General features: G+C 59.5%; 346 protein-coding genes, 7 tRNA genes, 3 pseudogenes and 4 riboswitches. Of the genes and pseudogenes, 170 read left to right on the forward strand and 186 right to left on the reverse strand.

Annotation, left to right across the window (positions count from 1 at the left end):
* Positions 1-21: 21 nt before the first annotated feature.
* Complete coding sequence (locus tag DESU86_RS05880) at positions 22-417, reverse strand: ArsR/SmtB family transcription factor (RefSeq protein WP_179980198.1); 396 nt, start codon at positions 415-417, stop codon at positions 22-24.
* 357 nt (positions 418-774) lie between these two features.
* Between DESU86_RS05880 and DESU86_RS05885 the strand changes: the two genes are divergently transcribed.
* The 4 genes from DESU86_RS05885 (at position 775) to DESU86_RS05900 (ending at position 4,916) form a co-directional block, all read left to right on the forward strand.
* The gene (locus tag DESU86_RS05885; RefSeq protein WP_179980199.1) at positions 775-1,776 is read left to right on the forward strand and encodes an MBL fold metallo-hydrolase; all 1,002 of its coding nucleotides are present in this window, start codon (positions 775-777) and stop codon (positions 1,774-1,776) included.
* A 300-nt stretch (positions 1,777-2,076) separates the two neighbouring features.
* Entirely contained in the window at positions 2,077-3,540 is a 1,464-nt protein-coding gene (locus tag DESU86_RS05890) for a 4Fe-4S dicluster domain-containing protein (RefSeq protein WP_179980200.1), read from the forward strand.
* Positions 3,541-3,986: 446 nt separating this feature from the next.
* The gene (locus DESU86_RS05895) at positions 3,987-4,787 is read left to right on the forward strand and encodes a DODA-type extradiol aromatic ring-opening family dioxygenase (protein WP_179980201.1); all 801 of its coding nucleotides are present in this window, start codon (positions 3,987-3,989) and stop codon (positions 4,785-4,787) included.
* A gap of 53 nt (positions 4,788-4,840) precedes the next feature.
* A tRNA-Ala gene (locus tag DESU86_RS05900) sits at positions 4,841-4,916 on the forward strand.
* Between the two features lie 134 nt (positions 4,917-5,050).
* Here DESU86_RS05900 and DESU86_RS05905 read toward each other — a convergent pair.
* The 5 genes from DESU86_RS05905 to DESU86_RS05925 form a co-directional block, all read right to left on the reverse strand.
* Positions 5,051-5,911, reverse strand: coding sequence for a DNA adenine methylase (locus DESU86_RS05905; protein ID WP_179980202.1), 861 nt, complete (start codon positions 5,909-5,911; stop codon positions 5,051-5,053).
* Between the two features lie 12 nt (positions 5,912-5,923).
* Positions 5,924-6,262 (reverse strand): hypothetical protein, encoded by a 339-nt coding sequence (locus tag DESU86_RS05910; RefSeq protein WP_179980203.1) that lies wholly within the window; start codon positions 6,260-6,262, stop codon positions 5,924-5,926.
* 11 nt (positions 6,263-6,273) lie between these two features.
* A complete protein-coding gene (locus DESU86_RS05915; RefSeq protein WP_179980204.1) occupies positions 6,274-7,560 on the reverse strand; it encodes a DUF3644 domain-containing protein in 1,287 nt (428 codons plus the stop codon).
* A gap of 585 nt (positions 7,561-8,145) precedes the next feature.
* Positions 8,146-8,221: transfer RNA gene (locus tag DESU86_RS05920), tRNA-Ala, on the reverse strand.
* 604 nt (positions 8,222-8,825) lie between these two features.
* Complete coding sequence (locus tag DESU86_RS05925; RefSeq protein ID WP_179980205.1) at positions 8,826-10,019, reverse strand: pyridoxal phosphate-dependent aminotransferase; 1,194 nt, start codon at positions 10,017-10,019, stop codon at positions 8,826-8,828.
* Between the two features lie 88 nt (positions 10,020-10,107).
* Here DESU86_RS05925 and sfsA point away from each other — a divergent pair, with 88 nt between their 5' ends.
* Positions 10,108-10,995, forward strand: a complete 888-nt coding sequence (gene sfsA / locus DESU86_RS05930; protein ID WP_179980206.1) for a DNA/RNA nuclease SfsA — start codon at positions 10,108-10,110, stop codon at positions 10,993-10,995.
* 202 nt (positions 10,996-11,197) lie between these two features.
* Here the strand turns inward: sfsA and proB are convergent, their stop codons facing one another.
* The 4 genes from proB to rplU all read right to left on the reverse strand — a co-directional run bounded on the left by proB (position 11,198) and on the right by rplU (position 14,677).
* Entirely contained in the window at positions 11,198-12,544 is a 1,347-nt protein-coding gene (proB, locus tag DESU86_RS05935; RefSeq protein ID WP_179980207.1) for a glutamate 5-kinase, read from the reverse strand.
* A 17-nt stretch (positions 12,545-12,561) separates the two neighbouring features.
* A complete protein-coding gene (gene obgE / locus DESU86_RS05940) occupies positions 12,562-13,665 on the reverse strand; it encodes a GTPase ObgE (protein ID WP_179980208.1) in 1,104 nt (367 codons plus the stop codon).
* 296 nt (positions 13,666-13,961) lie between these two features.
* Positions 13,962-14,231, reverse strand: a complete 270-nt coding sequence (gene rpmA, locus DESU86_RS05945; protein ID WP_179980209.1) for a 50S ribosomal protein L27 — start codon at positions 14,229-14,231, stop codon at positions 13,962-13,964.
* Between the two features lie 137 nt (positions 14,232-14,368).
* Positions 14,369-14,677 (reverse strand): 50S ribosomal protein L21, encoded by a 309-nt coding sequence (rplU, locus tag DESU86_RS05950; RefSeq protein WP_179980210.1) that lies wholly within the window; start codon positions 14,675-14,677, stop codon positions 14,369-14,371.
* 265 nt (positions 14,678-14,942) lie between these two features.
* Here rplU and DESU86_RS05955 point away from each other — a divergent pair, with 265 nt between their 5' ends.
* The 8 genes from DESU86_RS05955 (at position 14,943) to DESU86_RS05990 (ending at position 21,743) form a co-directional block, all read left to right on the forward strand.
* On the forward strand, positions 14,943-16,613 hold the full coding sequence (locus DESU86_RS05955; RefSeq protein ID WP_179980211.1) for a class I SAM-dependent RNA methyltransferase: 1,671 nt from the start codon (positions 14,943-14,945) through the stop codon (positions 16,611-16,613).
* Between the two features lie 162 nt (positions 16,614-16,775).
* Positions 16,776-17,129, forward strand: a complete 354-nt coding sequence (locus DESU86_RS05960) for an AtpZ/AtpI family protein (protein WP_179980212.1) — start codon at positions 16,776-16,778, stop codon at positions 17,127-17,129.
* On the forward strand, positions 17,113-17,538 hold the full coding sequence (locus DESU86_RS05965; RefSeq protein ID WP_179980213.1) for a hypothetical protein: 426 nt from the start codon (positions 17,113-17,115) through the stop codon (positions 17,536-17,538). The genes DESU86_RS05960 and DESU86_RS05965 overlap by 17 nt, the downstream gene beginning before the upstream one ends.
* Before the next feature lie 141 nt (positions 17,539-17,679).
* The gene (gene atpB, locus DESU86_RS05970; RefSeq protein ID WP_179980214.1) at positions 17,680-18,384 is read left to right on the forward strand and encodes a F0F1 ATP synthase subunit A; all 705 of its coding nucleotides are present in this window, start codon (positions 17,680-17,682) and stop codon (positions 18,382-18,384) included.
* A gap of 133 nt (positions 18,385-18,517) precedes the next feature.
* The gene (gene atpE, locus DESU86_RS05975) at positions 18,518-18,841 is read left to right on the forward strand and encodes an ATP synthase F0 subunit C (RefSeq protein ID WP_179980215.1); all 324 of its coding nucleotides are present in this window, start codon (positions 18,518-18,520) and stop codon (positions 18,839-18,841) included.
* A gap of 831 nt (positions 18,842-19,672) precedes the next feature.
* Positions 19,673-20,314, forward strand: a complete 642-nt coding sequence (locus DESU86_RS05980; RefSeq protein WP_179980216.1) for a redox-sensing transcriptional repressor Rex — start codon at positions 19,673-19,675, stop codon at positions 20,312-20,314.
* 10 nt (positions 20,315-20,324) lie between these two features.
* On the forward strand, positions 20,325-21,122 hold the full coding sequence (locus tag DESU86_RS05985; RefSeq protein WP_232088278.1) for an adenosylcobinamide-GDP ribazoletransferase: 798 nt from the start codon (positions 20,325-20,327) through the stop codon (positions 21,120-21,122).
* A 42-nt stretch (positions 21,123-21,164) separates the two neighbouring features.
* Positions 21,165-21,743: a nitroreductase family protein gene (locus DESU86_RS05990; RefSeq protein ID WP_179980217.1), complete on the forward strand. Its 579-nt coding sequence runs from the start codon at positions 21,165-21,167 to the stop codon at positions 21,741-21,743.
* 465 nt (positions 21,744-22,208) lie between these two features.
* Here the strand turns inward: DESU86_RS05990 and DESU86_RS05995 are convergent, their stop codons facing one another.
* Entirely contained in the window at positions 22,209-23,579 is a 1,371-nt protein-coding gene (locus DESU86_RS05995) for a GGDEF domain-containing protein (protein WP_179980218.1), read from the reverse strand.
* 545 nt (positions 23,580-24,124) lie between these two features.
* Here DESU86_RS05995 and DESU86_RS06000 point away from each other — a divergent pair.
* From DESU86_RS06000 to DESU86_RS06015, 4 genes are all read left to right on the forward strand, one after another.
* The gene (locus tag DESU86_RS06000; protein WP_179980219.1) at positions 24,125-25,324 is read left to right on the forward strand and encodes an HD-GYP domain-containing protein; all 1,200 of its coding nucleotides are present in this window, start codon (positions 24,125-24,127) and stop codon (positions 25,322-25,324) included.
* Between the two features lie 617 nt (positions 25,325-25,941).
* Positions 25,942-26,508, forward strand: a complete 567-nt coding sequence (locus DESU86_RS06005; protein WP_179980220.1) for a hypothetical protein — start codon at positions 25,942-25,944, stop codon at positions 26,506-26,508.
* An 18-nt stretch (positions 26,509-26,526) separates the two neighbouring features.
* The gene (locus DESU86_RS06010; protein ID WP_179980221.1) at positions 26,527-26,946 is read left to right on the forward strand and encodes a hypothetical protein; all 420 of its coding nucleotides are present in this window, start codon (positions 26,527-26,529) and stop codon (positions 26,944-26,946) included.
* Between the two features lie 273 nt (positions 26,947-27,219).
* Positions 27,220-27,360, forward strand: a complete 141-nt coding sequence (locus DESU86_RS06015) for a hypothetical protein (RefSeq protein ID WP_179980222.1) — start codon at positions 27,220-27,222, stop codon at positions 27,358-27,360.
* A 251-nt stretch (positions 27,361-27,611) separates the two neighbouring features.
* Here the strand turns inward: DESU86_RS06015 and DESU86_RS06020 are convergent, their stop codons facing one another.
* Both DESU86_RS06020 and DESU86_RS06025 read right to left on the reverse strand, forming a co-directional pair.
* A complete protein-coding gene (locus DESU86_RS06020; RefSeq protein ID WP_179980223.1) occupies positions 27,612-28,325 on the reverse strand; it encodes an LrgB family protein in 714 nt (237 codons plus the stop codon).
* Positions 28,304-28,699, reverse strand: a complete 396-nt coding sequence (locus tag DESU86_RS06025) for a CidA/LrgA family protein (protein ID WP_179980224.1) — start codon at positions 28,697-28,699, stop codon at positions 28,304-28,306. Before DESU86_RS06025 ends, DESU86_RS06020 begins: the two co-directional genes overlap by 22 nt.
* 129 nt (positions 28,700-28,828) lie before the next feature.
* Here DESU86_RS06025 and DESU86_RS06030 point away from each other — a divergent pair, with 129 nt between their 5' ends.
* Positions 28,829-29,692 carry a LysR family transcriptional regulator gene (locus tag DESU86_RS06030; RefSeq protein WP_179980225.1) on the forward strand — a complete coding sequence of 288 codons (864 nt, stop codon included), beginning with the start codon at positions 28,829-28,831 and terminating at the stop codon, positions 29,690-29,692.
* Positions 29,693-29,994: 302 nt separating this feature from the next.
* Here the strand turns inward: DESU86_RS06030 and thiE are convergent, their stop codons facing one another.
* Both thiE and DESU86_RS06040 read right to left on the reverse strand, forming a co-directional pair.
* Positions 29,995-30,642 carry a thiamine phosphate synthase gene (gene thiE / locus DESU86_RS06035; RefSeq protein ID WP_179980226.1) on the reverse strand — a complete coding sequence of 216 codons (648 nt, stop codon included), beginning with the start codon at positions 30,640-30,642 and terminating at the stop codon, positions 29,995-29,997.
* A gap of 11 nt (positions 30,643-30,653) precedes the next feature.
* Positions 30,654-31,649 carry a DUF362 domain-containing protein gene (locus DESU86_RS06040; protein ID WP_179980227.1) on the reverse strand — a complete coding sequence of 332 codons (996 nt, stop codon included), beginning with the start codon at positions 31,647-31,649 and terminating at the stop codon, positions 30,654-30,656.
* 392 nt (positions 31,650-32,041) lie between these two features.
* Here DESU86_RS06040 and DESU86_RS06045 point away from each other — a divergent pair, with 392 nt between their 5' ends.
* Together DESU86_RS06045 and DESU86_RS06050 are read left to right on the forward strand one after the other, a co-directional pair.
* Positions 32,042-34,987, forward strand: coding sequence for a mechanosensitive ion channel family protein (locus tag DESU86_RS06045; RefSeq protein WP_179980228.1), 2,946 nt, complete (start codon positions 32,042-32,044; stop codon positions 34,985-34,987).
* A gap of 107 nt (positions 34,988-35,094) precedes the next feature.
* Positions 35,095-35,442: a cupin domain-containing protein gene (locus tag DESU86_RS06050; protein WP_179980229.1), complete on the forward strand. Its 348-nt coding sequence runs from the start codon at positions 35,095-35,097 to the stop codon at positions 35,440-35,442.
* An 803-nt stretch (positions 35,443-36,245) separates the two neighbouring features.
* On the opposite strand, the gene aldA is transcribed toward DESU86_RS06050, so the two are convergent.
* Complete coding sequence (gene aldA / locus DESU86_RS06055) at positions 36,246-37,682, reverse strand: aldehyde dehydrogenase (protein ID WP_179980230.1); 1,437 nt, start codon at positions 37,680-37,682, stop codon at positions 36,246-36,248.
* A 731-nt stretch (positions 37,683-38,413) separates the two neighbouring features.
* Here aldA and DESU86_RS06060 point away from each other — a divergent pair.
* Together DESU86_RS06060 and DESU86_RS14495 are read left to right on the forward strand one after the other, a co-directional pair.
* Positions 38,414-38,968, forward strand: coding sequence for a hypothetical protein (locus DESU86_RS06060; protein ID WP_179980231.1), 555 nt, complete (start codon positions 38,414-38,416; stop codon positions 38,966-38,968).
* A gap of 128 nt (positions 38,969-39,096) precedes the next feature.
* The gene (locus tag DESU86_RS14495; protein WP_232088279.1) at positions 39,097-39,534 is read left to right on the forward strand and encodes a DUF134 domain-containing protein; all 438 of its coding nucleotides are present in this window, start codon (positions 39,097-39,099) and stop codon (positions 39,532-39,534) included.
* A gap of 167 nt (positions 39,535-39,701) precedes the next feature.
* Here the strand turns inward: DESU86_RS14495 and DESU86_RS06070 are convergent, their stop codons facing one another.
* The 4 genes from DESU86_RS06070 to cutA form a co-directional block, all read right to left on the reverse strand.
* Positions 39,702-40,175 carry a YbaK/EbsC family protein gene (locus DESU86_RS06070; protein WP_179980232.1) on the reverse strand — a complete coding sequence of 158 codons (474 nt, stop codon included), beginning with the start codon at positions 40,173-40,175 and terminating at the stop codon, positions 39,702-39,704.
* A gap of 127 nt (positions 40,176-40,302) precedes the next feature.
* Positions 40,303-40,731 carry a DMT family transporter gene (locus tag DESU86_RS06075; RefSeq protein ID WP_179980233.1) on the reverse strand — a complete coding sequence of 143 codons (429 nt, stop codon included), beginning with the start codon at positions 40,729-40,731 and terminating at the stop codon, positions 40,303-40,305.
* Between the two features lie 144 nt (positions 40,732-40,875).
* Positions 40,876-41,829, reverse strand: a complete 954-nt coding sequence (locus DESU86_RS06080; protein WP_179980234.1) for a carbohydrate kinase family protein — start codon at positions 41,827-41,829, stop codon at positions 40,876-40,878.
* A 76-nt stretch (positions 41,830-41,905) separates the two neighbouring features.
* Positions 41,906-42,238 carry a divalent-cation tolerance protein CutA gene (gene cutA, locus DESU86_RS06085; protein WP_179980235.1) on the reverse strand — a complete coding sequence of 111 codons (333 nt, stop codon included), beginning with the start codon at positions 42,236-42,238 and terminating at the stop codon, positions 41,906-41,908.
* A gap of 224 nt (positions 42,239-42,462) precedes the next feature.
* On the opposite strand from cutA, the gene nth reads away from it, so the two are divergent.
* Together nth and DESU86_RS06095 are read left to right on the forward strand one after the other, a co-directional pair.
* On the forward strand, positions 42,463-43,149 hold the full coding sequence (gene nth, locus DESU86_RS06090) for an endonuclease III (protein ID WP_179980236.1): 687 nt from the start codon (positions 42,463-42,465) through the stop codon (positions 43,147-43,149).
* A gap of 115 nt (positions 43,150-43,264) precedes the next feature.
* On the forward strand, positions 43,265-44,218 hold the full coding sequence (locus tag DESU86_RS06095; protein WP_179980237.1) for a chemotaxis protein: 954 nt from the start codon (positions 43,265-43,267) through the stop codon (positions 44,216-44,218).
* Between the two features lie 155 nt (positions 44,219-44,373).
* Here the strand turns inward: DESU86_RS06095 and DESU86_RS06100 are convergent, their stop codons facing one another.
* The gene (locus DESU86_RS06100; protein WP_179980238.1) at positions 44,374-45,219 is read right to left on the reverse strand and encodes a MerR family transcriptional regulator; all 846 of its coding nucleotides are present in this window, start codon (positions 45,217-45,219) and stop codon (positions 44,374-44,376) included.
* A gap of 122 nt (positions 45,220-45,341) precedes the next feature.
* On the opposite strand from DESU86_RS06100, the gene DESU86_RS06105 reads away from it, so the two are divergent.
* From DESU86_RS06105 to fliR, 4 genes are all read left to right on the forward strand, one after another.
* A complete protein-coding gene (locus tag DESU86_RS06105) occupies positions 45,342-46,694 on the forward strand; it encodes an efflux RND transporter periplasmic adaptor subunit (protein ID WP_179980239.1) in 1,353 nt (450 codons plus the stop codon).
* The gene (locus tag DESU86_RS06110; protein WP_179980240.1) at positions 46,695-49,814 is read left to right on the forward strand and encodes an efflux RND transporter permease subunit; all 3,120 of its coding nucleotides are present in this window, start codon (positions 46,695-46,697) and stop codon (positions 49,812-49,814) included.
* A gap of 61 nt (positions 49,815-49,875) precedes the next feature.
* Positions 49,876-51,447 carry an MFS transporter gene (locus tag DESU86_RS06115; protein ID WP_179980241.1) on the forward strand — a complete coding sequence of 524 codons (1,572 nt, stop codon included), beginning with the start codon at positions 49,876-49,878 and terminating at the stop codon, positions 51,445-51,447.
* 265 nt (positions 51,448-51,712) lie between these two features.
* Entirely contained in the window at positions 51,713-52,504 is a 792-nt protein-coding gene (fliR, locus tag DESU86_RS06120; protein WP_179980242.1) for a flagellar biosynthetic protein FliR, read from the forward strand.
* Between the two features lie 2 nt (positions 52,505-52,506).
* Here fliR and DESU86_RS06125 read toward each other — a convergent pair whose 3' ends face one another.
* From DESU86_RS06125 to DESU86_RS06150, 6 genes are all read right to left on the reverse strand, one after another.
* Positions 52,507-53,715, reverse strand: a complete 1,209-nt coding sequence (locus tag DESU86_RS06125; protein ID WP_179980243.1) for a TylF/MycF/NovP-related O-methyltransferase — start codon at positions 53,713-53,715, stop codon at positions 52,507-52,509.
* Positions 53,716-53,724: 9 nt separating this feature from the next.
* On the reverse strand, positions 53,725-54,714 hold the full coding sequence (locus DESU86_RS06130; protein WP_179980244.1) for a glycosyltransferase family 9 protein: 990 nt from the start codon (positions 54,712-54,714) through the stop codon (positions 53,725-53,727).
* A 28-nt stretch (positions 54,715-54,742) separates the two neighbouring features.
* Complete coding sequence (locus DESU86_RS06135; RefSeq protein ID WP_179980245.1) at positions 54,743-55,333, reverse strand: class I SAM-dependent methyltransferase; 591 nt, start codon at positions 55,331-55,333, stop codon at positions 54,743-54,745.
* Positions 55,334-55,465: 132 nt separating this feature from the next.
* Positions 55,466-56,788 carry a glycosyltransferase gene (locus tag DESU86_RS06140; protein ID WP_179980246.1) on the reverse strand — a complete coding sequence of 441 codons (1,323 nt, stop codon included), beginning with the start codon at positions 56,786-56,788 and terminating at the stop codon, positions 55,466-55,468.
* Positions 56,789-57,349: 561 nt separating this feature from the next.
* Complete coding sequence (gltX, locus tag DESU86_RS06145) at positions 57,350-58,741, reverse strand: glutamate--tRNA ligase (RefSeq protein ID WP_179980247.1); 1,392 nt, start codon at positions 58,739-58,741, stop codon at positions 57,350-57,352.
* Between the two features lie 286 nt (positions 58,742-59,027).
* Complete coding sequence (locus tag DESU86_RS06150; protein WP_179980248.1) at positions 59,028-61,061, reverse strand: ATP-binding protein; 2,034 nt, start codon at positions 61,059-61,061, stop codon at positions 59,028-59,030.
* Positions 61,062-61,337: 276 nt separating this feature from the next.
* Between DESU86_RS06150 and argB the strand changes: the two genes are divergently transcribed.
* Complete coding sequence (gene argB / locus DESU86_RS06155) at positions 61,338-62,120, forward strand: acetylglutamate kinase (RefSeq protein WP_179980249.1); 783 nt, start codon at positions 61,338-61,340, stop codon at positions 62,118-62,120.
* Positions 62,121-62,445: 325 nt separating this feature from the next.
* On the opposite strand, the gene DESU86_RS06160 is transcribed toward argB, so the two are convergent.
* The 5 genes from DESU86_RS06160 to zraS all read right to left on the reverse strand — a co-directional run bounded on the left by DESU86_RS06160 (position 62,446) and on the right by zraS (position 68,762).
* A complete protein-coding gene (locus tag DESU86_RS06160; RefSeq protein WP_179980250.1) occupies positions 62,446-63,069 on the reverse strand; it encodes a nitroreductase family protein in 624 nt (207 codons plus the stop codon).
* A 294-nt stretch (positions 63,070-63,363) separates the two neighbouring features.
* Entirely contained in the window at positions 63,364-64,818 is a 1,455-nt protein-coding gene (locus tag DESU86_RS06165; RefSeq protein ID WP_179980251.1) for a GGDEF domain-containing phosphodiesterase, read from the reverse strand.
* Between the two features lie 129 nt (positions 64,819-64,947).
* Positions 64,948-65,574, reverse strand: a complete 627-nt coding sequence (locus DESU86_RS06170) for an HD domain-containing protein (RefSeq protein ID WP_179980252.1) — start codon at positions 65,572-65,574, stop codon at positions 64,948-64,950.
* Positions 65,575-65,624: 50 nt separating this feature from the next.
* On the reverse strand, positions 65,625-66,986 hold the full coding sequence (locus DESU86_RS06175; RefSeq protein ID WP_442873480.1) for a sigma-54-dependent transcriptional regulator: 1,362 nt from the start codon (positions 66,984-66,986) through the stop codon (positions 65,625-65,627).
* 315 nt (positions 66,987-67,301) lie between these two features.
* A complete protein-coding gene (gene zraS, locus DESU86_RS06180) occupies positions 67,302-68,762 on the reverse strand; it encodes a two-component system sensor histidine kinase ZraS (RefSeq protein WP_232088280.1) in 1,461 nt (486 codons plus the stop codon).
* 252 nt (positions 68,763-69,014) lie between these two features.
* Here zraS and DESU86_RS06185 point away from each other — a divergent pair, with 252 nt between their 5' ends.
* Complete coding sequence (locus DESU86_RS06185; protein WP_179980255.1) at positions 69,015-69,473, forward strand: hypothetical protein; 459 nt, start codon at positions 69,015-69,017, stop codon at positions 69,471-69,473.
* A 1,128-nt stretch (positions 69,474-70,601) separates the two neighbouring features.
* Here DESU86_RS06185 and DESU86_RS06190 read toward each other — a convergent pair.
* Both DESU86_RS06190 and DESU86_RS06195 read right to left on the reverse strand, forming a co-directional pair.
* On the reverse strand, positions 70,602-72,668 hold the full coding sequence (locus tag DESU86_RS06190) for a methyl-accepting chemotaxis protein (protein WP_179980256.1): 2,067 nt from the start codon (positions 72,666-72,668) through the stop codon (positions 70,602-70,604).
* Positions 72,669-73,673: 1,005 nt separating this feature from the next.
* Entirely contained in the window at positions 73,674-74,807 is a 1,134-nt protein-coding gene (locus DESU86_RS06195) for an elongator complex protein 3 (protein ID WP_179980257.1), read from the reverse strand.
* A 225-nt stretch (positions 74,808-75,032) separates the two neighbouring features.
* Between DESU86_RS06195 and DESU86_RS06200 the strand changes: the two genes are divergently transcribed.
* The 5 genes from DESU86_RS06200 to metE all read left to right on the forward strand — a co-directional run bounded on the left by DESU86_RS06200 (position 75,033) and on the right by metE (position 83,672).
* The gene (locus DESU86_RS06200) at positions 75,033-75,320 is read left to right on the forward strand and encodes an integration host factor subunit alpha (protein WP_179980258.1); all 288 of its coding nucleotides are present in this window, start codon (positions 75,033-75,035) and stop codon (positions 75,318-75,320) included.
* Positions 75,321-75,537: 217 nt separating this feature from the next.
* Positions 75,538-77,223, forward strand: coding sequence for an MBOAT family O-acyltransferase (locus DESU86_RS06205; protein ID WP_179980259.1), 1,686 nt, complete (start codon positions 75,538-75,540; stop codon positions 77,221-77,223).
* Positions 77,224-77,238: 15 nt separating this feature from the next.
* Positions 77,239-78,474, forward strand: coding sequence for a hypothetical protein (locus tag DESU86_RS06210; RefSeq protein ID WP_179980260.1), 1,236 nt, complete (start codon positions 77,239-77,241; stop codon positions 78,472-78,474).
* Positions 78,475-78,781: 307 nt separating this feature from the next.
* A complete protein-coding gene (locus tag DESU86_RS06215; RefSeq protein WP_232088281.1) occupies positions 78,782-80,626 on the forward strand; it encodes a hypothetical protein in 1,845 nt (614 codons plus the stop codon).
* A 339-nt stretch (positions 80,627-80,965) separates the two neighbouring features.
* Positions 80,966-81,145, forward strand: a riboswitch (cobalamin riboswitch).
* 238 nt (positions 81,146-81,383) lie between these two features.
* On the forward strand, positions 81,384-83,672 hold the full coding sequence (gene metE, locus DESU86_RS06220; RefSeq protein ID WP_179980261.1) for a 5-methyltetrahydropteroyltriglutamate--homocysteine S-methyltransferase: 2,289 nt from the start codon (positions 81,384-81,386) through the stop codon (positions 83,670-83,672).
* A gap of 142 nt (positions 83,673-83,814) precedes the next feature.
* On the opposite strand, the gene DESU86_RS06225 is transcribed toward metE, so the two are convergent.
* The 6 genes from DESU86_RS06225 to alr form a co-directional block, all read right to left on the reverse strand.
* A complete protein-coding gene (locus tag DESU86_RS06225) occupies positions 83,815-84,318 on the reverse strand; it encodes an AbrB family transcriptional regulator (protein ID WP_179980262.1) in 504 nt (167 codons plus the stop codon).
* Positions 84,319-84,886: 568 nt separating this feature from the next.
* Positions 84,887-87,931, reverse strand: a complete 3,045-nt coding sequence (locus tag DESU86_RS06230) for an NAD(P)(+) transhydrogenase (Re/Si-specific) subunit beta (RefSeq protein ID WP_179980263.1) — start codon at positions 87,929-87,931, stop codon at positions 84,887-84,889.
* A gap of 55 nt (positions 87,932-87,986) precedes the next feature.
* A complete protein-coding gene (locus DESU86_RS06235; protein WP_179980264.1) occupies positions 87,987-88,268 on the reverse strand; it encodes an NAD(P) transhydrogenase subunit alpha in 282 nt (93 codons plus the stop codon).
* A gap of 197 nt (positions 88,269-88,465) precedes the next feature.
* Positions 88,466-89,638, reverse strand: coding sequence for an NAD(P) transhydrogenase subunit alpha (locus DESU86_RS06240; protein ID WP_197957542.1), 1,173 nt, complete (start codon positions 89,636-89,638; stop codon positions 88,466-88,468).
* 97 nt (positions 89,639-89,735) lie between these two features.
* The gene (locus DESU86_RS06245; RefSeq protein ID WP_179980265.1) at positions 89,736-91,121 is read right to left on the reverse strand and encodes an amino acid permease; all 1,386 of its coding nucleotides are present in this window, start codon (positions 91,119-91,121) and stop codon (positions 89,736-89,738) included.
* Between the two features lie 223 nt (positions 91,122-91,344).
* Complete coding sequence (alr, locus tag DESU86_RS06250; protein WP_179980266.1) at positions 91,345-92,460, reverse strand: alanine racemase; 1,116 nt, start codon at positions 92,458-92,460, stop codon at positions 91,345-91,347.
* Positions 92,461-92,756: 296 nt separating this feature from the next.
* On the opposite strand from alr, the gene DESU86_RS06255 reads away from it, so the two are divergent.
* Positions 92,757-93,089, forward strand: coding sequence for a hypothetical protein (locus tag DESU86_RS06255; protein WP_179980267.1), 333 nt, complete (start codon positions 92,757-92,759; stop codon positions 93,087-93,089).
* Between the two features lie 110 nt (positions 93,090-93,199).
* Here DESU86_RS06255 and DESU86_RS06260 read toward each other — a convergent pair whose 3' ends face one another.
* From DESU86_RS06260 to modA, 5 genes are all read right to left on the reverse strand, one after another.
* The gene (locus DESU86_RS06260) at positions 93,200-93,763 is read right to left on the reverse strand and encodes a Fe-S-containing hydro-lyase (protein ID WP_179980268.1); all 564 of its coding nucleotides are present in this window, start codon (positions 93,761-93,763) and stop codon (positions 93,200-93,202) included.
* 8 nt (positions 93,764-93,771) lie between these two features.
* Complete coding sequence (locus tag DESU86_RS06265; protein ID WP_179981738.1) at positions 93,772-94,617, reverse strand: fumarate hydratase; 846 nt, start codon at positions 94,615-94,617, stop codon at positions 93,772-93,774.
* A 507-nt stretch (positions 94,618-95,124) separates the two neighbouring features.
* The gene (locus DESU86_RS06270; protein WP_179980269.1) at positions 95,125-95,919 is read right to left on the reverse strand and encodes an ATP-binding cassette domain-containing protein; all 795 of its coding nucleotides are present in this window, start codon (positions 95,917-95,919) and stop codon (positions 95,125-95,127) included.
* On the reverse strand, positions 95,916-96,596 hold the full coding sequence (gene modB / locus DESU86_RS06275; RefSeq protein WP_179980270.1) for a molybdate ABC transporter permease subunit: 681 nt from the start codon (positions 96,594-96,596) through the stop codon (positions 95,916-95,918). Before modB ends, DESU86_RS06270 begins: the two co-directional genes overlap by 4 nt.
* Before the next feature lie 421 nt (positions 96,597-97,017).
* Positions 97,018-97,770 (reverse strand): molybdate ABC transporter substrate-binding protein, encoded by a 753-nt coding sequence (gene modA / locus DESU86_RS06280; RefSeq protein ID WP_179980271.1) that lies wholly within the window; start codon positions 97,768-97,770, stop codon positions 97,018-97,020.
* 155 nt (positions 97,771-97,925) lie between these two features.
* Between modA and DESU86_RS06285 the strand changes: the two genes are divergently transcribed.
* On the forward strand, positions 97,926-99,050 hold the full coding sequence (locus DESU86_RS06285) for a TOBE domain-containing protein (RefSeq protein ID WP_179980272.1): 1,125 nt from the start codon (positions 97,926-97,928) through the stop codon (positions 99,048-99,050).
* 328 nt (positions 99,051-99,378) lie between these two features.
* Here DESU86_RS06285 and DESU86_RS06290 read toward each other — a convergent pair whose 3' ends face one another.
* Positions 99,379-100,395 (reverse strand): TIGR01212 family radical SAM protein, encoded by a 1,017-nt coding sequence (locus DESU86_RS06290; protein ID WP_179980273.1) that lies wholly within the window; start codon positions 100,393-100,395, stop codon positions 99,379-99,381.
* 241 nt (positions 100,396-100,636) lie between these two features.
* Between DESU86_RS06290 and DESU86_RS06295 the strand changes: the two genes are divergently transcribed.
* From DESU86_RS06295 to gap (DESU86_RS06330), 8 genes are all read left to right on the forward strand, one after another.
* Entirely contained in the window at positions 100,637-101,677 is a 1,041-nt protein-coding gene (locus tag DESU86_RS06295) for a rod shape-determining protein (RefSeq protein ID WP_179980274.1), read from the forward strand.
* A 124-nt stretch (positions 101,678-101,801) separates the two neighbouring features.
* On the forward strand, positions 101,802-102,692 hold the full coding sequence (gene mreC, locus DESU86_RS06300) for a rod shape-determining protein MreC (protein ID WP_179980275.1): 891 nt from the start codon (positions 101,802-101,804) through the stop codon (positions 102,690-102,692).
* Complete coding sequence (locus DESU86_RS06305) at positions 102,689-103,159, forward strand: hypothetical protein (protein ID WP_179980276.1); 471 nt, start codon at positions 102,689-102,691, stop codon at positions 103,157-103,159. Before mreC ends, DESU86_RS06305 begins: the two co-directional genes overlap by 4 nt.
* Complete coding sequence (mrdA, locus tag DESU86_RS06310) at positions 103,143-105,059, forward strand: penicillin-binding protein 2 (protein WP_232088282.1); 1,917 nt, start codon at positions 103,143-103,145, stop codon at positions 105,057-105,059. The genes DESU86_RS06305 and mrdA overlap by 17 nt, the downstream gene beginning before the upstream one ends.
* A 216-nt stretch (positions 105,060-105,275) precedes the next feature.
* Positions 105,276-106,382 (forward strand): rod shape-determining protein RodA, encoded by a 1,107-nt coding sequence (gene rodA / locus DESU86_RS06315; protein WP_179980277.1) that lies wholly within the window; start codon positions 105,276-105,278, stop codon positions 106,380-106,382.
* 25 nt (positions 106,383-106,407) lie between these two features.
* The gene (locus tag DESU86_RS06320; protein ID WP_179980278.1) at positions 106,408-106,749 is read left to right on the forward strand and encodes a bactofilin family protein; all 342 of its coding nucleotides are present in this window, start codon (positions 106,408-106,410) and stop codon (positions 106,747-106,749) included.
* Positions 106,750-107,402: 653 nt separating this feature from the next.
* Positions 107,403-107,957, forward strand: a complete 555-nt coding sequence (locus tag DESU86_RS06325) for a GAF domain-containing protein (protein ID WP_179980279.1) — start codon at positions 107,403-107,405, stop codon at positions 107,955-107,957.
* A 197-nt stretch (positions 107,958-108,154) separates the two neighbouring features.
* Positions 108,155-109,171 (forward strand): type I glyceraldehyde-3-phosphate dehydrogenase, encoded by a 1,017-nt coding sequence (gene gap, locus DESU86_RS06330; protein WP_179980280.1) that lies wholly within the window; start codon positions 108,155-108,157, stop codon positions 109,169-109,171.
* 205 nt (positions 109,172-109,376) lie between these two features.
* Here gap (DESU86_RS06330) and DESU86_RS06335 read toward each other — a convergent pair whose 3' ends face one another.
* The 6 genes from DESU86_RS06335 to queA form a co-directional block, all read right to left on the reverse strand.
* Positions 109,377-111,392: a methyl-accepting chemotaxis protein gene (locus DESU86_RS06335; RefSeq protein ID WP_179980281.1), complete on the reverse strand. Its 2,016-nt coding sequence runs from the start codon at positions 111,390-111,392 to the stop codon at positions 109,377-109,379.
* A 969-nt stretch (positions 111,393-112,361) separates the two neighbouring features.
* The gene (locus DESU86_RS06340) at positions 112,362-112,901 is read right to left on the reverse strand and encodes a 2-oxoacid:acceptor oxidoreductase family protein (protein WP_179980282.1); all 540 of its coding nucleotides are present in this window, start codon (positions 112,899-112,901) and stop codon (positions 112,362-112,364) included.
* On the reverse strand, positions 112,894-113,730 hold the full coding sequence (locus tag DESU86_RS06345) for a thiamine pyrophosphate-dependent enzyme (RefSeq protein WP_232088283.1): 837 nt from the start codon (positions 113,728-113,730) through the stop codon (positions 112,894-112,896). Before DESU86_RS06345 ends, DESU86_RS06340 begins: the two co-directional genes overlap by 8 nt.
* Positions 113,731-113,732: 2 nt before the next feature.
* Entirely contained in the window at positions 113,733-114,848 is a 1,116-nt protein-coding gene (vorB, locus tag DESU86_RS06350) for a 3-methyl-2-oxobutanoate dehydrogenase subunit VorB (protein WP_179980283.1), read from the reverse strand.
* Positions 114,845-115,069, reverse strand: coding sequence for an indolepyruvate ferredoxin oxidoreductase subunit alpha (locus DESU86_RS06355; RefSeq protein ID WP_179980284.1), 225 nt, complete (start codon positions 115,067-115,069; stop codon positions 114,845-114,847). The genes vorB and DESU86_RS06355 overlap by 4 nt, the downstream gene beginning before the upstream one ends.
* A 199-nt stretch (positions 115,070-115,268) precedes the next feature.
* Complete coding sequence (queA, locus tag DESU86_RS06360; RefSeq protein ID WP_179980285.1) at positions 115,269-116,366, reverse strand: tRNA preQ1(34) S-adenosylmethionine ribosyltransferase-isomerase QueA; 1,098 nt, start codon at positions 116,364-116,366, stop codon at positions 115,269-115,271.
* 128 nt (positions 116,367-116,494) lie between these two features.
* Between queA and DESU86_RS06365 the strand changes: the two genes are divergently transcribed.
* From DESU86_RS06365 to DESU86_RS06395, 7 genes are all read left to right on the forward strand, one after another.
* Positions 116,495-117,130, forward strand: a complete 636-nt coding sequence (locus tag DESU86_RS06365) for a hypothetical protein (RefSeq protein ID WP_179980286.1) — start codon at positions 116,495-116,497, stop codon at positions 117,128-117,130.
* Positions 117,127-118,380, forward strand: a complete 1,254-nt coding sequence (gene coaBC, locus DESU86_RS06370; protein WP_179980287.1) for a bifunctional phosphopantothenoylcysteine decarboxylase/phosphopantothenate--cysteine ligase CoaBC — start codon at positions 117,127-117,129, stop codon at positions 118,378-118,380. The genes DESU86_RS06365 and coaBC overlap by 4 nt, the downstream gene beginning before the upstream one ends.
* Positions 118,362-119,303 (forward strand): hypothetical protein, encoded by a 942-nt coding sequence (locus tag DESU86_RS06375; protein WP_179980288.1) that lies wholly within the window; start codon positions 118,362-118,364, stop codon positions 119,301-119,303. Before coaBC ends, DESU86_RS06375 begins: the two co-directional genes overlap by 19 nt.
* 465 nt (positions 119,304-119,768) lie before the next feature.
* Positions 119,769-120,122 (forward strand): LysO family transporter, encoded by a 354-nt coding sequence (locus DESU86_RS06380; RefSeq protein WP_179980289.1) that lies wholly within the window; start codon positions 119,769-119,771, stop codon positions 120,120-120,122.
* Positions 120,119-120,718 carry a lysine exporter LysO family protein gene (locus DESU86_RS06385; protein WP_179980290.1) on the forward strand — a complete coding sequence of 200 codons (600 nt, stop codon included), beginning with the start codon at positions 120,119-120,121 and terminating at the stop codon, positions 120,716-120,718. The genes DESU86_RS06380 and DESU86_RS06385 overlap by 4 nt, the downstream gene beginning before the upstream one ends.
* Before the next feature lie 160 nt (positions 120,719-120,878).
* Positions 120,879-121,571, forward strand: a complete 693-nt coding sequence (locus tag DESU86_RS06390) for a DVU0298 family protein (protein WP_179980291.1) — start codon at positions 120,879-120,881, stop codon at positions 121,569-121,571.
* Between the two features lie 497 nt (positions 121,572-122,068).
* A complete protein-coding gene (locus tag DESU86_RS06395; protein ID WP_072312028.1) occupies positions 122,069-123,109 on the forward strand; it encodes an IS481 family transposase in 1,041 nt (346 codons plus the stop codon).
* 125 nt (positions 123,110-123,234) lie between these two features.
* On the opposite strand, the gene DESU86_RS06400 is transcribed toward DESU86_RS06395, so the two are convergent.
* The 3 genes from DESU86_RS06400 to cysK all read right to left on the reverse strand — a co-directional run bounded on the left by DESU86_RS06400 (position 123,235) and on the right by cysK (position 128,105).
* Positions 123,235-124,512, reverse strand: a complete 1,278-nt coding sequence (locus DESU86_RS06400; protein ID WP_179980292.1) for a DUF4910 domain-containing protein — start codon at positions 124,510-124,512, stop codon at positions 123,235-123,237.
* Between the two features lie 961 nt (positions 124,513-125,473).
* Positions 125,474-126,424 carry a chemotaxis protein gene (locus DESU86_RS06405; RefSeq protein WP_179980293.1) on the reverse strand — a complete coding sequence of 317 codons (951 nt, stop codon included), beginning with the start codon at positions 126,422-126,424 and terminating at the stop codon, positions 125,474-125,476.
* A 757-nt stretch (positions 126,425-127,181) separates the two neighbouring features.
* Positions 127,182-128,105, reverse strand: a complete 924-nt coding sequence (cysK, locus tag DESU86_RS06410) for a cysteine synthase A (protein ID WP_179980294.1) — start codon at positions 128,103-128,105, stop codon at positions 127,182-127,184.
* A gap of 221 nt (positions 128,106-128,326) precedes the next feature.
* Between cysK and DESU86_RS06415 the strand changes: the two genes are divergently transcribed.
* Together DESU86_RS06415 and DESU86_RS06420 are read left to right on the forward strand one after the other, a co-directional pair.
* Positions 128,327-128,788, forward strand: coding sequence for a nuclear transport factor 2 family protein (locus DESU86_RS06415; RefSeq protein ID WP_179980295.1), 462 nt, complete (start codon positions 128,327-128,329; stop codon positions 128,786-128,788).
* Positions 128,789-129,181: 393 nt separating this feature from the next.
* Positions 129,182-130,141: a TIGR01777 family oxidoreductase gene (locus DESU86_RS06420; RefSeq protein WP_179980296.1), complete on the forward strand. Its 960-nt coding sequence runs from the start codon at positions 129,182-129,184 to the stop codon at positions 130,139-130,141.
* 548 nt (positions 130,142-130,689) lie between these two features.
* On the opposite strand, the gene gap (DESU86_RS06425) is transcribed toward DESU86_RS06420, so the two are convergent.
* The 3 genes from gap (DESU86_RS06425) to surE all read right to left on the reverse strand — a co-directional run bounded on the left by gap (DESU86_RS06425) (position 130,690) and on the right by surE (position 133,755).
* The gene (gap, locus tag DESU86_RS06425) at positions 130,690-131,691 is read right to left on the reverse strand and encodes a type I glyceraldehyde-3-phosphate dehydrogenase (RefSeq protein ID WP_179980297.1); all 1,002 of its coding nucleotides are present in this window, start codon (positions 131,689-131,691) and stop codon (positions 130,690-130,692) included.
* Positions 131,692-131,722: 31 nt separating this feature from the next.
* Positions 131,723-132,649: a class II fructose-1,6-bisphosphate aldolase gene (fba, locus tag DESU86_RS06430; RefSeq protein ID WP_179980298.1), complete on the reverse strand. Its 927-nt coding sequence runs from the start codon at positions 132,647-132,649 to the stop codon at positions 131,723-131,725.
* A gap of 338 nt (positions 132,650-132,987) precedes the next feature.
* On the reverse strand, positions 132,988-133,755 hold the full coding sequence (surE, locus tag DESU86_RS06435) for a 5'/3'-nucleotidase SurE (protein ID WP_179980299.1): 768 nt from the start codon (positions 133,753-133,755) through the stop codon (positions 132,988-132,990).
* 108 nt (positions 133,756-133,863) lie between these two features.
* Here surE and DESU86_RS06440 point away from each other — a divergent pair, with 108 nt between their 5' ends.
* The 6 genes from DESU86_RS06440 to DESU86_RS06465 all read left to right on the forward strand — a co-directional run bounded on the left by DESU86_RS06440 (position 133,864) and on the right by DESU86_RS06465 (position 141,132).
* Positions 133,864-134,895, forward strand: a complete 1,032-nt coding sequence (locus DESU86_RS06440; protein ID WP_179980300.1) for a 3'-5' exoribonuclease YhaM family protein — start codon at positions 133,864-133,866, stop codon at positions 134,893-134,895.
* Entirely contained in the window at positions 134,871-135,524 is a 654-nt protein-coding gene (gene tmk / locus DESU86_RS06445; protein ID WP_179980301.1) for a dTMP kinase, read from the forward strand. Before DESU86_RS06440 ends, tmk begins: the two co-directional genes overlap by 25 nt.
* A gap of 299 nt (positions 135,525-135,823) precedes the next feature.
* Entirely contained in the window at positions 135,824-136,165 is a 342-nt protein-coding gene (locus tag DESU86_RS06450) for a hypothetical protein (RefSeq protein WP_179980302.1), read from the forward strand.
* Entirely contained in the window at positions 136,158-137,588 is a 1,431-nt protein-coding gene (locus tag DESU86_RS06455) for a histone deacetylase family protein (RefSeq protein ID WP_179980303.1), read from the forward strand. The genes DESU86_RS06450 and DESU86_RS06455 overlap by 8 nt, the downstream gene beginning before the upstream one ends.
* Before the next feature lie 336 nt (positions 137,589-137,924).
* Positions 137,925-139,136 carry a saccharopine dehydrogenase family protein gene (locus DESU86_RS06460; protein WP_179980304.1) on the forward strand — a complete coding sequence of 404 codons (1,212 nt, stop codon included), beginning with the start codon at positions 137,925-137,927 and terminating at the stop codon, positions 139,134-139,136.
* Positions 139,137-140,412: 1,276 nt separating this feature from the next.
* Complete coding sequence (locus DESU86_RS06465; protein ID WP_179980305.1) at positions 140,413-141,132, forward strand: CTP synthase C-terminal region-related (seleno)protein; 720 nt, start codon at positions 140,413-140,415, stop codon at positions 141,130-141,132.
* Between the two features lie 202 nt (positions 141,133-141,334).
* Here the strand turns inward: DESU86_RS06465 and metK are convergent, their stop codons facing one another.
* Both metK and panC read right to left on the reverse strand, forming a co-directional pair.
* A complete protein-coding gene (metK, locus tag DESU86_RS06470) occupies positions 141,335-142,507 on the reverse strand; it encodes a methionine adenosyltransferase (RefSeq protein ID WP_179980306.1) in 1,173 nt (390 codons plus the stop codon).
* A 43-nt stretch (positions 142,508-142,550) separates the two neighbouring features.
* The gene (gene panC / locus DESU86_RS06475) at positions 142,551-143,396 is read right to left on the reverse strand and encodes a pantoate--beta-alanine ligase (RefSeq protein ID WP_179980307.1); all 846 of its coding nucleotides are present in this window, start codon (positions 143,394-143,396) and stop codon (positions 142,551-142,553) included.
* Positions 143,397-143,621: 225 nt separating this feature from the next.
* On the opposite strand from panC, the gene DESU86_RS06480 reads away from it, so the two are divergent.
* Together DESU86_RS06480 and DESU86_RS06485 are read left to right on the forward strand one after the other, a co-directional pair.
* On the forward strand, positions 143,622-144,191 hold the full coding sequence (locus tag DESU86_RS06480; protein ID WP_179980308.1) for a hypothetical protein: 570 nt from the start codon (positions 143,622-143,624) through the stop codon (positions 144,189-144,191).
* 255 nt (positions 144,192-144,446) lie between these two features.
* Positions 144,447-145,037 carry an adenylyl-sulfate kinase gene (locus DESU86_RS06485; protein WP_179980309.1) on the forward strand — a complete coding sequence of 197 codons (591 nt, stop codon included), beginning with the start codon at positions 144,447-144,449 and terminating at the stop codon, positions 145,035-145,037.
* A gap of 278 nt (positions 145,038-145,315) precedes the next feature.
* On the opposite strand, the gene DESU86_RS06490 is transcribed toward DESU86_RS06485, so the two are convergent.
* The 5 genes from DESU86_RS06490 to wecB all read right to left on the reverse strand — a co-directional run bounded on the left by DESU86_RS06490 (position 145,316) and on the right by wecB (position 156,001).
* Positions 145,316-146,659 (reverse strand): deoxyguanosinetriphosphate triphosphohydrolase, encoded by a 1,344-nt coding sequence (locus DESU86_RS06490; RefSeq protein ID WP_179980310.1) that lies wholly within the window; start codon positions 146,657-146,659, stop codon positions 145,316-145,318.
* Positions 146,660-148,426: 1,767 nt separating this feature from the next.
* Positions 148,427-149,434, reverse strand: a complete 1,008-nt coding sequence (locus tag DESU86_RS06495) for a DUF4434 domain-containing protein (protein WP_179980311.1) — start codon at positions 149,432-149,434, stop codon at positions 148,427-148,429.
* A 12-nt stretch (positions 149,435-149,446) separates the two neighbouring features.
* A complete protein-coding gene (locus tag DESU86_RS06500; RefSeq protein WP_179980312.1) occupies positions 149,447-152,419 on the reverse strand; it encodes an NfrA family protein in 2,973 nt (990 codons plus the stop codon).
* A 49-nt stretch (positions 152,420-152,468) separates the two neighbouring features.
* Positions 152,469-154,823: a glycosyl transferase family protein gene (locus DESU86_RS06505; RefSeq protein ID WP_179980313.1), complete on the reverse strand. Its 2,355-nt coding sequence runs from the start codon at positions 154,821-154,823 to the stop codon at positions 152,469-152,471.
* Complete coding sequence (gene wecB / locus DESU86_RS06510; protein ID WP_179980314.1) at positions 154,820-156,001, reverse strand: non-hydrolyzing UDP-N-acetylglucosamine 2-epimerase; 1,182 nt, start codon at positions 155,999-156,001, stop codon at positions 154,820-154,822. The genes DESU86_RS06505 and wecB overlap by 4 nt, the downstream gene beginning before the upstream one ends.
* Positions 156,002-156,903: 902 nt before the next feature.
* Here wecB and DESU86_RS06515 point away from each other — a divergent pair.
* Positions 156,904-157,368, forward strand: coding sequence for a VOC family protein (locus tag DESU86_RS06515; protein WP_179980315.1), 465 nt, complete (start codon positions 156,904-156,906; stop codon positions 157,366-157,368).
* A 447-nt stretch (positions 157,369-157,815) separates the two neighbouring features.
* Positions 157,816-159,036, forward strand: a complete 1,221-nt coding sequence (gene nspC, locus DESU86_RS06520) for a carboxynorspermidine decarboxylase (RefSeq protein WP_179980316.1) — start codon at positions 157,816-157,818, stop codon at positions 159,034-159,036.
* 267 nt (positions 159,037-159,303) lie between these two features.
* Here nspC and panB read toward each other — a convergent pair whose 3' ends face one another.
* From panB to DESU86_RS06540, 4 genes are all read right to left on the reverse strand, one after another.
* Positions 159,304-160,137 (reverse strand): 3-methyl-2-oxobutanoate hydroxymethyltransferase, encoded by an 834-nt coding sequence (gene panB / locus DESU86_RS06525; RefSeq protein ID WP_179980317.1) that lies wholly within the window; start codon positions 160,135-160,137, stop codon positions 159,304-159,306.
* Between the two features lie 82 nt (positions 160,138-160,219).
* Entirely contained in the window at positions 160,220-161,095 is an 876-nt protein-coding gene (gene speB / locus DESU86_RS06530) for an agmatinase (protein ID WP_179980318.1), read from the reverse strand.
* Between the two features lie 423 nt (positions 161,096-161,518).
* On the reverse strand, positions 161,519-162,052 hold the full coding sequence (locus tag DESU86_RS06535; protein ID WP_179980319.1) for a hypothetical protein: 534 nt from the start codon (positions 162,050-162,052) through the stop codon (positions 161,519-161,521).
* 324 nt (positions 162,053-162,376) lie between these two features.
* Positions 162,377-163,633: a multidrug effflux MFS transporter gene (locus DESU86_RS06540; protein WP_179980320.1), complete on the reverse strand. Its 1,257-nt coding sequence runs from the start codon at positions 163,631-163,633 to the stop codon at positions 162,377-162,379.
* A 127-nt stretch (positions 163,634-163,760) separates the two neighbouring features.
* Between DESU86_RS06540 and DESU86_RS06545 the strand changes: the two genes are divergently transcribed.
* The 5 genes from DESU86_RS06545 (at position 163,761) to DESU86_RS06565 (ending at position 169,483) form a co-directional block, all read left to right on the forward strand.
* Positions 163,761-166,109: an ATP-dependent helicase gene (locus DESU86_RS06545; RefSeq protein WP_179980321.1), complete on the forward strand. Its 2,349-nt coding sequence runs from the start codon at positions 163,761-163,763 to the stop codon at positions 166,107-166,109.
* A 1-nt stretch (position 166,110) separates the two neighbouring features.
* Positions 166,111-167,157, forward strand: coding sequence for a thiamine-phosphate kinase (thiL, locus tag DESU86_RS06550; protein ID WP_179980322.1), 1,047 nt, complete (start codon positions 166,111-166,113; stop codon positions 167,155-167,157).
* Positions 167,158-167,316: 159 nt separating this feature from the next.
* Entirely contained in the window at positions 167,317-167,940 is a 624-nt protein-coding gene (locus DESU86_RS06555) for a class II aldolase/adducin family protein (protein WP_179980323.1), read from the forward strand.
* 232 nt (positions 167,941-168,172) lie between these two features.
* Positions 168,173-168,985, forward strand: a complete 813-nt coding sequence (locus DESU86_RS06560) for a DUF4198 domain-containing protein (RefSeq protein WP_179980324.1) — start codon at positions 168,173-168,175, stop codon at positions 168,983-168,985.
* Between the two features lie 27 nt (positions 168,986-169,012).
* Positions 169,013-169,483, forward strand: coding sequence for a hypothetical protein (locus tag DESU86_RS06565; protein ID WP_179980325.1), 471 nt, complete (start codon positions 169,013-169,015; stop codon positions 169,481-169,483).
* Positions 169,484-169,703: 220 nt separating this feature from the next.
* On the opposite strand, the gene DESU86_RS06570 is transcribed toward DESU86_RS06565, so the two are convergent.
* The 3 genes from DESU86_RS06570 to DESU86_RS06580 all read right to left on the reverse strand — a co-directional run bounded on the left by DESU86_RS06570 (position 169,704) and on the right by DESU86_RS06580 (position 171,793).
* The gene (locus tag DESU86_RS06570; protein WP_179980326.1) at positions 169,704-170,219 is read right to left on the reverse strand and encodes a YceI family protein; all 516 of its coding nucleotides are present in this window, start codon (positions 170,217-170,219) and stop codon (positions 169,704-169,706) included.
* Positions 170,220-170,611: 392 nt separating this feature from the next.
* Positions 170,612-171,091 (reverse strand): DinB family protein, encoded by a 480-nt coding sequence (locus DESU86_RS06575; protein WP_179980327.1) that lies wholly within the window; start codon positions 171,089-171,091, stop codon positions 170,612-170,614.
* A 192-nt stretch (positions 171,092-171,283) separates the two neighbouring features.
* Positions 171,284-171,793, reverse strand: a complete 510-nt coding sequence (locus DESU86_RS06580; protein ID WP_179980328.1) for a peptidylprolyl isomerase — start codon at positions 171,791-171,793, stop codon at positions 171,284-171,286.
* A 118-nt stretch (positions 171,794-171,911) separates the two neighbouring features.
* Here DESU86_RS06580 and mutY point away from each other — a divergent pair, with 118 nt between their 5' ends.
* The 4 genes from mutY (at position 171,912) to DESU86_RS06600 (ending at position 188,094) form a co-directional block, all read left to right on the forward strand.
* Positions 171,912-173,246: an A/G-specific adenine glycosylase gene (gene mutY / locus DESU86_RS14600; RefSeq protein ID WP_332068185.1), complete on the forward strand. Its 1,335-nt coding sequence runs from the start codon at positions 171,912-171,914 to the stop codon at positions 173,244-173,246.
* A gap of 102 nt (positions 173,247-173,348) precedes the next feature.
* On the forward strand, positions 173,349-175,703 hold the full coding sequence (locus DESU86_RS06590) for a type I secretion system permease/ATPase (RefSeq protein WP_232088284.1): 2,355 nt from the start codon (positions 173,349-173,351) through the stop codon (positions 175,701-175,703).
* On the forward strand, positions 175,700-177,064 hold the full coding sequence (locus tag DESU86_RS06595; protein ID WP_179980329.1) for an HlyD family type I secretion periplasmic adaptor subunit: 1,365 nt from the start codon (positions 175,700-175,702) through the stop codon (positions 177,062-177,064). The genes DESU86_RS06590 and DESU86_RS06595 overlap by 4 nt, the downstream gene beginning before the upstream one ends.
* Before the next feature lie 14 nt (positions 177,065-177,078).
* The gene (locus tag DESU86_RS06600; RefSeq protein WP_179980330.1) at positions 177,079-188,094 is read left to right on the forward strand and encodes a VCBS domain-containing protein; all 11,016 of its coding nucleotides are present in this window, start codon (positions 177,079-177,081) and stop codon (positions 188,092-188,094) included.
* 524 nt (positions 188,095-188,618) lie between these two features.
* On the opposite strand, the gene DESU86_RS06605 is transcribed toward DESU86_RS06600, so the two are convergent.
* On the reverse strand, positions 188,619-190,190 hold the full coding sequence (locus DESU86_RS06605; protein WP_179980331.1) for a methyl-accepting chemotaxis protein: 1,572 nt from the start codon (positions 190,188-190,190) through the stop codon (positions 188,619-188,621).
* Between the two features lie 484 nt (positions 190,191-190,674).
* Between DESU86_RS06605 and rimP the strand changes: the two genes are divergently transcribed.
* The 12 genes from rimP (at position 190,675) to DESU86_RS06665 (ending at position 205,126) form a co-directional block, all read left to right on the forward strand.
* Positions 190,675-191,484: a ribosome maturation factor RimP gene (rimP, locus tag DESU86_RS06610; RefSeq protein WP_179980332.1), complete on the forward strand. Its 810-nt coding sequence runs from the start codon at positions 190,675-190,677 to the stop codon at positions 191,482-191,484.
* A 101-nt stretch (positions 191,485-191,585) separates the two neighbouring features.
* On the forward strand, positions 191,586-192,935 hold the full coding sequence (nusA, locus tag DESU86_RS06615) for a transcription termination factor NusA (RefSeq protein WP_179980333.1): 1,350 nt from the start codon (positions 191,586-191,588) through the stop codon (positions 192,933-192,935).
* Between the two features lie 10 nt (positions 192,936-192,945).
* Positions 192,946-193,191, forward strand: coding sequence for a YlxR family protein (locus DESU86_RS06620; RefSeq protein WP_179980334.1), 246 nt, complete (start codon positions 192,946-192,948; stop codon positions 193,189-193,191).
* On the forward strand, positions 193,184-196,282 hold the full coding sequence (gene infB / locus DESU86_RS06625) for a translation initiation factor IF-2 (protein ID WP_179980335.1): 3,099 nt from the start codon (positions 193,184-193,186) through the stop codon (positions 196,280-196,282). Before DESU86_RS06620 ends, infB begins: the two co-directional genes overlap by 8 nt.
* 450 nt (positions 196,283-196,732) lie before the next feature.
* Positions 196,733-197,023, forward strand: a complete 291-nt coding sequence (locus DESU86_RS06630; protein WP_179980336.1) for a DUF503 domain-containing protein — start codon at positions 196,733-196,735, stop codon at positions 197,021-197,023.
* Positions 197,010-198,032, forward strand: a complete 1,023-nt coding sequence (locus DESU86_RS06635; RefSeq protein ID WP_179980337.1) for a DHH family phosphoesterase — start codon at positions 197,010-197,012, stop codon at positions 198,030-198,032. Before DESU86_RS06630 ends, DESU86_RS06635 begins: the two co-directional genes overlap by 14 nt.
* A 276-nt stretch (positions 198,033-198,308) precedes the next feature.
* Complete coding sequence (gene truB / locus DESU86_RS06640) at positions 198,309-199,211, forward strand: tRNA pseudouridine(55) synthase TruB (RefSeq protein WP_232088410.1); 903 nt, start codon at positions 198,309-198,311, stop codon at positions 199,209-199,211.
* Positions 199,212-199,259: 48 nt separating this feature from the next.
* Positions 199,260-199,523, forward strand: a complete 264-nt coding sequence (gene rpsO, locus DESU86_RS06645) for a 30S ribosomal protein S15 (RefSeq protein ID WP_179980338.1) — start codon at positions 199,260-199,262, stop codon at positions 199,521-199,523.
* A gap of 289 nt (positions 199,524-199,812) precedes the next feature.
* Positions 199,813-202,065, forward strand: coding sequence for a polyribonucleotide nucleotidyltransferase (pnp, locus tag DESU86_RS06650; protein WP_179980339.1), 2,253 nt, complete (start codon positions 199,813-199,815; stop codon positions 202,063-202,065).
* Between the two features lie 114 nt (positions 202,066-202,179).
* Positions 202,180-203,145 carry a hypothetical protein gene (locus DESU86_RS06655; protein ID WP_179980340.1) on the forward strand — a complete coding sequence of 322 codons (966 nt, stop codon included), beginning with the start codon at positions 202,180-202,182 and terminating at the stop codon, positions 203,143-203,145.
* A 253-nt stretch (positions 203,146-203,398) separates the two neighbouring features.
* Positions 203,399-203,875 carry an NfeD family protein gene (locus DESU86_RS06660; protein ID WP_179980341.1) on the forward strand — a complete coding sequence of 159 codons (477 nt, stop codon included), beginning with the start codon at positions 203,399-203,401 and terminating at the stop codon, positions 203,873-203,875.
* Between the two features lie 303 nt (positions 203,876-204,178).
* Positions 204,179-205,126: an SPFH domain-containing protein gene (locus tag DESU86_RS06665; protein ID WP_179980342.1), complete on the forward strand. Its 948-nt coding sequence runs from the start codon at positions 204,179-204,181 to the stop codon at positions 205,124-205,126.
* Positions 205,127-205,349: 223 nt separating this feature from the next.
* Here DESU86_RS06665 and glsA read toward each other — a convergent pair whose 3' ends face one another.
* Together glsA and gadC are read right to left on the reverse strand one after the other, a co-directional pair.
* Complete coding sequence (glsA, locus tag DESU86_RS06670) at positions 205,350-206,282, reverse strand: glutaminase A (RefSeq protein ID WP_179980343.1); 933 nt, start codon at positions 206,280-206,282, stop codon at positions 205,350-205,352.
* A gap of 68 nt (positions 206,283-206,350) precedes the next feature.
* Complete coding sequence (gadC, locus tag DESU86_RS06675; protein WP_232088285.1) at positions 206,351-207,820, reverse strand: putative glutamine/gamma-aminobutyrate antiporter GadC; 1,470 nt, start codon at positions 207,818-207,820, stop codon at positions 206,351-206,353.
* A gap of 495 nt (positions 207,821-208,315) precedes the next feature.
* Between gadC and DESU86_RS06680 the strand changes: the two genes are divergently transcribed.
* Positions 208,316-208,675: a hypothetical protein gene (locus DESU86_RS06680; RefSeq protein ID WP_179980345.1), complete on the forward strand. Its 360-nt coding sequence runs from the start codon at positions 208,316-208,318 to the stop codon at positions 208,673-208,675.
* On the forward strand, positions 208,672-210,078 hold the full coding sequence (locus DESU86_RS06685; protein WP_179980346.1) for a glutamate decarboxylase: 1,407 nt from the start codon (positions 208,672-208,674) through the stop codon (positions 210,076-210,078). Before DESU86_RS06680 ends, DESU86_RS06685 begins: the two co-directional genes overlap by 4 nt.
* Before the next feature lie 438 nt (positions 210,079-210,516).
* Here the strand turns inward: DESU86_RS06685 and DESU86_RS06690 are convergent, their stop codons facing one another.
* Complete coding sequence (locus tag DESU86_RS06690) at positions 210,517-214,068, reverse strand: FAD-binding and (Fe-S)-binding domain-containing protein (protein ID WP_179980347.1); 3,552 nt, start codon at positions 214,066-214,068, stop codon at positions 210,517-210,519.
* Between the two features lie 278 nt (positions 214,069-214,346).
* Between DESU86_RS06690 and DESU86_RS06695 the strand changes: the two genes are divergently transcribed.
* Positions 214,347-215,252 (forward strand): hypothetical protein, encoded by a 906-nt coding sequence (locus DESU86_RS06695; protein ID WP_179980348.1) that lies wholly within the window; start codon positions 214,347-214,349, stop codon positions 215,250-215,252.
* A 689-nt stretch (positions 215,253-215,941) separates the two neighbouring features.
* Here DESU86_RS06695 and DESU86_RS06700 read toward each other — a convergent pair.
* Together DESU86_RS06700 and DESU86_RS06705 are read right to left on the reverse strand one after the other, a co-directional pair.
* Complete coding sequence (locus tag DESU86_RS06700) at positions 215,942-216,319, reverse strand: hypothetical protein (RefSeq protein WP_179980349.1); 378 nt, start codon at positions 216,317-216,319, stop codon at positions 215,942-215,944.
* A 587-nt stretch (positions 216,320-216,906) separates the two neighbouring features.
* Entirely contained in the window at positions 216,907-217,437 is a 531-nt protein-coding gene (locus DESU86_RS06705) for a DUF721 domain-containing protein (RefSeq protein WP_179980350.1), read from the reverse strand.
* A 137-nt stretch (positions 217,438-217,574) separates the two neighbouring features.
* Here DESU86_RS06705 and DESU86_RS06710 point away from each other — a divergent pair, with 137 nt between their 5' ends.
* The 13 genes from DESU86_RS06710 to DESU86_RS06775 all read left to right on the forward strand — a co-directional run bounded on the left by DESU86_RS06710 (position 217,575) and on the right by DESU86_RS06775 (position 229,476).
* Positions 217,575-218,513: an ArsR/SmtB family transcription factor gene (locus DESU86_RS06710; protein ID WP_179980351.1), complete on the forward strand. Its 939-nt coding sequence runs from the start codon at positions 217,575-217,577 to the stop codon at positions 218,511-218,513.
* 73 nt (positions 218,514-218,586) lie between these two features.
* Positions 218,587-220,008: an adenosylhomocysteinase gene (gene ahcY / locus DESU86_RS06715; protein WP_179980352.1), complete on the forward strand. Its 1,422-nt coding sequence runs from the start codon at positions 218,587-218,589 to the stop codon at positions 220,006-220,008.
* Between the two features lie 662 nt (positions 220,009-220,670).
* Positions 220,671-221,141, forward strand: coding sequence for a ribonuclease HI (rnhA, locus tag DESU86_RS06720; protein ID WP_179980353.1), 471 nt, complete (start codon positions 220,671-220,673; stop codon positions 221,139-221,141).
* Between the two features lie 33 nt (positions 221,142-221,174).
* Complete coding sequence (locus tag DESU86_RS06725) at positions 221,175-222,164, forward strand: hypothetical protein (protein WP_179980354.1); 990 nt, start codon at positions 221,175-221,177, stop codon at positions 222,162-222,164.
* Between the two features lie 185 nt (positions 222,165-222,349).
* Positions 222,350-222,790 (forward strand): C-GCAxxG-C-C family protein, encoded by a 441-nt coding sequence (locus DESU86_RS06730; protein ID WP_179980355.1) that lies wholly within the window; start codon positions 222,350-222,352, stop codon positions 222,788-222,790.
* Between the two features lie 24 nt (positions 222,791-222,814).
* A complete protein-coding gene (locus tag DESU86_RS06735) occupies positions 222,815-223,120 on the forward strand; it encodes a hypothetical protein (RefSeq protein ID WP_232088432.1) in 306 nt (101 codons plus the stop codon).
* A 120-nt stretch (positions 223,121-223,240) separates the two neighbouring features.
* The gene (locus DESU86_RS06740; protein ID WP_179980356.1) at positions 223,241-223,915 is read left to right on the forward strand and encodes a site-2 protease family protein; all 675 of its coding nucleotides are present in this window, start codon (positions 223,241-223,243) and stop codon (positions 223,913-223,915) included.
* Between the two features lie 20 nt (positions 223,916-223,935).
* The gene (trpS, locus tag DESU86_RS06745) at positions 223,936-224,922 is read left to right on the forward strand and encodes a tryptophan--tRNA ligase (protein WP_179980357.1); all 987 of its coding nucleotides are present in this window, start codon (positions 223,936-223,938) and stop codon (positions 224,920-224,922) included.
* Positions 224,923-225,360 carry a Holliday junction resolvase RuvX gene (ruvX, locus tag DESU86_RS06750; RefSeq protein WP_179980358.1) on the forward strand — a complete coding sequence of 146 codons (438 nt, stop codon included), beginning with the start codon at positions 224,923-224,925 and terminating at the stop codon, positions 225,358-225,360.
* On the forward strand, positions 225,357-226,403 hold the full coding sequence (gene mltG / locus DESU86_RS06755; RefSeq protein WP_179980359.1) for an endolytic transglycosylase MltG: 1,047 nt from the start codon (positions 225,357-225,359) through the stop codon (positions 226,401-226,403). Before ruvX ends, mltG begins: the two co-directional genes overlap by 4 nt.
* A gap of 9 nt (positions 226,404-226,412) precedes the next feature.
* Positions 226,413-226,649: a hypothetical protein gene (locus DESU86_RS06760; RefSeq protein ID WP_179980360.1), complete on the forward strand. Its 237-nt coding sequence runs from the start codon at positions 226,413-226,415 to the stop codon at positions 226,647-226,649.
* Between the two features lie 132 nt (positions 226,650-226,781).
* Positions 226,782-228,755 (forward strand): nucleotide-binding protein, encoded by a 1,974-nt coding sequence (locus DESU86_RS14510; protein WP_232088286.1) that lies wholly within the window; start codon positions 226,782-226,784, stop codon positions 228,753-228,755.
* Positions 228,756-228,795: 40 nt separating this feature from the next.
* Positions 228,796-229,476, forward strand: coding sequence for a precorrin-8X methylmutase (locus DESU86_RS06775; RefSeq protein WP_179980362.1), 681 nt, complete (start codon positions 228,796-228,798; stop codon positions 229,474-229,476).
* Positions 229,477-231,051: 1,575 nt separating this feature from the next.
* Here DESU86_RS06775 and DESU86_RS06780 read toward each other — a convergent pair.
* A complete protein-coding gene (locus DESU86_RS06780) occupies positions 231,052-232,071 on the reverse strand; it encodes a hypothetical protein (protein WP_179980363.1) in 1,020 nt (339 codons plus the stop codon).
* Positions 232,072-232,232: 161 nt separating this feature from the next.
* On the opposite strand from DESU86_RS06780, the gene DESU86_RS06785 reads away from it, so the two are divergent.
* The 8 genes and pseudogenes from DESU86_RS06785 to DESU86_RS06820 all read left to right on the forward strand — a co-directional run bounded on the left by DESU86_RS06785 (position 232,233) and on the right by DESU86_RS06820 (position 243,967).
* Positions 232,233-233,249, forward strand: a complete 1,017-nt coding sequence (locus DESU86_RS06785) for an NAD-dependent epimerase (protein ID WP_179980364.1) — start codon at positions 232,233-232,235, stop codon at positions 233,247-233,249.
* Positions 233,246-235,513, forward strand: a complete 2,268-nt coding sequence (locus DESU86_RS06790) for a peptidase U32 family protein (protein ID WP_179980365.1) — start codon at positions 233,246-233,248, stop codon at positions 235,511-235,513. The genes DESU86_RS06785 and DESU86_RS06790 overlap by 4 nt, the downstream gene beginning before the upstream one ends.
* 255 nt (positions 235,514-235,768) lie before the next feature.
* The gene (locus DESU86_RS06795; protein WP_179980366.1) at positions 235,769-236,956 is read left to right on the forward strand and encodes a hypothetical protein; all 1,188 of its coding nucleotides are present in this window, start codon (positions 235,769-235,771) and stop codon (positions 236,954-236,956) included.
* Positions 236,953-237,249 (forward strand): annotated as a pseudogene (locus tag DESU86_RS06800) (hypothetical protein); the annotation flags it as partial. The gene DESU86_RS06795 and the pseudogene DESU86_RS06800, both read left to right, overlap by 4 nt.
* Before the next feature lie 113 nt (positions 237,250-237,362).
* Entirely contained in the window at positions 237,363-238,403 is a 1,041-nt protein-coding gene (locus DESU86_RS06805; RefSeq protein ID WP_072312028.1) for an IS481 family transposase, read from the forward strand.
* 117 nt (positions 238,404-238,520) lie between these two features.
* Positions 238,521-241,619, forward strand: coding sequence for a UvrD-helicase domain-containing protein (locus tag DESU86_RS06810; RefSeq protein WP_179981745.1), 3,099 nt, complete (start codon positions 238,521-238,523; stop codon positions 241,617-241,619).
* 442 nt (positions 241,620-242,061) lie between these two features.
* A complete protein-coding gene (locus DESU86_RS06815) occupies positions 242,062-242,559 on the forward strand; it encodes a C40 family peptidase (RefSeq protein WP_179980368.1) in 498 nt (165 codons plus the stop codon).
* An 820-nt stretch (positions 242,560-243,379) separates the two neighbouring features.
* On the forward strand, positions 243,380-243,967 hold the full coding sequence (locus DESU86_RS06820; RefSeq protein ID WP_179980369.1) for a MerR family transcriptional regulator: 588 nt from the start codon (positions 243,380-243,382) through the stop codon (positions 243,965-243,967).
* 180 nt (positions 243,968-244,147) lie between these two features.
* On the opposite strand, the gene DESU86_RS06825 is transcribed toward DESU86_RS06820, so the two are convergent.
* The 3 genes from DESU86_RS06825 to DESU86_RS06835 all read right to left on the reverse strand — a co-directional run bounded on the left by DESU86_RS06825 (position 244,148) and on the right by DESU86_RS06835 (position 246,150).
* A complete protein-coding gene (locus DESU86_RS06825; RefSeq protein WP_179980370.1) occupies positions 244,148-244,621 on the reverse strand; it encodes a GNAT family N-acetyltransferase in 474 nt (157 codons plus the stop codon).
* A 270-nt stretch (positions 244,622-244,891) separates the two neighbouring features.
* The gene (locus DESU86_RS06830) at positions 244,892-245,722 is read right to left on the reverse strand and encodes a DsbA family protein (RefSeq protein ID WP_179980371.1); all 831 of its coding nucleotides are present in this window, start codon (positions 245,720-245,722) and stop codon (positions 244,892-244,894) included.
* 29 nt (positions 245,723-245,751) lie between these two features.
* Positions 245,752-246,150 carry a response regulator gene (locus DESU86_RS06835; protein WP_179980372.1) on the reverse strand — a complete coding sequence of 133 codons (399 nt, stop codon included), beginning with the start codon at positions 246,148-246,150 and terminating at the stop codon, positions 245,752-245,754.
* Positions 246,151-246,454: 304 nt separating this feature from the next.
* Here DESU86_RS06835 and DESU86_RS06840 point away from each other — a divergent pair, with 304 nt between their 5' ends.
* Complete coding sequence (locus DESU86_RS06840) at positions 246,455-247,240, forward strand: ParA family protein (protein ID WP_179980373.1); 786 nt, start codon at positions 246,455-246,457, stop codon at positions 247,238-247,240.
* Between the two features lie 498 nt (positions 247,241-247,738).
* Here DESU86_RS06840 and DESU86_RS06845 read toward each other — a convergent pair whose 3' ends face one another.
* Complete coding sequence (locus DESU86_RS06845) at positions 247,739-248,143, reverse strand: hypothetical protein (protein ID WP_179980374.1); 405 nt, start codon at positions 248,141-248,143, stop codon at positions 247,739-247,741.
* Positions 248,144-248,608: 465 nt separating this feature from the next.
* On the opposite strand from DESU86_RS06845, the gene DESU86_RS06850 reads away from it, so the two are divergent.
* Complete coding sequence (locus DESU86_RS06850) at positions 248,609-249,571, forward strand: ParB/RepB/Spo0J family partition protein (RefSeq protein WP_179980375.1); 963 nt, start codon at positions 248,609-248,611, stop codon at positions 249,569-249,571.
* Between the two features lie 461 nt (positions 249,572-250,032).
* Here the strand turns inward: DESU86_RS06850 and DESU86_RS06855 are convergent, their stop codons facing one another.
* The 12 genes from DESU86_RS06855 to DESU86_RS06910 all read right to left on the reverse strand — a co-directional run bounded on the left by DESU86_RS06855 (position 250,033) and on the right by DESU86_RS06910 (position 268,359).
* The gene (locus DESU86_RS06855; protein ID WP_179980376.1) at positions 250,033-251,628 is read right to left on the reverse strand and encodes a transcription antitermination factor NusB; all 1,596 of its coding nucleotides are present in this window, start codon (positions 251,626-251,628) and stop codon (positions 250,033-250,035) included.
* A 184-nt stretch (positions 251,629-251,812) separates the two neighbouring features.
* Positions 251,813-252,649, reverse strand: a complete 837-nt coding sequence (locus DESU86_RS06860; protein ID WP_179980377.1) for a DUF116 domain-containing protein — start codon at positions 252,647-252,649, stop codon at positions 251,813-251,815.
* A 343-nt stretch (positions 252,650-252,992) separates the two neighbouring features.
* Complete coding sequence (gene fmt, locus DESU86_RS06865; protein ID WP_179980378.1) at positions 252,993-254,006, reverse strand: methionyl-tRNA formyltransferase; 1,014 nt, start codon at positions 254,004-254,006, stop codon at positions 252,993-252,995.
* On the reverse strand, positions 253,979-254,497 hold the full coding sequence (gene def / locus DESU86_RS06870; RefSeq protein WP_179980379.1) for a peptide deformylase: 519 nt from the start codon (positions 254,495-254,497) through the stop codon (positions 253,979-253,981). The genes fmt and def overlap by 28 nt, the downstream gene beginning before the upstream one ends.
* A 45-nt stretch (positions 254,498-254,542) precedes the next feature.
* Positions 254,543-256,417 carry an aspartate--tRNA ligase gene (gene aspS, locus DESU86_RS06875; RefSeq protein WP_179981746.1) on the reverse strand — a complete coding sequence of 625 codons (1,875 nt, stop codon included), beginning with the start codon at positions 256,415-256,417 and terminating at the stop codon, positions 254,543-254,545.
* Between the two features lie 19 nt (positions 256,418-256,436).
* Positions 256,437-257,687 (reverse strand): histidine--tRNA ligase, encoded by a 1,251-nt coding sequence (gene hisS, locus DESU86_RS06880; RefSeq protein WP_179980380.1) that lies wholly within the window; start codon positions 257,685-257,687, stop codon positions 256,437-256,439.
* 61 nt (positions 257,688-257,748) lie between these two features.
* Entirely contained in the window at positions 257,749-259,152 is a 1,404-nt protein-coding gene (purF, locus tag DESU86_RS06885) for an amidophosphoribosyltransferase (protein ID WP_179980381.1), read from the reverse strand.
* Positions 259,153-259,157: 5 nt separating this feature from the next.
* Positions 259,158-260,075, reverse strand: a complete 918-nt coding sequence (locus DESU86_RS06890; protein ID WP_179980382.1) for a tetratricopeptide repeat protein — start codon at positions 260,073-260,075, stop codon at positions 259,158-259,160.
* 14 nt (positions 260,076-260,089) lie between these two features.
* Positions 260,090-262,669, reverse strand: a complete 2,580-nt coding sequence (gene gyrA / locus DESU86_RS06895; RefSeq protein ID WP_232088411.1) for a DNA gyrase subunit A — start codon at positions 262,667-262,669, stop codon at positions 260,090-260,092.
* 580 nt (positions 262,670-263,249) lie between these two features.
* Entirely contained in the window at positions 263,250-265,655 is a 2,406-nt protein-coding gene (gene gyrB, locus DESU86_RS06900; RefSeq protein ID WP_179980383.1) for a DNA topoisomerase (ATP-hydrolyzing) subunit B, read from the reverse strand.
* Positions 265,655-266,809 (reverse strand): DNA polymerase III subunit beta, encoded by a 1,155-nt coding sequence (gene dnaN / locus DESU86_RS06905; RefSeq protein ID WP_179980384.1) that lies wholly within the window; start codon positions 266,807-266,809, stop codon positions 265,655-265,657. The genes gyrB and dnaN overlap by 1 nt, the downstream gene beginning before the upstream one ends.
* A 149-nt stretch (positions 266,810-266,958) precedes the next feature.
* The gene (locus DESU86_RS06910; protein WP_179980385.1) at positions 266,959-268,359 is read right to left on the reverse strand and encodes a helix-turn-helix domain-containing protein; all 1,401 of its coding nucleotides are present in this window, start codon (positions 268,357-268,359) and stop codon (positions 266,959-266,961) included.
* Positions 268,360-268,853: 494 nt separating this feature from the next.
* Here DESU86_RS06910 and DESU86_RS06915 point away from each other — a divergent pair, with 494 nt between their 5' ends.
* Together DESU86_RS06915 and DESU86_RS06920 are read left to right on the forward strand one after the other, a co-directional pair.
* Entirely contained in the window at positions 268,854-270,428 is a 1,575-nt protein-coding gene (locus tag DESU86_RS06915; RefSeq protein WP_179980386.1) for a M23 family metallopeptidase, read from the forward strand.
* A 28-nt stretch (positions 270,429-270,456) separates the two neighbouring features.
* On the forward strand, positions 270,457-270,681 hold the full coding sequence (locus tag DESU86_RS06920; RefSeq protein ID WP_179980387.1) for a hypothetical protein: 225 nt from the start codon (positions 270,457-270,459) through the stop codon (positions 270,679-270,681).
* Between the two features lie 191 nt (positions 270,682-270,872).
* On the opposite strand, the gene larB is transcribed toward DESU86_RS06920, so the two are convergent.
* Positions 270,873-271,646, reverse strand: coding sequence for a nickel pincer cofactor biosynthesis protein LarB (gene larB / locus DESU86_RS06925; protein ID WP_179980388.1), 774 nt, complete (start codon positions 271,644-271,646; stop codon positions 270,873-270,875).
* A gap of 236 nt (positions 271,647-271,882) precedes the next feature.
* On the opposite strand from larB, the gene DESU86_RS06930 reads away from it, so the two are divergent.
* Entirely contained in the window at positions 271,883-273,430 is a 1,548-nt protein-coding gene (locus DESU86_RS06930) for a sigma-54-dependent transcriptional regulator (protein WP_179980389.1), read from the forward strand.
* 521 nt (positions 273,431-273,951) lie between these two features.
* Here DESU86_RS06930 and DESU86_RS06935 read toward each other — a convergent pair.
* The 4 genes from DESU86_RS06935 to DESU86_RS06950 form a co-directional block, all read right to left on the reverse strand.
* Positions 273,952-274,629 (reverse strand): RraA family protein, encoded by a 678-nt coding sequence (locus DESU86_RS06935; RefSeq protein WP_179980390.1) that lies wholly within the window; start codon positions 274,627-274,629, stop codon positions 273,952-273,954.
* A 111-nt stretch (positions 274,630-274,740) separates the two neighbouring features.
* Positions 274,741-276,081, reverse strand: a complete 1,341-nt coding sequence (dctA, locus tag DESU86_RS06940; RefSeq protein WP_179980391.1) for a C4-dicarboxylate transporter DctA — start codon at positions 276,079-276,081, stop codon at positions 274,741-274,743.
* 128 nt (positions 276,082-276,209) lie between these two features.
* Positions 276,210-277,370 (reverse strand): UxaA family hydrolase, encoded by a 1,161-nt coding sequence (locus DESU86_RS06945; RefSeq protein WP_179980392.1) that lies wholly within the window; start codon positions 277,368-277,370, stop codon positions 276,210-276,212.
* A 4-nt stretch (positions 277,371-277,374) separates the two neighbouring features.
* Positions 277,375-277,659: a UxaA family hydrolase gene (locus DESU86_RS06950; protein WP_179980393.1), complete on the reverse strand. Its 285-nt coding sequence runs from the start codon at positions 277,657-277,659 to the stop codon at positions 277,375-277,377.
* Positions 277,660-278,000: 341 nt separating this feature from the next.
* Here DESU86_RS06950 and DESU86_RS06955 point away from each other — a divergent pair, with 341 nt between their 5' ends.
* The 3 genes from DESU86_RS06955 to glmS all read left to right on the forward strand — a co-directional run bounded on the left by DESU86_RS06955 (position 278,001) and on the right by glmS (position 283,778).
* On the forward strand, positions 278,001-279,650 hold the full coding sequence (locus tag DESU86_RS06955; protein ID WP_179980394.1) for a sigma-54-dependent Fis family transcriptional regulator: 1,650 nt from the start codon (positions 278,001-278,003) through the stop codon (positions 279,648-279,650).
* 108 nt (positions 279,651-279,758) lie between these two features.
* Positions 279,759-281,678, forward strand: coding sequence for a SurA N-terminal domain-containing protein (locus tag DESU86_RS06960; protein ID WP_179980395.1), 1,920 nt, complete (start codon positions 279,759-279,761; stop codon positions 281,676-281,678).
* A gap of 273 nt (positions 281,679-281,951) precedes the next feature.
* A complete protein-coding gene (glmS, locus tag DESU86_RS06965) occupies positions 281,952-283,778 on the forward strand; it encodes a glutamine--fructose-6-phosphate transaminase (isomerizing) (RefSeq protein ID WP_179980396.1) in 1,827 nt (608 codons plus the stop codon).
* A gap of 230 nt (positions 283,779-284,008) precedes the next feature.
* Here glmS and DESU86_RS06970 read toward each other — a convergent pair whose 3' ends face one another.
* The gene (locus tag DESU86_RS06970) at positions 284,009-285,085 is read right to left on the reverse strand and encodes a 4Fe-4S binding protein (RefSeq protein WP_232088288.1); all 1,077 of its coding nucleotides are present in this window, start codon (positions 285,083-285,085) and stop codon (positions 284,009-284,011) included.
* A 361-nt stretch (positions 285,086-285,446) separates the two neighbouring features.
* Between DESU86_RS06970 and DESU86_RS06975 the strand changes: the two genes are divergently transcribed.
* Complete coding sequence (locus tag DESU86_RS06975) at positions 285,447-287,099, forward strand: sensor domain-containing diguanylate cyclase (RefSeq protein WP_179980397.1); 1,653 nt, start codon at positions 285,447-285,449, stop codon at positions 287,097-287,099.
* A 477-nt stretch (positions 287,100-287,576) separates the two neighbouring features.
* On the opposite strand, the gene DESU86_RS06980 is transcribed toward DESU86_RS06975, so the two are convergent.
* From DESU86_RS06980 to DESU86_RS07045, 14 genes and pseudogenes are all read right to left on the reverse strand, one after another.
* The gene (locus DESU86_RS06980) at positions 287,577-288,995 is read right to left on the reverse strand and encodes a phospholipase D-like domain-containing protein (RefSeq protein ID WP_179980398.1); all 1,419 of its coding nucleotides are present in this window, start codon (positions 288,993-288,995) and stop codon (positions 287,577-287,579) included.
* 287 nt (positions 288,996-289,282) lie between these two features.
* The gene (locus DESU86_RS14365) at positions 289,283-294,616 is read right to left on the reverse strand and encodes a 7TM-DISM domain-containing protein (protein WP_232088289.1); all 5,334 of its coding nucleotides are present in this window, start codon (positions 294,614-294,616) and stop codon (positions 289,283-289,285) included.
* Positions 294,617-295,059: 443 nt separating this feature from the next.
* A complete protein-coding gene (locus DESU86_RS06990) occupies positions 295,060-295,851 on the reverse strand; it encodes a tetratricopeptide repeat protein (protein WP_179980399.1) in 792 nt (263 codons plus the stop codon).
* A gap of 524 nt (positions 295,852-296,375) precedes the next feature.
* Positions 296,376-297,071 carry a tetratricopeptide repeat protein gene (locus DESU86_RS06995; RefSeq protein ID WP_179980400.1) on the reverse strand — a complete coding sequence of 232 codons (696 nt, stop codon included), beginning with the start codon at positions 297,069-297,071 and terminating at the stop codon, positions 296,376-296,378.
* Positions 297,064-297,201, reverse strand: coding sequence for a CcmD family protein (locus DESU86_RS07000; protein ID WP_179980401.1), 138 nt, complete (start codon positions 297,199-297,201; stop codon positions 297,064-297,066). Before DESU86_RS07000 ends, DESU86_RS06995 begins: the two co-directional genes overlap by 8 nt.
* 72 nt (positions 297,202-297,273) lie before the next feature.
* Positions 297,274-297,966 (reverse strand): cytochrome c biogenesis protein, encoded by a 693-nt coding sequence (locus DESU86_RS07005; protein ID WP_179980402.1) that lies wholly within the window; start codon positions 297,964-297,966, stop codon positions 297,274-297,276.
* A complete protein-coding gene (locus DESU86_RS07010) occupies positions 297,966-298,643 on the reverse strand; it encodes a heme exporter protein CcmB (protein ID WP_179980403.1) in 678 nt (225 codons plus the stop codon). The genes DESU86_RS07005 and DESU86_RS07010 overlap by 1 nt, the downstream gene beginning before the upstream one ends.
* Positions 298,644-298,906: 263 nt before the next feature.
* Positions 298,907-299,533, reverse strand: a pseudogene (locus DESU86_RS07015) (ABC transporter ATP-binding protein); the annotation flags it as partial.
* 18 nt (positions 299,534-299,551) lie between these two features.
* Positions 299,552-301,567 (reverse strand): heme lyase CcmF/NrfE family subunit, encoded by a 2,016-nt coding sequence (locus DESU86_RS07020; RefSeq protein ID WP_179980404.1) that lies wholly within the window; start codon positions 301,565-301,567, stop codon positions 299,552-299,554.
* 122 nt (positions 301,568-301,689) lie between these two features.
* On the reverse strand, positions 301,690-302,103 hold the full coding sequence (locus DESU86_RS07025; protein ID WP_179980405.1) for a cytochrome c maturation protein CcmE: 414 nt from the start codon (positions 302,101-302,103) through the stop codon (positions 301,690-301,692).
* Between the two features lie 546 nt (positions 302,104-302,649).
* Positions 302,650-303,585: a Ppx/GppA phosphatase family protein gene (locus DESU86_RS07030; protein WP_179980406.1), complete on the reverse strand. Its 936-nt coding sequence runs from the start codon at positions 303,583-303,585 to the stop codon at positions 302,650-302,652.
* 1 nt (position 303,586) lies between these two features.
* Positions 303,587-305,755: a polyphosphate kinase 1 gene (ppk1, locus tag DESU86_RS07035; protein WP_197957543.1), complete on the reverse strand. Its 2,169-nt coding sequence runs from the start codon at positions 305,753-305,755 to the stop codon at positions 303,587-303,589.
* Between the two features lie 376 nt (positions 305,756-306,131).
* Positions 306,132-306,208, reverse strand: a tRNA-Met gene (locus DESU86_RS07040).
* Between the two features lie 1,174 nt (positions 306,209-307,382).
* Positions 307,383-308,633 carry an MFS transporter gene (locus tag DESU86_RS07045; protein WP_179980407.1) on the reverse strand — a complete coding sequence of 417 codons (1,251 nt, stop codon included), beginning with the start codon at positions 308,631-308,633 and terminating at the stop codon, positions 307,383-307,385.
* A 370-nt stretch (positions 308,634-309,003) separates the two neighbouring features.
* Here DESU86_RS07045 and DESU86_RS07050 point away from each other — a divergent pair, with 370 nt between their 5' ends.
* The 5 genes from DESU86_RS07050 to DESU86_RS07070 all read left to right on the forward strand — a co-directional run bounded on the left by DESU86_RS07050 (position 309,004) and on the right by DESU86_RS07070 (position 317,405).
* Positions 309,004-309,495, forward strand: a complete 492-nt coding sequence (locus tag DESU86_RS07050; RefSeq protein ID WP_179980408.1) for a GNAT family N-acetyltransferase — start codon at positions 309,004-309,006, stop codon at positions 309,493-309,495.
* Between the two features lie 96 nt (positions 309,496-309,591).
* On the forward strand, positions 309,592-310,653 hold the full coding sequence (locus DESU86_RS07055) for an asparaginase (RefSeq protein ID WP_179980409.1): 1,062 nt from the start codon (positions 309,592-309,594) through the stop codon (positions 310,651-310,653).
* A 358-nt stretch (positions 310,654-311,011) separates the two neighbouring features.
* Positions 311,012-312,292: a phenylacetate--CoA ligase family protein gene (locus tag DESU86_RS07060; RefSeq protein WP_179980410.1), complete on the forward strand. Its 1,281-nt coding sequence runs from the start codon at positions 311,012-311,014 to the stop codon at positions 312,290-312,292.
* 896 nt (positions 312,293-313,188) lie between these two features.
* Entirely contained in the window at positions 313,189-316,305 is a 3,117-nt protein-coding gene (locus DESU86_RS07065; RefSeq protein WP_179980411.1) for a beta strand repeat-containing protein, read from the forward strand.
* A 530-nt stretch (positions 316,306-316,835) separates the two neighbouring features.
* Positions 316,836-317,405, forward strand: coding sequence for a hypothetical protein (locus DESU86_RS07070; protein WP_179980412.1), 570 nt, complete (start codon positions 316,836-316,838; stop codon positions 317,403-317,405).
* Positions 317,406-317,627: 222 nt separating this feature from the next.
* Here the strand turns inward: DESU86_RS07070 and DESU86_RS07075 are convergent, their stop codons facing one another.
* Both DESU86_RS07075 and DESU86_RS07080 read right to left on the reverse strand, forming a co-directional pair.
* Complete coding sequence (locus DESU86_RS07075) at positions 317,628-318,404, reverse strand: helix-turn-helix transcriptional regulator (RefSeq protein WP_179980413.1); 777 nt, start codon at positions 318,402-318,404, stop codon at positions 317,628-317,630.
* 348 nt (positions 318,405-318,752) lie between these two features.
* Entirely contained in the window at positions 318,753-319,673 is a 921-nt protein-coding gene (locus tag DESU86_RS07080; RefSeq protein WP_179980414.1) for a sirohydrochlorin cobaltochelatase, read from the reverse strand.
* A 34-nt stretch (positions 319,674-319,707) separates the two neighbouring features.
* Positions 319,708-319,931, reverse strand: a riboswitch (cobalamin riboswitch).
* A 166-nt stretch (positions 319,932-320,097) separates the two neighbouring features.
* Between DESU86_RS07080 and DESU86_RS07085 the strand changes: the two genes are divergently transcribed.
* On the forward strand, positions 320,098-321,810 hold the full coding sequence (locus DESU86_RS07085; RefSeq protein ID WP_179980415.1) for a 30S ribosomal protein S1: 1,713 nt from the start codon (positions 320,098-320,100) through the stop codon (positions 321,808-321,810).
* 202 nt (positions 321,811-322,012) lie between these two features.
* Complete coding sequence (locus tag DESU86_RS07090) at positions 322,013-322,930, forward strand: sensor domain-containing diguanylate cyclase (protein WP_179980416.1); 918 nt, start codon at positions 322,013-322,015, stop codon at positions 322,928-322,930.
* Between the two features lie 123 nt (positions 322,931-323,053).
* On the opposite strand, the gene DESU86_RS07095 is transcribed toward DESU86_RS07090, so the two are convergent.
* The 5 genes from DESU86_RS07095 to DESU86_RS07115 all read right to left on the reverse strand — a co-directional run bounded on the left by DESU86_RS07095 (position 323,054) and on the right by DESU86_RS07115 (position 328,062).
* Positions 323,054-323,539, reverse strand: a complete 486-nt coding sequence (locus DESU86_RS07095; protein WP_179980417.1) for a hypothetical protein — start codon at positions 323,537-323,539, stop codon at positions 323,054-323,056.
* A gap of 110 nt (positions 323,540-323,649) precedes the next feature.
* The gene (locus DESU86_RS07100) at positions 323,650-324,132 is read right to left on the reverse strand and encodes a hypothetical protein (RefSeq protein ID WP_179980418.1); all 483 of its coding nucleotides are present in this window, start codon (positions 324,130-324,132) and stop codon (positions 323,650-323,652) included.
* Between the two features lie 393 nt (positions 324,133-324,525).
* Positions 324,526-325,692 carry a signal peptide peptidase SppA gene (gene sppA / locus DESU86_RS07105; protein WP_232088290.1) on the reverse strand — a complete coding sequence of 389 codons (1,167 nt, stop codon included), beginning with the start codon at positions 325,690-325,692 and terminating at the stop codon, positions 324,526-324,528.
* Between the two features lie 57 nt (positions 325,693-325,749).
* Complete coding sequence (locus DESU86_RS07110; protein ID WP_179980419.1) at positions 325,750-327,435, reverse strand: AMP-binding protein; 1,686 nt, start codon at positions 327,433-327,435, stop codon at positions 325,750-325,752.
* 57 nt (positions 327,436-327,492) lie between these two features.
* A complete protein-coding gene (locus tag DESU86_RS07115) occupies positions 327,493-328,062 on the reverse strand; it encodes a helix-turn-helix domain-containing protein (protein WP_179980420.1) in 570 nt (189 codons plus the stop codon).
* Between the two features lie 347 nt (positions 328,063-328,409).
* Here DESU86_RS07115 and DESU86_RS07120 point away from each other — a divergent pair, with 347 nt between their 5' ends.
* Complete coding sequence (locus DESU86_RS07120; RefSeq protein ID WP_179980421.1) at positions 328,410-331,226, forward strand: carbamoyltransferase HypF; 2,817 nt, start codon at positions 328,410-328,412, stop codon at positions 331,224-331,226.
* A 184-nt stretch (positions 331,227-331,410) separates the two neighbouring features.
* On the opposite strand, the gene DESU86_RS07125 is transcribed toward DESU86_RS07120, so the two are convergent.
* Entirely contained in the window at positions 331,411-332,880 is a 1,470-nt protein-coding gene (locus DESU86_RS07125; protein WP_179981750.1) for an RsmB/NOP family class I SAM-dependent RNA methyltransferase, read from the reverse strand.
* Positions 332,881-333,284: 404 nt separating this feature from the next.
* Between DESU86_RS07125 and DESU86_RS07130 the strand changes: the two genes are divergently transcribed.
* The 3 genes from DESU86_RS07130 (at position 333,285) to purE (ending at position 337,264) form a co-directional block, all read left to right on the forward strand.
* Entirely contained in the window at positions 333,285-334,967 is a 1,683-nt protein-coding gene (locus DESU86_RS07130) for an FG-GAP repeat domain-containing protein (RefSeq protein ID WP_179980422.1), read from the forward strand.
* Between the two features lie 234 nt (positions 334,968-335,201).
* On the forward strand, positions 335,202-336,488 hold the full coding sequence (gene purD / locus DESU86_RS07135; RefSeq protein ID WP_179980423.1) for a phosphoribosylamine--glycine ligase: 1,287 nt from the start codon (positions 335,202-335,204) through the stop codon (positions 336,486-336,488).
* Positions 336,489-336,766: 278 nt separating this feature from the next.
* On the forward strand, positions 336,767-337,264 hold the full coding sequence (purE, locus tag DESU86_RS07140; protein ID WP_179980424.1) for a 5-(carboxyamino)imidazole ribonucleotide mutase: 498 nt from the start codon (positions 336,767-336,769) through the stop codon (positions 337,262-337,264).
* A gap of 451 nt (positions 337,265-337,715) precedes the next feature.
* Here purE and DESU86_RS07145 read toward each other — a convergent pair whose 3' ends face one another.
* The gene (locus DESU86_RS07145) at positions 337,716-338,021 is read right to left on the reverse strand and encodes a hypothetical protein (protein WP_179980425.1); all 306 of its coding nucleotides are present in this window, start codon (positions 338,019-338,021) and stop codon (positions 337,716-337,718) included.
* 192 nt (positions 338,022-338,213) lie between these two features.
* Between DESU86_RS07145 and mutL the strand changes: the two genes are divergently transcribed.
* The 4 genes from mutL (at position 338,214) to DESU86_RS07165 (ending at position 345,204) form a co-directional block, all read left to right on the forward strand.
* Positions 338,214-340,409, forward strand: coding sequence for a DNA mismatch repair endonuclease MutL (mutL, locus tag DESU86_RS07150; protein WP_179980426.1), 2,196 nt, complete (start codon positions 338,214-338,216; stop codon positions 340,407-340,409).
* Positions 340,410-340,592: 183 nt separating this feature from the next.
* On the forward strand, positions 340,593-341,069 hold the full coding sequence (locus tag DESU86_RS07155; protein ID WP_179980427.1) for an EVE domain-containing protein: 477 nt from the start codon (positions 340,593-340,595) through the stop codon (positions 341,067-341,069).
* A gap of 550 nt (positions 341,070-341,619) precedes the next feature.
* The gene (locus tag DESU86_RS07160; protein WP_179980428.1) at positions 341,620-343,821 is read left to right on the forward strand and encodes an autotransporter outer membrane beta-barrel domain-containing protein; all 2,202 of its coding nucleotides are present in this window, start codon (positions 341,620-341,622) and stop codon (positions 343,819-343,821) included.
* Between the two features lie 624 nt (positions 343,822-344,445).
* Positions 344,446-345,204, forward strand: a complete 759-nt coding sequence (locus tag DESU86_RS07165; RefSeq protein WP_179980429.1) for an AraC family transcriptional regulator — start codon at positions 344,446-344,448, stop codon at positions 345,202-345,204.
* Here DESU86_RS07165 and DESU86_RS07170 read toward each other — a convergent pair.
* The 6 genes from DESU86_RS07170 to DESU86_RS07195 form a co-directional block, all read right to left on the reverse strand.
* Positions 345,188-345,577 carry a cupin domain-containing protein gene (locus DESU86_RS07170; protein WP_179980430.1) on the reverse strand — a complete coding sequence of 130 codons (390 nt, stop codon included), beginning with the start codon at positions 345,575-345,577 and terminating at the stop codon, positions 345,188-345,190. The genes DESU86_RS07165 and DESU86_RS07170 overlap by 17 nt on opposite strands.
* Positions 345,578-345,874: 297 nt before the next feature.
* Positions 345,875-347,143 carry a DNA polymerase IV gene (locus tag DESU86_RS07175; protein WP_179980431.1) on the reverse strand — a complete coding sequence of 423 codons (1,269 nt, stop codon included), beginning with the start codon at positions 347,141-347,143 and terminating at the stop codon, positions 345,875-345,877.
* Between the two features lie 436 nt (positions 347,144-347,579).
* Positions 347,580-349,214 (reverse strand): cation:proton antiporter domain-containing protein, encoded by a 1,635-nt coding sequence (locus DESU86_RS07180; protein WP_179981751.1) that lies wholly within the window; start codon positions 349,212-349,214, stop codon positions 347,580-347,582.
* A 57-nt stretch (positions 349,215-349,271) separates the two neighbouring features.
* A complete protein-coding gene (locus DESU86_RS07185; RefSeq protein ID WP_179980432.1) occupies positions 349,272-349,688 on the reverse strand; it encodes a secondary thiamine-phosphate synthase enzyme YjbQ in 417 nt (138 codons plus the stop codon).
* An 18-nt stretch (positions 349,689-349,706) separates the two neighbouring features.
* Positions 349,707-350,951, reverse strand: coding sequence for an ATP-grasp domain-containing protein (locus tag DESU86_RS07190; RefSeq protein ID WP_179980433.1), 1,245 nt, complete (start codon positions 350,949-350,951; stop codon positions 349,707-349,709).
* Entirely contained in the window at positions 350,948-352,297 is a 1,350-nt protein-coding gene (locus DESU86_RS07195; RefSeq protein WP_179980434.1) for a homoserine dehydrogenase, read from the reverse strand. The genes DESU86_RS07190 and DESU86_RS07195 overlap by 4 nt, the downstream gene beginning before the upstream one ends.
* 150 nt (positions 352,298-352,447) lie before the next feature.
* On the opposite strand from DESU86_RS07195, the gene DESU86_RS07200 reads away from it, so the two are divergent.
* Positions 352,448-352,645: a hypothetical protein gene (locus DESU86_RS07200; protein WP_179980435.1), complete on the forward strand. Its 198-nt coding sequence runs from the start codon at positions 352,448-352,450 to the stop codon at positions 352,643-352,645.
* On the opposite strand, the gene DESU86_RS07205 is transcribed toward DESU86_RS07200, so the two are convergent.
* On the reverse strand, positions 352,642-353,823 hold the full coding sequence (locus DESU86_RS07205) for an aminotransferase class I/II-fold pyridoxal phosphate-dependent enzyme (RefSeq protein ID WP_179980436.1): 1,182 nt from the start codon (positions 353,821-353,823) through the stop codon (positions 352,642-352,644). The genes DESU86_RS07200 and DESU86_RS07205 overlap by 4 nt on opposite strands.
* A 377-nt stretch (positions 353,824-354,200) precedes the next feature.
* Between DESU86_RS07205 and mtnA the strand changes: the two genes are divergently transcribed.
* The 5 genes from mtnA (at position 354,201) to DESU86_RS07230 (ending at position 359,981) form a co-directional block, all read left to right on the forward strand.
* Positions 354,201-355,319 carry an S-methyl-5-thioribose-1-phosphate isomerase gene (gene mtnA, locus DESU86_RS07210; RefSeq protein ID WP_179980437.1) on the forward strand — a complete coding sequence of 373 codons (1,119 nt, stop codon included), beginning with the start codon at positions 354,201-354,203 and terminating at the stop codon, positions 355,317-355,319.
* A gap of 4 nt (positions 355,320-355,323) precedes the next feature.
* Positions 355,324-357,432 carry a TIGR04326 family surface carbohydrate biosynthesis protein gene (locus DESU86_RS07215; protein ID WP_179980438.1) on the forward strand — a complete coding sequence of 703 codons (2,109 nt, stop codon included), beginning with the start codon at positions 355,324-355,326 and terminating at the stop codon, positions 357,430-357,432.
* Positions 357,433-357,434: 2 nt separating this feature from the next.
* On the forward strand, positions 357,435-357,860 hold the full coding sequence (locus DESU86_RS07220; protein WP_179980439.1) for a C-GCAxxG-C-C family protein: 426 nt from the start codon (positions 357,435-357,437) through the stop codon (positions 357,858-357,860).
* 385 nt (positions 357,861-358,245) lie between these two features.
* Positions 358,246-359,640, forward strand: coding sequence for an L-serine ammonia-lyase (locus DESU86_RS07225; protein WP_179980440.1), 1,395 nt, complete (start codon positions 358,246-358,248; stop codon positions 359,638-359,640).
* 50 nt (positions 359,641-359,690) lie between these two features.
* Complete coding sequence (locus tag DESU86_RS07230; RefSeq protein ID WP_179980441.1) at positions 359,691-359,981, forward strand: putative quinol monooxygenase; 291 nt, start codon at positions 359,691-359,693, stop codon at positions 359,979-359,981.
* A 224-nt stretch (positions 359,982-360,205) separates the two neighbouring features.
* On the opposite strand, the gene DESU86_RS07235 is transcribed toward DESU86_RS07230, so the two are convergent.
* On the reverse strand, positions 360,206-361,018 hold the full coding sequence (locus DESU86_RS07235) for a class I SAM-dependent methyltransferase (protein ID WP_179980442.1): 813 nt from the start codon (positions 361,016-361,018) through the stop codon (positions 360,206-360,208).
* Between the two features lie 663 nt (positions 361,019-361,681).
* Positions 361,682-362,956 (reverse strand): serine--tRNA ligase, encoded by a 1,275-nt coding sequence (gene serS / locus DESU86_RS07240; RefSeq protein ID WP_179980443.1) that lies wholly within the window; start codon positions 362,954-362,956, stop codon positions 361,682-361,684.
* A 179-nt stretch (positions 362,957-363,135) separates the two neighbouring features.
* Between serS and DESU86_RS07245 the strand changes: the two genes are divergently transcribed.
* From DESU86_RS07245 to DESU86_RS07255, 3 genes are read left to right on the forward strand one after another with little or no spacing between them, the layout of a single operon-like run.
* A complete protein-coding gene (locus DESU86_RS07245) occupies positions 363,136-363,723 on the forward strand; it encodes a hypothetical protein (protein ID WP_179980444.1) in 588 nt (195 codons plus the stop codon).
* 52 nt (positions 363,724-363,775) lie between these two features.
* Positions 363,776-365,602, forward strand: coding sequence for a hypothetical protein (locus tag DESU86_RS07250; protein ID WP_179980445.1), 1,827 nt, complete (start codon positions 363,776-363,778; stop codon positions 365,600-365,602).
* Positions 365,599-365,943 carry a hypothetical protein gene (locus DESU86_RS07255; RefSeq protein ID WP_179980446.1) on the forward strand — a complete coding sequence of 115 codons (345 nt, stop codon included), beginning with the start codon at positions 365,599-365,601 and terminating at the stop codon, positions 365,941-365,943. Before DESU86_RS07250 ends, DESU86_RS07255 begins: the two co-directional genes overlap by 4 nt.
* A gap of 70 nt (positions 365,944-366,013) precedes the next feature.
* Here the strand turns inward: DESU86_RS07255 and DESU86_RS07260 are convergent, their stop codons facing one another.
* On the reverse strand, positions 366,014-366,796 hold the full coding sequence (locus DESU86_RS07260; protein WP_179980447.1) for a TlyA family RNA methyltransferase: 783 nt from the start codon (positions 366,794-366,796) through the stop codon (positions 366,014-366,016).
* A gap of 354 nt (positions 366,797-367,150) precedes the next feature.
* Between DESU86_RS07260 and rpmE the strand changes: the two genes are divergently transcribed.
* The 3 genes from rpmE to prfA all read left to right on the forward strand — a co-directional run bounded on the left by rpmE (position 367,151) and on the right by prfA (position 369,566).
* Positions 367,151-367,363, forward strand: coding sequence for a 50S ribosomal protein L31 (gene rpmE / locus DESU86_RS07265; RefSeq protein WP_179980448.1), 213 nt, complete (start codon positions 367,151-367,153; stop codon positions 367,361-367,363).
* A 142-nt stretch (positions 367,364-367,505) separates the two neighbouring features.
* The gene (locus DESU86_RS07270) at positions 367,506-368,420 is read left to right on the forward strand and encodes a DUF1385 domain-containing protein (protein WP_179981752.1); all 915 of its coding nucleotides are present in this window, start codon (positions 367,506-367,508) and stop codon (positions 368,418-368,420) included.
* Positions 368,421-368,495: 75 nt separating this feature from the next.
* A complete protein-coding gene (gene prfA, locus DESU86_RS07275; protein ID WP_179980449.1) occupies positions 368,496-369,566 on the forward strand; it encodes a peptide chain release factor 1 in 1,071 nt (356 codons plus the stop codon).
* Between the two features lie 258 nt (positions 369,567-369,824).
* Here prfA and DESU86_RS07280 read toward each other — a convergent pair whose 3' ends face one another.
* The 4 genes from DESU86_RS07280 to DESU86_RS07295 form a co-directional block, all read right to left on the reverse strand.
* Positions 369,825-370,355: a hypothetical protein gene (locus DESU86_RS07280; RefSeq protein ID WP_179980450.1), complete on the reverse strand. Its 531-nt coding sequence runs from the start codon at positions 370,353-370,355 to the stop codon at positions 369,825-369,827.
* A gap of 558 nt (positions 370,356-370,913) precedes the next feature.
* Complete coding sequence (locus DESU86_RS07285; protein ID WP_179980451.1) at positions 370,914-371,624, reverse strand: septal ring lytic transglycosylase RlpA family protein; 711 nt, start codon at positions 371,622-371,624, stop codon at positions 370,914-370,916.
* Positions 371,621-372,664 (reverse strand): hypothetical protein, encoded by a 1,044-nt coding sequence (locus DESU86_RS07290; protein WP_179980452.1) that lies wholly within the window; start codon positions 372,662-372,664, stop codon positions 371,621-371,623. Before DESU86_RS07290 ends, DESU86_RS07285 begins: the two co-directional genes overlap by 4 nt.
* Positions 372,661-372,930: a hypothetical protein gene (locus DESU86_RS07295; protein WP_179980453.1), complete on the reverse strand. Its 270-nt coding sequence runs from the start codon at positions 372,928-372,930 to the stop codon at positions 372,661-372,663. The genes DESU86_RS07290 and DESU86_RS07295 overlap by 4 nt, the downstream gene beginning before the upstream one ends.
* A gap of 554 nt (positions 372,931-373,484) precedes the next feature.
* On the opposite strand from DESU86_RS07295, the gene dsrA reads away from it, so the two are divergent.
* The 5 genes from dsrA (at position 373,485) to ribB (ending at position 378,667) form a co-directional block, all read left to right on the forward strand.
* On the forward strand, positions 373,485-374,798 hold the full coding sequence (gene dsrA, locus DESU86_RS07300; protein WP_179980454.1) for a dissimilatory-type sulfite reductase subunit alpha: 1,314 nt from the start codon (positions 373,485-373,487) through the stop codon (positions 374,796-374,798).
* Positions 374,799-374,816: 18 nt separating this feature from the next.
* The gene (dsrB, locus tag DESU86_RS07305; RefSeq protein ID WP_179980455.1) at positions 374,817-375,962 is read left to right on the forward strand and encodes a dissimilatory-type sulfite reductase subunit beta; all 1,146 of its coding nucleotides are present in this window, start codon (positions 374,817-374,819) and stop codon (positions 375,960-375,962) included.
* Between the two features lie 56 nt (positions 375,963-376,018).
* Positions 376,019-376,255, forward strand: a complete 237-nt coding sequence (locus tag DESU86_RS07310; protein WP_179980456.1) for a dissimilatory sulfite reductase D family protein — start codon at positions 376,019-376,021, stop codon at positions 376,253-376,255.
* Between the two features lie 435 nt (positions 376,256-376,690).
* Positions 376,691-377,269: an AmmeMemoRadiSam system protein A gene (gene amrA / locus DESU86_RS07315; protein WP_179981753.1), complete on the forward strand. Its 579-nt coding sequence runs from the start codon at positions 376,691-376,693 to the stop codon at positions 377,267-377,269.
* Between the two features lie 421 nt (positions 377,270-377,690).
* Positions 377,691-377,838: riboswitch (FMN riboswitch) on the forward strand.
* Positions 377,839-377,995: 157 nt separating this feature from the next.
* Positions 377,996-378,667: a 3,4-dihydroxy-2-butanone-4-phosphate synthase gene (ribB, locus tag DESU86_RS07320; protein WP_179980457.1), complete on the forward strand. Its 672-nt coding sequence runs from the start codon at positions 377,996-377,998 to the stop codon at positions 378,665-378,667.
* Between the two features lie 2,167 nt (positions 378,668-380,834).
* Here the strand turns inward: ribB and recD2 are convergent.
* The 4 genes from recD2 to DESU86_RS07340 all read right to left on the reverse strand — a co-directional run bounded on the left by recD2 (position 380,835) and on the right by DESU86_RS07340 (position 386,764).
* Positions 380,835-383,102: an SF1B family DNA helicase RecD2 gene (gene recD2 / locus DESU86_RS07325; protein ID WP_179980458.1), complete on the reverse strand. Its 2,268-nt coding sequence runs from the start codon at positions 383,100-383,102 to the stop codon at positions 380,835-380,837.
* 1 nt (position 383,103) lies between these two features.
* Positions 383,104-383,403: a helix-hairpin-helix domain-containing protein gene (locus DESU86_RS07330; protein ID WP_179980459.1), complete on the reverse strand. Its 300-nt coding sequence runs from the start codon at positions 383,401-383,403 to the stop codon at positions 383,104-383,106.
* Positions 383,400-384,494, reverse strand: coding sequence for a chorismate synthase (gene aroC, locus DESU86_RS07335; protein WP_179981754.1), 1,095 nt, complete (start codon positions 384,492-384,494; stop codon positions 383,400-383,402). The genes DESU86_RS07330 and aroC overlap by 4 nt, the downstream gene beginning before the upstream one ends.
* Before the next feature lie 1,385 nt (positions 384,495-385,879).
* Complete coding sequence (locus tag DESU86_RS07340; protein WP_179980460.1) at positions 385,880-386,764, reverse strand: LysR family transcriptional regulator; 885 nt, start codon at positions 386,762-386,764, stop codon at positions 385,880-385,882.
* A 280-nt stretch (positions 386,765-387,044) separates the two neighbouring features.
* Here DESU86_RS07340 and DESU86_RS07345 point away from each other — a divergent pair, with 280 nt between their 5' ends.
* On the forward strand, positions 387,045-387,416 hold the full coding sequence (locus DESU86_RS07345; RefSeq protein ID WP_179980461.1) for a hypothetical protein: 372 nt from the start codon (positions 387,045-387,047) through the stop codon (positions 387,414-387,416).
* A gap of 173 nt (positions 387,417-387,589) precedes the next feature.
* Here the strand turns inward: DESU86_RS07345 and DESU86_RS07350 are convergent, their stop codons facing one another.
* From DESU86_RS07350 to trxB (DESU86_RS07375), 6 genes are all read right to left on the reverse strand, one after another.
* Entirely contained in the window at positions 387,590-389,368 is a 1,779-nt protein-coding gene (locus tag DESU86_RS07350) for a methyl-accepting chemotaxis protein (RefSeq protein WP_232088292.1), read from the reverse strand.
* 341 nt (positions 389,369-389,709) lie between these two features.
* Positions 389,710-390,189 (reverse strand): glycine/sarcosine/betaine reductase complex selenoprotein A, encoded by a 480-nt coding sequence (gene grdA / locus DESU86_RS07355; RefSeq protein WP_179980463.1) that lies wholly within the window; start codon positions 390,187-390,189, stop codon positions 389,710-389,712.
* Positions 390,190-390,293: 104 nt separating this feature from the next.
* On the reverse strand, positions 390,294-390,611 hold the full coding sequence (locus tag DESU86_RS07360) for a thioredoxin family protein (RefSeq protein ID WP_179980464.1): 318 nt from the start codon (positions 390,609-390,611) through the stop codon (positions 390,294-390,296).
* Positions 390,612-390,713: 102 nt separating this feature from the next.
* Positions 390,714-391,883, reverse strand: a complete 1,170-nt coding sequence (grdD, locus tag DESU86_RS07365) for a glycine/sarcosine/betaine reductase complex component C subunit alpha (protein ID WP_179980465.1) — start codon at positions 391,881-391,883, stop codon at positions 390,714-390,716.
* A gap of 11 nt (positions 391,884-391,894) precedes the next feature.
* Entirely contained in the window at positions 391,895-393,433 is a 1,539-nt protein-coding gene (gene grdC / locus DESU86_RS07370) for a glycine/sarcosine/betaine reductase complex component C subunit beta (RefSeq protein ID WP_179980466.1), read from the reverse strand.
* Positions 393,434-393,578: 145 nt separating this feature from the next.
* A complete protein-coding gene (gene trxB / locus DESU86_RS07375; protein ID WP_179980467.1) occupies positions 393,579-394,493 on the reverse strand; it encodes a thioredoxin-disulfide reductase in 915 nt (304 codons plus the stop codon).
* A gap of 169 nt (positions 394,494-394,662) precedes the next feature.
* Between trxB (DESU86_RS07375) and DESU86_RS14605 the strand changes: the two genes are divergently transcribed.
* The 7 genes from DESU86_RS14605 to DESU86_RS07405 all read left to right on the forward strand — a co-directional run bounded on the left by DESU86_RS14605 (position 394,663) and on the right by DESU86_RS07405 (position 402,258).
* Complete coding sequence (locus DESU86_RS14605; protein WP_269474306.1) at positions 394,663-394,791, forward strand: hypothetical protein; 129 nt, start codon at positions 394,663-394,665, stop codon at positions 394,789-394,791.
* A gap of 81 nt (positions 394,792-394,872) precedes the next feature.
* Positions 394,873-396,486: a sigma-54 interaction domain-containing protein gene (locus DESU86_RS07380; RefSeq protein ID WP_179980468.1), complete on the forward strand. Its 1,614-nt coding sequence runs from the start codon at positions 394,873-394,875 to the stop codon at positions 396,484-396,486.
* A 282-nt stretch (positions 396,487-396,768) separates the two neighbouring features.
* Positions 396,769-397,344, forward strand: coding sequence for a hypothetical protein (locus DESU86_RS07385; RefSeq protein WP_179980469.1), 576 nt, complete (start codon positions 396,769-396,771; stop codon positions 397,342-397,344).
* A gap of 262 nt (positions 397,345-397,606) precedes the next feature.
* Positions 397,607-398,890 (forward strand): glycine/sarcosine/betaine reductase component B subunit, encoded by a 1,284-nt coding sequence (locus DESU86_RS07390; protein ID WP_179980470.1) that lies wholly within the window; start codon positions 397,607-397,609, stop codon positions 398,888-398,890.
* A 10-nt stretch (positions 398,891-398,900) separates the two neighbouring features.
* A complete protein-coding gene (locus DESU86_RS07395; protein ID WP_179980471.1) occupies positions 398,901-400,217 on the forward strand; it encodes a glycine/betaine/sarcosine/D-proline family reductase selenoprotein B in 1,317 nt (438 codons plus the stop codon).
* Between the two features lie 173 nt (positions 400,218-400,390).
* Complete coding sequence (locus tag DESU86_RS07400) at positions 400,391-400,771, forward strand: hypothetical protein (protein WP_179980472.1); 381 nt, start codon at positions 400,391-400,393, stop codon at positions 400,769-400,771.
* A 383-nt stretch (positions 400,772-401,154) separates the two neighbouring features.
* Positions 401,155-402,258 (forward strand): YkvI family membrane protein, encoded by a 1,104-nt coding sequence (locus DESU86_RS07405; RefSeq protein WP_179980473.1) that lies wholly within the window; start codon positions 401,155-401,157, stop codon positions 402,256-402,258.
* Between the two features lie 447 nt (positions 402,259-402,705).
* Here the strand turns inward: DESU86_RS07405 and grdA (DESU86_RS07410) are convergent, their stop codons facing one another.
* The 9 genes from grdA (DESU86_RS07410) to DESU86_RS07450 form a co-directional block, all read right to left on the reverse strand.
* Entirely contained in the window at positions 402,706-403,182 is a 477-nt protein-coding gene (gene grdA / locus DESU86_RS07410; protein ID WP_179980474.1) for a glycine/sarcosine/betaine reductase complex selenoprotein A, read from the reverse strand.
* A 104-nt stretch (positions 403,183-403,286) separates the two neighbouring features.
* On the reverse strand, positions 403,287-403,604 hold the full coding sequence (locus tag DESU86_RS07415; RefSeq protein ID WP_179980475.1) for a thioredoxin family protein: 318 nt from the start codon (positions 403,602-403,604) through the stop codon (positions 403,287-403,289).
* A gap of 102 nt (positions 403,605-403,706) precedes the next feature.
* Entirely contained in the window at positions 403,707-404,876 is a 1,170-nt protein-coding gene (gene grdD / locus DESU86_RS07420) for a glycine/sarcosine/betaine reductase complex component C subunit alpha (RefSeq protein WP_179980465.1), read from the reverse strand.
* Between the two features lie 11 nt (positions 404,877-404,887).
* Positions 404,888-406,426, reverse strand: a complete 1,539-nt coding sequence (grdC, locus tag DESU86_RS07425; protein WP_179980466.1) for a glycine/sarcosine/betaine reductase complex component C subunit beta — start codon at positions 406,424-406,426, stop codon at positions 404,888-404,890.
* Positions 406,427-406,446: 20 nt separating this feature from the next.
* Positions 406,447-407,361, reverse strand: a complete 915-nt coding sequence (gene trxB / locus DESU86_RS07430) for a thioredoxin-disulfide reductase (RefSeq protein WP_179980476.1) — start codon at positions 407,359-407,361, stop codon at positions 406,447-406,449.
* Positions 407,362-407,509: 148 nt separating this feature from the next.
* The gene (gene grdB, locus DESU86_RS07435) at positions 407,510-408,814 is read right to left on the reverse strand and encodes a glycine reductase complex selenoprotein B (protein ID WP_179980477.1); all 1,305 of its coding nucleotides are present in this window, start codon (positions 408,812-408,814) and stop codon (positions 407,510-407,512) included.
* Positions 408,815-408,849: 35 nt separating this feature from the next.
* A complete protein-coding gene (locus DESU86_RS07440) occupies positions 408,850-410,136 on the reverse strand; it encodes a glycine/sarcosine/betaine reductase component B subunit (protein WP_179980478.1) in 1,287 nt (428 codons plus the stop codon).
* A 1-nt stretch (position 410,137) separates the two neighbouring features.
* Complete coding sequence (locus tag DESU86_RS07445) at positions 410,138-410,518, reverse strand: GrdX family protein (protein WP_179981755.1); 381 nt, start codon at positions 410,516-410,518, stop codon at positions 410,138-410,140.
* Between the two features lie 151 nt (positions 410,519-410,669).
* A riboswitch (glycine riboswitch) is annotated at positions 410,670-410,774 on the reverse strand.
* A 526-nt stretch (positions 410,775-411,300) separates the two neighbouring features.
* The gene (locus DESU86_RS07450; protein ID WP_179980479.1) at positions 411,301-412,227 is read right to left on the reverse strand and encodes a LysR family transcriptional regulator; all 927 of its coding nucleotides are present in this window, start codon (positions 412,225-412,227) and stop codon (positions 411,301-411,303) included.
* A 201-nt stretch (positions 412,228-412,428) separates the two neighbouring features.
* Here DESU86_RS07450 and DESU86_RS07455 point away from each other — a divergent pair, with 201 nt between their 5' ends.
* Positions 412,429-413,454, forward strand: a complete 1,026-nt coding sequence (locus tag DESU86_RS07455) for an aldo/keto reductase (RefSeq protein WP_269474307.1) — start codon at positions 412,429-412,431, stop codon at positions 413,452-413,454.
* 377 nt (positions 413,455-413,831) lie between these two features.
* Here DESU86_RS07455 and nrfD read toward each other — a convergent pair whose 3' ends face one another.
* The 11 genes from nrfD to DESU86_RS07510 form a co-directional block, all read right to left on the reverse strand.
* Entirely contained in the window at positions 413,832-415,016 is a 1,185-nt protein-coding gene (gene nrfD / locus DESU86_RS07460; RefSeq protein WP_179980480.1) for an NrfD/PsrC family molybdoenzyme membrane anchor subunit, read from the reverse strand.
* The gene (gene dsrO, locus DESU86_RS07465; protein ID WP_197957550.1) at positions 415,013-415,768 is read right to left on the reverse strand and encodes a sulfate reduction electron transfer complex DsrMKJOP subunit DsrO; all 756 of its coding nucleotides are present in this window, start codon (positions 415,766-415,768) and stop codon (positions 415,013-415,015) included. The genes nrfD and dsrO overlap by 4 nt, the downstream gene beginning before the upstream one ends.
* Complete coding sequence (locus DESU86_RS07470; protein ID WP_179980481.1) at positions 415,765-416,286, reverse strand: hypothetical protein; 522 nt, start codon at positions 416,284-416,286, stop codon at positions 415,765-415,767. Before DESU86_RS07470 ends, dsrO begins: the two co-directional genes overlap by 4 nt.
* A gap of 15 nt (positions 416,287-416,301) precedes the next feature.
* Positions 416,302-417,426 carry a substrate-binding domain-containing protein gene (locus DESU86_RS07475; protein WP_179980482.1) on the reverse strand — a complete coding sequence of 375 codons (1,125 nt, stop codon included), beginning with the start codon at positions 417,424-417,426 and terminating at the stop codon, positions 416,302-416,304.
* Between the two features lies 1 nt (position 417,427).
* Positions 417,428-418,621: an alpha-hydroxy-acid oxidizing protein gene (locus tag DESU86_RS07480; RefSeq protein ID WP_332068186.1), complete on the reverse strand. Its 1,194-nt coding sequence runs from the start codon at positions 418,619-418,621 to the stop codon at positions 417,428-417,430.
* Between the two features lie 510 nt (positions 418,622-419,131).
* Entirely contained in the window at positions 419,132-421,396 is a 2,265-nt protein-coding gene (locus DESU86_RS14610) for a sigma 54-interacting transcriptional regulator (RefSeq protein WP_179980483.1), read from the reverse strand.
* Positions 421,377-422,285, reverse strand: coding sequence for a substrate-binding domain-containing protein (locus DESU86_RS07490; RefSeq protein ID WP_232088294.1), 909 nt, complete (start codon positions 422,283-422,285; stop codon positions 421,377-421,379). The genes DESU86_RS14610 and DESU86_RS07490 overlap by 20 nt, the downstream gene beginning before the upstream one ends.
* Before the next feature lie 445 nt (positions 422,286-422,730).
* Positions 422,731-423,396 carry a GntR family transcriptional regulator gene (locus tag DESU86_RS07495; RefSeq protein WP_179980484.1) on the reverse strand — a complete coding sequence of 222 codons (666 nt, stop codon included), beginning with the start codon at positions 423,394-423,396 and terminating at the stop codon, positions 422,731-422,733.
* Between the two features lie 188 nt (positions 423,397-423,584).
* Entirely contained in the window at positions 423,585-424,844 is a 1,260-nt protein-coding gene (locus tag DESU86_RS07500; RefSeq protein ID WP_179980485.1) for an MFS transporter, read from the reverse strand.
* 288 nt (positions 424,845-425,132) lie between these two features.
* Positions 425,133-426,428: an MFS transporter gene (locus DESU86_RS07505; protein WP_179980486.1), complete on the reverse strand. Its 1,296-nt coding sequence runs from the start codon at positions 426,426-426,428 to the stop codon at positions 425,133-425,135.
* Positions 426,429-426,496: 68 nt separating this feature from the next.
* The gene (locus DESU86_RS07510) at positions 426,497-427,684 is read right to left on the reverse strand and encodes a mandelate racemase/muconate lactonizing enzyme family protein (RefSeq protein WP_179980487.1); all 1,188 of its coding nucleotides are present in this window, start codon (positions 427,682-427,684) and stop codon (positions 426,497-426,499) included.
* Between the two features lie 355 nt (positions 427,685-428,039).
* Here DESU86_RS07510 and DESU86_RS07515 point away from each other — a divergent pair, with 355 nt between their 5' ends.
* Complete coding sequence (locus tag DESU86_RS07515; protein WP_179980488.1) at positions 428,040-428,189, forward strand: hypothetical protein; 150 nt, start codon at positions 428,040-428,042, stop codon at positions 428,187-428,189.
* 134 nt (positions 428,190-428,323) lie between these two features.
* On the opposite strand, the gene DESU86_RS07520 is transcribed toward DESU86_RS07515, so the two are convergent.
* Positions 428,324-428,400 (reverse strand) — tRNA-Arg (locus tag DESU86_RS07520).
* A 382-nt stretch (positions 428,401-428,782) separates the two neighbouring features.
* Here DESU86_RS07520 and DESU86_RS07525 point away from each other — a divergent pair.
* Positions 428,783-429,355, forward strand: a complete 573-nt coding sequence (locus DESU86_RS07525) for a UbiX family flavin prenyltransferase (RefSeq protein WP_232088414.1) — start codon at positions 428,783-428,785, stop codon at positions 429,353-429,355.
* A gap of 35 nt (positions 429,356-429,390) precedes the next feature.
* Positions 429,391-430,077, forward strand: coding sequence for a metal-dependent hydrolase (locus DESU86_RS07530; protein WP_179980490.1), 687 nt, complete (start codon positions 429,391-429,393; stop codon positions 430,075-430,077).
* Between the two features lie 479 nt (positions 430,078-430,556).
* Here the strand turns inward: DESU86_RS07530 and DESU86_RS07535 are convergent, their stop codons facing one another.
* Together DESU86_RS07535 and DESU86_RS07540 are read right to left on the reverse strand one after the other, a co-directional pair.
* Entirely contained in the window at positions 430,557-431,453 is an 897-nt protein-coding gene (locus DESU86_RS07535; protein WP_179980491.1) for a flagellin N-terminal helical domain-containing protein, read from the reverse strand.
* Between the two features lie 354 nt (positions 431,454-431,807).
* Complete coding sequence (locus tag DESU86_RS07540; RefSeq protein WP_179980492.1) at positions 431,808-432,326, reverse strand: Hsp20/alpha crystallin family protein; 519 nt, start codon at positions 432,324-432,326, stop codon at positions 431,808-431,810.
* Between the two features lie 389 nt (positions 432,327-432,715).
* Between DESU86_RS07540 and DESU86_RS07545 the strand changes: the two are divergent.
* Positions 432,716-433,623 (forward strand): annotated as a pseudogene (locus DESU86_RS07545) (flagellin N-terminal helical domain-containing protein).
* Positions 433,624-433,865: 242 nt separating this feature from the next.
* Here DESU86_RS07545 and rimO read toward each other — a convergent pair.
* Positions 433,866-435,194, reverse strand: coding sequence for a 30S ribosomal protein S12 methylthiotransferase RimO (gene rimO / locus DESU86_RS07550; RefSeq protein ID WP_179980493.1), 1,329 nt, complete (start codon positions 435,192-435,194; stop codon positions 433,866-433,868).
* 128 nt (positions 435,195-435,322) lie between these two features.
* On the opposite strand from rimO, the gene DESU86_RS07555 reads away from it, so the two are divergent.
* Positions 435,323-437,575: a putative bifunctional diguanylate cyclase/phosphodiesterase gene (locus tag DESU86_RS07555; protein ID WP_179980494.1), complete on the forward strand. Its 2,253-nt coding sequence runs from the start codon at positions 435,323-435,325 to the stop codon at positions 437,573-437,575.
* 742 nt (positions 437,576-438,317) lie between these two features.
* On the opposite strand, the gene DESU86_RS07560 is transcribed toward DESU86_RS07555, so the two are convergent.
* Positions 438,318-438,394, reverse strand: a tRNA-Asp gene (locus DESU86_RS07560).
* 8 nt (positions 438,395-438,402) lie between these two features.
* Positions 438,403-438,478: transfer RNA gene (locus DESU86_RS07565), tRNA-Val, on the reverse strand.
* Between the two features lie 274 nt (positions 438,479-438,752).
* On the opposite strand from DESU86_RS07565, the gene DESU86_RS07570 reads away from it, so the two are divergent.
* The gene (locus tag DESU86_RS07570) at positions 438,753-439,868 is read left to right on the forward strand and encodes a polysaccharide deacetylase family protein (protein WP_179980495.1); all 1,116 of its coding nucleotides are present in this window, start codon (positions 438,753-438,755) and stop codon (positions 439,866-439,868) included.
* Positions 439,869-440,399: 531 nt separating this feature from the next.
* Here DESU86_RS07570 and DESU86_RS07575 read toward each other — a convergent pair.
* The 4 genes from DESU86_RS07575 to DESU86_RS07590 form a co-directional block, all read right to left on the reverse strand.
* Entirely contained in the window at positions 440,400-441,332 is a 933-nt protein-coding gene (locus tag DESU86_RS07575; RefSeq protein WP_179980496.1) for a Dyp-type peroxidase, read from the reverse strand.
* Positions 441,333-441,423: 91 nt separating this feature from the next.
* A complete protein-coding gene (locus tag DESU86_RS07580; protein ID WP_179980497.1) occupies positions 441,424-444,696 on the reverse strand; it encodes a DEAD/DEAH box helicase in 3,273 nt (1,090 codons plus the stop codon).
* Between the two features lie 38 nt (positions 444,697-444,734).
* Positions 444,735-445,556 (reverse strand): acyltransferase, encoded by an 822-nt coding sequence (locus DESU86_RS07585; protein WP_179980498.1) that lies wholly within the window; start codon positions 445,554-445,556, stop codon positions 444,735-444,737.
* Between the two features lie 261 nt (positions 445,557-445,817).
* Positions 445,818-446,183, reverse strand: a complete 366-nt coding sequence (locus tag DESU86_RS07590; protein WP_179980499.1) for a hypothetical protein — start codon at positions 446,181-446,183, stop codon at positions 445,818-445,820.
* A 19-nt stretch (positions 446,184-446,202) separates the two neighbouring features.
* Here DESU86_RS07590 and DESU86_RS07595 point away from each other — a divergent pair, with 19 nt between their 5' ends.
* Positions 446,203-446,490: a FeoA family protein gene (locus DESU86_RS07595; RefSeq protein ID WP_179980500.1), complete on the forward strand. Its 288-nt coding sequence runs from the start codon at positions 446,203-446,205 to the stop codon at positions 446,488-446,490.
* Positions 446,491-446,906: 416 nt separating this feature from the next.
* On the opposite strand, the gene DESU86_RS07600 is transcribed toward DESU86_RS07595, so the two are convergent.
* From DESU86_RS07600 to DESU86_RS07615, 4 genes are all read right to left on the reverse strand, one after another.
* The gene (locus DESU86_RS07600) at positions 446,907-447,452 is read right to left on the reverse strand and encodes an NADPH-dependent FMN reductase (protein WP_179980501.1); all 546 of its coding nucleotides are present in this window, start codon (positions 447,450-447,452) and stop codon (positions 446,907-446,909) included.
* 99 nt (positions 447,453-447,551) lie between these two features.
* Positions 447,552-447,962 carry a thioesterase family protein gene (locus DESU86_RS07605; protein WP_179980502.1) on the reverse strand — a complete coding sequence of 137 codons (411 nt, stop codon included), beginning with the start codon at positions 447,960-447,962 and terminating at the stop codon, positions 447,552-447,554.
* A gap of 259 nt (positions 447,963-448,221) precedes the next feature.
* Positions 448,222-449,823, reverse strand: a complete 1,602-nt coding sequence (locus DESU86_RS07610; RefSeq protein WP_179980503.1) for an ammonia-forming cytochrome c nitrite reductase subunit c552 — start codon at positions 449,821-449,823, stop codon at positions 448,222-448,224.
* Positions 449,816-450,283, reverse strand: coding sequence for a NapC/NirT family cytochrome c (locus tag DESU86_RS07615; RefSeq protein WP_179980504.1), 468 nt, complete (start codon positions 450,281-450,283; stop codon positions 449,816-449,818). Before DESU86_RS07615 ends, DESU86_RS07610 begins: the two co-directional genes overlap by 8 nt.
* Positions 450,284-450,945: 662 nt before the next feature.
* On the opposite strand from DESU86_RS07615, the gene DESU86_RS14530 reads away from it, so the two are divergent.
* From DESU86_RS14530 to DESU86_RS07630, 4 genes are all read left to right on the forward strand, one after another.
* Positions 450,946-451,614 (forward strand): c-type heme family protein, encoded by a 669-nt coding sequence (locus DESU86_RS14530; protein ID WP_232088295.1) that lies wholly within the window; start codon positions 450,946-450,948, stop codon positions 451,612-451,614.
* A 110-nt stretch (positions 451,615-451,724) separates the two neighbouring features.
* Entirely contained in the window at positions 451,725-453,821 is a 2,097-nt protein-coding gene (locus DESU86_RS07620; RefSeq protein WP_232088415.1) for an ATP-binding response regulator, read from the forward strand.
* Positions 453,821-455,296 carry a sigma-54-dependent transcriptional regulator gene (locus DESU86_RS07625; RefSeq protein WP_179980505.1) on the forward strand — a complete coding sequence of 492 codons (1,476 nt, stop codon included), beginning with the start codon at positions 453,821-453,823 and terminating at the stop codon, positions 455,294-455,296. Before DESU86_RS07620 ends, DESU86_RS07625 begins: the two co-directional genes overlap by 1 nt.
* 196 nt (positions 455,297-455,492) lie before the next feature.
* On the forward strand, positions 455,493-455,750 hold the full coding sequence (locus DESU86_RS07630; protein WP_179980506.1) for a hypothetical protein: 258 nt from the start codon (positions 455,493-455,495) through the stop codon (positions 455,748-455,750).
* A gap of 542 nt (positions 455,751-456,292) precedes the next feature.
* On the opposite strand, the gene DESU86_RS07635 is transcribed toward DESU86_RS07630, so the two are convergent.
* The 4 genes from DESU86_RS07635 to DESU86_RS07650 form a co-directional block, all read right to left on the reverse strand.
* Positions 456,293-458,092: a methyl-accepting chemotaxis protein gene (locus DESU86_RS07635; protein ID WP_179980507.1), complete on the reverse strand. Its 1,800-nt coding sequence runs from the start codon at positions 458,090-458,092 to the stop codon at positions 456,293-456,295.
* 445 nt (positions 458,093-458,537) lie between these two features.
* Entirely contained in the window at positions 458,538-460,307 is a 1,770-nt protein-coding gene (locus DESU86_RS07640; RefSeq protein ID WP_179980508.1) for a methyl-accepting chemotaxis protein, read from the reverse strand.
* A gap of 363 nt (positions 460,308-460,670) precedes the next feature.
* Positions 460,671-460,760, reverse strand: a tRNA-Ser gene (locus DESU86_RS07645).
* Between the two features lie 158 nt (positions 460,761-460,918).
* The gene (locus DESU86_RS07650; protein WP_022659096.1) at positions 460,919-461,194 is read right to left on the reverse strand and encodes an HU family DNA-binding protein; all 276 of its coding nucleotides are present in this window, start codon (positions 461,192-461,194) and stop codon (positions 460,919-460,921) included.
* Positions 461,195-461,373: the final 179 nt, after the last annotated feature.

Genomic DNA, 461,373 nt, shown 5'->3' on the forward strand with positions numbered 1-461,373 from the left:
TAGTTTTCGGCACTGGCATTTTTAGCCCGCCGCCATACCTGTTTTCCTGCCTGCCGCCGCAGTGCTTTTCCCACCTTTCTCGTCTGTACCTTTATACTCTTCGGCATAGGCCGCCATAATTTCCCGAATCAGTCGGCCGAACCGGGGCTGCAATTCATCACAACGTGTAGTGTTGTGCATGGAAACGCCCTTTCTTTCGCTATGGATCAGACCGGCTTCGCGCAATACCCTAAAATGCTGGGAAAGAGTCGACTTCGGTATGGCGCGATCTGGCAAATTCAGAAAATCCGAGCACGATCTGGGTGAACTGGAGCGGATAATCTCCTTAAGAATCTGAACCCGAACCGGGTCCGATAAGGCATGCAGTATGCCTTCGACCGTCACGGACTCTACAGACGGATGATGTAATGGTTTCATGCGATAGCCCTCAAAATCAGAAATAGCCGAAGGGGGTGTGCTCTGGCGGTAAAAAATGGCATACGAGTGATTGACACTTTTCCCCATAGTACATAAAAACAGAACTAACGAACAATGACCCTCAAACGTTTACCTACTCTGGCCCCGTTCGCCTCGAAGACGCTCGATGGGCACAATGTGCAACCTGTGCGGGCATCCTCCACATATCCACGAATTTACAGAAAGAGCGCCTTGCGCGTCCAAACGGATAGGATTTGTGCAAAAATCAATTTCGAGCATACACAGGCGTCTGCCGACAGACAAGGCGTCCGGGCGAGCCGACAGATGGCCTAACCCCCCAAATTTTCAGGAGCCAATATGAACAGACGTCAATTTTTACAGCAGGCGGCCTTTGCGTCGGTGGTACTGGCTAGTGCCGGTTCGTTAAGCGGTCTGGCCGAGGCTAAAGCGCATACGGAACCGGCCCAAAGCCAAAGCAATCAGGCCGCGCGAACTCCACAGGCCGGTTATTACTGGATGCCTCTTGGTGAAGCAAGCATTGCCGCGCTATCTGATGGCACATTGCATAGTGGTGCAAAACTGCTTAATGGTGCCCCCGGCCTGGCGGAAGACCTGCTCAAGCAATCCTATGCGGCTGCTGACCCGATCATCTCCGTCAACGCGTTCCTCATACTCATGGCAGATCGGCGCATCCTTGTAGACGCCGGGACCGGCACAATTCTGGGGCCGACACTGAACAAGCTTGCCGCCAGTCTTTCGGGTACGGGATTCAAGCCCGAGCAGATCACCGACATTCTCCTCACTCACGTGCATGCTGACCATTCAGGCGGTCTGACTCAAGGGGGCAACATGGTTTTCCCCAATGCGACCGTACGCGTGAACCGCGTGGAGGCCGAATTCTGGCTGAGCGCAGAAAATATGAGAAAGGCCAAAGAATATTACAGGCCCATGTTTGTGAAGGCCAAAGAGTCGCTGACCCCGTATCTTGACGCCGGGCGCATTACCACATTTGAAACGGGCCATGAGATTCTGCCTGGCATAACCGCCACGGCCTCACCTGGACACACCCCGGGGCATACGCACTATACCCTTGAAAGCCGTGGAGAAAAGATTGTATTTTGGGGAGATACGGTTCATGTGGCCGAAGCGCAGTTTCCACATCCCGAACTGGCCATTGAATACGACCTGGATGCTGATGGTGCAGCCTTGCAAAGGCAACGCGCCTTTGCCCAGGCCGCCGCGCAGGGCTATCTTGTGGCTGGGGCGCACATATCCTTTCCCGGCATAGGGCATGTTCGCAAGGCCGAAAACGGATATCAGTGGATCCCCGTGCCTTATAGTAATGACGCGCCGGCATAAGATGAAAATGTCCTTCTGTCCGGCAAATGAAGTACATTCAAAGGACTCAATCCGGTGTCGGATACGAAATCCTCTGAAAACGGTTTAACCACGCATCACCAGTCGTGACTGACATCTCTCCGTAATTACTGCGATCTGAAAGTGAAACCTCGGCGCTTAGTGCTTGTAAAACTAATACCATACAAGCAGGCTATAAATTGCGCACTTTTATGGAAAGTGCCATATTTCCAATGAATCGTAATAATCAGCGCGATCCGGGCGGCATATCTGCGCCCCGCAAATACCGATAAGGGAGCATACATGGCACTGACACGGCGCAATTTTCTAATGGGCGCAGCCTCTGCCGCAGGCATAGCCGCCGCAGGGCTGGACGCGCGGGCCGAAAACAAAACCGCAGGCGCAGCAGACGCGCAGGCGGAATACGCAACCCTGCTCGACATTGAAAAATGTATCGGCTGTGGTCAGTGCGTGGAGGGCTGCCGGGAACGCAACGGACATCGCTACCCGGAGGTGAAAAAGCCTCTCCCTGCCATGTTTCCTCCTGGAACCAAGGACGAGGACTGGTCTGACAGGCGCGATGTGGACGACAGGCTTACGCCTTACAACTGGCTGTATATCGAAAGCGTTACCGTGCAGAAAGACGGCGCGCCGCTTGAGCTGCACATTCCCCGCCGCTGCCTGCACTGCACCAACCCGCCCTGCGCCAACCTCTGCCCCTGGGGCGCGGCCAGCCGCCAGCCCGAAACCGGCACGGTGAGCATAGACAGCCAGACCTGTCTTGGCGGGGCCAAATGCCGCACTGTCTGCCCCTGGCACATACCGCAACGGCAATCGGGCGTAGGCCTGTACCTTGAACTCATGCCGCGCTTTGCGGGCAATGGCGTCATGTACAAGTGCGACCGCTGCGCAGACAGCTTTGCCCACGGCGAACTGCCCGCCTGTGTGGAGGTTTGCCCCCAGCAGGTGCAGACCATCGGCCCGCGCGGGGAAATTCTGGCGTTAGCCCGCAAGCTGGCGCAGGAACGGGGCGCGTATCTTTATGGTGTGACGGAAAACGGCGGCACCAACACATTTTATCTATCGCCCGTGCCATTCAAAGAGCTGGCGCAGCAGGTAAAACCCGGCCCCGGCAAGCCCACCTTTGCCCCAGTGGCGAACTCTATGGCGCAGGCGGACAACCTTACCCGCATGCTGGTGACAGCTCCGCTGGTGGGCGTGGCTGGCGCGCTGGTGAGCGCCGCGAGGCAAGGTCAAAACACCGGGCAAATGCAGACGCGTCCGCATGGCGCCGTGCATGATCCCAAGGTCGATGCCGCGCTTTCCGGCGGCCTGCTCAAAAAATTGTGGGTAACCGTAGCCCTGCTGCTAGGCTTTACAGGCATGATGCAGCTGCCGGTGGCAAGCCGCTATGGCATTGCCAGAATCCCCGGCCTCACCTGGACTGGCGATTTTTATATCACGCTGAACATCCACTACATATTGGCTACCCTGTTGCTGGCGTTGGGTCTGTACTGGCTGACCCTGCAGATACGCGGCAGGCTGCGCGGCCGCCTCGCCTTCTGGGGCAAGATGCGGCTGGCAGTGCTGGGCGTTGTGGTTCTGAGCGGTATTGGGCGCGTTGCCAAGAACCTGCCTTCAATCACATTCTCGCCGGGCATGACGACCGTTATTGACCTCGTGCATCTGGGTTTTGCCGTGCTGCTTGGGGTGCTGTGCCTGTGGCTGTGGACAACAGGGCGCGGCGCATGGCGCGAGGACGGCTAGAGCAGTTTACGAATGAAATGAGTTAAATGCTCTGCAAGGATTTTTCTGAAAAATCCTTGCCACGAAATGCGAGCAGGCGGGCTTTTGCCTGCCGTACGCGAGCATTTCAAGTGTTAAATGCTCTAGCAGACCTTTGAAACGGACGCAGGACAGCGCGACAGAGCGCTCTGACAGGCAATCCATCAACCGAGGCGTGTACCTGCCAATCTGCATATTGGCGGAAAAACAGGGCGACGCGAGATTCGTGAACACGGGCAGTTCCGGACTGGCGGGCATCATGCAGAATGCCCGCCTTCATTTTTTGGCGCGCGTTCCCCGCATCAAGATTTACCTGCGCTTGCCGCTTCCTGCTCTTGGCCCCACCGCTGTTTGGCGCTACGCTACTTGCAGGGCATCTCCTCCTCTGGCTGCTATTGCGGCATTCACACCCACACGCGAGGCTCATCATGACCACGCCCGCATTTTACATTCCCCACGGCGGCGGACCCTGCTTTTTTATGGACTGGACGCCGCCCGACACATGGAACGCCCTTGGCGACTGGATGCGCTCCATCCCCGCCACGCTGCCACAGCAGCCCAGAGCGCAGCTCGTGTTTTCCGCCCACTGGGAGCAGCCGCAGTTTACCCTGCTGACCACGCCGCACCCCGGCCTGTATTATGACTATTATGACTTTCCGCCGCATACCTATGAGTTGCAGTGGCCTGCGCCGCCCGCACCTGAACTGTTTGAACGGGTGCGCCAGTGCATGCGCTCGGCAGGCATGCCGCTCGTTGAAGACTCGACGCGCGATTTTGACCACGGTGTATTTGTGCCGGGCCTGCTGATGTATCCGCAGGCGCAGGTGCCTACACTGCAAATATCGCTGCGGCGAGGCCTTGATCCGCAGGAACATCTGGCGCTGGGCCGCGCGCTGGCCCCACTGCGGGACGAAGGCGTACTGCTGGTGGGCAGCGGCATGAGCTTTCACAACATGCGGGCCTTCCGCTACGGGGATAATACGCCCATAGAAGGGGCGGAGGTTTTTGACAACTGGCTTGCGGGTGCCGTGTGCAGCCCAAATGCCGCCGAGCGCAACGCGGCGCTCGCGGAATGGGAAAAAGCCCCTGGAGCCCACTTTGCTCATCCGCGCGAGGAGCATCTTATCCCGTTGATGGTGATTGCCGGCGCCGCCGACGCCGCCCAGGGCAGGCTCGCGTGGCACGGCAGGGCCATGGGCGCACCGCTTTCAGCATTTTCTTTTGACTAGATGGAATAACTACTTGCGCCTCACAGCGAAAAAGTATACCCAAAATTCCTCATGGGGCTGTAGCTCAGTTGGGAGAGCGCTTGAATGGCATTCAAGAGGTCAAGAGTTCAATTCTCTTCAGCTCCACCATGTAGGTAATTAAAACCCCCGATCATCGGAAGATGGTCGGGGGGTTTTGCGTGCTTTCGTCTTAAGAGGGTTCGATTGCGACTTCTATGAGCATTTGCACGGGGAGCCAGCCACGCAACCTGTACTTATTCAGTCTAAACCCAATTCTTAATAATGACTTCATTTACATCACCACGCAGTGAAGCATCGGAATTAATACATCTTTTTGCACTTATAGTGAATATTTCGAATTTTTTATTAGCATATATCTCTCTTATAAAAGGAGTATCTGCATTGCTCAACAGGCATTTTACTCCGCGCTCTGCAAGCTGAATATAGTCATCTCGCAGTCGAAGCTGATCTTTTTCTGAAAAACCATCAGCCTGATAACCGGTAAAATTCGTATTGGAAGGACTATGATATGGTGGGTCAAAATAAACAAAAGAATTTGAAGAAATACTCTTTGTTATACAAGAAAAGTCAGCATTCATGATTTCTACACAATTTAATGAGAAGTACCTATGAACAGAACGTAATACATTTTCTTCGCAAATTTTAGGGTTTTTATATTTTCCGTATGGAACATTGAATAGGCCTTTAGAATTTACCCTATACAATCCATTATAACACGTTTTATTCATAAAAATCAGACGAGCAGCCTTTTCTACATCACTTAATTTATTAAAAACACTTGAATTTCTATCTTGAGATCTAATTTCATAGTAATACTCTTTGCAATTATTATTTTGATGAATATTTAGCAATTCAATCAGCTCATCAATGTCATTCTTAATTGCCTTATAAGTTGTAATTAATTGAGAATTGGAATCATTTATAATCGCTTTTTGTGGCTTCAACTCAAACAATAAAGCTCCAGCACCAATAAACGGTTCAACATAATTATAATTTTCTATTTGTGGTGGCAGTAATGCTTTAATTACATGTAGAAGCTGGCGTTTTCCGCCAGCCCATTTTAGAAAAGGCCTAACCATAATTGCATTGTTCAAAGCTCCCATCTTATATCCTTCTTAAATTTTTTTCGATTGAGTATCAGACCCCTCTGACATAGCGTGACCCCATCGGCCATTCGAATAAGAGTCAGGGAAAAATTCTACTTCATTACGGCAAACGGCATTATCTGTAATGGGCACACCTTTCCTCAATTGCGCTGCTTTTAAAACTGGAAATGTAGTGCCTTCAATTACTCTGGGAGCTCCGCTTTTACCCCCGGCAAGGACATCCCACCAGTTTCTTCTCGTTTTAGTCCCTTTTTGCTTCCATCCAAGCATGACCTGTTCAATTAGTATTGCGACATCTTCATAATTGTTTTGAAGTAACCACTGACGGATTGGGATGCTTTTACTCATAAAAATCCCCCCTACTTAACAGACATAATTTGTTTGTACTCGTCCTCGTCAGCAAGTTTTTTGACTAAAAAATCCACCCATTCTTGTGTATACACATAGTCCTTATGTGGCTCATCATATTGGCAATAGAGATGCATGCAACCGTCTGCTTGATGGCCAGATGTGCGAACTTTGTAATATTTCCATGCTTTTGTATGAAGTCCAACTTTAAAAGGTCTTCCAAGCCGCTGTGTTACTTGTTGGCATACTTGGGATGGCTTAAACCGGCCTTGGTTTGCGACTTGGACTCTCTTTTCTTTGATTAAAGTGATTCCCCTTTCAAGGCTAGCGAATTGTTCAGGTTGTGATGGATCATATTTGATAAATTCCATAGCAAGATCGGAAGATGACTTATGATTTCCGAGCTTCGGAACCAAATAAACGCGAAAGCTATATTCAATATTTCCATATATATTATCGGGCAGTGTGTCACGATATGATTCAATAAACTCTTTAAGAAATTTGTAGTGATTGGAATGAAGTTGCTTTGTTGCTTCATATTGCCATTGATTTTTGGTTGAAATGCACTGTAAAGGTATTGATAGGGTGCTGCTTAATGAGTAATAATTTCCAAATTTATTTGTAATTAATTCTTCAAAATTCAGTAAAAGCGCTTGGCATTCTCCGCAAATATCAAAATCAAATATCGGTGAAAATCTATGTTCAATTTTATTTCGAAGGAGTATAAACATTCTTACATTTGCTATAATTGGCTGTGAAAGTTGTTTATAATTATCTAAGCATGTTGATAATTCCCATGCTTTTTTATCTCCATCTATAATCCTGTAATCCCCATTCTCCCTATAATAGTAATCAGTACCTTCATTTTCAAAAATTGCATGCAATAAAGAAGTCCATGCGATTATCATCATAACTGTAAAGCCTTGACTTCTGAAAGAAGTCATTGGTCTATTGTACACATCTACAGCCAAAATTGCAGAATCTCTTGCTTTTTGAACTAAGATTTCAACAGTTGCACTAAGCTGGGGCTTGTATGGGTCGCTGCTATATATTTGGACTTGAGACATCATACGACCGTATTCATCTTCTGAATATGAAAATTCTGTAGAATTAATACGATACTGACCATCGTCCAGAGTCAAAAAAGTTCGCCATTTTTTTGTTGTATACGTGCGTACAGTGCTAACGCTCCACCCTGTGGCCTCAGCAATATCTTTTATTGAAAAATTAGAATTGCTGCCTGATTGCTTCATAAAAAAAGAATAGGATTTCTTTATTCGCTCCATATTTGTTTTCATCAAAATTCTCCCTACTGGTTACAGGGGGCAATTTCATTTTTTTGTACTTTGATGCCTACAAATCCATGTGCAACAATAGAGTTTTTATTTGTTTTCAAATAACACAAAGCAAATACACATTCAACCAATAATTCTTGTTTCCCCGTACTCTTGGCCTTAGGATAATCCCTCTAAGTTTTACATTCAACCTGCATGTAACTTGCTGAAAATAAAGAGCCATTGTCTACATATAAGAGACTTGACAGAGAAAAAAGTAATGCATAGATTTTATATGGTAACAATCTACAGATAGGAGTAGTTATGCCATATGATTTAGATTCAGTTCCACCTTGGGCTGAATGCCCTTGCTGTGGGTGTGGGAAAAAGGCGTTTGGGTTAGAAAAAATTGAGGAAGAATTTGGGTTTCGCAACATGGGAGATGGGCGCAAGATACCGCAATCATATTGTCGAGATTGTCGGAGTGCAGGTTGCGTGGCTGGCTCCCCGTGCAAATGCTCATAGAAGTCGCAATCGAACCCTCTTAAGACGAAAGCACGCAAAACCCCCCGACCATCTTCCGATGATCGGGGGTTTTAATTACCTACATGGTGGAGCTGAAGAGAATTGAACTCTTGACCTCTTGAATGCCATTCAAGCGCTCTCCCAACTGAGCTACAGCCCCACGGCGAAATGCACAATGACTAAAACTGGCCGCTTTGTCAACAACTTCTTGCAAAAAATTGCAGGTTCCGAAAATCCGCTTACCCAGGCTTTGGCGGCGCGGCACTTTTTAGCCTTCACAGCATGCGCAGCCGCAAAGAAGCGCCCCCTCCCTCACAACATGCAAAGCGGCCCTTTTCAGACCAAAAGGCACGCTGGCGTGCCCCCGGGACAAAAAGGGCCGCCTGTCTCGCAGCAACTGCAAAAAACCATCCAGAAGCCGCCCCTGCGGCGACCTGAAAGCGTCACCAAAAACGTCCTGGCTGCCCTCTTCCACAGGTTGTCTCCCTACCCACCAATTGGCTGCACAGGCTTACCCAGGCAGCCAAACCGAATGAGCTCGAGGGAACAACCTTACGAAAGCATTCATAGCATTTTCGCGTTGAGAATATCCATTCCAATGCTTCCAAGACGCCTACTTCGGCGCGTAGCCGCGCAAATAAATAGCGGTACCGTCTTCGCGGCAGCCGTTACCCGAAGGGCTTGCCTGAAGCTGCGCTTGCGCCCCTGCGTCGGGCGTCTGCTCACGCAGCCACCAGAGCAATCTCAAAGTAAAATTGCTCTAGTTAGCGCGTAGCCCCCTGAGCCAGGCGCGCCATTTCCGCGCCCGTCGCTTCCATGGCCCTGGCCAGCACATCGTCCGCCACAGCGTAAGAAAAACGGATGCAGTTATCATCGCCAAAGGCCGCGCCGGGCACCAGAGCCACATGAGCCTTGTCCAGCAGCCAGGTGCACAGTTCGGTAGAATTGTTCACAGCGCCGCCATAGCATTTGCGCACGTCCACGAATAGATAAAACGCGCCGTCGGGCTTGGGACACACGGCCCAGGGCCAGGTCTCAATGGCCTTCATGGCCAGATCGCGCCGCCGCATGAAGGCTTCGCGCATATGGTCAATACATTCTGTTGGGCCGGTCAGGGCCGCAAGCGCCGCCTTTTGCGCAATGGAACAGATGCTCGACGTGCTGTGCCCCTGCATGGCGGATATTTTTTTGATCAGAAGCGGATGCGCGGCCAGAAAACCCACGCGCCAGCCTGTCATGGCGTAGCTTTTGGACATGCCGTTCAGCACCGCCACCTGCTCGGGGTAGCGCGCAAACCAGCCGATGGCGCTGGTCATCTTGGCGGGAGCGAACACAAGCTGGTCATAAATTTCGTCAGACAGCACAAAAATACCGCGCTGTACGGCCCAGTCCATAATGGCGGAGAACTCGGCCTCGGTGTACACCGCGCCCGTGGGGTTACTCGGCGAATTGAGGATAAGCAGGCGGGTCTTGTCCGTCACGGCGGCGTCCAGCATGGACGGCGTCACCTTGAAGTTCTGCTCCGGGCCAGCATGCACGGTTACGGGCACGCCGCCCGCCAGCATGACCATGTCCGGATAGCTCAGCCAGTACGGCGCGGGAATGAGCACTTCATCGCCAGGATTGATGGTGGCCTGCAAAAAGTTATACAAACAGTGCTTGCCGCCAGCGCCAATGACAATGGATTCCTGCGCCACGGGCACGCCATAGGCGCGGCCAAAATACTCGCCAGCGGCCTTGCGCAGTTCCGGGATGCCGGGCACGGCGGTGTAGCGGCAGAAGTTTTCGTCAATGGCGGCCTTGGCGGCCTCACAGACATGCGCAGGAGTGGGAAAATCGGGTTCACCCACAGCAAGGCTGGTGACGGCTACACCCTGCGCCTTGAGTTCGAGGGCACGGCTGTTGACACTGAGAGTCAGAGAGGGTTTGATGCTGCTCAGACGTTCTGAAATCTGCATGAAAGGCTCCTTCCCGAAGGGGGACGCAATGCGGCGTTTTCGGCAAAATTACAGTCGCCATTTTTAGCAGCTTCATCAAAGGGTGTAAATGCGTACAAAAGATCAGCATGCGCCAGCGTCGCAACCTGACGGCTGTCGGCAGACCAGCGCGATCAACGTGAACGCGGCGGCCCAGACGTGCGCCAAGCCCGCGCCGGATACGCAGGCAAAAGGCCCCCTGCTGCCGCTGCCGCAGGACTGCATTGTGGGCAGCTTTGTGCAACGGCGCAAGCGCTTCAGCGTTGAGCTTGCCCTGGACGGCGAACCCCTGTGGGTACACAGTAACAATTCCGGCAGTATGCTGGGCCTTACCCTGCCGGGCAGCCCGGTTCTGGCGTCCCCGGCAGCCAATCCCAACCGCAAGCTCAAATACACGCAGGAATGCGTGTGGCTGGCCCAGACCGCCACACCTGAAAATCCGGACATATTGCCCCTCCCCCGCCAGTCAGCGTGCGGTTTTTGGGTGGGCGTCAACACCAGCGTGCCCAACCGCATGCTTGAAGCGGCCTTTTATGCCGGCCGGCTCCACTTTGCCAAGGGCTACACCAGCCTCGTACGCGAAGCCAAACGCGGCCAGAGCCGCCTGGACGGCCTCATGACCGCCCCCGGGCTGCCGCCCCTGTGGGTGGAGTGCAAGAATGTCACAATGGTTGAGGACGATGCCGCCTGTTTTCCCGACGCCGCCAGTGAACGCGGGCAAAAACATTTGCGTGAACTTATGGATATTGTGGCTCAGGGCGAGCGCGCGGCCATGTTTTATCTGGTGCAGCGCCCGGACGGCCACTGCTTCGCCCCTGCGGATTTCATTGATCCGGACTACGCCCGCCTGTTTTACGAGGCCCAGTCCTGCGGGGTCGAAATGTACCCCTACCGCGCCCTTGTGAGTACGGACGGCATTGACCTTGGCGGCCTCATCCCCTTGCGGCCCGCCCCATAGCAAAGCCGCCCGCAGCAAAGCACGACATGTTACTGCGCCCCGCATTACGGCAAACGCCCCCACCCCCTAAAACGCAATAAGAGTTTTGGGAGGTGGAAGCGTGGGGGAGGGATCCTTTTGCAAAAGGGTCCCTCCCCCACAAAACAAATCAACATGACATCAACCAACCACAACATTTCGCGCGAAATGCACGTTGGCGAGATCAGATGGCCGCGTCCAGCAGCAGGTTGTCCCTGTGGATAACTTCGGGGTAATGGGCATCGCCGAGTATGGCGGCCACCTCATGACGTTTGAGCCCCATGATTTTTTTGAGGTCAGGCGCGCTGTAGTTGGTAAGGCCCACGCCAATGCTTTCGCCATTGTGCAACACGCGCACAAGGCCGCCGCACTGAAAGCCGCCCTCAACCCCGCGCACGCCGCCGGGCAGCAGGCTGCCGCCCTTGTGCAGCAGTGCGCGGGCTGCGCCGTCGTCCACATGCACGCTGCCCGCCGGGTCGGACTGATAGGCCAGCCAGAACTTGCGCCGCGCGATGGCGTGATGTGCGGGCCGCACCCAGGTGCCGCGCTCAAAGGGTTCGTGTCCGGCAGGCGCGGAGCATGCCCCGGCTGCGGCAAAAGCCCTGCCGATGACCGCAGGCTCCCGCCCCGGCAAAATCAGGGTGGGCACGCCCAACTGTGCGGCGCGCCGGGCGGCCAGCAGCTTTGAATACATGCCCCCTGTGCCCACGGACGTCTTGCCGCCGCACAGCTGGCCCAGATCCAGAGCCGCCACATCGTCGATATGATCCAGAACCGGCGCGTCCGGGTGCTTCTGCGGGTCCGCCGCCAACACGCCCGACGAGGAGGTGAGATTGATGAAAAGATCGGCCTCCACCAGGTTGACCAGCAGGCTGGCCAGGCAGTCGTTGTCGCCGAACTTCAGTTCACTGATGGATACGGTGTCGTTTTCGTTGACAATGGGCAGCACGCCCCACTGCAAAAGCTCGGCAAAGGTGTTGCGGGCGTTCAAAAAACGCTGTCTGGCCCGCAGATCGTCCCGCGTGAGCAGCACCTGGGCCGTCGGCATGCCGTGCGCCAGAAAGACCTTGTCCCACGACTGCATGAGCTGGCCCTGCCCCACGGCAGCGGCAGCCTGACGCGCCGCCAGACCCGTGGGCTCCACGGCGCGGCCTCGGCTTGCCAGCGCCGCGCGGCCAGCGGCCACAGCGCCTGACGAAACCAGCACGAGCCGACGCGCGTTCTGGGCAGAGGCGTCCGTGGCATCGGGCGTCGCTGGCTGTCCCGCCGACGTCGCGTCCTCGCCTGTGAGCGGCAAATCACGCAGAAAAGCAAGCTGGGCGGCAAGGCCCTCAAGAACCGCGCTGTTGAGTCCACTGGCATCCGTGAGCACGGCGCTGCCCACCTTGACGACAACCACACGGGCCTGGGAGAGAACGCGGGCACGCTCCTGCTGCCAGCTTTCTGCCCGCTCTCCCTCAGATCGCCCGCCTGCGGGCCGCGTACGCAGCCCTGCTTCAGAATCCGCGCCCTGACCGCGCTGCCTGCTCATATGCGCTCCGTACCCTGCTATTCTTTGGTATAGATAACTTCGATTTCAGGAAATTCCTCTTCCTCGTCCCGATGCACGGCTTCAAGCCGGATCAGGGGCTCATTGCGCGCCGTGGAGGCGCACACCTGCCACAGTTCTTCAACCAGAGGCTCGATACCGATATCGTCGCGGGCCGATATGAAGAATATCTTACGGCCGTCGGCCCTGGCGCGTTCCTTGAGGGATTCGAGACGCTCCGGACTCACGAGGTCGATCTTGTTGACGACTTCGATCTGCTTGCGCTCGCCGAGCTCGGCGTCAAAATTGCGCAGTTCTTCGTTGACCAGCGTAAATCCGGCCCAGGGGTCTTCATCACCCACATCCTCGATGCTGAGAATGTGCACAAGAAAGCGCGTGCGCTCCACATGCTTGAGAAAACGCAGGCCCAGTCCCTGTCCTTCGTGCGCGCCCTCAATGAGGCCGGGAATATCGGCCACAACCATGCGCCTGTCCGGGTCCACCTCATCGATCATGACGCCCAGGTTGGGGGTCAGGGTGGTGAAGGGATAGGCCGCGATCTTGGGTCTGGCCGCAGAAACCCGCGTGATAAATGTGGATTTTCCTGCGTTGGGCAGGCCGATAAGGCCCGCGTCCGCAAGAATTTTCAGCTCCAGCCGCAGGTTAAGTTCTTCGCCGGGCTCTCCGGGCTGCGAAAACCGCGGCGCACGCATGGTGGAAGACTTGAAATGTTCGTTGCCTTTGCCGCCACGCCCGCCCTGGGCCACCAGCACTTCGGCGTCCGGGTCGCTCAGGTCGGCCAGCAGCACTTCCTCGCCCTCTGGGCCCTCGCCATAGACGAGCGTTCCCACGGGCAGGTTCAGCACCAGGTTTTCACCCTTGCGGCCGTCGCACTGACTGCCTTCGCCGGGGCGGCCGTTCTGCGCCTCATACAGACGCTTGAGCCGGAAGTCGTACAAAGAAAGCAAACGGCTGTCGGCTTTGAGATATACCGAACCGCCATCGCCGCCGTTGCCGCCGTCCGGGCCGCCGCGCGGCACGAATTTTTCGCGCCTAAACGACAGGCAGCCATGCCCGCCCTTGCCGGCACGTACCTGAATTCTGGCTTCATCAACGAATCTCATGCTCTATCCTCTGGCCCAATGACGCTCAGGCCCAACGTATACTATATGTGCGTGTAAAACGCCTGCCTGACGGCATGGTCATTGATCTCATGCCCTGCGCCAGCGAACCTGCACAAAACAAAGCTGCACAAAACAAAGCCGCACCGCGCGCAGTGCGTGAAAGCGCCACGGGCAGGCAGCCCCTGAGGGGACTATACCCGCAAAATGCGCGTTAGCCAAAAATTTCATCCGTACAAACACCGAAAGGGAAGAAGCCTTGCGGCCCCTTCCCTTTCGACAAATTCCACGCGGCCGCGTTAGCTGGCGGCCGCCTCCACATGCACACGCGTAAGCACGCGGCGTTTGCGGATATACTTTTCAAAGCGCACCACGCCGTCAATCTTGGCGAACAGGGTAAAGTCCCTGCCCATGCCCACGTTGACGCCGGGAAACACGGTGGTGCCCAACTGGCGCACCAGAATATTGCCGGCAAGAACGCTTTGACCGCCGAAGCGTTTGACGCCGCGTCGTTGTCCTGCACTGTCGCGGCCGTTACGCGAAGAGCCGCCTGCTTTTTTATGAGCCATAGTAGCCTCCCTGGTGCGCTGAACTACGGTTCAGCCGGGCGAATAAATTTTTGCTCGCCATAACAATAAAAGCCTTGCGGCTGCCATTGTCGGACATCGGGGCGTTCACCCTCACGCCCGCCGGAACCTGAAAGGTTCTAGCCGTTGATGCTCTTGACGCGAATGGTGGTGAAGTCCTGACGATGACCGCGCATCTTGCGCGAGTCATTGCGGCGCCAGCGCTTGAACACCTTGATCTTGGGGCCACGTCCGTGATCCACCACTTCCGCCGTGACAGCGGCACCGGCAAGATAAGGAGCGCCAATTTTACATTCAGCGCCACCGACCATCAGCACCTTGTCCAGGGAAATTTCGCTTCCGGCCTGAGCCGCGAGCTTTTCCACAACGATTTTGGAACCTTCTTCAACGCGGTACTGTTTTCCGCCGGTTTCTATAATCGCGTACATGATATCAACCTCCAAAAAGAGAAAGGCATATTTGCCCCATTGCACGGCAAATGTCAAGCGCCTTCCGCAATTTTTCGGCAAGGACGCGCCGCCACCGCCAAAAGACGGGGCATGCAGCCGCAGGGCGCTTGTACATCAAGCCGCCGCCAGGCACAAGCAAAAATCACGGATCGTGTCACAAACCGCACAAATCTGGTTCGCACAGGCCATTTTTCAAGATAGTTTTTCTTGGCATGCGGCCTTCACACTGCTATATTTCCCTGCAATGAACGACAATATTCTCACCCTTCAGATAGAAAATTTGACCCACGACGGCCGAGGGCTCGCTCGCGCCCACTGCCAGCACGTCCTGACGACCAATGAGCAAAAAGCTCACGCAGGGCGCACCCGCAACCAGGGAACCGTAATCTTTGTCACAGGCGGCCTGCCCGGCCAGACTGTGCGCGCCCGCGTCATCAGACGCAAATCCAGTTTCATCGAAGCGGAAGCGTTGGAGGTTGTGCAGCCCGCGCGCCATGCCGTGCCCGCCATCTGCCCTCATGACGGACAGTGCGGCGGGTGCCCGCTGCAAACCATGCCCTATGCCACCCAGCTCCACTGGAAGCGCCGCATTGCCCTTGACGCCATGATACGCATCGGCGGCATGGAAGCTGATCAGATGGAAAGCCTGCTTACCGAAGTCCAACCCTCGCCGGCCATGCGGCGCTACCGCAACAAGGTGGAACTGGCCTTTGCCGGAGGCGGCCAGGAGCCGCTGACCATCGGCATGCGCCGCCGCAGCGGACGCGGCGTCATTTCCGTGCCGCACTGCGCCCTCATGTCGGTCGAAGCGCGCGGCATGGTGGACATGATGACCGGCCTTGCCGCCCAATCAGGCCTGCCCGCGCACACGCCCAAGGACGCAGCCAGGTACCGCCTGGACGGCCAGGGCACGGACGAGGCGCACGACAACCAGCTCAACCTTGACTTCCAGACAGGACGTGCCGAGCGATCGCCCGGCAAACCCAAGCGGACACGCATGGGCTGGCGCTCGTCCTCCGTTGCGGCGATGGAAGCCGCCGAAAGCCGCAAACGCGGCAGCGGTTTCTGGCGCTTTCTGGTTCTGCGCAGGGCGCTGGACTCCGATTTGCGCGGCCCCCGCTGGTGGGCCTTGTGCATCACAAGCCCCGGCACCCCTGAGCAGCAGGCCATGGTGCGCTCCATCGGGCAAAAGCTTTTGAAAACCTTTCCCCTCTTGTCGGGCTTTGTGCATGAAGAGCGCGCCAGCGAAGACGCGCTTGTGCTGGGACAAAAGCGCGTTGCCGTGCTTGGCAACACCGGCGAGGCCGACCCCGCCGCCGCGCGCCTTTGGCTGCCCCTTGCCGGTGAACATTTCTGTCTTGACGCGGCCTCGTTTTTTCAGGTCAACACAGCGGCGTCGCAAGTCCTGGCCACTATGGCCGTGGACATGTTCGAGCGCCACGTGCATCAGGACAAGCCCTCCCTGCTTGACCTCTACTGCGGGGTCGGCGCTCCCGGGCTTCTGCTGGGCAAGCGCTGCGGCCGCCTGCTCGGGCTGGAGCAGGACGCAAGGGCCGTGGCTCTGGCGCGGACCAATGCCAAACGCATGGGCCTTGACCACTGCGTCTATGAGACGGGCGACGCCGGTCTTCACCTGGACAAGCTCGCCCCCCTGCAGGAAAATTACTGGAGCCAGACAGAACACTGGGACGCAGTGCTGGTGGACCCGCCGCGCGCCGGTCTTGCGCCCCGTGCGCTCAACGCCCTCTTGCGGCTCAACGCGCACACCATCCTCTATATATCATGCAATCCGGCGACCCTGGCCAGAGACGCGGCCCGACTGCGCGGCGCCTACAGGCTGGCGGAGATGCGCGCTGTGGATCTTTTTCCCCATACGCCGCATATCGAGTGCCTGACCCTGTGGCAAAGCCTGTAAATGCGCATGACCCGCATCTTTCCGCGGCGAAGCCATTGACGCGGCCTGAAGGCTGTGATAATTTACACAGCGTTGGGGCTCTTGACATTGCCACCCTTAACGCGCGAATAGTATGCGGATATTGCGGCCCGACACAAAGGACGCAGGCAGCGCGGAGGTAGCATGTCATTCAAGGACTTTCTGAAGCAGCAGCAAAGCGGCCTTGAAGCCATGGCGAATACCGGGGTTATCGGCCTGCATCTGGTCAGCGGCCCGGCGGTTGGTTTTGCCATAGGCTACGGCATAGACTACTGGCTGCACACGAGCCCCTGGGGCAAACTGATTTTTCTGTTTATTGGCATTGCCGCCGGTTTTCTGAATGTTTACCGCGACACCAAGGCATTGCTGCGAAAGATCGCAAGGCAGGACGCAGAGCGTAAAGGCCTTGCACAGCCGCCCGACGGCGCAAGCGCCCCCACGGGGCAGGGCAAGACGGAGAGCCGTGACCGACAGGAAGAGCATGATACACAGCCTTGACGCATGGCTCTGGCGGCGCGGCATTGACCACCCCGCCGTGCGCGTGATGGTGCGCAACGAGTTTCTGCTTACCGCCTTTGTTCTTCTTGCAGGGGCACTGTTGTTCACGGTAATGCCCTGGGTACTCTGGTTTGGCGTGGGACTGGCCATCATGGCCTGGACATTTTGGGGTCTGGCGCGCTTTTTTCTGCGCCGGGGGCTGGGCGACTACAGCACGGCTTTTTTGCGCATCGTTCTGGTGCGCTGGCTTGGCAGGCTTATTGTGGTGGGGGGCATTCTTTATATTTCCCTCATCGAGTGCCAGGCTCCGGTATTTGCCCTTGTGGGGGGCATGGTGTCGGGCGGATTTTTCGCCCTTGCGAGCTTTGCCCTGGCAGCGCGCGCCATCAGGCGCAGCGCGAACAACTAGGGCGCACGCGCACTGGTCCGCAGCACGCGCAAGGGCGCATGCGCCGCCAGTAGGGCGGCACGAAAATTTCAGGGGAACGGCCTTAGGGCTTTACATCAACGCAGCGCCGCAATGGCGCGCATCGACCAGGAGGCAGGGCTCATGGCAGGTGGTTTGCCGCATCCGGTATTGCTCTCCACATTTATGGGCATGGACGAAATCGCCATCGGTGGACAGATGGTGGAGTTCAAGCATGTGTTCTACTCCTGGGTCTGTATGGCCCTCCTGTTTACTGTGGCCTTGATCATGCGAAGACGCCTGACCCTCGTGCCGGGCGGCTTGCAGAACTTTTTCGAGGCACTGGTAGACACTGTTGAAAACTTCATCATCGCGACCATGGGCGAGAACGGGCGCAAGTTCGTGCCGCTGCTGGCGGGCATTTTCATCTACATTTTCGGCATGAACCTCATGGGTCTGGTGCCCGGTTTCGACGCACCCACGGCCAACCTCAACACCACGGTCTGCATGGCGCTTTTTGTGCTCGTGTTCTACAACGCCGTGGGTCTCATCCGCTGGAAAACGCACTACATCCACCACTTCACCGGGCCTTCCAAGTTTCTTATTCCGCTGATGTTCCCGCTGGAAGTGGTGTCGCACCTTTCGCGTCCGGTTTCTCTCTCCCTCCGTCTTTTCGGCAACATCAGGGGTGAAGAAATCGTTATGGTGCTGTTCTTCGTCATGGCGCCCATTCTGGGCACCCTGCCCATCTACGCGCTTTTCCTTCTGGGCAAGACCATGCAGGCCTTCGTGTTCTTCATGTTGACCATGTTCTACATCAAGGGCGCTCTGGAAGCACCCGAACACTAGCCTTGCACAGGGCGGCCTTCCGCCCTCCCCGCCGGATCATCCGCGGGCGTCCTTCGCCGGACGTAAAACAGGCGCTGCATAGTGGGGAATGGTCGTTTACGACCCAACAATACAACAGTGCAAGGAGTGTCTCATGCGTAAACTTCTGATGATCGCCCTGAACACCGTGGCTCTGCTGGGTATGGCCAGCATGGCTTTCGCCGCCAACCAGCTCGACGCCTCGGCCCTTGGCTACACCTGCCTGGCCGCTGCTCTTGGCATCGGCATCGCCGCCTTCGGTTGCGGCATCGGCATGGGCCTTGGCCTGAAGGGCGCCTGCGAAGGCGTTGCCCGCAACCCTGACGTAAGCGGCAAGATCACCGGTACCATGATTTTGGCCTTCGCCTTTATCGAATCCCTGGCCATTTACGCTCTGGTTATCAGCTTCATCCTGCTGTACGCCAACCCCTACGCGTAGGGCTGGATCAGCTTTGCAAAAAAAGGAGGCTCCGGCCTCCTTTTTTTTTACCTTCTGCACCCCCGGCCCTGCAGCAGAAGAAAGGACGCGCCACGGCGGGTGGTGTTTTTCACAAAGAAAAAAATTAAATTTAGCGTCTCGCAGAATGCGAAAAATAGTACGGCCGGACAAAATCCCCCTGCCTGCCCTGAATGGACTGGCGATGGGCCTGTATTTTCCGCGTTTACATAGAACATTTTACCTTTGAAAAAGTGTAAATGCTCTAACGCTGCACTTTCGTGCAGCGCGCCACAACATGGCGTGGATTCAGCAGAAAATCGCATTTATCGGCTGAATGAACACTTTGAAATGCTTCTCATTTCAAAGTTGATCTGCTCAAGAATTTTTGCAGGATACGAAGGAACTTGGGGCTTGGGGCTTAACCTTTGTCGCCTTTTATAGTAGCATTTCACTCATAAAAATTCTTTTTGTAACATGCGCCCCGGCCCCTGTTTTACGGCCCGGGGATGTGCCAAAAGAACACAAGTGCGGCATGTATAACCAGCTATAATTGATGATAAAATACATGCAGCTATTCCCGGCCGCACACTGGACATCTTTTTATTATCTCATCGGCAGGTAGAGCCCGTCAATAGTTGTGTACTCAACTTAATAACGGTAGGTTGTTGCGAGGATTGCCACGGCATAGAATTGTATATATTTTATATGCTGTTGGAGATAGCAATACGATACAAGGCTCAGCTTGCACATTTACAGTTTTTTGATAGACACTTTCTTTCACGAGATGACATCTTCCCGTTGACAAGCTCGCGGCTTTCCAGAAGGTACACTATGGCTAACCAACCGAAAAGCAAACACATCCCTCGCGCAACCATTCAACGCCTGGCAACATACGTGCAGGTGCTTGAAAACTTTTCACGCGATAATGTGGAGGTCATTTCCTCCAATCCCCTGGCCGAGGCATGCGGAGTCAATGGCTCCCAAGTGCGTAAGGATCTGGCCTATTTTGGCGAATTCGGCATCCGCGGCGTAGGTTATCACGTAAAATCCCTCATTGCCGCCATCACTTCCTCGCTTGGTGTTGACCGCGAGTGGCGCATGGCCCTCATCGGCGTCGGCAACCTGGGTAAAGCCATTCTCAACCACAGTGAATTTCGCGCCCGCGGTTTCAATATCGTGGGCATATTCGATTGTGATCCCTTCAAGATCGGCGAAATCGTCCACGGTCTTGAGGTGCACTGCACCCGCGACCTCAAGGATATGGTCTCTGACCTCAATATTGAAATCGGCATCATCACCACGCCCCCCGAAAGGGCGCAAAGAGCCGCACAGCACCTCATGGACGCGGGCATAACCTCCATTCTCAACTTCGCCCCGGCCCGCATCAAGGTTCCCGAACGCATCAACGTGGAGTACGTGGACTTTTTCCACCATCTTTACGCCCTGGCGTTCAACCACCCCATGACCCGCTAGGACGTCAGCCTTGGCGCTGCCGCAACACCGTACATCATGGCCAGGACGTTGCTACGACGCCCTGGCTTTTTTGACGCGCCTTGTTCCGCCCCGGCCTGACTGCTCCGGCCGCGACCTTGGCCCCTGCCTGCCCTGTTACGGCCCGGCGGGCCTGTGCCTTGGCCTTGCCGTCACACTGCCCTGCTGGCTTTTTTTTCTGGTGCTGTGGCGACGCCCCCAGGCCGACCCCCTGCTGTGCGCGGCGCTTGCCGCCTGGCTCTGGATGGCCCTTGAGGTATGGAGCACACGCGGACTGCACTGGGACGGTCTCGCCGACCTTGGCGACGCAAGCGGCAGCGGGGCCCAGGGCGAACGGTTCTGGACCATCCTGCGGGACAGCCGCCTGGGAGCGTTCGGCGCTCTGCATCTTTTGCTGGCCTTTGGGGGCATGTGGCTCACTGTGTGCTGGCACATCCAGGCCGGGCAATGGCTCTGGCTCGTGGCGGCTCCTGCCTGGGGCAGAGCCTGCGTAATCTGGCTGGCGGCCCTTGCGCCGCCCCGCGAACCGGATTCACTGGGGGGCCTCACCTGCGCGGGCGCGAGCCCCGCACTGGCCGGATGGTACGCCCTGGCAGCCCTGCTGGCACTCTGCGGGCTGGCCCTGCTTGGCCACCATGCATGGTGGCGCGTGCCCGTCACCGCGCTTGGACAGTTTTTTATCCTGCGTCAGATTGCGACACTTGCGCGCAGCAGGGGCGGCATTTCCGGCGATTTTCTGGGCGCGGGCATCCAGTGGGGGCAGTTGTGGTTTCTGGCAAGTACGGTGTAGAGTAGGGTCAGTTCATTTGCCTGGGCAACCAAGGAGGAACCCATGAATTTCAGAGAGTTGGCGGAAAAGGCCAGAACCTGCCGCCGTTTTTATGAAGACCGGCCCCTGACCATGGCAGACCTGGAGTGGCTTGTGGACTGCGCCCGTCTGGCCCCTTCGGCCAAAAACGCGCAGGAACTGCGCTTCAGCCTGGTCGCGCATGGCGAAACCTGCCACAAGCTGTTTCCCCTGACCCGCTGGGCAGGAGCCCTCAAAGACTGGGGCGGCCCCCATCCCGGCGAGCGCCCCACGGGCTTCATCGCCATTCTCATGCCCCAGGGCGGCGGGGAACTGACGTTCTATGATGTGGGCATAGCTGCCCAAACCATACAGCTTGCCGCCAGCAGCCGCGATTGGGGCTGCTGCATCATCAAGTCCTTTGATCATCAGGCTGTCCCCGAACTTTTGCAGGTTCCTGCCGATCTCAAGGTGGCGCTTGTTCTTGGTTTGGGCGTTGCCAAGGAAAAACGCGTGGTCGCCCCCATGCCCGCCGACGGCGCGTGCGGCTACTGGCGCGATGCCGAGGGCCTGCACCATGTGCCCAAGCGGACGCTTGAAGACCTGATCGCATCCCGTTTTTAGAGCATTTTAACTTTGAAAAAGTGTAAATGCTCTAACGCTGCACGACAGTGCAGCGCGCCACAACGTGGCGTGGATTCAGCCGAAAATCGCATTTTTCGGCTGAATGAAAACTTTGAAATGTGAAGCATTTCAAAGTTAATCTGCTCTAGAGCATAACCTTTATTTAGGGTACACTGTACTGGACGCCTTGGCCGTACCCAGCGCAGAACAAAAAAGCACGAGGGCTGCCCCACTACTGGCAGCCCTCGTTTTTTGTACGCCTTGCGTCTGGCAGTATTATCCGACTCTTTACGTCCGGACCCTGACACTAGCAGCCGGTGCGTGCATGCCACGAAATGCAGCACCATGGCGCTTGGTTGACACAGCACACTACAAGACACACGCCACGACGTACAAATTCAATACCGCTATGTATGCTGGTTGAACGCATGCTATCCTGAACGCCGGGGTGGAGGCCCCCGGCGCTCAGGACCCATTCCCGTAAAGGCAAAGAATGCTGGACTTTCCTTTGCCCCCTTCCTTGGCAATATACAGGGCCTTGTCTGCGGTCATATAGAAATCGTCATAGGTGTGACGCCCGCCCGGGCTGTAGGCCACACCAGCGCACGCATTTACGCGCACTCCGCAAGCAAGGGGTTCCTCAAGCTTAAGGATGATCCTTTCGTAGATTTTTTCGATCCGCTCCAGAGGCAAGTTCCGCGCAAATGCGGCAAACTCATCGCCGCCCAGGCGAAACACCACGTCATCCCTGCGAAAAACCTGGCGCAGCACCGCGGCAAAAGCCCTGAGCACTGCGTCTCCTGAGGAATGACCCAACGAGTCGTTAATGCTTTTGAAATCGTCAAGATCAAAGATGAACATGGCGGCGCTGCTTTGCCTGCCCTCTTCCTGCTCTCCCAGCCTGAGGGTGATAAGGCTCTCGCCGGCGGCACGGTTGTAAATGCCGCAAAGGGCATCTTTTTCCGCCCGGTTACGCAGGTCAGCGCGCTCTTTTACACGATCATGCGCGTCCTTGAGAAAGCCTATTATGCACACGTCCCGCGTCTGCGGGTCGGGGTAGCCCACCAGGGTCAGACTGTGCCACGTGTAGGCGGCGTTAAGGCGAACCCGCGCGCGCACTTCGCGGGTACAGTCCATGAGGCCGTTACGCACAAGACTGGCCATTTCACCAATCTTGTCGTCCTGCCCCGGGGCGAAAATTCCCTGCTGCAACAGGGCTTCCGGCACGCTGCGCCCCTTGAACAGCTTGCCGTACCTCGTCATGCTTTCTTCCAGGTTTGCTATGGCCTGCGTGGCATGGTCCATCTGAAAAACCACGTCCACCGCGCTGTGTAAAAGCGCCTCAAGCTTCTGCCGGTTTTTTTCTCGCTCTTTTTCCAGCTGCACGTGTTCGGTCACATCCTGAAAAAGGCAGGTGCAATACCCGAACTGCGGTTGATGGCAGGTCACCATAAGGTGTCTGCCGAGAGCGGGCCAAAAATCCGTAAGCTCCTGCACGCGACCATGGCAGGAGGTTTCCCAGAACGCATACAGCCACTTTTTATCCAAATTTATCCGGGAATTGATAAGCGAAAAGCCGATGAACCTTTCGCGGCAGGCGCCGAAAAGCGAAAAAAGCGCCTGGTTGCCGTAGACAGGCACAAGGTCGCTGGGGCGCCCCATCATATCAAGGTCAACACGCACCACGGCAATGGCTTGCGGCAGGCCCTGCAAAAAATCAAGATGGAAGTTATTTGCCATACCCTTGTCAGAGGAGACCAGGGTGACTCGTTCGTTGCGTGGGCGTCCGGCGGTCTTCATTGCGAAGTTCCGGGCGCATGATGAAGCTTGTTCCATATGATCCCCGCGGGGTTGGAGGGGACAATTTGTGGGGTGACTTTTGCGCATCGCGCTGCCATCCGGCAACACTCTAAAGAATCTATATACAATTTCAGATATAGGAAACCCTGCCAATCCTGTCAATTCGTTTTAGTAAAATTTTTAAAAAAAAATTCCTTTATTTTTAAGTATGATACGGTAAATGCCGTTGCTAGTCTTCAAATACACACAAGAAATCCATATTTACCATAGCATGTTCGAATGACTGGCCTCTGCCTTTCGGTATGGGTAAACAGAAAAAATTCAACGCCGTCACACTGTTCCCTAACTAGAGCAGAGTACCTTTGAAAAAGTGTGCATGCTCTGTCGGGCGCGCGCTGAAAAAGGCAGGTCAGCGACCTGCAGGACCCTGTGAGGCGCTCTGAGGACAAGCACCAGCGCGCGAGGCTCCGGCTGGCCTGCGTCATTCCAGTGATTTTTTGCGTGCCGCGCATTGCGGCCCAATACCCGCGCGGAGCGCGGCCTGATACACCACAACTCTGGCACAGCACACGTTGCAGCATATGTCTGAACACGCAAAACCCTCCCGAATAGCCATTTCAGATGCTGTACCTGGAATGTATACCGTTGATCCTGGCGTCTCGTGGCTTGAATATCCCATGCTCTATATGCAGGAAGGGTTTCTCACAACGCAAAGCGCCATCTCCGACATTGCCAGGCAGGGCTATACTGAAATCTGCCACGATCCCAATCGGTTTCGCCAATATCATGACCTTGACGCCGGGCTTTCCACCGTCAACATCCCATGGCCGAGCCAAAGCGTTTCGGCGGCTCCACTGGGCGAGGAAATCCCCAGGGCACGAGCGGTATATGCCGATGCGTTCGAACACATACGAGAGCTGATGCAGGATACCCAGGGAAAACCCGTGAACATGGCGGCCTCGCGGCCCTGCGTCGAAGCTGTCATCCAGAGCCTCAACCGCAACCGGGACGCGCTCATAGCCCTGACAAAGCTCAAAAAAAGCGACAAGGACACCCACACGCACTCTGTCAACGTGGCCATAATAGCCATAGCCTATGCCCAGTATCTCGGGCTGCCGCAAGACAAGCTGCACCTTGTGGGGCTGTCCGGGCTTTTTCATGATTACGGAAAAATATTCATCCCCAAGGTAGTGCTGAACGCCCCGCGCAAACTCACCCCTGCGGAACGGACAGTCATGCAGGCCCATGTGGAGCTTGGCCACGCCCACCTCGCCAGGGAGAAAGACGCAAATCACGAAATATTGCAAGGCGTGCTGCAACATCACGAGAAGTACGACGGCACAGGGTATCCCAACCGCCTGAAAGGCAACACCATAAGCATCTATGGCCTCATCCTCTCGCTGAGCGACCATTATGACGCTCTTTCCTCCCAGCGCGTCTACAAAGACCCCATGCCTGCCAATGTGGCCCTGGCTGTCATGTACAAAATGCGGAACCAGGTATGGGCGCCGGGCTATGTGGAGCGTTTTATCAAGATGCTGGGAATCTACCCGACCGGAACGCCCGTACAGCTATCGAACGGCGAGCGCGGCGTAGTTTGCCACACAAACCCGGACTTTCCGGCCCTGCCCACGGTCATAGTCGCCCTGGGCCCTGGCGGGATATCCGTTCGGCCCTACCTGCGGGATCTGAGTGAAGAGCCGGGACTTGAAATTGAACGGTCGCTTGCCGGAGCCGACGCTGCGCGGATGGACATAGGCTTGCTGCTGTCGCAAGCATGACTGGAGCAGATCAACTTTGAAATGAGAAGCATTTCAAAGTTTTCATTCAGCCGAAAAATGCGATTCGCAATAACCATCAGCAGGCTGGTCGCTCTATTAACCAATTGCTGTCTTTGCGGCAGTCGTTGGCGAGTCTGCGAGCCTTACGAATGGCGACAGCGATTACGCAGAATAAGATGTATAGTTACTCATGCTGTCTTTATCCGTAGCTTCCTGCGTCGCAACGGCTAAAGCGCGGCTGAATCCACGCCACGTTGTGGCGCGCTGCACGAAAGTGCAGCGTTAGAGCATTTACACTTTTTCAAAGGTAAAATGCTCTATAAGACTTCGACTGCACGCCCCCGCCACGCCCACGGCTCGCGCCACGCCCCCGCCCGACATGGCAGAGGAGCAGAACAGGGGCATGGCATGAAAACCCCGTGGGCAGGCATGCCAACACTCCCACGGCATCCTGATGCGTGCGCATGGTGGTGACCGGCCTGCCCCATTACGCGCCACAGGCAAACCGTCATGCCCGGCCTTGCCGCGCTCACCCACCGCCCGATGCCGGATACCTGCTGGCAATTCAAAGCAAATGACGCTAGCCTTGACGCATGACAGCCCACCAGGAGGATGGCGTGCGAAAATTTTGTATCAGCCTGTTTGCCGTCATAGTGGCGGCGCTCCTATACACCCCGGCCCTGGCCAACCCGCAGGACAGCCTCCGCAAGCTGGCTGCGGGCGTATGGGCCTTTCAGGCCCAGAACAAGGAGGGCCTGCCGCCCTGTCCGCTGACGGAAGACGAAGCAAAAGAACTCACGGCCTGGCTTGACGCGGAATACCGCAGGCAGGGGCAGGAACTGGGCCAGGAGCAGGCCGCCGTGATGGCGGGCGCGCTGGCAGGCTACGCCGCTGCCACAAAAGGCCCCCAAAAAGTGGGCAAAAACAAACAGAACGCAGGCTCTGTGCCTGAATTTGATATTCCCGCCTACTGCAAAAGCGTGGCCATGGGCAGCCCCCTTATCGAATCCGGCTGCTTTGATGCGGAGCGCGAAGCCAGAACGGCCATTGCAACCATGACCGACCTGCCGGAAAACATTCTGCGCCACTGCACGGATGTGGCTCAGACAGGCCGGGGAAGCTATACGGTCATGCAGCATTGCATCAACGAAGAAATGAATGCCAAAAAGCGGATGGGCCCATAGCCCGCTGCAGGAGGTTTTATGATGAAAAAATTTGCATGGCTCTTTATCGTCCTGCTGCTGACTGGTTGCGGCAGCAATCTTGAAAAGCTTGACGGCAAGTGGCGGGGCGACCCTGCGGGCACTGTGGCGCTGGCAAGCCCCGAAGTTCGCAAGGATTTTGCCGATATTCCCCTTGTGTCCAAGATGCTTGAAGGCCTTGTGCAAAACCTTCGTGTGGACGTTGACGCCAGAAACAAGACCATTGCCTTTGCACTTGGCGGCGTTGCCTATACCGGGGGATTTACCGTCGTGGCCGACAAGGGCGACACCATCACCCTCAAAAACGACAACGGCAACACCCTCAACTTTGTCCTCAAGGATCCCAACACCATCATCCTTAAAAATGACGGCAAGACTGACGGAAAGTTCGACCAACTGGTATTCAAGCGCGTGGAATAGCACGCGCCAAAGCGCCGAAGCGCGGATGGCAGAAATGCCGCACATGCCGCAGACGGCGGAGAACCGGCAGGGAATGGGCACTACCGCCCTGTGCCAGTTCTGCGTTGCGCGCGCTGGCGCGCCCAGCAGTCTGAAGCCCTAATAAAACCAGACCCCGCCCGGGGTATGTGCCGGGCGGGGTTGCAAGGAAGCTCACTGGGTTGAGCATGGACGTCAGGCGGGCGCTCTGGGTTGCGCCCGCCTGACGCGTGGGGGTTGTCACAGGAGGAGGGTGTGGACAATCCAATCTGCGGTCAGCCCCTGCCTGGAGGGCTGGCCTGCTTTACCTTTAGCGGGAGCAACAAGCTATTGGCAAAAGCCGTGCCAGCCATGGAAAATCTGTTTAACTCCAAGCTTTTTATAAATAATTTATAGAAGTGCCACTGGGGCTTCATCCTGGGGGTGCGACAATTTTACTCACGATTTCGTGACATATGAGTAAAAATTACGCACCACCGCTTGCACACCACAGGCAAATTCCCGGCCCCCCCGCTTTAAACCTAAAAATTTTTTGCAACATACTAAGAAACAATAAAAATTTTAGGGGGTGGGGGTGGGGGGGAGGGACCCTTTTATAAAAGGGTCCCTCCCCCACAAGACATTTCAATGTGCCGACACTCTATAATCTAGCCCAAAACCGGCACGCGCATCAGCAGCGAAACCGCAACAGGAGCCAGGGCTGCGGTAAAAATACCCGCAAGTATGAGCGCCAGTCCGCCCATGGCCCCCTGCTCTTCTCCTTCCTGCAAAGCCGCCGCCGTGCCCTGGGCATGGGATACCGTGCCCAGGGCCAGCCCCCTGGCAAAGGGATCGGCCACACGCGCCAGATTCAAAGTCCACCCGCCGATAAGGGAACCAAGCGTGCCCGTTGCCACCACAAATGCCGCCGTCAGCGACGATATGCCGCCGTACATTCCCGCGACCTCAATGGCAAAAGGAATGGACGAGCTCTTGGGAAGAATGGATATGACCACCTCCTGCGGCAGACCGCCCACCCGTGCCAGCAATCCTGCCGAGAACATAGACACAAAGGTTCCCGCGCACACGCTGCCCATGATGGCAAGCGCGTAGCGCAAGAGCACGCGGCGGTAACGGTACAGGGGCAGGGCCAGAGCCACCGTGGCCGGGCCGATGAAGGCTGTCATGATTTTTGCCGAGGGTTCGTAAACCGCGTAGGGAATGTCAAAAAACACCAGCACGGCGATCACGGCGGCGGCTCCAAGAGCCACGATATTCAGCAGAGGATGCTTGTAGCGCAGGTACAGCGCGCGCACCGCCATATAGGCCAGCAAAGTGCCCAGAATGCACAGCACCGTGCTTACGCTTGCGTAGGATTGCATGTCTCGCCCTCCCCCTTGCGCGCCCTGCGGCGCAGTGCCCTGCCCAGCAAACCCACGGTCAGCAAGGGCAAAATGGCGCTGATGACAATGGCGATCAACAATATCCAGCCATATTCATAAAAAACGCCGCCCCACTGCATGAGGCCCACGGCCACGGGCACAAAGAAAAACACCATGTGCTTGAGCAAAAAATTGGCCGCCGTGCTGATGTGCTGCTCCTTGATGACCCCTGTGAGCAAAAGGAAAAAAAGCACCACAATGCCAAAAACATTGCCCGGCACCGGCAGGCCCACGGTGCGCACCAGCCAGTCCGAGCCCCAGAACAGGCCCGCCAGAATGGCCATCTGCCATAAAAACTTCCACGTCTCTTTCATGTCTGCCTACCGTCAAGGTTGAACACGACGCAGACAACCGCGCCGCTTGCCATTGCTCGCAGAGTATATAATAGTCACATTCATTACAAATGAATAAAAATGACAATAACCGTCAAAATTGGTGAACATATGGAACTGACAGACCTGCGAACCCTTGTCAGCGTTATGGAGGCGGGCAGCATCACCGCCGCAGCCAAGGAGCTGAACCGTGTGCCCTCGGGCGTGACCACGCGCATTCTCCAGCTGGAGGAAGAACTGGGGGTGCCGCTTTTTCTTCGGGAGAAAAAACGGCTCTACCCCACGGACAAGGCGCACACTCTCTACGGTTACGCCCGCAAGATACTGGCCATGGTGGATGAGGCGGAAGACCGCGTCAGGGGCATGGCGCCGGGCGGCAAATTCCGTATCGGCGCGCTGGAAAGCGCGGCGGCTGTACGCCTGCCTGAAGTGCTGGCGCGGCTGCACGCGGGCTACCCGCAAATCTCGCTGGAACTGGTCATCGGCACCAGCCGATCGCTGTATGAAGACATGCTGGAAAACAGGCTGGACGCGGCCTTTGTGGTGGACATGCCCGAGGACGACCGGCTGGAGCGCATGGACGCCTTTGCCGAGGAACTGGTGGTCATCGCGCCCGAAGGCCACGCCCCCATTCGCTGCCCCGAGGACATTGGCCGCAAGACAGTGCTGGCCTTTCAAGGGGGCTGCGCCTACCGCAACCGCCTGGTCAACTGGTTCCGGGCCTTCGGCCGCGAGCCGGAACGCATAGCGGAACTGGCCTCCTATCACGCCATTGTGGGTGGCGTCATTGCCGGCATGGGCGTGGGCGCTGTGCCGGAATCAGTGCTGCCCCTCTGCCGGACCGAGGGCATTCTTTCCGTGCATCCGCTCAAACACACCCTGTGCACGGCCACCACGGAACTGGTCTGGCGCAAGGGCATGCTTTCCGCCAATATGACGGCCCTGCGGCAGTGCCTTCACAAACAGGAAGCCTGAAAGTAGAGCCGTGGGTCTTTGAAATGCTTTGTGGGGGAGGGACCCTTTTGCAAAAGGGTCTCCTCCCCCACACCCCCACCCCCTAAAACTCTTAGTATATCTTGCCATATTATAAAGCGTTTTTACTCTGAAACGGGGTTCCAGTGACGGCCTCTTTCAGCACACCATAGCAAAGTATATCTGCTCCAAACCCGCAAGGATGCTTCTCTGCACACGCGGCAGGCGCACGAACAAAGGCGGGACTCTTTGTCAGCAACAGAGAGTCCCGCCTTTCGCAAAAACTGATTGCCCGTGAGCCTGTCTTAGCCGCGCAAACCCTTGGCCATGGCTTCACGCACGGCCCTTACGCTGGCGGCGATATCAGGCGCGCCCACCAGTTCGGACACAAGGCAGCAGCAACGCGCGCCGTGGCGCGCCACATCGCCGATATTATGGGTCTTGATGCCCCCAATGGCCACAAAGGGCAGATCGATGTTGGCGGCAACCCAGTCCAGATAGTCAAAACCCACTGGGGCCACCACGTCTTCCTTGGTCTGTGTGGCGAAGATGGGCCCCACGCCCAGATAGTCCGCCCCAAGCCCCCTGGCAGCCAGCGCCTGCTCCGGCTCATGCGTGGAAAGGCCGATTATCGCGTCCGGCCCCACAAGACTGCGCACTTCGGGCACAGGCAGATCCTCCTGTCCCACGTGCACGCCGTCAGCCCCGACCAGCATGGCTATGTCGATATGATCATTGACGATAAAGCAGGCTCCAGCCTCCCTGGTCAGGCGGCGCAGCAGGCGGCATTCCTCAAGCATTTCACCGCCTTTGAAGCACTTTTCGCGGTACTGCAAAATGCGCACGCCTGCCCCCAGCAGGGCTGAGGCCACTTCCTCAAGCGGGCGGCCCAGAGAAAGACGCGAATCCGTGATGGCATATATATCCGTTTCACCGGGAAGAATTCTGGCCATGTTCGGCTCCCTTATTTTTTAACGGCTGCGATGACGCGGCGTAGACAACTCTGCACAAAACGTGCGGGATGAAAGGACGTGTGGGAGAGTTCTCTGGGCAACTCAAAACCGCGCGCGTCGAAATTTTCGGGACGCAGCAGGGGAAAGGTCACTTCCGTGCCCGACGCGGCGCTGCCCTGCGCCTTACGGCGTACCAGGGCGGCCCCAAGAGGCACGGCCTCGGGCGCAAGCCCGAAGACGGCGTACAGGGCTTCATCCAGGGCCACGGCCGAGGCGCTGGCCCCCATCAAATGCAGCACAAAAGGCTTGCCCCCGGACGGCCCGGTGACGTGCATGGCCACGCCGCCGTCGGCCAGAGCCGCCACTGGCGGCAAAACAGCCCACAGGGCGGCCAGGCAGTCCGCAAAATACGCAGGATCGCGCCCCTCGCGGGCATGGGCCACAGCCTTGTGCAGCCCGCTCACGCAGCCAAAACAGTTCTTGACCGCCAGGGTAAGCAGCATCTGACCGTGCGCCTTGACCCGTGGCAAAGAAAGAATGAAATCGCACTCATGCACGGCGCGCGCCACATGAAAGCGCGTTCCCCCCTTGCCGGAATGCGCCGATCGGGAGCCTGGCGGCAGGGGCAGCGTTACGGGCACGGGACTGTCGAGCTCACGCACGTCAAGGCCCAGGGGCCGCAGGGCGCTCTCAAGCCCGATGGCGCGCGCCACCGACCGCGCACGGCCAAAGCCCGGCGAATCCGCCACGGCCATCTGCGCGCCGTGGTCGCGCAGCCAGCGGCAGGCGGCGGCCACCACCCCCGGCGAGGTGCACGCCAGCGACTTGCTCATGAGCAGATTGGGCTTCACAAGCACCTTGGTTCCCACCTTGAGGGAGCACTCCTGCGCGATGCGGGCGGCGTCCAGCACTTCTCCCACCAGTTGGTCAAGGGAGCGGCGGTCGTAACCTTCGCAACGGGCAAGAGCCACGGGCACGGCATGGGCTGAAACTGACGGTTTTTCCATTGGCCGAATATGCCGCTGTGCGGTCGCCTTGTCCAGCCCCGACCGCGCCCGATTCCCTGCGGCAGCCCTGCAGACCGCTACGCCTCACAAGCTTGCCGCATGGATGCGCCTGTATGCCCGTTTTTGGACATGGCGCACTTCCGCGCGGCCGCGCAGGCCTTTGGCGCGCCCAACGACAGGCGGGCACGTCATGCGCGGGCACGTCATCGCGGCATGGCGCAAGGGGCCGCCGGGATTCTGCCGCCCTTGCGCTCTTTTCAAAGTCCGGATCTTGGCGTATGCATTCAGAACGGCGTAATGGCAATGATGTTACGCCGTTTTCCTGCAGCCCACGGGAGAAATCCCCCTCCGGGCAGTGATGAAAAATCCGGCATATCCTCTTGAGGTCGTTCATGCACTCCATATCCCGTTTTCTTGCTTTTTTTCTGCTGATCCTTTGCTGTTTCATGACGGAACAGCGGGCACTGGCCGCCGACGCGGCCGCGCCGCAAGAACCGGCCACCACCACCGAAAAATCCAAACAGGACACTGCCGCCCCCGCAAGCGGCAACCCTGCCCGTAGCGCCGACACGACGCCCGCGCCCGCCGCGCAGCCGGAACCCCCGGTTGCCGTGCCCGTAAGCCCCGAAGGCGCGCCCCCGGCCGCCTCTTCTGCACCTGTCGTGCCTCCGGCCGCCTCTTCTGCGCCTGTCGCACCTCCGGCCGAATCCGCCCAGCCTGCGACGTCCACAACCGGAACCGGCGCGGCAACCCCCGCGTCACAACCGGAAAAAGTGGAGAAAAAAGAGCCTTCCAAGCCCAAGGTCGAAAAAAAGCCTGCCTCCAAGCCCAAGACCGAGAAAAAAGAAACCGCCGCGCCCAAGACCGACAAGGGTGAAGCCCGCCCTGCCGGAACCGACAAAAAAGAGGCGCAAGGCGACGAGCAGGCGGCCGAGCCGGAAGAGGAAAAAGGCGGCGTGCTGCACGACCCCTGGTCCATGGTCTGGAGCAACCAGCACAACATGCTTGATGAGGTCAACGCCAAGGCTCTGGCCATGAGCGACACCTTTGGCGACCGCGCCTTCAACGTGAGCGAAAAGGTGCAGCCCTTTATTGAAGAGGCGCGCCGTCTGCTTGTGTTGAGCAATACCTATAAAAACTGGCCCAACGCCATGGAGGCCGTCAGCCGCCGCCTGACGGTGACCATAACGGAAGTGAACAAGATCCTCGCGCCCCTGATGGCCGCGCGCGGGGAGTCGCAGGCCCTGCTTGAGCGCATCAGCTATCTTGCCGACAGCCTGCCCGAAGACCTGCACGATGAGCGCCTGAGCCCTGAAATGCAGGAATACATCCGCTCGCTCGCCATGACCCGCCTGCGGCTTACAGCGGTGCTGGCCCAGTACGACACGGCCCTGGCCCCGTCGCTGGCCCTGCTCAACCGGCTGGAAAAAACCCGTGAAGAAATCGCCACCCAGCTTCCCGCCCTGTGGAAGGACTATTATCTGCAAAAGCCGGTTCCCTGGCTCAGCACGTCGGCCTGGACGGATTTTTCCAAGCAGATGACCTATTCCTATCAGGGCATGCTGCTGCGCATCCCCGTTGAGGTGCCCATAACGCTGGAAAGCTGGGGCACGGCCGTGCTGCGGTTTTTCGTCTGCCTGCTGTTCACGGGCGTCATTACCGTGATGTTCTCACGCCGCTGGCTCAACGAAAAATCCACCCCTGCGGTCAGACACATCTTTCATGTAACCCTGCCCTGGCTTTGTGTGGGCCTGGCCCTTCTTGGCAGTTCACTGTCCGCGTCGGGCGAGTTTTTCAGGCTGTTTCTGGCCTTCGGCAACCTGAGCCTCATTGTGGCCCAGATATATCTGGCCTGGGATCTGCGGCGGCTCAAATATCCCGAGGTGCAGCTTGAGCGCTCGCCCCTCTGGCATCTTATCCCGCTGACCCTGTGCGCCTATGTGCTTGTATACCTGCCGCTGGTCAAGCCGCTGGTGGTTCTTATCTGGATGGCCCTGCTCATTGTGGACATCGTCCGCATGCGCCGCCGCAAGGAACAGGATCTCGGCCCCCTGCACGCGGAAACGTCGGTGCTGGAAACAGAACCCGTGGTGCTGTGGATATGCCTCGTCATGAGCATTTTCGGCCTGCACCTGTACAGCATGGTGCTCTACCTCTGCTTCGTGTCCTGCTCCCTTGCGCTGCAACTGTCGCTGGGCGGCATGAGCTTTGTGACCACCGTAAGCGAAAAGCTGCCCCAGGAGGGCGTGCGCGCCGCTCTGGCCCACATGGCCGTTGCCCTGGCCGCTCCCGTGGTGCTGGTTGTGGCCTTTGTGGGCGTCACCCTGTGGGTGGGCACCCTGCCCGGCGGCCTGCCCCTGCTGCAATACTACATCCTGCGGGGCGTCAATGTGGGGGCCACGCAGTTCAACATCCTGCATTTGCTCATGATTGTCAGCGCCTTCTACATCACGCGCACAGCCGTGAGCATGGGCTCCCGCTTTCTGGGCCGTCTGCCCAAGCAGGGCCTGCAAATAGACGCCACCCTCATACCCCCCATACAGACGGCGTTTTCCTACGCCCTCTGGTGCTTCTTCGGCCTTTTCGTGCTCAAGGCCCTTGGCATGGAACTGAGCAACCTCGCCATGGTGGCTGGTGGTCTTTCCGTGGGTATCGGCTTTGGCATGCAGACCATTGTCAACAACTTCCTTTCCGGCCTCATCCTGATTTTCAGCCGCACGCTGCAAGCTGGCGACGTGGTGGAAGTGGGCGGCACCCAAGGGCGGGTACGCAAGATCAGCGTGCGCGCCACCATGGTGGAAACCTTTGACAATGCCCTGATCATCGTGCCCAACTCGGAATTTGTGGCCAGCCGCCTCATCAACTGGACGCGCAACAGCCGCACCGTGCGCAAGGAGATCAAGATAGGCGTCGCCTACGGCAGCGACACTGCCGTGGTCATGCGCATCTTGCTGGGCACGGCCAACGCCAACAGCAATGTGCTCAAGTACCCCCCGCCAGCCGTGAACTTTGCGGACTTTGGCGCCAGCACCCTTGATTTCAGCTTGACCTTCTGGGTACGCGACTATGACGTGGGCTCTTCCACCGCGTCGGACATCCGCCTGGAAATAGAAAAAGAGTTTCGCAAGCAGCGTATTGAAGTGGCCTTCCCGCAGCTGGATGTCCACATCAAGGATATTGCGCCCCGCCTGAAAAGCGCCCGCCCGTCATCGGAACAACCGGTAAGCAGGCGGCCCACCAGGCGTCCCCGGCGCAGGCCATCCGCCCCGACGGGAGCGGACGGCGTAACGGCCAAGCCCGCACAGGGCAAGGCCGAGGATGACGAAGACGAATCATAGGCAAGGCAAAACGCGTCCGGCCCGGCCCGCCACCGCCTGGGACCGTTATGCGTTACAGTTGCAGCCCCGCTAGGGCCGCAGCCAAACCCAAGGCACAAGGAGAACATATGATCTATCGCGCTGATGCTCTTGACGGATTTGAAAAAGAAATGTTCGGCGGCCCCGGAACCACCAAGTTCACCAAGATCGTCAATGAAGAAGGCCTCGCCGGCAAGGGCCGCCTGTTCAACGTGGTGAACCTCAAGCCCGGCTGCGCCATTGGCAGCCACAAGCACAGCGGCGAACTGGAAATCTACTATGTGCTCAAAGGCCAGGGAACCTATAACGACAACGGCACGTCCATACAGGTCAAAGCCGGCGACGTCACTGTCTGTAACGACGGCGAGGTGCACGGCATCCTCAACAGCGGCACCGAAGATCTGGATATGATCGCCCTTATCCTGTTCACGAAATAGCATTGGGCAGCGCCCCGGCAGACTTGTCTGCCGGGCGTACGCCGGTGCGAGGTTTCGTTGAAATGCTTTGTGGGGGAGGGACCCTCTTAGACCAGATTAACTTTGAAATGCTTCACATTTCAAAGTTGTCATTCAGTCGAAAAATGTGATTTTCGGCTGAATCCACGCCACGTTGTGGCGCGCTGCACTCTCGTGCAGCATTAGAGCATTTAATTTTTATCAAAGTTAAATGCTCTAAAAAAGGGTCTCCTCCCCCACGCCCCCTCCCCCTAAAACTCTTGGTGTAATTTCGTATATGCCAATGAATTTTCTGGTCTGGGGGGGCATTACAGCAGAAGCAAAGCCTTCCTGCACATTTTCTGTGCTCCTCTGCCTCAAGGCTTGAACGCAAAAACACTGGAGAAGCCGCCCGGCTTCTCCAGTGTTTTTTTTGTTCTGCCCCGTTTTTGGGGGCGATGGTGTTTTCGACCTATGGCGTTTTCTACAACACGATGCCGAGCGTCACTTGGGTATTTCAGCCTGCCGTGTCCATACGGCTGTTCCGCAGAGAGCCGTTAATTCCTTTCATTCGCAAACTGCTCCAGGTTGATCCATTTCATTCGCGAACTGCTCAAGACAGTGTCGTCACGAGATGAATTTTCAGTTATACCCGTCAGATCATGGAGAACGAGCCTTTTGGAAACGCGCAGTTGTTTCGTTTGGCAAGGCGCGACCTTTTTTTGAAGCAGGAGTGGACTCTTCCGTCCTCGACTGTTTCAAAAAAAGTGAAGCAACGCCGCCAAACGGAATAAATCAGCGTTTCCCTAATATTGAATGTAGGCCACGTGGGTTTGGAGATATTCCATCAGCCCGTGTTTGCCGTCGGCTCCGCCGATGCCGGACTTGCGCCAGCCCGCGTGGAAGCCCTGCATGGCCTCGAAGTTTTCGCGGTTCACGTAGGTTTCGCCAAACTTCAGCTTGTTGACCGCCTCAAGGGCGTTGGAGATATTGCTCGTGTAAATGGACGAGGTCAGGCCGTATTCGCAGTCATTGGCAAGCATGATGGCCTCATCCAGCTCGCGGAAGGTCAGCATGGGCAGCACGGGGCCAAACACTTCCTTGCGTACTATCTCCATGTCCTGACGGCAGTTGCGCAGCAGGGTCGGCGTATAAAAATACCCGCTTCCCTGTGCCGCGCGTGCCCCGCCAGTGACCGTTTCCGCACCGTCGGCCTGGGCGCGCTTTACCATGCCCTCGATCTTTTCAAGGTGTTCGGCACTGATCTGACTGCACATGTCGGGCGCGGGGTCGTCAAAGGGATTGCCCAGACGCACGCTGTTAAAGGCCACAGCCAGTTTTTCCGCAAACTGATCGGCAATACTCTCGTGCACATACAGCCGCTCTGCGCAGTTGCACACCTGGCCGCTGAAGATGGTGCGCGAGGCAGTGACAGCCTTGACGGCCAGATCCATATCCGCGTCCCGGCACACAATGGCCGGAGCCTTGCCGCCCAGTTCCAGCGAAACCTTGGTAACATTTTCCGCGCTGGCGGCGATAATGCGTTGCCCGGCCTCAACACTGCCGGTAAGTGAAATCATGTCCGCCTGCGGGCTGGACGCCAGGGCCTCACCCATGCTGCCGCCGCCGCCCGTGATGATGTTGAGCACGCCTGCGGGCAGATCCACCTCCTCGGCCACCAGCCTGGCAAATTCCATTGTGGTGGCCGGGGCCACGCTGCTGGGTTTGATGACGGCGGTGCAGCCCACCAGAAGGGACGGGGCCACCTTGCGGGCCATGACAAAGAAGGGGAAGTTCCAGGGGCAGATGCCCACAACCACGCCAATGGGCTGGCGGTACAGCAGGATGTTTTCACGCGGGCGGTCGCTCTGGATGATCTCCCCTTCATAGATGCGCGCCCAACCGGCATAATAGTCAAAGTAGTCTGCCGTAAAATCCACTTCCACCTGCGCCAGCGGATGGGTCTTGGCCTGCTCCTCAGCCAGGATGCGGCCCAGATCATGACGGTGTTTGCGGATGACGGCGGCGAATTTTTTCAGATATTCAGCGCGGGCAGCCGAGCTCAGGGCGGCCCAGCCGCTCTGCGCCCTGGTGGCGGCCTCCAGGGCGGCCATGGCGTCCTCGCGCCCGCCATTGGGAGTATGGGCCATTATTTTTCCGGTTGAAGGATTTTCCACTTCTATCATGGTGTCCGACAGACCGGGAACCAGTTTACCGTTGATGAACTGCAAATATGAACGCATGTTCGCTCCTTGGTTTGCACCAAGTTAGCCATAAAACAAAAATAAGGTAAAGCTGCCCGCAGACGCCGCAGGCCGCGCCTTTGCGGGGCCTCTGCTCAAAACTTTTCAGAATGATTGTCATTTTCATCCTTCATAAAATATATATGTCAACGTGTATATCTGCATGTCCGGCGGAACCCTGCACTGCCGCCCCCCTGACAAAAACTCGCCAGCGCCTGCCTGGAACGGCCCCACCGGAAACCCTGCGCCGTAAAGGTCAGGGGGCATACCTTCACTACCCCGTCTCATGCGTACCAGCACTGCGACTGCTGGCCTCTTCCTGTAACCACTCAGCTTAAGCGCGCTCGTCCTGCATGTGCCTGCCAGTCAGGCCGCTCACACGCCTCCACGGGAAACGCCGCGCGCAGCCGCCAGGGCACTGGTCTGAGAGTGACCACATGTGCGTTGTCAGGCGTGCGTTGCCCCAGTTGAGCGATGGCAGGCGTGCGATGCCCCCAGGTACGATATTTTTCTTCCAGACAACCGGCTGTTTTTAAAAAATATCTTTGCCTTTCAGTTGCGTTGTGCAGCTCTTCTGGCAAAGAGTTTTGAGGTTTTTGATTTTTTGTTATTGACATATGCCACAAACAAGCCCTATTTTGTTTTTGACATATGTCGGCAATAGCAAGCCGCCCCAAGGGCGCACGCAACAATAACCAACAACAGTACTACCCCACATCAAGGAGATGTATATGTACAACGACAATCAGAACAATCCTCAGGAGTTCCGCCAGACAGGGCGCGGCAGCCACGGTGCCCATGGCATGCACGGTGGCATGCGCGGCGGCATGAACGCCACTGACGACATGCCCCAGGACGGCCAGAACATGGACATGGCCCGAAACGGTCAGGGTATGGGTATGGCTCAGTGCCGACGCCACGGCGGCAACGGTGGCCGTGGGCGCAACGGCATGGGCATGGGCCAGTGCCGCCGTGGACGCGACGGACAGGGCATGGGCATGCAACGTGGCGGACAGGGAATGGACATGCGCCAGGACGGCCAGGACGGTCAGAATCGCCAGGGCTTGGGCATGCCTCAGGACGGCCAGGGTATGGGCATGGGCAAGGCCCAGTGCCGGCGCAACGGCGGCAACGGCGGCCGTGGACGCAATGGGCAGGGTATGGGCATGGGCCGGAACGGTCAGGGCATGGGCCAGTGCCGCAGCGGCAACGTCATGACTCAGGGCCGGAACACGTCCACTGACGCAGCCCCCGCCGAACCCGCAGGTGACGGCACGGGCGATTAGGGGTATCCTGCCCCCATTGCCGGTTCGCATCGTCTGATGCCAAAAGGCCGCTCCCTGCCGGAGCGGCTTCACGAGTTACCGAGAGAAAACCCATGCCAAGACCCAAAAAATGGCGCAGAGTTTGCTGCATGCCCCAGAGCACATGTTTCGGCCCCATGGCCGGGCCTGACGGCGGCCCCGCGCCGGATGCGCCCCCCTCCGGTCGAGGCATGCGCCCCGGCGGCGGCCCCGGATCGGGACGCGGCGGACACGGAGGCCACGGCGGCGGCCCCGGATCGGGACACGGCATGCACGGCATGCACGCCGAAGCCGTGGTCATGACTGTGGACCAGTATGAAACCGTCCGCCTGATTGATCTGGAAGGATTCACGCAGGAAGCCTGCGCCGAAAAAATGGAGATCGCCCGCACCACTGTGCAAAGCATCTATGCGGAGGCGCGCAAAAAACTGGCCGACGCTCTGGTCAACGGCAAGATGCTGCGCATAGAGGGCGGCGAATACAAACTTTGCGAAGGCTCGGACCAGCCCTGTGGTCACGAGGGCTGCCATCACAGGCGGCGCTTTTAGAGCATTTTACCTGTAAAAGTGGGAACGTGTCCCAGCGCTGCGTGGGATGGCTGCTGCACTTGCAAGGCCCCCGGGCAGGGGCAGCGCCAGGGGCACAACGCGCCCCGCGTTGTCCCTCTCGCACCGAGCGCATCTCGGCCATTTGCGCATCCGTGCCTCTGGCCCGCTCAGGCGGGCTGCTCCTCCTTGCACACATCAACCCAGGTTCCCCCGGTGATGCGTTCAAGCGCGTCCAGCGTTACCCGCACCGCATTATTGGGCGCGCCAGCCGCAGGGTATACGGGGTCAAAGCGCCTGAGGCTCGCATCAAGATACACGCGCACAGTGTCGTGCAGCGCAAAGGGGCAGACGCCGCCCATGGGATGCCCCACCATGTCAGACAACTCTTCGGGCTTGATGAAGCGGGGCTTGCAGCCAAAAACATCCTTGAACTTGCGGTTGTCCAGCCTGGCCGTGCCCATAACCACCAGCACCATTGGGCCGTCCATACCCATGACCGAAAGGCTCTTGGCAATACGCCCCGGCTCGCAACCCACCGCCGCTGCGGCCAGATCCACAGTGGCGCTCGACACCGCAAATTCCATATATGCCTCTGCCAGACCGTGACTTGCCAGCACGGCCTTTACCGCATCCACACGCATGATTCATCCTTGGTTGTATATCTTGGGTTGTATGTCTTGCCACAAACAGGCAAGCATTTTTGAGAGCAGACAACCCCAAGTTTGCGCGCAGCCATCCTTGGCCAGTGTCGTCATGAGCGCACCCTGCCTAACGCCGAAACACCAGAGCCAGACCGGCCAGCACCAAGATAAAGCCCAAAAGCCTGCTCCAGCCAAAGGGCGTCACTGGCACGCTGAACCAGCCATAGTTGTCAATAATGGCCGCCATAAGAAGATTGCCGAAAATCATGGCCATGGCGGTAGCCAGCACGCCAATGCGCGGCACGGCGATGATGGTGTTCAGCACCATGATGGCCCCGAAAATGCCGCCTATCCACTGCCAGGAAGGCGCTTCGGCCAGCCGCCATATGTGCCCGCGCCCGAAAAAAAGCATGGCAAGCCCAAGAAACAGCGCCCCGCAGGCAAAAGAGACAAAGCTGCTTTCCAGCACGCCCACTGTGCGGCTCAGGGCCGCGTTGATGGGCGACTGCATGGCCGTCAGACAGCCCGCCAGAATCATGAGAGTGACGTACAGCATAATCCCTCCGGCAAAGTCTAAGGAAACGCTGATTTATTTCGTTTGGCAAGACGCGAACGCGGCGTGAGGCTTTGCCCGCAGGGCGGGCAGGCAGACCGGGGGCTATGCTTCTGCGCCGCCCGGCCCGCCTGCTGCCCGAAAATGTTACGCGGCAAAAATGCCCTTGGGCATGGGCCCGAAAACGGCCTCGTACCGCTGACAAAAGTCTGCGGGCGTTAAGGTGTGTTCCTGCGTGCCCAGCTTTTCCAGGGCAAAGCTCGCGCTGACGGAGCCAAGCCTGGCGGCTTCCGGCATGGCAAGACCGTGCACCAGCCCCTTGATAAGCCCCGCACGGTGGGCGTCGCCCGCGCCGGTGGGGTCCAGCACCTTGCTGATGGGCACGGGCGCGATGCGTATGTTTTCGCCCTTGCCGCGCACTTGCGCGCCCTCCGAGCCAAGGGTGGTCACAAGCCACTGGGTGCGCGCCGCGATTTCAGCCTCGCTCTTGCCCGTGGCCTTGCAGATCATGTTCAGTTCATAGTCGTTGGTGATGCAGGCCAGCGAGCCTTCAATGGCTTCAAGCAGTTCCTGGCTGGTGAGCACGGGCAACTGCTGGCCGGGATCGAAAATATAGGGCACGCCCTTTTCACGGTACAGACGGGGTAGGCGGCGCATGTCTTCCACATTGCCGGGAGACACGATGGCCAGATCCTGCCGCGCGTCGAGGCCGGGGAAGTCATACTCGGCGGGCAGGGTCATGGCCCCAGGGTAAAAGCCGGTGATCTGGTTGCTGTTCATGTCTGTGGTGATGTAGCACAGGGCCGTGAACACGTCCTCCGCACGGCGAATGCCGTCCAGGGGCAGACCGTGGGCGGTCAGCGTCAGGGCGTAGGAGTCGAAGTCACGTCCGGCCGCCGCCACAATCACAGGTTTTTCACCAAGCAAGGCAAGGGTATAGGCAATATTGCCCGCGCAGCCTCCGCGCCTTTCGTCCATGCCGTCCACCATGAAGCTGACATTGATCATGTGCAGCTTGTCCATGAGGATATGATCCTGAAAATTGCCGGGAAAGGTCATAATGCGGTCAAAGGCCAGCGAGCCGGAAACGTAAATGGCCATAGGATCCTCGCGTTATAGGGTAAAAAATATCTTGTGCGGCGTGAACGCATGTACCCTTTTTCAAAGGCAAAATGCTCTAGTCGTCTGCGGGAGCGGGCGGACGGCTGTTTTCCCGGATCCAGTCCAGAAAAGGCCCGTGCCCCGCCTCAATGGGCACCGCCACCATGCAGGGAACCTCATAACTGTGCAGGCGCTTTACCGCCGCCTCAAAGGCTGGCAGGGCCGCACGGCTCACCTGGGCCACAAGCAGATGTTCCTCAACGTCATGCACCTCACCGCGCCAGCGGTATATGGAGCGCGCGCCGGGCACGATGTTGACGCCGGCGGCAAGCCCCTCGCCCACCAACGCTCTGGCAAGGGTAAGGGCAAGCGCTTCATCCGGGGCAGTGACGTAAACCAGAAAGGACATGGTCTTCCTCCGCCTGTGGATATCTGGCGGCAAGTTTATACGCAAACGCGCAAAAAACAAAGGCCGGACGGCCAGGTGCAAACGGGCGAACGATCACGACTGCCCGCCGCAGCCCTGCGGCGGGCTCGCCACTGGGCGCGCACTGGCCTCGCGACCGGCCTCCACTGGCCGCCGCATCCTGCGTAAAACTTGCGGGCAGTTTGCGCCTGTGGCATATGTCAAGCATGAGCACGAAGAACACCCGCCCGGCCCGGGCGAAAAAAGTTCTTGAGGCGCTGCGGACCCGCTACCCCCATCCGCATACCCATCTGGACGCCGAAACCGCCTGGCAGCTGTTGGTAGCCACGGTGCTGGCCGCCCAGTGTACAGACGCCAGGGTCAATACCGTCACCCCGGAACTGTTTCGCCGCTGGCCCGGCCCCGGAGAGATGGCCAAAGCAGGCATTGAAGAGATAGAAACGGTTATCCGCCCCACAGGATTCTACCACAGCAAGGCCAAAAACCTGCTGGGAGCGGCTGTCCGCGTATGCGACGTTTACGGCGGGCAGGTGCCCAAGACCCTTGAAGAACTCATCACCCTGCCGGGCGTGGCGCGCAAGACGGCCAATGTGGTGCTGTTCGGGGCTTTTGGCATCAATGAAGGGCTTGCTGTGGACACGCACGTAAAACGCATCAGCTATCGCCTTGGACTTACTGAAGAAACAGACCCTGTCCCCATTGAGCGCGATCTCATGAAGCTTTTTCCACGTGAGGACTGGGGCGATGTGAACCACCGCATGGTCTGGTTTGGCCGCGAAGTGTGCGAGGCGCGCAAGCCCCTGTGCGGCCAGTGTGAAATGGCGGCGTTCTGCCCAAAACTTGAGCCCCCCAAAACGCCGCGCCCGCAACGCAAGAAAACAGCTACGCCTTAAGAGTTCGGCTTTCTGGTCGATGAGAACAGCAGCGCCAGACTCCATACCAGGCGCTCCCCCCCGTTTTGAACAAGACTCGGCCGCGCAATCGGCTCGGATAGACAGGAAAAAAGCCATGTCGCAGAACAGCTTGCTCAACGTCAATAACAATGAACTTGAGATCATTGAATTTATCATCGACGAGAAGCAGCCGGACGGCAGCTCCTACAGCGGGCACTATGGCATCAACGTGGCCAAGGTGCTCGAGATCATCCGCCTGCCCAACATCACCAGCGTGCCCAGCAAATGTGATCCTTCGGTGCTCGGCACCTTCAATCTGCGGGGCAAGGTGCTGCCTATCCTCAATCTTGCCACATGGCTCGGCAAAACCATGGCCGAGGAGTCCAACGCCAAGGTCATTGTAACGGAGTTCAGCGGGGTGCAGGCGGCATTTCTGGTCTCGTCCGTCACGAGCATCCACCGCATGACCTGGGACCGCATCGAACCGCCGAACCAGTACGTGCAGAACTACTCGCGCGACAGCATCACCGGCGTGCTGCGCATTCAGGACAGAGTGCTCTTTATTCTGGATATGGAAAAAATTCTGGCCAGCCTGGACAGCACGCTGGACATGTCGCAGATCAAGGTGGACACCTCGCCCGTGGAGGGCGCGGCCCAGTTTCATCTGCTTGTGGCCGACGATTCCAACTCGCTGCGCCACATCATCAAGTCCTCGCTGCAAAAATCCGGCTTTCAGGTCACGGCCGTGGCCAGCGGACGTCAGGCCTGGGAATTTCTGCAAAAAACCCGCGACGAAGCCCAGGCCCAGGGCAAGGAACTTACCGACATCGTCCATCTGGTCATTTCGGACATCGAGATGCCCGAAATGGACGGCCACATGCTCACGGCAAAAATTCGCGACACCCCCGGCATGAACACCCTGCCCATCATCCTCTTTTCTTCGCTCATCACCGAAGCCCTGTACGCCAAGGGCGTCAAGGTGGGGGCAGACAAGCAGGTGTCCAAGCCCGACCTGCCCGGCCTCAGCAAGATCATTCGTGAGCTCATAGCCGAAAAACTGAACAAGTAGCCGCCCCCGACAGGCGCGTGCTGTTTGAAAAAATGCTTTGTGGGGGAGGGACCCTTTTGCAAAAGGGTCCCTCCCCCACGCCCCCACCCCCCAAAACTCTTATCTTTGCCTGCTACCCTTGAAAAAATGTATGCGCTCTACTCCTGCCCCTGGTCCTATTCCTGGGTCTGTGCCTGCGCCCCATTTTCGGTAACGCATACCGGGACGCAGTACTTTGCCACGTACTCCATGGGGTTTGTGGAAATGATATAACTGGCCATGTCATAGCCGTACATGTGGCCGTTGATGACCCAGCCGCGCTGCTCAATGGCGTCCACCATGCGGCTGTAGGCATCTGCATGGCTTTGGGTATCACCTTTATGATAAAACCTCGCGTACAACCCGGCGGGGCGAATGAACAGGTTTTCGCGTCTGCTTTCCCTTGATGCGCCGCAGAAAAAATAGTCCGCCAGATACACGCGGGTAGAAATCTTTTCCTTTTCCGCCAGAAAACCAAGAGGCATGGGCACAGGACGCCCCTGCTTTTCAAACTTTTCTGCAAATTCGGCAAATATTTCAATGGAACCTTCTTCGGTTGCCTGGTCTTCTTCGCTCACAGGCGTCAATTCAAGCCGCTCTTCCGGCATTTTCACAAGGTCCAGGACGTCGTAGCGGGCGTTCAGTGCTTCATGGCCAAAGGCTATGGTCGCTTCAAGCATTTTTTCCCTGGCGGCCATACGCATGCGCTCCCGATGCAGGAGCCGCTTTTTTTCCTCAAGATGCGTCAGCAGGCCCGCAGGATCGGGTTCCTGCATGAAGGTGCGTATTTCCTTCAGCGAACTGCCCGTTTCCTTGAGCATGGCCACCATGTCGAATTCATAAAACTGCCCGATGTGATAGCGCCTGTAGCCATTTTCCGACACAAGGCGCGGCTTCAGCAATCCTTCCTTGTCATAAAACAGCAAGGTGTCTTTTCGCGTTCTGCACAGCCTGGCGAATTCTCCCGTGCTCAAATACTTCATATGTCCCCCTTGACTCTGGAGTTACTCCATACCTTATGGTGACTGACGTCACTATGAAAAGCAAGACTGACAGCAAGACGAATAGCCATAAAATCGCGCAGCGCCCGCCTCAAGAGGAAACGATGACCATACCCCCAAAAGCCACGAATCCCCGTAACGTCCGGCTTCTCACCGCCCTCGCCGCCCTGCTCTGCCTCTGTCTGGCGCAGGCCGGTTGCAGCGATCAGGAGCACCCCGCAACCGACACGCCGCAGGCGCGCTATCTGCCCGTGACGCCGGAGCGCCTTGTGCTGACCAGCGAACTGCCCGGCCGTGTGGCGGCTCTGGTCACGGCCGAAGTGCGCCCGCAGGTGGACGGCATCATACAGCAACGCTTGTTTGAAGAAGGGGCGGTCGTAGCCAAGGGGCAGACGCTTTACCAGATCGACCCCGCCGTATATGAGGCAGCCAGAAACACCGCCAAAGCCGAACTGGAGGAAGCCCAGGTGCATGCGGCGGCCCAGCAGAAACGCGAAGCCCGCGTCAGGGTGCTGGCCAGGGCCAATGCCGTGAGCCAGCAGGAGCTGGACGACGTGCAGGCCGAACTGGGCCGGGCCAGGGCGCGCGTGGCCAGGGCACGTGCCGCGCTGGAAACGGCGGAGATCAATCTTGACTATACGCGCATCAAGGCTCCTGTGGCCGGAAAGATCGGCAGGTCGTCGGTCACGCGGGGCGCGCTTGTCACGGCCAACCAGACAAGCCCTCTGGCGGTCATACAGCAGATTGACCACGTATATGTGGACATCACCCAGCCCAGCGCCAGCATGCTGCGCCTGCGCCGCCTTGCCGCGTCCCTTGGCCCGGCCTGGGGAAAGGGCGCCAGCGGGGCGCGCCTTATTCTTGAAGACGGCACGCCGTACGCCGCGTCAAATGCACTAACTGCGCCAACTGCGGCGGGTGCGCAAAATGCGGCGGACGCGCCAAATGCAGATGGGGCGGCCAATACGGCGGACACGGCAGGGGCCGAACTGCACTGGATTACGGGCGACCTGCTGTTTGCGGAAATAAGCGTGGCCCAGTCCACCGGCAACGTGAGCCTGCGCGCCCTGTTTCCCAATCCCGAAGGACTGCTCTTGCCGGGCATGTACGCCCGCGTGCTCATCGAAGAAGGCGTCATCGAAAACGCGCTTCTTGTTCCCCAACGGGCTGTCATGACTGACAGTGAGGGACGCCATTTTGTCCTGACCCTGCAGGGCGCGGCCCCGACATTTACGGTACAGAAAAAAAATGTGCAGCTTGACCGCCCCCACGGCAACCGCTGGCTTGTGCGCTCCGGCCTCGAAGCCGGTGACCTCGTGGTCATTGAGGGGCTGCAAAAAGCCGTGCCCGGCGGCAAGGCTGCCGGAACCCCGTGGCAGGCGGAGGCCAGCACGCAAGTCAGCGCGCAGCCCAGGGCCGACACGCAGGACGGCCACAACAATCAGGGTGGGCGATAGATGGCCGCCTTCTTTATCAACCGACCCATATTCGCCACCGTACTGGCCATCTTGCTCATGCTGGCCGGGGGGCTTGCCCTGCGCAGCCTGCCCATCGCCCAGTACCCCGACATTGCCTCGCCGCAAATTTCCATCAACGGCCAGTATCCGGGCGCTTCAGCGGCAATTGTGGACCAGAGCGTAACCCAGGTCATCGAACAGCAGATGAAGGGCATCGACAACCTGCTCTATATGAATTCATCCAGCGATTCGTATGGCAACGTGGAAATGGTGTTTACCTTTGAGGCGGGCACCAATATCGATATTGCCCAGGTGCAGGTGCAGAACAAGTTGCAGCAGGCCTTGCCCATGCTGCCGGAATCCGTGCAGCGCCAGGGATTGCAGGTCAGCAAGGCAGTGGAAAACTCCTTTATGACCATAGCTTTTTATGTTGATGACGCCTCTATGAGCGCGGGCGAAATCAGCGACTATGTGGCCAGCAACCTTATAGACCAGCTCAACCGGGTGGAAGGCGTCGGCTCCACCACGCTTTACGGCGGCGTCAATGCCATGCGCATCTGGTGCGACCCGGCAAAAATGGAGCAATACCGCCTGAACCCGCAGGACATTGTGGCAGCCGTGCAGGCACAGAACGCACAGGTGGCGGGCGGTCAGACTGGCGCAGGCCCCGCAATGCCGGGACAGGAAATCAGCATCACGGTCAATGCCGCATCCCGCTTGCAAACAGTGGATGAGTTCCAGCGCATACGCCTGCGCACCGAAGCCGATGGTTCGATACTGCGGCTCGGCCAGGTGGCCCGCGTGGAGCTCAATGAAGAAACCTTTATGGGGCAGTCGCGCTTTAACGGCAACCCTTCCGTGGGCGCGGCCGTAAAGCTGGCCTCAGGCGCCAACGTCATCAAGACCACGAACGCCATCAAGGCCGAACTGGCCTCCCTTTCGCGCTTTTTCCCCCAGGGCATGCAGTATGCCTTTGCCGACGACAGGGCCCCCATTGTGGAAAAATCCATAAGTTCGGTAGTGCACACCCTGCTGGAGGCCGTGGTTCTTGTGGTTGCCGTCATGTTTCTGTTCTTGCAGAGCTTCCGCTCCACGCTGATTCCCGCCATCACCGTGCCTGTGGTCTTGCTGGGCGTGTTTGCCGTGCTGTCTCTGGCGGGATACTCCATCAACACCCTGACCATGTTCGGTATGGTGCTGGCCATCGGCCTGCTGGTGGACGACGCCATTGTGGTTGTTGAAAACGTGGAGCGCCTCATGCGGGACGAAATGCTCAGTCCCAAGGAGGCTGCCCTCAAGTCCATGCGGGAAATCACGGGCGCGCTGGTGGGCGTGGCCGTGGTCATTTCGGCCGTTTTTGTGCCCATGGCCTTCATGTCCGGGTCCACTGGCGTCATCTACCGCCAGTTTTCCATAACCATTGTTACGTCTATGGTACTGTCGGTGCTGGTGGCCATTGTGCTCACGCCAGCCCTGTGCGCCATCATGCTGCACACACACGCCCCCGGCCAGGGCGAGGGACTGTTTGGCCGGTTCAACCGCTGGTTTGACCGCCTGACGCGGCGCTACGCCGTCAGCCTGCGCCCCATGCTCGACAAACCCAAACGCTGGGTCGGCTTCTTTGTGGCGGGCCTCGCCGTATGCGCTGTCCTGCTGTTCCAGTTGCCCGGCGCGTTTTTGCCGGAAGAAGATCAGGGCATACTTTTTCTCGATATCCAGTTGCCGCCGGGGGCCTCCTTCGAACGCACGGCCAAGGTGCTGGCGCAGGTGGAAGACTATTTTCGCCAGGACGAAAAAGAGGCCGTGGAGAGCGTCTTTACTGTCATGGGCTGGGGCTTCAGCGGCACGGGCCAGGGTTCGGGCATGGCTTTCGCCCTGCTCAAGGACTGGGGCGAACGCGGCAAGGGGCAAGGGGTTTTTGACATCATGAGCAGGGCCAATGCCCGGTTTGCGGACATCCCCGAAGCCCAGCTTTTTGTCATGGCTCCCCCCGCCGTTATGGAGCTTGGCAACTCTTCCGGCTTCAATATGGAACTGATGGACCGGGGCAACAGGGGGCACGAGGCGCTGATGGCGGCCAAAGACGCTCTGCTGCAAAAGGCCGCCACGCAGAAGGCCATCGCCAATGCCCGGTACAGCGGCCTGGACGATGCCGAGCAGTACCGCTTGATCATCGACAGCGACAAGGCAGGGGCCCAGGGCCTGAACATAGCCGTGGTCAACGGGGCCATAGGCGCATATTGGGGCGGGGAATACATCAATGACTTTGTGGACAAGGGGCGCACCAAGAAGGTGTACCTGCAGGCGGAACCGGCCTTTCGCTCCAGCGCGGAAGACTTTCGCCGCTATTATGTGCGCAACAGTGTGGATGAAATGGTTCCCTTTGCCAGTTTTATTGATGTGGAATCCATCAACGCTTCGCCCAAACTTACCCGTTATCAGGGCGTACCCGCGGTGAAAATTGAAGGTGAGGCCGCGCCTGGCCAGAGCTCCGGCCAGGCCATGAAGGCTATGGAGGCCAGCGCCAAAGATCTGCCGCCGGGATTTGACTTTGCCTGGACAGGACTATCTTATCAGGAGAGGCTTTCCGGTAATCAGGCGCCCATGCTCTATGCCATATCCCTGCTGGTGGTCTTTCTCAGTCTGGCGGCCCTGTATGAAAGCTGGAGCATCCCCGTATCCGTGCTGCTGGCAGTGCCCACCGGCCTTGTGGGCGCGCTTGCCGGGGCCTGGTTGCGCGGGCTGAACAATGACGTCTACTTTCAGATCGCGGTGCTGACCATCGTGGGCCTGTCCGCCAAGAACTCCATCCTGATTGTGGAATTCGCCCGCGCCCAGCACAGGGCTGGCAAAAGCCTGATCGCCGCCGCCATTGAGGCGTCACGGCTGCGTCTGAGGCCCATCCTCATGACCTCCCTGTGCTTTATCCTGGGCGTCATCCCTCTGGCATTGAGCAGCGGAGCCGGGGCCGGAGCGCAGAACGCCCTGGGCACTGTGGTGATGGCGGGCATGCTCACGGCAACCGCGCTTGGCATCTATTTTACGCCGCTGTTCTTTGTCCTGATTGTAAAAATGCTGGGCAGACCATTGGCCGGTGGCGGCAACCGGCAAAAAAGCTGAAGCTGCGGCGGCAGCGCCAATGGAGCGCTGCCGCCGCCACAAGAACCTTGCATGAGTTTTTATGAATACGGATACTCCTGATACGCATCGTGCGTCCCCTCCCAATGCTCCTGTCCGGAAGAGTCTTTCCAAGGCCGCCCGCTGGCGCGTGCTCATGGCCGTTATGGTGGCCTGGCTGCCCATTGCTATGGACATGACCATTCTTCATATCGCCGTGCCTTCGCTGACGCTCTCATTGCAGGCCACAGGCACGGAAATTCTCTGGATCATAGACATCTATCCCCTGATCATGGCCAGTCTGCTGGTGCCCATGGGCACGCAGGGCGACCGCATCGGGCCACGGGCGCTGTTGCTTGTCGGGCTGGCCATCTTTCTGGTCGCTTCGCTGGCAGCGGCCTTTTCGCCCACGGCCAGATTCCTGATCATGTCCAGGGCGCTTCTTGCCGTGGGCGCGGCCATGATTGTGCCCAGCGTGCTGGCCATCATACGGATCACCTTTGAGGACTGGAAAGAACGGGCCATGGCCCTGGGCATCTGGGGCACGGTGAGCACCGTGGCCGCAGCCATGGGACCTCTGGCGGGCGGCATTTTGCTTGAGCACTTCTGGTGGGGTTCGGTCTTTCTCATCAACGTGCCCATTATTCTGGGCATCTTGCCTCTGGCCGCCATGTTGCTGCCCAAACCCCAGGTAAAAACGCGCGGCTCATGGCCCATCGGCCAGGCGCTCACGCTGGCGGCGGGCCTCATGGGCACGGTATATGCGGTAAAGGCCGTCTTCAAACAGGGAGCGTCACTGCTGCTGTGCGGCGGCGCGCTGGTTTGCGGCGTCACGCTGCTGACGCTTTTTGTCCGCCGCCAGCTGACAGCGGCTACGCCCATGCTTGATCTGGGGCTTTTCCGGCTGCCCGCCATCCGCGTGGGCCTTGTGACCGCCCTTGTGGTTTCGGGCGCGCTGGCTGGCGTGGAACTGACCATTGCCCAGGAACTGCAATTTGTTCTGGGGCGCACTCCCTTGCAGGCTGGCATCTTTATGCTGCCCATCATGGCGGCCTCCGCCGTGGGCGGCCCGCTGGCAGGAAAGCTGGTGGTCTTTGGGGGCTTGCGAAAGGTCTGTACGCTCTCGCTGCTGGCCGCAGGGGCCAGCCTTGCCGGGCTTGGCCTGGCAAGTTTTCACGACGCGGGCTGGCTTGTGGCTTCCTATATGGTGGTGCTGGGCCTTTCACTCAGCATCGGCCTGACGGCCTCGTCCATTGCCATCATGGGCAGCGTGCCGCCGGAAAAGGGCGGGGCCGCCGGGTCCATCGAGGCATTGGGCTATGACCTGGGCGCGGGGCTCGGCATCACAGGGTTTGGCGTGCTGCTGGCCGCCAATTACAGCTCCGCCCTGCGGCTGCCGGAACAGTTGCGGCAAAGCCTGCCGCATGGCGTCGCGGATTCCATCAGCGACACCATGGTGGCAGCGGAACTGGCAGGCGGCGAACAGGGCAGGATCATTGCCGAGGCCGGACAGGCGGCCTTTTCCGCCGCGCACAGCACGGTGCTGCTGTCAGCGGCGTTTCTGGTGTGTTTGCTGGGAATCTGGGTCTTCAACGGACTGCGCAACTATACTCCTGGCGAACAGGGCAAAACCTGATCCGACGGGAGCCTCATACCGCAGGAGCCCCCTCAAACGTGCTGACGGGATTTCGTGCTTGGCGGGCCTCGCTTCATGCCCGGATCATGCCCGGATCGCGCCTGAGTCATGCTCGACGTGGCGCGTCATCACGTGCCCGACGCATGCCCGGCGTCATGCGCCCCTACATGCCCTTTTCACGCAAAACCGCCGCGCGTCACCCTTCTGACGCGCGGCGGCCCCAACAGGCTGTTTTCTTTGGCAGCCATTTTGCAAATCCCCCGGCATGGACGTGTTCAACTATAACCAGGCAGAGGTACTGAGCCTCATACTGACCATGATGCGCGTCAGCATCGTCATGTTCATGCTGCCTGTGTTTTCCACCAACAATATTCCTGTGCAGGTCAAGGCCGCCATAACCCTGGTGTTCACGCTGGGCGTATGGCCGCATCTGGCGCTGCCGGGGAACCAGATGCCCACCCACCCTTTTGATATTGTGATCATGATTCTGGGTGAAGCGGTTCTGGGACTGGTGCTGGGCATGGCCGTCAATTTTCTGTTCATGGCCATACAGGCTGGGGGCGAGCTGCTGGGCTTCCAGATGGGCTTTACCATGATCAACTTCGCTGATCCGCTTACCGGCAACCAGACGGGCGTTACGGCCTTTTTTCTCTGGATGGTGTCGCTGCTGACCTTTCTGGCGCTGGACGGCCATCTGTACATGATCAAGGGCTTTGCCGAATCCTTCAAGCTGATCCCGCCGGGCGGGCTCTTCATCGGCCCCAACATCCTGTGGCAGATCCTGCACCTTGCCGCGCAGATGTTCGTGCTGGCCCTGCAAATCGCGGCCCCGGTGATGGTGGCGCTATTTATGGTGGAAGTGGCTCTGGGCCTCGTGGCCCGCACCTCGCCGCAGATACACATTATGGAATTCGGCTTTCCAGCCAAGATCGGCGTGGGCTTTTTCTTTCTGGGCCTGCTGCTGGTCATCATGGCCGACCATGTGGAGACCTTTATTCTGGGACTGGACGGGCTGTTCACCAACCTGCTACGGTCCATGAGTCCTCTGTATCAGTGATGTCAAAAACCCTGTTCCAGTCCAAGCCGAAAGACCATATGCGGATAAACCTGCTCCGCATGCAATTTATCCCTATGGTACAGCACTTCTTCAACAGCGGCCATGGCCCCCTGGCAGGAAGCAGCCAAAGGATCATCAAAAACCATATAACCACCGGCGATCATATGATCTTTCACACTTTCATATGAGTAGGCGACGGCATCATAGATATCACAATCAATATGCGCCAGGGCAAAGGATAACTTTTCCCGAAACAACGTGGGAACGGTGTCCTTGAACAGGCCCTTGACAAGTATGAGGTTATCCAGGCCAAGCGTATTTTTCCGCCGGATCAGTTCCTCCATTACGTTTTCTTCCTTGAAATCCCCTTGTTTGTGATAATCCTGTGAATTTTCGGTCAGGGGCATACCTTCGAAGGTGTCCAGGGCGTATACACGCCTGCTGCTTTTTGTAAATTTGAGCAGGTAGGCCATAAACAGAGCCATTCCTCCCCGAAAGGTTCCAAATTCGATGATATCGCCATGGCCATCCAATTGGGGCAAGTAATATTTCAACAGGATGAACATGTTCAAAAATCGCTCTCGAGTGACAAGGGAGAGCCCGTGCGCGGCTCGCCGAGCGCCATGAAAAAGTGGATCAGCCTCACAGAACGCCTGCAGTTTATCTAGCTGAATACTTATGCCTCTGGCGGCCCCATCATGCAGGGACACGCCTTTTCTGATGCCAGGCATGGGCAAGCGCAGCAAGGTATCACTGTCAAAAACATTAAAGACAAAATTGTCAGACGCATCTTTGCTCTGCACATCAAAAGGCAGGCATGATTTCAATACACATTGCGTCACCAGCAAGATAGTTCCCTGCCGGACATAAACACGAATTTCGATTTGCTGAATATCCTGCTGCAGTTCAAGACAAGCGATGGCCAACAGGTTCTTCCCCGCCGGTTCTATACGGCCTTTCAGCAGCGTGCACTGTTGTGCGCTGTCGAACAACTCGTAAAAAGCACCTGTATAGGTCTCTGCATGCCCGTAAAGGGCAAAGCGGTAATATCCTTTTGAAAAAGGCCCTTGGCGTAGCTTAAGCAGCATACCGTCGCGCAATCCATCGGAAAGCACTCCAGCCATATCTGGGGCCTGTCTTCCCGCGTCTACCGCTGAGGTTAGGAGGATATCCTTCGCGTCACCGGCATCCATCTTCTCAGGCTTCGTCATGGTAACCCCCTAAGCGAAGACCTTTGAAAAACCCTTCGCAACAGGTCTTCTTTGTGTTTTCCTATACAGCATCATCTGATGCATTGAATCTTTTTTTTCTGATGTATTATTTATGACATCGTATTCTAGTGGGTGTGCAATTCTTTTTTCAAGGCGAAAAAAAGCCGCCAGAATTGCCTCTGGCGATATGCTCTTTCCACATATATATTTTTTTGGGCAAATATCCCCATTAAACATATTCACTTTATTTGTTCTGCACAAATCACAACGCTCTTGAGAAATAGCATGCTCGTTGGCGATATAACCAGAAAAAAATTCAGGCTCACTATCTGAAAAAGATATTACAGACCTTGTCCCCACGGCCCGAGCCATGTGCATCAAGCCACCAATAACTCCAAGAAAGGCACTGCTATTTTTTATTACGGCAGCAGTTTCCCTTAACCCATAATGAAGACAGTTTATTGTATTTGGAAGCAAAGGATCGTTTTCAGCGCCGACCTGAACAATAGTATAATTCTTACTTAAAACCTTACTTACCACAGACCATGTTTCATATCCGGCGGTTTTCCATACTGCGCCATAGCTTTGCATAACAATATATTTGTCGCGTACCGGCCTGTTTTCTTCAATTTCCTGATCGTTCAGGTATATCCTGGGGTAAATCTTGATATCCCCGTACACCTCTGCTCTGGCGCAACACTTCGCAATCATATGCATTTGTGGGTAACGCCAGTGGTAACATCCATTTCTACATTCAAGGTCCCAGTAATGGGCGTAGAACGGAGCAATGCCTTGCTGCAGCAAGGCGTCATGCACGTCTCGCGAATTAAAAACAGTATTTGCGCTAATATCATTTAAAACAATGTTCGGGTTATTTTCAAGAAGGACATTATATTTTGTTGACGCCACACAAAGACCATTGTTCTCGGCAATGGCCGAAACGAGGATGGCATCGCCGATTCCGCCATCATTAAAAATCATTTTCTTACATTCGGCCATATGAATGAATCCTTGCCGGGTGCGGCGGTCAGCGCGGGGTCTTGCGGGCGCGGGCAATGACCCGCATGTCGCGCTCCGGAACATGAAACTTTGCCTGATTGTCAAGCACAAGGATTTCAAACCCAGCTTTGATCAACTCACTGGCCATTTCATTTTTTGTCCAAACGTATCGGTGCGTTTCATAGTCAAGCCTGTCCCACTGGTTGCCATAGAACTGAGAAAACCCCAGGTTAAGCGCCCCCAGGGGTGTAGCAATGCTCGCCTGTCCTTCCAGGTACATCTTTATGCAGGCATCAAGATCGGGATGCTCCATAAGAAGGAGTCCTTCCGGGCGGAGCAGACGATGAAATTGAGCCAGAAGGTCGATGGCTGCCCATCGTGTGAAATGCTCAAGCACATGAACAAGAAGGATGCGATCCACACTGTCGTCGGCGGCATCCAATGCGCAGATGTCCATTTTTAAATCGTAGCACGCGCCGCTTCGTGAGGTATCCCGCCCCTCATAATCATAGTTATCAATGTTTATCCAGCCCTCAATATTTTCCCCACCGCACCCAAGGTGCAAATTTATCTCACCCATGCCCTTACGGCGAGCATAAGAATTAATTGAATTATGCATGTGAGCATCCTGTTAATGAAATAGCAGCCAACAGTATATCGAAAAATCGCCTCTACAAGACACGCCTGCTACACAACACTACTGAACACCTCAGGAAACAGCACCACGAAACCTTTTGATGAGCTTTCTGAGTCAACGGACTTCCTGGCGTCCACAATGCTCAGCAGGATTTCGCAAAATACGGGCATAAACCTTCCGAAGCTGTCCCAATGAACGCTCCAGGGAAAATTCGCGCCCAACATGTGCCCGGCCAACCTGCCCAGCGGTCACAGCAGCTTCCGGATGTTGGGACAGCCAGGAAACATGATTGGCCAAAGCCTCCTCGTCACGCCCGGCCAGCACAAAACCGCTTTGCCCGTCCACCACCACATCGGCGGCACCACCACACCTGGTAGTCACCACGGGCACTCCGCAGGCCTGGGCTTCGAGGAGTGCATTGGGCAAGCCTTCCACATAGGCTGTGTGTAAAAAAACAGAGCAGAGCGACAAAAATTCGGGAACTTGCTTGACCGCCCCGGGCAAAAGAATACGGTCTGCATAGGCTGTGCCGGATACTATTTTTTTCAGCGGCTCGAACATCGGCCCATGCCCTGCAAGAACCGCATACAACCCAGGGGTAGAAGCACATGCGCGCATGGCGGCGCAAATCCAAAGTTCCGGGTCCTTAATGGAAACAAAACGAATAAGACCCCCCACCATCGGGGATTTGTCAGGAATGCCAAGTCTCACGCGCAAAGCAGCCACCCGCTCTCGCTCAGGACGCGGCCAGTCCTTCAGCTCAAGAAGGTTTGACGTCAGCGAGACGCTCCCCGCAGGCAGGTCAAGCCATTCTTCATAGTCGGTGCATCCGGCGCGACTGTTGTTGGTCATCACGATGCCAGGCATCTGCATGGCCCTGCTGAGGATGGCATACGCCAGGGACTCTTCAACACTTTCAAACCCATACGGAGCTCGGCTGCGTGGTGCCAGACTGCGGCCACCGATAATAATTTTCGGAATGCCGGCAATAACCGCCGCCAGCAGGGGCTCAAGATGATCGGCGTTCCAGACATGCAGCAACCGTGGCCTCAGGCGCAAAAACCACGCTGCATACGCGGCTACACTGTCACGAAAAACCGGAGGAGGATTTTCAAAGGCCGCTTCCACAATGTCGCGTGCCGCCAGGAAGTCTTCAGGTTTTATCTCATTCTGAGAAAATTCCAGTACGGCCTTGCAACTGGCCTTGGCTTCCGCCAGAAAAAAGTCATTGCCGCCTGTGGGGGACAACGTCCGGCACAACAAGACAATGGGACGCCCCATCTCCTTAAAAGCTTTGGCTGTAGCCAGAATTTGACGTTCCACGCCGCCGCAGGTCAAGGAGCCGCTCCACCAAGCCACAGGGCCAATAAAATATTCCGGTTGGCGCAAAGGCGCTCCCTTGATAAAACTGGCTGTATTGGCTTGCGGTTGGGGCATGGCATCTTCTCCGGCAATGCTGAAATTTGACGCGCGACAAAGGTTTTGCAATATTAATGCCAGCATTAGAGCATTTTAACTTTGAAAAAGTGTAAATGCTCTAACGTTGCGCGGGAGTGCAGCGCGCCACAACGTGGCGTGGATTCAGCCGAGCTTCAGCCGTTGCAGCGCAGGAAGCTACGGATAAAGACAGCATGAGTAACTATCCATTTTGTTCTGTGCAATCGCTGTCGCCATTCGTAAGGCTCGCAGACTCGCCAACGACTGCCGCAAAGACAGCAATTGGTTACTAGAGCGACCAGCCTGCTGATGGTTGTCGCAAATCGCATTTTAAGCTGAATGAAAACGTTGAAATGTTAAACATTTCAACGTTGATCTGCTCTAGGACAGTATGCGCCTGCTCCCGGCTGCTTCCGCTGTGGCAACAGGAAGCCATTTATTGCAAGCAAAGCCCGGATCAGTCTTGGTCAGATCCGGGCTTTGCTTGCATTTTTGGGGCTGTTCATCCCCTTATCAAACATCTCTATACAGGTTCACCGTACAGACCATTGTGTATCATCCTTACCCCGCTGCCCTCGCAAGCCGGGCCAGGGTTTCGTCCCTGCCGAGAAAGGCCATGATCTCGTTCAGGTGCGAGCCGCCCATAAAGCCCATGAGGGCGGTGCGCAGGGGCGGGGCCACTTCCTTGAACTTGAGGCCGTTGTCCGCCACATAGGCGTTGAGGGCGGCCTCGATATTTTCGGCGGTAAAGGGCTCGCAAGCCGCGAAGATCGCGGCCAGCGCGCGCAAATGCGCCTTGCCGCCGTCCGTCAGGTGCTTGGCGGCGTCTTTTTCTGTGTACTCCAGATCAGCGGCGGCCACCAGAAGGGGGCGGAAGCTTTCGGCCAGGGCCTTGAGGTTGTTGGCGCGCTCGCGGAACATGGCGCACAGGGGCTCCAGCCTTTCCTGCGTCAGCACGCCAAAGCCCGTCTGCTCCACAAAGGGGGCCGTCAACGTGGCCAGTTCGGCCAGGGGCATTTCGCGCATGAAGTGGGCGTTGCACCATTCCAGCTTGGCGGGGTCAAAGGCCGCAGCCGCAGGATTGAGATTGCTGCCGTCAAAATATTCCACCAGTTCTTCGGGCGTGAACAGCTCCTGATTGCCGTGCGACCAGCCAAGGCGCACCAGATAGTTCACGAGCGCCTGGGGCAGCAGGCCGTCCTGCTGGTATTCAATGACGGCGCGCGCGCCGTGGCGCTTGGAGAGCTTTTGCCGGTCAGGGCCGAGAATCATCGGCACGTGGCCGAAACGCGGCACGGGCAGACCCAGGGCTTCATAGATCAGGATCTGACGCGGCGTGTTGGACACGTGGTCGTCACCACGGATGACGTGGGTAATGCCCATGTCGTGATCGTCCACCACCACGGCCATGTTATAGGTGGGCATGCCGTCAGCGCGGCGGATGACCATGTCGTCCAGTTCGCCCACATCCACGGCGATCTTGCCCTTGACCAGATCGTCAAAGACCACCTTGCCCGTCAGCGGGGCCTTGAGGCGTACGCAGCGCCCTTCGCCGGGCCCCAGGTCGCGGCTGCGGCAGCGGCCGTTATAGCGCGGCTTGAGACCTTTTTGCCGGGCCTCTTCGCGCATGGCCTCCACCTCTTCAGGGGTACACGAGCACCAGTAGGCGTGGCCGTTTTTCAGCAGCTTGTCCACATAGGCGTTGTACAGATCGGTGCGCTGCGTCTGATAGGCGAGGTCGCCGTCCCAATCCAGCCCCAGCCAGCGCATGGAAGCCAGGATTGAATCGGTATACTCCTGCTTGGAGCGCAAAAGGTCTGTATCTTCTATGCGCAGATGAAAGCGGCCCTTGAAATGCCGGGCCAGAAGCCAGCAGAAAATGGCTGTGCGCGCGCCGCCTATGTGCAAATGTCCCGTGGGGCTGGGGGCGAATCGTGTAACCACTTGCGTCATGTTGTTATCCTTGACTGGGCTTGTGAGACAAACGGGCTGTCAGCCTGCCTGTTCTCGTATCGTTGGTAAAACAGTTTCACGTTGAAATTGTTCCGGCGGCCGCAAAAGCGCAGGCTGCCTGCGCTGGCAAACGCCAAAGCGGGCGTCCTGTAAACGCTGGGGATACGCATTCCCAACGGTGATTTGCGCCAAACCCGATATGTTTTGCTGCAAAACAGATCTCGGGCCAGCCGGGTTCTGAAGGCAAACGCCCGCGAAGAGCGTCACCCGGACTCCGGCGTGGAGCTCAAAGATTCTGGTTGCTAGCGTCGTAGGCGGCTTCGCGCCGCTCATCGCAGGTTCGGGCAAGGCGCTTGAGGGTCAGGGTCAGTTCCCGTACGTCAATGGGCTTGGTCAGGTGGGCGTTCATGCCCGCCTGAAGGCTGCGTTCCGCATCCCCGCGCATGGCATAGGCCGTCATGGCCACAATGGGCACGTCCACAGCGCCGGGCAGGCCGCTGGCCCTTATCTCGCGCGTGGCCGTGTAGCCGTCCATAATGGGCATCTGCACGTCCATGAGGACAAGATCGATGTCGTCCGCCTGCTTGCGCCAGACATCAAGCGCTTCCTGGCCGTTGCCCGCGGCCATGCACTCCACGCCCATGCCGCTCAGCAGCACTTCCATAATCTCGCGGTTTATGTCCCCGTCTTCTGCCATGAGCACCCGCAGGCCGCGCAGACAGGCATATTCCATGGCAGCGTCGTCTTCCAGGCTGGGGGGGACGAACATGTCTTCCCGGCCCACGCCAAAGGGCAGCTCCACCCTGAAGACGCTGCCCTTGCCGGGCTCGCTCTGCACTGTTATGCGCCCGCCCATGAGCACGGTCAGACGGCGGCAAAGGGCAAGGCCCAGGCCAGTGCCGCCGAAGCGGCGGGTTATGGATGAGTCCGCCTGGGAAAAGGGCGTGAAAATACGCGCCTGTTCATCCCTGCTCATGCCGATGCCCTCATCGCTCACAAGACAGGCCAGGGTGATGTCATGCTGTTTGCGGCGCAACAACTGCACGTCTATGCGCACCGTGCCCCGCTCGGAAAACTTGATGGCGTTGCCGCCAAGGTTCAGCAGGATCTGGCGCAACCGCAGGGCGTCGCCCACCAGGGTTGGCGGTATGCGCGGGTCTATGTGGCTCTCGAGCGTGCAGTTTTTGTGCTGCAGGCGCGGACGCAGCAGGGCCAGCACGGCCTCGATCTCCCGCTCGGGCTGGAAAGGAAGGTTTTCCAGCTCCATATGGTTGGCCTCGATCTTTGAAAAATCCAGAAGGTCATTGATGATGTCCAACAGCGATTCGCAGGTGGAATGGATTTTTTCCACATAGTCCCGCTGCTGCGCATTGAGGTCCGTATTGAGCACAAGATGGGCCATGCCCATGATGCCGTTCATGGGCGTGCGGATTTCATGGCTCATATTGGCCAGAAAGATGCTTTTGGCCGCGTTGGCGGCCTCCGCGCTTTCCTTGGCCTCGCGCAACATACGCTCGTGCTGGCGGTGCTTTGTAACGTCGCTCACATAGCCCGCAATGCGCGGCTCTTCCGGCGTGCCCACCACTTCGCAGGCCACGGCGAACCAGCAGAGGCCGCGCCAGGGATGATTGACGCGCAGTTCCACATGCTCCTGAAAGCCCACTGTCCAGCCTTCGGAGCGGCAAAGGCTTCGCCAGCGCCGCCTGTCTTCCGGCAGGATGCACTTTTCCACGGCCGCAAGCCGCTCTTCGGCGTTGGCCCCTTCCCGCAGGCCGAACTGTTCGTAAAAAACCTCGTTGCAGGTGAACTCCAGCCTGTCCTTGCGGCGGCCCAGTTCAAACACGCCCAGCCAGCCCAGACGGCAGGCCAGCGAAAGCCGCGACAGGCTCTCACGCAAGGCCTGATGGGCCGCATGCAGTTCGCTTATGTCCTGATGAAACCCGGCAATGCGTAATAGCTGTTCGCCATCGCCCGAAACGCGCCTGCCCCCGCAGCGCACGTGAATGGGGCCCCACTGCGGATGATTGTAGCAGTAGCGCATCTCGCGCATGTCGCCATGGTTTTTGAAATCCTCAAGTTTTTTCCATATGGAGTCTCTATCGCGGCTGTCCACGCGGCTACGCCAGAATGTCGCGCACTTTTCCGGGGTGATGTCATCGGGCACGCCCAGCAGACGGCGGGTGATCGTATTGGTGAGCAGGCGGGTAAGGCCGCTGCCCGGATCATGCTCAAGAACCCACAACCCAACACTGGCCGCTGCCAGGGCCTCCTGCCCCCAGGCGAGTCCTTCTCCAAAACCCTGTTGTGCCTCTAACACCATGACGCCTCCATAAACTTGTTGTGCAGGCTAGCGCTTTTGGCCCTGCAATACAATGCCGTTTTGCGCCATCAACCCGTGCCTGTGGCCGCGTGGCGTTTCTGCGCAATTACTACCCGAATCATCAGGATTTTGTCGCACATCCGACATGTTGCCAGCTTGCACGCCGCATGACGGGGTGCTAGTTTAGACAACTACAAGGACACATCAAATACCACGTCACTGGGCATTTGCCGCGCCCATGCAGCGCGGCCGACCGCCCGTAAATGAGGAAGACGCATGAACAACGCCACCGTCGTTATCAAGTATGGCGGGCACGCCATGGACAAGCCCGAGCTTTGCACGGCCTTTGCCACCGATCTGGCCCAACTTTCCGCCCAGGACATGGGCTTTGTGGTGGTGCACGGCGGCGGGCCGCAAATTTCCGCGCTGCTGACGCGCCTGAATATCGAGAGCCGCTTTGAAAACGGCCTGCGGGTCACCGACGAAGCCACCATGGCAGCCGTTGAAATGGTTTTGTGCGGCCAGGTGAACAAGGCTGTGGTGGCTTCCTTTGCGGCCCACGGCGCGCGGGCTGCGGGCATATCCGGCAGGGACGGCAATTTGCTGCGCGCTGTTGTGAAAAATCCCGCCCTGGGGCTTGTGGGCGAGGTGGAGGCCGTGGACCCGGCCCTGGTCCTTTGTCTGCTCCAAGGGGGCTTTGTGCCCGTTGTGGCTCCGGTGGCCAACGGCCCCGACGGCCATGCTCTGAACATCAACGCCGACACGGCCGCAGGCGCGCTGGCCGGAGCTTTGGCGGCGGACTACTTTGTGCTCATCTCCGACGTGCCGGGCGTGCTGGACGCCGAGGGCAGGCTCATTACCGCCCTTACCCGCGCGGAGATAGAAAAGCTGCGGGCCGAAGGCGTCATTACCGGCGGCATGATTCCCAAGGTCGAATCCTGCCTGCACGCCCTGGACGCGGGCTGCCAGCGCGCGCTTATTCTTGACGGACGTTCTCCGTCGAGCCTGCGCCGCTATCTGCTGGACGACGCGTCGCTGGGCACTGTGGTTGTGAACTGAGCCCGCAAGGCCCCACAAAAATGCCGAGAGGCAGCCGGAATTTCCGGCTGCCTCTTTTTTTGAAGGCAAACGCGCGGTTTACCCGCTCCGGGAGGCGCCGTCACGGACGCGCCCCGGCCTTTACATGGATACTTTTAAGTCTCGCGGGCTGCCGGGCAGACTCCTTACGCGCGTGGCCTGAGCGGACTGCCAGAGCGGACTAGAGCATTTAACACTTGAAATGCTCGCGTACGGCAGGCAAAAGCCCGCCTGCTCGCATTTCGTGGCAAGGATTTTTCAGAAAAATCCTTGCAGAGCATTTAACTCATTTCATTCGTAACCTGCTCTATTTTTTGAGGGAGCCCACGCTCTGGACTATAAGCACGCTCCAGCCCTCGGGCAGCGGCAGCGTGCCGTCCAGCGCCGAGGAATTCGAGGCGTGCACAAAGCCGCCCAGCCCCGCGGATGCGCAGAACAGCCCCACATTCTGATATATGGAGCCCACATGCATGCCCGACCATCTGCTCGCCGTGGGAGCCGCATACAGCAAGACCAGCGAACCGCCGCCAAGTTTGGCGCGCCAGTCGCCCTCCAGCACCATGGTCAGGCTGTGTCTGGGTTCATAACGCCATACGCCATTGTCCAGGGCCACAAAAACCTGCACTTCCTGCTTGTTCATGGCTGAAGGCGCGGTGCGGCGGCCGTCTTCGCGGTTGACGCCCCAGGCAGCCCAGAGCAGATCGCTCAATTGCTGCGCCGGAAGCGGCGCGCCGTTGAAACCGCTTTTGGTTGAACGGCGTTGGGCCAGAGCCTGCATAAGCGGCATGCCGCCGGTTTTATCCGGAGCGGGCAGTTCCATGCTCCGGGCGGACGCTTCCGCCGCAAGGGCGCTGGTGGAAGCCGGGGGAAGCAAGGCCAGAGAGGCCATTGACAGACAAAAAGCAAGACCAAGTCGAATACTGCGGATCATACATCCTCCATGAATAACTGCCGCCCGTGGACGCGACAGAGCGCGCCAAGAGTTCTTTCTGGGCAGGCAGAAGACGCCTGAAGTATGCTGCTGTTTGCAACAGGTTTCAAGCGCCCACGCGCGGAAAAAAAAGACACGGCTGCCGCGCTGTTTGTGGCGGATCATCGGGAGGAGTGCAGTGACAAAAATTTCGGCACGCCCCTTGCGGGAGTTCGGATGGCGGGCGCACGGGCGGCGGACTTATGGGCGGCGGGCTTATGGGCGCACGGGCGGCGCGCCAACGGCCTCAAGGGTCTATGCGTCGGGAGCTTCTTCGCCCGCCGGAAGGAGTTTTTTGCCGCCCTCAAGCAGGCACGTGAAGTTTTCCGGACTCATGGGACGGGCATAGAGAAACCCCTGTGCCTGAAGAGCCCCCAGCCGGGACAGAAACTCGCGCTGCGAAGCGTTTTCAACGCCTTCGCACAGCACCCCCATGTCCAGATCCTCGGCAAGGCGCACAACACTGTTGATAATGCTCTTGTTTGTGGGCGCAATGTCTTCCGACCCCAGGAGGCCCCTGTCTATTTTTATGACGTCAAAGGGCACATCCTTGAGCACGTTCAGGCTGGAATAGCCCGCGCCGAAATCGTCAAGCCAGATGGAATAGCCGTACTGCTTGAGCTGGCGCACGCTTTCGCTGATTTCTTCAAGATTCTTTACAAACACGCTCTCTGTGATTTCAAGGCCCAGCCAGCGGGGCTCAAGCTCATAGGACTGCACCAGCGCATGAAGATCGTCCACAAAGGCCGGGTTTCTGAAATGCTCGCGTGAAATATTCACGGATATGGGCAGCAATGTCTTGCCCGCGCGCTGGCGTGCCTGCTGATACTGGCAGACCTGGCCATAGATGGTGAAATCCAGACCCGTTATGTCGCCCGACTCTTCCAGAAGTGGCACAAAATTTCCAGGCATGATCAGCGTGCCGTCCGGCGTGCGCATCCTGGCCAGGGCCTCCGCGCCCACAATGGCGCCGGTGGCGATGTCCACCTGCGGTTGCAGCAGAAAGAACACGCCGCCGTGCTCCAGAGCCTTGGTCACGTCTTCGTAAAGGCTTTGCCGTTGCAGGCGGCAGATCTCCATGGCCTCGGTGAACACGCCGCCGCGCGAGCGCAGGGTGGGCTTGAGGGAACGCCGCGCCTGATCCGCACGGCTTACAAGGGCGTGCAGGCTTTCTGGCCTGCCCTCGACCGGGCAGACGCCGCCCACAAAGGCCAGGTGGCTGCGCGGGTGCAGCTTGCGTTTTTTCGCAAGAAACTGCTCGCCTTCGGCCACGAGCTTGCCGGTTATGGCCTCCAGGCTGTAACCGACGGGGATGGTGAAGAGTATGACGAAGCGATCGGCAAAAATGCGGCTGCCGCACACATATTCTTCGCGCCGCCGCAAAAATGCGGCAAAGGCGCGCAGCATGCTGTTGCCGGCCCGTTCGCCATAAATGCGGTTGAGCACCTGAAAGCCCTGCATGTCGGCATGCAGAAGGCCAAAGCGCCTGGCCGTGCGGTCAGAGCGCACCACGCACAAAGCCTGTTGCAGAAACGATTCATACTGCATGAGCCATGTGGTGCGATCATACTGCTCCATACGGGCCAGCAGACGACGAATCTGGCAGCTTTCCGAGGTTTTCAGGTCAAATTCGGGTGCAAAATTTTCCATGGCCAGTGCAGCGGGCCAGATCTCGCCCCCGCGTCCTCCCTCATCATCCAGAAAATGCATGCTTCCCCCTTTTGGGTCCGACACCAAGGCTCCGCAGTGAAGCCTTCTACAATTCTGGGCGTGAAAGGCTAGCCTAGTCTGAAATATTTTGTAAAGAATTTTCCGCAATCACAGCAACAGCTATCACTATTATTCTTGATTGCGGCGCACCCACCAGTCCTTTTCCACGCGGCCATACCACCAGCGGTTATGGTCCGTGCGCAAGACAACCTCCGCCAGTTCCCTGGCCTCGGGGCTGCGCAGCCGCTTGACCGCGCTTTCAAGCCATTGGGCGGCAAAGGCATTGCCCCTGTCGAGCTCTGCCTTGAGGTTGCAGATAAGATCCAGCTGATCCGCGTCATGGGCCAAAACCGATTCCGGGCTCGCGCCCGCGGCAAGTTCGTCCCACAGGGGCAGCACGTCGGCTTCAAGGCCGGTGCCGTCCACGCTGTCTTCCAGGGCGCGACGCGCCTGGCACTGGTCATAGCGGTGATTCACGTAGTTGAAATCGCCTGTGCGCGCTTCATGCAGGTCATGAAACAGGCAAAGAAAAGTGACCCTTGCCGGATCAAGGCCGCACATGCGCGCCAGCACATAGCCCATGACGCTGACCCGGTAGGAGTGCTCCGCCACGTTTTCCTTGCCGGAGCCGAGAAAGGCGTAGCCGGTACGCGGCGTGTGCCGCAGCATGCCAACCTCATTAAAAAAATCGGCGAGACGTTCCAACCGGGCAGCGGTGAACTTCCCGGCCTCCGCTTTGCTGTCAATATCACTCATGGCTCTTCCGGTACGATGATGGGCGCAAATAACCGGCCGTTGCAAAAACGCTATTCCAGGCCATATTTGCGCAGCTTGTTGTGCAGGGTGGCACGGGTGATGCCAAGACGACGCGCGGCTTCGCTCTTGTTGTCCCCGGCCTGGCGCAGCGTTTCCTCAATGGCCCTGCGCTCCACTTCATCCAGGGGCAGGCCCGCCAGGGAGGCGTCCGGATCTGCCGGGCGTTCCTCCACCCGGGCTTCGCTGGAGAGCATGGAGGGCAGTTCACGCCCGGTAATGAGGTCGCCGTGGCAAAGAATGACGGCGCGCTCCACCGCGTTTTCCAGTTCGCGCACGTTGCCCGGCCACGAATACCGCAGCATGGTGTCCAGCGCCTGGGCAGAAAACCCCCGCACGGCCTTTCTGTTGCGGCTGGCGAATTCCTCAAGAAAGTGGGCCGCCAGCAGGGGGATGTCCTCCGCCCTTTTACGCAGCGGCGGCACATCCACGCTGATGACGTTGAGCCGGAAAAACAGGTCTTCACGAAACCGCTTTTGCGCCACCTCCAGCCGCAAATCACGGTTGGTCGCGGCCAGAACGCGCACGTCCACCATAAGCTGCGTGTCGGAGCCAACGCGCTGCACCTCGCCCTGTTGCAGGGCGCGCAGCAGTTTGGCCTGAATGGACAGGGGCATTTCACCCACTTCGTCCAGAAAAAGCGTGCCGCCGTGGGCCTGGGCAAAACGGCCTTCGCGCCGGCGCTCAGCCCCGGTGAAGGAGCCTTTTTCATGCCCGAACAGCTCCGATTCCAGCAGGTTTTCCGCCAGGGCAGGGCAGTTTACCGTGATAAAGGGTTTGTCGGCACGGGAACTTAAGGCGTGCAGCTCACGGGCGACCAGTTCCTTGCCTGTGCCCGACTCGCCGGAAATGAGCACCGTAGCCTCGGTGGGGGCCACTGTGCTCATGATCTCCTGCATGCGGGCAATGGCCTTGCTGCGGCCAATAATGCCCGACGTGGACGCGGTGTGGCTCAATTGACGGCGCAGTTCGCGGTTTTCGACGCTCAGCCGCGAATGCTCGATGGCCTGATGCAGGGTGTGCCTCAGGTTGTCAAAATCCAGCGGCTTGACCAGATAGTCATAGGCCCCGAGGCGCAGGGCCTCCACAGCGGTTTCCACGGAAGAATACGCCGTCATGAGCACCACGGGCAGGGCGGGATTATATTCGAGAATACCCCTGAGCGCGTTTATGCCGTTCATCCGGGCCATGCGCACGTCCGTCAGCACCACGGAAAAACTTTTTTCACGCACCAGAACCACGGCCTCGTCCCCGTCCGAAGCCTCTTCCACGGCATAGCCCCACGAACGGAGCATGGTCCGCAGCATGCCGCGGTGCGCCTGATCGTCATCAACCACAAGAATACTGTTGCTCACTCTGGCCATTCCTCCTGATCCGCTGCGGGCGCGACGCCTGATTGTCAGCCGCGCGGCACAGCGGTTTGCGCGGCGGTTCTGTTGCGAATGCCGCCGGCTCCGGACTGCGATTCCCTGGCGGGCCTGGCCGTCAGAGCGTTTACCCTTTGAAATACGTTAAAATGCTCTAGAGCAGATTAACTTTGAAATATTTCACATTTCAAAGTTTTCATTCAGCCGAAAAATGCGTTTTGCGGCTGAATCCACGCCACGTTGTGGCGCGCTGTACTTTCATACAGCGTTAGAGCAGTTACACTTTTTCAAAGGTAAAATGCTCTAGACGCGCTTTCGTTTTCTGCGCTCCACAAAGAGTTGCGACTCATTAAGCGCCTCCGGCAGCCAGATGCGGAACAGGGTTTCGCCCTGTCCGCCAGGCGGCGCCTGCCGGGAGACAACGCTGATCTCTCCGTTATGCGCCTCAACGATCTTGTGCACCATGGCCAGCCCCAACCCGGTTCCCTGACCCTTGGTGGTAAAATAGGGGTCAAAAATGTGCGGCAACTGGCGCGGAGGAATACCCACGCCGGTGTCGCGCACCATAAGGCATACGCCTTTTTTGTTCCGGGCCGCCGCCAGGATCAGGCGTCCGCCTTTGGGCATGGCGTCCAGGGCGTTGATGCAGAGGTTCAGCAGGGCCTGGCCCATGCGTTCCGGGTCTACCAGAGCCTTGGGCACCTCGCGGGAGATCTTGCACTCGACCTCGACCCCGCGTTTTTCCGCATCCTGGCCGATAAGGCGCACCACATGCTGCACAACGTCCGCAACGCTGCCGGGGCGCGGGGACACGTCGCTCGGACGGGAAAGGCCTATGAGATCCATGATGACGCGGTTGAGCCTGTCAACCTCGTTAACCATGACATTGGCTGCGGCGCGGTCTTCGCTGCCCTCGGGAAAGCGCTGACCGAAGTAGGTGGCGTAGCCCTTGATCGAACTTAAGGGATTGCGGATTTCATGCGCCACCCCGGCGGCGAGATTGCCCACAGCCGCGAGCTTTTCCTTGCGCCGCACCTCACCTTCAAGGCGGCGTATTTCCACCTCGGCCCTGCGCTGCCGCTGGCGGGATTCCCGCGCACGCTCGGCGTAATACAGGGCCAGAAGGCAGGCCAGCCCCACAAGCAGGGTCACTGCCGAGAGCATGGCGACATAGTCCCTGTTCTGGCTGCGTGTAATTTCAAAGGGTGAAATATCCAGCCCAAGAAATATGATGGGCGTGGGATAGCCCCGCATGGCGTCGGCCATTCCGGGCGAAAACTGGCGGTACACGGCAAAAACCCTGCGTCCCTCCAGGTGCATGATGCCCCATCGCGCCAGCATGCCGGGATTCAACCCGCGCATGCGCTCCTCGTCCATCTCCTTGCCTTCCATCCGCAGGATCTCGCCCAGACGGGAGCGGTCGCTGTGCGCCACTATGGTTCCATCGGGCATGGTCACCGCAATAAAGATAATGCCCGGACTGGACGCCATTTCTTCGAGCAGCACCTGAAGACGCACCCCGGCCTCGCTGCGCATGCCGGAACGCAAAATGCTTTCAAAAGCAATAATAAAGGATGAGCCCTTTTCGGCCAGCAAACGCCCCATGGCGGCTTCACTGCGCTCAATGGAAATAAAGGCCAGCAGGCTTATCATGAGGGCCAGCACAAGCGCGGCCCCTCCCATGAGCAGGCCAAGCGGCGTGCGCAGGACGCCCCGCGCACCCTTCAGGGAAGCGTAGAGGCCTCCCACAGGCGCTTTTGGCACGGCAGGCCCGACTCCTTCACACATTTCATCGTGTTTTGCACTCATAGGGCAGATATAGCTTCATGAGGCCGCACTGTCACCCTGTGTACAAGGCTGGCCTTTAATATTTTGCACGAATCTTGCTTCGCAATGTGTATATAGTCCATTTTATGTTGCCAAGGCAACATGTCGCTGCCTCTATGATCCCATGGAAGCATGCGGCACTGCCTCTCTGTTAACGGCTCATGCAAATGATTCGGGATTGCTTGCGACATGAAAAAAATACTTATTCATTCCATTGTGATGGCCAGTCTGGTGCTTCCTGCATTTTCTTCGGCCCAAAACCAGCAGTATGACATTTCACCCCAACCCCAACCATGTATGCCCATGAGCGCATTGGGGATGCCGCTGGATCTCCTCCCCCCGCAAAAATGCGCCAAAGCCATTGCCATCATGGATGATTTTAAGAAAAAAAGTTATTCTTTACGCCAGCTTATCGAGACAAAGAAATGTGAACTCGAAAGTCTTAGTTTTGACCAAAAAACGTCACCTGACACGCTGCCGCGCCTGGGATATGAATTGCAGGTTCTGCGCGATGAACTGCGTGCCGTGCATATGAATGCAGATCAGAGGATGCGCCTTGAAGTTGGCGTTCCATTGGGCACCCTGGCGAGCAGAGGCTGTAGAATGGACTTTGAGCGTACGGCCTCCTGGAGCGACAGGCTGAAGTAGCCTATCGCAAACCGGATATATACCATCTCAGGATATGTTTACGGCCTCAAGCATTGCTCACAGAAAGGACACGGGGTTTTCCCAACTGCAATGCCGCCGAATCTGGCCTGACTGTCTAATTTTTAAACATACAAAGATACACATGTATAAAAAGCATACACTCAACTTTCGGCACCACGAAAGGCCAATTCGGAATACTCAAATAATTTAAATCGATTATCAAAAACCATTCCACAATGTCGATAGTGGCACAAGAATTGCTTTTAATAATGCAAGAGTACGTAAAACGGATAGAAAAAAATAAACAAACAAATAAAAAATCTAACCGCGCAAAAGAGCAAGCTTCTCAATCCGTCAAAAAGACGGAACTTCGGAAAAATCCCGTGAAGCGGCAAAACAGCGCCTACTGGTTACATTTAAAAGTTAGGCTGTAAGCAACGCCGCCACGGAGCCGACAGGAGTAAACACTGCCGGATTTTCCAACCCGGCAATTGGCAATAGCAACCCGCCCCAATTCAGGCGTCCGGCAAACCGTGGCGCGCAAAGACAGGGCAGGCCAAAACGTCAACGCGTCGCCAACCCAGCCAATCCGCCGACGGGCGGTAGAGATATACATGACACCAAACTTCCGTGAGGCCCTCCGCCCCCATTGAGGGCTTCCGGATCCCCCCCCCGAAAACCTCCTCCTTTGAACAGAACCTCTAACCATCGGAACATCCTCCCTCTCTCGGCCGCCGGTTGCCCCCGGCGGCCGCCTCTCATTTTAAAGCAGATCAATTTTGAGAATGTATATTCTCAAAGTTTAAGGCACGCTCACTTCCGCGTTTAACCGCGCAGCTAAACTACGCTTACGCCTCCGTAGCGAACGTCTGCTCACGCAGCCGTCAGAGCAATGCAAAAGTTACATTGCTCACACTTGAAATGCGCGTGGGCAGGCTTTTGCCTGCTCACGCGCATTTCGTGCCAAGGATTTTCAGAAAAATCCTTGCAGGGCAGTTGACTCATTTCACTCGCAAGCTGCTCTAAAAACAATAAAAGTTTTAGGGGGTGGGGGCGTGGGGGAGGAGACCCTTTTGCAAAAGGGTCCCTCCCCCACAAAGCATTTCAAAATGGCCTTGCCTAAACGGGCTAGCCGAGCTTCATCTGCGCCACGAGGTTTTTCAGGGTATGCGCCTGGCCAGCCAGATCGGAAACCGCCTGTGTAGCCTCTGCCATGGCCATGGCGCTCTGCCGCGATATCTCGTTGACGAGCACAATGCTCTGATTGATTTCTTCGCTGGCTGCGGACTGTTCTTCGCTGGCAGTGGCAATGGCGTTGACCTGATCCGCCGTGGCCTCCACTGTTGCCACTATTTCCTCCAGCGCCTGCCCGGACTGACTGGCGAAGTCCGTGGCCTGGGCAATCTGGCCTACCGCGTTGTCCATTGACCCCATACTCTTGGCCGTGCTGTCCTGAATGGACCTGATGGCATGGCTGACATCCTTGGTGGAATCCATTGTTTTTTCGGCCAGTTTGCGCACCTCGTCGGCCACCACGGCAAAACCCCGCCCGGCGTCGCCCGCCCGGGCGGCCTCAATGGCCGCGTTGAGGGCCAGCAAATTGGTCTGGTCGGCGATGTCGGAAATGACATTCATGATTTGCGAAATGCTTTGGGCGTGTTCGTTAAGCTCGGCCATGTCGCCCTTGAGTTCCTCGGACATGCGCCGCACGGCTTCGATGCTTTGCACGGCCTGCTCGACGATGTGCGCGCCAGCCCGGGCCTTTTCTCTGGTGTGCACCGAAGCTTCTGACGCCGAGCTCGCGTTGCGGGCCACTTCCTGCACCGTGGCGTTCATCTCGTTCATGGCAGTGGCCGCCTCGGAGAGGCGCTGCGCCGCCTCTGTGGCGCTGCGGTCGGACTGTTCTATCTGTGCGGCAAGCTGGGTTGAGGCGGAAGAAATGACGCCGATGGAGGTTTCCAGTTGCCCGGCGGCGGTCAGCATGCCGTCCTGACGGGCGGTTTCGGCTTCCTTGCGCGCCTCCTGGGCCTCTTGCATGGCCACGCGGGCTTCGCCCGTTGCCACCTCCGCCTGATGGGTTTTTTCTTCGCTTTCTTTGAACAGGCCGCGCAGCTTGCCCACCATACTCTGGATGCCGCTGGAAAGCCCGCCAATCTCATCACTTCTGCTGGCGGCTTTGGCCAGGGCTTCCTCTTCATGCGGCTCAGGGTTAAAGTTGCCGCCTGCCACCACCTGCACATACTTTTCGCTGATCTTCAGGGATCGCGCTATGCCCCGCGACACAAACACAATGACCACGCCGAGCACAAGCGCCGTGACTATGCCCACAAGCACGTTGGCCTTGAGAAGCCTGCTTGTGGGTGCGAGCATCTCGTCCCTGTCCGCGACCATGACCACATGCCAGTTGCTTTCGGGCATATGCCGGTAGTAGGCCACCATTTGCTGCTCGCCACGGGCGAAATGCACGCTCCCGCTTCCGCTGACCAGGGCTGCCTTCACAAAGGGTTCCTGGCTGCAGTCCTTGCCCAGCAAAGACTTGTCGGGATGCATGATGGCCGTCCCCGTACTGTCATATACGGCGCAATACCCGTGTTTACCCATCTTGATGGTGTCTGTGGTGCTCTCGCTCAGACGGGCCAGACTCATGTAGGCGTACAAAACGCCCTGCGATTTGCCCTGGGCCATGACCGGAGCCGCCACCATGGTGGACATTTCACCCGCATGGTTACGGATGTTTTCCATGCTCATCTGACCGGCAAGGGCCACCTGCACAGACTTACGGTCGCGCAGGTTGTTGCCGATCATTTCCCTGGTGGTATGGGCCACCACAATGCCTGACGCATCTATCAATCCTGCACCATTAACCATGCCAAAATGCTGCGAAAGATCGTCAAGCACGCTCTGGACATCCGGCTCGCCCAGGCTGTCGAGGCCAGCCTGATTGCCTGTGCGGGTGAACAGGGCCTTTTTGACATGGGCCGATTCGGCATTGGTTCTGATGAGGCCGTGCGTCATTTGCTGCACAGAACCCAGCCCTTCAATCTGCTTGTCTATAACGCTGTCGAACTCATGCGCGACCTGCTCTGTGAGCGAATGTTCTGCCTGCCAATAACTGAGACCGCATACCGCAGTCAGGCCCAGTAGGGATGGAACCAGAATGGTAAGCATCATCTTGTTCATTATTCCCATTTTCATATTCAAGACCTCTGGATTCTTGTGTATTTCAGATTACTGGCGGAGGACGAAATCGCGCCGAATCACGTCTGGAAAGCGAGGAATGTCGTAGGGAGGAGCTGAGGAATTGAACCGGAAGGTGGGTGAGGATTCCTGACTGCGCTGTCCAGGTTAATTTACCTATATAGCTTTTCGAATTATTTTGCAAAAAATATTATGGCAAAAGCGCAATTATTTCAAAAAAGTTTTTCCCGGTCGTGGCGCAAGAGCGCATTTCATCGACCGGAGCCCCCCAAACGGGAGAGGACGCATCACTAGACGGCCGCCCACGCCAGCGGGCAGCCGTCCATGAAAAAGCAATGAAAGTGGGAAGATGTGTATCGGCCTATAGCAGAAGACAGGCATCCAAGGCCAGTATCGGAAGCAGACTATCAGAAAAAGACTATCGCAAACCAACTATATGAAGACAACTATTTGAAGAACGTCATTAGAGTAGTTTACGAATGAAATGAGTTAACTGCTCTGCAAGGATTTTTCTGAAAATCCTTGCCACGAAATGTGAGTAGGCAGGCTTTTGCCTGCCGTACGCGAGCATTTTCGCATTGAGAATATCTATTCTCGCGGTAGCCGTTGCCCGCTCCTGCGGACTTGCCTGAACCGTTGGCGGGAACCGACTTACGGGGCAGGACAGCATCGCTATGGATAGCGACAGCGGTTCTTTCACTTAGATGTCGCGCAACCAACTACTGTCTTCGGGCGTATTTTCCTGCGTCACAACGCCTGAAGCAATGCTTCCAAGACACCCGCTCCGGCTTTACCCGCGCAGATAAACAGCGCTTACGCCTCTGCGGCGGGCGTCTGCTCCCGCATCCGCCAGAGCAATTTCAAAGAGACATTGCTCTAATGCCGTAGAAAAGTGCGGCGGACACAACATGGCGTGGATTCAGCCGAAAAATATGATTTTCGGCTGAATGAGAAATTGAACTGTGAAGGAGCTCAAAGATACTCTGGCCGAGAAGCGCACACTCAGCAGATCACGGTCAGGCGCAGTTCCTGCTGACAGGCGGCGTCAAAATCCAGGCCGTCAGGCGAAAGCCCCAGCCCTGCCCAGGCGGCACGCAGTTCGCCGCGCATTCCCCATATATATCCCTGGCAGGAAGGGGGCACGCGCAGCGACCGCAAGCGCGGCGGCGCAGTCATGTCCAAAGAGGCCGCCAGCGCGGCCAGGGCGCGGCGCACCGCCAGCAGCAGGGCCCGCCCCATGACGCGGCTGCCCAGAGCATTGTCCACGGGCCCGGCCAGCACAGCCTCGGTCAGCGCGGCTTCGGGCGCAAGCCCCATGCGGATGACGGGCACCCGCGCCTCCTGCGCCACAAGCCAGCCCTGCGCGAGGCAATCCAGCGTCTCTTCCAGCGGCCACGGCGCATAGAGATTCTGCCGCCACATGCGGGCAAGGGCCGTACCCTCAAGCACAAGGCAGGGGTAAAAGCGCAGCATGTCAGCCCCGGCATCGAGCGCCTGGGGAACGTCGCGCAAAAAATCCGCCGTGCTGTTGCCCGGCATGCCCGGCAAGAGCTGCACCCCCAGCGTCAGGCCAGCCGCCTTCACACGACCGCAGGCACGAAGGGCCGTGGCCCCGTCATAGCCCCGCTTTGAGGCAACGAGGGCGTCATCCGCAAAGCTTTGCACGCCAAGTTCCACACAGCGGCAACCGGCTGCCCGCAACCGCGCAAGGACGGGCGCGTCCACGCAATCCGGCCGGGTTGAACAGCGGAAACCGCGAATCCAGCCACGCTCAAGCGCCCCGCGCGCCAGGTCAAGACAGGCGTTCTGATCCTGTACGGGCATGGCCGTGAAGGTGCCTCCATAAAAGGCCAGCTCGGCTGGCGGCAAGCCCATGGCATGACGCTGCTCAAGATTTTCGCTGGTTGCGCGCAACAGGGCCGCAAGAGAAGACGCAGGCAGAACCGGCGCGCCGGAAGAGGGCGCGGCAGGGTCCATACAGTTGGCAAGCCCTGTCTGCACGTCTTGTGCACAGAACACGCAACGCACCGGACAGCCGCTGAAAGGAAGAAAGAGGGGAATCAGGGCGTGCCCCTGGGGCCGGGGTACGAACCAGGGCACGGTTGAAGAAAAAATTCGGGCAGATACCGCTTTCATAGTATGCTCAATGGCTGCGAAGCCACGTGCGGCGCGCACAATGGCTCTTTATGCGTAAGAAGACAATTTTTAAGAAAAATCTTGCTCTGCCCGTTAGTTGCGTGTATTTTACACAAAAGTGCGCTTCATGTGAAGCGCGTCTTCGTTGCCCGTTGGGCCATACCTGTCCATATCATGTTTTGTGACAGCCATACCAGCGCATTGTTACGCGCCGGAGAACTCACAATGAAAAAAACACTGACCAAAGCGGACATCGTGGAGGCTATCTACGAAGAAACCGACAAGAACCGCGTTGATGTAAAGAACGTGGTTGAAAAACTGCTGGACATAATGAAGTCCGCCATCAAAAAGGACCGGGCTTTGCTTATCAGCGGATTTGGCAAATTCGAATGCTATGACAAGGCATCGCGTAAGGGGCGCAACCCCAAAACGGACGAAACCATCACCCTGCCCCCACGCAAGGTCATGGTGTTCCGTCTGTCGCGGAAATTCCGCTCGGAACTGAACCCCTAGTCGGCAACAACACGCCTGCGCCTTCACGGCGGGCCTGCCAAGCCCTGCCGCGCTGGTTTGGCGCGCTGTATCTTTAGCGTCAGCCGTAGCACGGACAGGGCATTTTTTTGTCCTGCGCTTTTTCGTGTCCCGGCCTCTGCCGTTCTGGGCTGCGTTATCGCCTGATCCTGGGCCGTTTCGCCACAAATGCTCGCGGTCAACGTCACGGGAGTTGCGCATGCTATTCAATTCCTATTCCTTTATCTTTCTTTTCCTTCCACTTCTGCTGCTGTGCTGGCGGCTGACCGCAGGCTACGGAGCCACGCGGCTGAGCCTGGTTCTGCTGCTCTTTTCCGTAGTTTTTTACGCTCTTTGGGGCCTGCCCTTTCTGCTGCTGCTGGCGGCCATTCTGGGCATGAACTACGCGTTCGCGCTGGCCCTGGCCGACCCAAACCGGCCTGACGACGCAATGGAGGGGACGGAGATCCTTCCCGAGGAAGACGCGCTGGCTGCTCCCACGGGGTCCCCGGACGGCCCGGCTGATGCCGCTGGCTCCCGCCTGACGAAATTCCGCAAGGGCGTACGCCTTTTCCGGGGCGACGGGCTGAAAGGATTGAGCGCCTGGGCATGCAGCCGCAAAGGGCTGCTGACCATGGCCCTCATACTGAACCTGCTGCCCCTGCTCTGGTTCAAGTACTCCTGGTTTTTCGCCCAGAACCTGGCCCTTCTTATGGGCACGCAATGGAACTTCACCCCGCCGGGGCTTCCGCTCGGCATATCCTTCTATACCTTCATACAGATCGCATGGCTGGTCAGCGTGTACCGGCGGCAGGTGACGCCGCAGGGTTTTTCACGCCACGCCCTGTTTTCGGCCTGCTTTCCCTACGTGATTTCCGGCCCCATCGTGCGCTACGAGCAGTTGGGTCCGCAGCTTGACGATCTTTCAGGCTCCACGGCCGAAGGTCTGGCCCAGGGTTTCACGCTTTTCACCATTGGTCTTGCCAAAAAGGTGCTGCTGGCGGACGGGCTGGCCGTGTACGCCAACGCCGTTTTCAACGCGGCGGAAAAGGCCTTTCCCATCAGCGGGGCCGAGGCATGGCTGGGGTCCCTGTGTTACACCTTCCAGTTGTATTTTGACTTTTCCGGCTACACGGACATGGCCATCGGCATTGGCCTCATGCTGGGCCTGCGCCTGCCCGAAAACTTCGATTCGCCCTACAAGTCCACGGGCATTGTGGACTTCTGGCGGCGCTGGCACATCACCCTGAGCTCGTGGCTGCGCGATTTTCTGTACATCCCCCTTGGCGGCAACCGCAAAGGGCGGCTCATGCAGTACCGCAACCTCTTTCTGACCATGCTTATCGGCGGCGCGTGGCACGGCGCGGGCTGGACCTTCATCATCTGGGGGGCCCTGCACGGCTCCATGCTGGGCGTCAACCACTTTTTCCGGGCCTGCATCAAGGGCACCCTGCTTGAAAGGGTGCTGGCCACCCCGCCCATGCGGATTTTCTTCATCCTGTTCACCTTCCTGTGCATCAACCTTGGCTGGGTGATCTTCCGCACGGTGAGCCTTGACGGGACCGCAACCATGTTCGGGGCCATGTTTACTGGCCCCTTCACCGCCGAAGCCGCAGGCCTGACGGCGGATTACGCGGGCCTTTCCGCCATGGGCGTTCTGGCAACCCGGTGGCTGCCCAACAACTACCTTCAGGGCTGGCTGCCCTTTGCCCTGCTGGGCATAAGCTTTGTGCTGTGCTGGGCATTCCCCAACAGCCACGAACTGCTGCACGGCAGGCGCGACGGCTCGCGCCCGTACCTCAGTTGGCGGCCCTCGGCGGCATGGGCCACAGGCCTGGCCTGCCTGGCCTTTGTGACGCTCATTCTGGTGTCCCGCAAGGCGACCTTCCTGTACTTCCAATTTTAAAGAGGCGGACACAACATGAGTAAAACCCTCACCGAATCCGCCTACCTTTCCCGGTATTTCCGTGTGCTGCTGCTTCTGGCTCTTGTGGTCGGCCTGCTGGCCCTGCCCTACACCCTGTGGTGGCTCTACAAAAGCGGCGACGTGGGCGTCGAGCGCGCGGTGGAGGCGCAGTCCTCCGGGCAGTTCGCCGTTTTCGGCTCCGGCGTCTCACAGGACTTTGTGGACTACAAGCTGCAGCTTTACGCCAAGGTCAAACCGGAAATCGCCGCCGTGGGCTCATCCCGCGTCATGCAGTTCCGGGGAGCCTACTTTCGTAAATCCTTTCTCAACGTGGGCGGCACGGCAGGCAACCTTTCGGTGCTGCGCTCCACCCTTGACGCCATGCTGGCCCTGCACAAGCCCGATGCCGTCATCATCGGCCTGGATTTCTGGTGGTTCATGCCCCAGTGGCAGCCCGATCCCTTCAAGGACGAACCCCCCACCAGCGGCTCCTACAACTACGGGTTTGAAAGCCTGAAAAAGCCCTGGGCCTGGCTGCTTGAAGGAAAGATATCCGTTCACGACCTTATTGCCCCCGTCCTGCTGGAATCGGCTGGCGGCTTCCGCGCCGGGCGCTATGGCATCATGGCCCAGCAGACGGACGACGGGTTCGGCCCTGACGGCTCCTGGTACTACACGGCGGAAACCACAGGGCAGAAGCGTCCCTTCGACTATCAGTTCGAGGACACGCTCAAGCAGGTGCGGCACGGCATCAAGGCCTTTTTTCGCGCCAAGCCCATTGCAGGCAGCCGCGACCCCGGCGGCATAAGCTCCGCCCATCTGGACGCCTTTGCCGAAATCTACTGCCGCCTCAAGGCGCGCGGCATAGCCACCTTTGTCTTTATTTCGCCCCTGTCCGTGAAAGTGCTGGACGCCATACGCCAGCGCGAGGCCGACTACCCGCACCTCTTCCACCTGCGGGAAGCCCTGCTGGCACGCGGCATTGAAGTTATGGACTTTACGGATGCGCGCACCTTCGGCTCCAGCGATTGCGAATTTGTTGACGGCTTCCACGGCGGCGAAGTAACTTATGCGCGCATGCTGCGGGATATGGCCGATCGCTGGCCCGCCCTGCTGACTTACGTGAATATGGAAAAGATCAATGCGACCATCCGTGACTGGCGCGGGCACGCCCTGGTATTTGACCCGCGCCTCACGGACAAGCCGGAAATTGATTTCAACAATTTCAACTGTCCCAAACGTAAACCATAGGCCGTAAACGGCCTGGCAAGACCCGAGCCCGGCCGCCATCCACTGACGCAGGCCGAGCCGCAGGAACGCCATGCCGCGAAGCCTGGCTAGAGCATTTTAACTTTGAAAAAGTGTAACTGCTCTAGCGCTGTACGAAAGTGCAGCTCGCCACAACGTGGCGTGGATTCAGCCGAAAATCGCATTTTTCGGCTGAATGAAAACTTTGAAATGTGAAGCATTTCAAAGTTAATCTGCTCTAGGGATGGGAGCCATGCGCCGGAACACCTCCAGTTGTACAGCAGAGCCGAAAGGCTTTGCGCAAAACAGTATGCCTGCGCGCAGGGTCGTGTTGACGGCCCTGCGCGCCACCCTTCCCGCCGTTCCAGCCCGAACCGTCGCTTTTCTGCGCGCCATCGCGCTATGGGGCTTGCTCCTCTGCGCAGCCGCACTGGGGGGCATGACGCCGCGCACGGCTCTGGCTGCGGCGGCCTCCATTCCTACTCCGACCAGCACCGAGCCCAGGGTTCATGAACCCACCGTCACCGTGCCCACAGTTCAGGCCCCTGTTGTCCCGGCGCCCACGATACAGGCTCCCGCCCTGCAGCCACCCAGCGGGGGGCAACGGCCGGGCTGGGCAGGCAGCGGACAGCCAGCAGACAATGGTCAGCCCTCCAGAGGGCGCGAAATAATGGGATTTCTTTTTGGCGGCCAGCTGTCAGAAGCTGAAGCGGCCACGCTGCAACAACAGGATGGACAGCAGGTCGGCCAGCCGGGACAAAAAAGCAACGGGCACACAGGCGCGGCCGCCGCTCTGGGGCAGGCCCCGACCCTTTCGCCAGCGCCCGTGCCGCCGCCCGCTCCCGTGGCCCCAACGCCTGCCGCGCTCGCTCCCGCCAGTCCCAGAAGCCCCGCTGCTGACGGCATGCAGCCCCAGTCGCCGGAAGCGCAACGACGCCAGCAGCAGCTGAATCAGGAAAGGGAACGCCAGCGGCAGGATCGGGGACGCCAGGGCACGCAGCGCGCTCCGCGCGCCAAGGCCGCCGACGCCAAAAAAGACGCGACCCCTGCGCCGCATAGCCCCAAAGCGTCCGAGGCGGCTTCCGCGCCTCACGTCCCCACAAATGGCGGGCACGGAAAAGCCAAAAGTGAAGAAAAGCCGGAAAGTTCCGTTACCCCCGGCAGCCCCGAGGCCCAGGCCAACGAAGCCTATCAGAAGGGCGACTACGCCCAGGCCCACGCCATCTGGCAGCATCTGGCCGAAAACGGCGACGGCCAGGCCATGAACAACCTTGGGGTGCTCTTTGACCTCGGCCAGGGTGTGGATATGGACGAAGGGCGCGCGCTCTACTGGTTTGCCCGCTCCGCTTCCGCAGGACATCCGTCCGGCATGAGCAACTACGGGCGCATGCTGGAGCAGGGGCGCGGCATTGACGCCAACCCCCAAGAGGCCGCCCGCTGGTTTGACCTCGCAGCCCGGCAGGGGCAACCCGAAGCCCAGTACAACCTCGGCCTCATGTATGAGAGCGGGCACGGCGTGCCCCAAGACCACAAGGCGGCCGCAGCCTGGTACAGCCATGCGGCGGCGCAGCAGCAGACAGACGCCCTGGCCCGCCTCGGCCATCTTTACCGCACCGGTCAGGGAGTGGAAAAAAATCAGGCACGCGCCACACTTCTGCTCTACGCGGCTGCCATGCGCGGGTCCATCCACGCCATGAAGGAACTGGAAGACATGGCCGGACCTTCCGCCTCACGCCCCAGTGCCGTGCTTTTTGGCCTGCGCCTGGACACCGCCACCCGACCCGCCATGCGCGACGCCCTCGCCAAGGCGGGCATGCGCGCGTCCCGACAGGACGACGCCTATATCTGCGACACCTACACGCCCGGCGCGCTTGTGCCCGGCGCGCGGCAGGCGGCCTTCTGCTACGGGCCAGGCCGCCCCTCGCCCCTGGGCTTTGCGGAACTGGAATACGCCGTGCCGGACAAGGCCACGGCGCAGGCCATCGTGCGCATGGTCAGCGAACGCTTCGGCGCGCCCTCCGCAGGCGAAAGCGACGACGATCACCTCTGGAACCTCGGCTCCGTCGTGGTGGCCACGCGCTACGAGCCCACGCGCCAACTTGTGAGCCTCATGTATATGATTCCCGCCGTCTACCACCTCACCCGCCAGGATTAAACGCGGAGCATTTTCTTTTGGGAATGCTTGGTGGCTGAAAAGCTTTGTGGGGGAGGGACCCTTTTGAAAAAGGGTCTCCTCCCCCACACCCCCTCCCCCTAAAACTTTTATTTAGTTCCGCTTATAACAGTGCTGCCTAAGCAGGTGGCAGGTTACTCCCGCGCCTTGCCACTCCACACAAGACCAAAACTGTTCCAAATCAAAGCAGCCTTGCATTTGCGGCTCAGCAGCATTCCGCCCTGAGACTCAAGAGCGACCCGTCACCATTCTTGGCCTGTCTGCGCTTGACACCATGCCCGCTGTTATATATCAATTTATCTAGATATTGTGATGAGAAACGGAAAACGGTGAAAATCCGTTGCGGACGCGCCACTGTAATCGGCACAAACCCGCGCCGTGCCACTGTTCACTGACCAGACCGTCAACATGTTGGGAATGCCGCAACATCGATCTGCTCCGGGGACGGGAAGGTACGGCCACGCGCAACCACAAACGCGCAGGGGCCGGAAGCCAGGAGACGCCTCATCACCTGCCGCCATCCGGCGGCAAGGCAGTACTGTCTCGCGTTCAGGCAAGTGCCCGGTCAGGCGTTGGCGCGCCCGACCAGAGCCGTGCGGCATACCAATGCCGCGCGTCGGTACGGATTGCATCCGTATTGTGAAGTGGCGGCAAGACCGGCGGGTCACACGCCATTTCAGGTATACAAGCTCTAGCGTGAAAAAGACTGCCCTTTCAACACCATATGAAAGGAGCAACCATGCGTACCCACATTCTCGGCTTTCCCTCCATGGGCAGGCAGCGCGAGCTGAAACAGGCTCTCGAATCTTTTTGGCGTGGCGACACTTTTGCCCAGGATCTCACCGGCACAGCGCACCAGCTTCAGGAAAGCCATTGGGCCATCCAGCGCGAGGCCGGCTTGAGCTACGTGACTACGGGCGATTTTTCCCTCTATGACCGCATGCTGGACACAAGCCTCATGCTTGGGGCCGTGCCCGCCCGCTTTGCCCACTGCGGCAAGGACGCCCTGACGCGCTATTTCGCTCTGGCGCGCGGCGACGCCTCACGCAACATTCCGGCCATGGAGATGACCAAGTGGTTTGACACCAACTACCACTATCTTGTGCCGGAAATCGAAGCCGACGCCGTCTGGACGCCCGGTGAACACCCCGTGCTGGAAGCCACCCGGCGCGCCGCCGCCAAGGGCTTCACGCCCAAGGCCGCCATCATCGGCCCCTTCACCTGGCTGGCCCTGGCCAAGGGCCAGAACGGCGCTGATCCGTGGGCGCGGCTGGACGAGGTGCTGGCAGCCTACACGGCGCTGCTGGAACAGCTGGCTCCGCTCTGCCAGTGCATTCAGATTGAAGAACCCGTGCTCTGCACCGAACTGCTGCCCGCCCCTGCCACCGCGCGCTTTGCCCAAACATACGCCACGCTCAATGCGGCGACGGCCCGCGCCGGATCAGCCAGACTTTTGCTGGCGACCTACTTCGGCCAGCTGAAAAATCACCTTGCTCTGGCCGTAAACAGCGGCTGCGCGGCCCTGCATATCGACCTTGTGCGCGGCTCCGGCCAACTGGACGCCGTGCTCGCCGCCCTGCCCGATCACATGGCCCTGTCCCTCGGACTGGTCAACGGACGCAATATCTGGAAGACCGACTACGCGCAGGCCGCCAGCCTCATGAACCGCGCCGTGAGCGCCCTTGGCGCTGACCGTGTGCTTCTGGCCTCTTCCTGCTCGCTTTTGCACAGCCCCGTGGATCTCGCGGAAGAAACCGACCTGCCTGCCCACATCAAGAACCGCATGGCCTTTGCCGTGCAGAAATGCGCTGAACTGGCCGACCTCAAGGCCATTGCCCAGGGCCAGGGCCAGGGCCAGGGCGCGGACATTCTGGCAACCAACGCCGCTGTGCTGGCCGAGGCCCAGGCCCATGCCGACACAGTGCTGGCACGGGTGCGCGAGCGCGCCGCCGCAGTGACCCCGGCCATGCTGGCCCGCAAATCCCCCTTCGCCGCGCGCAAGCAGGCTCAGGCCTGGCTGCGTCTGCCGCTTCTGCCCACCACCACCATCGGTTCTTTCCCGCAGACAGACCATATCCGCAAGACGCGGCTGGCCTTCAAGCGCGGTCAAATGACCCAGGCCGACTACGAAGCCGCCATCAAGGCCGAGATCGCCGCCTGCATCAAAAAGCAGGAGGAGCTTGGTCTGGACGTTCTCGTGCACGGCGAGGCCGAGCGCAACGATATGGTGGAGTATTTTGGGCAGCAGCTTGGCGGCTTCTGCTTTACGCGCAACGGCTGGGTGCAGAGCTATGGCAGCCGCTGCGTTAAGCCGCCCGTCATCTATGGCGACGTGTACCGCAAGGCCCCCATGACCGTGGCCTGGGCGCGCTATGCCCAGTCCCTGACGCAAAAGCCCGTCAAGGGCATGCTCACCGGGCCCGTGACCATCCTCTGCTGGAGCTTTGTGCGCGACGACCTGCCGCGCAGCGAGGTCTGCCGCCAGATCGCCCTGGCCATCCGCGACGAGGTGAGCGACCTTGAGGCGGCGGGCATACACATCATCCAGATAGACGAGGCCGCCCTGCGCGAGGGCATGCCCCTCACAGCCGCCGAGGCCGCCGTGTACCTGCAATGGGCGGTGGACGCCTTTCTTCTGGCGTCCACAGGCGTTGAAGACCGCACACAGATGCACACCCACATGTGCTACAGCGAGTTCAACGCCATCCTGCCCGCCATCGCGCGCATGGACGCCGACGTCATCAGCATCGAATCCAGCCGCAGCGGCATGGAACTGCTGGACGCCTTCACCCGCTTTCACTATGTGGGCGAGGTCGGCCCCGGCGTGTATGATATCCACAGCCCGCGCATTCCCACGGCGGACGAAATGGTGCGCCTGCTGCACCTGGCGCTGCAGCACATCGACAAAAGCCAGCTTTGGGTCAACCCCGACTGCGGCCTCAAGACGCGGCGCTGGGAAGAGGCGTATCCGGCCCTGGAAAATATGGTGGCCGCCGCCCTGCGGGTGCGGGTGGAGTTGTCTGCCTAGCGGGTTTACCGCATGAACTGCTTTGTGGGGGAGGGACCCTCCCCCTAAAACGCTTACTGCTGTTTCAGTCTGCGGCAAGGAGTCTTCTGTGCCCGGTCAGGGTTCCATAGGCAGAAAATTATCCTGCTCACGCAAACGCGCGTCACAGCCTGGCCATAAGGACCAGCAGCTTGGCTATGAACGGCGACAGCAGCACAATGGCATAGATGCGCACCAGGTGGTACACCATAATCATAGGCGCTTCGCGTCCCGCATCTCCGGCCAGGGCCATGATGGCGTTGAAGCCGCCGGGGCTGGTGGCAAGGTAGGCGCCCTCGGCGCTCATGCCGCCAAAGCGCATGCTTATCCAGGAGCAGCCGAGACCGGCGGCAAGAATGATAAAGGTTGAGAGCAGCATGATGGGCCACGTTTCACGCACAACGCTCAGCATGCCGGGGCTGTACATATTGCCAACGATCACGCCTACGCAGCCGTACACCACATACCTGATCCAATGCGGCATGTACGGCGTGCTGACGGCGCCGAAGCTTTTAAAGATGACCACCGCCACCATGGCCCCGGTCATGGGGCCCCCAGGCAGGTCAAAGTAGTCAAAAACCAGGCCTCCGGTGAGGCCCACGGCAAAAAGTGTGATCAGGGTCGTCATACATCCTTCCTTCACGCGGCTTCGTAGTCTTTACGTCTAGAGCAGATTAATTTTGAAATGTTTCGCATTTCAAAGTTTTCATTCAGCCGAAAAATGCGATTTGCGACAGCCATCTGCAGGCTGTACATTCTATTAATTACTTGCTGTCTTTGCGGCAGTCGTTGGCGAGTCTACGAGCCTTACGAATGGCGACAGCGATTGCACAAAACAAAATTGATAGTTACTCATGCTGTCTTTATCCGTAGCTTCCTGCGTCGCAACGGCTGAAGCAAGCGTAGTTTCCTGCGTCACAACACTTGAAGCATCCGTAGCTTCCTTCGTCGCAACGGCTAAAGCTCGGCCGAATCCACGCCACGTTGTGGCGCGCTGTACTTTCGTACAGCGTTAGAGCATTTACACTTTTTCAAAGTTAAAATGCTCTATGCGCTGGCCGCGTCATGATTAGGCGGGGCACAACCCGCCGTCCGCACTGCATACGCCCATTGCCTCCGCTCCTCAATGCCCAAAATGACAAAGGGACGCATTCTTCTCGAAGAATGCGTCCCTTCCGGGTAATCGCGCAGCTATGCTACTTCTGGAGTAAGCTTATGAGCTTGTCCATAGTGGCAGAGGCATCGCCAAGCATCATGATGACGCCGGGCTTGCCGTACAGGGTGTTGTCCACTCCGGCGTAGCCGGGCTTGTCGTCATAGTTGCAGATGATGACGTTCTTGGCCTCGCCAGCCTTGAGGATGGGCATGCCGTAAATGGGCGTGCCTTCGGCCGTGTTGGCCGCAGGGTTCACCACGTCGTTGGCCCCGATGACGATGGCCAGATCGGCCTCGGCGAACATCGGGTTCACGACGTCCATTTCAAGCAGGTCTTCGTAATCCACGTTGGCTTCGGCAAGCAGCACGTTCATGTGGCCGGGCATGCGCCCCGCCACGGGATGGATGCCATAGCTCACCTTGACGCCCCTGGATTCCAGCAGGTCGGCAAGCTGTTTGACCTTGTGCTGGGCCTGAGCCAGCGCCATGCCATAACCGGGGACGATAACGACGCTTTTGGCGTCCCTGAGCACCTTGTCCACCTGATCTCCGCCAACTTCGGGAGCGGCAGGAGCGGCCCCCGCCGGGCTTTCGCCCTGCGCGTAGGCCAGCAGCTTGTCAAAGCTCTTGGAGGCGTCGCCCGTCATGAGGATTACCCCATCGCGGGTATACAGGGGGTTGGGCACACCGGCGTAGCCGGGCTTGTCGTCGTAGTTGCAGATGATGATGTTCCTGGCTTCTTCGGCCTTGAGGATGGGCATGCCGTAAATGGGAGTGCCTTCCGCGCTGTTGGCCGCCGGGTTCACCACGTCGTTGGCCCCAACGATGACCACAAGATCGGATTCCGCAAACATCGGGTTGACGGTGTCCATTTCAAGCAGGTGTTCGTAATCCACATTGGCTTCGGCCAGCAGCACGTTCATATGGCCGGGCATGCGCCCCGCCACGGGATGGATGCCGTAGCTCACCTTGGCTCCCTTGCTTTCCAGCAGGTCGGCAAGCTGTTTGACCTTGTACTGGGCCTGGGCAAGGGCCATGCCGTAGCCGGGCACGATGACCACGTTTTTGGCGTTCTGCACCAGTTTGGCGGCTGCGGCTTCCTTGCTGTCGCCGCTGGATGGGGCGGCTGCGGCGGGGCTTTCACCCTGGGCGAAGCTCACCAGACGGTCCACGGTCTTGGCCGCGTCGCCCGTCATGAGGATCACGCCCTCGCGGGTATACAGGGGGTTGGGCACGCCAGCGTAGCCAGGCTTGTCGTCATAGTTGCAGATAATGATGCCCTTGGCTTCTTCGGCCTTGAGGATGGGCATGCCATAGATGGGCGTGCCTTCGGCCGTGTTGGCCGCCGGATTCACCACGTCGTTGGCTCCGATGACCACCACAAGATCGGTCTCCGCGAACATCGGGTTCACGGTATCCATTTCGAGCAGGTCTTCGTAATCCACATTGGCTTCGGCCAGCAGCACGTTCATGTGGCCGGGCATGCGCCCCGCCACGGGATGGATGCCGTAGCTCACCTTGACGCCCTTGGCTTCCAGCGTGTCCGCAAGCTGTTTGACCTTGTGCTGGGCCTGGGCAAGGGCCATGCCGTAGCCGGGCACGATAATCACGCTCTTGGCGTTGTGCACCAGCTTGGCGGCTGCGGCTTCCTTGCTGTCGCCACCGGATGGGGCGGCGCTTTGCTCGGCCGGGGCATTGCCCTGGGCGTAGTGCAGCAGGGTATCAAAGGTCTTGGCCGCGTCGCCCAGCATGAGATGCACGCCAGCGCGCTCATACAGGGGGTTGGGCACGCCAGCGTAGCCCGGCTTGCTGTCATAGTTGCAGATGATGATGTTCCTGGCCTTTTCGGCATCAAGGATGGGCATGCCGTAGATGGGCGTGCCTTCCGCGCTGTTGGCCGCAGGGTTCACCACGTCGTTGGCCCCAACGATGACCACAAGGTCGGCATCGGCGAACATCGGGTTGACCGTGTCCATTTCAAGCAGATTTTCGTAATCCACATTGGCTTCGGCCAGCAGCACGTTCATATGGCCGGGCATGCGCCCCGCCACGGGATGGATGCCGTAGCTCACCTTGGCCCCCTTGCTTTCCAGAAGGTCGGCAAGCTGCTTGACCTTGTACTGGGCCTGGGCAAGGGCCATGCCGTAGCCTGGCACGATGATCACGTTTTTGGCGTTTTGCACCAGCTTGGCCACTTCGGCCTCAGTGGATTTGACAGGGGCCGGAGCAGCGGCAGCGGCAGCCTTGGGCGCGGCCTTGCCAGCGGGCGTGACCACAGAGGACTCGCCAAGCAGGATGGACAGCAGCTTTCTGTTCATGGCCTTGCACATGATGCGCGTCAGCAAAAAGCCCGAAGAGCCGATGATGCCGCCGATGGCCACCAGCAGGGGATCGCTCACCGCAAAACCCGCAATGGCGGCGCAGACGCCGCCCATGGAGTTCAGCAGCGAGATGGTGATGGGCATGTCGGCTCCGCCCACGCGGATGGTGAACCCGATGCCGAAGGCCGTGCCCGACAAAAGCATCATGAAGATGAAAAAGCCGAACAAAAAGTGCGGAAACACCGTGCCCATAAGCACGGAAAAGCCCATAACGCCCAGAATGGACAGAATGATTCTGGTGTGTTCGGGCAGGATAATGGGTTTTTGCGGCAGTATCTGGTGCAGTTTGCCTGCGGCCACAAAGGAGCCTGTGATGGTGGTCATGCCCATGGCCATGGCCAGGCAGGCGCTGCCGCGCTCAAAGGCCGTGGGCGCGCCCGTGTCCGTCAGGACAAGAAAGCTCACAATGGCAGCCGCGCCGCCGCCGATGCCGTGCAGAAAGGCGACCATCTGCGGCATCTGGATCATCTTGACCTTATTGGACAGGGTAAGCCCCAGCGTCATGCCCACGGCAATGGCCAGCCACAGCGTGGGAGACGTCATGGAGCCGTCCTTGAACATGGTCACAAGAATGGCGAGGCCCATGGCCGAGGCGCAAAAAAGATTGCCCCTGACCGCAGTGGGAACCTTGTTCATGAGGCGTAGACCAAAGAGTACAGACGCCACAAGAAGTCCGGCAATTATGTTGTAGGTTAGTGCATTCATGTCACTGCAACCCTTTCTTCTGATTTATGGGTGTAGCAAAGGCCAGAACGAAGGGTTACTTCTTTTTCCCGGCGACCATTCGAAGCATTTTGTGAGTAATGTCAAACCCGCCGAAAACGTTCACAATGGCCATGGCGACGGAAATGGCGCCCAGTATGGTGAAAAAGACGGAGCCCGCAAGATAGGTCGCCGTCACTGCACCAAGAATGATGACGCCCGAAAGGGCATTCATGGCCGACATCAGGGGGGTGTGCAGCAGGCTCGGCACATGGCTGATGATCTTGTAGCCAAGCAGCGTCGCGGCAACGAACACTGCCAGCAGGGTAATTGGGGTCATATGCTCTTCCTTGAATTTTTTTTCCGGGGCCCATGCGAGATGTCCGGGCGGCAAGCGCCGTCCGGACACTCCGCTCAAACCCAGAGCATGCGGCTTTGAAAAAGTTTACATGCCCTGTGGCTGCACAAAAGTGCAGCGCGCCGCTAGCGGCGTGGATTCTGCCGGAAATGCGATTTCCGGCAGAATCCTGCTCGGTTCTATAAGCCCATGGCCTCACGCGCGCCACGGTGGACAATCTGCTTGTCAATGGTGGTCAGCGTGGATTCGATGATGGGGTCGGTTCTGTCCAGCACAATCTTGCCGTCCTTGGCCAGGAAGGAAAGCAGCTGGAACACGTTGTTGGCGAACATCCAGGTGGAGCTCGTGGGCATCATGCCGGGGATGTTCTTGGTGCCGTCAATGGTCACGCCGTGCTTGACCACCACTTCACCGGCGTCGGTCAGCTCGCAGTTGCCGCCCTGGTCGATGGAGATGTCAACGATGCTGGAGCCGGGAGCCATAGAGGCGACCATGTCTGCGGTGATCAGGATGGGGGCCAGCTTGCCGGGGATCAGGGCGCACAGGATGATGATGTCCGCATCCTTCACCAGGGGCTTCAGGGCTTCACGTTCCTTGTGCAGCCATTCGTCGCTCAGGCGCTGGGCATAGCCGCCCTCGCCAATGGCCACTTCGGCGGGCACGCCCACGTCAAAGCTCTTGGCGCCAAGGCTCATGGACTGCTCGCGCGCGTCGGGACGGATGTCCACGGCGGTGACCACAGCGCCAAGGCGCTTGGCGGTGGCAACGGCCTGAAGGCCGGCCACGCCCGTGCCGATGACCAGCACGTTGGCGGGTTTGATAACGCCCACGGCCGTGCCCACCATGGGCATGAACTTGGACAGACGGTTGGCGGCCATGAGCACGCCCTTGTAGCCGGCCACGGTGCTCATGGAGGTCAGGGCGTCCATGCCCTGGGCGCGCGAAATACGCGGAATGCCGTCAAGCGTGATGCCGATCACGCCCGTGGCCGCCAGCTTCTTCATCATTTCATGGTTCACCGGCGCGGCGGGATGCAGGAACGTGATCAGGTACTGGCCGTCACGCACCATTTCCGCTTCGTGCTTGTTCACCTTTTTGTTGAACAGGGGTTCCTTGACCTTCAGGATCACATCGGACTTGGCAAAGATTTCCTGAACGTCTTCCACGATCTTGCCGCCAGCTTCAACATAGGCGGCGTCGGCGAAGAACGCGCCGTCGCCCGCGCCCTTCTCGACCAGAACCGTGGCGCCTTCGGCAACCATCTTCTTGACGGTATCAGGAGTTGCGGACACGCGGCGTTCGCCGTGCATAATTTCCGTCGGCACACCGATAGTCATACCCTGAAACTTCATTATGAGACTCCTTGGGACGTTAAATACTTTTTATGTCTTGCGCGGCAGCCGACGCCCGATGCGCGGTTGTCGCCACACTGTACTGGATATGTTGTTGTTACTGGGCGTCTTTCTTGTTCCAACCAAGCAGGTTGTACACAACGTTGATGCCGATAATCCAGAGCGGCCCGACAATCATGGCTATACGTGTGGACTCGCCAATGGAGAGAATCACGGCCACGAACACCAGCCCAATCAAGGCAAAATAGTTGGAATAGGGGTACCAGGGCATTTTGTACGCGATTTTGCTCACCTCTTCCGGCGACTTGCTGACACGGGACTTCATCTGAACGATGATGATGGTTCCCCATATCCACACGGCCGCGAAGGTGGCGATGCTGGTCACGATGATAAAGACTTCTTCAGGCACGATATAGTTGAGAAACACGCCGATAAGCATGATGCACGAAGACACCAGGATGCCGCGCGCGGGCACGTTGGCCTTGCTGGTCTGGCCGAAGTACTGAGGAGCGCGTTTTTGCAGTGCCAGGTTGTACAGCATGCGCCCGTTGCTGTAGATGCCGCTGTTGCAGGAAGACAGGGCGGCGGTGGCCACCACGAAGTTGATGATGCCCGCGGCCGCAGCGATGCCGATGTTCTTGAAGGTCAGCACAAAGGGGCTGCCGTGCACGCCGATTTCATTCCAGGGGAAGATGCTCATGATGACGAACAGCGCGCCGATATAGAACACGAGGATTCGCCACAGCACCTTGTTGATGGCTGAGGGGATGGATTTTTCGGGGTTGCGGGCTTCACCGGCGGTGACGCCGATGAGCTCAATGCCCAGGAAGGCGAACATGACCATTGACAGCGCCATAAAGACGCCCGTCATGCCGTTGGGCAAGAATCCGCCTTCAAGGGCGTAGAGGTTGGTGATGCCCGTGGGCACGCCGCCATGGCCGATGCCGAACAGGATAATGCCAAGACCGATGGCGATCATGGCTATAATGACCACAACCTTGATGAGCGCGAACCAGAATTCGAATTCGCCGAAAAGTTTTACGGAAATGAGATTGACGGTTGTCATGGCCACCAGCGCCATCAGAGCCGGAATCCATTGTGGCAGGTCCGGCCACCAGAAGGTGCAGTACACGCCCACTGCCGTGATTTCGGCCATGCCTGTGATGATCCACATGAACCAGTAGGTCCAGCCGGTTATGTAGCCCATGCGCGGGCCCATGAACATGTTGGCGTAAGCGCTGAACGATCCGGACACAGGATAGGCCACAGCAACTTCACCGAGGGCGCGCATCACAAAAAAGATGACGGCCGCGCCGATGAGGTATGACAGCAACAGGCCCGGCCCGGCTGTTCTGATGGCCGTGCTTGAGCCCAGGAACAGGCCGACGCCGATGGCTCCGCCGATGGCGATGAGCTGAATATGTCTTGACTCCAACCCACGGGTTAGAGTTTCACCAGTTACACTTTTGTTTTCGCTCGACATATGGTCTCCTTGCAAACCGTGAACGAGTTTGAATGCCAATCCTTTAGACAACGAGGTTTCGTGAGTGGGGGGGGCCCTCCTTTTTCCTCATGATGATGTAGTGTATGTATCTCGGGCGGCGATCCGGTCATCCGCATATGACCGAGGTCGTCCGACCACGGGAAGCTACGGCATTCTCCTCACACAAAAAGTTGCAGGCGATGACATATGAACGGCAACAGGTTTATTCAACGTACACCCTGGGCACACGTTTGCCCACCATGCACACAACTTCGTAATTGATGGTGCCGAGGTGCGCGGCGATTTCGTCGGCGGGCAGTTCGGGGCTGCCGAAGAGCAGCACTTCATCACCGGCACGGACATCAGGAATGTGGCTCACGTCGGCCATGCACTGATCCATGCAGATGCGGCCGACCACGGGCGCGCGCTCGCCACGCACGACAACTTCGGCCTTTTTGCTGAGCATGCGCGTGTAGCCGTCAGCGTAGCCAATGGGTATGGTGGCGAGAATACTGTCTTTCTGCGTATGAAAAATGCTGCCATAACTCACGCCCACGCCGGGCGGAACCTGCTTGACCATGGCCAGCCGCGCCTTGAGGCGCATGGCCGGGCGCAGTTCAATGGGGATGGGGCATTCGTCCGAGGGCTTGAGTCCGTAAAGGATGATGCCCGCCCTGACCATATCGAGCTGGGCCTCGGGCATGGAAAGTATGGCGGCGCTGTTGGCGCAATGCCGGATGGCAAGGCGTATGCCGGATGCCTCCACAGCCGCCATGGCGGCCTGAAAACGCTCAAACTGCTTGAGGCAGTAAGAGCGGTCGGCGCTGTCCGAACTGGCGAAGTGGGTAAACATGCCTTCAAGCGCAATATTGCCAAGGCTGGACACGTAGGAGCAGAATGCCGCCGCCTCTTCCGGGCGCACGCCGATGCGCGTCATGCCCGTGTCAACCTTGACATGCACCTTGACGGACATGCCGAGCCCGGCCGCAGCCGCTGACAGGGCGTCCGCCTGTTCCTTGCTGAAAATGGTCTGGGTAATGTGGTTGCTCACCACAAAAGACGCCGCCTGCGGCGGCGTATAACCAAGTATGAGAATGGGCACGGTAATGCCGGCGGCGCGTAGTGCGGCTGCCTCGTCCAGAATGGCCACGCCAAGATAGTCCGCGCCCAGGGCCACGGCTTCATGGGCAAGCGGCACTGCTCCGTGTCCGTACCCGTCTGCTTTGATGATGGGGCAAAAACGCACTCCGGGCTTAAGCAGCGACCTGATCTGGCGCATGTTATGCCGCAATGAAGAAAGGCTTATTTCCGCCCACACCGGTCTGTCAAAACTGACCACAACGTCCTCCCGTTCCGGGCACAGCAATATCCACTGCTGTCAGTATCAGCATATGGGTATGGCAACCCATGTAAAACACTACCTATGGACACGAGACACTATATATTCAAAAAATAAACCCTTCATGCATAGTTATTTTTCAATATTCAACCCTTTAAAGAACGCTTCACCCTACGGCAAAACATTTTCTGAAAAAATACACCTTCTTCTATTTTTCCTACTGAATTTATGAAAAAGTCTGATATCATTTTTGAAAATTTTATTGCTGTGATGTCACAATATATACAAGTGATACCATGAGCGCTTCCCTATGTCCATGGCTGCAAAAAAATTTGCAGCAATTATTTGTCAGACACTTTTTTACGAAACGACAAAATAAAGCATTTTCAGTATATTATCATAAAAAAGATACGCTCCGATTACAAAACGCCGTTAGCGCCTCGCCTTCACTGACTGCAAAAAAACTTCAACCCCCTTGCACCCAGAACCATTACTGGTTCGAAAAACCCGCGCTGCTGGCTGCTCCCGCGACCCTGCGGGTCGATCAATCAACCAAACGTTGTCGCCGTGTCCGCACGCTGCATTTACAAAAGTTTGTAAGCAGCCCTTCGCAGCATAACCACCTATAACTACAATATTTATCACATAATTTTCAGCTGTGAAAAAATATGGCCATTTTATCCATGCAATTTCAGTATGTTTGCTTTCCGGCTTAAAAAATTCCTGTCATTTCCACCAACTATACACGTCGGTACGGTTGTTGGCCCATTTCATAGTAATTGCCGCCGTGCGCATCCATAACCACAATGGCGGGAAAATCCTTCACCTCAAGGGCGGCCAGGGCTTCCGGCCCCAGATCGGCATAGGCCAGCACCGTGTATTTTTTGATGCTGCGTGCCACCAGCGCCCCTGCGCCGCCAATGGCCGCCAGATAGGGCGCGCCAAAACGCCCTATGGCTTCCGCCACTGCTTCGCTGCGGTACCCCTTGCCTATCATGCCCTTGAGGCCCAACTCCAGCAGTTGCGGCGTATAGGCGTCCATGCGGCCGGACGTGGTCGGCCCGGCTGCGCCGATGACCTGCCCCGGCCGCGCCGGGCTTGGCCCCAGATAGTAGACCACCGCCCCCTTCAGATCCACGGGCAAGGGTTCGCCCTTTGCCAGGCTTTCAACCATGCGCTTGTGCGCGGCGTCGCGCGCGGCCAGCAGCGTGCCTGTAATAAGCACCCTGTCCCCCGCCTGCAGCGAGCGCGCTGTGACGTCATCAAAAGGAGCGCGAATGCGCCTGGCGTCCTGATCTGCCATGGGGCCTCCTATAGCGCCACTTCGGCGTGACGCGCCGCATGGCAATTGATGTTCACGGCCACGGGCAGGCTTGCAATATGCGTGGGAGCCCACTCCACATGTACCTTGAGCGCCGTCACAAGGCCGCCGAATCCCTGCGGGCCAATGCCCGTGCTGTTGACCAGGTCAAGCAGTTCTTCTTCCAGCGCGGCGTAACGGCCATCGGCATTACGGCTTTCAAGGTCGCGGGCGGCGGCGCGTTTGGCGCAGAGCGCGGCCACTTCCATAGTGCCGCCAATACCCACGCCAACCACCATGGGCGGGCAGGCGCTGGGCCCGGCGGCCTTGACGGCCTCCAGAACCACCCGGCGCACGCCGTCGATCCCGTCGGCGGGCACCAGCATCCTGAGCAGGCTTTTGTTCTCCGACCCCGCCCCCTTGGGCGCCAGCCGCAGGCGCAGGACGTCGCCAGGCACAATGCGCGTATGGATGACAGCCGGGGTATTGTCCCCGGTATTTTTGCGCTCGAACAGCGGCTCCGCCACGCAGGATTTACGCAGATACCCTTGCGTGTAGCCGCGACGTACGCCCTCATGGATGGCCGATTCAAAATCCCCGCCCACAATGCGCACGTCCTGCCCCACGCTGGCAAAGACCACGGCCAGGCCCGTGTCCTGGCAGATGGGCATGTTCTCGGCCCTGGCCAGGGCGGCATTTTCCTGCAACTGTTCCAGGATGGCCTGCCCAATGGGCGAAGATTCCTCCTGTCTGGCGCGGGCCAGTCCCACCGCCACGTCGTCGGGCAACAAACAGCAGGCGTCCACGGCCAGGCGGGCCACTGCCCGCGATATTTCCTCGGTAGTGATTTCTTTCATGACGCACATAGGGTTTCCGATTTGGATGCCGCTCATGGATGACAACCACGAGGCGCACCAGCAAAAAAGCAGGAACAGCCACTGAGGGCAATCGTCATCCATTCGAAAATATACAGTTTTTTGAAGGGCAGCATAGCCATAATGCACGTTGTGTCAAACAACATTATGGTACTGGTGTGATGCGAAATTGTATCAACTTCCGCTGTAAAAAAGCAATGCCTATAGGCGCTTACCCAGTGCGGTTTCGGGCTTTTTTTTCCATGCATTCTTCACCATGGCTGCGGGAAGATTCACGTTTATTTTATACAATTTTGTATTGCCAATGATCGGGGCGTACCCCGACGCAACAGCCGCAGGACATCCGGCAATCAAGCCGTGTCTTTTTGCCCTGCAGCTCCATAAAATCCCTGACGGTCAGCGGACGCAAAAAACAGCGCACAGCCGGAGTCGCGTTGGCTGTGCGCTGTCGCGCTGCAAGAGCGCACCTTTCTGCCCTGGGGAGGCTCGTCAGTGAGACTTTCCCATGCAAATATCCTGCCTCTGCTCCTGCCCTTGTTCTTGCCCTTGCTCTTGCAAATATCGCAGGCAGCGGCCGGGGCTGTCAAAATCGCGCCGCAGTTCGGCATAGTTGGGCACCATCCGGGCATGGCCGTGCTCATAAAGAATCAGACTGCCCGCAAACACGTCCACATCGCCGGGATCATGCGTAATAATCACCGCAGGTATGGTGAGATCCGCCATCAGTTCCAGCAATTCTTCGCGCAGACGCTCACGCAGCAGCGGATCAAGCGCCGAGAACGGCTCATCCAGCAGCAGAAGCTCCGGATCGGCATTGAGCGCGCGGGCTAAAGCCGCGCGCTGCCGCTGGCCGCCGGAAAGCTGTGAAGGCAGGCTGCGGGCCAGATGCCCGATGCCGAACCGCTCGAGCATGTCCTGGGCGCGCCGCTGCTGTGCCGCGCACACGCGCCACGGCCAGAGGCCGGTGCCGCTGTAGGCCACATTCTGCAAAAGGGTCAGATGCGGAAACAGGGCGTAATCCTGAAACATGTAACCGATTTTGCGCCGCTGGGCGGGCACAAAGACATTGTTGTTTCCATCGTACAGCGTGCGGCCGCCAAGAAGTATATGGCCGGAATCCGGGCGCACCAGACCGGCAAGGCACTGCATGGTCAGGCTTTTACCCGAACCGGAAGGCCCGAAGAGCACCACATTCTTGTGATCCCCGCCGATCTCATAGTCCACGTCCAGGCTGAAAGGCACTGCCGCGTTTTTGAAGCTCTTGTACAAACGCAGGGAAATCATCGCCGCCGCCTTTTCAGTTTCAACAGCAATTCCGCAGCCATGAGCAGTCCCACGCAAGCAAGGGACGTGACGAGAACAAGCCAGGTGGCCTGCGCGTCGTTGCCAGCCTGAAAGGCGTCATAAATGGCCAGGGCCAGCGTCTGGGTCTTGCCGGGGATGTTGCCCGCAATCATGAGCGTCGCGCCGAATTCGCCCATCCCGCGCGCGAACGCCAGCATAAGCCCGGCAAAAATGCCCTTCCAGGCCAGCGGCAGGGACACGCTGACAAACACGCGCCACTCCGAAGCGCCGAGGGTACGGGCGGCGTCTTCCAGGTGCCCGTCCACCTGTTCCAGGGCCGCTCTGGCGGATTTGTAGATAAGCGGAAACACCACCACCGTGGCCGCCACTACCGCGCCCTTCCACGAAAAGATGAGATTGATGCCAAGTTCTGCCAGCCAATGGCCGAACACCCCTCGCCGCCCCACCAGCAAGATGAGGTAGTAGCCAAGCACCGTGGGCGGCAAAACCAGCGGCAGGGTGCACAGGGCGTCCAGCAGTGCGGGCATGGGGCCTTTTTTGCGGGCCAGCGCCCAGGCCATGAGCGTGGCCGCCACAAAGGACACCAGCGTGGCCGTGCCAGCCACCCGGAGCGAAAGCTCCAGCGGGCTCCAGATGGAAATGCCGTCAAAGTCCATTAAAATGCGTCCCCTCCACACATTGCTGGCGCACGCGGCCCCTCGCCGCACGCTCTCTTGCCCCCGGCCATCCGCCGCCCAGACTGCGCGGACAGCGCGGACAGCGCTCACCGCGCGGACAGCAAGACCGGACCGGGCTTGGCGTCAGTTGCGACCTTCTGGCCGCATGCCCGGCAAACAGGCTTTGCAAATTTCAGGCCCGGAAACTCTCGAACCTGCCTGTGCCCAGTACACCAGCGGCCAAGCCGGCAGGAGCAAAACCGGCAGGAGCAAAACGCGCCGGACGCTGCTAACGCCCGGCGCGACGCGGTTGTTCCTTGTGAGCCGTTTATTTACAACGCACTGTATCTATTGGCTTAAACAAGATTGCCTTTAAAATACTCAGTACCCTTGCCGAAGCACATTCGCAGCGACATCTGCCCTACGGCTTGGAAAAACCGTACTTGGCCAGAACCGCCTGCCCTTCGGGCGAGAGCACGAAATCGACGAATGCCTGACCCATCTTGGGGTTGGAGCCGGTGAGGGCAACGGCAATGGGATAGGTCACGGGTTCGTGTCCGCCCACAACCATCACCACGTCCACCTTGTCAGCCATCTGCTTGGCGTCGGTGGCGTACACAAAACCCGCGTCCACTTCGCCCCGGGCCACGTAGTCCAGCACCTGACGCACGCTGTTGCCCTGAATAAGGGCTGGCTGCACGGCTTCCCACAACTTGGCGTTGCCAAGGGCGTCCCTGGTGTAGCGGCCCACGGGCACAGAGTCGGGATTGCCGATGGCGATCTTCTTGAACTTCTTGAGGTCGTCAAGCTTGGGAGGCTTCTTGCTGCCCGCAGGGACAATAAGAACCAGATCATTTTCGGCAAAGTTCACGCGCGTGGCGGGGTTAACGACCTTGGCGGCCACGGCTTTGTCCATGGTGGCCTGGTCGGCGGACGCGAAGACGTCCACGGGCGCGCCTTCCTGAATCTGCTTGAGCAGGGGGTTGGACGCGGCAAAGTTCACATTGACCTTGAGATCGGCGTGGCGCTTTTCAAACATGCCTTTCAGTTCGGTGAAGGCATTGGTCAGGCTGGCCGCGCCTGAAACGGTCATTTCAGCTGCCTGCGCGGGAAGAACCAGCAGTCCTGTACAAGCCAGAGCAAGAAAAATGCGTGAAAAGAACGGTTTTTTCATGTGCTTCTCCTGGGCGCCGCAGCGCGATAATTTTGTTTATCTCATACAGGAGTAAGCCAAAGGGGCAAGGTAATCACGTTTTTTGGCAAAAGCGTGAAGACTGTACAACGTGACAGTTTTACATGTACAAGATTCAAAAAATGGCAGGATCCGGCATGGAAAAAAATAAAAACCGTGAGGAAATGGCCGCGCTGCTGCGCACCCTCTCTTCCGCAGACCGGGCATGGCTGCGCCAGCGTCTCATGCGCCGCGATTCCACTGCGCTGTTGCAGGACACCGGACGCATAAGCCCGCGCGAACTGCTGGCCGTGGAAACGTGGCTGTGGGAAAAGGCCAATGTGGCCCGTGGCCCGCGCGAAAAACGCCCTCGCCTGCGCATGTGGCTCATTTTTATGCTTTTGCGCTATGCCGCATTGCGCCTTGTGGAAATTTTCAATCTCAAGCCTGCCCATCTGGATCTTCAGGAAGGCATCATCCACGTGCCGGATAGCGACGGAACCCCGGGACGCGAGGTTCCCCTGCCGTTGACCGTAAGCCGCCGCCTGCGCCGCGTGCTGGAAGACCCCGCGCTCTTTCCTGAAAGTCAGGATCTCATGCGCTGCGACGCCAGCTACGTGCGGCGCTGCCTGCAACAGTGCGGGGCCGCCTGCGGCCTGCCCAAGGGGCTTTTAAGCGCCCGCGCCCTGCGCCACAGCCGCGCGCTTGAACTGGGACGTCAGGGCCTGCCCCTGCCTGTGGTGGACATCTTTTTGGGACGCCGCGCCGCTCCGGGACAAAACAGCATCGTGCGCTGCGACCCGCAGGAGGCCCGCCGCCTTCTGCGCGAACAACTGCAAAGGGAGCGCCCCATGAAAACCAGCGCCAGAAACGTCTTTCAGGGGCGCATTACCTCACTGCGACAGACCGGCATCTTGGTGGAAGTGGTGCTGCGCACTGCCGGCGGCCTGCGCATCGTCTCGCTTATCACGGACGAAAGCTGCCGCACCCTGGCCCTGACCGAGGGCAAACTGGTCAACGCCAGCGTCAAGGCCCCATGGGTCCTTGTGTCGCCGGGTGAACTGCCAAAAAACTCCCCGCCTCCGGCGGAAAACTGCTTTCTCGGCGTGATTGAAAAGGTACGCGAGGATCAGATGGTGGCAGAGGTTGTGGTGGCCCTGCCCGAGGGCAGCCTTGTGTGCGCCATACAAAGCTGCTGCCTTGAATCTTCCGACGCGTTCAAGGTGGGACAAAAAGCCACCGTGCTGTTCAAATCTTTTTCTGTCATTCTGAATCTGGATTAGAACTGTTTACGGATGAGATATTTTGTGGGGGAGGGACCCTCCCCCTAAAATCTTTGCTTCATTTTCATGTAGAGCAATTTAAAAATGAAGTTGCACTGGCGACTGCGAGAGCACGCCTTCGCTACGGATGCGTAAGCGCAGGTTATCTGCACGGTTAAGGGCTCACGGATTAAAGAGCCTCCTGGAAACTTAAAGAACCTCCTGGAAACGCGCTGGTATTTCCTTTGGCAAGGCGCGATCTTTTTTCAAGCAGGAATGGACGCTTCCGTCCCCCACTGTTTCAAAAAAAGCGAAGCAAGTCCGCCAAACGGAAGACATCAGCGTTTCCTCAACCGCCGTACCATTCCGGCCGCGCCTCCGGCACGTCCGCCGCCTTGCCCTGCCAAAGATCGCGCGCTGTCATGGCCCGGCGAAGATCGGTAATGACGCCGCGCTTTTCCGCCGCCCAGGCCGGGGCCAGCAGTTCGCCGGGGGCCGGGTCGCTCTGCACCCGGTGCATGATTATGGTCGAGGGTATGCGCGGCAGGGCCGCGCAAAGCAGGTCCACATATTCGTCGCGGGCCAGGGGCTTGTAGCCGCCCTCCTCATACTGACGGGCCAGGGCCGTGCCCAGGGGCACGTAGACATTGTGTATTTTCAGCCCACGCAGCGGCAGCGAGAGCGCCCAGTCAAGGCTTTGCAAAAAGGCTTTTTCATCCTCGCCCGGCAGTCCGGCCATGAGATGCCCGCACACCGCAAGGCCCCGCGCGGCCGCCGCGCGCACGGCCCACTCGGAACAGGCGGCGTCGTGCCCACGGTTTATGCGCCTGAGCGTGGCGTCATGCATGCTTTGCAGACCAAGCTCCAGCCACACCTCGGCAAGGCCGCTTTTCTGCCCATTGTCTCCGTCAGCATTTCGCGTATAGTGCTCTGCACCACCTCTGGTGACGCTGACAAATGCGCCGCATGCGGCCAGCATGTCCAGCTTGCGCTGGTCAAGACAGTCCGGCCGCGTGCCCACGGCCACGCCAAGGCAGCCGGGCAGAGCCGCTACCTGTTGGAGCAGAAGTTGCAAGCGTTCTGGCGAACCGTAGGTATTGGAATAGGACTGAAGATAGGCCATAAAGGCCCTGTCTGCATCGGTTGTACGGTACTTTTCAAGCCAGGCCAGCCATTGGCTGTCCAGGGAAAAGCCGCGCCCGCCAAGGCCGGAACCGGAACCGGAAGCATTGCAGAACGTGCAGCCGCGACGCGAGAGCGAACCATCGCGGTTGGGGCAGGAGGCTCCTGCGTCAAGTGGAATTTTTTGCACCCGTGTGCCGTATTTGCGGCGAAAATACACGGCCAGAGTATGCCAGCGCAGCATGTTTACAAGCCTTGACGGCGAAAAAATCCGGGTAGCGGCGGGGACAAAGATTTTGAACCTCGCGCCAGCCATCTTGACTTCGCGCCCGATTTAGCAGAACAGTTTTCAGCCTGACGTTACCGATTTTTACCGCCCCCCGCCTTATCCGCACACCGGGCGCGGGGCGTTGTCATTAAACTTGACGGACAATTTCCCTTGGGGCGAAGATACGCATACCAGCACAGCGAGGCAAGTTAGAGTAATGTCCAAAATTCTGGATTTCGCATTAGGCATGTTTTCCAATGACCTGGCCATCGACCTTGGCACGGCCAATACCTGCGTCTACGTCAAGGGACACGGTATCGTGCTGCGTGAGCCGTCGGTGGTGGCCGTCAAAAAAGATGCGCGGGGCAACAACGTGGTTCTGGCCGTCGGTCAGGACGCCAAGCGCATGCTCGGCAGAACGCCCGGCAACATCTGGGCCATCCGCCCCATGAAGGACGGCGTCATTGCCGACTTTGAAGTGACCGAAGCCATGTTGCGCCACTTCATCGCCAAGGTACACAACTCGCGCCGCCTGGTGCGCCCGCGTATCATGATATGCGTGCCCACGGGCATCACCCAGGTTGAAAAACGCGCGGTGAAAGAATCGGCCCAGTCAGCCGGCGCGCGTGAAGTATACCTCATCGAGGAGCCCATGGCCGCAGCCATCGGCGCGGATCTGCCCATTCAGGAACCTACCTCCAACATGGTGGTGGATATCGGCGGCGGCACCACTGAAGTGGCGGTCATCTCCCTTTCGGGCATCGTGTATTCGCGCTCGGTTCGCGTTGGCGGCGACAAGATGGACGAAGCCATCATGACGCACGTCAAGCGCAAGTATAACATGCTCATCGGCGAATCTTCGGCTGAAGAAATCAAGATCAAGATCGCCTCGGCCTATCCGCTTGATCCGGAACAGCAGATTGAGGTCAAGGGCCGCGACCTTGTGACGGGCATTCCCCAGAATATCATCATCACCTCGGAGGAAGTGCGCAAGGCCATTTCCGAACAGGTGGACAGCATAGTGCAGGCCGTGCGCATCGCCCTGGAACAGACGCCGCCCGAACTGGCGGCCGACATTGTGGACAGGGGCATCGTGCTTACGGGCGGCGGCGCGCTGCTCAAGGGCCTGGACCAGCTTTTGCGCGAAGAAACCTCCCTGCCCATCACTGTTGTGGACGACCCCCTGTCCACCGTTGTTGTGGGCACGGGCCGGGCTATGGACAACCTGCATATTCTTAAAGAAGTGTGCATCGACTGATTCGTGCGGCATACGCGCGCACCCAGCTTCAATGCCGGACTGCTGACGGCGCCGTGCTGGAAAAACACATTCCAGCGTGGCGCCGCTCGCGTTTGAACGGTCTGCTCAACGGGAGCCCCTGCCTGTGACCCTGCGGCGTATTCTCATTCTTGCGGGCATCATGCTCATCCTTTTTCTGGCCATGTATTCCTGGAATCAACGCACGCGCGCGCTGGACGACCTCGCTGCGGAAATCGGCCTTGAACTGGCCGGAGCCGTGCTCAAGCCCCTGCGCAGCCTCCAGGATTCCGGTCAGGACATGTGGGATCGCTATTTTGACCTCGTGGCCGTTCGTGAAGAAAACGAGGACCTCAAGCAACGCGTCAACGAGCTTGAGGCCAGGCTGCTGGCCAACGGCGAAGACATGGCTGAACTCAAGCGTTTGCGCGCCCTCATCCAGCTGCCGGTGGACCAGAGCTGGCGTCCCCTCGGCGCGCGGGTGCTGGCCGGGCGCATGGGCCCCAACGCCGTGCTTGACAGCATCACCATCAGCCGTGGCTACAGCACGGGCGGCCGCCCCGGCACGCCCATCGTCACCCATCAGGGCCTTGTGGGCCGCGTGCTCAAGGCCAGCGCCCACAGCGCCATTGCCCTGCTGCTCACGGATCCGGGCAGCCGCATCGCCGTATTTTCGCAAGAAAGCCGCGCCCCCGGCATCCTTACCGGGCACGGCACCGGCCAGCCGATGGAAGTGAATTTCGTGCAGCGCGCCGCCAGGGTGCACGAAGGGGAAATTCTCATCACCTCCGGGCTGGACGGCAAGTACCCCAAGGGCATACCCGTGGCCAGGGTGCTCAGCGTCGCCCCCTCTGACTACACCCAGTTCATGGCCATCAAGGCCGAACCGCTGGTGGATCTGCACCATCTGGAAGAAGTGCTGCTGCTGGAGCCCACAGGCATAGCGCCGCCTCCGGATCTGGGCGCGCCGCCCAAAGAAATTCACGGGCCTCCCGCGCCCGTTCGCCCCGGCTCATGAGCGCCCTGCGCGACATCCTCTGGTGGCTCTGCTTTCTGGCCGTGGCCGTGGGCATACAGGCGGCGGTTCCGGGGCTGGACGTCATGGCGGTGGGTCTTATTATTCTGCTGCAGGAAAGGGACTACAAAAACATGCTCTGGCTGCTGCCCTCCTTCATTCTTTTGCAGGAAGGCATGGGAACCAGGGTCTTTGGCGGCGTCATCGTCTGGTACGCGGCCGTTATCGTGCTGTTTCGCATGGGCCGCTGGCTGTTTGAGGCCGAGAATTTTTTATTCATTTTTCTGCTTTCGGCCTGCATGGGCGGGGCGTATTACGCAGTGGCATGGCTTATGGCCCCATTGCAGGACCTGCCCTTCAATACGCAGGACATACTGGATAAAAGCCTGATCCAGGCAATCTTCATACCTTTTGCCTGGAAATTACTGGTGGCAACCCGCCGTGGGAAGGGCCATGTTTCGGAAAGCTAAGAAGAGCCTGCTCGGCGCAAAAGATAAGCACGCCAGCAAGGGCATACGCTCCTGGCTGAAAATCCAGGTTGAAAGCGAAGGCTACCAGCCCCCGCGCGGCGGGGTCATCCTGCTTCAGGTGCTGGTTGGCCTGCTGTTTTTTGTTTTTGTGGTGCGCTTCTGGTACCTGCAGATGCACCGTGGGGCAGAGTTTGCGCAGCAGGCGCAGAACAACCGCCTGCGCATCGAGCGCATCTTCGCCCCGCGCGGCCGCATCATGGACGATCAGGGCAAAGTGCTGGCCGACAACCGCACGGCCTACGGCCTTTCGCTGGTGCGCGAAGACTGCCCCGACATCCCGGCGACCCTGGCCCAGATCAGCGCGTGGTCGGGCATTCCCCTGCCGCAGATATGGGACAAGTTCCGTCAGGACAGGTTCAAGGTCAAATCATTTGAACCTCTCCTGATGATTACAGATATCGATTTCGACCTGGTGGCGCGCATCGAATCGGAAATCTATGCGTGGCCCGGCCTTGAAATCGTGGTGCGCACCAAGCGCAGCTACCCTGAAAAAGATCTCTTTGCGCACGTGCTCGGCTACGTGGCCGAAGCCAACGAGCAGGAAATGGCCGCAGACAGCGCCCTTGCCATGGGCGACCTCGTGGGCAAGCAGGGCCTGGAACTGGAGCTGGAAAAGCAGTTGCGTGGCCGCAAGGGCCTCTACGACGTTGAGGTGGACGCCCACTCCCGCGTGCTGGGCAAGCTTTTGCGTGAAGAACCCCGTGGCGGCAAGGAAATACGCCTCTCGCTGGACAGGGATCTTCAGGAGGCCGCCTGGAACGCCCTTGGCGGCGAGGCTGGCTGCGTGGTGGTTATGGAGCCGAACACGGGCAAGCTGCGCGCGCTCGTCACCTCGCCCGCCTATGACAACAATCTTTTTGCGGCGGGCATTTCCCAGCGCGACTGGGACGCCCTGCGCACCAACAGCCGGTTTCCCTTGCAAAACCGCGTCATCCAGAGCGTGTACCCGCCCGGCTCGGTGTGGAAGCTGGTCGTGGCCGCCATGCTGCTGGAGCGCGGCGTCAACCCGCGTGAAACCGTGAACTGCTCCGGGCAGGTCACGCTGGGCAACCAGATATTCCGCTGCTGGAAGCGTGGCGGCCATGGCGCGCAGGACATGCAGAACGCCATAATCAATTCCTGCGACGTCTATTTTTACCAGATGGGCGAGCGCATGGGCATTGACAAGCTGGAGGAATTTGCCAAGGCCAGCGGCTTCGGCCGCCCCACCGGCATTGACCTGCCGCACGAAAAATCCGGTCTTGTGCCCTCCAAGGACTGGAAGCGCCGCCGCTTCGGCCGCCCCTGGGTGCGCGGCGAGACTTACAACGTCTCCATCGGCCAGGGCTACACCCTGGTTACGCCCGTGCAGATGGCCGTGTTTGTGTCGGGCCTGCTCAACGGCGGCGACCTGCTCAAGCCCCAGTTGCTGGATGACGCGCCACGCGAAATCAAGGGGCACATCCCCGCCAAGCCCTCCACCCTCAACTTTGTGGTGGAAGCCATGCGCAAAACGGCCGCCAACGGCACGGCCAGGGTGGTGGGCCGCAAGGACGCCGACATGGGCGGCAAAACGGGCACGGCCCAGGTGGTCAAACTCAAGATGGCCGCCAACGACCGCCGCCTGCGCACCCACGAAATGGAATACGCCCAGCGCGATCACGCCTGGGTCACCACATGGGGCGTCAAGGACGGCAAATCCTATGTGGTGGTGGTCATGGTCGAGCACGGCGGCGGTGGTTCCAGCGTGGCTGGCCCCGTAGCGAAAAAAGTCTACGATCACCTTTTTGGTCCCGACCCCAACGCTCCGGCGGCTCCTGTGATTCAGGCCCCGGCGAGCCCCGGGGAACGGGCCGACTAGAACAGATCAACTTTGAAATGAGAAGCATTTCAAAGTTTTCATTCAGCCGAAAAATGCGATTGTCGGCTGAATCCACGCCACGTTGTGGCGCGCTGCACTGTCATGCAGCGTTAGAGCATTTACACTTTTTCAAAGGTAAAATGCTCTAGGAACGCAGGCATGGGCGGCCCTCCTTTTTTACGCCCCTTGGAACATGTTCTGACCAGGTAGAAGCGCATGGATAAAAGTCTTCTCAGCTATATCAACTGGGGCCTCCTGGCCTGCATGCTGCTGCTCTATCTTGTGGGCGTGGGCAATCTGTATTCGGCCAGCGGTACGCGGGTCGAATCCGGGCTGGCCTTCAACAGCTTTTACCAGCGCCAGATCATCTGGGGCCTGTGTGGCCTGGCCTGCATGCTGCTGGCCATGATGTTTGACTACCGGCAGTTGCGCAACCTGGCCTGGCCCTTCTTTTTTCTGACCATATTTCTTCTGCTGCTGGTGCCCATTGCGGGCAAGACCGTGTACGGAGCCAAACGCTGGATATCGCTTGGCTTCATGAGCCTTCAGCCCTCCGAGCTGGCCAAGCTTTCAGTGCTGGTGCTGGCTGCCCGCCTGCTGGCGCGCGACAGCCGCCCCCTTGGCTGGAAGGACTTTTTCTCCGTATTCTTCGTCTGCCTGTTGCCCTGCGCCCTCATCATCACCCAGCCGGACCTTGGCACCACCATGCTCCTTCTGCTTATCCTGGCGGGCATGATACTTTTTCACGGACTCAAGGGCTATGTGCTGAAAACATGCCTTCTGGCCGTGCCCGGCGTGGGGGCCCTCATGTGGTTTGTGGGCATGCACGACTACCAGCGCCAGCGCATTCTGACCTTCCTTGACCCCACCACCGACCCGCGCGGCACCGGCTACCACATCATCCAGTCGCGCATCGCCATCGGCTCCGGCGAGCTCTGGGGCAAGGGCTTCAAAGAAGGCACGCAAAGCCAGCTACGCTTCTTGCCAGAGCGCCATTCAGACTTTGCCGTGGCCGTTTTTGGCGAGGAATGGGGCTTTGTGGGCTGCGTTGCCCTGGTCACCCTGTTCTGCCTCTTTTTGCTTTCCATCTTTTCCACAGCCGTGCAGGCCAAGGACCGTTTTGGCAGCATGCTGGTGGTCGGGGTATTCTTTTACTTTTTCTGGCAGATACTTATCAACATGGGCATGGTCATCGGCATCATGCCCGTGGTGGGCATTCCGCTGCCCTTCATCAGCTACGGGGGCAGCGCCACCCTGGTCAATTTCACGCTGCTGGGCATAGTGCTCAACGTGTCCATGCGGCGATTCATGTTCAAGGGATAATTGCAAATATAACGGGGAGACTGCTGTGGCCAAGGACGAAATAGCCTACCTGGGTTCCGATACAGTTTATGAAGGCAAACTGCATTTCAAGGGCACCGTGCGCATTGAAGGCAAGTACAATGGCGAGATCGTGAGCGAAGGCACACTGAATGTGGGCAAGGACGCTCAGGTCACCGGCACGCTTGATGTGGGCGAACTTCTGCTCTCCGGCCGGTTCTCCGGCGAAATCACGGCCCGCCGCCGCGTGGTCGTCTACGGATCGGGCATACTTGAAGGCCGCGTGCAAACCCCCGTGCTGCTGACCGAAGAAGGCGGCATCATCGAAGGCCAGGTGAGCATGCAGAGCTCCGGCAAGGTCAAAGCCTAGGAAACGCTGATTTATAGAGTTCTGTGGGGGAGGGACCCTTTTGCAAAAGGGTCCCTCCCCCACGCCCCCACCCCCTAAAACTCTTGGTATGATTTTGCAGCGTTGAAAGGGGTTCTGCTTTGGAATAGGACGTTAGAGCATTTTACCTTTGAAAAAACGTACATGCTCTACCGCTGCTCCAACATACTGCAACGTGCGGTATGACGTGAACGCGCGTCAAAACACCGCCAGCAAGAAATGCAGCCTGCTTAGGCGCACAGCCCACTCTGAAGCACAGGCACATAGGCACGCCGCCCGCACAAGAAATTCAGCCCGCCCAGAGCCACAGCCCGCACAAGGCTTTTTATTCCACCCCGCCTGCGGCCCAAGGGGCCGCCCACGCCGCCATTTGCCCCATGTGACAAAATAGCGCATACTCACACACTGGCGCGTTGCATAACCGACACTGTCAGTTGGCAGTATGGCTTGCATACGCGTATGCGCAGAGCCGCCAGAAACGCCACCCTGGCGTTACCCGCGTAGCGACATTGCGACCCCCATGGCGGACGCCTGCTCTCGCGCCCGCCAGAGCAACTTCAAAGTGCACTTGCTTGAGTGGCCCCGGCCACAGTACAGGCAGACTACTTTGCAACGCTTTCTTCAAGGAGGCACACATGGCACAAGACTATTTTCGCGCTCTCAGAGATGTTGCGCTGGTCATCAACTCCAGCCTTGAGCCCAAGGATGTCCTGCACAAAATAACCGAACAGACAGCCGTCACCATGGGCTGCAAGGCCAGCACCATCCGCCTGCTGGACAGCACTGGCCGCTTTTTGCTGCCCAGCGCCGCCTACGGCCTTTCCGGCACCTACCTGCGCAAGGGGCCGGTGGAAGTGAAGCGCAGCGGCATGGACGGCGAAGTGCTTGCCGGCAAGACCATCCACCTCAAGGACGCCACCGCCGACGGACGCTTTCAGTATCCCGATTCGGCCAGGGCGGAAGGCCTCGTTTCCGTTCTGTCCGCCCCGCTGATGGTGGACGGCAAGGCCATTGGCCTTATCCGCGTCTATTCCGCCCAAGAACGTGAATTCACGGCCGACGAACAGACCTTTATGGAAGCCGTGGCCGCCATCTCGGCCCTGGCCATTGAAAATTCGCGCCTGCATGAGGCGCTGCGCAACAATTACGAACTGATGACCAAGCACGCGTACCCGGTCTACGAAGACTAAGGCGGGTTGCCCTTGAGGACAGACATTTTCAAGGGTCACAGCACGCCAGGTACGGCGCGCAGTTGCGCAGATGGATTACGGCTGCTCCCCCCGGAAGGGCCGACCCAGTTCAGAATCGTGCGGGCAAACGGCGTTTCGCGCATGAAGAGCGCACGTCGCCTGAAGACACTTCCCTCTAGTTTGTGAGGATTTCGCATATGAGCAAAATCAGAATAGGCATCAACGGCTTTGGCCGCATCGGCAGGCAGGTTTTCCGCGCCCTGCACAAGAGCTACCGCGACCGCGTGGAAGTGGTGGCCATCAACGACCTTTTCGACGCTGAAACCAACTTTCACCTGCTGGAATACGACTCGGTTTACGGGCGCGCCTATCTGGACGCCAAGATCGACGGCGCCGAAGTGACCGTGGGCGACTGGAAGGTGCACTGCTTCGCCGAGCGCGACCCCAAGCAGCTTGCCTGGGGCCAATACGGCGTGGACATTGTGGTGGAAAGCACGGGCATTTTCCGCAAGGCTTCCCAGTGCTCCGTCCACATTGAGAACGGGGCCAAAAAGGTCATCATCACTGCCCCGGCCAAGGAAGAAGACATCACCATCGTCATGGGCGTCAACCATCAGGACTACGATCCGGCCAAACACCACATCGTGTCCAACGCCTCGTGCACGACCAACTGCCTTGCCCCTGTGGCCCTGGTGCTGCAGAACGAATTCGGCATCCAGATCGGCAACATGACCACCATCCACTCCTACACCAACGACCAGCGCATCCTGGACATGGCCCACAAGGACCCCCGCCGTGCCCGCGCCGCCGCGTGCAATATCATTCCCACGTCCACCGGTGCGGCGCAGGCCGTGGCCAAGGTCATTCCCGCGCTCAAGGGCAAATTCAGCGGCTACTCGCTGCGTGTGCCCACGCCCACCGTGTCTGTGGTGGACTTCAGCGGCATCCTTGAAAAGGAAACCGACACCGAAACCCTGCTGGGCAAACTCAAGGACGCCTCGGAGACCTACCTCAAGGGCATTCTTGAATACAATGACAAGCCATTGGTTTCCATGGACTTTAAAGGAAATCCCGCTTCTTCCATCCTTGAGGCTTCCTACACCACGGTGCAGGAAGGCAAGATGGTCAAGGTGGTGGCATGGTACGACAACGAGTGGGGCTACTCCTGCCGCGTTTGCGACCTGGCCTGCCTCATGGCAGAAAAGGGCATCTAGGGCAGATTACCTTTGAAAACGGTTACAGGATATACCCACCTCGGCCCCAACTCGCCTTATTCCGGTAAAACGCCATAAAGGTTTTGGGGGGAGGGGGTGTGGGGGAGGAGACCCTTTTGCAAAAGGGTCCCTCCCCCACAAGCATTTCTTCCCGCACAAACACTTCTTCCCCCGCCCCCTCACAAGCGTTTCAACGCTGCTCCGCCTACGACCTCTTGAGCTGATCCACAATGGCCCGCAAATCGCCGGACATGGCTGCAAGCTGCTGCACCGCCTGGGTGGACTCCGCCTGTCCCCGCGATGTTTCTTCTGAGATTCTTGTTACTTCTTCAATGGCCTGACTGATCTGTTCCGAAGCTGCGGACTGTTCTTCGGCGGCCGTGGCTATGGACTGCGCCTGATCGGCGTTGTCCTTGGCGTAGGTGAGGATATTTCCAAGCGCCGTGCCGGAATCGTGCGAAAGCGTTGTGGTTTTTCCCACGGTGTTTACAGCTGAATCCATAGAGTGGATGCTTTTTTGCGCGGCCGTCTGAATGGCTGAGATGTTTTCTCCCACTTCCTTGGTGGCGCCGATGGTTTTTTCGGCCAGCTTGCGCACCTCGTCAGCCACCACGGCGAATCCGCGTCCGGCCTCGCCTGCGCGGGCTGCCTCAATGGCGGCGTTGAGCGCAAGCAGACTGGTCTGATCCGCGATATCGTTGATGACGTCCATGATGGCTCCGATGCTGTTGGCCTGCCGCCCCAGCACGGTGAGGTCTTCCTTCATGGTGTGGCTTTGCGTCTCCAGCTCATTGACCGCAGCGATGACCTGGTGCACCAGTTCCGCGCCGCGTCCGGCCTCTTTTTGCGTATTCACGGCATTGGTGGCGGCATCGCCCGAATTGCGGGCGACCTCAACCACGGACACGCTCATCTGCTCCATGCTGGTGGCGGTTTCAGTCATGCGTTGCTGCTGCACTGACGCCGCCTTGGATATCTGCTCCGCCTGGGCAGCCAGTTCTTCTGTGCTTGAGGCTATGCGTTCCACAATCCCTTCGATCTGCGAAGCCGCCTGAAGGATGCCGCGCCGCGTGGCCAGTTCGGCCTCCTTGCGGGCCTCTTCTGCTTCGGCCACGGCCTTGCGGGCGCGTTCGGCCTCCTTGGTGGCAAGTTTTTCTTTTTCTGCCGTGGTGGATATCATTTCCTTGAGTCTGTTCACCATGGTGCGCAGGGCGTCGGCCAGCACGCCAACCTCGTCCCTGCTTCTGACGTTCAGCGTTTCGTCCAGCCTGCCTGCGGACACGGAGGCGGCAAAGTCCACGCACTTGTTAAGGGGCTTGAAGATCAGGCGGGTCACAAGAAACATCACCATCAGGGCTGAAAAAACCAGGGCCACCACGGCGGCGATGGAACTGTACAGCAGGTTCTGGTCCGAATCCTGGTGGATGACGCTCATCTCTTCGTACGTCCACACCTTCCAATCCAGCCCCTTGATGGTGTAGAGGCTGCCCACATACTGCTCGTTGCTGTGGGTGAAGGATATCCTGCCATCGGAATTCTGCGTGCGGTATTTGTCCAGGCCGGAAACCTCGTCCCACAGGCTTTTGCCGATGCGCTTTTCATTCCTGTTGGCCATGATGTAGCCATCGGCCCTGGTCAGAAAGACGTTCTGGAAATCCAGCACGCCGTTGGCGAACGTGGTGATGTCCGTAAGGCCCAGGTTGATGCACAGTGCGCCCACCACCTTTCCGTTGTCCATGATGGGCACGCCCACGGCCATGACTGTGGCCCCGATGGATGAGGTGTACGGCGTGGTGACCACGCGCTTTTCACCGGAAAAAATGCGTTTGTACCACTCGCGCCCAAGACTTTTGGCATTGAAATTGGGGATCATGCCCTTGTCATTGTGCGCCTCGCCGTTTTCAAAACAATAGTAGGCTTCCACAAGCTTTGTCTGCTGCAACAGCTGGACAAGCACATTCCTGCGGTATTGGTACAGGTCGTCGCCAGTGACGCCAACGGGCTGAACCAACATTTTGGCTGACAGTTCCAGCATGTTGAAATACACGTCCATCTTTTCGGCAACGGCTTTGCCCACGGATCGTGAGATGGTGTCCAACTGCTCGATCTTGGCGGCATTGGATGAAGAACTGAAGCTTTTGTACGAGTTGGCCGTCATGGCCACGATAACCAGCGAGAAGAACGCGAAAACACTTAGAACAATTTTATTCTTTGCACTCATGGTTGCGTCACGTCCTTGATTGTAAAAAAAGTAACAAGGCAAAACCCTCGCCAAATAGTATCTGCCGATTAAGACATCCCACGTGGATAAGAAATATTTTCAGTTGATAAAAACTAATATCATAAAGCTAATATGTAAAGCTGAAATATACAGGATAAAAATGTGTAACTCAGCTTTAAAACGTATTTATTTTTTAAATACCCCCGCAAAATCTCAAAACAACATGCATACACCATTATTTAATATATTAAAATTATCAATACTGCATAATTTACTATACAAATGGATGAAAAGTTATATTTTTGCTTTCTACACCCATATTTAAGAAGAAAAATATTTTCCAATGCATAAATAAAACAGCCCCATACCTGCTGTGAACTATAGGGTTCATTTTAAATTAAAATAAATTTGTAAATATGGCAGGAGGAATATCAAGCGACCTGTAACGGCACGTCGCGCGGCTTGCAACCGCAACCGGTTGGAGGCGGATACGCCCCTAAACGGTCAGGGTCATTCACACGACCGCGCAGCCGTAGGAAATTTCACGCTGGAAGGCTTTGTGGGGGAGGGACCCTTTTGCAAAAGGGTCCCTCCCCCACGCCCCCACCCCCTAAAACCCTTAGTGTATTTTGTGTGACCAACGGTTTTTCTGATATGAAGCTGGACATACAAAGACGGCGCGTTTGCTGGCATCAGTCGCCGTAACGGTTATCCGCTCTCGAGCGATTTGACGTTGAAACCCGGCTGACGCCCCGCCGCGCGTCAACAAAAAAATCCCCGTGGGAATCCACGGGGATTTTTTTGTGTATCAGTCAGTTGGCGTCAGTTGGCGCCAGTTGGCGTCTGTTACGCGCCCGCCATGCGCTATTATGCCCCTGTTGTGCCCATGGTGCGCGACGGGCACGGTCTGGTTACGCGGCGGGCATGCCCCCAGAGCTCAGACGTCGAAGCGGTCAGACGTCGAAGCGGTCAGGCAAAGTCGTAGCCAGCTTCCAGAGCCTTCATGTTGGCCGGGATAAGCTTGGCGTAGTGAGCGCTTGTCACTCTTTTGATGGTTTCCTGCACTTCTATGAGCGGCAGCGCTCCCGTAGCCTTGATCCACGCGCCGAGAGCCACCATGTTGGCCATCTTCGCACTGCCCAGTTCGTGGGCCATGTCGTTGACCGGGATGTAGACCGTGTGCAGGGAGGCATCCAGAAGCCCCTTGTCCACCAGGGAGGCGTTGACCACCTGCACCCCGTCCTTGTGCAGACGCGGCTGGAACTTTGTCAGCGAGGGTTCGTTGAGGATGATGGTGGACAGGGGCTCACGCACCAGCGGCGAGCCGATGGCGTGTTCGTCCATAACCACCGTGCAGTTGGCCGTACCGCCGCGCATTTCCGCGCCGTATACGGGGATGAAGCTCACCTCAAGACCGTGTTCCATGCCTGCCTGCGCCAGAAGGTTGCCTATGAGCATGACCCCCTGGCCGCCGAACCCGGCGATAATGACGTCCTGATAGCTACTCACGGCCTGCCTCCCCGGCTGTATGTCCCTTTGCGCCTTCTGCGGCGGCCACGGTTACATCCTTGTACACGCCCAGAGGAAACACGGGAATCATGGCCTCGGAAATGCGCTTGTTGGCGGCTATGGGGTCCATATGCCAGTTGGTGGGGCAGCCGGAAAGCAGCTCGATAAAGCCAAAGCCGAGCCCCTGCAACTGCACGTCAAAAGCCTTGCGCACGGCCTTTTTGGCGGCGCGCACGTTTTTGACGGAATCCAGCGAGCAGCGCGCGGCATAGGCCACGCCGTCCAGTTGGGCCATGATTTCGGCCATGCGGATGGGGCCGCCCTCATTGCCAAGGCTGCGGCCCTGGCGCGTGGTGGTGGTTTTCTGCCCCAGCAGCGTGGTGGGGGCCATCTGCCCGCCCGTCATGCCGTACACCGTATTGTTGATGAAGATGGTGGTGATCTTTTCGCCACGGTTGGCCGCGTGCAGGGATTCGGCCATGCCGATGGCGGCCATGTCGCCGTCGCCCTGATAGGTGAAGACCACGGATTCCGGCCTGGCGCGGCGCACGCCCGTGGCCACGGCGCAGGCGCGTCCGTGCGGGGCTTCAAGGCCGTCCACGTTGAAGTAGTCATAGGTAAAGGTGGCGCAGCCCACCGAGGCCACAAGTATGGTGCGGTCCGCCACACCCAGTTCGTGCAGCACCTCGCTCACCAGCCTGTGGGCTATGCCGTGGTGGCAGCCGGGGCAGTAGTGGGTCTGGCGCTCGTTGAGCACGGGGTTTACGTCAAAAACCAGGGTTTCGCCCTCTTGCGGCAGCCATTGGGCGTCCATTTGCTGTGATGACATGGCTATTTCTCCTTGAGGGCCTGTAGCATGGGGTCACGCAGGGCGTCAGCCCCGATGAAGAGGCCGGGCATGATGCCGTGCCAGAGCACGGTAGACGCGCTTACGCCGGGCTGGGCAAAAAGGGCCAGACGCACGTCTTCCACCATCTGCCCCGTATTCTGTTCCATAACCAGGAAGCGGCGACCGGGCGCGAGCGCGCGCAGGGCTGCATCCGGGAAAGGAAAGAGCGTGATGGGGCGGAACAGGCCAACCTTGCGCCCCTCGGCCCGCAACTGGCGTATGGCGCTGCGGGCTATGCGGGCAATGGAGCCAAAGGCCACCACCACAAGCTCGGCGTCGTCAACGTCCACGCATTCCCACGCGCACTCGGCCTTCATGGCCTCATACTTTTTCATGAGCATGCGGTTGCGCTCGGCCAGCGCGCCTTCGGCAAGATACACGGACTTGAGCAGACGCGGCGCGGCGTTGGCGCCCCGCTTGCCATAGCCTTCAAGCCTCCAATCCTTGCTCATGGCCGCCAGATCTTCGGGCGACACAGCGTCAGCGGGCGGCACGCGCCGTACGGGTTCCTTTATCTGGCCCACAATGGCGTCGCCCAGCACCATGACCGGGTTGGCGTACTTGAAGGCCAGGGCAAAGGCGCGGAACATGAAATCATAACATTCCTGGGCCGTGGCCGGAGCCAGCGTCAGGTTGCGGTGGTCGCCGTGGCCGCCGCCCTTGACGGCCTGAAAATAGTCGCCCTGCGAGGGGCCGATGTCGCCAAGGCCCGGCCCGCCGCGCTGCATGTTGACCATGACGCCCGGAATATGGCTGCCCGCCATGTAGGAAATGCCTTCCTGCATGAGAGATACGCCACAGCTCGATGAAGACGTGAGCGCCGGAATGCCGCAGGCCGCAGCGCCCAGCAGCATGTTGACCGCCGCCACTTCGCTTTCGGCCTGCACAAACTGGCCGCCGTGCTCCGGCAGCAGCGAGGAAAGCACTTCGGGGATTTCATTCTGCGGCGTGATGGGATAGCCGAAATAGCAGCGGCAACCCGCGTCCACAGCGCCAAAGGCCACAGCTTCATTGCCTTTTATGAGAATGCGTTCAGAGGAGTTTTGGCCCTGACTCATGCCTCGCCCCCTTTCTTTTTTTCACTTTTGAACACGCGAATGGCCACATCGGGGCACATGAGAGCGCAGGAGGCGCAGCCGGTGCACTGCCCGTCCATCTCCATAACCTCGTAGCCATGACGGTTAAAACGGCCTGATGGCCGTAAAATATGCACAGGACAGGCTTCCACACACAGGCGGCAGCCCTTGCAGCGTTCTTCCAGAAAAACGACTCGTGACATGTATGCTCCTTGAGGCGCCTTGCCCGCCGGGGGAATGGGAACGGAAAGTCTCGCGACAGGCCCGTTCCGGGAGGCTTTGCCGTCAAAGCCTCGTCTGTGCCCAGGTCATGCCGCATCGGGACCATCCCGCGAGGCAGACCATGCCGTTGCCCGCCGCCATTCCGGCGTGCCGGAAAACTGACGGCAGCGGCAAAGGGCGTCAGCGGATCAGCATGGCATCCCCATATGAAAAAAATCTGTACCCTTTGGCAATGGCCTCGGCGTAGGCGTCCAGCATGCGCTTGCGCCCCGCGAAGGCTGCGACCAGCATGAGCAGTGAGGATTCCGGCAGATGGAAGTTGGTCACAAGGCCTTCAACCACGCGGAACGGCCTGCCGGGATACAGAAAAATATCTGTCCAGCCCGTGTATGCCTGCACCCTGCCGCAGAGTTCCGCCACGCCCTCGAGGGTGCGCAGGCTGGTTGTTCCCACGGCGATGACGGGCCTTTTCTGCGCGCGCGCCTCAGCTATGGCCAGAGCCGTGGATTCAGGAACTTCCACGTATTCCCGGTGCATGCGGTGGCTGCGGATGTCGGGAGTCCGCACGGGGCTGAAGGTGCCGTACCCCACATATAGGGTCACTTCTGCCCATTGGAAGCCCCTTTCGGCCAACTTTTCCCGCAGGGGCGGCGTAAAGTGCAGGCCAGCCGTGGGCGCGGCCACCGACCCCGTCTTGTCCTGCCGGGCATAGACGGTCTGGTAGCGGCTCAAGTCCTCTTCGCCGTCAGGACGCCTGATGTAAGGAGGCAGGGGGATATGCCCCGTGGCCGCAAAGGCCGCAGCCAGATCGCCCTTCCAGCCCAGGCGCACGCGGCGCTGCCCGAAGGGGCCGGATGCCAGCACGGTCACGCCGATGCCCGCGCCAAACTCAAAAGTTTCCCCTTCACGGATGCTGCCGCCAGAACGCACAAGACCTTCAGCCTCTGCGAAAAACCCGCCGCTTTTGTCGGCCTTGGCCCTCTCCACCACCAGGGGCAGGGGCGTGAGCAGCAAAAATTCCACCTTGCCGCCCGTGGAGCGCGTGCCCAAAAGACGCGCCTGCAATACACGGGAATTGTTCGCTATCAACAATGCCCCTTCGGGCAGACAATCCGGCAGATCACTGAACATTTTATGGTGCAGGTCAAGCGCGCCTGTGCGCGGCATGACGAGCAACCGCGAACTGCCCCGTTCTTCTGGGGGGAACTGGGCTATCTGTTCCTGCGGCAGGTCGAAGTTGTAATTTTCCAGTAAGAAATCCGCTTCCTCAATATGCATGGCTTCCGGGCCTTGGTTATATGTTCCCGCCAGTTGCGCCGCTGCCGCTCTTGTCAGCGCGGGGCGTTGAGGCTAGGGTGACTTGATTGCCCCCCTCGGCATGACGATGGGAGGGAAGGAGTATAGCCATGCGGCGGCCTCTTGTCATCATTGCGTTACTGGCACTTCTCGCAACGCTTTCGGGTTGCGCCACCATTGGGCTGGAAAATCCTTTTTCCAACGACCCGCTCACCGGCGGCACAGATACCACCACAAGCCTGCTGCTCGGCGTGCCCACGCCTGCGGGCATGCAGCGCTACGGCTCGCACGGCTTTCAGGACTTTGGCCCCGGCGGCGGGCGTCAGGGGATGGAAGTGCTGCGCGGCAAGGTGGACACGGGGTTTGCGGCGCAGATCATGTACTCCGGTCTGCAAAGCCAGGGCTGGCAGTTGCGCCTGGCCCTGCGCAAGGGCGCGCGCGCCGTCTACGTGTATGACCGTGGCGCTACCATGGCTGTGCTGACCTTCGACAGCCAGACCTTGCTGACGGTTCTGAATATCTGGGTGGCCGACCGCCTGCCCGACGGCTCCCCCCTGCCCATGCAGGACGCCGCAAGCACCGGATCTGGCGGTTCCGGCGGGCCTGGCAGTTCTGGCGGGGCTGGCGGCATGGGCGGCTCAGGAGATGCCGGCGGCATGAACACCGCCCCCCAGGGCGGGCAGCCCGGCCGCAGCGGCGGTACATCCGGCAGCGGCGGCAGCGGCCTACAGGAGCGAACGTTATGATAGACCAAAAAAGCGGCCTGAAAACGCCCTTTGATCACAGCACGCGCTTTGCGCAAAAGCGCCTGCATCTTGGCGTGTGCGGCTCCGTGGCCTGCTACCGGGCTGCGGATCTTCTCAGGGCCTGGCGCGGTATGGGCATCCATGTCTCGGCCACACTCACGCCCGGAGCGCGGCATTTTGTGACCCCCATGCTGTTCGAATCCTTGGGCGCGACCCCTGTCTATGAAGACATGTTCACTCCGGGGCAAGAAATTTTCGCCCACCTTGAACCGGGGCAGCACGCCCACGTCATGGTGGTGGCCCCGGCCTCGGCCGACGCGCTCTTCCGCCTTGCCCACGGCGCTGCCAACGACATGCTGGCCGCGCAGGCTCTGGCTTTTGACGGGCCGCTTGTCATCGCTCCGGCCATGAACCCGCGCATGTGGGCCAACCCCGCCACCCAGGCCAATGTGGCCCTGCTGCGCGAGCGTGGAGCCTGCATCGTGGCCCCCGGCTGCGGCGGCACGGCCTGCGGCGATGAGGGCGAAGGCAGGCTGGCCCCCCTGCACGACATTTTTCTTGCCGCCTTGCGGGCGCTGTCCCCGCAGGACATGGCGGGCAGGCGCGTGATGGTCACCCTTGGCCCCACGCGCGAAGCCTGGGACGGGGTGCGCTTCTGGTCCAACCCCTCCAGCGGCCTCATGGGCGCGGCCCTGGCCGTCTGCGCATGGCTGCGCGGTGCGGAGGTCACGGCCGTATGCGGCCCCGGCGTGCGTGCACGCATGCCGCAGGGCATAGCCCGGCGGGACGTCGTCAGCGCCAGAGACATGTTTGCCGTGGCCGCCAACCTCTGGCCCCAAATGGATGTGGGCATGTTCACCGCCGCTGTGGCGGACTTTTCACCCAAGCCCATGGGCGGGCGCAAGTTCAAAAAATCCGAGGCTCCGCAGGGCTTCAGTCTGGACTTTCAGCCCAACCCCGACATTTTGCAAAGCCTTGCGGAGCAGCGCGCGCCCGGTCAGAAAATTCTGGCCTTCGCCGCTGAAACCGCGCCGGACATGCACGCCCTGCTGCCCCTGGCCCACGCCAAGCTTGCCCGCAAAAAGGCCGACCTCCTGGCTGGCAACCTCGTCAATGCTGCGGACAGCGGCTTTGGCTCGCCTACCAACAGCATGGCAGTGGTGGACGCCAAGGGACGCGAAGAAATCTGGCCCAACCAGAGCAAGGCCGACGTGGCCTGGGAGTTGTGTTCGTGGCTTTTGCGTATGTAAATCCCCTGTCAGCCCTGTGGCAACGCCGGGGCCTGTCCAACCTGCTCATGCCCGAAGGCTTTGACGCCTTTGCGCCGCAGTCTGAAACCACGGCCCGGCCGCCCATGCGCAGGCCTGCGGGTGGAACTGCGGGCAGTGCGGCCAGCGGCCATGGCGGCAGGCAGGCCGGAACACCCACATTTTCCGGCCAGACAGGATTATCACGGCAGGCGGGAACGCCCGCACAGGCCGGAAATTCCGGCCCCATCGGCCCAGCTGGAATATCAGGACAGTCGGAGCCAGCCGGACAAAGCTCACGGCCCGCCCGCCGACCTTCCGCCGCTGCCAGCCAGGACGGGCAGTCCGGGCAGGACTTGTATGGCGCACCGCGCCAGCCCGCACCCGGCGTGCAGGCAAACGCCGCGTCCGGCCCCCCGTGGAAACCCCTGCCGCCCCATGTCTGGCCCTCACCCTGGCGGCAGCAGCTGGAAAAAACACGGCCCGGTCTGGTGCTGTGGACATACTGGAATCTCGGTCTTGATCTCTGCGACCCGCAGGCTGAAGGCCGCCTTGAGCGCAGAGCCTTTTTGCAGAAACTGCTTCAGGATCTGGCGCACCCTGCCGGAACCCACACTTTCTGGCCCGCCGGCATGCCCGTCGCGCCGGAAGACCGCACCCCCGGCACGGACCAAAGCCTTGTGCCCCACGCCGACGCCTTCTGGTCGGGAACCTCGCGCCTCGGCGCACGGGGCGTGGTGGTTATGGGCTCCGCAGCCGTCAAGGCGCTGGGCCTGCCCCCCGGCCTGCGGCCCCTCCAGCAAACCCGCTACAGGGGCCACATGGTGTGGGTGCTGTGGGATGTGGACTATTTGCAGCGCGAAGACCAGCGCTATGCCTCCATGCTGGCCTTTTTGCGGCAGTCCCTGCGACAGGTCGCCCGCTAGGGCAATGTACTTTGAGATATTTTGTGGGGGAGGGACCCTTTTGTAAAAGGGTCTCCTCCCCCACGCCCCCTCCCCCTAAAACTTTTAGGGAAACCCTGATTTATTTCGTTTGACGGCGTTGCTTCACTTTTTTTGAAACAGTCGAGGACGGAAGAGTCCACTCCTGCTTCAAAAAAAGAGTGCGCCTTGCCAAACGAAATAACTGCGCGTTTCCAGGAGGTTCGTTAATCAGGGCTTCCGAAGAGTACTTTCAAAATGAAATTGCTCTAAAATGCGGCGTGCCGCAGGGGAAGGAAGGTCTTGGGCATCAACCGGGGCCGTGCCGCCGCTGCGCCCAGCCCGAAGTGTTGTTACTTTTTTTTGAAACCACGTGGGGGCACGCCAGCCCCTATAACACACGCGCCGCCCTGCACTTTTTTTCGGTGCGGGCAGCTGCAAAAGCTTTTCCGGTCGTTGGAGGATTTTGTGTTTATCGCCATGGGCCTCATGCTTCTGGGCATTGCCGTGGGCCTTCTGCTGCGCGGCAGGCCGCTGGCCGCCAAACTCACACGCTGCGTCACCCCGGCCATCATGCTGCTGCTCTTTGCCCTCGGCATTTCCGTGGGCGGCAACAGTACCCTCATGGCGGCCCTGCCCAGACTGGGCGGCGCTGCCATTGCACTCACCGTGGGCGCTGTCGCGGGTTCTCTTGCCTGCGTGCTCTGCATCCGCCGTTTTTTCCGCCAACCGCCGGAACCCGACGCCCTCACCCCGACGCCCGACGCCGGGGGCCAGGCGGGCGCGCCGTCCGCTTCCGGCCGTGAGGGCTCACAGGCATGAGCGGCAGCCTCGTCATCCTGTTTTTTTTCGGCGCTGGCCTGCTGCTGGCCCGCGTGGGCTTTATCCCCGACTATTTCATTGAACACGACATGACGCTCTACATGCTATGGCTGCTCATGATTCTTGTGGGCATCTCAATGGGATCCGACAGGCGGCTTGGCGAAATGCTGCGCAGCCTGCGGCCCCGGGTGCTGCTGCTGCCCTTGGCCACCACTGTGGGCACCTTTGCCGGAACAGCCCTTGTCAGCCTTTTTCTCGTCTACAGCGCTGCCGAATGCATGGCTGTGGGCGCGGGATTTGCCTACTATTCGCTTTCTTCCATCTTCATCACGCAATACAAGGGGCCGGAGCTGGGAACCATAGCCCTTATCAGCAATATCCTCCGCGAATTGTTCACCCTGCTCTTCACGCCGCTGCTGGTGCGCTTTATGGGCCCCACGGCGGCCATCAGCTGCGGCGGCGCTTCCACCGTTGACACCACCCTGCCCGTCATTACCCGCTACGCCGGAAACCAGTGGGTGTTCATATCCATTGTGCACGCCCTTGTCCTGGACTTCAGCGTGCCCTTCTGGGTGACGTTTTTTTGCAGCATTTGAGTAAGATAACGAACCTTCTGCTCTGATGTGGCGACTCCAGAGGTCACGACGCAGCGCGGGAACCCGGAAAAAAGAAATGTGACGGGCCGCCTTGCCAGAAGAGTAAAAAACCATAAGTATGGATGAAGAGCCAGCACACAGCCTCTGGAGGATATGGATCATGGCCCGCATGCGCTCAGCCAAACAAAAACTGAAAGATGCCATCAATAGTCCGGAATGGCGCAGCCATCTTGACGAAATAACCCAGGGCGGCCTTGAAAACGTGGGTCCGCTGTTTTCTTTTCTTTTGCTCGGCCCGCAAACCATGCACCGCGCCGCCGTGGCTCTGGGGCAGATCACGGCCCGGCTTGCCGAAACACAGCCCGAGGCCGCCAAAAACATCATCCGCCGCCTCATGTGGCACCTCAATGAAGAATCCGGCAATATCGGTTGGGGCATCCCCAACGCCTTTGCCGAAATTCTGGCCGCCAGCGCCCCCCTTGCCAAGGATTTTCACCGCATTCTTGTCTCCTACGTCATTGACCTTGGCCATGACGACAATTTTTGCGACCACGACATCCTGCGGCGCTCCTGCTACTGGGGCATAGGGCGACTTGCGCAGGCACGGCCAGAGCTGTGCCTGGGCGCGCGAAAATGGCTGCTCAAGGGGCTGGAAGATCAGGATGTCATCTGCCGGGGCATGGCCGCCTGGGCCTTGAGCCAGCTGCCCCCTGACCTCATGGACGCTCCCGCCCTGCGGCGCCTGGCTGATGCCGGGCTTGAAGAACAGTGCGAACTCTTTGACGGCAACATCGTGTATGAAAAAAGCGTCAGCCAGATCGCCCGCGACGCGCTGGAAAAACTCGCGGCCTGATTTTTCCGCAACATTTCTGCGCAAAAAAGCCCTCCGAATGGAGGGCTTTTTTATCATGAACACCCGCGCGGCCCGCGCGTGCTATCTGAGAGCAAATACGCTTTGAACTGGCTTGCTGGCTAAAGGACGCTGTCTCTTGAACCCGCGTTCCAGATCAAAGAACTCGGTGTACCATGACACAACACGATAAGAGTTTTAGGGGGTGGGGGCGTGGGGGAGGAGACCCTTTTTTAGAACATCTACCCTTTAAAAAAGGGTAGATGTTCTAACGCTGCACGAGAGTGCAGCGCGCCACAACATGGCGTGGATTCTGCCGAAAATCGCATTTTTGGCAGAATGACTCCTTTGAAATATGAAATATTTCAAAGGTAATCTGGTCTAAAGTGAAGTAGTCGCGATTTGATCTGACAGTTGTCCCTTGAAAAGCGAGGGGAACTCCGTTTTGATGGAAGTGTAAACGTACCATCAACCGGGCACAGCGCCCACGGAGTTTCCCCATGGAAAGTTTCAATCAAAACGTCATCAAACACAAGACCGGACTTCTCAACCTTGCTGCCGAACTCGGCAATGTCTCCAGAGCCTGCCGCATCATGGGCTTTTCCAGAGATACCTTCTACCGGTATCAAACAGCACGAGACGCCGGAGGCGTTGAAGCGCTGTTTGAGGTCAGCCGCAAAAAGCCCAACCTGAAAAATCGCGTGGAAGAGGCCACGGAACTGGCGGTGTTGGATTTTGCGATAGCCTTCCCTGCTCATGGGCAAGTGCGGGCCAGCAACGAACTGCGCAAAACCGGCGTATTTGTGTCGCCGTCAGGGGTGCGTTCCATCTGGTTGCGCCATGACCTGGCCTCAATGAAGCAGCGCCTGAACGCCCTGGAGAAGAAGTCCGCTGAAGAGGGCATTGTGCTCACCGAAGCCCAGGTACAAGCTCTGGAGCGTAAAAAACACGACGATGAGGCTTGCGGCGAAATAGAAAGCCATCATCCCGGATATCTCGGCAGTCAGGACACATTTTACGTCGGCACCATCAAGGGCGTCGGCCGTATTTATCAGCAAACCTTTGTGGATACCTACTCTAAGTGGGCGGCTGCCAAGCTCTACACTACCAAAACACCCATCACCGGAGCCGACCTGCTCAATGACCGGGTTTTGCCATTCTTCACTTCAATGGAAATGGGCATTATCCGCATGCTGACGGACAGGGGCACAGAGTACTGCGGCAGACTGGAAACGCATGACTACCAGCTTTATCTGGGCATAAACAACATAGAACACACCAAGGCCAAGGCGCGGCATCCGCAGACAAACGGCATCTGCGAACGTTTCCACAAGACCATCCTGCACGAGTTTTACCAGGTTGCCTTCCGGCGGAAACTGTATAACTCTCTGGAGGAACTGCAGGCCGATCTGGATGTCTGGATGGAACATTACAACATCGAAAGGACACATCAAGGGAAAAAGTGTTGCGGCAGAACGCCATTGCAAACACTCCTTGACGGAAAACAGATCTGGAAGGAAAAGGTCGGACAACTCAACTAACCTGACAATCGGAACCATCAAAACGGAACCGACTGTCAGATCAAGTCTGAACTACTACATCTAAAGAGGGTCCCTCCCCCACAAAACTTTCCAACATACCGTGACAGCGCGACAGCCCACCGGGCTCAGTCATCCATTTTTCGGATCACCACGCCCTGTTCCTCAAGCTGACGCATGACGTCGCCGCACCGGAAAACATCCGCACCCACGATTTCGGCTTCGTCCAGCAAACTCATGCTTCCGTCGGCATAGGCCAGCAGGTCCATCATGAGATCAACCTGCTCGGTACAGGAATATCTGGTGCTCAGCGTGGGGTACAGCCCCCGCTTGCCCAGTTGCGGTTCGCACAGAACCTTGCATTGGTACGTCACATTTTCTTCAATGGACGCAAGCACCTTGCGCATTATTTCGAAGCCGCCGTGAAGGCCTTGTTCCGTGACCAGCGAGCAGTCGTCCAGCGACGTGTGGTATTCGGGGAAGACATGGTACTTGGTGCGCATGACGCTGCACAGGGGCAGATCAATGCCTGGCGAGCAGTACTGCCGCTCGTCGCTGCCCCTGTCATGAAAGGTGTAACGCACAAAGTCCGGGGCAAAGTGTTGCAGCACGTGCAGTGCCGCCTTGTCTGCCAGGGTGTTGCCCTTGCGGCTCGGCAGATAGGAATAGGCGCGGTCGTCTCCAAGGCAGGTCAGGTTGAACCCGGCCACCACCCGTTCGCGCAGCTGCAGATAGTTTTTGCTGAGATAGGTAATGGAGCCTATGGTTTCCGGCACAAAAACAAAACGGTACGTGTAGCGGCGCGGCGCGGTTTGCAGCCAGCGCGCCAGAGCCATGGCCACCACAGGGCCGGAAAGCTCATTATTGGCCATGGAGGGGTGGCACACATAGGTGGAAAGAAAAACTTCCTTCTCGCTGTGGCCGGGCAGCACCAGTTCGCCGTACGTGAGATGGCCGGGCGCGAGCGTGGACTTGATCACCGCATGGTACATGCCCGGTTTGAGCTTCTCACGCACGCTGTGCTTGAGGCAGAAGCCCCAGCGCCGGGCGTAATAGGACGTTACGTAGGGGATGGCCTCTGGCAGATCAGGCCGGGAGTAGAGATGCTCCTGCAAATCCTCAAGGGACAGCATGAGATCCACGGGCTCGGAATAGCCCACCACATGCAGATTGCAGTGAGAAAAATCGGCGATAACCTCGCCGTCGGGGCCTGTCAGCCGTGCTCCGGTGATGTTCCACTCATCGGGCACTGTCCAGTCGAATACCTGACTGCCTGACGGAACTTCATGTATTTGCAGACCCGGCAGTTCTTCCTTGAGTATGGAAAGAGTCTGCCGAACGCCATTACCGGTAATGCTCCGGCAAATGGGGAAAAGCCGCTGAAGAAAACTGTGAAGATTTGGCATGGAAAGAGCCTTGTAGTCTCTTGCCCGCCCGGGGGGGGCGCGGGCATAAAAATATGGTAAACAAACCTGCCGCCTTGTGTGGGCCATTGTGGCAAAGCAAAAACGACATCTTCCCTCCTGCACAGATGGCGGACCCCATGGGCCGCCCCACGCGCGCGCTGGCCCCCGTTCGGAACCTTCTCGCACGCTCTCCCCTCGTTGCTTCACCCCGACATCCGGCCGGAAGCACCGCCGCGTCGCGGTACAGGCGTCCGAGCGCTATCGGGTATCTCAAGGCCGGGGTGTCTGCCCCAGTCCGTGTATCTCCCCGGCATATGGGCTATACGGCGCATACGGAAGCAAAAAGACCGCTGATTGTCCAGCACTGTTTGCATAATATGCGAAAAATAGGGAATAAGTTTTTGTAACTGGCTTTTTGGATTAATAATTTTTTTTATTATCGCAAGCCCTACATTGCGCCATGCCAGAGCAATTCCGGGCCATCTGTCACACTACTGTAACAAAACCCCGCGCGGCCATGCGCATACGTTCCGCCTGCCGAAAGAGCCTTGGCACGGTGCACTGCCGGAGCGGCTGCGCGTCAAGGGCTGGGCCTTTTCAGGCGCACCAACGTCAAAGGCTCCCCACGCTGTGGGGAGCCTTTGGAATGAAGCAACGCCGCCAAACGGAATACATCAGCGTTTCCCCAGTGGCTGTTTCTAAATTAATGATTTTGCGCCAAGGGCAAGGAAAAAGGCTTTTTTACGAAAGGAGTGTACTTTTGCGGTACATGACGAGCGTAAAAAATGGCCTTTTGACGCAGCCAATTGGACAAAAGAATTATTTAGAAACAGTCCCTAGAGCATTTAACACTTGAAATGCTCGCGTACGGCAGGCAAAAGCCCGCCTACTCGCTTTTCGTGGCAAGGATTTTCAGAAAAATCCTTGCAGAGCATTTAACTCATTTCATTCGTAAACTGCTCTAGGCCTGGTGGCCCCAGACTGCGGTGATAAGCTCATGCAGCTTGACGGAAAGGGCCTTGAGATCCGGCTTGGTGTACTGGGCGTCCGCCCCCACCAGGGCGCACTTTCTGGCGAGGCTCTCGTTGATCATTGAGGAAAAGATGGCCACGGGCAGCTTTTTGAGCACAGGGTCATCCTTGATGCGCTTGCACAGGGCAAGGCCGTCCATGGCGGGCATTTCGATGTCCGTGATGATTCCCTGCAAAAAATCCGATACGGGGCGGTTCTCCGCCTCGCAACGATTGCGCACGGTCTGCAGGTAGTCCCAGGCTTCCTGCCCGTTGACGCGCTGCTCCACCTTGAAGCGTCCTTCCTTGTTGAGCAGATCCAGCAGCAGGCTGCGGATGCTGCTGGAATCGTCCACATGCAGGATGGTGTACGTCTTGCCGTCCGAAGCGGCCATGTCCGCCGCGTCAAAGCGCAGGGCCATGGCCGGGTGCAGTTCGGCCACAATGGCTTCAAGATCCAGCAGAAATATGACGCGCTCTTCAAGCCGCACCACGCCGGTGACGGAACTGCGGCTCATGTTCTGCAAAAACTGGCCGGGGGCTTCAACGTCCGTCCAGCTCAACCTGTAGATGCGGTTGACGCCAGACACGAGAAAGCCCGTACAGACTCCGTTGAACTCCGTCACAATGACCTTGGCGTCTTCATTGGTTATGGGTGCGCTGCCAAGAAAACGCGCCATGTCGATAAGCGGCACAATGCGCCCGTTGCGGTGCAAAAACGCGCCCAGCAGGGCTTTATGGCGCATTTCCGGCATGGCCGTCACAGGTTGGCGACGGCCTATTTCAACCACTTTGGCCACATTGAGGCCGTAATGGGCCTCGTAACCGTCCTGGTTGACATAGAACTCCACAATTTCGAGTTCATTGGTGCCAGTTTCGAGCAAAATATTGGTCTGCGCCATGAAAGTACTCCATTAAGCGGGCCGGGCCGCCAGCGTGCCGCATGCGGAAAGTCCAGTGCCGAAGCTCTTTTTCTTGCCAAACTTATCGGCAGGAAAAAATAACTATTTACCTCATAAAAAATAAAATGTCTGTTTTCCGCGCCTGTTGCCACGCCAGAATTTTGGGAAACACTTATTAAAGAGCCTCTTGGAAACGCGTTGGTATTTCGTTTGGCAAGGCGCGAGCTTTTTTTGAAGCAGGAGTGGACTCTTCCGTCCTCGACTGTTTCAAAAAAAGTGAAGCAAGTCCGCCAAACGGAATAAATCAGCGTTTCCTTTGAAACCGGGGTACGCTGGGGCACGCCACCAGCAGCCCCACAGGGCCGACGGGGGAGATACGGCCAGCGGGCCGCCCTCTTTCATCCGCAGGGGATCTGCCGAAAAAGGACGTCCCGTACTTGTTTAGACCAGATTACCTTTGAAATGCTTCACATTTCAAAGGGTTCATTCAGCCGAGCCTTATCCGTGGCTTTCTTCGCCGCGACGGCTAAAGCCCGGCTGAATCCACGCCGCGTTGTGGCGCGCTTGGAGCATTTACATTTTTTCAAAGGTAAAATGCTCCAGACAGTGTCGCCACGGGATGAATTTCCAGTCATATCCAGCCATATCAGGGGAAACGAGCCTTTTATGCAGGGGGTTTTCTCTGATGGCGTCTGACCGGAATAAAAGGCGAAGTTCGACGCAGAAATACCCGGAAAGGCGCTCGTGACGGCGCTGTCTAGGCCGACTGCGTCATATCGGTGAACAGCCTGGTGGACATATATCGCTCGCCGGTATCGCAGGCAAAGGTGACGATATTTTTTCCTTTCATTTCCGGGCGCGCCGCGACCTTGAGGGCTGCCGCCACGTTGGCGCCAGTGGATATGCCTGTCACGATGCCGCAGCGCATGAGCGTGCGGGCCATGGTCAGGGCTTCTTCACCATCGGCCAGCAGTATTTCGTCCAGCAGGGCACGGTCAAGAATGGCGGGCACAAAGCCTGCGCCTATCCCCTGAATGAGGTGCGGCGACGCCTTGCCGCCCGAAAGCACGGGCGAGGCTTCGGGTTCCACGGCAATGACCTTGAAGCCTGGGATGCGCTCCTTCAAAAAGCGGCCAGCCCCCGTGATGGACGAGCCTGAACCCACGCCAGCCACCAGCACATCCATCTTGCCGACGCTGTCGCTGTAAATTTCTGGGCCGGTGGTTTTGTAATGGGCCTGCACGGCTTCGGGATTGGTGAACTGGCCGGGGATGAAGCCGCCCTGCTCTTCGGCGATGCGGCGGGCTTCGTCAACAGCGCCCGTCATGCCCTTGGCAGCGGGGGTAAGCACCAGTTCCGCGCCAAGGCCCTTGAGCAGGTTGCGCCGCTCAATGCTCATGGACTCGGGCATGGCGAGCATGCAACGCAGGCCTCGAACGGCCGAAACCAGGGCTATGCCGATGCCCATATTGCCGCTGGTGGCCTCCACGACAAGACCGCCCGGCTCCAGCTCGCCCCACTGAAGGGCATTTTCGATAAGGTGAAAGGCCACGCGGTCCTTGATGGAACCGCCGGGGTTACGATTTTCAAGTTTGAGCCAGACCTTGCCGGGCAGATCTTGTGAAAGACCAAGACGCAGCAGAGGCGTATTGCCAATAGCTTGAAGAATGTTGGTCAACATGGCGAGAAAACCTCATAGTATCGTAGGGAATGTCCCGAAAATCCTGCAGGATGGACAGGTGGAGCTTTACAACAGACGCGTTTTGCTTAACAGTCAGAACACGAGAATAGAGGAAAGCGTGTGCATTGGCAAACTTTCCTGTATATACATGCCGGGCCAGTTCCCGGCGCGAAACAGCCTTGCGCCGCAGATGCCGGCCCAGCATAACGACGGAGGATACCATGAATTTTCTGAAATCCGCATTTCTTGTCTGCGCTCTGTTCCTTTGCCTTTCCGCCGGTCAGGCTCATGCCAAGGCCGACACAGTAGCCCTGTATACCGAAGCGGTCATGACCGGCGACATCCCCGCCCTTGAAACCCTGCTGGCCCCAAATTACTGGCACATCGCCGGTAGCGGGCACATCGAGGACAAGGAGCACTTCATCCAGTCCATCAAAAACAAGGAACTGGTGGTTGACCGCCTGACCATCACCAATGTGCGCACCACAATGATCGGCGGCGCTACCCTGATGACGGGCAACGGTTACTTCAAGGGCATCTCCCAGCCTGCGCAGCCCGAAGGGCTCATGCGCTTTACCCTCGTGGTTGTGAAAAACCAGAACCGCGAGCAGGTGGTGCTGTTCCAGGCCACTCCCGTGGTCTCCACCCCTGACTGCCGGGACGGCAACTGCAAAATCCAGTAGCCCGAGAACCTGTAGCCGCTCCGGCGGTTCTTTGCATACTACCGAAGCCCCGTCACCACGGGGCTTTTTTTGTTCACGGCGTGCACCGTGCCTGTTGTTTCCGCCCCGCAGGCTGGAGAAACGCGCCAATACGGTTTATGATGGCTGCAAGGATGCCAGCAACCCCGACACCGCCTGTGCTGCATGTCGGCCGGGGCATGGACAATGGGCATGCGCCGTCAGCACTCTGTCTGCGGCTAGCCTGACAGCCCTGCGCCGCCCACAGCAGTGCGCCAGCGAGCCGCAGCGCGAGCATCTCCTGCGCCGCGCGTTCCGGCGCCTTCTCCTGCCCTCACCACCCTCAGGGGGCGCGGCTGCCCGGCCTCAGCACCTTCCGCACAAAAGGACTCCCTCATGCATATACTTATTCTGGGCTCATCAGGTTTTTTGGGATCGCACGTCACGACCCATCTTTTGCAGCATGGGCACGCTGTTCGCGCCGCAGTGCGCGGCACTGCGGCCGGACGTCCCCCGCAAAAGGGGCTTGCGTATGCGGCCTGGAACGGCGTGGACGCAGTCGGGCTTATTCCCCTGCTGCAGGATGTGGATGCTGTGATCAACCTGCAAGGTGAAAACATCGGCGCGGGGCGCTGGACGGCCGCCCGAAAGCAGGCCATTGCACAAAGCAGGCTCAACGCGGGGCATGCCCTGACAGCCGCGCTGCAAACCCTGCACGACAGGGGATTGCGCCTGCCCCGCACCCTGTTGCAGGCATCGGCCTGCGGCTATTATGGCCTGTGGCAGGATGCCGCGACGGCTCCCGACTGCAACGAAACACACCCCAGGGGACAGGGCTTTCTGGCAGACGTGTGCGGCCTTTGGGAAGAGAGCACGAATCGTGCGGAAGCGCTGGGCGTGCGCCGCTGCGTCCTGCGGTTTTCGCCGGTTGTGGGTCAAAAATCCTCAGGGGGCGTGGGGGGATTTCTGGAACGGATGCTGACGCCCTTTCTGTACTTTCTGGGCGGCCCGGTCGGGTCCGGCCGTCAGCCCGTGAGCTGGGTGCACATGTCGGACGTGACGCGGGCCGTGCGCTTTCTGCTTGAGCGGGAGGACACGCAAGGCATCTTCAACATAAGCGCCCCCACCCAGGTCAACATGCGCCAGTTTGCCCGCGCTCTGGGCAAGGCTTGTTCCCGCCCGTCGTGGCTGCCTGTTCCCGGCTTTGTACTCCGTCTGGTTTTGGGGCAAATGGCCGAAGAACTGGTTTTGAACGGGCAAAAATCGCTTCCCGTCCGGCTCAAGCTCGCTGGCTACAGCTTTCAGTGCCCTGACCTCGACCATGCCCTGACCGAGACGCTCGCACGGCGCGCCTGATCTGTCCTCCTTCCCCGCGCGCCCCCGCCGCAGCCGAACAAGGGGCATGGCGCGGCCACACGTTGCCAGACAGACTCTGCAATGCCGTGACGCCTTGGAGACGCTGCCTCTTGCCCCTCCGGATCAACAAACTCGTTGTACCATGACAAAACACAATAAGAGTTTTAGGGGGTGGGGGCGTGGGGGAGGAGACCCTTTTGCAAAAGGGTCCCTCCCCCACAAAGCACAAAATGTTTCAAAATGACATTACGCCAAACCCAAAAAAAGCGGCGCGGCCCATAAGACCGCGCCGCCTGGCATTTCAAAGGTAAAATGTTCTAGAACTGATTAACTTTGAAATGCTTCACATTTCAAAGTTTTCATTCAGCCGAAAAATGCGATTTGCGACAGCCATCTGCAGGCTGCACATTCTATTAATTAATTGCTGTCTTTATCCGTAGCTTCCTTCGTCGCAACGGCTAAAGCTCGGCTGAATCCACGCCACGTTGTGGCGCGCTGTACTTCCGTACAGCGTTAGAGCATTTACACTTTTTCAAAGTTAAAATGCTCTAGCAGGTACCGCCAACCATGCGCAGCAGGCGTAGCAACTGATTGGTAAAGCCGGCTTCATTGTCGTACCAGATGAGCACTTTGACCATGGTGCCGTCGAGCACCTGGGTGGAGAGCGCGTCCACCACGCCGCCGTGGGTGCTGCCCCGGAAGTCGATGGAAACCAGCGGTTCTTCGGTAAAGCCCATGTGCACGCCCAGGGAGCTTTCACTGGCTGCCTTGAGTGCCTCGTTGACGGCCACGGCGTCGCAGTGCCGTTCCACTTCACAGGTCAGGTCCACAAGGGAACAGTCAAAGGTGGGCACGCGCACGGACATGCCGTTGAGCTTGCCTTCAAGTTCGGGCATCACGATGCCCACGGCCTTGGCCGCGCCGGTGCTGGAAGGCACCATGGACACGGCGGCGGCACGGCCGCGACGCCAGTCCTTGTGGGTACCGTCCAGAATGCGCTGGCTCATGGTGTAGCTGTGAATGGTGGTCATGAGGCCGTGCCGGATGCCGAACTTCTCGTGCAGCACCTTGGCCACAGGGGCCAGACAGTTGGTGGTGCAGGAAGCGGCCGAAATGATCTTGTGCTTGACGCAGTCGTACACATGATCGTTGACGCCCATGACGACCATGGCGTCCACATCCTTGGCGGGCGCGGATATGACGACCTTTTCAGCGCCGCAGGCCAGATGTTTGGCAAGGCCCTCGGCATCCTTGATGGTGCCCGTCGTCTCCACGGCAATGTTCACGCCAAGGCTCTTCCATTCCCATTCGCCAGGCTTGCAACGGGTTACGGCGATGTGGCGTCCATTGACTATGATGCCGTTCTCATCGTGGTCCACACTGCCCGCAAAGGTGCCGTACGTGGAGTCGTACTTGAAAAGATAGGCCAGGGCGGCATTATCGGCGCGCGCGTTGATGGCGGCGATTTGCAGATCCTGGTCGTCGGCCAGCAACCGCAGCAGATAGCGGCCAATGCGGCCAAAGCCGTTCATTCCCAGTTTGACGGGCATGTTACGCTCCTTGACAAGAACTTATGTGGTTTTAGGCTTTGCCCGAAGATCCCATCACATTATGGATCTTGTGCGCCACCATATTCTTGACCGCTTCCCGGGCTGGCTTGAGATAGGACCGGGGGTCGAACTCTTCGGGATGCTCGGCAAGATACTGGCGGATGCAGGCCGTGACAGCCAGGCGGATATCCGTATCCACGTTGATCTTGCACACCCCCATGCCCGCAGCCTTGCGCAGCATGTCTTCGGGCACGCCCTTGGCGCCGCCCACCTTGCCGCCGTACTGGTTGCACAGGGCGACAAATTCCTGCGGCACGCTGGACGCGCCGTGCAGCACAAGGGGATAGTCGGGCAGTTTTTTGCTGATGGTCTCAAGCCGGTCGAAATCCAGCCTGGCCTCGCCCTTGAACTTGTACGCGCCGTGGCTTGTGCCGATGGCAATGGCCAGGGAGTCGCAGCCCGTGCGCTCCACAAATTCCACAGCCTCGTCGGGGTCGGTATACACGTGCTCGTCAGACTGCACGTGTTCCTCAATACCCGCCAGCTTGCCCAGTTCCGCCTCCACCCACACGCCACGGGGATGGGCGTATTCCACCACCTGTTTGGTCAGGGCGATGTTTTCTTCAAAGGGGAGGTGCGAACCGTCGATCATGACCGAGGTAAAACCGCCGTCAATGCAGTCGCGGCACATCTCAAAGCTCGGGCCGTGGTCAAGGTGCACGGCCACGGGCACGCTGGCGTCAACGTCCAGAGCGGCCTCCACCAGCTTCATGATGTACACCTGCCCCGCGTATTTGCGCGCGCCGGAAGAAACCTGAAGAATGACAGGCGACTTTTCTTCGGAGGCCGCGTTCATAATACCCTGGATTATTTCCATGTTATTGACGTTGAACGCGCCAATGGCATAGCCCCCGGCATAGGCGGCGGCAAACATTTCTTTGGGATTGGTAAGAGGCATGAATTCCTCCGTGGTTTTCTGCGGCAGGGGCTGCCGAAATACTCAAGTTTAAAGGCATTTGCCCGTGCAGACATCAAGACAGCATGGCTAGCACCAACGCCCGCCACAAGCAAGAGTCACATACACCAAATTTACGCGAAGGGGAATGGTTTAACGCCACCACAAGGGCATCCCTGGCCGTTTTGACGATTTTTTATTCACGGCAGACGCGCACCCAGGGCCGCTTTGGGGCATATCTTCCCGCCAATTCAATACATATACAATATACACAGCGAGGGAAAACACAGAACGGCTTTTACGCAATGGCGCGGCCTCCTGCCTGTGCGCCAGCGGAAGGATTAAAGCCCCATCTTTGTCAGGGCGCGCATGCCCCTGTGATCCGTAAACTCGAAATTCAGGGGCGTCATGGTGATATGCCCACGGTTGAGCAGGTCTTTGTCCGAATCGGGCTCGATGCTCTCCATGGGGATTTCGCCCTCAAGCCACCAGTAGGGCACGCCCCTCGGGTCTTCACGCTCAAGATAGACGTTTTTCCACACGGCGCTGGTCTGGGGGCAGACGCGCAGCTCGCGCGCCTCCTCCAGCGGGCAGGCCGGATAGTTCACATTGATGACCCGGCGGCGTCCCACTTCGGCCCAGTTGATGCGGCTGGCCAGAGCCACCGCGTGCCGGGCCTGGGGCATGAGGTCCACGTCCGGGCCGGTGTTGTGGCTGAAACTGTCGTGCGACACGGCCATGCTGGGCAGTTCTTCGTGAGCGGCCTCAGTGGCGGCCCCCACGGTGCCGGAGTACAGGATGTCCGGCCCCACGTTGGCCCCGGCGTTGATGCCGGACATGACAAGGTCGGGCCTTTGGGGCAGCAGACGCCCCAGAGCCAGCTTTACGCAGTCTGTGGGCGTGCCAAAAACGCCTGTGCCCGTGAAGCCCGGTTCTTCAATCACCATGGCCCGCACCGGCTCAAAAACCGTGAGCGAATGCCCTACCCCGGACTGCTGGCGCATGGGGGCCACTACGAAAACCGTGTGCCCGGCTTCCATCAAAGCCGCGTACAGGGCACGCAGGCCCCTGGCCCGGATGCCGTCGTCATTGGTCAGGAGAACGTTCATTGACAATACCTCGGAAAGAAGGGAAATTCGGGCCATAGACCCGTTGCGGCCCGCCGCCGTAAACGGATACCCAAAAGAACGGAGCGCTGGCCGCTCCTGGAAAGATATATGGAAAAAGGTTGTTACGTCAAAGACATTAGCGCCGCGTCAGAAGCGCGCGGCCTGTTCGCCGTCAGTCAGGCGGCTCAGGGCCAGTCCCGCAACGGGCCGTACTGGCGGCTTACCCTGACGGACGCCAGCGGCAGTCTGGAAGCCAAGATATGGAGCCCCCTCAGCGCTGATTTCAGCGAGATTCCCTCCGGCTCCCTTGTCTGGGTTGAAGGCCGCGCCGGGCTTTACCGCGATCAGGTGCAGCTCACGGTGGAGCACATGCGCCTGCTCGACGAGGCCGAAAGCGCCGCCGTGGACCACACGGCCCTTATGCCCGCCAGCCCTTATCCACTGGACGACATGCTTCAGGAACTGGACGGGCTCATCAAGACCGAGTTTACCCACGCGCCCTGGCGCAAGCTGGTACAGGGCTTCTTCAACAATGAAGAACTGCGGGCCGCTTTTCGCATATGTCCGGCCGCCAAGGGCGTACACCACGCCTATGTGGGCGGCCTGCTGGAGCATACCCTGAGCGTCTTCACCCTTTGCCGCCGCATCGCCGACCAGTATCCGGAACTGGACCGTCAGACCCTGTTGGCCGGGGCGCTCTTTCACGATATCGGCAAGATACGCGAGTTTTCCGGCGGTCTTGCCAACGATTATACCGACGAGGGCCGCCTTCTCGGCCACCTCATGCTTGGCATAGAAATGCTGGCTCCCTTCATGGCCAAATCCGGCCTTGAAGAGCCTTTGCAGCGGCATCTCAAGCACCTTATCTTGAGCCACCACGGCGAACTCCAGTTCGGCGCGGTGCGCCCGCCCCACACGCCTGAGGCCATGGCCCTGCACTATGCCGACAATCTGGACGCCAAGATGGCCCAGTGCCGTGGCCTTTTCGCCCAACTGGACGACGAGGGGCAGGATTGGACCCCCTGGCAGGCCACCCTGGGACGCCCCGTTTACCGGGCAGCGCGAACACCGGAAAAAGCCGCCCCCGCAACCCGCAAAAAGGCGGTCAAAGAAGAATGTTTATCACTTTTGAAGGTATAGAGGGCGCGGGCAAATCCACAGCCATCGAGTTTCTTGTGGAGTATCTGCAAGCCCACGCATATGACCCCGTCACCACCAGAGAACCCGGGGGCAGCGCCCTTGGCCGACGCCTGCGGTCGCTGCTGCTGGACGTGCGCACCACAGGGCTTTGCAGCCGGGCCGAACTGTTTCTTTTTCTGGCTGACCGCGCCCAGCATGTGGCCGAAGTCATCAGTCCCGCCCTTGAGGCCGGGCAGGTGGTGCTCTGCGATCGCTTCACGGACTCCACCCTGGCCTATCAGGGCTATGGGCGCGGGCTGGATATCGAATATCTGCGCGGCCTCAACCAGGCTGCCACTGGCGGACTCCAGCCGGAGCTGACCCTGCTGCTGGACCTGCCCGTGCGCTGCGGGCTGGAGCGCGCCGGTGAACGCAACCGCGCTTCCGGCATCGTCATTGCCGAAGGCCGCTTTGACAGCGAAAGCCTGGATTTTCATGAGCGCGTACGCCGGGGCTACCGCGCCCTGGCGGAAGAAGAGCCCGAACGCTTTGCCATCATTGACGCCTCACAGCCGCCCGAAGACGTGGTGCTTCAGTGCCGCTCGGCCATTGAAGCGCATCTGCGCCGCCGTGGCAGGGGGCTCGACTAGAGCAGTGCGACGTTGCACTCTTGGGAATGCCTTTGGGACTCCACTTTCTCAAAGACTGAAGACGCCCGTTCCGGCCAGCAACAGCACAGGCGCGCCGCGCGGACGTCTTCGCGGCGGGCGGATGCCCATGCAGCCATCAGAGACGTTTCAGGGAGCCATTGCTCCGCACGGCCACCAACACCATGGCCGCATCCTGCAACATGGCGACAGCGCGGATATTCCGCTCTTGCGCCCTGGCAGTCGGCCATAACAATTCTGTCACATAACCTGTTTACAATCCGTCTGACGGGGAGAATACCATGCAAGAATTTTACGACCTCAAGCTCGAAGGAACAAAGCTGCATTTCATTCCCCGCGAAGACGGGTCCGAAGGCTTTGAATTCGCCCTGCCCGATCCCCCTGCCAACCATACGGCCGCCGGCATTCTGGGCGACCCGGAACTCATGTACTGCGTGGCCTTCCGCAAGGAAGACGGCCACGGCGGTCTCTTTGCCATGTATGACGAAAACGGCCTGCTCTTCGTGGCCGTGGCGGCCAGCAACCTGGCCTATTCGCTGGGTCTGGCCGAGATGGGCCGCACGGTGACCTACGCCCGCTACGGGGCGGACATCTTTGACGCGCTGGACGAAAATGATGACTGAGCCGTGGGCCGGGCAACGCCCGGCAACCCACAATCCCTCCCTGGTGGACACAAAGACCGCATTCCGTGCCGCGCAACGGCTGGGAGTGGTCTTTTTTCCCGCTTTTGACTGGGCCATCTCCGCCACCCATCCCGAGCGCGAAGAACGCCTGCTCTACACGCGCGATCAACTTGTGGAAGAAGGGCTGTTCGATATTCCCGGCATCACGGAATACCGCCCCCCCTTTGCCAGCCACGCGCAGCTTGAGCGTGTCCATTTCTGCCTGCCCACGGTTCGCGCCGTGAGCACGGATTCGCATCTGGCGGCGGCCGGCGGAGCCATACGCGCCGCCCGTCTTGTGCTTGAAGGTCATGAAGACCGCGCCTTTGCCCTTGTGCGCCCGCCGGGGCATCACGCCATGCGCGTGGTGCACGGCAACCGTGGCTTCTGCAATATCAACAATGAAGCCGTCATGGTGGAGTACATCCGCGACACCTACCCGCACCCCGACGGCCGCCCCCTGCGCATCGCCATTGTGGACACGGACGTGCACCACGGCGACGGCACTCAGGACGTGTTCTGGAACGATCCGCACACGCTCTTCATTTCCCTGCATCAGGACGGGCGCACCCTGTATCCCGGCACGGGCTTTCTGAAAGAATGCGGCGGCCCCGGCGCTCTCGGCCGCACCATCAATATTCCCCTGCCGCCGGAGACCTCGGACGAAGGCTATCTTTACGCCGTGGAACACGCGGTGCTGCCCATTCTGGAAGACTTCAAACCGGACTTCGTCATCAACTCCGCCGGGCAGGACAACCACTTCACCGATCCTCTGGCCAACATGAAGCTGTCGGCGCAGGGCTACGCGGCCCTCACAAAACTGCTCAAGCCCCATGTGGCGGTGCTTGAGGGCGGCTATGCCATCCGCGGCGCTCTGCCCTATGTGAACCTGGCCATCTGCATGGCCCTGGCAGGGCTGGACGCGGGCGACATCCGCGAGCCGGGCTGGACGCCGGAAGCCACGCGCCAGGACCCCAAGGTGGGGCAGTACATAGCCCGCCTGTGCGGGCAGGTGCGCGACGTCTATTTCAATCCGCCCGACGAACCGTTTGAGGGCCGTGTGGAAGGCCGGGGCCAGGATCGCTGGTGGGTTCGGCAAAAGCATATTTTTTATGATACAGACATGATCAGCGAGGGCCAGACGGAAGGCTGGCGGCTCTGCGCGGACTGCTCCGGCCTCGGACGCATCGAAACGGCCTCGGATCGCGTGGCCCGCTCGCTCTGCCTGCTCATACCGCGCCATGCCTGCCCGGCCTGCCGGGCCAGGGGACTGGAACTTGCCGCCGAAGCCCGCAAGACCGGGCGCTACGCCCACGTGCTGCTGCTGGACGGCGATGCCGCAGGCGTCATGCCGGATGCCGGGCGCGAGCACCTGCGGGTGTAGACGGCCCCGCGCGGGCATACGGGAGCCTGTGGGCATGACAACGATCAGCGTTCAGGCCCCCCGGCCTTGCGCACATTATGCGGTCCGGGTTGGGGGCGTCCCTTTAGCGGGGCACGCTTTGAATTTTCAGGGGCAGTATGCCTGACGGCCAATGAACGACCGCGCGGAATCCGTACAATGCGGTTGACTGATCCGGTCTTTGCAGGCATATAGCCGGACTTTGCGCCCATAATGGCCCTTGCGGCCACAGGCGCTTTTTGTGTGATGGGACGTGACCGGGCGGCGCAGCCGCACGGATTTTCTTTTGACCCCCTATCTTGCTGAGAGGGAAGAGCTATGGCGAATATCCTTATCATCGGCGCGGGCGGCGTCGGGAGCGTGGTTGTCCACAAATGCGCCCAGGTGGCCAAGGAAGGCGGCACTTTTGACAAGATAACCCTTGCCAGCCGCACGGTCGCGCGCTGCGACGCCATCGCCGCGAGCGTGAAGGCGCGCTACGGCGTGGACATTGCCACCGCCAAGGTGGACGCGGACAATGTGCCCGAACTCTGCGCGCTTATCCGCAGCGTCAAGCCCGACCTTGTGTGCAACGTGGCCCTGCCCTATCAGGACCTGCACATTATGGACGCCTGCCTTGAATGCGGCGTGCACTATGTGGACACGGCCAACTACGAACCGCTGGACACCGCCAAGTTTGAATACAAATGGCAGTGGGCCTACGCGGAGCGCTTTCGCGAAGCCGGGCTCACCGCCCTGCTCGGTTCGGGCTTTGACCCCGGCGTCACCAACGTCTTTGCCGCCTGGGTCATGAAGCACGAGATGGACGAAGTGCATGTGCTCGACATCATTGACTGCAATGCCGGTGACCACGGCCAGCCCTTTGCCACCAACTTCAACCCTGAAATCAATATCCGTGAAGTGACCGCGCGCGGCCGCTACTGGGAACGGGGCGAATGGGTGGAGACGGATCCGCTGTCCTGGTCCATGAATTTTGATTTCCCCGACGGCATTGGCGGCAAGAAGTGCTTTCTCATGTACCACGAGGAGCTGGAATCCCTGGTCAAGAACCTCAAGGGACTGCGCCGCGCCCGTTTCTGGATGACCTTCTCGGAGAATTATCTCAACCACCTGAAAGTGCTCGGCAATGTGGGCATGACCCGCATTGATCCCGTGAACTTCCAGGGGCAGGACATTGTGCCCATCCAGTTCCTGGCCAAGCTGCTGCCCGATCCGTCCTCGCTCGGCCCCCTGACCAAGGGCAAGACCTGCATCGGCGACCTCATGCGCGGCGTCAGCGGCGGCAAGGAAAAAACCGTATATATCTACAATATCTGCGACCACGAAGAATGCTATGCCGAAGTCGGTTCGCAGGCCATTTCATACACCACGGGCGTGCCCGCCATGATCGGCTCCAAGATGGTGGCCGAGGGTACGTGGCGCAAGCCCGGCGTGTGGAATATGGAGCAGTTTGATCCCGATCCCTTCCTCAAGGATCTGGGCAAGTATGGGCTGCCCTGGCAGTGCGTGGATGTGACGGGGAAGATTTAGTTTCTTCTCTCGATTGGAGTGCTACGAGGGGTGTCGTTACGGCGACAAGGCGACATTCCTGCGGAGCGCTTCAAAGGCTGAAAAATACGTCTGCGTTTCTATGTCTGTTTTTTTGAAAGGCTGTTTGCCCGGTTGCGGGTGAACAGCCTTTCAGTTTTTTCTTTGATAAATAGGTGGTTAAGCCAGAACTGAAAATAAGGAAACGGCGACGAGAACAAAGAAAAGGAAGAAAAGCAGGGCTTGCCCTTTGAAATGCGGTTGTTGCGCCCTGCGGGCACGGCGACCTTTCTTTTCTGTTGTTTGGGCCGCCTGCGCGGCGGGCGGCGTGGCGAGGGTATGCGCGGCAGGCGCTCTAAAGAAAGCAAAGCAGGGCTTGGCCTTTGAGCGGCGGCTTCTGCGCCCTGCGGGCACGGGGGCTTTCCTTTTCTGTTGCTTGGGCCGCCTGCGCGGCGGGCGGCAGATGGGGGCCTGTTAGGGGCTGCCGTATACTGCCGCCCCTCCGAGGCCCCCTCTGCACTCCCCCCGGACGACCCCGCTGGGCTTGTCGTATCTCTCCACTCCCACGGGGCAGTCTTCAAGGGCCTTCCATATCCCATCATTCTGCGAGGGCTGCGCGGCTTTCGCTTCGGGAGCTTCCTCGCTTCGCTCGGCGATCTCCCTGCGCGCCGCGCAATGCCAGCGTACGTTTTGGCGTTGAGTGTCAGTTTTGGGGAATCTGAGCGCTAAGACTCGTCTGGCGACCTGTGAAGAAACCTACTCCCACCGTAATTCCAATGTTTTCAAAGGCGGCGGATGTAACTGCATAAGCAATTTGATTGGGATACTGTTGTTTCTCAGGCGAAGTGCAGGCCATTGCCGGGGGCGGCGTCATAAAGAGCCTAAGCCGACACGTCGGCGAGGTTCGTGCGCAGCCGCCCCCGAAGAAAATACTCTTAGTCGGGGTAGAACAGGGGATGCAAGGGGGGCATTATAGGGGCAGTATAACTTCACCCTAAAGGTATAGGGCCTGACCGCCAGGAGAGATGAAGAACACCTAAAGGGATGATGCCAGTATGGTCGGCAGCGTTTTTCAAAATTCTGGAAGTGGCTTGTACGATATGCGCTACTCTTTGCAAAAAGAGCAGAAGGAATCACTTGAAGCATCCGCAGTCGAGACTCCAACCGCTCAGCACGTTTTCGGCTCTCGCGACACGCATTCTTGACCATCGCCAAGGGCAAATGTAAAATAAAACATTCAAACCACCTCTATTAGCCATGCCGCCAAGACTGAGCTCATATGAAGAAAAAATCCTTGCGCATCGGAATCATCGGTGATTTTGATGCGGCAAAAAAATCACATATCGCGACTGTAGAAGCGCTCAGGCATTGCGGAAGCACTTTGCACCTGCACACTGAAATTATGTGGATAAGCACGCAAACCCTTGAGGACGATGCTGAAAAACACCTGTCGAATTGTGACGGCGTGTTCTGTGCTCCCGGCAGCCCCTATGCCAGTCTTGCCGGGGCGTTACGCGGCATCCGTTTCGCACGGGAAGCGAACAAGCCGTTCTTGGGTACCTGTGGCGGGTTTCAACATGCGCTCCTTGAATTTGCCGTGAATGCGCTCGGCATGGCGGAGGCCGCCCATGAGGAATACTCGCCGGATGCCGTATTCCCTGTGGTATCCCGCCTGTCTTGCACTCTGCGCGAGCAGGAGAATACCATCTTTTTGCTGCCTTCATGCGTCCGGCGGATCTACGGTAAAGAAGCAACTGTAGAGCGCTACAATTGCGGCTTTGGCCTCAACCCAGCGTATCAGGCGCGTTTTACGGAATGCGGCTTCAATGTCGTGGGCATGGACGCCCAGGGGGAAGCCAGAATTATGGAAATGCCGAGTCGCGCCTTCTTTGTGGGCACCCTGTTTCAGCCCCAGCTCAGCTCCACACCGGAGAATCCCCATCCATTGCTGCTGGCGTTCATCAAAACGGCAGCTGGCGAGGACGGGGAGCGCGCCTGACGCCGACCTGGGTGGAAGACTTTACCACTTCCGTGGCATGGATGCGCAGGGCATCGCTACCCTTCGTCTGAGCATCATCGGCGAAGCCGCTTCCGTGCTCTTGAAAAAATCCCCTAGTTTGGGGCTTCCTTTTTTCTGAATAAAAAAGAGTGGAGAGGCATGACGCCCCTCCACTCCGGATATGCTAACTAGCGTGCCGCTACTACACTTTGGCGGCGGTACGCAGGTCGGCCACGGCGTCCGTGGCTTCCCAGGTGAACTCGGGCAGCTCGCGGCCAAAGTGGCCGTAGCAGGAGGTCTTCTGGTAAATGGGGCGCTTGAGGTCAAGGCGCTTGCTGATGAAGTAGGGGCGCAGGTCAAAAACTTCGCGCACGGCCTTGGTCAGGATTTCATCAGGAATCTCGCTGGTTCCCTGCGACGACACAAGCACGCTCACGGGCTGGGCCACGCCGATGCAATAGGCGATCTGCACTTCGCATATAGGGGCGAGACCGGCGGCCACGACGTTTTTGGCAATGTAGCGGCCCATGTACGCGCCGGAACGGTCAACCTTGGAGGGATCCTTGCCGGAGAACGCGCCGCCGCCGTGGTGGCCGCTGCCGCCGTAGGTGTCCTGAATGATCTTGCGGCCAGTGAGGCCGCAGTCGCCCATGGGGCCGCCCACCACAAAACGTCCGGTGGTGTTGATGAAGATTTCGCAGTCTTTTTCGGTAAAGTAGCCGGAAGGTTCAAGAATGGGGCGAATCACGTGCTTTTTCACGGCTTCGGCCACATCCGCCTGACTGGCGCTGGCGGCGTGCTGGGTGGAAACCACCACGTTGTTGATGCGCACGGGCCTGCCGTCCTGATATTCAAAAGAAACCTGGGTCTTGCCGTCCGGGCGGAAAATGTCCACCAGTCCGTCCTTGCGCACCTTGGTGAGCTGCTGCGAAAGCTGATGCGCCCAGTAGATGGGGGCGGGCATCAGGGTGGAGGTTTCGTCGCAGGCATAGCCGAACATCATGCCCTGGTCGCCCGCGCCCTGGTCTTCGGGCTTTGCACGCACAACGCCCTGGGCGATGTCGGGGGACTGATGCCCGATGGTGGAAATGACGGCGCAGGTCTTCCAGTCAAAGCCCATGTCGGAGTTGCTGTAGCCGATGTTCTTGATGGTCTCGCGTACCACGGTGGGCAGGTCGGCGTAGCCGGTGGTGGTGATTTCACCGGCGATAATGGCCATGCCCGTGGTTACCAGGGTTTCGCAGGCCACGTGGGCGTCGGCGTCCTGGGCCAGCAGGGTGTCCAGAACCGCGTCGGAAATCTGGTCTGCCACCTTGTCGGGATGCCCTTCGGTGACGGATTCGGAGGTAAAGAAATATTTGCCCTTGGTCTGCATGCTGTTCTCCTTTAAAGGATCACACCGCAGGCGCGGTGCGTTGCTAACGCAAAATGATATTGTCGATAAGTCTGGCCTTGCCCATGCGCACGGCACAGGCCATGAGGGCCGGGCCGTCAACCTTGTCGAGCTGGGCCAGGGATTCGGGATGTACAATGCTGAGATAGTCCAGCCGCCCCAGCGGCAGCATTTCCGCCCAGCGGCGCAGCACGGCCTCACGCAGCAGGGACGCGCTGGTCTCGCCCTCCTGCGCCAGCTTCTGCGCGTGCAGCAGGCCCCGGCGTATTTCCGGCGCCTGGGCGCGCTCTTCCGGGGCAAGGTAGACATTGCGCGATGACAACGCGAGCCCGTCGGACTCACGCACGATGGGGAGCGTTTCAATGCGCACAGGCAGGTTGAGATCCCGCACCATACGGCGCAGGATGGCCTGCTGCTGCCAATCTTTCTGGCCGAAAACGGCCACGTCCGCCGCGCTCAGCATGAAAAGCTTGAGCACTACGGTGCACACGCCGCGAAAATGTATGGGGCGGGTCTGCCCGCACAGGCCCTTGGCAAGGTCGGGAACCTCGACCCAGGTGGCGTGATCCGGCGCATACATGGACCCCGGTTCGGGCATAAAGAGCACGTCCGCGCCATGACTGGCGGCAATGGCCGCGTCGCGTTCGGCGTCGCGCGGATATGCGTCGAGGTCCTCATCGGGCCCAAATTGGGTAGGATTGACGAAAAGGCTTACCACAAGCCTTTTGCCCAAGGTGCGACCTTGGGCCATAAGGGCTTCATGCCCGGCGTGGTAGTAGCCCATGGTGGGAACAAGCGCGATGTCGTCCCCGGCCTTGTGCCAGGCGCGGCACTGGGCCGCCAATTGCTGTGGGGTAGTTAATATCTGCATATCAAGGTATTGTGATATAGTTTAAGAGAATCCATTTATACACGTGTCGAGAAGGCTTGTAAAGAAGAAGAGGGAATCCCTGCCCTGCCGGGGGGATGCTCAGGGGCGGTACCCAGGGGCGGTACTCGGGGAACGGGGCATGGAACCGGCATGGCGCTGCGCGGGGTCGGGCCGCCGCCCTTGACCCTCCCGGCGTCAATGGGCATAAGAAGAGCGGGAGGGCACATGGTGAAACCTTTTTATCAGGGCAAGTTGGACACATTTTGCGCGATTTACGCCGTACTGAACGCCCTGCGCCTTACCCACAGCATCCGGGTGCTCAGGGCGCGCAACATTCTCAATGAAACCCTGATGGCTTTGGCGACCTCGCCGGAAGTGTTCAGAGCCGTGCTTGAGCAGGAGACCGACTACTGCACTCTTGTGGACGGCATGCTGCGCGCGCAGAGCCGCGTGTTTCCCCTGGACGTGCGCCAGCCCTTTGGCACGGATCAGGACCCATCCGCCGAACAGGTGTGGGACTGTTGTGATCAGTGGCTTAATGGCGGCAGCAACCGCGCCCTTGTTTTTCGTTTTTTGCGCCACATCACGCCTGACAGCCCGGCCGTGAACCGCCACTGGACAACGGCCGACAGCCTGAAGGATGACGTGCTGCATCTTTTTGACTGCAGCCATGAGGCAGAGGCCATCCTCAATGTGCGCAAGGGCAGCTTTGTGACCCGCCCGCAGGAAATCGAGCAGGACAAACTGCTGTACATCCAGCCTGAGACCATCCGCCTGATACGCCTGCCGGTATAGAACCTCCTGCCTTTAAAAAGGGTACGTGCTCCAACGCCGCGCGAGAACGCGGCGCGGCGCAACGTGCCGAGGATTCAGCGTTTACCGCCTGACCGCCCGTGCTGCACCGTCAAAAAACCACGCCAAGTTACCAGTCTTATTATATCCGTCTGTAATAAAATACTTTTTTTACCCTGGCCGGATTATTGCATTTTTTCAGGCGTTCTCTGGCGCGGCACACGCGCCCAACGCAACGCGCACGCAAGCGAGGTGAGCATGACGCCTGTACTCTGGCTGCTGGGCCTTTCCGGCAGCGGCAAAACCGCACTTGGTTCTCTTCTGCGCCTGTATCTGGAAGGGCAGGGCATTGAAACGGCCTTTATTGACGAAGGCAAATTTTGCCCGCAGGCCGATGTCGCCCCTGAAGGCCGCATTGCCGCAACCAACGTCTTGCGCGATCATGCTTTGCAGAAGCACGCCCAGGGCCGCCTGTGCATTGTGGCGGCCACCACCCCCTATGACAGCATGCGCCAGAAAAACCGTGACCTCTTGCCCCTGTACCGTGAAGTGTGGGTGCGCTGCTCACTGCAAACGCTGGTAGAGCGCGACACCAGGGGCTTGTACGCCATGGCCGCGCACGCGCACGTCCCCGGACTGTGCGGCCTGACCGACAAATTTGATGAGCCCCGTCGCGCCGATCATATCATTGATACTGACCGCCACAGTCTGGCCGAAAGTTATTTGCAGTTGCGCGACCTTGCCCTGAACGCTCTGGATACAGCGCGCCACTGGCAGCGCATGCAGCACGCGCTGCTGCCGGAACGTCCGCTGCCTGCGGCCCGCATGCAGCCCGCCATAGCCCTTTAGAGCATGTTACTTTTGAAAAAGGCCACATGCCCTGAAGCTGCGCGAGTGTGCGGCGCATCGCAGTGTGGCGTGACTTCTGCCGAAAAATCGCATTTTTCGGCAGAATGACAACTTGAAATGTGAAGCATTGCAAAGGTCATCTGAGCCAGAGCAATGTTACATTGTCATCGCTCTGACGGCTGGGGGTGGAACCTCCACGCCGCCGCCGTCACTGGCGGCCTTGCCCGGTGCGCTTTGCCTGGCGAGTTTTGCCTGACGCGTTTTGCCTGGTGGGCGCGTTATTGCGCCGCAGTGCCTGAGAACTGCTGCGAAATGAAGGTCGCGTAATCGTCGGTCATGCCAGACACAAAATCCAGCACGCGCAGATAGGCCGTATACAGGCATTCGCCCTCAGAAGGAGCATTGGAGCCCATGAGAGTAAGCGCGCGTTTTTCCTGATAGGACATGGTATTGTTTTTACTGAAATTGAAGCAGGCCGGAATAAAAATGTCCAGCAGCCGCTTGTACAGAGTGTACGTTCCTATTTCCAGCGCGGTTTTCTGCGGATTGTTCATAATCTTGCTGTTAAAGACCTCTTTTGCCGCGGCCATAAAATTTGCCACATCCGGCTTGGCGTGCTTGAGCAGATCGCCCTCAAGCGTGCCGGCCATCATGTCTTCATAACACTCCATAAATGTCTGCACCACGGAAGGGATGATGCACGCCATGGCCCTGGTGCGCAGCATGCCGGAGCGCCGCCGGTCGGAGTCCATAGCGCCCAGGCGGGCCGTATCCATATCGTTGTCGTCAAGCAGCGGCTCCACGGCGTTCTTGATGTCCTGATAGCCAATGATGCGCAGTTCGCGCGCGTCCTCCATATCTATGATGCGGTAGCAGATGTCGTCCGCCGCCTCCAGCAGGTAGGAAAGCGGATGCCGTCGCGCGCGGCCGTCACGCATCAGACCCAGAGTTGTGAAGATTTCCGTAAAAATGCCCTGCTCTGCGGTGTAAAAATTAAACTTGCCGCTGGATTGCCCCAATGCCTCATGGGCGGATCGGGGATACTTCACAAGGCTGCCCAGCACGGGAAAGGTCAGGCGAAAGCCCCCGGCGTCCTTGTTGTTCTCAAGCGTATTGACCACCCGAAATCCCTGGGCGTTGCCGTCAAAGGCCTCAAAGTCCGCCCGTTCCGCTGGCCGCAGTTCCTTGAAATAGTGCTCGGTATGGCCCGTATCCTTGAACCAGTCGCGTATGGCTTCTTCACCGGCATGGCCAAAGGGCGGATTGCCGATATCGTGCGCAAGGCAGGCCGCCTGTATGATCTGGCCGAGATGCTCGGGGCTGAAACCGTCCGGCAGGTGCCCCCGGTCGGCCAGGGTCTGCCCCACCTGAAGGCCCAGCGATCGCCCGACGCTGCTTACCTCAAGTGAATGGGTAAGACGGTTGTGGATATGGTCGTTGCGCACCAGCGGATGCACCTGGGTTTTCTTGGCCAGCCTGCGAAACGAGCTGGAAAAGATGATGCGGTCATAATCCTGCACAAAGGGATTGCGCACCACATCGAGGTCGGCAAGCATCTTGCTCTGGCGCGTTATGCGGTACGGGGCCAGCAGACGGCCCCATTGTTCTTTATGGTCGCTCATAAGTTCTCCTTCAAAGGCTTTATGACAACTGTCTTCGAGCTGCAAGCCTATGAGCTTTTGAGGCGCGGAGCTTACACGGCTGAGGATTCAGAAAAAATTAAGCAGGGTTTGCCCTTTGATAGGAGGGTATTGCGCCCTGCGGGCACGGGGGCTTTTCTTTAATTTCGTTTTGGCCGCCTGCGCGGTGGCGGCGTGGCGGGGGTATGCGCGGCGGACGCTTCAAGAGAATAAAGCTGGGCCTGTCCTCTGAGAGGTGGGTGTTGTGCCCTGCGGGCACGGGGGCTTTCTTTTTCCTTTTGTTTTGGCCGCCTGCGCGGCGGGCGGCGTGGTGCGGTATGGACGCGGACGCTTTGAAGAAAATAGAGCTTGTCCTTTGAAAGACAGTTTGTGTGCCCTGCGGGCACGGCGACCTTTCTTTTCCGTTGTTTGGGCCGCCTGCGCGGCGTGCGGCAAGGCGGGGCCGGTTATGGGGCTGCGCCCCCTTCTCGGCCCCCCTTGCATCCCCCCCGAAGCACCCCGCTGTCCTACCCTGACCAACAATTTCCCTTTTTCGGGGGCGGCTACGCACGAACCTCGCCGACGTGTCGGCTTCGGTTCTTTATGACGCCGCCCCCGGCAGCAATACGCTCCCTGCCTGAGAAGCGGCACAGGCTTAAGGCATGTTACCGTGATAAAAACGCTGAATTCCTTTGCCAGATTTTTTGGTAAATCCAGAAGCGGACCAAACAGCAGAAAAAGAAAGGCCGCCGTGCCCGCAGGGCGCAATACCCTCCTATCGAAGGACAAGCTCTGCTTTATTTTTTTGAAGCCCCATCTACGCGAGTACCGCCGCCATTACGTGCCTTTTCCCAACAGTGATATGCAGTTTCTGAGGCTCCCCCACAGCCAAAGAGACGCCTTCCCGACGCTCACTCAGGGCGAGATCACACGCTGGCATTGCGCGGCGCGCAGGGAGATCGCCGAGCGGAGCGAGGAAGCTCCCGGAGCAGAAGCCGCGCAGCCCTCGCAGAATGGTGGGATATGGAAGGCCCTTGAAGGCTGACCCGTGGGAGTGTGGGATATACGACAAACCCAGCGGGGTCGTCCGGGGGGAGTGCAGAGGGGGCCTCGGAGGGGCGGCAGCCCCTAACAGGCCCCCATCTGCCGCCCGCCGCGCAGGCGGCCCAAACAGCAGAAAAAGTAAGGCCCCCGTGCCCGCTGGGCACATAAGCCATCTCTCGAAGGACAAGCTCTGCTTTATTCTTTTTGAAGCCCAGCTACGCAAGTACCGCCGCCATTACGTGCCTTTTCCCAATAGTGATATGCGGTTTCTGGGGCTCCCCCACAGCCAAAGAGACGCCTTCCCGAAGCTCACTCAGGGCGAGATCGCACGCTGGCATTGCGTGGCGCACAGGGAGATCGCCGAGCGGAGCGAGGAAGCTCCCGGAGCAAAAGCCGCGCAGCCCTCGCAGAATGGTGGGATATGGAAGGCCCTTGAAGGCTGACCCGTGGGAGTGGAGAGATGCGACAAGCCCAGCGGGGTCGTCCGGGGGGAGTGCAGAGGGGGCCTCGGAGGGGCGGCAGCCCCTAACAGGCCCCCATCTGCCGCCCGCCGCGCAGGCGGCCCAAACGAAATAAAAGACAGGCCGCCATGCCCGCAGGGCACAGAACCCACCTCTCAAAGGACAGGCCCTGCTTTGCTTTCTTCAGAGCGCCCACCGCGCATACTCACGCCACGTCGCACGCCGCGCATACTCACGCCACGCCGCCCGCCCCGCAGGCGGCATCCTAAAACGCTTCCTTGTAGGCCTTGTAAAGAACCGCTGCCTGTTCCCCCCCAAAAGGTGAACAGTATTCAGGAAGACTGAAGGCCATAATCCCCGAATGGGGGACAGATCCGGCAATCTTCAATTGCTTTTTTATCCGCGCCAGCGGTGCAGGGACAGCACGAAAGGCTTTCTGGTTTACTGGCGCGCCGTCAACCTGGGTGAATACTTCAACTACCGGTGTAAACACGCGCCCGGTCTTTTCTGCAGCTTGAGAGACTGCCCCGAAAAACAGGCTGACTTCATTCACGTTCAGTTTGTGTGCGCCTACGCCGTCCTGAAAGAGAACCCTGTCAATGCCGCTCTGGGTCAAAATGCGTTGCCACAATTTTTTGAGCGTCTCCGGTTCAGCATAGCCATTGGAAAAACCGGAAACCGCTACGGGCAGATGGGGGGCCAGGATTCGTAATCCTGCGCGCAGATCCTTCAAAAAATTCAGGAGTTCTGCCTGCCGATCTGCCTCAAGCCAACTTTGATCGTCAATTTCCTGCGGTATGTACAAGCCGCTTACCACATTTTTGCCTGAGTCCAAGCGTAGCAATTCCTCTGCGGCCGCAAGGCTGGTAGTGCATAACTTGCGAAAATACCAGCGAACATGGTTGGGATCCCGCTTGATTTTTTCCCAATATGCCTGGTCGTGGACAAGCCCGAGAACCACCCGTATATGCTGATCTCGTGCCGCCCGCAGGGCCTTTTCCAGCGTAAGCCGGGCAGGAGCGGTAAAATATTTGCTTGCGTAGGTTGGCGTTGCGCCATCGACAGTCCATTGAACCACAACCTCATCGACTCCAATGGCGCGCAGAGCTGCAAACAGGCTTTGCCAGCGCTCTTCAGTCCATGTCGCGTGGACATCCCATAACTGAAGAAAGGTGCCGGTTATGACCGGTTTCGCGGCATCAGCTCTTCCGTCCTGTACGGAAAGCGTGATTATAAGGCTGATCAGCGCAAAAAACTGCAGGATTTTTTTCATTGCCCGGTCCGGTCAGTAGGTAATGCTGGTTGTGAGGAACAGCGAATTTATGGTGTTGTTCTTGTTGTGGCCCTCAGCATGAAAAAGCGTGCCTCCCTTATATTGTAAAAGAATTTCCATGGATGATCTGGAGACTTCATATTCAAAAGCAGGAAAAAGAAAGCGCAAAGAAACGCCAGCGCCAAATTCTACAAGAGATGTCTGGTCGCGGTCTGGCTCAGTAATACGAGTGTCGGCCACTATATGTGGCGTTACAAGTAATTTGTCATTTACATTGAAGGTCATGCCCTGCCGAACTTCACCGTAGATGGCGCTGCGCACGTCTTCGGACGCATAGTAATCGTATTCACCGAAGAAAAAGCTGTAGTTCCAGTATGGGGTTCCGGGTTTGAGGTCATATCCGTCCGCCCATGAATACATTGCCCGTAACAGCCAATTGTCTTCGGCTTTGTCTCCAATGTGAAAAAGTCGTTCAGCCCCCAGATTGAAATTCTGGCTTTTGAAGGGCTTGTAGCGCAAGCCCACAGCGCCTTGCCATGTATCTTCATCAAAAGAAAAGCTGTTGTTTTCATTCAGATTGGCGCTGACGCGGCCGATAACCTGAAGAATACGGTCATCACGCAGACCGAAAAAGGGAGGGATCCAAGCGAGTTCAGCCCCACCGCCTGAGCGGATCGTATGAGAAGTGTCGCCACCGGTCCATTTGGACGAACCTGCCTGATCCGGAATATAGGACAGGTACGCTGTAGCCGACACGTTCGTCTGGAGCTTTGTCACCTCCTGCCGCAGCCTGTGTATTTTTTTGTCCATTTCAATCTGTTCCGCCTCATTGTCCGGCCTTTGCATCTGGGCATCGTCAATGGCCCTCTTGAACGAGGCAACGGCCCGGTCATTGCGGGCCTCGTGCATATAGGCATAGCCCAGGTCTTCCCTCAAAAAGAGGTAGTCATTATCGGCATTGAGCGCGGCTTCAAATGACTGAGCCGCTTCCGCATATTGACCGGACTCGCTGAGGGCATAGCCTAGCGCGGCCTGGCGCTCGGGACTGTCGCCCATGGCCAGAGATTTTCTGTATGCCGCGATGGCATCGGGATTTCGGTGGAGTTTACGCAGCAAATTGCCCTGGCGGAAAAACAGATCAGCGTCTTTTTTCATGACCAGTGATTCTTCGAGCAACGTTGCCGCATCTTCGTATCGTTGGTCCGCTTCAGCAATAAAGGCCAATTCTGAGAGGCGCAGCAAGCGTGTACTTTCAGACAATGCCCAGGGGGGGGCCATTTCAAGTGTCTGCCTGGCGGCTTCGCCCTGCCCCGCAAGCCGTTCAACTCGCCCGAGGCGCACTGCCGTTTCAGCGTCATAACCGAGTGCCTGCGCCTTTCTGAAGGCTTCTGCGGCTTCTGCATAGCTGGCCTCGCCCGCATAAAGAAACCCAAGGGAGAGGTAAAACTCCCGCTGTTCACGCGGGGGCATGCCGGACACGCTTTTTTCAGCCTGTTTGTAGCTGGCAAGAGCAAGGCCGGGCTTACCGAGCTTTTCATATGTGCGCCCCAAAGAAAGCCGCGTGCCTGGGGTACTATGCAGGTTTACGGCCAGGGCAAAGTCTTCCAGAGCTTTTTCATACAGGCCTGCCTTGAATTCCGCCTGGGCCTCGGCAAGAGTGACGCGCCAGTTGGGGCCAGTTATGGCCAAGGCACGGTGAAAGGCGCGTTCCGCTCCGGCGTAATCTCCCAGGGCTGTGAGCGCGTAGCCGAGATTTTCTTCTGAGACCGCCATATCATCACGCAGGGCTCCGGGGCTGTCGGCAGCCAGACGCCACGTAGCTGCGGCCTTTGCGGTTTCGCCCGCAGCCGTGTGGGCCTGCGCAAGCGACATGAGCGTTTTTACTTTTTCTCTGGGGGAATCAAGCAGTTCCAGAGCCTGATGCAGTGGTTCCACGGCTTCGGCAGGTTTGCCGATGGCCATGGCAGACAGGCCGAGCCCCAAAGCCAGCTGCGCCTGTGCAGCGCGCGGCAGCGCTGACGCCAGGCCAGACATCAGGGCGGACGCCTCGCGGAATGCCCGATAGCCCTGAGCAGCATCGCCTTGATTGGAATATATGTTGCCGAGCGCCAGCAGGGTTTCTGCCTTGAGAGTCGTATTGTCATTGGTGCGTAAAAAAGCCTCAAGCGTATCGGCAGCCTGCTTGTCCAGATGCGCAGACGCAAGGCTCAGCCCCGCCTTGTACAGCATTTGCGGGTCTTGCACAGAAAGTTCGGCATATAACCTTGCAGCTTCCTGATATTGGGCAGACAAAAACAGGCTGTTGGCCAGAATGGTGGTATTTTCAGGCGTGGGTTGCAGTTTTGCCAGCAGCCTCCCGAGGCGTACGGCTTCACTGTGGTTGCCTTCCAGCCCGGCGAGAATTGCCTGCTCGCGTAAAAGCGATTCGTCTTCCGGGGCAAGACTACGCGCCTGCGCCAGATATTCTGCGGTCTTTTCTTCCAAACCGATCTGTTTGCTGACCAGAACCAGAGAACGCAAGGCTGCAATCTTTTCCTGGTTACTCTGGGCTGCAGCCAGCGCGTTTTCAAAAGCGGCCAGGGCATTGGCGTCATCACCCAACTTCATGAGAATCATGCCCCGGGACATCTGCAAGGCGTGGCTTGTCTGCGTTCCGGGCTGACTGTCCAGCAATGCGAGCGCCTCGTTGTACCTGCCCATTTGATAGAGCAGGTTCATGAAATCGGCGCGCGCCTTGTGGTCTGAGGGAATGATGTCAAAATACTGGCGGAATTCCGCCGCCGCTTCATCAGTTTTGCCTTCTTTAAGCTTGCGATAGGCCATGTCCAAATGCGGGTAACCCTTAAAATGGGCCAGCCGATCATCAACCCAACTTTTTCCAACGGCGGGGGCTCCGTCTGTACGCGGCGTGTGTTCCGCCATGGCGCAGATCGGGTGCAGGCTGAAAGCCATCAGAAGCGGCGTCAGAAAGAAATATGTTTTCATAAACAATATCGCTGTGTTATGAGTACCAGCATTATGACGACTCACATTGTCAGGCAGGAAGGGCCTGGTCCCTGTCATGGGACTTTTTAACTTGGCCGAGCGGCCTTGCCTTGGGAATGGGATAAGGCTCTGGCAGGGTTCGGGCTATGGCCTGCTCTGCGACATCCAGAATGTCTGCCGTCACAAAATTGAGCTGCAGCAAAACGTCCTCCAATGTAGGGCAGGAATCTTGTTGCACCTCCAACGCATGCTCCAGCTGGCTTTCCGAGACCAACCCTTCAGTAACCAAAAAATCGCCAAATCTGCCCTCTGGTCTGTGTTGGGCAAAAAATCGTGATTCAGCTTCTTTCAACTGCGCATAGCGCACCATGTTTTCCTGAAGCAGTATGTCGCCCAGCTTGGCATATTTTTGCCGCCGGTGACTTCGGGCCTGGTCAAGCTGTTCTTCACTGATTTGCCCGTTGGCAACAAGATAGGAGGCAAAATCTGTGGCAGTTGACCCGCCCGATGAGGAAAGCCTGTCAAAACCATAACGCAGCGCAAAGGCGAGGTCACTTCTGGTGACAAGATAGAGCACAATAGCGCGCCCCGCAGCCTGTTCCATTTCTGACAGGGCCTGGGAAGAAGGCGGGTTTTCCACCGCCAGCGCCAACTCGCCAGTGGGCTGAATTTCCATAGGAAAGGCTCCGTTGGCCAGAGCCAGGTGGCGCGGTATGGCCGAGAGGGCATCAAGCGGCGTGCGGTAAGGGTCTACACGGCGCGTCTCAATGCGAAACTGTTTGCCGAGAATCTGGATCAGCCTGTCTTCTGAAATCATACCCATATCCAGCAGCACCCGCCCCAGGGGCAGGCCGGTCTCTTTTTGGCGTGCCAGGGCGGCGTCGAGCTGCGCGATGGTAATGAAACGCCTGTCCAGCATAAGGTCGCCCAAACGACGGCGGTAGGCCACCAGTTCCGCTTCAGAGGGGTAAACATGTTCCGTTTTGTCCCAGGCAATGACCTTGCCTGTGAGCAGATACCTCGCATAGAGGCGAAATGCCCGCATGGTGGCCGCGAAGTTGATCACGTTGCCCCACAGCAACCGGGGAAAGGACAGCAGAGCCTCGCCAAAGCCATAGACGATGCAGACATAAAACATGCGCCACAGCGACCGCCAGAAAAAGAAAAACAAGTTTGCGAGCATCAGGTACCAGAGCCCCGTATCAGGCTCAACAATGGGGGGGTAATGGTAAGCATCGGGTGCGAAAACCTGATAAAGCCACAGGGCGCCGACAAGCGGCACAACGGCATTGGCAAGCATGCTCACAAGGTTGGTGACCAGACCTTTTCTGTCCCGAAACAGCATATAGCGCGTCCAGAAATTGCCCTGCCAGCCGATATTTGCCCATCCCTGAAGGGCAATGCCCATGATCCAGCGCGACTTTTGCCTGACGGCCGTGCTGAAGGTGCGGGGGAAATATTCCCGGATGACGATATATTCCGGTTTGGTACCCACATGGGTTTTGCCGGTCAGAAAGTTTTTGCGGCTTACCTGCCGGTGGAGCACCTGGCGGACAAAAACCTGACGCAACCCGAATTTGCGCATGCGCAGGCCAAAATCATAGTCTTCCGTCAGTGATTCAATGTTGAAAAGCTGGTTGTTGCTGTCCTTGGCCAGCAGTTCAAGCGCACGGCGGCTATACCCGCTGCCGACGCCGGCAGAGGGCACGGACTTGCTCAGTATCTCCCGAACAAGCATGTCACGGGCATGATTTTCTGCAAATTCAGCGGCATAATGTCCGGCCGTAAAGTTCCACCAGCGCAGTGTCATAGGAAAAACCGGCAACTGTATCATGTCCATGCGCGGGATGAGATAGTTGAACAGCTTGATGTAGAGAGGATGAACAATGTCCTCGGAATCGTTCATGACGAAGATGTCAAACTCTACGTCGTTTTCTTTTTCAAAGTGCTTGATGCCCGCGTAAATCCAGTTAAGGCAGTCGGCCTTGTTGGTCGGGCCGTCTTTGGGGCAGACAATGCGGTTGACGTTGCCGTAAACCTCTCTGGCCAGGGAAACCTCTCGCTGGGTCTTGAGGTCATTGGGGTATGTGCCGACAAAAATCTGATAGTTCGAATAATTGATAGTCTTTATGGTGTTGTCGAGCATCCGGCGAATAACGGCGGATTCGTCCCAGCAGGGAATCATGATGGCCACGGGTTTTTCCGGCGGCGACATCAGCTGATCCTCGGTCAATGGGGGAAATTTGCGGCGGATGAAAATCCAACGGTAGGCCTTGTGGAAGATATAGGTGCAGTCGATAAAAAGCTCATCAATTCCGCTGAGAAGAAAAACAACGCCGAGTCCCATCAGCAAAAGCTGAAGGCCCAGTAAAAGATACGGCATGATGAAGTCTAGCGTAGTCATTGCGCAATCTTTCCCTGGGGTTGAAACTGCCGTTCAACAGGCAGTATTGGGGTTTCTCCGCCAAAATAGCGCCGCAGGGCCTCTACTATGCGCTCTGCTGCCCTGCCGTCGCCATAAGGATTAGACCCTTGGCGCATGCGTTGCCGTGCATGCTCGTCAGTGAGCAGTTTTGCCGCTTTTTCCGCTATTAAAGCACGATCTGTGCCTACAAGTTGCGCCATGCCCAGGCGGGCGGCTTCGGGGCGTTCTGTTACCGAGCGCAGCACCAGCACAGGCGTGTGGAATGTGGGCGCTTCTTCCTGGCCGCCACCAGAATCCGTCAAAAAAAGCGTCGCGTCGCGCATAAGGTTTACGAACGATAAATAATCCAGCGGATCCGTAAGATGAATATTGGCCACATTGCCCAGGGCCGCAAAAACCACATCATGCACGCGGGGGTTGCGGTGTACCGGGTAGATAAAGGATATATCGGGAAAAGCTGCGGCCAGGTCGCCTATGGCGCCGCAGATGTCGGGCAGACCATGCTCCCAACTTTCACGCCGGTGCGACGTCACAAGAACAAACCGCGACGCCTCGCCGACCAGAGGCATCAGGTGCGGGGCCAGACCTGGGCCGAGTTTGTCGGACAACCTGAGCAGCGCATCAACCACTGTGTTTCCGGTAACGATAATCGTGTCGTCATCGTGTCCTTCTTTCAGCAGTTCCTTTTTGGCAAGAGGCGTGGGGGCAAAGTGCAGTGTCGTCAAAACACTGGTAAGCCGCCGGTTGGCTTCCTCCGGGAACGGGTTTGCCATGTCGTGACTGCGTAGACCTGCCTCAACATGCCCGATTTTCACGCCAAGATAATGCGCCGCCAGAGACGCGGCAAAAACGGTGGTGGTATCCCCCTGCACCAGCAACATATCCGGCTTCGCCTGGTCGAGGTATCGCGTAAGCCCGTTCAGGGCTTTTTCTGTCAGCGAACTCAGGCTCTGGTTGGGCGTCATCAGGTGCAGATCAACGTCAGGCTTAAGTGCAAAAAGCGTCAGAACCTGCTCCAGCATTTCACGGTGCTGCCCGGTGGAAATAATGCTGAGGCGCATATCTTCCGCTGCCGCCAAGGCGTGGATCACGGGCGCCATTTTTATGGCTTCCGGTCTTGTGCCAATAACTACTGATATATGTGGCTGATAAGACATATATGCTCCTGAGGCTCCAGGCATGTCAGCTTCACTTATGGTGGTGCACAAGCACTTAGGTTCTTTGAAAAATATTGTGCATAAACCATACCAGCAGGCTATGCTGGCAGAAAAATCAAAATGGAGGCCTGCATCCTTTGGCACGTCGCTGGACCACTTGACCGGGAGCGAGATCAACACGCACATCAGGACGCTGAAGGACAGTTGATGAAATTCCGTCACGTAAGCCCCAACGTCAGCAGAACATTACTCACGCATCTCAAAGGCCAGCCCCAAGGCTCAGACCCTTCGTCACAACGTACCTTTCCCCAACAACCAGCCGCCATTCCTGAAACTTTCCACAGCCAGCGGGACGCCCTCTGCCCCTCATGCAGCGCGAAGGCGCATGCTGGCATTGCGCGGCGCGCAGGGAGATCACCGAGCGAAGCGAGGAAGCTCCCGGAGCAAAAGCCGCGCAGCCCTCGCCACGTGTCGGAAACGGGAAAGCCTTTAAGGGCTAACCCGTGGGAGTGGGGATATATACGACAAGCCCAAGCGGGGTCGTCCGGGGGGAGTGCAGATGGGGGCCTCGGAGGGGCGGCAGCCCCTAACAGGCCCCGCCTTGCCGCACGCCGCGCAGGCGGCCAAAACAAAAGAAAAAAGAAAGCCCCCATGCCCGCAGGGCACAACACCCGCCTCTCAGAGGACAGGCCCTTCTTTACTTTCTTCAGAGCGCACGCCGCGCACACTCACGCCTTGCCGCGCAACCTGGACAACGCCAAAGGGCGGGCTGTGCCCTGATGCTGCAAATAGAGCCACCTCACGATATGGTCACTGTACAGGTCTTGCTCGATTGCCTAAAATCTAACTGGCGTTCATAACACAAAGCTTGTCTGACAACTTATTGAGAAGAGGCACGTATCATGCGTTATGTACATACAAATCTCATCGCTAAAAACTGGCGATCTCTTTCGCTATTTTATCAGAAAGTATTTGGATGTAAGCCAGTTCCACCTGAACGGGATTTGAAAGGTGCGTGGTTAGAACGCCTGACAGGCATGCCGGATGCTCATATCGTTGGTGAACATCTGAGGTTGCCAGGATACGACGATGCAGGTTTGACTCTCGAAATATTCAGTTATGATACTTCAACTTCAGGAGAGCCAAAGCTGAACCTCCACGGCTTTTCGCATATTGCTTTTGAAGTAGAAAATGTCGCTGATACGGTTAAATTACTGCTTAGCGAGGGTGGCGAACTTGTGGGAGAAATCGTCAGCAGAGAATACGAAACATTGGGCACAGGGACTTTTGCATATGCAAAAGATCCAGAAGGCAATATCATTGAGGTACAGAGTTGGAAGAAGCATAAAGAAAGCAGTGCAGAATAACCTGGCAACGTATAGAAAAAACGAAACCCCCTTCCTTGGCTGAAATATCGTTGCTACTTTCGGTCATGTGTGCGCTCTGCCCGTTAAGAAAATGGGCGGGGCCGCTCCCGACATCAAACCGCAGAATATTCCTCGGTCAGCGGCAAGGATATTTTGTCCCGGCTGGCCGGGATGGTGAAGAACGCGGAAAAGGTTTTTTGTCACTGCCCCGATGGAGGGGGGGCAGTACAACGGCCCCACTCAAAGACCAAATCCCAAACCACCTCCAACAACCATTCATCCCCCAACCCCTTGCGCCCACTCCGCCAATACGTCAAAATTCCAAAAGCAGGCCACGCCAAAATCGCGCAAACTTCGCGCCAAGATCGCGCCAAGACCGCGCCAAATTCGCGCAAACGCCACACCCAATTCCAGACCTGCGCAGCACACTCACCCAGAGGAACGTTAATGCACTGTCAGCACCTTCTCTTTGATCCGGCCCGCATCCCTTCGCCCTGCTTTGTCCTGGACGAAATCCAGCTTCTGACCAATGCGGCCATTCTCAACACCGTGCAGGAACGCACCGGGGCAAAAATCCTCCTTGCTCTCAAGGGGTATGCGGCCTGGGCGACCTTTCCCCTGCTTTCCCGGTTCAAGGGGCACGGCCCCCTGTGGGGCGCCTGCGCCAGCTCTGTGGACGAAGCCCGCCTGGCCCGCGAGGAATTCGGCGGCGAGGTACATTCCTTCGCGGCAGCCTGGAACAAGCGCGAAGTGGCGGAACTGCTGACGCTGACAGACCACATCGTCTTCAACTCCATTGCGCAGTGGCGCGAATTCGCGCCCGCCATCGAGGCGTGGAATCAGGGCCGCTGCCCTGACAGACAGATACAGTGCGGCCTGCGCATCAACCCGGAACACTCCGAAGGCGCTGCGGAAATATACAATCCCTGCGCGCCCGGCTCGCGCCTCGGCATACGGCGCAAGCATTTTGACCCCACGGCTCTGGACGGCATCTCCGGCCTGCATTTTCATACGCTTTGCGAACAGGGCGCGGACGCGCTGGAGCGCACCCTGGCCGCTGTGGAGAAAAATTTCGGCCAGTGGCTGCCCCGATGCAAATGGATCAACATGGGCGGCGGGCATCACATCACCAAGCCGGGCTATGACCTGGACCTGCTCTGCCGCCTGCTTGTCCAGTGGCGCGACCGTTATCAGGCGCAGATATACCTTGAGCCCGGCGAGGCCGTTGCCCTGGACGCGGGCTGGCTGGTCGCCACGGTGCTGGACGTTATCGAGGCCGACATGCCCATTGTCATTCTGGACATAGGCGTGCCCTGCCACATGCCCGACGTCATTGAAATGCCCTACAGGCCGCGCGTGACGTATGAGCATGACGGCGTAGCCGTGCAGGCTGGCGAGGCGGGCCAAAGGGCCTGGACCTGCCGTCTGGCGGGCAAGTCATGCCTGGCGGGCGACGTGGCTGGCGAATATTCCTTTGACGCGCCCCTCAAGCCGGGGCAGCGCCTCATATTTGAAGACATGGCCATATACAGCATGGTCAAGACCACGACCTTCAACGGCCTGCGCCTGCCCTCCATCGGCATTTGCGGCCAGGACGCCGACGGCGAAACGGACTTTCGCATGCTGCGCCAGTTCGGCTACGCGGACTTTAAAACCCGGCTTTCCTGATGCGCCTGCCAGAGCAGTCAACACTTGAAGCAGCTTTGGCATCTGCAACAGAAAAACCCCGGTAGAACCGGGGTTTTTCTGTTGCGCGCATTGGCAAAAAATCTGCGTTCAGCGCGTATCCAGAGCAGATCAACTTTGAGAATGTACATTTTCAAAGTTTAAGCCACGCTCACTTAGGCGTTTAACCGCGCAGATAAACTGCGCTTGCGCCTCCATAGCGAACGTCTGCTCACGCAGCCGTCAGAGCAATGTAAAAGTTACATTGCTCTATTTGAGTTTTTTGACCGCTTTTTCCATACCCTCTGGCAAGGGATAGCAGTGCTCCTCACCGGGAAAAGCCCCGGCGCGCACTTCACGGGTGTAGGCCTCAATGGCGTCGCGCAGGGCCTTGTCCACCGAGCCGAAGTATTTGACAAAACGCGGCAACGGCCGGGTGTTCAGGCCGGTCATGTCCTGCCAGACCAGCACCTGCCCGTCGCATTCCGCGCCAGCGCCGATGCCGATGACGGGAATGGCAAGCTCCCTGGTGACGCGGGCGGCAAGAACGGCGGGCACGCATTCCAGCACCAGGGCAAAGGCCCCGGCATCCTGAAGGGCGCGGGCGTCGTCCAGCAGCTTCTGGGCCGCGCTGGGCGTCTTGCCCTGCATCTTGAAACCGCCGAAGGCGTTGACAGACTGGGGGGTAAGCCCCAGATGCCCCATGACGGGAATGGACGCCCGCACAAGAGCCCTGACCACGTCGCAAAATTCCGAACCGCCTTCAAGCTTGACGGCCTGGGCGCGGCCTTCGGTCACCAGCCTGCCAGCATTGCGCACGGCTTCATCCACGCTGGTGTGATAGCTCATGTAGGGCATGTCGCAGATCACAAGGGCCTGATCCGCAGCCCGCGCCACAGCGGCGCAATGGCGTAGCATGTCGTCCATGGTGACGCTGAGTGTGTCCTCGTGTCCCAGCATGACCATGCCGAGCGAATCCCCCACCAGCAGGGCATTGACTCCGGCGTCGTCCATAACGCGGGCCGTGCTGTAGTCGTAGGCGGTAAGCACCACAAGCTTGTCCTGCCCCTTGGCGGCGCGAAATGTGACCACAGTGTTCTTCATGGTGAATGCTCCTTGGTAAAAACCCTGTCGGCAACTGTTGGGGATGCCTGACGGCCAGCGATCCAGACGGCAGAAAAACGCGTCAGGAACGGCTGTTGGCCGCGAACGCCAGCCCCATAAGCAGATGCGTCAGCTTGGCCGCCGTAAAATCACAGTGGTGCAGACCCGCAATGGGGGCAAGCTCCACCACGTCCAGCCCCACGACCTGACGCCCCTCAACGCAGCGCTCAAGAATGAACTGGGCCTCACGCCAGCTTAAGCCGCCGGGTGACGGCGTTCCCGTGGCGGGCATGAGGGAGGCGTCAAAGGCGTCCACGTCAAAGGTGATGTAAATCCGCTGGGGGAAGCCCTCGGGCAGGGGCAGCTCGGGCAGACCCACGCGGGCCATGAAATAGGCGTCATAGTGCGTGACGTTGTGCGCCTTGCGTACCTCGGCTTCCTCGCGGCAGAAGTCGCGCACGCCAAACTGCACCAGCGGCAGGCCCAGATCGGCCACAGCACGGTGCATGACGCAGGCGTGCGAATAGGGGCTGCCCTCATAGCTTGAACGCAGATCGGCATGGGCGTCAAACTGCACAATGCCAAAGGGTTCGCCCGTGCTCTGCGCCTGCTTGGCCAGGGCGCGCAACGCGCCAAGGCTCACCGTGTGTTCGCCGCCGAGCAGCACCGGCAGGGCCTTGCAGGCAAGCGCCTGGGCCGTGGCAGCCTCGATGCGGTCAATGACCCCCTCAATGGGGCCGCTACAGTCCACAGGGGGCGCGGTATAAAAACCTGATTCTCCTGGGGTAAGTCCGCTTTCCCAGGCTTCAAGCTGCTGGGAGGCCGTGAGCAGGGCCTCGGGGCCGTGGGCCGTGCCAGCGCCGTAAGACACGCTCTGCTCCAGCGGAACGGGGATAATATGAAAGGCGGCCTGTTCAGGCCGGGAGGGGCTGTATTCCGATGCAAGAAAATGCTGCATGACTATCCTCAGGCTGTATGGATGAACCAAATAAAACGGCCCGCTTGGGGAGGCAGGCCGTCTTATTTGGAGGAGGCTGTCAGCAAAAGAAAGGAAGGTACTTTCTATTCTGCAATGGCCGTGCCAAGTGGAATCGAGAAAATAAATCTCTCTAACCACCAGTAATTTATTGTAATTTATTTCAGGAACAAATACTGTTTAGTTTAAAAACTTATACTCTCCTGCCCTGCGCCCCACGTTGCAGGCTTGCCGCTGTACAAAAAATTATCTCACTGATGCATGCGGCCAGCCCACGGAGCAGACTACTGTTAAAAATATACATTCTCAAAGTTACCGGCACGTTCGCTTCGGCGCTTACCCGCGCAAATAAATCTCGGTGCTTTTATCGGCTGATGTTCCGCCACCAGACTTTCCGCTCAAGACTTACTGCAACGTTTCCTTTCCAGCGGTGGCCGGAGCCCCCTGTATGCTGACGGTCAGCTTTTCCGCCAGTTCGCGCGCGCCGGGGGTCTGACGCCATTCGTCAAAGAGCTTGCGCCATGCGCCGAACTCCGTGAAGCCACGGTCCAGCTGATCTTCGTGCATCTGCACCCAGGTATTGAAAAGCTGCATCTGCACCTGAAAGGTGGCGCTGTTGAATATCATGGCCGCGCTGTCGCGCGCTATGCTCTTGCCTTCCACGTGGGTGGCCACGAAGTTGCAAATGGCGCGCTGCGACATTTCAAAGGTCACTTCCTGACCGTTCATTTCATCGGCCAGGGGCAGCAGATGGGGGTAGAGTTCGGCAATGCGCTCCATACCCTTGACCGGCACGGCCATGAACAGCGGCGCTTCACCGTCAACCGGGGCGGCTTCGGGCTTTTCGCTGATAAAATAGAATCGCAGCCAGTTTTCAAACATGACCGCTTCAATCATGGCGGCTACGGCGCTCTGGAATTGGCTCTGTGGCTCAGGCATGGAAACTCCTTGACTTTTTGGCGGCGTGAGCACCCTGGCTCCAACCGCCATCAGGACTTGGCTCACGTACTTCTGGAACAGATCATCAGGCCATGGCCGACGCCGAGAACCCCTGAAAGGCGCTCATGCCGCACGGCCTAGAGAAAAATGTCGCAAGCGGCTCCATATGTACTATCCGGGCCGACCCGCGTCAATGCGGTACGCCGTAAAGCCGGGGCGCATATAAATGTTCTGGCGGCGAGGATGCGGCCCTGCCAGATGCGGCCAGCCCAGACGACGCCAAAGCAAATGTAGCCAATGCGAATGCGAGCAGTCAGCGTTTCCCTAAGTCGCGGCCAGCCGCTCGCGCCGCAGGCGCAGCGCCCTGGTGCCCGTAAGGCTCAAGGCCAGGGCGGCGCTTCCCGTCACGGCGCAGACTATCCCCAGAGGGACAGCGGTTCCCGGCCCGGCCAGCCCCACCAACGGGGAGGAAAACGCCCCGAAAATAAAGGCCGCCACGCCGATCACGCCCGAAGCCGCGCCCGCGCCCACGTCCTGCGCCGCGATGCCGAGGGTGAAGCTGGTGGCGAAGGTCACGCCCTGGAGCGTTATCATGCAATACAGGGCGGCAATGAGGGGCCAGGGCGAAGCCGGACGTGCCAGGGTCACGCCCAGCACCGCCAGACAGGCCACCCAGCGCAGGACGTTTCCTGCCACCAGCAGCCTTTCTTCCCTGACGCGGCGGGCCAGCCGCCCGGTAATGATGGCCATAAAAGACAGACTGAGCGCGTTGGCCCCGAAGATCATGCCGTAGGCCGTGGGCGAAAAGCCGTACATATCCTGCAAAATAAAGGGCGAGGCCGCCACATAGCCGAAAAATCCGGCCATGGTGAAGCCTTGCACCCCGGCAAAGCACATGAAGGCCTTTTCGCTGAAGAGCTTGCCCGTACAGCGCAGGGAGGCCAGCACGCCGCCGGGCCGCCGGGCCTCTGGACGCAGTGTTTCCGGCAACCGCCAGGCGCACAGGCACACGAGCAGCAGGCCAAAACCCGTCAGAAAAATAAATACCGCGTGCCAGCCGCCCAGTACGGCCAGACCGCCACCCAAAAGCGGGGCCACGATGGGGGCCACGCTCTGAATGGCGATAAGCACGGCCATGAAGCTTGTGAGCTCCGGCCCGCGAAAAAGATCGCAGGCAATGGCGCGTGAAAGCACCACGCCCCCGGCTCCGCTGAGTCCCTGCGCAAACCGCAAGGCGATAAAACCTTGGCCGGAGCTTGTCTGCGCGCAAAAAAACGACGCCAGCGTGAAGAAGGCCAGCGCCAGCAGCAGGGGGCCGCGCCGCCCGCGACTGTCTGAAATGGGGCCTATGAATATCTGGCCAATGGCCATGCCCAGCAAAAAGGCGGTGATGGTGATCTGCGTGGCAGCCGTCGAGATGGAAAGATCCCCGGCGATCTGGGGCAGGCTCGGCAAATAGGTGTCTATGCTCAAGGGGCCGAATGCCCCCAGCATGGCGAGCAGCAGCGCGAAAAAAAGCCTGCGCCCACGGCTCAGCCGTGCGCCGGGCCCGACGACAAGGTCATTCTGTGAAAAACTCATGCGGTACTATTCCCTCAATTTTGGCGGATACTCAACCCGGCTGCGGGCAAAGTCAAGTTGCTGCGCCACAAGCTGCCAGCCGCACGACGCTCTGGCGGGCCGAAAAGCCTTGTGCTAGGGTCGCGTCATGATCGACTACGCTCAAGCGCTCAACCAAGCCCAATACCAGGCAGCCACCAGCGGCGACGGCCCCGTGCTGGTGGTGGCCGGCGCGGGCAGCGGCAAAACCCGCACCATTGTGTACCGTCTGGCCTGGCTGGCCGAAAACGGCATCTCGCCCGACGCCATGCTGCTGCTCACCTTTACCCGCAAGGCCGCCCAGGAAATGTTGCACCGCGCGGGACTGTTGCTGAACCAGGGGCTTACCGGCGTTCAGGGCGGCACTTTTCACGCCTTTTCTTTCAGCGTGCTGCGCCGTTGGAAACCCGCGTGGCTGGCCGACCGACCCTTTACGGTTATGGACGCCGCGGACATCACGGCAGCGGTCAAGCACTGCAAGGACACTCTCAAGCTGGGCAAGGGCGACAAATCCTTTCCCAAAACCCAGACCGTGGTGGGCCTGCTCAGCAAGGCGCGCAACAAGGAACTGCCCCTGGACGAAGTGCTGCGGCGCGAGGCCTTTCACCTGCTGCCCCATGCCGAAAGCCTGACCCGCCTGGGCGAGGCCTACAACGCCTACAGGCGCGAAAAAGGCCTCATGGACTATGACGACCTGCTTTTCGAGCTTGAAGACCTGCTGCGCACCAATGCCCTGGCCGCCGCCAGCCTGCGCCAGCGCTTCAGCCACATTCTTGTGGACGAATACCAGGACACCAACCTCGTGCAGGCGCGCATCGTGCGTCTGCTGGCCGGGCCGGAAGACGGGCCCCCAGGCAACGTCATGGCCGTGGGCGACGAGGCCCAGTCCATCTACGCCTTCCGTGGGGCGAACGTTCGCAACATTCTGGATTTCCCCAATTTTTTTCCGGGTACCAAGGTCGTACGGCTGGAGGAAAACTACAGGTCAACCAAGCCCGTGCTGGATGTGGCCAACAGCCTTCTGGCCCATGCGGCAGAGTCCTTTCATAAAAACCTCTTCACCAGAAAGGAAGGCGGCGAGCCGGTACGCCTGGTCACGCCCCTGAGCGACGCCAGCCAGGCCAAGCTTGTGGTGCGCCGCGTCGAAGAACTGCTGCGCGAGCACTTGCCCCACGAAATCGCCGTGCTCTTTCGCGCTGGCTTCCACTCCTACAACCTTGAAATGGCGCTCAACCAGGCTGGCATCGGCTTTCGCAAGTACGGCGGCCTGCGCTATACCGAGGCCGCCCACGTCAAGGACGTCATGGCCTACGCCCGCCTGCTGCTCAACCCTCTGGACCTGCCCGCCTTTGCCCGCGTGGCCGCCCAGCACAGCGGCATCGGCCCCAAGACAGTGGAAAAGCTCTATGCCGTGGCGCGCAGCGGCGACGCGGCGGCCACGGAAAAGGCCTTTGGCAAACACGTCGGCTTTCTGGAAGACATGCGCTTCATCAACGACCTGCGCGCGCGGCCCATGGCGCCCTCGTCCACGCTGGCGGCCATACTGGAGCACTACCGCCCCCGGCTGGAAACCCTGTACCCCGAAGACTGGCCCCGCCGTCAGCAGGGTCTTGAAGAAATCATTCAGATGGCTTCGGGCTACGTGCATCTGGATCTTTTTTTGGCCGATCTGGCGCTGGAGTCGCCCGAAGAGGACGAAAACGACGCCGAAGGCAAGATCACCCTTTCCACCGTGCATTCGGCCAAGGGGCTGGAATGGAACGCCGTGTGCATCATCGATCTTGTGGAAGACCGCTTTCCCTCGCGTCACGCCCTGGCCCGGCCCGAAGACTTTGAAGAAGAACGCCGCCTCATGTACGTGGCCTGCACCCGCGCCCGCCAACATCTGGATCTCTACGCCCCGGCCTCCCTGTACAACAGGGCCGAGCGCGGCAGCCAGCACGTGAACCAGAGCCCCTTTGTGCGCGAACTGGCTCCCGGCCTTGTGGAAGAATGGGTGGAGGGCTTTGGCGGCGGTCTTTCACGCCGCACGCCGGGCAGCTTCGGCGGCGCGGGCACGTATCAGCCACTGGCCCGGCCCCTGTCTCGGCCGCAGGCATATTCGCAGACATCCTCCCAAACATCCTCGCAGGCCAGCCGCGATTACGCCGCCTTTGACGATTGCCAGCTGCCCCCGGAACAGGAACATGCCGAGCCCGGCCTGAACTTTGCGCGGCCGCGCGGCCTTGCCCCCCGTCAGGAAAACCCGGCCGTGGGTGAAAGCCCAACGGCTGGCGGTTCCGGCACAACGGCCACAGGCGGCGCGGCCGCCGGTCAGGGGGAACTCTGCTACTGCACCCACCGCATCTTCGGGCGCGGCAAGATTATCAAGCATCTGTCGCCCGAAAAGGTGCAGGTGAACTTTCCCGGCTTCGGCCTCAAGGTCATTTTGAGCGAATACCTGCTCATGGAGAATTGATATGGTTGCGCCCCCATCGTCCGGCGACGCCGCCGCGCCACTGTCGGAAGACCGCATACTGGCCTGCCTGGCCGGATATTTTCCCCAGACCCATCCTTCATTGCTGCTGGGCCGGGGTGACGACTGCGCCGTGCTCAAGGCCGGACGGCCCCTTTGCGTCAGCAGCGACCTTTTTTTGGAAGACATCCATTTTCGCCGTTCCTATTTTTCGCCCGAAGACACGGGCTACAAGGCCCTTGCCGTCAATGTCAGCGACCTGGCGGGCTGCGGCGCGCGGCCCCTTGGCTTCACGCTCTGCCTGGGCCTGCCCTCCTGGGTGGATATGGAGTGGCTCAACAGATTCTTCAGCGGCATGGCCGAGGTGGCCGGTCAGCACCGCATGGCGCTGGCCGGAGGCGACCTCTCGCGCAGCAAGAGTCTGCACATTTCCATAACCGTCTGGGGCGAGACGGCGGACCCCGGCCATTTTCTGGTGCGGGGCGGCAGCATGCCCGGAGACGTGCTCTTCGTGGTCGGCCCTCTGGGCCTAGCCCGCGTAGGTCTGGCCCAACTGGAAGCGCAGGGGCGTCAGGCCCTTGATGCCTGGCCCGCCGCCTGCGCGGCCCATCTGCGGCCCGCACCGCAAGTGGACGCAGGACTGATGCTGGCGCGCGCGGGATACAACGCGCGGCCTCCGGCCCTCATGGATCTTTCGGACGGCATCATGCGCGACCTGCCGCGTCTGCTGGGCCTCACAGGCGAACTCAGCGCCGTCTGCCCGGAAAAATGCACGGGCCTCGGCGCGGAAATCGTGCTGCCGCAAGGCCGCCTGCACCCGGAACTACTGCGCTACGCAGCGGCCACGGGAAAAAATCCCGTGCATGAAGCCCTGCTCGGCGGCGAGGACTACGCCCTGCTCGGCACCTGCGCGCCCGACATGCTGCCTCCCCTGCACTCGGCCATTCCCGGCCTGTACAGCATTGGCGTGGTCACATCTGGCGGCGGCATTGAGTGCAACAACGCGCCTCTGGACAGCCTTGGCGGCGGATTTGACCACTTTGAGGCCTGAAACGCTTCGGCCTGCGACCCGCAAAAGGCCGTCCGGAGCAGATCACCCTTAATACATAAAGCATTTCGGCAGCATTCTGCCTAGAGCATTTTGCTTTTGAAGCACTCCTTGTTTCAAAAGCAAAATGCTCTAAAGAACCTTTGACTGGCAGGAACACGCATGCACAAGGATTTTCAGTCAGCACAAGAACTTATAGCCCCTTACGTGGAAGAAATGCGCGCCATCTGCCGGGACGCGTGGGCGCAGGGCCTGCTCTCGGGCTGTAACGGCAACTCCAGCCGCCGCCTGCCCGCCCCGCATGAGGGCATCGCGTGCCTGACCTGCACGGGGGCCGCCAAGGGCCGCCTTGCCCCGCAGAACTGCTGTCTTGTGGAGATTGCAGGCGCGGCCCCGCTGCACGGCGGCCCGGCGTCAACGGAATCCGGCATGCACCTGGCCATTTACCGCGCAAAGCCCCAATGCGGCGCCATACTGCACACGCACCCGCGCCGCCTGCTGGCCCTGAGCCTGCGCCTTGAAAAGGAAGACGACGGGCTGGAAGATTTTTTGCGCCTCCCGCTCTTTGAGGCGGACGTGTGGCGCGCCCGCCTGGGCTTCGCCCCTGCTCTGCCGCCCGGAACAGCGGAACTGGCCGACGCCGTGGCCAGGGCAAGCCTCGACCATCCGGCTGTGTGGATGGCAGGACACGGCCTGTGCAGCACGGGCGCGACCCTGGCCGAAGCGCTTTGCCTGACCGAGGAACTGGAGCATCTGGCCGCCATCCAGCTTTTGAGCATGCGCTGATCCAATTTCGCTTTTCCCCACAGTTCACGCCAAGCAATAAAGGCCCGCCACCGGGCCTTTTTTGCTGCCCATGGGCAGATACGTCCTGAGAGTAAGCGTTTCTACAGAGTGCCGTAACACGATTAACAAAATCGTGTTTTTTTGCTTGCCAAAAAACCTGCCCTTGTGTAGCATCTTTAAAAAAAACGTAACACAATCCTTCAGCACAGCATCTTAATCCAAGGAGCCTGACATGAACCTTTTGCAGCAGATCGGCCGCAAGGCAAAACCCATCCTCGGTGGTCTGGCCCTTACGGCTCTGCTGGGCGCGGCCCTGCCCGCAACGGCGCACGAATTCATCCTCAAGCCCGACACGGCCACTCCTGCCGCCGGGCAGAAAACCCGTGTGCAGGCCCAGGCTTCGCATGTTTTCATGATCAGCGAGGAAGCGGAAAAGCCCGAAACCGTGAACCTGCAACTGGTGCAAAAGGGCAAATCCACTCCTGTGACCCTGACCGAAGACGCTTCACTTGTCGCCCTTGTGGGCGACATTACGCTGACGGACACGGCCCCGGCCCTGCTGGTGGGGCACCGCCTGCCCCAGATATGGAGCGAAACCACGGAGGGCGTGCTTGAGGGCAACCGCGCGCAGCTTGAAGCGCAGGGCAAGAAAGTCCGCTCGGTGGGCAAGTATGAAAAGTTCGCCAAAAGCCTGCTCAACCCTGCCGCCAATGACACGCTGTACAAAACCCCGCAAAACCAGATGCTGGAAATCGTCCTGCTGGACAATCCCGCCACCGTCAAGCCCGGCGGCGTCATGAACGTACAGGTGCTTTTGCGCGGCAAACCCCTGCCGGGCGCGACCGTGGGCCTGACCCACGACGGCTTCAGCAAGGAAGAGGACGCCTACAAGGTGACGGCCGCCACCGACGCCCAGGGCAAAGCCGCCCTTGCCGTGGACAAGCCAGCACTCTGGATGGTCCGCACCGCCACCGTTGAAAAAACGCCGGGCACGGACGCCGACGCGCACCACCTGCGGGCCACCTACGTTTTCCCGGTGCGATAACGCGACGGCATGACCATGAGAGTTGCCGTGTTCACTAAGGTTTTCAGCCTGTTTCTGCTCTGCGCCTGCCTTGTGATGGTCAATGCGCGGCTCGCCTCTGCCCATGCCCTGCGCGCCGCCGAAATCCCTCAGGGGCAGGCCGTTGTCATGCAGTTCGCCTATTCCACGGGCGAAGTGCCTGCCTACGCGAATGTGGAAGTTTACGGCCCGGCCGATGCGGGCATGGAATTCCAGAACGGCCGCACCGACGCCCAGGGACGCTTCGCCTTTGTGCCCAATGCCCCGGGCCAATGGCGGGTGATCATGGCCGACAACATGGGCCACAGGGTAGTGCACGAGACTACTGTGGCCGAAAACGGCGGCGCCGCCCCCACGGCAGACGCCGCCGCTGACGCATGGGGCCGTTTTGCCACCCCCCTGCGGGCCTTGCTGGGCGTCAGCCTGCTGCTGAATCTGGGAACAATGTCCGTGCTGTGGCGTCAACGCCGCAAGGCGTAAAGCCAGGTTGGCAACACGGCCAGGAGGCCCGCCCATGGGGGGGCGGGCCTCCTTTTTATTTAAGAAAACGCTGAGTTATTCCGTTGGGCGGACTTGCTTCACTAAAAGATCGCGCTTCGCCAAAGGGGATAACCGCGCGTTTCCAGAAGGCTCTTTAATCAGCATTTAACTAAATCATTTCAGATTGTTATCTGAAACAGCCTCTCTTGCTGAAATTGCGCTAAGCGGGCGAGCACTCCGCATCGGCGGAGACGTGCACAATCTCGCCCACCATGGCGGCGGGCTCGTTCACGCCCACGCCAAAATCCTTTCTTTTTATGTCGCCCCACACCTTGAAGGAACGTGTGGGCTTTTTCGTCATGGGGTTGGTCACCACTTCGCTGCTGCGGAAGTTGAAGGTCACGTCCTTTGCCACGCCGCGAATGGTCAATGTGCCGCTGATCTTGCCCTCGCCCGCCGCCTCAAGCCGCACCTTGCTGCTCTCGAAGGTCATGACGGGGTGTACCGCCGCCTCAAAGAAATCACCACTGCGCAGATGTTCATCACGCGCAGCCACGTCCGTATCAATGCTGGCCGTCTGGGCGGCCATGCTGAATTTTGCGTCGGAGAGGTCGTCCTTGCCGATCTCGGCAGTGACCGTGAATTCGGCAAACCTGCCGGCTAGTTCGGTTATGGTGAGATGCCTGACTACAAAGCCAAGGCGGGAATGGGCCGGATCATTCTTCCATGTGGTCATGGTATTCTCCTTGTTTTTTTGCCGCCTCTGCACACAATGCACAGTTTTTTTCTGCGGGACGCCCCCCCGGCTGGCCGCTGCCATGGCGCGGACTCCGTGAGCCCCGCGTCAGATCGAAAAGCTTTGTATTACATAACACGCAATAAAGGTTTTAGGGGGTGGGGGCGTGGGGGCGTGGGGGAGGAGACCCTTTTGCAAAAGGGTCCCTCCCCCACAAAATAGTCAATGTAACATAGCATTGTCCTGGTCAGTTTAGTCACGGGATGAATTTTCAGTTATATCAAGGAGAGCGAGCCTTTTATGCAGGGAGTGTACTCTGATGGTACTCGACCGGAATAAAAGGCGAAGTTCGACGCAGAAATAACTGGAAAGGCGCTCGTGACTACAGTGCCTTAGAATACGCCGGGCAGACCGTTATCCCGCAGCGCGGCGTCACAGGAGCCGATATGGTAGCAGGTATGGCTGGCCAGCATGGCCACCGCCGCGCCATAGGCCACGTCGCGCCCTATCTTTTTGCTCAGCACAGAGTGGATCCGGGTAAGATCCTTGTCCGAAAGGCCGTCCAGCCAGGCGTCCACGCCGGCACGCACGGTTTCGGCATACTCCCGCATGGCGTCCTTGCCGATGGCGCAGGGGCCCTGAACCTTGAGCATGAGGGTGGCCATGTCGCAGGGGGCTGACGCGGGCGCGTCGTTTTCACCAAGGGTGAAAAAATTCAGCACGGCAAGGGCATGGGCGATCTGCTGCCACACGGGCCAGCCGCCGCGTGTTTCATTCCATATCTTTTCGGGGCAGACGTCGATGAATTGCGTCAGAAGGCTCCAGGAATGGCGGTACGGGGCCTGAACGGCATTGATAATGTCTCGTGACATGTGTTTCTCCTTTGAGGGCGTTGCCGCCGTCATGCGTGCGCCTGACGGACACGTCGGGCACACTGTTTGTCTCCACCATAACCAAAGCCCCCGCCTTGTGCAAAGCGGGGGCCTGAACATGGATCAACCGGCTGCCGGAACGCGCGTCAGCGTTGGGCGGCAGCGCCGTCAACGTATGGCGCGGTACGGATGTTATTCGAAACGGCTGGCGTTGGTGATAAGCACCATATCCACAGGCACATTTTCGTGCATGCCCATGCTCTTGGTCTTTACCTTGGCGATTTTGTCAACCACATCCATGCCCTCGGTCACGCGGCCAAAGGCGCAATAGCCCCAGCCGTCAAGGGTGGGGGCGCTGTGATTGAGAAAGCTGTTGTCCACCAGGTTGATGAAAAACTGGGCCGTGGCGCTGTGCGGGTCGCGGGTGCGGGCCATGGCGATGGTGCCGCGCTCGTTCTTCACGCCGTTGTCGGCCTCGTTGGCCACAGGTTCGCGGGTGGACTTTTCGTCCATGCGCGCGCCAAGGCCGCCGCCCTGAATCATGAAGCTGGGAATAACGCGGTGGAAGATGGTGTTGGTGTAAAAACCCTCATCCACATATTGCAAAAAGTTGGCAACGGTTTTCGGGGCCTTGTCGGGGAAGAGCTCGATCAAAATGTCGCCGGACGTGGTTTCCAGCAAAACCGTGGGATTGTCAGCCATGATAGCTCCTTTAGTGGTGACGGCACGCGCCTGCCCAAGCGGAAAGCGCGCCCTGAGCCGGAATATAGAGTATGCCCCGAAAGATGACAATGCCTGCCGCCGGGTATAGATTGCTTGCATGCCCGCAAAAAACAAAAAAGCATCCGTCGCCGTGTCCGCAGGCAAGAGCGCCCACCAGGGCGCAAGCCTTTTGCCTGGTCTTGAGCCCGCCTGCCAGCCAGCCACTTCGGCCGAATCCGGGGCTGAAACAGCCTGCCACATGACGCCGGGCTGTCACCTGCCGCCGGACAAGCACCTTCCCGCCCTGCGGCAGGCGCTGCTCGACTGGTTTTCCGTCCATCAGCGTGACCTGCCGTGGCGCGCCAGCTACACGCCCTATGAAGTCTGGATTTCAGAAGTCATGCTGCAGCAAACGCAGATGGAGCGCGGCGTCAGCTATTTTTTGCGCTGGATGCAGCGCTTCCCGGACATCGCCACTCTGGCCGCCGCTCATGAAGAGGACGTGCTCCGCCAGTGGGAGGGCCTTGGCTACTATTCCCGCGCCCGCCACATCCTGGCTGCCGCCCGCAAAATCGTGGCGGAACACGGGGGCGCGTTTCCCTCCGACCTCGCGTCCATCCGCGCCCTGCCTGGTGTGGGGCCATACACGGCCGGGGCCATTGCCAGCATTGCCTTTGGCGAAAAGCTGCCCTGCGTGGACGCCAATGTGGAGCGCGTCATCGCGCGCATTTTTGATGTGGACAGCCCCGTGAAGCAGGACCCGGCTGCTGGCATAATCCACCGATGGGCCCTGCGCCTTGTGCCCGAAGGCAAATCCCGCGAGCACAACCAGGCCATGATGGAACTGGGGGCCCTCATCTGCCGCAAAAAACCGCGCTGCGAACTTTGCCCTCTGGCCCGCTTTTGCATCAGCCGCCATCTGGGCATACAGGATCAGCGGCCTGTGCCGGGCAAGCGCGCAGTCATCACGCCGGTGCGCGCAGTCACGGGCGTGCTTTGCATAGGAAAACACATTTTTGTGCAAAAACGTCCGCCTTCCGGCGTATGGGGAAACCTGTGGGAATTCCCCGGCGGCAGGGTCGAGCCGGACGAAAGCCCGGAACAGGCCACGGTGCGTGAATTTATGGAAGAAACGGGATTCGCGGTGCAGGTGGCCGCCAGATATGGCATCATACGCCACGGCTACACCACCTACCGGCTGACCCTGCACTGCTTTGGCCTTGAACTGGCCAACAGCGGCGCAAACGCGCAGGCAAAGCCGCAGGGCGACGCCTGCCCCACGCCGCCGCAACTCACCGCCGCCACCCAGTACCGATGGGCAACCCCTGAAGAACTGGAGGGCCTGGCCATGCCTGCGGCGCACCGCAAGCTTGCGGACAGTCTTTTTGGCCCGTCAGGCGAGGCGTCGCCGCCGCACGCGTCCCTTCAGAAAAAACAGGGACGGCTTTTCTGATATTTACCAGCACGTATAAAATAGCGTATTTTCTCTTGCCTTTTCTATATAATGTTTCCTATTATTGACTAGAGAGAAGAGGATGTCCTGCAGAAGGCAGGCATGAGGCAAGAGCTAGATTTTGCGCCTGACATGGACCTCAAGGCCGTGTCAGACAGCATACCCGAAAGCGCGGACCATACGCCGTCCTTTGCCCATTCTATGCGCACGTTGTTGCGCCTTCTGGGCAAGCCGGTATCTCTCCCTCTGTTGCTCAGCGGCATACGCGGCGGCCCAAGTTCAGATTCTCCCTCGGCCTGCCTGCGTTCGGCCAGACGCTACGGACTCGACGCGCGCATAGTGCGCCGCAAAAATCTTAACAGTATCTCCCCCCTTGTGCTTCCCTGCATTCTGCTGCTCAAAAACGATCTGAGCTGCGTCCTGCTCAAGCAGGATGCCGGGGCAGACACGGCAGAAGTCATCTTTCCCGAACAAGGCGAACACGCAAAGAGCGTAAACCGTCAGGAACTGGAGTCCCAGTACACTGGCTACGCTGTTTTCGGCAGCCTCACGGGCAAGCTGGACGCCCGCGCCCGCGTGCCCCTGCCCGTCACCAGGCGCTGGTTCTGGGACGTCATCGGCCACTACATGCCGCTGTACAAGCATGTGATTATTGCCACGGTCATCATCAATCTTCTGGGCGTGGCTGGCTCGCTCTTCGCCATGAACGTCTATGACCGCGTCGTGCCCAACCAGGCCGAGGAAACCCTGTGGGTGCTGGCCTCAGGCGTGCTGCTGGCCTATATGGTAGACTTCATCCTGCGCAATGTGCGCGGCTATTTTGTGGACCTCGCGGGACGCAATGCCGATGTGGTGCTGTCCAGCAAACTTATGGAAAAGGTGCTTAATCTGCGCATGGACGCAAAGCCCGATTCCACGGGCGCACTGGTAAACAACCTCAGCGGATTCGAATCGTTACGGGATTTTTTCAGTTCCGGCAGTCTGGTTGTTCTGGCCGATTTGCCCTTTCTTGTCATCTTTCTCGGCCTCATATTTCTTATCGGCGGGCCCATTGTGAGCGTGCCCCTGGCGGCCGTGCCCCTCATGGTGGGCCTGGGCCTGCTGCTGCAAATGGGCGCGCGGCGTCATGCCGCCTCCAACTATCTGCTGAACATGCAAAAGCACGCCCTGCTGGTTGAAATCGTGCACGGGCTTGAAACCGTCAAAACCAGCCGGGCCGAAAGCCGCCTGCTCAACCTGTGGGAACAGGTCTGTGACGCCTCGGCGGAAACGTCGCGCATGGCCCGCCGCTACGCCACCCTGACCCTCAGCGTGTCCAGCGGGCTCAGCCAGCTTGTGTCCGTGGGGGTCATCGTCTGGGGCGTATACCGCATCATGGACAACGCGATGACCATGGGCGGCCTCATTGCCTGCAACATTCTGGCTGGCCGGGCCATGGCCCCGCTCATGCAGCTGGCGGGCATGATCTCACGCCTGCACCAGTCGCGCATGGCCCTCGCCGCGCTGAACACCATCATGGAACTTCCCACCGAAGACCCGGCCGAGACCGACAAGACGGACTTTGGCCTGCTGCAGCCCGCCTTCACGTTTGAACACGTGAGCTTCAGTTATCCGGGGGCAAAGCACAATTCGCTGTCCGACGTGAGCTTTACCATACGGCCCCACGAAAAGGTGGCCATCATCGGCCGCATGGGTTCGGGCAAATCCACCATCGGCAGGCTCATGACCGGGCTCTACACGCCTCAGGACGGGGCCGTGCGCTTTGGCGGCGTTGACCTGCGGCAGATGGACGCCGTGAACCTGCGGGGCCGCATGGGCTATCTGCCCCAGGACGTAACCCTTTTCTACGGCTCCATACGCGACAACATCGCGCTGGACGATCCCGGCATTGAAGATCAGCGGGTGCTGCGGGCCGCGTATCAGGCCGGAGCCACGGACTTTATCCGCGCGCTGCCCGGCGGCCTGGGCGCGCCCGTGGGCGAGCAGGGATTTGCCATTTCCGGCGGGCAGCGGCAGTCCGTTGCCCTGGCCCGCGCCCTTTTGCACGACCCCGAAGTGCTCATCCTCGACGAGCCCACAAGCAATATGGACAAGGCCACAGAAAGTCTGCTGCGCACACGCCTTGCCAAGCTGGCCGAAAACAAGACCCTTGTTCTCATCACGCACAGGGCCAGCCTGCTGGCTCTGGTGAACCGGCTCATCATCATCGACAACGGGCGCGTGGTGGCCGACGGTCCCCGCGACGAAGTGCTTGAAGCCATAAACAGCCAGACCTCACAAAAGCGCCAGGCTGCCGACCCGACGCCAGGCCAACGGCAAAACGAACAGCAAAACAGAACCATGCCCGCTGGCCAGGCCGCCAACGAGGCAGCGGCAACCACAGTCACACTCGCGCCAGCGCCGACTCTCGCGCGTGCCGGGGGCGCGCCCGAAAGCGGCATGAGAGGAGCAGCATGAGCGCCCTGGTAAACTTTTGGAGACGGCTTTTCGGCCTCTCATCATTACAGGAAGAAGAACACCTGCCCTACATGAACAAGGTGGACGCGGCCCTGCAACGCAAAGGCCGGGTGGCGGCCGTTTTTCTCTCCCTTGGCACTGCGGTGCTGCTGTGCATTCTCGTCATCTGGGCGGCCTGGGCCTCCATCGACGAAGTCACGCGCGGCCACGGGCAGGTGGTGTCCGCCAGCGGCACCCAGGTCATACAGAACCTTGAGGGCGGCATCCTGCGCGAAGTGCTGGTGCGCGAAGGGCAAATAGTCGCAAAAGACCAGCCGCTCGCGCGGCTGGACAATCTTGGCGCGGCCAGCCAGTACAACGACGCCCTGGCCAAGGCGCTGGAAAACCGCGTGGCCCTCATACGCCTTGAAGCGGAAAAAAATGCCGTCCCCCCGGTATTTGACGTGGAGCTGCTCACTGCGGCCCCGCAGGTCATTGCCGACCAGGAAGAGATGTATCACAGCCGCCGCGAACGGTATCTTTCAGAAATGGCCATGCTGACCTCGCAGCACCGGCAGCGCCTCAAGGATGTGGACGAGCATCGCGGCCGCAAAACCCAGCTTGAGCACAACCTTGCCCTGGCCGAAGAACGCCGCGACCTGGCCAAACCGCTGGAGGCGCGCAAGCTTTATCCCAGGGTGGACTTCCTCGACCTTGAGCAGCGCGTTGTGACCCTGCGCGGCGACCTGGAAGCCATTGCGGCATCATTGGGCAAAGCCGAGGAGGCCGTGCTTGAGATCGAGCGCAAGCTGAACCTGCACAAGGCCGAATACGACTCTGAAATCAACGCCGAAGTCAACAAGCGGCGCACGGAACTGACGTCGCTTCAGGCCATGCTCTCGGCCGGGGGCGACCGTGTTACCCGCACAGAACTGCGCTCCCCGGTGCGGGGCACGGTTAAAAGGGTCATCATCAATACGCTTGGCGGGGTGGTGCGCTCTGGCGAGCCCATCATGGAAATCGTGCCCCTGGACGACACGCTGCTGGTCGAGGCGCGCATCCGTCCGGCCGACATCGCCTTCATTCACGCGGAGCAGCGGGCCATGGTCAAGATATCGGCCTATGATTTTTCCATCTATGGCGGTCTTGAGGCCGTGGTGGAACAGATCAGCGCAGACACCATTGAAGACAAAAAAAGCGAGTTCTTCTACCTCGTCAAGCTGCGCACCAAGAAGAATGAAATCGTCTACCGCAACGAACACCTGCCCATCATTCCGGGCATGGTGGCCGGAGTGGAAATCGTTTCCGGCAAAAAAACCGTACTGGACTACCTGCTCAAACCCCTGCTCAAGGCACAACAAAACGCCATGAGAGAACGATAGATCGCGAGGCGCATATGCTTGCTTCACATCCCCTGTACATGCCCCCTCCAGGGCTTCAGACAGTACTCAAGGGCTTTACGCCCCAGTCACGCATTGAGCTGAACTTTTCCATGAAAGATCTTTTTGTCGGGCTGGAAGGGTACAATCTCGTCTTTTCACGCAACGACGGCTCCCGGCTGGTTCTTGAGAACTATCTGGCCCCGCCCCAGCCCGGCATGCAGTATGCGCCGGCTGGCCCCGACCAGCACCTGGCATCCCTGGTGGAAGCCGCGCACCCTGCCATCATCGTCAATGGCAGGGAAATGTCGCCCTCGTTCTTTTTTTCCTCCCTGGGCGAGGAGGACATGCCCCTGCCGGGCATTGCCTATGTGCGTAACGCGTCTTTTCAGGACTATGAGCATGACAACCTCCACGAGGGCATTGACTCTTTGAGCGGCCTCGGCTCCACCGACGGATTGATGCGTCGCGGCGGGTCGGGAGCGGATAACGATGACGCCGTGGGGCAGAGCCTGTTCCATACCGGGGCTGGCGGCCTCTATGGTGGCGGCTTTGGCGGCAGACTGGACGGCGGGCTCCGTACCGGGCCAGGCTGGCCGGGAACAGGTACTGGCCCCGGTGGCTCCGGCACTGGTACCGGGCCTGGCACTGGCACTGGGCCGGGCACAGGCACTGGCCCCGGCGGTTCTGGTACTGATCCGGGTACCGGGCCGGGCACGGGCACTGGGCCAGGTACTGATCCGGGTACAGGACCGGGTACAGGACCGGGCACAGGACCAGGCACAGGACCGGGTACAGGACCGGGCACAGGACCGGGTACAGGACCGGGCACAGGACCGGGCACGGGCACTGGGCCGGGGTCGGATCCGGGCACTGGGCCGGGCACTGGCGGAGGCGCCACTGGCCCCACCGCAGTGGCGGCCCATGCCAGCCTGACTGAAGACGATACGGATGTAACCGGCCAGATCCCCATGCCGCAGAACGCGGCAGGTCACAATCTGTCATTTTTGGCGCAAAGCGGCATCCCGGGGCAATACGGAATCTTCAGCGTGGACGCCAATGGCGCATATTCGTACCAACTGAACAACACGTTGCCCAGCGTCCAGGGTCTTGGGGAAGGCCAGACGCTTACCGAAACCTTCACCTATACAATGGGCGACGGCGCGGGCGGCGTCACCTCCAACACGGTCACCATTACCATCAATGGCCTCAATGACGCGCCCACAGTAGATTCCGCCGCCACTTCCATCCTTGAGGATCAGGACCACACCACAGGCATTCTGCCCACGCCGCAGGATATCGACACAGACGACTCCCCCCAGTATCTGACGCAGACAAACTCGGCAGGACAGTACGGCTACCTCAGCCTCAATAGCGACGGAACCTATACCTATACGCTGGACAACAGCCTGCCCATTGTCCAGCGATTGGGCGTCGGCGACTTTTTGACGGAAACGTTCACCTATACTGTGGATGACGGGCACGGAGGCACAGCGTCCGGCAACCTCGTCATCACCATACACGGAACCAACGACGTGCCCACGGTGGCGGCCGCCACTGCCGAGGTGGACGAGGACGGCCCGGTGCTCATGGGCGTTCTGCCCACGCCCCACGATGTGGACGCGGGCGATGTGCCGCAGTTCGTGCCGCAAACCGGCAGTGTGGGGGCATACGGCGTGCTTACCGTGGATGCCCAGGGCAACTACAGCTATGTTCTGGACAACTCGCGCCCGGAAATCCAGGCGCTCAGCCAGGGCGACACGCTCACGGAACAATTTGTTTTTACCGTTACGGACGGTCAGAGCTACGTCAGCAAAACCCTGACCATCACCATCAACGGCACCAACGACGTGCCCACCGTAGCGGCCTCGTCAGCCTCGCTGACCGAGCATCAGGGTCTTGTGGGTGGAACCCTGCCCACGCCGCACGATGTGGATGCCAATGACACCCTGAACTTCATCGAGCAGCACAACGCTCCCGGCCAGTACGGCAACTTCAGCGTGGATGCCGCCGGAAACTATACCTACGTGCTTGACTACGCCGCGCCCGATCTCCAGCATTTGGCCGAGGGTCAGCAACTTACCGAAGTTTTTACCTATACTGTGTACGACAACCATGGCGGCATGGCCTCCAACACCATTACCATCACCATCAACGGCGTCAATGACGCCCCTCAGGTCAGCGCGGCCGTGGCTTCCATTGATGAGGACGTTGCCAGCATCAGCGGCACCCTGCCCGCCCCCACGGACGCGGACGCAGGGGACGTGGCGCACTTCGTGCCCCAGGCCGATGTTCCTGGCCAGTACGGCAGCTTCACCCTGCAGGCGGACGGCACCTACTCCTACACGCTCGATAATGCCCTGCCGGTTGTCCAGCAGCTTGGCGTGGGCAGCCAGCTCATCGAAACATTTACCTACACCGTCACGGATCAGCACGGCGCCACCGCGTCCAACACCATCACCATCACCATCAACGGCACCAACAGCGCGCCGCAGGTCAGCGCAGCCACGGCCAGCATTTTTGAAGACGATGCCAGCATCAGCGGCACTCTGCCCACGCCCACGGACGTAAACGCCAATGACGTGGTGCTGTTCCAGCCCCAGACCGACGCTCAGGGCCAGTACGGCAGTTTTACGTTGCAGGCGGATGGCAGTTACACCTACACTCTCGATAATGCCCTGCCAGTTGTCCAGCAGCTTGGCGTGGGGGCGCACCTCACCGAGACCTTTACCTATACCGTCACGGATCAGCACGGCGCGACCGCGTCCAACACCATTACCATCACTATCAACGGCACCAACGACGCCCCGCAGGTCAGCGCAGCTGTCATCACTGTCCCCGGTGACGCCACCGACGTCAGCGGAACCCTGCCCACGCCTACAGACGTGGATGTGGGCGACGTGCCGCAATACGATGCGCAAAACACGGTGGGCCAGTTTGGCACCTTCACCCTGCAGCCCGACGGCAGCTATACCTTTACCCTTGACAACTCCCTGCCTGCGGTGGCGCAGCTGAGTGCGGGCGAACAGCTTACGGAAACCTTCACCGCCACCGTCAGAGACCCGCACGGAGCGACATCGACCAGCACCATCACCATTACCATCAACGGCACCAACAGCGCGCCGCAGGTCAGCGCCGCCACGGCCAGTATTTTTGAAGACGATGCCAGCATCAGCGGCACCCTGCCCACGCCCACGGACGTGAACGCCAATGACGTGGTGCTGTTCCAGCCCCAGACCGACGCTCAGGGCCAGTACGGCAGTTTTACGTTGCAGGCGGATGGCAGCTACACCTACACGCTCAACAACGCTCTGGACGCAGTGCAACAACTTGGCGTGGGGGCGCACCTCACCGAAACCTTTACCTATACCGTCACGGATCAGCACGGCGCAACCGCGTCCAATACCATCACCATCACCATCAATGGCACCAACGACGCCCCGCAGGTCAGCGCCGCCGTTATCACTGTCCCCGGTGACGCCACCGACGTCAGCGGAACCCTGCCCACGCCCACAGACGTGGATGCGGGCGACGTGCCGCACTACGATGCGCAAAACACGGTGGGCCAGTTTGGCACCTTTACCCTGCAGCCCGACGGCAGCTATACCTTTACCCTCGACAACTCCCTGCCTGCGGTGGCGCAGCTTGGCGCGGGCGAACAGCTTACGGAAACCTTCACCGCCACCGTCAGAGACCAGCACGGGGCGACCGCGACCAGCACCATCACCATTACCATCAACGGCACCAACAGCGCGCCGCAGGTCAGCGCCGCCACGGCCAGCATTTTTGAAGACGATGCCAGCATCAGCGGCACCCTGCCCACGCCCACGGACGTGAACGCCAATGACGTGGTGCTGTTCCAGCCCCAGACCGACGCTCAGGGCCAGTACGGCAGTTTTACGTTGCAGGCGGATGGCAGCTACACCTACACGCTCAACAACGCTCTGGACGCAGTGCAACAACTTGGCGTGGGTGCTCATCTTACCGAAACCTTTACCTATACCGTCACGGATCAGCACGGCGCAACCGCGTCCAACACCATTACCATCACTATCAACGGCACCAACGACGCCCCGCAGGTCAGCGCCGCTGTCATCACTGTCCCCGGTGACGCCACCGACGTCAGCGGAACCTTGCCCACGCCCACAGACGTGGATGCAGGCGACGTGCCGCAATACGATGCGCAAAACACGGTGGGCCAGTTTGGCACCTTTACCCTGCAGCCCGACGGCAGCTATACCTTTACCCTCGACAACTCCCTGCCTGCGGTGGCGCAGCTTGGCGCGGGCGAACAGCTTACGGAAACCTTCACCGCCACCGTCAGAGACCCGCACGGGGCGACCGCGACCAGCACCATCACCATTACCATCAACGGCACCAACAGCGCGCCGCAGGTCAGCGCCGCCACGGCCAGTATTTTTGAGGATGACGCCAGCATCAGCGGCACCCTGCCCACGCCCACGGACGTGAACGCCAATGACGTGGTGCTGTTCATGCCCCAGACAAACGCTCAGGGCCAGTACGGCAGCTTCACCCTGCAGGCGGACGGCAGCTATACCTACACTCTCGATAATGCCCTGCCAGCTGTCCAGCAACTTGGCGTGGGGGCGCACCTCACCGAGACCTTTACCTATACCGTCACGGATCAGCACGGCGCGACCGCATCCAACACCATCACCATCACCATCAACGGCACCAACGACGCCCCGCAGGTCAGCGCGGCCGTCATCACTGTCCCCGGTGACGCCACCGACGTCAGTGGAACCCTGCCCACGCCCACAGACGTGGATGCCGGCGACGTGCCGCAATACGATGCGCAAAACACGGTGGGCCAGTTTGGCACCTTCACCCTGCAGCCCGACGGCAGCTATACCTTTACCCTCGACAACTCTCAGCCTGCGGTGGCGCAGCTTGGCGCGGGCGAACAGCTTACGGAAACCTTCACCGCCACCGTCAGAGACCCGCACGGGGCGACCGCGACCAGCACCATCACCATTACCATCAACGGCACCAACAGCGCGCCGCAGGTCAGCGCCGCCACGGCCAGTATTTTTGAGGATGACGCCAGCATCAGCGGCACCCTGCCCACGCCCACGGACGTGAACGCCAATGACGTGGTGCTGTTCATGCCCCAGACCAATGCTCAGGGCCAGTACGGCAACTTCACCCTGCAGGCGGACGGCAGTTACTCCTACACTCTCGATAACGCCCTGCCAGTTGTCCAGCAGCTTGGCGTGGGGGCGCACCTCACCGAGACCTTTACCTATACCGTCACGGATCAGCACGGCGCCACCGCGTCCAATACCATCACCATCACCATCAACGGCACCAACGACGCCCCGCAGGTCAGCGCGGCTGTCATCTTTATTCAAAACGATGAAACCAGCGTCAGTGGAAATCTGCCCGCGCCCACAGACGTGGATGCGGGCGACGTGCCGCACTACGTCGCGCAAAACACTGTGGGCCAGTTTGGCACCCTCACGCTGCAGCCCGATGGCAGTTACACCTATGTACTCAACAACTCCCTGCCTGCGGTGCAGGGCTTAGGGCATGGCGGCAAGCTCACGGAAACGTTCACCGCTACCGTCACAGACCAGCACGGGGGGATCGTATCCAGCACCATAACACTGACCATTCATGGCACCAACACCGCGCCTCAGGTCAGCGCGGCTGTCGCGTCCATCAATGAGGATGATGCCAGCATCAGCGGCACCCTGCCCACGCCCACAGACGTGGACGCGGGCGACAGCGCGCACTTTGTGCCCCAGGCCGATGCTCCCGGCCAGTACGGCAGCTTCACCCTGCAGGCGGACGGCACCTACACCTACACGCTCAACAACGCCCTGGCCGCAGTGCAGCAGCTTGGCGTTGGAGCGCAACTGACCGAAACATTTACCTATACTGTTATGGATCAGTTCGGCGCCACCGCGTCCAACACCATCACCATCACCATCAACGGCACCAACGACGCCCCGCAGGTCAGCGCAGCCGTGGCCGGCATCAACGAAGACGTTGCCGCCATCAGCGGCACCCTGCCCACGCCCACGGATGTGGACGCGGGCGACAGCGTGCACTTTGTGCCCCAGACCGATGCTCCCGGCCAGTACGGCAGCTTTACCCTGCACGCGGACGGCACCTACACCTACACGCTCAACAACGCCCTGGCCGCAGTACAGCAGCTTGGCGTTGGAGCGCAACTGACCGAAACTTTTACCTATACCGTCACGGATCAGCACAACGCTACGGGCACAAATACCATTACCATCACCATCAACGGCACCAATGACGCGCCGCAGGTCAGCGCCGCCGTCGCGTCCATCAATGAGGATGACGCCAGTATCAGCGGCATTCTGCCCACGCCCACAGACGTGGACGCGGGCGACAGCGCGCACTTTGTGCCCCAGACCGATGCCCCCGGCCAGTACGGCAGCTTTATCCTGCACGCGGACGGCACCTACACCTACACGCTTAACAACGCCCTGGCAGCTGTGCAGCAGCTTGGCGTTGGAGCGCAACTGACCGAGTCCTTTACCTATACGGTCAAGGACCAGCATGGAGCCACGGGCACAAATACCATTACCATCACCATCAACGGCACCAATGACGCGCCGCAGGTCAGCGCCGCCGTCGCGTCCATCAATGAGGATGACGCCAGCATCAGCGGCATTCTGCCCATGCCCACGGATGTGGACGCGGGCGACAGCGTGCACTTTGTGCCCCAGACCGACGCTCCCGGCCAGTATGGCAGCTTTACCCTGCATGCGGACGGCACCTACACCTACACACTCAACAACGCCCTGGCAGCTGTGCAACAGCTTGGCGTGGGCAGCCAACTGACCGAAACTTTTACCTATACCGTCACGGATCAGCACAACGCTACGGGCACAAATACCATTACCATCACCATCAACGGCGCCAATGACGCCCCGCAGGTCAGCGCCGCCGTCGCGTCCATCAATGAGGATGACGTCAGCATCAGCGGCATTCTGCCCACGCCCACGGACGTGGACGCGGGCGACAGCGCGCACTTTGTGCCCCAGACCGATGCTCCCGGCCAGTACGGCAGCTTTACCCTGCACGCGGACGGCACCTACGCCTACACGCTCAACAACGCCCTGGCAGCTGTGCAGCAGCTTGGCGTGGGCAGCCAGCTGACCGAGACCTTTACCTATACGGTCAAGGACCAGCATGGAGCTACGGGCACAAATACCATCACCATCACCATCAACGGCGCCAACGACGCCCCGCAGGTCAGCGCCGCCGTGGCCAGCATCTATGAAGACGCTGCCAGCATCAGCGGCATCCTGCCCACGCCCACGGATGTGGACGCGGGCGACAGCGCGCATTTCGAGCCCCAATCCAATGCCCCCGGCCAGTACGGCAGCTTTACCCTGCTGGCGGACGGCAGCTATGTCTACGCGCTCAACAACGCCCTGGCCGCAGTGCAACAACTTGGCGTTGGAGCGCACCTGACCGAGACCTTTACCTATACCGTCACGGATCAGCACGGCGCGACCGCGTCCAACACCATTACCATCACCATCAACGGCACCAACGACGCCCCGCAGGTCAGCGCGGCCGTCATTTTTATTCCCAATAACGTCACTGACGCCAGTGGAACCCTGCCCATGCCCACTGATGTGGATGCGGGCGATATCCCGCAGTACATAGCGCAAAGCACGGTCGGTCAGTTTGGCACCTTCACCCTTCAGGCCGATGGCAGCTACACCTTCGCGCTCAACAATGCCCTGCCAGCCGTGGCGCAACTTGGCGTTGGCGAGCAACTTTCCGAAACATTCACCGCCTCCGCCACTGACCAGCATGGGGCCACATCGTCCAACAGCATTACCATCACCATCAAGGGCACCAACAGTGCGCCGCAGGTCAGTGCCGCTACGGCGAGCATCAATGAAGACGATGCGGCTATCAGCGGCACCTTGCCCACGCCCACGGATGTGAACGCCAATGACGTGGTGCACTTTGTGCCCCAGGCCAACGCTCCCGGCCAGTACGGCAGCTTCACCCTGCACGCGGACGGCACCTACACCTACACGCTGAATAACGCCCTGTCGGTCGTCCAGCAGCTTGGCGTTGGAGCGCAACTGACCGAGAGCTTTACCTATACCGTCGCGGATCAGCATGGCGCTACTGCGTCCAATACCATTACCATCACCATCAACGGCACCAACGACGCGCCGCAGGTCAGCGCCGCCGTGGCCAGCATCAATGAAGACGTTGCCAGCATCAGCGGCACCCTGCCCACGCCCACGGATGTGGACGCGGGCGACAGCGTGCACTTTGTGCCCCAGACCAACGCTCCCGGCCAATACGGTAACTTCACCCTTCAGGCCGATGGCAGCTACGCCTACGCGCTCAACAATGCCCTGCCGGTTGTCCAGCAGCTTGGCGTTGGAGCGCACCTGACCGAGACCTTTACCTATACGGTCAAGGACCAGCATGGAGCTACGGGCACAAATACCATCACCATCACCATCAACGGCGCCAACGACGCCCCGCAGGTCAGTGCCGCCGTGGCCAGCATCAATGAAGATGACGCCAGCATCAGCGGCACCCTGCCTGCCCCCACAGACGTGGACACGGGCGACACGGTAAGCTTCCTGTCCCAGGCCTCCACTCAGGGGCTCTATGGCAGCTTCACCCTGCAGGCGAATGGCGCCTATACCTACACGCTCAACAACGCCCTGCCGGTCGTCCAGCAGCTTGGCGAGGGACAGCATCTCACTGAAACCTTTACCTATACGGTCAAGGATCAGCACGGCGCCGCAGCCTCCAGCACCATGACCATTACCATCAACGGCACCAACGACAATCCCGTTATTGCCCCCATTGTCACAACACCCCTCAAGGAAGACAGCGTCTTTACGTCTGCCGGCACGCTTACGGTGACGGATGTGGACTTGGGCGACACCGCCGTATTCCAGGCGCAGAACATGGCGGGCCTGTACGGCAGCTTTGTGCTCAACAGCAACGGAGCATACGTCTACACGCTCAACAACAGCCTGCCAGCCGTGCAGGGCCTGGGACATGGCGAACAGCTTGTGGAAACGTTTACCGTGGCAGCCAATGACGGACACGGCGGCATCGCCGCGCGCACGATTTCCTTCACCATCAACGGCACCAATGACGCGCCTTCGGTTGGTTCCGCCACGGTAAGCATGAACAATGCAACGGACAAACTCTACGGCAAACTGCCCACCCCCACGGACCCGGACAACACGCTCGACAATATCATCAGCGACAATGTGACCTTTATCCCGCGGCCACATGTGCATGGCGATTACGGCACATTTTCGCTGAATGCTGACGGCTCCTATGTCTACGACCTCAACACGGGGCTGTTGGCTGTGGTGTTGCTTACACTGGGAGCCAAGCTCACAGACAGATTCTCATATACTGTTGTGGACGAACACGGCGCAACGGCCAGCAACACCATTGACATCGTCATTACAGGCGGCCTGCTGGGGAGCATCAGCCTCACCACCGTCCTTGATGGCGCGACAAGCCTGTTGGGCAACCTGCTGATTCCCGAATTCTCCAATGCCACCTTCTCACTGCAAAGCAGCCCCAATGGGCAGTACGGCACGCTGACCCTCAACAGCAACGGCACATATACCTACAACCTCTCGGCTCAAGGCATAAGTGAAAGCCAAAAGCTCGGCGAAGGCGAAACCTCCACAGACGTTTTTATGGTAAAGGTCACGTCCGGCTTAAAGTCCGTGGTCACCCCGCTGACCATCACCATCGTCGGCTCCAATGACGCGCCGACAGTCCAGCCATCCCAGCTTTTCGTTTCAGAAGACGACGTTTCCGCCATGTACGGCCAGCTTGTCATGGCTGACCCGGACAGGTCGGACACGCCAAGAGCGGTGCCCCAGACCACCGATGGCCAGTACGGCACCTTCTTCCTCAACCCCAACGGTTCCTACACCTATGTGCTGAACAAGGACTCCGCCGTCGTAAAGGCCCTGAATGACGGCGATACGCTTGACGAAACCTTTACCGTCACCGTGGTTGACGGGCATGGCGGTTCAGCCCAGAGCACCGTGACCGTGACCATCCACGGTTCGGGTGAGGCCCCCCTCATGCAGGGCGCGAGCGCCATGCGCCTCTTCTTTGTTTCCGACGAAGTGAACGCTTCCGCCAGCCCTGAACAGAACCAGGCGACCACGGAAGACCACAACGCCACTGCCCAGAACAGTCATGACGCCGCACCCCATGCCGACGCCAATGCGAGCGTGCTGGCAGCCGACAGCAGTGCGCAAACCGGTCACGAAAACACGCAGAGCGACGCTCCGGCAGCCGCAGCCACGCCGGAAACAGCGGACAAGGCCTCCGCTGCAAATCACACAACCGCCACTGGAGAAGGCAGCGCCCAGGAACAGGCGCACGCGGGTGCGGACGCGACGCACAAGGATACGGCGAACACGGACGCAGCGCACGCAAATGCGGCGGATGCCAGCCATACGGACACGGCCACCGCTAGCGCCGAGCACACGGACGCCAGTCAAACAGAAGCCACGCACGCAAGCACCACGCACGCGGACGTGGACCACACGGGCACTGGCAACGCGGAAACGGAGCATGCCGCAACCAACGCACCCGCCGTGCACGCCGACACGCTGGATGAAGAGCTGGCCAACAGCTTCATGAACGATCAAACCGGCCCCCTGATCATTGACCTTGAAGACGCCCTGCCCTCCGCAGCGCGAGGAACTGACGCCGCAAATGGCGCACAACCCCCGGCCGCGCAGGCCGATAGCCTCTTCCCCACGGAAACGCAAAGCCCAGGAACGCTGGCCAACGCCGCCGACGCTGCGGCGCACGACGCCATGGCGGCATCCTCCGAGCAACCGACGCAAGCGCAGGCCCAAAGCGCAAGCCCGCAACCGCAAAGCGCTGAAGCCCAGACCGCCCCTGCCACCCCTGCCGCATCTGCCCCAGGGCCGGATATTATGGAAAGCGAAGCAGACCAGATGGCCGTGTTGCAGCATTTGACGCAGAACGGGCACTAGCGTGATGTTGTTTTGAAAGGCCTTGCGAAAGGCCTTGCGAAAGGTTTTGTGGGGGAGGGACCCTCTTTAGACCAGATTACCTTTGAAATGTTTCACATTTCAAAGGTGTCATTCTGCCGAAAATGCGATTTTCGGCAGAATCCACGCCACGTTGTGGCGCGCTGCACGAGAGTGCAGCGTTAGAGCATTTACCCTTTTTTAAAGAGTAAATGCTCTAAAAAAGGGTCTCCTCCCCCACACCCCCTAAAACTCTTTCCTAGTGCGTTTCAGGGCCGTTAACGGATGAAATGACTTCACTACCCCGCAAGAATTTTTAAGAAAATCCCTGCCGCTAAATGCGGACATGCAGGCTTATCCGCCGCACGCGATCATTTAACGTGCAACTGCCCTGGTAGCGAAGGCGGCTGTTCATCTGAAGCGGGCACTTCTGAGACCGCATCACCCAGGCAGCAAAAACCAGTGAAGGCCGGGAATATTCCCGGCCTTCACTGTGTATGTATGTCAGTAAAAATCCTGCCAGCAAGCTATTCTTTCAACCGCCCGGTCAGATCCGCCAGGCGCTGCGTGAGCGCCACCAGCTTGTCCGTCTCCTGCCGAACCTCTTCCATTGATCTGGCAGTGCCCGCCATGACGTCATTGGCCTCGACAATGGAGCGGTTGATCTCCTCGCTGGTCGCGGACTGCTCCTCGCTGGCTGCGGCAATGGCGCTGATTCTGCCAGTGGTGTCTTCCACCGTGCCCACAATGGTCTCAAGCGCCTGGCCGGACTCGCTGGCGAAACCCGTGGCCTGCTCAACATGGGTCACGGCATTGTCCATTGAGGCCATGCTCTTTGAGGTGCTTTGCTGAATGGCATTGATGGCATTGCCCACATCATTGGTGGAAATCACGGTTTTTTCAGCAAGTTTGCGCACCTCATCCGCCACCACCGCAAAGCCGCGCCCGGCATCGCCAGCGCGGGCGGCCTCAATGGCGGCATTGAGGGCCAGCAGGTTGGTCTGGTCCGCTATATCCGAAATAACATTCATAATCTCTGAAATGGCCCTGGCATGGTTGTTCAAAAGAACCATATCGCTCTTGAGCGCCATTGAAACCTCATGCACCTCTTCAATGCTCTGCGTTGCGTTGCGCACCACGGCAGCGCCCTCGTGGGCCTTGTCTCGCGTCTGCGTTGAGGCTGTTGAAGCGTTGGCAGCGTTTTGCGCCACCTCGCGCACCGTGGCGGTCATTTCATTCATGGCCGTGGCGACCTCGCTCAGCAGGCGCGAAGCACGGGTCGTGTCATTGTTCGAGCGGCCTATGCCAGCCACCAGCCCTTCGGCAATGGCGGCAAGCTCCTGCACGGCTCTTTCAAGCTCCAGCGCCGCCGCTTCCATGCGCTGGTTCTTCTCGGTGATGACCTGTTCGGCTTTTTTGAGGGCCGTCATGTCCACATAAAGGCACAGACCGCCAAGGCAGGTCTGATGCTCGTCATACACGGGAAACACGTTGGCCAGCACGTCGATGCGCCTGCCTTTGTGCCCTGTTATCGTTACGGAAAGATTGCGAAAATTCTGGCCCTGGCGGATGCTCTTGCCAACGGCTGTCTCACGACCGGGATCATTGTAAAAAAGCTCGGCCAGGGTCTTGCCCAGACAGGCTCCCACCGGCCCGTCGATCTCAAGCATATCCAGGCATTCCTGGTTGGTGTGGGTTGCGCGCTCGTTAACATCCACCAGCAGATAGGCCAGGGGCATGCCGCTGAGTATGCCGTGCAGCACGCCACTGGCGTGACATGCCTTGCCGGCAAGCTCCTCGGCCGCCGCGTACAGATCCTTCAGATCGGCAGGGGCCGTTGACGAAGCGCTGCATGAAGACCGGCCCGACGGCCCCGGTTCGCAGCCATCCCGCAGGCGCAGGGTCAAAGCCCTGAACACCCCGCCGTAAATCAGCCGCGCCCCCAACCCCATAACAAGCAGTACGCCAAGCCCGCCAACTGCGGCTCCCCACAGGGGGGCTGTCGCCGCGCCGGTCATAAGGCCCGCAGCCCAGGCAATTCCTGTGGCTACGGCCAGGGCCAACAGGCCCAGGCCCCAGAGTTTCTGATGCAGCGGCATACAACCTCCCCAAGTAAAAACAGGTACGATAACCATTCACCAATAAGGGCGTTTTACTATAAAAATAACTGCCCAATTATATATGTGAAGAGATTTTTTGTGCTATTTTTGAACATATATGTGATTTTTTTGCCAAATGAGACTGTGTATAGCACGACTATAAGAGAATTCTTGATTTCGCATAATGGTCTACCATGGTGCACGACCGCCATATCGGCGCACATTTCTTGCGAAAGTTTCCTATCTTTCTGTTGTTACGGCATTTTTCCAATTTTCTTTATTTTTAGGCAAAACACAAGTTTTTCTTTTTAACGCGAAAGCCTTGACAAGTTCCATATGGTGAGCTAGTTGGATGCATTCAAAGTGGATGACAGTACCTGCCACCACTACATCCTGATGCGGAACGCAGTTCCAGCGGGGTGGCCTGAATAGGCCCCCTTTTTTTTGTCCCTGCGACGGTCCATGCCCCGCACAAAAGGAAAGAATGACTGATCAAGCCCTGAGAGAAACCGTCATACGTCTGGCCCAACCCGTGGTTCACTCCCTCGGACTCCTTGTCTGGGGGGTGGAGATAGCCCGCGCCGGGCGCACCCTTGTGCGGCTCTTTGTGGATGTGCCTACCGCGCCCCAGGCTGACGAACACCAGGCAGCCCCTGGCGTTTCGGTCGTTTCGTCCGCCGCTGGCATCAGCGACGGCTTCGCGCCCTCAGACCATAGCCCTGACGAATCTTCCGATACTCCCGCTCCAGCCGCCCCCACGTCAGCCACCATTGAGCAGTGCGAAGAAATTTCGCGCCATCTGGCGCTTGCGCTGGAAGTGGAAGACAGCATCCCCGACGCCTATGTGCTGGAAGTTTCCACGCCGGGCCTGAGCCGGTTGTTTTTCAGCCTTGAGCAGATGACCCGCTATGTGGGCGACGTGGTCGAGGCGCGCCTGCACACCCCTGTGGCCTCCACGGATCCGGCGGCCCACGGCGGCCCGCGCCGCATCTGGCGCGGCACGCTTACGGCGGTGGAAGAAGAGGGCTTTGTGCTTGCGCCCGTTGCCATCAGCCCCGAAGGCGACGTGGAGGACGAAAACCATCCTCCCGTTTTTCTTCCCTGGAGCTCCGTGCGCCGGGCCACCCGCATGTATATTTTCAAGCCGCCGCAAAAGCCGGGTAAAAAACCTGGCAATAAACCCCGGGGCAAAGCCGCCCCTGCGGGCAAGGGCGGCCAGACGGCCAAAAAAAAGGCCGCTTCAGACAAAAAGACGGGCAACATTGTTGCCGATAATGATCATACGGCCAGCTGAAGCAGGCCCGAAAGCCGCGCTGCGCGGCAGTACGGGCGGCCCATGCGCCGTTGCCGGAACAAGCGATTTTACGCCGCCCAGGGCGGCAGCCGGAGGCACTCATGAATCTTGAACTCAAAAAGGCCATTGACCAGATCAGTAAGGACAAGGGCCTTGACCGCAACATGCTCATTGACACGCTTGAAGACGCGGTGCGCACCTCCGTGCTGCGCCGCTTCAGCGAAGATATGGACGTGGAAGTGTCCTACAATGACGAAACGGGCGATATTGAGGTCTACCAGTTCAAAATCGTGATGGCCGATGGCGATGTGGCCAATCCGGACACGCAGATTGAACTTACCGAAGCCCTGGCCCACGATCCTTCCGTTCAGGTTGATGACGAAATGGGCTTCCGCGTCAAGGTGGAAGACCTGGGGCGCATCGCGGCCCAGTCCGCCAAGCAGGTCATCATCCAGCGCATGCGCGACGCAGAGCAGGAAATCATTTACAGCGAATACAAGGATCGCCTGGGCGAAATCGTTTCAGGCATCGTGCAGCGCCGCGACAAGGGCGGATGGGTGGTCAACCTGGGCCGCACCGAAGCCATCTTGCCGCGCGAAGAACAGATCCCGCGTGAGCATTACAAGCGCGGCGACCGCGTGCAGGCCCTTATTATCGAGGTTCGCCAGGAGGGCCGCGGCCCGCAGGTCGTCATTTCACGCTCGCACCGCGACTATATGGCCGCCCTCTTTCGCCGTGAGGTGCCCGAAGTGGACGACGGCGTCGTGCAGATCATGGGCGTGGCCCGTGACCCCGGCTCCCGCGCCAAGGTGGCGGTGCTCTCACGCGAGCGTGACGTTGACCCGGTCGGCGCCTGCGTTGGCGTGCGCGGTTCGCGCATCCAGAACATCGTGCAGGAACTGCACGGCGAACGCATTGACATCGTTGTCTGGAGCGCCGACATAGCCACCTATGCCCGCAATGCCCTGGCCCCGGCCCTGGTATCGCGCATTGTGGTGGACGAAGAAGAAAACCTGCTCGAAGTCATCGTGCCGGACGATCAGCTCACCAACGCCATCGGGCGCAAGGGGCAGAACGTCAAACTGGCCGCCAGACTTCTGGGCTGGAAAGTCGATATATTTACCGAGACCCGCTACAACGAGGCCAATGCCATCGGGCACGGTCTTGAGCAGGTGGCCAGTGTGGCCGAAGTATCCATCGAGGCTCTGCTTGACGCGGGATTCAGCTCGCTTGACAAGCTGCGCCAGGCCACGGACCAGGAGCTTTCAGACAAGCTGACCATCAGCGCGTCCCGTATCGCCGACCTGCGTTCGGCCATCAACTTCCTGGCTCCGGTGGTGGAAAGCACGCCCGAATCTTCTGCCGTTGAACTGGGCAAGGTGCATTCCGCTGATGAGAACTCCGGCCAGGGCACGGCTGACGGCAACGCCGACGAGGATGCGCAGGCTTAGGGGCGCTGACATGGTGGATGGGCAGAACACGGCTGAAACCGTGCAGGGGCCGGTACGCATGTGCATCATATGCCGCCGACGCTTCGCCAAGGCCCAATTGACCCGCCATGTGCTGACCGCCCAGGGAATTTTGACTATTGACGCTAATAAGACCAGACCTGGCAGGGGCTGGTATCTCTGTTCCGATGCCGTATGCGCGGCGAGGTTCGCCAAGTTCAGGCCCGGAACACGGCGCAAGGGGGGGAAACATGTCTGAAGAAAAAATTAAAGTATCGGAATTTGCCAAGGAATTTACCAAGGAATTTCCGGCCGTGCCCCAAAAGGACATGCTGCGTGTGATGCGCGAGCTGGGCACGTCCGCCAAAACCCTGGCAGGTTCCCTGAGCACTGAGGAGGCGGCACGCGTGCGCGAACATTTTGCCGAACAAAAACAGGCGGATGCCGAGCGTTCCGGCTCTCACCCCAACGTCATCGTGCGTCGCCGCCGTAAGGATGCTGACAAGGCCGATGCTCCTGAAGCCGCGGAAGCCGCTTCCGCAGTCACGGAAGTGAGCGCCCCCGAAGCCGTGGAAAAGCCTGCGGAAGCCGAAAGCCCCGTTGTGGCCGAAGCCGCACCCGCGCCCAAGGCTGAAGCCCCGGCCGCCAGCCCCCGCAAAGCTCAGGAAAAAGCCGAGCCTGTGGCCGCAAAGGCCGAGACCGCCGGTACGCCCAAGGCCACCAAGGCCAGGGTCGTTTCTGCAGCCCGCGTCATCAGCCGCCCCGGCGAAGAAGAAAAGAAGCCCGAACCTGTTGTGGCGGAAAAGAAGCCCAGGGCTCCTGAAGTTTCACCCGTGGCCGCCGCGCTTGCCGCCCGTGCCGCTGATGAAGCCGAAGTAAAGGCTCAGGAAAAGGCAGAAGCAAAGGCCCACGAAAAGAACGAGGCTGAAAAGGCGGCCAAGGCCGCTCGCGTGGCGCGCCCCGACGCTTCCGCCATGCCTGAGGGCTCGTCCGCGCCCACCCTGCCCCAGCGTGCCCCCGAAGCCCGCGCGGAAGCCTGGAAAGATTCCGACAATACCGATGACGCCGACGGCGCGCCCCGTCGCGCTTCCAGAACTGATGGCGGGCAGGCTCCTGCCGCCCCCCAGGTGCGCATCATTTCACGGCCCACTCCCGGCAGCCAGCAGGAACGCCCCTCGCGTCCCATGGGCGCACGCCCCGCCGGCGGCCCCGGATATTCCGGCCCTGGCGGCTCCGGCCCCGGCGCCCCGCGCGGCGACAATGCCGGCAGGCCCCCGCGTCCTGGCGCTCCCCGCCCCGCTGGCCCTGGTGGCCCCCGTCCGGCTGGCCCTGGTGGCCCGCGTCCCGCCGGCCCCGGCGGCCCCCGTCCTGGCGGCGGCGGATTCGGCCAGCAGGCCGCGCCCGCGTCCCCCACGGACAGCCGCGATGGTCAGAGCAAGAAAAAACGCCTCAAGGGCCGTCGTACCGTTGATTTTCAGCAGGGTGATTCCGTTCGCCGTGACGATGACGACAGCGTGCGTCTGAGCCGTGGCAAGGGGCGTCGCAAGGGCGGCAAACCCGTACCGGCCACGACCACGCAGCCGCTCAAGGCCGCCAAGCGTAAAATCCGCGTCACGGAAGCCATTCGTGTGGCCGACATGGCCCACCAGATGGGGCTCAAAGCCAATGAGATCATCAAGGTTCTCTTCGGCCTTGGCATCATGGCCACCATCAACCAGGCTCTGGACCTTGACACGGCCACCCTGGTCGCCTCCGAATTTGGCTATGAAGTGGAAAAGGTGGGCTTCTCTGAAGACGACTACCTGACCCCCAAGGACGTGGACGCGCCCGAAACCCTCAAGCCGCGCCCGCCCGTGGTGACCATCATGGGCCACGTGGACCACGGCAAAACCTCGCTGCTTGACGCCATCCGCAAGACCAACGTCACCAGCGGCGAAGCTGGCGGCATCACGCAGCATATCGGCGCTTACCATGTGAAGACCAAGCGCGGCGAAATCGTCTTCCTCGACACGCCCGGCCATGAAGCCTTTACGGCCATGCGCGCCCGTGGCGCCCAGGTGACGGACCTTGTCATCCTTGTGGTGGCCGCCGACGACGGCGTTATGGAGCAGACCCGGGAAGCCATCAACCACTCGCGCGCCGCCAACGTGCCCATCATGGTGGCCGTCAACAAGATGGACAAGCCCGGGGCCGACCCGGACCGCGTCCTGCGTGAGCTCGCCGAACTGGGCCTCCAGGCCGAAGAATGGGGCGGCGACACCATCGTTGCCAAGGTAGCGGCCAAGACCCGCATGGGTCTGGACGAGCTGCTGGAAATGGTGGCTCTGCAAGCCGAAATTATGGAACTCAAGGCCAATCCCGACAAGCTTGCCCGCGGCCACATTGTGGAAGCCAAGCTGGACAAGGGACGCGGCCCTGTGGCCACCGTGCTTATTCAGGAAGGAACCCTGCGCCTGGGCGACAACTTCGTGTGCGGCCCCTTCTCTGGCCGTGTGCGCGCCCTCATGAGCGATCAGGGCAAGAAGGTCAAGGACGCCGGTCCCTCGCTGCCTGTGGAAGTGCAGGGCTTTGAAGGCGTGCCGGAAGCCGGTGAGGAATTCTTTGTGGTCAGTGATGAAAAGCTGGCCCGCCGCATCGCCGACTCGCGCGCCATCAAGCAGCGTGAACGCGACCTCGCCTCGGAATCGCGCGTGACTCTGGAAACCTTCCTGTCCCAGCGCAAGTCCGATCAGGAAACCCTGACCCTCAACCTCGTGCTCAAGGCCGACGTTCAGGGCAGCCTGGAAGCCATCACCGAGGCCCTGCTCAAGCAGAGCACCGAAAAAGTGCGCATCAACGTGGTGCACGGCGGTACCGGCGCCATTACAGAATCCGACATTCTGCTGGCCTCGGCCTCGCAGGCCATCATCATCGGCTTCAACGTGCGGCCCACATCCAAGATCAAGGACGTGGCCGAACACGAGAATGTGGATATCCGCTTCTATGAGATCATCTACAAGCTTGTGGATGATATCAAGAGCGCCATGACGGGCATGCTCGCGCCTGTGCAGCGTGAAGTGTACCTCGGCCAGGCCGAAGTGCGCGACACCTTCAGCGTGCCCAAGGTCGGCGTTATCGCCGGTTCCTATGTGGCCGACGGCAAAATCGCCCGCAATGCCGGTGTACGCCTGCTGCGCGACGGCGTGGTGGTCTACACGGGCAAGATCTCTTCCCTCAAGCGCTTCAAGGATGACTCCAAGGAAGTGGTCAAGGGCAATGAGTGCGGCGTGGGCCTTGAAAACTTCAATGACGTCAAGATTGGCGATATCATCGAGGCTTTCGAAACCGTCGAAGAAGCGGCGACGCTGTAGAGAGTTGGGGCGCAGCAGTTGCAGCACGCAGCTGCTGTCGCCATCCCTCGCCAGTGCGGCCTCCACACTGCGGGAACTGCCCGGCAGGCCGCAGCGTGAAAACTGAAGTATGAACTCTTTCGGGGGAAGGAATGTCTGCACAAGACGTTCCTTCCCCCGGTTTTTGACAGGATTATGGCCGCCGAGCGCATGACCGCTGAGCATGTCGAGCTGAAAATGCTGGCATTATCTATCGCCAACAGATACCATTCCCAACAGGCCCATTCTCCGGCCAGTATTCTTGCGCTCTTTTGCGATGTCGGGCCAACTGGCCGAAGCGCTTGGGGCAGAATTCCGGCTTGCATTTCGGGTTTGCGCTGCGCCAAAGAACGGCCCCGCCTGCGGGTCGCCACAGCCCAGGCCGCCAAAATCAACCGGCCCTCCCAAGGGCCGCCAAATACGTATATACCCATGTTCATGGCAGTACTCACGGTGGAATTCAGCCTGCACGGCAACGACAATCTCAAGGCCAAGCGCCGCGTTGCCAACAGCTTGAAGCAGAAAACCCGCAATAAATTTAACGTGGCCATAGCGGAAGCAGGCACAGAAAACAGCCTGAGCAGCCTGCGGCTGGCCGTTGTCTCCATTTCCAACAGTGAAGGACACCTGCGCAGCCGCATGGACAAATGCGCGCTGATGATGGAGGCCGTCTGCCCGGAAGAAATGGTGGAAAGTCAGGTGGAAATATATGCAGCAGACTAATGCCATACCCGGGCCTTACGCCGAGAAGGCCCGTCAGATAGCCGAGGCCCTGAGCCAGATGGACCAGATTGTCGTGGCCGGTCATGTCCACCCCGATGGAGACGCCGCCGGGTCCGTGGCCGCAGTGGGGCACATTCTGCGTGACATGGGCAAGGAATTCATGCTTTACGCCAATCCCAGGCTGCCTGGGTATCTGGATTTTTTCCCCATGCCTGCCGTGGTGCATACCACCCTGGAGCACCCGCCCTTCACCCCCCGGTGCGCGGTCCTGCTCGACTGTGGCGAACCGGAGCGCCTTGGCGCTGAACTGGCCGGGCTTCTGCCCCAGCTCGACAGCGTGAATATTGACCACCACCTTGGCGGCGACGGCATGGGCAGCAGGGATAACTGGGTGGTTACCGAAGCAGCCGCCACGGCCCAGCTTGTGGCCTACGTGTCCCTGGCGGCGGGGCTTCCCCTGACCGGCGATCTATCCCTGGCTGTGGCCTTGGGGCTCATAACAGACACGGGCGGCTTCTGTCACGGCAACACCAGCGGCGACGTGCTTTCGCTGGCCGCGCATCTGGTGAAAAACGGCTGTAACCTGCCCTGGCTGCGGGAGCAATTGGACAATAACTGGAGCCTGGGCCGCTGGCGTCTGTGGGGACTGCTTATGGAAAATTCCCGCGTGGAGTATGACGGGCAGGTGGGCTTCTGCCAGGTGCGGCTGCAAGACCTGAGCCGCTGCCAGGCCCTCAAAGAGGACATGGAAGGCTTTGTGGAGCAGTTGCGCCGCCTGCAGGGCGTCAAGGTCGCGGCCCTGCTGCGCGAAGACAGCCCGCAACTGTGCAAGTTCAGTCTGCGCTCCTACGGCGAACTTGACGTACGCTCCATTGCCGCAGATCTGGATGGTGGCGGGCATTTCAACGCCGCCGGGGGAACCCTGCGCATGCCGCTGGAAAAAGCCGGGCAAGTTTTGCTGAACCGCATCGGTCTCTATCTTGGCAATTTGAAAAACACGGCCAGATAGCGCACACAGCGCCGCACACTGTGATCCACCCACCAAAAGAAGCCCCACAGCGCACAGGGATAAAATACCCTGCCGTTGCTGGCCATATCTTTTGACTTATAACAGAGCAGAGGATATGGTTGCCACTTGCGTATGGTTAATAAAGATACACTAGCACAGTTCTGCCGTAGTCAGGGCCAGCCGGAATCGCCGTCCCGCACGCCGGAGCGCGACTCCGGTTCCGGGTCAGGCACTGCCGTCACTTCCGCAACCCTGCGGGACGGCAAGGCATATGCTCTGCCCCAGCAACACGGCGTCCTTGTGCTCAACAAGCCCTCCGGGCCCACCTCGGCCCGCTGCCTCACAGCCATCAAAAGGCTTGGGCAGAAAAAAATCGGCCACGCCGGCACGCTGGACCCTTTGGCTTCCGGCGTGCTGCTGGTATTGTTGGGGCAGGCCACCAAGCTTTCCGGGCACCTTCTGTCCGGGGGCGGCAAGGTGTATAGCGGCGTGTTGCGCCTTGGGCAAACCACGGATACCTGGGATATCGAAGGCCAGGTACTTGAAGAAACCCCCTGGCAGCATATCGGCGTAGAAGACGTCAGACGCGAAGTGGCGTCCTGGCTTGATCTGACGGAACAAGCCGTTCCGTCCTATTCTGCCGCAAAACACGAGGGCCAGCCCCTGTACAAGCTGGCCCGCAAGGGGCTTGAAGCCCCGCAGAAGATCAAACGCATGAAAATTTCACAGGCGGACGTGCTTGAAACAAGCCTGCCGTTTGTGAGCTTTCGGGTCGCATGCAGTTCCGGCACCTATATACGCTCCCTGGCCCACAGCTTGGGGATGCGACTTGGTTGCGGAGCCGTGCTCACGGAACTGACCCGGGAGTATAGTCACCCCTTCGGCCTCGATGTGGCCCGCGATCCGGCGGACTTCACGGCTGATCCCACCCTGTTGCCTGGCTGCGTCATCCCTGTGGAGGATGCGCTGCCGCACTGGCCCAGGGTGGATCTGACGCTGGAAGAAGCCGCCCGCGTGCGCAACGGCATCGCGGTGCCCTGCCGGACGCCACAAGCTGACTCCGGCGACGGCGAAGACCTCGCGTTTTTGATGGAACAGGGCCAGGCCCTGGCTCTGGCCAAACGCGAAGCAACAGCCGCCGGGCCCTGCTGGGCCGTGTTGCGGGGACTTTGGAACTAAGGGCCTTCTCGCCCGTAACAGCCTTACTCAAGGAGAACTGCTGTGGTAATGGATGTAACTCAGAAGAAAGCGGTCATTGACGCCCACGCCAAACATGAAGGCGACACCGGCTCCCCGGAAGTGCAGGTTGCCCTGCTTACTGCCCGTATTGAAGACCTCACCGGTCACTTCAAAGAGCACAAGAAGGACTTTCACTCCCGCACGGGCCTGCTGAAGCTTGTTGGCCGTCGCCGCAATATTCTGAACTACCTGAAGAAGACCGACATTCAGCGCTACCGCGCGCTGATTGAGAAGCTTGGCCTGCGCAAGTAAGGTTTTTGGCTGCAAGGGGGAAGCCTGAGGCTTCCCCCTTGCAACTTAGAGCAGCTTGCCTTTGAAACGCTCTGCTTTTCAAAGTGTCATTTGAAGCTGCGCTTACGCTTTCGCAACGGGCGACTGCCCGCGCACTCGCCAGAGCACTTTCAAGGTGAAAATGCTCTGCTGCACGCAAACTGCCCCCATGGGGCGCAACGCCAGAAGGGGGGTCCGGGAAAATCAGGCAGGGACACGCCACTTTGCCCGCTTTTGCCGGAATCCCCTTCGCCCATGCAAAGGATTTTACATGTTACAAGATATTTTCAATCCCACCCGCCTCACCTGCCAGGTCGGCGGCAAGGAAGTTATTCTGGAAACCGGCCGTATGGCCAATCAGGCCCACGGTGAAGTCTGGATCCAGTGCGGCGGCACCGTGGTGCTCGTCACCGTCTGCTCACAGCCGTTGGAGTTCGACAAGGGCTTCTTTCCCCTTACCGTTGAATACTCCGAAAAAATGTACGCCGCCGGACGCATCCCCGGCAGCTTCTTCCGCCGCGAAATCGGCCGTCCGTCCGAGCGTGAGACCCTGGTTGCGCGCCTCATCGACAGGCCCATTCGCCCGCTGTTCCCCAAGGGCCTGAACGAAGACGTGCAGGTGCTTGCCAGCGTCATTTCCGCTGACCAGGAAAACGAGTCCGACGTGCTGGCGCTTACCGGCGCTTCGGCGGCCATCATGCTGTCTCCCCTGCCCTTTGAAGGCCCGGTGGCCGGTGGCCGCATCGGTCGCGTCAACGGTCAGTTCGTGCTTAACCCCACCTTCGAGCAGCAGGCCCTCAGCGATTTCAATATCGTTTTCGCCGCTTCCGGCGACGCCCTCACCATGGTGGAAGGCGACGCCCAGTTTGTGCCCGAAGACGTGATCATTGACGCCCTGGAATGGGGCCGCCAGCAGATCCTCCCCCTGGTGGAAATCCAGCACAAGCTGCGCGAGCTTTGCGGCAAGCCCAAGATGGCCTTTACCCCGCATGAAGACGACGCGGCCCTGGTGGCCCTCGTGCATGAGCTGGCCCTTGCCAACGGCATGGAACAAGCCCTGCGCGTGCCGGAAAAAATGCCCCGCAAGGACGCTCGCAAAGAAGTGAAAACCAAGGTGATGGAGGCCCTCAAAGCCGACGCCACCTGGGCTGAAAACGAAGCCGCCCTCAAGTCTGTGGGCGACATTCTGGCTGGCCTTGAAAAGAAGTTGGTGCGCGCCCGCATTGTCAACGAAGGCACGCGCATTGACGGCCGCGACACCACCACGGTGCGCCCCATTCAGATCCAGACCGGCCTTTTGCCCCGCGCTCACGGTTCCGCCCTGTTCCGCCGTGGCGAAACCAAGTCCCTGGTGGTAGCCACCCTCGGCTCCTCCACTGATGAGCAGCGCATGGACTCCCTCACCGGCGACGTCACCAAGCGCTTCATGCTGCACTACAACTTCCCGCCCTTCTCCGTGGGCGAAGTGAAGCCCGTGCGCGTGTCCCGCCGCGAAATCGGCCACGGCGCTCTGGCTGAAAAGTCCCTGCGTCCCGTGCTGCCCACTGCGACGGACTTTCCCTTCACCCTGCGCGTGGTGTCCGAAACGATGGAATCCAACGGTTCCTCGTCAATGGCCGCCGTCTGCGGCGGTTCGCTCTCCCTCATGGACGCGGGCGTGCCCGTGACCGCCCCCGTGGCCGGTGTGGCCATGGGCCTCATCAAGGAAGGCGACAAGTTCATCGTGCTCACCGACATTCTCGGTGACGAAGACGCCCTGGGCGATATGGACTTCAAGATCGCCGGTACTGCCGATGGCATCACCGGCGTGCAGATGGACATCAAGATCACGGGCCTGACCACGGAAATCATGCGCGCCGCCATGCAGCAGGCCCGTCAGGGCCGCCTGCACATCCTGGAAGAAATGGCCAACGCCATCGCTTCGCCGCGCAAGGAACTTTCGCGCTATGCCCCGCAGCATGCCGAAGTTTTTGTGAACCCCGACATCATTCGCCTCATCATCGGCCCCGGCGGCAAGAACATCAAGGCCATCACCGCGGCCACCGGCGCTTCCGTGGACATAGAGGATTCGGGCCGCGTGTCCATCTTCGCCCCCACGGCCGAGTCCCTTGAAAAGGCCCGCGAAATGGTTTCCTACTATGACCAGCGCCCCGACATTGGCAAGAACTACACTGCCAAGGTGCGCAAAATCATGGAAATTGGCGCCATCGTTGAAGTTCTGCCCAACGTGGAAGCCCTTGTGCACGTTTCGCAGCTGGACATTAACCGCGTGGAACAGCCCGGCGACGTGGCGCGCCTTGGCGAAGACATGGTGGTCAAGGTCATTGAAATCAATGGCGACCGCATCCGCGCCAGCCGCAAGGCCGTGCTGCTGGAAGAACAGGGCCATCCCTGGAATCCCGAAGAAACCGCCCGCCCGCCCCGCTCTGACCGTGGCGACCGCGACCGTGGCGGCGACAGGGGCCGTGGCGACCGCGACCGTGGTGGTCGTGGCGACCGTGGCGGCCGTGGCGACAGGCGCTAACCGCCTGCCGGACATTCTCAACGCGCAGTATACCTGAGGCTTGAGTTGAAGCATTCCCCGGCCGGGCGCATCGCGCCTGGCCGGGCCGCTGAAAGAGCAGTAAAGGAAGCTCCCATGTCCAAAAAGATCGAAAACACAGCACCTGAAACCGCTGGCGACAACACTTCCGCAAGCCGGGATGCCGAAGCCGAAGCCAGGGCGCACGAAGACGCCCAGGCCGCTGCAGAAGGCAAGAACCGTACGCACTATGAAGGCCTTGGCGATGCCTGGGCAGTGCTTACGGGCCGCAATCCGGCTGAAATTATGGGGCAGATTGTGGCCACGGTTCTGCATGAAGGCGGCACCCGCCCTGCATGGCAGTGGAAACGCGGCAGCACGGACCACATCCTGATGGCCTGGCCGCAGGACCAGCCCGTGCGCGCCTCGGTGCTGATGACAGGCGAGGAAGGCGAAAAGCTCACGCCCACCTCCGCCACGCCCCTTCTGGACGGTCTGCCCAATGACCTTATGGTTGACGGTATATACTCGTGGGAAAACGGCATGGGCGCCAACGTGGCTGTCAGCATGATCGAGGGCAAGAACCCCATGTGGTTTTTTGACCCGCTGTATGGCCGTGACAGGGCAGACCTTACCCCCGGCGTCACGCACACCTTTCTGGTGGCCGGTTTGGCCTATGCGGTGCGCAAGGCCCTGCTGGACCATATGACCATCACCCAGGGGCCGCAGTACGAAGCCTATGCCGAGCAGTGGCTTGCGGCCAATCCCGACAAAAACCGTCTGGACGTGCCGCCCCTGCAGGTGGATGTGAGCGACCGCCACATGATCATGCCCGGCCGCAATTTCAGCGAATACCAGATGCGCGCCATTATTGATCAGGTGCAGGACACCCATCTGGAAAACATGCCCATCAAGGTGCTGTTTGTCACCTTTCCCTTTGAAAACCGCGAGCCCCTGCGCCTGGTCATCTATGCGTCAAAGATGGTTCTGGGCGATCTGGAGCCGGAAGCGGGCATGGCCATCGATGCCTATATCTGGCTTCAGGGCCGCATTATTGACATTGACGAGGCCCCGCAACAGTAGCGGCCCGTTTTTTCACAGTGGGGCACGGAGGCGCAGCGCCTCCGCCCCTCCTTGGGACAGAGTAACTTTGAGAATGGACATTCTCAAAGTTACTGGCACGCTCGCTTCGGCGTGTAACAGCGCAAATAACTAGCGCTTACGCCTTCGCGGCGGGCGACTGCCCACGCAGTCACCAGAGCAATTTCAAAGTGGAAATGCTCTAAATTAGCGGCAGGCCGCCCCGGCGCACACGGCTGGCCGCACGGAACATATCATGAACGCGCCTCTTCTCTGGTTTATCGTGGGTGTGGCCTTTTTTGTGGCCGAACTCATGACCCCGGCCATGGTGCTGCTCTTTTTCGGCGTGGGGGCCTGGGCTTCCGCCCTGGCCGCGCTGCTGGGCATGGACCTCGCATGGCAGATTGTTGCCTTTATCTGCATTTCCCTTCTTACCCTGCTGTTTCTGCGCCGCCGCCTCCGGGCTGTTTTTGGCGGGCGCTCCAGCCGCAACCCGTCCGCGAACTGCGACGGACAGGACGAGGAACAGTGCGCGCCGCACCTTCTGACAGGCAGGCAGGGCGTGGTCAGCAAGGCCCTGCGCCCCGGCGAAGTGGGCGAAATCAGCATTGACGGCAGCTTCTGGCGCGCCACGGCCCACGAGCACATTGCGGCAGGCAGCCCGGTACTGGTGCTGGGTGCTGATCCTGGCAATGCGCTTGTGCTGCGCGTGCAGCCCGTGACCGTATCCTGAACCGGTTCTTCTTCAGTTTCCGGGCATGCCGTGTTGACGGCCACGCCACCTCGCTGGCAGAGCCAACCGCCACAAGCGCGCTACTCAGCGCCAAACGCAAAACGCGCCCAAACGCAAATCCGTGCTGCCAGACACAGCGCAAATTCTCATTGGCAGTACCATTCTCAAAGGCCGGGAGCACACCGCTTCGGCGTGTAACAGCGCACACACGCCGCGCATACGCCTTTTGGCGAGCGTCCGTTCCCGCAGCCGCCAGAGCAGTTGTCACGTAACGTAGCTCTACACTCTACGCATGAGGTAATTATGGAATTCATGAACAGCTTCGGATGGCTTTTTCTCTTGGCCGTATTGGTTATCATCGTCCTTGTCAAAACAGCGGTTGTCGTGCCCAACCAATCCGCCTTCGTGGTGGAACGGCTCGGCAAATTCAGTAAGGTTTTGTACGCGGGCTTTCATATTCTTGTGCCCTTTGTGGATGTTATCGCCTACAAGCGCAGCCTCAAGGAGCAGGTTCTGGACGTGCCCAAGCAGACCTGCATCACCCGCGACAACGTGAGTGTGGACATCGACGGCGTGCTCTACCTCCAGATCATCACGCCCGACAAATCCGCCTACGGCATTTCGGATTACGAATGGGGGGCCATCCAACTGGCGCAGACCTCACTGCGTTCCGTCATAGGCACGCTTGAGCTCGACCGCACCTTTGAAGAACGCACGCGCATCAATCAGGAAGTGGTGGAGGCTCTTGACGCCGCCACAGCGCCCTGGGGCGTCAAGGTGCTGCGCTATGAGATCCGCGACATCACGCCCCCCATCACCGTTATGGAAGCCATGGAAAAACAGATGCGCGCGGAGCGCGAAAAGCGCGCCGTCATTGCCCAGTCCGAAGGCGAAATGCAGTCGCGCATCAATCTGGCCGAAGGGGCAAAGGCCGCTGCCATTGCCCAGTCTGAAGGCGACAAGCAGGCCGTCATCAACAAGGCCGACGGCGAAGCCGCGCAGATCCGCACCGTGGCCATGGCCACGGCCGAAGGACTGCGCATCGTGGGCGAACAGCTTGGCAACGACGCCGTGGCCGCTGCCCAACTGCGCCTTGCCGAATCCTACATCACCCAGTTCGGCCAGCTGGCCAAGCAGGGCAACAGCCTCATCATCCCTTCGGACATAGCCGATGCGGCGGGCATGGTGGCCGCCGTGAGCAAGATCATCAAGCCCGGCGAAGGCCTTGCCAAGGGCGGCAACCGCTCCTAGCGCATTTTGCGGCAAGGGTTTTCAGAAAAATCCTTGCAAAGCAGTTAACGCATTTCATTCGTTTGCTGCTCAAGACCCTCCACGCTGGGGAACAGATCATGACATCTTTGAAATGTGTAGCATCTCAAAGGTAATCTGATCCAACTCACGCCACAGAAAAGATATGGGCCGCCCGGCGATTATGCCAGGCGGCCCTTTGTCATGTGGAGTCTTTGTTGTGTCGTCAGGACGCATACAGGTTATAGCCAAGTTCACGGGCCACAAAGGCGGCCATTTTCTGGCCGCGCACGCTGTTGCCCACAGGGTCCAGAGGCGGGGAAAAAGCCGCAATGCCCATAATGCCCGGCACAATGGTCAAAATGCCTCCACCCACGCCGCTCTTGCCGGGCAGGCCCACGGTGTAGGCCCATGCGCCCGAACTGTCATACAGGCCTTCCATGGTCATTTCCGCCATGATGCAGGCGCAGTTTTCAGGCTTGAGCACCTGCTCACCGGTAAGGGGGTTGCGCCCCCTGGCGGCAATGGTCGCGCCAATGGTGGCCAATTCCACTGTCGTCAGCAGGGTTGAGCATTGGCGCGTATACACGTCGCAGGCTTCCATGGGGTCGCAGTACATATAGCCAGCCGCGAACAAAAGCCACGCAATGCCCCGGTTATGAAAGTTGGTGGTCTGCTCCGAGTTGTTTAGCTCGTCGGACATGACGATGTCCTTTGCGCCGAGCCTGCGCTGCATGTCCAGGATGCGCTGCCAGCGTTCCTCCCTGCCAGCGGCCTTCACAAGGCTGGCCGCTGCCATGGCCCCTGCGTTGACCAGAGGCGACAGGGGCTTGTCGCCATGCAGTTCAAGGGCCATTACCGAATTGAAGGGCAGCCCCGTGGGGCTGACGCCTATTTTTTCCTGTACCGCCTGCCTCCCCATATCCTCCAGAGCAAGAGCAAGGGTGCAGACCTTGGAAATGGACTCTATGGCAAAGCGGTACTGCGCGTCGCCCGCCGAAGCACATTGCCCCTGCGCCGTTACAACGGCCACCGCTGCAAGATCACTGGGGATATTGGCCAGAAAGGGTATGTAGTCGGCATTGGCTCCGCCAGGAGTCTTGCCGTACTGCGCATGGGCGCTGTCCACCACGGACTGGATTTTTTCTCTATCAGGCATGGGCATTTCCTTTGCGCAGGGCGGCTCTCTACGCCGCCGCCCTGCACCTGTACGGCGTCACCGCGCCGTTACGACTGGGAACTTGCGGCAGCGGGGCTTTGCGCCCCTGGCTGGCTCTGGGTCTTTTCCTTCTCCCAGGTGAACGGCTCGAAGTCCGAGTCGGGGTCACGCCATTCCGGCTTGCGCATGGCGAAGATCACCAGAGGAATGGCGACAAAAATGACCACCAGCACCACAAGGTACATGACGTAGCTCTCCGGACTGCCCACGGATATCTGCACCGGCGGCACAAAACTGAGCGCAAAGGCCAGCAGGGAACCCAAAAAGCCCAGGGCGGCCCAAAGATACATGGCGGGCACGCGGTAGGGCCGGGGCCGGGCTGGCTGCGTCTGCCGCAGGCGGATGCCGCTGGCAAACATGAGCATGTACATGACAAGATACAAAATGACGGTCAGCTGCGACAGAATCTGGAATGCCGCCTGCACAGAGGGCATGATCACAAAGGTGATGGACAGGATGCTCACGATAACCGCCTGAACGATCATCAGGCGGCTGCCCATGCCGAACCTGTTGGTCTTCTGGAACCAGCGCGGCAGGTATCCGGCCTTGGCCACAGCCAGCATGCCCGTATTGGGGCCGGCTATCCAGGTGACCACGCCGCCCAGCACGCCGAAAGCCAGCATGACGGCCAGCACGGAACCCAGCCAGTCGGCGTCTATCCACCTGAACAGCAGGTCATAGGCCAGCAAGAGGCTCTGGGTAAGGTTGATGTCCTGCTTGGGCACAATAAAGGCGATGCCAAGCGTGCTCAGAAGGAAAATGGCCACCGTGCCGAGCGAGGCTATGGTGATGGCAATGGGGTATTTTTTGGTGGGATTGTCCATATCCTTGACGTGCACGGCGTTCATTTCCATGCCCGCGTAGGCAAGAAAGATGCTGGCGGCCAGCACGACATTGCCGAAGTTGGTAAAGTCGGGCAAAAGCGCGCCCCAGCTCAGTTCGATCAAGGGCGGCTTGCCGCTGAAGAACAGGTAGGCAAAGCCCAGTATGACCACGACCCCTGCGGGTATGATGGTGCCCACAATGCCGCACCATTTGGAAACCCGCGCAAAGATGCCGACGCCGCGCAGGGCGATGAGCACCGAAAGCCAGTACACAATGAGCACAAAGCCCGTGATGTACCATTTGTTGGCGGCAATGGTTTCGGCCATGCTTATGTGCGGGTCCATAAAAGCTATGGAAACGGCCCCGAAGGTCAGCACCGTGGGAAAGTAGGGTATGACTTCAATCCACAGCATGGACATGGCCAAAAAACCCCAGCGTGGGCCATAGGCTTCGCTCACCCAACGGAACACGCCCCCCTTTTCGGGATAGGTCGTGGCAAGCTCGGCGGCCACAAGGGACATGGGCACAAGAAAAACAACGGCCGCAAGAGCAAAGTAAAAAATTGCCCCCAGGCCGTATTCCGCTTCTGAAGGAAGAAAACGCAGGCTCACGACTGCGGTGATATTCATTACCACAATTGTGGCAATAGACATTTGGGATCCGGACGATTGCCCTTTTGCTTCTCCCATAATGGCGCTCCTCGGCTATGATTGTGGCGGATTTTATCTAAACGAAAGAAAAACAGGCTGGAATCAGAAACTTCGGGTTGCTGATTATCGGACTGGCAATTAATAATAGATACCAGTTGAGGCAACGGTAGGTAAAAACCTTTACCGGGTCAATAGCTTTTGTGATTTGTCCAAGCTAATACCTATACATAAACACTGCCAAAAAAATTTATTTCAAAAAATCAGGTGTGGCAGCAACAAATACAGGCAGGTTTTCAGCTCTGTGGCGCATGTCGCAAAAAATATTCGTGCAACACGCGCCTAATGCTAACCTATATAATAGGTCAGTAAATACATTGTCAAAGATACGATAATATGTTTAGCTTTGATTAATTGGAATTATTCCTTTTAAGAACCCGCGCTAATGCCTGTGGACAGCCTTCCAACCTGTCCACGCCGAACCTCTTTCCGGGAGCCTGCATGCCTGCCAAGCGAAAACCCGTAGCCATTTCGACCATGGCCCTCATGTCCGTGGGCACGGTGGTCAGTCTCAACGCCCTGCCCATGATGGCAGCCGAGGGGCTTTCGCGGATTCACAGGCATGTTCTTTACAGCGGCTTGGGCTTTTTGGGCGTGGCCTTTGCCTTTCTCGTGGAATTTTTCCACCGCACAACCTGCCCATCAGCAACCCCGCCCTCTGTAGGTCTGGTTGCAGGCGGACTATGCACGTTTCTGGCTATGCCGCTTCTTGTGCATGCTTTTAAAAACCTTGACGGAAGCTCCAGGCGAAAGCAGAAAACAGCGTTTAACCCAATGGCAACAATGGAGAATAGAGCATGACTGCAAAGAGTACCCTGCGTAATACAGTGCTTGACGACACCTACGCCGCGTCAGATATGGCCAACGCCATGCCGCGTTACGAGATGCCCAAAAATGAAAGTCGCCCCCGCGACGTGTATCAGGCCATTCACGACGAACTCATGATGGACGGGAACTCGCGCCAGAACCTGGCCACGTTCTGCCAGACCTGGGTAGACCCCGAGATCAATCAGATCATGGCCGAATGCGTTGACAAGAACATGATCGACAAGGACGAGTACCCGCAGACCGCCGAGATAGAAACTCGCTGCGTGCATATGCTGGCCGCCTTGTGGAACTCCCCAGACCCCAAGGGAACCCTCGGCTGCTCCACCACCGGCTCCAGCGAAGCCGCCATGCTTGGCGGACTTTCCATGAAGCGGCGCTGGGTCAACATGCGCAAGGCCGCTGGCAAGCCCTATGACAAGCCCAATATGGTATGCGGCCCCGTGCAGGTTTGCTGGGAAAAATTCGCCCGCTACTGGGATGTGGAACTACGCGAAATCCCGATGGAAAAAGACCGCCTCATCATGAACGCGGACGAAGCCGTCAAACGCTGCGACGAGAACACCATCGGCGTTGTGCCCACCCTTGGCGTGACCTTTACCGGCCAGTACGAGCCTGTGGAAGAAGTGAGCAAGGCGCTGGACAAATTGCAGAAGAGCAAGGGATGGGACATCCCCATCCACGTTGACGCAGCCAGCGGCGGCTTTCTCGCGCCCTTCATCGACCCCGATCTGCGCTGGGATTTCCGCCTGCCCAGGGTCAAATCCATCAACGCTTCCGGCCACAAATTCGGACTTGCGCCCCTGGGCGTGGGCTGGGTCGTGTGGCGCGAAAAAACCGATTTGCCCGAAGACCTGATTTTCAATGTGAACTATCTTGGCGGCAACATGCCCACCTTTGCCCTCAACTTCTCCCGCCCCGGCGGGCAGATCATCGCCCAGTATTACAACCTGCTGCGCCTCGGCAAGGAGGGATACCGCCGCATTCACCAGAACTGCTACGACACGGCGCGCTACCTTGGCGAGGCCATAGGCAAGCTTGGCCCCTTTGAGGTTCTGTACAACGGGCGCGGCGGCATCCCCGCCCTGTGCTGGGCCTTCAAACCCAAGGCCAAGGTCAACTACACCCTGTACGACCTCTCCGACCGCCTGCGCTCGCGCGGCTGGCAGGTTCCCGCCTACTCCATGCCCGCCCACCGCGAAGACCTCGTGGTCATGCGCGTGCTCGTCCGCCACGGCTTCAGCCGCGACATGGGCAACCTGCTTATCGACGACATCAAACGGGCCATGGCCCACTTTGACGCACACCCCGTGAGCAAACCCCTTACTGAAGCCGAAGCCGGCAGTAACAGCCACGCTGGCCGCTGCGCCAAAAAATAACCAAAAATAACTGCTCCTGACTGCGGGGGAGACGCTTTGAGCATTGTGCCAAAGCGCCTCTCCCGCGACTTGCGTTTTGTGTCTATGGAGCTTGAGTACGGCGGCCTGAGGGGAGTGCTCGCGCTGTAGTTGGCCTTGGAAGGATAAAGCCGATCCTGTCTTTTGAAAGGAGGTTTCTGTGCCCTGCGGGCACGGGGGCTTTTCTTTAATTTAGTTTGGGCCGCCTGCGCGGCGGACGGCGTGGCGCGGTATGCGCGGCGGCCTACACGAAATACCGTAAGTATAACCTTGCATTATGAAGAGATAACCACAAGATTCCGGCTATTCCGCCATTCAAACAAAACAAACGCCGCCCCCTACACACAGGAGCGGCGTTTGTTTTATTTCCACTTCAGTCAGACCGCATCACGCAATACCGCAATGCGCCCTACCAACCACTTATTTCAGATTGACAACCCGCACATCTCCGCGAGTTTCATTAACCTTTTTACGGAAGCTCTGCCTGCGGTCCTCGCCGTCAATGAGCCCTGCCAGCCATTCCGCCACATGCAACACAGCGTGCTTGTCATGCATATTAATGAGGCAGCGGGCAATGCCGATCTTGCATGAGGGGCAGCCCACGACAACAGGGCCGGTATAGTCGTCGCCCAGAGCTTCGCCAAGCCGCTTTTGTTTGCGGGAGCGCAGCAGGTTGTATATCTGGGGCGAGGTCATGGCGCCCATGCCGGATTCACCGCAGCAACCGGGGCTGAGCGTCACGTCGGCCCCGGTAAAGTCGCCCAGGGCGCGGGCAACCTGCTTCTGCCCCTTGATCTTGTGCACGTCGGCCCACTCGCAATGGCAGGCCCCGTGATAGAGCAGCTTGGAGCCTTCGGGCAGGGGTGCGCTCAGGTTCTCCGAAGAAAGCAGGGGCAGCGTGAGCTGGGCCACGTCGCGCATGACAAGATCAGGGAACTGGGCCTGCAGGTTCATGCGTTCCAGACCGTCGCGGCAGGAGCCGCAGGCCGTGACCAGATACTTGCAGTCAAAGCCCTGCTTGGCCAGGTTGCGCAGCATGGCGGCCAGATACTGACGGTTCTGGGCCATGTTGTCTTCAAAGGCCGTATCCATGCCAGCGGCCAGCAAGGGGAATCCACAGCACATATGCCTGGGGGGCACGGCCACGGCAAAACCGGCCTTGAGCAGCAGCATTATGGACGAAACGCCAATGCGGTCATAGAAGAGGGCGCCGCCGCAACCGGGAAAATACAGCACCAGCGGCATGCCGGGCGTGGGCTCGGCTGGCGCGAACACCGCGCCCCTGTGCAATTTGAGGGATTCATAAAGGTTTGTGTAGCCCATCTTGGGGCCGCGCCCGGAAAAGAGCGGGCTCTGCATGCGGCGCTTCCACACATCGGGCACAAAGCCAAGAAACTTGTTCTGCATCTTCTGGCCCAGAGAGGCCATCTTGGCGGCCTTGGGCGCACGGTGGGCAATATCGCGTCCGAGCCATTCCAGCGCGCGTCCCTTGATGGGATGCCCGCCCGCGCCCTCGTGCTCCAGCAGGGCGCGCAGGGTCAAAGCCACCTCGCCGGAGGGGATTTTCACCGGGCAGTTGGCCATGCAGCGTCCACAGGCCGTGCAGTGTTCCACCAGATCGCGCATCCACTTGAGCAGGCGCTCGTCGATGCGGCCCTTGTTGACCTGCGAATAGTACACGGCCTCCAGCAGCATGCCGAGCACCATGTTCTTGTTGCGCGGGTGGTACTGCATGGAGCGCTCGGGATAGCACATGGAGCAGACCTGTTTGCACTTGCCGCAGCGCGTGCACACCTGAATGGACGTGAGCAGGTGGATGAGCTTGTCCTTGTCCGGCAAGCCGCTTTCACGGATGTCGCGGATAAGGCGGTTGAACGAAAAGGTAAAGGGGCGCACGGGCAGGTCGCGGTAGACCAGCTTGGCGGGATTCATGACGTCGCGGGGGTCCACGCGCTCCTTGAAGGCGCGCAGGGCGTCCATCTTTTCCTTGCTGAAAAAGGATATCTTGGTGATGCCAATGCCGTGCTCGCCCGAAACTTCACCGCCCATTTCCTGGCACTCGGCCATGACGCGGGCGGCCACTTCTTCGGCCTCTTCCAGCATCTGGGCATCGTTGGAGTTCACCGGGATATTCACATGGCAGTTGCCGTCGCCAGCGTGCATGTGGCTTGCTACCACAATGCGGCTGGCGTCCATGTATTCCTGAATTTTTGTTATCTTCTTGGCCAGGTGCGGATATTTTTCTTTCAGGAAGACCAGAAAAGCCTCGGCCCGCTCGGCCATTTCCATATCCGACACGTCGGCGGCGGAAACGTCGCCAGAGGCGGCCTTGGAAGCCTGCGAAAATTCCCGGTTAAAGTCCTTGTCTTCCATCGGGTAGCCGGGCAGCCGCCCCACTTCCTGAAGCGCGTGGCGGTAGGCCGTAGCCGTGCATTCCAGATTGATCTGCTCAAGAAAGAGCGCGAAATCCGGGATGCGATCCATAGGAATGACCACGTCTTCATTGAGCTTGAAGCCCGAAGTGCGTTTGGCGATAGCCGAAAGCTTGTGGCGGTCTTCCCAGAAGCGCTCGCCTTCCTTGTCGTCGGCGGCCACGATGATGTCCACGTTATCCTGCTGCTCCACCACACTGACGATGTCGCCCACGCAGGTGTCCAGCAGGTAGGGGTCGTCGCCGTCCACCTGAAGGATGATGACCGAGATGGGCGAACCCTCGTACTTCTCGGACTTGCGCTTGTATTCGATGGCCTGCACGTACTTGGCGTTGAATTCTTCCATGGCCGAAAGGTGGGCGTAGTCCCCTTCCTCACGGATACGGTTGCGCAGGGCCACAAGCTCGCGCACCACCACGGCGGCCGGGTGCATTGACCGGCCAAAAAATTCCAGCACCATGATGCGCTTGTGCTTGGGCTTGGGGTGGACGATAAAACAGGCTTCGGTGACAATGCCGTCCACGCCTTCTTTCTGCATGCCGGGCAGGCCGCCCAGAGCCTTGTTGGTCACGTCCTTGCCAAGACCCGGCAGGCGGATTTCGTCCCCGCGCAGGTGCACCACGTTGCGCACGCCGCCGCTCACGTCCTTGACCACAAAGATGGCGGTTTCTGTGGGAAGGATTTTGTGGCGCGGGTGGTTTTCACGCTCAATGGTGATGATTTCGCCGGTGGGGGTCACCATGCGCCACCACAAAAGGTTGTCCAGGGTGGTGCCGTATTCAAAGGCCATGGGCCCGCCGGCGTTTTCCGACACGTTGCCGCCAATGGTGGATGCCTGCTTGGAGGCCGGGTCCACGGAAAAAAGCGCACCAGCGGCGTCAACGGCGTTGATGACAGTCTGGGTTATGACGCCAGCCTGGCAGGTGACCGTCATTTCCTTCATATCAATGGGCCCCACGCGCGTCAGGCGGGTAAGGCTCACAATAAGGGTACGCTTGCGCGCGGGCACGGCCCCGCCCGTCATGCCCGAACCGCCGCCACGCGGGATCAGGGCAAACTTCATGTCATTGGCCAGCTTCACCAGTTCGGCCACCTGCTCGGTGGTGTCGGGCTCAACCACAAGCAGGGGCAGCTCCATGCGCAGGTCCGTGGCGTCGGTGGCGGACTCCACCAGCGCGCCGGGATTGGTCAAAATGCACTCGGCTGGCAGTATGTCGCCAAGGGCGTCAATGAGCTTTTCCCTGAATTCCAGTTCGGCCTCATGCGCCGACCAGAACATGGTGATGCCTTCGCCAATGGCCGTGGCGTAATAATGCGCCAAGGAGACAGACTCTTTGTCGAAGCTCGCGCGCACGCTGTCGCGCACCGTATCGGCATCGATAAAGGGATTGTAGGCCACCAGAAAAAGCTCTTCGGCAATGGCTATGGCAAGGCTGCGCACAGACTCTGGCCATTCGGCGAAGTCATCGATATTGATGCGCAAAATGCGGTTCACCACATAGTCGGGAGAGATGGAGATATGCGGACCCTTATGGGGCATGGCGTTTTAACCTCGTGAGCACTGCGGCGATCCATCAGAATGACAGACAGCAGGTTTTGTGGGAAGCCCTTTTTCTACGTTCAATGCGCGCGGAAGGCAAGTGGCGGGCAATAAAAGCGCCACGCGCGGGGCATAGCCGCCCGAGCGGAACATAAAAAAAATTCAGCCTGTCACCGGATTGCCGCAAAGCCTGCTTTGACATTTGGCCATGTACGGCTATGCTTTTTCATCGCAAACGGTTATGGCGCACGCACAGCCCAGCAGGAGTAGGACAAGACATGTTTATAGACAGATTGCAGCCCATTACTGATGCCTTTGATTGGTTGCAACATTTCTGGGAACGTGCCGCAACCCAGCGGCGTGTGGCTTTTTTTATCCTGTGGGTCTACCTTCTGGCCCTGCTGGGCGTTGAACTCAACCGCCACGGGCTCCTGCCCCCCTGGCTGGCATCCGTCACGCCCAAAAACCACTTTTACGCCATCCACCTGGCTTTTACGCTCATACTGGTGCTTGAGGTCATGAGCCTCATCCTTGTCATACCCAGTTCACTTTCACAGTCCATGGGCAAGCAGTTCGAAATCCTCACCCTCATTCTGCTGCGCAACGCCTTCAAGGAACTGGCCCACCTGCCAGAGCCCGTCAGCGTGGCCAACGACATGCTGCCCGTGCTCTACATTGCCATATCGGGCGCAGGCGCCCTGCTGGTATACCTTTGCCTTGGCCTGTACAAACGCATCGCCCGGCGGCAGATGCATTTCATTGCATCACCGAGCCTGCGCATGCGCTACGTCATGAGCAAAAAACTGCTGGCCCTGGTGCTCTTTATCATTTTTATGGGCGTGGCCGTGCGCGACGTCATCTTTTTTATCACCACGGGCAGCGACCAGAGCTTCTTTGAAACCCTGTACACCATCCTGATTTTTTCCGACATCACCATGGTGCTCATTGCACAGCGCTATATGCCCGCGTTTCACGCGGTCTTCCGCAATTCCGGCTTTGTCATCGGCACCCTGCTCATGCGGCTGGCGCTCTCCGCGTCGCCACTGTGGAGCCCGGTCATAGGTCTGTTCGCCGCCGTCTTTGTTCTGGCCCTCACCTGGGGCACCAACTATTTCACCCCCCTGCCCCGGACGGAAACCACGTCCAACCAAGGACAGAAAGCCCTGCCGGAAACAACGGACTAGAATTGGGGCGTTCGCCTTGAAAAACTTTGTGGGGGAGGGACCCTTTTGCAAAAGGGTCCCTCCCCCACGCCCCCTCCCCCTAAAACCTTTATCTTGGGGGGCAGTCAGCCTTTGAAAAAGATTAGCTGCTCTAAAGCCGTCCGAATATGCAATGTGCTGCAACGTGCTGCAGATTCTGTATAAAATCATAGCTGTCAAAAAGCGTAAGTGATCCTGCCTGCGTGAGCAGAGCTCGGTGGCGGCCAAAGAACCGAGGCACTCCACATGGCGAATCAGCAATGCCCCTACCGCGCGTCGGCAGCCGGAAAAGCCCCCAGATCGGGTATGCGGAACAGGCGAATACGCCTTGCCGTTACGCACGCCTTGCGCACTGAAAACACCCGGAAAGCGCGCACCCTCACGCCGCCGGAGCATTGCCGCCCTTTCTGCATAACGACGCTGCATAATACAGCAGCAGGCAAAAACGCCCCGTTTATTCCAGAAAGCGGCGCCTCTTGCCAAAACAGATGCGCGTTCACCTGGTTGGCGACAAGCGCAGGCGCGTTGCGCCAAAAGCCCTCCCCGCAGGTCGGCAATGCGGCTTACCCCGCGCGGTTTATTGAAAAACTCTAGAATAACAACACTGACAACAAAAACGCAAAAGGGCGACCCTTCAGGGCCGCCCTCAATACTTCAGAAAATGAAGAAAATCAGGCGTTAGCCGCCTTGAGCATTTCTTCCACCATAGAAAGCGTCGGCGTTGCGCCCGCTTCAAGCCCGCAAAGACCTCGCACGGCCAGCATAAGCATATCAAATTGCAAAGACATTTCGGACACGCCGTTATGGATAATGCAATTATCACCACGCACGGCAAGACGATATGCGCGGCGGCTACGCTCCTGCCCGGAGGAACGCACGATATAATATACCTGATCGTTGGTGTCGGTCACATAAAGCTTTTGACGGGTGAGCGTGCCAAGTGCTTCGTCATACCACGAGCACTCTGAAAAAAGTCGGCCACGAAAACTCAAGTCGCTGCCGTTGTCGTGCTTCAGACAAATGTCTTCCATTATTTTCTGCACGTTCATTCAATCCTCCGCGAGCTCTTGCTCGCCATTTGTGCGTAGGCGAGTAACGCTTTTTGGAAGCTAGCACTGCATGCAAACGGTTGTCAATAATAGCAGCAAACAAACAACAAAATCGCATGAAGAAAAAAATGGCGCATATTACATCGTATTAATATATATTGATTTTTTAACTAAACTTTCTTTAAACAATCTTGCGGTTCACACGATTTTTCATGAAACGCACACAAGGGACGGCAAGTTTACGCCAACCGAAAACAGAGCGTTTCACTGTGGATAAAACGGAGGGAAGGATGAGGCTGCCGAAGAGCCTTGGCATGCCAAGGCGCAAAGGCCGCACAGGAGCGGCGGCACATTTTGTCGCATTGCGGTTTTTTGTCTGTTGGGATCTTGTCAGTTCAGGTCTGGCCAGTTCAGGTCTGGCTCACTCAGAGTCCTGCCTGCCCGTGCGGATGCCCGCGCAGATGCTCGCGTGCCTGCCCGCGCAGATGCTCGCGTGCTTGCTTGCGCAGATGCTCGCGTGCTTGCTTGCGTGGTTGCTTGCGAGAAGGCTCGCGTGGTTGCCCGCGCGCCAGCCCGCGTGCCAGCCTTCAGCGCTTGCTGCGGGCCCGGCGTTCCGCAAAGCGGGAGTACGCCCGCGCCACGGGTGAATCCGGGGCCATTTCCGCCAGAAACACGCCGCTGGCCTGCACGGGATCAGGAATGACGGCCCTGGGAGCGCGCCAGCCCATATCTTCATCCGGCAGGGGGTTGCAGGCCGTCACGTCCAGCCCCGACTTGCCCATAAGCAGCGAAACCTTCACGCCGTTGAAAAAGGGGGTTTCCATAAAGGCATTGACCCGCTCCAGCAGTTCCCCGCTCATGAGGTGCAGTTCTTGCGCCAGCATGGCGTCTTCCGCGCCGATGAGCAGCATGTCGCGGTGATGGCCCAGGGGGCGCGCCAGGGGAGCCAGGTCTTCGCCCATGACCATGTTCCAGTTCTGCCACAAATGCCCGAGGCGGCTCCTGGCCTGCGCCTGCTCAGCGTCCACGCCGAGCCCGGCCATGACCGCGGCCATGACCTCACTTGCCGCCACTGGCTCGGCATATTTATTTTTTTTCCGAAACACTTTGGGAGTCATGACTTTTTCCGCCGTGCAGAGGCGCTGTATGGGGGGATGCCGGCCTGCGACCGCCTAGGCCCGGCCAGCCCTTGTTGACCATATACGGATATATTGATATTAGCATCAGCATAAGTTGATTTACTACGGGTACGCAAATGGCACTTCTGTATTTTAAAGCTCTTTCAGACGAAACACGGCTTCGCCTCGTTCACATTTTGCTGCATTACGAGTTGTCGGTCAACGAACTGGTGCGCATTCTGGACATGGGGCAGTCGCGGGTATCGCGGCATCTTAAAATCCTGACCGAAGCCGGCCTGCTCACTTCGCGGCGCGACGGACTGTGGGTGTTTTACGCAGCGCCCCGCAGCGGTGACGAGCGGGAGTTTCTGCGCGCCATCACCCCCTTTATCCATACGGACGCCGCCATGCGGGCAGACCTGAACATGGCCGCGCAAATGCTGGAAGAACGCGCCCTCAAGACCCGCCAGTTCTTCAATGCCATTGCGGAAGACTGGGACGAACTCAACCGCGAGGTTCTTGGAGCCTTTGACCTGCCCGCCGCCGTATGCGCCGCCGTGCCGGAAAACTGCGGCACAGCGGTGGATCTCGGCTGCGGCACAGGGGCTGTGCTGGCACGCATGCTGCCGCTGTCCCAGGGAGTCATTGGCGTGGACGGTTCCGCGCGCATGCTTGAAATCTGCCGCCGCCGTTTTACTCCCGAAGACCTTGCGGCCGACCGCGTTTCCCTGCGCATCGGCGAACTGAGCCATTTGCCCCTGCGCGATCAGGAGGCGGATTTCGCCTGCATCAACCTTGTGTTGCACCATCTTTCCGACCCCATACTCGGCCTGCGTGAGATACGCCGCATCATGGCGCCCGGCGGCCGTCTTTTTGTGGCGGACTTTCTGCGCCATACCGACGAAACCATGCGCAACCGCTATGGCGACCGCTGGCTTGGCTTTGACGAAGGCGGCCTCGCGGCCGACCTCAAGGCCGTCGGCTTCAGCACGCTGTCCTGTACACGGCAGCCAGTGGATCGCGGCCTGACCCTGCTGCTTCTCACAGCCGAGGCCAGCCACCCCCCGCGCACGTGAGGCGGACACGCAACGCCCCCTCCCCCGCACGATCATTAACGCACTCAAAATACTTCAAAGGATAGGAGATATCATGACCAAAGCTCTTGACCTGAGCCTGTCGCACAAGGTTGCCGACATGGCCCTGGCGGATTTCGGCAAAAAAGAAATGCAGCTTTCCGAGCGGGAAGTTCCCGGCCTTATGGAATGCATCAAAAAATACGGCCCCAGCAAGCCCCTCAAGGGCCTTAAGGTAACGGGCTCCCTGCACATGACCATACAGACGGCCATGCTTATCCAGACCCTGCATGCCCTGGGCGCGGACATTCGCTGGGCTTCCTGCAACATTTTCTCCACGCAGGATCACGCCGCCGCCGCCATTGCCGACCTGGGCATGGCCAAGGTCTTTGCCTGGAAGGGCGAAACCCTTGAGGACTACTGGTGGTGCACTGAAATGGCGCTGACCTGGCCCGACGGCAGCGGCCCCGATCTTATCGTGGACGACGGCGGCGACGCCACCCTGCTCGTGCACAAGGGCGTCGAGGCTGAAAACAACCCCGCCATCCTTGATGAAAAGACCGACAACAAGGAACTGCAGTGCATTATTGACCGCCTCAAACTGCGCCTCAAGGAAGATCCGCAGCACTGGCACAAGGTGGCTGCCAGGATCAAGGGCGTTTCGGAAGAAACCACCACCGGCGTACACCGCCTCTACCAGCTGGAAGCCGCAGGCAAGCTGCTGTTCCCGGCCATCAACGTCAACGACGCCGTGACCAAGTCCAAGTTCGACAACCTGTACGGCTGCCGCGAATCCCTGGCCGACGGCATCAAGCGCGCCACTGACGTCATGATCGCGGGCAAGGTGGTTGTGGTCATCGGCTACGGCGACGTGGGCAAGGGCTGCGCCCAGTCCATGCGCGGCTTTGGCGCGCGCGTGCTGGTGACGGAAATCGACCCCATCTGCGCCCTGCAGGCCGCCATGGAAGGGTTCGAAGTCACCACCATTGAAGACGCGCTGGCCCAGGGCGACATCTACGTCACCTGCACGGGCAACTACCACGTCATCACCGGCAAGCATATGGAAGGTATGAAGGACGAGGCCATCGTGTGCAATATCGGCCACTTCGATAATGAAATCGAAATGACCTACCTCGAAAACACGCCCGGCATCACCTGCCTGAACATCAAGCCGCAGGTGGACAAGTGGACCCTCAAGTCCGGCCGCAGCATCGTTGTGCTGGCTGAAGGCCGCCTGGTCAACCTGGGCTGCGCCACCGGCCACGCCAGCTTTGTCATGTCCAACAGCTTCACCAACCAGACCCTGGCCCAGATCAAACTGGCCACCGAAAAGCTGGAAAACAAGGTCTACACCCTGCCCAAGGAACTGGACGAAGAAGTGGCCCGCCTGCACCTCGGCCGCCTTGGCGTCAAGCTGACCAGACTCACCCAGGAACAGGCCGACTATATCAACGTCAATGTGGACGGTCCCTACAAGTCGGATCACTACCGCTATTAGGCTGTCTCTGGGTTTTTTCAGATAGAAATGCTCTGTGGGGGAGGAGACCCTTTTGCAAAAGGGTCTCCTCCCCCACACCCCCTCCCCCCAAAACTCTTACTGTATTTTGGTATGGCGCCATGAGTGCTTTGATCTGAAGGGGGCGGCTGTGTGAGCAGGCGACGCCGCGCAGCCTGGATTTTGCCAAAATCGCATTTTTCGGCACAATGGCAACATTGAAAGATGAAGCATTTCCGTGTTACCCTGATCGTGTCACGGGCAGGGCTTGGGCCCTTGTCTGCGGGTCAGCCGGAGCGCATGGCTCCACCAATATTTGCTGGCGAGCGTGGCTCACCAGCACACGCATGGGGCGGCTGCCCGCCGCGTCCCTGCGTCATGACCGAAGCTTTGCTTCGGTCATTTTATTTTTGCGCAAACGCGTTGCGCTGGTTCTGGCCTCCGCGTTGTAGGCCTCCACGTTGCAGGCCAGTTACGCCGAAAGGGCGGAAGGGCGATGCGTGTTCGCTGCTCACAGCCGCCATTGCCCACCATCCCCATGCCGTGTATGCTGCGCCCGTGTCGGCGCTGATCCGCAATACGGGGTTCTCTGACCACAAGAAGCCAACACTTCACGGACGTTACGGAAAACGTCAGAGCCGCTGCCAGACAAGCTAAGGAATACAATGCAAAAAGTGACCATCCATACCGACGGCTCCTGCCTCGGCAATCCTGGCCCCGGCGGCTGGGCGGCCATTCTCAAGCTGGACGATGAGGACTACCGCAAGGAATTTTCCGGCGGATATGCCCTCACCACCAACAACCGCATGGAAATGCTGGCCGTTATCGAGGCGCTGACCCTGCTCAAAAACCCCTGCCTTGTGGATCTGTACACGGATTCGCGCTATGTCTGCGACAGCGTGAGCAAGGGCTGGCTGTGGGGATGGGTGAAAAAAAACTGGATCAAGTCCGACAAAAAACCCGTGCTCAATGTGGATCTGTGGCAGCGCATGCTGCCGCTCTTGAAGCAGCACAAGGTGACCTTCCACTGGCTCAAGGGCCACGCCGGCCACCCCGAAAACGAGCGTTGCGACATTCTGGCCCGCGCCCAGGCCTGTCGGCGCGACCTGCCCCAGGATACCGGCTACAAACCCTAACCGCCGCAGCGTAAACCGCAATACCGCAAAGCCATGCCAGTCCAACCTTTTTCCGCAGAAACCGCGTTTTCTTTGCCCGCGCTCTGGCATGCCCTTGGCTGGCCGCTCTTGCGCCTGCTCATGGGCATGGCGGTTGGCCTGCTCATAGCAAATGTGCTTGAGGCCCTGCGCTGGACGCGCCACCTGGCCCGCCTGGCGGCCCCCCTGGCACGGCTGGCCCATCTGCGTGAAGTGGCCGGGGCCAGTTTTTCGCTGGCCTTTGTCTCCCCGGCGGCGGCCAACGGCCTTTTGTCAGACAGCCACAATATGGGCGAGCTTTCCGGCAAGGAACTCATGCTGGCGAACCTTTTCAACAGCCTGCCAGCCTACATGGTGCACACGCCCACCATCTTTCTGCTTACCTGGCCCGTGCTGGGCATGCCCGCCGTGATATACGTGGGGCTTACCCTGCTGGCCGCCGTGGGCCGCACCGCCTTTACCGTGGTGCTGGCGCGGCGCATTCTGCCGCCGCCGCCCCCGGGCTGTACAGCCTGCAAGCCTGACCGCAGCGAACGCACTGACTGGAACGCCGCGCTGCGCAAGGCCTGGAAGCGCTTTATGCGCCGCCTGCCCAAACTTGTGTACTTTACCGCGCCCATCTACGTGCTTATGTACCTCTTGCAGCAGTTCGGCTATTTCGCCGTGGCCGAACAATGGCTGTCGCAGCACATGTCCTGGCTTTCCTTTTTAAAACCGCAGGCCATGGGCATTATCGTGCTGCACCTCGCGGCGGAACTGGGCGCGGCCCTTGGCGCGGCGGGCAGCGTGCTGCAAACTGGCGGCCTTTCGCCACGCGACGTGGTGCTGGCCCTGATGGTGGGCAATATCCTGTCCACGCCCATGCGCGGCATACGGCATCAGTTGCCTTCGTATTCCGGCTTTTTTCGTCCTGCCCTGGCCCTGCGCCTCATTCTGGCAAATCAGGGGCTGCGTGCGGTCAGCATGACGATTGTGACCATCATTTATTACTACGCCAGCGCCTAAGTAAACGCTGATGTATTCCGTTTGGCGGCGTTGCTTCACTTTTTTGAAACGGTCGAGGACGGAAGAGTCCACTCCTGCTTCAAAAAAAGATCGCGCCTTGCCGAACGAAATAACTGCGCGTTTCCAGGAGGCTCGTTAATCAGAGCGTTGCCAAAAGCGCCAAAGACGCCGGGCAGGAATCGCCAATGCGCAAAAAAATGGATATTGATGCGGTTCGGGAAGATTTCAATATGGGCATCATTTGCGCCCAGCAGGTACTGAGCCATTTTTCGGAACGGTTCGGCGTGCCGGAAAAAGACGCCCTGCGCCTGGCATCCTGTTTTGGCTCCGGCATGGGGCAGGCAAGCACCTGCGGCTGCGTCACCGGGGCGCTCATGGTCATGGGCCTTGCGCACGGCGTCGCCGGGCCGCGCAGCCGCGAGCAAAAGCAGAACCTGTACGGCCGCCGCGACGCCTTCATGGCGGCTTTTGCCGCTGCCCACGGTAGCGTCGAGTGCAGGGGAGTTCTGGGGCATGACCTTACTGATCCGCAACAACTTGCCGTCATTAAGGAAAAAAAGCTGTTCACTACAGTGTGCGTTCCCCTGATATGCGAAACCTGCACACTGCTTGAAGAATATTTGTAGTCCACGAGCCGAGAAGGAGAACCCATGACGGAAATGCAAGCGACCCCACAAGACGACCAGCAGCGGCCCCTCCGCGCCCCTGTGGAAATTCCCGCCCACTGCAAGGTTATCAAGCCTGAACACACGGGGGCGCGCATCGTTGTATTGCTGCAACCTGAAGAAAAGTACCTCTCACTGCCCAGGCCCAAAACCTCGCGCCAGTTGCTTGCGGCTCTGGGCCTTGCGGAAGAAACGGCCCTCGTGGCCCGCAACGGCCAGCTGCTCACGCCTGACCGGCATATCTGGCCCGGCGACGAAGTGCTTGTCCGCAAGGTGGCTTCTTCGGGATAGCCCGTTCCTGCCGCGTCACACTGGAAACTTTGCCTGACGCAAGTTTCAGGGCAGGCCGCACACTTACCGGCGCAGGCAAAACCTGTTGCCCCGCCGCAGGGAAAATGGTACCCGCCAACAATGTTCAATCTTGATATATCCCAAGCCCTGAGCACGCTGTCCATCGCGGCGGTGCCCGCTCTTCTGGGCATTATTCTGCACGAAGTGGCTCACGGATGGGTGGCCTCGCGCTGTGGCGACCCTACGGCACGCATGATGGGTCGCCTGACCCTCAATCCCCTGCCGCACATCGACCCCATGGGACTGCTGGTCTTCGGCCTCACGAGCCTTTCCGGCTCCTTTGTTTTTGGCTGGGCCAAGCCCGTGCCCGTCAATCCGCGCTATTTTCGCAATCCCGCCAAGGACATGATGCTGGTAGCCCTGGCTGGCCCGCTGACCAACTTTATCCTGGCGGGCATATTCGGCGTTCTGCTATGGTTGACCCTGAACGTTTTTCCGCCTGTGGCGTGGCAGCACAGCAGCCTCTACATTTTCGCGCTCAAATCCATGCAGGCAGGGGTCATCATCAACTTCGGCCTGGGCTGGCTCAATCTGCTGCCCATTCCCCCGCTGGACGGCAGCAAGGTTGTGGCCTATTTTCTTCCCTTAAACGCGGCGCTGCGCTATCTGAGCATTGAGCGTTTCGGCTTTCTCATTCTTTTGGGCCTTCTGTTCACCGGTCTGCTGGGCATGGTGCTGGGGCCGCTGGTGGGTGGCAGCGCCCGTGGCCTGCTGACCCTGCTTGGCATTCTGTAATTTCATAAGGACTGTCTCACATGAGCAAAGAACTGCGCACTGTTTCCGGCATGCGGCCCACCGGCCCCCTGCACCTTGGTCACTACTTCGGCGTGTTGAAGAACTGGGTGGAGCTGCAATACACTGAAGAAGCCTACTTTTTTGTGGCTGACTGGCACGCCCTCACCAGCGATTACGCCGACCCGTCCAAGATCCGCACGAACATCCGCGAGATGGTCAAGGACTGGGTGGGCGCTGGCCTTGATCCCGAAAAATGCGTTATCTTCCGTCAGTCCGAAGTCAAGGAACATGCGGAGCTCTCCCTGTTGCTCTCTATGTTCACGCCGGTATCGTGGCTTGAGCGCAACCCCACCTACAAGGAACAGCAGCAGCAGATCAGCAACAAGGACCTCGGCAACGCGGGCTTTTTGTGCTATCCCGTGCTCATGGCGGCCGACATTCTCATGTACCGCCCCCACGGCGTGCCCGTGGGCGAAGACCAGTTGCCCCATATGGAGATGACGCGTGAGATCGCCCGCCGCTTCAACTATCTCTACGGCGAGCTCCTGCCCGAACCCAAGGCCATGCTGACCCCCGCCGCCAAGTGCCCCGGCCTTGACGGCCGCAAGATGTCCAAAAGCTACAACAATGGCATCTTCCTGTCCGACCGCATGGCAGACATTCAGGAAAAAGTGCGCGGCATGTTCACCGACCAAGCCCGCCTGCGCAAATCCGATCCGGGCAACCCCGACGTCTGTAACCTCTTCCCCTACCATGTGCTGCTGAGCAGCCCCGAGGAACAGGCCGAAATTCGCAAGGGCTGCACAGGGGCCACCCTGGGCTGTGTGGATTGCAAAAAGATTTTTCTCAAGAACCTTGAAACCTTCCTGACTCCCCTTCAGGAACGCCGCTCCGTTCTGGACGCCAATCCGGCGCGGGTGGACGAAATCCTCGCGCACGGCAATGAACGCGCCCGCGCCTTCGCAGGACAGACCATGGCCCTTGTGCGCGAGAAAATGGGGCTGTAATTGAAGTTTGTGAGTGTGGACTACGGCCTGGCCCGCACGGGCCTGGCCGTGTCAGACCCTGACGGGCGCATGGCTTTTCCCCTGGCAACCCTGCGCCTGCAAGACTATGCCGACCGCAAACTGTTTCTGGCCGCCCTGGCGGAAAAAATCCTTGAAACCGGGGCCGAAGGTGTGGTCATGGGGCTTCCCCTCACGCAGGACGGGGAAGAAAGCCTGATCACCCGGCAGGTACGCAACGTAACCCAACGCCTCAAGCGCCGCGTGCCCCTGCCTTTCTTCTATATGCTTGAGGAGTTGAGCTCGGAAGAAGCCTGGGCGGATCTGCGCGAGGCTGGCCTGAAAATGCGCAAGCGCAAGGCCGTGCTCGACCAGCAGGCCGCCGTGCGTATTCTCTCGTCCTTTCTTTCCCTTGCCCCGCAAGAGCGGAGTCCCGCATGAAAACATTTCTTCGCCTGCTTGGACTGCTGTTGCTGCTGGCCCTTGCCGGTGGCGGCTGGCTTGCCTACGAGGCCCATACCTTTCTGAACACCGCCCCCCAAAGCGACGGGCAGGAAGTGCTTTTTGACGTGACGCCCGGAGCGCATTTCGCCCAGGTGGCCACGGCCCTTGAACAAAAGGGCGTTATTACCGATGCCCGCAAGTTCCGCCTGCTGGCCCGCTACAAGGAATGGGACAGCCGCCTCCAGGCCGGTCGCTTTGCCCTCAATTCCGGCTGGACGCCAGAAAAAGTACTGGACATGCTGGTCAACGGACAGCCCGTGCTCTTTCGCATTACGGTACCCGAAGGCCTCACCTGGTGGCAGACGGGCAAACTGCTGGAAGAAGCGGGCCTCGTCCGTTTTGACGACTTTCGCAAGGTAATCATGGACCCGGACTTTCTGCGCCACTACGGCATCCCCTTCGCCACGGCCGAGGGCTTTCTTATGCCCGACACCTATCTGCTGAAAAAGGGGGATGAGCCGGATATGGCCCAGACCCGCAGCGTGGCCGGACGGATGGTGGACAACTTCTGGCGCAAGGCCGCTCCCGTATGGCCCGGAGACGCCAAGCCCCCCGTGGACCAGCTGAAAACCTGGATGATCCTCGCCTCCGTGGTTGAAAAAGAAACCGCCATTGAAGCCGAGCGCCCCCGCGTGGCTGGCGTGTACAAGAACCGCCTCGCCCGTGACATGATCCTTCAGGCAGACCCCACCGTCATCTACGGTCTTGGCCCCAATTTTGACGGCAACCTGCGCCGCGCCCAACTGGACGACCCCAACAACCTCTACAATACCTACCAACGGCCCGGCCTGCCGCCGGGGCCCATCTGCTCATTCGGCATGGCCGCCCTCAAGGCCGCCATCAAGCCGGAACAGCACGATTTTCTCTATTTTGTGGCTGTCACCGACGGCGGTGAACACGTTTTTTCCACCAACCTTGCGGACCACAACAAGGCCGTGCGCCAGTACCTGCAAAACCGGCGCAAAGGCCAGAACCGCTGAGGAGGCCTCGTGAAATACCTCATAGTTGAAGACTTTTCCGGTCAGGCCGTGCCCTTTATCTTTCCCCGGCGGGTGGACCACGTAGACATGCGCGAACAACTGCCCTACGGCCAGGTGCTCTCCGCCGGCTTTCTCGAACTGGGACCGCAAGGCTTCATATGCTCCGGCGGTCACGCCGAGCTTGGCCTCAAGGCCCGGCCCCAGGAAGACGCCGCCATCATAGCCGAAGCCCTGCGACAACGCTGAAAGCTGAACGTTGGAGTTGGAAGAGGAAGCGCTTTGTGGGGGGGGGACCCTTTTGTAAAAGGGTCTCCTCCCCCACGCCCCCTCCCCCTAAAACTTTTATTGCCGGAACAGATGGGTATGAGAGCTTCTGTCATGCACAACGCTCCACAGCGCATACCCGGCATCGTCATCGGCGGTACGGGCAGCAATACGGGCAAGACCACAGTCACTCTTGCCCTTCTGTGCGCCCTGGCCTCTCGCGGCCTCGCCGTACGCGCCGCCAAAACCGGCCCTGACTACATAGACGCCGCCTTTCACGCTGCCATAACAGGTCAACCCGCCGCCAATCTGGATGCCTGGATGTGTCGTCAGGCCCCCGCGACTCCCGACGAAAAGCCCTTCGCGGGCGGCAAAGGCCTGCCCAAGGGACTGCAAACCGTGTTCGAACGCATGGCGGCAAGCCCCTCCGGCACGGGCCGCGCCCCAGACCTGCTGCTGGTTGAAGGCGCCATGGGCCTGTACGACGGCGGGCACGCCGGGGCTGGCAGCACGGCCCATCTGGCGGCGCTGCTTGATCTGCCCATCCTTCTCGTATGCAGCGCTGCCGGGCTTGGACAGTCCATCGCCGCCCTGGTGGAAGGCTATCTGCGTCACAAGCCCCAATGGCTCAACGCCAAAAGCACGCCGCCGCGCTTTCTGGGCATTGTCTGCACCCATATCGGGAGCCAGCGCCATGCCGAAATCATTGCCGACGCCCTGAAACCGCTGGAAAAATCAGACAACGTCCCCCTGCTGGCCTTGCTGCCCCGCAAGGGCGCTCCAGAACTGCAATCGCGCCATCTTGGCCTTGTGGAAGTCCGCGAAGCCCTGCCCGCACTGGACAGGGACGCGCTGACCCACTGGCTTGAAGAGAATTGCCGCCTGGACGCCCTGCTCAAACTGGCCGGTGTTGTCAGCGTCCCATCCCGAGGGGCGGCAAGTGGCAGCCCGGAAAAAACAGATACAAACAACGCCTGCCAGCGCGGGGACACATGCGAGGGCAAGCGCGTGGGCAGGCGCGAGAACAAATGCGAGGACAAGAGCGGGGATGAGCCTGAGGGCATGTGCGGCGCAAGAACGGCAGGCATTGCAAAAAGGGGCCTGCGGCTGCGCGCTACCGGCGGCGTGGCGGCGCTCTCTAAAAATCTGGCAGACAGAGGCACCCCCGCCACAGTAAGTCGAACGATCTCAGCCCCCCCTGCGGCCATGCCAGAGTCCGCTCTGGCAACCCGGTTTTTTCCGCCGAGCCAGCCGGGCACAACGACTATCCGCAACTCCGCAATACAGGCAGACAATCAAGAACCTCAGCAGGATGCAGCAAACCTGTTCGCCCCCGGCCTTGCCACGGTTGCGTCCACAAAAGCGCGATCGACGCGGGGAGCGCCCCGCCCCCTCATTGGCATGGCCTGGGATGCTGCCTTCAGTTTCTGCTATGCCGACCTGCCCGCCCTGCTGACGGAACTCGGCGCGGACGTTGTGCCCTTTTCTCCCTTGCGCGACGCCGCGCCGCCGCAGGGCTGCACCGGACTCTATTTCCCCGGCGGCTATCCCGAACTGCACGCAGAAGAACTTGGGGCCAATCTCCCCATGCTGCGGCGCTTGCGGGCGCTGGCGCAACAAAACCTGCCCATCTACGGCGAATGCGGCGGCTATATCTATCTCATGCGCTCCCTGCGCATGGAGGACCAGCCAGAACTGCGGGAATACGCCATGGCCGGACTTTTGCCCCTGCGCTGCGTTCTTGGCAAAACCAGAGCGGCTCTGGGCTATCGTGCCGCCCTGGCCCTGCCCGGTTGGCCCGAACGCGCTGCCCGCCTGACAACAAGTTTCGCAGGTCAGCCGGACTCCAGACCCGGCTCCAACCCCCTTTGGGTGCGCGGGCACGAATTCCACTATGCCCGTGAGGATGACGGGCCGCTGCCCCCGCGCTGCGCCCCCCTCTGGCAACTGCACGACAGCAAGGGGGTTTTGTTGCGTCAGGAGGGCTGCCGCTGCGGCTCAGTTGCCGGAACCTGGCTGCATTGCTACCCTGAGGGCGCGCGCACCTTCTGGCGGGCCTGGCTCAAAACAGCCACGCCCCTGCCCTAACCACGCAGACGGGTTTGCTCCCGGCCTGCCGAGGCTCAACATGACGCACACGACTTCAGTGGAACTGGATTCCGCCTGCACGCCGCAGGATATAGAAAACCGTTCCTTTGCCATCATCGATCAGGAGCTGCCGCCGCCGCGCCCCTTTGAAGGCCCGCTCTGGCAGGTGGCCCGCCGTTGCATCCACACCCTTGGCGATACGGACATTCTGGGCGACCTCAGATTGAGCGCCAAAGGTCTTGAAGCTGGTGTGGCTGCCCTTATGCGTGGTTGCACGGTGTACACCGACACGCGCATGGCCGCCGCCGGGCTGCCCATGCGTCGTCTGACGCCTCTGGGCGTCACTGTCACGCCCATCATGGCCCTGCCGGGGCTGGACGAGCTTGCCCGAGCCAAAAAAACAACGCGTTCCCGCGCCGGGCTGGAATCTCTTGCCGGGCAGATGAGCGGGCATATCATGGTTATCGGCAACGCGCCCACGGCCCTGCTTGGCCTGCTGGACGTGCTGGATCAGGGCGCGCCGCCCCCGGCCCTCATCGTGGGCATGCCCGTGGGCTTTGTGAACGCGGCGCAATCCAAGGAACTGTTGCGCCGCAGCCCGTGGCCGCACTTTACCCTGCTGGGACGCAAGGGCGGCTCGGCCGTGGCGGCGGCCTGCGTCAACGCGTTGGCGGATCTGGCGCTGGAACAGCGCGGATTAGGAGACGTGGCGAAGCTGTAAACAATGCCGCAAAGGATGACATGACCTCAGGGGAGGGTTCTTCGTTTGGGCCGCCTGCGCGGCGGGCGCTCTAGAAGCATAAAAACCCGGCCTGTCCTTTGAGAGGCGGTTTGTGTGCCCTGCGGGCACGAAGGCTTTTCTTTAATTTAGCTTGGGCCGCCTGCGCGGCGGGCGGCAGATGGGGGCCTGTTAGGGGCTGCCGCCCCTCCGAGGCCCCCTCTGCACTCCCCCCGGACGACCCCGCTGAGCTTGTCGCATCTCTCCACTCCCACGGGTCAGCCTTCAAGGGCCTTCCATACCCCACCATTCTGCGAGGGCTGCGCGGCCTCCGCTCCGGGAGCTTCCTCGCTGCGCTCGGTGATCTCCCTGCGCGCCGCGCAATGCCAGCGTGCAGGTTCGCGTTGAATGAGAGGACATGAGACGTCTGGTTGGCTGAAGAAGTACCAAAAGATTCGGGCTTGGGCATGATCTTTTTCTTGCGTTAAAAAACAGCAGATTAAGCATGCCTCCCCAAAATTCTGCCTCGCAAACAAAGCACATAACCAGTGCTGTTTCTCAGGAGTGCTGTTTCTCAGGAGTGCTGTTTCTCAGGAGTGCTGTTTCTCAGGAGTGCTGTTTCTCAGGAGTGCTGTTTCTCAGGAGTGCTGTTTCTCAGGAGTGCTGTTTCTCAGGAGTGCTGTTTCTCAGGAGTGCTGTTTCTCAGGAGTGCTGTTTCTCAGGAGTGCTGTTTCTCAGGAGTGCTGTTTCTCAGGAGTGCTGTTTCTCAGGAGTGCTGTTTCTCAGGAGTGCTGTTTCTCAGGCAGGGAGCGTATTGCTGCCGGGGGCGGCGTCATAAAGAACCGAAGCCGACACGTCGGCGAGGTTCGTGCATAGCCGCCCCCGAAAAAAGCATTTGTTGGTCAGGGTAGAACAGGGGGGTGCTTCGGGGGGGATGCAAGGGGGGCCGAGAAGGGGGCGCAGCCCCATAACCGGCCCCGCCTTGCCCCCGCCGGAGGCGGCCCAAACAACAGAAAAAGATAAACCCCCGTGCCCGCAGGGCACACAAGCCGCCTCGCAAAGGACAAACTCGTTTTTGCTTTCTTTTAGAGCGCCAGATTGCAACCCCACACCAACAGAGCATAATCCACGTATTGAACGACCAGCCCCAAAATTCAAACCCTTCATCGCAACGTCCCTTTCCTCAATAACTAGCGCCATTTCTGAAACTTTTTACAGCACCCCGACGCCCCCAATCTCTCATTCAACGCGACGGCGCACGATGGCATTGCGCGGCGCGAAGGAAGCTCCCGAAGCGGCGGCCGCGCAGCCCTCGTGGGATAGCGGGATATGGAAGGCCCTTGAAGGCTGACCCGTGGGAGTGGAGACATACGACAAACCCAGCGGGGTCGTCCGGGGGGAGTGCAGAGGGGGCCTCGGAGGGGCGGCAGCCCCTAACAGGCCCCCTTCTGCCGCCCGCCGCGCAGCCCCCCCAAAGAAACAAACCTGGAATTGAAAATCAAAAAACCGGGTAAAGCGCATTTTCAAAAACATCGCTTTACCCGGTTTTTCGAGTTTATACTAAAATTTTTGCGCCAGTCAGTTCTTTTTTGCCGCCGCGCCGTCATCAGGCCTGCTTGCAGGCTTTTCAGGCGTAATGATTACAGCGTCTGTTATTTCTTCATCAGCAATGGTGCCGCCGGATGCGCCAGGTTCAGACACATTTGACCCGTTCGTGTTCCCCCCGTTCGCGCCTGTTCCCGATGCGTTCGGGCCTGACGGCGGCGCTGCCTGCGCATCCGCATCAAGCACAGGGGGCAGGGCCGCTTGCGCGTCCACCACGCGGGCCTCGCCCAGGGCAAGGCGCTGCTCCTCGCTTTGCGGCAGGGGGATGCAGTTCTTGTCCACCAGCACAATGCCCGTGCGCTCCAGCACCTCACGGCGGTAGGCGAACTCCTGCTGCATGCGGTGGTGGCGGTACACAAACAGGCGATGCACGAGGTAGCACACGGCGATCATAGCCGCCAGGCTGCCCGCTATCCAGGGGATATAGGGCGTAAGCAGCTGGCCCAGCCCCACAAGCGCCGTAAACGCGCCGTCCACAAAAAAGAGCGCCGCGCCGAGCAGCAGAATGCCCAACAGCACGACCACTGTGGGGGCGTTGCGGATAATGGCGTAAAAGCGTTGCAGGCGTTCGGGCACCTGATCCGCGTCGCTGGAAGCGCCTGCGGGACCTCCGCCATCCGCGCCGCCCAGATCGCGGGCCTCACGCCCAAGAAAACGCGAAACCCAGGTTCCGGCAAGATGCACTATCAGTATGAGCCCCACAGGAGCGAGAACGGCGGCCAGAGCCCAGACAAGCCAGGGAAAGCGCGCCAGCGGCGGGCCGCCCGGCACTTCGGGGGCGGCATGCATGACGCCATAAAAAAAGGCTACCCCGCCGACCACCAGCTCCACAAAGAAAATGGCGATCATAAGGTATAAAAGGGCGTCTTTGTACTGCCCCGCGTACCAGGGTTGTCCGGACACGGGACGCTTCCTGGCGGAACCGCTTTCCGCCTTGCCGCCCGATCCGCTGAAAACTGTTGACTGGCGCTCTTTTTTTTCGTCTGTCTGCATGCTTACCTCTGGTTGCGCAGCATACTTTGCCGCAGCCCATCCCGCAAGTCCCATACCAGGCCCGTCATGAGCGCGCCTAAAAGCGCCTGTCCGCGCGTCCCCTGCTTGCCCACAGGCGGCATCTGTCTTACTTTGTCCGCAGACAACTTCAGGAGTGGTGTATGCACGTTCTGGTTACTGGCGCGGCAGGATTCATAGGATATCATCTGACCGCGCGCCTGCTGGCCCAGGGGCACAGCGTTGTGGGCATTGACAACTGCAATGATTATTATGACGTGCAGCTGAAAAAAGATCGTCTGACCCAACTGGCCGCCTTGCCGCAGGCCGGGAACTTTCGTTTTGAACTTCTCGATATAGCTGACGGGCCCAAAATGGCCGCGCTGTTTGCCCGCGAGGGCTTCAGCCATGTGGTAAATTTGGCCGGCCAGGCGGGCGTGCGCTACAGCCTGATCAATCCCGAATCCTACCTGAGCGCCAACCTTGTGGGCTTTGGGCACATTCTTGAAGGTTGCCGTCAGAACAAGGTCGGGCACCTGCTCTTTGCCTCGTCATCCTCGGTCTACGGCCTCAACACTGCCCAGCCCTATTCCGTGCGGCACAATGTGGACCACCCCGTCAGCCTCTACGCCGCCACCAAGAAAAGCAACGAGCTCATGGCGCACGCCTACAGCCATTTATACGGCATCCCCTGTACCGGCCTGCGGTTTTTCACCGTCTACGGCCCGTGGGGGCGGCCCGACATGGCCCTGCACCTTTTTACCACAGCCATTGTGCGCGGTGAACCCATCAAGGTTTTCAACCAGGGGCATATGCGGCGCGACTTCACCTATATTGACGACATAGTGGAAGGCGTTGTACGCCTGCTGCCCCTGGCCCCCGGCCCGGACCCGTCCTTTGACCCCGCCGCCCCCGATGCGGCGACCAGTTCCGCGCCCTGGCGCATATACAACATCGGCAACAATCACACTGTGGAACTCAATGATTTCATCGCCACCCTTGAAGACGCCCTGGGCATGAAGGCGCGCAAGGAGATGCTGCCCATGCAGCCCGGCGACGTACAGGCCACCTGGGCCGACATAAACGACCTCTCCGCCCTGACCGGTTTTTCGCCCGCGACGCCCCTGCGTGAAGGCATAACCCGTTTTGTGGAATGGTATAAAGAGTATTACAACGTATGAACGACACTCCCATCATGACTGACGCCCCCACTCCGGCCCGGCCCGAAATTCTCGCGCCCGCAGGCGACACTCCCTCCTTTCTGGCGGCCCTTGCCGCAGGGGCGGACGCCATCTATCTGGGCCTCAAGCATTTTTCGGCCAGAATGCAGGCGGAAAACTTCGGGCTGACCGAACTTTCGCGCCTCACTGACCTGGCCCATGCGGAAAGCGCCCGCGTGTATGTGGCCATGAACACCCTCATCAAGCCCGACGAGCCCGCCGCCGCCTACCGCCTGATCTCGCGCCTGACCACCCAGGCCCGCGTGGACGGAATCATCGTGCAGGATCTCGCCATGCTTGATCTGGCGCGTCAGGCCGGGTTTGCGGGCGAGCTGTCCCTTTCCACCCTGGCCAACGTCACGCACCCCGGCGCTCTTGTGGAAGCGAAAAAACTCGGGGCCAACCGCGTGATTCTGCCGCGCGAACTTTCCATTGATGAAATCCGCCTCATGGGCGAGGCCTGCCCCGAGGGGCTTGACCTTGAACTCTTCATCCACGGCGCGCTGTGCTACTGCGTTTCAGGGCGCTGCTACTGGTCCAGCTATATGGGCGGCAAAAGCGGCCTGCGCGGCCGCTGCGTGCAGCCCTGCCGCAGGGTGTACCGTCAGGGCGGCCCGGCTGCCCAGGCTCTTGTCCGCAATGCGGAACGTGAAGAGATGGACCGCGCGCGTCAGGAACAGTCGCGCATGGATATTGCCCGCAAAGACCGCAGGGGCGGCTCCGGCCGCGACAGTCGCGATGGCCGTGACGGGCGTGACGGACGTGACGGGCGCGACAGCCAGTTCCGCAGCCGCAACGAGGCAACAGCCTTTGCCCAGGGCCGCCGTTCCAGCAGGCAGGGGGCGTTGCGCTCGCCGGGCCGCAAGGAACACAGCGGCCGCTGGTTCTCCTGTCTCGACCTTTCGCTGGACGTGCTGGCCAAAACCCTGCTGGACATCCCCCACCTTGTCTCGTGGAAAATCGAGGGCCGCAAAAAAGGGCCGCACTACGTCTATCATGTGGTGACGGCCTACCGCATGCTGCGTGACAATCCCGGGGACCCCAAGGCGCGCAAGACCGCCGAGGAAATTTTGCAGATGGCGCTGGGCCGCCCCGCCACGCGCGCGCGGTTTTTGCCGCAGAAGGACAATATCCCCACCTCCCCCGAGGGCCAGACCAGTTCCGGCCTTATGGCGGGCAAGATCCGCATTGAGCAGGACGGCAGCGTGGTGCTGAAACCGCATCTTGAGCTGCTGCCGCAGGACTATTTGCGCGTCGGGATCGAAGACGAACGCTGGCACGCCACCCTGCCCGTAACGCGGCGCATTCCCAAGGGCGGCAGCCTCATTATCCGTCTGCCCAAGCACAAGACGCCCAAGGCGGGCACGTCGGTATTTCTTATCGACAGGCGCGAACCGGAACTGATGCGCATTCTCAAAGGCTGGCAGGCGCGTCTTGACCAGCTTCCGGGCCGCCAGAGCAAGGCTGTGGAGTCCAGCCCGCGCATGCCAGCGCCTGTGAAGGCCCGGCCCCGGCCAGACATGTTCGTTCGCTCCACCATCCCGCAGGGCAAGGAAATGCGCGGCGGCAAAAACCAGTTGCAGGCGCTCTGGTTGTCGCCCCGCAGCGCAGACATCTCGCGCACAATGGTTTCGCGCATCTGCTGGTGGCTTCCGCCCGTGGTGTGGCCCGGCGATGAGGAAGCCTTGAGCCGCAGCATCAGCCGCCTCTGGCGTGACGGCGCACGACACTTTGTCTGCAATGAACCATGGCAGCGCGGCATGTTCCCCGACGCTCTGGACGAGGACGCCGACCTGCTTGTGGGCCCCTTCTGCAATGCGGCCAATGCTTCGGCGCTGGGCGTATTGGCGCGCATGGGCTTTACCGGGGCCTTTGTCAGCCCTGAACTGCCCCGTGAGGAGATGCTCGCCCTGCCCAAGCAGAGTCCCCTGCCCCTCGGAGCGGTGATTTCCGGTTTCTGGCCCGTGGGCATCAGCCGCTTCGGCCTTTTGGGCGTCAAACCCAATGAACCCTTTTTGAGCCCCATGGGCGAGCCTTTCTGGGCGCGGCAGTATGGCGGCAATATCTGGATATATCCTGGCTGGCCTATGGATCTTACCGCCAAGCGGCAGGAAATGGCTGCGGCCGGATACGGCTTCTTTGCCCATCTGTTGGAGAATCCGCCTGCCAGTCTGCCCGAAATGAAGCGCGAGAGTCTCTTTAACTGGGACGGCGCACTGCTGTAGCGGCGTGGCGCATTCCGCGCTGCCGTCCCGTCAGGGCGTAGTGCGGTCAAGTGATATTGCGGGGCATGGCGTGCAGACGGTCTGTACGCCATGCCTTTGCGCTCTTATTTCAGGCGCGGTACAGTATGCGTACCGATCGGCTTTATTTTTGTCCTGAACAGAACTACGGCAGAGAGCAAAGATTCCCGCAACCCATAAGTATTTTCGCGCCATGAGCATGCGCGGGGGACCGGGCTTGCGGATGTGTGATTGGCCATGCAGGAACCCCTGTCTCAGCATATCATCGAAGCGCGGCAGCGCTTTCCGCGCGGGCTGGAGCAGCCCGAGGGCAGCCTGCGCTTTGGCGCGGACGCCCTTTTGCTGGCCGCTTTTGCCGCGCGTCACCTGCCGCCGGAAAAGCCTGGGCCGGATAAGCGCGAGCCGGACAAGCGCGAGCCGGACAAACACCCGGAAAAGCCCAGGCCTGACGCGGCAAACCCTGGCCCCACCCTTGTGGCCGAACTGGGCTGCGGCTGCGGGGCCGCCCTGCTGGGCCTTGCCATGATGCGCCCGCACGTATGCGGCCTGGGGCTTGAGCGTGAACAACCGCTGGTCAAGGCTGCAGAGGGTAATGCCGCACGGCTCGGCTTGTCGAACCATCTGCATTTTGTCGAGCTTGATCTTGCGGATGGAGCAGCACTGTCAGCCTTGTGTGTTCCTGCTCAACTGTCAGACACAATGGAGCCAAGGGCAGCCAGTCCGTCCCGCCATAAGGCGGGCATGGAGCAACACCGGGGTGTAATTCAGCCTGCCAGCAACAAGCTGGACGCGGTTCTGGCCAATCCCCCCTACGACAGGGGTGGCCGCTCCTCCCCAAGGCATATGCGAGAACGCGCCCTGCGCACGTCTACAGACGCTGACAGCCGCACTTCGGCCCTCGATACCTTTTGCAGGGCTGCGGCCACGCTCCTGCGCCATCAGGGCCGTTTTTTCTGCATCTACGACGCCCAGGCACTGCCACGTCTGTGTGTGGCCCTGAATGCCGTCAGGCTCGGCGTCAGGCGCATCCTGCCTGTGCAGAGCCACAGGGGTGGACCAGCCCTGCGCGTACTTGTGGAGGCCCGAAAAAACGCCGCCCACGACACTGTGCTGGAAACGCCGCTGATTTTGCACGATGCGCCCGAAACCAACGCGCCCAAAACCAGCGCGCCCGGAACCAATGTGGCCGAAATCAATGTATTAGGCGACAACGCGCCATGCAGCTTTGAGCCACGCAGCAACGCACTTTGCGACAGTAAGCCCTGTGGCAGCAGGCCGTGCGCCGGAGGGCCTCTCTGGTCTGCTGCGGCCCTGACCTTCTGCCCCTGGCTTGGCGTCGCAGACGCTGACCACACTGCCGCCGCAGTTTCCCCCTCCACTGCCGACAACGCTTTTCACCGCACCAAGACAAAGAGCCGCGTATGAACTTCATAGCCGACCTGCATATCCATTCCCGTTTTTCCCGCGCCACCAGCAAGGCGCTCAACGCCCGTCATCTGGCCGCATGGGCGCGCTGCAAGGGCATAAGCGTCCTGGGCACGGGCGACTTTACGCATCCGCAATGGCGCGCCGAGCTTGGCGAGCAGCTTGCGCTTGACGAAGCCAGCGGCCTCTACCGCCTCAAGGGCGAACCGGAGCAGCTTGATGTCATGGCCGGGGGCGCCATGCGGGACGGCGACGCGCAAGGCCCGCTCTTTATGCTGCAGACAGAGATAAGCTGAAGTAGTCGCGATTTGATCTGACAGTTGTCCCTTGAAAAGCGAGGGGAACTCCGTTTTGATGGAAGTGTAAACGTACCATCAACCGGGCACAGCGCCCACGGAGTTTCCCCATGGAAAGTTTCAATCAAAACGTCATCAAACACAAGACCGGACTTCTCAACCTTGCTGCCGAACTCGGCAATGTCTCCAGAGCCTGCCGCATCATGGGCTTTTCCAGAGATACCTTCTACCGGTATCAAACAGCACGAGACGCCGGAGGCGTTGAAGCGCTGTTTGAGGTCAGCCGCAAAAAGCCCAACCTGAAAAATCGCGTGGAAGAGGCCACGGAACTGGCGGTGTTGGATTTTGCGATAGCCTTCCCTGCTCATGGGCAAGTGCGGGCCAGCAACGAACTGCGCAAAACCGGCGTATTTGTGTCGCCGTCAGGGGTGCGTTCCATCTGGTTGCGCCATGACCTGGCCTCAATGAAGCAGCGCCTGAACGCCCTGGAGAAGAAGTCCGCTGAAGAGGGCATTGTGCTCACCGAAGCCCAGGTACAAGCTCTGGAGCGTAAAAAACACGACGATGAGGCTTGCGGCGAAATAGAAAGCCATCATCCCGGATATCTCGGCAGTCAGGACACATTTTACGTCGGCACCATCAAGGGCGTCGGCCGTATTTATCAGCAAACCTTTGTGGATACCTACTCTAAGTGGGCGGCTGCCAAGCTCTACACTACCAAAACACCCATCACCGGAGCCGACCTGCTCAATGACCGGGTTTTGCCATTCTTCACTTCAATGGAAATGGGCATTATCCGCATGCTGACGGACAGGGGCACAGAGTACTGCGGCAGACTGGAAACGCATGACTACCAGCTTTATCTGGGCATAAACAACATAGAACACACCAAGGCCAAGGCGCGGCATCCGCAGACAAACGGCATCTGCGAACGTTTCCACAAGACCATCCTGCACGAGTTTTACCAGGTTGCCTTCCGGCGGAAACTGTATAACTCTCTGGAGGAACTGCAGGCCGATCTGGATGTCTGGATGGAACATTACAACATCGAAAGGACACATCAAGGGAAAAAGTGTTGCGGCAGAACGCCATTGCAAACACTCCTTGACGGAAAACAGATCTGGAAGGAAAAGGTCGGACAACTCAACTAACCTGACAATCGGAACCATCAAAACGGAACCGACTGTCAGATCAAGTCTGAACTACTACAGATAAGCTCCATTTACAAGCGCCACGGCAAGGTGCGCAAGGTGCACAATCTCATCTTCATGCGCACCCTGGAGGACGCGGCAAAGCTCTCGCAACGCCTTGAGCAGATCGGCAACCTGCATTCCGACGGGCGGCCCATCCTTGGCCTCGATTCGCGCGATTTGCTCGAAATCATGCTGGAATGCGCCGAAGATGCGGTCATGATCCCGGCCCACGTGTGGACGCCCTGGTTCGCGCTTTTCGGGTCCAAATCCGGCTTTGACCGTCTCACCGACTGCTACGGCGATCTTTCCGAACACATCTTCGCCCTTGAGACGGGCCTTTCTTCTGATCCTGACATGAACCGCCTTGTGAGCCAGCTTGACGGCTACGCGCTTGTCTCCAACTCCGACGCCCATTCGGGGGCCAACCTTGGCCGCGAAGCCAATCTTTTTGACGGGCGGCCCTCATACGCGGGCATGTTCGCGGCCCTGCGGGCGGCGGCGCGCCGTCAGCCGCAGGACGGCCTCGACTGCCGCTTTCTTGGCACAATGGAATTCTACCCCGACGAGGGCAAGTACCATCTGGACGGCCACCGGGCCTGCAATGTGGTGCTGGAACCGCGCGAATCTCGCGCCCTTGGCAACATCTGCCCTGTTTGCGGCAAACCGCTAACCGTCGGCGTGCTGCACCGCGTGTGGGAACTGGCTGACCGCGAGGAACCCGCGCGCCTCACTCTGGAGCCAGAAGCGCGCCCGCTTATTCCTTTGGCCGAGGTGGTGGGCGAAATTGTGGGCGCGGGCGTTACCTCACGCAAGGTTCAGGAGCGGTACGGCAAACTGCTGCGCGAGCTGGGACCGGAACTGGATATCCTCTGCCGTATGCCCGAAGCTGAGGTGCGCGCCCATTGGGAACCCCTGGGCGAAGCCGTGTCCCGCATGCGGCGCGGTCAGGTTTTCCGCCAGGGTGGCTATGACGGCGAGTACGGTGTTGTGCGCGTGTTCACGCCTGAGGAACTGGCCGACATCCGTGGAGCGGGCCGTGGTTCCTTGCCGGGGCTCAAACCGGGCAGGCCGCGCAAGGCTTCCGGCGCTGACGCAGCCGCGGACACGGCGGCCGACGTCAAGGTACGCCAGAAAAAGGCGTCTTCTGTCTCCATGCTGGATCTCATGAAAGAACGGCCCTCCAGGAGTCCTGCCAAGCTGGATGAAAAGCAGCCCCCGCAGCCGACTTCAGTCAGCTTCAGCTCTGAGCAACAGGCTGCCCTCACGGCCGGGCCCGGCCCGGTGCTTGTGCAGGCTGGCCCCGGTGCGGGCAAAACCCGCGTGCTCATTGGCCGCATGCAGCATTTGCTGGATCAGGGCATTCCGTCCCACAAGCTGCTGGCGGTGACGTTTACACGGCGCGCGGCCAATGAAATGCGGCAGCGCCTGGCCGTCGCCCTGCCCCATATGCGCGACCTGCCCTGCTGCGACACCATGCACGGCATTGCCTGGGGCCGCATGCGTGCGGCCATGCAGTCGCAGGGGCGTGAATGCATGTTGCTCGGCGACGACGCGGCGCAGCAGCTGTTCAGGGCAGCCAATCCTCAGCTTGCCGCCCGACAGGCGTCAGAACTCTGGCGTCAGCTCACTCTGGCGCGCGAATGCCAGCGCTCTCTGGACGACCCGTCCGTCGCACAGGCTGCAGCCCAGTATGCCCGCCGCAAATCAGAGCGCCCGGGTCTGCTCTATGTTGACTATGCTGACCTTCTTGACTGGTGGCTGGAACATGTGGCTGCCATGCCCCCGGATCAACTGCCGCAGCATGTGCTTGTGGACGAGGTGCAGGACCTTTCGCCCGTGCAGCTGGCTATCATCCGCCGCCTGCTGCCCGGTGACGGCAAGGGCTTTTTCGGCATTGGCGACCCTGATCAGGCCATCTACGGCTTTCGAGGCGTATCGGGGCAGAGCGAAGGCAGCCTGCGTGCCGTCTGGCCGGAGTTGTCGGTCCTTTGTCTTGGCCGCAGCTTTCGCTCCAGCCAGGACGTGCTGAACATGGCGCGCAGTCTGCTGCACCACAAGGGACAGTGCGGACCGCTCACGGCGGCGCGGCAGCTCAGCGCCCAGTTGCGTCTTTTTTCGTCCCCGGACCAGCAGGCCGAGCTTCGCTGGATCACGCGCCGCGTTCAGGCCCTGCTCGGCGCAACGGCCCACACCCTGCTTGACCAGCACCTGAGCAGCGCTGAAGCGCACGAACTGGATGGTACGCTCGCTCCCGGCGACATTGCCGTGCTGGTACGCCTGCGGGCGCAGATCGCACCCTTGCGTGCCGCACTCGAACAAGCGGGCATTCCCTGCGCCGCCCCGGCCGAAGACGCTTTTTGGCAGGACGCGGCCTGCGCACGACTGCTGGCCATGGCTGCGACCCACTGCGGATTCGACCCACTGGCCCAGAGCCTTGCAGGCGCGGACGGACAGCATGATGCGCCAGCCAATGCAGGAGCTGGCGCTGTTGCTACTGCTGCTACTGCTTCAACAGGCACGGCTGGCATGGCCGGATTGCCCCTGCTGCCCGCAACGCCTTTTGTTGCCGGTTCTTCACTGCCCGCCCCCGAAGCTCTGGAACCCTGGCTCAAACAGCAGTCCTGGGCTGGCGACCCCCTTGTGGCAGGCCGCGCCTGGCGTGAACTCAAGCGCATATGGAAAACGCTTGGCAACTGGCCGGATTTTCTGGCCCATCTCGGCTGGCTTCAGGAAGCGGAACTGGTGCGCGGCAAGGCGGAGCATGTGCAGATCATGACCATGCACGCTTCCAAGGGTCTTGAATTTCAGGCCGTATTTCTGCCTGGCCTTGAAGACGGCCTTTTGCCCTTGCGTAAGGACCGTCTCTTTGGCGCCGGGAGCAACGGCAACGCGGCATCCGACGGCCAGACGCGCTCTGCGCCTTCTGCGCCGACGGCGCAGCAATCGGATGAAGATGAAGAACGCCGCCTGCTGTATGTGGCCCTCACACGGGCCGCGCGGGCGCTTTTTGTGAGCCACAGTGCCCGGCGCACACTGTACGGCAAAAGCCTCGCCCTGCCGCCTTCGCCTTTTCTGGAACAAATACGCCAGTTCTGCCGTCAAAGCGCCCTTGCGGTTCACAAAGAGACGCAGGCGCGCCCCCTTTCCCTGCTTCCGGAGCCGGACGGGAAATAATGGCATAGCGGTGCGGGGAGTATGGCTGTCAGGCATTTTTTTGCTTTGCTGTGTGGGGGAGGGACCCTTTTGCAAAAGGGTCTCCTCCCCCACGCCCCCACCCCCTAAAACCTTTATTGTCCTGTTGTGTTGGGCACTGTGTTTTCTGGCTCCAGGCAAAAGTGCCGAGGCAAACGTGCTAAGGGCGGGCGGGGAAATCAGGACCAATTGCTTACCGTCGGAATTCAGACGCTTTTGCTCGTAAAGCCGAAGAGTTGTTACGGTTGTTTTTCTAAAGAATTTCTACCACCTGTTTTTTCGATATTTTTTAATAATCTTAGTCAATTGGCATGTATTATGCTAAATACCTTGGCAGAATTGAAAAATTTGCCACAGTTGACGAAATACTCGGATACACAAAAATTTACCCGAACTGTCAGCAAATTCGTGTAAAAGGCTTGCCATGGAACGTACATCACCACCATCACGACGCATCAGCCCCTGGGCCTTGCTGGCTCTGGCCAGTCTTTTGCTGCTGGCTGGCTGCGGACTTTCGCGTCCGGTGGATAACGGCCCCATGCCAGAGGACGCGCACAAGGTGGTGCGCACCGCCTATGCCCAGATGGGCAAGAAATACCGCTCTGGCGGAGCTTCACCGCAAAAGGGCTTTGACTGCTCTGGCCTTATCTGGTGGGTGTACAAAGAAAACGGCTACAAGGTTCCGCGCATTACTGTGGACCAGGCCAGCGCAGGGTATTCCGTGCCAAAAAACCAGGCCCGCCCCGGTGATATTGTGGTTTTTCGCACCGGCTCAAGCCCGCGCGGCCTGCATACCGGCATTTACGCAGGCGGCAATAGCTTTATTCACAGCCCGCGCAGAGGCGAAAAAGTTCGAATGGAAAGCATGTCCATCCCCTACTGGAGCAGCAAGCTTATTGCTGTACGCCGTGTCGTGCACTGACCCGTATAAAACTGCCCAACAGATCAACCAGCCAACTTACCAATTTTTCTCTGAATCAGCCGCGCTGCCATGATGGCATTGCGTTTTTTTTGCGGCAATACACTTTAATTGATTAATAATTTTAGTGTGTTGCCGAACAGGCATAGAATTGCTGACAGAGCTTTAGAGCAATTCTCTTTGAAATTGCTCTGGCGGATGCGGGAGCAGACGCCCGCTTCGGCGTTTAACCGCGCAGATAAACAACGCTTATGCCTCCGCAGCGGCGTCTTGGAAACCTCGCTTCAGGCGTTGTGATGCAGGCTTAAAGCGTTGTGACATAGGAAACTACGGATGCTCCAAGCGTTGTGACGCAGGAAGCTACGGGTAAAGACAGCATGCGTAACGACACGGCGTGTTCCATACAAGCGCTGTCGCCATTCGTAGCGATGCTGTCCTGCTCCGTAAGGCGGTTCCCGCCAACGGTTCAGGCAAGCCCTCAGGAGCGGGAAACAGCTGCCTCTAAAATAGATATTCTCAATGCGAGAGTGCTCAGGGAGCAATGGCGAGAAAGGGTTTTGTATCGTGCTCGGTTATGCCAGAGAATCTACAAAGCGGACAATGTAATTGTGTTGCGAATGCAGCCCTAGAGGCTTGGAAATTTTTGTTTCTTGCTTGCCATTATTGTTGTTTTAACGTACTCGGGAGAAAATGCGCAGCGTAACTTCCTTGTTGCGGATCTAACCTGCCCTTCCCTGGCATTACTGCCACCCTTTATTCTGATTGCGCACGCCAGGCAATAAAGCAACAAGATCCCAACGTCACGCTGCCGCCGGGAGGACACATGGCGCGCAAAACTGCCATTGGCGAAAGCTTGTTAAGCATTGCGGACATATCCCGCCATTTTTCCCTGCCTGAATCCACCACCCGTTATTACTGCAAGCGCTTTGCCCCCTTCATCCCCAGTGTTGGCGACGGCAGACGGCGGCGCTACCGCCGGGAAACCCTGGACGTCATCGCCGCCATTCTCGAGCAGATGCAGAAATCACGCACTGCCGCCGCCGTTGAGGATGCTCTGCTGGCGCGCTTTCCCCGCAATGCGCTGACCTTTGCCGACCATCAGCCAATACAGACCGTACAGTCCCCCACGCAGGACTTTTTTCCTTCAGCGGCATTGCAGTTGATGGAACGGCAAACCGCAGCCCTGGAAGGGATTGCGCAATTGCTGCATCTGGTTGTGGAGCGTCTGCCTGCCGGCGCGTCCCAGCCCGCCATTGAAACCCAAAATGCCGAGCTGCGTCAGGATCTTGATACCTTGCGTCTTTTGCTGCATTCCTCTGAAAAAACGCAGCAGGCTGATCTTGAGCAATTGCGGCAATGGATGGGCCGCATGATTCGCAGTAAAAGCACAGCCACGGGTTCCGAAGGCTGAGCCAGCCGCATCACCATACTTTCACTGCACCTGCTTGTCCGTTCAACGCAAATGCTGCATGCCTGCGCTGGTCGCCACAATACGCGCTTTCAACCTGGGTATGCCCGCATGCGCGCCTGGAATATCCGCAATGGGTGAGTTCGCCACTGAACGCAAGCGGCAATAACGCAATCCCCCTTTTCAATCCCCGCCCTTTTCAAAGCAACCGCTCTTTTGCAACCAGACAAGCCTCACGCCGGGCATAACCTCCACTTCCTTAAAAGCGTAATACCCGGCTTTTTCATACAAAGCCACATTGCGGCGATTTTTCGCGCTGGTGAAAAGCTCATAGCGGTCTTGCGCGCACGTTTTTTCAATGGCGGCAAGCAAGCGCGTGCCAATGCCCTGCCCCTGAAACCCAGGCTTGACCATCAGCCGACCTACGTGGGCGGTTGCGTTTTCGATTTTGGCCCGCACTGCTCCCGCAATTTCGCCATCGTCCATTACCGCCTTGAGCATGACGAGTGCAGCAAATTCCTGTTCGAGATCAGCGAGAGTTTGCGTCATGGGCGGTATTTCATAACTACCCACTAGCCGGGCCTCACTTTCAAACGCCTGTTTCTGCAATGCCAGAATGGCTGGCAGATCCTCTGCCCGGACAGGAAGAATTTTCATGCTCTTTCTCTTCTCGTATGCTTTTTTATTTTGCTCATGGTCAAAACAGGGCTGCACGAGGTCGCATCTGTTTTATGCCCGCTCGTTGCGGCACGCCCCCCCAGGCGCTATGTAGATTATATTGCGGGCACGACGCCTGGCAACGTCAGTATATACTGGAGACAACAAAGGCTCCACACCGCGTGATGTGGAGCCTTTGACACTTCCTGGCAACCGGGCTCTTGGGCTGGCTGCGCTCAATCAATTCTGGCCGTTCTTTGCTGCTTCCGCCTATTTGGCTGAATTGCCCTCAGCCTTGGCCTTGGCCATATCAATGGCTTTCTTGAAGAGATCTGGCGGCAACGCGCCACGCACCACAAGATCATTGACGAGAAAATACGGTGTGCCTTCCACGCCGAGCTTTTGCGCGTCCTGCTGATCTTCGGCCATGATGTCCGACACCTTTTTACTGTGCACATCCTTGGCAAGGCGCTTCATGTCCACGCCAAGATCCTGAGCCGTGGTTTTCAAAAAAGCCTCGCCATCCGTCACAAGCTTGTCGCGACCTGCAAACAGGGCGTCATGGAACTTCCAGGCTTTTTCTTCACTCTGTTGTGCAATGGCGAGAAAATACTTTGACGCGATACTGGCCGGGCCTTTGTCATCCAAAGGCAGGTTTTTGAACACCAGGCTCACGTCCTTGCCGTATTCCTTCAAAATGGCGCTCACCGTGCCTGACGCCTGCTGGCAAAAGTGGCAGGTAAAATCTGAAAAGGCCACGATGCGAACCTTGGCGTTCTTGGAACCCAGCACTGGGCGGCCATCAAGTTTGACCGACTTGGGAGTCCTCATCTCCTGGCTCCACTGCGCTTCAAGGCTGCGCTGCCTGCGCATATTGGACCCTTGCTGGGCTATGTCCAGTACTGCCTCGCTGTTTTTTCGCAACACGTCCATCACCAGATCAGGGCGTTCCTGCAACAATTTTTCCAGCATCTGCGCCAAATTTTCATCAGTGACCTGCACGGACTCGGCTTGTGCCCGGCAAGGCGAGCAGGCAATAAGGCCACCCAAAACCACAAGCCCCACAAGGGCAACCAAACCTGTTTTTTTCCACATATTCATACTCGAATTCCTTACGCCCTTGGGACGAATCAGTTTACGCCGCCCTGCTCCGCCTCGAGGCGGCGCTGGGTAGCGGCATCTTCTATTTTAAAAAGCAGCTCGTCGATGTCAACAGGCTTCATGAGGTAGCCAAAAGCCCCCTCGCTCATGGCCTGTACCGCCAACTGCATGTCGGCGTGGCCGGAAAGCAGAATAACCTGCGTTTCCGGCCATTGCATATGGATTTTTTGCAATGCGCTCATCCCGTCCATAACCGGCATTTTCACATCCATTATGACAACGCTGTACGCTTCTTGCTGCATGGCATCCAGCGCCAGCTGGCCGTTGGCGGCCGTGGCGCACTCGTACCCTCTGCGGTTCAGGCGTTTAGCCAGAATGCGTGTCACTTCCTCTTCATCATCGACCAGCAGGATTTTTTTTGACCCCATACGCGCTCCACCAAGTAATATCTTTCTTTACGTGTATGTATATTTTAGCGCCGAACTGGTGGCGCGAGCAATAGACATGTATGCATTTTCTTAATTTTTTTACAATTTGCCGCAATTTTTTTTTTTACAACTTGACGCTGCCTGTACTCTCTTTTACAACCATCAAAGTGCGCCTCCTCAAGATTTTCATGAATGTTTCATGTGAAACGTTAAAAAATCTGAAACGCGCCGCTCTTTTCACCAAGCTCATGAAACAGGTGAACAAGCAAAATCACACCACTGCCCATCCGGGCGGGAGGCATCAATGGCTCGCATAATATCCATTGCCAACCAAAAAGGCGGCGTGGGAAAAACCACCACGGCGATCAATCTGTCAGCAGCCTTGGCCGTTATGGAAAAAAAGGTTCTGTTGGTGGACTGTGACCCACAAGCCAACAGCACGAGCGGCATTGGCCTGCAACAGGAACAACTGCACGGCGACCTGTACAATACCTTTTATGAACCTGAGCAGGTACGCCAAAATATAGCTAAAAGCCGTTCGCCCTTTTTGGATATTTTGCCGGCCAGCACAAACCTTGTGGCTGTTGAACTGGAACTGGTAGACAAGATGGCCCGCGAGTTCTACCTCAATGAATGCCTCAAATCTATACAAAAAGACTACGAATATATTATACTTGACTGCCCTCCTTCACTGGGCCTTTTAACGCTGAACGCATTGTGCGCATCGCGTGAACTGCTCATTCCGCTGCAGTGCGAATTTTTCGCCTTGGAGGGCATCGTCAAACTTTTGCAAACGTATGAGCAGGTGAAAAAGAGGCTTAACCCCGAACTTTCACTGCTGGGCGTGGTACTTACCATGTATGACACCCGCAACAGGCTCACACGGGAAGTGAAAAACGAAGTCCGCCGCTGCTTCCCCGACCATCTTTTTGAAACGGTCATCCCCCGCAACGTGCGGCTGTCGGAAGCGCCGAGCCATGGCAAGTCCATCATTCACTATGACATCAAGTCCAAGGGCGCCGAAGCCTACCTTGGCCTTGCAAAAGAAGTGGTGCTGCGCCGCCCCTCTAAAAAATCCGTGCTGCAATAGAGCAATTTCACTTTGAAAAAGCGTAAATTCTCAAACGCTGCACTTTCGTGCAGCGCGCCACAACGTGGCGTGGATTCAGCCGAGCTTTAGCCGTTACGACGAAGGAAGCTACGGATAAAGACAGTATGAATAACTATACATTTTGTTCTGTGCAATCGCTGTCGCCATTCGTAAGGCTCGTAGACTCGCCAACGACTGCCGCAAAGCCAGCAATTGATTAATAGAGCGACCAGCCTGCTGATGCTTGGCGCAAATCGCATTTTTCGGCTGAATGAAAACTTTGAAATGCTTCTCATTTCAAAGTTGATCTGTTCTGACTGACAACAAGGTTTTGGGCGTCCGCCGCAACTGCCAACGATCCGGCGGACGAGCAGCGCCCTATGGCCCGACTTGATGGGCAAACACGTTGCCGGGCCATAGGTGAAATGCACAAGGCGGAATGAGCGCGCAAATGCAGAGAGGGTTTGCGTAAGCGCGCGACGTTGCGAATACCGGGTACTAGCCCTTCGGGGTACTGTGCTCAACCGCCACATGGTCGCGAAAATGCTTCTGCCTGACAGATGTGCCGCAGCCCTTGCACAGGAAGACAAGAAGACCACCGATATTGGCGTTGGTCAAAATAAAGGGCTGCGCGGGGTCTGTACGCCAGTCAGCGGTTTTTGCGCCGCAATAGGGGCAGTCCACAGCGGGCGAGTACGGATACTTGAAGTCCCAGAACTGCTGCAACTGCTCAAAACTTTTCAGCGGCCCCTCGGCCTGAACCAGCGGGGCCGGAGCTTCACTGGCTTTCAATTGCGCGGCAACCTTGGGCTCAATCAGTTGCCAAAGCTTCAGCGAAAGCTGCACGGCCTCAACATTGCCCTTGGCGTCAGTAAGATAGCGAAGTTCAGGATGATCAAACATTGGCGTGTCCTTTATGCCTGCGAGCAGCAGCAGGCAGAATTTTTTGAGGTAACAGCATTGTGCGCCTGCGGTTTCACGAGATGCGGCCGAAAGCCGAAAGCTCAGCAGGCCGGGTGCCAGCACCGTGACGCGCCCAGACCGCCTTGTCAAGGCGGCCAACCATACAGGCCGCAACAAAAGGCCTGCGGCGGCGGACCACATGCCGCACGCGCGCCCAAAATGACGATGGGCGCGGGAACACGCGCACAGACGGGGCAGCAGCAACGTGCGATGAGCACTACACACCCCGGACAGCGCCCTCAGGGCAGAACGCGTGAACGGGCTGCAGCGCCCACAAACTGCAACGCAATGATGTTTTCTGACGGTCAAAAGCCCTGCTGTGAATGACAGCGCAGTGATTACGGCTTTTTCTGATTGCGAGTACAGCACCCGCGAGACCGGGTACGCGAACATATGAGGTGAACTATGAGCGGCAACAAGAAGGGATTGGGAAGAGGACTGGACGCGCTTTTCAGCGGATCAGAACCGCAACAGCAACAGCAGGAAACCGCAACCTCCACCCTGCCCCTCACGGCCCTGCAGCCCAATCCTGGTCAGCCCCGCAGGCATTTTGACGAGCAAGCACTGAACGAGCTGGCAGCCTCCATCAAGACTCAGGGGATAATCCAGCCCCTGCTTGTGCGTCCAGTGCCCGGCGGCGACACTTACCAGATCGTTGCGGGCGAGCGGCGCTGGCGGGCTGCGCAGATAGCCGGGCTTGCCCAGGTGCCCGTGTACATCCGGCAGCTGAGCGACAAGGAGGTAATGGCCGCCGCGCTTATTGAAAACCTCCAGCGCGAGGATCTCAACCCCATTGAAGAGGCCGAAGCCCTGCAAGCCTTGCGCGAGGCTCTCGACCTTACGCAGGAGGAGCTTGCCGCACGCCTTGGCAAAAGCCGCCCGGCTGTGGCCAATGCCTTGCGTCTGCTGCAACTGAGCTCCGCCGCAAGGGATGACCTTCAGGCTGGTCGCATAAGCGCGGGCCACGCCCGCTGCCTGCTGGGCATTGACGCACAGGACGCGGCAGAAGCATTGCGCCTGCGCATCCAGAGTCACAACCTGACGGTGCGCGAAGCTGAGGAGGCTGCCGCGTTCTGGCGGGGGCACTCCACCCTGCCCTGGCAGGAAGAGCAGCACCAGGAAAAACAGGGCCCCAAACCGGCCAATCAAAGAATTTCGCGCAAAAAAAGCCCCGCTTTCAAGACCTTGCAAAAAAGCCTCAGCACTGCTCTGGGTTGCCCCGCCAAAATCAGCGGTGACGAAAACGCCGGACGCATTGCCCTGAACTACAGCAGCAAGGAGGAGCTCGCCGTACTTCTTGAAAAATTTGGCCTTGCCCTTAATAACGAGCAAGCAAACGGACTGACAAACGAACAGGCAGCGGAATAACACCACAGCCGGGATTAGATTCCGGGGCAAAGCGCAGCATTCCACGATAGCGCGTTTTGAGGATGATTTGCCTGCGAAAACACAAGAATACACATCACCAGCCGTTTTCGCATGGGAACACGTACGGCCACAACGGGCATGAACGCCGCCGTCACGGGCAGCGAAGCAAAAACATACGGCAAGACGCCGGTTCGCAATGCGGACCGGCGTCTTGTCTTTAGAATGGACATGAGAGCAATAACGCATCTCATTGGTAAACGGCTCTACCCTGCGAGAGACTGCACCGACACGAGGACGCTGGCTCCGCCCCCCGATATCAGATCAAAAAACGCCTTTGTATACAGCTCAGTGCAATAAAAGTTTTAGGGGTGGGGGCGTGGGGGCGGAGACCCTTTTACAAAAGGGTCCCTCCACCACAAAACATTTCACCGTACCCCTGCGTAAGCGTGACGCGCCAAAAATCAGCCTTTGTTGCGCAATACCGCGCCGTACATGCCTTCAAGCCAGCCATGCTCGTGGCTTGTCTGCCACTGCCGCACCAAGCGCAAATTATTGTGTGATTTCAGCACGCAGGCCACAGCCTGTTCGTTTTCTGCCGGGTTAAGCGTGCACGTTATGTAGGCAAGTTCCCTGCCCTGCTGCAAGTAATCCGCAAGCGTTCCGAGTATGGCGCGTTGCAGGCCTTCAAGTTCAGCAAGATGTTGCGGTTCACGTCTGCGGATGTCTGGCCTGCGTGCCAGAACTCCGAGGCCGGAACAGGGCGCATCCACAAGAATATGCCCCTGCCAGACGCGCACGGGCGGGCGGGCAGCATCAGCCAGACAGCAGACCGGTAGCGGCAGGTTCAAGGCAGCACATTGACCGGACAGACCCTGCAGGCGTTGTACGGAACGGTCAGTGCACAAGCCCACAGGCACGCCCCACTCCATCAGGGCCATGCTCTTGCCGCCGTGCCCGGCGCAGGCGTCCCACACAGGTTCGCGCCATTTGTCCAGACCAAGCTCAAGCAGAGCCGTTTGCGATCCTGCGGATTGCCAGCTCAGAGCGCCAAGGGCTTGCCAGTGGCGCAGCTCATGCCCAAGAACAGCGCGGGGCATTTGCCCGGGTGCAAAGGCCAGACCCCAACGGCCTATCCTGACGGCAACAGCCTTGCCTGCAGCAATATCCGATGCCGAAGGCGCACTGGGTTGAATCAACAATTCATTTGCATTTACAGGATGTTGCTGAAAAAAATGAGACTGCCCCAGAGCCATTTGCACCTGCAAAGCGCCGTCACCTGTGGCTTGAGGAGAACAAGGCTGCGGCGCATCAGGCAGGGACTGCCCGTGCGCGGCCAAAGGTTCTTCCCCAGCTGCCAGAGCCGCATACAATTGGTTAGCCTGGGGGTGGGCAGGATTAATCCGCAATGCGGAGTACGGCCGTTCAAAAGCTCGACGCATCAGCGCCAGCGCGGCTTGTTCCCCGTAGGCGTCCCGCCACAGAGTGCCTATCCATAATGGCACGGAATAAAAAACACATTGGCCGAAAAAGCCGTCACTGTCAGCGCCGTGCGCCAGCCTCTTTTTACCCCCGGGCTTTGTGTCATAAAAGGCAAGCTCAAGAGGGGCCTGCCCCATGCGCTGCAAGGAGCGCAATGCGCCGTTGGCGACGCGGGCCAGCCCCTGGCCAAAAAGGCGGCGCACCTGTTCCACAGCCTCATGAATAACCGCGTGCGCAGGAACCTTGTCCTGAAACAGCAAGCCATATACGGCAAGGGCCAGGACAGTGAGCATGGCGGGCGGCAATCCCTGCGGTTTGGAAAGCACGAAGGACAAAATGAAACGCAGGCGGATTTCCGCGCGCAGGCAGCCGTACACAAGTTCCGTACAAAGCGCCTTGTCCTGACCGGACAAAGAGGCGCCTTCCTGACGAGCCACAGGCCCGTCAAGCACGGCCGCAAGGGCCTGCTGGGCGCTCATGCCCTGATCCACCAGCAGCAGAGCACGTAAGGCCGCGTTACGGCCATTGAGGGGCAAACCTCGCAACTGAAGCCCACCCGGCTTTGTCGCCTTGCTCATGCCCTGCCCTCCCCGTCATTGTGTAGAGTTACGGCAACCATTTTAGGAAGCACTGAGTAAAGAGCTCCTGGAAACGCGCAGTCATTTCGTTTGGCACGGCGCGATCTATTTTGGAAGCAGGAGTAAACTCTTCCGTCCTCGACTGTTTCCAAAAAAATGAAGCAAGTCCAACAAACGGAATAGATCAGCGTTTCCATAACAGCAGAGGTTGCGGGGTCAGGCTGTCACTAAGGCCAAGAAAAAGACGAATGACATCCTCAAGGGCGTCCATGGGCACAAGGGTGTCAAGACACGGCCCCTTGGGGCGGCTGTTGAGCACGCCAAAGACTGGCAGGGGATAGCTGTCCTGTATTCCTGAAGTAAGGTCGCGTTCACAGGCCACGGCAATGATGCAGTCGGGCCGGGTCTGCACCACAATACGCCGCGCTATGGTTCCGCCTGTGGCAATGGCGAATCTGATGCCGTACTTGTCCCGCAGATCGAGCAGATCCCCGACCGGGCATCCGCCGCAGCGAAGGCACAAGTCGGCATTATGAACCAGCCTGTGCGGACAGGCGGAGCGCTGCACGCAATGCGGCAAAAGCAGCAACAGCTTGTGCGGCTCGACGGTCTTGCGGCGCGAAAGCACAAGTTCATTATTCACCTTGATAAAACTGCGCCGCACACTGCCCCTGTCAATGCCCACAAATTTGGCGAGCAACTCCATAAGAGGAAAAAACAGACGTACGGTCACGTGGCGCACGCTGCCAGCACCGGGCAGCGCCTTGCCGGTATAGATGTGAAACACCAGCATGAGGCAGAGCCACATGAGGGCGATTATACACACCAGCCCCACGATAATACTCAGCCGTTCAAGCCAGACCACTCCGTTCAGAGCGTCAGACCAGGGCAAGATAAGAAAAATGGCCAGGCCCAGACAAAGAACCACGCACGATGCCAGCATGAGTCCGATAAAGGTACGCTTGCGTGCGCCCCCATACTGATCGGGAGGAAGAGAAAAAGGAGATTTACGCAGTTTCATGAAGCCCCATGAGGTCAGGCCCAACGGCAAGAATGAAAAAATATCCTGATATTAAGCAAAAAAAGACGTATGCCGGATTTTACGCCTCAGGCGACTTGTGCGCAACAAAGGAACCTGCCCCATGTCATGATGCAAAAAAGAAAAAAAACAGGCCCAAAACGGCCGCCCGCAAGGCTGTCAGCACAGGCCATCGTGTACCGACAGCGATTCAACCCTTCACGCGCCAAAACTTCTGCCCCAACAACATATTGTGTCCGCAACCGGGGCACTCCGACGGCGAAAACAAGAAAGAGGGACCCTTGTAAAAAGTATCCCTCCCCTCAAAATTTCAGGCAAGTCCGTCTTAGGCCGGCTCTTCCGGTTGTCGGGCCTGGCCGCAGAATCCTTCCGGCAGGTTCTTGAGACCGCCGTTGAGCAGATCGCGCACGGGCATGTCCTTGCGGCCTTCGGGCCGAACCATGCCAAGCATATACCAGCGATCGGCGCAGGCTACGCCAAGCCCCCGGCTGTCGTGCCGCAAGGTGCCGGGCTTGTCACCCGTTGTGGCCTCGCCCACTGTTCCAGGTGAAACAATCAACGGCAGAATCTGGGCTGCAAAATCATCGGCCGCATCAAGATGCAGTACGGTGCGCGCGCCAGGTTTGGGCGTAACACCGCGAATCTGCGCATGCACCTGCGCCGCCGTGCGCGTCCAGTCCACAAAACCGTCAGACTTGCCAAGCTTGGCGGCGTGAGTGGCAAGGCTTTCATCCTGCTCCACAGCCACGGCCCTGCCCTCGAGCATGTCATCCAGCACCTTTATGAGCAGGTCAGCGCCCATTTCGGCCAGGGCGTCGTGCAAGGTGCCGGAGGTATGCTCGCCGATGAGCGTATCGCTCATGGCGTAAACAGGGCCCGCATCAAGCCTGCTGCCAATGCGCATGATGGAGATGCCCGCGCGCGATTCCGGCAGCCAGCCTTCCATAACCGCCCGCTGGATGGGCGCAGCCCCGCGCAGCCTAGGCAGCACGGAGGCATGCACGTTGACCGGCGCAAGCCGGGGCATGTCCAGCACGGCGTCAGGAAGAATCAGGCCGTAAGCGGCCACAGCCAGCACATCGGGCCTGAGGGCCGCAAGCTCGGCCTGCGCTTCAGCGCCCTTGAGGCTGGCTGGCTGGTACACGGGTATGCCCAGTTCCAGCGCAAGTTTTTTTACGGCCGACATGGCAAGCTTGTGGCCGCGCCCTGCCGGACGGTCGGGCTGCGTGTACACAGCCACAATATGGGCGCGCGGCCAGGCCGCCAGCTTTTTAAGGCTGGCGGCCGCAAAGTCCGGCGTGCCCATGAAGACTATTCGACAGTCTTTTTCTTGAGCCATTTTTTTACCTTGCTGTCATACAGACTGCGCCGCAGGCGGCTGATCCTGTCAATGAACAGGACGCCGTCCAGATGGTCATACTCGTGCTGGATGACAATAGCTGGAAACTCCTCAAGATCTTCCTCAATGGCATTGCCGTCCAGATCCCGGGCGCTCAGATGCACCTTGCTCATGCGCTTCACGTCTGCGCGGTAGTTCATGGGCACGGAAAGGCAGCCCTCCTGCTCGCTCACCACTTCCTCGCCAGAAAGCGTGAGCACGGGATTGATGAGCACCCTGGGGTTTTTCTCATCCTTCTGCACGGAAGGGTCCATGACAAGCATGCGAATATTGCGGCCCACCTGCGGGGCGGCAAGGCCCACGCCGGGCGCTTCATACATGGTTTCGAGCATATCTGCGGCAAGCTGACGGATTTCGTCCGTCACTTCGCCCACAGGCTCGCACACCTCTTTGAGGCGCGGGTCAGGATAGGTTACAATATCAAGAATCATATATATTCCTTGAGCCCCGGCGGGGGGAGCCGGGGCTGGCGTTCGTTATTCCGCCTTTGCCTCTTGGCCCGGCTTGTCGGTCTTGGGCTTGTCGCCCGGCTGTTCGCGCAGGCGCAGGCCCAGTTCACGCAGCTGCTTGGCAGCCACGGGCGCGGGCGCGTCCGTCATGAGGCAGGTAGCTTTTTGCGTTTTGGGGAAGGCGATAACGTCGCGGATGCTGCTTGCGCCTGCCAACAACATGATAAGACGGTCAAGGCCGAAGGCAAGGCCGCCGTGCGGCGGAGCGCCCTGCTCCAGCGCCTGGATGAGGAAGCCGAACTGGCTTTCGGCCTGTTCGGGCGTAAAGCCAAGGGCTTCAAACATGCGGCGCTGCACCTCACCCGAATGGATACGGATGGAGCCGCCACCCACTTCACTGCCGTTGAGCACCATATCATAGGCGCGAGCGCGAGCCCTGGCCGGATCGGCGGTCATGAGTTCCATATGACCGGGAGCCGGAGCCGTGAAGGGATGATGGCAGGCAACATAGCGCTTTTCTTCATCATTGTATTCAAACAGGGGAAAGTCCGTAACCCAGAGGAAGTTGAAGCTGTCCTCGGGAATGAGCTTGAGGTGCTGGGCCAGGTGCACGCGCAAATTGCCCAGCGCCGCGTTGACCATGCCCGGCTCGCCCGCCTGGAAGAACACAATGTCGCCCACCTTGAGGTCAAGAGCTTCGGCAATGCCCTTGCGCTCCTCGTCGGAAAGGAACTTGGCGATGGGGGACTGCCACTCGTCGGCCTTGATCTTGATCCAGGCCAGACCCTGCGCGCCGTAGATTTTGACAAACTCGGTAAAAGCGTCGATTTCCTTGCGGGTCATCCCTTCGCCGCCGGGAACCCTCATGCCCTTGACCAGGGGCGCGGTGGCAAAAAGCTTGAAGCCGGAACCGCGCACAATGTCGGTAATGTTCACAAGTTCAAGGCCAAAGCGGGTGTCGGGCTTGTCCACGCCGTAGCGGGCCATGGCCTCGTCCCAGGGCATGCGCGGGAAAGGCAGCGCAATGTCCTTGCCCATGACGTCCTTGAACACACGGGCCATAAGGCCTTCAGCCATGCCCATGACCGTTTCCTCGTCCGCGAAGCTCATTTCGATGTCCACCTGGGTGAACTCGGGCTGGCGGTCGGCGCGCAGGTCTTCGTCGCGGAAGCAGCGCACGATCTGGAAGTAACGATCCATGCCGGCCACCATGAGCAGCTGCTTGAACAGCTGGGGCGACTGCGGCAGGGCGTAGAATTCCCCGGCGTTCAGGCGGCTGGGTACCAGAAAGTCACGCGCCCCCTCGGGCGTGGACTTGGTGAGGATGGGGGTTTCCACCTCCACAAAGCTGTTGTCGTCCAGATAGCGGCGCACGCACTGGGCCACCTTGTGGCGCAAGCGCAGATTGGCCTGCATGCGCGGGCGGCGCAGGTCAAGATAGCGCCAGGTCAGGCGCAGGTTTTCACCGGCGTCGCAGCGGTCTTCAATGGCGAAGGGCGGCGTTTTGGAGGTATTGAGCAGCTTCCATTCGGTGGCCACCACTTCGATCTGACCCGTCACCATATTGGGATTGATCATGCCCTCTGGGCGCGGACGCACCCTGCCCTTGATGGCGAGCACGTATTCCGAGCGCAGGATGTGCGCGTTTTCGTGCGCCTTGGGGGCCGCGTCAGGGCTGAACACCACCTGAGTAAGGCCCATGCGGTCACGCAGATCCACAAAGATAAGGCCGCCATGGTCGCGCCGGTACTGTACCCAACCCATGATGCAGACATCCTGCCCGTCATTGGCAAGAGTCAGTTCACCGCAATTGTGAGTGCGATGCCACTGGCCAAGGTCGGCAATGTACTTCTGATGCTCCTGCTGCACGTCCTGGCCCTGCGCGGGCGTCTGTTCCGCCATCTGGCTTTCTTGAGTCATGTTAGTTGGTTCCCGTTTGCAAAAAGTGTAGTGCTTCAGACTGCGGAACGGCTGACTGCTCTCCGCTTTCCAGATTTTTTATGACCACTGTGTTCTGGGCCGCTTCATCCGGCCCCATGATAAGGCAGTAGCGCGCGCCGGACTTGCCAGCCTGGCGCATGAGGCTTTTAAAGCCGCCTTCGCTGAAATTCATTTCGCCCCTGAGACCAGCCCCACGCAGATTCTGGGCCAGGGCATAGCCCTGGGTTCTGCTTAGGGCGTCCATGGCCACAAGGTAGAAGTCCGCAGGACGCGCCGCGCCAGCGCCCATCATGAGAGCAAGACGTTCCATGCCCGCGGCAAAGCCCACGCCAGGGGCGTCAGGCCCGCCAAGGCTCTTCACCAGGCCGTCATAACGGCCGCCGCCCGCAACGGCAGCCTGCGCGCCGATGCTGCCGCTTACCACCTCAAAGGTGGTACGGCAATAGTAGTCCAGCCCGCGCACCAGCCTGTGATCAAGCTCGTAGGCCAGGTTTTCCGCGCCGAGCAGATCCAGCACCGTGTCAAAATGGGCGCGGCAATCCGGGCAGTTGTAGTCCAGCAGCCTGGGCGCGGCGTCAGTGATGGCGCGGCAGCCGGGCTGCTTGCAGTCCAGGACGCGCAGGGGGTTGGTGTTGACCCTGCGGGCGCAGTCCGGGCAAAGGGCGGCGCTGTCCACGGTTTGCAGATAGGCCAGCAGGGCCTCCTTGAACTTGGGGCGGCACTGGGCGCAGCCGAGGGAATTGACCTTGAGGGTCAGATCCGTGAGACCCAGAGCGTCCAGAAAACGCAGCAGCATGCTGATGAGGTCGGCGTCGGCATAGGGGCTGTGCGAACCAAGGCATTCGCAGTTGATCTGGTGGAACTGCCGCATGCGCCCTTTTTGCGGGCGCTCGTACCGGAACATGGGCCCGGTGGTGAAGAGGCGGCTTACCGGTTCCCTGTTGGCGAGGCCGCTTTCGATATAGGCGCGCATGACGCCCGCCGTGGCCTCGGGGCGCAGGGTCAGCGACCTGCCCTTGCGGTCGGGAAAGGTATACATCTCTTTTTGCACCACATCGGTTTCTTCACCAATGGAGCGCTGAAAAAGCTCGGTAAATTCCACAATGGGCGTGCGCAGTTCCACAAAGCCGTACCGGCTGAAAACATCCCGTGCGGTATTTTCCATACGGGTGAATATTTCGCTGTCCGGCGGAAACATGTCCGCGAAACCCTTGATGCGTGCAATGCTCATGTCTTCCTCAAATGTGCCCGGCGTCGGGCGCGTATTCGGCCTCCTGGCCAGGGGCCAGAAATTAGCGTGAACCGCAGGAGCCTTCAAGCTTAAACTTGCCGCCGCAGTCCTCACAGGGCACGGGATAGTTCCCCGTGAAACAGGCCATGCAGTAATTCTGCGGCTGCGCCACGGAACCGAGCAGGCCTTCGATGCTGAGATAATGCAATGAATCCACGTCCAGCTTGCGCGTTATTTCCGCCAGATTGTGCTGGGCCGCGATAAGTTCGCCGCGCGAAGAAAAATCAATGCCGTAATAGCAGGGCGAGATGACCGGCGGGGACGAAATGCGGATGTGCACTTCTTTGGCCCCAAGCTCGCGCAGCTTTTTGACGCGGGTCATCATGGTGGTGCCGCGCACTATGCTGTCGTCAATGATGCAGATGCGCTTGCCGTCAATCATCTCGCGCACGGGATTGATCTTCACCCGCACGCCAAAGCTGCGCATGCTCTGCGAAGGCTGGATAAAGGTACGCCCCACATAGTGATTGCGTATCATGGCATGCTCGTACGGCAGGCCCGAACACTGGGCGAAACCCAGGGCAGGATAGATGCCGGAATCGGGAAAGGGCATGACAAAATCCACGTCCGGCGTGGATTCATTGGCCAGGTTGCAGCCCATTTTTTTACGGCACAGGTAGACCTGCTCGTCAAACACATAGGAGTCGGGCCTGGCGAAATACACCAGCTCGAAAATGCACTGGGCGGGCTTTTTGGGCATGGGCTGGATAAGGCTCTCACTGCGCACGCTGTTGCCCTCGACCACCACCACTTCACCCGGAGCCACCGAGCGGACGAACTCCGCCTCCAGCAGGTCAAAGGCGCAGGTCTCGGACGCAAAGACGTGGCTTCCGTCCATGCGGCCCAGGGCCAGGGGATGAAAGCCGTGGGGGTCGCGCACGGCCACGAGGATGCCGTCCATCATGACCAGCAGGCAGTACGCGCCGCGCACCCTGTAGCAGGCCTCCTTGACGGCTCCCGGCAAATCGTTGTGGCGCAGGGCGCGCACCAGCAGATGCATGAACACTTCCGTGTCGTTGCTGGTGGAAAAAATGGCCCCTTCGTTTTCAAGGTCTTCGCGCAACTGCCCGGCATTGACCAGGTTGCCGTTATGGGCCAGCGCAATGGCCCTGCCCTTGTAGGTGGTCAGAAAAGGCTGGGCATTACCGGCAGAAGAACTGCCCGTGGTGGAATAGCGCACATGCCCCACAGCGTTGCGGCCCGTGAGCTTTTTCAGGCTGGCTTCGGTAAAAACGTCGGGCACAAGGCCCATGCCCTTGTGTTCGTGCACGCCGTCCTTGTCAAAAGTGACTATACCTGCACTTTCCTGCCCCCGGTGCTGCTGGGCGTAAAGGCCGAAGTAGGCCAGACGGGCAGCCTCGTCGTGGTCATAAATGCCGAAAACACCGCATTCGTGCTTAATCATAAGCCTTACTTCTTCAGTTTTTTGCGCAGATGCGCAATGCGATTGTCGATGACCGACGGATTGGGATATGCGTCGCGCGCCAGTTCAAATTGTTTCAATGCTTCGCCGTTCTTACCCAGTTGCTCAAGGGCGTCCGCCAGCAGATACCCGGCAAGACCGCGTACGCTCTGGTCAGGGTCACTGTCCAGAATCTGCTGCGAAAGGCCGGACACTTCCTGCCAGCGTTCCCGTGCCATGTTCTGGTCAGCCAGATCATACATGCACATGATCTTGTCGTGGTCCGGCAGGGGCAGGGCCAGACATTGCTGCAGGGTGTCCTCGCCAGCGTCAAACCGCCGCAGGCTGAACTGCATGGCCGCCAGACGCCTGTACCCTTCAAGCACCTGCTGCGGACTCAGCCCGCCAAGGCCGATATAGGCGCTCCACATGTCCACGGCACGCCCATAGCGGTGCAGGCCCTCATACACTTCAGCCATGCGCTTCAGGATGACGGCGCTGCGGACGTCGTCGTCCAGATATTCTTCCTGCATGGTTTCAAGGTACTCAAGACTCGCGCGCGGCTCCTGCCCGGCGGCGTTGACCACCACAAGCAGTTGCTGCCATGCCTCCCACCTTTTGTCGGCGTCCTGACTGTCCTGCGATTCACGCAGGTACCGCTCAAGCAGCCTTTCGGCAAGCGACCACTGCCGTTGCGATACAGCCTCCCGCGCCTGGGAAAGGTCGTCGCCTTTCAGGGCCGGGCCGTCACAGCCCGCAAGCCAGAAACACAGGCACCAGAGCAGGCACAGCGCAAAACCCCGCAAACGGGGCCGCCATGCGCCCTCCTGCCCTGTAACCGCCACAAGCCGCCCCCAAGCGCCCTGCGGCGACCGGGGGGGCGCAACGGCCCCCCCGAACCCCTGTTTCTCAACAGTGAAAAACATGCCGCAAGGCCTTATCAGGCGTCATCTTCCGGTTCGTCCCGCTGGATCGCGGCGCCATCCCCGGCTGCGTCGGCGGCTGTGTCGGCGGCGTCCCCTGCCGGGGCCTGCGCGCCTTCCACCGCCCCATGGGGCGTTGCGTCGTCCAGTTCCTCATCGAGGTCGCGGCCGGTCTGCCCGCCTTCGTCCACACGGTCAAAGCCCACCACATGGCCGCCTTCGTCCAGACGCACCAGCATGACGCCCATGGTGGCGCGGCCCTTGGTGCGGACTTCGTCCACGCTGATGCGCACGATCTTGTTGGCCGAGGTCAGCAGGATCAGGCCGTCATTGTCGCGCACGGGCATGGCCCCAACCACAGGCCCGGTTTTGCCCGTGACCTTGAAGTTGATGATGCCCTTGCCGCCGCGCGACTGCAGGCGGTAAAGCTCGACGCTGGTGCGCTTGCCGTAACCGTTGGCGGAAATGGACATGATCTCCGTGGTCTGGTCCGTTTCTTTCACGATAACGCCGGCAACCACAAAGTCCTGCCTGCGCAGGGCTATGCCCTTGACGCCGGTGGCCACGCGACCCATGGGTCGCACGTCCCTGCACGAGAAGCGGATGGCTATGCCGTCGGCCGTGGCCAGCACAATATGGCTGTCTTCACGGATGGGACGCACCACCACCAGTTCATCGTCCTCGCGCAGACCCACGGCCATGAGGCCGGTCTTGCGGCACCGGGCGTACAGGGAGGCCGAGGAGCGCTTGACCATGCCGCGCTTGGTCACAAAGAAGAAGTACTTGTCTTCCGCGAATTCGCGCAGGGCCAGCACCGTGGTCACCCACTCGTTATCCTCAAGCGGCAGCAGGTTGTTGATGTGCACGCCCTTGGCCGTACGGCTGCCTTCGGGCACCTGATGCACCTTGAGCTGGTGCATGCGGCCCTTGTTGGTGAAGAGGCAGAGATACTGGTGGTTGGTGGTGCTCAAAAACTCCTGCACATAATCGTCATCAGAGGTGTGCAGGGCGGCAATACCCTTGCCGCCGCGCTTCTGCTGCTGATAGTTTTCAAGCCCGGTGCGCTTCATGTAGCCGCGGCGCGACAGGGTGATGACCACTTCCTCATCGGGAATGAGGTCTTCGATATCAATGTCCGTCAGGGCCTCACGCAGCACTTCGGTGCGGCGCGGGGTCACGAAGGTTTCGCGAATTTCGCGGACTTCGCGCCTGAGCTCGTTGCGCAGCACTTCCGAATTTTCGAGAATGGAGCGGTAGAACTCAATTTTCTGCAAAAGATCTTTGTATTCAGCCATAAGTTCTTCGCGCTGCAAGCCCGTGAGGCGTTGCAGGCGCATCTCGAGAATGGCCTTGGCCTGAACCTCGGAAAACTCAAAGCGCGTCATGAGGGCGGCGCGCGCTTCCTCCGGATTGGCGGACGCGCGGATAAGGGCCACCACCTCGTCGATATTGTCGATGGCGACGCGCAGACCTTCAAGAATATGGGCGCGGGCCTCGGCTTTTTCAAGATCATAGCGGGTGCGGCGGATGACCACCTCACGGCGATGATCGATAAAGCAGGTAAGCGCTGTCTTGAGATTAAGCAGTTGCGGGCGATTGTCCACCACGGCCAGCATATTGATGCCAAAGCTGGTTTCCAGCGGCGTAAACTTGTACAGGCCGTTGATGACGATGTCCGGAATGGTGCCGCGCTTGAGGTCAATGACCACGCGGATGCCCTTGCGGTCGGATTCGTCGCGCAGGTCGGTGATGCCGTCTATCTTGCGGTCATTGACCAGGGCCGCGATTTTTTCCACCAGGGTGGACTTGTTGAGTCCATAGGGGATTTCCCTGATGACGATGGACTGCGCGCCCTTCTTGCGGTCTTCGATCTCCATGCGGCCACGGACTTTCACGGTGCCGCGCCCGGTGTGATAGGCGTCGTACAGGCCCTTGCCCGCGTAGACAAAGCCGCTGGTGGGGAAGTCCGGCCCTTTCACATGCTCCATCAAATCGTCGATGCTGCACTGGGGATCATCAAGCAGCAATTGCAGGGCGTCGCACAGCTCCCCAAGGTTATGGGGCGGAATGTTGGTGGCCATGCCAACGGCAATGCCCGAACTGCCGTTGAGCAGCAGGTTGGGAACCTTGCTCGGCATAACCGAAGGTTCCTGCAGGGTATTATCGTAGTTGGGACGAAAATCCACAGTGTTTTTGTCAAGGTCGGCCAGAAATTCCTGAGCCAGCTTTGACATGCGCACTTCAGTATAACGCATGGCCGCCGGGGCGTCGCCGTCAATGGAGCCGAAGTTGCCCTGCCCGTCCACCAGCGGGTCGCGCATGGAAAATTCCTGCGCCATACGCACCAAGGCGTCGTACACGGCCGAGTCGCCGTGGGGGTGATACTTACCTATGACGTCACCGACGACGCGGGCGGACTTTTTGTGCGGACGGTTATAGTTGTTGGCAAGCTCGTACTGGGCGAACATGATGCGCCTGTGCACGGGCTTGAGACCGTCGCGCGCGTCCGGGATGGCACGCCCGATGATGACTGAAAGGGAATACTCCAGATACGATTTGCGGAGTTCTTTTTCTATGCTTATCTGCGGCTGCTGCATTTCTGCCACTGCGGGCCTCGCTGCGTTTTTTGAGGGGCAAGGGAACCGCCGTTTCCGACGATTGGGGGGCTACCCCCCTGAAACCCCTTTTCAAGTGGTATAGCGCGAAAAAAAGCCGACTGCCGGTCAATATTCTCGCGCCATAACAAAAATAAAAAATCTACCGGAAGAAACCATAGGGGGGCTTGGCCTGACCATGGCCCCCTGAAACACGCTCTTCCAACAGTATCAGTTCAAATGACAAATTGAAGTGCAAAGCATTTCAATTTGATCTTGTCCAGGGAAGCACTGAGTAAAGAGCTTCCTGGAAACGCGCAGGTATTTCGTTTGGCAAGGCGCGATCTTTTTTCAAGCAGGAGTGGACTCTTCCGTCCTCAACTGTTTCAAAAAAAGTGAAGCAACGCGACCAAACGGAATAAACCAGCGTTTCCCTAGAGCAGATCAACTTTGAAATGCTTCACATTTCAAAGTTTTCATTCAGCCCAAAAATGCGATTTTCGGCTGAATCCACGCCACGTTGTGGCGCGCTGCACAAAAGTGCAGCGTTAGAGCATTTACACTTTTTCAAAGTTAAAATGCTCTAGATATCCAGATCCTGAACAGCCAGGGCATTACGCTCGATAAACTCGCGGCGTGGCTCTACCCTGTCGCCCATAAGTTCCACAAAGGCGTCCGAGGCCTCGTTGGCGTCTTCCACAGAAACCTGCAGAAGAATGCGGTTTTCAGGATTCATGGTGGTGACCCAGAGCTGTTCGGGGTTCATTTCACCAAGACCCTTGTACCGCTGAATGTTGAGGCCCTTGCGGGCTTCATCCAGCACCATGCGCACAAGTTCGGCAAGGCTTTCTGCGGGCACGTCGCCGTCTTTACGGCGCATGCTGAAGTCAAGGCCGCCGCACTCTTGGCGCAGATCGGCAAAAAGCTGCCAGGTTATGCGGTACAGACGTGAAGAAAAGAATTCCATGCCGCGCCGGGTCTGGTGACCGCCGGTATTCTCAAATATGGCGAACAGGCGCTCTTCTTCATCCTCGTTCTTTTCGTGCTCAAGGGTCAGCATATAGCCGCGCTCGTTAAGCCAGTCCGTGAAGCCGGTATCCTGCCGTTCCAGCATGGCCGGGTCAATCTGCGCAGGATAGGTGGTCATGGCCAGAAAGAGATCGCGCGGGGTTCCGCTCATTTCAGCGTCGCTCAAGCGCGCCTCTATGCTCTCAAGGCGCTCCACAAAGGTCGTGAGGTCAGTGCCCGTATATTCACGGCCATTGCTCGCCACAATGGTGACGTCTTCGCTCACGCGGGACAGCAGAAAGGCGTTGAGCTCCGCATCGTCCTTGATGAATTTTTCCATGCGCGAATTGTGCGCGCGGTACAGCGGGGGCTGGGCGATGTAGACAAAGCCGCGCTCCACCATTTCCTGATACTGACGGAAAAAGAAGGTCAGCAGCAGGGTGCGGATGTGCGCTCCGTCCACGTCGGCGTCTGTCATGATGATGATCTTGTGGTAGCGCAGCTTGTCGAGGTCGGTGTCTTCCTCGCCGATGCCGGCGCCCATGGCCGTAATAAGGGCTTTGACTTCCTTGTTGGCCAGCATTTTGTCAAAGCGGGTGCGCTCGGTGTTCAGAATCTTGCCGCGCAGCGGCAGGATGGCCTGATTCTTGGGATTTCTCCCCTGCTTGGCCGAACCGCCTGCCGAATCACCTTCCACGATGAAGAGTTCGGATTCCACCGGGTCCTTGCTCTGGCAGTCGGCCAGCTTGCCGGGCAGGGCGTTGTCCGAAAGCGCGCCCTTGCGGCGCACCAGTTCCTTGGCGCGGCGGGCGGCGTCGCGGGCGCGGGCGGCGTCCACGGCCTTGTCGATGATAAGGCGGATATCCTTGGGATTTTCCTCAAAATACACATTGAGGCGGTCATAGATGACCCCGGCCACAAGCCCGGCTATTTCGCTGTTGCCGAGCTTTGTCTTGGTCTGTCCTTCAAACTGCGGCTGGGGCAGCTTGACGCTGATGACGGCTGTGAGACCTTCACGCACGTCGTCGCCGGACAGGCTGGTGTTTTTCATCTTTTTGACAAGATCCGCCTGTCCCTTGATATAGCCGTTAATGGCCCGGGTAAGGGCGGTGCGGAAGCCCACGAGGTGGGTGCCGCCTTCCTTGGTGCGGATGTTGTTGGCAAAGGTAAGGATATTTTCCTTGTAGCCAGCGTTGTACTGCAGGGCGAAATCCACGGTGACGTTGTCCACAAGGCCTTCACCGGAAATAATGGGGTGAATGCCCTGCTCGCCGGAGTTGAGGTCGCCCACAAACTGCCGGATGCCGCCCTCGGCGTGAAAAACGTGCGTCTCGCCTATGCGCTCGTCAATGCACTCGATGGTCAGGCCCTGGTTGAGATAGGCCAGCTCTTCAAAGCGCTTTTTGAGCGTTTCATAGGAATATTCGAAAACCTCAAAAATTTCCTCGTCGGGCTTGAAGCGCACGGTGGTGCCGTGGCCGTCCACGCCCTCGCTGATGACCGTCAGTTCGTCCAGGGGAATGCCGCGTGAATAATGCTGGCGGTAGCGTTTGCCGTCACGGCGCACGGTCACGGTGAGTTCTTCGGAAAGCGCGTTGACGCAGGACACGCCCACGCCGTGCAGACCGCCGGACACCTTGTAGCTGGAGTTGTCAAACTTGCCGCCGGCATGCAGCTTTGTCATGACCACCTGAACAGCGGACACGCCTTCCTTGGGATGGATGTCCACGGGAATGCCGCGTCCGTCGTCGCGCACGGTCACGCTGTTGTCAGCGTGCAGAATGACGGTAACGCGCGTGCAGTAGCCGGCCATGGCTTCGTCAATGGCGTTGTCCACCACTTCGTAAACCAGATGATGCAGGCCGCGCGCGTCCGTGGAGCCAATGTACATGGCCGGGCGCTTGCGCACGGCAGAGAGCCCTTCCAGAATGGTAATGGAAGAGGCGTTGTAGCCGCCGTTACCGGGGGTTTGGGGAGCCATTAAACGTCTTCCTCGCTATAGTAGGTCGTTTCAGAAACCTTCATGGGCATGATGATGACCGTGTAATCGGGGTCGTCAGCGCCACGCACGCCGCAGGGGCCTTCAGCCCCGGTGAGCATCATGTCTATCTTGGCGGAAACAAAGTGTCCGAGCACATCCATAAGGCTGCGCGTGGGAAAGGCTATACGCTTGATATCGCCGCCATAGGCAACTTCAAGGCTTTCATTGGCCGAGCCCACGTCCTGCCCCTGAGCGGAAAGCAGGGCTTCGCTGGCGGAAAGGTCCATATAGGTGCAGCGGTCGCTCTCGGTATTGAAGATAAGTATGCGGCCCAGAGCTTCCATGGCTTCCTTGCGTTCAAGGGTCATGGGATGCATGTCGCCGCTGGCCAGCTTGCTCATGAAGATGTTGTAGTCGGGATACTGGTGCGCCGCGCGCGGCAGGCTCAGGGTCTCGGCCTTGCCAAGGCTGCGCAGGTACAGGCGTTTTTCGGTGATGTTCAGTTCAATTTCGTCAACGCCAAGCCATTTCTTGATATCCTGAAGGTATTTCTTCTGGATGAGTATGCCCTCTTCGGGCAGCCGCTCGGCAAGCTCGTCATGGGTAAAGGATACAAGGGCGAACTGGTGGCCGTTAAGACCGCACACGTCGATGCGCCCGTTGCCCTTGGGCTTCATGCACAGGCAGGCTATGGCGTCCATGGCGTCGTCCTCGCTGATGCAGAACGTCACCTTGTCCAGCACGTCCTGAAGAAAGTCTCCTGACCAGGTCACGGTGTTTTCTTCAGGAAAGGTGGAAAAATTCTGAAACCATTCAGCGCCGCTTACCGGCAGTTTATAAGAGCGGCGGCCCTGTTCAATGAGCAGATTGCCCGACGCCTCGTCAAGGGAAAGATGCAGCACGCCCGAAGGCAGCTGACGCACCAGATCCACAAAGGCTCTGCCCTGCACCCCTATGAGGCCGGGCTCCGCCACTTCTGCCTGATAGCAGCCCGTGAACTCGATGTTGGCGTCCGTGGACATGACCGAAAGCCCGCCGTTATCCGCCTTGAGCCAGATGGAGCGCAGATACTGCGCCCCTGCCTTGGCGGGAATAATGGCAACGGCCTTCAGCAGACCTTCGATGATCTGTTCTTTATTCACAGTTAGTTTCATAAATTCTTTCCTTAACTATTATTAGCGCTGTTTCTATGTGCGTAATTTATAAAACGCATTGTAAAAACTGAACTTTTTATGGAACACTCCAGGTTGCGTTCAGGGAACGCCGGGAACAACCACCTGGGATATCCAGCAGCAGCGAGGGGTCAGGGTGTTTTTAATTCAAGTTCTGTCACTAACGTTTGGACCCTTTTGTCACTAACTAGAAGTTTGTTAATCTTTTTAATGGAATGGATGACAGTACTATGGTCACGTCCGCCAAAAGCCCTGCCAAGTTCCGGGTAGGAAAGCCCCAGTTTTTTACGGCAGACGTACATGGCAATCTGCCGGGCCAGCACCAGATCAGGCCGGCGCTTGACGCCAAGAACGTCTTCGGTCTTGAGGTTAAGACTCTTGGCCACATCGGACAGAATTTCGCGGCAGCCAGGCATTTTTTCAGCCACGCCCGTGCGCACGATATTTTCCAGGTCTATCTGGGTCAGATTGTGGCCTTTGACCGCGCAATACGCGCCGACCTTGAGCATGAGCCCCTGTAAAAGACGGAACTGCGAACAGCGCTGCGCAAGAAAAAGCAGCTGTTCGCGGGTAAGGGGCAGGCGGCGCTCCTTGCACATGAGTTGCAGATAGCGCAGCCGCACATCAAGGTCAGGTTCCATCAATTCCACCACAAGGCCGCTTTCAAGCCGGGAACGCAGGCGTTCGTCCAGGGTCTTGAGCGTTTGCGGGTGGCCGGAACAGGCAAAAATCATGCGGGCGGCGGCTCTGCCCCTGCCTTCCTTACGCAGGGGCGTGCAGCACGAGAAAGCGCCGCCCTGCTGCTGGGCAGGGGAAACGCCGGTCTCCTGCCTGCCGGGACAGGCGTCCATACAAGCCACAAGGTTGCCCTGCCAGCCGCTGTGACCCGACATGTCCTGTATGTCGTCCAGAATGAGGACATCGTAGCGCTGCCAGAAAAGTTCGGGCCTTTTGGCCCACACCGTGTCTTCAGTGCAAAAACGGGCCGCATTGGCGCAGACCATGCGCGCCGTGTCCGTGGTGCGCGCCAGCGTGGCTGCAATGGCTTGCAGGAGATGGCTTTTACCCGTGCCGCTGCGCCCGCAGACCAGAAAAGGATTATAGGCCGTGGATTCGGTGTGTTCGGCAATTTCTCTGGCCGTGACCAAAGGAAAGGTGTTTTTGTTGTTAAAAATGAACCCGGCAAAAGGGTCTTCACGGGTGGCTTCGCTCGCGGCGCTGTCAGAGCCGGAATCCGCGCTGCCGGGCATGTGGGCAGGCATGTGGGCTTCCACAGCCTGCGCCTGAGGTGCGGCGCGCTCGTAGACGATTTGCGGAGCCGGCCTTGCGCTCAGTCCTTCAAAGTGGTGGTTGAGGGCCTCTTCAAAGGCGGCGCGCTTGTGGCGGCTGAACCATGCCGCGAAATACATGTGCGGAAAAACCACCCGCAGAGTGTTCTCTTCCTGGCGCAGTGTAAGGCTGTCCAGCCAGGAGGTTTCCCCCGCGATGGCCTGATGCTCCGCCAGTATGTCCCGCAACTCGTTTTTCAGCATAGTTCTATGTTCAGTGCCCGTACAGGGCGTGCCCTGTGGATAAAGGCTTGATCCGCAGGGTTGTTCCCGGCCCCGTTTTTTTCGGCTTCCGCCATACAGGAACAAGGGATGTTCATAACACAAAAGATGAACGCAAACAAGTGGCGCGTCCTGACCCGCAAGGAGGGCAGCTTGTGGACAACTGTGGAAAACCGCACGCTTTCTGGCAGGCCTGGCAGTAACCACATATCCTGCCCGCATCTTTGCGGCGCGGCAGGGGATATCTGTACTGCGGGCTGCTTTAGAGCAATTTCAAAATGAAATTGCTCTGGCGGAGGCGGGAGCAGACGCCCGCCGCAGACGCTCGCGCAGAGGCGCAAGCGCAGCCTCAGCAGTGCTTAGCGCAATGTGCTGGCCGCAGTACTGCCGTATTTTTCGGGCAACGCGGCTGGCCCAAATCCCCTGAACTGGACAAGGCTTGTCCCCATGGGTATAAGCTCTCAATGGGGTTTACGATGAAAAGACTATGGTTGATTGGGGCTCTGCTGCTGGTGCTGCTGGGTTTTGTTCTGGCGCGCCATGCCGGGGTGCCCTCTTTTATATCCGGCAACGGGGCTGCGCCGCAACAGGAACAGACCACAACGGCGGACAGCGGCGCTGTCGGTGAAAACGCCGCTCCGGACGCGGCCCGGCCTTCCGGGCCTGAAACAGACGCCGCATCCCACCCGGATTCCGTTGCTCAAGATTCTTCCTCTCCCCAAAAAACAGGCGTCGCCAGTGCAACCGGCTCGACAGCAGGGCAGACAGCCGATGGCGCTGGCCCGGATTCAGCCAATGGCGCCGAAGCCGCCACTGGAGCCGAAGCCGATACCGACGCCGTGGACGCAGGGGCCGCGCCCGGCGAGGCGGTGGTCAGGGGAACCTTTGAAAAAGGCGATACTGTCAGCAAGGTGCTTGAAAGCGCCGGTGGCCAGGGTGTGCAGCAGTATGTCAGCGCCGCCCGCCAGGTTTTTTCCATGCGTTCTTTCCGCGAAGGCCAGCCCTATCTTGTTGTGACCGACAAGGAATCCGGGCAGGTCAAACGCTTTGAATACGAGATAGACAGCCGCCGCCGCCTCGTGGTGGAAGGAAGCGAAAATCCCGCCGCGCGCGTGGAGCCCATCGAGTACGTGGTGCTGCTGAGTTCGGTTGAAGGCAGCATCAGCGACAACCTTTTTCAGGCCGTGGCGGATTTGGGCGAAAGCCCGCAGATGGCCCTCAAACTGGCTGATCTTTTCGGCTCTGAAATCAACTTCATCCGTGATCTGCAGCCTGGCGACTCTTTTTCCGTCCTGGTGGAAAAGCGCTACCGGGACAGCGAATACAAGGGCTATGGGCGCATTCTTGCCGCCCACTTCACCAACAAGGGCAAAACCTTTGAGGCCTACCTCTTTCGTGACGGCAACCAGCGGGCCGAATATTATAACCGCAAAGGCGAAAACCTGCGCAAAACCTTGCTGCAGGCTCCTCTGGCCTTCACGCGCATAAGCTCCCGCTTTACAAACAGCCGTTTGCACCCCATATTGAATTATACGCGGGCTCACCACGGCGTGGACTACGCCGCGCCCACGGGAACGCCCGTCAAGGCCGTCGGTGAAGGCGTGGTGACACAGCGCGGCTGGGCCGGAGGCTATGGCAACCAGATCATCGTCAAGCACTCTGCCAGTCTTGAGTCCATGTATGCCCATCTTTCGGGCTACGCGCGGGGGCTGGCCACGGGCCAGCGGGTGCGTCAGGGACAGGTCATAGGATTTGTGGGCAGCACGGGCCTGGCCACCGGGCCGCACCTGGATTTCCGGCTTCGGCAGAACGGGAAGTTCATTGACCCCACCAAGGCCATCAACCCGCGTGGCGAGCCGGTTCCCAAAAGGGCCATGGCGGAATTTGAAAAGACGGTGGCCCTGGAACTGGCCTATCTCAAGGGAGAAAAAAATCTCTCGGAATACGCGGTGGACAGTGTGGTGCCGGATGCGCCCGTAGCGCCCGTTGCCGCGCCCGAAAAGCCCGTGAATAAAGAAAAGAGCAAACCCGCCAGGAAGAGTCGGCGCTGACGACGCCGCCCCCGCAAGGAGGGCAGCCATGATGTACTTTGAACCCATGTCCGGTCTGGCCGTGGTGGTGCAGAACACCCCGCCCGACACATCGGATGTCATCTCCTATCCGCCTTCCGTCATCAATGACGGCACGGCTGCGGCCGACCAGCTTTTGTCCGCAGAAAGCGCCCAGTCATTCATGCAGATGCAGTTCAGAATGTCCGCCGCGAACATCCTTGGCCTGGGAGCCGTCACCAGCGGCTGGGCCTGATTTTATAAAACAAACAGCGCGATAAACCCGCCGCAATTCCGGCCTGAAAACAGGTTGAGGATTGCGGCGGGTTTTTTTAGCCTGAAAAATGTGAATAACTTATATAACTATTAAAAATAATTAATTATTTTTTATATATGGCAAAAGGTGCCGGGGCTAGCCCGGGCTACGTGTCTTGCCCTCGCAGTCTGTCAGTTTTTGTTCAGCAGCTTTGCGGCAAAGGCCGCCGCGCCAAAGCCGTTATCTATGTTGAGGGTGGCCACGCCGGGTACGCATGTGCTGAGCATGGTGGAAAGGGCGGCAAACCCCCCTGCTCCGACGCCGTATCCCACCGATGTGGGCACAGCCAGAACCGGGCAGGAAACAAGGCCGGCCAGCACCCCTGGCAACGCGCCTTCCATACCGGCAACGGCAATGATGACCCGCGCCTTGCGCAGGGCTTCCACATGGGCTGTGAGCCTGTCAAGACCGGCCACGCCCACGTCTGAGACAAGACCGCAATCTTTGTCCCAGAAAGCCAGGCAGCAGTATGCCTCAAGGGCCACAGGAATATCCGCCGCTCCTGCGGTCACAATCATGACTTCGCCCTCTTGCGGCCAGGGGGGCTGTACGGCCCTGGCAAATTTCGAGGAACCGCCAAGGGCGAAAAGCCGGGAGTCGGGCCAGTAACTGCCCACGGAAAAGCGCTCTTCAAGCAGCGCGGCCTGATGAGGATTCACGCGGCTGACCAGCACTGGGCCGTGATGCGACAGCCCCTCCACAGCGGCCAGCAGGGCAGCGTCGCTTTTTCCCTGGGCCAGAACCACTTCGGAAAGGCTGGTGCGCAAGGCGCGCTGCGGGTCAAGGGTAAGCCCGTGCAGGGTATCCCGCACAGCCTGTGTGCCAAGAAGTTCCAGGGCGTTTTCTGGCTTGAGGCCGCCTGTGGACACCTGTTCCAGAATTTTGAGTAATTGGGGTTTGGACATGCCCCTTTGTATACGGCAGGCTTTGCCTCTTGTCAGCAGTGTTGTGCGTCCGGCAGCGGCGCGGCAGCTCCGCGTTCTTGCCGTGCGGACGTCTGTTCACGCAGCCGCCCGAGCAGGAGACTGACAATGCAAAAGGTACATTGCTCTCTGCGTGCGGGGGCGCATCTATGTAAAGTTTTACTGTCTTTTGGCATCCCTTGGTTGCATTGTATCGCACGACACGGTAAGAAAAATTCATGTTGACGCGCCGTTTACTCTTTCTTACCCCCGCCCAAGCCGTAACAACGGTCTTTCCTCCATTGCGCGACGCCGGTTATGAACTTGGAATTGCTGAAAATCTCAAGGGAGCTTCAGTATTTATCCGCAAATCCGGCCCGGGGATCATTTTTGCGCGTCCTTCCCTGCCCGGCTTCAGGGTTGAAGACCTCCTGGCCGTGGGTGCTGAAGACCCCAATTTTCCTCCTGTCATCGTCATTACGGACAAGGGCACGGCCGAGGAGGCCGAACGCCTCATGAGTCTTGGAGCCAGGGATTACTGGCTTGAGCCTCTTGATGTGGAGCGCATTGTGGCCGTGGCCCGGACAATGGGCGCCGGGGCGGCCCGTAAGGCGGCTCCGCCCTCCTCCACCCTTGGCGGCCGTAAACCCCATTATGTGGGCGCTGCGGGGCCGCGCATCGTGGGCAGACACCCGGCCATGACCAGGGTTCTGCAACTGGCGCGTCAGGTGGCAGGATCGCGCGCCACGGTGCTTATTACCGGCGAATCGGGAACAGGCAAGGAAATGTTCGCCCGGTACCTGCACGCCATGAGCAAGCGCGCCGACAAAGCCTTTGTGGCCGTCAACTGCGCCGCCCTGCCGGAGCATTTGCTGGAAAGCGAACTTTTCGGGCATGAAAAGGGAGCCTTTACCGGGGCCATTGCGCGCAAACCCGGCAAATTCGAGCTGGCCGACGGCGGAACCCTGCTGCTGGACGAAATTTCTGAAATGGACATGGCCCTTCAGGCCAAGCTCTTGCGTGTGCTTCAGGAGGGCGAGATCGACCGCGTCGGCGGCACGGAAACCCTCAAGGTGGACGTGCGCGTACTCGCCACCACCAACCGCGATCTGGAAGACTGGGTCAAGCAGGGCAAATTCCGTCAGGACCTGTATTTCAGGCTCAACGTCATTCCCCTGCGTCTGCCCTCACTGCGGGAGCGCAGCGACGATGTGCTGGAACTGGCCCACTTTTTCATGGACATGTACGTGCGCGAATATGCGTTGCCGCAGGCCGTCCTGTCCCAGAGCGCCATGGACTGGCTGCGCGACTACGACTTTCCCGGCAATGTGCGCGAACTGCAAAATCTCATGGAGCGCGCCGTGCTTCTGGCCAACGGCCGCCCGGTGGAGCCGCGTCATTTTCTGCTTGAAAATGACGACTGGCCGCTGTTCGAGGAAGACGAAGCTCAATGTGACCCTGACGAAAGCGAGAGCGACTACAGCCCTGACGCCGCCTGGGCGGGTCTGGACAGCGCACATGAGGTAGATAGTCAGGCAGCCCCGTCCGAGGGCTCCAGTGGCGTCCAGGACGCGCTGAGGAGCCTGAACCAAAGCCCGGGCGGCAGCGCCCTGGCGTCAGGCGGCGCGGTCATCCCCCTGCATGAGATGGAGCGCATCATGATTCTCAAGGGGCTGGAGGCCACTTCGGGCAACAGGACGCAGGCCGCGGATCTTTTGGGCATTTCAGTGCGCACCTTGCGCAACAAGCTTAACGAGTACCGCGCAGCGGGACACCCCATCGACTGACGCGCCAGCGACGCGCCCGGCCTTTGCCGCCGCAGCTGCACAAAAATCAGGACTCAAGCCATATATGCGGCTAACATAAAGAAACCCCGGTTCAACACCGGGGTTTCTTGCCTCTGGCGAATCAGCGCCGCATCATTGCCGTATCTGCCAGTGCTTTCTTGGGGATATGGATTGATGAGCAATGAACAGGGAGCGCGGCGCGCAACGTCAAAGGAATGCCTTTTCTGCTGAAATTGCTCTGCAATTGTTCCGCTTGCGGTCTGCACGGTTTGCCGGGCAGGCCGTTTTACGTTTGTTCGTCGTCTGACGTTGCAGCCAGCCGTGTGGCGCATTCCGTCAGGGCTGCCCGCATAATCGCAGGCTGCAACAGGACCTAGAGCAGATTAACTTTGAGAATATACATTCTCAAAGTTTAAGGCACACTCACTTCGGCGTTGAACCGCGCAGATAAACTGCGCTTACGCCTCCGTAGCGGGCGTCTGCTTCCGCATCCGCCAGAGCAATTTCAAAGTGAAATTGCTCTAGCAGCCGTTGTTGATGGTGCAGCAGGATTTTTTGAGCTTTTCGTACAGCCAGGTGAAATCCAGCGTACCCCGCTCTTCAATGCGACGCAGCTTTTCCAGCCCTTCATCAGTAATCTTTTGGGCCTGCGCGGCCAGGGTTTCGGCTTCTTCGCCGCGTATGGCCACGATGCCGTCGTCGTCAGCCACAATGATGTCGCCAGGGTTGATGACCACATTGCCTATGCTCACGGGCACGTTGATTTCGCCGCAGGCGTCCTTGTACGGGCCATTGGGCGAAACCGCCCGCGCATACACGGGAAAAGGCAGTTCGCGCAGGGCGCGGGCATCCCGCACGGCTCCGTCAATGACAAAACCGGCCAGTCCGCGCTTCATGGCCAGATTGGCCATAATTTCGCCGCACACCGCGCGTTCTTCATACGCGCCGCATGAGGCCACAATCACGTCGCCGGGCTGGGCGTTGTCCACGGCGTAATAGAGCAGCAGGTTTTCGCTGGCGGGCAGGTTGACGGTATAGGCTGAACCCTGCATACGGCTGCGGCCAAGCGGCTTGAGGGCCGAGGGCAGGGCGGCGTTGCGGCCCAGGGCGTCGCAGATGTCGGCAACGGCAAGGTCGGAATACAGGCTTACGATGCCGGCGGGCAGGCGATCCAGTGTGCGGTTTATGACAAAGCGCATGAGTTGGGCCTTAGCGGTGCTTTGGGGTTGATTTTGTGCCCATCCGCCCGAGGGTATGACGGTTCGGACGGATGGGCGCGCTAAATGGGCATGGAGGAGTGTTTCTGTGCCCTACTTTACTGACTGCGGCGCGGCAGCCGGAGAAGCATTGTCAATGATATTCTGGTCTTCGTCCTTTTCCAGCAGATCTTCCACATCGACCTTGCCGCTGAGTACAAGATTGGCATGGTCAAGATCTATGGATTTTTCCCATCGGCCAATGGCCACAGTGGCCACGCAGTTGCCGATGAGGTTAACGACAGCGCGCATTTCGTTAAGAATACGGTCAATGCCGATAACCAGGGTCATGCCGACTACGGGAATGATATTGGTGGCCGAAAGGGTCGCCGCAAGGGCGATAAGGGCCGCGCCGGCGACACCCGCGCCGCCCTTGGAGGTCAGCAGCAGAACGAGCATCAGTGTGATCTGGTGCTGGATGTCAAGATGGATGTCCATGGCCTGGGCGATAAAGGAGGCGGCCATGGTAAGGTAAATGGCCGCGCCGTCCAGGTTGAAGGAGTAGCCGGTGGGGAACACCAGACCGACCACGGATTTCTTGATGCCCAGGGCTTCCATCTTTTCCATGCTGCGGGGCAGAACGGCCTCAGTGCTGGCAGTGCCGAGAGTAATGAAGATTTCTTCCTTCATGTACTTTATGAGCTGCCAGATGCTGATGCCGGAGAACTTGCAGATGAGCCCAAGAATGATAATGACGAAAAGAGCGCTTGTTAAGTAGAGACAGGCTACAAGCTTGCCCAGGGAGGCCAGAGCGCCCACGCCGTATTTGCCGATGGTGAAGGTGATCGCGCCAAAAGCGCCAACAGGCGCAAGCTTCATGATCAGGTTGACCACACCGAGAAAGGCGTTGCTGAAGCGGTCAAGCGTGCCGAGAATGGCTTGCTTGGGTTTTTCACCCATGTGGGAAAGGCTCATGCCGAACAGCACGGAGAACAGGAGCACCTGCAAGAGATTGCCTTCAGCAAAGGCGCCCACCACACTGTGGGGGATGATGCCCATGATGAATTCTTGGGTGGACTGCTGCTTGGCGTGGGCAAACTTGCCCAGAGCTGAGGCGTCCATGGTGGCAGGGTCGGCGTGGATACCGGCGCCGGGCTGGACAAAATGGACAACAACAAGGCCGATAAATAATGCAAGAGTAGTGACTATTTCGAAGTAAAGCAGTGTCTTGCCACCAACGCGTCCTACTGCCTTAAGGCTTTCCATGCGGGCGATGCCCACGGAAACCGTACAGAAAATGACCGGCGTGATGATCATCTTGATCAAATTGATGAAAGCGTCGCCGAGGGGCTTGAGCTTTACGGCGATATCAGGTTGAATAAATCCAAAGGCAATGCCCAGGGCAATACCCAAAAGCACCTTGAAATACAGCGTAGAAAAAATCTTTTTTGACATATTTACCTCAAACACAGGTAGTGTATGGGGGGGCGCCACCAGCTTGCGGCACTGCATCCAGGTTTGCGCCCAAGGGCACGGAGAGCCGAAGCCGGGTAGTGACCGGCGTCGGCTCTCCGTGTAAACCTCTACGCGCTTTCGTACAGGCGGGTCATGATAAATTCACGATGACCCAGCGCTTCAGCCGAGGTATTACGGCCGTTGCAGGTACGAATGAGCATTTCAAGCAGCATGTCGCCAGCCTGATCCATATTGATTTCGCGGCGCAGAATGCCGGAAACGTCCACGTCGATGTGCTCGTTCATGGTGCGCACCGTGCGCGGGTTGGCCGACAGTTTGATCACGGGCAGAATGGGGTTGCCGATGATGTTGCCCTGTCCCGTGGGGAAGAAGTGGGCCACAAAGCCGGAAGCGGCGCACAGGGTGACCATTTCGGCGGCGGCGGAAGAAGAATCCATGAACCACAGGCCGGGGCCGGTGGGGGTTTCGGCCTTGTCGAGGCAGCCGATAACCGGAGCCTTGCGGCCGATTTTCTGGATGTTGCCGAGGGCCTTTTCCTCAATGGTGGTCAGGCCGCCTTCGATGTTGCCCTTGGTGGGCTGGGAGTCGCAAAGGTCGTTGGTCTTGTGGTCGTCAACAACCTTGGCGTAGCGGTCAAAGAAATCCATGAACTTTTTGCGCACGTTTTCAGTGGCGCAACGGGCGGCAACCAGGTGTTCGCCGCCGGTGATTTCGGTGGTTTCACCAAACAGGGTGGTGGCGCCGTTTTCCCACAGCTTGTCAAAAGCGTTGCCAACGGTGGGGTTGGCGGCAATACCGGAAGTGGTGTCGGATTCGCCACATTTGGTGGAAACCCACAGCTCGCTCATCTTGCATTCAGTGCGCTGCAGTTCGCTGGCGTAGTGCACAAATTCCTTGGCCTTGAGGGAAGCGGCGCGGATGGTTTCCAGGTCGCCGTGCTGCTCAATTCCGAAGCCTACTACGGGCTTGCCGGTCTTGGCAATGCCGTCCACCACGCGCTGCGTCCACACGGGCTCGATGCCGATGACGACAACGGCGGCCACGTTGGGGTTGCTGCCCACGCCGATAAGGGTGCGGAAATGCAGGTCAAGGTCTTCACCAAACTGCAGGCGGCCATAAGCGTGGGGCAGGGCCATGGTGCCCTTGATGTTGTTGGCCACAGCTTCACAGGCGGCATTGGAAAGGTCGTCCAAAGGCAGAATGATCACATGGTTACGGATGCCCACGCGGCCATTTTCGCGGCGGTAGCCCATAAATGTCTTGTTCATTGGTTTACCACCTCTTGGTTTTGACGTTGTGCACATGCAGGTGTTCGCCACGCTTGATGGGCTTGATCACCTTGCCGATGTCGGTGCCGTACTTGATGACGGTGTCGCCTTCAGCGAGGTCCTGAAGGGCGATCTTGTGGCCGATCGGAATGTCGCTCAGGGTTTCAAACACCAGTGTGGTGTCGCCGTCCATAACCCAGCCGTTGAGTTGGTCGCCCTTTTTGACGCCTTCAACCACGACCACGCCGACGCTGTCGCCGGGTTCATGCACCACAAAGTGGGTTGTCATACTGGTCTCCTTGGATAGTATGGTAGTAATAAAACGTACATTAATGGACAAGCGATCTTTATTGCATACAAGATAATGCGTATTTGCATTTGCCAGGCTTTTAAATACAAGATTATTTTCGTGCATTAAGCGACAGATGCAACGCGATCACTTGCCTTACCTTGTTTGTACTCATGTATTAGCAAGGTGCGTGCCAAAGCGGGTTGGATAGCCGGAGCCTGCGTCATCAAAGGATATTTTTTCACAAAGTTGATTGATTGTTCAACTAACTATGCCCATTTATGGGAAATTTACTTGTATTTGGGCAAAGAAATGATTAAATGTGGGCAGAGGTGAAGTACATGCCCTATGAGATTTCAGCAGACGGTTTGAGCAATCCTTCCCGGACTGTGGGCCAGGTGGTGCACCATCTGGCCAGGCTGGTGGTGGGAAAAATGGACCGTAATGCTTTTTTTCGCATGCTTGCAAAGCAGCTTCGCGTTTTGTTTCACTATGACCGTTTCTGCATCAACCTATATGACGCCGAAAGGGAATTCCTGAATCTCTTTACGGCGGCCGACGGCACCGTGGTGGAATCGCTCTCCAACACGCGCATCGCCCAGAACACGGTGGCAGGCCTGGCCATTGCCTCGCGCAAGCCTGTGGTCATCAATGACCTTGCCAAACACGATTTTGGCGATTCACCCATGCCGCTTTCCACCGTGGGCCTCAACTCCACCATCGCCCTGCCGCTCATCGTCAGCGGCGAGGTTATCGGCACTCTGCACGTTTCCTTTGTAAAGCCCCCTGAAAATATCGTGCAGATTCTCAATGTGCTTTTGGAGCTCAGCCCGGTGTTGTCCACCTTTCTTTTTGCCGTATTGTCCGAGGAAAGGCTTGAAAAGGTCCGCGCCACGCATGCGGCCATGCCGCAAACCTCTGACACGGACACCACGGGCAGTATCCAGCTGGCCACAAGCCTGCTTGAAACGCCAGACATGCGCAGCCTTATGGCCCTGGCGCGCAAGGTGGCCAAGCTGCACATCGCGGTAATGATCGTGGGCGAAACGGGTACGGGCAAAAGCATGATGGCCCGCTGGCTGCACAGGCACAGCCCGCGTAGGGGAAACAACTTTGTGAAGGTCAACTGCCCTTCCCTGCCCCCTACCCTTTTTGAGAGTGAAATGTTCGGCTACGCCAAGGGGGCGTTTACCGGGGCCACGAGCAAGCGCGTAGGCCGTGTTGAGCTGGCCCAGGGCGGTACGCTTTTTCTTGATGAAATTGGAGAGCTTGCACCAGAAATGCAAAGCAAGCTCCTGCAAGTGCTTGAAGAAAACTCTTTTGAACGTGTGGGCGAGGCTTCGCCCATCGGGGTGGATATCCGCGTCATGTCCGCCACCAACATCGACGTTGGGGCCGCCATGAACGAAGGCCGCCTGCGCCGGGACCTCTATTATCGCCTTGGTTCAGTGGTGCTGCGCATGCCGCCGCTGCGCGAAAGAAAGAATGACATACCGCTGTTTGTGGACCATTTTGTAAAGCAGTTTGCCAAGGAATATGAAATAACCCCGCCAAAGCTTACGCGTTCTGTCATGGAAGCCCTGCATGAGCACCCCTGGCCCGGCAATACGCGCGAGTTGCGCAACGTGGTGAGCCGCCTGCTGCTGCAAACGCTGGATGGCCCCATTACCAACAGTTTCGTGGCCGAGGCCCTGCATTTGTGGAAAACGCCGGCAGACGGCCTTGCGTCCGGGCCGACGGTTCCGGCCGTCGCTCCGCAGCCAGGCGCGCCATCGGGAGGCTGGCAGGTTCCCATACTTCCCCAGCCGGGCACTGAAAAGGGGGGGGCTTCCTCTACGCTGCCCACCCTTGAGCAAAACGAAAAAGCGCATATCGAGAAGGCCCTGCGGCTCAGCGGGGGCAAGCTTTCCGGGCCGGACGGGGCTGCGGGTCTGCTCGGCGTTCCGCGCTCCACCTTGCAACACCGTATGCGCAAACTGGGCATAAAGTAGAGGCGTCCCCCCTACTTTCGACGGATGTGCAGTCTTTCTTGAGTTTCCACAGGATTGCGCATATGATGCCGCTCTACGTCAAGAGCAATTACGCATTCCGGAGTCCGCATGCTTGAGTATATCCGTGATAAATCACAGTCCCTGGGCGTCAAACTGGCCTTTGCGCTTATCATCCTCGTCTTTGTTTTCTGGGGCGTGGGCAACTTTAACGACCGCAGCGCGGGCACTCTGGTGGCCGTGGTCAATGGCGACGCCATTACCATGCGCGAGTTCGAGCAGGCCTACCGCAATGCCGAAGAAAACATGCTTCGGAGCAACCCCGGAGTCACGCGCGAGCAGTTGAAGCAGCAGCAGTTGGGCCGTCAGGTGCTGCGTGACCTGGTCACCCAGACATTGTTGTCCCAGGAGGCCGCCCGCACAGGCGTGACCATCACGCCGGTGGAACTGCGCGTGGCCATCGGCAACATCAAGAGCTTTCAGAATGAAAAGGGGCAGTTTGATCCCGCCGTCTACTCCCGCATTCTGGCGGCGCAGCGCCTTACGCCCGCCCAGTTCGAGCAGGATACGGCGCGCGAGATGCTGCGGCAAAAGATCTACTCCATGGTGACGGCCCCTGCCTGGGCCGACCCTGCCGAAGCGCAGAAGCGCTTTGAATTCCTGCGTGAAAAGCGGGATGTGGACTATATTTTCATCAATGAGGCGGATTTCGCCTCTTCCATCAAACCCACCGATGAAGAGGTGGCGGCCTACTACGAGAGCCACAAGGCCCAGTTCGCCGTTCCCGCCAAGGCCGACGTTTCCTATGTGCTGGTGAATCCGCAGGATCTCGTGAAGGCCAGCAGCATCAGCTCGGCCGACGCGCAGAAGTGGTATGAAGAAAACGCCGCCCGCTTTGAGCAGAAAGAAGAAGTGAAGGCAGCCCATATTCTTGTGCCCCTGGCTGAAGACGTCTCTGAGGCTGATGTGAAGAAGGCCCAGGAGCAGGCCGCCAAAATTGAGGCCGAGCTCAAGTCTGGCAAAAGTTTTGCCGCTGTGGCCGACGAGCACAACGGCCCCAACGCCGCCGGGCCTGGCGGCGAACTTGGCTGGGTCAAGCGCGGCATGACCGTGAAACCCTTTGAAGACGCCGCTTTTGCCCTTGACGCGGGCAAGGTTTCCGCTCCGGTGCGCAGCCAGTTCGGCCTGCACATCATCAAGGTTGAAGAAAAAAAGGCCGGCGGTCTGACGCCCTTCAAGCAGGTGGAAGCCGAAATTCTGGCCACCATGGCCCAGGAACAGGGCGTGGACAAGCTGCACGACGTGGTGGACAGCCTTGTTGAAGACAATATCCTTGGCCGCCCCCTCAAGCAGAGCGCGGAAAAGTACGGTCTCAAATGGGGTGAAACCGGCCTGCTTTCCTCAGCCGACCTCGTGAAGACGCTGGGCGTCACTGCCGAAGGCGCGTCGGTTCTTGTGGGCACCCCGGCGGGCAATCCCGTGGACACGGCGCTTGAGGCCGGAAAGTCCTATGTGGTGGCCCGCGTGCTCAAGTCCGAGCCTGCAGCCACGGCTCCCCTGGACTCCGTCAAGGGCCAGATTGTCAAGGCCCTGGTCGAAGAAAAGGCCCTTGTGGCGGCTATGGACGCCGCAAGCCAGCTGCGTAAGGAGCTGGACACCGCGCCCCTGGGCGCAGCGGGTCTGAAGGGTCGTGAAATCAAGATTGCCAAGGGCGTGGAGCGCAACGGCGGTCTGCCCGGTTTTGCGCCCAATCCCGAAATGACTGAAGCGCTGTTTGAAGCCAAGGTTGGCCAGTGGCTGCCCGTGGCCTACGCGGTTGAGGGCGACAACGGATCCGGCGCCGTTCTCGTTCGGGTCAAGGGCGTACAGCCCCCTGACGCGGCCGAATGGGATATGGTCAAGGATATCATGGCCAATGCCGTTACCCGTGACCGTGCCAATGCCCTGTTTGAAATGTTCATGCAGCGGCTTGCTTCCAGCGCCAAGATCAAGGTTTACAACGAAGATTTTGTTGACCGTAAGAATATGTAACGGCAAGCGCCTGTCAGGCGGCGGGATTTGCGCGCGCAGCTTTGTGTGCGCCACATCTTTAGCAACCTGAATAAAGAGGCTGTTGCGCCTGAAACTACACTATTCTGGCCGGAGCCGCTTGACGGCTCCGGCCTTGTTTGTAAGAGCAAGACATGTGAGCATGGCGCAGGCAGTACAGACCCGCCGCCAGAGAAGGGCAAGGACGTTTCAGAGCCGTGAATTTTCGCGGCGCCGGGGGGCACGGTCTTCCGGCTGCATATAAGGAGGCACGTTATGTGCGGCATTATTGGTTACGCAGGACACAGACCGGCCGTTCCCGTTGTGGTGGAAGGGCTGCGCAGGCTTGAATATCGCGGTTATGACTCCGCTGGCGTGGCCTTTGTGCGCCAGAACAACATACATGTGGTGCGCGCCATGGGCAAACTGGCCGCCCTGGAAGAAAAGCTCGCCCATGAGCCCGTCACCACGCCCACCTGCGCCATGGGGCACACGCGCTGGGCCACGCACGGCGTGCCCGCCGAACGCAATGCCCATCCCCATTGCAGTAACGACGGCTCTCTGGCCATCGTGCACAACGGGATCATTGAAAATTACCAGGAAATCAAGGCGGAACTGACGGGCAAGGGCTATACCTTCAGCTCTGAAACCGACACCGAAGTGCTGGTCAATCTTGTGGCCGAGCGCCGCAAGACCTCGCCCGACCTGCTGCACGCCTTTGCCACGGCCCTGCGCGAGGCGCACGGCGCGTACGCCGTATGCCTTATGGACAAGGACGAACCCGGCGTCATCTATGCCGCGCGCATGTCCGCTCCGCTCATCTTCGGCCAGGGAACGGGCGAAAATTTTGTGGCTTCGGACATTCCGGCTTTTCTGCCCTACACGCGCAAGGTGGTCTTTTTGCAGGACGGCGACCTCGTGCGCGCCACGGCGGGCAGCTTTGAAATCATGCGTCTTGAAGACCTGAGTCCCGTGAGGCGCGAAACGCAGACCATCCAGTGGGACATGCAGGCCGCGCAAAAGGGCGGTTACCGCCACTTTATGCTCAAGGAAATTTTTGAGCAGCCCCGCGTCATTTCCGACGGCCTCACTGGCCGCCTGAACGCGGACAAAAGCCAGGTGCGCCTGGAAGAACTGGACGTTCTGCCCGTGCCGAAACGCCTGCACATCGTGGCCTGCGGCACTTCCTATCATTCGGGCCTGTGGGGGCGGCATCTGCTGGAACACTGGGCGCGCGTGCCCGTGCAGGTGGAAATCGCCTCGGAGTTTCGCTACCGCGACACCCTGCTGCTTGACAAGGACGACATGGTGCTTGTCATCAGCCAGAGCGGCGAAACGGCGGACACCCTTGCGGCCCTGCGCATTGCCAAACAAAACGGCGTGACCGTGCTTGGCCTGTGCAACGTGGTGGGCTCATCCATCGCGCGGGACGCTTCCGCCGTGCTCTATACCCAGGCCGGGCCGGAGATCAGCGTGGCCTCCACCAAGGCCATGTGCAGCCAGATGGTTATGCTGGCCCTCATGGCTCTGTACTGGGGAACGCGCAAAGGCTGCCTGCCCGCTGACGAGTGCCGCAGCACCCTGCAAATTCTGGAAAACCTGCCTGCCCTGCTGGACGACTGCCTGCCCGCGCTGCACGACCGCGCCAAGGAAATATCCCGCAAGTACGCGCAGGCGCGCAATTTCTTCTACCTTGGCCGTGGGCACTGCTATCCTCTTGCGCTGGAAGGGGCGCTCAAGCTCAAGGAGCTTTCCTACATCCACGCCGAGGGGTATGCGGCGGGCGAAATGAAGCACGGCCCCATAGCGCTCATCGATCCGAGCTTTCCCACGTTCGCCCTGGCTCTGGACGACGTGCTGCTTCCCAAGGTGAAGTCCAACATGGTCGAGGTTCAGGCCCGGCAGGGCAAGGTCATTGCCCTGACCAACAAGGGCGTGGAACTGGACGCGGAAGATCGCTGGGAAATCCCGGCTCTTCCCGCCCCGCTCTCGGCTTTTGTGGCCCTTCCCGCCCTGCAGTTGTTTAGCTATGAAACGGCGGACTATCTTGGCAAGGATGTGGATCAGCCCCGCAATCTGGCCAAAAGCGTTACCGTGGAATAAGGCTTTCACAGGCGGCTTCAGGGCAAGATGCCTTTGTGAATGGCATTCCGAAGACCGTGGACGCGCGCTTGAGCCTGTAATGGCGCGAACACGCCGCTTTGTTCTTTCACGTGAGCGTGCGCTCGCGCCGCCAGAGCAACATCACTCTCAACGTTCCTCTGCTTTATGATTTCAAAAAAAGCCCCTGTTCAGGGGCTTTTTCATTTTACTTCTCAATCGTGAATGCCTATTTATCCGCCAAACTGGAGCATATGGAAGCGGCGCAGCATGGCCGGAGGGATATCAGACGTCCAGTGCCCGGTGCTCACGGCCCACAGGTACGCGGCAAAAAGCACTGCCAGGCAGCCGGCGGCAACAGTCCAAAAGGGGATATGACGGTTCGCCGCAGAGAGATGGAGGCAGTCCTTTTGCGGACAGGCTTCAATACAGGCCGTGCAGCCAAGGCATTCCGGCGAATTGACGCGCTCCTTACGGTGCACGGCAATGGCCGCAGGGCAGGCACGCTGGCAGCGGCGACAGCTTGTGCAGGCATCGGCATTGCGGCGCACCGCCACCGGACTCGCCAGCGCAAGAATACCCAAAAACGCCCCATATGGGCAGAGATACCGACACCACGCATTGCGAACCACCAACGAGGCGGCCACAATCACGCCCACTATAATGAGCGTGGTGGTTGAGGCCCGCAAAAAGAAAAACAGCATGCTTGAATCGGCCACCATATTGAAGGGCGCGCCCATAAAAGAGTCGATTTCGTCCACGCTCATGACAACAAGGCTGAAATAGCACAATAATGCCAGCGGAATATACTTGATAGCCAAAAGGGCCAGTTCCAGCTTTCGCGGTGGAGTGCGGTTCAGGCCAAGACGCTCGCCCAAGCGGCCCAGCAGGTTGGCGGCAAGGCCCACAGGGCAGATATAGCCGCAAAACCCCTTCCGAAACAGCAGGGCCATGAGGGCAATGGCTAAGAAGAGCGTCAGTCCGGCAGGATGCACCATGTCCCACATGCCGGTTTCAAACAGGCGACGGGCAGCCATAAGTTCGCTAATGGGCAAAAACCCTTCAACAGAAGGCGGTTTGGGCGTGAACACCTGGCTTTTTCCCGTGGCCCATTGCACGTAAAGGTAAAAATTCCAGCCCACCCATGTGAGGAAAACGGCGAACGCGACCTGTATGCTGCGCCGCAGCAGGGCGGGGGTGAAGCGGCGCTTTCCAGAAACGGGGGCAAGAACAGATGCACCAGCCAAGGGGCGATGTTCTTGCGCTGCGGGCATTGTGGTCTCGTGCGCGGAGTCGGTTGTCTGAGGCATTGGGAACTTCCTTTCAGACTGTTCAGATAAGCAATTGCGAAATCGTTGTGTCACCATTGGCAGCAGCTGTCCATGCCCGGCGTCACATGAATGTGCTTGAGCGTCTGTCATCCCCTCTGCACCGTGAGTGAAGGCGTTTTAGCCACTTGAGCGCGCTAGCGCGCGAAACGGAGAGCCACCCGCCATGCGCGTAGCCCTGATTATGTATAAAGGTATATTTACCTGCAATTTACTGATATGAGAGGGAATGTGGAGCTTTCAAATAAAAATGTCTTTTGCTAAGATGACATAGGCTTTTTAACATTTTGTATAAAAAGTTATAAATGCTGCAAAGATATTGGCTTCCAGCAAGGTTATGTAAATGGAAAGACTGGCTAGAAGGAAAATTCGGGTATTCTATTACGCAACAAGCTTTCTGGCGATGCTGGCCTTGGCTGTGGCTTTGTCGGTGCCTTATTTCATATCGGTGCGCAAGCAGTTCGACGCGATGGTGGCCGAATCAAAGGCCCGCATATTTGGTGAAAAAAAAGACGCCCTTGCAGAAAGGGTGGAAAGGGTCATTGCAGAAATTGGCGTCATACGCGAGACGGTATTTACAGAATATCAGACCTTGGCCGAAGCCCAATGCTCCTTGCTGTCCACCCTGAAAATGAAGACACCCGATATTATAAGCAGTTTTGACCCCAAGGTGACCAAACGTACCACGCGCTTTGTGCTGCACAATACGGGCATTGGCCTTGCTGTGTACAACCGCGAAAAGCAGAAGATCCTCTGGACGGACGAGGAGGCCCTTGTGCCCAAGCTGCTTGAGGCATTCAAGCACGCGCAGCAGGGTCCATCGGAAGAGTTCCCTGTATGGGCCGTGGGCAACCTCGCCGACAATAACCTCATTGTCATTTTTGCCATTGAGGACGCCCTGAACGAGATCGCCAAGAAGCGCAGCATAGCCATTGTGCGCAGCCTGCGTTTCCCGCTCAACCAGTATGTGTGGATTAACGGCATCCGTAACTACAGCGGTGGGCCTGGTTATGCCGTTCGGGTGGTGCATCCGTCCATGACCGGGGATGAGGAGGTGCTGCTGTCCACGGAAACTGCGGATCCGGCAGGCAACCTGTCTTACAAGGAAGAGCTGGAAGGCGTGCTCAAGCACGGCAGCATCTATTTTTCCTATGTCTTCAAAAAACTCAATTCTGACGAACTGAGTGAAAAGCTCGCCTACGCCCGGCTTTACAAGCCTTTTGACTGGGTCGTGTGCACGGGCATACACACCGACGACATGCTGGGCATCGTGGCAAAACGTGAAACCGATTTCAACAATGCCTTCAAAAAACAGGTTTCATCATATGCCAGGCTCATTTTCATCATCAGTCTGCTGTACATTGGCATGATTCTCATTTTTGAGCGCAGGCTGACCAGCATGATCAATCTTTTCATAGACAAGCTCATGGAAGACGAGACCGCGCTGCGCGAGGAAAAAAATAAGCTGGACTATGCTTACCAGGAATTGCAGCGCGTGGCCTACAGTGATTTTCTCACAGGTCTGGTCAATCGGCGGGCCATGTATGAGAGGCTTGAGCAGGAGGTATCGCGGGCGCAGCGTGAGGATCTCAATTTTTGCGTCATATTGGCCGACATCGACCACTTCAAGTCCATCAACGACACCTATGGCCATGACACTGGCGACAGGGTGCTCAAGGCCATTGCGGGGATTTTTTCCCAGCATATCCGCGCCGAGGACAGCGCCTCGCGCTGGGGTGGCGAGGAATTTCTCATTCTCACCCCTTCGCTGCGGCTGGATGAAGGTCTGGTTCTGGCAGAGAGGCTGCGCGAGGCTGTGGAAAAAACGACTATCTATGATGGTGACATTACCATCAACACGACCGTAACCCTGGGCGTGGTGGCGTATTCTCAGGGCAAGACCTTTGACTCCCTTATCAAGGAAGCGGATTTTTATCTTTACGCTGGTAAAAAGCTGCAAAGAAACTGCGTCATGTCCAGCGCGAGCTCGGCCTAGAGCATTTTGCTTTTGAAACAAGGAGAGTTTCAACGCATCATTCTGGCGAAAAACGTGGTTTGCGCCAGAATCCACGCCACTTGGTGGCGGCTGCCGCCCTGCCAAGCGCGCCATTCTTTGGCAACAGCCTGAAAATAGAGACAGCCCGGAAAAACCGGGCTGTCTCTATTTTGTAAGGCGCTACATTTTCGTACAGCAGTAGAGGCGTATCTTTTTTCAACGTCAAAGATGGTTACCACCAAGGGTTTTGGGGGGAGGGGGCATGGGGGAGGGACCCTTTTACAAAAGGGTCCTTCCCCCACAAAGCCTCTCAACAGGCACTCCTAAGGAAGCACTGATTAAAGAGCCTCCTGGAAACGCGCAGTTATTTTGTTTGGCAAGGCGCGATCTTTTTTTGAAGCAGGAGTGGACTCTTTCGTCCTCGACTGTTTCAAAAAAAGTGAAGCAACGACGCCAAACGGAATAAATCAGCGTTTCCTAAAGGTACGGCGAGAATATCCAGCAGGCGGCATTGCGCAGTTTGGCGGGCAGGGACAGGGTTTTGAGCTTGTCTGTCGTCATTTCGGTGCTGCGGCTGATGACATCGTCAATATGGGCGGCGATGCCTTCACAAAACTGCGGATCGAACACTTCCATATTCAATTCAAAATTGAGGCGCAGACTGCGGGGATCCAGATTGGCCGAGCCTACCTGGCTGTAATAGTAGTCCACGGTGAGCAGCTTGGTGTGGGCAAAGGGCGGCGGCTGATACCAGACGCGCACGCCTGCCTCAAGCAGGGTAGGCAGCAGGCGGAACTGCGCCCAGTGCACATAAAACAAATTGTTTTTGGCGGGCAGCACCACTTTTACGTCCACACCGCGCTGGGCCGCGCTGCGCAGGGCCGACATAAAGCCGTGCGTGGGCAGAAAATAGGGAGTCATGATGCGCACAGACTGGCGGGCGGCGTTGACGACGCCGCAAAAAATATCATTGAGCACGTCCGCTTCGGAGCCGGGGCCGTCCATAATGATGCGGCAATGGCTTTCACCGACCGGCAGGCCGCTGGCCGGGGGCAGGGGCGAGTATTTGCCGGTGCAGAAGCCCCAGTTGAGCAGAAAAGCGCGGCGCAACTGGTCCACAATGGGGCCCTGGCAATGGAAGTGCACGTCCTGAACGTACTTGGTCTTGCCAGCGGCTATGTTGTCGTCGGAAATGTTCATGCCGCCGGTGAAGGCGGTATTGTCGCAGACAAGCATTTTGCGGTGATTGCGCAGATTGATGCTGAAGTTGGGCGGAAAAAGCCTCGGCGGCAGGAACATGGCGACCTGAACGCCGTGCACCGCCAGTTTTTTCCAGGGTTTGCGCCAGGAATAGAGCATGCCGATGCCGTCCACCAGCAGGCGAACATCCACGCCGCGTTGCGCAGCTTCGGTCAGGGCGTCGCCAAATTCTGTGGCAATCTTGCCCGCATTGAAGATATAGGTGCACAAAAAGACCTGTTCTCTGGCTTCGCGTATGGCCGCGAGCATTTGCGGGTATGCCTCGTCGCCATTGTGCAGGGTCATGAGTTTGTTGCCGCCGGACAGGTGCTGTTCCGTGAGGTGGCGGCCGACTTTCTCCATGCTGATGATGTAGTCGGGGATTTTTTCCGGCGGGTTGTTGGAAAATGGCGGGTGGGCGTAGTCCGGCTCAAGGGGTTCCTGACGCCGCATGATGCGGCTGGCGCGGCTTTCAGCCCGGCTGATGCCAAAGGTGGCATACAAAAGCGGGCCGATCAGCGGCAGCAGCAGGGCCGTAACTGTCCAGCCCAGGGCCGCGCGCGGGTCGTGCTTGGTCAGCAGCGCATGGCAGACGGCAATCCACGACAGGATATGTATGGCCACAATGACCAGTGTTTCCAGCACACCTATAATCATGCAACATCCTTATCTTAGAGCGTTTTCGCTTTGAGAATATCCATTCTCGCGGAAGCCGTTGCAGGGCCAGCGACTCCAGCGCTTGTGGCAAAAAAAGACGTGCGCTGGAAGCATTGCCTCTAACATGCCGGTTTCAAATACAAGTCAGCTAAAAGTTTTAGGGGGTGGGGGCGTGGGGGAGGAGACCCTTTTGCAAAAGGGCCCCTCCCCCACAAAGTACTTCAAAGCGCTATTCCAGCCACCCCAAAGTATCTCAAAGCGTTATTCCACGCCCCACAAGCCAAACGCTACATCTGGCCCTGGTTGTGCGGGTTGAGGGTAATGCGGTTGCGCTCAACAGCCACTGCCAGTTCGGGCAAAAGGTCGTGCAGGGCGTTCATGTCATTGGCGTTGGCGGCACGTTCCACACAACTGGCCATGCGGGCCAGCACACGGAGGCCGAAGGCGTCGGAATCATTGGCTATGCGCGTGGCGGCTTCGCCAACGGCGGGGCAGTTGCGGCCTTTGAAGGCGCGTTGGGCGTCTTCCATGGCGGCGTCCAGACGGCGCAGCATCTGCAAAAGGGTCGCGTCAACACGCGGCTGCGCGGCAGCCCTCGAAGGCGCTGGAGCCGCTGTTGGAGCGGCGGAACGCGCCGGGGTTATTGCGTCGTCCTTTGTGGCCGTTGTCTGTTCTGCGGGGGCTGGCGCGGCGGCTCCCGCGATGAAGTCCACGATGGAGGGTTCGGCATCGGAGCCTGCCAGCCGTGACGCTGCGGGGCGCTGGGCGGCCGCCGCGCTTGTGCCGCCAGTGTTGGCGGTGGGCGGCGCGGGCCTGGCTGCCGGTTCTGTGGACGCCACATTGCCCAAAAGTTTCAGTATGAGTCTGCCTGTCGCCGTGCGCGGCATTTCTCTGGTTTTTTGCGCGGGCTGCGGCGGTTCGGCTGTACCCGTGGCGGCGCTTTTGCGCTCTGTTTCAGAGAGGCCGGGTTTGGGCCAGGGGATAGTCCCAAGGGGTTTTGCCGCCGGTGCGGCGGGTTCCGGCATCTGGGCGCTGGCCCCGGTTGCCGTGCCGCCAAAGGTTTTCAGGCGCATGGCTGGCGTCGGGGTTGCGGCCTGCTCAACGCCGTCTATGGCTGCCGCGGGTTTTGGCGCCATGGGCATGGGTTCACCCACCCATTCGCCGGGGCCGGACAGACTGGGGCTCACGTAGCCGCGTGGCGTGGCCGCTTCATTGGCTTTGGGGGAAGCGGCGGCGGAAGGTCCGGCAGCGGTGTTGGCGGCGCGTGCGCCCGCAGAAAGGGGCGTGCCCACGGGCGTGGGTTCGCCCACCCATTCGTCGCCCCAACTCAGGTTTTCGTGCAGCGCCGCCCCGGAAGCGGGAAGGTTGCGGTCCAGGTATTCTTCAGGGCTTGCGGACTGCGGGCTGCCAGCGTTTGTGCGGTCTTGCGGCGGCGTCTGGCCCTGGGCGACAGTGGGGTGCTCGCTGCCGGGTTGGTGCAGCGGGGTTGCGGCAGGCGGGAAGGGCGCGTTGACCGGCCTGAGTATGGCCTCGCCAATCTTGCCCTGAACCGTAATGACAGGTTGCCCCGCGTTGGAGGCGGAATTGCTGATGGCGGCAGCGAGACTGGCTGCCGGGCCCGTTGGCGCGGTTGCCTGGGTTTGCGGCACGGTTTGCGGCGCGGTACTGGTTGATTCGGCCTGCACGGGTTCAGCCAATGCGAAGACGTCCCGCACAGGTTCGGCCGGAGCGGACTCGCCGTGCGCAGCCTCGCCTTGCGCAGATTCACTTTGCACTGACGTATCTTGCGCAGATTCACTTTGCGCAGATTCACTTTGCGCGGGTTCGCCTTGCGCGGATACGTCCCGGATGGACACGTCCTGAACGGCTTCGGCCAGCGCAGCCTCGGTCGTCACCTCTCTGGGCTGTTCCGTGCTGTCCGTTTTGTCCACCAACACAGTCTCGTCAGCCAGGGCATCTGAAGGCTGCTGTGCCCTTGCCGCATCCGATTCATCCGGCATGGCCTGTTCTGGCCCAGAAAGGGGGTTTACAGCCACGCTCCGTGTGGCATGATGTTCGCCAGCGACAGTGGCGTCTCCGTCCCACTGGGGCCCTTCCAGGCCTGCGGCGGCTCTAAAGTCAGCGTCATTGACCTGATCCGGGGAACTGTCGCCCGCAGGTTCCTCTGTTTCTGAAGAGTGCGTGGGCTGCGGTTCGGCATACGGTTCTGCGTCTGCCTCGGCAGTAGGTTCGGAGTCCGGCCCGGCGTTCATTTCCGCATCCAGAGCGGCGTCCGCTTCCGCGTCCTGGTCTGGACCCATACCGACGCCCGTATCAACATCAAGATCATCATCCAGGGCAACGTCGAGGTCTGCGCCCGTATTGTCGGAAATGTTTTCGCTGCCGTTGCCTGCGCCGTCCGCCTGTGTGCGGTCAGAAATGCCCGTAAGCGGCAATTGCAGGGAATCGATGTTGGAAAGATCCGGGATGTCGGGATCGTCGGGGTCTTCCGGCTGTTCCGGCAGGGGGGCCATGTCTGGCAGAAGAACCCCGGCATCCGCCACCATGGCGGTCTGCGGAGCGTTTGCGTCCTCGTCGTCGGACTCGTTCTCTGGCTCGGCTATGACGGCCTCGGCCGTGGCGTCCTCGGATTCGGGCAACGCAATCTCGTTTTCGGGCGCTACGGGCTGGCCGGATTCGCGCATCTGGTCGGTCATGTCCATAAGCTGCGGCAAGGCCGAGAAGTCGGGCAGGCGTGAGGCTTCGCCACTGGCGGTCTTCCACTGGGTAGCCTCGCCAAAGAGGTCGGGCAGGATGGAAGAAGAGGCTTCGGGCCGGAAGGCGTCGCCATCCGGCGCGTCGCCCGCGTCGTCATAGGCAGCGTGGACTGGGGCCGCGTGGCTGCCAGCGTCCGGCGTCTCCGTTGCGCTGGCGTCACCTTCTGGCGCGGCCTCTGCTGCGCCCCCTGCTGCGTTGTCAGGCAGGGCGAACCCGGCCTCTTCAAACAGTTCGCGCACGGTGAGGGCAAAGGCCGCCCGTTCCACAGGCTCCAGCAGAGCGTGGGTGTATCCGGATTCCGCCAGGGCGTCCCAGCGGCTGTCGTCCGCAGTGATGGCCAGGGCCTTGAAAAAGGGCAGGCCAGCCTCAAGGGCCTGATTTTTGAAGCGCTCCAGCACATCGGCTTGGGCAGGCCCGTCCATGGGGGAGTACACCACCAAGAGAAGGGCCGGGGTTTCCCTGTTCAGTTCCAGAGCCTCGCGCATGGTGCGGGCCTCTGTGCTTTGCAGGCCAAGGGCCTCTGTCATGTGGGCCAGATCCTGCCGTTCCACGGCCCTGTCGGCCACAATGGCCACGTGGGCCTGACGCGCTTCCGGCGCTGCGGCCTCGTGCTCCAGCGGCTTGAGCCGCAGGGTAAAGGAAATGGTCGTGCCCTGGGGGCCGCATTCAACATTGAGGTAGCAGTTGTTGGTTCCGGCCAGCTCCCAGGCCCGCGTCACGGCGAGCGTGGAGCGGTTGCGCGGGGGCAGGCCCGTGCCGGTATCCGTTACCGTAAACAGCAGGTGGCCGGGGTCCGCGCTTTCGGGCACACGCCGCGCCGAAAGATGCACGGCCCCGCGCGAGGTGGCGCGCACGGCGCTTTCCAGCAGCATGCAGAGGGTTTCGCGCAGGGCTTGCGCCTGCCCTTCGTACATGTGGCCGAGTTGGGGCGGCATGTACCAGGCGAGGCCAATGCCGGCATTTTCGGCCGTGGCGCTGACGGCGTCGTGGGCCTCACGCACCAGATGCTGGAGGTTGAAAGAACTGCGGGTTTCGCCAATGAGGCTCTGTTCCAGAGTTTTGCCAGGATTATCGATCACATGGGCCAGATCGGATGCGGCCTTGAGCATGTTTTCGGCATGCTGGCGCACTGCCGGGGGCAGGGCGCAGTTGCCCAGAGCAGCGCCTTCGCGCATGAGGCGATCAAGGGGCGCGCGCAGGGCGTTTTCCCACAGGCAGGGATCAGCGCCGCCAAAGCCGGAGCCTCCGTTGGTGGCGGAAGCGCCGGACTGCTGGCGTGCAGTAGCCGCGCCGTCCCAGGACGTTTCCGCCGACGTTTCCGCCCCCTGAGGCGCGCGCAGGGGCGCGTTTTCCGGCGACCGGTTCCAGGCATTGCCGCCAGTGGGATTCGTGGGCGGCAGCAGGCGCAGATTGGGGTCGTCCAGTGGTTGATCGAGGTTTATGGCCCCGTCTTCCATCATAAGGGCCGCGCCATTACCGGAAAAATCTGGAGAAAAATCGGGCATGGCTGGGCCGCCGAGCCCGCCAAGTCCGCCAAAACCATCTGGGCCGGGCAGCGAACCGTCTTTTTTGCCCTTCTTTCGTCCGCGTTCGTTAGCGCCGCTCTGGGCCATGTCGCGCGGCGCGCCCGTGCCCGCGATGATCAGGGCGCTCAAGGCCGTGCCCCACAGGGGGGCCGAAGCCATGAGGTTGGCGGCGTAGCCGCTGTCCAGTCCCATAACTCCGGCGGTCACGAAGAGCGGCGGCAGCAGGCAGCCCAGCAGAAAGCGCCGTGCCCCGCCAAGGCCCATGATGGCGCCGCCAATGGCGCTGGGCACAAAGATCAGGGTGCACATGGGCCACAGGGCCAGATAGCGTATGATCCAGCCGAAGCCGGGCAGGAGAGGCAGCAGCGCCAGGGCCGCTCCCGGCAGGGAGAGCAGCACGAACTGCGCGTCCAGAAGGCGTGAACGCTGCTTGGCGCGCAAAAGATGGCGGCCCACGTGGGGCAGCAGCATGAGGGCCACGCCGGGACTGAGCACGGCGGCGGCCTCCATCATGGTGATGCGGCCCGAGCCGTAGGCGGGCATGCCCATGACGGCCTGCGCCAGGGCAGCGGCCACGTACAGGGCCGTCCACACGCGCCACTGGCCTTTCTCGGAAAGGCCGCGCAAAAGGCAGAGCAGCATGACCACGGCCAGGGCCAGAATGGCCGCTGTGCCCGAAAGGCTGCCCCAGTTGTTGGCGGCATCCTGCGGGGTGCGCAGCATGGGCTCAAACCACAGGCCGGGCAGGCCGTCCAGGCGTATGTAGCAGGTCAGGGGTTCGCTGGTTGCCTCGGGCAGCAAAAGCACGGCGCGCTGCGTCGGGACAATTTCCCGCCACTCCACGCTGTCCGTGAGGGGATTGGCGTGCGGTTCATAAAGAACAGGCCCTTCGGGCACGCTGGAACCCATGTCCAGCAGCATGGCTCCGGCCTTTGCGCCCTGCGGCAGGGGCGCAAGGGTAAAGCGCAGCCACATGATCCCCACGGCGCGGGGAAGGTTTTTCATTTGCAGGGGCTGAAAGGCGCTGGCATTGGCGGGGCTTGCCACCTCTTCCACGTCCATGGTCCCTGTCTGGTCGATGAAGTATTGAAGCTTGGGCAAGAGCGGCGCGTTGGGCGTCAGCAGAAGGGGAGGCACCATGACTTTTTGCGCGCTCACAGGCGGCGGCGAAAGAAGCGCCTCTGTGGGCGCGGCCCTGAGCGCTCCCGGCAGCGCGGCCAGGACAATCAGGCACAGAAACGTGGCGCAGAAGCGTGCAGCCGCGCCGTGACCACGTCGGGACTGGCGCGCATCGGCGAGGTTTTTGCCGGAATGGAGGCCGGTGGGAGTATGTGTCATGGTAATTCCGCCTATATCCTCTGGCTGTATGCGACCATGCCCCGCAAGGACATGTTTTGAAGCTGGCGCGCGGCAGCGCGCCACGACTTCAGCTTTAGAGCGTGTAACACTTGAAATGCTCGCGGACGGCAGGCAAAAGCCTGCCTGCGCGCGTTTAGCGGCAAGGATTTTCTTGAAAAATCCTTGCGGAGCAGTCAACGCACTTCATTGGCAGACTGCTCTGGATCAGATTTACGGAAGCGCTGATTAAAGAGCCTCCTGAAAACGCGAAGCAAGTCCGCCAAACGGAAAACATCAGCGTTTCCTTACATATCAAAGCTGTCCTTCTGCCGAAAAATGTGCTTTCCGGCAGAATCCACGCCGTATTGCGGCGCGTTGCGCTCACGTGCAGCGTCAGGGCATGCACTCTTTTTAACGGTGCACTGCTTCAAGGTGAAACTGCTTTAATGCAAATGCTGTATCAGTTCGGAAACGGGTTTGCCGTCCGGCGCGCGCGCGCCGGGGTTCACCTTCAGCAGGCGCTTCCAGGCGATTTCGGCCTCGTCCTTGCGCTTGAGGTCATAATACAGCACGACGCCCTCGTTAAACATGGCGTTTTCAAGGTCGGGCTGCAGGGACGACGCCTTGCGAAAGCTCGCCACGGCCTTGTCGAACTGGCCCAGTTCGCGCTGCATGATGCCCAGATCAGTGAGCACAAGGGCGTTGTCGGGCGCAATGGACAGGGAACGCTCGTAGGCGGAGACGGCCTTTTGCGCCTGCGCCGTGTCAAAATAGAGATTGCCCAGGCTGGCCCAGCGCGATGCGTCGCGGGGATTGTCCAGCAGGGATTTTTCCAGTTCGCCTATGCGCGCGGACAGTTCGGGCGTCACTTGCGGCATGCTGGCCTGCGGCGCGGGGCGTGAGCCTTCGGGAGCCTGTGCGGGAACCTGCGCGCCGGGCGCGGCGGCCTGCTGCGGGGGCATGGGCTGCTGGGCGGAACCGTGCAGCATGGATGGGATCAGGCTGCCCACATACAGGCCCAGCACCAATGCCAGCGCCACGCCCATGATAAAGGTGCCCTTGCGTACCATGCCAGCGGGGGCAGCGTCCTGCTGTTCCTGGGGGACGTGTGCCGTGGGGGCTGCCTGGGGCGCGGGACGTGTGCCGGGCAGGGGCGCGCTGGACGTAATTTGTGCGGGGGCCTGCTCTTGCGCAGTGCCGGGGGAACTCTTGCTCTTGCTTTTACGACGGGCCATGAAAACCTCTTGGAGCATTTGCGCCGGAAACGGCTGTTCCCGGTGCGTAGCTGACGCCAGTTGGGCGGTTGGGTCGCATGAAAATATGCCTGGGCCAAAGCGGCGGCGAATACAGGCGGTATTTTTGCCGGGTGGGCGATGTCATTGCGGCTTCAGGACCACAATAGTTGCAATAAAAGGTACAACCAGTAAAAAAAAGAGGCAAGCCCGCAGCTTCTGTATACGCTGGGGGCCTGCCCATAGTTGTGCGTCGGAATCAGATCAACTTCGCAATGTTTTGCATTTCAATGTGTCATTCTGCCAAAATGCGCTTTTCGGCTGAGTCCACGCCGCTTGCGTTTCAGGTGTTAAACGCTCTGAGCGGTCAACAATTTTCAAAAGCAAAATGCTCTCCATGTCCGGTATGCCGGGCATGCCGGGTGGCGGTTTTTCAGCCCGTGCGCATTTTCAGCCTGTGCGCAGGCGCAGCGCCAAAGGAAATAACTGCGCGTTTCCAGGAGGCTCTTTAATCAGCGCTTCTCTTACTATTTGGTTTTGTTGGCAGGGGCCGAGGGTTTGGCGGCCTTGTCGGCGCTTTTGCCCTTGGCGTTTTCACCCGCAGCCGGAGCTGCCTTGGCGGGTGCGGCCGTGGCATTCTGGCCGGGCTGCGGCGCTTTTTCCAGTTCCTGCGTGATGGCCGCCTTGAGTTCATCGGAAGCCTTGGGGTCATGAAGACCGGCCGTCAGATGCTCTATGCCCTTGGCGGGATTTTCAAGAAAATAGATGTACAGCACGCCCAGGCTGTAGCGCACGGAGGCTTCGTCCTTGATGGCGAGCACCTTTTCCAGCGCTTCGGCGGCTTCCTTGTTGCGCCCCTGGTTGTGCATGATGACGCCAAGCAGGTACAGGGGCTTGGAGTTGCCCGCATCCAGCGTGATGGCCCGCTGTGCAAAGGTTTCAGCCGCGTCCCAGTTCTGCGCGCCGATGAGGTGCTCCACCAGGTGGATCATGGCGGTGCTGTCATTGGGGTTTTCCGCGATCTGGCGCATGAGCTTGCCGATCTGCTGGGCGTCGTCTTGCTGCCCGCCCGCCTGGGCAGCCGGGCCGGGCCGCCGCTGCTCGGTGAGGCCGGGACTTTCAAAACGCTCCTTGAGCGAAGAGACAAGCATGGTCACAAGGCCCAGGGCCAGCAAGAGAATAAGCGCGCGCGAAGACGTGGTGCGCTTGGAACTGTCAGTCATGATTGATAATCTCCCATTGGGCCAGACGTGCGGTAAGGGCGCGCTGGCGCGCTCCCATAAAGGCCAGGTACGCGCCAAGGCCAATCCACACGGCGGCATTGGCCATGATAATCCAGGTCAGGGTATCCATATATCCTCCGGGGAAGGCCCGAACCCGCGTCCGCGCAGCGCTGGCTGGCGCGGCATCCTGCGGGCCGCGCGGTTACAGTCCTTCTTGCATCAGTCTGTTCTGCTGCAGCGCGTCGAGGCGCGCGGCCAGGTCCAGCTGGCGTTTACGAATCCACACCAGCCCGGCCCACAACAGACCGAAAGAAATTACGCAGGCTATGACCGTGAGGCGCATTTCCGGTTCCAGACCGCCGCCCTTGTTGCCGAACACGGCAGGATGGATGGAGCGCCAGATGCGGGCGGACAAAAACACCAGGGGCACGTCCAGAAAGGCCACAACGCCCACCACCGCGCAGACCACGTTGCGGCGTTGCTGCGGCAGATCGAGGCCGCGCAGCACAAGGTAGCCCGCATAGATGAACCACATGATGAGGGTAGTCGTGAGGCGTGGGTCCCACGTCCACCAGACGCCCCACGAGCGGCGCGCCCACAGCATGCCCGTCACAAGGGCGAGCCCGCTCAGTAGCACGCCTGTTTCGGCGGCGGCGGCGCACAGCCGGTCTGCAGCGGGATTGCGACGCCACAGATAGGCTATCGAACCCAGAAAGACCACAAAAAAGCTCATAAGCGCCCACCATGCCAGAGGCAGATGAACGTAAAAAATTTTTTGCGGCAGCCCCAGAGTCTGCTCCACAGGGGCATAGGCATAGATAAGCCACTGGCAGGCGGCGAAAGCCAGGCCGCCCAGAAGGGCCAGCAACTGCGGCAGGGCAGAAAATTTGGGCATTATTCGTCTCCCGCGTAGATATGGCCGAACAGCAGCAGGCCGGCTCCCAAAAATACGGCGTCAAAGGCCGCCGCCACCCCAAGCCACATGCCGGGGCCGTCGGCGCTGGGCGCGCCAAGGGCTTGCGCGCCCACGCTTATGCCCGCCAGCAGGAGGGGCGTCAGCAAGGGAAAAAGCACAATGCTCAGCAGCGATTCGCGCGCGGCCTGACCCTGAGCCAGAGCGCCCAGCAGGGAACCCATGGCGCACATGCCCACGTCCGTGAGGGCCAGGGCGGCCAGGGCCTGCGGCAGGGGGCCGCCCAGTTCCTGCCCGAGAAAGATCACGCCCGCAGGCAAAAAAACGATCTGGGCCAAAAGCAGTAAAATCAGCCCGGCGCAGCCCTTGCCAAGCCACACGGCCTGGATGGGCGCAGAGCAGAGCAGCAGGCCCAGGCGGGAGTTGTTGGCCTCTTCAAGCGCGTACAGCTGGTTGAAGATCAGCACCTGACAAAAGGCGGAACTGAGCCAGAACACGGCAGCCGCGCTCTGCGGCGTCATGCGTTCGCCCACGCCCTGCGACAGGCTGAAAACAAAAAGCAGCAGCAGGCCGAGCAGCAAGGCCTGCACAAGACCGCTGCCACGCGCCAGCGTCAGGGAAAGGTCCTTGCGGGCCATGGCCAGGGTCAGGCGCAGCACTGCGGGCCTCCCTGCGACGCATCGCCGTTTGTGCCGGAATTTTCAGCGCTGCAGGCTTTTTCCTGCCCACATTCGTGTCGGCTGGCCTGCCCGCTGTCGTGTCTGCCTTCATGTGCGCTGTCCGGCGGATTCTCGCTTGCGTCGTGCGCCATTGCGGCAGCGGCTTTTGCAGCGTCATTGTCCGCAGTGTTAGCCGGGGCATTGCCCGAGGCACTGTCCGTGGCGGCGTCCGTGGCTTTATCTGGGGCGGCGGTTGCGCCCGCCGGCCTGTAGCCAGCGGGTGGCCCGTCATAGGCCAGTCTGCGTCCGTCCAGAGCCAGCAGGCGATCCGCCAGAGGCGCGTCGCCCGCAAGATCATGGCTGATAAGGATGACGCAGGCATCGCGCGACCGGGCTTCAGCCACTTCACGGCGCAAGAGGGCCAGGGAACTGGCGTCAAGGCCGGTGCCCGGCTCGTCCAGCAGCAGCAGGCTCGGCTCCTGCATGAGGATGCGGGCCAGGTTCAGACGCTGCGCCATGCCGCGAGAAAAGACCCCGGCCCGTTCCTGCGCGTGCGCTTCAAGCCCCACGCGCTCAAGGGCGGCCATGATATCCTTGCGCGAAAGCGCAAGGCCGCAGGCGTCGCGCCAGAAGGCGAGATTCTCCATGGCCGTAAGACCGGGATACAGAAACGTGGCGTGCCCGAGATAGCCCACGCGGACGTTGTCCGCCAGCCTGGCTTCACCCGCGCTGGGGCGCGAAAGCCCCGCCATGACGCGCATGAGCGTGCTTTTGCCCGCGCCGTTGCCCCCCACCAGCAGGGAAACGCTGCCGGGCGCAAAAGCGCAGCTCACATCCTTGAAGATGACCTTGACCCCGTAGGTCTTGGCAACGCGCACAAGCTGCAGCACTGGCGGCACTCCGGCGGACTAGGCCGATTTGTTCCTGCCTGCGGAGCTGGCGCTGGCTGCGCCCCTGGTCTCTCCGCTTTCATCTCCGTCCATGTCCCCATCAAGGTCTTCGTCCATGCCCTGGGCCAGTTCTGCGGCCTCGGCGGCGCTGGCCTGCTTGCGGCGGCGCAGGCCCACAAGGGGCACAAGGCTCATGATAGCGCCGCCAATCCACAGCCAGTTGACCAGGGGTTCCACGCTGAGTTTCACCACAACGTGCGAATCTTCGTCCAGACCCAGCAGCGAAGCGTAAATTTCGTTGCCCAGGCTGGGGATCACGTCAACCTCGGAAAACTGCATGCTGCCGAACTTTTCGTAAACGCGGCGTTCCGGGGCCACAATGCCGAGATCCTTGCCGTCCTTGTCCATAACGCGGATGCGGGCGGCGATATAATCGTAGCCGGGGCGCTCGCCTTCATTGAGTTCCAGCAGGGTCGCCGTGTAGCCAGCCAGCGTCTGCGACTGCCCCACGGTGAGGTGCAGGTCGCGTTCCTGTTTGTACGGGCCGGAAAAGGCAATGCCCAGAGCCATGAGCGCCATGCCCAGGTGCGCGCCGAGCGCGCCCAGGGTGTTGGGCTGCCGACGCACGGCCTTGTCGGCCAGTTGAAAGAGCATTCCCGTAACGATGGCGATGGCCGAAGCCGCGCCCAGCAATGCCGTGGGCTGGCGATAGCCCATAAACCAGATGGCCGCGCCGCTGGCCACAAAAACGCCCAAGATGCTGAAGAAGGCCGTTTTGTTGCGCAGGCCGCCGCCCCAGCCAAGCCAGGGGCAGGTGGCCATCATGAGCATGAGCACTGCGCCCAGGGGCAGGCAGACGCGGTTGTAGAAGTTGGCGTCCAGCCCGCGCGGGGCCGAGGCCCAGAGTTTGCTGATCACAGGCCACATGGTGGCCACGAGAATGATGGCCGCCAGGGCCAGCAGCACCCAGGCCACCAGAGTGAGGAAGCCTTCACGGCTGTCCAGCCCGGACAGGGGGCGGCCCTGCTTGGGGGCCATAAGTGGCACCCAGAGGGAAACCACAAGCCCGGCGAGGACGAACCAGGTGAGGGGCGTGCCCACGCCGCCGTCGCCAAAGGCGTGCACAGAGTCAATAATGCCGCTGCGCACAAGGTAGGTGGCAAAAAAAGCCGAAACCGTGGTCAGGGCCATCATGGCCACGTTGACGCGGCCGAGCTTGTTGCGGCGGTCTTCGATAATCAGAGTGTGCAGGGCGGCCGAGCCGATGAGCCAGGGAATGAGAGAGGCGTTTTCCACAGGGTCCCATGCCCAGTAGCCGCCCCAACCGAGTTCCATATAGGCCCACCACGCGCCAAGCACGATGCCGGAGGTCAGGAACAGCCAGGCCAAAATGATGGCCGGGCGCGAAATGCGGTACCACGCGCCTTCAACGGAGGCCCGGCCCGAAAGCGCCTGGGCCAGGGCAAGGCAGGCCGGGATGGTAAAGCCGCCGTATCCAAGGAACAGCAGCGGCGGGTGGATGATCATGCCGGGGTTCTGGAGCAGGGGGTTCAGGCCGCTGCCGTCCGCCGGGGCGGGACTTTGCAGCATGAAGGGATTGCTCCAGCTCGTAAGGATAAGGGCAAAAAAGCCCATGATGGCATAAAAAAACGTCCAGTACCACAGGCGGGTGGAGCCGCTCAGCTTCTTGAACGCGCGCGTACAGGCGAAAAGGGAGCCGCTGAGGGCGACGGCCAGCGCCCAGAAGAGCATGGAGCCGGGCTGTCCGGCCCAAAAGGCCGTCAGCCGGTAAAAGACCGGCAGGATGCGGTCGGTATAGCTGGCCACATACTGCACCTGAAAATCAAACCAGAACAGGGCGTGCAGCAGGATGGCGGAGGCGATCAGCAGCGCGCCGCTGATCACGACATGGGCTTTTTCAACAATACGCAGGGAGTCTTCGCGTCCTTGCCACAATTGCAGCAGGGCCAGGCCGCCGCCGCCCAGAGAGGCGAGCAGGGTCAACAGAAGGAGGGCAAAGGCAAAAACGTACATGGGACTCCTTTTACAAGGCCCTGAGGCCGTAATGCGGGGCCGCGCGCTTCCGTTCACGGAAGGGCTGGCCCCATGCGCTTACTCTCCGGCACTGCGCCGGGCCTGAAAGCTGCAGCGTTGCGTCAGCTTTGGCGGTTTTCTTTCTGGTATTTGGAAGGGCACTTGGTCATCAGCGTTTTGGCCACGAAGCTGCCCTGGGCGTCCAGGCCGCCCTCAACGATGACTTCCGCGCCCGCCTTGAAGGTGTCGGGCACAGTGCCGCTGTACCGGACGGCTATGGTCTGGCTGGCATTGTCCTTGTCTTCAAGCAGAAAATTGACGCCGGAGCCGGACGCGCCTTTTTCAATGCCGTCAGCCGCCACCGTGCCGAAAAGCCGGGCGGCGGTCAGTTTGTCTGGCGTGGAGGCTCTGGCTTCGGAAACATTAAGAAAATACACGCTGTTTTCCGAAAAGCCCGAATAGGCCAGATAGCCGACGCCGCCAAGAAAAAGCAGCAGGGCGACTATATAGATGCCGGTGTTTTTTTTGCGGGCCATGATTACCTCATTCCTGCGGTATACGCGCTTGAACACAGGGCGGAACGCGCCGTGGACGGCGTGTCGCGCGCGTGAAAGTGTGACCCGTGGTTTTGGGTCGTCATACGCGTCTGTACGGGAAACAACCTAGACCATTTCCGCGCGCCTGACAAGATGAGAATAATTATTGTTAGAGGGGCGAAGCAGGGTGCGGCGCGGATTTTGTGATCGTGGCACAGCGGGGGACTACCCTTTATTCCCCATCATGTGACTAGGTAAGTGGCTAATTACTTGAGACAAAAGCCGTGGCTGACGGCCCGGCGGGTCACAAGGGAATGCGCCGCAGCGGCCCGAAGGGCAGCCTGTGCGACAGTTTGGGCGAATGTTGACTGAAAGAAACTTTTTTTACGGGGGGGCTTGGGCGCGCCGGTTTTGCTGTGCGGTGGATTGCTGTGGCTGCTACTGTAGCGGTCGCGTGAAGCAATATTAATGAACAAAGGTTTTAGGGGGTGGGGGTGTGGGGGAGGAGACCCTTTTGCAAAAGGGTCCCTCCCCCACAAAAAGTCTTCAGGGGATATCCCTAAATGAGGGTGCAGGGGGCTGGCGGGCCTGCTCGGCTCCGCCGTAGAAGCACATGTGTCTGACCATGCCGTCCACGAGGCCCACCTTGGGGATGATGAACCTGCCCGCGCCTGACCTGGCCGCCACTGTGAGAAATATCTCCAGCGCGGGCACGATGACGTCCGCCCTGTACTGGTTGAGGCGGTAGCGCGCCATGCGGTCGGCATAGGGCAGGTTGCGCAGGTCTTCGTACAGGGCTTGCAGTTCTGCGCGGCTGGCGGGTTTGCCCTCTTTTTTGTCCAGCAGCTTGGCGGCCTTGTTGATGTTGCCGCCAGAGGCGATGATCTGGCGCGGCTTGTAGGTTTCGGCCATGCGCGCCAGGTGGGCGTCAAGGCGCAGCCATTCCTCCGGCGCAACAACCTGGGCCAGCATGCGCAGCGTGCCCACCTGAAAGGACTGGGCCTCCAACAGGGTGTTGTTTTTCACGGCGATGATTTCGGTGCTGCCGCCGCCCACGTCCACATAGAGCGCGGTTTCGTCCGGTTCTGTCCAGGCGGAGAAGGTATTGGCCTCAAAGAGGATTTCTGCCTCCTCCACACCGGAGATGATGGAAATCTCAAGCCCTGTGGCGCGGCTCACGCTGCTGATGAGGGCCGGGCCGTTGGCGGCGTCGCGCATGGCGCTGGTGGCGCAGATGCGGTAGTGATCCACGCCGTAGGCCCGCATGAGGTGCACAAAGGCCGTCATGGCTTCGAGAAACATGTGCTGTCTGGCGTCGGAGATGCGGCCGCTGGTGAAAACGTCGGCTCCAAGGCGTACGGGGATGCGCAGGTAGGCGCTTTTTTTGACGGGCTTGTCCGGCCCCAGCTCAGAAACGTCGCTGATAAGGCAGCGGATGGCATTGGATCCCACGTCCATGGCGGCAACGGTGTGCAGTTTCATCTTACTCTCCGCAGGCGGCTGGAGTGCCCGTAGCGGCAGGCGCTGCAGCGGGGACGGAGTATGGCGCCATGGAGGCGGGCGCTGTCTGGTGCACCGGTTTTACGCCGCCATGCAGGTGGGCCTTGTGGCGGTAATAGTCGTGCAGCATGGTCTGCGACCGGCAGGGAATGGAGGCAAGCCCCGAATGATAGCTGTTGGCGCAGGTGTCGGCAAGCACGCGGGCCTTGATGTTGTCCGACCACTGGATGGCAAAGATGTCCCTGAGGGTCTGGGCCAGTTGCGGGCAGTATATGGGGGCGGCCACCTCAAGCCTTCTGTCGAGGTTTCTGGGCATCCAGTCCGCGCTGGAAATAAAGACCTTTTCCGCGTCATTGTTGCAGAAGATGATGATTCTGGCGTGTTCCAAAAATTTGTCCACGATGCTGATGGCCCAGATGTTCTCGCTGAGGCCGGGCTGCTGGGGTTTTAAGCAGCACGCGCCGCGCACGATAAGGCGCACCTCCACCCCGGCCTTGCCCGCCCTGTAGAGCAGGTTGATCATGCTCTCGTCGGTCAGGCTGTTGAGTTTGGCGTAGATGTAGGCCGGTTTGCCCGCGCGGGCATTGCGTATTTCCGCCTCGATATGCCGCGAAAAAACGCTGCGCATGTTGTGCGGGGCCACCACCAGATCCTTGCTGACCATGGGCTTGTGCGAGGCCCCAAGAAAATTGAAAATGCTGCGCGCGTCCTCGGCAAGGCGCTGGTTGGCGCTCAGCAGGCCCACGTCGCTGTAGAGCCGGGCCGTGTCCTCATTGAAATTGCCTGTGCCTATGTAGACATAGCCCGTTTTTTTACGGCCCTCGGTACGTTCAACCAGCAGGAGCTTGCTGTGTACCTTGAGGTCCCGCAGCCCGTGAATGATACATACGCCCGCCTGGTGCAGGATGTCGATGGTCCTGACGTTGCGCTCCTCGTCAAAGCGGGCCATGAGCTCCACGAATACCGTGACCTTCTTGCCGTTCTGGGCAGCGTTGACCAGGGCGTTGATGACGCGCGAATGGTCGGCCGTGCGGTACAGGCTTATGGAAATATCCGTGACCTTGGGGTCAATGGCGGCCTCGCAGAGAAAATCCACCACATGATTGAAGGTGTGGTAGGGAAAGTGCAGCAGGATGTCCTTTTTCTTCACTACCTTGAGAATGCTGGAAAAGGGTTTGATGTCCGGGTGTTCCAGCGGCGGCATGACGCGGTTTTCAAGGTCGGGGCGCACGCGGGGAAAGTTCATGAGGCTGCGCATCATGTGGTAGCGCGCGCCGGGGTCAAGCTCGCCGCTCTTGAGGTGGAGCTTTGACGCCAGCAGGTTCAGCAGGTCCTGGGGCATGGCCTGGTCATAGATGAGCCGCACAGGACGGCCGCGCAGCCTGTGTTCCAGCCCTTCTTCCATTTTTTCAATGAGGCTTTTGGACACGTCGTCGTCAAGGGTCAGCTCCGCGTCGCGCATGACCTTGAAGGTATAGGCCGAAATGGCGTCGTAGTTGAACATGAAAAAGATGTCGTTGAGGCAAAGGCGGATGATGTCGTCCACAAAGATGATGTCGCTGCACCCGGCTGGCGAGGGCATTTCAACAAAGCGCGGGCACTCGGCGTTGACCGGAATGCGCAGTATGGCATAGCGGTTCTTGTTGCCGCTGGCGGGCTGCATTTTGACGGCGTGGTATATGTGACTGTCCTGAAGAAAGGGCAGGTTGGCGCTCTTGGTCAGCATGAGGGGAACCAGCTGCGGATTGATGACCTGGGCGAAATAGTCGCGGCAAAATTTTTCCTGCCCAGGGGTGAGCTGAGTTTCGTTGCGCACCCGTATGCCCTGCTCCTGCATGGCGGCAACGATGCTTTTATACGTTTCGCGGAAGGCGGCCTGCCCTTTGGCCACGCTGCTGTTGACGCGTTGCAGGGCCTCCTGCGGGCTGAGGCCGCCCATGAGCAGTATTTTTCCGGGTTCGCGGCTGCGTGAAAGACGCGCCAGCGAGGCCACGCGCACCTTGATAAATTCGTCCTGATTGCTGGAGAAAATACCCAGAAAGCGCAGCCGCTGCACGAGAGGATTGGACGGGTCGCGGGCTTCCTGCAGTATGCGCTCGTTAAAGCACAACCAGCTCAACTCCCTGTTGTTCATCTTGCCACTGTCTTTCATGATCAAAGCTCCAGGCTCCACAATATGTTATGGTATGCCTGTGCATGTAGCACCCCTGTGTGAAGAACATGTGACAAAAGGAACGCAAGTTTATTTTTGCGCCTTTGCGAGGGCGGTTTCGCAGCGATCTTGCCTGATCGTCTGAGGGCATGAGTAAAAAAAGAGCAGATGCCTTCGGCCCCGTCCTTCGGAAGCTCAGACCTGAAAGAAAGCTCACTCAAGGCCAGCTCAACGAGATGGTTGTGGGCCTTATCCAAGGATTCAAGCGGAGCACTCTGATTTATTCAGCGGGATAATAGCGGAATAAGAGCGGGATAAAACGGCTATGGAACGAAAAAAGCCCTTACGGCTCGTCTCCGTAAGGGCTAAAAAAATCTGGTTGCGGGGGCAGGATTTGAACCTACGACCTTCGGGTTATGAGCCCGACGAGCTACCGAGCTGCTCCACCCCGCGACACGGCAACAGTGTGTTGTTGCGAAACAGATAAGTAGTCCTTTGGTAGCAAAGTGTCAAGCACAATCGCAAAATAATTTTTGTGCGTTATAAATATCAGGCAGATAGGCGGGCAGTTTGGCGCGCGCCGGGCAGGCCCGCGCAGGACGCAAACGCTCCTACCGACACGGTGCCCCCCCCACACAGCGCACCCTGCCCGCATGGCGCACTCCGTCCCATTCATCGCGCCCCGTGTATCGCGCCCTGTTCATCGAGTTTGGCGCACCCCGTTTGTCATTCCCCGCCCGGGCACCCCCTATCTGCGCACAGTGTATTGGGCGCGCATCCTGCCGGGAGCAGTCTATCCCCCAACACGTCAGCACAGGCATGACCCCCAAGCAAGGCTCCTGAATAATTATCCCCAATGCTTGCAGGCGTTCGCTTCAATCACATGGCAGCACTGGAAGCCTGAGGGCACGCATTCGCTTCGTGCGTCCGCCACGCTGCCGCCAGGGCCATGTTAAAGCGGGCTTGCTCCAGGGCAAAGGCCGTGCCGCTTTTTACGAACAACAGCTTTCATAATTTTTATTCGTAATATTAGTATATTAGACATGATAGGAACAGTGTTTACGGGGCGTTCCGACCATCAACGACAATGGGTATGAAATATCTCCGGCTTCGAGGCGTGGACGGGGTGGGCGTGAATTACCGTTTCAGCGTGGCTATAAGGAACATTGAATATCGTATAAATATTAAATGAAATTATTATGTTAATCAGTTTACGCACAAAGGGGACGAGCAGTTGCCTGCATCCGCGCACATGGGTGACACGCTGGCAAGACGCGCAAGCAACACACGCTGGCAAGGCACACCCCAAGGCACGCTGACAACAGGGCGGTGGCTTTTGGTTTGCCAGACAACGTTGCGCATCACGCAGAAAAAAGCGCGCCCGCCTGAATGTTCAGGCGGGCGCGCTGTGCGTCAGTGCAAAAATCACTGCTTGTGGAGGGGATGTTCAGCCAGATGCGCTATGCATCGCACTCTGGCCGTTTCTGGCTGCCAGAGCGGGGGGCTGGTCAGGCCGTTTTCATGCCGTCAGTGGTGACAGCCAAGGCGGCCAACTCAGGCGACAACCGAGCGGCCAATCCCGGCAGTCAGTCCCGGCAGTCAGTCCGCTCCATTGCAGGCTGTGACATTATGCCGCCGTGCGAGCTTTTTTCTTTTCTTCAGTCTTTCGCAGGGTAAAGGCAAATATGGCGCCCACCAAGGCCACCACAGCCAGGCACTGGAAGGTGCGCGGCAGGCCGTAATTGTCGGCCACCCAGCCGAGCACAGGCGCGAACACGCCGCCCAGGCTCGTGGCCAGGCCCAGCGTCACGCCAGAGGCAAAGCCGATATTTCGGGCAAGGTACGTCTGCCCAAGCACGACCAGCGAACTGAAGGGCACGTAGAGAACAAAGCCCAGCAGCGGCAGCATGGCATAGGCGGCGTAAAGATTGGGCATCAGGCTGAAAGCCAGCACAACGGGCGTGACCAGGGCGAATGCCAGGCGCACGATGGCCCGGAAGCCATATTTGTCGGCCAGAACGCCGCCAAGTATGTTGCTCATGACGCCGAACGTGCAGAAGACGGTCAGGGCCACGGCTCCGGCGGCCTTGCTCTGGCCAAAACCGCTCACCCAGTACAGGGGAATAAAGGTGTTAAAACCGATAAAAAGGATGGAGCGGGTAATGATGGCTCCGGTGAGCTTTGAAAATTCGCGCCAGTTATTTGGCAGCGCGGCATCTTCGCCGGGTTTTGCCTTGCCGTCTGTGGTCTGGGCGGGCTGCGCATCTTTAGCGCCCTTGGGTTGCCCGTAGGCCGCCTCAGCGGTTCGTTGCGCCGCCGCCGCCGCTTCGGGCGCGACCATGCGCATGATGAGCAGCAGAAGAATAGAGGCCATGACCGTAGCCAGCAGGCCGAAGATGGCCATGCCCGGCATGCCGAACATGCTCAGAAAAAATGTGGCCAGCAGGGGGCCTACCACAAAGCCCGCGTTGCCGCCGATGGAAAAAATGCTCATGCCCGTGCCCTTGCTTTCGCCGGACACCTTGTTGGCAAAACGCGCGCCTTCGGGATGAAAGAGCGCCGCGCCCACGCCGCTGACGCCAATGGCCGCGAAAATGGCCCAGTAGCTGGACATGAAGCCAACGGCAGTCAGGCCGACGCCCGCCAGAAGCACGCCCAGCGGAATAAGCCAGGGCTTGGAGAGCTTGTCCGCCATGAGGCCGAAGAGCGGCTGAATGATGGACGAAAGGCAGGAGTATGCGAACATCAGCCCGCCCGTGGCCTGATACGACAGTCCGTAATGTGTGCGCAAAAAGGGCAGAACAGCGGGGAGAGCCCCGCCGTTTACGTCGCAGGACAGATGCCCCAGTGACACAAGTGATATCTTTTTTTTGTCCATCGGCGCAACCTACACTAATATCACAGTAAAACCAAGGAGGGGCCCGCGTAAAATTTTATACAATCATGCATATTGGTTGAAATAAATGGGCTGCATTTTTTAAGGAAACGCAGATGTATTCCGCTTGGCGGACGTGCTTCACTTTTTTTGAAACAGTCGAGGTCGGAAGAGTCCACTCCTGCTTCAAAAAAAGAGCGCGCCTTGCCAAACGAAACAACTGCGCGTTTCCGGGAGCCTCTTTAACCAGTGCTTCCTTAACTGCAATGCGCCTTGCCCGCAGGCGTCTTTGCCGCAGAGCCGCAGCGTGGTTGTGCCAGCCTGTGCGCCGTTGACGCGCTTGCCCCCCTCGCATAATCATGAACGCAACAGTATGAACATCTGTAACTTCAACGCCCAGCCCACGCCAGCCCGAACTCCGGCGGATTACGCGGCCTGCGCGGATATCTGGCTGGAGGCGTCCCTGCTGGCGCACGACTTTGTAGACCCGGCGCTGTGGACTGCGCAGCGTGAAGCCATGGCGCGGCACTATCTGCCCGCATCGCAGGTGACGCTTTTTCGGCATGCTGACCGCCCCATTGCCTTTGCCGCCGTGTGCAGACCTGACGACGAAGACCTGCTTGCCGCGCTTTTCGTGGCTCCGGCCTTCTGGCGCAAGGGATTCGGCAGCGCGCTTCTGCGGCATGTGCAGCGTGGACGTGCCCGGCTGCGGCTTGATGTGTACCGCGCCAATACAGGGGCGCTGGCATTTTACCAAAGCATGGGCTTTGCGCCTGTGGGCGAAAGCCTCTGCGGTCACACCGGGCAGCCGCAAATAGCTATGCTGTGGACAGCGCCCGCACTGCCGCAGGAGAAAGGTTTATAGGATGAAGATACAGAGAATCGAAACGCGCAAAGCCGTCAATGTTGCGCACGACACCTCGCCTCGAGGCGTGGAAGCCCCGGCGCAACGGGAGTTCGCATGAGTCCTAGCCCACGTGTGAATGCCAATTGTTCTGAATCCGGCGCGTTGCCCCAGGTGGCCCTGCTGGCCACGGGAGGCACCATTGCCGGGGTGGCGGACACCCCCCTGGAGCAGATAAGCTATCAGGCCGGCGTGCTGTCCGTGGAGTGCATGCTGGAAAGCCTGCCCGGCATTGAGGGGGTGGCGCGTATCGCCAGCCGCCAGTGCGGCAACCTGCCCAGCGAGGACATGCGCCCCTGCCACTGGGCCAAACTTGGGCGCGACTGCGCCCAGGCCCTTGAAGACGAAACCATGTGCGGTGTTGTGCTTACCCACGGCACCGACACCCTTGAAGAATCGGCCTTCTATCTGCACCTGACCATGAGCAGTCCCAAGCCTGTGGTGCTCACGGGGGCCATGCGTCCGGCCACCTCTCTCAGCGCGGACGGCCCCATCAATATAAGGGACGCCGTGGCCGTGGCCGCCTGCCCGCAGGCGCGGGGGCGCGGGGCGCTTATCGTCATGAACGGGCGCATCATTTCGGCCCGCACGGCGGTCAAGGCCGGAACGCTGGATGTGGAAGCCTTTCGCGCTCTGGAATCCGGCCTGCTTGGGCGCGTAATCAATGGGCGGCCCGTCTTCTATCACAGCGGTGAGGACGGCCCTGTCCTGGCCGGAACCTACGCCGCCCATGCCGGACAGGACCATCTGCCGCGCGTGGATGTGCTGTACGCCTGCGCGGGCATGCCGCTGGACGCCACGCTCTTTTCTCTGGAGCGCTCGTCCGGGCTGGTCGTTGCGGGCATGGGCAACGGCTCCATGCCGTCAGATATCCGCAAGGCCCTGAATATGGCCGTCAAGGAGGGCAAACCCGTGGTGCGCGCCAGCCGCACGGGGGGCGCTCCGGTGACGGATCTTGAAGAATATGCGGCGTTCATCGCGTCGGGCATGCTTTCAACGCCCAAGGCGCGGGTGCTGCTCATGCTGGCCCTGGCCGAGGCAGAACGTCAGGGGGCGCGCGACCCGGAAGCGCGGATGGCCAGCGTGCGCCGCGCCTTCACGCACTGCCGCGAGGTATAATGATCAAGCCTTGCCTGCGGGGCGTAAAAGAAGCACAATCGCCCATTGTTTTTGGAGCCGGGCACCAAGGCTCCCGCGTTGGAACGGCTGCCGCGAAGATCAGCGCCGCTGTGCCGTCGCGCCATCGCGCGCCGTGACGAGCGTGTTTTGAACAGTGAGATGGCACGTTCGCAACGTGAATCCGCTCTAGAGCAATTTCACTTTGAAATTGCTCTGGCGGCTGCGTGAGCAGACGTCCGCCGCAGAGGCGTAAGCGCAATTTATTTGCGCTGTTACGCGCCGAAGCGGGCGTCTTGGAAGCATTGAGAATGGGTATTCTCAATGCAAAAATGCTCTAGCCTGAAGGAGCCGCAGAAGCATGTCCTACCGCTTCATTCCCCAGCTTGATGATGCAGATATCCGCCGCCAGCAGGAAGAAGGCTTGGCTAACACCCTGGCCCGCGTCTGGAATTCCCCCCAGTATGCCGGCAAGCTTCGCGCCTGTGGACTCAAGCCCGGCGACCAGATCGGGCTGGACGACCTTGCCCGCCTGCCCACGGTGGACGTGGACGACCTGCGCGAGGGCTATCCCCTGCCCCTGCTCTGCGTTCCGCCCACCGATGTGGTGCGTATCCACGCCTCCAGCGGCACCACCGGCAAGCGCAAAATTTTGGCCTATACCGCCACGGATGTGGACACATTCAATTTGCAGATGGCCCGCTGCTATGAACTGGCCGGGCTTACGGCTGAAGACCGCATGCAGATCGCCGTGGGCTATGGCCTCTGGACGGCGGGCGTGGGCTTTCAGGGCGGCAGCGAAAAGCTTGGCATGCTGACCGTGCCCGTGGGGCCGGGCAACCTTGAGATGCACCTGCAACTTTTGCAAGACCTCGAGACCACCTGTTTCGGGGCAACAGCATCCATGGCCCTGCTGCTGGCCGAAGAAGTGGAACGGGCGGACCTGGGCAAAAAAATCAAGCTGCGCAGGATGATCTGCGGTTCCGAAGCGCGTAGCGAAAAAATGCGCCAGACCATTGAAAGCAAGCTGGGGCTGGAAGGCTGCTACGACATCGCGGGCATGACCGAAATGTACGGCCCCGGCACGGCCATTGACTGTGACGCGCACGAGGGCCTGCACTACTGGGCCGACCTCTTCATCATCGAAGTGCTTGATCCCGTCACCCTGCAGCCCGTTGCCGAAGGCGAAGTGGGCGAAATGGTGGTCACCAGCCTGCGCAAGGAGGCCGTGCCCCTGCTGCGCTACCGCACCCACGACCTCTGCCGCCTGCTGCCGGGCCGGTGTTCCTGCGGGCTGAACATGCCCAGGCACGACCGCATCCTTGGCCGCTCCGACGACATGCTCATCTACCGGGGCGTCAACATTTACCCCGGTCAGTATATGGCCGTCATAGGCGAATTTACGGAACTCGGCGGCGAATACCAGGTGGAGCTCACGCGCGACGACCGTGGTCTTGACCATCTGACCCTTACAGTGGAGCGCGCCCAGGGCGTTGGCAGCGGCAATGACGCCGCACTGACGCAGGCTCTGGAACACCGGCTGCACAAGGCCATACTGGCCCGCATGCAGGTGACTGTGGTGGACTACGCCACATTGCCGCGCACGTTCAGCAAGTCGCGGCGTGTTGTGGACAAGCGCTGACACGGGTTCGCGCAGTGGTCAGAGTGCTATTGGAGCAGATTACGAGTAAAATGCTTTGTGGGGGAGGGACCCTTTTGTAAAAGGGTCTCCTCCCCCACGCCCCCACCCCCTAAAACATTTATTGTTTTTTTGTAGCGCAGGGATTGCCCCTGTTGCCTTCATTGCCCTCACTGCTTCCATTCTTTCCATTGATCAGCGCCTCCGAAACCGTCCGGTTTGGGAGGCAGTATTTTTTCAGGGCTGGCGCGCCTGGCGTTTTTCTGCAGGAGGCATGGCGGCAGGGATCACGTATGTGGGCTGTTCGCTGTTATGCCGCAGCCGCCAGCTCGTGCGCCCATGGCCGCACGCAAGGGGCCGCACGCAAGGGGCCGCGCCGGGGCACTGTGAAAGCCTGTATATTCTTTTTATTTTTAGGAACATATGTCCAGTATCGTCCAGTGGAAAGAACCCAGGTATGATGCTGTGCCAATGCCGCGCGAATACAATCTTTTGAAAATATATGATCCTGTATAAAAGTATAAGATGCCAGTATATATCGAAGCGGTTCATCCGCGCGATAGAGTGGATCTTGCTCCAAAGGCTCCACTTGATGCTTGACAAATAATACTAGAACACTATTATTAAGCTGTGAGTAAGTCACGCGGCCTGCCCTTGAGGTCGCTCCCCCTGCCTTATTTGGCTTTTATAAGCCCGGCAAATGGCTTTCAAGCTTTTGTCTGTTCTATTTTCCCAATAAATATCTTTAAAATACACGTGGTTGCCCTGCGGCACCTTGCGGCGGCTTTCGCTTTGGCGAAGTGCGCACGCAACGGCCTGCCGGGCTCCGGGGCAGATTTGGCCTTTGCGCCAGCCTGTACTCTGTCAGGCCCTGCCCGGATACATTTCAGGAGTTTGTTATGGCGAATATTCATCTTACCCGTCCGCAGTTCGGACAGCAGACCGCGATCACCAATGCTGCGGAAGACAGCATTGTTCTGGATTTCCCCACCACTGACGCCACGCTGGGCCGCGAAGGCGACGCCCTGACCTTTACGTTTGAGGACGGCGCAAAAATTCGTCTTGACGGTTTTTATACCGACTATACCAGTGAAAATACGCCCGATTTTATCGTGGATGGGCAAATGGTTTCCGGCAAGGATTTTTTCAGCGCCCTGGGGCAGGACGATCTCATGCCCGCAGCCGGGCCAACGGCCGCCACGCGCAATGCACATTATACGGAACATGCCGATTCCAGCCTTGATTCGGGTATTGACCATCTTGGCGGTCTGGACTGGAGCATGCAGACAGCCAGCGTCGCTCAGGACACGCTGGCCACGGACAGCCAGCTTGGCCGCGATGACGGCGGCCAGGGGCCGGACGTGCCCGGAACCGGTGGCGGCGGTGGCGGCACCTCCCCCGCCTACCATGCGCGCCTTGTGGTGGGTAGTGATGCCAGTCAGTCCATGGTGTTTCAGGCCATTGACGAAAACGGCAACCTTGTCACGGACGCCAGCCAGGTGAGTCTGGCCTTTGCGGGCGGCTCTTCGGCCTATTTCAACGCCCCGGTCATCGACCCCGTCACCGGCCTTGTCACCATTACGCTTACGGCGGCGGGGCAGGCCGCTCTGGCCGCTGGCGAAAAGTTTGACTCCGTGCTTGAAGTGACCGTGGGTGGAAAGACCTACAATATGGAACTGCTGGGCAATGACAGTTCCTCCTACGACTCTGCGCAGCGCGAAGCTGAAACAGACCTTGGCGGCCCCCTCAAGGGCGAATGGTACGACTCGCACGGCAAGAATGTTAATGGAGAAAAAATCACGATGGGCGGCGAGGGCTACAACAGCGTTGTTGTGGAAAACACCACGGCTTCCGGCAATGCCTATGGCGCACTCAATACGGACATCACCTTTGCGCATGACGCCGCGGGCAAGATAGACGTTTCCGCCAGGGCCGAAAACGGCAATGCCTACGGTACCTCCGCATATGGCAGAGTTGGCGGTGGGACCATCACCATTGACGCCGGAACAAAGGGCGATGTGAACATGGGCGCGACAGCGGACGGTGGATCGAGCATGGCCCTGATCACCGGAGGCGACAAGGACGGCAGCGGCAATTTTTACCAGGCGACAGCCAATGTGCACGGCAAGGACATAACCTTCACGGCTGGAGCCAATGAAAAGACCGCCGCAGGCATATGGGGGGCCGGCAAGTCCACCGTGAACGTGCAGGCCGAGGGCGACGTGAACTTCTCCAGTTCCGTCACGGGCGGCACTGTCAATTATATGGCGACTGCTGTGTATACCAAGGAACAGGCCACCGTGAATATCAGCGGGCAGAACGTCAGCGGTGAAACCAATGCCTATGCGGGCAGCGGAGCGGATGGCACGGTAATGAGCAGCGTGTTCCGCACCACGGCGGGTACGGCCATCAATATCGACACCGCCAGCGACGGCAAGTTCAGCGCCACGGCCTATCAGGAAACATCGCCTTACGACAGTCCCTACACCGGCGTTTCCTGGACAGGCGGCCGGGCGGCGGGCTTTACCTCCCTGGGGCTTGCGGCCTCCGGCAACCTGAATCAGGCCGGTCAGGGCGGCAAGTCGGCCATCAATATCAACGCGGGCGATGTGGACATCTCCGCCACGGTGGACGCCGCATCCCCCAAGGGCACGGCCGCTGCCATCTATGCGGGCTATGGCGGCGACGTCAAAATCAATACATCGGGCAGTGACAATGAGCTGAACATCACGGCCGATGCGCCCAGTTGGGGCGTCAGCATTTTCTCCACCAACTACGGTACGACTACCATCAATACCGGAGACGGGGATGATGTCATCAACCTCAACGCCTCTGCCCACAACGGCGCTGCGGCCATCGGTCTTGCCACGCAGGCAAGCGGCCAGACGATCATCAACGGCGGCAACGGCAATGACACGCTGAACATTAACGCCACCTTCACAGGCACCCATACGCTTTCCACCGACTACATGGATACCAAGGCAGGAGCCTTTGGCATGAATGCGGCCTGGGGCGGGGCAGTCAACAAGATTACCAATGTCAATAACGTGAATATTACCGCCGATGCCAGCGGCAGTGATGATGGCTGGGCTTACGGCATGTATACACGTGATGGTTGGGGGGCTTCTACCCAAAACATCATTGAAAATACAGACAGCGCCATCACGGTGGTCATCACGGCCAAGGCCGGAACCGCCGGGCAGGCCTATGCCATGTATGGCAATGCGGGCGGCATCAATCTTATCCAGGGCGGCAGCCGTGCAGGGGATACACACGGCGACAGTGTCACCCTCAATGGAGATATTGGCGGCTATATCAATACCGTTAATACTGGCAGCGGCGATGACCACATCGAAATCAACGGCAACCTGCGCAGCGGAACAAACACCTTCAACATGGGCGACGGCAACGACCTCTTCACGTTGAACGGCAATATCGCGGGCGGCACAAACAAGATTGTGATGGGCACTGGTGATAGCCACGTAAATATCCACGGAGATGTTACCGGCGGCACCACCAGCATCAGCCTTGGCGCTGGCGACGACGTCGTGACCATTGACGGCCATGTGCAGGGCAAGCTCAGCATCACCGGCGGCGACGGCTATGATCTGCTGGTGCTCAAGGCCGACTCCTACGCCGACTTTATCGCCAAGTACGACACCTGGCTGCAAAACAACCTGAGCTCCATTGACGTTGAAGGAATTCACGTGAGCGTCAACGGCCTGAGCGCCGCTGACCAGGCAGATCTGCACGCTTACCTGAACAGCGGCCATTTCAACGGCTATGACGTCACGTATTCTGACAGCACCGTGCCCTTCTCGGCTGCCATGGCTGACGATTTGCCCGACGGCTACCGCGAGGCGGGGCTTTCACACCACGGCGATCACGACGGCGGTTCCGGGCATTCTGGCGGCGACGCTTCTTCCGTCAGCCAGGACGCGCACTCGGACAACACCGGCGACGATATGACCGTACTGGCGGCGCAGCACCAGATACACTCCGAGTTCGGCGGTTAGAGCAGTTTACGAATGAAATGAGTTAAATGCTCTAGGATTGAAGTTTTTTGTGGGTGGGGCTGGAGCGCTTTGTGGGGGAGGGACCCTTTTGCAAAAGGGTCTCCTCCCCCACGCCCCCACCCCCTAAAACTCTTGTCGTACAAGGTGCTTCCTGGTTGGAAGCGGGGGGCCAGCGGCAGAGTCTTCCAGACATCACACCGTTTCAAGGTGCACCTGCTCTGGGCAGCAACTGCCGCCTTGGCATAATGGGGACCGCCGCTCTGGTATATCCGGGGCGGCGGTTTTTGCGTGCTGGAACATCTTACCTTTGAAAAAAATGCAAGGGCGCAGGTAAACAGCGGTTATGCGGCCACGGCGGGCATCTGCCCCCGTAGCCGCCAGATCCCCTGCAAAACGCGATCGCTCTGCGTGAATATCACGCCTCTCCCCGCTGGGCGCTTGCCCGCGAAGTTGCGTCATGCAATTATGTGACAGCGCGCCTCGTTGCGCCGACACCCTTTTTGCGCCAACACCCTTTTTTCGGAGACGCCATGCCCACAGGCAACATGCTGAAGCCCTGGCCGCTTCTGGCCGGATATATCTGTCTGTCTGGCGGCGCGTTTGCCCTGTGGGTACCCATACTCGGCCTGCTGCCTCTGCCTGTGCTTCCCTGCGCCTTTGTGGCGCGGCGTATAGCCATGGCGCGTCAGGACATTGTGGCCGCAGAGCACGCACGCTGGCAGCTGCGTACGTTCTGGCTGCTTTTTTTACTGCTGGTGACCTTGATGGGACTGTTTGCGGCCGTGGGCATTGTTTTCAGCGAGGCTGCGGTTCTGGACCTCGTGGAGGGCATAGGCGACGCCTACAGCGCCAACCAGATAGACATGGGCGTGGTGCTGGAACGGTTCTGGGCCATTGGCGAAATCCGCTATTTTACCTGGGCGGGCCTGCTTTGGCTGGTTCTGGCGCAGGTGTGGCCTCTCAAGCGCATTCTCCAGGGCATATGGGCGCTGTTTGCGGGATGCGTCCCCACAGGGCCCGGGCGTGGCGTAAAATGTCTTGCCCTTGTTGTGGCCTTTGCCGTGCAGGGGGGCATACTGGCCTTTATACTGGGCACCTAGAGCAGATCAACTTTGAAATGAGAAGCATTTCAAATTTTCATTCAGCCGAAAAATGCGATTCGCGGCTGAATCCACGCCACGTTGTGGCGCGCTGCACGAAAGTGCAGCGTTAGAGCATTTATACTTTCTCAAAGGTAAAATGCTCTAGGCCGGAAGCCCGCTCGTCATGCGGCGCGGGCTTTTGCATCCATTGGCGCTCTGTCGTTGCGGCGCCACACTGTTTCAGTTTGACGAGGTTTCGCGGTGGGCGTCGTCCTTGACCTGCCGCATGTAGTTGTACACGGTGTAAATGGACACGCGCATGGCCTTGGCCAGATACTGCACCATTCCCTTGATGAGAAAAGCCCCTTCTTCATCCATGATGCGCACAAAGTTGAGTTTTTCTTCCCGCGTCATGGTGGCGGGATGCTTGCCCGCCCGCCGTATGGCCGTCTCGATGATGGCGTCGCTGGTTTCGCCAAGGCAGGAGGGGAAGGCCTCGCTCATCTCCTTGCCGGGGGCGTTTTCAAAGCGCAGCAGGGCATGCAGCACACCCTGAAAGCGCTCCAGATCCGTCAGGTCAAAGTGTATGCACACAGCCCCGATGACCTCGCCCTCACTGGTGCGCAAAAAACTGATGGATGACTTGAGCGTCTGCCCTGAAGGCGTTGTGGCGGCATAGGCTATGATGTCCTGCACATTGTCGCCGCCCTGACGCCACGCCTTGGTGACCATATTGGTGGCCGGAGCGCCCACATTGCGCCCGGTAAGGGAACCTTCGATGTGGATGATGGAGTGCTCAAGGTCGCTGAAGTCGTGTACCGCCACTTCGCAAAAAGGCCCCAGCGTTCGGGCCACCATACCGGCCATGCGTTTGGCGTTGGCAAAGATGGCCTGGGTTTCCGCCATGCGGCAATGGGTTTTTTCCACATCCTGTGAATAGATGCGGGCGCTTCTGGTGGTACGGCGGGGGGCGGCAGCGGGCCGCGGTGGAGATATCTTGCGACTTTGCTTGGGCATGTGGGCCTCCCGTGGGTCACAGCTGCTCATCATGTCCGACAGCGGTGCTTTGCTATAGAATTTTATGTAGGCTACATGAAAAAAACACTATTGTGTACCCCCAGACTCCGCAAAAAAACGATAAAAACCGGTGATACGCGGCGTAAAACGCCGTATCGGGAGATTCCGGGGCGGGCTGACCCAAGGCTCTGGAAAAACGTGGGGACTGCGCCGGAAGGCCATGGCGTGGGGGCGGATAAAACAAAAGCCACCCGCACGCGGGTGGCTCAAAGGCGTAAAGGTACCGTTCCTGTGTGATGCGGCTGTGCGGCCCCATCGTGCATGCGGAAAAAGTGCTTTTGCGGGGCTTTACGGCTTTTTGGGTTCCTTGGTCAGGTCGTCGGTGCTGTCCTTGGCGTGGCGCACAAGAATGGCGGCAGCGCCGGGGGTTTCGCCAAGGCCTTTGATGTGGGTGTCAACCTTGATGCCGGCCTTTTTAAGCTGGGAAGCCCAGGAGTCGTCCTCGTCGCCTGCAAGGTCGTTGCGGGCATGGTCGCCAGCCACCAGCATGAGGGGGGCGATGACGACGTGCTTGACCTTGGCGGCCTTGAGTTCCTTGAGCAGGTCTTCAATGCTGCGCGCGCCTTCCACCGTGGCCATATGGATGTTTTTGTCCGTGGCCGTGAAAACAGCGCGCACGCCTTCAAAGGCCAGGTCTGCGCGGCCATGGCTCTGGCCGTGGCCCATGAGCACAAGGGCGGTGTTTTTGCCGCGCTGGCTTTTGGTGTCGGCCAGAATGGCGGCCAGAAGTTCCTGGGCGTCAGGCTTGGACTCAAGCATGGGGCGGCCCATAAAAACAGCCTCAAAGCGGCCGGGGTTCTTGCTCACGTCAAGCAGCACGGCCCGCTCAAGCTCGGTAAATTCTTCACCGGCCAGAACATGCAGGGACTGCACGCGCACAACCTTTACGCCGTCCTTGGCCAGTTGGGCCATGCCGTCGCTGATGCTGCCCACAGGATGTCCCTGTGCGGCCAGTTTTTTACGAATGATCTGTGATGTGTAGGCCCAGACCACAGGCGCGCCGGGAAAGGCTTTTTTAAATTCCGCGTCCACAGCCTTGAAGGCGGGCTGGGCTTCGGGAACGCTGGTGCCGAAGGCCACCAGCAAAATGCCTTCCTTGGGGGCAGCGGCATCTGTGGCGTAGCTTGTGCCGTGCACGGCAAGCGCCGCCAGCAGCAGCAGGACGAAAAGCAGCGGGCGAAGCCCGACGTGTGACAGGATGCGCGGCATGGCAACCTCCTCAATATCGCGTTGAAAGGTTCGCAAAAGGGCTGTGGCCCCGGCGGGTGTTCGGACTTGAGGGCTGTGTGGCCGCAGGGCCAGCGCCTTGGTTTCGCCTTCACCGCTTGCGCGATTGGCTGTCAAACGCCGCCCATCCTGAGCAGGCGAAAAGAAACCTTGTCCCCTCTTACCGCAGCGCGACTGTTTTCGACTTGCACGAAATTCCCCGCCAAAGGGATACAGGACAACAGGGCGCGTCAAATGTCAAGGAGGGCGGGAGGTTGCGCCAGCCGCCACATGAGGTCCTGCACAGGGGCAGCAGCGCGGCCTTCTTGGCCGTTCAGGCCGTATTTTTCCTTGTTCTTCCGGCAAATTTCTGCTACATATGCGACCTCCCTTTGAAAAAGGGAAATCATGTTTGGAGGCTGGACATATGGCAGGCTTGGAAACCGGGCACGAAACCGAAATGAATTTCGAGAGTGCTCTCGAAAACTACCTCACTTCCGATTTTGGCGACCTTGAAGAAGGCTCTATCACCAAGGGCGAAATCGTTCGCGTGGACGAAGACAATGTGCTGGTGGACGTGAACTTCAAGTCCGAGGGGCAGATTCCCGCGGCTGAATTTCGCGATGCTGCCGGCAACATGGTCGTTGCCGTGGGCGACAAGGTGGACGTGTACGTTGTTCGCAAGAACGAAAACGACGGCACCATTACCCTTTCTTTTGAAAAGGCCAAACGCATGCAGGTTTTCGACCAGCTCGAAGACGTGCAGGAAAACAACAGGGTCATCACGGGCCACATCGTACGCCGCATCAAGGGCGGGTACACCGTGGACATCGGCGGAGTCGAGGCATTTTTGCCCGGTTCTCATGTGGATCTGCGTCCCGTGCCGGACATGGACGCCCTGGTCAACCAGGAGTTCGAATTCCGCGTGCTCAAGATCAACCGCCGCCGCAGCAATGTCATTGTTTCGCGCCGCGTGCTGCTTGAAGAAGAACGCGATTCCAAGCGCCAGGATCTGCTGCGCACCCTCGAAGAAAATCAGACTGTGCAGGGCAAGGCCAAGAACATCACCGAATACGGCGTGTTCGTTGACCTGGGCGGCCTCGACGGCCTGCTGCACATCACCGATATGAGCTGGAAGCGCATTCGCCATCCCAAGGAAATGATCACCATCGGTCAGGAACTGACCCTGAAGGTGCTTTCCTTTGACCGCGAAAACAACAAGGTTTCCCTGGGCCTCAAGCAGCTTGTGCCCGATCCGTGGCAGGATATTTCCGCCCGCTTCCCCGAAGGCGCCAAGTGCACCGGTAAGGTCACCAACCTCGTTGACTACGGCGCGTTTGTTGAACTGGAAGCCGGCGTTGAAGGTCTTGTGCACATTTCTGAAATGTCCTGGACCCGCAAACTGCGTCATCCTTCCCAGATGGTTCACACCGGCGACGAAGTCGAAGTGGTCATCCTGGGCGTTGACGGCGACAAAAAGCGCATCAGCCTCGGCATGAAGCAGGTTCGTCCCAACCCCTGGGAACTGGTGGCCGAACGCTATCCCGAAGGCACCATCCTTGAGGGCGTCATCAAGAACATCACCGAATTCGGCATGTTCATCGGCATTGAAGACGGCATCGACGGCCTCATCCACGTGTCCGACATTTCCTGGACCAAGAAGGTTCGCCATCCCAACGAAATATACAAGGTCGGCGACACCGTGCAGGCCAAGGTGCTGACCGTTGACCAGGAAAGCGAAAAGTTCACCCTGGGCGTCAAGCAGCTGGTGGACGATCCCTGGGGCCACGTGCCCACCACCTACCCCGTGGGCTGCACCATCAAGGGAACCGTGACCAACATCACCGACTTCGGCCTCTTTGTTGAAGTGGAAGAAGGCATTGAAGGCCTGGTGCATGTTTCCGAGCTGTCCAGCAAGAAGGTCAAGACCCCGGCTGAAATCTACAAGGAAGGCCAGGAAATCCAGGCCAAGGTCATCCACGTCAGCGCTGAAGAGCGCCGCCTTGGCTTGTCCATCAAGCAGATTCAGGAAGTGGAAGAACGCCGCAAGCCCAAGGAATTCCATTCCGGGCCGCAGGAATCCGGACAGAGCCTGGGCGACCTGCTCAAGCAGAAGTTCGAAGAGAGCGAGAACGGCTAGTCCGTTTGAGAGCAAGCATCAAGGGCGCTTCCAGTGGGAGCGCCCTTTTTGCATCATCGGATTATCGGAACACCAGCGGCGGACGGCGGCCGTTTGGCGCTGCGCCTGAACGCATCGCATATGGCATTGTAACGCAATTGCCACATGAATTTCCTCGTACAAAAAGTCGTGACACAAAAGCCCGCAGCCTGGATGAAACGTTATGGATAATGTTACAGTGTTCGACATGAGTATGGTGCTGGATCTGCTACCCAACGCCATATTTATCAAAGACGAGAATCTGCGCTTTGTTTTTGTGAACACGGCCTATGAAAAAATGTTCGGCGCGCAGCGAGAGGACGTTTTGGGAAAGTCCGTGCTGGAAGTGGCCTATTTGCCGGAAGAAGAACGCAAGATGTATCAGGCCGATGACCTGGCCACCCTCGAGACCCAGGTGTTCAAGCACTATATTTCCAGTTACAGGTTCGCCGACGGCAAGATGCACACCTGCCTGCACTGGAGTGGCGGCTTTACGGGCGCAAACAACGTGCGCGGTTTCCTCGGGGTGATTGTGGACATCACGGAGCAGAGCCGCACCATCGGCACGCTGCGCAGCCAGCTGAACTCGATGCTCAACAGGGTCAGGCTGGCGGACGAGAGAAGTCTGAAAGATTCGCTCACCCAGTTGCGGACCAGAAAATATCTCGACCTTGTGCTGGACAGGTACGCCAAGGTGGAAAAGCGGCCATTCTGCTGTGTCATGCTGGACGTGGACAGGTTCAAGGACATCAACGATACCTTCGGGCATCTGGCTGGCGACAGCGTGCTCAGGGAGGTGGGGGCGGCCATCCGCCAGTGTGCGCACCGCGATGACATAATCTGTCGTTATGGCGGGGACGAATTTGTGATTCTGCTGCCCAACCGCGGCCTCAAAAATGCCGTGCCCACGGCGGAAAAAATACGCAACGCTGTGGCAGCAAATGTGTTCAGGCCGGACGGCAAGCCCGTGAGCGTGAGCCTGGGCTGTAGCGAGCACAGCGGCCATGGCGACGGCCTGCAAACCCTGCACGAGGCGGACAAGGCGCTGTACGCGGCAAAGCAGGCTGGCCGTAACCGTGTCTGTGCCGGACTTGAGTGGTGACATGGCATGAGGGGCGCGCATGCGGCAGCATGGCGGTCATTCTGAACAGCGGTATATTCCCTATATAAAAACCGCCCGGCTTGTCTGAAGCCGGGCGGTTTTCGTATACCTTGGTAAACCGCCCTATTCGGGGAACAGGATTCTTTTCAGAAACGTGTCGATCTTGTCGTCATTACCGGTGATGGAGTCATACGCGGTTTGCAGCGAGGCGGGCCATTCCTTGTCGCTGGCGTCGCTCATGAACATGATGAGGTAGTCATGGTCGGCCACCACATCCACGTTCATGAGCATGCCGTTGCTGGTGGCGGTGAAGGTCCAGCCGCCGTCCTCGGAAGGTTCGGGCGTGCCGCCCTTCATCTGCCGCGAAAGCTTGGCTGCAAAATCCTTGTCGGAAAGGTTGCCAGCCTCGCCCTTGGTGTACAGGGCAATGGAAAAGAAGGCTTCTTTCGAGGCCGTTACGGTCACGACGCCGTCTTTTTCCTGAGTGGTGCAGCCGGCGGGCACATCTATGCTGAAATGGGCGAACTTCACTTCCTTGGCCTGCGCGGGCAGGGCCAGGGCCAAAAGAACCAGACAGTAAACGGGGAACATGAGAAACTTTTTCAGCATTTTGTCCTCCTGAAAAACGGGCATTGCTGGGCAAGCTTTGTCACGCTGTCCGGTATTTGTCCATTAAAAAATATGGCTGTGAAAATTTAGTAAATATGGTGAGTTATGCGCTATCTTGCCGTAAGGATTTTGTGCAGCAGGGGGGTCAGTTCGGGCGTCTTGCCCTTCACCGAGGCGTAGGCGCTGCTGAGGTCCTCGGGCCATTGTGCCTTGTTCAGGTCGGTGAACAGCTCCACCACGTGCGCTGCATCAGCCATGACAAGCACATCAAAGGGCACCATGGCGATTTTTACCGTAAAGCCATAGCCGTCTTCTCCCACTTTGCTGACAGGCCCGCCCTTGAGACTGCGGGACAGGTTCTCGGCGTGTTGCTGCAGCGTAACATCCTTGGCGCGGTCGGTTACGTTAATGGTGAAAAAATGGTCTTCATCGTCAAGCACAAAGAGCGCGCCGTCCCGCGTCATAAAGTTGCAGGAGTCAGGAATGTCAGCGGTCACAAAGGCCAGGTCATAGGGCTTGGCATGGGCTGGGGCCGCGACAAAGGCCAGACTCAGGGCCAGCAGCAAAAAGGTCAGGAAACGCTGGTGCGGCATACTATGTTCTCCGGGTAGGAACGGGCGGGCACGGCCCATGGCGGATTTGTGTCCGCCATGGGCCTGTTGCGCCGCCTTGATAAACGTGCAGGTAAGGAAACGCTGATCAGAGCAATTCAATTTTTAAATTGTTCTGGCGGCAGCGTGAGCAGACGTTCGCTACGGAGGCGTAAGCGCAGTTTATCTCGCGGTTAAACGCCGAAGTGAGCGTGCCTCAAACGTTGAGAATGCACATGCTCAACGTTAATCTGCCCTAAAGAGCCTCTTGGAAACGCGCAGTTGTTTCGTTTGGCAAGGCGCGATCTTTTTTTGAAGCAGGAGTGGACTCTTCTGTCCTCGACTGTTTCAAAAAAAGTGAAGCAACGCCGCCAAACGGAATAAATCAGCGTTTCCCTAAAACTGGTATAAAAAGGCCGGAGTACGCAGGTCGGTCTGGCCGCCGTTGCCGTGAAGGCCCACAAGGGCCGCCAGCCCGCCGATGGCGTCCACATCCACGCCAAGCATGGCCGTGAGGCCACGTCCCAGCCAGTTGCCTTCCTTGGGTCGGGTCAGCAGTTTGCGGTCAACGGGCACGCCCGTCTTCTGCGCCAGCCAGCGCTGGGCCTGCTCGCGGCCGCCCATTTCGTCCACAAGGCCGAGCCTGAGCGCTTCCTGCCCGGTATAGACCTTGCCGTTGGCCAGCTTGACGACCTGATCGCGCGGCATGTTGCGGCCCTGGGCCACAATGTCCACAAACTGGGTGTACATGTCGTTGAGCACGCCCTGAAAATAGGTGCGCTGTTCGGGCGTCATGGGCCGCATGTAGGAGGCGGCGTCCTTGTACGCGCCAACCACAAGGGTTTCCTGCCCCACGCCCACCTTGTCCATAAGGCCCTGAAGCTGGGGCACGTCCATGCGCACGCCAATGGAACCCGTCACCGTGGAGGGGTTGGCGAAAACGCGCTGCCCGGCCATGCTGACCATGAGCCCGCCGGACGCCGCCATGGAGCCCATGCTGACGGCCACGGGCATTTTTTGCGCCACCGCTTTCAGGGCGTCATAGATTTCCTGCGAGGCCGCCGCGCCGCCGCCGGGGGAATCCACACGCACAAGGATGCCCTTGACGGAAGGATTCTGCGCCACCTTGCGCAGCCATTCCAGGGTGGGTTCAGCGGAGAGTATGGGGCCGTTCACCGAAACAAGGGCGATGCGGCCGCCGCCCGTGAAGGAAGTTCCATCATCGCTTGCCTTGACCATAAGGCCGCCGATCAGGGCAAGGACCAGCAGGATGCCGCCCCAGAACACTATGGGGCGCCGTTTGCGGAAGGGGCGGCGCAGCAGGGTCTTCCATACTTCCGCCGGGATCTGGGCCAGGGGGCAGGCGGTGGCGCAACCCGCCTGCGTGAACTGCTGGCCGGACTGCTGGGCAGCTTGTTGCATGGGCTGCCCGGCGTCCTGCGCAGCGCCATTGCGGCCACTGCGGTCATTACCGCCGTTGTCGTCGTTGCCACCGTTGGTGGAAGGGCTTGGAGTCCCAATCATGGACAGGGGCTCGTCATAGGAAAATTCTTTATCACTCACGTTGTAATCCTTTGCGGAGGGGCCAGTGCCCCAGGTGCAGTTGCGGGCGCACAGCGCCTACAATTTGGGCTGCATGGGTTCGGGCCACAGCTCGGCCGCCTGCTCACGCAGTTTGTATTTTTGTATTTTGCCGCTGGCCGTAAGGGGAAAGCCAGAAATCATGGCAACATACTTTGGAATTTTGAACCAGGCTATCTTGCCCCGGCAGAACGCGCGCACGTCTTCCGGCTGTATCTCGACGCCCGGACGGGGAATGATGAAGGCCGCCACTTCTTCGCCATACTTGAAGCTGGGCACGGCGACCACCTGCACGTCCAGAACGCCGGGCATGGACAGAAGGTATTCTTCCACTTCGCGGGGATACACGTTTTCGCCGCCGCGGATGATCATGTCCTTGATGCGCCCTGTGATGCGCAGATAGCCTTCATCGTCCATCACGCCCAGGTCGCCGGAGTGCAGCCAGCCCTCGGGGCTGACGGTTCTGGCCGTATCCTCTGGCATATTGTAGTAGCCCTTCATGACATTATAGCCCCGGCAAAGGATTTCTCCAACCTGACCGCGCGGCAGCTCCTCGCAGGTTTCAGGGTTCGCCACGCGCACCTCGATGCCCGGCATGGCGCAGCCCACGGTTTCGCAGCGCTGCGCAAGGCTGTCGTGCATGTCGGACTGGGTCATGACCGGCGAGCCTTCGGTCAGGCCGTAACAGATGGTGATCTCCTTCATGTTCATGTCGTCAATGACGCGGCGCATGAGGGGTTCGGGGCAGATGGACCCTGCCATGATGCCCGTGCGCAGGCTGGACATGTCAAAGCGGTGAAAGAGCTTGTGTTCCAGTTCGGCCAGAAACATGGTTGGCACGCCGTAGAGGGCGGTGCAGCGCTCGGCGTCAACGGCGGCCAGCACCTTGAGCGGGTTGAAGGACTCAAGGATGACCATGGTGGCCCCGTGATTGACGCAGGCCGAAACACCGAGCACACAGCCAAAGCAGTGGAAGAGCGGCACGGGCAGGCACACGCGGTCATTGGGGCCGAAGTTCTGGTGGCGGCCTATCCAGTAGCCGTTGAGGCCCACGCCCACATGGGTGAGCATGACCCCGCGCGGAAAACCCGTGGTGCCCGACGTGTACTGCATGTTGATGACGTCCCAGGGGTGCAGCGAATCCTGCCGGGCCTGGTATTCCTCATCATCCACCATGACGGACAGGGAAAGGATTTCGGGCACGGAATACATGCCCCTGTGCTTCTCCATGCCCAGAAAGCAGACGCGCTTGAGGTGGGGCAGGCTTTTGCACACGAACGACTGGCGCGCCTGCACGCGCAGTTCGGGCGCGATGCGGTACAGTGTGTCCAGATAGTCGTGGTCTCGCACACTGTCGATAAGAAAGAGATTTTCGCATTCCGAATGGGTGAGCAGGTAGCGCAGTTCGTGTTCGCGGTAGTTGGTGTTTACCGTGATGAGTATGGCGCCGATCTTGGCGGTGGCAAACTGCAGGGCGACCCAGTAGGGCACGTTGGTGGCCCATACCGCCACCTTTTCGCCCTTTTGCACCCCAAGGGCCATGAGTCCCTTGGCAAAGCGGTCAACAATCTCGCCAAACTCCCGCCAGGTCTGACGAAAGTCGCGGTCGGCGTACACAACCGCCTCATTGTCGGGGAAGCGGCTTATGGTGTGATCAAGAATCTGCCCCAGTGTCCATTCGCGTAATTCGAACTGGGCCTGACGCTGGCGAACTTTTTCTTCCATACTGTCTCCTGTGATGCGCGTGCGGCAAGTGGTCGGGCGGAAATATTTCAGTTGATCCTACGAGTTGTAGGTCACGGCCAGAATTTCCACCGGCTCGTCACCCGCCGCGCCCACAAAGTGGGGCACGATGGAATTGTAGTAGATGGTTTCGCCGGGTTTCAGCACGTAGTTTTCGCGTCCGTAGACCACAAGCAGCGTGCCCTTGAGGACAAATATGAACTCTTCGCCCTGGTGCGAGCTGGTTTTGCGTTCACCGGCGTCAGGGAAAATGCGGATGTGGAAGGGCTCCATGTTGCGGTCGTTCTTGCCCTTGCCCAGGGGCTGATAGGTATAGCTCGGGCGGGGGATGCTGCCGGTGTGCAGGGCTTCTCCGCCTTCACAGTCATTGTTGATGCAGGCAATGATGGGGTCGCGGGTAAACTGGTCGTCCAAAAATGTTCCCAGGCGCACGCCAAGGGCGCGGGCCACCTTTTGCAAGGGGCCGATGCTGGGGTAGATGGCATCGTTTTCCAGCTTTTGCAGGTAGTTCTGGTCAAGGCCGGTATCCCGGGCCAGTGTTTCAAGGTCAAGCTCGCGTTCTTCACGGAATGACCGTATGCGGGAACCAATGGTACGGGTAGAGGGCATGGCGGGCTCCTGACTGTGACCCGGCCAGGATGCGTTGGTGCGCTGGTTTTCCGGGCGGGTTTTTCTGAGGTGGTTGAAACGTCAATATGGGGCTCAACCTAGCTAAAAGCTGTCTCGCCCGCAAGTCTGGGAAGCACGGATTAAAGAGCCTCCTGGAAACGCGCAGTTATTTCGTTTGGCAAGGCGCGAACTTTTTTTGAAGCAGGAGTGGACTCTTCCGTCCTCGGCTGTTTCAAAAAAAGTGAAGCAACGCAGCCAAACGGAATAAATCAGCGTTTCCCTTGGTATCACTGCGGCTGCCGGGGCATCCCTGCTGACAGGGCGGCATTTGTGCGATACTGTGCCGCATGAACGAAAAATGCACAGTACGGCGGGCTTTTGTGGCTTCCGGGCAGGTACAGGGCGTTGGCTTTCGCCCCTTTGTCTACAGGCTCGCGCACGAGGGCGGCCTCACGGGAACCGTGGGCAACACCTCGGAAGGCGTGCGCATGGAAGTGCAGGGCCTTGAGCAAGAGGTGCGCCGTTTTGGCCAGCGCCTGCGGGCGGAGCTTCCCCCTCTGGCCCGTCTTACCGGCCTGAAAGAGGAAGATCTGCCAATTGTGCGGCAGGAGGACGCCTTTGCCATTGTGCAGAGCAGCGGCCACGCCGGGCACAGCGTGCTGGTCAGCCCGGATGTGGGCGTGTGCGCCGACTGCCTGGCGGACATGGCTGATCCGCAAAATCCGCGTTACAACTATCCTTTCACCAACTGCACCAACTGCGGCCCGCGCTATACCATCACCCGTTCCATTCCGTACGACAGGGCAGTCACGTCCATGAGCTGCTTTCCCCTGTGCCCGCGCTGCGCGGCGGAGTATGCGAACCCGGCGGACAGGCGCTTTCATGCCCAGCCTGTGGCCTGCCCGGTCTGCGGGCCGACGCTCTGGTTTGTAAGCAAAGAAGACGCGGCGGCAGGGCGTACCTGTCCGCAATGGGCCAGCGCGCAGTCGGGCGGCTTGCAGGCAGTCAGGCCGCAGTCGGCCAGCGTGCAGTCGGGCGGCGTGCAGCCAGAAGGGCCGCAGTCGGCCCTCTCGCAGTCGGGCGGCGTGCAGTCAACCAGCGCACAGTTGGCGCGCCCGCAGTCAGTCAGCCCGTGTTCCGCTGGCGGGTCGGGATCTGCCCCGCAGCAGGATTGCGCGCAGGACAAGGAAACTTTGGCGCGCCTTGCCCTGGAGCGTTCGGGCCAGGTGCTGCTTGACGGCGGCATTCTGGCCATCAAGGGGCTCGGCGGCTTTCAGCTCGCCTGTGATGCCCGCAACGCCCAGGCCGTGGCGCTCTTGCGGCAGCGCAAAACCCGTCCGCACAAGCCGCTGGCGCTCATGGCCGGCGATCTTGCGATCGTCCGTTCCCTCTGTGATCTCACGCCGGAGCATGAAGCCCTGCTTGTGAGCCCGGAAAAGCCCATTGTGCTCTGTCCGCGCCGTCAGCAAGGCGAAGCGCCCTCACTGCCGCCGCAGGTGGCCCCGGATACGCGGCAGGTGGGATTCATGCTGCCCAACACCCCCCTGCACAGCGTGCTTTTTGACTGGCTGGCCGCCCGCGCGCCGCAGCCGCCCGTTCTGGTCATGACCTCGGCCAATGCGGGGGGCGAGCCCATCTGTCTTGGCAACAGGGAGGCGCTTGAGCGCTTGCCACACCTCGCGGACGCCTGGCTGCTGCACGACCGGGATATTCTGGTGCGTGTTGACGACAGCGTCATCACCCTGCAGCCGCACGCAGATCCGGCAGCGGTCGCCGCCCTTCCCGGCGCATCGCGGTCGGACAGGGGCGAACCGCTTTTTTACCGCCGCGCGCGGGGCTATGTGCCGCGCCCCGTGTTTCTGGCTGACAACCGGGCAACGGCAGGCACGGAAGCTGCGGCGGCTGCGGTTGACGCGGCTGCTACGTCGGCTGACGGCCCAGACCCTGCCTGCGTTCTTGGCACAGGAGCCGAGCTCAAGGCCACGGTCTGCATCACGCGCGGGCAGGAAGCCTTTGTGGGGCAGCATGTGGGTGATCTGGAAAACCCGTCGGTTATGGCTTTTTACGAAGAGGTGGTCACGCATCTGGAAAAGCTGCTGGAGGTTCGCCCCCAGGCCCTTGTCTGCGACCTGCACCCCGACTTTCTTTCCACGCGCTATGCCGAAGCCCGCGCCGCGCGCGAGGGTCTGCCCCTGTGGCGTTTGCAGCATCACGCGGCCCACGCCGCCGCTGTTCTGGCCGAAAACGCCTGTTTCAGTCCTGCTCTGGCTTTGTGTCTGGACGGCACGGGCCTTGGCGACGACGGCACGGTCTGGGGCGGCGAACTGCTTGTTATGGATCTTGGCAAGCCGGAATGGCGGCGGTTGGGGCGGCTCTCCCCCTTCGCCCTGCCGGGAGGGGACGCCGCCGTGCGCGAACCGTGGCGCATAGCCCAGGGCCTGATAATCCAGAGCCTGGCAACCCCGACCCTGAAAGGCCAGGCTGCGGAATACGGTCATCAGGATGCAGCCAGCGCGCTGGCTGGCGCGCCGTGGCTGCCGGAGCATGCTTTGGCATCCCGCGCCGTGGGGGAAATGCTGGCGCGCGGCATTAATTGCCCCGCCACTTCCAGTTGCGGGCGGCTGTTTGACGCCGTGGCGGCGCAGACCGGCCTGTGCCTGACCACCACCTATGAAGGACAGGCGGCCATACGACTGGAGGATGCGGCCAACAGGGCGCAAGGCCCGCTGGGGGCCGTGCTGGCCGGTCGCGCGCCCATGGCGGACATGCGCAAGATTCCGGGCATGATCTGGCCCGTGGGCGTGACGGAACGCGACGGCCTGCTGGAACTGGACAGCGCCGGACTTTTTGCCAGCGTAGCGCAGGGCCTTGCGCGCGGCATGCCCGTGGCCGAGGCGGCAGGGCGTTTTCATCTCAGTCTGGCGGAAGCTCTGGCGGTCATGGCGGGCAGGGCCGCCACATCGCTTGGCGTCACCACCGTGGGCCTCAGCGGCGGCGTCATGCAAAACGCCATTATGGCGCGGCTGCTGCCTCAGGCCCTGAACCATATGGGGCTGAAAGCGCTCACCCATCATGAATTGCCGCCCGGAGACGGCGGCCTGTCCCTGGGGCAGGCCGTGTGGGGCAGAAGAATGCTGGCCGCCGCGCGCAGCACGGCCTGTTAGGGTAGTGTTATTGTAAAATGCTTTGCGGGGGAGGGACCCTCCCCCTGAAACTTTTATTGTAGCTTATAGGGGACAATGAGGGATTTGCTCTGGAGCGGGGGCAAAGCATCACGCAGTCCGCCAAATTGCAATCAGTGACGTGCGGGAGGCCGTGAGGCGCGGCTGTTTTGCCGCCTGAATCGGGCTACCTGAAACCGGCCACAGCCCGCCCGTTCTTGAGGGCCACACGCCCCAGGGGCAGATCGCGCCACCACAGGGCGGCCTCGCGCCCCTGAAGTCCCGTCTGGCGGCTCTGCCCGCTGAGCAGGGCGCTGATGTCATTGAGATCTTCCAGCACAAGGCTTGAGGCCGCGTCCGGCTCTTCGGGCATCAGGGTTCGCAGGCGCGGGGCTGCGTCCAGCCTGCCGCCGCAAAGTTTGCCCAGCAGCGCTCCCTGCCATATGCAGTTCTGCGGCAAAAGGGCCGCAGCCTGGGACGGGATGAAGCGCACGTGATCGCCGTACAGCACGGCCTGGCCAGGGGGCAGCAGGGCCGGATCGCACGTGGGCCCGGCGAGACAGTCCGGCGGCAGGGGCTGCCCTAATGTCTGGCCCAAAGCCTGGCCCAACGTCTGGCCCAAAGCCTGGCCCGACGATTGTCGGGACGCGCGGCCAGCCCTTTTGCGCCCAAAACGCGAAGAACCGGAAAATTCGGAGTCCCATACAGACCTTGGGGAAACCCCGTCCGCGCTGCCGGATGCGGCGGCTGGCCCGCCGAGAGGCCCGCTGTCCGTGTTGCCCTGTGCGCTGCCTGCTCCGCTGCCCTGTGTGCCGCCTGTTCCGCCGTCGGGCATGGCGCCGGGCTTGCGCAAACGGGCCACATAAAATCCCTGGGCCTGGGAGCGTGCGCCGTCCACCCGCAGGGTGCCCTCGCCGCCGGGCAGTTCTTCCCAGACAAAGCCGGGGATGGGCGCAAGATGCTCGCGCACAAGGCCCAGTTCTTCTTCGGCAAAGCGTACCTGGTCTTCGTTTTCAGCCACATTGGTCGTGCAGGTCGAGTAGACGAGGCTCCCGCCGGGAGCCAGCAAATGCGCGGCATGGCGCAGCAGGCGCTGTTGCAGCGTGGTGAGGCTGTCCAGCTTGTCCCCTTGCCAGAGTTTGAGCACCTGCGGGTGCTTTTCGGCCGTGCCCCAGCCGGAGCAGGGAGGATCAAGCAGGATGGCGTTCCACGAAGCGGGGTGCAGGGGCAGGGCGTCGCCGCTGTAGAGGCAGGTTCCCGCCTGGATCAAATTGCACTGGTGCAGGTTGGCGCGCAGCGTGCCGAGGCGTGTGGGCGAGGGTTCGTTGCCCAGCACAAAGCCTGTGCGCCCCACAAGTTGCGCCAGAAAGCCCGTCTTGCTGCCGGGGCTCGCGCACATGTCCAGCACCGAGGCTCCCATGGTCGGGGCCAGGGCCACAGGGGGCAGCATGGACGAACGGTCCTGAATGTAAATATAGCCAAAAAAAGCCGCCAGCGAACTGCCCAGTGGGCGCGGTTCGGCCAGCAGGCGGCGGCACAGGGGAGAAAAAGGCTCAGGTTCGAATTCGTACCCCTGGGCGCGCAGCAAGGCCTCCACGGCTGTGGTATGCCTATGCTCACAAACAATACGGAATGAACGGGCGGCGGGTTTGGACATGGCGGCATAGTATGGGCAGGCTGTCAGGGCCGCAAGAGCTTTTTGCCGGAAAATCCGTGCGGACGGCATTTTCAAGATATTGCGCGGCGCGTCAACTGCGGGTATAGTGCGCCCGTGTGGCATCCATGCGGTGTCACGCCATCCGCGCCCGGCGCGGGTGAGCCCCGTGGGCCTGTTCGCTGCCGGATTTTTACGGCGGGCGACGACCCCAGGAAACCTGATCATCGGTTTTTTTGCATTTCAGGCGTCATTACAGCCCTTGCTATGGGCGTATGGCAGCCCTGCGCCGATTTTTGCGACGCGCTACGCCCAGAAACGGTCTTGCACACCGTACGTAAAAGCCGCCCTGATCGGAGCTTCCTTTACTTTATCGGGTATCTGGCAAGATACCCAAGGAGAACGGAATGAAATTTGCCATGCGACTGACTTTTGCGGTCTGCCTCGCGCTGCTCGCCGCCGGGTTGACTCCCACGGCGCAGGCTGCAGCCAAGAGTGCCGTGGTGCTGCCTTTCACGGTGAACGCGCCGCAAAGCTACGCCTATCTTTCCAAGGCCGTTCCGGCCACCATTCAGGGCCGTCTGAACCGCCCCGGCGTGCTCGATGTGCGTCCTGTCCAGGGCAAGGCCTCTTCGCAGGCCGAAGCCAGCAAGATTATGCACTCCTCCGGCGCGGACAACGCCATATGGGGGTCAGTCAATGTGGTTGGCAATGACTGCACCATTGAAGTCAACAGTGTGGACAAAGCCGGAAAAACCTGGAGCAAGACGGCCCAGAGTCCCGTGAGCGGCCTGACGGGCGCTGTGCAGAACCTGAGCGCCGCCCTGGGCCAGGAAGTGTTCGGCATAGCCGGCGTTCGCGCCCCCGGCACTACGGCGGCCTCCGGCCCCCGTGGCACGGTGGCTCCCGGCGGCGACATCATCACCAATGAAACGGGACAGCAGCAGGTGTACCTGAACCCGCAGTTCCGTTATCAGGGCTCAGGTTCCGGCGACGGTTCGCGTCTGCGCAGCCAGCGTCTGCCCTACACCATGGTGGGCATGCTGGTGGGCGACTTTAACGGCGACGGCAAGAACGAAATCTGCGTGATGAGCGACAACCACCTGCGCATCTATTCCTGGGACGGCGCAAGCCAGCTCAAGCTGCTGGGTGAAACCCTTGTTTCGCGTTCCAACCAGAACTTCTCCATGCGGGCCATGGACCTCAACCGTGACGGCGCCATGGATATTGTGGTTACCACCGTCGAAAACGAAAGCAACCGTCCCTACAGCTATTTCTTCAGCTTCAAGGGCAACAAGTTCACCCAGGTGGCGGAGCGCATCCCCTACTACGTAAGCGTGCTGCGCGTGCCGCCCACCTTTGCGCCCACCCTCGTGGGGCAGAGCTGGGATTCGCTCAAGCTTTTTGCCCCCGGCGTCTACACCATGGTGAAGACCAACGGCAAATACTCCTTCGGTTCCCGGCTTGACCTGCCCACAGGAGCCACGGTCTTTAACGTGACATGGCTGCCCGGCGGCAAGGCCGGCAAGGGCGAGCAGCTTATCATGCTGACTGACGACGAGCGCCTCAAAGTCTTCCAGGGCAATGGCAACACGCTCATCCATACCACCATGGAACGCTTCTCCGGCTCGGCCACCGGCATGGATCACTACAAGGGCATGCCCGGCCTCGGCGTGGACAAGAACTACCAGTTGCCCAGCAAGTACTATGCGCCCATGAATCTCATCGCTGCCGACATCGGCCACACGGGCGAATACACCCTGCTGATCAACAAACCCATATCCACGGCTTCGCAGATATTCGACCGCTACCGCTACTTCCCGCAGGGCGAAATTCACGCTCTGTACTGGGACGGCGTGGGCCTCGGCCTCAAGTGGAAGACGCGCCGCATCCGTGGTTCCGTGGCTGCTGTGGATCTGGCTGACGCCACCAACAACGGCACCCTTGATCTTGTGGTGGGACTGAACACCTCGCCGGACCTCGGCGTGGGCAGCCGCCAGTGCCTGATCACGGCCTATCCGCTGGACGTTTCGGCCACGGATCCCAATGTGCCGGCTGACATGAGCGACTTTGAAGTGAGCCCCAATTAGAGCAGTTTGCGAACACAATGAATTAACTGCTCGGCAAGGATTTTCCTGAAAATCCTTGCCGCGAAATGCGAGCAGGCAGGTTTTTGTCTGCCATACGCGAGCATTTCAAGCGTCAAATGCTCTAGATAACGTCGGGCGCGGACAGCCCGCCGCAGAACGCGTGGGCTGTCCGCCCCTGGCAAAGCCCCCTTTTAGGGGCTTTGCTTTTTCATCAGTACACGGCAAGGAGACGGCATGCGCATCCTGGTGATTGGTTCCGGTGGGCGGGAACACGCCCTGGTCTGGAAATTCATGCAAAGCCCCGGCGTGAAGGCGGTCTTCGCAGCGCCCGGCAACGGGGGAACCAGCAGAGAGGGCGCGGTCAATGTGCCTGTACCTGTTGACGACCTGGACGGGCTGGTGGCCCTGGCGCGCAAAGAAAACATCGATCTTGTGATGCCCGGCCCCGAACTTCCTCTGACTCTGGGCATTACCGACCGCATGCGCGAAGCGGGCATAGCCTGTTTCGGCCCCGACAGTTACGGCGCAAAGCTCGAAGGCAGCAAGGCCTTTGCCAAGGAAATCATGGCCAGGGCCCAGGTGCCCACGGCGCACAGCGCCGTGTTCAGCGATGCGGAAATGGCCAAAAATCATGTGGCCAAAGTGGGCGGGCCCCTGGTGGTCAAGGCCGACGGCCTGGCCGCGGGCAAGGGCGTCATCATGGCGACCGACTCTCAGGAAGCCCTGCAGGCCATTGACGACATCATGAGCGCCAGGGCCTTTGGCTCCGCTGGCGATCTTGTGGTGCTGGAAGAATGGCTTGTGGGTGAGGAAGCCTCCTTCCTGTGCCTGTGCGATGGCGAACGCGCCGTGCCGCTGCCCTCGGCCCAGGACCACAAGCGTGTTTTCGACAATGACGAAGGCCCCAATACCGGAGGCATGGGCGCGTACAGCCCCGCCCCCGTCCTGCCCGACGACATGCTGGAGGAAATGGCCGACCTCACCGTGCGGCCCATCCTGCGCGAGCTTGCCAAGGACGGCCACCCCTTTGTGGGCGTGCTGTATGCCGGGCTGATGATGACCGCCGACGGCCCCAAGGTGCTGGAGTACAACGTGCGCTTTGGCGACCCGGAATGCCAGCCCATGCTCATGCGGCTTGAAGGCGATCTGCCCCGTATCATGCTGGACGGCATTGCTGGCAAGCTTGACCCCACCAGTATCGGGCAAAGCGCCAAGACGGCTCTGGGCGTGGTCATGACCGCAGAAGGCTACCCCGGCGCGTACACAAAGGGGGTGCCCATTACCGGCATCAGCGAAGCGGACGCGCTGCCCGGCGTAAAGGTTTTTCACGGCGGCACGACCATCAGGGACGGCGCGCTGGTGTCCAGCGGCGGCCGCGTGCTTTGCGTGACGGCGCTGGGTGATGACCTTGAGGACGCGCAAAGGGCCGCCTATGCGGGCGTTGAGAAGATTCGCATGGATGGCGGCTTTTACCGCAAGGACATAGGGCAGAAGGGCATCAACCGGCTGAAAGGCAAATAGGTCCGCAGCCAGCAGCACGTTCACACGGAGCGCCTTCATGCCGAAGCGCTCTGGAGCGTTTTACCTTTGAAAAAGTGTAAACGCGCTAAGAAAACAGTGAGTAAAGAGCCTCCTGGAAACGCGTAGTTGTTTCGTTTGGCAAGGCGCGATCTTTTTTCAAGCAGGAGTGGACTCTTTCGTCCTCTGTTTCAAAAAAAGTGAAGCAAGTCCGCCAACCGGAATAAATCAGCGTTTCCCTGGATTACCCCCGGCCCAGAGCCGGATTCAGAGGATACGACATGGCGCAAGTAGTCATATTGATGGGTTCGCAGTCTGATGAAGACAAGGTCAGCCCCTGTGTTGAAGTGCTGAAAAGCCTGGGTGTAAGCTGTGTCATTACGGTCAGTTCCGCCCACCGCACCCCTGAACGCACGGAAAGGCTGGTGAGCGAGCACGAAGCCGCAGGCGCACAGGTATTTATCTGCGCGGCGGGCATGGCGGCGCATCTGGCCGGGGCCGTGGCCGCGCGCACCACGCGCCCTGTCATAGGCATTCCCGTGTCCAGCGTGGCCCTTGGCGGCATGGACGCCCTGCTGGCCACTGTGCAGATGCCCCCAGGATTCCCCGTGGCCACCGTGGCTCTGGACAAGGCCGGAGCGCGCAACGCCGCCTGGCTTGCCGCCCAGATTCTGGCTCTGACGGATCCTGCCCTTGCCGACAGGATCAAGGCCGCCCGCGCGAAAATGCGGGACGACGTGGAAAAGGCCGGCGAAGAAATCACCCGCAAATACGCCTGAGCCGCAGCGCCGCAGGGCGTTGCAATGCTTTGTGGGGGAGGGACCCTTTTGCAAAAGGGTCCCTCCCCCACGCCCCCACCCCCTAAAACTCTTAGTATGTTTTAGAGCATTTTACCTTAATTGGTTACACGACATCCAAGTGGAAGAACCGCTGTCGCTATCCGTAGCGATGCTGTCCTGCCCCGTAAGGCGGCCCCGCCAACGGTTCAGACAAGCCCGCAGGAGCGGGCAACGGTTACTGCAAAGATGGCTATTCTCAATGCAAAAAGGCTCTAAAAGACCGGGGCCGCCTGCACGGATGAGGCTGGCGTCTGGGAGCCCACTGCGGGGCATGCGGCCCGGTGAAAAAATAAAAAGGCCTTCGGAAAAATAAAAAGGCCGCCGGGCACATGAACCGGCGGCCTTGCTTCAGGGCAGGTGGGGTAAAACCCGCCCCTTGTCTACGCATTGTTTACGCATTGCCGAAATAGGGCGGACGGCGCGTCTGCGCGTCGCCACTGACGCGGAAAATCTGGACAGTGTAGTGTCCTGTGCCGCCGCACGTGGGGCAGGCGTCCGTCACCAGCAGGCAGGACGCGTCCAGTTCCAGCGGGTCAATGCCCGCAATGCCGAGAATATGTGTGGCCTTGCCCTGCTCCCACATAACCGGCGAACCACAACGTCCGCATTCCACATAAAGAAGTTCAGGGTCATAACCCTTGCCCACAAGGGGGCCGCGCAGCGGTTCGGCAATGGCCTTGAGCGTATTGTTATGCATTATTCCCTCCCGCAGGCCCCGGCGCACTTTGGCCGCGCGTATGGTCGCGGTTGCGGCACGTCCTTTAAGCCTTACCTTCCATAGATAAGCACCTCTGGCTGCAAGGCAAGTCCTGTGGCGCACCCGGGCCCTGTTTTTTCTCGCGTGGCGCTGCAGCTTGCCATGCGCCAAACGGCCGATTAGAGTGGAACCATGTCTGAAAATAAACGTCATATACGTCTGCTGCCGCCTGAGCTGCGCAACCAGATCGCCGCTGGCGAAGTGGTTGAACGGCCCGCCAGCGTGTTGAAGGAACTGGTGGAAAACAGCCTGGACGCCCAGGCCAACCAGATAGATGTTTGCCTTGAAAACGGCGGCCAAAGCCGCATCAGCGTGCAGGATGACGGTTGCGGCATCCCCGCTGAAGACCTGGAACTGGCCGTTACCCGTCACGCCACCAGCAAGATTGCCTGCCTTGAAGATCTGGAGCGCATCCTGTCCTACGGATTTCGTGGCGAGGCTTTGCCGAGCATAGCCTCGGTGTCGCGTTTTTCCATTACCTCCGCCCATGCCGGGGAGGACGGGAATGTGACGGCGCACCGGGTGGAAGTGGAACACGGCCTGCTTAAAAGTTCTGGCCCGGCGGCCCTGCACAGGGGCACTCTGGTGGAGGTGCGCGACCTTTTTTCCAATATACCAGCTCGCCTGAAATTTTTAAAGACCCCCTCCACGGAGTTCAAGCGCGCTCAGGACTGGCTGGCCCGTCTGGCGCTCACCCGGCCCGAGGTGGGCTTCAGCCTGCATTCGGGCGAGCGCGAGGCCCTGCGTTTTCTGCCGGGGCAGACCCTTGCCGGGCGTCTCGGCATCCTGTGGCCACGGCTTGTGGTGGACGCCCTGCGCCCCTTTGACGGCCAGAGGCACGGCATACGCGCTCACGGTCTGGCGGCCCTGCCCAATGTGAGCCAGCCGCGCGGCGACCGCATCCTGCTCTACGTCAACGGGCGCTCCGTCACGGACAAACGCCTGCTGGCCGCCGTGCGCGAAGCCTACAAGGGGCGCATGACCAGCCGTGACTATCCGCAGATCGTGCTTTTTGTGGAAATGGACCCGGCGGAGGTGGACGTCAACGTGCACCCGGCCAAGAGCGAAGTGCGCTTCAGGGACGAATCCGCAGTTTTTTCCGCAGTGCTGCACGCAGTTCAGGCCGCGCTTGTCACGTCCTTTGACGTGGCCGACGCCGCCTGGCATGACGCTGGCGCGGCGTCTGCGGGCACGGCCTTTATGGGCGGGACGGATCACGCTGCCGGGGAATCCGCTACGGAATCCACGGGCGCTGTCACGCGGCCCATGGGCTTCTGGGGGCGGCTCGACAATCCCCCCCTTGTGGAGCGCCCGGAACGGGACAGCCTCGCGGATGCGGGCCCATGGCAGGCCAGCGCGCCTGCAGCCACGGCCTCCGCCGCAGCCCACACCGCATATGCCCAGAACCCGCCCCACGGCTTCGGCCAGGGGGACATGCCTGCCCACATGCCTGCCCAGATGGACGGGCCAGCCAGCCAGTACGGCCACAATCAAGGCTGGGAGCAGGCGAACGGGGCACAGTCGCCCCCAGGCCCGGAACACGGAGCGCAACCCTTGGGCGTGGCAACGCAGGGCCATGCGCAAAGCGGGGAACAGTCGAGTCCCGCCGGGGTGTTTGTGCGCCCCGAAGGCGTGGACGCCCATGGAAGTATGGCGGAAGCCAGCGCGCCCTATGGCTCTGGCCTGAATGCCGAAATCTCTGGCCCGGACGCCGCCGCGCGCGCGGCCGAATCGTATGCCGATGGCGAAAGCGTGCGGGATCGTCAGCCCCTGCGCGTGGAAAATGTGGAGTATCTGGGCCAGGTGGCCGACACCTACCTTGTGCTGCGCGACAGGGCCGGAGCATTGCTTTTGCTGGATCAGCACGCTGCCCACGAGCGCATACTCTATGCCCGCATGCGCAAGGGCGCTTTTGCGGGGTCGGGTCAGTTGCTGGCCTTGCCGCTGGAAATGTCCCTGCACCCGGCAGAGCGCGAACGGCTTTTTGATTTGAGGTCCACGCTGGAATCCCTTGGGTTTGTGCTCGAAACCACGGCCAGCGGGCTTGAGGTCAGGGGCATGCCGCCTGTTCTTTCGCGGGCCGAGGCCAGGGACTTTCTGCGTGAAGCGCTGGCGGGCCGCAAGGACGATCTGGCGGACATGTTCATATCCATGTCCTGCAAGGCTGCCATCAAGGCCGGGCAGCGCCTCACCGACGACGAAGCCGCCGGGCTGCTGCGTCAGTGGCTGGCCACCGACGCCAGGGAGTATTGCCCACACGGCCGCCCCTGCATCCTGCGCTGGGACGCCACGGAGCTGGAAAAGCTGTTCAAGCGGAGGCAATCGTGATGTGGCGTGGTTGCGCGTGAACTTTGAGCGTGTTCGTAACGAGCAAAATACGCCCTGACATAAAGCGTGGCTGGCATTTGGCTTGAAGGATGCCTGAAACCCCGGCGCAATAACATTGACGCCTCAAGCTGCATATATTCGCCAATCCGGCTTTTCGTGAAGCCTGCAGTCTGGAGAGTTCTTATGGAAAAGAAATATTGGCTCCTGAAGTCCGAGCCTGGGTGCTATTCCATCGACGATCTTGCGGCCGAGCCGGAACAGATCACCTGCTGGAGCGGCGTGCGCAACTATCAGGCGCGCAACTTTCTGCGGGATCAGATGTCTGTGGGCGATATGGTCATTTTTTATCACAGCGTCACGGACCCCTCGGCCATGGGCGTGGCCTGTGTGGTCAGGGCCGGCTACCCCGACCCCACCGCCTGGGAACCGGAAGACGAGCATTTTGATCCCAAATCAACGCCCGAAAGGCCGCTCTGGTATGCGGTGGATGTGCGCTTTGTCAAAAAATTCGCCAATGCCGTGCCGCTCAAGGCCATGCGCATGGATCCCGCCCTGGCGGGGATGGAATTGCTGCGCAAGGGGTCGAGGCTTTCGGTTATGCCCGTGAGCAAAGAAGAATTTGAGATTGTTTGCAGAATGGGGGACCCGCTGGGCGCGTAGTAGGGGCGCTGGCCGTTCAGGCTGTCAGCGCCTTTTGGGGCGCGCCTTTTTGAGGGGAAAGGCATATTTTTGCCGTCGTCGGAAACGTTTTCGACGCTTACCTATGAAAATTTGCTTAAATCTATAAGTAAACGCGCTGAAATTGTTAAAAAATGTAATGTTATACGGGGAGTACAGTCAGAAGATTGCTCAGAATTTTATTTTCTGACATGCTTTGCCCACTTTCCAATCACAAGCGAAAAATAGTGTCGCCCGTCGGATATGGACGACATGCCATTTTCGATGTCATTTCTGGCTGCGATTCATATCCATTGTTTTTTTGGGGTGTCAAATCTTGCAACGACACTATCCAGCGTGAAAAAGCAGAACGCTTTCATTCAAAATCAGTAACACAATATGGGGGCAGATTTGCGGGTCATATTCGCGCACGAGATAGGTGCCGCGTAGTTAAAACCTGATCTGGCAGGCATTAACACAGCAGAATTCTTATTTGACGTGCGCTTGCAACTAAAGTGTTCCAAAATGATGTTTTCATCTGAGAGAAATTACCATGTTGCATCATAAGCTGCACGTCTTGCCACTTGTTTTTGCGGCTCTGCTCTTTCTGTTGCCGCTGCATGGTCTGGCCGCCACTGTGGAGTATAGTTCTGGAACGCATCTTTACCTTATCGGCAACCCTGTCAATGCGGGGGACAGCGCTGGCATGGGCGGCCAGGACGACCCCAACGCGCTTGTCAACAATGCCAATGCTTCCGGCAATACCGTGACCGTAGCGGGCGGTATGGTAAATTTGATCATCAGCGGCGGCTGTTATATTGATAAATATCGCACAGATGTTGTGGCCAACGACAACCGGGTGGACATCACAAATTTCACAGGAGGAGAGAACACTCGGGTTTATGGCGGATCTGCCTGGTCTATGGCAAATACCAGCGGCATCACCGTCACAACCACGGGCAATAATGTAACCGTCAGGGGGGGGAGGTTCTACAGCATTTTCGGCGGCTTTGCTTCCACCCTTTACGGCTTTGCTCTGTCTGGCGGCAACAGGGTGCATGTTACCGGCGCCAATGTGGATTTCATTAGTGGCGGCGAAGCCCATACAAGGGGTACGGAGGCCATAGCCGCGGGAAATGAGGCGATTGTCATAGACAGCACGGTCACCAAGGACATTTATGGCGGCTTTGCTTTTGCCCCTGTTGGCACCGCCATTGCTATGGGCAATAGCGTAATCCTCAGCGGCGGCGCGGTAAGCGGCGATATCTATGGCGGCGTTAGCGCACTTTCTGTTGGCGCCGGCGTGGGCGGTTCGGCCACGGGCAACAGCGTGACCATCAGCGGCGCTCCCAACCTGGCAAACAGCAAACTTTACGGCGGCATTGTCAGAAATGGAACAGACCCTCTTGAGGTTAGATACGGAGATGCCTTCAGCGGCAACACCCTGAATATAAAAACATCGGGCCTGACTGTGCAGGGCCTGTACAATTTTCAGAATATCAACTTCTACCTGCCCTCCTCCCTGGCGGCGGGGGATACCGCACTCACCACGACCGGCGAGGCGCGTCTTTCTGAAAACGACGGTGGCACAGGCAGAAAGGCCACAATCAACGTGGGTGTTGCGGGCGGTGCCGCACCGCTAAAAAATGGGGACCAAGTGGTGCTCATCAACGCCGGAACGCTGACCGGCACACCCGCCAACAGCACGGTCAACAGTCAGGGCGTGACCCTGCGTTATAGTTTCGACATTCTGACTCAGGGCAATAAATTGCTGGGCACTGTCACCTCTTCCAGCGTGAACCCGCAAGCTAAAGCTCTGTCAGAAGGATTTATTGGCGGCATGGCCATGACGTTGCAAGGAGCGGATCTCGCGGCGGGCAAGGGTATGGAATCTGCCGTGCAGGCCTCTTCCGGTGCGGGTGAGAGCGGGTTTGCCGGGTTCGGCGCGCTTTCTGGCGGTTCACTTCGCTTCAACACCGGCTCTCATATGGACATGAGGAGCCTGTCTCTGCTCACTGGCCTTGCCTGGGGCGTTGATTGTACCCTTGGACGTTTTACAGCGGGTCCTTTTTTCGAGTACGGCAATGGCTCGTACAATACCGCCAACTCCTTCAGCAATGCCGCTGACGTGGACGGCAACGGCAACACGCACTATTTGGGCGGTGGCCTGCTGGCCCGTATGGATTTCACATCCACTGGCCCCGGTCATTTTTATACCGAAGCCAGCGGGCGCGCAGGATCGATACACAATAAATACGACAGCTCAGACCTGCGCGACGCCACCGGGCGCGAGGCGGAGTATGACAGCGACACGCCGTACTACGGGCTGCATCTGGGCGCAGGCTATATATGGAACATTACTGACGCTGCCAGTCTTGACCTCTATGGCAAGTACTTTTGGACGCGGCAGACGGGCGATTCCATCAGTCTGTCCACTGGCGACCCCATTGATTTTGATGATGTGTACTCCAGCCGTCTGCGGTTTGGTTCTCGCTTCGCCTATCTGGTAAATGAATATGTCAGCCCCTACGCTGGTGTTGCCTGGGAACATGAATTCGACGGCAAGGCCCGCGCCTCCACCAATGGCTTCAATATGCAAGCCCCATCCATGCGCGGTGATACCGGCATCGGTGAGTTGGGCCTGTTGCTCAAGCCCTCCCAAACGCTGCCCCTTTCCTTTGACCTCGGCGTGCAGGGGTATACGGGCAAAAGAGAGGGTGTGACAGGCAGCCTGCAGGCCAAGTGGGAGTTTTGAAGATAAACAGCAGCAGCTGCCAAAATCTATAATGGACTGTCCTTTGAGAGGGGATTTTTGTGCCCTGCGGGCACGGGAGCTTTCTCATTATTAGTGTTTTGGCCGCCTGCGCGGCGTGCGGCAAGGCGGGGCCGGTTATGGGGCTGCGCCCCCTTCTCAGCCCCCCTTGCATCCCCCCCGAAGCACCCCGCTGGGGTTTTCCAGCTTCCGACATTTCGCGAGGGTTGCGCGGCTGCTGCTCCGGGAGTTTCCTCGCTCCGCTCGGCGATCTCCCTGCGCGCCGCGCAATGCCAGCGTGCGACTTCGCGCTGCATGCGAGTTTTCATGTCAGGGCATGTTCACCGAAGGCAGGAGGCCGTCGCATTGGCTGCGGGAAGTCTCAGGAATGGCGGCTGGTTGATGGGGAAAAGTACGTTGTGGGCGTGCGCCTTCACGCTGCATGGGAGAGCGTGCAAAAGGCGTCAAGCCACGATCGTGCGCCGATGCTGTGCGGAATGCTGATGTGAATGCTTCACTGTGAGCGGCAGCGAGCTGAAATAATTACATAACATCATGAAGTTGTTCTATCATGCAGACGATGTTGTTTTCATTGTTGGAAACCTCGAATAAAGGCATCAATTTCTCATGAACGGCATTGCGTATTACTACACAGATTCAGCCAAGGTAGAGCTCATCCTTACCAATGGTGCGCTCCGTCGCTATCCCTGGCATATGCATACGCAGCATTGGACGGTCGGCGTCGTGAGCTCTGGAACCGTAACGGTAACGACAGAGACCGGCCTCAAAAAGTTGAGCGGCGGTGAACAGTTCTTCATACGGCCGTATGAGCCGCACAGTCTGGTTGTGGCTGCGGAAAGTTCGCTGTCTGTTTTTTGTGCTGAAAACAGGAATATGTTTTCAGAAAGAAAGGACATTTTTCAGGAGATTGTGTGTCGATTGCCCTCCCTGCAGAAGCAGGGTGGTTCACTCATACGACAATTGGATACTTGTTTGGAGAGCATGCTCTCCGCAGAAAAGGATCACACACCTTTATTGGATAAATGTGACTCCCTTCTTTATCGGTCTGTTCGGGCTGTGGTTTCTGTCGTGCTGGAAAATCCCGATAAGTTTGTTTCCATCAGGCAAATGGCTGCATACGCCGGGTACAGCCAGTGGCATTTCTTGCGCGCCTTTCAAAAGGTTACCAGCATGACGCCGCATGCGTTTCAGCTTCTTTGCCGCTTACGTCTGCTGCGCAGTATGCTGCGGGCGGACACGGAAAGCGCTGCCGCTGCCGCATCCGCCGGTTTTACCGACCAGAGCCATATGCATAAGGTCTTCAAGCACCATCACGGTATGACTCCCGGGCAATTCAAGCGGGCCAGCTTCAGGCTGGGACTGTGATGAATTTGGCAAAAAGGTAGAGCCCTTCTTCGCCAGCTCTCACTTCGTGTTGCTCATCCCTGGGAATAATGGCCATCACGCCAGGGATGTAATGAATTTCCCCCGTCTCTGTCTGGCAGGTTCCGCTTCCCCTGATAATCTCGTGCAGTTCGATGCTGTTGGGATGCGTGTGCATCCCGATTTTATGGTTCGGCTTGATGCGCACAAGATGACACGTGAACAAGCCAGCCGTTTGTGCCGGTGTCACAATGTTTTTTAAGGATACTCCGGCAAAATCTTTGTGCTCGTTCCAGGGGCAAAGGCCGATATCCATCTGCTTTCCGGATTCAGCCAGCATTCCTGTTTCAAACTCATGAAATAAATTCTTTTCCATAGCATGCCTCCTTGCGATAAACGGTATGGAGGCACAATAGGCAGTCAGCGCAAAAGCCTATTGTAAAAAATTGCTTTTTTCCAAAAAACAGAAATTGCTTGCCAGCAAAAATGCTTTGCCAGCCGGTACGCAAAAGAACCTCAGCCCTGCTCTGGCGCGGTTTGCCCTTGCAAATGTTCGGCTGCCCAATGACGCTGACGGGTTGTGATGCGGATGGAGTATGCCGCCGCTGGATCATGAGGAGAAGGGATTATAATGCAGACAGGTTATGATGCTTTTGCCTTATGATTTCGCAGGTTATGGCGATGGCTTGCCGCCTTTTTCGGGTTTTTTCTCCACCCCGTCGCCCTTGCCGTTATTCACGCGCTCCGGCGCGTCTTCCTGACGGGCAAGGGTAAAGAGGCGGCCCCGCTGCACGGCCTGTCTGCCGAATTTTTCGCGCAGGTTGTCCAGAGCGGCGTCCAGTTTTTGTCTTTTGGCCTCAACCTGCGGGTCAAGGTTCTGCCCGGCGGCCTTGCCCGCGCCCGGCAGAAAAAGCTGGTTGGCGGGCGCGTCAAAGCCCGACACGCCAAGCCCGATGAGGCGCACCGGCTGCGGCAGGGGCAGTTCGGCCAGCAGGCGGCATCCTGTCTCGAATATGGTTTCCGTGGCGTTGACGGGTTCTTCCAGCGTGCGCGAGCGCGTGATCTGCTTGAAATCGCAGAACTTCACCTTGAGGGTAATGGTGCGGCCCTTGTAGCCGTGCCTGCGCAGGGAGGCCCCCACGCGCTCGGCATGGGCCATGAGCATGCGCTGCAGGAACGTCCTGTCCCGCGTGTCCTGCGCAAAGGTGCATTCCGCGCTTTCGCTCTTGGCGGCGCGCTCGGTCTCCACCTTGCGGCTGTCGCGCCCGTGAACGCGCTCATAGAGCACAGCGCCCCATTTGCCGAAGCGACGTTCCATAACTTCCGGGCTGAAACGGCGCAACTGCCCCACGGTTTTGATGCCAAGGTCTTGCAGGCTCTGCACCATGCGCTTGCCGACTCCGGGAATCTTGCCCACGGGCAGGGCGCACAAAAAGGCGTCCACGTCTTCGGGGTACAGTATGAACACGCCGTCAGGCTTGTTCACCTCAGAGCATATCTTGGCCAGAAATTTTACCGGAGCCGCGCCCACCGAGCAGGTCAGGCCGCCCGTGACTTCCTCGATACGGGCCTTAATGGCTGCCACCAGTTCTTCCAGCGGGCCAAAAAGCCGCTCAAGGCCTGTGGCGTCCACATAGGCCTCGTCCACGCTGGCTGGCTCCACAAGGGGGGAGAAATCCCGCAGGGCGTCCATGATGGCGTGGGAGAGTTCGCTGTATCGCGGGTAGCGCCCGCGCACGATGATTGCCTGCGGGCACAGCCGCCGCGCCACCACCATAGGCATGGCCGAATGCACGCCAAAGGCCCGCGCCTCGTAGGAACAGGTGGAAACCACGCCCCTGTCGCTGCTGCCGCCCACAATGACGGGCTTGCCCCGCAGGTCGGGGTCGTCCATTTGCTCCACCGAAGCGAAGAAGGCGTCCATATCAATATGAATAATCATGGCGGCGGCCCTGGGGGCTGTTTACGAATGAAATGAGTTAACGACTGCTTGTGGGATACTTGAGGGTAGCACGGGGCGGCCAGACAGGGCAAACGCCGGGCAAGGGGCGTCGCGCGCGCCAGGCTGCAGGCAGGGCTGCACTTGTGGTTCAGTTCCGAAGGCCCTTCGCACCATGCCAGAATATACCAAGAATTTTAGGGGGAGGGGGTGTGGGGGAGGGACCCTTTTGCAAAAGGGTCCCTCCCCCACAAAGGATTCAAGAATACAATGAGGTCTGTACCTAAGGAAGCACTGATTAAAGATCCTCCTGGAAACGCGCAGTTATTTCGTTTGGCAAGGCGCGATATTTTTTTGAAGCAGGAGTGGACTCTTCCGTCCTCGACTGTTTCAAAAAAAGTGAAGCAAGTCCGCCAAACGGAATAAATCAGCGTTTCCTTTAGTCCAGCTTGAGGCGAACCCTTTCAAGCTCCGTCTGCACAAAGGCTTCCGGCGAACCAAGGTAGCGCAGCAGATATTCGGACATGCCCAGCGCCACTTCGCGTTCGCCGCTGAACACGGCGGTAACGCCCTGCTGGCGCAGCTTGCGCGCGTCGCGCGCAAAGGACGTGTGCACAAGGATGCGCACATCGGGGTTGACGGCGCTGGCAATGGCCGCCACATCCGAGGCCGGTATGCTGGGCGTGGTCAAAAGCAGGGCTTCGGCCCTTTCAAGGCCGGCCTCGCGCAGCACCTCGGCCTGGCTGGCGTCGCCGTGAATGATGGGCAGGCCCTTGCCGCGTTCCTTGCGCACGGTGTCGATGTTCATTTCCACCACCACGGGCGTGATGCCGCTCTCGCGCAAAATGCTGCAACAGCTCCGGCCCACGGGGCCGTAACCGATGATCACAACATGGGGCTTGCCGTCATCCGCTGTTGTGACGGGCGGGCTTTCTGCGGGTGCGCCGTTTTTGCGTTTACCCTCGATCCAGCGCGCCACGCTTTCAAGCTTGCGGAAAATCAAGGGGTTCAGCGTAATGGAAATCATGGCCGCCGGAATGATGGCATTGTTGACCCTGGCGTCAAAAATGCCGAGGCTGATGCCCATGGCAGCGAGAATAAAGGAAAATTCGCCGATCTGCGAGAGCGAGGCCGAAACAGCCAGGCCCAGCCGCAAGGGCTTGCGAAACAGGGTGGTCATGACCAGCGCGCCCAGAGGCTTGACCACCATGATGACAAAGAGAGTTACGAGCATGAGGGGCCAGTCCGTAAGCAGGGCCACGGGATCAAAGAGCATGCCCACTGAAACGAAAAAGAGCACCGCAAAGGCGTCGCGCAGGGGCAGGGCCTCTGCGGCGGCGCGCGCGCTGAACTCGGACTGTCCCACCACCATGCCCGCCAGAAAAGCCCCCAGGGCCATGCTGGCGTCAAAGACGTAGGCGGCCGCCACGGCGATGCCGAGGGCCAGGGCTATGACGGCCAGGGTAAAGAGGTCGCGCGTGCCCGTGCGGGCCACATAGCCCAGAAACAGGGGGATAAGCTTCTGCCCCACAATGAGGGTAAAGGCCGTAAGCCCGGCCAGTTTGAGCAGGGTGAAGCCAAGGGCGCTCCAGAATTCGCCGCCGGGGCTGAGCACGGCGGGCAGCAGCACCAGCAGCAGGATGGTGAAGATGTCCTCCACCACCAGCCAGCCCAGGGCCACGTGCCCCGTATGGGTGTGGAGCTGGTGATTGTCGGTGAGAACGCGGGTGAGCACCACGGTGCTTGCCACGGATATGGCCATGCCGAAGATGGCCGAGGACATCAGGGAAAAGCCGAAGAAATAGTGCAGCAAGACCATACTGGCCAGGGTGGCGGCGGAAATCTGCACGGCAGCGCCGCTGAGGGCTATGGTCCCCACGGCCAGAAGATCCTTGAGGTGAAAGTGCAGGCCCACGCCGAACATGAGCAAAATGACGCCGATTTCAGCGCATTGGGCCGCCGTGGAGGCGTCGGCCTCGAATCCGGGCGAATACGGCCCCACCAGAATGCCTGCCAGCAGATAGCCCACAAGCGGCGAAAGGCGCAGCTTCTGGGTGATGAAGCCCAGGACCATGGCTGCGGAAAGGCCGCCCGCAAGGGTCAGTATCAGGTCAGTCTGGTGTTCCACGGCTTACTCCTCCTGGCCGGCCAGCCATTGCAGCCAGATGTTGCGGCGGCGCGGGCCGTCGCCTTCGCACAGATAGACGGACTGCCACGTGCCGAGGCAGAGTTCGCCGTTTTCCACAAAAAGGGTCAGTGAGGGGCCGTGCAGGGTGGCCTTGATGTGGGCGTCGCTGTTGCCTTCGGCGTGGTGATAGTCGCCAAGACGGGGAACAAGCCCGTTGAAGAAGGCCAGCATGTCGCGGCGCACGTCGGGGTCTGCCCCTTCGTTGATGGTGAGGCCGCAGGTCGTATGCGGGCAGAAGAGCGCCAGCACGCCGTTGCGCCAGCCTTTTTCAATGGCGTTGCGGCGCACCACGCTACGCAGTTGCGAGGTTATGTCGCGCATGTCGCTGCGGCTTGTGGTCTCAAATTCCAGACTGAGCACAACCGCCTCCTTGAGGGGTCAGATTAGGGCAAATTCCAGCAGGTCGGACTGGACGATGCTGTCCAGCTCTTCCCGCCGGTTTTCGGGAGTTTCGGTAAACAGAAAGCCGAACAGGCCATACCGGGTATAGTCGTTGCGGCGCAGGCAGAGCACCTTTGCAAATCGTTGCGCCAGAGCCTCGTAGTCAAAGTCGCGTATGGGCGGGCAGTTGGCGGGCTTGCCCAGCGCCATGAGGGTATACAGCTTGCCTTCCCTGCCTTTGAGGATGCTGTTCCAGTCCGGTTTCGCGCCTTCAAGAAAGCAGCCGTAGGAATGGAAGCCCCAGGCGAAAAGGCTGACGTCCGTACTGCACCAGCCGGCAAAGCGCAGGGGGTTGAACTCGATGGGCAGGATGCGCCCGGACGCGTGGCGGCGCAGTTCCACGTGCGCCGGAAAGTTGCGCAGGCCCAGCAGGGCGTTGACCCTGTTGAACCAGTCCTCAAATCCCGCCAGACGTTCGTGGATGATGCTCGCGCTGGTGTAGTAGAGGCGATCGCTCACGTCGTCGTCGCCGGTGAACTCGTGCCGCAGGATATTGCAGACCACGGCCTGTCCGTCCTGGTCAAAGTATACATCCACGGCGTATTCATCGCCATCAATATATTCTTCCAGCAGCCAGTCGTTGCCGTCAACCACCGATTGCGGGTACTGCGCGGCCCAGCGCTCCGCTTCTGCGGCAATGGCGCTTTTGGCGGCATGCCAGTCCTGGGCGTTGCCGATGCGGTAGACCCCAAGGCTGAAAAATCCCACGGCGGGCTTGAGCACGCAGGGGGTGCACAGGGCTTCGAAGGGCAGGGCCTGCATTTCTGCAAGGCTGAGGCGGCGGTAGTAATAGTCCGGGTCCAGCGGGCGCAGCAGTTCGCGGGTAAGCGCCTTGTTCTTGAGCTTGGCAATGGCCTCGGCCAGGGCAGGGGAGCAGTGCTCCGTCACCCAGGCCAGGGAATTTTCGGAGCAGGTGTACAGGCGGGGGGGGACTGCCGCGCCCTGAGCCTGACCGTGAGCCTGGCCCTGAATCTGGTTCTGACCGTGGTCATAATCCTGGCCCTGTCCGCGCAGCATGGCGGCAAAACGGTCTTCGGGCACGAGGTTGAGCGCCTGCCTGCCCTGCATTTTCAGTTCTGTGGAACAGGCCCGCGCCATGTAGTTGTCGAGTACCGGTTCCTGCCGGGCTGCCGTGTAGGCCAGCAGCTCCGGCGAAACATAGGGTTGGTCGAGAATGATCATTCGCCGCCCAGCACGCGGAAGTACACCGCGGGTTCCTTGAGCAGGCCAGCGTCAAGCGTGCGCTGCAGGGCGTCGCTCATGGCCTGGGCCGTTGTTTCGTGCGTCATGAAGACCAGGGGCACGCCCTGACCTTCGTCGGATTTCTGGATGACCTGGGCCATGCTGATGCCCTCGGCGGCCATGCAGCCCGAAAGGTCGCGCAGCACGCCGGGGGCGTCCTGCACCATCACGCGCACGTAGTAGCACGAGCGCCATTCCTCGGGCGGCACAATGGCGGCCTTGGGCAGTTCCTTGCTCACAAAGCCGGTGTTGTTGGGGCGTTCATCGCGAGCGACGGCCAGCAGGTCGGCCAGCACGGCCCCGGCGGTGGGCATGTCGCCCGCGCCGCGCCCGTGGAAGAAGAGCGGGCCGGAGGCGTTGGCGTCCACGCGTACGGCATTGTATGCGCCGCCCACGCGCGCCAGCAGATATTTGTGGTAGACAAGGGCGGGAAAAACCCCGGCTTCGAGGCGTACCGGCCCGTCGCCGCAGTCCTTGGCGCCGGCCTTTTCTTCGGGACAGGGCGCCTGGCGCACCTGGCCGATGAGCTTGATGCGGTAGCCGAATTCGCGGGCCAGCCGGATGTCCAGGGCCGAAAGGCCACGGATGCCGCGCACAGAGAGGGCCGTGTAGGGATAGTGCACCCCGTAGGCCAGGCGGATGAGCAAAATGAGCTTGTGCGCCGCGTCGTGCCCGTCGATGTCCAGGGTGGGATCGGCCTCGGCGTAGCCCAGGTGCTGGGCCTGCTTGAGGGCCACGTCAAAATCCAGACCGTTGGAGGTCATTTCGGACAGGATATAGTTGCTCGTGCCGTTGAGAATGCCCATGAGGGACTGGATGCGGTTGCCCGTGAGGCTTTCCTTGAGGGCTTCCACAATGGGCACGGCTCCGGCCACGCTGGCCTCGTAGCGCAGGATGCGCTTCTTGCGGTCAGCCTTCTGGAACAGCGCAAGGCCTTCCTCGGCCAGCAGGGCCTTGTTGGCGGTGACAATGTGCTTGCCCTGGTCAAGAGCGCGGTCAATGAGGTCACGGGCATGGTCAATGCCGCCCATAAGCTCCACCAGCACGTCGATTTCGGGATCGTCCGTAAGGTCGCGGGGATTGGTGGTCAGTTCCGCCCCATCGGGCAGGGGGATGCTGCGCGCCTTCTTGGCATTGCGCACCAGAACCTTCTTGAGCAGGATGTCCCGACCGGAGCGGCGGCGGATGAGATCCGCGTTTTCCTCGATCAGGCGTACCAGGCCGCCGCCCACTGTGCCGAATCCGGCCAGGCCCACTACCAGTGGCTTGTCGCTGTTCTTGGTCATGATTTCTCCGAAAGTGCCCGGTAGCAAAGCCGCAACTGATAAGGCATAAGGCACCGGTTTTGACAGAGGCCGGGCAAGCCCGGCCTCCGCGTTTCTATTCTTCTACGTTATGCGCCAACAGTTCTCAATAGCTGAAGGCGCGGAACAGGCGTGTCAAAAACACTGGCAATGTCTGTGTTGCGCGGCAATCTGACTTTAGAGCAGATTAACTTTGAAATGCTTCACATTTCAAAGTTTTCATTCAGCCGAAAAATGCGATTTTCGGCTGAATCCACGCCACGTTGTGGCGCGCTGCACTTTCGTGCAGCGTTAGAGCATTTACACTTTTTCAAAGGTAAAATGCTCTAGTCGGCTGTGCCAGACAAAAGCTTGCGCATGCTGCTGACGGCCTGTCGCGTGCGGTGTTCGTTTTCAATAAGGGCAAAGCGCACGTATTCGTCGCCGTAAGAGCCGAAGCCAAGACCCGGCGAAACGGCCACGTGGGCTTCGGTGAGCAGCAGCTTGGAAAACTCCACGGAGCCCATCTTGCGGAAGGCTTCGGGGATGCGCGCCCAGACGAACATGGTGGCCTTGGGTGAAGGCACTTCCCAGCCGATGCGGTTGAGGCCATCGATAAGGCGGTCGCGCCGTTCCCTGTAGACGTCGCAGATGTTCTGCACGCAGTCTTCCGGGCCGTTGAGGGCCACGGTGGCGGCTATCTGCACGGGCTGGAAGATGCCGTAGTCAAGATAGCTCTTGATGCGGCCCAGCGCGTGGATGAGGTGCTTGTTGCCCATGCAGAAGCCCACGCGCCAGCCGGGCATGGAGTAGCTTTTGGACAGGGTGTAGAATTCCACGCCCACGTCCTTGGCGCCTTTTGCCTGAAGAAAGCTCGGGGCCTTGTAGCCGTCGAAAACAAGGTCGGCGTAGGCCAGGTCATGGATGACCCAGATGTTGTTTGCCTTGGCGAATTCCACAATCTTTTCAAAAAAGGCCAGATCCGTCACCTCTGTGGTGGGATTGTGCGGATAGCAGAGAAAAAGCAGCTTGGGCTTGGGCCAGGCCTGACGGGTGGCGGTCTCAAGGTCTTCAAAAAAATCCCTGCCGGGGCCGATGGGCACGCTGCGCACATCCGCGCCCGCAATGATGGGGGCGTATTTGTGTATGGGGTAGGTGGGGTCGGGCGCGAGCACCACGTCGCCGGGCTCAAGCATGGCCAGCGAAAGGTGGGCGAGGCCTTCCTTGGAGCCCATGGTCACAATGGCTTCGCTTTCCGGGTCAAGGTCCACGTCAAAGTGGCGCTTGTAGCGGTCACAGACGGCCTTGCGCAGGTTGGGTATGCCGCGCGAAAGGGAATAGCGGTGGTTGACGGGCTTGAGTGCTGCCTCTGCGAGCTTTTCCACAATGGGTGCGGGCGTGGGGATGTCCGGATTGCCCATGCTGAAGTCCACGATGTCGATGTTCTGCCGACGAAGCCGCATCTTGAGATCTCCCACCACGGCGAAAACGTAGGGGGGTAGGCGGCGAATGCGTGAAAACTCTTCCATTGTCTTGCTCCCAGAGCATATTGAGTGTCCCGTCAAAGGCAAAAGCGCCCTTGGCGGCGCGGCGGGCGGTCAGCTAGAGCATTTCATCCGTAAACTGCTCTAGTCGCTCTGCCGCGCAAGGGTGAAAAAAAACCGTGTCAGCTGCGCCTGAAGCGCAGCCACAGCGGACGCCACAGGCGTTCCTCACAGTGTCTATGCAGCATAGCCAGCGAAAAGCCGGTTTGTAAAGCTTCTGTATGGGATAATCAGCCAAATGCCCCGCCTTTCACAGGGTTATGCCGCGTAAAAAAGAAATGCGCCCCTGGCGATGAACCCGGCGCTCTTTGCTTTCAGCCCGTTGTGGTGTAATCTGACCTCAAGTATGCCCGGAGGAACGCATGGACGACCATATCCGTTTTGACCACCAAACCCTTGAGTTGCACCTGCTGGATCAGCGCTTTCTGCCCGAGCAGGAGTCGGACTTTGTGTGCCGGACAGCGCAGGACGTCATCAGCGCGCTGCAGACCATGGTGGTGCGCGGCGCGCCCGCCATCGGCGTGACGGCGGCCTGGGGCTGCGTGCTGGCCCTCAAGGAGGCTCAGGGGCCGGACTGGGCCGCCAGGCTTGAGCTGGGCATGGAGCGCATAGCCGCCGCCAGGCCCACAGCCGTGAACCTGCGCTGGGGCGTGGACCGCATGCGCAACAAGTGGCGATCCTTTGGCGGTGCCAAGATTGATCAGCCAGCCCTGCTTACGGCCTTTATTCATGAAGCCCAGTCCATGCAGAATGAGGATGTGGCCATTTGCAAGGCTTTGGGCCGCCACGGGGCAACCTGCATCAATGACGGCGACTGCGTGCTCACCCACTGCAATGCCGGGGCCCTGGCCACGGCGGGCTATGGCACGGCCCTTGGCGTTATCCGCGCGGCGGCCGAGTCGGGCAAAAAGATCAGCGTTATTGCCGACGAAACCCGCCCTTTTCTTCAGGGCGCGCGTCTCACCGCCTGGGAACTGGCGCGTGACGGCATTCCCGTAACCGTGGCCTGCGACAATGCCTGCGCCCTGCTCATGAGCAAGGGGCTGGTGCAGCGCGTGGTGGTGGGCGCTGACCGCATCGCCGCCAACGGCGATACGGCCAACAAGATCGGCACCTTTGGCGTGGCCCTGCTGGCCAGACATTTTCATATTCCTTTCTATGTGGCGGCGCCCCTGTCCACCATTGATGCGGCCACGCCCGACGGCTCGGGCATTCCCATAGAGCAGCGCCCGGACAGGGAAGTGACGCACGTGGGCGAAACACGCCTGTGCCCCAAGGACGTCCCTGTATTCAATTATGCCTTTGACGTGACCCCTGCGGAATATCTCTCCGGCATCATTACTGAAAAAGGCGTATTGCTCCCGCCGTACGGGCTGTCCATCTGGGCCGCGCTCAATGACCTGAGCACCGGCCGCAGCGCGGGCATCGCCGGGGCAGAGCCGGAAAACGGGGGCAGTGACGCTGCGCCCGGCAGGAGCTAGACGCATGAAGGAACTCATCCTCGTCGTCGGCCCCGGTCAGCCGGACCTTGGCCCCTGCCAGGACGCCAGCGGCGAACAATCCCGACAGACCGTCATGCAGTGGGAGGGCTGGGAGCCGCCCAGGGGGCACGTTTCATTGCCTGCCCTTCTGCGCGCCGACCTTGAAGCCATCCGCGCGGAGCATGCGGCCTGGGCCTATGATCTGGGGCGGCTGACCGTGGCGGGCAAGGAGGCGCAGGACTGGCTGCGGGCCGGGCACGCGCTGTCCATGTGGTGGTGCTCCCTGCTGTATGAGCGCCATCCCAAGATGACGCCGGGCCTGTATACCGTGTACAAGCTGCGCGCCCTTGAGCGCTTTATGGATCAGGAGGGCATTTCGGCCCTGTGTCTCAGCGGCGGGGATGACACCCTGCGCGAGGTTCTGGCCGACATGTGCCGCGCTTCCGGCCGGACGTTTTCCCTTGAGCAGGGCGCGCCAGCGCCTCTGGAGCCGCCAACGCCCCTTTTGCGCCGTCTGTACAAAGCCGCGCCCGCGCCTGTGCGCGCTCTGGCCCGGTATGCCCACTGGCTGTGGAGCGTGCGGCGCAGGCTGCCCGCAGCGGCAGACGCGGGCAAACCCCTCGCCCCTGTGCGGGGGCCGGACGGGCCGGTGCAAACGGCCACCATTGCCACCTACTTTCCCAATGTGGACGTGAAGGCCGCCGGTGAGGGACGCTTTCGCTCCCGCTACTGGGAAAACCTGCACGACGTGCTGCATGAAGCTGCCAGAAAGGAAGGCGCGCCCTGGGTGCGCTGGCTTTTCATCCGTTTTCCCGCGCCGCAGCTCAGCCTCGCGCAGTGCGCGGCCCTGCGCGACCGGTTCCGCGCCGAAGGCAAGGACGGGGCCAGCTTTCACTACCTTGAGGAATTTTTGCGCCACCGCGACCTGTGGGCGGCCCTGTGGCGGTATCTGCGCCTGTGTTTTGGCAGCAGAAAGCTTGAGCCCGCCGTGCGCCCCGCCTTCCGCTTTGCCGGTTCGCTGGTCAATTTCTGGCCGTACCTTGAGCCTTACTGGGTCGAATCCTTCAGAGGCTGGCGCTGCCTTGAGCGTTGCCTGCAGCAGCGCGCCTTTGACGTGTACGCCAGGGCGGCGGGCCCGCAACGCTGGACGCTCTTTCCGCTGGAGAACTGCCCCTGGGAGCGCATGCTCACCGTGGCCATGCGCGAGGCGGGAGCCGCCGCCACGCCGTGTTCCGAGCCAACCGCCGGGCCGGTCATCGGGGCGCAGCATTCCACCGTGCGGCCCACGGATTTTCGCTATTTTGACGACCCCCGCACCTTCACGCCCCCCTGCGACGCCTTTCAGCCCGACGCTGTGCGCGGCAACGGGCAGTCGGCCTGTGCGCAATGGCTTGAGGCGGGCGTTCCCACCGAGCGGCTTGGCGAGGTGGAAGCGCTGCGCTATCTCTACCTTGCCGAAAAAACGCGCGGCGCGGCCGCCCCAGGCGCTCATGCCGCAAGCGGCACCGGGGCAAACAGTCCCGCAGCAGACAGTCCAGAAGCAGACAGGCCTGCGGCAACCAGCCCCGGCCTGGACAATCCCGCAGGGCAGGAAGCCGGAACCGCCGGGGCCAGCGGAGGCGTCGCAGCCGGGCAGTCGAAACGTCTTCTGGTTGTCACCAGCTTTTTCAAGGATGAAACCGAGGCCCATCTGGTTCTGCTGGCCCGCGCCCTGCATGCGGGCGTGCTCAAGGGCTGGCAGCTTGTGGTAAAACCCCACCCCTACCTGCCGGTGGAGGAGCGCCTGCGCGCCCTGCTGGGCCGTCGCGCCTCTGAAGTGCGCATCGCTCTGGGGGCCATAGGCGAGGAACTTGCGCCGGGGGTTGTGGTATGGTCTTCCAACTCCACCACGGTGGCTCTTGAGGCCGCCCTGATGGGGTTGCCGGTCATGAGCATGCTGCCGGTCAACGACTTTGATCTGTGTCCTTTGCAGGATGTGGCGCTTTTGCCGCGCACCGGCAGCGTTGAGGATGTGGCCCAGGCCCTGTCCACCGCCGCGCCGCTGCAACTGCCGCCCGACTATCTGGATCTGGACCCGGCCCTGCCGCGCTGGAAAAAGCTGCTTGGAGTGTAATTATGACAATGGGCACTCAGGAACGCATCCTTGAAATGGTACACCACTGCTACTGGGACAATAATGCCAACTGCGCCCAGACGACCCTGCATTGCCTTGAGCAGTTGACGGGGCTGTCTGTACACCCCTCGCTGTATCAGGCCACTGTGGGCTGCCACGGGGCAGCGGGCCATGGCGGGCAATGCGGTCTGATCGAAGGAGCGACGCTCTTTCTTGGACTGTACTGCGCCGCCATGGGCAAAAGCGCTGAAGAGACGGAAGAAATATGCGCTCGCTATGCTTTGGTCTTCAACCGGAGTTTCGGCAGCATGGCGTGCAGTGATCTTCGACCCGGCGGTTTTCGTGCCGATGATCCGCCCCATCTGTGCGAGCGCTTTACCGTGCGGGCTGTGACCTGTCTGCACGATTTCGTCTCTCGCCTGAGGTAGCCTCGGGGCAGGGGCGCGCTCCGGCATGCCGTGCGGCCGTCCTCCCGTTGCGTGGCGGAGCGTCCTGTGTCACAAGGAGATATGCGGTTCTGTCAGTGGCGGAGCCGCTGTATCTTTGCGCGGTTAAGCGCCGAAGCGAGCGTATCTTAGAGCATTTTGCTTTTGAAACACGCCTTGTTTCAACGCATCATTCTGGCGAAACACGTGGTTTTCGCCAGAATCCACGCCACTTCGTGGCGGCTGCCGCCTTCGCGTCAGCAGCGCAATTTCAAGCGGCAGCCGTTTGGCGACGAAGAAGCCTTACGGATGGCGACAGCATCGCCAGTGAAATTGCTCTAAACTTCGAGATGTGCATTCTCAAAGTTACTCTGCTCTGGGGGGCCTCATGCTCAGTGTTTTTGACCTGTTCAAGATCGGCATCGGACCGTCCAGTTCGCACACGGTAGGCCCAATGGTGGCGGGCAAGGCTTTTGCCGGCGAATTGGCGCTTTTGGGGCTGTTGCCCTGTATCGGGCGCGTTACCGTTGATCTTTTTGGTTCTCTGGCGCTCACCGGCGAAGGGCACGGCACCACCGGGGCCATTTTGGGCGGGCTGGAAGGTGAGGAACCCGCCTCGGTGGACACGGCGCATCTGGCGCAGCGCACGGCGGAACTCAAGAATAACGCCGACCTGACCCTCATCTGCGCGCATACGATTCCCTTTGACTACGCGCGCGACATGCGCCTGCACAAGGGCATGTTCCTGCCGCGCCATTCCAACGCCATGCGGCTCACGGCCTATGCCGCCGACGGCACCGAGGTCTATACCCGCACCTATTATTCCATCGGCGGCGGCTTTATTCGCACGGACGCGGACTTTGACGTCGAAGCCGAAACCTGGCCCGCGCCCCCCTATCCCTACAAGACGGCTGGCGAGCTGTTTGCCATTTGCGAGCGCGAAGGCAAAACCGTGGCCCAGATCGTCATGACCAATGAAAGTTTCTGGCATACGGCCGCAGAGGTGCGCCGCCGCGCCCAGGCCGTCATGGATGTCATGCGGGATTCTGTTGAACGCGGCTGCTACACTGACGGCGTGCTACCGGGCGGCTATAACGTGCGGCGTCGCGCGCCCAACCTGCTGCGCAAGGTCAGCGCCCTCCAGGCCCAGGGCCGCCGCGACCTGAGCCTGTGGCCGACGCTGTACGCCTTTGCCGTGGCGGAAGAAAACGCCTCCGGCGGGCGGGTGGTCACGGCCCCCACCAACGGGGCGGCCGGTGTCGTGCCCGCTGTGCTGACCTATTACCAGAACTTCTACCCCCATGCCACGGAAGAAGGCGCGCTTGATTTTCTGCTCACAGCCGGAGCCATCGGCCTTTTTTACAAGACCAACGCCTCCATCTCCGGGGCGGAGGTCGGCTGCCAGGGCGAGGTTGGCGTGGCCTGCTCAATGGCGGCGGGAGCCTACTGCGCCGTGACGGGCGGCAACGTGAAGCAGGTGGAAGTGGCTGCGGAAATAGGCATGGAACACAATCTCGGCCTTACCTGCGACCCCGTCGGCGGCCTGGTGCAGATACCCTGCATCGAGCGCAACGGGGTCGCGGCGGAGCGCGCGGTCAACTGCGCGCAGCTTTCACGCCTTGAAGACGGGCGGCAGCGGGTCATCTCGCTGGACGCCATCATTGAGGTCATGTACCGCACCGGACTTGATTTGCAGTCCCGCTACAAGGAAACGTCCCTGGGCGGACTGGCCCAGGCCGTGGCCGAAGGCCTTGAGCGCAAGAAACACATGGATAACGCCTGACCATGAAGCCTGAGCCTCATACGCAAGGCCCATAATAAAGGAAGAACCTTATGAGTGAGATACGCATTGTGGCCGAACTGGAAGTGCTGCCGCAGCACAGGGAAGAACTTATGCCCGTGTTGCAGGCGCTGGTGGACGGCAGCAGGGGCGAAGCGGGCAATATTGCCTATGAACTGACCGAAGACCTTTCCAATGTCTGCCACTTTTTCGTCATCGAAACCTGGGCCTCGCAGCAGGCCATAGACGAACATAACGCCACGCCGCACTTCAGGGCCTTTGTGGGCTTTGTGGAAGGCAAGCTCAAGGGCATGGCCGTGACCCTGCTCAAGAAGGTGTTTTAGGGAAACGCCGCCAAACGAAACAACTGCGCGTTTCCAAGTGGCTATTTAATCAGTGTTTTCTTAGAGTGACATCGGGTTGAAATGCTTTGTGGGGGAGGGACCCTTTTGTAAAAGGGTCTCCTCCCCCACGCCCCCACCCCCTAAAACTTTTGTGCAAACATCCCCGCAACGCCAAGAGCGTTACGGGGATGTTTACTGTGAAACCGACAGAAATGCGCGGCGTATCAGCCCGCAATGGCAAAATGGTGCATGAGGGACGCTTTGCCCAGGGGAGGAAAATAATGCAGCAGGCAAGCCAGCCCCCAGCGCTGGCGGAATCTGTTGAAATAAAAAGCCATATCCAGGCGGCGAAGGCGGGGGTGCCATTTGTCCAGGCTGCCGTCATGGTCATAGCCCCAGGTCATCTCCGCGTTGAGTTTGCTGACAGCAGAATTTTTATTCATTTTTTTGCATACAAAGCTGCCCGCCGTGTCAAAAGCGATGTGCGCTCCGGGAAAGTTGTCCGCCAGGTCCCTGAGCAGCGACCGCACTTCCGCCGCGCGCAGATACATGAGCACGCCCTCCGCAATGAACAGAATGGAGCGCCCCGCGTAGTCCTGCTGCAGCCTGCGCATCCAGTCCCTGTCAAGGATGGAGCCCGTCCAGTCAAGGCAGCGCGCGTCGGTCTGGGGCAGAAGTTCCTGCCGCAGGCGCATCACTTCCGGCAAATCCATGTTGATCTGAACGCCCGTGCCGGAATCGGTGCGCCAAAAACGGGTGTCCAGACCGCAGCCCAGTTGCACAACCACAGGATTTTCATTGGCATGCAAAAAGGCCTGGGTCAGGTCGTCAAAGTAGCGTACACGTACAGCCGTGCCCACGCGCGTCATGTGGTTCACGGGAAAGCTGAACACCTCCGGCGGCAGGCTTGCCACGGCCTTGCGCGCTCCGGGGTCCCTGAACATTCCGCCGGGCAGGCTATCCTCCTCCGAGCGGATGCGCAGAGTAATGAGCAGAGTTCTTGACGCAGGATGCTCCAATAGCCCGTTTGTATTCATGATCCTCTCCAGATAGAGTGTGGGATCCCCTCCGTGATGCTTTGTTGTGAATTTTATAGGAATTGAAATTCAATGTCAAAAAAGAAGGAAACACCGTCCCGTATTCGCACATGGGCGCGCACACCGCATATCCTGCAACTAGAGCAGATCAACTTTGAAATGTTTCACATTTCAAAGTTTTCATTCAGCCGAAAATGCGATTTTCGGCTGAATCCACGCCACATTGTGGCGCGCTGCACTCTCGTGCAACGTTAGAGCATTTACACTTTTTCAAAGTTAAAATGCTCTAAGGGTTTACAGTAATCTGCTCTGACATCAGCGCAGACAGACCCCGCCGTGAAAGCGCAAGCGCAGTTTCGCGGCGGGGTCTGTTTTTGCAGCCTTCCAAATTAGAAAGGTAGTTGTGCTACTGGAAAAGACAATAAAGGTTTTAGGGGGAGGGGGTGTGGAGGAGGAGACCCTTTTGCAAAAGGATTCCTCCCCCACAAAGCATTTCAATGCTAAGGAAACGCTGATTTATTTTGTTTGGCGGTGTTGCTTCTCTTTTTTTGAAACAGTCGAGGACGGAAGAGTCCACTCCTGCTTCAAAAAAAGATCGCGCCTTGCCAAACGAAATAACTGCGCGTTTCCAGGAAGCTCTTTAATCAATGCTTTCCAAAAAACCTAGCGCGGTTCGATAACCTCAAGGCCGTTCATGTAGGGAACCAGCGCCTTGGGCAAAACGACGCTGCCGTCTTTTTGCTGGCAGTTTTCCAGAATGGCGGCGGTGGTGCGGCCTGTGGGCAGGCCGGAGCCGTTGAGGGTATGGACAAAGGTGGCCTTGCCGCCCTTGGGCTTGAAGCGGATGTCTGCCCGGCGCGCCTGAAAATCGGTGCAGTTGGAGCAGGACGATATTTCCCTGTAGGTTTTCTGCGCGGGCATCCACACTTCCACATCATAGGTCTTGGCGGAGGAAAAGCCCATGTCGCCGGTGCACAGGGTGATGACGCGGTAGGGCAGTTCCAGCAGTTCCAGCAGGGCGCAGGCGTGGCCGCGCATGAGTTCAAGCTGGTTGAAGCTGTCTTCGGGATGGGCAAAGCGCACCATCTCCACCTTGGTGAACTGGTGCATGCGTATGATGCCGCGCGTGTCCTTGCCAGCGCTGCCCGCTTCGGAGCGGAAGCAGGGGGTGGCCGCGCAGTAGGCGCGGGGCAGGTCGGCCTCGTCCAGCACTTCGCCGGCGTGCAGGTTGGTCAGCGGCACTTCGGCTGTGGGAATGAGAAAATAGTCCCAGTCCTGCAGCTTGAACAGGTCTTCCTCGAACTTGGGCAACTGGGCCGTGCCCGTCATGGTGGCGCGGTTGACCATATAGGGCGGGCTCACCTCGGTATAGTCGCCGTGGATGGTGTGCCTGTCGAGAAAAAAGGCGGCCAGAGCGCGCTCAAGGCGGGCTCCCCAACCCAGGGACACCACAAAGCGGCTGCCTGTCAGGCGCGCGGCGCGCTCAAAGTCCAGACCGCCGAGGGCAACGCCGATGTCGCCGTGCTCGCGCACCTCAAAGTCGAACTGACGCGGGCTGCCCCAGCGGCTTACCTCGACATTTTCATTCTCGTTGGCGCCCAGGGGCACGGAGCAGTCAGGAATGTTGGGCACGCGCATGAGCCAGCTTTCCACATCGGCCTTGGCCTGCACTGTTTCGCCTTCAAGATTCTTGATGCGGTCAGACAGGGTGGAGAGCTCGGCAAGCAGTTCCGTGGCATCCTGCCCAGAGCGCTTGAGGGCCGCCACCTGTCCGGAAGCCTCATTGCGTTTGCTCTTGAGCCCTTCGATTTCAGTGAGCAGGGTGCGGCGTTTGCCGTCCAGCTCAAGAAACGCGTCCACACTGAGATCCGAATGACGGTCGGCCAGAGCCTTGGCCAATACTTCGGGCTGCCTCTGCACCAGTTTGAGATCGATCATGACCGCTCCTGAAAAATTGCGCTGTATCGCGCCGGATACGCGGTAAAATTGCGACATGGAGTCGCCCGCGTTAAGATTATTCCTTTATCATGGGGGTAGGCTGCCTTGCAAGGCTGGCTTTTTACGTATATAGACCACTGGAATACTCTTGAAAATTTCTATAAAAACGCGAGGCTGTCATGAAACCTGTGCGCAACGTATTATTCCTTGTTTTGCTGGCTTTTCTGGCTACAGCCTGCGGACCCGCCAACAGCGTGCGTCTGCTGCCGCCGCCCTTTCAGGAAGGCGCGGTACTGCCTGGCCCCAAGGCTCCCAGAGTGACGGTGGTGGCCTTTGAAGACAAAAGGCAGGATATGACTGTCATCGGCTCCCGCCGTGACAATACCGCCTTTGTCACCAATGACAGCGTTACCCAGTGGATAAGCAAGGCTCTTGCCGATGAACTGGCACGCAACGGTCTTCAGGTGTCCTATTCCGACAGCGTGAGCCAGGCTCGCGCGGGCAACCCCGACTACCTGGTGACCGGCGACGTTGATCAGGTCTGGCTGCGCGAAAAATCCGCCACCGACCTTTCGACGCAGATGCGCGTCAATTATTCCGTGGCCAACCGTCAGAGCCGCATCTACAAAGAAACGCTCAATGCCTCGCAGTCGCGCACGGTCATGCCCACGGGCAGCGCTGCGGATACAATCATGCTGGACACCCTGCGTGAACTCATCAAGCCCATGGCGCAAAAGATTGTCCAGGCTATTGAGGCCAAAAAGTAAGCTTCTGCGCGCTCTGCGTGCGGTGTTTTTTTGCGCGGCGCTGACAGCGGCCGTGATGGCATTTTGTGCCCTGCCGCCGACCCTCGTGGTCGGCGGTCTTGCGTTGGAGGCACGCGCCGCCGTGCCCCATACGGCATCGCCGTCCCCTGCGGCCAGCCAGACGGGAAGCCTGCCGGGAAACCAGGGGTCGGGCCAGCAAAAAAGCCAGACGACCGCTCAGCCGAAAAGCCAGCAAGAAGCTCAGCGAGAGGCTCCGGCGGCCAGCCGGGAAGCCAGCCAACCAACAAGTCAGACGGGCGACCTGTTGCATACCCGCCCCAAAGCCCAGATGGACGGCCAGAAGATCCGGCAACCAACGGATGCGGATGCGTCCGCTTCGCCGCTTTCTGGCAGTGTCCCCGATCTCGCTGCAATGCCGGATGCCGACATCCCGCCGCTTGCGGACATTGAGCGCAGCGAATTTGCGCGGGCGCGGCTTCCCATGAGCAGCGGGGCGGCCCGCATTCTGGCTGAGGGCAATGCCCGGCAGACGGCCCTGGAGGCCGCCGCCGATGCGCTGCCCAACAGGCGCGACATCCGTATGGGCGCCGACAGCGCGGAAGAGCGGCTGGCGCTGGCCGCGCAACTTTACACGCCCGTGACACGGCACCACAAGAACGCGGACGGCGCGCCCGTGGTGACGGTTCTTTTGCGCCCCCGTTCCGAAGCCGCCGCCAGGATAACACGGTCGTTGCGCAGTTTTGACCTCATGCAGGTGCGTTCGGCCCTGTTGGGGGAAACAGCGGCGCTGCTGCGTCTTATGAATGCGCACGACCCAGCATACGCGGGGGCCGCCCGCGTTCAGGCTGCGGGCACTGGCAAAGGCCCCGATGCGCCCCTTCGCGGAAGCGGCAACCTGGGCACTGCCTACCGCGCGCCCGTGGGCATGCATGACGCCGCAGGCGCGGGCAGCGGCGTCGCGCGAGGTGGAGACGCCCACAAGAACGCGCTGGACGAAATTTTTTCCGGCAGCGCGGGAACGGGCGCAGGCTCGCAGCCCGCTTTGCCTGCGGCGTCAGACGAGGCGGCCTCCGCGCCGCACGCTCTGCCTGTGACATCGGACGAGACTGCACCCTCGCTGCCCCCGCTGCCTTCTCTGGATGACGCCGTGTGGACGGAGCGGCACTGGGAGGCGGCGTCGGGCCGGTTGCAGGCGCTTTTGCGGGCGCAGGATATCATGGAGGCGGACGCGGAGGGCTGGCTTGTGCCTGACGGCGTGCTGCCCCGACTTGAGAGGGCGGCGGCCAGGCTGCCGCAAAGCCCCGCGTTATGGCTTTTGCTGGCCGAGGCGCAGTTGCGGCGCGGGCTGCCCCTGCAAAGTGTGGCTTCGTGCGACGCGGCCCTGGCTCTTGCGCCGGGGCTCAACCGGGCGCGCTACATCCGCGCTCTGGGGCACTGGCGTTTGCAGCAACTTGCCCTTGCCGAGGATGACCTGACGTCTTCTCTGGACGCGCGGCACGGCCTCGCGCCGCAGGGTGAGGACCGGGCGCGCCGTTTGCGGGCACGGGGCGCGGTGCGCATGCAGCGGCGCGACCTGACGGGCATGTGCGAGGATTTTGGCGCTGCCTGCGCCCTTGGCGAGTGCGAAGGGCTGATTCTGTCCAGGGCGCGGGGGTATTGCCTGCCTGCCGCTCCCGCCGGGACCGGGGTTGGCGCGGAACCCCGGCAGCACGACGAGCCTTCGACGCCGGAGAGGGAAAATACGGGCCAGCGTGGAGCGGGGAATTCGCCTGCAACGCCGTTGGGGGCACTTGGGTCGCCTGGGCCGGACGGGCCGCAGGGGCCGGACATGCCGGATATGCCGGGTATGCCGGATGGGGGAGGCGGCGCGAGGCCATGAGCAGGGAGCCTTTACTCAAGGTGTACGGGCACGTGTTCCCGGTGACTGACGCATTTTACGAAGACCTGGCGCGGGCCTGTGCCGGCGCCCTGCCTGATGCGGACGATATTCCCGTTCTGGAAAGGGACGGGGATATGGCGCGCATTTCTTTCGAGGGCGTGTACTTTCCCGTGGACGAAGTGCTGGAAGCTCTGGCCCGCCATCTTGGGCCGGAGCACAAGGGTAAGCTGGACGTGCTTGATATGGAAGGCTGGCGGCTGACGCGCCATGTGCTGGCGGAGGGAAGCATCCACAGCAGCAGCGCGCCGCTGAACAATGTTCTGGACTATTCCGGCCATTGAGGCCGTTTTTCTGTAAAAGTTTTGGAGGTAGGGGGCCCTCCCCCACAAAGCATTCCAACGCGCGGACGCACTACGCCGGGCTCTCGGCTGGCGTGTTGCGTTCAAAGAGCGCCATATATTCCTGATTGCCCTTGGGCCCCTTGATGGCGGCGGGCAGCACGCCACGGCAGCGCAGGTTGAGGTTGGCCTCGCTGAAGGCCAGAATTTTTTTGACCGCCCGTTGCCGGGCTTCTTCGTCCCGCACCACGCCCTTGACGGTTTCGCCAGGGCCAAGTTCGAACTGCGGCTTGATAAGGGTGGCCACCAACCCGCCGGGTTTGAGCCAGGTCATGCAGGCGGGCAGCACCAGGGTGAGCGATATGAAGGAAACGTCCGCCACCACCATGTCCACCTGTTCGGGGATGAGGTCGGCCTCGGCGTGGCGCAGGTTGACGCCTTCAAGGTTGATGACGCGGGGATCGCTGCGCAGTTTTTCGTGCAGCTGGTTGCGGCCCACGTCCACAGCGTATACGCGGGCGGCCCCACGTTGCAGCAGGCAGTCGGTGAAGCCCCCGGTGGAGGCCCCGGCGTCCAGGCAGACGAAGCCCGTCACGTCCAGCTTGAACTGGTCAAGGATGGTGATCAGCTTGTAGGCTCCACGGCTGACGTAGGGTTCCGGTTCCAGCAGGGCAAAGGCCGTGTCCGAGGGATAGGGATGCCCCGGCTTGGGCACAAGCTGTGGCGGAGCGCCGGGAATGTTCAGCGCGAGCACGACCTTGCCAGCCATGATAAGACGGCGGGCCTGCTCGCGGCTGGTTGCCAGCCCCTGTTCAAAAACAAGCTGGTCTGCGCGTTGACGTGGGTTTTTTGCCATGCGGGCTATATACAGGCGAAGGGCCGCGCTGGCAATGCGGCGGCCCGGCTCTGGCCTGGCTCTGGCCTGCCCAGAATGGCCAGCGCGGTCGCCATGACCAGCCCCGGTCTGTTTGGCTCGGATATGTTTTGCCCCAGGTCTGGCCTGATCTGGCCCGATTTGGTCTGGCTGGCGTGCCCGTCCGACCTTTCTCACCCTTCCGGCATGTTCCTGCCCGTCTTGCCTCTTGCCAAATGCTGAAAGAAGCGCTATATGATTTGCCCTTGTGCGATATACTTTCGCGCCAAGGGAAAAACGCGCGGGCGTCTGGCAAGGATTTTGCCGGATTATGCCGCGTTCCATGAGGTAGCTGCCATGAAAAAAGATATTCATCCCAAAGTGTTCAATGCCACCATCACCTGCGCTTGCGGCAACGAAGAAAGCGTGCTCTCCACCAAGGGCGAACATGTGAACGTGGAAGTGTGCTCCGCTTGCCATCCCTTTTACACCGGCAAGCAGCGCTTCCTTGACACGGCTGGCCGTATTGACCGCTTCCGTAAAAAGTACGCCAAGTTTGATTCCAAATAGTCGCGGGCGGCAGGATATGCCGCACAAGGATGACGCACGGCAGGGAGCGCCAGCCAGGGCTGCCGGGAAAATGTCCCGGATGGTCATGACGGCGCTTTATGCTTTGACCTCCGCCTGCCCCACGGTGGGCGGTCAGGCCGTTATGGAAGGCGTCATGATGCGCAATGGCGATGCCTACGGTCTTGCCGTACGCCAGGCTGACGGGGCCATTGTCGCCCGCCGTCTGCCCTGGTTTTCGCTGTTGCGTCATCCCTGGCTGAAAAAGCCCTTCATGCGCGGGTTCCCCGTGCTGCTGGAAACGCTCGTCAACGGCATCAGGGCGCTGAACCGCTCGGTTGAGGTCGTGGCTCAAGGGCAGGAAGAAGAAATCACCGGCTGGCACCTGGTTGCGACCATGGCGGCAGCCCTGCTCATGGCCATTGGCCTTTTTGTGGTCGTGCCGCACCTGCTGTCGCTGGGCATGCTCTGGCTGAACCTGGGCGGTGATGTGGAAGGGCTGACCTTTCACCTCTGGGACGGCTTTTTCAAGTGCTGCATCTTTATGGGTTACATAAAGATAATCTCGTACGTGCCCGACATCAGACGCGTTTTTCAGTATCACGGGGCAGAGCACAAGACCATCCACGCCTTTGAATCCGGTGAGGAAGTCAACGCGGCCAACGCCGCGCGCATGAGCCGTCTGCACCCCCGTTGCGGCACCACGTTTTTGCTCTTTGTCATCTGCATATCCATTATTCTGCATGCGGTACTGGTGCCCATGCTGCTGGCCCTGTACACGCCGCAGAGCGCCGTGGCCAAGCACGCCCTGACCCTGTTTTTCAAGCTGCTGCTGATGGTGCCCATCAGCGCGCTGGCATACGAGCTTATCCGCTATGCGGCGCGCCTGCCCGAAGGGCCGCTTGCCAGAGTGCTGCAAGCGCCGGGCCTGTCGCTGCAAAAGCTGACCACCTACGAGCCGGACGAAAGCCAGCTTGAAGTGGCGGTAGTGGCCCTGGCCGAAGCGCTGGGGCCCGAAGCCGGGGAGCGGGTGCGCACGGTGCCCTATACCGCGCAGTAACGCCCCTGGCTCCTGAACGGCGGCATGCCCGCCGTCCGCTGTTTCCGTTTTTGTCCACTGCCAGCCGGAGACCCTATGTTCGCCAAATTAGAAGGCCTGGAAAAAAAATATCTGGAGCTTGAGGAGGCCCTCGCCCAGCCCGATGTTTTTAACGACCAGGATCATTACCGCAAGCTGACCAAGGCCCACGCCGACCTGCGCGACGTGGTGGGCCTTTTTCGCCGTTACCGCACCGTGAGTGAAGAACTGGCCGAAGGCAAGCAGCTGCTGCATGACGCCGACCCGGAAATGCGCGCCATGGCCCAGGAAGAAGTGCAGAAGGCAGAGCAGAAACTGCCGGAACTGGAGCACGAACTCAAGGTCATGCTGCTGCCCTCCGACCCCCTTGATGAAAAAAATACCATCCTTGAAATCCGCGCCGGCACGGGCGGCGAAGAAGCGGCCCTTTTTGCCGCCGACCTCTTCCGCATGTATACGCGCTACGCCGAACTCAAGGGCTGGAAGGTGGAACTCATGAGCGAGTCCCCTTCCGAATCCGGGGGCTACAAGGAAATCATCTGCCTTATCGCCGGCGACCGCGTTTACAGCCATCTCAAGTATGAAGCGGGAACCCACCGCGTGCAGCGCGTGCCCGCCACCGAAGCGCAGGGGCGCATCCACACTTCCGCCGCCACCGTGGCCGTCATGCCCGAAGCCGAGGAAGTGGACGTTGAAATCCGCCCCGATGATCTGCGCATCGACATTTACCGCGCCTCTGGCGCGGGCGGCCAGCACGTCAACAAGACGGAATCGGCCGTGCGCATTACGCACATTCCCACCAATACCGTGGTCACCTGCCAGGACGAGCGCTCGCAGCACAAGAACAAGGCCCGCGCCATGAAGGTTCTCGCGTCGCGCATTCTGGCGGCCGAGCGCGAGCGCCAGAGTTCGGAACTGTCCGCAGACCGCAAGGCGCAGGTCGGCTCCGGCGACCGGTCGGAACGCATCCGTACCTACAATTTCCCGCAGGGCCGCTGCACCGACCACCGCATCAACCTGACCCTGTACTCTCTGGACAGGATTATGGAAGGCGAAATCCAGTCCCTGGTGGAAGCGCTGGGCACCGCAGCCCAGGCCGAGGCGCTCAGGGCCCAGGCTACTGATTAGGGCCGTGTTGCCGTAAAATACTTTGTGGGGGAGGGACCCTTTTGCAAAAGGGTCCCCTCCCCCACGCCCCCACCCCCTAAAACTCTTATTGGGTATGAGCGCAGGTAACTTTTTCAGAGTTAAGGCGCGTTAAAATTTTCTGCGGAGAGTTCCGCACAAGCATAAAGCGCCCCCGCAGGCTGTCAGCCTGCGGGGGCGCTTTATGTCTGGCGGCGTGCCGCGCGTTGCCAGCAAGGCAGGCGCAGTGTCCAAAGCTGCTTACGGGTGGGCGAAAACCGATGCAGGACGCCCAAACGGCGCTGCCGCCTGAAGCGTGACGCTTTCGGTCTGCGTCCGACCCTGATGGCCGGAAGCAGCGCCCTGGCTCCGGGTCTGGGCGATCTGCGTCAGGTCTTGCCCCACGGCCCCGCAGGAGGAAAAGATGATGTTGTCCATCATCACGTCAGCCTCGGAAATGGTGTAGGGACTGACGGAAAGCTCGTTGCCGGCAGAATCGTAAACAACAATGGCCCTGGGCGTGATGACGCTGAATCCGCCATTGTCCAGGCCCAGAATGCGCACATTGTGCGCATTCACAAGAATGCTCCGGCCATTGTCAAGAATGATGCTGATTTCATCGGGCAGGTCCACGGCGGAGGCGCGAACCGTCAGGATGTTTCCATTGGGCAGCACGGCGCGTGCAAGTTTGCGCGCGACGGGAAAACGTGCCGCCTGTGCGGCCAGGGCGGCATTTTTACAGGGCACGTCCGGTGCGGCGATTCCGGTTTTGCCAGCGGGCGCGTGTGGCATGGTGGCCTCGTGATTTGTATGCTGCCCGTCAGGGCATGTGACCAGTGCAGCGTGCCTGTGAGAATGCGTGTGTGCGTTCTCAGCCCGGCACGACCCTTACGACGAGGAACAACATCGTGTTCTCGTCTGGGTGGAAGCAAGATGTATTCCAGACAGATAGGGAAATTTGTGCCCACCGGGAGGGATGGGGGAGCGGCTGGGGGCAGGACGAGGAGGTTGGGAGGGGGAAGCTATGAGGCGGTAGAACAGTGGCGGCAGGAAGGCGCAGGGCAGAGCAGTGATCGGGCAGAAAAACTGCGCTGACGCCGACGTAGCGACCGTCTGCTCCCGCAGCTTCAGGGATGCGTTGCGGCGAAAAGCCTCGGAGCATTTACCACTTGAAGTGCTTCTCATTTCAAAGCTGATCTGCTCTAGACAGTGTCGCCACGAAATGAATTTTCTGTCATATCTAAAAGAACGAGCCTCTTATGCAGGAAGTGTGCTCTGCTGGTACTCGCCCGGAATAAAAGGCGAAATTCGACGCGGAAATGACTGGAAAGGTGCTCGTGACAAGGCTGTCTAATCCCCGACCACAAAGGCGCCAGGATAAAGAATGGAGAAGACTTCAAGCTGCTTTTGCGCGCCGAAGGAGTCGGACCACGGCCCCACCTGCACGTTCCACATGCCGTTGCTGCCAAAGTGTACGCGGCTCTTGTGTCCCGACCTGGCCAGATCGTTGGTGAGCCTGTCGGCGTTGTCCTTGTTGGCAAAAGCCCCCACCTGCACAAAGTAGGCTCCGTCAATGTCGCCGTCGCTGCGCATCTGCGGGACGCCCCCAAGGCTCTGAATGCGCACGCGACCCGTGCCGGGGCCGATAATATTGAGCTGGGAAGCGGCGGCGCGCGAAAGGTCAATGACGCGGTCGCCCACAAAAGGCCCTCGGTCATTGATGCGCACAATAATGCTGCGGCCGTTGCTCATGTGGGTGACGCGCACCTTGGTGCCCAGGGGCAGCAGCTTGTGGGCCGCCGTCATGGCATACTGGTTGTAGCGCTCGCCGTTGGCCGTGGTTTTGCCGTGAAAGCCCGGTCCGTACCACGAGGCTTCGCCCTCTTCGACAAATCCGTGGGCGGATTTGAGAGGGTAGTAGGTTTTGCCGCGAACCGTATAGGGTTTGGTGCCGGTGATGCCGCCCTTGCGCCAGGAGCCCCTGGAGCCGCACCCGGCCAGCAGCAGGGCGCAGAGCGCGAGTATAAGGCAGTTCCGCAAGGCGCGGAGGGCAGGGGTCATGCTTTGGTGGTCTCCAGCGGGTGAAGGTAGGGCAGACAGGGAAAGCCCTCCTTTCTGCCGCAGGCCGCGCAGATGTCGGACGCTGTATCCCTGGTGTCTTCAGCAAGCAGACGGCTGAGCAGGCTGCGTCCTTCGCCGCGCAGCAGGCCGCGCTCATTGGCGTCCTGCAACAGGGCTATGGCCGGTTCGCGGCGTCCGGCTTCAAGAAAGTCCCGTGCGGCCAGCAAATAGAGGCGCTCGTGTTCGGGGCCGTACAGCGCGTCCAGCATGGGCACAAAGTTGGATCCGAAAGTATGCCGGGCTGACAGTTCCTCGCTGGCAAGCCAGCGAGCAAGATGGGTATTGTGTTTTTCGACCACAAGATACTGGGCCAGCATACGCAGGCCGTGGGACAGCACGTGGCTTATGCGCGACATTTCGCGCGAGGAGCTTTCCGCCGTTTGGCCCACAAGCCCTCGCAGCGGATTGTACATGTCCGTCGTGACGCCGTCATGCCGGGCGACCTGCGCAAGACGGTTGGCGTAGTGCTGGTTCTGAAAGGCGTCTTCCTTGAGTTTGACGCATTCATGAAAGGCGTAGCCAATGCACCAGTCGATGATGGCTTCAAGAGCGCGCTGACCATCCGCGCCGCCGGGCAGCAGATTGTTGGCGGAGCGGAGCAGCGCCGCGACCTGCGCGGATTCGGCAACCTGCGCGGATTCGGCGGATTCGGGAGCAAGTCCGTGTGTCTGCCCTGCGGTGGGCGCGTCCTGCGTTTTGCCGCCACAGGACGGGCTGAGCGGGCCGGGCGTATCGACAGGGGCCACGTCGCTGTGCGCCGGGGCATTGCGAAAGAGCAGGTGGGAGGTATCTTTGAGTCGCCAGAAAACGCCCTTGCGCATGGCCTCGCCCAAAAGATCGCGCAGGGCCGAGTACGAGACGGCCCCGGCCTGCTCAAAGCGTTGGCGTTGTGCCGAAAGAGCCTGAAAAACCGTGCAATAGTCACGCACAAGGTCGCGCATGAGAAAGTCACGGTTTGCCAGCAGCCAACGCCCTTTCACGCCTCGTCTTCCTTGAGCAGAGCTCTGGCCACGGCCAGGTCATAAAGCTTGAGGGGGTCGGCGTCCGCATTGCGTTCCTGCCGGTAAAGTTCCGAGGCGTCCTGCACCACGCTCATGCTGAGCCAGGGGTGACGCTCCCACACGTCGGGCATGTCGGCCCGCCAGAGGCGGAACTCCACCTCGCCGTGTTCTCCACGCCGAACATAGACGCGGGAAAGCGTGTTGCCCGCCTGGGGATGGTAGTACAAACCGAGTTCATCTTTCATGATGTGATGTTCCTTAAAGGTAATGCCAGCGAGGGCCCAGTCTCTGTTCAGCGTCAGTCTACGCTCAAACGGGTTTGTTTGCCAAGTGTGGATGCATCGTCTATGTGAAAAAAAGTACATAATACGAAAAAAAGTTGCATAAATGACAAAAAAATGCGTATTAATAGCCTCTATACAGACGGGACAAGCACCGCTGCCAGAATGCGCTTTCTGGCGCAAAGACTTGCTTGGCGGGCTTTAGGGTCCGCTTTGCAATATATTCCCGGCCAGGTTGTCATTAGCGCAAAAATGCGTTACGGAATGATCTGACCGCGTTGCGGCCTGAGGGGCCGAGGCTTTGGCTCGCCCGTCTTACGCGATCCTTTGGGGCGTCCCGGTTTTCACGGGATGGGCGCGACCCGGCGGGGGGCAATATCCGTCGGCGTTAAAGAACCCCAAGCGGTTCTTGCCCGCACGTCCGATGCAAATGGCGTTTTGCGCCAAAGCACGGATCGCCGCATTTGACGGCACATCACGCGCTGCGTGATACAAACAAACCATGTGGAGGTATGGCAATGGCGAAACATGCAACCCCCCTGTTGGACCAGCTGGAAAGCGGCCCCTGGCCGAGCTTTGTGTCCGACATCAAGCAGGAAGCGGCTGTTAGGGCCAAAAATCCTCGGGGTATCGACTATCAGATCCCTGTGGATTGCCCTGAAGACCTGCTGGGTGTGCTTGAACTTTCCTACAATGAAAAGGAAACCCACTGGAAGCACGGCGGTATCGTTGGCGTGTTCGGTTACGGCGGCGGCGTTATCGGCCGTTACTGCGACCAGCCCGAAATGTTCCCCGGCGTTGCTCACTTCCACACCATGCGTGTGGCCCAGCCTGCGGGCAAATTCTACAACACCAAGTTCCTGCGCGACCTTTGCGACATTTGGGACTTGCGCGGCTCCGGCCTGACCAACATGCACGGCTCCACCGGCGACATCGTGCTTCTTGGCACCCAGACGGCCCAGCTTGAAGAAATCTTCTTCGAACTGACCCACAACATGAACGTGGACCTTGGCGGCTCCGGCTCCAACCTGCGTACGCCCGAAGCCTGTCTTGGCCAGTCCCGCTGCGAATATGCCTGCTACAACACGCAGGACATGTGCTACCAGCTCACCATGGACTACCAGGACGAACTGCACCGTCCCGCCTTCCCCTACAAGTTCAAGTTCAAGTTCGACGGCTGCCCCAACGGCTGCGTGTGCGCCATGGCGCGCTCCGACTTCGCCGTGGTAGGCACCTGGAAGGACGACATCAAGATCGACCAGGAAGCCGTGAAGGCTTACGTGGCCGGTGAATTCGCTCCCAACGCCGGCGCTCACTCCGGCCGCGACTGGGGCAAGTTCGACCTGCAGAAAGAAGTGGTGGATCGCTGCCCCTCCCAGTGCATGAAGTGGGACGGCTCCAAGCTCTCCATCAAGACCGCTGACTGCGTGCGCTGCATGCACTGCATCAACACCATGCCCCGCGCCCTGCACATCGGTGACGAACGCGGCGCAAGCATCCTCGTGGGCGCCAAGGCCCCCGTGGTTGACGGCGCTCAGATGGGTTCGCTGCTCGTGCCCTTCGTCTCCTGTGAAGCCCCTTACGATGACGTCAAAGAAGTCATCGAAAAGATCTGGGACTGGTGGATGGAAGAAGGCAAGAACCGCGAACGCGTGGGCGAAACCATGAAGCGTCTGTCCTTCCAGAAACTGCTGGAAGTCACCGACACTCCTGCTGCCGCCTACCATGTCAAGGAACCCCGTTCCAACCCGTACATCTTCTTCAAGGAAGAAGAAGTGCCCGGCGGCTGGAACCGTGACCTTGCCGCTTACCGCAAACGCCATCAACGCTAGTCAAAGGGGGAGAAGAACATGGCTTTTATTTCTTCCGGGTACAATCCCGCCAAACCGATGGAAGGCCGTATCACCGACATCGGCCCCCACAAGTATGACGAATACTTCCCGCCGATTATCAAAAATAACTTCGGCAAGTGGTTGTATCATGAAATCCTTGAGCCCGGCGTGCTCGTGCACGTGGCTGAAAGCGGCGACAAGTGCTACACTGTCCGCGTAGGCGGCACCCGCACCATGTCCATCACGCACATCCGCGAACTGTGCGACATCGCCGACAAGTACTGCGGTGGCAGCCTGCGCTGGACCACCCGTAACAACATTGAGTTCATGGTGGACAGCGAAGCGGGCATGAAGGCCCTGCGCGACGACCTGAACAGCCGCAAGTTTGACGGCGGTTCGTTCAAGTTCCCCGTGGGCGGCACCGGCGCTGGCATCAGCAACATGGTGCACACCCAGGGCTGGGTGCACTGCCACACGCCTGCCACCGACGCCTCCGGCCCGGTCAAGGCCGTGATGGACGCCGTGTTTGAAGACTTCAAGACCATGCGTATGCCCGCCCCTGTGCGCATCGCCCTGGCTTGCTGCATCAACATGTGCGGTGCCGTGCACTGCTCCGACATCGGCCTTGTGGGCATCCACCGCAAGCCCCCCATGATCGACCACGAATGGGCTGACCAGCTGTGCGAAATTCCCCTGGCCGTGTCCGCTTGCCCCACTGCCGCCGTGCGTCCCACCAAGGTGGAGCTTGACGGCAAGAAGGTGAACTCCATCGCCATCAAGGAAGACCGCTGCATGTACTGCGGTAACTGCTACACCATGTGCCCCGCGCTGCCCATTTCGGACGGCGAGGGCGACGGCGTTGCCATCATGGTTGGCGGCAAGGTTTCCAACCGCATCAGCATGCCCAAGTTCTCCAAGGTCGTTGTGGGGTACATCCCCAACGAACCGCCCCGTTGGCCTTCGCTGACCAAGACCGTGAAGCACATCGTTGAAGTGTACGCGGCCAACGCCAACAAGTATGAACGCCTGGGCGACTGGGCCGAACGCATCGGTTGGGAAAGCTTCTTCAAGATGACCGGCCTTGAGTTCACCCACCACCTTATTGATGACTTCCGTGATCCCGCCTACTACACCTGGCGTCAGAGCACGCAGTTCAAGTTCTAGGATTACTTTGCTTAACCCCGGCGGCGCAGCAGCGCCGCCGGGACAGGAGAACCACCATGGCTGACGACAAAGACGTTGTTGTTGATTTTTTGAACAGCAAATCCGCCTCCAAGTCTAAGTTCTATTTCAAGGACTTCACGGATCTGTTCCCTGATAAAGGCCCCCGCGACGTGAAGAAAATCCTCACCAAGCTGGTCAATGAAGAAGTGCTGGAGTTCTGGTCTTCCGGTTCCACCACCATGTACGGCCTCAAGGGTGCGGGCAAGCAGTCCCACGCTGAAGGCGAAGACTAGCGGTTGATTTTTTTAGCCGGATGCGGCCTCATGCCGGGCTTTCCGTTCAGGGTTCGAGGCGGTTTTTCCGCGTCGGCCAGGCAAGTTTTGCGCATTCCGCTCACGACTAAAAATTCTCAAACGCCAGAATTGCCCCCGTTCATGGCCTTCGCAGGGCTCGTCAGCCTTTGCGTGAAAGCCTCATGCAAGAAATGCCGTAACATAGTTGCGGCATTTCTTGCATTGTCCGGCAGGGCGTGTTGCCGCACGCGCCGCCCGCTCCGCAGTGGCGCTGCCTGAGGGCAGGCTGTTGCGGTGGCGGACGCTTGTGTGGTCAACCATGACGACGGCGACTGTGGGGCCGTGAGTCCGGCGCAGACGGTTGAGCGGAAAAGGGCAGCCGGAACCTACCTCAGGTCTGGCGACGTGCGTAGTAAAACATCAGGCAGGAACGCCATGGGAATTTCCTTTACCCTCACTGATGCGGAGAAGAATTTTTTGAGCCGTTTGGCCCGCATGTCCATCGAAGCCGGACTTGTGGGCAAGGCGGTGGACGCTATCCCAAGCCCGGCGGATGCGCTGGACAGGCAGCAAGGCCCCCTCAGGCGTCATCTTGGCGCGTTTGTTACCATCTCCATAAACAACGCGCTGCGTGGGTGTATCGGCAGTATTGTGGGCCAGGAACCGCTGTACGTGAATGTCTGGCGCATGGCCGCTTCAGCCGCGTTCAGCGACCCGCGTTTTCCGCCCCTGACCCTTGCGGAATGGCGCGGTGATGTGGAGCTGGACATCTCCGTACTGGACGAACTGACGCTCTGCCCAAACCCGGAGGCTGTGGAAGTCGGCCGTCACGGGCTTGTGCTCCAATACCAGAACCAGAGCGGCGTTTTCTTGCCGCAGGTTCCCGTTGAGCAGGGCTGGGACAGGCTGGCCTATCTTGAGCACCTCTGCATCAAGGCAGGGCTGCCCAAAGACAGCTGGCAGCAGCCCGGCGCACGCCTTTTCTGGTTTGAGGCCCTGGTTTTTCCGGCGTAGGCTGTGTGTATTTTGAGAGGTTTTGTGGGGGGAGGGACCCTTTTGCAAAGGGCTCCTCCCCCATGCCCCACCCCTAGGAAAACGCTGATTTATTCCGTTTGGCGGCGTTGCTTCACTTTTTTTGAAACAGTCGAGGACTGAAGAGTCCACTCCTGTTTCAAAAAAAGATCGCGCCTTGCCAAACGGAATAACTGCGCGTTTTCAGGAGGCTCTCCAAGCAGCGCCTGCTTGGGGCTTTTCGTATCGAGAAAGGATATTCTCAATTCGAAAATGCTTTATGTCTCAGCTTTTGCCTCCACTCCATCTGCTCCATTTTCGTCGCTTTATGTCCTTTCTGTTGCGCATGCGGCCAGAACCCTCGCGTCTGGTTCACTACAGCGCATTGACGCTTGCCTTGATTGCGGCAAGGGCGTACATTGCTTATGTTTCTCAGGGCGGGGTGCAAGTCCCCACCGGCGGTGATGCGGCAGCGTAAAGCTCCGTCAGCCCGCGAGCGCCCATGGTTGGGGTCAGCAGATTCGGTGAGAATCCGAAGCCGACGGTAACAGTCCGGATGGAAGAGAACGGTCATAGCCACGCGAAAATCCTGTGCGCCATGCACTTGTCTTTCGTGTGGTCAGCGCGAAATTGCAGTAGCGGCGGCCTGGCCGCAACCGCTGTAGTGACGCAATCCGTCCACGCCCTGATGCACCATCTCCCGGTAATGAACCGGAACAGGAGAACGGCATGCATCAGACCTCACTTTCCCTTCATTCCTTTGGCAGCGCTGAAGAGCGCGTTCGTAACGCCCTGGCGTCCCTGCGCGCCGGAAGCGGTGTTCTTGTGGTGGATGACGAGGACCGCGAAAATGAAGGCGACCTCATTTTTCCGGCCCAGACCATCACGGAACAGCAGATGGCCATGCTCATCCGGCATTGCAGCGGCATCGTTTGCCTGTGCATCACAGACGGGCATGCGCGACGCCTTGACCTGCCGATGATGACGGAAAACAACACCAACACGCAGCAGACGGCCTTTACAATCTCCATTGAGGCTGCCACCGGCGTGACCACGGGCGTTTCCGCCGCAGACCGCGTCGCCACCATTCGTGCGGCCGTGGCTGACAAAGCCCGTCCCCAAGATCTGCGTCGGCCCGGTCATGTCTTTCCCCTGCGGGCGCGGCCCGGCGGCGTTCTGGAACGGCGCGGGCATACGGAAGCCACTGTGGATCTCATGCGCATGGCCGGATACGCGCCGTGCGGCGTGCTGTGCGAGCTGACCATGGATGACGGCAAGATGGCGCGGTTGCCGCAGGTGGCGGCCTTTGCCCTTGCCCATCAATTGCCTCTGTGCAGCGTGGAGGATCTTGTGGCCTGGCGGCTGAGTCTGGCTGACGAAAAGATAGCCATATCCGCCTGAGGTTCTGTTTCAAATGGTTGCTAGACAATGTTGTCACGAGCGCCTTTCCAGTTATTTTTGCGTCGAACTTCGCCTTTTATTCCAGTCGAGTACCGTCAGAGTACACTCCCTGCATAAAAGGCTTGTCCTCCTTGATATAACAGGAAATTCATCTCGTGACGACACTGTCTAGCTGACAGTTTTTGTCGGCGGACGTGTTGAGCGGCTCTTTTCATTCCGGGGGAATTCGCAGGAGAATTCTTTCTTCATGAAAAGGGCCGCTTTTTATTTTTGTTTTGATTGGGCCGCCTGTGCGGCGTGCGGCGGAGGCGTGGGTATGCGCGGCGGACGCTTTGAAGAAAGTAAAACAGGGCTTGTCCTTTGAGAGATGGCTTCTGTGCCCTGCAGGCGCGGGGTTTTTATTTTTTCTGTTGTTTTGGCCGCCTACGCGGCGCGCGGCAAGGCGGGGCCGGTTATGGGGCTGCGCCCCCTTCTCGGCCCCCCTTGCATCCCCCCCGAAGCACCCCTGCTGGGGCTTTCCTGTTACCGTGATTTGACGAGGGCTGCGCGGCTTTTGCTCCGGGAGCTTCCTCGCTGCGCTCGGCGATCTCCCTGCGCGCCGCGCAATGCCAGCGTGCGCCTTCGCGTTGAATAAGGGGCAGAGGGCGTCGCACTGGCTGTAGGAAGTTACAGGAATGGCGGTTGGTTATTGGGAGAGGCCCGCTGTGATGAAGGGACTGAACTTTAGGTCTGGTCTTTAAGCTACGTGAGTGATGTTCTGCCGATGTTGGGGCTTACGTAGAGTGGGTCCGGCAGTGGCAATGAAGCAGGGTCTGCCCTTTGAGATGAGGTTTCTGTGCCCTGCGGGCACGGGGGCTTTCTTTTTACTTTTGTTTTGGTCGCCTGTGCGGCGGACGCTTTGAAGAAAACAAAACAGGGCTTGTCCTTTGGGAGATGGCTTCTGTGCCCTGCGGGCGCGGGGCTTTTATTTTTTCTGTTGTTTTGGCCGCCTGCGCGGCGCGCGGCAAGGCGGGGCCGGTTATGGGGCTGCGCCCCCTTCTCGGCCCCCCTTGCATCCCCCCCGGAGCACCCCTGCTGGGGCTTTCCTGTTACCGTGATTTGACGAGGGCTGCGCGGCTTTCGCTCCGGGAGCTTCCTCGCTGCGCTCGGCGATCTCCCTGCGCGCCGCGCAATGCCAGCGTGCGCCTTCGCGTTGAATGAGGGGCAGAGGGCGTCGCCTTGGCTGTAGGAAGTTACAGGAATGGCAGCTTGTTATTGGGAGCGGCTCGCTGTGATGAAGGGGCTGAACTTTAGGCTTGGTCTTTGAGCTACGTGAGTGATGTTCTGCCAATGTTGGGGCTTACATAGAGGTCCGGCAGGGGCAATGAAGAAGGGCTTGTCCTCTGAGAGAGGATTTTTGTGCCCTGCGGGCCTGGGGTTTTTACTTTTTCTGTTGCTTTGGCCGCCTGCGCGGCGTGCGGCGGAGGCGTGGGTATGCGCGGCGGACGCTTTGAAGAAAGTAAAACAGGGCTTGTCCTTTGAGAGATGGCTTCTGTGCCCTGCGGGCCCGGGGGCTTTTCTTTTTTTGCGGTCACGTGTGGACGCTACACAACGAACAGACATAAAGCCCAAATCCTTCACTATGCCTCAAGTCAGCCAGACGAGCTTCAACCGTGCATTCAGGGCGAGATCATACGCTGGCATTGCGCGGCGCGCAGGGAGATCGCCGAGCGCAGCGAGGAAGCTCCCGGAGCAAAAGACGCGCAGCCCTCGTGAAATAGTGGAAGCGGGAAAGCCTTTAAGGACTTACCCGTGGGAGTGGAGATATACGACAGGCTCAGCGGGGTCGTCCGGGGGGAGTGCAGAGGGGGCCTCGGAGGGGCGGCAGCCCCTAACAGGCCCCCATCTGCCGCCCGCCGCGCAGGCGGCCAAAACAACAGAAAAAAGAAAGCCCTCATGCCCGCCGGGCACAACACCCACCTCTCAGAGGACAGGCCCGCTTTATCCCCTCAAGGGCAATTTCAGCGCAAGCTCTCCCATCTACCGCCCGCCGCGCAGGCGGCCCAAACAACAAACAAAGAAAAGCTCCCATACCCTCAGGCACAGAAGCTCCTTTTCAAAGGGCAATCCCGACTTCAATTCTTCACGGGAGTATCAGGGCGCCACCACCCACGCCAATCCCTCAACCCTAGCAAGGGGGCCGCAACCTCTCCGCCAACCTGGTGTACCTCTTGCGCGTCTTGTTGTTTTTGACGGCCATATGCAGCGCGCGCGACTCACCCACAAGAATGACCAGTTTTTTGCCGCGCGTGGCCCCGGTGTAGACCAGATTGCGCTGCAACAGCATATAGTGCTGCATCATGATGGGAATGACCACGGCGGGATACTCCGACCCCTGGGATTTGTGGATGGATATGGCGTAGGCCGGGGCCAGTTCGTCCAGTTCATCAAACTCGTACGGCACGACGCGGTCGTCAAAGGTGACGCTGAGGGTGCGGTCAGCGAGATCCATAAAGCTGATGCGGCCCATGTCCCCGTTAAAAACGTCCTTGTCATAGTTGTTGCGTATCTGCATGACCTTGTCGTGCAGGCGGAAGGCCCGTTCGCCGCGCCGAACTTCAAGTCCGTTGGGGTTCAGGGCCTCCTGCAGGCGGGCGTTCATCTGTCCCGCGCCCACGGCCCCCTTGTGCATGGGGGTCAGCACCTGAATATCGTCCACGGAATCAAAACCGAAACGACGCGGTATATGGTTGCGCACAAGGTCAACGATAAGCTCGGCGGCCTTTTCGGGATCGTTCTGGTGGATAAAATAAAAATCCGAAAGCCTGTCCTTGCTGGATTCCAGCGAAGGCACCTCGCCCTTGTTGATGAGGTGGGCGTTGCAGATGATTTCGCTCTCCGCCGACTGGCGGAAGATTTCCGTCAGTTCCACTACGGGCACGACGCCGGAGTTGATCACGTCGGCCAGCACGTTGCCCGGCCCCACCGAGGGCAGCTGATGCACGTCGCCCACCAGCACAAGGGTAGCGCCCAGCGGCACGGCCTTGAGCAAGTGGTAAAAAAGCAGGGTGTCCATCATGGACGCTTCGTCCACGACGAGCAGGCCGCAGGCGAGGGGGCTGTCCTCATTACGGGCGAAGCCGTCCTCCTTGGGGCTGTATTCCAGAAGGCGGTGGATGGTGCGGGCCTCGCGCCCGGAGGTTTCGGCCATGCGCTTGGCGGCGCGGCCTGTGGGGGCCGCCAGCAATATGCGGGCGCGCACCTCGGCAAAAAGATTTATGATGGCGTTGATGATGGTTGTCTTGCCCGTGCCGGGGCCGCCCGTGAGCACCATAACCTTGCTGCGCGCCGCCATGCGCACGGCTTCAAGTTGTTCGGGCGCAAGCGCTATGTCCAGTTGCGCCACCACCTTGTCCACGGTGGCGTCGGCATTTTCAAAGCGGATGGACTTGGGAGAATTGAGCAGCCTTTGCAGATAAAAGGCCGTCTTGGATTCGCAGTGGAAATAGCGGCGCAGATAAACGCCGGTTTCCGGCAGGCAGACGTGCGCGTCGGAATCCGGCCCGGGGCCGGGCATATCCATATCTTCGCGCACAATGCGCTCGTCCTCCTCAAGGGAAGACAGGGCTTCGCTCACCAGGCCCTCGTCAACGCCCAACTGGGCGCACACGGCTTCCATCAGGGCGGATTCCGGCAAATATACGTTGCCGTCGTCCGTGGCTTTTTGCAGCACATACAGCGTGCCCGCCTGAATCCGCAGGGGGTGATCATGCTCAAAACCGAGCTTGCGCGCCGCCGCATCGGCCGTGACAAAGCCGATGCCGTGAATGTCCATGGCCAGACGGTACGGGTTCTCGCGCACAATGTTCAGCGCGTCACCGCCATAGGCGCGGTAAATGCGCACGGCATAGGCCGGGGTGATGCCGTGGGGCTGCAAAAAGAGCAGCAGGTCGCGTATGCCCCGGTGCTCGGCCCAGGACGTGCGGATGCGCTCAAGGCTCTTTTGCCCCACGCCGCGCACCTTGAGCAGGCGTTCCGGCTCTTCGTCCAGCACGCGGATGGTGTCAGTGCCAAAGGCCTTGACGATGCGGGTGGCCATTTCATCACCGACCCCCTTGATGAGGCCGGACGCCAGATACAGGCGGATGCCCTCGCTGGTGGCGGGCATCATCTCCTCGACGTTGCTGAACTCCACCTGACGGCCAAAACGGGTGTTGTTGACCCAGCGCCCGCTGAGTTTCATCTGCACCCCTGCCTGCGGATTGACCATATGGCCCACGCAGCTCACCGAGTCTCGCGGGCGGGTGAGGCCGCCGTCGCCGCCCGAGCTGTTGACGCTGCCGGGCATGAGACGCAGAACGGTATAGCCGTTCTCTTCGTTGTGAAAGACGACGCGCTCGATGGTGCCGGTAAGTTCAACGGCATCCGGGTCTTGCAGCAGGGACATTTCCTTCATGTCAGCGATTTTCCAGGGCAGGGCTTTTACCGTCAGGGATGGCCTTGCGGTTGCGCGACCACCAGAACCAGTCGCGCTGTTCCGGCGGCAGGTGCGGGTTACGGGCCTGCGCCACAGCGCAGTGCATGACGTCCAGGCAGCAGATATCGACCTTCTGGCCCTTGAGGCGACAAAGGGCGTCATACAGTTCCTGCGGGTCGCGGCCTGCGAGGTCGTCAAGGCTGGTCACGCCAAGCAGGTCAAAATCTTTCAGCGAGGCTGGCCCGATGGAGCGCAGGCCATGCAGGGGGTGCTTCTTCATACGCCGACGCCCATGCGTTGCTGCAAAAGCAGCGCATCGGCCAGGGCCAGCGCCGTCATGGCTTCCAGCACGGGCACCACGCGCGGAATGGCCGCCAGGTCATGCCGTCCGCCCACAAGAACCGTGGCGGCATTGCCTTCCTTGTCCACCGTGTTCTGCGTGATGGCGATGGACGCGATGGGCTTGACCGCCGCCCGCAGCACAATATCCTGACCGCTGGAAATGCCGCCAAGGATGCCGCCAGCGTGGTTGGAGGCAAAGCGCGCCCTGCCGGGGCCAGGCTCGTCAGCGGGGAGCAGGGGGTCGTTGTTCTGCGAGCCGCGCAGGGCCGCCGCCGCAAATCCCTCACCTATTTCCACGCCCTTGACCGCGCCCACGCTCATGATGGCATGGGCCAGCACAGCCTCAAGCTTGTCAAAAACGGGCTCGCCAAGCCCTGCGGGCACGTTGCGCGCTTCAATACGCACAATGCCGCCCAGGGTTTCTCCTGCCTTGCGGGCCTCGGCCACCAAGGCGTCCCACTGGGTGACCACAGAAGGCGCGGCGGCGCAATAGGGGCGCATGGAGGCCCCGTCCATATCCATGCCCCACTGGGGGATGGCGACGCCGCCCAGTTCCACGCAGCCGCCAAGAATTTTCACGCCGCGCAAGGCAAGGATTTTTCTGGCCACAACGCCGCCAGCCACTCGGGCCGCTGTTTCGCGCCCGGAGGAACGCCCGCCGCCACGGTGGTCGCGCAGGCCGTTGTACTTCTGAAAATACCCCCAATCCGCATGGCCGGGGCGAAAAACTTCCGCCAGGTTGCCGTAATCGTGGGAACGCTGGTCTTCGTTGGCGATAAAGAACGCAATGGGCGTGCCTGTGGTGAGGCCTTCATAAACGCCGGAAAGCAGGCGGACGGTGTCGGCCTCCTTGCGCTTGGTGGCTGTCGGCCCCTGCCCGGGCTTGCGGCGATCCAGTTCGGCCTGCATGTGGGCTTCGGTCAGTTCGAGACCTGCGGGGCAGCCGTCAATGATGCCGCCAAGGCCGGCCCCGTGGGATTCGCCAAAAGTGGTCAGGCGCAGGGCGCGCCCAAAGGTGTTACCGGCCATCATGCACCTCGCGCAGGACAGAAAATATGGTTCGGGGCAGCCTTTTGGGCAGCCAGAATCTTTTCAGTATAGAAAAGGGAAGCGCGGCTGGCAAGCTGTGGGGTAGGCGACGTGGCGTGAGTATGCGCGACGGGCGCTCTGAAGAAAGCAAAGCAGGGCCTGTCCTTTGAGAGGTGGGTGTTGTGCCCGGCGGGCATGAGGGCTTTCTTTTTTCTGTTGTTTTGGCCGCCTGCGCGGCGTGCGGCAGATGGGGGCCTGTTAGGGGCTGCCGCCCCTCCGAGGCCCCCTCTGCACTCCCCCCGGACGACCCCGCTGGGGCTTGTCGTATATCCCCGCTTCCACGGATTAGCCCTTAAAGGCTTTCCCGTTTCCGACACCTGGCGAGGGCTGCGCGGCTTCTGCTCCGGGAGCTTCCTCGCTACGCTCGGCGATCTCCCTGCGCGCCACGCAATGCCAGCGTGTGATCTCGCCCTGAGTGAGGAGCGTCGGTAAGGCGTCTCTTTGGCTGTGGGGGAGCCTCAGAAACTGCATATCACTATTGGGAAAAGGCACGTAATGGCGGCGGTACTTGCGTAGCGGGGGCTTCAAAAAGAATAAAGCAGAGCTTGTCCTTCGAGAGATGGCTTATGTGCCCTGCGGGCACGGCGGCCTTTCTTTTCTGTTGTTTGGGCCGCCTCCGGCGGGGGCAGAAGGGGCCTGTGAAGGGGGCTGCGCCCCCTGGCGAGGCCCCCTCTGCACTCCCCCCGTTTACCCCCAAAGCTTTCCAATTACCGCAGATTGGCGAGGGCTGCGCGGCTTTTGCTCTGGGAGCTTCCTCGCTCCGCTCGGCGATCTCCCTGCGCGCCGCGCAATGCCAGCGTGCGCCTTTGCGCTGAATGGGGATCGCTAGCTGTTATGCAGGCAACGCACTCAAGCCTGTGCCGCTTCTCAGACAGAGAGCGGGCGGATGCCGGGGGCGGCGTCATAAAGAACCGAAGCCGACACGTCGGCGAGGTTCGTGCGTAGCCGCCCCCGAAAAAGGGAAATTGTTGGTCAGGGTAGGACAGCGGGGTGCTTCGGGGGGGGATGCAAGGGGGGCCGAGAAGGGGGCGCAGCCCCATAACCGGCCCCGCCTTGCCGCACGCCGCGCAGGCGGCCAAAACCAAATAGACGAAAAGCCCCCGTGCCCGCAGGGCGCAACGCCCACCTCTCAAAGGACAGGCCCGGCTTTATTCTCTTGAAGCGTCCGCCGCCCAAGCCCCCAACACGCCGCCCGCCGCGCAGGCGGCTCAAACTAAATTAAAGAAAAGCCCCCGTGCCCGCAGGGCGCAACAACCTCATCTCAAAGGACAAGCCCTATTTTATTTTCTTCAAAGCGCCCGCCGCGCATACCCTCGCCACGCCGTTTACAGACTCTGAAAATGCTTCACAATGTGATCCACAAAGAGGCGCACACGCTTGGGCGGGCGGTCGCCGGGCAGGGTGAGATTGATGTCTGTTTTTGTCAGTTCCCAATCGGGCAAAAGCTGGACAAGCCTGCCCTCCTTGTCAAAAGCTTTGGCAAGCTGCGGGATGAGCGTTGTCACGCCCTGATTGGCAAGCAGCAGTTCCAGCGCCAGACCGATACTCTGCACGGTATGCCGTGGCTGAAGAGCCACGGTTTCCACCTGCCTTTTCTTGGAGCAGGTCACCAGCGGGCGGCCTTCGCTCGTCTGGGCGATGAAAGGCAGGCGGGCCAGATCGCCCGGATGTTCAGGGCGGGGATGGCTGTGCAGAAATTCCGCCGTGCAGAACAGGGCTGGCTGCATGGACAAAAGCCTTCTGACTTTCAGATCCGGGTAGGGGACGGGGCCAGTCCTGATGTCCAGATCAAAGGGCTCCCTGTGCAGGTCTTTCCATTCTGTGGAAAACACCGTGTGCAGGCTTATCTGCGGGTACTGCTCCACAAATGAGCCCAGAGCGCCGTGCATGCAGCAGTGGTACACAAAGGCTTCAACCGACATGCGAATGGGGCCGCACGGCTCCGCCTGCTTTTGCATGAGCCTGTCCCTGACGCCGCTGGCTTCGGCCATGATAAACTTGCAGCTTTCCAGCAGTTCCTTGCCGTCTTCAGTCAAACCGGCAACGCGCGTATTGCGGAAAAACAGCTTCACGCCAAGGTGCTGCTCCATGGCCGCAATGCGCCGTGAAAGCGTCGCAAGCGGAATGCCCAGCGCGTCAGCCGCCTGGGTAAAACTCGGATGGTTGGCGGCCTCCAGAAAATACGGAACATCCGCCAGAAGCTTGCGCATATCATCTCTCATTTACGACAACATCCTGAGTATATTTTTATCATATATAAACATCTTCAACAATGATACTTGAGAATCACGTGAAGTCAAACCCGCGCGCAATCGGCCAGACGAGCGACCGGACAAACGTCCGCCTAAACAAGCATCCAGGCAGACAAACAGCATTGCGCCTTCACCCAAGCGTCAGCCCACGCAACTGCCAGCGCGCTTGCAAGCTGACATTACCCGCGTCCCGCATACGGGCGTTGCCTGATATGCGGGCCATACTTGAGGAGAACATATGAACGATGATTTTCAGGTGGATGAAAAACTTATTGAAGCATTCCACCTCATGTTTGATCACTTTCCCGAGGGAGTGCAGCTCGCCCACAAATCCAAGCGTGTTGTGGCCCTTAATGCGGCCTGCAAAAGCCTTGGAAGGGAAGTGGGCATGATCTGCGCCAAGCACGGCCCGGCGGAGGCGCACAAGGGCTGTCTTGCCCACAAGACCATCAAAAACCATGTGGCGTCCTGGAAAAAGGGCACAGAACCCGGCCCCGGCGGGCAGGAGCCTGTGGCCTTCTGGCTGCCAGTGGACGGCTATCCGGATTTTTTCATCCATTTTGGCATCGGCTACATGAAGGACTATTCCCTGCCGTCCGATACGGAATAGCTGAGCAGAAGAAATCAGGAACCAGCGCGGCCAACAACGCGGCATAACACGCCCCTGAACCGGCCCACACGCATGCTCCCAAGCAAAACCCCCGTCCCTTCACCTGCATTTGCCGTGAAAGGACGGGGGTTTTTACGTGTTCAGACAGGTGTGCAGCCGGAAAGGGAACGCGGTTAGGCTGCGCCGCCAAGGCTGGAGGAACCGCCCTGCTTCATTTCGCCGATAAGCCCCTGCAGCACGTTCGCCTGGCGGGAAAGCTCCAGGATGGCCTCGGATGACCGCTGCATATACTCGGCATTTTCGCCGGATATCCTGTCCACCTCGTCCAGACTGCGGTTGATTTCGCCGCTGGCTGCGGACTGTTCTTCCGAGGCGGCGGCAATGGCGCGCACCTGATCCGTGCTTATGTCCACCATGGACACGATTTCGGCCAGGGCCGCGCCAGATTTGTCGGCCAGTTGATCAGCGCTCTGGATGCGCGACACCGTGCGGTTCACCACATCAATGGTCTGCACGGTGCCTGCCTGGATGCCGTTAATGGCTTCTCCCACTTCCCTTGTTGCCGTCATGGTTTTTTCGGCCAGCTTGCGCACCTCGTCGGCCACCACGGCAAAACCGCGCCCGGCTTCACCAGCGCGGGCGGCCTCAATGGCCGCGTTGAGGGCCAGCAGATTGGTCTGATCCGCTATGTCGGCAATGACGTTCAGCACCTTGCCAATGGCCTCGGCCTTGACGCCAAGCCCGGCCATGCCGTCCTTCATTTCCCCGGCCTGCTGCTGTACCTCGCGGATACTGTCGAGCAGTTGCGTGACGGATGACGAGCCTTCCTGCGCCTTCACCCTGGTCTGATCCGCGGTGTCGGCGGCGTGGGACGAGCTTTGCGCCACTTCAAGCATGGAGGCGTTCATCTGTTCCATGGCTGAAGCCGTTTCACGCACGCGGTCGGCCTGCCGCGTGGAACCGCTGCTGGCCCTGTGGATGAGGTCTGACAGATTGCCAGAGGCCAGGTTGAGGGCGTTTACCACGGCCTCAAGCTGGCTTGCGGCATAGAGCATGCCCTCGGCCTTGGCTTTTTCAGCCTCTTCCTTGGCTTCGTGGGCCTGGCGCATAAATGCCTGGGCCTCGTCCCGTTCTTTCTGGGCCTCGGCCGTGGCCCGGCGCGTTTCAGCCCTGAATGAGGACAGGTTGTCCGCCGTGGTATTCAAGGCCTGCACCAGGGGCAGGATGGAAGATTTTTTGCTGGCGTCCAGCCTGCGATCAAGATCATCGCCCCCCAATTGGCGCGCAAAGGCGATGCACTGGCGCATGACGTCAAGGTCGCGACTGGTGAACAGATGCCCCACGCCATAGATGGCCAGCATGGAGACCGCCAGCACTATCCACATATTGGTGCGGCTCTGCTCGATCTGCCCCTGCATTTGCTGCATGGCGGCGTCAAAGCGGGCGTTCATGGCCTTGTCAAACAGGCCCCCCTGCTCCCGGTAGGCCTCCGCATACGGCGTGGCCACCCTGGCGTAGTCCTTGTAGCTTTTATGGCGCTCATCAGCCGGAACCTCCCTGAGCGGCAAAAGTACGTCCCTGCCATTGGCGATAAAGCTGATGGCGGCTTTCTGGGCGTCGGCTATGATCTTTTTTTCCTGACTGCTGAAAGGCATTGCGTCCAGCTGCTGAAACCGCTCCTCATTGCGTTTGGCAATCTCGGCCTGCTGCTTGATATCTTTCTCCAGATCGCCCCCCAGCATGGCGTCACGCGTGAGGCGGCTCACGTAGTTGATGTCCTTGGCTATTTCGAGGCTGGTCATTTTGCCTACCACGTCCACGTCACGCATTTGCGAAAAGGACTGGTTGAGAGTCGATACCGAGTCGAGAGAAAAGGCGAACATGGCGACAAGCGCCACAGCCCCAATGGTTATTGTCAAAAGAAACTTTCCACGCAAAGAAAATGAATTCATGGCGATGCTGCTTGTGCTAAGAGTTGAAAAATCGGTTTTTGCAAACAAAAATATATACAGTCTGCAGAGGCTGCAGGTTGCGAGGGAAGAAAAACGACGACGGCAAATATCGTCGATATTCTTGAGTTGGCAGATAGTGCAGAACAACATATCGGTAAAATTTATGCAAGCTATAGAGCCGGTTTACATCACACAAAGCCATACCCGTAGCAGGACCTATATATGGTATCCATAGCAGACATGTTTCAGCATGCCTGCGCCTTCTTGTGGCGAAAACGCTCAAGAGTCCCGCGCGGGCTTTTTGGGCGCACACGGGACTCTTGCCTTGTGGGGGGTGGGGATCAATTACAGCTGTACGTGCTGTTTTCCGCGCGCATCTTACTCACAGCGGCCGCCAGCGCATCCACATTCAGTACCATTTCCATCATGCTGATCTGCTCTTCCCACTTGGCGGGATCGGCAGCGGCCTTCATTTCCGGCTCAAGCACATGATATACGCAGAGTCCCAACGGGACTCCTGCCAGGGGTCCGGCGTAGGTGGGGTCGCCCAGAGTGACGGTTTCGGCATAGATTTCCGCCCCTTCAGGGTCGGAAGAGCCGAGAACCACCACGACGTTCTCGCCACCAAACTTCTCAGCCGCGTCCTTGACGCGCTGCTGATTTTCCAGATCCATGGCTCCTGCGGCCGTTCAAACGAAGCATTCGGTGGCGGAGAACAGGATCTCCGCCCCCGAATCGGCGAAGACATCCGCCATGGCGGGGCCGGGTACGCCGTCCCTTTCGCCAAGCAGCAGAAGCTTCTTGCCTTCGAGCTTAGCCATTGCTTACTCCTTGTGGTTATGGGCTTTTTGTCGCACGGGCCGATGCGGCGGCCCGTCGTCCACGTCATTGCCGCGCTGCCCTGTCTGGGCGAGCGTGCAAAACATTACAGCAGTTTTTCCGTTCCGGCCTTGATGGCCTCAATGGAAACAGCGTCGCCGGACACGCGCGACACGCATTCCCCGCCCTTGTAAAAAAGGATGGTGGGCACGGCCATGACGCGCAGGCTGATGACCAGGCGGCGGTTTTCCGCCACGTTGAGCTTGCAGAATTTCACCTTGCCGTCATACTCGGCGGCCAGTTTTTCCACTTCGGGCATCAGGGCCAGGCAAGGGCCGCACTGGGGGCCCCAGAGGTCAACCACGCAGGGCATGGCGCTTTGCTGTACTTCGGCTTCAAAGGTATCTTTATCGACGATAATCATGAACTGCCTCACTTGGTTGCGTACGATTACACTGTACCGATAAAGGCGGGCCGGGGCCTGTGCCGGACACTCTGACACGGTCGGCCCGCCTGTCGGAGGATTTTATATGTATCCTGCGGTCTTCAGGATTTCACGGGCCTTCTCAAGACGGGCCACAGCCAGCTTGACCACAGGCCCGGTGCAGCCCATGGCCGCCTCGGCGTAGATGTTTTCCTTCCACAGGCAGTGTACCGCCTGCTCAAGGTCCAGCACGTCGATGCCGTGGATTTCTTCATCCGTGGGCTCGGCGGGCGGGGCCTGCACGGTTTCGGTCGGGGCCGCCCCTGCCGCCTTTTCAAAGGCGGCCAGTTCTTCGTCCAGCCCGGCGGCCCTGGCCCGGCGCAGTTCTTCGGCCACCACGGCGGGCAGATTGCCGCGTACGGCGGCGGCCGTATAGGCCAGGGCATTGGCCATGACCGGAGCGCCCGAGGCGCGGGAGACGATGCTCACCACCCGGTTCCAGCCTTCGCCCACCGAGGGGCCGTAGCCCCAGCCCGTGGTTTCGTAGGCTCCACCGGAGGTAAAGGCGCTGAAGAGCTTCATGAGTATGTTGCCCGTGAGCGTGTCCGTGACGCACACGTCCACGGCCCCGGCCAGAAGGTCGTTGCCCCGCAGCAGCGAGCCGCCGTCGCCCCTGAGGCTCTGTCCCAGGCGCAGGTCGTAGCCGCGTTCCGCCATGCGGTTCAGCGCCCGCAGCACCTGCGGGGCCGCGTCCACATTGAGCACGCCCACAGCGGGGGAGGCCAGACCCATGGCCCTGGCCACAGCCAGGCCCAAAACGGCGTTGCGCAATAGCGCCTGTTGCCTCTGGGCCGCGCTCATGCCCGTGGTGCAGGCCACAAACATGGCCTTGCCGAGAGCAGGCGTCAGAACGCGGCCCACCGTGGCCACGCCCAGGGGGAAGGGATAGTGCAGGGCCACCGCGCCCTGGATATGACCGTCTTCCAGGGCTTTTTCCATCCCTGCAGCCAGTTCATTGCCTTCGCAGCCGGTTTCAATCCAGTCCATGCCCGCAGGCACAAGTCCCGCAGGCCGTGGCCCCACGCCGACCACGGTCAGCGAGGCGTCCTCCTTCATGGCCACAGCGGCCGCCGAGAGGAATTCCGTATCCGAATGCTCGCCGCCTGCGGCCATGAGGCCGATGCGGCACGGCGCGCGTCCACTGCGCGCCCGCGTGACCAGATCCTCAAGAGCCTTGCCCAGGATGGCACGCCTGTCGTTTTGACTCGCCATACGCCTGCCTCCTACTGACCCTTTTGCAGGTTGGCCGCCACGTCGCTCAGGGCTGTCAGCAGCAGTTCGGTCACATCCTGCTGGCTGACGTTCTGCGCCTGTGCCGCGCTCGTGCCGGGGGCTTCCATAATAAAGGAAGCGCCGTCGGCCAGGTTGGTCAGGCGGCCCAGAAACAGGCTGCCCTTGCCTATGATCATGGCGCGCTTGATGCGGCCTTGCTTGATATCTTCAATGGCGTGGCCCACATAGGGTACGCCGGAGGGGATGTGCCCCTGGATGGGGGCAAAACCGGGCATGCCGTGTTCCGCCACAAACTTGGGAATGTCGGTCCGCTCGATCTGCCCCTTCATGACCGCAAGGGCCGCGATCATCTTGTAGTTGGCCTCGGGCACGTTGCCCGCGCCCGCAGGCAGGGTCACTTCGGCGTTGTGCAGTTCAGGGGCGTACTTGTCCACATCCGTGAGTTTCAGACCCACGCGGGACAGGGGTTCGAAGGTCAGGGCCGAGGTGATGGCCTGGGGCGAAGCCCCCGCGCCCACCGTATGCTTGCCCAGACCTTCCAGCCGCATGACCGGGGTCTGGCCGTCGTCGGGAGTCAGCAGCAGGGCGAAGCTGCCGAGGCAGTTTTCCAGCGGCACAAAGCCCTTCTTGATATGGTCGCGGGCGTTCATGTAGAGCTTGGGCACGGAGCCGCCGCTGACCACGACCACATTGGGCCGCACGCCGCTGGCCACCATGCCTGCCGAGGTGATGAGGGCGGCCACGGGCCCGGCGCAGAAGCCGCGCACGTCAAAACCGCTGGCATTGACGCACTCGGCTATCTCGGCCAGGGCCTTGGCCATGTTGCCGCCGCCGCGTTGCATGGCGTCGCCCACGGCTTCTTCGGAGCATTCCACCACAAAATCCACGTCAGCGGGAGCCATGCCCGCGTTCTTGATGAGGTGCAGCAGAGCCAGCACGCCGCTGGCCTTGCTGGCCAGATTTTCCAGCATGACCCCGGCTTCGAGGTTTTCATCCGTATCGTGGGCACGGCGGCAGCAGGCCACCAGGGTATTCTCAAAGTAGAGCGGCAGGGCGTGCTGTTTTTCAATGGCTTCCTGCAGCTCGGCGACGGGCTTGCCTTTCTCCAGCCGGGCCAGCTGCTTTTCGCCCATGACGGGGTTACGGGCCAGCTTTTCGGCCACTGCCGCTGCAAAGCCCTGTTCCAGCCAGATGAGGTCAAAAACGTCGCAAATATCCATAAGCCCGATGAACTCGTCTTCGGGCATGATTTCGCCAAATTTCCCGTAGCGTTGCGGATCGCCCAGGTTGTCGATCCAGGGGGCCGGAGCCTTCTCCAGTTCGTCGAGGCTCATGCCGCCCACATAGGTTTTGTTGGGGGCGTAGGCAGCGGCCTGTTCCCAGGTCTGCGCGTGCTTGGGCAGTTCTCGCAGAAATTCCGAATCGGGCTTGGAACGGCGTTCCTGGGCGGGGGTGCCGCCATAGTGCAGGGCCAGTTCCGGCGCGAAGTTCAGGCAGTATGCGGCTGCCTTGATGCCAACAGTTGTCATGGCGCTATCCTCCAGCGGCTTTAGAGCAGTTTACGAATGAAATGAGTTAATTGCTCTGCAAGGATTTTTCTGAAAATCCTTGCCATGAAATGCGAGTAGGCGGGCTTTTGCCTGCCGTACGCGAGCATTTCAAATGTTAAATGCTCTAGTGTTGAAGGTAGGCATACGCCGACATGGCGGCCCGCGCCCCGTCGCCCGCTGCCGTAACCACCTGCCGCAGCGAAGTGTCGCGCACGTCGCCAGCGGCGAAAATGCCCGGCACCGAGGTTTGCAGCTTGCTGTCGGTAATGATCCAGCCAGCGGCGTCGGTTTGCAGCAGGCCGTGCAGATATTCGTCATTGGGCAGGGTGCCGATGAAGATGAACACGCCGCTCAACGGAATTTCGCGTTTTTCTTCGGTCTTTACGTTGCGCACCACGATTTTTTCCACCATGTCGCTGCCTTCAATGGATTCCAGCACGCTGTCCATGACGGGCACGATCTTGGGGTTGGCCAGGGCGTGCTCGACCACGAGTCTGTCGGCGCGGAATTCGTCACGGCGGTGGACAATGTATACCTTGGAGGCAAAGCCCGTGAGGTAGCAGGCTTCTTCAACGGCGGTGTTGCCGCCGCCGATGACGGCCACTTCGAGGTCTTCAAAAAAGGCGGCGTCGCACACGGCGCAGTAGGAAACGCCCATGCCCGTGTATTTTTTTTCGCCGGGGCAGCCCTGCTTGCGAAAATAGGCCCCGCTGGCCACGATGACGGCCTTGGCGGCGATTTCGCTGCCGTCCTTGAGGGTGATGACTTTCTCTTCGCCGCGCACCTCAAGCTTCTGCACCGAGGCTGACCTGAATTCCGCCTTGAAAAATTCCGCATGGGCGCGAAAGGCGTCGGCCAGACCTGTACCCGTGCCGTCAAGGATGCCGGGATAGTTCTCCACCCTGCTGGTGGTCAGTATCTGCCCACCGGGGCGGCCTTTTTCCAGCACAAGAGTGTCAAGACCGGCGCGCTTGCCGTAGATGGCGGCGGAAAGTCCCGCCGGGCCAGCGCCGATGATGACCAGTTCACGTTTTTCCATGAAAAGATCCTCGTGTTCGGTAACATGGTGAGGGCGTGTGCGGCGATGACCGCAACACACGCTTTACCACCGCACACGGACGGCAAAAGGGTGGGAGAGTGCGCAATGGCGTACAGGCCACCGCCAGATAGGCGGGGTGCGCATGCTGAGGAGTATATGATCGTGTCGTATGTTGATGGAAGCAAAATGTGTGCCTGTACGCATGCAGGGATGGAAAAATGAAAAAGCAGCGCGTCAGGCGCAATTGCAGTGGCAAAATTCTTATGAACATTTTTTGTCAACACAGTTTTTTGACTAAACACACAAAAATTTTTATATAAACAAAAAATGCCAATGTGCTTCCTGTGCAACTTCGTCCAAAACATCCCAAGGGGCGGCCATGCTGGATACCATTTTGAAGGGGTGCACCGATCTTTCACAGCTTTTGGACTTTTTTCGCCTGATTTTTGACGTCAATTTGATTGGGATTACCATTGTTCGGGAAGATGGTGTTATCATTTACTATAATGATGCCCAGGCACGAATTGACGGACTTTCGCCGCAGGACGCCCTCGGTAAGCAGATATGCGACGTTTATCGCTTCACGCCAGAGGACAGTCCTACCATGCGGGCGCTCCACACCGGCTCTCCAATTTTCGACAGTGTGCATCTGTATCGTACCCGACGCGGCAAACTGGTTAATTCTTCCAACAGTATTTATCCGCTGTGGAACAACGGCGTCCTTCTGGGGGCGATCTGCTTTATCCAGAGGTATCCCTGTATCGGCCTGCAGTCGGAGGGATGGGGCCCCGAGGCAGCGGATGGGATGGGGGATGCCCCTGATTGCAGGAAGGAACAAGAAAAAAGGCATTATACATTTGAATCCCTGATCGGCGAAAGCCACGCGCTGCTGGAGGTCGCTTCGCTGGCAAAGAAGGTTTCCACCAAGTCTTCTTCTGTCATGCTGATAGGCGAAACCGGCGTGGGCAAGGAGATATTCGCCCAAGCCATACATTACGCAAGCCCACGCCAGGCAAAGCCCTACACGGCCATAAACTGCTCAGCCGTGCCGGAAACGCTGCTTGAGGGCATCCTTTTTGGCACCGTCAAGGGCGCGTTTACCGGCGCCGTGAACCGGGTGGGCCTGTTTGAAGCCACGAATGGAGGCACCCTGTATCTTGATGAAGTCGATTCAATGCCTGTGTCCTTACAGAACAAACTGCTCCGGGTTCTCCAGGAGCGCATGGTACGCCGGGTAGGAGAAGAGCATGAGCGCCCCATAGACGTGCGCATCATCAGTTCCGTCTGTAAAAATCCCACGGCTCTTATTGAAGATGGCCACTTGCGCCAGGATTTTTATTATCGGCTTGGCGTGGTCAAGATCATGATTCCTCCTCTTCGCTTCCGGATGGAAGATATTCACCCCTTGGTGCAGCATTTTATGCGGTTTCACAGCGGCAGGCTGGGGGTGCCCCAACCCCTGGTCACTCCAGAGGCCATGTCCGTACTCTACGCCCACAATTGGCCAGGAAATGTACGCGAACTGGAGCATGTCATAGAGGCCAGCCTGGTTCTGGTTGACCCTGGTGATAATCTTGAGTCATGGCACCTTTATGATGCTGTGCCGGAGCTCGCCTCTTCATCGCCGCCACTGTCAGCCACAACGCCATGGCTGGCAGTTCAGGGCGCTGCCCGTGAAACGGCGCCCGGTTCCGGTCGCGCCGCGCCTTCAGAACGGCCGCCCTCGTTCGCGGAACCTTGCGCCTCCGCTCCTTCCACAACACATCCTCAGATGACCGCAACCGCGACGGCCGATACGGCGCGTGAAGCCGGTTCAAGCCTGCCGCGACAGACCATGGACATTGAAGAGACCGCCATCAAGAAAGCCCTTGCAACCTCGGCGGGCAATGTTGCCATGGCCGCTCGACTTTTGGGAATATCTCCGCAGCTTTTGCATTATAAAATCAAGAAATACGCAATCAGCAGGCAGGCCTTTCTGCCAAAGCAGTATTAATTCAGGTTGATTTTTACGTAGATGTTCGCAAAAGGGCAAAACAACACGCGCATGTGAACAGCACAATAATGACGGGGTATTAGCGGCGATGTCGCAGCCACGGTCCTGTGGCGCGGCGACTGGCGGCCCGTCGGGCCTTCCCTGCGAGCGCGAAACTGTCAGGCACGAAAGTTACCCAGGAAATGCTCCCTATTGAGCAGTGCTCTTCCCACCTTCCCGCGTTCCCGCTTTTCCGTCCCCCTGCTCCCCCTGCCCCCTGCCGCACTTCAGCCATGCGCTGCAATGACGGCAAACGCCACCGCCGATGTACGCAAATTTTTTCAAGCACACAGTATTTTTTGTGAACAGAAAAAATATTGTGTGATTGAAAAATGCGCAGAGCCGTCTGGCATCTTCACTTGGTTAACCAACTATAACATTTTCGCATCGAGAATATTCATTCTCAATGCTTCCAAGACGCCCGCTTCGGCGCGTAACCGCGCAAATAAATTGCGCTTGCGCCTCCGCAGCGGGCCTCTGCCCACGCAGCCGCCAGAGCAATTTCAAAGCGAAATTGCTCTGGAAAAACAGTCTCTATTTTTTTTCAGCGAGGGGATTTTTTCTGGCATGCTGTTTGCTCTTCTTTTCACAGGCACAGATACACTTGCAGCTACCAGGAAAATCCCATGCGAAAGCCAGCCCTTCATATACCCGGCTACCGGTCGCTTTCCAGCAACACATGCCATGTGCGTACGCGGCTTTTCGCCTCTCTTGACCCTCTCTGGAGCAGCACAGAGCCATCCTCGCATTCCTGAGTCACAGAGCGTGCGCGTCCGGGGGACGCACTCCGTCAAAACCTTACCCTCTCCCTCTTTTTGAGAACGCCCTGGGGCGGAAATAGTACGAATGCCCGTTGTCTTTTCGGGCAGAACATATGTTCAGCAGCTACCCCAAAAAACGGCATGACCGCGTGGTGCGCCACACGGTCATGCCGTTTTTTGGGGTCTAGTCGCGTGACTGATGCCGGGGCTTTGCCTCGCGCCTTTTTCACGCTCACCGTTCACCGACGGATAAGGAGGGCGAGAGAACGCTGAGATCGTGATCGTATGTCGTGTTCTGTAACCGCAAATGGAGGAACCAGATGAAACTGGAACTGCACAAGATCGCCGTCAAAGACGCGCAATGGGGCGACAAGACCCATGCGGACGGTGGGGTGCTCTATGTAAATAAGGAAGAGGCCCTTGCTGTTGTCCTGCAGGAAAGTCAGTTCGTCACGGCCGAGCTGGACATCGCCCGGCCGGGAGAAAGCGTGCGCATCATCCCTGTGAAGGACGTGATCGAGCCGCGCGTGAAGATGGACGGCAACGGGTATTTTCCGGGCTATTGCGCACCCATGTCCAGAGCGGGAGAAGGCGCTACCCTGGTGCTTGATGGCGCAGCGGTAGTGACTTGCGGTCCTATCGTGGCCTTTCAGGAAGGTATGATTGATATGTCCGGCCCTGTGGCGGAGTACACGCCTTTTTCGAAAACCATCAACATTGTCATGAATGTTGAACCCGTGGAAGGCATTGACCCTCACGAATATGAAGAGGCCCTTCGTAAAACCGGGCTGCGGCTCAGCGTATATCTGGCCAAGGAGTGCCTGGGCACAAAGGCTGACTCCATAGAAGTGTATGAAAAGCGCTCTGTGGTTGAAGAGAGCGCCAAATATCCCGACTTGCCCAAGGTCCTGTATATATGCATGTCCATCACGCAAGGCCTGCTTCATGACACGTACGTGTATGCCTCGGATTTGCGCCCCTCCCTGCCGACCCTGCTGCATCCCAACGAAGTCCTGGACGGCGCCGTGGTGTCCGGCAACTGCGTGTCCGCGTGCGACAAAAATACCACCTATCATCATGTTCACAACCCGGTAGTCACCGAGCTGTATGCGCGGCACGGCAAGGAAATCAACTTCCTTGGCATGGTGCCTGCCGTTGAAAGCACCATTCTTGCGGGCAAGCAGCGCGCGGCAATGATGAACCTGACCCTGTCCAAGGAACTCGGCGCCAACGCGGTGATCATCACCGAAGAGGGCTACGGCAACCCTGACACGGATTTTTGCCTTAATGCCAAGCTGCATGAAGACGCGGGCATCGTGGCCATTGTCATTTCCGACGAGGCCGCCGGCATCGACGGCAAGAGTCAGAGCACTGCGGACGCCACCCCCGAACTTGTGTCCTTTGTATCGACCGGCAACGTCAATGAAATGCTTGAAGTGCCCAGCATGCAGAAAGTTATCGGCGACGCCCGGGCCATAGCCAATCTTTCCGGCGGCGCCGCTGAGAGCCTGCGCCCGGACGGTTCTATGTACATCGAGTTGCAGGCCATCATTGCCTCCACTTGCGAAATCGGATTCAGCCGCAACAGTTGCGAGTGGATATAGGGAGGATACGATGCAATACAGAATAGTGCATTACATAAATCAGTTTTACGCGGGCAAGGGTGGCGAAGACAAGGCAGACCACAAGCCTGAGTCCGTCCCCAGCCCCGTGGGCCCGGGATCTGAAATTACCCGCTTGCTCAAGGAGGCCGGAGGCGAGGGCGAAATCGTCGGCACAGTGATTTGCGGGGACTCGTACTACGGTGAAAATATTGAAGAAGCGCGCGAGACGTGCCTTGCGTTGATTGAAGCGTTCAAGCCCGATCTGCTCATTGCCGGCCCTGCTTTTAACGCAGGCAGGTACGGTGTGGCCTGCGGCGACATCGCTTCAGCAGCCGGAGAAAAATTCGGCATTCCCACGGTTACGGGCATGTTCAAGGAAAATCCCGGGTTGGAGCTTTACGGCAAGGGTTGCTATGTCGTGCCCAGTTCAGAAAGCGCCCGCTCCATGAGAAAAGACCTTGCGGCCATGACCGAACTCGGCCTTAAGCTGGTGAAAAAAATTCCCATGGGGCCGGCTCGTGAAGAGGGCTACTTCTCCCGGGGCATCCGCAAGTGCTTTTTCAAGGAAAAGACAGGCGCGGCCAGAGCTGTCGATATGATGCTGGCCCGTTTGAGAGGCGAGGAGTTTCATACCGAATACGAAATGCCGGTATTCAAGAAAATTCCGCCTGCACTGCCTGTCAGGGACATAAAGAACGCAACCATCGCCATCATCAGTTCCGGCGGCGTGGTGCCCGTAGGCAATCCGGATCATATCCGCGTGTCGTCCGCCGACAGTTTCGGCTCATACAGTATTGCTGGCATCAATGATCTCACGCCGGAAAACTATGAATCCATCCATGGCGGATATGACAGGGCCATGGCCGCCATAGACCCGGACTGCATCGTGCCTGTGGATGAACTGCGCAAACTGGAAAAAGAAGGCGCGTTCAAGAAGCTGCACGATTTTTTCTATACCACCACAGGTACGGGCACCAGCGTGAACAACGCTGAAAAGTTCGGCCAGGAAATCGGTGAGATTCTGCGCAATGCGGAGGTGGATGCAGCCATCCTCACATCTACGTGAGGAACGTGCACTCGATGCGGTGCATCGATGACGCGTGAAATAGAACGTGTGGCGAATATTCCTGTAGTGCAGATAGCGACAATTGTCCCCATCATGCTCACTGTGGGCACCAACAGAGTCGTGCCGGGCGTGGCCATTCCTCACCCCGTGGGGGACCCCCGCAAAGGGCCGGAAATTGATCATACGCTGCGACGCAACCTGTTATTGAAGGCGCTTGACGCCATGCAGACCGAAATCCAAGAGCAGACCATCTTTGAATAGTATGTGTTGACCTGGCGGCGGCCCCTTGGGCCGCCGCAGCTGTTTTCACAGAAACGCCGAGGATGGCTCTCTGTCAGAAAAAAACGGCGATATCCGGAAACAGGCCCATGGCGGATTGAAAAAGCGGTGCTTTGCCGGGAGTGAAATGCCGGGCGAGCCTGTAGGGAGGCTATATGGAATACATGATACTTACCAATAACAGCAGTATTGGCTCTGAATTGCCCGGGTTTGATATTGTCCGCGTCTCAGGAGGTCTGACGGCCATATATCAGGCCCTGTGCGATCATTTGCAAAACGGGCATGAAATCATATCCGTCCCCCTTCCGCCCAATGTTCCTCTTATTCGTTCTCCAATTAGAAGCGTCATTTTGCGTAAGACAAAACGCAAATATGATTCACATGGTCTCATAGCCGTGGAAAAAGCGCGGGAGAGAACAGCAGTGCTTGGTGTCATCGACAATGAAAACACCAGGCAGCACATTGAATTCATTGATAAAAGTCGCCTGGATCGCGCCATCAGGCAGCTGGCGGAACTGGATGGTGAACGCGGCTAGAGCAATTTCACTAGCGATGCTGTCGCCAGCCGTAAGGCTTCTTCGTCGCCTAACGGCTGCCGCTTGAAATCGCTCTGGCGGATGCGGGCGTCTTGGAAGCATTGAGAATGGGTATTCTCAATGCAAAAACGCTCTGGAAGCGCGGCCGTTTTTGCTGCTGCCCCTGGTAAAATTCCCGCGTCTCTCGGGAGATATCCGCGAGTGACTACGGAGGCCACGGCGAACATGGCAGGCCATTGTGGCTTTCACCCGCGCATGGGCGGCTGTTGAGGGTTTTTACGGGCTGTTGCCTTCATCACCCAATATGAGCCTGAACGTGTCTTTTCCACATTGGAGAATTGTCCACATAAGAAGCAAAATATTAATCCACAAAAGGAAAAACAATGGATAAGCGTACTGGTATAAAGCAAACGTTGCTGTTGACAGGCGCAATAATTGGCCTGCTTGTTGGATCGGGAATATCAACAGGGCAAGAAGTTTTGCAGTATTTTACTCCATATGGCCTGTACGCGTTTTTGGTTGCTGGAGTGTCAGCGCTAATCATCATTATTGCAAACTACGGGTTTGCATATGCGGGATTTCACGGTAACTTCAAAAAAGGAAGCGAGGTATTTGCCTTCTACTGTGGGCCAGTTATTGGGAAGATATTTGACTGGTTTACGGTTTTGTTTTGCTACATGTCGTATATTGTTATGGTCGGCGGCGGCAGTTCTACGTTGAATGAACAGTTTGGTCTTCCGATCATTTTTGGCGGTACCATTATTATGGTATGCGCTGGAGGAACCGTAGCAATCGGGTTGAATTCGATAGTGAACATTGTGGCCCGCATTGGGGTTTTAAAAGTCGTTATGGTTTCGACGGTGTGCCTGGTATCGCTTATATGCCATATTGAATCCCTGCCGCAAAACCTCAGCAGAATCAGCTCCAGCGAGCTGCCCCTGCTGAAAGCCGCTGACACCTGGCTCTTTTCCGGCATTTCATATGGCGGGTTCTGCATATTATGGCTGGCGAGCTACGTTGCGACGTTGAGCACAAAAGTAGACTACATGACCTTGCAACGAGGCAGCGTATTCGCCGCCATTATTCTTGTATCCATGTGTCTGGTTATCGGGTTCGCCCTGACCGCGAACATTGACAGTGTTTATAATTTGCAGATTCCCAACCTTTTTCTGGCCAAGCAGATATGGATGCCGCTCTCATATTTTTACAGCATGATCACTTTTCTGGCGATCTATTCCACTGCTTGCCCACTTCTGTGGACTGCTTCATCCAGGTTTTGCGTAGAGGGCACGGTAAAGTTCAAGCTTGTCACAATCGGTCTGGCCGCAGCCGGGCTCCTTATAGCCATGTTCACGCCTTATAACATACTGATAAACTACATCTACGTGCTGAATGGCTATCTGGGGTCGGCGTTTATGATTATCATGATTGTCAGGCTTGTCATGATAAAGATGAAGGTGAGGAGCTCCCAGTATAACACGCAATAAAAATCGAGCCCGCAAACGGCCGCCAGCTATGCCGGGGGGGATATGGGCCAATACGGCTCTCATGCCAACTGTTCCTTGAGCTGAACGCCAGGCTCCGGGCCGCTGCAGAGATGCACCTTTGCCCGCTCAAGAGGCTGGGCCGGGCAGGGTGTGCCCATGCAGGGTATGCCCATAATGATGGAGTCCCGCACGCGTCTTTTCAACGCGCGCGGGACTCTTGCCCTGTGGGTGGGGGGGAGGTGGGCTCAATTAGTGCAATTTCACCAGCAATGCTGTCGCCAGCCGTAAGGCTTCTTCGTCGCCTAAAGGCTGCCGCTTGCAATTGCTCGGGTGACTGCGTGAGCAGGCGCCCGCCGCAAAGGCGCAAGCGCTATTACGTGCGCGGTAAAGCGCCGAAGCGGGCGTATCTTGAACCTTGAGAATGTATATTCTCGAAGTTCATCTGCTCTACAGGCTATACTTGCTGTTTTCCGCGCGCATCTTACTCACAGCGGCCGCCAGCGCATCCACATTCAGTACCATTTCCATCATGCTGATCTGCTCTTCCCACTTGGCGGGATCGGCAGCGGCCTTCATTTCCGGCTCAAGCACATGATATACGCAGAGTCCCAACGGGACTCCTGCCAGGGGTCCGGCGTAGGTGGGGTCGCCCAGAGTGACGGTTTCGGCATAGATTTCCGCCCCTTCAGGGTCGGAAGAGCCGAGAACCACCACGACGTTCTCGCCACCAAACTTCTCAGCCGCGTCCTTGACGCGCTGCTGATTTTCCAGATCCATGGCTCCTGCGGCCGTTCAAACGAAGCATTCGGTGGCGGAGAACAGGATCTCCGCTCCCGAATCGGCGAAGACATCCGCCATGGCGGGGCCGGGTACGCCGTCCCTTTCGCCAAGCAGCAGAAGCTTCTTGCCTTCGAGCTTAGCCATTGCTTACTCCTTGTGGTTATGGGCTTTTTGTCGCACGGGCCGATGCGGCGGCCCGTCGTCCACGTCATTGCCGCGCTGCCCTGTCTGGGCGAGCGTGCAAAACATTACAGCAGTTTTTCCGTCCCGGCCTTGATGGCCTCAATGGAAACAGCGTCGCCGGACACGCGCGACACGCATTCCCCGCCCTTGTAAAAAAGGATGGTGGGCACGGCCATGACGCGCAGGCTGATGACCAGGCGGCGGTTTTCCGCCACGTTGAGCTTGCAGAATTTCACCTTGCCGTCATATGCGGCGGCTAGCTTTTCCACTTCGGGCATCAGGGCCAGGCAGGGGCCGCACTGCGGCCCCCAGAGGTCCACCACGCAGGGCATGGCGCTTTGCAGTACTTCGGCTTCAAAGGTATCTTTATCGACGATAATCATGAACTGCCTCACTTGGTTGCGTACGATTACACTGTACCGATAAAGGCGGGCCGGGGCCTGTGCCGGACACTCTGACACGGTCGGCCCGCCTGTCGGAGGATTTTATATGTATCCTGCGGTCTTCAGGATTTCACGGGCCTTCTCAAGACGGGCCACAGCCAGCTTGACCACAGGCCCGGTGCAGCCCATGGCCGCCTCGGCGTAGATGTTTTCCTTCCACAGGCAGTGTACCGCCTGCTCAAGGTCCAGCACGTCGATGCCGTGGATTTCTTCATCCGTGGGCTCGGCGGGCGGGGCCTGCACGGTTTCGGTCGGGGCCGCCCCTGCCGCCTTTTCAAAGGCGGCCAGTTCTTCGTCCAGCCCGGCGGCCCTGGCCCGGCGCAGTTCTTCGGCCACCACGGCGGGCAGATTGCCGCGTACGGCGGCGGCCGTATAGGCCAGGGCATTGGCCATGACCGGAGCGCCCGAGGCGCGGGAGACGATGCTCACCACCCGGTTCCAGCCTTCGCCCACCGAGGGGCCGTAGCCCCAGCCCGTGGTTTCGTAGGCTCCACCGGAGGTAAAGGCGCTGAAGAGCTTCATGAGTATGTTGCCCGTGAGCGTGTCCGTGACGCACACGTCCACGGCCCCGGCCAGAAGGTCGTTGCCCCGCAGCAGCGAGCCGCCGTCGCCCCTGAGGCTCTGTCCCAGGCGCAGGTCGTAGCCGCGTTCCGCCATGCGGTTCAGCGCCCGCAGCACCTGCGGGGCCGCGTCCACATTGAGCACGCCCACAGCGGGGGAGGCCAGACCCATGGCCCTGGCCACAGCCAGGCCCAAAACGGCGTTGCGCAATAGCGCCTGTTGCCTCTGGGCCGCGCTCATGCCCGTGGTGCAGGCCACAAACATGGCCTTGCCGAGAGCAGGCGTCAGAACGCGGCCCACCGTGGCCACGCCCAGGGGGAAGGGATAGTGCAGGGCCACCGCGCCCTGGATATGACCGTCTTCCAGGGCTTTTTCCATCCCTGCAGCCAGTTCATTGCCTTCGCAGCCGGTTTCAATCCAGTCCATGCCCGCAGGCACAAGTCCCGCAGGCCGTGGCCCCACGCCGACCACGGTCAGCGAGGCGTCCTCCTTCATGGCCACAGCGGCCGCCGAGAGGAATTCCGTATCCGAATGCTCGCCGCCTGCGGCCATGAGGCCGATGCGGCACGGCGCGCGTCCACTGCGCGCCCGCGTGACCAGATCCTCAAGAGCCTTGCCCAGGATGGCACGCCTGTCGTTTTGACTCGCCATACGCCTGCCTCCTACTGACCCTTTTGCAGGTTGGCCGCCACGTCGCTCAGGGCTGTCAGCAGCAGTTCGGTCACATCCTGCTGGCTGACGTTCTGCGCCTGTGCCGCGCTCGTGCCGGGGGCTTCCATAATAAAGGAAGCGCCGTCGGCCAGGTTGGTCAGGCGGCCCAGAAACAGGCTGCCCTTGCCTATGATCATGGCGCGCTTGATGCGGCCTTGCTTGATATCTTCAATGGCGTGGCCCACATAGGGTACGCCGGAGGGGATGTGCCCCTGGATGGGGGCAAAACCGGGCATGCCGTGTTCCGCCACAAACTTGGGAATGTCGGTCCGCTCGATCTGCCCCTTCATGACCGCAAGGGCCGCGATCATCTTGTAGTTGGCCTCGGGCACGTTGCCCGCGCCCGCAGGCAGGGTCACTTCGGCGTTGTGCAGTTCAGGGGCGTACTTGTCCACATCCGTGAGTTTCAGACCCACGCGGGACAGGGGTTCGAAGGTCAGGGCCGAGGTGATGGCCTGGGGCGAAGCCCCCGCGCCCACCGTATGCTTGCCCAGACCTTCCAGCCGCATGACCGGGGTCTGGCCGTCGTCGGGAGTCAGCAGCAGGGCGAAGCTGCCGAGGCAGTTTTCCAGCGGCACAAAGCCCTTCTTGATATGGTCGCGGGCGTTCATGTAGAGCTTGGGCACGGAGCCGCCGCTGACCACGACCACATTGGGCCGCACGCCGCTGGCCACCATGCCTGCCGAGGTGATGAGGGCGGCCACGGGCCCGGCGCAGAAGCCGCGCACGTCAAAACCGCTGGCATTGACGCACTCGGCTATCTCGGCCAGGGCCTTGGCCATGTTGCCGCCGCCGCGTTGCATGGCGTCGCCCACGGCTTCTTCGGAGCATTCCACCACAAAATCCACGTCAGCGGGAGCCATGCCCGCGTTCTTGATGAGGTGCAGCAGAGCCAGCACGCCGCTGGCCTTGCTGGCCAGATTTTCCAGCATGACCCCGGCTTCGAGGTTTTCATCCGTATCGTGGGCACGGCGGCAGCAGGCCACCAGGGTATTCTCAAAGTAGAGCGGCAGGGCGTGCTGTTTTTCAATGGCTTCCTGCAGCTCGGCGACGGGCTTGCCTTTCTCCAGCCGGGCCAGCTGCTTTTCGCCCATGACGGGGTTACGGGCCAGCTTTTCGGCCACTGCCGCTGCAAAGCCCTGTTCCAGCCAGATGAGGTCAAAAACGTCGCAAATATCCATAAGCCCGATGAACTCGTCTTCGGGCATGATTTCGCCAAATTTCCCGTAGCGTTGCGGATCGCCCAGGTTGTCGATCCAGGGGGCCGGAGCCTTCTCCAGTTCGTCGAGGCTCATGCCGCCCACATAGGTTTTGTTGGGGGCGTAGGCAGCGGCCTGTTCCCAGGTCTGCGCGTGCTTGGGCAGTTCTCGCAGAAATTCCGAATCGGGCTTGGAACGGCGTTCCTGGGCGGGGGTGCCGCCATAGTGCAGGGCCAGTTCCGGCGCGAAGTTCAGGCAGTATGCGGCTGCCTTGATGCCAACAGTTGTCATGGCGCTATCCTCCAGCGGCCTTAGTGTTGAAGGTAGGCATACGCCGACATGGCGGCCCGCGCCCCGTCGCCCGCTGCCGTAACCACCTGCCGCAGCGAGGTGTCGCGCACGTCGCCAGCGGCGAAAATGCCCGGTACCGAGGTTTGCAGTTTGTCGTCGGTAATGATCCAGCCGCTGGAGTCCGTTACCAGCAGGCCGTGCAGGTATTCGTCATTGGGCAGGGTGCCGATGAAGATGAACACGCCGCTCAACGGAATTTCGCGTTTTTCTTCGGTCTTTACGTTGCGCACCACGATTTTTTCCACCATGTCGCTGCCTTCGATGGATTCCAGCACGCTGTCCATGACGGGCACGATCTTGGGGTTGGCCAGGGCGTGCTCGACCACGAGCCTGTCGGCGCGGAATTCGTCACGGCGGTGGACAATGTATACCTTGGAGGCAAAGCCCGTGAGGTAGCAGGCTTCTTCAACGGCGGTGTTGCCGCCGCCGATGACGGCCACTTCGAGGTCTTCAAAAAAGGCGGCGTCGCACACGGCGCAGTAGGAAACGCCCATGCCCGTGTATTTTTTTTCGCCGGGGCAGCCCTGCTTGCGAAAATAGGCCCCGCTGGCCACGATGACGGCCTTGGCGGCAATTTCGCTGCCGTCCTTGAGGGTTATGATCTTCTGGTCGCCGCGCACCTCAAGCTTCTGCACCGAGGCCGACCTGAATTCCGCCTTGAAAAATTCCGCATGGGCGCGAAAGGCGTCGGCCAGACCCGTACCCGTGCCGTCAAGGATGCCGGGGTAGTTCTCCACCCTGCTGGTGGTCAGTATCTGCCCGCCGGGGCGGCCTTTTTCCAGCACAAGAGTGTCAAGACCGGCGCGCTTGCCGTAGATGGCGGCGGAAAGTCCCGCCGGGCCAGCGCCAATGATGACCAGTTCACGTTTTTCCATAAAAACTCCTTGTGGGGGCGGGCCGCCTGCGACTGCGGCGTGTAGTGCGCCACCCGGAAAAATCTGCTGCGTTTTTATCCGTTTTCAGCTCCGGCAGGTCGTGAGGGGGGGGATGTCCACGACCCGCCGGAGCGTTACCGGGGGGGGATTAAAATACTGTCTGTCCGTCCACCTTGGTGGTCAGAGCCTTGAAGGCCTTGAGCACCAGTTCGCGGCGAAGGTGCTTTTCTTCCCCAGGGGACAGTTCCGGATTGCCCAGGGGGTAGGGAATGGAGACCGTGGGCACGATGCGGTTGGCCCCGATGCTCAGGGAAATGGGAACAATGGTGCACATGTGGACCACGGGCACATCAGCGGCCTCTTCAATGGCCTTGGCGAGCGTTGCGCCGCAACGCGTGCAGGTTCCTCACGTGGAGGTGAGGATTACGCCATCCACATGTGCGGCCTTGAGCTGTGAGCCGATTTCGGTGCCGAACTTGCGGGAGTTGGCCACCGAGGTGCCGTTGCCCACCGTGGTGTAGAACACGTTGTAGAGCTTGCCGATCTTGCCTTCCTTTTCCAGATCGCGCAGCACGTCGATGGGCAGCACGCGGTCGGGGTCCTGGTTGGCGTAGGTCTGGTCGTAGCCGCCGTGGGCGGTCAGGTACTTGCCCTTCTCAAGATTGTTGACGCCTTCAATGCTGTACGCGCCGAAGTTCTGCGCCGAGGAGGCGGCGATATGGTCGGGGTTGCCTTCGGGCACAATGCCGCCCGAAGTGACCAGGGCGATGGTGGCCTTGCTGAGGTCGGCGATGGCCGGGCGGGGTTCCACACGGTCAAAGATGGGCATGGCGTATTCCGTCTTGAAGGGCTCGCCCTTGATCTTCTTGATCAGCATGCGCACGGCGCGTTCCGCGCCGGGTTCTTCGTAGAACATGTTCTTGCGTATGCCCTTGGGGAAGATGCCCTCGGCCTCGGGATCGGCTATTTCTTCGCCGCGCAAAAGCTTGAGCATGGCTGCGGCCATGGCGGGCACGGCCTTGGCCATGCCACGGGCGCTGTCGGAAGTTTCAATGATGGTCACTTCCTTGCGGTACAGATCAACGCCTGGGCTTTCACGGTACATGCCGCTGACCACAGGCAGGCCCAGCTGCTTGTTGACGGCCGCGCAGACAACGCCGCAGGCCGTGCCGTAACGGCCAGCGTTAAAGGCAGGCCCGGCGATGACGCCGTCCGCGCCAAAGCGCTTCACGGTTTCCACCATCTGGGCGGCCACTTCTTCAAGGTGATTGGCGCAGTAGTTGTCGCCGCAGATGAACGTGGCGACGATTTCGGCCTGGCCACCAAGGGCAGCCTTGAAGGCCGCGCCCGGGCCCACGATGCCTTGGCGCACTTCGGGGGTTATGTCGGCCTTTTCTTCACCGCCGATGCCGGCAAAAAACTGATTGATATAGTGTATAAGCTTATATGCCATGATGATCTCCTGCTCCTTGAGCCGGCTGCGCCCCCTTACAGGGTGCGGCCGCCGATGCGGTTGAAGCCCAGTTCGTTGGTCGCGCCAAGGATGGCCTGCAATTCCACTTCAAGGCTGCCGTCTTCGCGCACAGAGCCGAAGAAGCCGCCAGCAATGGTTTCAGCGGGAGTCAGATCGCCGATAACCTTGGCCATGGGCGGCAGCACGATAAGTTCGTTGGCGTTGCCAGCGGTGACGCAGGCGTCGCCCTCGGGGCACGAGTCGGCCAGGGACTGGCTGGAGCCGTCGCGCCCGGCGAATTCGTCCGTGATGAGCACGGTTCTGATGCCAGCCTGCTCGGACTTGCGGCAGTTCATGATGAGGTCGGCGTCCGGGTTGCCGAAGCCTTCCTCGCTGATGACGACGGCATCGACGCCGAGCATGCGGGCCAGCTTGACCGCGTAGGAAGAGCTGCGCTTCTTGTCCGCCAGGGTGACGTTTTCATTGGTGATGATGACGCCCACGAAGTTGAGTTCCTTGCCGTGATGCGCATAAAGGCTTCGGATCACGGGGTTGTTCAGGTGGACGTAAGTGCTGTTCTTGTCGCAGGCGGACACGCAGTTGCCGGAGATGATCGCGCCGTCCATAATTTCCGTGGGGCTGATCATGGTGGGCAGGATGCGCTTGGCGTCCACGCCGTAAACCCAGGTGTCGTGCAGCAGGCCCTGAGATTGCAGCATGTAGATGTAGGCCACCTTGGGCAGGCCGGGATGGGCGTGCATGGCCTCGCTGAACGCGGGAAAGTCAAAGGTTTCCACCTTGTCGGCCGTGGCGCCCTTGCAGGCGGCGGCAAGGTAGTGGGCGGCGCGCAGTCCGGCACGGCGGAAGCACGCCTCGCACTGGTGGGGCTCCATCTCGGCCACGGGCGACAGCGAGATGGTCAGGTTGCACGTCTTTGAAAACGGCGTGTAGTCCGCGCCGGGGCCGGTCATGTCCACAATGCCTTCCTGCGGGGCCACCACGCGGCCTGTGGTCAGCACGGCCATGCCGCTCAAGACCAGGGTCTTGCCTTCACCGGCGCTTTCCACATCGCCTATCCAGCCGGGAAAGACCTCGCCCGGCCCCTCCAGCTTGCAGCGGGGCTCAATGGCGTCCTTCACGGGCATGATGCGCGTGTTTTCGCCGGGGTGGGCAGCGTCGATCTCGACTCCGCCGAGGCGTTCGTCCTGCATGAGCAGGGCAGTAAGTTCTTCCTTGTTGACGGTAAGCACGCCGCCGCTGACGCCTGTGCGCGCGCCAAAGACCAGCTTGCTGATTGTGATGCGGTGCAGTTCCAACTTCACGTTACATCTCCTTGTGGTGTGAAAGCACGCCCGGCGCGGGGGCCGGATGCCTTCCATTGAGGTTCAAAAGGCTTTTGATGCTGCAGCCCAGGCTCTCAATAGTTGCGCGCAGAAGCTCCACGTCCACAAAGGCGCAGTCCCGCAAAGCGCTGCTGTCCATGCGTATGGGCGCAAGGACGGCAGCGGCGTCGTAACGGGCCTGAGCCTGCTCAATGAGTTCAAGAGATGTGATGTCCACCAAAGCGGGGGCTTCGGAAGATGGTTGGGCACAAGATGACAGGATCAAGGAACGGTACGGCATCTGCCGGGGCAGAAAGTTGCCGTACAAGGGATGATTGGCAAGACGCCAACCCTGGTGGATCTGATCGCGCGCCGCGCGAATGACAGACGCGGATCAGCCCGTGATGAGCGTGACGCTCAGTCCCTTGGGGGCCATCTCCTGAAAACGGGGATTGTTGGTAATAAGGACGTGAAGCATAAGCGTACCTGCGGTTTAATGGCACGCCCTGTCTCCACAAGTGGATTCAGCAGCACTAAGATGTGCGATTCTTTTACCTGAGAGTTTCAGCCTTTTGGCCTTGCCCCTTCGGTGCCTCTGCGCTGGCGTTCAGTACAGAGGACTCTCTCGCGCACTTACCACGATTCAAAAATGTACTATTGAGAAAAAAGTGTCAAGCTCACGGGAGTGGAAATAATTTTTCACAATGCCGCCTGCGGGCAATTGTTTGGCTAACCAACATAATTATAATGCAATAAAAATTTCCGTTAGCAGCAGTATTTTTGTTATGCTTTTTTCTGCGGCCATAATTTTCGGCCGCCGCACCGCAAAGCAAAGCCCGCGCGGGCCAATCCCGGCGGGCTGCTTCTCCTGACAGCGCTTCAGGGCGCGGTCAGGGGCCAACGAAGACCCAGTATATAGGTATGTAAAAAAGCTTTGTCAATATTTGTTATCAATATTGACACGCTCCACGTTTTACAGTCTGCAAAAACAGTTTGCAAAAACAGACAGTTGCTAAAACAAGATTTTAGAGCACGCGACAGCGCGGTAGCGGAACCCTTCCGAGCACTGCCGTCATGCGCCTGCCTCAGGGTTTTGTGTTCGGCGTATGGGGGCCGCCCTTCCAGATGCCGCCCCAAATGTCGCCCCCAATGACGCAGTCTGTTCTACAAAGGCATGGCTGCCGCCAGTGCCGTCAGCGTCCGGGCCAGCGGGCCTTTGTCCTGCGGCACGACAAGTCCAAGCCGCAGATGAAAGGCATGGTCGTCTTGCAGCCGCGCAAAGGCGACGCCGTCTCTGCGTATGGCCGCAAAGGAGGCTGGCAAAAGCCCCATGCCTTCGCCAGCAGCGATACGGGCCAGCAGCACGTCGTGCTCCGTCGGTTCCTCGAGATAGTGCGGCATGAAGCCCATGCGCGCAAAGCGGGTTTTCGCGTAGTCGAAGAATCCCGGATTGATCTCGCGTCTGAACCAGAAGAGCGGCCGCTGGCTGAAATTTTTCAGCGACACGACCTCTGGCGCCGCATCCTCCGGCGCGAACCATGATGCGGGCAATGCGGCCAGCATGGGTTCGGCGTACGGCAGTTCCTGCAGCAGCAGGCCGGGCGCGTCCAGCGGCAGGGCCACAAAGGCGGCGTCGAGCCTGCCTTTGCGCATGTCGCGCGCGAGCCTTGTGGAGGCTTCCCTTTGAATATGCAGCCCGTCGGCAAAGAACTCCGTCAAGCGCCGCTCCAGGCCAGCAAAGACGCCCTGTTCAAAGGCCGTGGTAAACCCTATGCGCGGGCGCTGCTCCTGGGGGTGGATGTCTTGCCGCAGGCGTTTGTAGGTTGCGTCCTTCATCTGCAAAAGCGGTCTGACTATGGCCAGCACGCGCGCGCCCTCGTCTGTCAACGTAAGCCCCTTGCTGTGCCGGACAAAAAGCGCCACGCCCAGCCGTTCCTCCAGCTGCTTGATCTGCCGACTCAAGGGCGGTTGCGCCATGAACAGGCGATCCGCCGCGCGGCGCAGGCTGTTTTCCTCCGCAACCACAGAGAAATGGTAGAAATGCCGGACATCTATGGCGTCGAGGGCTGATTTTGAAACGGTCTTTGTCATACCTAAAAGGTATCACAAAACAAGTATGATGCAAAGCGCCCGTGGCTGGCTATGTTTCAGGGGCGGTTCGCGTCGCATGCCCTTGAGCCCGCCTGATCCTGCGGCCGTCAGGCAGGCGTTGGCCCTGAGGCGCAGGCACGGGGCCGCCGCGCTGCCGCGCGCCAACCCAAAAAAACACCAACTGCCAGGGAGGCAGAACACATGACGCAACACTACGCAGCAATGCCCATTCGTGAACTTGGAGACGGTTTTTCGGCGTCCGCCATTTCCTTTGGGGCCATGGGCATGTCGGAATTTTATGGAAAAACGCCTGATGACGAAGCCAGTCTGGCGGTGCTTGATCGCGCGCTGGAACTGGGCGTGACCATGCTTGACACCGCCGACATGTACGGGCGTGGGCACAATGAGCGGCTCATGGCCAAATTTGTCGCCCGCCATCCCCAGGAACATGCCAGCGGGCGCATCCGCATTGCCACCAAGTTCGGCATTGACCGCGATCCCGCCGATTCGTACAAGCGCAGCATCAACAATTCGCCGGACTATATCCGCAAGGCCTGCGAAGCGTCGCTGCAGCGCCTTGGCGTTGAGCGCATAGACCTGTACTACGCGCACAGGGTCAATACCGATGTTGACATCGCAGACACCATGGGCGTGCTCGCCGACCTCAAGCAGCAGGGCAAGATCGCGCACATAGGTTTGTGCGAGGTTTCTGCCGCGACTCTGGCCAGGGCGCACGCCGCGCATCCCGTGGCGGCGCTGCAAAGCGAATATTCCCTGTGGACGCGCGAAATGGAGCATGAGGTTCTCCCCGCATGCCAGAGACTGGGCATTGGTTTTGTGGCCTACAGCCCGCTGGGCCGGGGATTTTTGACAGGAAAATACTCTTCGCCGGATGCTCTTGAGGCCGGGGACTTTCGCCGTGACAATCCGCGCTTTCAGGCGGACAACCTCCGCCACAACCTGAAACTGCTGCCCGCCCTGCAGGCCGTGGCTCAAAAGCATGGCTGCACGCCGGCACAGATTGCGCTGGCCTGGCTTCTCGGCCGTTACGAGCGCCTTGTGGTCATTCCCGGCACACGCAGCGTCGCCCGTCTGGAAGAAAACTGCCGTGCCGCGCATGTTGCGCTGCCGCATGAAGACATTGCGCAGCTTGACGCCGTGTTTACGGAGCAGGCGGTGCACGGCCAGCGGTATCCGCAGGAAGGCATGAAGGGGGCCAATGCCTGATTTTTCGCGGCGCAGATCGCGCCCGAACATCTTCGAGATATTGGATATAAAGGCCGGGGCCTGCGCAAAAAACGCAGGTCCCGGTTTTGTATGGCAACTGCCATGGCTGGCAGGGAGCAAGGAGTGCAGGGCATATTCAGGATGAAACGCTCAGGCCACCGTACAAACAGGCTTCCGCTGTGAGGGCGTTTGCGCAGCATGTTTGCGCGGGTTTTGCCTTTCGGGCATGGGGTACCCTTGAGAGCGCATATGCCCCAGAGCATGTGCCAGTTGAAATACTCGCCCACGGCAGGCTAAGCCTGCCGTGGGCATTTCGCGGCAAGGATTTTCAGAAAAACCCTTGCCGCGCCGTTAACGCACTTCATTCGCAAACGGATTTAATCTTCCTGCTCCGCCTGTGGGAGCAAGGGGATAAGCCTTGCGGCAAGAAGCACAATGAGGCCCGCAAGACCAAAGCCCGTCAGGCCCACCAGCAGTTCGCCAATGGTGGGCACATAGGAGGCAGGCCCCGTGTACAGGGGATTGCCCTGTACCAGCATGCCCGGGAAGATGTCCACCGGATAGGCTTGCGGCGCAATGGTCAGTACGTACATGAGGGCCATGCCGCCCACGGCCGTGGCAAGGGCCGCCGCCAGCAGGCAGGCGCGGCTGCCCCGGCATGGAGGAGCCAGCAGCAGGATCAGCGGCAATACCGTCCCCACCGCCAGATAGCCTCCCCAGAACAGAAGGGGATAGACGCCGCCCGTGCAGAGCACAAAGGCTTCGTATCCACGCTGTGCGGGGGAAGCGATGCCGATGAGGTTCAGGGCCAGAACCATGTAAAAGGACACCGCGATGAGGGTGGCCAACAGACCGCGAATGCGCCCTGAAGCCGCGTCAAGCCGGGCCTGGCGCTGCCCGCTGTATTCAAGGCCCGCCAGAACGAGCACAAACACGGCCAGCCCCAGAGAAAGGGAAAGGGCGATGAACAGCGGCGGCATGATGGCGGAGTGCATTCCCCCGCGACCGGCCAGCACGCCGAACACCGAACCCGTTCCCGTGGTCATGATGAGCCGCCACAAAAAGCTTGCCACGCCGAAAGGCCGGACAATGCCGCCCTGGGGCGCGGCGAGCATCACAAGGCCATACAGGCCGACAATGATGAAAAAGCCCGTATAGATGAGAATGTTGACGGCAAACACCGAGGTAAAGTTGAAGTGGGTGAGGGCCGTGAATATCTGGTCGGGCCGCCCCAGATCAATGAGCAGCGCAAAAAGGCCCCCGGCAAGCAGGGCCAGGGCAAGCAGGCAGGAAAGCCGTGAAAAGGGCTTGTAGTCCTGCTTGCCGAACACCGAGGCGATGGAGGCCACGTTAAGCGCGCCGGATGCCGCCACAATGCAGAAGGTGGCCATGGCCAGCGACAGGCCCCAGGGCACGGCGTTGCTCATGCCGGTGACGTAGTGGCCGTTGCTTTCAATATGCCATGTGGCCAGAAGACCCGCCAGCGTGGCCAGAGCGCAGATGCCCAGGCCAATCAGCGCCCGCCGGGAGAAAAGAATGCGACGGTAGGTTACGTAGTTCATAAGTTCACCCCCACATAACGCACGCTTGGGTCCGTGCGCAGGTCAGCGCGCAGGGCGGCAGCGCCAAAGGCGACCACCCGTTTGGCAATGAGGCTTGTGGGGTCATTGAGATCGCCAAAGAGTATGGCCTCATGGCCGCTACGGGCACAGGCTTCCACACAGGCTGGCAGCTGCCCCTTGTTGATGCGTTGCACGCACATGTTGCAACCCTCGGCCGAGCCCTTGCCACGCGGCGAAATCGGGCTCGGTTCCTTTACCTCTTCATGCGTGAAGCCGCGCGCCTTGAACGGGCAGGCCATAACGCAGTAGCGGCAGCCGATGCACAAATGCTTGTCCACCAGCACGATGCCATCCGCGCGTTTGAGGCTGGCCCCGGTGGGGCACACTTCAACGCACTGGGCATTGCCGCAGTGCTGGCACATGATGGGCATATGGGCCACATGTCCGGTTCCGGGATCAGTGACCTGCACCTTGCGGATCCACTGCGGGTCGGTGGCCGGGCGGCCATTGTCCGTGAGGCCGTTTGTGGAGGCGCAGGCATCCACACAGGCGGTGCAATCGCCCACGCATTTGCGTGTATCAATCAGCAGGCCCCAGCGCTGGCGTCCGGCTTCGTCCGCAAGGGCGGGACGCGCCGTCAGCAGCACGCCGGGCGCGAGCAGGGTTGCGCCCGCTCCCAGCAGGAAGCGGCGACGCGACTGCATGCACGATTCCCCTGCGCACGCGGTTTTTCTGTTTTCATTGGCGCTCATTTTCCCGCTCCTTTGGCCGCCTGTTCCTGCGTGTACTTCTGCCATTGCTGCAAGCGCGCCTTTATGACATCGGCATTGCGCACTTCGGGCGACATGACGGCGGGGTCCGTGGTCGGCAGGGACGCGTGGCAGGTGAAGCAGTTGATGGAAACACCCGACTTGGCGTGGCACTGGTTGCAGAAGTGGCGCGGATCGGCCGCGCTCACGGGTTTTTCGCCGTCCCGCACGATGTGACAGGTGACGCAGCGCTCTATGGTGTTGTCTTCCTTACGGGTCGTGGCGCGTGCGGCATGGGTCATGCCTTCCAGAAGCAGCTCTTTGTGATTTTTGCGCATGATCTCCGGGTTTTCAGACCAGTGACCGCGCACAAGCTTCTGTTGGGGCACGGGCGGGGCCGCTTCGGCCGCGACCGCCACGTGTGGGGGCGTTGCAAAAAACACCCCCGCAGCCGCCAGCAGCGCCCCCAGCAGCAAGGCTGGCAAAAGACGATGCCGCACTATGGTATTGAACTGTTGCATGGCTTGTCCTTTGTTTTACTTCACCGGCACAAAGTGCTTGCTGACAACGTCCTGACCTTCCGGCGACAGCATGAAGTCGAAGAAAGCCTGAATATTGCCTGTTGGTTGCAGCGTGATGAGCGTCAGGGGGCGCTTGAGCGGATATGCGCCGGATTGCACGGCTGCTTTTTCCGGCGCTGCGCCGTTGACTTTCAACACTTCCACGCCAGGGATGGCAAAGGACAGTGAAGATGCCGTAATACCGGCAGGGTCTTTGGCCACATCGGCGACGCAATCGACGGCGTCGTCAAGTTCCACCAGCTTGCCGTAGGCATCCCCACGCAGAACCATGTCCTGAAAGGCTTTCACCGTGGCGCGTCCGCCTGCCAGGGCCTCGCTGTACACCACAATGGGAGCGTCGGGGCCGCCAAAGGCTTTCCAGTTGGTTTCCCTGCCGCTGAAGATGGCGCGCAGTTGGTCCATGGTCAGTGAGCGCACAGGATTTGAGGGATGCACAAACACGCCCATGACGTCGTAGCCAATGACCTGCCAGGCCACGACCTGAGCTTTTTCCTTGTCCGTAATGGCGCTGGCCAGACCGCCCATGGACACCTTGCCCGCAGCCACAGCCTTGAGCCCGGCGCCAGCGCCGGCTATGCCCATTTCGCCAAAGGGCACGCCCGTGTGCGCCGTAAACAGCTTGGCGGCTTCGGGCATGATCATGCTGCCCACGGTTGAAGCGCCCTCATACGTCAGCGGCGACTGAAGCTCCTGGCGCGTCTTTTTGAGGGCCACAGGGGCAGGCACGTTGCCTTCGGGGCTGTCGGCCATGTTGAAGGTGGTGGAAAGAGGGGCGGGCTCAAACTTGCGGTGACAGAAGCCGCAATCGCGCGAGACCACAACCTGGTTGTGGCAGGTAAAACACGCCACGCCCTTGAAATGGTCTTCCATGGTTATGTGGGCCTTCTGCGCCGGAGGAAAGATCGAGACATGGCAGTCGTTGCAGACAAAGCCCTTGGATGCATGCAAGGGGCCGTCAAAAACGACCGTACCCTGTCCGCCGCCGCCGTAACGGAGGGTCTTGCGTTCTGTGGCCCCGGCAGGCGCTGCCATGAGCGCCACCAGCAGGAGCAGCAGAAGCGTTTTGTAAAAATGCCGCATGCTACGCCCCCATGAGGATGGACGAAGAAACATTGCGCAGGTTGGGCGTGGCGGTCAGAACCATCATGGCTTCAAGTTCCTGCTTGATGGCTTCGAGCATCAGGGTGACGCCGGCAGCGCCGCCGCCGTGCGCTCCACGGATAAGGGGACGGCCGATGAGGCAGGCGTCCGCGCCCAGGGCCAGCAGCTTGAGCACGTCAGTGCCGCGCCGCACCGCGCCGTCGGCGAAAATGACGGTATGTCCCTTGACCTTGTCCGCGATGGCGGGCAGCACTTCGGCCACGCCGGGGGTGTAGTCCAGCACGCGGCCGCCGTGGTTGGACACCACAATGCCCTTGGCTCCGGCGTCCACAGCGCGTTGCGCTTCTTCAACGGTCATGATGCCCTTGACGATGAAGGGCAGGCTCGACCCGCGCGAAAGCTCGCGGATCTGGGCAAAGGTTTTGGGTTCCACGGTCTGGCCGGGCAGGGCGCGGGCGGCGCGACCGGCGGAGTCCACGTCCATGCCAAAGGCCACAGCGCCCGCTTCTTCCATAAGGCGCACGCGCTTGAGGACTTCTTCCTGCGTGCGGGGCTTGAGAATGGCGATGCCCTTGCCGTTGTAGGCAGCCTTGAGCACGTCCATGCGGCGCTTGAAGGTTTCAATGGGGTCGCCTATGCCGTCCGCAGCCAGGCCCAGCGTGCCAGCAGCCCTACAGCCGCCAAGAATGGCGTTGATGTAGTCCTCTTCAGTCATCTTGCCGCCCATGTTGTACGTCACGCCGCCAGTGGCGGCGGACAGCAGGGGCATGGACAGCTTTTCGCCGAAGATTTCCACGGCGAGGTCGGGCTTTTTCATGTCATGCAGGGTGCGCATGTTCAGCTTGATATGATTGAGCGCGTCATAGTTGTTCTTGAATGCCTGGCCGGAGCCAATGCCGCCAAAGCCGGGCACTTCGCCCGCACAGGCGACGCCATTGCATTCGGGGCACACGCGGCAGCGGGGATAGAGCTTTTCACGGGCCACACGCAGCACTTCCGCCATGGTCAGCTTGCCCCCGGCGGGCGCGGCGGCGGGCGCGGCGGCCACAGCGGCGGTGGCCGCCTGGACTTCCGAGGCAAGCAGCGGGGCCACGGCTACGCCAGCGCCGATGGCCATGGCGTTTTTCAAAAATTCGCGGCGGTCAAAACCTTCAATCTTGTTGTCCTTGTCCATGCCTGATTCCTTGTGAGTTTAGTGGTACATGAAGCATTGTGGGCCGGGCTCTGGCCCCGGCGCAGCCATGCGTGTTCGCCCGGCGGGCCGCGTCTGAGATTGCGCATCCCCAGTGTGCGGCTGTCCCCCAGTTCCGGCCGGTACCGGCGCATGCCCCGGCAAGAGCTTGCGCTGCCGTTGTGATTCGCAGTTGCGCTGTCGTCGCGTGAGGTGGCTTGGTGGAGGTGTGCCAGCCCATCAGGCTACGGACGCTCTGCGCTTGCGCTTGCCGGGACATGCTCACGCGCCGCTGTGTCCTTTGAATGACGACAGTATAGAGCAAAGAATGGGCCTTATTAATTATTTCAGTATGTTAGTTGATTTTTTGGGCGAAAGAACGTGAAATATGGCGCAAAACGGGCTTTTCGCGTTCCGATTCAGAACGCGAAAAGCCCGCATAAATATAATTAGCTGATTTTATAGATAGTTAATAATGAACAAAAATGGAACGTGCGCCCGCATGGCGTTCAATCAGGATGCTTCAGGAGGCCTGATGCCGTAGCGCTTCATCTTTGAATAGAGGGTCGTACGGCCTATGCCGAGCCGGGCGGCGGCATCCTTGCGGCTCCAGGCGCAATGCTCCAGCGCCTCGCGAATGGCGGTCGCTTCTTTGTCCTCCAGCGTCTGGGCTGCGGCGGAATGGGAGATGGAAGACGGGCGGCCTGAAGCGCCCGACACGTTGAAGACGCGCATGCGTTCCGGCAGATCGGCAGGGGTGATGGCTCCGTGGCGGCTCAGGGTGGCACACTGTTCCAGCATGTTTTCCAGTTCCCGCACGTTGCCGGGCCAGTCATAGGCCATGAGCAGCCGTATGGCGGCGGGGCTGAGCGTGCAGGGCTGGCGGCCCGTGCGTCTGGCCAGACTTTCCAGAAAGTGCCGGGCCAGCAGGGGCAGATCGCCGGGCCTGTCCCGCAGGGGCGGCATCACCAGCGAGATGACATCAAGGCGGTAGTACAGGTCTTCGCGGAACTGCCCCTTGCGCACCTCGGCGGCCAGGTCACGGTTGGTGGCGGCCAGTACCCGCACGTTGACCGTAAGCGTTTCCTCGCCGCCCACCCGCTCGAACTGCCGGGTCTGCAATACGCGCAGCAGGCGAACCTGGGCCACGGGCGATATCTCGCCTATTTCATCCAGAAAGACCGTGCCGCCGTCTGCCTGTTCAAAGCGGCCCGGCTTTTGCCGCAGCGCTCCGGTGAACGCGCCTTTTTCATAGCCGAAAAGCTCGCTTTCCAGCAGGCTTTCAGGGTAGGCGGCGCAGTTGATGACCACAAAGGGTTTTTCGCGGCGGCCGCTCAGGTTGTGGATGGCTCTGGCGGCCAGTTCCTTGCCCGTGCCGCTTTCGCCGGTGATGAGCACAGTGGCGTCGCTGGAGGCCACATCGGCGATGCGTTGGAATATGGCGCGCATGCGGGATGAGCGCCCCAGCATGCCGTTGAAGTTGTCCACGCCGTCGTGCAGACGTTGCCCCCGCGATTCCTTTTCATAGCGCAGGGCGCGGCTGATGCTGCCCGCAATCTGGTTCAGCACAAGGGCCAGGGCCGCCAGATCGGCCTCGTCCATGCCCTTGGGGCCGTGCCCCGCAATGAGCGCGCCGCACAGCACATGCTCGTGCACGATGCACACTACGGTCTGGCAGGGGCAGGCGCTTACCTCCGGCGACGCCAGGGGCTCTTTGAGCCCGCTGGTGGTAAAGACATTCTCGCGGCCTTCAAGCAGCTGCAGGGCCGAATCCCAGGCGTCCCGGCCGAAGAGGGGCGTGCACGCGCGGCCCTGGGCCGTAACCACGCAGTTTCGGTCATGCTCAAGAAAAAGCAGGCAGTAGGGAACAGGGGCAATGTCGCTCAGATAATCCGGCAGGCGGCGGGCCATGATTTCAAGCCCGTCCAGGGCGGCAAAGGCCGTAACAATGTCGTTGCACAGACGTAATTGCCGGTGCGAACGATGCAGGGCCGCCGCCTGCGCTTCCATAGAGAGCATGGTTCCCTCAAGTTTTTCGCTCATGGAGTTGAACGCGCGGGCCATAACGGCCACCTCATTTTGCCCGTATACCGCCACGCGGGTGGTGAGGTTGCCCCGCCCCACGGAGTCCAGAGCCCGTGACAGCGCGGCGAGAGGGCGGCCCACCCGGCGCAACCAGAGCGTGCCCGCTATGAGGGCCAGCAGCAGAATGATAAAGGTGAGTCCGGCGGTCTCTTTCCACAACTGGCTGATGCGCATGTCAATGTCGCGCTGCGAAAAGCCCATGCGCAAGACGCCAGCATGGCCGTCAAGCAGGGGCCAGGCGATTTCGTGGTACCTTCTGCCGTTGGACAGGGTCACAATGCGCTCGACAACGCCAGCGGGGACGCCTTTCTCTTCCCGCATCCCGGCGTCGGCCGGGGCCTCGTGCGGCTCACCCGTCTTCACGGGCGGGGGCAACAGAATGTCCGGCATGCGGTGCTCAAAGGTGTGCGCGTATACGCGCCCCTGAATTTCCAGCAAGGCGTAGCCCTGCTCGATGTCGCGGTCAAACTGCGTATCAAGCAGGCGCTGGACGCCGATGATGTCGTTGATGAGCACCATTTCGGCAATGGGCCCGGCAAGGCTTTGGGTTATACTGCGGGCGTGCCGGGTCAGGGCCTGCTCCAGGCTCTGTGAATAGCGCTCGGCCGCAATAAAGGCAGTCAGGAGGCAACTGGAAACGACCAGAACTCCCATTGCCAGCAGAACCGTGGCCTTAAGGGAGAGTTTGCCCATGCAAAGGCCCCTCGGGAGAAAGCGGCGCCGCCATATGGCGCACATTGGCGTACCAGGCATCCTCGGGCACCACAAAGCGGTCAATGCGCAGATCCTGCAACATGGCGCGCCCTTCCGGGCTTTCGTGCATATGCAGCAGGATGTCGCGGATTTTGTCGCGCTTGCTGTCGTCCATGCCCGCCGAAGTGACCACAGGGGGGATGGCAAACGTGCCGGATTTGACAAGTACCTTGGTTTTTCCTGTTATTTCAGGACGTAGGGCTTCGCTGTAGTCCCACACGAGGCTGTTGACGGCAGCGGCGTCCACCAGGCCGCGCGCCACCGCCAGTATGGAATTGTCATGGCTGTGGGTAAAGATGGTGCTGCTGAAAAACGATTCAGGTGACTGGCCAGCCTGGCGCAACAAAAAGACAGGACTCAGATAGCCGGTATTGGAGTCGGGATCGGTAAAAGCAAAAGATTTGCCGCGCAGGTCGTCCAGGCTTTTGGCATGGCTCGAGGCATGAACGATGACATAGGACTGGTAGGTGCTCTCTCCCTGCACAACCGGCATGGCCAGAAGGTTTTGCCCGGTATCCACAGTGTCCAGGGCATAGGGGCCGGAACAGATGAAGGCCATGTCTATGCTGTTGCTGCGCAGCAGATCGCGCACCTCGGCATGGGTTTTTCGCTGGACGAATTCCAGTTCCACGCCCAGCTTGCTGCCCAGATACTGCAGCAGGCGAAAATAGGAGGCAAAGGTATCACTGGGGGACATCATGGGGGCCACAGCCACCCTGAGCTTCTGGGCCGCGCCCGGAACCGGCGGGTCCTGGGCAAAGATGGGCGCTGGCAGTGCCCACGTGGAGAGCAGTATATAAAAAAACAGCAGGATGCGAAGATGCATCATTCATTTCTCCTGGCGCGGAAAGGATGGGCAAAGATCATGCGGAAGACGGATATGCCCATGGTAGCGTGAGCGTCGCCGTATGTAAACGCCGCCAGGGAAGCGCCGCCTGGGCCTGGGGGGACTGAGAGCGCAACGCCAACGCCCTGCGGCGGAGGCATGGGTGAACTCGTCCACCTGCATGGCGGAAGGCAGGGCATGCGGGCCTAAAAAAATGGCCGCAAAGCAAAGGGCAGGCATGGATGGCAAAGCCCGGAAGGATTCACCCGCAATGGCCGCCCGGTGCAAGGGGCATTTACAGATCCGCGCGAAAGGTGACTGTTCCCGCAGTCGATGGAGAGGGGATGTGATGGTTCTTCATTCTCGCCCGGCGCGGCTTTCCGTGTGCCCGCGCTCACTTTTCGTGCGGGGAAAGGATTGTGAAAAGCGCAGGCGTTCGAATGTGGCATTATGCACGTTTTTTCGCTGCCTCGTTAAGGAATTGGAGAAAATTATCATTGAAAGTGTTGGCAATATGCAGATGAAGGCGTGCGCAGGCTTCATCAATGCGGTCGTTGGCGATATGTTCGGCAATGATGCGGTGCGCCTTGACCGAAGTTGCGATAAAATCCTTGGTCAAGGACAAATAGGAGCGAAGAATTGTAATCTTGTCAAAAATAATGGTATAGTATTTTTCAAGGTAGATATTTTTTGAATGTGTAAGGATGATGGCATGAAAATCCTTATCCATGGACAGATATTGGCTAAAATCGCCTTTGTCGAGATAGTGTTCGGCCAGCGAAACACTTTTTTCCAGCGCCACCACCAGTCGCACGGGGTCGGCGGCGTACGCGCAACGCAGGGCTCCCTCCTCCACGCATGTCCGGGCCTGTACCAGTGACAGCAGATCCTCCTGTGAAAAACGGAAGATAAACGTGCCGCTTCGTGGATGGATTTCAATAAGCCCCTCGCTTCTCAGTCGCAAAAATGCCTCCCGGACGGGGGTTTTTGAAACCTTGAACTCTTCCGCCAGATCCGTATCCAGAACCTTTTGTCCCAAAAGCAGCTTTTTTGAAAAGATCTGTTTTTTTATCCTTTGGTAAACAACATCCGCAACAGACGTGATGGTAGACATGGGGGGCCTCATTAGGGGTCACACGGTTGCCACACCGACGAAACCAACGCGTTATGGCGGCGCTGCCGCGCCGCCAAATGCGCTTTGATTCCGTGCTTCAGTCCGCGCGGTACAACCAATGGAGTTCCGCTGCTTCTTCTGGGCCCCCACCCTTGCAAAAGGACGAGAAACAACGACGGAAGCGGCAGTTACCGCACATTCCTCCCGCCGCTTTCCGCAAAAAAGAAGCTCACGATACAGCCTGTCAGGCTCATCACCGCCAGCATCGTTACCGCAGCGCGATGATCTGGAACCCCACCGACTGAAAAAACCTCCACAAGTTTACCGTATACTGGTGTGGATATGGCAATGCCCAAAAAGCCGAACGTATTCAGCATGGCTATGGCCGTGCCCGTCAATTCCTTGGGCGATAGTTCTTTGCAGAGAGTCATCATGACCGAAAAAGCCCCGGAAAAAAAGCCTGCTACAGCGAGCCCGGCAATACAGAGCCGCAGGGGGATCGCGGCGCCTCCCAAGGCAAACCCCGACCATACGGCGCTGACAACCATAAAAGGCACTACGATAAAAATCTTTCGTCTACCGTATCTGTCGGACAGATACCCCAGGAGAAGGCTGCCAAGCATGAAAGCCAGAAGTTGCACTGAAGCCAGCATTGAGGCCTGCGGCAACCCAATCTCATAGCTGTCATGCAGAAAAGATATGCTCCAGGCTCCGGCAAAGCCCAGCAACTGGCTGCCGATAAAAAAATAAAAAATATTGATCAGAAAAAGTTTTCCACTTTTCAGCACCAGGGCCAATGAGAGCCCCAACGACATGGGGGATGGAGCCGGGCCAGACTCCAGGGGAGGGAAGCCCATGTCCTCTGGCCTGTTGCGCACAAAAAGAAAACACAAAGCGGAGAGCGCGAGAGTGGCGCAACCAATAATTATGAAAGCCATACGCATGGAAACCGAGGCAATAAATACGCCAAGCGGGGCTTGTGCGCAAATGCTGCCCACATTGCCCGCAAAAAGGCAAATTCCTGCCAGCGTGCTGAATTCCCGAGGTCTGAACCATTGGGATTGCGCCTTCATGACACAGACAAAGCTGGACGCCACGCCCAGACCAACCGCGAACCTGCTTATATAGAGCGCGGCGGGAGAGGTGGCGCACCCAAAGGCGATGGTGGCTAATCCGGCGAAGGCGACCGACAGGCCAGCCGTACGGCGCACGCCCAGGCTGTCAGCCATGATTCCGGAAGGAATTTGCGCAAAACAATAAGCATAAAAATACATGGACGCCAGCATGCCAAACTCGCTGACGCTCAGGTCAAATTGCCGCATGAGCGGCTCCTTGACCACTGAAACAGCCATTCTATGAAAAAAACTCACCATATATGTGGCCACCAGCAGCGACCACACAACCCAACGGTAGCGCAGCGCACTGGACAGCAAAAATCTTGCATTCACCGGACCCTCCAGCGTGATTAGAGCAGTTTACGAATGAAATGAGTTAAATGCTCTGCAAGGATTTTTCTGAAAATCCTTGCCACGAAATGCGAGTAGGCGGGCTTTTGTCTGCCGTACGCGAGCATTTCAAGTGTTAAATGCTCTAACAACCCGGTACGGCGGCTCTGTGCAAGGAGCTCCCCCGTACCGGGCCGAATTTTTCATGCCCGCCGCAACTGACGCGAAGCGCGCGCGGTCCGGCGGCGTCCCTCTTTATGGACAATTTCCGCTGTTTGCGTGTTATGGCCTCTAATACTTGTTTATGGTCAAGATGATGGCGCTGACCATACCCACCAGAGCCACGGCTATCAAAAAGGTCAGAGCAGCGGCGAAGCTGCCCAGCCTGCTCATCAGGTGGCCGAGGATCACGGGGCTTACCGCAGCGCAGATCATGCTCAAGCCATTCATGAAGCCCGTTCCGATGGAGATTGTTTCTTTAGGGATCAATTCCTGAAGCATGGTAAGCGACAGGGGCGCGCCTGGCGTTATGGCGGCCATGCCAAGGCAGATACATATTGCCGACACGTAATTGTTGGTAGCTATGGAGGCAAAATACAGTGAAGCGGCCACGCCCACGGTGGCCAGAATGATGAAGGGGGCACGTCGTCCCAGCTTGTCTGAAGCCCAACCGGCAATCAGTTTGCAGGCAATGGCCAGTATGAAGGGCATGGAGGCCAGGACCCCCATCTCTGACCAGGAAAATCCGCGCTCCGTTTTGAGATAGGCGGGCAGCCACGTCAGCAGCCCCCAATACACGACATTATGCACGCAATAGTAAACAACGATGCACCAGTATAGCTTGATCTTCGAGATAACCGCGAGGTTTTGCAAAATGCGCGCTATCCCCCCCTTGCCGCCATGCTCCACGCGCTGCTCTGTCTTTGCAACCTGGCCCTGCTCGATGTAGTCGATTTCGGCCTGGTTAATGGTTTTGTGCTGGCGTGGGGTGTCTGTGGTCAGCAAAAGGAAGGCGATGGGAATGAGGCCAATGGCTGCGGCGAAAAAAAACGTCCAATGCCAGCTATGGTGTTCCACAATCCAGGCAAATATGGGCATGCCAATGGCTGGGGCCACACTGGTTCCGATAAACCATATGGCGCTGGCCTTCCCCTTTTCCTGTACGGGAAACCACGCCCGGCAATAGGTATTCATCATGGGGAAGTGCAGTCCCTCGCCAAGACCCAACAAAAAGCGCGACAGGAGCATCACACCGAGAATTGTAGCGAATCCGCCGATTATCATGGAGAAAAACCAGACAATGATGGCGATGATCATAGATTTTTTCGGCCCGAAAATATCTCCCAGGCCACTCAGGCATACGTTGCCTATGCCATACGCCACAAGAAAGCAGGACATAAGCAGCCCGGTTTTTGCCGGGTTGCCCGCAAGACCCAGGTCATTCAAAAAAGCTTTGTCAGCCATAAGCACGGTGATATTCACACGGTCAATATAGGCCACTGTAATGGTCAACAGCAGAATAGCCAGGAGAGTGAACCGCTTACGGGTCGGTTTGACCGCGATTGTAGCGGAGGTTTCCATTTGCATGGCGATCCCCTTATTTGTTCTTACTGTCCGCCGGAACGCCAGTTCCGGCGGACGGCCGTTAACCACACTTATTTTACTGTGGCGACAAGATATTCTTTGACAACCGCATCGTTCAGCTCCTGCCCTAATCCAGGCAGCTCCGGCGCGCGGTATTTACCGTTTTCCGGCTGGTAATCATTGACGCAAAGTTCGCGTATGCACTGCTTTAATGCATACGAATGGTGTTCATGAATAAGGAAATTCGGTATGGCTGTTTCCATATGCAGCGCGGCAGCTTTGGAGACAGGGCCACCGCATACGTGTATTTGCACGGTGGCGTCGTAAATGTTAGCCAGATCACATATTTTTTTGGTTTCCGTAATCCCGCCAGCGAGGCAAATGTCGGGCTGCACGACAGCAAGGGCCTGTTTTTCCAGGAAGGGGCGGTATCCCCAGCGAGTATACACACGCTCGCCGGTAGCAACGGGAATACCGATGGTGCGAGCGATGAGGGCCATATTTTCCACATGCATGGAATGCATGGGCTCCTCGTAATAATAGATGCGCAAGGGGCGCAGCTGTTCAGCCAACTGGATGGCTGCGTTGCAACTCAGGAACGAATGCAGTTCGATGATGATGTCAAGATCCGGCCCTGCCTCGCGTATGGCGGCAACGCGATCCACGGCCATCTGCAGGTCGGCTTTGGGCAGCAGGCCGTATCCGGTGTGTTTGGGATTACGCTTGGCATCTTTGTCAACCATCAGGGGGTCCACCTTGATGGCGTCATAGCCATCGGCCATGGCCTTGTAGGCGGCTTGGGCGTAATCTTGCGGATCCTTCATATATTTGTGGTGCAAATCCCAGTCAAACTGGATCTGGCTGGCGTAGCAGCGCAATGTTTCATTGGTCTTGCCGCCAAGCAGGGCATAAACAGGCAGGTTGGCAACTTTGCCGCGTATGTCCCAGCACGCGATATCAAGGGCGCTGATGCCGCCGTATATCACTGGTCCGCCGCCGCAACCCCAGAACGTGTCTCTGAAAAGCTTTTCCCATATCTGCTCGACGTTGCAGGGGTTCATGCCAATAATGCAACGTGCGAGGTCGCGCAGAATGCCCACGCCACTTTTGGAGGCATAGCCATAGGCGAGCCCCACCTCGCCAATGCCGCTGATTCCTTCATCTGTGTTGATGCGTACAAAAATCGGCTCAAACATAACCATGTCGGAGTAATGTCTGTTGATTTCACAATCAAACACTTCTACGCTTGTGATTTTCATACTTTCTCCTTTATAATGTGAAACAGTGCATGGAGAACAACAATCGCCAATTACTTATTGCATAGGCATGCGCACGCTTTTTCGCAACAAAAAAAGTAAAATATCAATGCAGGTGCTCTGATATATCACGAATATTTTCAACAAAAACATGTGGCTTTTTAACATCACTGTGTATTTGGTATTATAATTATTTTTTTCACATTCATTGCCATAAAGAACGGGACAGAATCCTTGAAAGGGATGTCCTGGCAAGAAAGGGAAAAAATGCCATGCGGCATGAAATGCGGATTGCTTTTGCGTCTGCGGCCAGGGCCGGCCCGCAGGCGCAAAAGTGCCACGGGACGGAACAACGTGGATGGTCGTGCCTACGGGTCGTGATTGCACTGTCAGGGGCACGGGCAAGGGCTTGTGCGAGGCCTTCAAACGCACCTCCGCCGCCTGCGAAGAGGTCAACGACAAGGCCATTGGAAGGCTGGGAGTGTATGGATGTTGGGGGCGGCATTAGGCGGCCCTCCGGGAGGAAAGGAGGGGGCCACGTTCGGGCAGGTGGGGGGAAAACTTGTTGTCATTTGGCGCCAAATTGGCATCAAATAAAAAAAACAGGTTCCCCATAACTATGGATAACCTGTTGTTTTTTTATGGTGCGCCCGGCGCGATTCGAACGCACGGCCTTTGGCTCCGGAGGCCAACGCTCTATCCGACTGAGCTACGGGCGCACAAGATTTGTCTTGATATGCCGACTCGCCCCCGCTGTCAAGGCCGCCAGTGCGCAGGGATTCCGTGATGCTGCACAAGGCCTGCACGTTCAGGACGCAGCGCGCTGGATGGGGCAAGAGAACGGCAGAAGCGGGAAGGCCCCGCACGTCCTGGGCAGGGAAAGCCGGGAGCAACATTGGGCGGCGCGCCGTTGTTTGCACGGCGTAGCGTTGTCGGGTATGCATGATCAGGGAGACTGGCGTGCTTCACCGGTTGCGCTGGTCCTTATTACGGAGAATCATCATGTCAGACATTCTTTCGCCGCCATGCGCAACAACACCATGCGCACCTGGGGCGGCCAGCCAGCCAGCCCGCACGGAGGCACAGACGCCCGATCCCTCTGTGCGCGACATCCTGGTGGGCGTCAGCGGCGCCAGCGGCATGCCGCTGGCGGTATGCCTTCTGCGTTGCCTGGCGGCCATGCCTGCCGTGCGCGTACACTGCGTCGTCTCGCATGGCGCGCAAGCCGTGCTGCGCGCCGAGTGCGGGAGCGGCCCGGAACTGCTGACCGCGCATGCCAGCCAGAGCTATGACGCCGACAACCTCGGGGCCGGGCCGTCAAGCGGCTCGTGGTGGCGCCGGGGGGCAAGTCCGGCAGCCATGATTCTGGTTCCCTGCTCCATGGGCACCTTGGGGGCCATTGCGTCAGGAGCCACCCGCAACCTTGTGCATCGGGCGGCTGACGTGGCGCTCAAGGAACGCCTGCCCCTGGTGCTGGTGACGCGTGAAAGCCCGCTTTCGTCCATCCACTTGCGCAATATGCTCACAGTGAGCGAGGCCGGGGCCGTCATCATGCCGTTTTCTCCCGGTTTTTACCTGAATCCGCAAACCCTGGACGACATGCTGCTGCACATGTGCGGACGCATACTTGATCAGGTGCCCCTGCCGCATACCCTGGGCCGCTGGCCCGGATGACGGACACCGCAGATCATAGCCATGAGGAGATACTTATGAGTGCTATACGATGGTTGGGACATTCAGCGTTCAAGATCAGTTGCAATGAGGCGCATGTGGTCATTGACCCCTTTCTGGCGCCGCAGTTCGGCCTCACGGTTGCCGATGTGGGCCCTGCGGATCTTGTGCTCGTGACCCACGACCACGGCGACCATGTGGGCGCTGCCGCGGATATTTGCCAGGCCACGGGGGCCATGCTGGGCGCTGTGGTGGGCACGGCCCACAAGGCTGCCGCCGGGCTGCCCGACAGCCAGATACTCAACGGCATCGGCTTCAACATCGGCGGCACGGTGACGCACAAGGGCATCAGCGTGACCATGACCCAGGCTTTCCATACCAGTGATTCCGGGTGTCCCACAGGCTATATAGTGCGTATGCCCGACGGCCTCACGGTCTATCATTCCGGCGACACCTGTGTTTTTGGCGATATGGCCCTGTGGGGGCAGTTGTACCGCATTGACGTGGCCCTGCTGCCCATTGGCGGCGTTTTTACCATGGACGCCCCCCAGGCCGCCCTGGCCTGCAAGCTGCTCGGATGCAAAAGCGTTGTGCCCATGCATTGGGGGACTTTTCCCGTATTGGAGCAGAACACAAAGGCCTTTGAAGCGGAGCTGGCAAAGCTTGCTCTGCCCTGCGCCTGCGTGACCATGGCGCCAGGGCAGACGCTTTCTTTCCCCGTCTAGGCATTTTATGGGTTGAAAGAGGTCAGGCTCCAATGCTGCACGCGCGTGCAGCGCGCCGCTCTTTCGTGCAGCGTTAGAGCATTTACACTTTTTCAAAGGTAAAATGTTTTAGGGCAGTTGCGCCAGCGTGACTTCGCGCTGTCTTGCGGCCCGCGCAGGGCAAGGCATTAAGGAAGCACTGATTAGAGCAGTTTACGAATGAAATGAGTTAAATGCTCTGCAAGGATTTTTCTGAAAATCCTTGCCACGAAATGCGAGTAGGCGGGCTTTTGCCTGCCGTACGCGAGCGTTTCAAGTGTTAAATGCTCTAGAGAGCCTCCTGGAAACGCACAGGTGTTTCGTTTGGCGGCGTTTCCTTAAAAACAGGACGGACGGCCTGCCATGAGCAGACCGTCCGTCATTATTTTTATTGCCGCGCAGCACTCCCCTGCCGCAGGGCCATCATGGGCAAACGCCCTCCACCACGTGGTTGTCCAGCCCTACCTGGTGATGAGCGAAAGCGCCATCTGGGGCATGCTGTTAGCCTGCGAAAGCATGGCCACAGCGGATTGGGTGAGGATCTGGTTGCGCACGAATGCCGTCATTTCCGTGGCCACGTCCACGTCGGAAATACGGGATTCGGCAGCCTGCAGGTTCTGGGACTGGGTGGTGAGGTTGGAAATGGTGTTTTCCAGCCTGTTCTGCAATGCGCCAAGGTGAGCACGGATCTTGTCCTTGGAGATTACGGCGGCATTGAGCCCCACCAGGGCCTTTTGCGCGGCTTCCTGTGTGGAAACCGTACGGGCGTCAGCCTTGGCGGTGTGAATGGTGGCCTGGTTGCCTACACCCAGGGCCGAGGCGGTGCTCGTGCCGATCTTGATGTAGTAGTAGTCTTCCGCCGAGTCGTTCATGCTGCCGAAGTGGATCTTCATCTTGCCGGTCGCCTTCATGGCAGCCCCGCTGTGCGTGTCGCTGGACAGGCTTCCGTCCAGCAGCTTGATGCCGTTGAAGTCCGTGGCGTTGGCGATTCGGGTAATTTCCGAAGCCATGGCCTGGTACTCCGAGTCGATCATCAGGCGCTGCGTGGAGTCATAGGTGCCGGTGGCGGCCTGTTCGGCCAGTTCCTTCATGCGGATGAGCTTTTCGTCGATGACGCTCAAAGCGCCGTCAGCGGTCTGGATGAGGGAAATGGCGTCATTGGCGTTGCGCACGCCCTGCTGCAGGGCGGCGATGTCGGTGCGCATGAGTTCGCGGATGGCGAGGCCGGCGGCGTCGTCAGCAGCGGAGTTGATGCGCAGGCCCGTGGACAGGCGCTGCACCGAGGTGCGCAGGTTGCCATAGTTGGCTGTCAACGTGTTGGACACTTGCGTGGCCATCTGGTTGTGATTGATATACATACATTCCTCCATGAATGCTGTACGTCCCAGGCGGCGCGAAATGCCAACGCGTCCTTGCGTAGTACCGCCTCTGCCAGTCATATCGGCCATAATGCAAAGGGCATTAGAGCAGTTTACGAATGAAATGAGTTAAATGCTCTAGGGGGAGGATAAAATTCGCGTCCCAGGCGGGGCTTTTTTGCGGCGCGGCAAATATTGCCGCATAAAAAAGGGCCCCCGCCACAGTGGCGGAGGCCCTTGCGGGTCGGAGCGTCAGACCCGCACGGAGGAGGATAGGGCGCCGCGCGTGCGCGGCTTCGCTCACGGGCTCAAGGCCCGGCGGTTTTTCGTCTGCGTTCCGGCGCATGCGCCGGATCAGGCTTTGGCGATTTCAATCTTTTTCACTTCCGGCAAGGCTTCAGCCTTGCGGGGAATGGTTATGCGCAGCACGCCGTTTTTATGGCTGGCGCTTATGCCGTTTATGTCCACATCTTCCGGCAGGCCCAAAATCCGCCGGAAAGAGCCGAACACCCGTTCCGCCACGCAGCAATTTTCATTTTCTTCCGTCGTTTCACGCTTTTTTTCGCCGCTGATGACAAGCTCGCGATCTTTCACGGAAACATCCACGTTTTCAGGTTCCACGCCCGGCAACTCCACGTTGAGGACATAGGCTTTTTCATCGCCGGTCATGTCCATGCTGGGCATGAGGGCCTCGTCCTCTTTCGGCCGCTGCCAGTCTCCCCGCATGCTGTCCCAAGGTGTCAGCATGCCCTGAAACAAGCCCTGGAAAAACCTGTCAATGTCATCGATTTTATGGCCCGTCCCTTCGCGTTGACGCAGTGCTTCGCGCGGTACAAACCATCGGCTGGGTATAAGACGCAGGTTGTTACGCATGATGCAAAACCTCCTGTGGAAAAAGTTATATCTGTAAGATAAATATAACTTTATATATGTCAAGACCGTGTTGAAAACTTTTTGAAAAAGTGTGCGGCAGCCGACAGGGCGGCCTGACAATAATTTGACTTTACCGGGTATCCACCACTGGCATGATTCCTGCTTTAGCACATGCGCAGGTTAGGGGGGCAGTTTTTACCTCGCGGCCACGAATTCCGCAGGAAACAAAAGGCCCATGTGATTGGGGACCCGCCCGCATCAATACGGGACGGGGTTAACAGGTATAACCATCATCCGTTCGTTACTCGAACATTGTGCGGCGGCAGTCCGCAAGGAAGCGGGCGCGCGCAAGCGCCGCCGGGCATGCAGAACATTCAAGGAGGAATGTCATGTATATCAATCACAATCAGATGGCCACGCAGGTGGCCAATACGCTGACATCGAACTACGGCAAGCTGTCAACTTCGGTGCAGCGTCTGTCCACGGGTCTGCGCGTCAATTCTGCGGCTGACGATGCCGCTGGCCTCGCCATTCGCGAGTTGATGCGTACCGACATAGCCGCTCTGCAGCAGGGTGTGCGTAACGCCAACGATGCCATTTCCCTCATCCAGACAGCTGACGGCGCTTTGGGCGTCATCGACGAAAAGCTCATCCGCATGAAGGAACTGGCTGAACAGGCCGCCACGGGCACCTATGACTCCACGCAGCGTCTGATGATCGACTCGGAGTACCAGGCCATGGCTTCGGAAATTACCCGAATTGCCAATGCCACGGACTTCAACGGCCTCAAGCTGCTTGACGGCAGTTTGTCCAGCGACACCCACAAGGGTACTGGCGGCGGCACAAGCAAGCTTGAGTCGTCCGGCAAGATGAAGATCCACTTCGGCACCATGAACGACTCGGCGGAAGACTACTACTACATCCAGATCGGCACGAGCACCGCCTCGGCTCTGGGTGTGGGCAACCAGGCTACCGCTCACACTGCCAAGGCTGACGCCCGTACGGTTTCCACCCAGGAAGCCGCACAGAAGGCCCTGGTGGGGCTCAATGCCGCAGTGGTCTCCAAGGACAAGATCCGTGCTCACTTGGCGCATTGCAGAACAGGCTGGAAAACACCATCTCCAACCTCACCACCCAGTCCCAGAACCTGCAGGCTGCCGAATCCCGCATTTCCGACGTGGACGTGGCCACGGAAATGACGTCATTCGTGCGCAACCAGATCCTCACCCAGTCCGCTGTGGCCATGCTTTCGCAGGCCAACAGCATGCCTCAGATGGCCATGAAGCTTATTGGCTAACATGGATCGGCTCAGGCCGGACATGGTTGAGGGCGTGCCTCCGCACGCACACAAATGTCCCCGGAGGGCAACCTCCGGGGATACTTGCGTACGAAACAGTCCATGCCTGGGCCCACGGGTGGCCCGCAGCCCACGCCGCCACAGGCTGAAACAATGCGGACAAGACAGCCGCCCGCCAGATGCGGCGAATGTTCAGACATCTGCCCGGCTGCTCCGGCAGACGGACAAAGAATCTCGCGCGCTTATGCCAGGGCCGTCAGGTCATACTCCGTATTTTCAACAATATCGCATTCGACAAGGGCGCCGGGCGTAACGCCGGGGCCGCTCACATAGGTGATGCCGTCCACCTCCGGCGCCTGAAGCCACACGCGTCCGCTGTGCAGGCCCGGCCATTCGGGATGCGGCGCGTCCACAAGCACCTGCATGCGGCTGCCCACATGGGCCGCCAGCAGGCGTTCGCTGATGTCCGCCTGTATGTCCATAAGGGTGTCGCGCCGCCACTGTTTTACCTCGTCAGGTATCTGGTCGGGCAAGGTGGCCGCCAGGGTGCCTTCCTCGGCGTAGTAGGCAAAAACGCCCACATGCTGGAAGGCGCTTTCTTCCACAAAGCGGCACAGGCTTTCAAAGTGTTCTTCCGTCTCGCCGGGGTAGCCCACAATGAAGGTGGTGCGCAGCGCCGCCTGCGGCAAAATTTGCCGCACGGTATCAAGCACCCGCCGGGGATTGCCCGCAAAGGGCCGCCCCATGCGGGAAAGCACATCGGGGTGGGCGTGCTGCAAGGGAATATCCAGATAGGGCAGGAGCGGCGCTCCGGTATCCCTGATAAGTTGCAGCAGTTCCGGGTTTACCCCGGTAGGATAGAGGTACAGGAGGCGCAGCCATGCCAGCCCCTCAAGCCCGACCAGTTTTTCCAGCAGGGAGGGGAGGCCGTTTTTATAACCAAGATCCGCGCCCCAGGACGTGAGATCCTGGGCCACCAGCGCCAGTTCACGCACGCCCTGTCCAAGCAGGGCCCGGGCCTCGTCAACTATGTGCTCGGCCGTGAGGGACTTGAGCCCTCCCCTGATGGAAGGAATGGTGCAAAAAGCGCAATTGTGCCTGCATCCCTCGCCCACCTTGAGCCAGGCGTAGGACGGCCCTGTGGAAAGCAGGCGGCCCCCGCCCGGCACAGACTCCGGCGGACGCGGCAGACCAAGGGCATCCGCCACCATGGACGGCCAGAGCGGCAGGACCGCCGTGGGCAGCCACAGATCCACCTCGGGCAGATCTTCAGCCAGTCCTTCCGCTCCATAGCGGCCGACCATACAGCCGCCCACGACCAGCAGGGGCTTTCTTTTGCAGGAGCCAAGGCGCTGTCCGGCATCCAGGACCGCACGCACGGATTCACGAACCGCAGGGTCGATAAATCCGCAGGTATTAATAAAGACGAGGTCGGCGCGGCCCATGTGTTCCACATGGTTCACGGGCACGCCCAATGAGCCCAGCAAGCGCTCGCTGTCCACCCTGTTTTTGGGGCATCCAAGGCTCAGTGACCAGACGTTAAGTTTTTTCAGGCTTGTTTCGTGTGTCATGAAGGGATTCTACAGATGAGGGGACGCCTTGTCACCAGTACTGGTCATTTGCATAATACGAACCTAAGTGTTAGGCTATAAGTTAGGAAGTTCTCTCAAGAGCGCCATACCCGGGCAAACATGCAATTATGAAAATCAATTTTCTTCAACGCCAACCCGAATTACCCGCCAACAACGCTGGCATGCAGTGCCTTTCCTCTGGTGCAGTGGAAGCGCAGTGCTACTCCAGTGTCTTGCGTAATGTTTACGACGAAATATACCTGCTTGATTTTGTAAAAGATGAAGCGCGCGTGCTGTATAGGGGCAGCGACGTTTTCCTGCCGCCAACGGAAGGCGTCTCGCTGTCAAGCCTGTTTGGCGAGGCAGTGGAAGGTCTTGTGCATCCCGACGATACCGAAGCCATGATGCGCTTCTGGGACCCTCTTGCGCGTCATGAACTCGAGGCGCAGGGGCAACCCTTTGCCACCCTTGATATACGCAGAAAATCCCGTAATCAGGAGTACCGCTGGGTGCGGATCACGGCCTTTCCCATCCACCAGCCAGGCATAGATCACGTGGTATATCTGGGATGCGTGCAGGATGTGGATGAGCTCAAGCGGGCCTCAAGCATCATCCGTGAAAACGACCTGCTGCAACGCCAGAAGCTGGACAACCTGCGCTACAAGGCGGTGGTTGACCATACGCGGACCCTGGTGTTCGAATGGCGTGACAACGAACTCAGCTACATCAGCCCGCGCATTGCCGAACTGCTGGCTGGCGACTACAACGGGCGCATCCCCTTTGACGTCTGGCGCGAGGACAATGTGCTGTACTCCGGCGACAGCACGGCTTTTGACACCTGCCTTTCGCGCCTTGCGCTGGGCATACGTTCCGGCGAGATGACCGTTCGCCTGCGCCGCCGCGACGGGCAGTTCATCTGGTGCAAGGTCACCTACACCTACCTGTCCGACGACACCCCGGGCGACCGGTACATCGGCACTCTCAATGATGTGGATGCCGTGACCCGCACCGAGCAGGCCCTGCGCCTGCGCGCCGAACTCGACCCCCTGACCGGCGCGTACAATACCCAGACGTTTTTTGAAAAGGTTGAAGCCGTGCTGCGCGACAACCCGGGCGAGCCCTACGCGGTTTTGCGCTTTGACGTGGCGGGCTTCAAGGCCATCAACGAGGCCTTCGGCCTGGAGGAGGGCAACCGCCTGCTGCGGGCCATCGCCCGCCTGATCCGCCAGCGCCTCAATCTTGAAAATGAGGCTTTTGCCCGCCTGACCGCCGATGTGTTCGCCGTGTGCATCACTGGCGACGAAGACAAGATACAGCATTTCATACACGCGCTTTCAACAAGGCTCGAACACTATTCCGACACGTTCAGGGTCAAGCTTTTCTTTGGCGTCTGCCCGGTGGAAAACCGCCGCACGCCAGCCCATGTGCTTTGCGACTGGGCGTACCTGGCGCAAAAAACCATCAAGGGCAGCGACCTTACGAACTACGCCTTTTATGATGATGCCCTGCGCGAACGCCTGCACGGCGAGAGCTATATCACCGACCAGATGTACAGCGCGCTGGAGCAGAAGCAGTTCAGGCTCTATCTGCAGCCCAAGGTGGAGATGTCCAGCGGGCGCATCGTCGGGGCCGAATCGCTCGTGCGCTGGCAGCACCCCCAGGACGGACTCATCCTGCCCGGGCGCTTTGTGCCGCTCTTCGAACGCAATGGCTTTATCGTGCGCATGGATGAATATATCTGGGACCTCACCTGCCAGAACCTGCGCATGTGGCTGGACAAGGGCTACAAGGCCATGCCCGTGTCGGTCAACGTGTCCCGCCTGCACTTCAACGACGGTACCCTGATCGACAAACTGGTGCAGCTGACGGACAAATATCGCCTGCCCCGGCACCTGCTGGAACTGGAACTGACCGAAAGCGCCTTTTTTGACAACGAAAAAGCGCTTATCCAGTGCATGTACGAGCTTCAGGGCAGGGGCTTCGTTTTTTCCATGGATGACTTTGGCACGGGCTATTCCTCGCTGAGTTCCCTGCGCGATCTGCCCTTTAACATCGTCAAGCTGGATCGCACGTTCATCAGCGACGGCACCGACAATGAACGCGGGCAGATCGTGGCCCGCAACACCATTGCCCTGGCCAAAGACCTGAACATGAAAATCGTGGCAGAAGGCGTTGAAACCCTTGAACATGCCCGCTTTCTCATGTCCTGCGGGTGCAACTGCGCCCAGGGCTTCTACTATTCCCAACCTCTGGATGAAGCCACTTTTGAGGTCTTGTCCTTTATTCAGGAAAAAGCCTTCTGGGTTGACGCGCTGCTGGATAAAGACGCCCATGAAAAGGGGTTGCCCCTCAGCGACGAAAAAACCTTCTGCGACTTTTAGCGCTTGTATCCTTAGTTCGTGAAATGCTTTGTGGGGGAGGGACCCTTTTAGACCAGATTAACTTTGAAATGTTTCACATTTCAAAGTTGTCATTCAGCCGAAAATGCGATTTGCGTTATCCGTTAGCGGCTCTTTGCCGCTTACCGGTAACGACAGCCATCAGTAGGCTGCCCGTTCCATTAACCAATCGCTGTCTTTATCCGTAGCTTCCTTCGTCGCAACGGCTAAAGCTCGGCTGAATCCACGCCACGTTGTGGCGCGCTGCACTCTCGTGCAGCGTTAGAGCAGTTAACTTTTATCAAAGTTAACTGCTCTAAAAAAGGGTCTCCTCCCCCACGCCCCCACCCCCCAAAACTCTTATTGCATTTGAAGCATGCTCCCTTTGGAAAAAGGGAACATGCCCTGACGCTGTACGTGAGTATAGAGCATTTTACCTTTGAAAAAGTGTAAATGCTCTAACGTTGCACGAGAGTGCAGCGTGCGTGGGTTCCGGAAAATTGAACTACGCAGGATTGGCGGATGCGGGAGCAGACGCCCGGCCGCAGAGGCGTAAGCGCTGTTTATTTGCGCTGTGACGCGCCAATGATGGAGCCGTGTGCGGTGCGAGCGTATTTTTGCGGCGTCGATGCGCGCAGAAGAGACCAGGGGGACGCGTCGGCCCGGCGGGGCAGCGGCGTCGGCAGATGGGGAGGGGGAACCAGTGAAAAAGAGGAGCCAGTATACTGGCTCCTCTTCAACTTTCTGGCGGAGCGGAAGGGACTTGAACCCTCGGCCTCCGGCGTGACAGGCCGGCGTTATAACCGTCTTAACTACCGCTCCGGATTTTGTGGTGGGCAGTACAGGACTTGAACCTGTGACCCCCGCCGTGTGAAGGCGGTGCTCTACCAGCTGAGCTAACTGCCCTCCCGGAGACACGTTTCTATGCAAAAGCCCCCTAAGAGTCAAGAGAAAATTATTCGGTAAAAAAATTTTTACAAAGGAAAAAAATTATCCATATGAAATTATTGAATAATTGTAAAATTCAGCATTCACGGCGTCTTCATTGCCTTGCGCCAGAGCGGGGTGAGTGCTAGACCCTCCCTTAGCACTTCTTGCGATTGGCTTCTGCTAGCGGGCAAAACACGCAGCTGGAAAGGCCGGAATGATGGAGTGACAGCAGTTTTTTCGAGGCACTGTAATGAACCCCCAATGGATTCGCCGTCTGGCGGTATTTTTTTTCGGACTGGCTTTGTTTGCGGCTCCTGCCGCTGAGGCCCGCGTTGTGGATGGCAGCGTCATCATGGACCAGCACATGCGTGAAAACCTGTGTGCCCTGACCTTTGACGATGGCCCTTCCACCAACACCCCGCAGTTGCTGGACATGCTGAATGAATACGGCATACCGGCCACCTTTTTTCTCCTGGGCAAGCAGGCGGAGCGCTACCCCGACATTGTGCGGCGCATTCTGGCCGAAGGGCATGAGGTGGGCAACCATTCCTACTCGCATCCCAACCTGCGTTTGCTTTCACCTGCAAACAAGGCGCACGAAATCGCCCGTACGGACAGCATCCTGCGGTCGCTTGGGGCCAATCCCACCTTTCTGCGGCCTCCCTATGGGTCTTATGACACGTATACCGTGACCGCAGCCGAAGAGCTGGGCCTGAGCATAATGCTCTGGTCGCTGGACAGTCGCGACTGGAAAAGCCTGCCCCCCAACTATGCCACGTTGCGCAGCACACGGGGCACCATTTATGCGCCAGGCACCCTGCGCGGCATTTTTTTGTTTCATGATTCGCATAAACGCACGGTTGATGACCTGCCCCGCATCATCAGCGATCTGCGTGCAGGCGGCTGTCAGCGCTTTGTGACCGTGAGCGATTATCTGGACGGTCTGCTTGACCCCGAGCCGGGCATGTTGATGACCCGCCGCACGCAACCCGCCGGTCATCCAGGCAATATGGAGCCGGACGGCCCCACTCCAGAGGCGACGGCCCGCAAATCCGGCCAGCCCGGCGAAGTCAGGGAGAGTTTTCAGGAACTGCCGCCAGAAAGTTATCCGGCCGGCACCGCCGCCCTTCCTCTGGCCCGCACCAGCCGTCCCTGGCACGCTGAGGACACTGCGGCAGCAGGGGAGACGCAACGGAACGATCAGGGAGACAGTCAGGCCAGCAGCGCCGATGGCGGGCAAATCCGTCTGCCGGTGCAGCAGCCTGCCGAAAGCCCGCTCCGCGCAGCACCGCTGGCCCCTGGCCCCAATTCCAGCCTGCCCGCAGGCGGCACAGTTTCTAAATCCGACGGCAGCGCAAAATCTTAGAGCATTTAACACTTGAAATGCTCGCGTACGGCAGGCAAAAGCCCGCCTACTCGCATTTCGTGGCAAGGATTTTCAGAAAAATCCTTGCAGAGCATTTACTCATTTCATTCGTAAACTGCTCTAGACAGCGTCGTCACGAGCGCCTTTTCTGGTATTTCTGCGTCGAACTTCGCCGTGATATGACTGAAAATTCATCTCGTGGCGACACTGTCCAGATTCTACCTTTAAAAAAGTCTCCCAAAGCGCAAACGAAAAATGAACGACCGCCCTTTGCAGGTCTGTCCCCTATGGGGCAGACCTGCAAAGGGCGGTTCTGTATTTTCGGGGCTTTTTCGGGTCGCCGCGGCTGGCTGGCGCGCAGGTGTTTGCCGTGAAGGCCCTGCTTGCGGCCCCGTGTCCCGAATTTGGCTACCCCCTTGTAACCCACTGAAACGCATATAAGAGTTTTAGGGGGAGGGGGTGTGGGGGAGGAGACCCTTTTGCAAAAGGGTCCCTCCCCCACAAAGCTTTTCCCCTACAAAGCCTTTTGCTCTAATCTTCGCCCAATTCTTCGAGCAGTTCCGCCGAGGGAACGAAAAACAGCGTGCCTGTGGCCGCCGTGCTGAAATCCAGCAGCCGATCAGTGTTGCCGACGGGTTCGCCGATGAACATGTTTTCAAGCATTTTGCGGGTGGTGGAGAATTTGCCTGCATAGCCGATAAAATAGGTTCCGAACTCTCCCTTGGCGGGATTGGCAAAGGGCATGTTGGCCCGCACGATTTTCAGTTCGTTGCCGTGCTCGTCTTCGATATTGGTAACGGCGTTGTGCGCGTTTTCGGGCTTTTCCTCGTCACTGAGTTCAACGTCGTTGAACTTGCGCCTGCCGATGGCTTTTTCCTGTTCTTCGGTCGTAAGAGCGTTCCAGGCGTCCATGTCGTGCAGGTACTTTTGCACAAAGACGTAGCTGCCGCCCGCGAAGTCCGCGTCTTCAGCGCCGATGACGGCAGCCGCCAGCCGCGCTTCGTCTTCGGGGTTTTCGGTGCCGTCAACAAAACCGATGATGGCGCGCCCGTCGTAATAGCGAAAGCCCTGCACCTCATCTATGGGGTACACCGCGCCTTGCAGTTTTGCGCTGATGATGGAGGCCGCTTCAAGGCAGACATCGAGCCGCGCGGCGCGGATGTGGAAGAAAATGTCGCCGGGCGTGGAAACGGCAATGTGCCTGTCGCCCTTGATTTCCTTGAACGGTTCCAGCTCGTTGGGTTTGCCGCGCTGGGGAAAAAGTCTGCTCCAGGCATCCGCGCCAAAGCCCATGATGCAGCTGATGGCCGCTGCTGGCAGGCGGGTGCGCATGCTTCTGGCAACGGCGGAAAAATCCGCGCACAGGTCTTTGATTATTGTGGGCGCGTCTTTAGTGTCGCGCAGGCCAAAAACCATAAAAATGGCGTGTTCGCCCGGAGTATTGGTGACATCTTGCGGTTTCATCTGCAGCCTTTGTGCGTAATTGTAAGAGGGTTGTTGTACGTGTGTTTCGGGGCTGATCGCACAGCCGCCGCGCAGTGTAAAAGAAAAATGCTCAAGAGGAGCGCAGATCCACAGGAACGCGCACGCGCGACCCGGCCTTGTTGGTGAACAGCAGGTGGCCGTGTTCCAGTCCGTAGAGGTAGAGGCGGCGGGTCAGGTCCACGTCCATGCGGCAATAGGCGGCTATTTCGTCCATCTTGCCTTCTTTCCACCAGCGCAGGGCCTGCAGGCCGTCGGCGCTCTTGGGCGCTTCAAGGGTGGCCTGACCAAGGTTGTCCAGCGATATGCGGTAGCTCAGCCTGTCCTTGATGCGCTGCAGGATGTCGAGGCTCGGCAGGTTGCGCAGGTCAAAAGGGGCGAAGGGGGCAAGCACGGCATAGTCAAAACGCAGGCTGTTGAAGCCCACCACCAGGCCGGATGCCCGCATGCGCTCAAACAGGGCGGGCAACTCGTCCTGCGTGTAGCTGAAAAAATCATCATCGCGGCTGTCATAGGCCACGGCCACGCTGACGCCCATGTCGCCAGCCTTGTGCCAGCCCCCCACCTCGGCTGCGGAGCGGCGCGTTTCCACGTCAAAAACCACAAAATGCTCTGGCGGCGGCAAGGATATGTAGCCCATAAGATCTGTCATGGGGGAGCCTCCTTCAGTGCTGGCCGGTGCGGTATTGGCGCCGTGGCCTGTGGGATAATGGGGGAGCGCGCTGCCCGTCCTGACCGGCGGAGTTTCTGCCGGGCCGCCCGCAGGGGCGGGAGCGGCGCTGTTTGCGGGAGCGGACATGGCTGTGGAAAAGCCGTTGCCAGCGTGAGCGGCGGGCGCAGGCGCGTTGTGCGGGCTTGCGGCGGTATCGGGCCGGGATTGGGGAGCCGCCGTGACCCCGGCTGCCGCAAACTCAAGCTCTGGGCGCAGGGGCGGCGGGCTTATGACCAGTTTTTCGCGCAGCGTGTCGCCTTCTGCGCCGGGCGTCAGCAACTGGCGCAGCAGTTCCAGGGCCGCCCGCTTGTCTATGGGGCGGTTGCCGGAGCCGCATTTGGGCGAATGCACGCAGGAGGGGCAGCCGTCCTCGCAGGGGCAGGCCGCCACGGTTTTATAGGTGGCTTCCAGCAGGGCGCGGGCATCGCCGAAGGCCTGGCGCGTGAGGCCGGCGCCACCGGGCAGGCCGTCGTAAATAAAGACGGCGGACAGCCCCAGTTGGGCGTGCATGGGCGTGGATATGCCGCCAAAGTCGTTGCGGTCGGCCATGATGAGCAGGGGCAGCATGCCGATGGCGGCGTGCTCCAGCGCGTGGATGCCGCCCATAAAGTGCATGAAGTTGTCTTCCATCTCCGCGCGGATGTTGTCGGGGATGACAAACCACAGGCCCTCGGTTTCAAAAACCTGGGGCGGGGCGTCCAGGGGCGTGATGGTCAGCAGGCGGTTGCCAGAGGTGGAGCGCTTCTCATAGCCCGTGACGGTGTCGATAATGCGCAGGCGGCCCCGGCACACCAGCGCGCGGCCCAGAGACATGCGCGCGGTTTCCTCAAGAATGTCCGTGGTTTTTTGACCGCGCGTGCGGGTAAACCAGCCCACCTTGGCCTCCTTGGCCATGATGCGGGCGCGGGCCGGGTCCATGTCGTCAATGATGTAGCTGCGCCCCCTGTGCAGGTAGACAGCGCCGGGATGCGTTTCGCGCCAGGCGCGAAAGCCGTCCACAGAACCGATGATGTGGCCCTGCTCGTCTTCAATGCTGAAGGTCTGCCCTGTGCCGCGCAGATCCACATGCCGCTGGGGACGCTTGCGCGAGGCCATGAGCTGGCTGCCGTCCGCCGATTGCAGCAGCAGACCCTGGGCATTGAGCTGGCGGGCGGCGGTCAGGGCGGCGGCGCTGGCGAGCATGGGTTCGCCGGGGCGCAGGGGCATTTCGGCGGCGGCGCATTCCAGATGCCGGGCCAGGATGACTTCGTTGTCCGGGTTGACCACGGCCTTTTCCGGCGGGCGGCTGAAAAAATCGTCGGGATTGCGGGCAAAATACTGATCCAGCGCGTCCTCGCCCGCCACAATGATCACGGCGGATTCCTGCTGCGCCCGGCCCACGCGGCCGCCACGCTGCAAGGTGGCCATGACCGTGCCGGGATAGCCCACCAGAATGCAGACATCCAGCCCGCCGATGTCGATGCCCAGTTCAAGGGCGCTGGTGCTGACCACGGCCAGCAGGTCGCCGCTGGCCATGCGCGATTCAATGCTGCGGCGCTCCTCGGGCAGAAAGCCTGCGCGGTAGGCGGAAATGCGGCTGGCAAAAGAACCGGACTGCCCGGCCCACAGGCTGATAAGCTCGGTCATGCGGCGCGAACGGCAGTAGACAATGGTGCGCAGGTTGCGCGCCAGGGCCGCCTTGAGCAGATCAATGGCCGCCGTGGCCGGGCTCTGCTCCGGGTTGAGAAAGACAAAATGCCGTGGGCCTTGCGGCGCGCCGGACTTGTCGATGACAACGGGCGGCGGCGCGGCGGAGTTCACGGTCTGGAACACCGGAGCGGTTGCTGTGACAATATTGCCAGTTGCGCTATGGGTTGTGCCGCTGCCTGTGCCGCCTGGCGCACTGTTCTCGTCCGCAGCGGGGTATGCCGTGCCGGTGAGCGCTGCCCCCAGTTCGCCGGGGTTGCCCACGGTAGCGGTGCACAGCACATAGACGGGCTTTGCGCCGTAGCGTCCGGCCAGCCGATTGAGCCGCCGGAAGACCTGTGCCATGTGCGCGCCGAACACGCCGCGATAGGTGTGGGCCTCGTCCACCACCACGTGGGTGAGGCCCGCCAGAAAGGCGGCCCACTGCTCGTGGTGGGGCAAGATGCCCAGGTGCAGCATTTCGGGATTGCTGATGAGCACTGCGGGCGGGTCGCGCCGGATTTTGCGGCGGAAGTGATCCGTGGTGTCGCCGTCATACAGGGCGGCGGCGGGGCGGGCGTCCTTGGGCCATGTGGCCGTAAGGGCGTTGAAGGCGGCAAGCTGATCCTGCGCCAGGGCCTTGAGCGGAAAAAGATAGAGGGCGCGCGCGTCGGGGTCGCGCAAATGGCGCTCCAGCACAGGCAGGTTGTAGATGAGGCTTTTGCCGCTGGCAGTGGGCGTGGCCGCCACAATGGAGTGCCCCGCGCGGATATGATCCGTGGCCAGGGCCTGATGGCTGTACAGTCCGGCTATGCCGCGCTGCTCGAGGATGCGGCTGATGGCCGTGGGCCAGGGCAGTCGCGTCTGGGCGTACTGCGGCTCGGCGGCGGGCAGCAGGCGGTGGCAGGTGACCTGCCCGCCAAGTTTCTCGGAAGCCAGCAGGGCGGCAATATAGGAACCGACAGACATTTACGCTTCCATGCAGGGGGCTTTCGCTCGGGAAAGGGTCATTGCCCAAAGCCTCCCTGCGGGGCCTCGGACGGCGCGACGAGCGTTGCGGGATCGGCAGCATGCGCGACCCCGGCCAGCGGGGGCTCGGACGGCGCGGCCTGGGATTGCGGGATATTCGCCGCGTGGCTGGCTGCGTGCGCGGCGGCCGCGCGGTCTTGGCCGGGAACAAGAGAACGCACCACGCGCGCGGGCGAACCCACGGCAAGGCTGTGCGGCGGCACGTCCTTTGTGACCACGCTGCCCGCGCCGATGATGGCTCCCTCGCCAATGGCGACGCCCTTGAGAATGATGCAGTTAAGGCCAATCCAGGCGTAATCGCCGATGGTCACGGGCCTGTCGCCCTCCATGCCCGGTTCGGTGGCGCGGGCTTCGGGCGGCCAGTGGGCGTGAAAGTCCGAATCCACAATGATGCAGTTGGGCGCGATGAGCACTTGCCGCCCTATACTGATGGTTGTGGAGCGTGCCGTGATGGACGTGCCGCTGAGTTGCGCGCCGGGCCCGATATCTATGCGCGCGCCGGGGCCGAAGGTGCGCAGGCGCACTGGCGTGGCCAGAGCCGCAGCCGTTGCCCGCCGCCAGGAAGAAATGAGGCTGGTTCCCGCGCCGATGGTGATGTGGCTGCCCGGCCAGCGCATGAGGCCCACCGGGCCGTGCGCCGTGACGCCGAAGCCTACGGGCACGCCAAGAAGGGCGGCCTTGCAGCGCAGCCGCAGGCCGCCAAAAAAGCGCCCCCAGCGCGTCATGATCTGAAGGCAGGCGTAGCTTATGATATTGGCAGGGGTGAGACCCCGGCTGAGAGCTTTTTGCAGCATGTTCATGATGATCTTCCTCTGGCGGCGTTTGGGCGGGTGCCAGATTTTTCTGTTAAGGAAACGCGGATGTATTCCGTTTGGCGGACTTGCTTCACTTTTTTTGAAACAGTGGAGGATAGAAGAGTCCCCTCCTGCTTGAAAAAATATCGCGCCTTGCCAAAGGAAATACCAGCGCGTTTCCAGGAGGCTCTTTACTCAGTGCTTCCTTAAGTCTGTGGTGATCAGGCGTACGCCCTTTGCGTGAAACCGGCGCGGGCTTGCCCTCAATCACCGGGCAAGAATGCCAGACTTGCCCCCGGTGGTCGAGAGGTCGGCGCAGAGGCGCAGCGGCAAGCCAGGATGAATTGTTGTTACTTGCCGGAATAATTTGTTTAAATAATTGCGGCCAGCCTTGACGGCGGATGCCGCTTGGAATAGGTTGAAAATGAAATTTGTTTTTACTTTTACGTCTCCTTGAAAATCCCTGGCCGTCGCATGCCGTGTGCGCTCTGGTTCAGGTTCAAAAGTCTGTGTGGCGTGGCCCTGGTCGGGCCACGGGTTGGTCACTGGTCGGTGCGTCGATACTGCCAGTTGGTACTGGCAGCCGGTATTGCCGGTGGGTGCTGCCGCATGGAGCGCGTGGACGTAGTTCATTTTTGTTGTTGGGGGGAATATGGACAGGTCTGAAAATGTTTTTCCGATCACAGCCCTCAAAGTTGGCGAGCCTGCGTTTATTGTAAGCATCAATGCCAGGGGTGAACTGGCCCGCAGGATACGCGACATGGGGCTTGGTTCGGGCATGCCTGTTTCCGTGGTGGGGTATGCTCCCCTGCGCGACCCCCTGGCCCTGCGCTGCGCGGAAGTCACCATTGCCCTGCGCCGCCGTGAGGCCAAGGCCATCATGGTGCGCCAGAACAGCGAGGCGCAAGCGCCAGCCGCCGCCAAAGCGCCAAAACGGTAAGCGCGTAGGCCCCAAGGTTTCAATCTTTCGTGCCTCTGCGTAGCATTATGAATGTATTGAGTTATGTCTCGCGGCACACGCCTTTCCCGCAGCCGCCGGAACCTTTTCAACGATAAACCGCTCGCATGACAATCCGGCGTGGCCCGCGACGCAGACCGTGCACAGTCAGAAAAGCCGCCTCCACCCTGTCAGCCATGCATTGCCGCAAAGGCAGACTGAAAACCCGCTCCGGCATGCCGGAGCGGGTTTTCATTTCACCGTGTAAGACACAATAAGAGTTTTAGGGGGTGGGGGTGTGGGGGAGGAGACCCTTTTGCAAAAGGGTCCCTCCCCCACAAAGCATTACACCGAACATTGTATCGAACATTGCACCGCACATTTCATCGTGCCTTGCACCGTGAACGCACTTCAAAAGCTTACTTCTTCAACTGGCGTGTCCACTGGGCAAGGGCCTGCATGACCTCGGCGGTCTGTTTGGCGAGGGCCTCGTCCACCACGTTGCCCTTGTCGTCAAAGCAGGGGGTGAAGGCATTGGAGAACAGTTCGGGTTTGTTCAGCACGTGCAGGTTCAGGTACACGCAGACCTGGCGCAGATGGTACTGGCTGCGGCTGGTGCCCATGCCGCCTCCAGCGCCCACGATGCAGACGGCCTTGCCTGAAAGCGGCGCGAGGTTGGGTTCGCGTGAGACCCAGTCCAGCGCGTTTTTCAGGGCCGGGGCCAGGGAATAGTTGTATTCCGGGCAGGCCAGCACCAGGGCGTCCGCAGCGGCGACCTGTGCGATGAGGTCTTTGGCGGCCTGGGGTTTTTCAATGTCTTCATTATAGAAGGGCAGTGCGGAAATATTCGCTATTTCCATACGGACGCCCTCGGGAAGATGGGCGGCGCAGCAGCGCAGCAGTCCCGAATTGCGGGAGGCGCGGCGCAGGCTGCCTGAAATGCCCACGAAGGTCAGAGTGCTCATAGGTATTCTCCTTGTGTCCGGCTGTGCGGACAGCCCCAGCCTAACAAGTTTTGCAGCGAAAGCCTATGGAATGGTTTGACTGCCGGATTGTGGGGGATGTCAGCAGTCGCAGGCCTTGCGGTCGCGGGTGCGGTTTTCAAATTTTTCCTTGTTTACCGCAACGCGTTCGTGAACGCCCTCGCCGATAAGCCCTGCCTCGTCATGCGCGCTGACCTTGAAGGTCAGTCCTTTGCCGTTGGCGGACACGGCCGTCAGTTCGGCGGTGAAGGTGACCTTCATGCCGCAGGGGGTCGCCGCCAAATGAACCACGTCCACCTTGGTGCCCACGGTGGTCATGCCTTCGGGCAGGGCGTCCTGCACCAGAGCCACGGCGGTGGCTTCCATCCAGGCTATCATCATGGCTGTGGAAAAAACTTCCACAAGGCCGCTGCCAACGCGGCAGGCCAGCATGTCTTCACTGACCGTGGTTTCAGATGTGCCGGTAATGCCCGGCTCCAGAATCTTTTTCATTCTTGCCTCGTTTGCCTTGCCCGGTCAGGAAGAGCCAGGGCGTGGCCTTGCATTGGAGGTTGCCAGGGGCCCGCTTGGGGGTGTCACGGCAGATAGTAGAAAAGATACGGGGTGCTATCAAGTCTGGCCGTAGAGCAATTTCATTTTGAAAATGCTCTAAAAGTGTCCGCCCGCGAATGCCGGTGGCGTTCGCGGGCGGATGTGTGCAGACAGAGCCTGTGGAGGTTATGGCTGCATGGAGGTTATGGGCTGCGTGGAACTACTTGGGCTGGTCGCTCTGACCGGTCTGGCCGCCTTGGGAGGTCAGGCGATCCTGTCCTTCCCAGACCTGTTCAGCCTTGGGCAGCACGGGCAGGAGCTTGGTCCAGGGATTCTTCTGCAAGAATTCCGGGTCCTGCTGGAGCTTGCGGCTCATGTCCAGGATGGGCGGCACAATTTCCTTGATGTCGCCGGCCAGCGCCGGGGCGATGCCAAATTCCGTGGCCTGGGTGGCCAGGTCAACGGCCTTCTGGCTGCATTCCATACTGGTCATGAGGGTGTCGAGGGCTTTTGCCGGGTTATGGAAGCCCACGCTGTTTTCAGCGGAGACGTAGTCCCAGAACAACTGGCCCTTGCGCACCATGTCGCGCGCTTCAGTCATGAGGACTTCATAGTTGGGGGCGCGGTGGCCGTCATAGGCATTGGCAAGGCGCACGGCCTCATGGGCCTTGACGGATATTTCCTGTGCCTTGAGCAACTGTTCGTAGGTCTTCTTCTGGGTGTACAGCACACGCCCACGCAGGTATTCGGCGGTCTTGTCCGCGTGGCACTGGCGGCAGGCGCGCATTTCGGGGTCCTTCATGGGCGAGGTCATCCAGTGGCTGGAGATCTTCTTGCCGTCTTCACGCACGTACTGCATGTGGCAGTCGGCGCAGGCGACGCCGGCCGCGCCGTGGGGACCGTCCTGGAAGGTTTCATAATCGGGGTGCTGCATCTTGATCATGGGCACCTTGGAGGCCGCGTGCACCCAGTCGGCAAAGGGGCCGGGCTTGCCGTCGGGGCCCTTGGCTCCGTGGCCCTTGTAGTACTGATACATGTCTTCGGGGTTCATGCCGTTATCCCAGGGGAAGACGGGCTTGGCTGCCGGGCCGTTGTCCTTGTGGGTAAAGTAGTATTCCACATGGCACTGGGCGCAGACGAGCATGCGCTTTTCGTTGCGGCTTATATTCTGCCAATCCCTGCCGCTGCGCTTGAGCCAATCCTTGAGCGGTTCGGAATACAGGCGCAGTTCCATGGTGCCGGGGTCGTGGCAGGTGGCGCAGCTTATGCTTTCTTCATGGGCGCTGATCTTGTCCTTGCCGCGAAATTCATTGACGTCCATAGACCAGAACTTGTCGCCGTACTTGCCGACCCATTCCATCATCTTGGGGGTTTTGCAGTTCCAGCAGGTGGCGGGCATATTGCCCTTGCCGTCGGCGCCGTAACGGTTGTTGCGGTCGATGTTCACAAAATCGTCAATGGCGTGGGTGTGGCCGCGCGTTTCATTGTATTCATACATGAAATGATAGCCCAGCCAGAGGTTTTTCAGGTAGGGCTGGGCATGTTTGAAGCCCTTGGGCAGGGGATTCACGTTGTCATTCTTGTGATAGGGAACCGACCCCTTATATTCGGTCATGACCGTGTCTTCGTTATTTTTCATATACGAAGCGTACTGTTGGGGAAACTGGCCCTTGAAGGCCGACATCTTGAGTTCCGTTTCAGGGATGCCTGTTTTGTATTTGGGGGCCTTCAGCTCGGTGGAAACATCCTGACAGCCGCTGAGCAAAGCAACGCCCAGCAGCGTGGCCAGAGCCAGGGCCGTGGTCACAATTCGCTTATTCATAGGCTACCGTCCTTGTGCTGATAGGCCGCGTACGCATGTGGGTGACGCCCCGGTGACAATCCACGCAATAAGGCTTGGCGTCCATGCTGGCCACGTTGATGTTGGTTTGGGCATGGCACGCCTTGCAGTTGGCGTTGACCACATCACGGGTGTGCAGACTTGGGGGATGCGGAACATCGTGACCCGAAATGTTGCCCACTACGTCGCGCAGCCCTTCTTTTGCCTTGAACGGCAGTTTGACCAAAAGATTGTGCGGGGCATGGCAGTCATTACACGAGAGCTTGGCGTGCATACCCATTTTCTGGGTCACGGCAGCTTCCTGCATGATATGACAGCTGGCGCAGAACGGCCGCTGGTCCGTGGTAATCATGGCATACGCCATGACGCCCAGTAGCACCATGCCCGCCGCAACGCCGCCCATCAGCCATTTGAGCCAGGGTCCATTGCGGGGTGTACCCATAGAGCCTCCTTCACTCGCTCCTAGAGCATTAACACTTGAAATACCCGCGTACGTCAGACAAAGCCTGCCTGCGTGCATTTCGTGACAAGGATTTTCTTGAAAATCCTTGCAGAGCAGTTAACGCAATCCATTTGTTAACCGCTCTAGTGCAGATGCGCCCTGAAAACCCAGATTCCCAGGGCGGGGTATCGCCCACTGGCAGGCTTGGCAGCCTGCGTCGTCATGAGCGCTGACAACCGCTGAAGCAGATTTTGAGAACAGGCGTTCCCAAAGGTTAAACCGCAACCATTACGGCATGTGCCACCGTGTGTACCCAGACAGACAGGGAGCATGGGCCGTAACGGCGGGCGTCTGCCCATTCAGCCGCCAGAGCATTTCACAATGAAAATGCTCTGAAAAGTCGCCGGGTGGTCGTTAATTCAGGCAGACCGCCCAGTATGTTGCCACCATGGCAACATAATTCCGACCACTATATCATCAAAAAGTGTACCATTTGTACAGATATTTAGGGCTTGAAAAAAAGCGTAATAAATTTAGGCGTTATGTGATTTTTTTGGCAATGGAGGCTGGCAGCCTTGCTATATTCAGATAAAAATGACAAAATTTCATTAAATTATGACAACAGATTGGGCTTCTGCTCCTCCTCAACTCGCGGGGTTTTCATGGCGCACGTTGCCGCAAAAAAGAATGGCCCGGCCATCTGGCTGCCCCTACTTGCCTGTTTTTTATGGCTTGTATTCACCCTCGCGCTCTACCGTCAGGCCGCGCGCGTTGATGAAGCCCACAGGCTTGAACTGGAACATACCAGATTATCCACCGTTGCGCGACAACTTATGGACGCCCGCAACTGGAATGCTGTCCACGGCGGCGTCTATGTGCTGAAAAGCGCATACGGCCAGCCCAATCCCTGGCTGCCCGAAGCCGAACGCACCGTGGAAACAGCGGACGGGCGCACCCTTGTGCTCATGAATCCCGCCTATATGAGCCGCCAGTTGGCTGAACGAAATTCGCAACCGGGTATTGGCATCAGTATCATCAGCAATGTGCCCCTGCGCCCCGAAAACAAGGCTGACGCCTGGGAGTCCGACGCCCTTGGCCAGTGTACGGAGGGGGCGCGGGAAATCTTCAGCGCTCCTGAAACGGACGGACAGGGCAAACTGCGCCTGCTCAACGTGCTTGTGGCGCAGGATAGCTGCCTGCGTTGCCACCAGGCCGCAAGGTGGGCGAGGTGCTCGGCGGCATCAGCGTCAGCCAGAACGCCGAAGCCTATATGCACAACGCCGATCTGCAACAGCGCAACATGCGCCTGCTCTATTCCCTGCTGGGCCTGACGGGCGTGCTTGCCATCGGCGGGCTTACGCTCAATCTCACGCGGCGGCGCTGGCTGGCCGAAGAAACCAGCCGCATGAAGAGCGCCTTCATGGCCCGTCTGAGCCACGACATGTGCACGCCGCTGACGGCCATACTGGGCATGAGCGAACTTTTACAGCAAAAGGGCGCGCCGGAAAAGGAACGCAAGAACGCCCTGCGCTATCTCACGCAGGCGGGCGGCGCTCTGCTGGAAATGGTGCGCGACGTTACCGATCACGCAAGTCTTGAGCAGGGCGCGCTGCAACTGCGGGCCGCCCCCTTTTCCCTGCGTGCGGCCCTTGACGACTGCATAGTCCTGTTCTTGCCGGTGGCAGAGGCCAAGGGGCTGGATATCGATCTGGACGTGGACCCGCAATTGCCGGACGCCGTTGTGGGCGACAGCTTTCGTTTGCGTCAGGCCTTGGGCAACCTTGTGAGCAATGCGGTGAAGTTTACCGAACTTGGGCGTGTGCGCGTCTGCGTGGGGCCCGCCGGGCGAAAACCGGCAAGTACTCCTTTTGGCTCGGCGGATGCCCTGTGTCTCAGGATTCTGGTGCAGGATACAGGGCCGGGTCTGCCCCTTGAAGACGCCGAGCGCATCTTTGAAAGTTTTCAGCGGGGCAGCGACGCGTTGTCGGCTCCCGGCACGGGGCTTGGACTGTATATCGCGCGCACCATTGCCCGCCGCATGGGCGGCGATGTGACGGTAAATTCCGCGCCGGGCAGGGGAGCCTGCTTTGCCCTTGAGGTGTGCCTGCAACTGCATGGCTGCGCTGAAGGAAAAAAGAGCGACAGCCCCGACCGTCAGGCCGCCGCAGCGTCGGCGCACGGTGCCTGCGCCGCGCCGGAAGCAGCGCCGGGAACTGTCGTTGGGGTCGCCGGGGCGGCCGTTCCGCCGTCCACCGCAGATGTTATGTATGAGTCGTCCGCCAGGGCTGTGCCGTGCTCCGGGACTGTGCTTTCCACCGGACCGGAGGCGTCCGCCGGGTCTGCGCGGTTCGCCGCGTCACCCCCTGCCTTGTCTCCACTCCTGTCCTGTGACGCGGAATGCGCACTGGCGGATGCTGCCACGGGTGCTGGTGGTGGCGCAGATGCCTTCGCAGACCTTGGCGCAGGTGGTGGCGCAGATGCCTTCGCAGACCTTGGCGCAGACGCGAGCGGCGGGGCCGAGCCTGGTTCAGAGAACGGCTGCTTTGTGGGCCGCCGCATTCTTGTGGCCGAAGACAATGAGGCCAACAGGTACATAATGGAACATATGCTGCGGGCTGAGGGCGCGTGCGTGCACATGGCGCGTGACGGCAAGGCCGCGCTGGCCGCCCTGGCACAAGGCCCGTGGGATCTGGTTATTCTTGACGCGCGCATGCCCGACATGAGCGGTCTTGACGTGCTGCAGGCCGTGCGCCTCGGCCATGCCGCCGTTCCGGTGCTGCAAAAAACCGTCATATACACCGCCGCCCTTGACGCGGAAGACCGGCGGCGCTGCAAAGACCTGAGGGCTGATCTCGTCTTGCTCAAACCCCTGACCTTTGCCGTGCTGCGCAAAAAACTGTCTTCCCTGCTGGGGGCTGAAGGCAGTGCGCACGCTTTGCGCTGCCAGCCCGAATATTCTGCTCCTGCCGAATATCCTGCCTCTGCCGGACATTCTGCCCTTGCCGCGCCACGTGGACGCGAAACGAAGGCTGAAGGCGACCTTGACCCGCAAGGGGAAGAGGCTCTGGCGCTCTGGAACAGGCAGGCGGCCATGGACGCGCTGGATGACGACCTTCAGTTGATGACGCGGCTGGCCGGAGTGTTGCGGGGGGATTTGCGCATTCGTGACGCGGAACTGGAAGCGGCCCTGGCCGCAGGTGACGATGCCTGCCTGCGGCGGCTGGGGCATGCCGTCAAAAACTCCGCCGGAAGCATGCGCTTTGATGTGCTGCGGGCGCGGGCCTGCCATGTGGAGCAGGCGCAAAAAACGGATATGGAGCATGCCGTGACCGAGATGCGCGCCGCTCTGCGGGAGGCTCTGGATATGCTGGACAAAGAACTGGACAAAGAACTGGACAAAGATCTGGGCAAAGATATGGACGGCGTGGACGCCATGCCTGGCACAACGCTTGTGCCGTGTCCTGTCCCGCGTGTATCGGGCACTGGGGCGGGTTTCGCGGCAGGCACGGCCCCGGCGGGCTGCAAGGGAGGCTGTTGATGGCCCGTATTCTCGTGGTGGATGACGAAGCGCTCATGCGCACCATGGTTGAAGTGGTGTGCACGCGCATGGGGCACGAAGTGCTGCTGGCGGAGAACCTCAGCCAAGGTCTGGAGATGGGCCGACAGGGCGTGGACGTCGTGCTTCTTGACGTCTGGCTGCCCGACGGCAGCGGCCTTGAATGGCAGGGCGACTTTGCCCATCTGCCCGGCATGCCCGATGTGGTCATCATTACGGGGCACGGCGACGGCGATGCCGCCGAAGTTGCCCTGCGCTCGGGGGCATGGGAGTTTCTGACCAAGCCCCTGAAGGTGCGCGACATTGAGCAGTGTCTGCGCCATGTGCTGACCTTCCGTAAAAACAGGGTTCCGGGGCCGGAATCCCTGTTGGTGGACAGCGGTCATATTCTGGGAGCGGGCGTGGGCATGAGCCGCGCCCTGAAGCTTCTGGCCCAGGCCGCGCAGAGCGAGGTCAACGTTCTTTTGCTGGGGGAAACCGGGGTTGGCAAGGAAGTCTTCGCCAAGGCCCTGTACCGCAACAGCGCGAGGGCCGCGCGCCCTTTTGTGACGGTGGACTGCGCCTCGCTGCCTGAAACACTGGTGGAAAGCCACCTCTTCGGGCACAGCCGTGGCGCGTTCACCGGGGCGGACAGGGCGCGGGAAGGGCTTTTGCTGGCGGCCAACAAGGGTACGCTTTTTCTTGACGAGGTGGGCGACCTGCCCCAGGCCATGCAGGGCGCTTTTTTGCGCGCCCTTGAACTCAAGCGGTTCAGGCCCGTGGGTGAAGTGCGCGAGGTCAGCAGCGACTTTCGCCTTGTGGCGGCCACCAACAAAAATATTGAGACCATGGCCGGGGACGGCTCCTTTCGCTCCGATCTGCTGTACCGCCTTCAGGGTCTCACCATCGTCATTCCGCCCCTGCGCGAGAGAAGGGACGAGATCCCCGCGCTGGCCCAGCAGGCCGTCAGCCGCTTCTGCCTGCACAATGAGCTGCCGGGCAAGGCCATTTCCGGGCAGGTGCTGGACATGCTTATGGAATATCCCTGGCCCGGCAATGTGCGCGAGCTTATCCACTGCATAGAGCGCGCCTGCCTGGCCGCCGGACAGGGCGATCTGCTTCTGCCCGTGCATATGCCCACCCATATGCGCGTGGACGAGGCGCGCCGTCGCATGGGCCGCGGGCAGGAAGGAGTTTTTGCCGAAGTTGCCGCCAGCGTTGCCGTCCAGCCCCCTGCCTGCGGATTTCAGGCTTCCAGCGTCCCGTCCGGCGGCGCAGCGGGCGCATCTGCCGGTTTGCCGCCGCTTTCCGCCCCCGAGGAGGGTCTGCCGGCGCTGCGCCAGTGGAAGGCTCAGGCCGAAGAGGCCTATGTGCGCCGCGTATGGGCCGTCAGCGGCGGCGACGCGCGCAAGGCCGCGACGCTGGCTGGCATATCGCGCGGGCACTGGTATGAGCTTATGAAGAAGTGCGGCCTGTAACACGCCCGCCAGGCGGTTTTACGCCGCGCCCCACTCGCGCGCAGGGTGAGCGCATCCAGCTTTTTCAATGGTTATATGCTTTCTTGTGGCTGGTCGCGCAAAAAAGGTCAGGTTAGGGGGCCCAGAAACCTTGCATCGCCGCATGAAAGGCGCTATAGCGAAAAAAATCGGCTTATTAAAGGCAATAAGACAGCATATGAACAAGAGTCCCCTTACTATCAAAGGATATGTTACGGCAGTGCCGCGCTCTGTGGACGCGCGGCAGGCCAGGGTGGCCGTGATCCAGGACGATGTGGAATACCGTATTGTGCCTCGTGGAGCTGGTGTTGACCTTGACGATGAAGTCAGCCTTCCTGTGGAGGTTACCGGCCAGCATGAAGAGGTCGATGGCGTGAACTACCTCGTGGTGCGCGGCTACACTGTGCTTGAAGACGATTCCTGGCTTGAAGAATAGACGCATCCCCCATCTCAGGGCAGAGTAGCTCTGGGAACCTCCATCTTCAAAGCTTGCAACACCTTCGTTACGGCGCGTGAATGCATACCTGACCGCCAGTGGCGCCCGTGCGGCAGAGTGATTGCGATGCTGGCGTTTTGCCCTTTGCGGCCCGGCTCACGTGCAAAGCGGGCCGTGCGGCCAGTGCCGTATCCCCTTGAAAAAGGATTTATGCTCTACTGCGGTACGGGGGCGCTGTACGCTGCACCGTGCCTAGAGCAATTTCACCAGCGATGCTGTCCTGCCCCGTAAGGCGGTTCCCGCCAACGGTTCGGGCAAGCCCGCAGAAGCGGGCAAGGGCTACCGCGAGAATGGATATTCTCAATGCGAAAATGCTCTAGGATTCAGCCAGGCGTGCGCTTTTCTGCAGGCTGGCAAATTGAAGTGTGAAGCATTTTAACGATGATCTGATATGCTGTTGTGCAAACGTCCCTCCGGCCCGTACGGACCGGAGGGACGTTTGCTGTCAGCGTATGCTTGAGCGACGTACTGTGCCCTGCAGGCTATTTTTTCATGTCCGCGATGAGGTCGGTGAGACTGTGCGCCTGGCGCGCCAGATCGCTGACGGCCCGTGCAGCCTCGTCCATGGCCTGGGCGGTCTGCTGCACCACTTCGTTGACCGAGGTGATGGAGCGGTTGATTTCCTCGCTGGCGGCGGACTGCTGTTCGCTGGCGGCGGCAATGGCGTTGACCTGATCCGCCGTGGCTTCAACCGTGGTGACGATTTCGCCGAGGGCCTGGCCGGACTGGTTGGCGAATTGCGTGGCCTGATCCACCTGCTCGGACGCGCTTTCCATAGCGGTGAGGCTCTTGGTCGCGCTTTCCTGAATGGCCGTGATGGCATTGCCCACATCATGGGTGGAAGCCATGGTTTTTTCAGCCAGCTTGCGCACCTCGTCGGCCACAACGGCGAAGCCGCGTCCGGCGTCTCCGGCGCGGGCCGCCTCGATGGCCGCATTGAGGGCCAGCAGGTTTGTCTGGTCGGCAATGTCGGAAATGACGTTCATGATCTTGCTGATGGCCTGGGCCTGATCGTTGAGCTGGCCCATATTTTCCGTAAGGCGGCGCGAAACCTCGTGCACCTGCCCTATGCTGTATACGGCCTGCTCCACAATGTGCGCTCCGGCAACGGCCCTTTCACGCGTCTCGCGCGACGCGGCGGAAGCCTCGGACGCGTTGCGGGCCACGCTTTGCACCGTGGCGTTCATCTCGTTCATGGCGGTGGCGGCATCGGTCAGGCGGCTGGCTGCATCCAGCGCGCCCTTGTCGGACTGCTCGATCTGGGCCGAAAGCTGCGTCGAGGCCGTGCTGACCACATGGGCCACCTGTTCCAGCTTGTCGGCGGCCACAAGCATGGCGTCCGTCTTGGCCTGCGCTCTTCTGCCCGCCTGCTCGGCCTCGCTTTGGGCCGCTCTGGCCTTGGCGGCCTCTTCATCGGCCTGACGGCTCTTTTCCGCAGCCTGGCCGATGAGCCGCTTGAGGTTGCCGACCATGTCGCGCAGGGCCTGCTCCAGCACGGCCACTTCGTCCTTGCCCGTGGGCTCGATGTGCACATCAAGGTCGCCTGCGGCCACCGCCCGGGCCTGGCCGGTGATGCTGCCCAGAGGCCGGGTGATGGATGTCACCAGGCGGTAGGAAAGGGGAATCACAAGAAGCAGCAGGATGGCCAGAAAGCCGCCGCCATAGGTGGTAAGCGTCTCTGTGAGCAGCGCGTGCATGGTGTTGTGCAGTTTGATTTCGTCCCTGTCCACATTGTCGATGTAGACGCCGGTTCCTATCCAGTACGGCGTGCCCTGGACGTTTTCGGCATAGCCGAGCTTGAACACGTCGCCCGCGTCAGGCTTGGGAAAGACAAAATCCACAAAACCCCCGCCCTTGGCCGATGCCTTGCTCAGTTCCGTCACGTAGTGCACGCCCTGCTTGTCGGCCGTGCCGGACAGGTCCTTGCCGATGATCTGCTTTTGCGTGGGGTGGGCCACACAGACGGTGCCCTCATAGACATAAAAGTAGCCTGAAGCGTCGTCTTCAAAACGGGATTTTTCCACATAATCAGCGATGACGCGCAACTGCTCCTGCTGGGGCAGCCCCTTTGTCATGGCCGCCAGCCCCAGGGCAGAGGAGTGGGTCACATCCTTGATGCGGGCGCGCTGCGAGGCAAGCAGCTGATTTCTTGCCACGACGGTTCCTTCGTTGATGACGCTTCTGGTCATGAAGAAGGACAGAACAGCCATGGCTATGGTCATGGCTATCATGAGAACTACAAAAAGCGTGATGCGCTGTGAAATGTTGATGGCTCTGAGCATGGCGATTCTCCGGGTCGGTCCGGGTGGACTTTCCGCCTGACAGCCGTGTGGAAACAGCGGGTTTGATGTTGCTGAGGGGAGCGCGCAATAAAATGCTGGTCGCGCTGGCATGGGGCGTTCATACCTCGGTTTTGAGGCAATAAGGCGTCAGGTCCGCATTGGGGCCGTGCCGGAAGGTGGGCTGGAAAAGGGGGGGTGACGGCGCATGCCTGGTAACGGGCGGTTGGGCCGTGGGCAAGCAGCGTACAGCGCGGCCGGGCAAGGTCGCCACAGCCACGGGAACGTGGAATTGGGGTGCTGGTTCATGGCTTTACAGAAAATGAACAAGCCATGCCTGCACATGTGCAGCACTTCGCCAGTCTGCCCGGAAGAGCAGATACGGCGGCGCATGGCATTCTTCTGAAGTCGCGCGACTCGGCTTCAGGAGACATTTAACCGGAAAGATTTACTGTTTGTACTCTTCGTCGCGCATTTCCGCAATAAGAGATGTCAGGGTGCCGGTTTGCCGCATAAGCTCGCCAACGGCCCGTGACGCCTCGCTCATGGCCTGGGCCATTTGCTGCACGGCTTCGTTGACCGTGGAAATGCTGCGGTTGATCTCGTCGCTGGCAACTGACTGCTGTTCGCTGGCCGCGGCAATGGCATTGACCTGATCCGCCGCGCCTTCAACGGTGGTGACAATCTCGCCCAGGGCCTGACCGGACTGGTTGGCGAATCCCGTGGCCTTGCTCACCTGGGCGGCCGCAGTGCCCATGGCGGCCATGCTTGTGGCCGTGCTCTCCTGAATGGCCCTGATGGCATTGCCCACATCATGCGTTGAAATCATGGTTTTTTCGGCCAGCTTGCGCACCTCGTCGGCCACAACCGCAAAGCCGCGTCCGGCGTCTCCGGCCCGTGCCGCCTCGATGGCCGCATTGAGGGCCAGCAGGTTGGTCTGATCGGCAATGTCGGAAATGACGTTCATGATATTGCTGATGGACTGGGCCTGGGCATTGAGCTGTCCCATATTTTCCGTGAGTCGCAGAGAAACCTCATGCACCTGACTTATGCTGTGGACGGCCTGTTCCACTATGCTGGCTCCAGCCACCGCCTTTTCGCGCGTATCAAGCGATGCCGCTGACGCCTGGGCGGCGTTGCGGGCCACGTTGTGCACGGTGGCGTTCATCTGGTTCATGGCGCTGGCGGCCTCGGCCAGCCGCCGGGCCGAGGCGACCGCCCCCCTGTCGGACTGCTCGATGCGCGCAGAAAGCTGGGTGGAGGCAGCGCTCACGGCCTCGGCAACCCGCTCGAGCTTTTGGGCTGCGGCAAGCATTGCCGCTGTTTTCTTTTTGGCGTTTTCTTCCGAGGCTTCCGCCTTGGTCAGGGCTTCCGCCGCCATGCGCGACTGCTCCACGGCCTTTTCCGATTCACGGCGTGACCGTGCTATGTGCTTTTGCAGGGCCTCCACCATGGCGACGATGTCGGCGTAGACGCCGCGCCGTGACGTGTCGTTGTCCATACTGTAATCGCCTCCGGCCACCCGCCGGGCGATAAGGGCCAACTGGCCGGGGTCCTTGCCGAGTTGTCTGCTGAGGGATCGCGTGAGATACATGCAAATGCCAGCCGCGCAAATGATGGCGATAGCGGCCAGAATCAGGGAAGTGGCGCGCGCCTGTTCGCCAATGGCCGAGGCCTCGGCCGCAGCCTGCTGGCTGCCGCTGACGTTGCGCTTGACAAGTTCGGCGCAGGCCTCGGCCATTTTGTCAAAAAGGGGGCGGTATTTGCCGTCAAAGGTGGATGCCGCCAGCCCGCGCCGACCGTTGAGCATGCTTTTGATCATCCCTTCGCGCACTTCGGCGGCCTCGGCGGACAGGGCGTCAAGGCGCTCTATGAGTTCCTTGTCCGTGCTGGCAAGGCCTGCGGGCAGGGTCTGCATGAGCGTGAGAAATGCGTCGCGGTTTTCCTGCATGATTTGCAGGGACTGCTGGATTCTCGCCTCATACTTGCGGATTTCGTCCGCATAGTTTTGCGACATGATGGCGGCGAGGTCCGCCCGAACGGCATTGAGCTGGATGTTCATGGCCTGGACGGCGATGACCGCTGGCAGCCACGTGCTGTCGATTTCACGTACCCGTGCGTTCATTGCGTCGAGATTTTTGATGGCAACGCCTGAAAGAACAAGAAGTATGGCGATGACAGACAGGAACGACAGCGTAAGTTTGACGCCCAACTTCATTGGCTCTCCTTCACGATGGCCGGTGTACGGTGCGGGACTCGCGTCCTGCATCTGACAAAAAAAGCCCGACAGACCATACTGCGGGCTACTCGGCCATTCCGTCTTGACACGGAATGTGGGGGGATGCCGTCCGCTGGAGCCCTGTCCTGACTGGCAAAGGCAGACGGGCGCGGATTAAGAGCGGACGCAGAGGCCCGACCCTTGTAAATGTAGCTGTGATCTATGCGTTTTTTTGTAGCAGCCTCTGCGGCATTCCGCAACCGGGGAATGGCAAAACACCCTGAAAAATTAAGAAAAAGTGCGGGATAAAAAACAAGCCCCATTCGGCCTTGGGGCTTTATGGGGCTGCATGCAATGCTTTTATGGCGGAGGGGGAGGGATTTGAACCCCCGGAAGGCTCACACCTTCAACGGTTTTCAAGACCGCCGCGATCAACCGCTCTGCCACCCCTCCGCAGGGTGCGCGCGTTGGCGTTGTACAAGCTAGTAATGTATTCCGTGTTGAAATTCAATAGAACATTTCCAGGGTGGCGACTCTGGCGGCTGCGCGAAAAACAGCGGCGCGCTCTCCCCAAGGGGAGAGCGCGCCGTAAAAACTTAGTTACGCCAAATTTATTTGATGGCGTCTTTCAGTCCCTTGCCGGGCGTGAATTTGGCAACCTTGCTGGCCGGAATGGTGATTTCCTTGCCAGTGCGGGGGTTGCGACCCTTGCGGGCGGCACGTTCCACAACCTTGAAGCTGCCGAATCCGGTAAAGGTCACGGATTCGCCAGAGGCCAAGGCTTCACGCAGGGAAGCCACTACGGCGTCAAGGGCTTCTTCAGCTTTAGCCTTGGTGGGAAGGCCGGCTTTGGCATGGATTTTTTCAACGAGCTCAGCTTTAGTCATGATGCTTCTCCATAAAGGATTTCGGTTTGTTCCCTGATTGATGCCATATTGGGGCACACGCAACGGTATGACCATAAGGCGGTGGCCCGACGGGCCGATCTCGCATGGGATAGTCACGGATATGCCAACCCGGCATCGCCGCGCCATGGGGGATTTTGAACATTGACGTTTTTTGCGCC

It is taken from the genome of Desulfovibrio sp. 86 (assembly GCF_902702915.1).
GTDB lineage: Bacteria > Desulfobacterota > Desulfovibrionia > Desulfovibrionales > Desulfovibrionaceae > Desulfovibrio.

What these genes read in the sequence shown, in the direction of transcription:
- DESU86_RS05880 (WP_179980198.1), bottom strand. Translation starts at nt 417, where the DNA reads ATGAAACCATTACATCATCCGTCTGTAGAGTCCGTGACGGTCGAAGGC.
- DESU86_RS05885 (WP_179980199.1), top strand. Translation starts at nt 775, where the DNA reads ATGAACAGACGTCAATTTTTACAGCAGGCGGCCTTTGCGTCGGTGGTA.
- DESU86_RS05890 (WP_179980200.1), top strand. Translation starts at nt 2,077, where the DNA reads ATGGCACTGACACGGCGCAATTTTCTAATGGGCGCAGCCTCTGCCGCA.
- DESU86_RS05895 (WP_179980201.1), top strand. Translation starts at nt 3,987, where the DNA reads ATGACCACGCCCGCATTTTACATTCCCCACGGCGGCGGACCCTGCTTT.
- DESU86_RS05905 (WP_179980202.1), bottom strand. Translation starts at nt 5,911, where the DNA reads ATGGGAGCTTTGAACAATGCAATTATGGTTAGGCCTTTTCTAAAATGG.
- DESU86_RS05910 (WP_179980203.1), bottom strand. Translation starts at nt 6,262, where the DNA reads ATGAGTAAAAGCATCCCAATCCGTCAGTGGTTACTTCAAAACAATTAT.
- DESU86_RS05915 (WP_179980204.1), bottom strand. Translation starts at nt 7,560, where the DNA reads ATGAAAACAAATATGGAGCGAATAAAGAAATCCTATTCTTTTTTTATG.
- DESU86_RS05925 (WP_179980205.1), bottom strand. Translation starts at nt 10,019, where the DNA reads ATGCAGATTTCAGAACGTCTGAGCAGCATCAAACCCTCTCTGACTCTC.
- sfsA (WP_179980206.1), top strand. Translation starts at nt 10,108, where the DNA reads ATGCGTACAAAAGATCAGCATGCGCCAGCGTCGCAACCTGACGGCTGT.
- proB (WP_179980207.1), bottom strand. Translation starts at nt 12,544, where the DNA reads ATGAGCAGGCAGCGCGGTCAGGGCGCGGATTCTGAAGCAGGGCTGCGT.
- obgE (WP_179980208.1), bottom strand. Translation starts at nt 13,665, where the DNA reads ATGAGATTCGTTGATGAAGCCAGAATTCAGGTACGTGCCGGCAAGGGC.
- rpmA (WP_179980209.1), bottom strand. Translation starts at nt 14,231, where the DNA reads ATGGCTCATAAAAAAGCAGGCGGCTCTTCGCGTAACGGCCGCGACAGT.
- rplU (WP_179980210.1), bottom strand. Translation starts at nt 14,677, where the DNA reads ATGTACGCGATTATAGAAACCGGCGGAAAACAGTACCGCGTTGAAGAA.
- DESU86_RS05955 (WP_179980211.1), top strand. Translation starts at nt 14,943, where the DNA reads ATGAACGACAATATTCTCACCCTTCAGATAGAAAATTTGACCCACGAC.
- DESU86_RS05960 (WP_179980212.1), top strand. Translation starts at nt 16,776, where the DNA reads ATGTCATTCAAGGACTTTCTGAAGCAGCAGCAAAGCGGCCTTGAAGCC.
- DESU86_RS05965 (WP_179980213.1), top strand. Translation starts at nt 17,113, where the DNA reads ATGATACACAGCCTTGACGCATGGCTCTGGCGGCGCGGCATTGACCAC.
- atpB (WP_179980214.1), top strand. Translation starts at nt 17,680, where the DNA reads ATGGCAGGTGGTTTGCCGCATCCGGTATTGCTCTCCACATTTATGGGC.
- atpE (WP_179980215.1), top strand. Translation starts at nt 18,518, where the DNA reads ATGCGTAAACTTCTGATGATCGCCCTGAACACCGTGGCTCTGCTGGGT.
- DESU86_RS05980 (WP_179980216.1), top strand. Translation starts at nt 19,673, where the DNA reads ATGGCTAACCAACCGAAAAGCAAACACATCCCTCGCGCAACCATTCAA.
- DESU86_RS05990 (WP_179980217.1), top strand. Translation starts at nt 21,165, where the DNA reads ATGAATTTCAGAGAGTTGGCGGAAAAGGCCAGAACCTGCCGCCGTTTT.
- DESU86_RS05995 (WP_179980218.1), bottom strand. Translation starts at nt 23,579, where the DNA reads ATGGAACAAGCTTCATCATGCGCCCGGAACTTCGCAATGAAGACCGCC.
- DESU86_RS06000 (WP_179980219.1), top strand. Translation starts at nt 24,125, where the DNA reads ATGTCTGAACACGCAAAACCCTCCCGAATAGCCATTTCAGATGCTGTA.
- DESU86_RS06010 (WP_179980221.1), top strand. Translation starts at nt 26,527, where the DNA reads ATGATGAAAAAATTTGCATGGCTCTTTATCGTCCTGCTGCTGACTGGT.
- DESU86_RS06020 (WP_179980223.1), bottom strand. Translation starts at nt 28,325, where the DNA reads ATGCAATCCTACGCAAGCGTAAGCACGGTGCTGTGCATTCTGGGCACT.
- DESU86_RS06025 (WP_179980224.1), bottom strand. Translation starts at nt 28,699, where the DNA reads ATGAAAGAGACGTGGAAGTTTTTATGGCAGATGGCCATTCTGGCGGGC.
- DESU86_RS06030 (WP_179980225.1), top strand. Translation starts at nt 28,829, where the DNA reads ATGGAACTGACAGACCTGCGAACCCTTGTCAGCGTTATGGAGGCGGGC.
- thiE (WP_179980226.1), bottom strand. Translation starts at nt 30,642, where the DNA reads ATGGCCAGAATTCTTCCCGGTGAAACGGATATATATGCCATCACGGAT.
- DESU86_RS06040 (WP_179980227.1), bottom strand. Translation starts at nt 31,649, where the DNA reads ATGGAAAAACCGTCAGTTTCAGCCCATGCCGTGCCCGTGGCTCTTGCC.
- DESU86_RS06045 (WP_179980228.1), top strand. Translation starts at nt 32,042, where the DNA reads ATGCACTCCATATCCCGTTTTCTTGCTTTTTTTCTGCTGATCCTTTGC.
- DESU86_RS06050 (WP_179980229.1), top strand. Translation starts at nt 35,095, where the DNA reads ATGATCTATCGCGCTGATGCTCTTGACGGATTTGAAAAAGAAATGTTC.
- aldA (WP_179980230.1), bottom strand. Translation starts at nt 37,682, where the DNA reads ATGCGTTCATATTTGCAGTTCATCAACGGTAAACTGGTTCCCGGTCTG.
- DESU86_RS06060 (WP_179980231.1), top strand. Translation starts at nt 38,414, where the DNA reads ATGTACAACGACAATCAGAACAATCCTCAGGAGTTCCGCCAGACAGGG.
- DESU86_RS14495 (WP_232088279.1), top strand. Translation starts at nt 39,097, where the DNA reads ATGCCCCAGAGCACATGTTTCGGCCCCATGGCCGGGCCTGACGGCGGC.
- DESU86_RS06070 (WP_179980232.1), bottom strand. Translation starts at nt 40,175, where the DNA reads ATGCGTGTGGATGCGGTAAAGGCCGTGCTGGCAAGTCACGGTCTGGCA.
- DESU86_RS06075 (WP_179980233.1), bottom strand. Translation starts at nt 40,731, where the DNA reads ATGCTGTACGTCACTCTCATGATTCTGGCGGGCTGTCTGACGGCCATG.
- DESU86_RS06080 (WP_179980234.1), bottom strand. Translation starts at nt 41,829, where the DNA reads ATGGCCATTTACGTTTCCGGCTCGCTGGCCTTTGACCGCATTATGACC.
- cutA (WP_179980235.1), bottom strand. Translation starts at nt 42,238, where the DNA reads ATGTCCTTTCTGGTTTACGTCACTGCCCCGGATGAAGCGCTTGCCCTT.
- nth (WP_179980236.1), top strand. Translation starts at nt 42,463, where the DNA reads ATGAGCACGAAGAACACCCGCCCGGCCCGGGCGAAAAAAGTTCTTGAG.
- DESU86_RS06095 (WP_179980237.1), top strand. Translation starts at nt 43,265, where the DNA reads ATGTCGCAGAACAGCTTGCTCAACGTCAATAACAATGAACTTGAGATC.
- DESU86_RS06100 (WP_179980238.1), bottom strand. Translation starts at nt 45,219, where the DNA reads ATGAAGTATTTGAGCACGGGAGAATTCGCCAGGCTGTGCAGAACGCGA.
- DESU86_RS06105 (WP_179980239.1), top strand. Translation starts at nt 45,342, where the DNA reads ATGACCATACCCCCAAAAGCCACGAATCCCCGTAACGTCCGGCTTCTC.
- DESU86_RS06110 (WP_179980240.1), top strand. Translation starts at nt 46,695, where the DNA reads ATGGCCGCCTTCTTTATCAACCGACCCATATTCGCCACCGTACTGGCC.
- DESU86_RS06115 (WP_179980241.1), top strand. Translation starts at nt 49,876, where the DNA reads ATGAATACGGATACTCCTGATACGCATCGTGCGTCCCCTCCCAATGCT.
- fliR (WP_179980242.1), top strand. Translation starts at nt 51,713, where the DNA reads ATGGACGTGTTCAACTATAACCAGGCAGAGGTACTGAGCCTCATACTG.
- DESU86_RS06125 (WP_179980243.1), bottom strand. Translation starts at nt 53,715, where the DNA reads ATGACGAAGCCTGAGAAGATGGATGCCGGTGACGCGAAGGATATCCTC.
- DESU86_RS06130 (WP_179980244.1), bottom strand. Translation starts at nt 54,714, where the DNA reads ATGGCCGAATGTAAGAAAATGATTTTTAATGATGGCGGAATCGGCGAT.
- DESU86_RS06135 (WP_179980245.1), bottom strand. Translation starts at nt 55,333, where the DNA reads ATGCATAATTCAATTAATTCTTATGCTCGCCGTAAGGGCATGGGTGAG.
- DESU86_RS06140 (WP_179980246.1), bottom strand. Translation starts at nt 56,788, where the DNA reads ATGCCCCAACCGCAAGCCAATACAGCCAGTTTTATCAAGGGAGCGCCT.
- gltX (WP_179980247.1), bottom strand. Translation starts at nt 58,741, where the DNA reads ATGACGCAAGTGGTTACACGATTCGCCCCCAGCCCCACGGGACATTTG.
- DESU86_RS06150 (WP_179980248.1), bottom strand. Translation starts at nt 61,061, where the DNA reads ATGGTGTTAGAGGCACAACAGGGTTTTGGAGAAGGACTCGCCTGGGGG.
- argB (WP_179980249.1), top strand. Translation starts at nt 61,338, where the DNA reads ATGAACAACGCCACCGTCGTTATCAAGTATGGCGGGCACGCCATGGAC.
- DESU86_RS06160 (WP_179980250.1), bottom strand. Translation starts at nt 63,069, where the DNA reads ATGATCCGCAGTATTCGACTTGGTCTTGCTTTTTGTCTGTCAATGGCC.
- DESU86_RS06165 (WP_179980251.1), bottom strand. Translation starts at nt 64,818, where the DNA reads ATGCATTTTCTGGATGATGAGGGAGGACGCGGGGGCGAGATCTGGCCC.
- DESU86_RS06170 (WP_179980252.1), bottom strand. Translation starts at nt 65,574, where the DNA reads ATGAGTGATATTGACAGCAAAGCGGAGGCCGGGAAGTTCACCGCTGCC.
- DESU86_RS06185 (WP_179980255.1), top strand. Translation starts at nt 69,015, where the DNA reads ATGAAAAAAATACTTATTCATTCCATTGTGATGGCCAGTCTGGTGCTT.
- DESU86_RS06190 (WP_179980256.1), bottom strand. Translation starts at nt 72,668, where the DNA reads ATGAAAATGGGAATAATGAACAAGATGATGCTTACCATTCTGGTTCCA.
- DESU86_RS06195 (WP_179980257.1), bottom strand. Translation starts at nt 74,807, where the DNA reads ATGAAAGCGGTATCTGCCCGAATTTTTTCTTCAACCGTGCCCTGGTTC.
- DESU86_RS06200 (WP_179980258.1), top strand. Translation starts at nt 75,033, where the DNA reads ATGAAAAAAACACTGACCAAAGCGGACATCGTGGAGGCTATCTACGAA.
- DESU86_RS06205 (WP_179980259.1), top strand. Translation starts at nt 75,538, where the DNA reads ATGCTATTCAATTCCTATTCCTTTATCTTTCTTTTCCTTCCACTTCTG.
- DESU86_RS06210 (WP_179980260.1), top strand. Translation starts at nt 77,239, where the DNA reads ATGAGTAAAACCCTCACCGAATCCGCCTACCTTTCCCGGTATTTCCGT.
- DESU86_RS06215 (WP_232088281.1), top strand. Translation starts at nt 78,782, where the DNA reads ATGCCTGCGCGCAGGGTCGTGTTGACGGCCCTGCGCGCCACCCTTCCC.
- metE (WP_179980261.1), top strand. Translation starts at nt 81,384, where the DNA reads ATGCGTACCCACATTCTCGGCTTTCCCTCCATGGGCAGGCAGCGCGAG.
- DESU86_RS06225 (WP_179980262.1), bottom strand. Translation starts at nt 84,318, where the DNA reads ATGACGACCCTGATCACACTTTTTGCCGTGGGCCTCACCGGAGGCCTG.
- DESU86_RS06230 (WP_179980263.1), bottom strand. Translation starts at nt 87,931, where the DNA reads ATGAATGCACTAACCTACAACATAATTGCCGGACTTCTTGTGGCGTCT.
- DESU86_RS06235 (WP_179980264.1), bottom strand. Translation starts at nt 88,268, where the DNA reads ATGACCCCAATTACCCTGCTGGCAGTGTTCGTTGCCGCGACGCTGCTT.
- DESU86_RS06240 (WP_197957542.1), bottom strand. Translation starts at nt 89,638, where the DNA reads ATGAAGTTTCAGGGTATGACTATCGGTGTGCCGACGGAAATTATGCAC.
- DESU86_RS06245 (WP_179980265.1), bottom strand. Translation starts at nt 91,121, where the DNA reads ATGTCGAGCGAAAACAAAAGTGTAACTGGTGAAACTCTAACCCGTGGG.
- DESU86_RS06255 (WP_179980267.1), top strand. Translation starts at nt 92,757, where the DNA reads ATGAGCGCTTCCCTATGTCCATGGCTGCAAAAAAATTTGCAGCAATTA.
- DESU86_RS06260 (WP_179980268.1), bottom strand. Translation starts at nt 93,763, where the DNA reads ATGGCAGATCAGGACGCCAGGCGCATTCGCGCTCCTTTTGATGACGTC.
- DESU86_RS06265 (WP_179981738.1), bottom strand. Translation starts at nt 94,617, where the DNA reads ATGAAAGAAATCACTACCGAGGAAATATCGCGGGCAGTGGCCCGCCTG.
- DESU86_RS06270 (WP_179980269.1), bottom strand. Translation starts at nt 95,919, where the DNA reads ATGATTTCCCTGCGTTTGTACAAGAGCTTCAAAAACGCGGCAGTGCCT.
- modB (WP_179980270.1), bottom strand. Translation starts at nt 96,596, where the DNA reads ATGGACTTTGACGGCATTTCCATCTGGAGCCCGCTGGAGCTTTCGCTC.
- modA (WP_179980271.1), bottom strand. Translation starts at nt 97,770, where the DNA reads ATGAAAAAACCGTTCTTTTCACGCATTTTTCTTGCTCTGGCTTGTACA.
- DESU86_RS06285 (WP_179980272.1), top strand. Translation starts at nt 97,926, where the DNA reads ATGGAAAAAAATAAAAACCGTGAGGAAATGGCCGCGCTGCTGCGCACC.
- DESU86_RS06290 (WP_179980273.1), bottom strand. Translation starts at nt 100,395, where the DNA reads ATGCTGCGCTGGCATACTCTGGCCGTGTATTTTCGCCGCAAATACGGC.
- DESU86_RS06295 (WP_179980274.1), top strand. Translation starts at nt 100,637, where the DNA reads ATGTCCAAAATTCTGGATTTCGCATTAGGCATGTTTTCCAATGACCTG.
- DESU86_RS06305 (WP_179980276.1), top strand. Translation starts at nt 102,689, where the DNA reads ATGAGCGCCCTGCGCGACATCCTCTGGTGGCTCTGCTTTCTGGCCGTG.
- mrdA (WP_232088282.1), top strand. Translation starts at nt 103,143, where the DNA reads ATGTTTCGGAAAGCTAAGAAGAGCCTGCTCGGCGCAAAAGATAAGCAC.
- rodA (WP_179980277.1), top strand. Translation starts at nt 105,276, where the DNA reads ATGGATAAAAGTCTTCTCAGCTATATCAACTGGGGCCTCCTGGCCTGC.
- DESU86_RS06325 (WP_179980279.1), top strand. Translation starts at nt 107,403, where the DNA reads ATGGCACAAGACTATTTTCGCGCTCTCAGAGATGTTGCGCTGGTCATC.
- gap (WP_179980280.1), top strand. Translation starts at nt 108,155, where the DNA reads ATGAGCAAAATCAGAATAGGCATCAACGGCTTTGGCCGCATCGGCAGG.
- DESU86_RS06335 (WP_179980281.1), bottom strand. Translation starts at nt 111,392, where the DNA reads ATGAGTGCAAAGAATAAAATTGTTCTAAGTGTTTTCGCGTTCTTCTCG.
- DESU86_RS06345 (WP_232088283.1), bottom strand. Translation starts at nt 113,730, where the DNA reads ATGTCATCACAGCAAATGGACGCCCAATGGCTGCCGCAAGAGGGCGAA.
- vorB (WP_179980283.1), bottom strand. Translation starts at nt 114,848, where the DNA reads ATGAGTCAGGGCCAAAACTCCTCTGAACGCATTCTCATAAAAGGCAAT.
- DESU86_RS06355 (WP_179980284.1), bottom strand. Translation starts at nt 115,069, where the DNA reads ATGTCACGAGTCGTTTTTCTGGAAGAACGCTGCAAGGGCTGCCGCCTG.
- queA (WP_179980285.1), bottom strand. Translation starts at nt 116,366, where the DNA reads ATGCATATTGAGGAAGCGGATTTCTTACTGGAAAATTACAACTTCGAC.
- DESU86_RS06365 (WP_179980286.1), top strand. Translation starts at nt 116,495, where the DNA reads ATGCGGCGGCCTCTTGTCATCATTGCGTTACTGGCACTTCTCGCAACG.
- coaBC (WP_179980287.1), top strand. Translation starts at nt 117,127, where the DNA reads ATGATAGACCAAAAAAGCGGCCTGAAAACGCCCTTTGATCACAGCACG.
- DESU86_RS06385 (WP_179980290.1), top strand. Translation starts at nt 120,119, where the DNA reads ATGAGCGGCAGCCTCGTCATCCTGTTTTTTTTCGGCGCTGGCCTGCTG.
- DESU86_RS06390 (WP_179980291.1), top strand. Translation starts at nt 120,879, where the DNA reads ATGGCCCGCATGCGCTCAGCCAAACAAAAACTGAAAGATGCCATCAAT.
- DESU86_RS06395 (WP_072312028.1), top strand. Translation starts at nt 122,069, where the DNA reads ATGGAAAGTTTCAATCAAAACGTCATCAAACACAAGACCGGACTTCTC.
- DESU86_RS06400 (WP_179980292.1), bottom strand. Translation starts at nt 124,512, where the DNA reads ATGCCAAATCTTCACAGTTTTCTTCAGCGGCTTTTCCCCATTTGCCGG.
- DESU86_RS06405 (WP_179980293.1), bottom strand. Translation starts at nt 126,424, where the DNA reads ATGGCGCAGACCAATATTTTGCTCGAAACTGGCACCAATGAACTCGAA.
- cysK (WP_179980294.1), bottom strand. Translation starts at nt 128,105, where the DNA reads ATGTTGACCAACATTCTTCAAGCTATTGGCAATACGCCTCTGCTGCGT.
- DESU86_RS06415 (WP_179980295.1), top strand. Translation starts at nt 128,327, where the DNA reads ATGAATTTTCTGAAATCCGCATTTCTTGTCTGCGCTCTGTTCCTTTGC.
- DESU86_RS06420 (WP_179980296.1), top strand. Translation starts at nt 129,182, where the DNA reads ATGCATATACTTATTCTGGGCTCATCAGGTTTTTTGGGATCGCACGTC.
- gap (WP_179980297.1), bottom strand. Translation starts at nt 131,691, where the DNA reads ATGCCCGTCAAACTGGGAATGAACGGCTTTGGCCGCATTGGCCGCTAT.
- fba (WP_179980298.1), bottom strand. Translation starts at nt 132,649, where the DNA reads ATGCCTCTTACCAATCCCAAAGAAATGTTTGCCGCCGCCTATGCCGGG.
- surE (WP_179980299.1), bottom strand. Translation starts at nt 133,755, where the DNA reads ATGAACGTTCTCCTGACCAATGACGACGGCATCCGGGCCAGGGGCCTG.
- DESU86_RS06440 (WP_179980300.1), top strand. Translation starts at nt 133,864, where the DNA reads ATGGAAAAAGGTTGTTACGTCAAAGACATTAGCGCCGCGTCAGAAGCG.
- tmk (WP_179980301.1), top strand. Translation starts at nt 134,871, where the DNA reads ATGTTTATCACTTTTGAAGGTATAGAGGGCGCGGGCAAATCCACAGCC.
- DESU86_RS06450 (WP_179980302.1), top strand. Translation starts at nt 135,824, where the DNA reads ATGCAAGAATTTTACGACCTCAAGCTCGAAGGAACAAAGCTGCATTTC.
- DESU86_RS06455 (WP_179980303.1), top strand. Translation starts at nt 136,158, where the DNA reads ATGACTGAGCCGTGGGCCGGGCAACGCCCGGCAACCCACAATCCCTCC.
- DESU86_RS06460 (WP_179980304.1), top strand. Translation starts at nt 137,925, where the DNA reads ATGGCGAATATCCTTATCATCGGCGCGGGCGGCGTCGGGAGCGTGGTT.
- DESU86_RS06465 (WP_179980305.1), top strand. Translation starts at nt 140,413, where the DNA reads ATGAAGAAAAAATCCTTGCGCATCGGAATCATCGGTGATTTTGATGCG.
- metK (WP_179980306.1), bottom strand. Translation starts at nt 142,507, where the DNA reads ATGCAGACCAAGGGCAAATATTTCTTTACCTCCGAATCCGTCACCGAA.
- panC (WP_179980307.1), bottom strand. Translation starts at nt 143,396, where the DNA reads ATGCAGATATTAACTACCCCACAGCAATTGGCGGCCCAGTGCCGCGCC.
- DESU86_RS06480 (WP_179980308.1), top strand. Translation starts at nt 143,622, where the DNA reads ATGGTGAAACCTTTTTATCAGGGCAAGTTGGACACATTTTGCGCGATT.
- DESU86_RS06485 (WP_179980309.1), top strand. Translation starts at nt 144,447, where the DNA reads ATGACGCCTGTACTCTGGCTGCTGGGCCTTTCCGGCAGCGGCAAAACC.
- DESU86_RS06490 (WP_179980310.1), bottom strand. Translation starts at nt 146,659, where the DNA reads ATGAGCGACCATAAAGAACAATGGGGCCGTCTGCTGGCCCCGTACCGC.
- DESU86_RS06495 (WP_179980311.1), bottom strand. Translation starts at nt 149,434, where the DNA reads ATGAAAAAAATCCTGCAGTTTTTTGCGCTGATCAGCCTTATAATCACG.
- DESU86_RS06500 (WP_179980312.1), bottom strand. Translation starts at nt 152,419, where the DNA reads ATGAAAACATATTTCTTTCTGACGCCGCTTCTGATGGCTTTCAGCCTG.
- DESU86_RS06505 (WP_179980313.1), bottom strand. Translation starts at nt 154,823, where the DNA reads ATGACTACGCTAGACTTCATCATGCCGTATCTTTTACTGGGCCTTCAG.
- wecB (WP_179980314.1), bottom strand. Translation starts at nt 156,001, where the DNA reads ATGTCTTATCAGCCACATATATCAGTAGTTATTGGCACAAGACCGGAA.
- DESU86_RS06515 (WP_179980315.1), top strand. Translation starts at nt 156,904, where the DNA reads ATGCGTTATGTACATACAAATCTCATCGCTAAAAACTGGCGATCTCTT.
- nspC (WP_179980316.1), top strand. Translation starts at nt 157,816, where the DNA reads ATGCACTGTCAGCACCTTCTCTTTGATCCGGCCCGCATCCCTTCGCCC.
- panB (WP_179980317.1), bottom strand. Translation starts at nt 160,137, where the DNA reads ATGAAGAACACTGTGGTCACATTTCGCGCCGCCAAGGGGCAGGACAAG.
- speB (WP_179980318.1), bottom strand. Translation starts at nt 161,095, where the DNA reads ATGCAGCATTTTCTTGCATCGGAATACAGCCCCTCCCGGCCTGAACAG.
- DESU86_RS06535 (WP_179980319.1), bottom strand. Translation starts at nt 162,052, where the DNA reads ATGCCTGAGCCACAGAGCCAATTCCAGAGCGCCGTAGCCGCCATGATT.
- DESU86_RS06540 (WP_179980320.1), bottom strand. Translation starts at nt 163,633, where the DNA reads ATGAGTTTTTCACAGAATGACCTTGTCGTCGGGCCCGGCGCACGGCTG.
- DESU86_RS06545 (WP_179980321.1), top strand. Translation starts at nt 163,761, where the DNA reads ATGATCGACTACGCTCAAGCGCTCAACCAAGCCCAATACCAGGCAGCC.
- thiL (WP_179980322.1), top strand. Translation starts at nt 166,111, where the DNA reads ATGGTTGCGCCCCCATCGTCCGGCGACGCCGCCGCGCCACTGTCGGAA.
- DESU86_RS06555 (WP_179980323.1), top strand. Translation starts at nt 167,317, where the DNA reads ATGCACAAGGATTTTCAGTCAGCACAAGAACTTATAGCCCCTTACGTG.
- DESU86_RS06560 (WP_179980324.1), top strand. Translation starts at nt 168,173, where the DNA reads ATGAACCTTTTGCAGCAGATCGGCCGCAAGGCAAAACCCATCCTCGGT.
- DESU86_RS06570 (WP_179980326.1), bottom strand. Translation starts at nt 170,219, where the DNA reads ATGACCACATGGAAGAATGATCCGGCCCATTCCCGCCTTGGCTTTGTA.
- DESU86_RS06575 (WP_179980327.1), bottom strand. Translation starts at nt 171,091, where the DNA reads ATGTCACGAGACATTATCAATGCCGTTCAGGCCCCGTACCGCCATTCC.
- DESU86_RS06580 (WP_179980328.1), bottom strand. Translation starts at nt 171,793, where the DNA reads ATGGCTGACAATCCCACGGTTTTGCTGGAAACCACGTCCGGCGACATT.
- mutY (WP_332068185.1), top strand. Translation starts at nt 171,912, where the DNA reads ATGCCCGCAAAAAACAAAAAAGCATCCGTCGCCGTGTCCGCAGGCAAG.
- DESU86_RS06590 (WP_232088284.1), top strand. Translation starts at nt 173,349, where the DNA reads ATGAGGCAAGAGCTAGATTTTGCGCCTGACATGGACCTCAAGGCCGTG.
- DESU86_RS06595 (WP_179980329.1), top strand. Translation starts at nt 175,700, where the DNA reads ATGAGCGCCCTGGTAAACTTTTGGAGACGGCTTTTCGGCCTCTCATCA.
- DESU86_RS06600 (WP_179980330.1), top strand. Translation starts at nt 177,079, where the DNA reads ATGCTTGCTTCACATCCCCTGTACATGCCCCCTCCAGGGCTTCAGACA.
- DESU86_RS06605 (WP_179980331.1), bottom strand. Translation starts at nt 190,190, where the DNA reads ATGCCGCTGCATCAGAAACTCTGGGGCCTGGGCCTGTTGGCCCTGGCC.
- rimP (WP_179980332.1), top strand. Translation starts at nt 190,675, where the DNA reads ATGACTGATCAAGCCCTGAGAGAAACCGTCATACGTCTGGCCCAACCC.
- nusA (WP_179980333.1), top strand. Translation starts at nt 191,586, where the DNA reads ATGAATCTTGAACTCAAAAAGGCCATTGACCAGATCAGTAAGGACAAG.
- DESU86_RS06620 (WP_179980334.1), top strand. Translation starts at nt 192,946, where the DNA reads ATGGTGGATGGGCAGAACACGGCTGAAACCGTGCAGGGGCCGGTACGC.
- infB (WP_179980335.1), top strand. Translation starts at nt 193,184, where the DNA reads ATGTCTGAAGAAAAAATTAAAGTATCGGAATTTGCCAAGGAATTTACC.
- DESU86_RS06630 (WP_179980336.1), top strand. Translation starts at nt 196,733, where the DNA reads ATGTTCATGGCAGTACTCACGGTGGAATTCAGCCTGCACGGCAACGAC.
- DESU86_RS06635 (WP_179980337.1), top strand. Translation starts at nt 197,010, where the DNA reads ATGCAGCAGACTAATGCCATACCCGGGCCTTACGCCGAGAAGGCCCGT.
- rpsO (WP_179980338.1), top strand. Translation starts at nt 199,260, where the DNA reads ATGGATGTAACTCAGAAGAAAGCGGTCATTGACGCCCACGCCAAACAT.
- pnp (WP_179980339.1), top strand. Translation starts at nt 199,813, where the DNA reads ATGTTACAAGATATTTTCAATCCCACCCGCCTCACCTGCCAGGTCGGC.
- DESU86_RS06655 (WP_179980340.1), top strand. Translation starts at nt 202,180, where the DNA reads ATGTCCAAAAAGATCGAAAACACAGCACCTGAAACCGCTGGCGACAAC.
- DESU86_RS06660 (WP_179980341.1), top strand. Translation starts at nt 203,399, where the DNA reads ATGAACGCGCCTCTTCTCTGGTTTATCGTGGGTGTGGCCTTTTTTGTG.
- DESU86_RS06665 (WP_179980342.1), top strand. Translation starts at nt 204,179, where the DNA reads ATGGAATTCATGAACAGCTTCGGATGGCTTTTTCTCTTGGCCGTATTG.
- glsA (WP_179980343.1), bottom strand. Translation starts at nt 206,282, where the DNA reads ATGCCTGATAGAGAAAAAATCCAGTCCGTGGTGGACAGCGCCCATGCG.
- gadC (WP_232088285.1), bottom strand. Translation starts at nt 207,820, where the DNA reads ATGTCTATTGCCACAATTGTGGTAATGAATATCACCGCAGTCGTGAGC.
- DESU86_RS06680 (WP_179980345.1), top strand. Translation starts at nt 208,316, where the DNA reads ATGCCTGCCAAGCGAAAACCCGTAGCCATTTCGACCATGGCCCTCATG.
- DESU86_RS06685 (WP_179980346.1), top strand. Translation starts at nt 208,672, where the DNA reads ATGACTGCAAAGAGTACCCTGCGTAATACAGTGCTTGACGACACCTAC.
- DESU86_RS06690 (WP_179980347.1), bottom strand. Translation starts at nt 214,068, where the DNA reads ATGCCCCATAAGGGTCCGCATATCTCCATCTCTCCCGACTATGTGGTG.
- DESU86_RS06695 (WP_179980348.1), top strand. Translation starts at nt 214,347, where the DNA reads ATGTTTATAGACAGATTGCAGCCCATTACTGATGCCTTTGATTGGTTG.
- DESU86_RS06700 (WP_179980349.1), bottom strand. Translation starts at nt 216,319, where the DNA reads ATGAACGTGCAGAAAATAATGGAAGACATTTGTCTGAAGCACGACAAC.
- DESU86_RS06705 (WP_179980350.1), bottom strand. Translation starts at nt 217,437, where the DNA reads ATGACTCCCAAAGTGTTTCGGAAAAAAAATAAATATGCCGAGCCAGTG.
- DESU86_RS06710 (WP_179980351.1), top strand. Translation starts at nt 217,575, where the DNA reads ATGGCACTTCTGTATTTTAAAGCTCTTTCAGACGAAACACGGCTTCGC.
- ahcY (WP_179980352.1), top strand. Translation starts at nt 218,587, where the DNA reads ATGACCAAAGCTCTTGACCTGAGCCTGTCGCACAAGGTTGCCGACATG.
- rnhA (WP_179980353.1), top strand. Translation starts at nt 220,671, where the DNA reads ATGCAAAAAGTGACCATCCATACCGACGGCTCCTGCCTCGGCAATCCT.
- DESU86_RS06725 (WP_179980354.1), top strand. Translation starts at nt 221,175, where the DNA reads ATGCCAGTCCAACCTTTTTCCGCAGAAACCGCGTTTTCTTTGCCCGCG.
- DESU86_RS06730 (WP_179980355.1), top strand. Translation starts at nt 222,350, where the DNA reads ATGCGCAAAAAAATGGATATTGATGCGGTTCGGGAAGATTTCAATATG.
- DESU86_RS06735 (WP_232088432.1), top strand. Translation starts at nt 222,815, where the DNA reads ATGACGGAAATGCAAGCGACCCCACAAGACGACCAGCAGCGGCCCCTC.
- DESU86_RS06740 (WP_179980356.1), top strand. Translation starts at nt 223,241, where the DNA reads ATGTTCAATCTTGATATATCCCAAGCCCTGAGCACGCTGTCCATCGCG.
- trpS (WP_179980357.1), top strand. Translation starts at nt 223,936, where the DNA reads ATGAGCAAAGAACTGCGCACTGTTTCCGGCATGCGGCCCACCGGCCCC.
- mltG (WP_179980359.1), top strand. Translation starts at nt 225,357, where the DNA reads ATGAAAACATTTCTTCGCCTGCTTGGACTGCTGTTGCTGCTGGCCCTT.
- DESU86_RS14510 (WP_232088286.1), top strand. Translation starts at nt 226,782, where the DNA reads ATGCACAACGCTCCACAGCGCATACCCGGCATCGTCATCGGCGGTACG.
- DESU86_RS06775 (WP_179980362.1), top strand. Translation starts at nt 228,796, where the DNA reads ATGACGCACACGACTTCAGTGGAACTGGATTCCGCCTGCACGCCGCAG.
- DESU86_RS06780 (WP_179980363.1), bottom strand. Translation starts at nt 232,071, where the DNA reads ATGCAGACAGACGAAAAAAAAGAGCGCCAGTCAACAGTTTTCAGCGGA.
- DESU86_RS06785 (WP_179980364.1), top strand. Translation starts at nt 232,233, where the DNA reads ATGCACGTTCTGGTTACTGGCGCGGCAGGATTCATAGGATATCATCTG.
- DESU86_RS06790 (WP_179980365.1), top strand. Translation starts at nt 233,246, where the DNA reads ATGAACGACACTCCCATCATGACTGACGCCCCCACTCCGGCCCGGCCC.
- DESU86_RS06795 (WP_179980366.1), top strand. Translation starts at nt 235,769, where the DNA reads ATGCAGGAACCCCTGTCTCAGCATATCATCGAAGCGCGGCAGCGCTTT.
- DESU86_RS06805 (WP_072312028.1), top strand. Translation starts at nt 237,363, where the DNA reads ATGGAAAGTTTCAATCAAAACGTCATCAAACACAAGACCGGACTTCTC.
- DESU86_RS06810 (WP_179981745.1), top strand. Translation starts at nt 238,521, where the DNA reads ATGCGCACCCTGGAGGACGCGGCAAAGCTCTCGCAACGCCTTGAGCAG.
- DESU86_RS06815 (WP_179980368.1), top strand. Translation starts at nt 242,062, where the DNA reads ATGGAACGTACATCACCACCATCACGACGCATCAGCCCCTGGGCCTTG.
- DESU86_RS06820 (WP_179980369.1), top strand. Translation starts at nt 243,380, where the DNA reads ATGGCGCGCAAAACTGCCATTGGCGAAAGCTTGTTAAGCATTGCGGAC.
- DESU86_RS06825 (WP_179980370.1), bottom strand. Translation starts at nt 244,621, where the DNA reads ATGAAAATTCTTCCTGTCCGGGCAGAGGATCTGCCAGCCATTCTGGCA.
- DESU86_RS06830 (WP_179980371.1), bottom strand. Translation starts at nt 245,722, where the DNA reads ATGAATATGTGGAAAAAAACAGGTTTGGTTGCCCTTGTGGGGCTTGTG.
- DESU86_RS06835 (WP_179980372.1), bottom strand. Translation starts at nt 246,150, where the DNA reads ATGGGGTCAAAAAAAATCCTGCTGGTCGATGATGAAGAGGAAGTGACA.
- DESU86_RS06840 (WP_179980373.1), top strand. Translation starts at nt 246,455, where the DNA reads ATGGCTCGCATAATATCCATTGCCAACCAAAAAGGCGGCGTGGGAAAA.
- DESU86_RS06845 (WP_179980374.1), bottom strand. Translation starts at nt 248,143, where the DNA reads ATGTTTGATCATCCTGAACTTCGCTATCTTACTGACGCCAAGGGCAAT.
- DESU86_RS06850 (WP_179980375.1), top strand. Translation starts at nt 248,609, where the DNA reads ATGAGCGGCAACAAGAAGGGATTGGGAAGAGGACTGGACGCGCTTTTC.
- DESU86_RS06855 (WP_179980376.1), bottom strand. Translation starts at nt 251,628, where the DNA reads ATGAGCAAGGCGACAAAGCCGGGTGGGCTTCAGTTGCGAGGTTTGCCC.
- DESU86_RS06860 (WP_179980377.1), bottom strand. Translation starts at nt 252,649, where the DNA reads ATGAAACTGCGTAAATCTCCTTTTTCTCTTCCTCCCGATCAGTATGGG.
- fmt (WP_179980378.1), bottom strand. Translation starts at nt 254,006, where the DNA reads ATGGCTCAAGAAAAAGACTGTCGAATAGTCTTCATGGGCACGCCGGAC.
- def (WP_179980379.1), bottom strand. Translation starts at nt 254,497, where the DNA reads ATGATTCTTGATATTGTAACCTATCCTGACCCGCGCCTCAAAGAGGTG.
- aspS (WP_179981746.1), bottom strand. Translation starts at nt 256,417, where the DNA reads ATGGCGGAACAGACGCCCGCGCAGGGCCAGGACGTGCAGCAGGAGCAT.
- hisS (WP_179980380.1), bottom strand. Translation starts at nt 257,687, where the DNA reads ATGAGCATTGCACGCATCAAGGGTTTCGCGGACATGTTTCCGCCGGAC.
- purF (WP_179980381.1), bottom strand. Translation starts at nt 259,152, where the DNA reads ATGATTAAGCACGAATGCGGTGTTTTCGGCATTTATGACCACGACGAG.
- DESU86_RS06890 (WP_179980382.1), bottom strand. Translation starts at nt 260,075, where the DNA reads ATGTTTTTCACTGTTGAGAAACAGGGGTTCGGGGGGGCCGTTGCGCCC.
- gyrA (WP_232088411.1), bottom strand. Translation starts at nt 262,669, where the DNA reads ATGCAGCAGCCGCAGATAAGCATAGAAAAAGAACTCCGCAAATCGTAT.
- gyrB (WP_179980383.1), bottom strand. Translation starts at nt 265,655, where the DNA reads ATGGCTCCCCAAACCCCCGGTAACGGCGGCTACAACGCCTCTTCCATT.
- dnaN (WP_179980384.1), bottom strand. Translation starts at nt 266,809, where the DNA reads ATGAAACTAACTGTGAATAAAGAACAGATCATCGAAGGTCTGCTGAAG.
- DESU86_RS06910 (WP_179980385.1), bottom strand. Translation starts at nt 268,359, where the DNA reads ATGCTGAAAAACGAGTTGCGGGACATACTGGCGGAGCATCAGGCCATC.
- DESU86_RS06915 (WP_179980386.1), top strand. Translation starts at nt 268,854, where the DNA reads ATGAAAAGACTATGGTTGATTGGGGCTCTGCTGCTGGTGCTGCTGGGT.
- DESU86_RS06920 (WP_179980387.1), top strand. Translation starts at nt 270,457, where the DNA reads ATGATGTACTTTGAACCCATGTCCGGTCTGGCCGTGGTGGTGCAGAAC.
- larB (WP_179980388.1), bottom strand. Translation starts at nt 271,646, where the DNA reads ATGTCCAAACCCCAATTACTCAAAATTCTGGAACAGGTGTCCACAGGC.
- DESU86_RS06930 (WP_179980389.1), top strand. Translation starts at nt 271,883, where the DNA reads ATGTTGACGCGCCGTTTACTCTTTCTTACCCCCGCCCAAGCCGTAACA.
- DESU86_RS06935 (WP_179980390.1), bottom strand. Translation starts at nt 274,629, where the DNA reads ATGCGCTTTGTCATAAACCGCACACTGGATCGCCTGCCCGCCGGCATC.
- dctA (WP_179980391.1), bottom strand. Translation starts at nt 276,081, where the DNA reads ATGTCAAAAAAGATTTTTTCTACGCTGTATTTCAAGGTGCTTTTGGGT.
- DESU86_RS06945 (WP_179980392.1), bottom strand. Translation starts at nt 277,370, where the DNA reads ATGAACAAGACATTTATGGGCTACCGCCGCGAAAATGGCCGCGTGGGC.
- DESU86_RS06950 (WP_179980393.1), bottom strand. Translation starts at nt 277,659, where the DNA reads ATGACAACCCACTTTGTGGTGCATGAACCCGGCGACAGCGTCGGCGTG.
- DESU86_RS06955 (WP_179980394.1), top strand. Translation starts at nt 278,001, where the DNA reads ATGCCCTATGAGATTTCAGCAGACGGTTTGAGCAATCCTTCCCGGACT.
- DESU86_RS06960 (WP_179980395.1), top strand. Translation starts at nt 279,759, where the DNA reads ATGCTTGAGTATATCCGTGATAAATCACAGTCCCTGGGCGTCAAACTG.
- glmS (WP_179980396.1), top strand. Translation starts at nt 281,952, where the DNA reads ATGTGCGGCATTATTGGTTACGCAGGACACAGACCGGCCGTTCCCGTT.
- DESU86_RS06970 (WP_232088288.1), bottom strand. Translation starts at nt 285,085, where the DNA reads ATGCCTCAGACAACCGACTCCGCGCACGAGACCACAATGCCCGCAGCG.
- DESU86_RS06975 (WP_179980397.1), top strand. Translation starts at nt 285,447, where the DNA reads ATGGAAAGACTGGCTAGAAGGAAAATTCGGGTATTCTATTACGCAACA.
- DESU86_RS06980 (WP_179980398.1), bottom strand. Translation starts at nt 288,995, where the DNA reads ATGATTATAGGTGTGCTGGAAACACTGGTCATTGTGGCCATACATATC.
- DESU86_RS14365 (WP_232088289.1), bottom strand. Translation starts at nt 294,616, where the DNA reads ATGACACATACTCCCACCGGCCTCCATTCCGGCAAAAACCTCGCCGAT.
- DESU86_RS06990 (WP_179980399.1), bottom strand. Translation starts at nt 295,851, where the DNA reads ATGGCCCGTCGTAAAAGCAAGAGCAAGAGTTCCCCCGGCACTGCGCAA.
- DESU86_RS06995 (WP_179980400.1), bottom strand. Translation starts at nt 297,071, where the DNA reads ATGACTGACAGTTCCAAGCGCACCACGTCTTCGCGCGCGCTTATTCTC.
- DESU86_RS07000 (WP_179980401.1), bottom strand. Translation starts at nt 297,201, where the DNA reads ATGGATACCCTGACCTGGATTATCATGGCCAATGCCGCCGTGTGGATT.
- DESU86_RS07005 (WP_179980402.1), bottom strand. Translation starts at nt 297,966, where the DNA reads ATGCCCAAATTTTCTGCCCTGCCGCAGTTGCTGGCCCTTCTGGGCGGC.
- DESU86_RS07020 (WP_179980404.1), bottom strand. Translation starts at nt 301,567, where the DNA reads ATGTACGTTTTTGCCTTTGCCCTCCTTCTGTTGACCCTGCTCGCCTCT.
- DESU86_RS07025 (WP_179980405.1), bottom strand. Translation starts at nt 302,103, where the DNA reads ATGGCCCGCAAAAAAAACACCGGCATCTATATAGTCGCCCTGCTGCTT.
- DESU86_RS07030 (WP_179980406.1), bottom strand. Translation starts at nt 303,585, where the DNA reads ATGAAACTGCACACCGTTGCCGCCATGGACGTGGGATCCAATGCCATC.
- ppk1 (WP_197957543.1), bottom strand. Translation starts at nt 305,755, where the DNA reads ATGAAAGACAGTGGCAAGATGAACAACAGGGAGTTGAGCTGGTTGTGC.
- DESU86_RS07045 (WP_179980407.1), bottom strand. Translation starts at nt 308,633, where the DNA reads ATGGACAAAAAAAAGATATCACTTGTGTCACTGGGGCATCTGTCCTGC.
- DESU86_RS07050 (WP_179980408.1), top strand. Translation starts at nt 309,004, where the DNA reads ATGAACATCTGTAACTTCAACGCCCAGCCCACGCCAGCCCGAACTCCG.
- DESU86_RS07055 (WP_179980409.1), top strand. Translation starts at nt 309,592, where the DNA reads ATGAGTCCTAGCCCACGTGTGAATGCCAATTGTTCTGAATCCGGCGCG.
- DESU86_RS07060 (WP_179980410.1), top strand. Translation starts at nt 311,012, where the DNA reads ATGTCCTACCGCTTCATTCCCCAGCTTGATGATGCAGATATCCGCCGC.
- DESU86_RS07065 (WP_179980411.1), top strand. Translation starts at nt 313,189, where the DNA reads ATGGCGAATATTCATCTTACCCGTCCGCAGTTCGGACAGCAGACCGCG.
- DESU86_RS07070 (WP_179980412.1), top strand. Translation starts at nt 316,836, where the DNA reads ATGCCCACAGGCAACATGCTGAAGCCCTGGCCGCTTCTGGCCGGATAT.
- DESU86_RS07075 (WP_179980413.1), bottom strand. Translation starts at nt 318,404, where the DNA reads ATGCCCAAGCAAAGTCGCAAGATATCTCCACCGCGGCCCGCTGCCGCC.
- DESU86_RS07080 (WP_179980414.1), bottom strand. Translation starts at nt 319,673, where the DNA reads ATGCCGCGCATCCTGTCACACGTCGGGCTTCGCCCGCTGCTTTTCGTC.
- DESU86_RS07085 (WP_179980415.1), top strand. Translation starts at nt 320,098, where the DNA reads ATGGCAGGCTTGGAAACCGGGCACGAAACCGAAATGAATTTCGAGAGT.
- DESU86_RS07090 (WP_179980416.1), top strand. Translation starts at nt 322,013, where the DNA reads ATGGATAATGTTACAGTGTTCGACATGAGTATGGTGCTGGATCTGCTA.
- DESU86_RS07095 (WP_179980417.1), bottom strand. Translation starts at nt 323,539, where the DNA reads ATGCTGAAAAAGTTTCTCATGTTCCCCGTTTACTGTCTGGTTCTTTTG.
- DESU86_RS07100 (WP_179980418.1), bottom strand. Translation starts at nt 324,132, where the DNA reads ATGCCGCACCAGCGTTTCCTGACCTTTTTGCTGCTGGCCCTGAGTCTG.
- DESU86_RS07110 (WP_179980419.1), bottom strand. Translation starts at nt 327,435, where the DNA reads ATGGAAGAAAAAGTTCGCCAGCGTCAGGCCCAGTTCGAATTACGCGAA.
- DESU86_RS07115 (WP_179980420.1), bottom strand. Translation starts at nt 328,062, where the DNA reads ATGCCCTCTACCCGTACCATTGGTTCCCGCATACGGTCATTCCGTGAA.
- DESU86_RS07120 (WP_179980421.1), top strand. Translation starts at nt 328,410, where the DNA reads ATGAACGAAAAATGCACAGTACGGCGGGCTTTTGTGGCTTCCGGGCAG.
- DESU86_RS07125 (WP_179981750.1), bottom strand. Translation starts at nt 332,880, where the DNA reads ATGTCCAAACCCGCCGCCCGTTCATTCCGTATTGTTTGTGAGCATAGG.
- DESU86_RS07130 (WP_179980422.1), top strand. Translation starts at nt 333,285, where the DNA reads ATGAAATTTGCCATGCGACTGACTTTTGCGGTCTGCCTCGCGCTGCTC.
- purD (WP_179980423.1), top strand. Translation starts at nt 335,202, where the DNA reads ATGCGCATCCTGGTGATTGGTTCCGGTGGGCGGGAACACGCCCTGGTC.
- purE (WP_179980424.1), top strand. Translation starts at nt 336,767, where the DNA reads ATGGCGCAAGTAGTCATATTGATGGGTTCGCAGTCTGATGAAGACAAG.
- DESU86_RS07145 (WP_179980425.1), bottom strand. Translation starts at nt 338,021, where the DNA reads ATGCATAACAATACGCTCAAGGCCATTGCCGAACCGCTGCGCGGCCCC.
- mutL (WP_179980426.1), top strand. Translation starts at nt 338,214, where the DNA reads ATGTCTGAAAATAAACGTCATATACGTCTGCTGCCGCCTGAGCTGCGC.
- DESU86_RS07155 (WP_179980427.1), top strand. Translation starts at nt 340,593, where the DNA reads ATGGAAAAGAAATATTGGCTCCTGAAGTCCGAGCCTGGGTGCTATTCC.
- DESU86_RS07160 (WP_179980428.1), top strand. Translation starts at nt 341,620, where the DNA reads ATGTTGCATCATAAGCTGCACGTCTTGCCACTTGTTTTTGCGGCTCTG.
- DESU86_RS07165 (WP_179980429.1), top strand. Translation starts at nt 344,446, where the DNA reads ATGAACGGCATTGCGTATTACTACACAGATTCAGCCAAGGTAGAGCTC.
- DESU86_RS07170 (WP_179980430.1), bottom strand. Translation starts at nt 345,577, where the DNA reads ATGGAAAAGAATTTATTTCATGAGTTTGAAACAGGAATGCTGGCTGAA.
- DESU86_RS07175 (WP_179980431.1), bottom strand. Translation starts at nt 347,143, where the DNA reads ATGATTATTCATATTGATATGGACGCCTTCTTCGCTTCGGTGGAGCAA.
- DESU86_RS07180 (WP_179981751.1), bottom strand. Translation starts at nt 349,214, where the DNA reads ATGGTCCTGGGCTTCATCACCCAGAAGCTGCGCCTTTCGCCGCTTGTG.
- DESU86_RS07190 (WP_179980433.1), bottom strand. Translation starts at nt 350,951, where the DNA reads ATGATCATTCTCGACCAACCCTATGTTTCGCCGGAGCTGCTGGCCTAC.
- DESU86_RS07195 (WP_179980434.1), bottom strand. Translation starts at nt 352,297, where the DNA reads ATGACCAAGAACAGCGACAAGCCACTGGTAGTGGGCCTGGCCGGATTC.
- DESU86_RS07205 (WP_179980436.1), bottom strand. Translation starts at nt 353,823, where the DNA reads ATGGAAGAGTTTTCACGCATTCGCCGCCTACCCCCCTACGTTTTCGCC.
- mtnA (WP_179980437.1), top strand. Translation starts at nt 354,201, where the DNA reads ATGGACGACCATATCCGTTTTGACCACCAAACCCTTGAGTTGCACCTG.
- DESU86_RS07215 (WP_179980438.1), top strand. Translation starts at nt 355,324, where the DNA reads ATGAAGGAACTCATCCTCGTCGTCGGCCCCGGTCAGCCGGACCTTGGC.
- DESU86_RS07220 (WP_179980439.1), top strand. Translation starts at nt 357,435, where the DNA reads ATGACAATGGGCACTCAGGAACGCATCCTTGAAATGGTACACCACTGC.
- DESU86_RS07225 (WP_179980440.1), top strand. Translation starts at nt 358,246, where the DNA reads ATGCTCAGTGTTTTTGACCTGTTCAAGATCGGCATCGGACCGTCCAGT.
- DESU86_RS07230 (WP_179980441.1), top strand. Translation starts at nt 359,691, where the DNA reads ATGAGTGAGATACGCATTGTGGCCGAACTGGAAGTGCTGCCGCAGCAC.
- DESU86_RS07235 (WP_179980442.1), bottom strand. Translation starts at nt 361,018, where the DNA reads ATGAATACAAACGGGCTATTGGAGCATCCTGCGTCAAGAACTCTGCTC.
- serS (WP_179980443.1), bottom strand. Translation starts at nt 362,956, where the DNA reads ATGATCGATCTCAAACTGGTGCAGAGGCAGCCCGAAGTATTGGCCAAG.
- DESU86_RS07245 (WP_179980444.1), top strand. Translation starts at nt 363,136, where the DNA reads ATGAAACCTGTGCGCAACGTATTATTCCTTGTTTTGCTGGCTTTTCTG.
- DESU86_RS07255 (WP_179980446.1), top strand. Translation starts at nt 365,599, where the DNA reads ATGAGCAGGGAGCCTTTACTCAAGGTGTACGGGCACGTGTTCCCGGTG.
- DESU86_RS07260 (WP_179980447.1), bottom strand. Translation starts at nt 366,796, where the DNA reads ATGGCAAAAAACCCACGTCAACGCGCAGACCAGCTTGTTTTTGAACAG.
- rpmE (WP_179980448.1), top strand. Translation starts at nt 367,151, where the DNA reads ATGAAAAAAGATATTCATCCCAAAGTGTTCAATGCCACCATCACCTGC.
- DESU86_RS07270 (WP_179981752.1), top strand. Translation starts at nt 367,506, where the DNA reads ATGGAAGGCGTCATGATGCGCAATGGCGATGCCTACGGTCTTGCCGTA.
- prfA (WP_179980449.1), top strand. Translation starts at nt 368,496, where the DNA reads ATGTTCGCCAAATTAGAAGGCCTGGAAAAAAAATATCTGGAGCTTGAG.
- DESU86_RS07280 (WP_179980450.1), bottom strand. Translation starts at nt 370,355, where the DNA reads ATGCCACACGCGCCCGCTGGCAAAACCGGAATCGCCGCACCGGACGTG.
- DESU86_RS07285 (WP_179980451.1), bottom strand. Translation starts at nt 371,624, where the DNA reads ATGACCCCTGCCCTCCGCGCCTTGCGGAACTGCCTTATACTCGCGCTC.
- DESU86_RS07295 (WP_179980453.1), bottom strand. Translation starts at nt 372,930, where the DNA reads ATGAAAGATGAACTCGGTTTGTACTACCATCCCCAGGCGGGCAACACG.
- dsrA (WP_179980454.1), top strand. Translation starts at nt 373,485, where the DNA reads ATGGCGAAACATGCAACCCCCCTGTTGGACCAGCTGGAAAGCGGCCCC.
- dsrB (WP_179980455.1), top strand. Translation starts at nt 374,817, where the DNA reads ATGGCTTTTATTTCTTCCGGGTACAATCCCGCCAAACCGATGGAAGGC.
- DESU86_RS07310 (WP_179980456.1), top strand. Translation starts at nt 376,019, where the DNA reads ATGGCTGACGACAAAGACGTTGTTGTTGATTTTTTGAACAGCAAATCC.
- amrA (WP_179981753.1), top strand. Translation starts at nt 376,691, where the DNA reads ATGGGAATTTCCTTTACCCTCACTGATGCGGAGAAGAATTTTTTGAGC.
- ribB (WP_179980457.1), top strand. Translation starts at nt 377,996, where the DNA reads ATGCATCAGACCTCACTTTCCCTTCATTCCTTTGGCAGCGCTGAAGAG.
- recD2 (WP_179980458.1), bottom strand. Translation starts at nt 383,102, where the DNA reads ATGAAGGAAATGTCCCTGCTGCAAGACCCGGATGCCGTTGAACTTACC.
- DESU86_RS07330 (WP_179980459.1), bottom strand. Translation starts at nt 383,403, where the DNA reads ATGAAGAAGCACCCCCTGCATGGCCTGCGCTCCATCGGGCCAGCCTCG.
- aroC (WP_179981754.1), bottom strand. Translation starts at nt 384,494, where the DNA reads ATGGCCGGTAACACCTTTGGGCGCGCCCTGCGCCTGACCACTTTTGGC.
- DESU86_RS07340 (WP_179980460.1), bottom strand. Translation starts at nt 386,764, where the DNA reads ATGCGCAAGCTTCTGGCGGATGTTCCGTATTTTCTGGAGGCCGCCAAC.
- DESU86_RS07345 (WP_179980461.1), top strand. Translation starts at nt 387,045, where the DNA reads ATGAACGATGATTTTCAGGTGGATGAAAAACTTATTGAAGCATTCCAC.
- DESU86_RS07350 (WP_232088292.1), bottom strand. Translation starts at nt 389,368, where the DNA reads ATGAATTCATTTTCTTTGCGTGGAAAGTTTCTTTTGACAATAACCATT.
- DESU86_RS07360 (WP_179980464.1), bottom strand. Translation starts at nt 390,611, where the DNA reads ATGATTATCGTCGATAAAGATACCTTTGAAGCCGAAGTACAGCAAAGC.
- grdD (WP_179980465.1), bottom strand. Translation starts at nt 391,883, where the DNA reads ATGGCGAGTCAAAACGACAGGCGTGCCATCCTGGGCAAGGCTCTTGAG.
- grdC (WP_179980466.1), bottom strand. Translation starts at nt 393,433, where the DNA reads ATGACAACTGTTGGCATCAAGGCAGCCGCATACTGCCTGAACTTCGCG.
- trxB (WP_179980467.1), bottom strand. Translation starts at nt 394,493, where the DNA reads ATGGAAAAACGTGAACTGGTCATCATCGGCGCTGGCCCGGCGGGACTT.
- DESU86_RS14605 (WP_269474306.1), top strand. Translation starts at nt 394,663, where the DNA reads ATGTTGATGGAAGCAAAATGTGTGCCTGTACGCATGCAGGGATGGAAA.
- DESU86_RS07380 (WP_179980468.1), top strand. Translation starts at nt 394,873, where the DNA reads ATGCTGGATACCATTTTGAAGGGGTGCACCGATCTTTCACAGCTTTTG.
- DESU86_RS07385 (WP_179980469.1), top strand. Translation starts at nt 396,769, where the DNA reads ATGACGGCAAACGCCACCGCCGATGTACGCAAATTTTTTCAAGCACAC.
- DESU86_RS07390 (WP_179980470.1), top strand. Translation starts at nt 397,607, where the DNA reads ATGAAACTGGAACTGCACAAGATCGCCGTCAAAGACGCGCAATGGGGC.
- DESU86_RS07400 (WP_179980472.1), top strand. Translation starts at nt 400,391, where the DNA reads ATGGAATACATGATACTTACCAATAACAGCAGTATTGGCTCTGAATTG.
- DESU86_RS07405 (WP_179980473.1), top strand. Translation starts at nt 401,155, where the DNA reads ATGGATAAGCGTACTGGTATAAAGCAAACGTTGCTGTTGACAGGCGCA.
- DESU86_RS07415 (WP_179980475.1), bottom strand. Translation starts at nt 403,604, where the DNA reads ATGATTATCGTCGATAAAGATACCTTTGAAGCCGAAGTACTGCAAAGC.
- grdD (WP_179980465.1), bottom strand. Translation starts at nt 404,876, where the DNA reads ATGGCGAGTCAAAACGACAGGCGTGCCATCCTGGGCAAGGCTCTTGAG.
- grdC (WP_179980466.1), bottom strand. Translation starts at nt 406,426, where the DNA reads ATGACAACTGTTGGCATCAAGGCAGCCGCATACTGCCTGAACTTCGCG.
- trxB (WP_179980476.1), bottom strand. Translation starts at nt 407,361, where the DNA reads ATGGAAAAACGTGAACTGGTCATCATTGGCGCTGGCCCGGCGGGACTT.
- DESU86_RS07450 (WP_179980479.1), bottom strand. Translation starts at nt 412,227, where the DNA reads ATGACAAAGACCGTTTCAAAATCAGCCCTCGACGCCATAGATGTCCGG.
- DESU86_RS07455 (WP_269474307.1), top strand. Translation starts at nt 412,429, where the DNA reads ATGACGCAACACTACGCAGCAATGCCCATTCGTGAACTTGGAGACGGT.
- nrfD (WP_179980480.1), bottom strand. Translation starts at nt 415,016, where the DNA reads ATGAACTACGTAACCTACCGTCGCATTCTTTTCTCCCGGCGGGCGCTG.
- dsrO (WP_197957550.1), bottom strand. Translation starts at nt 415,768, where the DNA reads ATGAGCGCCAATGAAAACAGAAAAACCGCGTGCGCAGGGGAATCGTGC.
- DESU86_RS07470 (WP_179980481.1), bottom strand. Translation starts at nt 416,286, where the DNA reads ATGCAACAGTTCAATACCATAGTGCGGCATCGTCTTTTGCCAGCCTTG.
- DESU86_RS07475 (WP_179980482.1), bottom strand. Translation starts at nt 417,426, where the DNA reads ATGCGGCATTTTTACAAAACGCTTCTGCTGCTCCTGCTGGTGGCGCTC.
- DESU86_RS07480 (WP_332068186.1), bottom strand. Translation starts at nt 418,621, where the DNA reads ATGGACAAGGACAACAAGATTGAAGGTTTTGACCGCCGCGAATTTTTG.
- DESU86_RS14610 (WP_179980483.1), bottom strand. Translation starts at nt 421,396, where the DNA reads ATGGGCAAACTCTCCCTTAAGGCCACGGTTCTGCTGGCAATGGGAGTT.
- DESU86_RS07490 (WP_232088294.1), bottom strand. Translation starts at nt 422,285, where the DNA reads ATGATGCATCTTCGCATCCTGCTGTTTTTTTATATACTGCTCTCCACG.
- DESU86_RS07495 (WP_179980484.1), bottom strand. Translation starts at nt 423,396, where the DNA reads ATGTCTACCATCACGTCTGTTGCGGATGTTGTTTACCAAAGGATAAAA.
- DESU86_RS07505 (WP_179980486.1), bottom strand. Translation starts at nt 426,428, where the DNA reads ATGCAAATGGAAACCTCCGCTACAATCGCGGTCAAACCGACCCGTAAG.
- DESU86_RS07510 (WP_179980487.1), bottom strand. Translation starts at nt 427,684, where the DNA reads ATGAAAATCACAAGCGTAGAAGTGTTTGATTGTGAAATCAACAGACAT.
- DESU86_RS07515 (WP_179980488.1), top strand. Translation starts at nt 428,040, where the DNA reads ATGGTCGTGCCTACGGGTCGTGATTGCACTGTCAGGGGCACGGGCAAG.
- DESU86_RS07530 (WP_179980490.1), top strand. Translation starts at nt 429,391, where the DNA reads ATGAGTGCTATACGATGGTTGGGACATTCAGCGTTCAAGATCAGTTGC.
- DESU86_RS07535 (WP_179980491.1), bottom strand. Translation starts at nt 431,453, where the DNA reads ATGTATATCAATCACAACCAGATGGCCACGCAAGTGTCCAACACGTTG.
- DESU86_RS07540 (WP_179980492.1), bottom strand. Translation starts at nt 432,326, where the DNA reads ATGCGTAACAACCTGCGTCTTATACCCAGCCGATGGTTTGTACCGCGC.
- rimO (WP_179980493.1), bottom strand. Translation starts at nt 435,194, where the DNA reads ATGACACACGAAACAAGCCTGAAAAAACTTAACGTCTGGTCACTGAGC.
- DESU86_RS07555 (WP_179980494.1), top strand. Translation starts at nt 435,323, where the DNA reads ATGAAAATCAATTTTCTTCAACGCCAACCCGAATTACCCGCCAACAAC.
- DESU86_RS07570 (WP_179980495.1), top strand. Translation starts at nt 438,753, where the DNA reads ATGAACCCCCAATGGATTCGCCGTCTGGCGGTATTTTTTTTCGGACTG.
- DESU86_RS07575 (WP_179980496.1), bottom strand. Translation starts at nt 441,332, where the DNA reads ATGAAACCGCAAGATGTCACCAATACTCCGGGCGAACACGCCATTTTT.
- DESU86_RS07580 (WP_179980497.1), bottom strand. Translation starts at nt 444,696, where the DNA reads ATGTCTGTCGGTTCCTATATTGCCGCCCTGCTGGCTTCCGAGAAACTT.
- DESU86_RS07585 (WP_179980498.1), bottom strand. Translation starts at nt 445,556, where the DNA reads ATGAACATGCTGCAAAAAGCTCTCAGCCGGGGTCTCACCCCTGCCAAT.
- DESU86_RS07590 (WP_179980499.1), bottom strand. Translation starts at nt 446,183, where the DNA reads ATGAACTACGTCCACGCGCTCCATGCGGCAGCACCCACCGGCAATACC.
- DESU86_RS07595 (WP_179980500.1), top strand. Translation starts at nt 446,203, where the DNA reads ATGGACAGGTCTGAAAATGTTTTTCCGATCACAGCCCTCAAAGTTGGC.
- DESU86_RS07600 (WP_179980501.1), bottom strand. Translation starts at nt 447,452, where the DNA reads ATGAGCACTCTGACCTTCGTGGGCATTTCAGGCAGCCTGCGCCGCGCC.
- DESU86_RS07605 (WP_179980502.1), bottom strand. Translation starts at nt 447,962, where the DNA reads ATGAAAAAGATTCTGGAGCCGGGCATTACCGGCACATCTGAAACCACG.
- DESU86_RS07610 (WP_179980503.1), bottom strand. Translation starts at nt 449,823, where the DNA reads ATGAATAAGCGAATTGTGACCACGGCCCTGGCTCTGGCCACGCTGCTG.
- DESU86_RS07615 (WP_179980504.1), bottom strand. Translation starts at nt 450,283, where the DNA reads ATGGGTACACCCCGCAATGGACCCTGGCTCAAATGGCTGATGGGCGGC.
- DESU86_RS14530 (WP_232088295.1), top strand. Translation starts at nt 450,946, where the DNA reads ATGGCGCACGTTGCCGCAAAAAAGAATGGCCCGGCCATCTGGCTGCCC.
- DESU86_RS07620 (WP_232088415.1), top strand. Translation starts at nt 451,725, where the DNA reads ATGTGCACGCCGCTGACGGCCATACTGGGCATGAGCGAACTTTTACAG.
- DESU86_RS07625 (WP_179980505.1), top strand. Translation starts at nt 453,821, where the DNA reads ATGGCCCGTATTCTCGTGGTGGATGACGAAGCGCTCATGCGCACCATG.
- DESU86_RS07630 (WP_179980506.1), top strand. Translation starts at nt 455,493, where the DNA reads ATGAACAAGAGTCCCCTTACTATCAAAGGATATGTTACGGCAGTGCCG.
- DESU86_RS07635 (WP_179980507.1), bottom strand. Translation starts at nt 458,092, where the DNA reads ATGCTCAGAGCCATCAACATTTCACAGCGCATCACGCTTTTTGTAGTT.
- DESU86_RS07640 (WP_179980508.1), bottom strand. Translation starts at nt 460,307, where the DNA reads ATGAAGTTGGGCGTCAAACTTACGCTGTCGTTCCTGTCTGTCATCGCC.
- DESU86_RS07650 (WP_022659096.1), bottom strand. Translation starts at nt 461,194, where the DNA reads ATGACTAAAGCTGAGCTCGTTGAAAAAATCCATGCCAAAGCCGGCCTT.